This is a genomic window from Micromonospora sp. IBHARD004 (genome assembly GCF_052814115.1).
The window spans coordinates 6461453-6839686 of record NZ_CP199934.1 but is presented as its reverse complement, the minus strand read 5'-3'; the positions used below and the strand labels follow the sequence as shown (position 1 = coordinate 6839686).

Genomic DNA, 378234 nt, shown 5'->3' with positions numbered 1-378234 from the left:
CGTCGTGCCACCCCCTCGCCTCTGCTCCCGGCCGCCGCTGCTGTCCAGCGACCGTTCCGGGCCCGCCACCGCGTTTGCGCGGGTGTGCGTCACACCCACCCGGACGGCTGACCGGTCGTCATCCACAGGTTATCCACAGCCTGTGTGCCGACCGACTTGTGGCCGCCCACCGGACGCGGGTCGGACCTGCCCCCCTGATTCACGAGGGGCACTGAAGCGGGTTGTTCACCGTGCCGAACGATTCACTGCCTTGTCCGGTCTTGCCTGTCAGCGACAACCCGGACCCCCCCGACGCTGACCGCAATCGGGCACGCTAACAGCGCGGACCCTGCGTCATCAACCGTCGAGTCGGTGGCACCCTTGTCAACATCAGTGAAAACCGCCCCTTCGGTCGTGCTCCGGGCGCGGCGGCGGGCGCGGGTGTGATGTTTGACGGTCATTGCCCCCCTGCGTAGGCTGGAGCGGCTGCTCTCTCGCCCTCTGCTAGGGTGATGGGTGCTTGCTGTCCGCGGTTGCTTCCCCGCATCACCGAGGTCCCGCGTCGCCGGGCAGCACCGATCGGAGGCCACCGCCGAGGTGGCCTGGACCACCACACGACCCCGGGCGATCCCCCGCGCGGGGCGTACGAAAACGGAGAGCTGACGTGAGCAAGCGCACCTACCAGCCGAACAACCGCCGGCGCGCGAAGACCCACGGCTTCCGGCTGCGCATGCGCACCCGTGCCGGCCGCGCCATCATCTCGACCCGTCGCGCCAAGGGCCGCACCACCCTGTCGGCCTGAGGCCGACCGGTCCGGTCCGGGGACGTGGGCAGTCGTGCTGGCGGCCGCACAGCGACTGCGGCGCAGTAGCGACTTCGCCGCAGCGGTCCGGGGTGGCCGACGCGTCGGCCGTGGTGCCGTCGTGGTCCACCTGACCCTCCCCCCCACCACCGGACCCATCGGGACAACCTCGCCGGAGCCGGCGCGGACGACCGGTGCGGAGACCTCCGCACCGAGCCGCGCCGGCTTCGTCGTGTCCAAGGCCGTCGGCAACGCCGTGGTCCGGAACAAGGTCCGACGGCGGCTCCGGCACCTGGTCCGCGAGCGGCTCGACCAGCTCCCCGCCGGGAGCACCCTGGTGGTGCGGGCGCTGCCCGCAGCCGCCGAGGCGTCGTACGTCCGGCTCGGAGCCGACCTGGACGCCGCCGTCGCCGCCGCGCGGGCCCCCCGGGGTCGGCGGCCCCGGTGAGCGGCGGAAACGCCGCCCCGCGGCCCATGACAACCGGTGCCCGAGTGCTGCTGGCGCCCATCATCGCGTACCGTCGGTGGATAAGTCCGGCGCTGCCGGCCCGCTGCCGGTTCTACCCGTCGTGCAGTGCCTACGCCGTCGAGGCGGTGTCCGGGCACGGCGCGCTCCGGGGAGCCTGGCTGACGGTCCGACGGCTGTCGCGCTGCCACCCCTTTCACCCAGGTGGACATGACCCGGTGCCGGAGCCGGGCGGTCGCCGCCGTGCCGACGTGACTGGAGCCTGAGAATTGAGTCTCGACTGGATCTACTACGCGATCTCGTGGATCCTGCTGACCTGGCACTCGGCCTGGGACCACATCCGGGTGCCGGTCGAAGCGGTGCTCGGCACGAACTGGTCCTGGATCCTCGCCATCATCTTCCTGGTGGTGACGGTCCGGGTGATCCTCTTCCCGGTCTTCGTCAAGCAGATCAAGTCGCAGCGGGCGATGCAGGCGCTCCAGCCGAAGGTGAAGGAGCTCCAGGAGAAGCACAAGGGTGACCGGGAGACGCTCCAGAAGGAGATGATGGAGCTCTACCGGAAGGAAAAGGCCAACCCGCTGATGGGCTGCCTTCCGATGTTCCTCCAGATCCCGGTCTTCCTCGGCCTCTTCCACACGCTCAAGCGGCTCAACCCGGACAACCAGGGCAAGACCCTCTACGGCTGGACCGTCGACCAGTTCAACAGCGCCTCCAGCGCCAAGCTCTTCACCGCGCCGATCTCCGGCCGCTTCGGCTCCACCGCCGACGAGCTGGCCCGCCTCGGCGCGACCGGACACACCACGAAGATCATCGCCGGCGTCCTGGTGCTCATCATGATCGTCACCACGTATCTCACCAGCCGGCAGATGATCCTCAAGACCGGTTGGGCGGAGGACCCGCAGCAGCGGATGGTGCAGCGGCTGATGCTCTACGGCATCCCGGTGTCGCTGCTGGTCTCCGGCTCGATCTTCCCGATCGGTGTGATCATCTACTGGGTCACCAACAACCTCTTCACCCTCGGGCAGCAGCAGTGGGTGCTCCGCAAGTTCCCGCCGCTGGTGACCCCCAAGCCCGGCGCCGCGGGCCGCACCGGCGCGCAGCCGGTGAAGACCGGCGGCCTGCTCGGCCGCAAGGCCGCCCCGGCGCCGGCGAAGCCGCAGGTCACCACCCCCAAGGTGGCCGGCCCGAAGCCCGGTGCCAAGCCGGTCAACGCGAAGAAGACCCGCCCGGCCAAGCGGCAGGGCTGAGCTTCCGGGCCGCCGTCGGGACCCCGGCGGCGGCCCGTTCCGGCCCCGTGCAGCCACCGTACGGTCGGCGCCGGGCCGGAACCGCCGCGCGCAGCGCGGTCACGGGCGAAACTGCCCGTACAGACGTGCCCGTGGGCACCGGCGAGACCTCCCGCCGGCCCCGGGAGACCAGCGGACCCGACGGTCCGGCCGAGCGAGTACGGAGATGAGACCGTGACCGACACCAGCATCCCCAGCGCCGACCAGTCCCTGGACGAGGAGACCGCGCCGGCCGCCATCGCCGACGACATCGAGGAGACCGAGGCCGAGTCGACCCGGGAGAAGAAGGCGCCGGCCGAGAGCGAGCTGTTCCGGCAGAGCGAGATCGCGGCGGACTACATCGAGGGCCTGCTCGACATCCTCGACTACGACGGCGACATCGACGAGCTGGTCTCCGGCGGCCGTCCGGTCGTCGAGGTGGTCGGCGCCAGCCTGCAGAACCTGGTCGGCCAGCGCGGCGCCACCCTGGAGGCGCTCCAGGAGCTGGCCCGGCTGGCGGTGTTCCGGCAGACCGGCACGCCGAGCCGGCTGCTGCTCGACGTCGGTGGCTACCGGGCCAACCGGCGCAAGGAGCTCGCCGCCGTCGCCAAGAACGCGGTCGAGAAGGTCAAGGAGTACGGCGAGCCGGTGCGCCTCGAGCCGATGTCCGCGTTCGAGCGCAAGTGCGTGCACGACGTGGTGAACGCGATGAGCGGCGTGGAGAGCGAGTCCGAGGGCGTCGAGCCGAACCGGCGCATCATCGTCCGGCCGGCGGACTGACCGGGTGACCGACGACGAGACAACGGCGGGTGCCGTGTCCGGCCCGGGCGGTACGCCGTCCGGGCCGTCGCCTGTCCGGCCCGACCCCGCCGAGCCGGGCGCGCCCGCCCCACTCTTCTCCGACGCCACGCCCGAGACCGCGACTCCGCCCCCGGACGGGCCGGCCGCGCCGGCCGACACGCCCTTCTCGGGTACGCCCGAGCCCGCGGACGAGGCGCCCCCGGCCGTGCCGGCGGGCTCGGCCGAGCCGGCCTTCTCCGGCACGCCGACCGACCCCGCCGATCCCGCTTTCGTCGATGTTCCGGTCGAGCCGGCCTTCGTCGACGTTCCGGCCGACGCTGTCGATCCGGCGGTGGTCGACGTGGTCGATTCCGCTCACCGGGCTGGGCCCGACGAGCCGGCGGTCGGCATCGCGGATGCGACGGGCGATCCTGCCGCTGCCGAGTCCGAGGGTTCCGACCGGCGGCCGCCGCCTGCCGACGTGACGCTTCCGCCCGAGCTGGCGGAGGCAGCCCGTACCCTCTTCGGCGACCGGCTCGACCTCGCCGCCGCGTACGCCGAGCTGCTGGCGACGGACGGGGTGGTCCGCGGCCTGATCGGCCCCCGGGAGGCGCCCCGGATCTGGGAACGGCATCTGCTCAACTGCGCCGCGATGGCCGAGCGGATTCCCGAGGGCGCGACCGTGCTCGACGTCGGCTCCGGCGCCGGGCTGCCCGGCCTGGTGCTGGCGATCGCCCGGCCCGACCTGACCGTCACCCTGATCGAGCCGCTCGCCCGGCGTACCTCCTTCCTCATCGAGGCGGTGCAGCACCTGGGCCTGACCAGGATGGTGCGGGTCTTCCGGGGCCGGGCGGACGAGGCGTCCGCCGGCTCGCGCGACACCGCGCCCCTCAGCGGCGACATCGTCACCGCCCGTGCGGTGGCCCCGCTGGACCGGCTCGCCGCCTGGTGCCTGCCGCTGGTCGTGCCCGGCGGCCGGCTGGTCGCCCTGAAGGGCGCCTCCGCCGCCGACGAGGTCACCGAGCACGCCGAGGCGGTGGCCCGGCTCGGTGGTGGGCAGCCGGAGGTGCACCGCTGCGGCGTGGGCGTGATCGAGCCACCCGCGACGGTGATCGAGGTGGTCCGGGAGCGGGTCGTCGGTCCGGTCCGCAAGAAGGCCGCGGCGAAGCGGTCGCGGGGCGGTCGTCGGGGTGGCCGCGGCGGTCGGGACCGCTGATTCCGCAACGGCTTCCGGGTGACCGTTCGGTCGTTGGAAACGGTGCGAGGTAGCTGACCGATCAGAACCCGACGTGGACCCGCTGCGCCCGTCCACCGTAGGCTGGCCGCGCGTCGATAGTGTGGAACGGCGGTGCCGGATGGCACCGGACCCCGACCGTTCCCGCCGGGCCGTACGCCGCTCGCTCTGAGCGCGGGTACGGCCGATTGACGGGGTGCGGACCGACCATCCGGAGCGGGCAGGGATGACAGGTGCATGACGACGGCAGGTACGACGATCCACGAGTGACCGGGCCAGGAGGGCGACCCTCTGTCGCCGATCCCGTTTCACGTGAAACCGACCATCGGGGCTGGCCCGCGGGCGCGGAGTCCCGCGACCCGGCGCCCCGTCCGCCCGAGAGCGACCCGGTGGTGCACCGGGACGCTCCGTCGGTCGGTGGACTCCACCCGACCTCCGGAGAGCCGGCCAACCTCCCGCCCCTGGCGGGCGGGCCGCAGCCGACCTCGGGCGTGCCGGCGAACCTGCCGCCGATGCGGGAGGCGCCCGAGCCGACGGCCGGCCCGGTCAACGCACCCGGCTCGCGGTCGGTCCCGGCTCCCCGGAATGCCGCCGCCTCCGCCCGCTACGAGCCGTCTTCCGCGGTACCCGGCTCGCCGGTGCCCCAGCAGCCGACGCCGCACGCGGTGCCGGACGCCGGTGCCGCGACGGTGGTCCCGTCCGACACGCCACCGGCCGCCGGCCACGGAGCCGAGGCCGCCCCGAGCACGTACGTTTCACGTGAAACCCCGACGCGCGAAGAGGATGACCCACCGTTGGCTATGGAGGCTATGCGCGCCGTGCAGATCCTGAATCCCAGTGGCGAGGTGACCATGCCTCGGCCGGATCGGACCCGGGTCATGTGCGTCGCGAACCAGAAGGGCGGTGTGGGTAAGACCACGACCACGGTGAACCTGGCGGTGGCTCTGGCCCTGCATGGCAACCGGGTGCTCGTGGTCGACCTGGACCCGCAGGGCAACGCCTCCACCGGACTCAACGTCCCGCACCACACCGGCATCCCGGACGTCTACGACTGCCTGATCGACAGCGTCCCGCTGGAGGAGGTCGCCCAGGCTGTCGAGGGCATCCCGAACCTGTGGTGCGTACCGGCCACCATCGACCTGGCTGGCGCCGAGATCGAGCTGGTGTCCGTGGTCGCCCGGGAGTCCCGACTGGCCCGGGCCGTCGCCGCGTACCCCGGCCACTTCGACTACGTCTTCATCGACTGCCCGCCCTCGCTCGGTCTGCTGACCGTCAACGCGCTGGTGGCCGCGCAGGAGGTGCTGATCCCGATCCAGTGCGAGTACTACGCGCTGGAGGGCCTCAACCAGCTGATCAACAACATCAACCTGGTTCGCCAGCACCTCAACCCGAAGCTCGAGGTCTCCACCATCCTGCTCACCATGTACGACCGCCGTACCCGGCTGGCCGACGCGGTGGAGCAGGACGTCCGGAACCACTTCGGCGACAAAGTGCTCCAAGCCGTGATCCCCCGGAACGTGCGGGTCTCCGAGGCGCCGAGCTACGGGCAGTCCGTGATGACCTACGATCCCGGTTCGCGGGGGGCGACGAGCTACTTCGAAGCCGCCCAGGAGATCGCCGAACGTGGGGTCAAGGAGCCGGTGAGCCGGAATGCGTAGTGCGGAGAAGTCGCTGGGAGGCGTCGCATGAAGAACCGTCCTCGTGGCGGTCTGGGCCGAGGGCTAGGGGCACTGATCCCGACCGCACCGGTGGAGCCGGCCGTTCCGGCGGCCGGTGAGTCGGAGGGCGTTGCCCCGGCTTCGGTGGGAACTGCCGTGCCGACGCCCTCGGCACCCGTCGCCCCCGCGGCGGAGTCCGGGCCACAGCTGAGCCCGGTCCCGGGTGCCCGGTTCGCCGAGATCCCGGTCGACGCGATCGTGCCGAACCCCAAGCAGCCCCGTCAGGTCTTCGACGAGGAGGCGCTGGAGGAGCTGAAGACCTCGATCCAGGAGGTCGGGTTCCTTCAGCCGATCGTCGTACGCCAGCTCGACGGCGAGAAGTACGAACTCGTCATGGGTGAGCGGCGCTGGCGGGCGGCTCAGGCGGTGGGCCGGGAGAGCATCCCGGCCATCGTCCGGGACACCAAGGACGACGCGATGCTCCGGGACGCGCTGCTGGAGAACATCCACCGTGCCAACCTGAACCCGTTGGAAGAGGCGGCCGCGTACCAGCAGCTGCTGGAGGAGTTCGGCGCCACCCACGAGGAGCTGGCCCGCCGCATCGGCCGGAGCCGGCCGCAGATCTCCAACACCATCCGCCTGATGAACCTCCCGGCGCAGGTGCAGCGGCGGGTCGCCGCCGGCGTGCTCTCCGCCGGCCACGCCCGGGCGCTGCTCAGCCTGGACGACGCCGAGGCCCAGGAACAGCTCGCGCTGCGGATCGTCGCCGAGGGGATCTCGGTGCGGGCGACCGAGGAGCTGGTGGCCCTGGCGTTGGCCGACGGACCGGCGAAGTCCCCGGCCGCGAAGCGCCGACCCAAGCCGCATGCCCCGGCACTGACCGACCTGGCCGACCGGCTCTCCGACCGCTTCGACACCCGGGTGAAGGTCGACATCGGCCGGAGCAAGGGAAAGATCACCATTGAGTTCGCCACGGTCGACGACCTGGAGCGGATCGTGGGCATCATCGGCGTCGGGCCGGAGGAGCAGCCCGAGGAGTAATCCCGTCTTCCCGGCCCTCGGCCGCGTGGTCCTGCGCCGGGACCACGCGGTCGATCCGTTCGTACGGGGCTGCTGCCCGGTGCTCGACCGCCTCAGGGCTCTCAGCGGGGTCAGCGGGACCGGCCTGCTGCCCGGCTCCGGGATCACCCCCGCGGTGGCCGTACCGAGCCGCTCAGGGCCCTTTCCGCCCGAGCTGTGCCGCGCTCCCTTCGTCTTCCCTGGCACTGCGGCATGTGGTGCTCGGTTCAGCCCGACCTTTTCGGTCGCCTGACCCTGGTTCCCACCACCGGTCTGTTCGTGCTCTCACCGGGCGCCGTTTCACGTGAAACGCTCATCCGGCTGGTTCGGTTCTGCGCCGATCGGTGCGACGGCTATGAGGCTGAGGAATTTCTCAATGCCCGGCGGAGGTGGGTGGCGCTCGGGCCGCTTGGGCCCGCCCGACCGACCGCCGGATGAACTCCTGGGCGGACCGAGGCGGCGGTACAGAGGGAGCTCGGCCAGGGGGCCAGGGCCAGGGGCCAGGAGGCTGTGGGGCGAGGCCCTGCCGCGAGGCGTCGGGCAGCCAGCGTCGGGTGCGGTTCGACGCGCGCTGGCTCGGGGCGTGGGTTTGGGGGCGCGGGTCGGCAATCCGGTGCGAGCGACGAGCCGTGCCGAGGAGGCAGGGGTCGGTCCTCGTTGCTGGCGGCACCCCTCGCCTTGTCGACTGGCGACACAAGTCCGCCTGGCGCATCGAGACCATGAAGGTCTGACGCCCGATCAGGCCGGCGGAGCCGTTCAAGCGGCTCCCTGACTCCGGCCAGCCTTGCCCGCCCGTGGCACGGCTCTGCCCGAACCAGGATCGCCCGCTGGTTTCACGTGAAACGCACCGCACGCTATGGCGTGCCTCAGCGCGCTCAGACGTCGGCGCGCCCGCTCCCGCTCAGGCTCCGGACGCCCAGGAGGCCCGCTCGGGCTCGGCCTGCCCCAATGCTCGCCCGGGCTCGTCGTCTCCACGTCCGTTCGGGCTCCGGTGCTCCGACGCCCGCCTCGACTCCGGCGTGCCCACCCACATCCGTTCGGACTCCGGCCTGCCCACACGCCCGGACTGTGGCCTGCCCACGTACGCCCGGACTGTGGCCTGCCCACGTACGCCCGGACTGTGGCCTGCCCACGTACGCCCGGACTGTGGCCTGCCCACGTACGCCCGGACTGTGGCCTGCCCACACGCCCGGACTGTGGCCTGCCCACGTACGCCCGGACTGGACTCCCGCGTGCCCCACGTCCGCTTGGCTCTGGCGCGCCCACATCCGCCCGGGCTCCAACGGTCCGCGTCCGCCCCGGACTCCGGCGTGCCGACGCCCGCCCAGGACTCCGGCGTGCCGACGCCCGCCCTGGCTCCGGCGAAGGTCGATGTCGCTCGGGCTCTGGCGCGTTCCCGCGATCAGGTTCGCGCGGGCCGATGGCAGTCATGGCTCCGGTGCCAACACCCACGCTTCGCCGCCGGCCCTCGCTCGTCATGCAGGCGGCTTCGTGAGTCGCCCCCGCGCGCCCCGGTGACCCGCCCCGGCCCACGCTCCCCGGTCCGCCCGGCAGCACCCGTTCGGGTGCCGGCAAGATCGACCAGGCGGGCGGCGAGGACCGCCCACCACCCCTCCGGACCGCCCGGAAAGGTGCGACCCGAGGCGGTGCCGATCCCGGGCTGGCTCGTTAGGAAGAGAGGGCTGAGCGGGAGGTGCGGCAGGGACGGAGAACGGCCTCCGGCACCGGCTCGGTTATCCACAGCGGTTTTCCACAGGCGCCCCCCGTTTCACGTGAAACAGCGCTCAGAAACGTGTGCTGACCTGTGGATGACGCGGCGTGGTGGTGATCTCAGCGGCCTGTGGACAACGTGGTGGACAAGACCGTACGACGCCGACCGGGGCCGTCGGGCCGGCACCCGGCTGATCGACGACGAGCGCTGCATGTCCCGGCGATGACCGGTGAATCGGGTAGGGACGACAGGTGTCCTCGTCTCGGTTAGGGTCAGCGTCGTGCAGGACACCCCTCCCTCAGTTCCGGACTTCACCCAGTGGCCCTCCTTCCCCTTCGAGGGCGACCTTCGCGTCAAGCAGCTCGACGATCCGGTCCCGGTCGAACCTCCCCGTCGCGGTGAGGGGAATCGGGAATGCACCGCCTGCAACGCTCCCGACGAGGCCTACATCTGGGTGGGTGAGCGGTGGCGGGTGCGGACGATGGATCGCCCCACCGGCCTGCCGATGGTGCTGATCCTGGAGTCGCGGTCGCATCTCGACCTCGGCGATCTGCCCAACCTGCTCGCCGCCGAGCTGGGGGTGATGACCGTACGCCTCGAGCGCGCCATCCGGTCCCTCGACGGCGTCGCCCGGGTTCACGTCAACCGCTGGGGCGACGGCTCGGCGCACCTGCACATGTGGTTCCTCGCCCGGCCGCACGGGCGGCTTCAGCTGCGCGGCACGTTCCTCTCGCTCTGGGACTCGATCCTGCCGCCGATCTCCGAGGCGCGGTGGCGGGAGAACCTCGCCATGGTCGCCGCCTGGCTGGCCGAGTTCGGCGGTCGTCCGTTGGCCGAGCCGCCGCGCATCCAGTGGCAGGCGCCGTCGAGTCTCTCCGCGGTACCTGCGCCGGACGCCGCCGCCGGCGAGGAGGAGGCGGTCTCCGTCATCGAGGCGGCCGAGGAGATCCCGGAGCCGGAGAGCGGTAACGACGAGGACCCGGGGAGCGGAGCCGACGAGAAGTCGGAGAGCGGCTCCCGCGCGAGCTGAGACCGGGGCCGGGCGGCTCGCCGGGAACCGGGTCGGCCGCTGTCAGAGTGGTGCCGTACTGCCCCGGGACGCCAGGTCTCCGTGGGGAAGCCAGGCGGTCAGGGGCGGCGGGCGGCGGCCCGGGTCACCAGCGATCCGAGCACCCGGCCGAAGTCCAGGCCGGCCGCCTGGATGGCCAGCGGCAGCAGCGAGGTCTCCGTCATCCCCGGGGATACGTTGACCTCCAGCACGTGCGGCTGCCCCGAGGCGTCGACGATCAGGTCGACCCGGGAGAGGTCACGCAGGCCGAGGGCGGTGTGCGCGGCGAGCGCCACCGCGGCCACCCGCTCGGCCACCTCCGGGTCGAGCCGGGCCGGGGCATGCCAGGTGGTCCGGCCGGCGGTGTAGCGGGCGGCGTAGTCGTAGACGCCGTTCCGGGGAACGATCTCCACCGGGGGGAGCGCCTGCGGGCCCTCGCCGAGGTCGAGCACCGACACCGCAACGTCCATGCCGGGCACGTAGCGCTCGACCAGCGCCGTCTGGTCGTACGCGAAGCAGCCCACCATCGCGGGCGGGAGCGACGCGGCGTCCCGGACCACCGCGGCGCCCAGGCCGGAGCCGCCCTGCGCGGGCTTGACCATCAGCGGCAGGCCGAGCCGGTCGGCGATCCGGTCCAGCACCGCCACCGCGCCCAACTCCGAGAAGCGGTCGTGCGGCAGGGCCACCCAGTCCGGGGTCGGGATGCCGGCCTCGCGGAGCACCGCCTTCGCGGACGGCTTGTCCCAGGCGAGCCGGGAGGCCCGGGCGTCGCAGCCGACGTACGGGACGTCGCATAGGTCCAGCACCCCCCGCAGCGAGCCGTCCTCGCCGGTGGCTCCGTGCAGGGCGATCACCACCGCGTCGGGCGGGTCGGCCGCCAGGGCCGGGAGCAGGGCCACGTCGGCGTCCCGCAGCTCGGCCTCCACGCCGACGGCCCGCAGCGCGTCGAGCACCCGCCGGCCGGACCGGAGGGAGACGTCCCGCTCGTAGGAGAGGCCACCGGCGAGCACCAGGACGTGCAGTTCGGCGGTGACGGCGGGATCGGTCACGAGATTCCGGGCAGCGGAGGTGACAGCCATGCGGGAATCATGCCAAGTCGGGACCCGGCGCGTCGGAGCCGCCCTGCCGGCGACGCACCCCGGACCCGCCGACCGTGCCGAAGACCCGGCGCATGGCGATGTCCTGCTCCATCACGCCGGCCAGCCGGCGGACGCCCTCCCGGATCCGCTCCGGCGGCGGGAAGGAGAAGTTGAGGCGCATGTTGCCGCCGCCCGCGCCGTCTGCGTAGAAGCCGGTGCCGGGCACGTACGCCACCCGGGCGGCGATGGCCCGCGGCATCATCGCCTTCGAGTCGAGGCCGTCGGGGAGGGTCGCCCAGACGAAGAGGCCGCCGCCGGGGGTGGTCCAGGTGGTGCCGGCCGGCATCAGGTCCGCCAGCGCGTCGAGCATCGCGTCGCGGCGCTCCCGGTAGACCTCCCGGTACACCTTCAGCTGCTCCCGCCAGGGCATGGTGCCGAGGTACGTGGAGACGGCGGCCTGGGCGTACCCACTGGGGCAGAGGATCTGCGCCTCGCTGGCGATGACCAGCTTGTCGCGGACCGCGTGCGGGGCCAGGATCCATCCCACCCGCAGGCCGGGGGCGAAGGTCTTCGAGAAGGTGCTCAGGTAGAAGACCCCGTGCCGGCGGCGGGCCCGCAGCGGCGCGGGGGCTTCACCCTCGAAACCGAGCTGGCCGTACGGGTCGTCCTCCACCACCAGCAGGCCGGCGCGCTCGCAGATGTCGAGCACCCGTTCGCGGCGTTCCTCGCTGAGGGTCACGCCGGTCGGGTTCTGGTAGGTCGGGATGGTGTAGAGGAACTTCACCCGCCGCCCGGCCCGGGCCAGGTCGGCGATGGCCGCCTCCAGCGCCTCCGGGATCAGCCCGTCGCCGTCCATCGGCACGTGCACGACCTGGGCCTGGGCGGCCTGGAACACCCCGAGCGCCCCGACGTAGGTCGGGCCCTCGGCGAGCACCACGTCACCCGGATCGAGGAAGAGCCGGGCCACCAGGTCCAGCGCCTGCTGGCCGCCGACGGTCACCACCACGTCCTCCGGGGAGGCGCCGCAGGCCGCGTCGATGCCCGAGAGGGCCATCACCTCGCAGATCCGCTCGCGCAGCTCCGGCGTGCCCTGGCCGATGCCGTACTGCAGCGTGGTGGCGCCGTGCTCCGAGCCGAGCCGGCCGAGCATCTCACCGACCGCGTCGAGGGGCAGCGCCGCGATGTAGGGGGCCCCACCGGCGAGCGAGACGACCTCCGGCCGGCTGGCCACCGCGAAGAGCGCCCGGATCTCGGAGGCGGTCATCCCCCGGACCCGGCGGGCGTACCGGTCGGTGTAGTCGTCGAGCGTCGTGCCGGTCATGACATCACCTCGATCGGGTGTCGGCGGGGCTGCCGCCCGGTGTGGTACCCGCGATGCCGGCGACCATGGCGGCGCGGGGCCGGTTGGTCGATGGTAGTCCGTGCCGGCCCGCACGGGGCGTGCTGACATGAGTTACGTCCACATCCCGGACCGGCTCCCACCGGCTCGGGGGGCGTTCGCGCGTCCCCTCCCGTACGGTCGGGTAGCGGCGTACGATCGCTCGTCGGGGGCAGTGAGCGGTGCCGGACCGCGTGGTTTCACCTCTGAGCCTAGTTGTGGGGTGCGCTGATGTCGCGACGTCTGGTCAGTCTGACCCTCGACACCCTGGAGGACCTGCCCCGCCCGTGCCGGCAGTGCGTCTACTGGGAGCTGGACCCGGTCTCCGCCGACCGGGCGTGCGCCGCCGGGGACCCTGGGCTGGAGAAGGAGGCCTGGGTCTCCCAGACGCTGCTGGAGTGGGGGTCCTGCGGCAAGCTCGCGTACGTCGACGGAATGCCCGCCGGCTTCGTCATGTACGCCCCGCCGGCGTACGTCCCGCGCTCGATGGCCTTCCCCACCTCGCCGGTCTCCCCGGACGCCGCGCTGCTGATGACCGCCAACGTGGTCTCCGCCTTCGCCGGCGGCGGGCTGGGCCGGATGCTCGTCCAGGGCGTCGCCCGGGACCTGACCAAGCGCGGCATCAAGGCGATCGAGGCGTTCGGGGACGCCAAGTTCGGCGACGGGGACGACCCGACCCGGGCCTGCGTCGCGCCGGCCGACTTCTTCCTGTCCGTGGGCTTCAAGACGGTCCGCCCGCATCCGCGCTACCCGCGACTGCGGCTGGAGCTGCGCACCGCGCTGAGCTGGAAGTCCGACGTCGAGTACGCGCTGGAGAAGCTGCTCGGCTCGATGAGCCCGGAGACCCTGCTGCGCCCGGTGCGCCCCGCCCCGGCCACCCGGTCCAGCGGCGTCTGAGGACGCCTCAGTCGACCACGGTGCCGGCGGCCGTCACCGCGCGCAGCTCGCTCACGTCGATCGAGCCGGTCGGCACGTCCCGCTCGATCGGGAAGTACATCCGCTGCACCGCGGCGACGATCGCCTCGACCACCTGGTCCCGGAACCGCGGGTCGACCAGCCGGCCGCGGTCCTCCGGGGAGGTCAGGTAGCCGACCTCGACCCGTACCGCCGGCATCCTGGTCAGCCGCAGCAGGTCCCACGTCTTGGCGTGGGTACGGCAGTCCCGCAGCCCGGTCCGGGCCACGATCTCCCGCTGCACCAGGCCGCCGAGACGCTCCCCGGTGGCCGAGGTGACGCCGTTGTCGGTGCCGTAGTGGTAGGTCGCCACCCCGTTCGCCGCCGGGTTGGCGTGGCCGTCGGTGTGCAGCGAGATGAACACGTCGGCGCCGAGCGAGTTGGCGAGCTGCGCCCGGTCGGCGTCGGGCAGGCAGGTCTCCGGGGCCGGGCCGCGGGTGAGCTGCACCCGTACTCCGACCGCGGCGAGCCGGCCCTCCAGCCGGCTGGCCAGGTCGTGGACGAGGTCCGCCTCGGTCCAGCGCAGCGGGCCGTCCGGGACCACCACCCCCGGGTCGGTGCCGCCGTGCCCGGGGTCGATGACCACGGTCCGGCCGACCAGCGTCGGTCCGGCCTGCCGGATCGCGTCCGACTCGCGCAGCCACTGCGGGCGCCCGCCGACCACCTTCCGGCCGAGCCGGCGCAGCGCGTTCATGGTGTGCGGGCCGCAGGAGCCGTCCGGCTTGAGCCCCATCTCGCGCTGGAACTGGGCGACCGCGCGGGAGGTGCGGATGCCGTAGATGGCGTCGGCGCGGCCCACGTCGTACCCCATTTCCAGGAGGCGTTCCTGGAGCGAGCGGACGTCCTCGCCGATCAGCGGCTCCGGCACGGCGTGGTAGAGCGTGCGGGCGCCGAGCCGCCAGCGGGCCGCGTCCAGCGCCTGCCAGGTCTCCGTGCCCACCCGGCCGTCCACGCTCAGGCCGCGGGACTGTTGGAACGCCCGGACGGCGCGTTCGGTCGCCACGTCGAACTCGTCGCCGTGACCGCCGGGGAGCAGCTCCAGGCCGGTGAGGACGGTACGGATCTCCGTCACCGCGGGTCCCCGGTCACCGGGTCGGATCGGACGCACGCACGACCCCCTCTGCGCGGATGCTGGTCGGCCGGCCCCTCGTCGCACGAGGCGGAACTCTGCGGATGCCTACGGAGCGTACCGTGACCGGTCACCGGCCGACTCCGGGTTCGGGCAGGTCAGCGGCGTCGACGGGTGGGCGTCGACGGAACGCGGGAACCCCCGGGCCCGGGGTCGGGCACGGGGGTTCCGCGGTCGGTCGGGGTTCGGCTCAGAGCGCCGACTCGATGAGCTTGACCAGCTCGCCCTTCGGCTTGGCGCCGGCGATGGACTGCACCGGCTCGCCGTTCTTGAAGACGGTGAGGGTCGGCACGGACATCACCCGGTAGGCCCGGGCGGTCTCGGGGTTCTCGTCGATGTTGAGCTTGACGATGGTGACCTGGTCACCCATCTCGCCCGCGATCTCTTCCAGCAGCGGCGACACCTTGCGGCACGGCCCGCACCACTCCGCCCAGAAGTCCACCAGAACCGGCTTGTCGGACTTCAGCACGTCGCTAGCGAAGCTCGCGTCGGTGACCGCCTTGGTTGCTCCCACTATGAACCCCTCCTCAGGGAACTATTTGTGAAGATTTTTCAGCCTTGCAGGGTGGCGATGAAGCGCTCGGCGTCCAGGGCCGCGGCGCAGCCCGTACCGGCCGCCGTGATCGCCTGCCGGTAGATGTGGTCGACCACATCGCCGGCGGCGAAGACACCCGGGATGCTGGTCCGGGTGCTCGGCGCCTGCACCTTCACGTACCCCTCGTCGTCGAGTTCCACCTGCCCGCGGAAGAGCTCACTGCGCGGGTCGTGGCCGATCGCCACGAAGACGCCGGTCACGTCCAGCACCTTGATGTCGCCGGTGTGCACGTTGCGGACCCGGACCCCGCTGACCTTGCCGTCCTCGCCGAGGATCTCCTCGACGGTGGAGTTCCACTCGACCTTGATCTTGTCGTTGCCGAGCGCCCGGCCGGCCATGATCTTGCTGGCCCGGAACGAGTCGCGGCGGTGGATGATGGTGACGGAGTCCGCGAACCGGGTCAGGAAGCTGGCCTCCTCCATCGCGGAGTCGCCACCGCCGACCACCACGATGTGCTGGTTGCGGAAGAAGAAGCCGTCACAGGTGGCGCAGGACGACACACCGTGGCCCAGGTACTCCTGCTCGCCGGGCACGCCCAGCGGACGCCAGGCGGAGCCGGTGGAGAGGATCACGGCCTTCGCCCGGTACGCGGTCTCGCCCACCCAGACGGTGCTGGTGGCGCCGGTGCCGGTGTCGCCGGTGTCCGTCAGCTCGACCCGGGTGACGTCGTCGGTCAGGAACTCGGCGCCGAACCGCTCGGCCTGCTTGCGCATGTTGTCCATCAGCTCGGGGCCGAGGATGCCGTCCGCGAAGCCGGGGAAGTTCTCCACCTCGGTGGTCGTCATCAGTGCGCCGCCGGACTGCACGCCCTCGATGACGAGCGGCTTGAGGTTGGCGCGCGCGGCATAGACCGCCGCCGTGTAACCGGCCGGCCCGGAGCCGATGATGATCAGGTTGCGGACCTCGTCCACTGCCGTCTCCCGATGTGTGTGTTCGTCATCCGTTCCGGCTGCTCTGCCGCCGGGACGATGTCGATCCGAGTGCCGACGGCTCAGCGGCGTCGGCGCCTGACTTGCAGAACGTCATCGTACGAAGCGGCGATTCCCGAACCGGTCAACCGGTGGGTCACGTCACGTGGAACGGCAGCCGCCGATGACCGCGACCTCACCCTACCCGCGTTCGGAAGCGGGTGTCCGCGCCGGACCCGGGCACGCCGCACTCCGGCCCGCTCACCCACGCCCAGCGGGCGCCGCCCGCGTCGACGAAGGTCACGACCAGCGCCGGCCGTCCCTGGAACGACGCGTAGTCGACCAGATCCACCGCCACCGCCCCGCCCCCGTGCTCCGTGGTGATCTCCCGTAGGCAGGCGTCCAGCGCGTCCCGGCCGCTGAGCCGGTCGAGGCCGCCGGCGACGGAGAGCCGCTGGTCCTCCGGCGCCGCCGGCGCGGTTTCCCGGGCGCTGCTGCCCGCCGCCCGGGGCACCTTCGACGGGCTGACGCCGGACAACTGGTCCGGGGTGTAGTCCGTGCCGCTGCGACGCGGCGGGCCGGTCGTCCGGAACGGCTCCGCCGCCAGCGGGCCGGGCGCACCGGCGTTCTCGCCGCGGTCGGCCGTCACCGCCGTGTCGGTCCGGGTGGCGACCAACTGGTTGAGGCCCAGCCCGACGGCACCGACCGAGGCCGCCGCGAGGACGACCGGACCGGCGATCCGGGCCCAGCGCCGTGGCCCGCGCCCCGGCCCGGTGCCGCGGCCCGGACCGTCGGCCGGGCGGACCGCCCGGCCGGTGCGCCGGTGGCCGGCCGTTTGCGCCGGGACCGCGCTCGGCCCGGCGCCGGAATGCCCGCCCGACCGGATCCTGCCGCCGTCGGCCGGCGCCGCGTCGTCGCCGCCCGGTCCGGCCGGCGTCGGCACGTTCACCGGCCCGGCGGTGTCGAGCGCGTCGGGGGAGGCCAGCTCCGCGGGGTCGGTCGGCGTGGGGGCGGGGCCGGCGCCGGCCAGCGCCGCGGCGATCCGGTCCGCGACGGCCAGCGGCATGTCGGGTACGGGAGCGGCGGCCCAGTCGGCCAGGTCGGCCCGGACCAGCTGCACCGCCGGCGCCAGCGCGGCGTACGCCCCGGCCCACGCCGGGTCCTCCTCGATCAGGCGGGCGACCCTGACCTGCTCCGGGGTGCCGTCCAGCGCCCCGCCGACGTAGTCGGCGAGCAGGTCGTGGTCGACCTCGCTGAACTTCCCGGTGGTCACGGCTCCTCCTCGTTCGCGGTCCGGGACCATCCCGGCGCCGATTCGACGCCCTCCGGCGGTCGCGGGTTCCCCGCAGTGACGCGCGGCATGTCGGCGGCGGTACGGCCGGCCGGGCGCGGCACCGGCGGCGGGGTGTCGACACCCGTCCGCAGGTGACCGAGGAGGGTGGCCAGCCGGGCCCGACCCCGGGCGCAGCGGCTCTTGACGGTCCCCTCGGCGACGCCGAGGATGCGGGCCACCTCGGCCACCGGATAACCCTGCACGTCCACCAGGATCAGCGCGGCGCGCTGCTCGACCGGCAGCTCGGCCAGGGCCTGCCGCACCACCAGCGCGGTGTCGTGGTCCCGGACCGGGGCGGCCGGCTCGACCCCGCCGGTGTGCCGGCCGGGCTCGCCGTCGGTGTGCACGCCGTCGGGCAGCGGGACCGTGGCGTGCGCCTGCCGCCGGCGGATCCGGTCCAGGCAGGCGTTCACCACGATCCGGTGCAGCCAGGTGGTCACCGCGGAGTCACCCCGGAAGCGGGCCGCCGCGCGGTGCGCGGAGAGCAGGGCGTCCTGGAGGGCGTCGGCGGCCTCCTCCCGGTCGCCGAGCGTGCGCAGCGCCACCGCCCAGAGCCGGTCCCGGTGCCGGTGGAACAGCTCGGTGAAGGCGTCCCGGTCGCCGGCCACGTGGGCGCGGAGCAACTCGATGTCGGTCGCCCCGGCGCCCGGCCCGGCGCGGGTCGGCACGGCCACAGGTCCGCCGGCCTGTCCCTCGCCGCGGTCGTCCATCACCACGTCCGGCGGGAGTGGTGCCCGGACAGCGGCGGCCGGTTCACGACCCCTGGACGGTGATCTCCTGGACACCGATCTTGTAGCCCCGGTCGTTCGAGGGCAGCTCGGTGAGCCAGAAGAGCAGGTAGCGGTACTTCCTGTCCGGGTCGAAGCCGTTGCTGAAGATCAGCGTGCTGCCCTCGGCCGGCGCGAAGCCCGCACCGATCGGCGACTTCACGTACTCGTTGTAGAGCTTCTTGTCGCCGGAGGAGCTGGAGCCCGGGTCGGTGGTGCCGGTGTAGAGCTGAGCGGTGGCGCCGCTGGCGGAGAGGACGGCCTTCACCGACTTGACCGTGTGCTCGGAGCCGAGGTCGATCCAGACGCCCATGCCGCGCTTGAAGTTGCCGAACTTCGGCGCGTTGTAGGTGTCGGTCTCCCAGCCCACGTCCTCGCTGCCGTCGATCACCTTCTCGGCGTCGCTCAGCTCGTCCCGGCTCTTGCTGTCCGGGTCGATGATCCGGACGTCCTCCACGGCCAGCTTGCGCACGGTGGCGGCGGGCTGGGTGGGCTGGTCGGCCGCCGCGCTGCTGGACGGGCGGGCCACCGGCTCGGTCTTCGGGTCCTTGTCGTCGCCGCCCAGCGCGCTGATCCCGATGAGCAGGCCGACCAGGGCCACCGCGAGCAGCCCGGCGATGCCGAAGGCCACCTTGCGACCACCGGCGGCGGCCAGCGGCGACGGCTCCTCCTCGGGGTCCGCCGTGAAGCGCAGCGGGCCGGCCTGGGCCAGGAAGTGCTCGTCGGCGGGGATGTCCAGCCGACCCAGCTCGGCCGCGAGCACGTCCGAGGAGGTCGGGGCGATCTCCGGGTCGAGCAGGTCCATGGTCAGGTCGTCGAGGTAGGCGGGCACCCCGGCCCGGACCTGACGGGGGGCGGCGATCGCGCCACCGGCGTCGCGTACGGCGTCCGGGATGGCGGCCCGGCCGTGCCCGGCGGTGGCGCCGTGCAGCGGGGCCTCGCCGTGCGGCCAGTGCCCGGTCAGGGCGAAGTAGAGCACCCCGCCGACCGCCCGGATGTCGTTCTCCTGGCTGTCCGCGCCGTCGGTCCGCGCGTCGGCCAGTACCACCCGTCCGTCGTCGCTGATCATCACGGTGCCGGGGTGGACGTTGCCGTGCACCATGCCGGTCGCGTGCACGGCGGCGAGGGCGCTGGCGACGGCGTTGCCGACGGCGGTCGCCCGGGCCGGGTCCAGCGGACCGTCGGCGGCGACCAGGTCGCGCAGGGACTGGCCGTCCACCCACTCGCGGACCACGTACGCCCGGTCCGCCTCGTCGATCGCGTCGTAGACGCCGACCAGGTTGGGGTGGATGACCCGGCTGGCCGCGACGGCGGCCTGAAGCATCTCGGTGGCGGAGTCGCCACCCGGGTAGCGGAGGACCACCGCGACGGGACGGCGCAGCACGACATCGACCCCGCGCCAGACCAGCCGGCCCGCGCTGTCGTTGTTGATGTGCTCGACCAGCTCGTACCGCTCGGCAAGGATCTCACCGGCCGTGGGAGCACCGAAGGTCATGACCGGCGGAGCAGTCTCCTCCGCCTCCTGACCCTCGCCGACCTGGGTCACCCGTCCTCCCTCGGTGATCGTGCCGATCGATGGACCCGTGCTGCTGGGCATGTGGCTTCCCGCTCTGCCTTCGAAGGAACCGGCAGACCGGTGCCGACGCCCACGTCGGGACCTGCCGTACCCGTCGTGTGCGACCTTACCCGGGATGCCCGGTTCTCCGACATGTCATCTTCCCGCCGCGGCCGGTGGGGCACCAGCCCCGGGCTGCCCGATCCGGTTACGACCGTTGTCAGCCACGTTGCTGGTACATGCACCAGCCAATCTAGAGGTTGACCGCAAGTAGTCGACGGAGGGGCGCACCGGGTGTGGCGGCCTCCCGCCGTCCGGCCGAATTCCCCCCGATCGGCCCTGCACCCTCATCCGTACGGATGGTTGTCCACAGGCCGAGAGGCTGGTTGAGCGGGGAAACGCTGGGTTATCCACAGCCGCATCCCCAGGCAGGTGATCCTCGTTCACGGTCCGTGGTCGACGGCCCGGACGCGGCGGTGGACCGGGGCGGGCGACGGTCAGCGGCCGAGGCGGCGGCGGACCATCCCGACCACCTCGGTGATCTCGCCGATCCGGAGCACCATGGCCAGCGCCAGGTACGTCCCGCCGATCACCGCGCCGCCCACCACCAGCTGGACGACCGCCGCGAACCAGCTGAGGTCGGCCGGGTCGCCGGGGAGCAGCCTGACCACGAGCAGGCCCACCAGGGCGGCGCCCAGCGCGGCGACGACCACCCGGCCCATGGTCCGCATGATGCCGCCGAGCCCGATGCGGCCCACCCGGGGCCGCAGCAGCATCGCGGAGATCACCGCGGCGGCCACGTACGAGATGGCGTTGCCGAGCATCATGCCGGCCGCCGCGAAGGTGGCGGAGAAGGCGAGGAAGAGCCCGATCTGGAGGAGCACCCGCAGCGCCACCACCGGAATGTTGATCAGGGCAGGGGTGCGGGTGTCCGGCAGCGCGTAGAAGGCGAAGGTGAAGAGCTGGCTGATCGCGAACGGCACCAGCCCGACCGCAGCGACCAGCAGGACGGTCGAGGTGGCGGTCGCGTTCTCGCCGGTGAAGGCGCCGTAGCGGAACACCACCACGGAGATCGGGCCGGCCAGCACCGCGTAGCAGACCGCGATCGGGGCGAGCACCGCGGTGACCATCCGGGTGCCGCGGGACAGGTCGGCGGTCACGTCGCGGAACCGGCCGTCGGCGGCGGCGGCGCTCATCCGCGGCATCAGCGCGGTGATGATCGAGACGGCGATGATGCCGTGCGCCATCATCAGCAGCAGGAAGACGTTGTTGTAGATCAGGATGCCGGCGTTGTCGTCGCCGGCCGCCCGGGTGAGCAGGTTGACCACCACGAAGAGGCCGAGCTGGTTGACCGCCACGTAGCAGAACATCCAGGCGCCGAGCTTGGCCAGCTCGCGCAGCCCCAGCTCGCGGAAGTCGAACCGCCACTTCCACCCGAAGCCCACCTTGCGCAGCGCCGGCAGCAGGCCGGCGGCCTGGACCGCCACGCCGAGCAGGGTGCCGCCGCCGATCAGCAGGATCCGGCCCCAGCCCATCTGGGCCGGCTGGAGGATCTTCGCGCCGAAGACCGCGATGTACAGCGCGCAGGTGCCGATGACGACGAGGTTGTTCAGGATCGGCGCCCACATCGGGGCGGCGAAGTGGCCCCGGGTGTTCAGCACCGCGGCGATCAGCGCGCTGACGCCGGTGAAGAACAGCATCGGCAGCATCAGATAGGACAGGTTGTTGACCAGCCCGGTGTATTCGCCGTCCTTGCCGCTGGCGTAGAGCGCGGTCAGCACCGGCGCGAGCACCACCGCGATCAGCGCCGCCGCGGCCAGTGCGATCACCGCCAGGGTCAGCAGCCGCTGGGAGTACGCCTCACCCCTGTCCGGGTCGACCTTGCGCCGGCGGACCAGCACCGGGATCAGCACGCTGGTCAGCACCCCACCGAGCAGGAACTCGTACACCTGGTTCGGCAGGAACTGCGCCGTCGTGTACGCGTTGCCGACCAGGCCGCCGCCGAGGGCCGCGCCGATCATCAGGTTGCGGATGAAGCCCGTACCCCGGCTGACCAGACTGCCGACCGCCATCACCGCGCTGTTCGCCGCGGCGCTGGCCTCCCCGACCTGCTCCGGCGGCGGCGCGGTGGACTCCACCGCCGGCTGGTTGAGCGGCTCGGCCGAGATGAAGGTCGCCTCGTCGGTGGGAGGGATGGCGCCGTCCGGCGTGGCGTTCGCGCTGCGGTAGAGCCCGCCACTCATCGGAGCCTCCCAAGGGGTACGTCGGGGCCGGGCACCGTCCCGACGGTCAGAACCTTAGTCAACCTGTACCTCTTACCCGCGCCCGGCGGCAGACTTCCCCGGCAGGACCGATAGGCTGGCGATCCCATGTCCGAAGCCTCCGAATCCCACGCCGCGGACCGCCGCGAGCTCACCGCCGCGCAGCGCAACGCCGTCGCCGAGCTGCTCCGCGTCTCGCCGGTCGCCGACGAGCTCGGCCGCCGGTTCGCCGCGGCCGGCCACGAACTGCACCTGGTGGGCGGTTCGGTGCGGGACGCGCTGCTCGGTCGGCTCGGCGAGGACCTGGACTTCTGCACCGACGCGCACCCCGATCAGACGCTGCGGATCATCAAGGGCTGGGCCGAATCGATCTGGGAGACCGGTCGGGAGTTCGGCACCATCGGCGCCCAGCGCGACGGGCTGCGCCTGGAGATCACCACCTTCCGCGCCGAGGCGTACGACCAGGTCAGCCGCAACCCGATCGTCGAGTACGGGACCAGCCTCGACGACGACCTCAAGCGGCGGGACTTCACCATCAACGCGATGGCGGTGAGCCTCCCCGACCACCGGTTCACCGACCCGCACGGCGGCCTGGCCGACCTCGCCGCCAAGGTCATCCGCACCCCCGGGACGCCTCAGGAGTCGTTCCGCGACGACCCGCTGCGGATGCTGCGGGCGGCCCGGTTCGTCGCCCAGCTCCGCTTCGCCGTCCACCCGGACGTCCTGGAGGCGATGACCCGGATGGCCGCCGACCTGGACCGGATCACCGCCGAGCGGATCCGGGACGAGTTCACCAAGCTGCTCTGCGGCGCGGACCCGATCACCGGGCTGCGGCTGCTGGTCGACACCGGGCTGGCCGAGCGGTTCCTGCCCGAGCTGACCGGGCTGAAGCTGACGATCGACGAGCACGCCCAGCACAAGGACGTCTACGAGCACACCCTCACCGTGGTCGAGAACGCCATGTCGATGGAGGAGGACGGCTGCGACTTCGTGCTGCGGATGGCCGCGCTGATGCACGATGTCGGCAAGGCGGCCACCAAGGCGGTCGGCCCGGACGGGCGGGTCAGCTTCCACCACCACGAGGTGGTCGGCGCCCGGCTCACCAAGGCCCGGATGAAGGCCATGCGGTACCCGAAGGACGTCACCTCGAAGGTGGTCGCCCTGGTCGCGCTGCACCTGCGCTTCTACGGGTACGGCCGGGGCGAGTGGACCGACTCGGCGGTGCGCCGGTACGTCGCGGACGCCGGTGATCTGCTGCCCTGGCTGCACAAGCTGACCCGGTCGGACTGCACCACCCGCAACCGGCGCAAGGCGGCCGCGCTGGCCGCCGACTACGACGCGCTGGAGGAGCGGATCGCCCGGATCGCCGCCGAGGAGGACCTGGCGCGGGTCCGCCCGGACCTGGACGGCAACGCGATCATGGAGCTGCTCGGCGTACCGCCGGGGCCGGTGGTGGGCAAGGCCTGGCAGCACCTGAAGGAGCTGCGCCTGGAGCGCGGCCCGCTGGACCGCGACGAGGCCGAGGCGGAGCTGCGGCGCTGGGCCCGGGAGCAGGGCGTCCTCGACTGAGCGCGGCGCATCGCGCTTACGACGACACGCTGGCGTATCGACCGAACGGCTGACGCGTCCAGCGGTGATCTTCCCCCATGATGATGCGACATCCGTCAGCCTCCCGGCCATCCGTGTGGTGAGGCTGCTCCGATCGCTCCGTCCGCTCATCAGTAGTGGACAGATGCTGTAAACGGGGAGATCTCTCAGTGAAACGTCGTGGCGTGATTCGCCGCTCCGCGGTGGCCGGGCTCGCCCTCGCCTCCGCGACGTCCATCGTGTTCGCCGGCACCGGCAGCGCCGCGCTGGCCGCCCCATCCGATGCACCACGGGCACCGGTGCGGGGCACCGACAGCGCCGGTGCCGTGCCCGACCGCTACATCGTCGTCCTCAAGGACCGCAAGGCCAGCCCCAGTGAGGTGCGGGCCACCGCGTCGGCGCTCGCCGCCGCCAACGGCGGCACTGTCCGTCACGTCTTCACCAAGGCGCTCAAGGGCTACTCCGCCGCCATGAACCGCCGGCAGGCGGAGCGGCTGGCGGGCGACCCCGACGTGGCCTACGTCGAGCAGGTCCGGCGCTACTCGGCCACCGACACCCAGAGCAACCCGCCGTCCTGGGGCCTGGACCGGATCGACCAGACGACGGCGAAGGCCGACCGCTCCTACACCTACCCGACCACCGGGGCCGGCGTCACCGCGTACATCCTGGACACCGGCATCGACATCAACCACCAGGAGTTCGGCGGACGGGCCAGCTCCGGCTACGACTTCGTCGACAGCGACCCGGACGCGCAGGACTGCCACGGCCACGGCACGCACGTGGCCGGCACCGTCGGCGGTACGAAGTACGGCGTGGCCAAGGGCGTCAAGCTCGTCGCGGTGCGGGTCCTCAACTGCGAGGGCAGCGGCACCAGCGAGCAGATCATCAACGGCATCGAGTGGGTCACCACGAACGCCGTCAAGCCGGCCGTGGCCAACATGAGCCTGGGCTTCAACGGCACCGACCAGGCCGTCAACGACGCGGTCACCCGCTCGATCGCCGCCGGCATCACGTACTCCGTCGCGGCCGGCAACAGCATGCGGGACGCGTGCGGCGTGTCGCCGGCCAACGTGCCGACGGCCATCACCGTCGGCGCCACGGACAAGGTGGACTTCCGGGCGTGGTTCTCCAACTACGGCAGCTGCCTGGACACCTTCGCCCCCGGGGTCAGCATCGTCTCCGCGGCGATGGGGACCACCGACGGCAGCACCGCCATGAACGGCACGTCCATGGCCTCCCCGCACGTGGCGGGCGCCGCGGCGCTGCTGCTCGAGGCGAACCCGAACTGGACCCCGCAGCAGGTGCGCGACAGCATGGTCACCGGCGGAATCGCCGGCGCCGTGCACGACACCATGGGGTCGATGGACCGGCTTCTGCACGTCGGGGCGGTCCAGCCCGCCCGCAGCTCGTACGGCCTGAAGGCGCGGGTCAACGGCAAGTTCGTGACGGCGGAGAGCGCCGGCACCAAGCCGCTGATCGCCCGGGGCGCCACCCTCGGGCCGTGGGAGAAGTACGACGTCGTCGACGCCGGCGGCGGCCTCGTCGGGCTGCGGGCGAAGGCCAACGGCAAGTTCGTGACGGCGGACAGCGCGGGCACCAAGCCGCTGATCGCCCGAGCGGCGGCGATCGGCAGCTGGGAGAAGTTCCAGATCATCAACAACACCGACGGCACCGTGAGCCTGAAGGCGAACATCAACGGCCGGTACGTCTCCGCGGACAGCAAGGGCACCCTGCCGCTGATCGCGCGGGCCACGGCCATCGGCGCCTGGGAGAAGTTCGACTTCGAGGCGCCCGCGCCGGTGGTCGCCATCAAGGCGCAGGCCAGCGGCAAGTACGTCACCGCGGAAAGCAAGGGCACGCTGCCGCTGATCCCTCGGGCCACGACCCCCGGCGCCTGGGAGAAGTTCGAGATCGTCAACGTCGGGGACGGCTACTTCGGTCTGCGAGCGCTCATCAACGGCAGGTTCGTCACCGCGGAGAGCGCCGGTACCAAGCCACTGATCGCCCGGGGGACGGCGATCGGCACCTGGCAGACGTTCGACTTCCTGGACTACAACCCGGACGGCTCGGTCTACCTGCGGGCGTACATCGACGGGGAGGCGGTGACCGCCGGCAGCGCCGGCACCAGCCAGCTGATCGCCAGCCGGACGATCGACTGGAACAGCGAGACCCTGGGTCTCGGCGTCGGCGAGAAGTTCGTCGTCGAGACCCTCTAGACCGGCCGGTCACAGACGAGCCCGCCCAGGCCGCCCTCCGGGTGCCTGGGCGGGCTCGTCGCTTCACATCACACGGGGAGACAGCTTCAGTGACACGTATCGGCGCCCGCCGAGCCCGCCCCTTCCGGGCCGGCCGGCGGGCGCCGTCGTCTCAGCGGGGCGCCACCGTGATCTCCCGCTCGATCAGCTCCTTCGGCAGCGGCTGCCGGACCAGCTCCCGCCCGGTCAGGTCGGCGAGCACGACGTCCCGGGTGCCGTACGGCCGGCGGTAGAGCAGCCGGTCGTCGGAGACCCAGACCACGTCGGCGGTGGGCAGGGTGCGGACCACCCGGCCGGTGCCCGTCTCGACCAGCAGCGGATCATGCTGCCCCTGGACCACCACCAGCGTCCCGTCCGGTGACCAGGCCCACGGTCCGGCCGGGTCGCCGGGCACCGGCACGAACCGGGTCGGCTGCCCGTCGTCCGCCGAGAAGAGCCGCACGCCGGCCCGGAGGTCCCGGACCGACTCGTCGCTGGTGGACCGGCCGGTCTGCGGCAGCACCACCTCGGTGCCGTCCCGGCTCCAGGTGAAGTCGCAGTAGTCGGTGCAGAAGTACCGCTTCTCGTCCACCCGGAACGTACGCGTCGTGCCGTCCGTCGCCATGATGATGAAGCCGAAGTGGTCGAGCCGGTGGGTGGTGAGGAGCAGGCGCCGGCCGTCCGGCGACCATTCCGGGGCGGAGAGCGCCCGGCCGACCTCGTACCAGCGGGTCGTCCCCTTGGCCAGGTCGACCAGGGCGATTTCCCGGGGCCGGTCCTCGTCCGTCACGGCGCTCAGCGAGCCGACGGGCGCCGGGAAGACCCCGTCGTACCCCTCGGCCGTGAGGTAGCGGCCCCGGGCGCGGTCCAGCACGAAGCCCCTGCCCGGACCGCCGTCGAAGGTGCCCGCGGTCACCACCCAGTCGCCCGGCAGGACCAGCGGCTTCGTCGACCAGTCCGGGCCGGGCATGGGGCGGACCGGGGGTGCCGGGGTGGCCGTCGCGGTGGGGGCCGGCCTGGCGGGGCGCGGCGCCGGCTGCGGGCGGAGCAGCACGAACGGCAGGGCGACCGCGACGACCGCCACCATCGCGGCGCCCGCCGCCACGGCCCGGCGCCGCCGCCGCAGCCGGCGGCCCCGACCGAGCGCGCGGACGGCCAGGTCGGGCGCCGGCCGGACCCCGTCCGCGAGATCCTGTACGGCCACCCGCAGCGCGTCCTCCACCGGTCCGGTCATCGCTTCACCTCCGAACGCGTGGTCAGCTCGTCGAGGGCGGGCACCAGCTCCCGGAGCTTCGCCAGCGCCCGGGACGCCTGGCTGGCCACGGTGCCGGCCCGGCAGCCGAGGATCGCCGCGGTCTGCTCGACGCTCAGGTCCTCCAGGTAGCGCAGGGTCAGCACGGCCCGCTGCCGGGGCGGCAGCGCCCGCAGCGCGTCCCGCAGCAGGAGCCGCAGGTCGGCGTCGTGGCCGCCGTCGCCCGCCGCCGGCCGCTCCGGCAGCTCCGCGACCGGCACCTCGGAGCGCCGCGCCCGGCGTCGCCAGCCGGAGACCTGGTCGTGGTAGAGGATCCGTTTCACGTACGGCTCCGCGTCGCCCCGGATCTTCGGCCACCGGGCGTACGCCTTGGCCAGCGCGTTCTGGAGCAGGTCCTCCGCGGCGTGCTGGTTGCCGGCGAGCGCGTACGCGACGCGCAGCAGCGCGTCACCCCGCTCGTTGACGAACGCGGTGAACTCCCCGTCGATGACCTCTGCCACCGTCCACCTCCGTACTACAGACGCACGGGGTCGGGGGAACTTTGCCTCACGGGCGAAGACGGTTGGGCGGGGGGCCGTGACGTCGGGCGGCACCCGGCTGTTCACACCAGTGACGGCCCCTGACCCCGCCGACAGGGACAAGACGGAGACGACGGATGTCATCGGACACGCTCACCACCGCGGGAATTCTGCTGATCACCGTCGTCGCGGTGGCCTACGGCGGCCTGGCCCTGCTCACCCACCTGGCCCGGCGCAAGCCCGGTTACCTGGACAACCCGGTCCGGCGGGGGCTGTGGACGGCCGGCCACGCGCACGCCGGCGTCCTCGTCCTGCTGGTCCTGGTCGCCCTGCCCTACCTCGACCAGGCCGAGGCGTCGGACGGGATGCGGACGCTGATCCGGACGCTGCTGGTCGCGGCGCCGGTCCTGATGCCGCTGGGCTTCTTCCTCTCGGTGCCCCGTCCCACCGACACCCGGCCGAACAAGCTCATCTGGCTCACCGTCGCGGGCGGCGTGAGCCTGAGCGTCGGAGCGGTGCTGCTGGGTGTCGCGCTGCTCTGACGGCCCGGCGCTGGTGTTCCGGGCTCCGCGCGGGACAATCGGTTCATGCGCTGGACCGTGCTCGACTCACCGATCGGGGAGTTCTCCGTGGCCACCGACGACGAGGCGGTCTGCGGGGCGCACTTCGGGCGGGTGGAGGCCGCGACCGACGAGCCCGCCGACCAGCTGTCCCGTCGGGCGGTGGCCGAGCTGCGGGCGTACTTCGCGGGCGAGCTGACCGAGTTCACCGTTCCGGTGGTGGTACGTCGTGGGTCGGATTTCGAACGGGCGGTCTGGCGGGAGATGACCCGCATCCCGTACGGGGAGATGCTCACGTACGGCGAGGTGGCGAAGGCGGTCGGTGACCCCGGAGCGGCCCGCGCGGTCGGGGTGGCCTGCAACCGGAACCCGATCCCGGTGATCGTGCCCTGCCACCGGATCGTCGGGGCGGGCGGCAAGCTGGTCGGCTTCGGCGGCGGGCTGCCGCGCAAGGTGACGCTGCTGGAGCTGGAGGCCCGGGTCGCCCTGCAACGCGCCTGGTCCTGACGTACCGCGGCGGAACGGCGAGGGCCGGGTCCGTGCGGACCCGGCCCTCGACGGTGCTGCTGGTCAGCGCGTCAGCGCTCGACCTCACCCTTGATGAACGCCTCGACGGCGGCGTGCGCGTCGTGGTCGGCGTACTGCTTGGGCGGGGACTTCATGAAGTACGAGGAGGCCGAGAGGATCGGGCCACCGATCTTGCGGTCCAGCGCGATCTTCGCGGCCCGGACGGCGTCGATGATGACACCGGCCGAGTTCGGCGAGTCCCACACCTCGAGCTTGAGCTCGGCGTTGAGCGGGGTGTCGCCGAAGGAGCGGCCCTCCAGGCGGATGTACGCCCACTTGCGGTCGTCGAGCCACGGCACGTGGTCCGACGGGCCGATGTGCACGTCGCTCTTGCTCATCTCGTGCGGGATCTGGGAGGTGACCGACTGGGTCTTCGAGATCTTCTTCGAGACCAGGCGGGTGCGCTCCAGCATGTTCATGAAGTCCATGTTGCCGCCGAAGTTGAGCTGGTACGTGCGCAGCAGCTCGACACCGCGGTCCTCGAAGAGCTTCGCCAGCGCGCGGTGCACGATGGTGGCACCGACCTGGCTCTTGATGTCGTCGCCGACGATCGGCAGACCCGCGTCCTCGAACTTCTTCGCCCACTCGGGGTCGGAGGCGATGAAGACCGGCAGGGCGTTCACGAACGCGCAGCCGGCGTCGATCGCGGCCTGGGCGTAGAACTTGTCGGCCTGCTCGGAACCCACCGGCAGGTAGGAGACGACCACGTCGACCTGAGCGTCGCGCAGCGCCTTGGCCACGTCGACCGGCTCGGCGTCCGACTCCTCGACGATCTCGCGGTAGTACTGGCCCAGGCCGTCGAAGGTCGGACCGCGCTGCACACTGACGCCGGTCGGCGGCACGTCGCAGAGCTTGATGGTGTTGTTCTCGCTGGCGACGATCGCCTCCGCGAGGTCCATGCCCACCTTCTTGGCGTCCACGTCGAACGCCGCGACAAACTCCACGTCCGAGACGTGGTAGTCGCCGAAGGTGACGTGCATGAGACCCGGGACGCGGTCGTTCGGGTCGGCGTTCCGGTAGTACTCCACGCCCTGTACGAGGGACGAGGCGCAGTTACCCACACCGACGATGGCGACGCGGACGGAGCCCATAGCGTCTGCCTCCTTCTTCTTCATCACGGCCGCTCTTTCCTGGACTCTCCAGGCGGGGGCGGGCTGTTGTCTTCTCGTCGGCCGCCGGCTGTCCCGGCGGGCGGGACGGTCGGGGCACGGCCGGAGCGCTCATTGGCGATGAGCTCCTCCAGCCAGCGGACCTCACGCTCACAGGCGTCGAGGCCGTGGCGCTGCAGTTCCAGGGTGTACGCGTCGAGCCGCTCGGCTGCCCGGCCGAGCACGTCACGAAGGCCTTCGCGACGCTCCTCGATCTTCCGACGACGACCTTCCAGGATCCGGAGCCGGGTGGCCTGGTCGGTCCGGGCGAAGAACGCGAAGTGCACGCCGAAGCCCGTGTCGTCGTACGTCTCGGGACCAGCCTGCGCTATCAGTTGGGCGAAGCGTTCCTTGCCCTCCGCGGTAATGGTGTAGACCACCCGACCACGTCGGCTGGTCAGCGCGGGAACCTCCTCGGCGGACGCGGGTGTCTCGGCGGCTTCGGTGATCCATCCCGCCGCCTGCAGCCTGCGCAGGGTCGGGTAGAGCGAGCCGTAGCTGATCGCCGCCCGGATCGCGCCGAGCTTGGCGGTCAACTCCTTGCGCAGCTCATAGCCGTGCATCGGAGCCTCCTGCAGGAGGCCGAGGATGGCGAACTCGAGCACGGGCCACCCCTTCTTACCCCCGGCGCGGAGCGGGTAACCGCCGCGATGTATCGGACCGATACATCGCACGTTAGCGGAGACCCATGATCAGGGCAAACCCCCGTTCCGAGATGTTGCTGTCACGGATTGTCACGGTGGTCGCCTCGTCCCGTCGGACCGCGTACCCTGTGCCGCATGCGTACGCAGCGCCAGGTCGTCGACTACTCGCTCCAGAAGCGAGCGGTGCTGCGTGAGCTCCTCGCCGGCCGGGTCGGCACGTACGACGTCTGCGACGCCTCGCCGTACCTGAAGAACGCCGCCCGGTTCCACGGCGAGCCCACCGAGCAGCGGTGCCCGATCTGCCGCAGCGAAAACCTGATCCACGTCCACTACATTTACGGGGACGAGCTCAAGCAGTCCGCCGGCCAGGCGCGTACCCGGGCCGAGTTGCCCGTCCTGGCGATGACGCTGCGTGAGTTCCAGGTCTTCGTGGTGGAGGTGTGCCTCGGCTGTGACTGGAACCATCTCGTCGAGCAGTTCCTGCTCGGCCGGGACGGGCTGGCCGGCGGCACGGAGGACGGGTCGGAGCAGGGTGCGGTGAGCGGCTCGTCCGCCCCGAACGGTTCCACCCCTCGTCGAAGGCGAGAGGCGCAACGGTGACTTCAGCTGTATCGGCCGACCCCGGCCCGGTTGACGACGGGTGGGCGGACCGACAGCTTCGACGTCTGATTAGTCCGATTGCTTCGGATTCGATGCCTGCGCCCCGGCGCGCCCGGGGTGTAGCGTCTCGTGATCCAGCTCACGGCAACCCGGTGGTGGCTCTTCCGCGCCCCACCGCGACCGGCAGGGTGTGAGGAATGAACTACGGCGATCCCAGTTCTTCGCGTGGGCGGGCCCAGACCCCGGGCCCGAACGGCGACCCCGGGCACGGGAACGGCTGGTCATCCGCGCCGGACGGCGGGGCCTCGGCCCGCGCCTCCGTGCCGCCCCGGGGGTCCGCGTCCGGCGGACGGGCCTCGGTCGGCGGGGCGGCCCCGGCGCCGCGCGGCGGTGCCGCGGGCTCGGCCTCGGTGGGCCGGGCCGGCCCGGGACGGGCCTCCGTCCCGGTCTCCCCGGCCCCGGGCGGTCCGGCGGGTCGCGCCTCGGTCGGCGCGGCCGCCGTGGGCTCGGCCGGGCGGGCGAGCGTCGGCTCGGCGGCCGTGGGTGGTCGGGCCGCGGTGGCCCGCGCCGGTGTGCCGGGCATGGCGGGCGGCGGTCCGGGCGGTCCCGGTGGGCCGAACGGTCCGGGCCGGGGCGGTCGTGGTGGCCGTGGTGACGACCCGGGCGCGGCGGCCCGGGCGAAGAAGCGCCGGCGGATGAACATCCTGATCGCCAGCTTCGCCGTCTTCATCATGCTCGCCGGCATCGGCGTGGTCGGCTTCACCTACTACTCCACCAACGTCATCCTCCCCGAGGACACCACCCCGCCGCTGGCCAGCACCATCTACGCGGGCGACGGCAAGATCATCGCCAAGGTCGGCGCGGAGAACCGCACCTTCGTCAACATCAGGGACATCCCGCAGTGGGTGCAGGACGCGGTCGCCGCCGCGGAGGACCGAAACTTCTACCGGCACTCCGGTGTGGACTACAAGGGCATCGCCCGGGCGGCCTGGAACAACTTCACCGGTGGTGACAAGCAGGGCGCCTCGACCATCACCCAGCAGTACGCCCGCAACGCCTACGACAACCTCAAGCAGGACACGTACGGGCGGAAGGTGAAGGAGGCGATCCTCGCCTCCAAGCTGAACGACCGGTACACCAAGCCGGAGATCATGCAGCACTACCTGAACGTCATCTACTTCGGGCGGGGCGCGTACGGCATCGAGGCGGCGGCCCAGACGTACTTCGGCAAGCCGACGAAGAACCTGACCGTGGCCGAGGCCGCGGTGCTCGCCGCGCTGATCAAGCAGCCGGAGCCAAGTGCGACGCACAAGGGCTACGACCCGGCGATCAACCAGGCGGCCGCGCTGGATCGCTGGAACTACGTGATCGGCGGCATGATCACCGAGGGTTGGCTGGACGCGCCGGGCAAGCCGAAACACCCGACCGAGTACCCGGTCAAGACGCTGAAGAAGCCGAGCTCAAAGGGCGTCGGCGTCGACTTCGGCGTCAACACGCCGTACGGCAACGTGATCAACTATGTCGCGCAGGAGATGCGGGACATGAAGCTCTGCACCGACAACGACGCCGAGGTCACCGACAACAAGCCGCTCTGCTCGCAGGCGCTCGCCAAGGGTGGCTACCGGATCACCACCACCATCGACACCAAGGTGCAGAAGGCGGCGCTCGAGGCGGCCCAGCGCGCCACCAAGGGCTCCGAGCTGGACGGCCAGCCGAAGAACCTGATGGCGGCCCTGGTGTCGATCGAGCCGAAGACCGGCCGGGTGGTCGCCTACTACGGCGGCGACAACGGCACCGGCACCGACTACGCCGGCAAGAACTACGACAACGGCGTCATCAGCGGCGGTCACTCGCCCGGATCGAGCTTCAAGATCTACACCCTCGCCGCGGCGCTGGATGCCGGCAAGTCCCTCGAGTCCCGCTGGAAGAGCAAGGCGTTCACCCCCGAGGGGACCAAGTTCAAGGTCAGCAACGCCGGCTACGACAACACGTCCTGCGGCAACTCCTGCACCCTCGAGGTGTCGACGCTCAAGTCGCTGAACGTGCCGTTCTACTACGTGACCCAGGAGATCGGCCCGGACAAGGTCGTCAACATGGCCAAGCAGGCCGGCGTCACGATGATGTGGCAGACGGACACCAACCCGGCGAAGGCGCACGACCTCACCAAGGAGGACCCCAAGGACCTGGCGCCGTCGCCCTTCTTCCACGTGGTGGGCTACGGCCAGTACCCGGTCACCGTGCTGGACCACGCCAACGGCGTCGCCACCTTCGCCAACGAGGGCGTCTACAACAAGGCGCACTTCGTGAAGAAGGTGGAGAAGCAGGACCAGCAGACCGGGACGTGGCGCAAGCTGGGCGGTGAGAAGCTCGACCCGAAGCAGCGGATCAAGAAGGACGTCGTGCACGACGTCACCTCGGTGCTGGAGAAGTACCCGGCCGCGGTGAACCGCCGGCTCGATGACGGCCGGAAGGCCGCCGAGAAGACCGGTACCTGGGAGCTGAACGAGAAGACCCTCGACAACGGCGACGCCTGGATGATCGGCTACACGCCGCAGCTCGCCACCGCCGTCTGGGTGGGCAACGTCAGGGACCGCAAGGCGATCAAGGACAAGGACGGCAACAAGATCAGCGGTGCCAAGATGCCGGGCGCCATCTTCCAGCGGTTCATGAACGAGGCGCTCAAGGGCGAGGACAAGATGGACTTCCCGGAGGCCGCGCACGTCGGCGACCCGAACTCCGGCAACGGCGACGCCCCGCCGCCCACGGCGCCGCCCGTGCCGCCGGGCTGCCCGGACCCGCTGAACCCGTTCTGCCCGCCCGTCGACAATGGCGGCAACGGCAACGGCGGGAACACGAACCCGTTCGACCCGCGACCCGGCGGGGGCGGTGGCGGTGGTGGCGGCATCCTGCCGACCACACCACCACGCCAGACGTACTGATCTTCACGCACCGCCGACGGCGGCCGGACCCCTGGTCCGGCCGCCGTCGGCGTATCCGGGTACCGGAATTGTGCGGTCGAGGCGGGACGCCGACCCCTGCCGTACGGCAGGATTCTTCTCCATGAGCACCCAGTCGACGGCAGGCATCGACGACGCCGGGACCACCGACCACCCGTCCCGCTCGGACGGCTTCGTCCGCGGCGTCTCCGAGGTGATCGGCGGACCGTTGGGCGACCACGCGGTCGCGCTGGACCGACCCGCCGGCCGGGAGGGCCGATTCTGGACGGCCGCCCGGATCGTGCTGGCCCTGGTCTGTCTGACGCTCGCCCTGCACTGGGTGCAGAAGTCGCCCTGCCAGGATGGCGCCTGGCAGAACAACGTGCAGTACACCCGGCTCTGCTACACCGACGTGCTGGCGCTCTACTACGCCGAGGGGCTCAACGAGGGCAAGGTGCCCTACGCCGACCACCCGGTCGAGTACCCGGTGCTGACCGGGTACTTCATGGGCGCGCTCGGGCTACCGGTGCACGCCCTCGGCGTCGACGACCCCGGCATCAACCAGGGCCAGTGGTTCTACAACCTGAACGCGCTGGTGCTCAGCGCGCTCGCGGTGGCCACCGTGGCGGTCATCCTCGCCCTGCGGCGACGACGGCCCTGGGACGCGGCGCTGTTCGCGCTCGCCCCCGCGCTGCTGCTCACCACCACGGTGAACTGGGACTTCCTTGCCATCGGACTGGCCGCCTTCGGACTCGCCGCCTGGGCCAGGCGCCGCCCGGTACTGGCCGGGGTGCTGCTGGGCCTGGCCGGGTCGGCGAAGCTGTGGCCGCTCTTCCTGTTCTGGCCGATCCTGGTGCTGGCCCTGCGCGCCGCCCGGCTGCGTGCCGCGCTCGCCGCGATCGCCGCCGGAGCGGTGGCGCTCGTCGTGGTGAACCTGCCGGTCGCCCTGCCGTACCAGGAGAACTGGTACCGCTTCTTCGAACTGAACACCACCCGGCCCATCGACTGGGGCACCCTCTGGTACATCGGCCGCTACCTCGATGGGAAGGCCAGCCCGCCCACCCCCGGCAACCTCGGGCCGTTCGAGTGGCTGAACGCCAACATCCCAGCGCTGAACACGCTGTCGTACGCCCTCTTCATCCTGGCCTGCCTAAGCGTGGGCGCGCTGGCGCTGCTGGCGCCGCGCCGGCCGCGGCTCGCGCAGCTCGCCTTCCTGGTGGTCGCCGCCTTCCTGATCTTCAGCAAGGTGTGGTCCCAGCAGTTCGTGCTCTGGCTGCTCCCGCTCGCGGTGCTCGCCCGCCCCCGCTGGGGTGCCTTCCTGGCGTGGCAGGTCGCCGAGGTCTGCTACTTCGCCGCCTTCTACGGCGAGCTGCTCGGCGCGGCGACCAGCCGGCCGGTCTTCCCGGAGGGGGTTTTCGTGCTGGCCGCCAGCCTCCGGCTGATCACCGTCGCGGTGCTGTGCGGCTTCGTGATCCGGGACATCCTGCTCCCCGAGCGCGACGTGGTCCGACACACCTACGCCGACGACCCGGACGGTGGCGTCCTCGACGGCTCCCCCGACGCCCCCTGGTACCTCCGCTGGCGCGGCCGCTCCTCGACGGGTGCCGCGGCGGCCGATCCCGTCGCGGCGTAGGCCGCCGACCCCGCGACCCGAGCCGGGTCAGAGGTGGTAGACGACCGCGTCGCCGATCTCCTCGCGGGTGATGCCCAGCCCGTCGACCGGGTTGTCGACGATCCGCTCCCACGGGGTGCCGGCCAGCTGGCCACGCAGGATCACCACGTTGCGGACGCCCAGGATGCGCAGGTAGTCGACGCTGGGCTGGTCCGGGAAGCCGAGGGTCAGCTCGCGGACCTGGGCGAGCGTGTCCGGGGTGAAGCCGCTGCCGCCGTTGACGATGTCCGGGAACCGGCTGGTCGACCAGAGCATCACCGGCTGGTCCAGGTTCTGGCTGCTCGGCAGGACCAGCATCGGGCCGTCCGCCGTGCGCATCGCCGCCGGCTGCACCGGCACCACCGGATGCGGGGTGGTGTTCAACCCCTCCACGATCACCAGCAGCAGCGGCAGCAGGGTGGCCAGCCGCAGCCAGGGCCCGGGCCACGGCGGCACCCGCTCGGCGGCCAGCTCGCGTACCCGGGCGGCGAACGCGGTGACCGCGCCCGCGGCGAGCAGACCGAGCAGCAGGGTGGTCCAGAGAATCATCCGGCCCGGCGTCCGCAGCCCGTTCCAGCCGGGCAGGTGCTCGAAGAGCGGCACGTAGGTGAAGGTGCCGTGGAAGAACCGGGTCCCCATGGACAGGGCCATCGTCACCAGCACCCCGGCGAGCAGCAGCAGCCGGTGCCGCAGCCGCCAGACCGAGAAGAAGAGGCCGCCGGCGGCCAGCGCGTAGAGCACGAAGCCGGGCAGCAGGGTCATCTCCGGGTGCCAGGGCAGCGCGGCCCGCGCCCCCTCGTGCAGGCCGCCCCAGATCCGCGACTCCGCCGGCGCGGTGAAGAAGCCGCTCGCCGGTGGTGAGTAGATGGCGATGTCGCCGATCGTCCGCGCCGCGTTCGGGTGCAGCTCGGCGACCTGGAAATACGGTACGGCCAGCAGCGCGCCCACCGCGGCGAAGAGCGCGCCGCCGATCAGGTCGGCGAGGAGCAGCCGGCTGCCGAACGGTCGCTTGGCCGGCCGGACCAGCCAGCGTCGGGTGAACCAGACGACGGCCGAGACCAGCACGATGCCGGCCAACAGGTACGCGAACGGCAGGCCGATGCCGAAGCCCAGGCTGAGCTGCCACGCGGCCACCATCCAGCCGACGTACGCCCACCCCTCGTGCCGGCGCCCCGGCCGGTAGCCGTACCGCAGCGACCAGCCGTGCCCCCGGGCGAGCATGGCCAGCGCCAGCGGGATGCCGCCGTTGGAGACGATGTGCAGGTGCCCGGCCTGGGCGAGCAGCCACGGGGCGTACGCGTAGCTGACGCCGGCCACCGCGGCCCCGATCCGGCCCGCGCCCAGCTGCCGCGCCAGCGCGTACGCCCCGAACGTGGCGAGCGCGTGGGCCAGCACGAAGATGATGTTGTAGCGCAGCACCGCCGCCTCGGGGCCGGTGCCGATCATGCCGGCGGGGGCGTACCCGAGCAGGGTGTCGGAGAAGGCGAAGCTCCACTTCTCCGGGAAGAACGTGTTGGACTGCCAGAGCTGCGCCGGGTCGGTCAGCAGGATGTGCCCGGACCAGGCCATCTGCCAGGACTGCAGGCTCGGGTCCCAGTAGTCCTGCGGCAGGGTGTAGAGCGGGTAGCGCAGCGTCGGCCAGGTGAGCAGGACGGCCAGGGCCAGCGCGACGACGACCCCCAGGGTCCACTCGTGCACCAGGAAGCGGCCCACCACGCGGACCGCCCGGCGGGGCCGGGTGAGCACCGGATCGGGGGCGGGACCGAAGGCGGACCAGGGGTCGGCCTTCGCCGTACCCCCGGTGGACGCGTCGCTGCCCGCGGCCTTCTCCTTGCCGGCCTTCCCGGCGCCGTCGCCGGCGCCGGCGGCCGCCCCGGCGGTGGGCTTGTCGGCACCGGGGGTGGGCCCACCCGTCGCGCTGGCCGCGCTCCGATCGGCGCCGTCCCCCTCGCCGGTCCTGCCGGCGGCCGGTCCGTCCCCGTCGGCCTGCCCCGCGGCCGGCTGGTGCTTCGCGGTCTCTCCGGCGGCGCTGTCGTCCGTCGCGCTGGCGGTGGCGCCGCTCCCGGTGCCGGTGGCCGCGGCGGGCAGCCGGGCGTCGTCGTTGCCGGTCGAGCCGGCCCGGCCGCCGTCCGTCGCGTCCGACTGGTCGGTGGTCATGCCGCCGACGTCCCCGTGCCGAGCTGCCCGCGCAGGAAGGCGATGTCCGCCGCCTGGCCGTCGACCCCGCCGGGCGTCTCCACGATGACCGGGGCGCCGGCCGCGCGGATCACCGCCACCACCAGCTCGGGGTCGATCGTGCCGCCGTCGAGGTTGTCGTGCCGGTCCTGCCCCGAGTTGAAGGCGCCCTTGGAGTTGTTCGCGTGCACCACGTCGATCCGGCCGGTGATCGCCTTGACCCGGTCGACCAGCCCCAGCAGCTCCTCGCCGCCGGCGTGGGCGTGGCAGGTGTCCAGGCAGAAGCCCACCTCGTAGTCGCCGAGGGCGTCCCAGAGCCGGGCCAGCGCGTCGAGGTGCCGGGCGCAGGCGTTGTCACCACCGGCGGTGTTCTCGATCAGGACCGGGAGCGGGAAGCCGCCGGAGTCGGCCGCGTACGCGAAGGTCTTGCGCCAGTTGTCGAAGCCGACCGCCAGGTCGTCACCGGCGTTGACGTGGCCGCCGTGCACGATCAGCCCCTTCGCGCCGACGGCCGCCGCCGCCGTGGCGTGGCCCAGCAGCAGCTTCCGGCTCGGGATCCGGATCCGGTTGTTGAGCGTGGCCACGTTGATGACGTACGGCGCGTGGACGTAGAGGTCGACGTCGGCGCCGCGCAGCCGCTCGGCGTCCTCCCGTGGCTTCGGGGCCTTCCATCCCTGTGGATCGGAGAGGAAGAACTGCACGGCCTCGGCGTCGCGGGCGGCGGCCTCGGCCAGCGGGTCGGTCGGATCGACGTGGGCTCCGATACGCATGCAGGGGAGCCTACGTCGCGCCCCCGACGTGCGGGGTAAGGGCGGCGAGGGTGTCCCGGCGCCCGGATCGGCGGAGCGGGGGGTGGCGGATCGCGGCGGAACGCGTCACCCGGCGGCCCGGCGGTCGTTGTGCGGGGTGGATCGATGGTCGACGCTTCGCCTGGGCGCGGTTGCACACGCGGCCTGGGCGGGTGAGACCCCCGGAAAGGGGGCGCCCCGCCGTGCGGCCCGGCACGACGGGGCGGATCCGGCTCGCGCCACCCGGCGACCGGTTGACAGAACGGTCGGGGCAATTCCTCCATTTACCCCAAGAGGTGACGAGAGCCGTTGTATGGTCGGATCAGCTGACAACACGATAAAGCTCCGCGGGGCGTCCTCGATCCAACCTCATCGGTGTGGTCGTTCCTCCCCAGGTCCCACCCAAGGAATGCGGACGGGACGCCCCGCGGCCCCGTGGACAGGGGTCCACCCCCGGTGCTAAACGCCGGTGGTGGACCCCTGTCACCGCGCCCGGCCGGTCCCGCCGACCGGCCCGGACATGATCGTCCGGACCAGGTATCCTGGTCCGGTTGTCCGTGTCCGGCCGGGTCCCCCCGGTACCGGAGCGGCCACGACGCAGACCTCCTGCCACGGAAGGACCGTGGCCGCATAGCCCACAGGAGGTGAGCACGTCTTGCGTCATTACGAGATCATGGTGATCCTCGACCCCAGCCTCGAGGAGCGCACCGTCGCCCCGTCGCTCGACACGTACCTGAACGTGATCCGGACCGCGGGTGGCTCGGTGGAGAAGACCGACGTGTGGGGCCGCCGGCGCCTCGCGTACGAGATCAGCAAGAAGGCCGAGGGCATCTACGCCGTCATCGACCTGCAGGCCACGCCTGCGGCCGTGGCCGAGCTCGACCGTCAGCTGCGACTCAACGAGTCCGTGCTGCGCACCAAGGTCATCCGGCCGGAGATGCGCTAAGCATTCAACCCCGGTTCGCCCGGATCAGCCTCATCGGCTCTGTCATACGGCTCTGAGAGCCTGTACGGCGGGATCTGATGAGTGCGCGAGGAGATGGTCATGGCAGGAGACACCACCATCACGGTCATCGGCAACCTGACCGATGACCCCGAGTTGCGGTTCACCCCGTCGGGTGCGGCGGTCGCCAAGTTCCGGGTCGCTTCGACGCCCCGGTTCATGGACAAGACCACCAACGAATGGAAGGACGGCGAGCCGCTCTTCCTGGCCTGCACGGTGTGGCGGCAGGCGGCGGAACACGTCGCCGAGTCGCTGCAGCGGGGCGCCCGCGTGATCGTCTCGGGTCGACTGCGTCAGCGGTCGTACGAGACCCGCGAGGGTGAGAAGCGCACCGTCATCGAGCTCGAGGTCGACGAGATCGGCCCGTCGCTGCGCTACGCCACGGCGAAGGTGCAGAAGATGTCGCGCTCCGGCGGTGGCGGCGGTGGCTTCGGCTCCGGTGGTGGCGGTGGCCAGGGCGGCGGAGGCAACTCCGACGACCCCTGGGCCTCGGCTGCCCCGGCTCCCTCGCGCGGTGGTTCGGGCGGCAACTTCGATGAGGAGCCTCCGTTCTAATGGCGCCGAGCGCCCGCGATCGCAAACCAGGAGCACGAGCAATGGCCAAGGCTGCGGCACTTCGCAAGCCGAAGAAGAAGGTGAACCCGCTCGACAAGGACGGGATCACCTACATCGACTACAAGGACACCGCGCTGCTGCGCAAGTTCATCTCCGACCGCGGCAAGATCCGCGCTCGGCGGGTGACCGGCGTGACCTCGCAGCAGCAGCGGCAGATCGCCCGCGCGGTCAAGAACGCCCGCGAGATGGCGCTCCTGCCGTACACGGCCACGACCCGCTGAGAGGAGGCACCGATATGAAGATCATCCTGACTCAGGAGGTGTCCGGCCTCGGTGCCCCGGGCGACATCGTCGAGGTGAAGAACGGCTTCGGCCGTAACTACCTGCTGCCGCAGGGCTTCGCGATCGCCTGGACCAAGGGCGCGGAGAAGCAGGTCACGGTCATCAAGCGGGCCCGCTCGGCCCGGGAGATCCGCGACCTCGACCACGCCAACGAGGTCAAGGCCCAGCTCGAGGGTCTCAAGGTCAACCTGAAGGTCCGCGCCGGCGAGGGCGGGCGGCTCTTCGGCTCGGTCACCCCGGCCGAGATCGTCGACGCCGTCAAGGCGGCCGGCGGTCCGGTCCTGGACCGTCGCCGGCTGGAGCTGCCCGGTCACATCAAGTCGACCGGCACCTACCCGGTGCGCGTCAAGCTGCACCCCGAGGTGGCCGCCAAGTTCGACCTCAACGTCGTTCAGGGCTGACACCCGACAGCACCACGGAAGGGCCCGCACCGGAACCGGTGCGGGCCCTTCCGCATGCGGACGCCGCGTGGGTGGGTCGGCACGGCGCCCCCTCGGGCCTCGCCGGGGCGGCACGCCGTCGTCCGGTCGGGTCGCCACGGGCGCTCAGCCGATCGGCTGGCCGGTCACCGCGCTGATCACCACCGTGGAGAGACCGCCACCGACGACCGCCGCCGCCAGCGCCACCGTCGCCGACCGCCAGGTCGTCCCGACCCGGCGCAGCAGCACCGCGACGACCAGGCTGCTCACCAGCGCCAAGCCGAACCGCGGCGCCCCCGCGACCAGCGAGGCGAAGGCGTGTGCCCGGGGTGAGTCACACCCGCCGCCGGTGATGTCGGTGACGCAGCCCGGCGGCGCCTGCCCGTCGAGCGTCAGCAGCCAGAGGAAGACCAGCACCGCGGGGACCAGGTAACAGGCGGCCGTGTAGACCAGCGGGCGGATCGGCCCGCCCGGATCCGGGTCCAGCAGGTCGTCCTCGAGCCGGCGGCCCCACGACCCACCGCCGATGGTCTCGATCCGTCGCCGGATCGACGCCCCGCCCGCACCACCGTCGACGTCCACCGGCTCCACCCGACGCCGTAGCGCCGGACGCGGGCGCGGCGCGCTGTACGCGACCGCAGGTGAGCGCGGCGCGGACGGCGGCGCGGCCACCCAGCGCGGATCGTCGCCGGCCAACCGGGTCCCGGACCAGAAACCCTCGGCCTGCTCCGCCGACGACCACCCGTCGGCTCCCCGGTCCCGCAGCGGGGTCGGCGGCGCCGTCCGGTCCCATTCGTCGGCCTCGGCGTACCGGTCCCAGCGGCCCGTCTCCCCGTACCTGTCCCACTCACCGGTGTGGTCGGAGCGGTCCCAGCGGCCGGTGCCGTCCGCCCGGTCCCACCGCCCGCCGGTCGCGGAGCGGTCCCAGGCGTGCACCCCGGAGGCGTCCCACGGGTCGACCGCCGGCTGCTCGGCCGGATCCGGCTCGGCGGACCTGCCCCGCTCCCAGGACTCCGCCGCCGGCCGCGACCAGGAATCAGCCGCCGCCCGCCGACTGCGCCGGGTCGGCCGCCCGGTGTCCCACCGGTCCTGCTCCCCCTCGGACGAGGTCGCGTCCTCCATGCCCGACCAGATCACCTGGGGGCGACGGGACGGGGCCCGGCGCGGCCGGCTCCGCGGGGCGGCGCCGGAGACCGGCTGATCCTCGGCGGCCTCGGCGCGCCGGCTGCCGACATACCCCTGCTCCTGCGGTGTGTCGATGGTCCACTCGGCGGTGTGCTCGCCGGCCGGGCCGGCGCCGATGCTGCGCGGCTCGCGCCCCCGGCTCCAGCCGATGTCGGTGGACGTGCCCCACCCGTCGTCCGAACGCGGGCGGTCGAGGTCGTCGTCGTCGGTGGCGGCGTGCCGGCCACCGCCGTCCGCGCGGCTGACCCCCGACTCGAGGGCCCAGCGGGGAAGGTAGGCGTCGACCGGCTCCTGCTGGCCCCGCTCGATGGCGCGGCGGCGACTGGGGGTGCGGTAGCTCCCGGACGCGTACGGGTCGACCGGGAGCGGCTCGGCGGGATCATCCCACGGGGCGATCGGCTGGCGCTCGCGCGGGCTGCCCTCCCCGCTTCCCCAGTCCCGGTAACTCACGGCCGGAGCGTGACCCTTCTCAACCGAAAGTGCAATCCGCTGTCCAGGTGTAGCCGTTCGCTGAGATAGTACGGGACGATCGGCCCCAGGGCTCAACCGGAAATCTTCCGTCCACAGGGTGGGGATTGCAACACCGCAGATCAGAGCGGTTATGGCCAGAATTCCCCAGCTCTTGTCCACATGCTGTGCACACCCTGCCCACATGCCTGTGCACCGACGTCCACAGGTTGTCCCGAGCCTCGTCCACCGGCGTTGTTGAGTGGCCGACCTCGGGTTCCGTATCGTTGGCCCCCGACCGTCCGGCCGGTGGCCCCCGATCGACCGGAGGGTCGGCGGAAGTTGTCAGACGCTGGCGGTAGACCTGGACCGGATCCGAACGCAGTGAGGGGGGACCCGTGTCGGTCACCGACGACATGCGGACGGAGCGTTCCGGTGGGCAGCAGCCCGCGCCGGCGCCACGCGAGGGCCATTTCGAGAAGACCCCGCCCCAGGACGTCGCCGCCGAACAGTGCGTCCTCGGCGGCATGCTGCTGTCCAAGGACGCGATCGCCGACGTCGTCGAGATCCTGAAGTCCAACGACTTCTACCGCCCGGTGCACGCCACCATCTTCGACGCGATCCTCGACATCTATGGCCGGGGCGAGCCGGCCGACCCGATCACCGTCGCGGCCGCCCTCGCCGACTCCGGCGACCTGGCCCGGATCGGCGGCGCCCCCTACCTGCACACGCTGATCGCCAGCGTGCCCACGGCCGCCAACGCCGCGTACTACGCGCGGATCGTGGGCGAGCGCGCCGTGCTCCGCCGGCTGGTCGAGGCCGGCACCAAGATCGTCCAGCTCGGGTACGGCACCGGTCAGGGTGGCAGCCGGGACGTGGACGACATCGTCGACCTGGCCCAGCAGGCCGTCTACGACATCACCGAGCGGCGGGTCAACGAGGACTTCGCGGTGCTCGCCGACATGCTCCAGCCGACCCTCGACGAGATCGAGGCGGTGGGCGCCCAGGGCGGGGTGATGACCGGGGTGCCCACCGGCTTCACCGACCTCGACCGGCTCCTCAACGGCCTGCACCCGGGCCAACTTATTATCGTTGCAGGCAGGCCCGGTTTGGGGAAGTCAACGGCAAGTATGGACTTTGCCCGAAATGCGGCTATCCGCGCCAACCAGGCCGCCGCGATCTTCTCGCTGGAAATGAGCAAGGTCGAGATCGTCATGCGACTCCTCTCGGCCGAGGCACGGGTGCCGCTGCACGTGCTGCGCAGCGGGCAGCTCTCCGACGACGACTGGACCAAGCTGGCCCGCTGCATGGGCGAGATCAGCGAGGCGCCGCTCTTCGTCGACGACACGCCGAGCATGAACCTGATGGAGATCCGGGCCAAGGCGCGGCGGCTGAAGCAGAAGCACGACCTCAAGTTGATCGTGGTCGACTACCTCCAGCTGATGACCTCGCCGAAGCGCACCGAGAGCCGGCAGCAGGAGGTCGCCGACCTCTCCCGTGGCCTCAAGCTGCTGGCCAAGGAGGTCGAGTGCCCGGTCATCGCGGTGAGTCAGCTGAACCGTGGCCCGGAGCAGCGGACCGACAAGCGCCCTCAATTGTCTGATCTGCGCGAATCTGGGTCAATTGAGCAAGATGCGGACGTGGTCATCCTGCTGCATCGTGACGACTACTACGACAAGGAGTCGCCGCGCGCGGGCGAGGCGGATTTCATCATCGCCAAGCACCGGAACGGGCCGACCGACACCGTGACGGTCGCCGCCCAGCTGCACCTGTCGCGCTTCGTCGACATGGCCATCGTCTGAGTCCTGCCCACCGAGGGCGGCGCGGGCAGAGATGAGTTTTCCGCCCCGCCGCCGTCGCACCGGATGACAGCGCCGGCCCGCACCGACCGGCAGGACCGGTGACAGGGTGGGGGACATGGTGGACGGCGGCATCAGCGCGACGCGTACCGAGGACTCGAGCCCCTCGACGTGCGGGCCCTGCTCACCTGGGCGAACCGGCAGCCGGCCGTCGGCACGTACGTGCGGATGCCGGAGGCGCCCCGGCGGGTGGGCATCGGGCTGACCGTGCTGACCGTGGCCGGCGACGTGGTCTCCGAGGTGGCCAGCTTCGACGGCGGGCTGCTGCCCGGCTTCGGCCTGCCCGCCGAGCTGTGAGCGGCGGGCGGATCAGCCGATCAGCGGGAACCAGCCGGCGGCCTCACCCAGCTCCAGCCGGTCCCGGTCGGTCAGCGGCACCCGCCCGGCCGCGCGGAGCAGGTAGTCCCGGTCGTCCCAGCCGGCCGGGCGGACCGCGTCGTCGCTGAGCAGGCCGTCCATGGTGGCCACCGCGACCCGGGTGGGCAGCTCGGCCGGGGGTGGCGCGTCGGGCAGCCCCACCACCAGGTCGAGGTGGTGGATGACCGCCTCGGTGGTCAGCGTGGCGAGCAGGTCGGCGACCCGCAGTACGTGCCCCTGGGTGGTGACGAACCCGTCCGGGTCGGCGGCGGCAGCGGCCCGGACGGCGGCGGGGGCGGTGTCCGACCAGATCCGGACCACCCCGCTGGGTCGGTCGAAGGCGGCCGCCGACCGGCGTGCCCACCAGGCGTGCTTCGCGCCGGCGCCCGCGCCGCCCGTCGGGACCGCGCGCCAGTAGCTGACGTCGTCCACGTCGGCCGGGCCGTCGGCGGGACTGGCCAGCGCGACCAGCGCCCGCTGCGCGTCGCAGAGGACGTGGAAGAGCAGGTCCGCGACCAGCCAACCGCGGCAGCGGGTCGGCGTCTGGAGCCCCGCGTCGTCCAGCCCGGTGACCACGGCGGTGATCCCGTCGTACGCCTGCCGCAGCGCCTCGTGCTGCCGGATGGCCGTCATGTGGTGCAGCGTGCCACGACCGCGGCCGGTCGGCACGCCGGCCCCGGGCGGGAACGGCCGGGCCGGCGGCGCGCCGACCCGGCCGTGGCGGGCCTCAGTCGAAGAGTTCGCCGAGGAAACCGCCGTGCTTCTTCCGCTTGTAGTGGCCGTGGTAGCCGTACTGCTGCCCGTGGCCGTACGCGGGCTGCGCGTAGCCGTGGCCGGGCGGTGGCGGGGGCGGCGGGGCGGCGCCGTACCCGGGCTGGTGCGGGGCGGGTGCGGGCGGCGGGGGCGGCGGCGGGTACCCGCCGGCCGGCTGGGTCGCCTGCCCGGGGGTGGGGTGCTGCCGGTTCCAGTTCGCCTCGGCCTCGAAGAGCTTCTCGAGCTCGCCGCGGTCGAGGAAGATGCCGCGGCACTCGCCGCACTGGTCGATGATGACGCCGCTGCGCTCGTACTGGCGCATGTCTCCGTGACACTTGGGGCAGGTGAGCTGCATGACACCGAAGGTACCCGGTGGAATCACGCCGTGGCGGTCAGCATCTGCACCACCTCGTCGTCGGAGACCTCACGGAAGTCGTCGTAGTAGGCGCCGACCGCGCCGAAGTCCGGCGGGGTCTGGACGCAGACCACCTGGTCGGCCTCGGCGGCGAGCATCTCGTATGCCTGCTCGGAGCCGACCGGGACGCCGACCACCACCCGGGTGGCGCCCAGGTGCCGGGCCACCTGCACGGCGGCGCGCGCGGTGGCCCCGGTGGCCAGGCCGTCGTCGATGATGACCGCGGTGCGCCCGTGCAGGTCCAGCGGGGGTCGGCCGGTACGGTAGCGGCCCTCCCGCCGGTCCAGTTCGGCCTGCTCCCGCCGCCGCACCTCGGCCCGGTCGCTCTCGCTCAGCCCGCCGGCGATCTGCTCGTTGAGCACCTCCACCCCGTCGGGGCCGAGCGCGCCGTAGGCGAGCTCGGGCGCCCAGGGCATGCCGAGCTTGCGGACCACCAGCACGTCCAGCGGCGCGCCGAGCCGCTGCGCGACCACCCGGGCCACCGGGACACCGCCGCGGACCAGGCCGAGGACGATGACGTCCGGCTGCCCGGCGAGTTCGCTGAGTCGGTCGGCGAGCACCTCGGCTGCCTCGGTCCGGTCTCGATAGGTGGTCATGTCCTCAGGTTTACGCCCTGTCGGCGGGCTCCGCCCCGCACTTGTCGGGAAAGCCGGTCAGTGAGCGGTCGCCGGGTCTTCGGCGGGGCGGCTTCCGGGGAGCGTGACCGCGGGGGCCCAGACCAGCAGGGCCAGCGGGTAGAGCAGGTAGCCGAAGCGGGTCGAGGGCATCAGCAGGATCGCGGCGAGCAGCCCGTACCCGCAGATCAGCGCGGTGGCGGCGGCGGTGCGCGGGGGGCGGCGGGCGAGCCGGACGGCGATCGCCGCCCCGACCGCCACCAGCAGCGCGGCGGCCAGCACCCGGCCGGCGGGCAGCAGCGTGGCGATCAGGTGGCCGGGGAACGGGGACTGCGCCGGACTGGTCACCAGCCCGTGCCCGAGCGGGAAGCGCAGCACGTTCTCCACCATGGCGTCCCGATCGACGAGCAGGGCGGGCACGAGCGCGGCCAGCGGCAGCCCGACCGCGCCGAGGGCGGTGCGGGCGCCGGCCCGGCGGGTGGCCGCCCAGCAGATCAGGACGACCGCGACCGGCCAGGCGAAGAGCTTCAGCGCGCCGGCCACCCCGATCGCGACGCCGGCCCGGCCGGGCCGGTCGGCGGCGGCGAGCGCGAGGGCCAGCAGGCAGAGCGCGAGTACGGGCAGGTCGTCGCCGCCGGTGGCCAGGGTCAGCGCACAGACCGGCAGCACGGTGGCCGCCTGGACGCCCCGCAGCAGGGCGTCCGCGCGGCCCGGCGTCGGCGCGGCCCCGGCGCGCAGGGTGCCCACGGCCAGGGCGAGCACCAGCGTGGTGGCCAGCGCGAACCAGACCCGCGAGTCGGTCCACCAGGCGTCGACGGCGGCCCGGGGCAGCCCGAACAGCGCCATCCCCGGCTGGTAGGGGGTGTAGCCGAGCAGCCGCTCGGCGGGGGACAGCGCGGCGATCGCGTCATGGCCGAGGTAGGGGGTGCCGTGTTCGACGAGCCGGGCGCCGGCGTGCTCGACCACCATCACCTCCTCCTGCGCCCGGTCGGTCCGCCCCGCCGCCCGCTGCATGCTGAGCACCGCCAACGGCAGCAATGCCGCGGCGGCCCAGGCGAGGGCGGTCACCGCCGCGCGGGCGGGGAGCTCGGCGGCCTCCGGCCGGCGCCGCCGGACCAGGAGCTGGCCGGTCACCGTGAGCGCCGCGGCCAGGTAGCCGACGGCGGCGATCGCTCCCCAGGCGCGGTGCGGCGGGAGGGTGGAGGTGGCGGCGGTGACCGCGGCGAAGAGCGCCGACACCCCGTACAGGCCGAGGTCGAGGGCGAGGCCGCCGGCGGCGGAGTCCAGGGCCCGCCAGCGCCGGCGGCTGCGGAACGTCCATCGGGGGGTGGCGGTCACGCCGGCCAGTCTCGCAGACCGTGGCCGCCGCGCCGCCCGGCGCTCGGGGACGTCGACCCGGAGCTGGCCGGTCAGCGCCGCCGAGGCTCGTCGGCGGTCTGGCCGGTGGTCGGCGGGGAGCCGGCCGTCCGGCCGCGACCGCCCTGGCGGCGGCCGGGTAGGCGGATCACCGCGCCCGCGTCGTGCAGCGGAGGCGCCAGGGTGCCCGGGCGTCCGCCCGCGCCGCGCTGGAGGGCGGCGAGCAGCGAGCCGGATGGCAGCGGCCGGGCGAAGAGGTGGCCCTGCCCGGCGCTGCAGCCCAACTCCCACAGCGCCCGCCGCTGCGGCTCGCTCTCCACGCCCTCGGCGACCACGGCCAGGTCGAGGCTGCGGCCGAGGTCCAGGGTGGAACGGATCACCGCGGCGGCCTCGGCCGAGGTCGCCATCGCGGTCACGAAGCTGCGATCGATCTTCAGCTCGTGCACCGGGATGCGGGAGAGCAGGGAGAGCGAGGAGTAGCCGGTGCCGAAGTCGTCGAGGGCGAGCCGGACGCCGGAGTCGCGCAGCCGGCTGAGCACCCGGTCGACCACGTCGAGCTGGCTGAGCGTGAGGGTCTCGGTCAGCTCCAGCACCAGCCGGTCGGGCGGCAGGTCGTGCGCCCGCAGCCGGGCCAGCACGGCCCCGGGGAAGCGGGCGTCGAGCAGGCTCCGCGGCGAGACGTTCACCGACACCGGCAGGTCGAAACCGGCGGCGCGCCAACTGCCGGCCGCGATCAGCGCCTGGTCGAGGATCGCCTCCGCGAACGCGGGCAGCAGGCCGGAGCGTTCCACCGCCTCCAGGAAGCGCAGCGGGTCGATGATGCCGTGCGTCGGGTGGTGCCAGCGGGCCAGCGCCTCCGCGCCGGTGACCTCACCGCTGGCCAGGTCGACGATCGGCTGGAAGTTGACGGTGAACTCGTGGTCGGCCACCGCCCGGGGCAGCTCACCGCCGAGGGTGAGCCGGCCGAGGTCGGCGGTGTCCCGGGTCGGCGCGTACGTGGAGATCCGCTGGCCGGCGCGCTTGGCCTGGTACATCGCCACGTCGGCGCGGCGCAGCAGCTCGGCGATGCCGCCGGTGGCCGGCGCGACGGCGATGCCGCCGCTGGCCTCCACGCTGATCCGCATGCTGTCCAGGTGGAGCGGCTCGTGCAGGGCGGCCAGCAGGGCGTCCGCCCGGTGCGCGGCGACCGCCGGGGCGGGCAGCCCCCGCAGCAGCACGGCGAACTCGTCCCCGCCGAGCCGGGCCACCAGGTCGCCGGGGCGGGTCGCGTCGCGCAGCCGGTCGGCGACCTGCATCAGCACCCGGTCCCCGGCGCCGTGCCCGAGCGTGTCGTTGACCTCCTTGAAGTGGTTGAGGTCGATCAGCACCAGCGCGGTCACCCCGTCGGCGTGCCGATTGGTGAGCTGCTGGGTGCCCTCGTCGAGCAGTTGGCGCCGGTTGGCCAGCCCGGTCAGGGCGTCGTGCGCGGCGGCGTGGGCGTGCTCCTCGGCGATCCGGGCCAGCTCGGCGTACGCCTGGGCGTTGCGCACCGCGGTGCAGAGGGCGGAGGCGAAGGTCCGCAGCGTGTACTGCTCCCGCTCGGAGAGCTCGACCGGCCCGGCGAAGCGCAGCCGCAGCACGCCGAGGTCGACGGCCCGGTCGTGCCCCTCCAGCGCCGCCGGGATGACGGTCCCGCCGACCGCGCTCGGCTCGGCGCCGTCGCCGTTGTGCCGGATGCCGGCGGTGGTGCCGCGCACGGTACGGGCGCCGTCACGCAGCTCGATCTCGACCTCGTCGGCGGAGAAGAGTTCGGCGGCCTGGGTGACGGCGGTGGTCAGCACCTGGTCCAGGTCGACCACGTTGAGCGCGTCGGTGGTCCGGGCGAGCCGCTGCCAGGCCTGCTGTTCGGTGCGGGTCCGGATCCGGGTGGAGTACGCGAGGTGGAGGCTGAGCACCAGCGGTGGCACGGCGAGCAGCAGCCGGGGGTCGGCGCGGAGGATGACCAGGGTGCAGACGGCCACCACGAACCGGACGGCGAAGCCGGCGATCCGGAGGTCGAGGTTGCTGCGGAACTGGCGGGCGATCCGGGTCCCGGAGGCGAGCGCGATGACGGGAATGGCCAGCAGGTCGTCGAGGAGTGCGACCGCGAGGTAGGCGATGCCCAGCGGCGCCAACATGTCCAGCGGATGGCTGAGCGGCCAGGTCCAGTCCAGGAGGGCCAGGGCGGTGCCGGCGCCCCAGGCGACGATGACGTTCTTTCCCACCCCGAAGGCCATCTTGATGGGTGGGAGGCGAAGCGAGGCGAGGGCGAGACCGACGCCGGTGCAGAGCACGACCCACGCGGTGGGGAGGATTGCCGCGCCGACGACGATGGCGGTCTCGTTCCAGCTGATCGACTGCGTGGTCGACCTGATCCGCACCCGTGCCTTGACCAGCGTGCCGACGGCGATCATGAAGGTCAGCATCACGAGCGTCGCCACGTCGTTCGCGGATCCCGGTGGGGTGTGGAACAGCGCGACCGGCAGGGCGCCGCAGATGATGGCGGCGGCGACAACGACGACGAGACCGACTAGCAGCCTCAGCCGCTGATCGGTCTCATTCTTTCGTCGCTGGGAAAGAGTCATGTCGCTCCCAGGTCACTGCCTCGGCCGTATCCGCAGCCTACCGTCGGGGAAGTCGTTCTCCCACGCCCGGTTTCAGTTCCAGTCGGTGCCACGCATCGCGTTTCCCCCTTCATGACCCCGGTGCCATTAGGGAACCGTTTCGGAGGAGGGATGTTCCCCTCTGACAAGCAGAGTAGGAGCGATGAGGGAAGTTCTGAAGCAATAAATGTCGCTATGCGCAACATTAGCCAAGCTTGGAGAGTTTTGTCACGGTCTGTCCATCGATCCTGAGCGGAGCGAGAGGAGGGGTTTCCGCTCCGCGTCGGACCGATGGCTCACTGCTGCGTGAGCTGCCCCGGCCGGCGTGCTCCCTCCAGTGTCGCGGCGGGAAAACGATGTCCCATCCGCAGATCGGGCAGGTCGTCGGTCAATTCGGCCAGAAACGAGGAAGCTCATTATTCTCCATCGACGGCGGGTCTGTCCGGGGCGGCACCGAATCCGCCGTGGCGGCTTCGGGAGCCGACCCGCCCGGCAGTCGAGCGGGGCGGTGGTCGTACCCGAAAGATAGGCTCGCGCCGTGACCGAATCCGCGCAGCTCACCCACGTCGACCAGGCCGGCGCGGCCCGGATGGTCGACGTCTCCGCCAAGCCGGTCTCCGGCCGGCTCGCCGTCGCCGCCGGCCGGCTCCGCACCACCGCCGAGGTCGTCGACCTGCTGCGCCGCGACGGCCTGCCCAAGGGCGACGCGCTCGCCGTCGGGCGGCTGGCCGGGATCATGGGGGCCAAGCGCACCCCCGACCTGATCCCGCTCTGCCATCCCATCGCCCTGCACGGCGTCACCGTCGACCTGCGGCTCACCAGCGACACGGTGGAGATCACCGCCACCGCGCGGACCGCCGACCGGACCGGGGTCGAGATGGAGGCGCTGACCGCGGTGGCCGTCGCCGGCCTCGCCCTGGTCGACATGGTCAAGGCCGTCGACCCGGCGGCCAGCGTGGACGCGGTCCGGGTGCTCCGCAAGGAAGGCGGCAAGACCGGCGAGTGGGTGCGGCCGGAGGACCGGCCGTGATCCGGGCCCGGGTGGTGGTCGCCTCCAACCGGGCGGCCGCCGGCGTCTACGCCGACACCAGCGGTCCGCTCCTCGTCGCCGGCCTGCGCGAGCTGGGTTGCCAGGTCGACGAGCCGGTCGTGGTGCCGGACGGCGACCCGGTCGGCGAGGCGCTGCGCGCGGCCCGGGCCGACGGCGTCGACGTCGTGCTGACCAGCGGCGGGACCGGCATCACCCCGACCGACCGGACCCCGGACGTGACCCGGTCCCTGCTCGACTACGAGATCCCCGGCATCGCCGAGGCCATCCGGGCGCACAGCCGGGACCGGGTCCCCACCTCCGCGCTCTCGCGGGGGGTCGCCGGGGTGGCGGGCCGGATGCTGGTGGTCAACCTGCCCGGGTCGACCGGCGGCGCGAAGGACGGGCTCGCCGTGCTGGGGCCGATCCTCACCCACGCCGTCGACCAGCTCCGCGGCGGCGACCACTGACGGCGCGCGCCCGCCCGGCCGGGGGATAGGCTCGCCGGATGAGCACGGAAACCGCAGCCGCGGCGGCCCAGTTCGCCGCGCCGCCGCCGGCCGGCTGGGAGGAGGCCCGCTCCCGGGTGTACGCCGTCGGCCTCGCCGCCGCGCTTCCAGCCGTCGACCGGCCGCTCGCCGACACCGACGGCCACACTCTCGCCGAGCCGCTGACCACCCGGACGGACCTGCCCGCGTTCCCCACCTCCAGCGTGGACGGCTGGGCGGTGCGCGGGGACGGCCCGTGGGAGGTCGTGGGGCGGGTGCTCGCCGGGAACACCTCGGCGCCGCTGACCGCCGACGGCACCACCGTCGAGATCGCCACCGGCGCGATGGTCCCGGAGGGGACCACCGCCATCCTGCGGATCGAGGAGTCCACCCGGACCGCCGACGGTCGGGTCGCCGGCACGCCGCGGCCCGCGCCGGAGTGGCGCGAGCCGGGCGAGGAGGCGTACGCCGGGGAGGAGCTGCTTCCCGCCGGCACCCCGGTCGACCCGGCGCTGATCGGGCTGGCCGCCTCCTGCGGCCACGACACCCTGCGGGTCCGCCGGCAGCCCCGCGCCGCGCTGCTGGTCTTCGGCGACGAGCTGCTGACCGCCGGCTCCCCGGCCGCCGGCCGGGTCCGGGACGCCCTCGGTCCGGCGGTCCCCGCCTGGCTGCGCCGGTACGGCTGCCAGGTCCGCCCGGCCGACGTGGTCGGCCCGGTGGCGGACACCCTCCCCGCCCACGTGGCCGCCCTGCGCGCGGCGCTCGCCAACGCCGACCTGGTCTGCACCACCGGCGGCACCATGCACGGGCCGGTCGACCACCTGCACCCGACGCTGGAGGCGCTCGACGCCGACTATGTCGTCAACACCGTCGCGGTCCGCCCCGGCTTCCCGATGCTGCTGGCCCGGCTGGCCGACGGGGACGGTCGGGTGCGCTTCGTCGCCGGCCTGCCGGGCAACCCGCAGTCCGCGATCGTCGCACTGGTCTCGCTGGTCGCGCCGCTCCTCGCCGGCCTCCAGGGGCGACCGATGCCGGTGCTGCCGCTGGCCACCCTCGCCGAGCCGGTGCCGGGTCGCGGCGACTACACCCACCTCGCCCTGGTCCGGCTGGATCGGGCCGCCGGCACGGCCCATCCGGTCCGCCACGTCGGTTCGGCGATGCTGCGCGGCCTGGCCGGCGCGGACGGCTTCGCGGTGATCCGCCCCGGCACCAGCGGAGAGGCCGGCGCCCGGGTGCCGGTCGTGCCGCTGCCGTTGACCCCCGGGGAGCGGACGTGGTGAGCCCCGCCGGGACGATGGCCCACGGCACCGTCACCGACCAGCCGCTCGACCTCGCCGCCCACGAGGCGGCGGTCGCCGACCGGCGGGCCGGCGCGGTGGTCTCCTTCCAGGGAGTGGTCCGCGACCACGACCACGGCCGTCCGGTGACCAGCCTCGAGTACGAGGGTCACCCGAGCGCCGAGGCCGTGCTGCGGGAGGTCGCCGCCGAGATCGCCGCCGAGCCGGACGTGTACGCGGTCGCCGTCTCGCACCGGATCGGCCCGCTGGAGATCGGCGACGTGGCCCTCGTCGCGGCGGTCAGCACCGCCCATCGGGCCGCCGCGTTCGCGGCCTGCGCCCGCCTCGTCGACGAGGTGAAGGCGCGGCTGCCGATCTGGAAGCGGCAGGTCTTCGCCGACGGCACCGAGGAGTGGGTGAACTGCCCCTGACCGGCCGAGTCCGACCCGGCCGGTGTGCGCGGTCGGCGTCCCGGCGGGACGGTCAGCGGCGGCCGGTGAGCTGGGCGGCGCGCAGCGGCCGGTCGTTGTAGAACGCCGGCTCCGCGCCCGGCCGCCACGGCAGCGCCGCGACCAGCACGATCAGGGCGATCGCCAGCGAGTTCTCCATCAGCGCGCCGAACAGGCCGTCCTGGTAGTGCGACACTTCGGGGAGCTGGTGCTCGTACGGCCAGATGGGCGAGATCAGGAACAGCAGGTAGAGGCCGATCGCCGCGACGGCGTGCCGCAGGCCGGTGAGCGTCGGGTACCAGATCGGCGGGCGCAGCGCGTTGACCCCCGGCACCCCGCCGGCCGTCGCCGGCGTGCTGACCCGGGGCAGCAGGCCGCGGCTCGCCTCGTGGCGGCGGACCGCCGCGTCGGCCAGCACGATGATCGCCGGGATGACCCAGACCAGGTGGTGCGACCAGGAGATCGGGCTGATCACGTTGGCGGTGAGCCCGACCAGGGTGAACGCGGTCAGCTCGTCGCCGTCGGCCCGGGCGGCGGCGGCCCGGGACAGGCCGAGCGCCAGGACCAGCACCGAGAAGGCCAGCCAGAGCAGGCCGGGCGTCTCGATCGAGTCGTAGAGCCGCGCCAGCAGGCCCGCCAGTGACTGGTTGGGGGTCATGTCCGCCGCGCCGACCCGCTCGGTCTGCCAGAGCACGCTGCTGAAGTACGTCCGTGACTCCTCGCCGACCAGCGCGAACGTCCCGAGGGTCACGCCGATCGTGGTGCCGACCGCGGTCAGCGCGGCCCGCCACTGGCGGGTGATCATCAGGTACGCGATGAAGAGCGCGGGCGTCAGCTTGACCGCGGTGGCCAGGCCGATCCCGGCGCCGGCCCAGGCGCCGCTGTAGGCGAAGCGGGCCAGCGCCGAGTCGGCGGTGTCGTGATGGGTGCCCCGCTTCGCCCGCCAGCGCAGGCCGACCAGGTCCGCCAGGATCAGGGCGAAGAGCAGCAGGTTGACCTGGCCGTAGCCGAGGCTCTCCCGGGCCGGCTCGATGGCGACGGCCATCGGCGTGGCGATGCCCACGGTGAACCAGAGCGGCCAGCCCAGCCGGTCGACGATCGGGCGCAGCAGCGCGGCCAGGACGATCGCCACCGCGCCGATGCTGGCCAGCGCGTTGAGCCAGCCGGCGGCCTCGACCGGCAGCCAGGACATCGGCAGCATGACCAGGCCGGCGAAGGGCGGGTAGGTGAAACCCAGCGTCGTCGAGGGTGCGATGAAGTCGTACAGCTCGTTGCCGCTCGCCCACCACACCACGGCGCCGTGATAGATCTTCATGTCGAAGAAGTTGTACGGCCGCCCGAACGCGCTGATGGCGAGCCATGCGGCGTAGGCGACGGCGGCCACGATGCCGGTCCGTACGACTGTCCTGCGATCGATCCCACGTGTCACGCGGTGGACTGGGGCGAGGCGGCCCATCCGTCTACCGACGGTCGCCGGCATGGCGTGGCCCCCCCCGTACCAAGGTCGTCCTACCCGTCCAGGTCCTGCACGGAGCCTAGAACGGCGCCTCACGTCGTTGCCTCCCGCGTTATGCGACCGTGTCCGATCCCACACATGTTTTTGACATTTCCACCGCGTTAACGGGTGTCGGGTAGTTCAGGTAATTCGCGGCCTTGCGGGGGGTGGCGGCCGTATTGACGCAGGTCAACCCGGGAGTCGGCGGGCGGTGGCCGCCGAGCGGGCGGCGATCTTCGCCTCCCGGCGGGCGGTCCGGACGACCCGCTGCACCGAACGTCGGGAGTGGCCGATCCGGTGGCCGGCGCGCCAGCGCAGCCCGGGCTTGCCCTCGGTGTCCGCGGCGGCGAGCAGCAGCCCGCCGCAGAGGCCGAGGTTCTTCAGGAAGTGGATCTGGTTGTTGTTCCGCGCCGCCGGGTCGTCGTTCTTCCAGAAGGGATGGCCGGCCACGGTCACCGGCACCAGGCTGCCGGCGAGGACCAGCGCGGCCGGTCGGGTGAACTTGCCGGTGGCCAGCATCAGGCCAGCGACGAGCTGGGTGGCCGAGTTGATCCGGACCAGCGTCTCGGCGTCGGTCGGGAACCGGGGGTGGACGTTCTTCTGAAGCAGGGGCGCGACCCGGTCGGTGACCGGCTTGGCGGCCGGGGCCAGGCGACCGGGATTCTGGAAGTTGCGGACGCCGCTGACCACGAAGATTCCGCTCAACATGACACGGGCGAGGGAGCGCACGGGTTTCATGGCTCAGTCATACCCCGTGTCGGGGCCCGCTACCCCGGCAACACCCGAAAGGGATCGGCCGACATGGACGTTCAGCGGAACCCGCGCACATCGAATTCCAGCGACCGTCGCGGATGGACGGGGCCGGGCCGGTAAGGTCGCGCGGGTGACCACCCTGCGGCTGCGACCAGAGGACCCGGCGGACGAGGCGCCGGTCGCCCGGGTGCTGGCCGCCGCCTTCGCCCGGCCCGACGTGGCCACCCCGCCCGAGGTGGAGCTGGTCGACGAGCTGCGGCACAGCGACGCCTGGATCCCCGAACTGGCCATGGTCGCCGAGTACGGCGGCGAGGTGGTCGGTTACGCGCTGCTGACCCGGGTCCGGGTCCGGTCGGACGGCGACACGGCGTCGGCGCCGGCGCTGGCGCTCGGCCCGGTGGCGGTCGCGCCGCACCGGCAGCGGATCGGCCACGGCACGGCGGTGGTGCAGGCGGCGCTGGACGCCGCGACCGAGCTGGGCGAGCGGCTGGTGGTGGTGCTCGGCGACCCGGCCTTCTACCGCCGCTTCGGCTTCGAACGGGCCGACCGGATGGGGCTGACCAGCCCCTGGTCGGGGCTCGGGGAGCCGTGGCAGGCGCTGGCGCTGCCCCCGTCGACCGGCGGCGAGGCCCCGCCGCCGCGCGGCGAGGTGGTCTTCCCGCCGCCCTGGGCCAAGGTCTGACCCCGGCGACGACCCCGGGTCAGGCCGGCTGGGTGCGCAGGTACCGGCCGAAGTGCGGGACGGTGAAGGCGACCGTGCCCCGCTCCCCGGAGTAGATCAGCCCCTTCTTGATCAGCGCGTCCCGGGCCGGCGACAGGCTCGCCGGCTTGCGCCCGAGCGAGCGGGCGATCTCCGCGGTGGGCACCGCGGCGTCCATGTCGTCGCGCCCGCTCTCCTCCCCCTCGACCAGGGAGAGCGTCGCCATCGCCCGCATGTACTCGCGCTCGGCCGGGGTGGCCCGCTCGAACCGGGAGCCGAAGAAGCCGACGGCCAGCTCCGACTCGGCCTCCGGGGCGGCGACCCGGACGTCGGCGGCGGTGATCGGCGAGCGGGGAGCGTGGTCCCAGGTCGCCTTCCCGTACGCCTGGACGAAGTAGGGGTAGCCGCCGGACTTCTCGTAGAGCAGGTCGAGCGCCTTCTGCTCGTACTCGACCTCCTCGCGCTCGGCCGGGGCGCAGAGTGCCTGGTCGGCGGCGATCCGGTCCAGCCGGTCGATCCGCTGGTAGCGGAAGAGCCGTTCGGAGTACGACTTGGCGGCGCTGAGCACGGCCGGCAGGTGCGGCAGCCCGGCGCCGACCACGATCAGCGGCGCGCCGAGCTGGGACAGCTCGTGGCAGGCGGCGCAGAGCGCGGAGACGTCCTCCGCGCCGAGGTCCTGCATCTCGTCGATGAAGATCGCGACGCCGGTGCCCACGTCGGTGGCGACCGCCGCGGCGTCGGTGAGCAGCTCGACCAGGTCGATCTCGATGTCCCCGGAGTCGGCCCGGCCGCTGCTGGCCGGCACGTCGATGCCGGGTTGCCAGCGGTCGCGCAGCCGGGGCCCGGCCGCGCCGCGTCCGTTCGGCGCGGAGCGCTGGGCGAACGCCTTGAGCACGCCGAGGAAGCCGTCGATCCGGTCCGGCGCGCGGTGCCGGGGCGCGAGTTCGCGGACCGCCATGTGCAGGGCGGCGGCGACCGGCCGGCGCAGCGACTGGTCCGGCCGGGCCTCGATCTTGCCGGTGCCCCAGAGGTGGTTGATCGCCTGTGAGCGGAGGGTGTTGAGCAGGACCGTCTTGCCGACGCCGCGCAGGCCGGTGAGCATCAGGCTGCGCTCGGGGCGGCCCCGGGCGATGCGCTCCAGCACCACGTCGAAGACGTCCAGCTCCCGCCCCCGCCCGGCGAGCTCGGGCGGGCGCTGCCCGGCGCCCGGGGCGTACGGGTTGCGGACCGGATCCACGCATCGCAGAGTATCGGGCCGTCTAGCCGCGGGGCTAGACATGGATAGATGGGCCTACCGGCGTGTCGGAGCCGTCGAGACGAAACTAGGGCTGTCTAGCATCCACGCTAGACAGCCCTAGTTTTGCCTACGGGTGGGATCAGCGCTGCTTGAGACAGAGGACGAAGTCGAGGGTGTCCAGCTCGCTGTCGAAGAAGTACCAGTCGGTGTAGCCGTCGACCTTGGCGCACTTGGCCTGGGCGTCCTTCTCCCCGCTGGTCGCGCCGTCGTAGCGGCGCAGCACCTGGTACGTCTTCGCGCCGCACGCGCTGATCAGCAGCTTCGGCTTGCCGCCGGCCGGAGCCGCGTTGCGCACGCACTGCCCCACCTTGACGAACCGGGGATCCGCCGAGGACGCCGGCGCCGGCGCGGTGGCGGCCGGCTGGGTCGCCGCCGCCGACGGGTCCGTGGCCGAGGGCTGGGTCGTCCCCGCCTGCGGGGCCGCGTCGTCCCGGCCGAGCAGGTAGAGGGTGGCCGCGCCGCCGAGAACGAGCACCGCCAGCACGGCGAGCACCGCGATCAGCGGGCCCTTGCCGCGCTTCGGCGGGGGCGGCGGATCGGCGTACGGCTGACCGTCGCCGACGTACGGCCCGGCCGGCGGGTAGCCGGGCTGCCCGGCCGGCGGGTACCCCTGGGCGGCCGGCGGGTAGGGCTGGTACGCGGAGGCGTAGGTGGGCTGCCGCGGCGGCTGCTCATCCCACCCCGTCCCCGCCGTCGGCTCGTACCGCTGGGTGGGCGGCTCGCCCCACCCGCCGGGCGGCGCGTCGTACCGCGGGTCGGCCGGCGGAGCGTACGCGTCGTCGGGCCGCCGTCCACCCCACGGCTCCGGGGAGCCGCCGACCGGTGGTCCGAAGTTCGTCATGAACGCCCTCCTGCATGCGCCAGTGTTGAGAGGCCGGCCACCAACGGGGGACGCCGACGCCGTGGTCACCGTAGCGTGGTCCACCGATGAGCTCACGCCCCGCAAGTGCGACACCGTCCGGACCCGGTCCCGCCCCCGCGCCCGCGCCGGCCGGGCCGGTCGACGTCCACCACCCCGCCCTGCCGACCCGACCTGCGCTGATCTGGACCGCGCTCGTCCTGGTGTACGTGCTGTGGGGCTCCACCTACCTGGGCATCCGGATCGCGGTCGAGTCGCTGCCGCCGCTCACCTCCGCCGCCGGCCGGTTCGCCGCCGCCGCGCTGGTGCTGGCGGCGGTGCTCCGGATCCGACGCGGCCCCGGCGCGCTCCGCGTGGACCGCCGGCAACTCGGCTCGGCCGCGCTGGTCGGGGTGCTCCTGCTGGCCGGCGGCAACGGGCTGGTGGTGCTCGCCGAGTCCGGTCCGGCCGGCGTCGCCGTGCCCTCCGGCATCGCCGCGCTGCTGGTGGCGACCGTCCCGCTGCTGGTGGTGCTGCTCCGTACGCTCGGCGGCGACCGGCCCGGGCGGTGGACCTTGGCCGGGGTCACCCTGGGCTTCGTCGGCCTGGTCCTGCTCGTGCTCCCCACCGGCGGTTCGGCGGCGGTGCCGCTGGCCGGGGCGCTCACCGTGGTCGTGGGGGCCACCTGCTGGTCCGTCGGGTCCTTCCTCTCCGGACGCCTCCGGATGCCGGCCGACCCCTTCGTGGCCACGGTCTACGAGATGGCCGCTGGCGCGGTGGCGCTCGCCGTGACCGGCGCCGTACGGGGCGAGTGGCACGGCTTCTCCCCGGCCGAGGTGACCGGCCGCTCCTGGGCCGCGCTGGCGTACCTGATGGTGGCCGGTTCGCTGGTCGCCTTCACCGCGTACGTCTGGCTGCTGCACCACGCGCCGATCTCCCTGGTCGCCACGTACGCCTACGTCAACCCGGCGGTCGCGGTGGCGCTCGGCGCACTGCTCGCCGCCGAGCCGGTCACCGCCCGGGTGCTGCTCGGCGGGGCGGTGATCGTCGCCGGGGTGGCGCTGGTGGTGACCACCGAACGTCCGCGCCGGCCGCGGGACGGGACAGTCCCGGAGCCGGCCCGCCGGTAATTCCCGTCGGGCGTCGGCGCGGCCACCATGGTCGAGGCGTACCGGCGACCGCCACCCGCCTCAGATCAGGCGGAGCTGGCGGTCCCTGGGGCGGCGGGGCTCGGCGTCGCCGAAGCGTTCGAACAGGCCCGGGTCGATCACGTCGAGGAACGGCGACGGCCGGCACTCGCGTTCCGCGCCGTGCCGGACCCGGCGGGCGGCGTGGCTGACGTACAGCCGGTCCTGGGCGCGGGTCAGGCCGACGAAGAAGAGCCGGCGCTCCTCGGCCACCGCGTCGTCGTCCGGCTCCGCGCCGGGCCAGCGCAGCGGCAGCAGCCCGTCCTCGGCGCCGACCAGGAAGACCACCGGGAACTCCAGGCCCTTCGCCGCGTGCAGGGTGAGCAGGGTGACCGCCTCGGCGCGCGGGTTGAGGGCGTCCACCTCCGCGCCGGTGGCGAGCTGGGCGAGGAACAGCTCCAGGTCGTCACCGCAGCGCCGGGCCAGCGGGGTGAGCAGGTCGACCGCCGTCCGGACGTCCTCGGGGCGTACCGCGCCGGCGCCGTCCAGGGTGGGGATGGCGAAGCGCTCGGCGAGGACCTGCCCGGCCAGCCGGACCCGGGCGGGCAGCGAGCCGTCGAGGCCGTCGGCGTGCCGCAGCTCCCGGGCGATCGCCAGCACGGCGGGGCGGTCCCGCAGCCGGTCGTGCGAGCGCTTCTGCACCGGGATGTTCGCCCGGGCCAGCGCGTCCACGATCGGCGCGGCCTGCTGGTCCATGCGGTAGAGCACCGCGATGTCGGAGAACGAGAGCGTGGTTGACCGACCGTCGATCCGGCCCGAGTCCAGCGACCGGTGGGAGAGGCCGCCCACCAGCTCGTCGACGGTGCGCACCACGAAATCGGCCTCGTCGGAGACGGAAGCCGCGGGGTAGCGGCCGACCAGCGGGGCCTCCGGGTCGAGCCGGGCCGGGTCGAGTCGGCGGCCGCGGACCAGCGACGACGGCGCGATGGCCTGCACCGCGGCGGCCAGGATGGGCGCCGACGAGCGGTAGTTGCGGTTCAGCCGGACCAGCCGGGCGTCGGTGAAGTCCTGCGAGAAGCGCAGGAAGTAGCCGACGTCGGCGCCGCGGAACGAGTAGATCGCCTGATCCGGGTCGCCGATCGCGCAGAGGTTGCCGTCGGCGGGGCTGAGCAGCCGCAGCAGCTCGTACTGGACGGCGTCGACGTCCTGGTACTCGTCGACGAAGATCCAGCGCCAGCGGTCGCGGTACTCGCGGACCAGCTTCCGGTCGGCCTTCAGCAGCGCGACCGGCAGGGTGAGCAGCTCGTCCAGGTCGACCAGGTCCCGCTTGCGCAGCAGCGCGGTGTAGCGGGGCGTGTCGTCGCCGGCCTCCGCCCGGGCCGCCGCCCGGTCCGCGTCGTCGGCGATCCGGAAGTCCTTCGGCAGGCCGGCCGCCTCGGCGTGCTCCCGAAGGATGGCCAGCCCGAGGGAGTGGAAGGTGCCGACGGTGACGTCCTCGGCCACCGGGCCGAGCAGGCCGTCCAGCCGGTGCCGCAGCTCCTCGGCGGCCCGCCGGGTGAAGGTGATCGCCAGGCACTGCTCGGGAAAGACGTTCAGCTCCGCGCAGAGGTAGGCGATCCGGTGGGTCAGCGTCCGGGTCTTGCCGGTGCCCGGGCCGGCCACGATCAGCAGCGGACCGCCCGGCGCGGAGGCGGCCACCCGCTGCATCGCGTCCAGCCGGTCCAGCAGGCCGGTGCCGACCTCCTCCATGCCGGCGAGCATCGGCTCGAACGGCTCGTGCGGGGAGGGCGCCGGCGCGATCGGCGGCGGCGGCGGTGGCGGCGCGGCCTTCCGCTTCGGCTCGGCCTTCGCCGCCGGGCGCCGGGCCTTCGGCTTCGGCGCCGGCTCCGCGGGCCGTCGCTGCGCCGGCACGGGTACGTCGAAGAGCGTCTCCGCCTGCGTCCCCGTCGACGCTCCGCCCAGCTCGGCCGGGTCGAAGAGGGTGATCACGCCGTACTCGCCGTCGTAACCCGGCACCCGGCGCACGTCGCCGCGGCGCAGCCGGCCGATCCCCTCGGCGAGCAGCTCGCCGCCGACCCGGCCTACCTCGTCCAGCGGGGTGGCGGTGAGGATCTCCAGCTCCGGGCCGAGCGCGGCGACCAGCTCGTTGAGCTTGCCCTCGACCTTCTTGGATCGGGCCCCCACCGTGTTGATCTCGCCGAGGATCTCGGCCAGCGGCACCAGGTGGGTGACCGGGCGGGCGTGCGCCGGCCGGTGCCCCGCCGGCCGGTCGGCCAGCTCCTCGACCCGGCTCAGCACGCCCACCGTCAGCGGCTTGCCGCACTCCGGGCAGCACCCGCCCGCCTCCCGGGTCCGCTCCGGCGACCAGTTCACGCCGCAGAGCCGGTGCCCGTCCGCGTGGTACTTCCCCTCTTCCGGGAAGAACTCGATCGTCCCCGCCAGCCCCTCGCCGGTCCGCAGCGCCTCGCGGATGGCGAAGTAGTCCCGGGCCGAGTTCAGGACCGTGGCCTCCCGGGCCAGCGCCGGCGGCGAGTGCGCGTCGGAGTTCGAGACGAGCTGGTAGCGGTCGAGGCTGCCGACCCGCCAGTTCATCTCCGGATCGGAGGAGAGGCCGGTCTCCACCGCGAAGATGTGCTCGGCCAGGTCCGCGTAGCAGTCGGCGATCGCGTCGAAGCCGGACTTCGAGCCGAGCGCGGAGAACCACGGCGTCCAGATGTGCGCGGGGACCAGGTAGCCGTCCGGGCTGGCCTCCAGGGTGATCTCCAGCAGGTCCCGGGAGTCCAGGCCGAGGATCGGCCGGCCGTCCGAGCCCAGGTTGCCGATCCGCCCCAGCGCGGAGTTGAACCGGGCCACCGCGTCCAGGTCGGGCAGGTAGATCAGGTGGTGCACCTTGCGGGTCCGGTCGTCCCGCTTGTAGATCGTCGAGATCTCCACGCTGAGCATGAACCGGACCGGGTCCGCCTCCGCCGCGCTCGCCAGCCGGGGCGGCAGCCGGCGGGCGATGTCCCGCTCCGCCTCCGGGCTCAGCCGGTACAGGCCCGGCTCGGCCGGGTGCAGGGTCTCCCGCAGGTGGTCGTACCAGGCGGGGTGGGTGAAGTCGCCGGTGCCGAGCACCCCGATGCCCTTGCGCCGGGCCCACCAGCCGAGGTTCGGCAGGGTCAGGTCACGGCTGCACGCCCGCGAGTACTTCGAGTGGATGTGCAGATCCGCGACGAATGGCGGGAGGCCACCGGGGGTTGCGGCGCTGAACGGAGGCACGCCGCATCCTGTCACGGCCGGCGCACCGCCCGCCCGCCGCCACGCGTACCCGTGACGTGAGCAATGCGGTGCTGGACTGCGCGGCGCGGGCGCGCTAAGGGGCGCGCAGCTCGACCAGGGTGACCTGCGGCCCGGCGCCGACCCGGACCGGCGGGCCCCAGAAGCCGGCGCCGTTGGTCACGTAGACCTTGGTGCCGTCCACCTCGCCGAGGCCGGAGACCACCGGCTGCTGGAGCTTGACCAGGTAGTTGAAGGGCACCATCTGGCCGCCGTGGGTGTGCCCGGAGAGTTGCAGGTCGACGCCGAACTTCGCCGCCTCGACCGCGGCCACCGGCTGGTGCGCCAGCAGCACCACCGGGCGGCTCGGGTCGCGGTCGCCCAGCGCGGCGGCGTAGTCGGCGGGCGCGGCCAGGCCGGTGCCGGCGGCGGTGACGTCGTTGACCCCGGCCAGGTCCAGCACGCCGCCCCGGGCCCGGATCTCCTGGCGGGTGTTCTGGAGCACCCGCAGGCCGAGCCGGTCCACCTCCTGGACCCACTCCTCCACCCCGGAGTAGTACTCGTGGTTGCCGGTGACGAAGAAGCTGCCGTACCGGGAGCGCAGGTCGCGCAGCGGCGCCGCCGCCTCGCCCAGCTCGGCCACCGAGCCGTCGACCAGGTCGCCGACGACGGCCACCAGGTCGGCGTCCAGCCGGTTGATCATCTCGACGATCCGCTCGGTGTGCGCCCGGCCGCGCAGCGGGCCCAGGTGGATGTCGGAGACGGTGGCGATGCGCAGGCCGTCCATGCCGCGCGGGAGCTTCGTCAGCGGGATCCGTACCCGGTCGAGCTGCGGCGGGCCCGTCGCGGTGCGGACGCCGTACCCGGTGATCCCGGCCGCGGTGAGCCCGGCGAAGATCGCGGCGCCGCGGGCGAGCAGCAGCCGGCGCGCCGGGTCGTGGTCCGGCTGGTCGACCGCCGCGGCGGCCGGCGGCTCGGCGGTGCCGCCGGCCCCGACCAGCACCGGCTCCGGCGCGGCGATGGTCGGCTCGGCGACCGCCGCCCGCCGGCGCAGCACCAGCTTCGCCACCGCCATCGGCACCTCCAGCGCCACCAGCAGGACCAGCAGGTAGAACATCAGCGCCAGCCAGAGATAGCCGGGCCAGGCCAGCCAGAACAGCCCGGCGCGGGTCCCCGCCATGGTCGCCGGCACCAGCAGCGCCAGCACCAGCGCGGCGATGCCGCCGACCCTGCGCCAGCCGCCCGGGCCGGTGGTGTCCCGCACCAGCCGTTTCCACAGGTACAGGTGGATCAGGGCGGTGACGAGCACCGCGAAGCCCACGAAGGTCGCCATCGCCAGCACGTCAGCCTCCTCAGCCGCCGGCGAACGGCGGCAGCACGTCGACCGTCACCCCGGCCGGCAGCGGTACCCGACGATCATGGCAGGCCACGCCGTCGACCAGGAAACTCGCCACCCGCAGCACGGCGGCGAGCCGCTCGCCGTGCCGTTCGGCGAGTTCACCCAGCAGTTCGTCGAGCGAGCGCCCGGCGGATGCGGTCTCCTCGGTACGGCCGGCCGCGGCCCGCGCGCCGGCGAAGTAGCGGACGGTCAGCTCCACCGGTCAGCCTCCGATCGCGGACATCGGCCGGACGGGTTGCAGGAACGACGGGTCGTCGATGCCGTGGCCGGCGCGCTTGCCCCACATCGCCGTACGCCAGCGGGCCGCCAGTTCGGCGTCGTCCGCGCCGCCGCGCAGCGCGCCGCGCAGGTCCGACTCCTCGGTGGCGAAGAGGCAGGCGCGGACCTGGCCGTCGGCGGTGAGCCGGGTCCGGTCGCAGTCGCCGCAGAACGGCCGGGTCACGCTGGCGATCACCCCGACCCGGGCCGGACCGCCGTCGACCAGCCAGGTCTCGGCCGGCGCGGCCCCGCGCTCCGCGGGGTCGGCGGTCAGGGCGAACTCCCGGTGCAGCGCGGCCAGGATCTCCTCGGCGGTGACCATCGTCGTCCGGTCCCAGCCGTGCTGGGCGTCGAGCGGCATCTGCTCGATGAAGCGCAGCTCGTAGCCGTGGTCGAGGGCGAAGCGCAGCAGCTCCGGCGCCTCGTCGTCGTTGACCCCGCGCATCAGCACCGAGTTGACCTTCACCGGGGTCAGCCCGGCCTCCGCCGCGCCGGCCATCCCGGCGAGCACGTCGGCCAGCCGGTCCCGCCGGGTCAGCTCCGTGAAGCGGGCCCGGTCCAGGGTGTCCAGCGAGACGTTCACCCGGTCCAGACCGGCGTCGCGCAGACTCGGCGCCAGCCGCGCCAACCCGATGCCGTTGGTGGTCAGCGAGATCCGGGGCCGGGGATCCAGCGCGGCCACCGCGGAGACGATGCCGACCAGCCCGGGCCGGATCAGCGGCTCACCGCCGGTGAAGCGCACCTCGGTGACGCCGAGCTGCTGCACCGCGACCCGGACCAGCCGGACGATCTCCTCGTCGCTGAGCAGCTGCGGCCCGGCCAGCCAGGGCAGCCCCTCGGCCGGCATGCAGTACGTGCAGCGCAGATTGCACTTGTCGGTCAGCGAGACCCGCAGGTCCCGGGCGACGCGACCGTACCGGTCGACGAGGACGCCGGCGGTCGTCGGGGCGGCGGTCACCTGTCGACGGTAGCGCGTCCGGCCCCCCGCAGCGCGGCTCGGGCGGCGGTACCGACCGCCTCCCGGTACGCCGCGCCGAACAGGGCGGTGTGCACCAGCAGCAGGTGGAGCTGGTGCAGGGGCACGCGCTCCCGCCACCCGTCGGCGAGCGGCCACGTCTCGTCGTAGGCGGCCAGGATCCGGTCCAGGTGGGGTGCGCCGCCGAAGAGCGCGAGCTGGGCGACGTCGGTCTCCCGGTGCCCGCCGTGCGCCGCCGGGTCGACCAGCCAGACCCGGTCGTCGGCGCCCCAGAGCAGGTTGCCCGGCCAGAGGTCGCCGTGGATCCGGGCCGGTGGCTCGTCGCCGCCGAGCTCCCCGATCCGCTCGATCACCTCCTCGGCCAGTGCGGCCGGGACCCCGGTCAGGGCGCCGTTGTCGATCGACATCCGGAAGTACGGCAGGAGCCGACGACGGGCGAACCAGTCCGACCACGGGCCCGGGCCGGGGGTGTTGTCCTGCGGCAGCGCCCCGATGAAGCCGGGCCACTCCGCCCCGAACGCGGGCGCCCCGGCCCGGTGCAGCTCGGCCAGCTCGCGACCGAACCGCTCGGCCGCCTCCGGCGTCGGCTCGCCGGGCTCCACCCAGTCGAGCGCCAGCAGCTCCGGCAGCGCCACCACCACCTCCGGTACGCCCACCTCGCCGGCCTCGCGCAGCCAGCGCAGCCCGGCGGCCTCGGTGGCGAAGAACCCCTCCGGCACCGGCCGTCCCGCCGTCTCCGGCCAGGTCTTGGCGAAGACCGAGTGCCCGTCGTCCAGGGTGAGCCGGGAGGCGGCGCAGATGTCGCCGCCGGAGACCGGCGTCTCCCGGATCCGCTGATGGGTCAGGAACGTCGGCAGGTGCTCCGGGTGCGCCCGCAGGTACGCCAGGTCCATGAGCGCAAGGTAGCCCTTCCCGGCGTCCGGCGAGGGCCGTGCCGGTCCGCGTCTGCCGCCGGACCGGCTGCCACACCGTTCGACGTCGACCGATGCGCATCCCGACGGGTGCCGTCACCGCGCTCGCCGGCTCGGTGCGGAACCGCCCTCACCTGCGCCGATACTCTCCGTGTCTGTGGACAACCCGCGTGTCGTCCACAGGGCCTGTCGGGCGGGCACCGGTCCGCCGCACGCTCCCCGCATGACACCGACCGACCGCCCCCGGCTCGTCGTCCGCTCACCCGCCGACCTCGTCGCCGCCGTGCCGTACCTGCTCGGCTTCCACCCCGCCGACAGCGTGGTCGTGGTGGCGCTGCGCGGCCGACGGGTCGTCTTCGCCGCCCGAGGTGACCTGCCCGAGCCCGGCGCCGATCCCCGTCCGGCGGCCCGACACCTGGCCGGGGTCATCCTCCGGCAGGGCACCGAGTCGGCCACCGTGATCGGCTACGGGCCGGCGTCCCGGGTGACCGGAGCGGTGGACGCGGTCGGTGAGGCGCTGGACGCGGCCGGGGTGGTCGTCCTCGACGCGCTGCGGGTGACCGACGGGCGCTGGTGGTCGTACCTGTGCGCCGACCCCGACTGCTGCCCGCCCGACGGCACCCCGTACGACCCGGCGGCCAGCGAGGTCAGCGCGGCGGCCGTCTTCGCCGGTCAGGTCGCCCTCCCCGACCGGGCCGCGCTGACCGCGCAGGTGGCCCCGCTCGACGGTCCCGTCCGGGTGGCGATGCGCCGCGCCACCGCCCGGGCCCGGCGGCGGTTGGCGGCCCTGACCGAGGAGGCGGCGGAGACCGCCCTGGTCGGCGGCCGGTCGGTCCGGTCGGCCGGGGTGGCCGCGGTCCGCACCGCGTTCCGCCGGCACCGGCGGGGCGAGCGGCTGGGCGACGACGAGGTGGCCTGGTTGACCGTGCTCCTGACCCAGCTCCCGGTGCGCGACCACGCCTGGGAGCGGACCGACGGGCGGGACGGGGACATCGGCCTCTGGACCGACGTGCTGCGCCGCGCCGAGCCGGAGCTGATCGCCGCTCCGGGCAGCCTGCTCGCCTTCGCCGCCTGGCGGGCCGGGTACGGCGCACTGGCGGCGGTGGCGCTGGAACGGGTGCTCGCCACCCGCCCCGACTACTCCCTCGCGCTGCTCCTCGACGACCTGCTCCGGCGCGGTGTGCCCCCGTCCGAGCTGGACGGCTGGCCGGCCGTTTTCACAACTGCCGTCGTACGTCGGCGATCCCGCCGTCCCAAATAATCATGGACCAACTACTCGTGGGTTAGGCGCGCGAACGGGCCCACCCGATGAAGCGGTCCGTGAGATCGGCGGGTGAGATGTTGTCGCCAAGCTGCCCGAGCTGAGCGCGGGCCTCGGCCAACTGACCAGACAGATACAGGATCAGGGCTGTCCGATTGCCCTCGTACTCGGCGAGCAGCGACAGTCGGGCCGAGCCGCACGGCCAGGGCTGGCCGCAGTTGCGGCACATCCATAGCGGGCGCATCGGCAGGTGGGGGCGGGACGGGCGACTCACCAACGACCGCCGTTCGCCCGCCAGGCCTGAGCGGGGGTCAACCAGCCCGCCCGGCCGACCTGTGGGAGGGCAACGGTCTGCGTGCTGTCGATCCAGCGGGCGTGGTTCGGCGGTTCGGCCGGGGCGGGCCGGTGACGGGTGCCTACGGTCAGCTTGTGAAGCTGATGGGCGCGCACGAGATCCGGATGCGGCTTGGCGGGATCAGCCGCCAGCGCGTCTACGCGATCACGTCGCACCGCTCGTTCCCGGTCCCAGTGGCCGAGCTGCAGCAGGGGAACGTGTGGCTCGCGGAGGATGTCGAACGATGGATACGCGAGCACCGGCCGGAGCTGGCCGACGAGGAGTAGCGCGTTCGCGCGGCCTTACCCGGTGATCCGCTTAACGCCGGCGTAGACGTTCATGGTCCGGCCGCGCAGGAAGCCGACCAGGGTCATGCCGGCCTCCTCGGCCAGTTCGGCGGCGAGGGTGCTGGGCGCGGAGACCGCCGCGAGCAGCGGCACGCCGGCCATCCACGCCTTCTGGGTCAGCTCGAAGCTGGCCCGGCCGGAGACCAGCAGCAGGTGCCCGGCGAGCGGCAGGCACCGCTCCCGCACCGCCCAGCCGACCACCTTGTCGACCGCGTTGTGCCGACCCACGTCCTCGCGCAGCACCACCAGCTCGCCGTCCGGGGTGAAGAGGCCGGCGGCGTGCAGGCCACCGGTCCGGTCGAAGGTCCGCTGGGCCGCCCGGAGCCGGTCCGGCAGGGCGGCGAGCACCTCCGCCGGCACGGTCACCGGGTCGTCCCGCACCGCGAAGAGCGAGCGGGTCCGTACGGCGTCGATGCTCGCCTTGCCGCAGACCCCACATGAGCTGGTCGTGTAGAAGTTGCGGGACGGATCGGTGGCGGGTTCGGGCACGCCCGGGGCCAGCACCACGTCGACCACGTTGTAGGTGTTCGGCGTCTCCGCCCCGGCGCAGAGCTGGGCGGTGTGCACGTCGTCGGTGGACCGGATCAGCCCCTCGGTCAGCAGGAATCCGATCGCCAGGTCCAGGTCGTCACCGGGGGTGCGCATGGTCACCGCGAGCGGCCGCCGCCGGCCGGGACCGGCCGGGCCGACCCGGATCTCCAGCGGCTCCTCCACGGCCAGGGTGTCCGGGCGGCGTACCCGGACGCGTCCGTCCGCCGCCGCGTCGAGGTCGATCCGGAGCACCCCGCGCCGATCAGTCGCCCGTCCCATCCCGCCATCCTGCCCCGCCCGGCCGTCGTACCGCACGGCGACCTGGGGGCGCGTGAGGCGCTCCGCTCGCGGCGTACGGCGGTGACCGGGTGCTCGGACCCGGCCGGATGCCGCCCACCGGGTGGATCAAGCCGCCGTCCGCGCGCGGACCCCGCCCGTCGGCCGCGGGCAGCGGCTCGGCGGCCCGGGTTACCGTGGCCGGGTGACGGCGTACGCGGCGGTGCTGCTCGCGGGTGGCGCGGCCCGCCGGATGGGCGGGGTGGACAAGCCCGCGCGCCCGGTCGGCGGCCAACCGATGCTGCACCGGGTGCTGGCGGCGGTCGCCCGGGCCGAGCCGCGGATCGTGGTCGGTGCGGCCGGCGCCGTCCCGCCCGGCGTGCGGGTGACCCGGGAGGAGCCGCCCGGCGGCGGCCCGGTCGCCGCCACCCGGGCCGGGATCGCCCTGCTCGACCCGGCTACGACCACCGTCGCCCTGCTCGCCGCCGACCTGCCGCTGCTCACCGCCGGCGCGGTCGACGACCTGCTGCGGCAGCTCGCCGGCTCGGCGGTCGACGGGGCCTGCTACGTCGACGGCGACGGTCGCCGGCAGCAGCTCTGCGGCGTGTGGCGGGTCGCCGCGCTGCGGGCCGCCCTGGACCGGCTCGCCGCGCAGCGGGGCGGCACGCTCGACGGGGCTCCGGTGCGGGCGCTGCTGGCCAGGCTGACGGTGCGGGAGGTGGCCTGGTCCGGCTCCGGCCCGCCGCCCTGGTTCGACTGCGACACTGACGAGGACGTACGCCGGGCCGAGGAGTGGACACGATGACGGTGATGGACGACTGGGTCACGGCGGCCTGCGCCGAGCTGGGTCTCGACCCGGCTCAGGTGCCGGTGCCGGTCGTGCTCGACCTGGCCAAGGACGTGGCCCACCAGGTGCTGCGTCCGGGCGCACCGGTGACCGCGTACCTGCTGGGGCTCGCCGTGGGGCGGGGCGCCGATCCCGCCGGGACCGCCTCCCGGCTCAGCGAGCTGGCCGCCACCTGGCCGGTCGAGCTGGACGGCACCGGCCCGGCCAGATGACCGGCCGGCGGCCCGGAGTCCGATCCCGGTCGGCCTGATTCGGCCCCCACCGTCCGTGGGTAGGGTGACCCTGACGGACGGAGGCGATCATGACGGCAGACCACCCCTCGATGCCGACGGATGACCCGACCGGCGGTGCGCCGGAGCAGTACGAGTCGATCCTGCTGGACGAGCCGACCACTGCCGACCTGCGGGCGAAGGTGACGGAGGCCTGGCGGGAGTTCGCCCGGGCGCTGGCCGACCGGCTGCGGGGCCTGCCCACCGGCACCCACGTGGAGCTGACCCTCGACCCCACCGCCTCCGGCACCGGGGACGCCGTCTACTCGATCAGCGTGGACGCCGGCGCGGAGGGCAGGCTCGCCGCGCGGGCGGTCGGCAACGCCACCCTGCCGCCGGGCTACCGGCTGGACCGGGCCGCCGTGGCCGACATGATCGCGCTCGGCTGGTCCCCGCCCGGCGTGGTCGAGGGCTCCGGCGAGCAGTTCGGCCTGGACTGCGCCGTCTCCGAATCGACCCGGCTCGCGGCGGTGCTCTCCCGCACCCTCCGCGACGTCTACGGCGCGCCGCACCCCGCCTTCCTCGTCTACCTGGTGCACGACGCCGAGGGGGAGCCGCTGCCGGTCGAGCCCATGGGCACCGCGCGCAGCGAGTTCGGCCCGGACCGCGACGTCGAGTCCGACCTCGACGAGGCGCTGGCCGCCGCGGCCACCACCCAGGCCGGCGAGAACGACGTGCTGGCGCTGGAGGACCGGGTCCGCACGGTCGTCTCCACGATGCTCAAGTCGGCGTCCGACCAGGTGCAGGTCGACTCGGACGGCGACATCAACATCCGGGCCGGCTCCGCCATGGTCTTCGTCCGGGTACGCGACAACCCGCCCCTGGTCGACGTCTTCTCCCCGGTGCTCACCGAGGTCGAGCCGACCGAACGCCTCTACGTGAAGCTCTCCGAGCTGACCAACCGGATGCCGATCGGTCGGCTCTACTGCGCCGACGACACGGTCTGGGCCTCGATCCCGGTCTTCGGCCGGAACTTCCAGGCCACCCACCTGATGCTCGCCGTCCAGGTGATGACCGGGCTGGCCGACGAGCTGGACGATCGGCTGCACGGCGAGTTCGGCGGCAAGCGCTTCTTCGGCGAGGGGGACAAGCCGGCCCGCTCGGAGGGTGAGCACCGCACCGGCATGTACCTCTGACACCACCCGCCGACGGCGGGACTCCGGGCGGAGCCGAGGCGGGTCGCGGGTGGCGTTGGTCAGCGCAGGTCGAGGAGGGTCTTGCCGACGGTGGCCCGGGACTCCATCGCGGCATGCGCCTCGGCCGCCCGTTCCAGCGGGAAGCGCTGCCCGATCAGCGGTCGCAGCCGCCCGGCCGCCGTCTCGGCCAGCGCCCGCTCGGTGAACGCGCGCAGCGCCGCCGGGTCGGCGGTCGGGCGGAGCAGGGTCACTTCCCGGGCCGCCACGAGGTCGGCGGGGAGTTCCGCCCAGGCGCCGCTGGCCAGCCCGAAGGTCAGCATCCGCCCGCCCGCGTCCAGCAGGTCGAACGCGGCCCGTGCCAGCGCGCCGCCGACCCCGTCGAAGACCACGTCCACGCCGCCGGTGGCGGCCCGGACCCGGTCGGTCCAGTCCGGCTGCCGGTAGTCCACCACCACCTCGAGGCCGCGCTCGCGCAGCAGGGCCACCTTCCGGGCACCCCCGGCGGCGGCGACGACCCGCGCGCCGGCGGCCGCCGCGAGCTGCGCCAGCAGGGTGCCGACCCCGCCCGCCGCCGCCTCGACCAGCACCCGGTCGCCGGGCCGCGGTTGCGCCGCGTCCACCAGCATGGTGGCGGTACGGCCGTCGGCGAACACCGCGACCGCCTCGTCCAGGGGCAGCCCGGCGGGCACCTCGACGGGGAGGTTCCGGTCCACCACCACCCGCTCGGCGTAGCCTCCCGAGCCGCCGGTGCCGCTGACCACCCGCCGTCCGACCAGTCCCGGGTCCACGCCGGGGCCGACGGCGGCGATCACGCCGCCGACCCCGTTGCCGGGGATCAGCGGCGGCGCGGCGCGGAACGGCCCGAAGCCGGTCGCCCGGAACATGGTCTCCACGAAGGTGAGGTTGGCGTGGGCCACCTCGATCAGCACCCGGCCCGGGCCGGGCGTCGGATCGGGCGCGGGCCCCGGCACCAGCACCTCCGGACCCCCGAACTCCCGCAGCCACACCGCGCGCATGTCTCCCCCTTCCGCAGCCTCGCCCACACTCAACAACCTCAACCGGCGTTGAGGTCAACCGCCGACCGGCACACCAGCCAGGACCGGCTGCCGGCGATCAGGACCAGCAGCGGGCAGTGGGGTTGAACTACCACGAGTGTCCCGGCCTGGTCGGCGGGCGGGGGCCGGAAGCCGGTGGGCTCCCGGCCGCCGCCCGCCGGGGGAGGGAGGTGTCAGGCCCAGGGCAGCCAGGCGAGGCCGCGCGCCGTGGCCGGGTCGACGACCGCCAGCCCGGCGTCGGAGACGGCCCACAGTCGGCCGTCGATCAGCAGGGACCGGCTGGCGGGGCCGCCCTGCGGCAGGGTGAGTGTGCCGACGTCGGTGATCTCCCGGTCGGTCACGGTGAGCAGGCGGACGCCGCCCCCGTCCAGCGGCAGCGCCACCAGGCCGGTGGTCGGGTCGAACAGGAACGCGTGCGGGTCGAATTCCGCCACCGAACTGCCGCCGGGCAGGTGGTGGCGGGCCAGCCGGGCGGGTCGGGCCGGGTCGTGGACGTCGAAGAGCGAGACCTGGAGGCCCTGCGCCCGCCCCCGGTCGTCCGCCTCCTGGCCGACGCCGAGCAGGCGGTCGCCCGGCACCGGGTGCAGGTACGCCGACCAGCCGTTGATCTTCAGCTCGCCGGTGCGCCGGGGTGCGGCCGGGTCGGTCAGGTCGAGCGCGTAGAGCGGGTCGGTCTGCCGGAAGGTCACCACGTAGCCGGTGCCGCCGAGGAAGCGCACGGAGTAGATCCGTTCGCCGCGACCGAGGCCGTCGACCCGGCCGGTCTCCGTCAACCGGTCGCCCTGCCGGACGAGCACGTGCACGGCCGACTCGCTGGTCCCGCCCCCGGACCCCGCGCGGGTGGTCGCCACCCGCAGGTGGCCCTGCCACTCGGAGAGGGCGTACTGGTTGAGCAGCGATCCGGGGACGCTGCCGGCGGCGACGTACCGGGGCCGGCCGGGCCCGCCGGTGTCGAACTGGTAGATGTCGGTGCGCTCCGGCCCGGGTCGCCGCGGGTCCGCCCGGCCGCTCCGCCAGCCGGCGCTGCTCGCGCCAGCCAGGTAGAGGCTGCCGGCGGTGCCGTAGACGGTGTCGGCGTCCGAGGCGACGGTGACCGGGTCGCCGTCGCCCAGCCGACCGGTGGTGAGGTCGAAGCTGAGCACCGTCAGCAGGGCGGTGCCGGTGGTGGCGGCCGGCCGGCTCAGCCGGTCGCAGCCGACCCGGCCGGTGTGCCGTTCCCCGGCCGCCGTCCATTCGTAGCGGGGCAGCCAGGCGTCCAGGCCGGCCCTGGCGATCACCGCCCGGTTGGCGGCGGTCCGCTCGGCGTCGGTGCGCCGTTCGTCGTACGGGAAGGAGAGCCGGGGCTGCGAGCGGACCACGACCCGGGCGGTCGGGCCGGTCTGCCGCGCGTCCAGCAGGCTCCCCTCGATCCGGTACGTGCCGAGGACCGTGAGCCGCCCGGCGGCCAGGTCGACCAGGAGCAGGCGCGGCCCGTCGGGGTCGGCCTGGCGGTCGGGGCCGGTGGGCCGGTCGGTGTCGGTCGGGCGGTCGGGGTCGATCGGGCGGTCGGTCGCCGGCACGACGTCCGGCGCGGGCCGGACCAGCACCAACGCTCGGTCCCCGTGCAGCAGCAGGCTGCCCTCCGGCCACCACCGCCGGCCCTCCCCGGTGGAGAGGTCGAGCTGCCCGATGACCTTCCGGGTGGTCGCGTCGACCACCCGCAGCACGCCCCGGGTGACCACGACGATCCGCCGGCCGTCGGTCTTCACCAGGTCCGGCTCGTCCGCCCCCGGTTCGTGGCTGTTGGTCGCGGAGTGCTCCGGCGCCGCCGACCCGGCCGCCCGCGCGGCCCCGGGCGGCAGCGCCGCTTCGGGCCGCGCGGCGGCGCCGGCGGGCACCGCCACGTCACCGGCCACCCCGGTACGCCACCCCGACCCGAAGCCCCACGGCCCGACGGCGGCGCTGGCGGCGGCGCGCAGCCCGGCCAACGCCGCCGCGCAGGAGTCGTACCCGACGAGGCGGGGTACGGCCGCGGCCGGCGTCGGATCGGGCGCCGCCGCCCGGGGCGCGACGGCGCTTCCGGCGAGCAGGCTCAGGGCCAGCAGGGTTCCGGTCGTGGCGTAGGCGGTCACCGGTCTCATGCGCCCTTGGACGCCGCCTTCCGCCGCCCGGTTCCCGGCCGCTCCCGGCTGCCGGCCGCGCCGCGACGAGGAAGGGGCGGACGGTCAGCCGCCGGAGGGGCCGACGCCGGGCGACTCGACCAGCCGGGAGAGGACGATGGTGCTCCGGGAGGAGGTCACGAAGGACTCGGCCCGTAGCCGTTCCAACGCCTCCTCGAGGTGGGCGATGTCGGCGGCCCGCAGGTGCACCAGGGCGTCCGCCTCCCCGGAGACGGTGTACGCACCGACCACCTCGGGGTGCCGGCGGGCGGCCGCCCCGATCTGCGCCGGGGTGGTCCGGCCGGCGCAGAACAGCTCGACGAAGGCCTCGGTGGTCCAGCCGACGGCGGCCGGGTCGACGACCGCGGTGAACCCGCGGATCACCCCGGCGGAGCGGAGCCGGTCGACCCGTCGCTTGACGGCGGGGGCGGAGAGTGACACCCGGGTGCCGATGTCCGCGTACGACGCGCGGGCATCCGCCACGAGCAACGCAATGATTCGCTGGTCAACCGCGTCGATCTGCAACGTTCCGCCTCTGAGAAGCAATGGTTGTGGCTGTTACCAAAGTTCCAGGCTACCTACTCTTGGTGAGCGTGAACCAGCAGCGAGTCCCGCGAAAGCGGACATATCTCATGTGCTCGCCCGAGCACTTCGCGGTCGAGTACGCCATCAACCCGTGGATGGACGTGACCGCGCCGGTCGACGCGGAGCTGGCGGTCAAGCAGTGGGACCGCCTGCGGGAGACGCTCGTCGGCCTCGGCCATGAGGTGCACCTGCTCACCCCCGAGCGCGGGCTGCCCGACATGGTCTTCGCGGCCAACGGCGCCTTCGTGGTGGACGGCATCGTCTACGGCGCCCAGTTCAAGCACGAGCAGCGGGCCGCCGAGGCCGCCGCGCACCGGGCGTTCTACGAGTCGCAGGGCTGGCGGTTCATCGCGCCGAGCGAGACCAACGAGGGCGAGGGCGACTTCGCGTACCTGCCGGACGCGCACGGCGGCCTGATCCTCGCCGGCCACGGCTTCCGCACCGAGCTGCCGGCGCACGCCGAGGCCCAGGAGGCGCTCGGCCGTCCGGTGGTGTCCCTGCGCCTGGTCGACCCGCGCTTCTACCACCTCGACGTGGCGCTCGCGTCGATCGACGACGAGAACATCGTCTACTACCCGGGTGCCTTCTCGGCGGCCAGCCAGAAGGTGCTGGCCCAGCTCTTCCCGGACGCGGTGGTCGCGGACGACGAGGATGCCCTGGCCTTCGGTCTCAACCTGGTCAGCGACGGCGCGAACGTGGTGTTGAACAGCGAGGCGACCCGGCTGGCGGGCAAGCTGAAGGCGGCCGGCTACACCCCGGTCCCGGTCGAGCTGGCCGAGGTGAAGAAGGGCGGCGGCAGCGTGAAGTGCTGCATCGCCGAGCTGCGCCACTGATCGTCCGAGCACCGACGCCGAGCACCCGACGGGCCGGCCTCCCCTGCGGGAGGCCGGCCCGTCGGCGTACGGGGCGGCGGCTCAGCCGAGCGTGGCCAGCTCGTTGATCACGACGTTGGAGAGCAGCTGGCCGTCGCGCTGGACCCGGCGCAGGTACCACTTCTGCTGCGGCGTGCGCGGCTGGTTGAACTGCCAGGGCCCGCGCGGGCTGTCGATCTGGCCGATCTTGCCCAGCGCCAGGTTGACCTGCTGCGGGGTGGGGTTCCCGGCGACCAGCCGGATCGCCTTGTCGAGCACCTGGGCGGCGTCGTACGAGGCCATCGCGTAGGTGGTCGGGGAGGCGTTGTACGTCTTGCGGTACGCCGAGGCGAACACCCGGTTGGCCGTGTTGTTGAGGTCGGCCGAGTAGTTGAGCGCGGTCTCGATGCCGTACTTCTCGATCGACTTGTACTCGGTCTCCAGCTCGCCGAGCACGGTGCCCTCGGTGAGGAACCCGGGGGCGTAGATCCGGCCGCGGTAGCCGGCGTCGTAGAGCTGCTTGATGAACTGGACCGCGGCCGGGCCGGCGTAGTGGCAGAAGATCACGTTGGGTCGGTGGTCCAGCGCCCGTTCGATGGCGTCGGTGTACGTCCCCTTGACCGGCTCGGCGACGTCGGGGGTGAAGATCGGGTCGCCGGTGATGCGGCGGCCGTTCACCTCGTACCCCTTCCGGAAGCCGTCGATGACGTCCCGGCTGCCGAGGTTCTGCGGGGCGCCGAGGTTCTGCGGGGCGATGATGACGATCCGGCTGGTGGCGGGGAGGGTCTCGTGGAGGTACTGACCGAGCGCCCGGCCGGGCTCGTCGAGCACGTACGAGGTACGCCAGATGTAGACGACGCTCTGCAGGCTGGTCGGGGAGGCGTTCGAGCAGATCAGCGGCACCCGGGCCTGCTCGACGCTGTCCCGGATCCCGAGGATGACGTCGGAGCTGACCACGCCGGTGAGCGCGAGGACGTCCTCCTTGAGCAGGCGGTCGACGGCGGCCTGCCCGCTCTTGGCGTTCTCGCCCTCCTCGGCGGTGACCAGGGTCGCGGGGTGCCCGCCGAGCTGCTGGTCGTTGAGGCCGAGGAAGAGCTGGAAGCCGTTGGTGATCTCGTCGCCGATCGCCTTGTTCGCCTTGTTCGCGCCGGTGCCGGGCACGATGAGCCCGATCTTGATCGGGTTGCCGGAGCCGGCGGCCGCCTCCTCCGAGTCGGAGCCGCAGCCGGCCGCCAGTCCGCTGGTACCGAGCGCGGCCAGCAGTTGAAGTGCCCGCCTGCGGTTCATCTGCGACACCGATTTCCTTCCGAAAAGCGTTGCAGGGGCTCAGCGCCCCCTCGGCGTTCTACCTGGTTGGCGACTCTGCGTCAATGCCCTGAAGATCATCGTGCAAGGACCGCAACGCGTCGACCACCCGGGGCCAGGCCGCGGAGCCGGGCGCGATCAGCCCGAAATGCTCGCATTCGGGCAGCTCGACGAGGGTGGTGGGGGAGCCGGCGGCCCGGGCCGCGGCGGCCCAGGAGCGGCTCATCCGCACCGGCACCTGGCGATCCTGCCCGCCGTGGATGACTACGGTCCGTACTCGAATCGGCACCAACGCCGATGGATCGGCCGCCGCGTACCGGTCGGGCACGTCCGCCGGGCCGCCGCCGAGCAGTGCGGCCACCGCCCCCGCGTCCAGGTCCAGGCGGTACGCCTCGGCGAGGTCGGCCACCGGGGCCAGCGCCAGCACGCCGCCGACCGTCCCCGGCGCGTGCGCCGCGACGTAGAGCGCCAGGTGACCGCCGGCCGAGTGGCCCACCAGGATCGGCGGTACGCCGGCCACCCGCCCCGGCATCGCGGCGGCGGCCAGCCCGGGCAGCGCGGCCACCCCGGCCAGCACGTCGGTCAGCGTGTGCGGCCAGCCCCCGTCGGGCTGTCCGGTGCGCCGGTACTCGACCTGGGCGACCGGGTGGCCGAGCGCGGCGAGCGCCGCGGCCATCGGGCCGGTGTGGCTCCGGTCGTACTCCGCCCGCCAGAACCCGCCGTGCACCACGACGACCAGCGGACGGGCCGGGCCGTCGCCGGCGGGCCGGCGCAGGTCGGCGACCTGTTCGGGGTGCTCGCCGTAGGCGACCGTGGCGTCCGGCGCCGGGGCGGGCCGGGTCAGCACGGCGCGTGGGTCTGCGGGCATGACCGGGACGGTAGCGCGCCCGGCCGGGTGGTTCCGGCCCGGGACCCGGTCCCGCCGCGCGCGGGTGGCGGGCGCTGGGTAAAGATGGGACCCATGACCGAAGCGCCTTCCGGTGGACAGAACGACGAGCAGGGCACCGACGGGATCCCCGGCACCGTGGTGGTGGTCGGTCCGGACGGCCGGCCGGTCGGCACCGTGCAGACCGAGGAGGGGCAGGGCGAGGACCCCACCCGCCTGGTCGAGCAGCCGGCCAAGGTGATGCGGATCGGCAGCATGATCAAGCAGCTGCTGGAGGAGGTGAAGGCGGCGCCCCTCGACGACGCCAGCCGGCACCGGATGCGCGAGATCCACGAGCGCTCGATCGTCGAGCTGAAAGAGGGGCTCGCCCCCGAGCTGCGCGAGGAGCTGGAGCGGATCTCGCTGCCCTTCGCCGAGGACAAGGCGCCCAGCGAGAGCGAGCTGCGGATCGCCCACGCCCAGCTGGTGGGCTGGCTGGAGGGGCTGTTCCACGGCATCCAGGCGGCCCTGGTCGCCCAGCAGATGGCCGCCCGGGTGCAGCTGGAGCAGATGCGGTCCGGCCGGCAGGCGCTGCCCAGCGGCCCCACCGGGGTCATGCCGGGGATGCCCGGCATGGGCCAGCCGCAGGGCGGCGAGGGGCACGGCACCGGCCAGTACCTCTGACCGGGCCCGGGCGCCGCGAGCACGCGGGCGCCCGGCCCGCTCAGCCCACCCCGAAGACCTTCTCCAGGTACGCGGCCACGCCGTCCGCGGAGTTCGCCGCCGTTACCTCGTCGGCGATCTCCAGGACGGCGGGGTGCGCGTTGGCGACGGCCACCGACCGGCCGGCCCAGGTCAGCATCGGTACGTCGTTCGGCATGTCGCCGAAGGCCAGCACGTCCCGCTCGTCGATGCCGAGCCGGGCGCAGTACCAGGCCAGCCCGGCCGCCTTGGTCACCCCGGCGGCGGAGATCTCCACCAGCCCGGTGTACGACGAGTGGGTCGCCTCGGCCAGCCCCGCCAGCGCCCCCGCCACCAGTTGGACGAACGCGTCCGGGTCCTGCTCGCCGGCGCGGGCCAGCAGCTTGACCGCCGGGGCGGAGAGCAGCTCCTCGGGGGACTCGACCGCCCGGATGGCGTCGTGGTCGGCGTCCCAGCGCAGCGGGTAGTGCGCCTCGTGCCGCATCTGCCGGCTGTCCACGATCTCCACCGCGAAGCTCACCTCGGGCACCTCGGCCCGCAGCCGCCGGGCCACCTCCGCCAGCAGTTCCGGGGCCAACGGGTCGGCCCGCAGCACCTCGTCGGCGACCGGGTCGTAGACCACCGCGCCGTTGGCGCAGATCGCCGGGAGCGGCTCGGCGAGCTGGTCGTACACGAGCTGGAGCCAGCGGATGGGCCGGCCGGTGACCAGCACGACCGGCGTGCCCTGCGCGGAGATCCGGGCCAGCACCGCCGCGGTGTGCGGGCTGAGCGTCCGGTCGTCCCGGAGCAGGGTGCCGTCGATGTCCGTCGCGACCAGCCGAGGTGCCTCTCCCATCAGCGGGAGAGTAGTCGGTCCAGGTAGACGGCGACGCCGTCGTCATCGTTGCGCAGGGTCACCTCGTCGGCCGCGGCGCGGACCTCCGGGTGGGCGTTGGCGACCGCCACCCGCGCCCAGCCCGCCCAGGCGAACATCGGCAGGTCGTTGGGCATGTCGCCGAAGACCAGCACCTCGGCCGGGTCGACCCCGAGGGTCTGCGCGACCACGCTGAGCCCGGTCGACTTGTCCACCCCGGGCGGGCAGATCTCGATGAAGCCGAGCCCGGCCTGGGTGAGCGTGGCCGTCTCCGGCGGGACGATCCGGCGGGCCGCGGCCAGCAGCTCGTCGACGTGGTGGTCGGCGGTCCGGGCGAACGCCTTGATCACGTCCGAGGAGACGCACTCCGCGCGGCTGCGCGCCTCGAAGCGGTCCGGGTAGGGCCAGCTCGGGTGGTAGTCGCCCCAGAGCGGGGCGTCGTGCTCGTCGGAGGCCTCGACCATGACGGTGAGCGGGCCGACCGCCGCCTCCAGGTCGGCGAGGAGCCGGGCGAGCACCGGACCGGGGAGACGTTCGTCACGCAGCACCACCGGGCCGGTCGGGTCGCTCTGGTCGACCACCCGTCCCCCGCCGGCCATCACCAGGAAGTCGGCGGCGCGGATGTCGTTGCGGGTCAGCTCGGTCAGGCGGGGTCCGCGACCGGTCGCGCCGACCACCGGGATCCCGGCGGCCCGCACCCGGTCGAGCACCTCGTGGGTGTACGCGGAGACGGTGTCGTCGCTGCGGACGAGCGTCCCGTCGAGGTCGGTGGCGATCAACTTGGGCAGTCCCGGGCGGGTCATGGTTCCTCCTTCGCCCGCCGCCGTCGTGCCAGCCGTCCTGGTCGTCGATGCCTCGGCCCACGACCGGCGGGCAGCAACCGTACCTCGCGGAACAGGTCGCATCCATGGCTTCCCGGCGAATCGGGCACCAACCCGCGGCGACCGCCCGGTGACGGTCCGTCGGCCCTCGATCAGGCCGGCGGCTCGGGGCGGGCGAACGGCACGGTGGGCTGGACCGTCAGGTCGGCCGGGGCGGGCGGGAGGTCGTCGTCCGCCCACCCCCGTTCCCGGCGGCGACCCCGGCCGGGCGGCCCGGCTTCCGGCTCCGCCCCGGGCTCGGCGGCCCGCGCGGGCGCGGTCCGGCCGGTGAGGTGCAGCGCGGCCGCGAGCAGGACGGTAGCCAGGAACGCGGTCACCAGCCCCCGGCCGTAGTCGACCCGGATCCCCGCCTCCGAGGAGTAGAAGAGCGTCCGCTGGCCCAGGTCGTCGAGGGAGAACGTGGTCGCGGTCAGTACGGCAAGCACCGCCACCGCGAGGCCGAGACCGGCCACCCGGGCGTTGTGCCGGACCGCGGGGGTGCCGCCCAGGGCCAGCGCCACCGCGCCGGCGAGGCCGAGCAGGCCCACCAGGTAGCCGACCCCGAAGCCGTCCACGTTGGCCACCCCGCCCGGGACCCGGATCGAGGTGTTCCCCTCCGGGCCGCCGTTCGGGACCGTCATCACCAGCCACTCGCCGATCAGCGAGGCGACCGCGGCCACCGCGCCGAGCCCGGCGAGCACCAGCGGCAGCCGGTGGTCCCGCCGCAGCCCGGCCAGCGAGCGTCCGGCCCGGCCCGGCGGTGCGGGTTCCCCCTCGCCCCACTCCACGACGGTCGTCCCGTCGGACCGGTTGTCCTGCCTGGGGATGGGGAGATCCTGGGACATCGGCCACCCTTCCGCGCGTGGGCCTGTGCCGAATCATGACACAGCCGGCACTCGGCGACGGGTACCGCGAGTCGGGCGGCCGGTTGTCGCCGCTCGTCCGCGCTGGTCGGTGCGGGGCCGCCCGGTTTCGGTTAGCGTCGGGGCATGCCTATCCGTACCGCTTCCGCACGTTGGCAGGGCAACCTCACCGAGGGTGCCGGGACCGTCCGCACCGGAAAGGGCGGGCTGACCGGGAACTACTCGTTCAAGTCGCGCTTCGAGGAGGGTGAGGGGACCAACCCCGAGGAGCTGATCGGCGCCGCGCACGCGGGCTGCTTCTCGATGGCCCTCTCCAAGCAGCTCGCCGACGCGGGCGCGACCGACACCTCGGTGGAGACCACCGCCAAGGTCCACTTCGACAAGACCGACGCGGGCATGACCGTGACCCGGATCGACCTGGAGACGGTCGGCCAGGTCCCGGGCATGGACGAGGCCCAGTTCACCAAGCTGGCCGAGGCCGCCAAGGAGAACTGCCCGATCTCGCGGCTGCTCTCCCCGGGCGCGCAGATCAGCCTCACCGCCCGCATCGCCTCCTGATCCACTCCCGCGCCGCGCTCTCCCGGACAGAGTGCTCATCCGTACGCCGGTGGGCACTCTCTCCGTGATTTTCTAGCGATCTTGATGGGTGGGAACGCACCCGGGTCGGGGAGGATGGGGGGCGTGCCGGTGGAGATGAACCGTGAACGGTTCGAGGAGCTGGTCGGCGAGGCCCTCGACGAGGTGCCCGAGGAGCTGCTCGGGCTGATGAGCAACGTGGTGATCCTGGTCGAGGACGATCCGCCGCCGGGCGAGCACCTGCTCGGCCTCTACGAGGGGCACGCGCTGACCGAGCGGGGCTGGGACTACTCCGGCGTCCTCCCGGACCGCATCCTCATCTTCCGGCGTCCGATCCTGCGGATCTGCGACACGGAGGAGGACGTCGTCGACGAGGTGGCGGTGACCGTGGTGCACGAGATCGCCCACCACTTCGGCATCGACGACGCCCGGCTGCACGCGCTCGGCTGGGGCTGACCGCTCCGCCCCGCTCGGCCGATGCCGGCCGTTGCGCGGCTCGCCTAGCCTGCGGGAGAGGCACATCCCGATGCAGGAGGAAACCCATGCGCAGCGCGCTCTTCTCCGCGGAGAACCTTGAGAAGGAGTCCCAGCAGCCGGGCATGCGGCTGCAGAACTCCAAGATGTTGAAGATCGAGCTGAACGGCGAGGCGATGGCCCGGGTCGGGTCCATGGTCGCGTACCAGGGGCAGGTGCAGTTCCAGGCGCTCGGTTCCGGCGGCATCGGCAAGTTCATCAAGCAGCGCCTGACCGGCGAGGGCGTCCCGCTGATGAAGCTCTCCGGCCACGGCGACGTCTTCCTCGCCGAGCTCGCCAAGGACGTGCACATCATCGACCTGGAGCCCGGCGACGCGCTGTCGATCAACGGCTCCAGCGTGCTCGCCTTCGACTCCAGCCTCCAGTACGACATCAAGATGGTCGGCGGCGCCGGCATGGCGTCCTCGTCCGGCCTGTTCAACTGCGTCTTCACCGGTCATGGCCGGATCGCGATCACCACCAAGGGCACCCCGGTGGTGCTCAACGTCGACCAGCCCACCTACGTCGACCCGCAGGCGGCGGTCTGCTGGTCGGCCAACCTGCAGACCGGCTACCACCGGGCGGAGCAGCTCGGCCTGGGCACGCTGCTCGGCCGCAGCACCGGCGAGGCGTTCACGATGAGCTTCGCCGGTCAGGGCTTCGTGGTGGTGCAGCCCTCCGAGGAGCCGCCGGTGCAGGGCAGCGGCGTCCAGCAGCAGCAGGGCGGCCTGCTCGGGGGCCTGCTGCAGTGACCGCCCGATGCGCGGGACGCCCCGTCCGGGCGTCCCCGCACCGTCAGCTCAGCTCGCCGGCGCGCAGCCGGGACAGCCAGGCCGCCGCGTCGGCGTAGTCGGCGTCGGAGAGGCCGGCCGGGGCGGGGACCGGCCGTTCGGCCGCCGCCGGGCTCCAGCGGTGCCGGGGGTACGAGCCGAGGAAGCGCACGTCGGCGCAGACCCGCCGCAGCCCCTGCAGCGCCTCGCCGAGCCGGACGTCGGCGACGTGGCCGGTGCAGTCGAGGAAGAAGACGTACCGGCCGAGCGCCTCGCCGGTCGGGCGGGACTCGATCCGGGTCAGGTTGATCCCCCGGACGGCCAGCTCCATCAGCACGGAGAGCAGGGCGCCCACCCGGTCGTGGGCGATGTAGACGGCCAGCGAGGTTACGTCGTCCCCGGTCGGCGGCGGGGGCGGGCCGGGGCGCGAGACCAGGGCGAACCGGGTCACCGCGTCCGGGTGGTCGGCGATCTTGTCGGCGAGCACCGTCAGCCGGTGCCGGGACGCCCCGATCGGGGCGCAGACCGCCGCGTCGTACTCGCCGCCGGCCGCGCCGGCCGCGGCGGCGCCGTTGGAGAGCACGTCGACCACCGTCGCGTCGGGCAGGTGGTCGCGGAGCCAGCCCCGGCACTGGGTGGACGCCTGCGGGTGCGCCGCCACGCTGCGGACGTCGGCGAGGCTGGTCCCCGGGCGGGCGGCCAGCACGAACTCCACCGGCAGGATTACCTCCCGGGTGATCACCAGCGGCTCGCCCTCGGCCATCTCGTCGAGGGTCACCCCGACCGCGCCGCCGATCGAGTTCTCCAGCGGCACCAGGGCGGCGTCGGCGTCCCCGGCCCGTACGCTGTCCAGCGCCTCGCCGACGCTGCGGGCCGGCGTGCGGCTGCCCCGCTCGGCGGCGGGCACGGTACGCAGCGCCTGCTCGGCGAAGGTGCCCTCGGGCCCCAGGTAGACGTAGCGGGTCGGCGGTGTTCCGGGCATGGCGACCAGCCTACGCACCCGGAGTGCCGTCGCAGGCCAACGTCCGGATGCCGGGCGGTCCGGCGGCGCGTACCTCGGCCCCGCAGACGTCCGTCCCGGCGGTGACCAGCTCCAGTGCCCCCGGCCGGCCCCGGGTGACCACCTGGAGCTCCTCGTGCCCGGTCACGTCGAGCACGGTGTACTGCCAGTCCCCGGCGCAGAGCGGCCCGGTCCGGACCCGGACCCGGACGTCCCGGGGCAGGACCCCGGCCGCACCGCGCAGCAGCGAGACCACCCGGTCTCCGGACGGGCCGGCCGGGCAGGGTCCGGCGACCAGGTCCGCGCTGGTGGCGGTGGCCGTCGGCGTGGTCGGCGCCGTCGGGGTGGCGCTCGGCGTGGGCGCGCCGGGGGTGCCGGTCGCGGTCGGGGCGGTGGCGGTCTGCTGGGCCGGTCCGCGCAGCTCGGGTGGGGTGCCGCAGGCGGCGAGGGGCAGCAGCGCGAGCAGCGTGACCGGGACGGTCAGCCGTCGGCGAATGGTGGGGCGGGATGCGCTGGGTGGCACGGTCCGATCCTCGGAATCGGCGGACGTCGTTGCGGCCGGGGTGGCCGACCCCATCGTAGGAGGATCGGGCGGCGGGGTGAACGTCACTTGTGGACGCGGTGCCCGGCCCGCTCCAGCGCGGCCGTCGCCTCGACCAGCCGCACCGCGGGAACCAGCACGTGGTCGGTGTCGTACGTGGAGAACGCCACCACGTTCACCCGGGCCCGGGCCAGCGGGTCGACCAGCGCGGCGAGGGTGTCGGTGACGACCAGGTCGAGCGGATCGACGATCCGCAGGCACCGCCAGTCCGTCTCCACCACCGCCTGCTCCGGCACCCGGCGGGCGGGACAGATCAGGGAGATCCCGTTAACGCTCCAGCTCACCGTCACCACGTCGTGGTCGCACAGCCCGCCCCAGAGGGTCGGGGAGAGGCTGGAGCCCGCCGGCAGTCGGCACACGGCGTACTCGCCCGGCAACAGAGCGACATCGAGCATGTGGGCACCATACGTCCTCGGTGAGGGTCGGCCCCAGCACCGTCGGGTGCGGCGAGTGCCATCCGTTGTCGCAGTTCAGACCTCGGAGAAGAAGGTGAGTGAGCCGGCGACCGAGCCGTCGGTGAGCACCGGCGTCGAGATCGCATCGACGGTGGTGCCCGGCGCGTCGGGCCCGGACCCCTGGATCCGGAGCAGCCCGCGGGCCAGCCGGCCGGAGTGCAGGGCGAGCAGCGGCGGGATCTTGTCCGTCTCCTGCTCGGTCAGCTCGCTGCGGTTGGCGGTGAAGTCGACCAGGCGCAGACCGCCCTCCAGCAGCGGCCGCCCGATCACGTCCTCCGGCGCGCCCAGGCAGAGCAGCTCGCACCCGGACGCGGAGACGGCCACCACCGTGGTGTCGGCGTCGATCAGCAGGCAGGGCTCGGCGGCGTGGAAGACGGTGGTCGACCACTGCCCGAAGTTGTCGGACTCCTGCTCTGTCGGTGTCTCTGCGGCGGGCGCGAACACTTCCGAGAGCGAGAGCTCGACGTGGGCCACCGCGCCTCCTCATTGCACCGACGGTCTGTCCACGCTATCCGGTCGCCGCGACGGCCGCCCGACCGCGTTCGGGTGCACCGGAAATCGGTGCTCCTCGGTTGCCCGGGGCGCCGGTGGCACCGCGGGACAGGTGTCGGTGGGCCGGGTGCTCGGTGACCGGGCGGCCGGCGTCGGTGCGGACCGACGGAGCTGCCGAGACGGATCCCCGGACGCGTGGCGTCGCCGGTGACGTTACCGGCGGGCGGCCCGCTTGTCAGCGGCCGTTCGGCCCTCGTCATACCACCGGTAGTCGGCTGCTGGACGGTACGTGCCGTTGAGCCAGGTGTTCGGGTCCTGGGCGACCCGGGAGAGCTTCTCGGCGGTGGCGGGGCTGATCCGGTTTCCGCCGGCGACGAGGAGCCGGTCCAGCTCCCGGTGGGTCGCCATCAGGCAGTCCTTCGGCAGGCCGTACACGCTGATCACGCCGGACCCGACGAAGGTCAGCACCGGGCTCACCGGGATCGGCAGGCCGACCGCCTCGGAGAGCGCCTTGCTCGCCCGCTTCGCGTCCCGGCGCGCCTCGGCCACATAGGACGGACGCTTGCCGTTGATCTGTACGACGTCGCCGGCGACGAGCACCCGGGCGCGGCCGTGGTCGGCGATGGTGACCGCGAAGAGGCCGCTCGGGCCGATGGCCAGGAAGCCGGCGCGGTCGTCCCGGTCGTGGTCGAGCAGGACGTCCACGGCGTCCGTACGCGGCCACTCGATGACGTGCCAGGCGGGACCGAGGTGGTCGAGCTGGCCCAGGGCGCGGGCTCCGGCCGCCTCCAGCCGGCGGGCGCCCCGCTCGGCCCGACGACGGCGGGCCCACTCCAGTGGAGTCGGTCGGGCCGGTTCGAGGACCGAGGTGGACTCGATCCTGGGCTGTGGCACCGCGACGGGCGGCAGTGCCCGGGTGGGTACGGCTCGACGGGCGGGAAAGACAGTCATCGCGACCTCCGGCAAAAGGTCCCTCGAAGTTATGTCTTCACTACCCTACGTTGCGGACCCCGGTGTTCGGCAAGTTGGAGCATCGGAATGAGTGCGGATGAATGCCATATTCATTCACACTTCTTTTCCGGATGCTGCGGAACCCCTGCCCTACGCTGCGAAGGTGACCCACTACGTCGACAGCGAGGTCGCCCGGCTCGGCACGGTGCTGCTGCACCGGCCCGGCCCGGAACTCGCCCGGCTCACCCCACGCAACAACGACTCGTTGCTCTTCGACGCCATCCCATGGGTCGGCCGGGCGCAGGAGGAGCACGACGCGTTCGCCGCCGCGCTGCGCGGTCGCGGGGTGGAGGTGCTCTACCTGGCCACCCTGCTGGCCGAGACGCTCGCCGTGGCCGACGCCCGGGCCGAACTCACCGACCTGGTGCTGCGCTCGCCCCGGCTCGGCGACACCCTCCGCCGCCGGATCGCCGACCATCTCGCCTACCTCGACCCGGCCGCCCTCGCCGACGTGTTCACCGCCGGGCTCGCCCACGAGGAGCTGCGGCTGGGCCGGGACCGCCCCGGCGGCCTGGTCTGGACGCTGATGGACCGGCACGACTTCGTCATCGACCCGCTGCCGAACCTGCTGTTCACCCGGGACTCCTCGGTCTGGATCGGCGACCGGGTCGGGGTGACCAGCCTGGCCATGGTGGCCCGGCGGCGGGAGACCACGCTGACCGACGCCATCTACCGGTACCACCCGCGCTTCGCCGGCACCGAGTTCGTCTACCACCCGGAGATGGAGCACCTGGAGGGCGGCGACGTGCTGCTGCTGGCGCCGGGCGTGCTCGCCGTCGGGGTGGGCGAGCGGACCACCCCGGCCGGCGCGGAACGGCTCGCTCGGCAGGTCTTCGCCGCCGGCCTGGCGCACACCATCCTGGTGGTGCCGATCGCGCAGGAGCGGGCCACCATGCACCTGGACACCGTCTGCACGATGGTCGACGTGGACGCCGTGCTGATGTACCCGAACATCGCCAGCACCCTGTCGGCGTACACGGTCATCGCCGGCGCGGACGGCGACGAGCCGCGGGTCGACGGGCCGGCGCCCTTCCTGCGGGCCGCCGCCGACGCGATGGACCTGGACCAGCTCCGGGTCATCGACACCGGCCTGGACCCGGTGACCGCCGAGCGGGAGCAGTGGGACGACGGGAACAACACCCTCGCCCTCGCCCCCCGGCTCTGCGTGGGCTACGAGCGCAACGTGGAGACCAACGCCCAGCTGGAGCGGGCCGGCATCGAGGTGATCGCGATCGCCGGCTCCGAGCTGGGTTCCGGCCGGGGCGGTCCGCGCTGCATGTCCTGCCCACTGGTCCGCGAGCCGCTGCGCCGCTGACCCGGACGGACCGCGGACCGGTACGGGCCCGCCCGGCGCGAGGTGTCCGGCGGGCCCGTCAGGACGGTCGGGTCAGCGGAGGGTGAGCTGCCGGCCGACCAGGCCGTGCCGCGCCCGCCGGCCCGCCGCGTCCAGCGGCTCGGTCTCCTTGAGCGCCTCGGCGTACCGGTCGGCGAACGCGGCCACCGGCGCCTCCCACTCGGCCGCCGGGGTCTGCTCGGGCAGGTCCCACACCGGCACCAGCCGGCCGTGCGCCCGGAACATGCCGGCGAAGCGGGTGTTCTCCCCGAGGGTCAGGGTGCCGGCCACGCTCAGCCGGGACAGCGCGTCGAGCGCGACGTCCTCGTCGTCCGGCAGCACCCAGCGCACGTGGGCCTTCTCCGGCACCTGGCACCAGTACGCGGCCCGGGCGGCGGCCAGCCGGACGGTCGGGTAGACCGCCGCGTTGGCGCGTTCCAGGGACGCCTGCACGGTCGGGTCGTCGGCCGCTCCCGGGTCGAGCCAGAACTCGAAGCCGTCGTGCATGGTGATCTCCAGCGGGCCGTCCGCCAGGATGTCCTGGAGGCGGGGGCCGGGACCGGGCAGCGGCGGCACGGTGACCTGGCCGCCCGGCTCGGTCCGCAGCGCGGAGAGCAGCGCCTCGGCCAGGTCCCGGGAGACGTCGCCGGACTGCTGGTGCCGCTGGAGGCCGATCAGGATCCGCCCGTCCGGCTTGGTCATCGCCGGGGCGGCCATCGGCAGCACGGTGGCCAGGGTGACCGGGCGGTCGCCGTACTCCTCGACCAGCTCGGGGGTCAGCCGCAGCGGCGCGGAGGCGGCCGGGACCAGCTCGCGCAGGGCGATCCACTCCGGCTCGTCCACCAGCCCCTCGAACGGGCGGGGCACGAAGATGTCGCGCACCTTCTCCCGCTTGGGGGTGGCTTCGGCGGCCCGCTGGCTCTTTCGACGCTTGCTCACGGCGAGACAGCCTAGATGCCGGGCCGGCGCGCGGTGGGAACGACCCGCCCCCGGGACCCGCTCAGCCGGCCGCGACCAGGTCCGGCCGGGGCGTCGCGACCGGGTCGAACTCGGCCCAGACGCTCTGGCCGAGGCCGTCCCGCTCGACCCCCCAGCGGCTGGCCAGGCCGGAGACGATGTGCAGCCCCCGCCCGTCGGCGGCGTCCGGGCTGGCCGCCCGCATCAGCGGGCCGGCGCCGGAGCCGCCGTCGGTGACCCGGAGCTGGACGCGCTGCCCATCGGCGGTCGACCGCAGCCGCCAGGCCACCCGGACCACCCCGCCGGGCAGCGGGTCGGCGTGCCGCACGGCGTTGCCGACCAGTTCGGCGAGGACCGCGACCAGGTCGGCGAGGAGGATCGGCGGTACGACGTCGGCCAGCTCGTCGGCGAGCCGGTGCCGGGCCAGGCGCGCGCCGGTCGCGTGGTGGGGCACCACCACGCACCACGATCGTTCGGCCGAACCCGTCGACACCGTCGTCCCTCTCCACCCCCGTCGGCGCCGGGATCATCCCCGCGGCAGCCGCACCTCTGCGACGGTACCGCCACCGGCCCTCGGACGGAGGGATACCCATCCATTCTGCTGTTCAACGATCTGCCGGACGAGGTAGAGACCGAGCCCGGCCCCGGGATAGCGCCGCCGGTCGCCCGACTCGCCCTGCCAGAACCGGTCGAACGCCCGCTCCACGTGCTCGGGACGGATGCCGATGCCCCGGTCGGCGACCCGGAAGGAGACCGTCCCGTCGCTGGCCGACGCGCCCACCTCGATCGGGGTGCCGGGCAGCGAGTACTTCCCGGCGTTGGTGCTCAGCTCGGTCAGCACGGTGGCCAGGATGTGCCGGTCACCGCGCGCCTTGGGCAGGTCGTCCGGCAGGTCCAGGACGATCCGGTGCCGGACGTCGGCCGGCAGGTCGGGCACCGCGGCGCGGAGGGCGTCGGCGAGGTCGAAGGGAGTGGTCGGCTCGCCGCCGGGCCGGCTGTCGGTGGCCGCGGAGAGCAGCCGGTCGACGAGCCGCGCCAGCTCGTTGGCCCGCTGCCCGATGATCCGGGCCGCCTGCCGCCGGTCGTCGTCGTGGAGCGACTCCCAGTGGTCGGTGAGGGTGTCCGCGTACCCCTTGATGACGGTGACCGGGGTACGCAGCTCGTGGCTGGTCACCGCGACGAAGAGGTCCCGGTCGTGGTCGCGCCGCTGCTGGTCGGTGATGTCGCGGAAGGTGACCACCCGCAGCGTGCCGGGGCCGGGCAGCTCCCCGGAGGTGACCCGCAGCCAGCGGCCGTCGGGCATCCGGTGGTCGAGCACCTGCCCCGGCGGGGGCAGCGGGAAGGGCAGCGGGCGGTTCAGCGACTCCCCGGTCGAGCGGCCGGTGACCTGGGCGGCGGCCGGGTTCCAGAGCCGGACGTGGTGGTCCCGGTCCACCACCGCCAGCCCGTCGGCGAGGGCCGCCACCACCGGGCCGTCGCCGTGCACGGGCAGGCCGGTCTGGTCGCCGTACATGTGCGCGATGCAGGCGGCGACGTAGCCGAGGACGGCGTGCTGGGAGGTGTCCTCCGGGTCGCCGTCCGGGTAGAGGGCGTGCAGGCTGCCCACGGTCAGGCCGCCGATCTCGGCGCGCGCCACGATCATGCGCAGCAGGCCCCGGTCGGCCAGCTCGTCGGCGAGCGCGCCCGGGATCCGGTCCACCCGCACCTGGCGTACCGCGGGGCCGGAGAGGAGGCGGACGGTGGCCGGGTCGGCGACCGGCAGCGGCCGGCCGATGGCCCACTCGGCGGCGCCGGTCGCCGCGATCACCCGGCCGCCGGTGGGGGCGAACTCCACGAACGCCAGGCTGGCCGCGCCGATCGCCGGCTGGACCACCCGGAGCAGCCGGGTGAGGACGGGCAGCCCGGAACCCCCGGAGTTGATCATCTGAATGACGTTGGTGTGGCCGGCGATGAGGGCGCTGTAGTCGGTTCGCTCCGGCATGTCCCGAGTGTGCCCCGGCCGGCCGGCCCGGGGACACCCCCGCCCGGCCGACCCGCACCGACCGCCGGGCCGACCGGCGGAGCTCAGCGGCCGAGCCGGGCCAGCGTGTGGGCCGGCCGGTCGGTGATCACCCCGTCCACCCCGGCGTCCAGGACCAGCTCCAGGTCGTCGGGCTCGTTGACCGTCCAGACGTACACCTGGTTGCCGGCCGCCCGCAGCGCGGGGACGAGCTGCGGCCGGGCCCGGAGCAGCCCGATCCCCGGCCCGGCGATCCGGGTGCCGAACGGCAGCCGGCCCAGCCGCAGCCAGCGCGGCAGCACCTCCAGCAGCAGCACCGTGGGCAGGGCGGGGGCGAGGTCGCGGATCCGGCGTACGGCCAGCGGGGAGAAGGACATCACGGTGACGCTCACCGGGTTGTTTGGCGTCGGGTCGGCGAGGCCGTACCGGCGCAGCAGGGTGACCAGGCGGCGCTCCACGTCCCCGCCGTACCGCGAGGGGTGCTTCGTCTCCACCAGCAGCCGGACCGGCCGGCCGGCGGCCAGCACGGCGTCGAGCAGCCGCTCCAGGGTGAGCAGCCGGGTGTGCGACTCGTCGAGCCGCTCGTCGCCGTCGCCCGGCACCCCGCCCGGGTGCCAGGAGCCGAAGTCGAGCGTCTCCAGCTCGGCGAGCGTCCGCGCGCTGACCAGCCCGTGGCCGTTGCTGGTCCGGTCCAGCCGGCGGTCGTGCACGCAGACCAGGTGCCCGTCCCGGGTCAGCCGGACGTCGCACTCCAGGCCGTCGGCGCCCTCGTCGAGGGCGCGCAGGTAGGCGGCGAGGGTGTGCTCGGGCAGGTCGTACGAGGAGCCGCGGTGCGCGAAGACCAGGGGGTCGCCCATGCCGCTCGGTCCCTAGACGACCCGGCCCGGCTGCCCGTCGTCGGTGACCACTGGCCGGCCGGCGGCGGCCCAGTCACCCATCCCGCCCTCGACGTTGCGCACCTGATCCCACCCGTTGCGCATCAGGTAGGTGACGACCTGCGCGGACCGCCCGCCGGAGCGGCAGATCACCGCGACCTCCCGGTCGTTCGGCACCTCGGCGAGCCGGGCGGGCAGCTCCATCATCGGGAGGTGGTGGGCGGCCGGCGCGTGGCCGGCGCTCCACTCGTCGTCCTCCCGGACGTCGAGCAGATAGGTGTCGTCGGGCACGGCCGACGCGGGCACGCTGGGAACCTGGGGTCCGAACACGGCTACCAAGCCTAGTCGGGCCGGTCCGGTCACAACCGGTTGACCCATCGGGGATTGGCTCCGGCCCACTCGGGCAGCCGGGTGCCCCGGACCGCGTCGAAGAGCCCGTTGCCGCCGTTGTCGAGCACCACGTAGGAGACCTCGTCGATGGTCTGCGGGTAGGACGGGACCTGCACCCCGCGCAGCGCGTCCGCGGGCAGCGACCGGAAGTCGAGCAGCAGGTCCTCCAGCGGCACGCCGTTGGTGTCCACGGTCAGCGAGCCGCCCACCGCCCGGAGCACCTGGTCGAGCTTCACCGGGTCGCTGCGCAGGTGCGTCTCGCTGGCCTTGTCAAGCACGGCGCGGAGCATCTGCTGCTGGTGCCGCTGCCGGTCGAAGTCGCCGCCGGGCAGGTCGTAGCGCTGCCGGACGTAGTCCAGCGTCCGCGCGCCGTCCATCTGCTGACAGCCGGGGGTGAAGAGGGTCTTCGTGTGGATCGAGCGGACCTCGGTGTCCACGCACATCCGGATGCCGCCGAGCAGGTCGATCACCTCCTTGAAGCCGGAGAAGTCGACCAGCGCGGCCCCGTCGAAGCGGATGCCGGTGAGCCGGGTCAGGGTGGCGGAGAGCAGCCGGGCGCCGGCCTGGCCGCCGCCGCCGTGCTCGTACGCGGCGTTGATCTTGTCCTGGCCGCCGCTGTAGCCCGGTGCGGGCGGGATGGCGACCAGCAGGTCCCGGGGGATGGAGATCAGGTACGCCTGCCGCATGCCGGCCGGCACGTGCACGATGAGGATGCTGTCCGAGCGCTGGTCCTCGGCGCTGGCGCCGGTGCGGTGGTCGGAGCCGACGAGGAGGTAGTTGAGCGCGCCGGAGAGGTCGGTCCGCCGCTGTCGGGCGGCCGGGTCGAGCAGTTCCTCCTTGACCACGGCGCGGTCGTACCGGTTGGTCAGCCAGTGCAGCCCGGTCACGGCGATGGTGGCGAGCAGGACCAGGGCGAGGCCCGTGCCGAGCAGGAACCGGGGGAGGTGGGCGCCGCGTCCGGCCCGCCCGCGTCTGGTCCGTGCTGGCCTGGACGTGACACCCCTCCCGCACCCGATACGTGAGACCCGCTCACGTCAGGCTACGGGCGAAACACACCGGCGGTGGCCGCTTTCGCAGCCACCGCCGGTGCTCGGGTCAGAGACGCCGGGTCACTTACGGGTGGAGAGGACGCTCGGGTTGGCCACCACGAACTCGGCGAGCTTGTCGTCCTTGACCGCCTGGAACATGTCCATGCTCAGCTGGTTGAGGGACTCCCGCGTGTGGTCCGCGTTGGGGCTGTAGGTGCCGCCGTTGGTGCGCAGCGTGGTGAGGTCGTTGCCGGTGACGCCCTTCATCGTGTAGATGAAGTCGTCGATCGGCACGCCGCCGGTGTCGAGGATGAAGGCCTTGCCGGCCGCTTTGATCAACTGGTTCAGCTTGATCGGGTTGGTCAGCGTGCCGTTCTGGGTGGCCTTCTTGGCCATCGCCTTGATCAGCTGCTGCTGGTTCTGCTGGCGGTCGTAGTCGCTGTTCGGCAGGCCGTAGCGCTGGCGGGCGAAGTCGAGCGCCTCCCAGCCCGCCATTTCCCTGCAGCCCTTCTTGTGCACCACCGGCGTGTAGGACTTGCCGGACTTCTTCGCGTCCGCGTTCCACATCGGCTTGCCGTCGACCATCGACATGTGGTGCGACTTGACCTCGTGGCTGACACAGATCCGGACGGTGCCGAGGGCGTCGATGACGCTCTTGAAGCCGCCGAAGTTGATGATCGCGGCGCCGTCGAAGCTGATCCCGGTCATGTTCTTGATGGTCTTGGCCATCAGCTGGGCGCCGCCCTCCCAGCCGCCGCCGTTGCGGGCGCCCGCCTGGAAGGCCGCGTTGATCTTGTCGGTGCCGCCCCGGAAACCGCTCTCCTTGAACGCCGGGATCTGCGCCTCGGTGTCCCGGGGGATCGAGATCAGGTAAGCCTGGTCGTGGGTGGCCGGGATGTGCAGGATGATGATCGTGTCCGAGCGGACGTCGTCGGCGGCCCAGCGGGCCCGGGCGTCGACGCCGAGCAGCAGCATGTCGATCGGGCCGTCGAGGCTGTTGCCGCCCTCGGCGTCGGTCTTGCCCGCGTCGCCGAGCAGGTTGCGCTGCGCGATGCTGCCGGTGGCCTGGCCGATCACGGCCTTGCTGCCGACGATGGCGAGGCCGCTGGTCATCATCAGCACCGCGCCGAAGATCACCGTGAGTCGGGCCCAGAGCGGGTCCTTGCGACGGCTGCGCTTCTTGGACCCTCCGTTGCCGCGGCCGCCGGGGCCGGGCTGCGTGGGGATGAGGGGCGGCACCCGGCCGGGTGCTCCGGGATCCGGTGACTGAGGGCGACGGCTGGTCTGAACCGGCATGCGTGCTCCAGCTCGATGATCGGGGGGCTCGACCACTGTACGTACCCGTACCCGTTGTTGCGACCTCCGCAGGGAACTATTCCCGCCAATCCCGGCACTCGTCATCGTGGTTCGGCCGAACGGCCAATTGAAAAGGACCGGTCGGCGGTTGGCTCGCCGTGGAGGAGCCTTGACCGCCGACCGGTGGGGTATTCCGGAGGGGTGGGCGTCAGCCGCCGTTCCCCGCGCCGCTCTCCTGGTTGGCCTTGATCCAGTCGGCCATGGTGTCCGCCGACATCGCCTTGTACATCGCGAGGGCCTGCTCCCGGTCGGAGACCACCACCGACTCGCCGTTGATCGTCTGACTGCCCACGTTGGGGCTGGTGATGAAGGTTAGGTTCTCGCCGCGCAGGCTGCGGAACTGCATCGCCATGTCGACGAGCGAGAACCCCTGGTCGACGGTGGCCGCGTCGGTCACCGACCTGAGGAAAGCGTTCAGCTTCTTCGGGTTGGTCAATGTGCCGGTGCTCGCCGCCTTGTCCATCAGCGCCTTGAGGAATTCCTGCTGGTGGCGCATCCGGGCGAAGTCCCCCTCGGGGAACTGCTTGCGCTGGCGGATCCAGTCCAGCGCCTCCGCGCCGTCCATGTGGTTCACGCCCTTCGTGAACGTCCGGTACGGCTTGTGGATCGAGGTGATGGTCCGCTCCACCTTCAGGTCCACCCCGCCGAGCGCGTCGGTGACCTCCTTGAACCCGGCGAAGTCGATCGCCATGACGTGGTCGATCCGCACGTCGCTGAAGCACTCGACGGTCTTCACCGCGAGCGGCAGGCCACCGAACGCGAACGCCGCGTTGACCTTCGCGCGCTGGCCGGAGTCGCAGTCCGCGCCCGCGTTCTCCGGGATCCGCACGTAGAGGTCGCGCGGAATGGAGACCAGGTAGGCCTGCTTGTGGTCGGCCGGGATGTGCATCACGATCAGCGTGTCCGCCCGCCACTTGCCGGCGCTCTCCACCGGGGCGTCCGGGTCCCGGGAGTCGCTGCCGACCAGCAGGATGTTCAGCGCGCCGTCGACGGTCTTGGCGGGCCGGCCCCCGGTGATCTCCGAGAAGGGATCGGTGCGGGCCAGGTCGTTGTTGAGGTTGCGGGCGTAGAACCAGGCGCCCGCGCCGCCGAGCAGCGCGAGCACCAGCACCGCGACGCCGGCCACCAGACCGATCCGGCCCCAACGCGGGCGCGGACCGCGCCGGCCCGGCCCGCCGGCGCCGCCCGGGCCACCCGGGCCGGCGGGTCCGCCCGGCCCGCCGGGGCCGCCGGGGCGCGGCTCCTCGTCGTACGACGGGTACCTCTGGGCCTCGGTGGCGCGGGCGCGCCCGGTGGAACTCCGGCCGGAGCCGGGGACCTGGGCGCGGCCCGCGCTCCGAAGCAGGTACGGGAGCGGGACGCCAACTGTGGTGGTCGCTGACATGTAACCGAGGGTAGGTCGGTTGAGCCAGTAGCGCCCTCAGGTGCGGGTCGGTGTCTGCGTCCTTCCAGGCGGGTTCAGTACCCTAGCCGCTCGCGGAAGTACTCGATCGTGCGTCCCAGGCCGTCTTCGGGCGCCACGGTGGGCTCGTATCCGAGCAGCTCCCGGGCGAGGGTGAGGTCCGGCCGGCGCATCTCCGGGTCGTCCGCGCTGCGGGTGATGTAGCTCACCTCGGAGCTGCTTCCGGAGAGTGACACGATCAGTTCGGCGAGTTGCCGCATCGACATCTCGTGCTCGGTGCCGCAGTTGATCGGGCCCGTCTCGGTCGAGTCGAGCAGCAGCAGGATGCCGCGCACCAGGTCGTCGACGTAGCAGATCGAGCGGGTCTGGTTGCCGGTGCCGTGCACGGTGATCGGCTCGCCGCGCAGCGCCTGGGAGATGAAGGTCGGGATCGCTCGGCCGTCGTCCGGGCGCATCCGCGGGCCGTACGTGTTGAAGATCCGGACGATCGCGGTGTCCGTGCCCCGGCTGCGGTGGTACGCCATGGTGGCCGCCTCCGAAAAGCGCTTCGCCTCGTCGTAGACGCTGCGCACGCCGATCGGGTTGACGTTGCCCCAGTAGGTCTCGCGCTGCGGGTGCTCCTTCGGGTCCCCGTACGCCTCGGAGGTGGAGGCCATCAGGAACCGGGCGCCGTCGGCGGTGGCCCGCTCCAGCAGGTGCAGGGTGGCCACCGAGCCGACCCGCAGGATCTCCACCGGCAGCTTCTCGAAGTCGGTGGGGCTGGCCGGGGAGGCCATGTGCAGGATCGCGTCGAAGCGCTCGGCCAGCGCCGGGTGGTCGGTCGGCAGCCCTTCGGAGATGTCCGCCTCAACCAGGGTGAAGGTCGGCTTCTCGAACAGGTGGGCGACGTTGTCCTTGGAACCCGTGACGAAGTTGTCCAGCACCACGACGGTGCAGCCGCGGGCGATGAGGGCGTCGACCAGGTGGGACGGCACGAAGCCGGCGCCGCCGGTGACGAGGATGCGATGTCCGGGTCCGAAGCGGGGCTCTACCTTCATGCCGGCCAGCCTACTCAGCGTGCCTTTTCCGCGTGGTGCGGCATATGGCGAGGGGCCCCGCCGGCTCGGCGGGGCCCCTCGTCACGGCGAGCGTCAGTGGGCGCCCGAGCCGGTGAGCGCGCGCACCTCCAGCTCCGCGTACTTCTCCTCGTCGTGCTCCTTCGAGATCAGCGTGCCGATCCAGCCGCAGAGGAAACCGAACGGGATGGAGATGAGGCCCGGGTTGGACAGCGGGAACCAGTGCCAGTCGTGCTCGGGGAACATGGCCGTCGGCGCCCCGGAGACCACCGGGGAGAAGAAGACCAGCACCACGGCGGCGAGCAGGCCGCCGTAGATCGCCCAGACCGCGCCGGAGGTGTTGAACCGCCTCCAGAACAGGCTGTAGAGGATCGCCGGCAGGTTGCCGGAGGCGGCGACCGCGAAGGCCAGCGCCACCAGGAACGCCACGTTCAGGCTCTGCGCGAAGATGGACAGGACGATCGAGATCGCGCCGATGACCAGGGCGGAGATCCGGGCGACGTTCACCTCCTGGCGCTCCGACGCCTGCCCGTTCTTCATCACGTTGGCGTAGAAGTCGTGCGCCAGGCTGGACGAGGACGCCAGGGTGAGCCCGGCGACCACCGCCAGGATGGTGGCGAAGGCGACCGCCGCGATGATCGCCAGCAGTGTCGCGCCGCCCAGGCTGCCGCCGAAGAAGTCCCGGCCGAGCGCTTCGGCGAGCTGCGGCGCGGCGGTGTTGCCGGCCTTGTCCTGCGCGGTGATCGCCTGCCCGCCGACCAGCGCCGCCGCGCCGAAGCCGAGGGCCAGCGTGAGCAGGTAGAAGGTACCGATGATGCCGATCGCCCAGAGCACGCTCTTCCGGGCCGCCTTGGCGGTCGGCACGGTGTAGAAGCGGATCAGGATGTGCGGCAGACCGGCGGTGCCGAGGACCAGCGCTATGCCGAGCGAGAGCAGGTCCATCTTGCTGTAGAAGGTCTTCAACGCGTCGCCGGGCGTTTCCACGCCGTACCGCAGCCCGGGTTCGAGGAAGGCGGAACCCTTGCCGGAGGCGGAGGCCGCGTCGCCGAGCAGCGACGACAGGTTGAACTTGTACTTCGCCAGCACCAGCAGGGTCATCACGATCGCGCCGGTCATCAGCAGGAATGCCTTGACGATCTGGACGTACGTGGTGCCCTTCATGCCGCCCACGGTGACGTAGATGATCATCAGGGCGCCGACCATGATGATGGTCGCGACCTTCGCCGTGTCGGCGTCCATCCCGAGGAAGGTGGTGCCCGGCTTGATGCCGAGCAGCAGCGCGACCAGCGCGCCCGCGCCGACCATCTGGGCCAGCAGGTAGAAGATCGACACCGTGATGGTGGAGACCGCGGCGGCCGTCCGGACCGGGCGCTGGCGCATCCGGAACGCCAGCACGTCGGCCATCGTGTACCGGCCGGAGTTGCGCAGCAGCTCGGCGACGAGCAGCAGCGCCACCAGCCAGGCGACCAGGAAGCCGATGGAGTAGAGGAAGCCGTCGTAGCCGTAGAGGGCGATGATGCCGGCGATGCCCAGGAAGGACGCGGCCGACATGTAGTCGCCGCCGATCGCCATGCCGTTCTGGAAGCCGGAGAAGGAGCGCCCGCCGGCGTAGAAGTCGGTCGCCGTCTTCGTCTGCCGGCTGGCCCAGATGGTGATGGCCAGCGTGATCGCCACGAAGATCAGGAAGAGCGTGATGGTGAGGTTCCGGGCGGTCGTGCTGCCCGCCTCAGCCGCGAGGACCGTGTTCATGGGTCACCTCCCCGATCTCGGCACGGATCCGGTCGGCGACCGGATCGATCCGCCGGTCGGCGAACCGCGAGTAGAGCCAGGCGATGACGAACGTCGAGACGAACTGGAGCAGGCCGAAGACGAGGGCGACGTTGATGTGGCTGCCGAAGAGCTTCGTGCCCATGAAGCCCCGCGCGTAGGCGGAGAGGATGACGTAGAGCGCGTACCACAGGAAGAACGCGACGGTCATCGGGAAGACGAAGCCGCGCAGCGCGCGTCGCAACCCGGCGAACTCGTCCGACCGTTGTACGGCGAGGTACCGCTCCGCGGCGGAGTCGGCCGGCGCGGACGCGGGTGTGTCCGTGGACATCTGTGGATCACCACCTTCACAGGCGTGGGGAGTTTCGCGCACGGTAAGGAGCGCGCTCCCCGCCTGGGAAGGCCGAGACCGGCGTCGGTCGTCGGCTGCGCCGAATGGTGGTCCGGCTGCGCCGAGTGACCCAGGTCACTGCGTTGACCGGTCGCCGTTCAGTCGGTCAGCTCGCGGTACCGCCCCCGGTAGTGCAGCAGCGGGGCGGTCTCCTCGGCCAGGTCGATCGCCTCGATGGTGGCCTCGACCAGCAGTCCCCAGCCGTACTCCCGGGCGGTGTCGAGCCGGCAGCCGGCCCACCCGCCGGCGTCGGTCGGCACCGGGCCGTAGGGGGTGTCGGTCCACCTGCCGGTGGCGAAGAGACCGCCGGGGGACGGGAAGAGGCCGGCGAACCGGTCGGCGAGCTGCCGGTGCGACGGGCCCAGCGGGCAGACCGCGAAGCGACCCGCCTCCTCGACCGCCGCCCACAGGTCCGACTCGGGGTCGATCAGCCCGAGCAGCCGGTCCGGCTCGCCCTCGGCGACCAGGGTGGACGAGACGGTCAGCCCGGCCGGCCCCGGCGCGGTCCAGAGGGTGACCGGGGCAGCGAGCCGCCCGCGCAGCCGGCGTACCGGTGAACGCTGCCCGGCCGGCACGGCGAACGGGTCGGTGTGGTGGATCTCGGCACCCGGCTCATGATTCACGTGAAACATTGTGCCGCCCCGGGCCCGCGCCCAACCGAGGAAGCGGTCGTGCAGGTCGGCGGGGCGGGCGTGCCCGTTGAGCGGGGCGAGCTGGTCGCCGGCCTCCGCCATCAGCAGGCCCAGGTAGACCAGCAGACCGGTCCGGTCCGCCCGGGGTGGTGCTGGTCCGGGACAGCAAGGACCGCTCCGGCCCCACCCTCACGTTCGCCCCCGACGCCTGGCGCATCTTCCTGGCGCTGCCCCGGGCCGGCCGGCGGGGTTGACAACCCGCAACATCCGACCGGAGACAGGAGGGCGGGCCGCCCCATCCGGGACGGCCCGCCGCGTCAACGCCTGGTCAGGAGAAGTCGACCAGGAAGTAGTAGTTCGTCGTGTCGGTCCATACTCCGTCGGCCGTACGTCCGCGCACCCTCATGGTGTGCGAACTCGCCGAGGTCGGCGTGTAGCTTGCGGTGGCAACCCCGGCGGCATTCGCCGCCACCATCACCGGCTGGCCGTCATCGACCGTGTACTCGAACTCCACGACGCCCGGACTGCCCTGGGTGAAGGTGAACTCACCCGGCACGCCCACGCCACCGGCCCACTGGTTGGCCGGGTAGGTACTCGACGACACCAGCGGCGCCGTGCCGACCAGGAAGGGGTAGTCCGTCTGTGGCGTGTACTCGCCCGCCGCGGTTCGGCCCCGTACCGAGAAGGCGTTCGCGCCGTTGCGATCCATGGTCACCGAGATGTCGGTGACCAGCGCGTCGGGAGTCTTCGGCACGCTCTGCCAGGCGCCGCCGTTGAGCTGGTACTCGAAGGTCGTCACCTCGCTGATCTCGGTGTAGACCCCGAACCTGCCGATCGCGCCGATCCCGCCACGGGGGGTGTACTCGTCGTACGCGCTACTCACATTCACGCGCGGGTCGCGTACGCGGAAGTAGTACCGCCGCTCCGCGCTAACCGTGCCATCGGCCGCCCGGCTGGTGACCGTCAACAGGGTGTACCCGGGATGCGTCGGCGTGATCTCGATCGTTGCCTTACCGTCCGTTCCAGCGGCCACAACCTGCTCTTCGCCGCTGTACTCCAGCACGTAGCGGTACTCCACCACGTCGGAGCGGCCCGGGTTGAAGGTGAACCGACCCGGCTGGCCAGGCTGGCCGGCGGCGCCGTTCTCGGGGTAATCGCTGGACGTCACCACCGGTGCATCGCTGACCTCGAACGTGTAGGTCCGCGTCGGCGAGAAGGACCCGTCCAGGAAACGCGTACGTACCGTCAGCGTATTGCTGCCGGAGCGATCAGGGGCGAGCGTCACCTGAGCCCAGCTGTACTCCGGGTCCGCGATCTGCTCGGGCCCGTCGTTGAGCCGGTAGAGGTAGACGTCCACGTCCGGCATCGCGGTGTCGAAGTTGAACTCACCGGGGATGCCCACGCCGCCCCACGCGCCGTACTCGTAGTACGTGCTGGAGTAGACGGTCGGCTTGGTATCGATGACATTGAACTGGTACTGCTCGACCTCGGAGACGGTGCCGTCGGCGCTGATGCTGCGCACGTTCAGCATGTACCAGTTCGGCTCCGTCGGCGTCCAGCGCAGCACCGCGGTGCCGTCTGCTGCCGCGTCAATGCGTTGCATCTCGTCGTAGAGGAACGCGTACTCGTACGCCACCACCCCGGCGCGGCCGGGCCGGAAGGTGAAGCTGCCCGGACGATCGACCACACCGTCGTGGTCCGGGAATGCGAAGTCGGCCGACTCCACGAACGGGGTGTCGCGGACCGACACATCCTCCGTGTGCGCGCCGACGAACTCGGTTCCGACGTAGCTGCGCACCTGGAGCTTGATGGAACCAGACTGCGTGAACACCACCGGGACGTCGGTTGTGCCATCGGCGTCCGCCGGGACCCTGACCTCGTCGCCGTCACCGATCTTGTAGCCGAACTCGGTGACCCCCTCGACATTGGTCGAGATCGCCAGTTGGCTCGGCAGGCCGACACCACCCACCGTCACCCGCACCTGCGGTGCCGTGGATCGCACGAAGAACCGATATTCGGTCACCTCGGAGGAGTTGGACGCGCTGTCCACACTGCGCACGCTCAGCGACTCACTGAACGAGGTCGGCGTGTATTCAAGCGTGACGGCCGCGCCGGGTGCGGGCGCGGGGATGTAGTTGTACGTCTCGCCGAAGCGCCCCCAGTAGTAGCCGACCACGTCCGGCGATCCGTTTGCCGTGAAGGTGAACGTGCCCGGAACTCCCGAACCGCCATGCGGCTGGCCGTCATTCGGGTACTTCGCCGAGGTGACCACGGGTGCGGCCGGCCGCTGCCCGTCCACCTTCACGTAGCACGGCTCGGCCCACGCCGAGTAGTCGTGACCGTCGTAGGCACGGGCGGTCCAGGCCACCACGGTGCCGTGCGGGTACTGCGACATGTCCCAGCCGACCTTGGAAAGGGTGCTTCCGTAACTCGATCCGAACCGCTCGGAACGCTGGTCCTCATGGCCGACCGGCCAGGCGGCGAACTGCCCGTTGAAACTGGAATCGTTGCTGTCCGCGTCCGCGCCCCGGACCATCAGGCTGTAGTAGCGCGGCCCCACGGGCTGCGGGTTCTCCTTCGAACCGCAGGACCACGACGGAAACTCGAGCCCGATCTGCGCCACCGTCGGCGCGTGGTTGGCCACACTGTGGATCACCGGGAACGGGCGGAGCTTACGGCCGTGGGAGAGCTTGCCTTCGTAGCCGTGCGGCACGCGGATCTCGATGGTGAGGGTCTGCTCGTCCTGGTTTGCCAGCTTCTGTAACGCGGGCATGATGTCCCACACCAGATAGCCGGGGCAGGTGGCCGCGCCGCCAGCCTGGACGGTGCCGAGCAGCTCACGGTGGCGCGGGGTCGACTCCCAGCTTGTGGTCGCCTTGATCGGATCAGTGCGCCAGAGCTCGACCGGCTGGGCCGACGCGCAGTCGGCCGCCGATCGCTCCGCGATGACGAGGTCCGCCTTGTGGATGACGGCCCCACGGAAGCGCGAGATGTCGAAGGTGAAGTAGGACCGGGACTTGTGCTTGTTGCCGCCAGCATCTGCCCAGGCACCGATCGGTGCATCACCGGCGGCGTTGACGAACGACCTGTCCGGCAGTTGAGAGTCCGTGTAGGCCCAGCCGGACTTGCCCACGTCCCGCCACTCGTAAGCCTGTGCCGGCATGGCGATGACGTTGACCAGACCCGCGCCAAGCATGATCCCGAGTGATGCGGCCAGCAATCTTCGTGCGCGCACGAACCATGCACCTCCCCCCACAGGCGACGGCGTGCTTCGCCATCGAGGTGCCCGAGCATATCGAGGCACAGCAACGTCCCGCGGACCCGATCCGCGTTGCCGCCGCCCGTCAACCGACCCGGCGTCAGCGGCGGGGGGTGACGGCGGCCAGCAGCTCCGGCTGGCGGCGGTCCAGCACGTCACCGGCCAGGTACGACCCCAGCAGCGCCGCGCCCAGCCCGTACGCCAGGCCGACCGGCAGGGCCAGCCAGAGCCACAGGTCGCCGAGGAGCGCCGCGGCCACCACCATCGGCACCGCCGCGACCGCCGAGGCGACCATGGACAGCAGTGCGAGGAGACTCTTCGCCATCCCGGCGCCGGTGTTCATCGCGAACGGGTTGCTCGTCTCCGGCAGCGCGTACGCGCCGAGCACCGAGATGAACGCGTTGATCGCCAGTCCGCTGCCGTACGCGGCGAGCAGCGCGCCGGCCATCACGCCCAGCCAGGCCGGGTGTCCGAGCAGCGTGGCGAGGACGACCGCGACCACGCCCAGGATGGGCACCACGTAGAGCGAGAACGCGGTCATCCGGGCCCGCAGCTCCAGCCGCCCCGGTACGCCGGCCACCACGTTCGCCGCGTACGCGCTGCCGTCGAAGCCGAACTGGTTGGCCAGGGTCAGCGAGGCGAGCACCCCGACGAAGAGCATCGAGAGGCTGACCAGGACCGGCGAGGAGTCGGCGGTGGCCTCGCCGAACGCCTGCCCGCCGTCGGTGGCGAGCCGGGAGCCGCCCAGGTTGACCATCACCGGCACGAAGATGCCGACCACCGCGATGGTGATCAGGTTGGCCCGGCGCCGGGCTTCCCGCCACCAGTAGCGGCATTCCCGGGCGACCAGCGCCCCGAACCGGTCCCGCCGGGCCCAGCCGACGGCGCGCGGGAAGAGCTGGGCGACCGCCCCGCCCACCGGGCCCCGCCGGTCCCGGGCCGGGCCGGCGCTGACCGTGCCGACCATCGCCGACTCCAGCGACCGCGACCACCACAGCAGCAGCGCGCCGATGGTCACCGCGGTGATCAGCAGCTTGACCGGCGCGGCCCACACCCGCCCCTCGGCCATGTCGATGCCGGCGGTCCACGGCGCCCCGAACGGGGTCCAGCCGACCACCCGGGCCACCCCGGTCAGCCAATCCCAGTCGGCCTGGCGGACCGCCGCCAGCACCACGATCTGCAGCGGCCCGAGCAGGGCGGCGACCACCGCCAGCAGCACGGCGGCCAGGTCGCGTACCCGGCGGGAGCGGAGCATGGTGGCGAAGGCGCTGGTCACCGCGCGGGCCGCCGCCACGCAGAGCAGCAGCCCGCCGGCCGCCCCGACGACCGCGACCAGGCCGGCCGACCAGCCGCCCAGCGCCCCGGCGGTGACCACCAGCCCGGACACCGCCGCCAGCGTCGCCAGCACCGGCACGCTGACCAGGGCGGCCGCGAACAGGCCGGTGACCAGGGTGCGGCGGCTCAGCGGCAGCAGCGCGAACCGGGCCGGGTCGAGCGTCTCGTCCACGCCGAAGAAGACCAGCGGCAGCAGCAGCCAGCCGAGCACCAGCAGGCCCCCGCCGAAGGCGGCGGTCAGCAGCGCGTACCGGGGCTCGCCGGCCAGGCCGGGCGCCGCCAGCGCGAGGAAGCCGCCGGCGGCGAACCAGAGCCCGACCAGCACGCCGACCACGAAGAGGGCGATCCGCCAGCCCTGGCCGCGGAAGTTGTTGCCGAGCACCCGCAGCTTGAGCCGGACGAAGTGCCGGGCGGAGATCCGCCGGGCCGGCCCGGCCGGCGCGGTCACCGGGACAGCCACGACAGCTCCTCGCCCGTCGCGGTCCGCCCGCCGACCACCTCGACGAAGACCTCCTCCAGGGACCGGTCCCCGCGCACCTGGTCGAGCGTGCCGACCCGCTTGATGGTCCCGTCGGCGAGGATCGCCACGTGCGAGCAGAGCCGCTCGACGACCTCCATCACGTGGCTGGAGAAGACCACCGTGCCGCCGCCGGTGACGTACCGGTGCAGGATGCCGCGGATCAGCGCGGCCGACACCGGGTCGACCGCCTCGAACGGCTCGTCGAGCACCAGCAGCCGGGGGCCGTGCAGCAGCGCGCAGGCCAGGCCGATCTTCTTCTTCATGCCGGCCGAGTAGTCCACCACCAGGGTCCGGCCGGCGTCGGTGAGCGCCAGCACGTCGAGCAGCTCCGCCGCCCGCTGCTCGACCACCGCCGGGTCCATGCCGCGCAGCAGACCGTGGTACGCCAGCAGCTCCGCCCCGCTGAGCCGGTCGAAGAGCCGTACGCCGTCCGGCATCACGCCGAGCAGGCTCTTGGCGCGGACCGGGTCGGCCCAGACGTCGTACCCGAGCACCCGGGCCTGGCCGGCGTCGGGCCGTAGCAGGCCGACGGCCATGGAGAGGGTCGTGGTCTTGCCGGCGCCGTTCGGGCCGAGCAGCCCGTAGAAGGAGCCGGCCGGGACGTCCAGGTCGACTCCGGCGACGGCCACCTTGGTGTCGAACCGCTTGGCCAGGCCGCGCAACGCGAGCGCGGGGTGCTCTTGGGTCATGTCCCGACGTTAGTCGGCCGACGCCCGTGATCTCTCCCGCCACGGGACGACCTCGATCTCCTACCCGGGCAGGAGATCGGCTGTGGCCCGGGTGTGTTCCGCGAACCGCTCCGCGAGCCAGTTCTGCTCGTCCACCGTTACCTTTCCTCCCCGCCGTCGGTCAGCAGTGTGACGGACCGGAGCGGTCCGAGGTGAAACCGCGAGTGGAGGAGCGACGCGTGACGTCAGGCATGAAGACCATCATCTACCCGGTCCGCGACCTGGAGCGGGCGAAGGCGCTGTACGGCCGGCTGTTGGGCGTCGAGCCGGTCGTGGACGAGCCGTACTACGTCGGGTTCGCCCTGGCCGGGCAGGACGTCGGCCTGGATCCGAACGGCTACGGCCAGGGCATGACCGGGCCGGTGGCGTACTGGCACGTGGACGACATCGAGGGGAGCCTGAAGGAGCTCCTCGATGCCGGGGCGGAGAAGGTGCAGACGGTCAAGGACGTCGGCGGCGGCAAGCTGGTCGCCTCCGTACGCGACGCGGACGGCAACGTGGTCGGCCTGATCCAGGCGCCCTGACGGGGACCGGATCTCGTCGGGCGTCACCGCCGCCCCCCGGCGCCCGACGAGATCCGGGAGGATCACGACGGCCCTGACGCCCGAGGAGGATCCCCCGATGACCCCGCCGCCCCGCCCACCCAAGCAGCGCTGGAAGGACCTCCGATAACAGCCCGACCGGTCGGAACCTGCGGACCACTGGCCGGGTACGCCTCGGCATCGGCCCGACCGGGACGTGGTGATGAGGCGCCCCGGCTCAGAGGCGCAGCGCTTCGGGGGTGTGCAGGCGCAGCATCGTCGCGCCAACGTCGGGGGGGAGCCGGCGGCGGGTGGCGAGGGACACCGCCACCATCACGGTGAACGCCAGCGGCACGGTCCACGCCGCCGGCTGGGTGGTCAGCGTCGCTGGCCAGCCGCTCAGCGGCGGGCCGAGCACCGTGAGCAGTACGGCACCGACCGCCGCGCCGCCGCCGACCAGCACCCCGGCCGCCGCGCCCAGGTCGGTCAGCCCCCGCCACCAGATGCCCAGCACCAGCAGCGGGCAGAAGCTCGACGCGGCCACCGCGAAGGCCAGCCCGACCACCTGGGAGACGTCCAGCCCGGAGACGTTCAGCGCGAGCAGCGCCGGCACTCCGCCGGCGATCACCGTGGCCAGCCGGAAGCCACGTACCGAGCCGCGGCCCAGCACGTCCGTGGAGATCACCCCGGCGACGCTGGTGAGCAGCCCGGACGAGGTGGAGAGGAAGGCCGCGAACGCCCCGGCCGCGACCAGCGCGGCGAGCAGCCGCCCGGTCAGGCCGCCGCCGAGCGCCGCCCCGGGCAGCAGCACCACCACCGCGTCCGTCTGGCCGGTGACCAGCAGCTGCGGCGTGTAGATCCGGCCCAGCACGCCGTAGATCGTGGGCAGCAGGTAGAAGACGCCGACCAGGGCGAGCACCACCAGCGTGGTGCGGCGGGCCGCCGCGCCGTCCGGGTTGGTGTAGAAGCGCACCAGCACGTGCGGCAGCCCCATGGTGCCGAGGAAGGTGGCCAGGATCAGCGAGTACGTCGCGAAGAGCCCCCGGTCGTCGTCCCCGGCGGTGTCCGGCAGCAGCCAGTCGGTCGCCCGGGTGGCCGTACCGGAGACCTCCGGCACCGGGTCGCCGGCCGCGAAGTCGAGGCGGTCACCGGGGCGTACCTCCCGGACGTCGCCGTCGGGGAGGGTGAGGGTCGCGCGGTGCTCGACCACGACGGTGGTCGCGGTCCGGAACGCCGGCCCGTCGGGCGGTGCCGCCGCCGGGCGGGCGTCGGCCTGCCACTGCAACGCCAGGAAGATCGCCGGTATGGCCAGCGCGGTCAGCTTCAGCCAGTACTGGAAAGCCTGGACGAAGGTGATCGCCCGCATGCCGCCGAGCGCCACGTTCGCGGTGACCACCACGGCGACCAGCAGCGCGCCCACCGGGTACGGCGAGCCGGCCACCGTGGCCAGGGTCAGCCCGGCGCCCTGCAACTGCGGCACCAGGTAGAGCCAGCCGATGAAGATCACGAAGACGGTGGCCAGGGTCCGCAGCCGGCGGGACCCGAGCCGCAGCTCGCAGAAGTCGGGCAGGGTGAACGCCCCGGAACGGCGCAGCGGGGCCGCCACGAAGAGCAGCAACGCCAGGTAGCCGGCGGCGAAACCCACCGGGTACCAGAGCACGTCGACGCCGTACTTGAGGATCAGCCCGGCCACGCCCAGGAAGCTCGCCGCGGACAGGTATTCCCCGCCGATCGCGGCGGCGTTCCAGGTCGGGCTGATCGCCCGGGAGGCGACCAGGAAGTCGGAGGTGGTCCGGGCCAGCCGCAGCCCGTAGAAGCCGATCCCGACGGTGACCAGGGTTACCGCCACGATCGCCGGGACGACGAAGCCGTTGCCCACCTCAGCGCTCCGGCCGCTGGACCAGGTCGGTGAAGTCCTGCTCGTTCCGCTCGGCCAGCCGCACGTACGCCCAGCCGACGCCGATCAGGAACGGGAACGAGGCCACCCCGAGCAGCAGCCACGGCAGGTTGACCCCGAGCAGCGTGATCCGGCCGACCGAGGGCGCGATGGCGAAGAGCCAGGGCAGCCCGCCGAGGGCGATCAGCACCACCAGGCTCAGCCGCACCGCCAGCGCGAGCTGGGCCCGGACCAAGCCCTGGACCAGCGCCTCGCCGACCCGGGTCTGCTCCGCCAGCTCGGCGCGGGTCCGCCCGGACCGGTCGTCCCGGCGGGACACCTCGGCCAGCACGATCCGGGTCCGCCGGGGCGGCTCGGCGGCGCGCGGGGCCGGCACCGGGACGGCCTCGGCGGGTCGCCCCGGGCCATCGTGCTTCGCCGGACCGGTCATCCCCGGCAGTCTTGCCTGCTCAGCGCGAATGTCAAGGGTGCCGCGGAGGGGCTGTGGACAACCTGTGGAGAACGGCTCACTCCTGTGGACAACTCTGGGGACAGGGCCGGGCTCGTTGTGGACGACAGGGCGGAACCGTCAGGGTGAGCCGGTAGAGAGGAGGCCGCTGCCCCCGGCCGGGTCGACGGTGCCGGTCGGCCCGTCCCGGCTCACTCCCGCCCGACCCGGACCGGGTGGGCGGTGGCGGAGCCGAGCCAGGTGTGCGGGTTGCCGTACCAGCACCAGCCCAGCTTCGGCGCGCCCTGGCTGATCCAGAGCGCCGGCACCCGCTTGTCGCCGCACCGGGACCCGACCAGCGAGAAGCACCGGTTGCTGGCCAGCGCGGACGGGAACTGGGTGATGAAGGCGATCCCCTCGTCGATGGTGAGCGGCAACCGGTCCTGTGCCGCCATCCTCTCCACCGCTGCGGAGGGTGCCAGGTTGCGGAACTCCTCGCCCCGGTCCACGTCGAAGAGCAGGTACGCCGGGCCGGCAGGCACCTCCAGCTCCTTGATCGGGTCGAACCGGGCGAGGTCGCCCTCGGCGAAGTGCCGGTCGACGAAGCCGGGCTTGCGCCGGCCGGCCAACGTCGTCAGCCCGAGCCGTGGCTCGACCGGGATCAGCTCCCGGGTGACGACCAGCAGGAACGGCACCCGTGCCTCCGTGGGCGGCGCCAGCTCCGCGGCGCGGGAGACGGCCGCGTCGCGCAGCGGGGTGACCAGCTCGGTGAACTGCTCGGTGGACATCCCGGCGAGCCCGGGGTAGCCCTGCTCCATCAGGGTGCCGACCTGGCGGTCGAACTCGGCGGCGACGTCGAACGGGGATCCGGTCACGGGCGACCTCCACTCACTCGTACTGCGTACCGTACAGTGTACGATAAGCCTCCGGTATTCCCGCTCGGCGTTTTTCGATGGCCGGTTGGCTACCATGCGCCGGTGCTGCTCCCCCTCGTGGCCACCGCCACCCTCGCCGGTGCCTGCTGGGGAACGGTGCTGCCCGGACTGGTCAACCGGTACGCCGTGGAGTGGCCGGACGGGACTCCCCGACCGCAGTGGCGACGAGGGTGCTCGCACTGCGGGGCCGCCCGGGCCGGCTGGTGGCGGTCGTCCGGTGCCTGCCCGGACTGCGGCCTGCGGCCCACTCCCGGGCGGTGGGTCACCGTCCCGCTCGCCGCCGTGGTCTGCGGGGGCGTCGCCGCCGCCATCGGTGCGACCCCGGCGCTGCCGGCGTTCCTGCTGCTCGCCGCGATCGCCGTCCCGCTGGCGCTGGTCGACCTCAAGGTGCTCCGACTGCCCGACCCGCTGGTCGGCGCGGCCCTCGTCGGCGGGGTGCTGCTCCTGGTGGTCGCCGCGGTCGTCGAACGGGACGGGGCCGCCCTGCTCCGCGCCGGGCTCGCGGCGCTGGCCTGCGGTGTCGGCTATGCGACGCTGGCGATCCTGCCCCGGTCGCAGCTGGGGTTCGGCGACGTCAAACTGGGCGCCGTGCTCGGTCTCTACCTTGGCTGGCTCGGGTGGTTCCCCGTCGTGGCGGGGGTGCTTCTCGCCCCGGTGCTGAACCTTCCGCTGGTGATCGGCCTGGTCATCGCGGGTCGGGCCGGCCGGAAGACGGCCGTGCCGTACGGGCCGGCGATGCTGCTCGCGGCGGTTGTCGCGACCGTCCTGGCCGCCGTGCGATAGCCCGACCGGCCACAGTCACCCTCCGCCGTCCGATGGCGTCCTGTCCGGACTTTCTCGACGATCATTCAGTGACGGATCGGCCTTGGGCGTCATTGACACATTTGCTTGTAGCAGGGAAAACTCGGCTCGTTCCTTGCCCGGCGTCAACCATCTGCCGCGGTCACCGACCGCGACACCCTCCCCTGGAGCGTTGTTCAATGAACGATTTCATCCTTCGTGTGATGGCTTGGGCCAAGAGCCGGGACCGCGGCGCCAGCGCGGTCGAGTACGCCCTGATCGTCGGCCTCATCGCCGCCGTCGTCGGCGGCGTCATCTGGGTACTCGGTACCCGGGTCAACTGGATGTTCGAACAGGCCTGCAACAACGTGACGACGGGGAACGCGGCGGACCGGTGCGGCGACCCCGCTCGCTAAAGGGCGGAACGCTGCCGTGCCTCCGCTCGGCCCGTCGAGCCGACCGGAGCGCGGTCATCCGAGGCGGTCAACCCAGGCCGACGGTTGATCGGGGAGCGGCGGCGGTGGAGATGGCGCTCGTCCTGCCGCTGCTGTTGATCCTCGTCTTCGGGATCATCGACTTCGGACGGATGCTCAACAAGCAGATCGCCCTGACCGAGGCGGCCCGGGACGCAGCCCGGGTCGCCTCGTTCGGCGGCGACCCGACCGAGCGCGCCACCCGGATCGCCGGCGGCGACGTGGCCGTCAAGGTGACGGGCACCTGCGCGGGTCCCGGGCGGGACGCGCAGGTGACCGTCACCAACGACTTCAGCTTCGTGACGCCGATCGGCCTGATCGGTGGGGGCTTCGACGGCGAGGTCAGGCTCACCGGCACGGGAGTCGTGCCGTGTCAGTGATCCGTCGGCTCCGCGCCCGTTTCGCGGGCGCGCGGGGCGACCGCGGGGCGGTGGCGACGACGGTCGCGCTGCTCCTCGGCTCGGGGGTGCTGCTCGGCATGGCGGCCCTCGTGGTGGACGTGGGCAACCTCTACGCCGAACGCGGCCAGCTCCAGAACGGGGCGGACGCCGGCGCGGTCAAGGTCGGCCAGATTTGCGCGACGGATCCAGCCGACTGCTCGCCCGACGAGACCGACTTCGACGACGTGGTCGACCGGTACGCCGACCGGAACGCCAACGACGGCGCGGCAGCCGCCACCGTCTGCGGCCGCGGCGGCGAACTGCCGGCGTGCGCGCTGTGGGAGAACCGACTCACCGACTGCGTCGGGCCGCCTCCGGTGGGGGTCAGCTACGTCGAGGTGCACACCAGCACCCGGGGGGACGACGACTCCACGGTGCTTCCGCCGGTGTTCGCGCAGGCGGTGGTGGGCGGCTACGAGGGTGCGCAGGTGGGTGCCTGCTCCCGGGTGGCCTGGGGGCCGCCCGCCCGGGCGACCACGCTGGCGCTGGCCGTCTCGATCTGCGACTGGAACCGGAACACCACCGACACCACCGACGGCAGGCAGTACGACGAGGAAGAAGCGGTCCTCCCGGTGTACGACGAGACCGCGCCGAAGGCCTGCGGGGTTGCCGGCACGTCGGCCGAAAACCTGGGCGGGTACCGGTGGCTCGAAGACGCTGACCGGGAATGCCGCGCCACCGCGTCGATCGCCGAGGCCGACGGATACCCGGTCAGCACGGGCGACAGCAGGCCGCCCGGCAGGGCGGACGACTGCGATGCGGCTCTGGCTTCCCTGCGGACCTCGAAGCAGCCGGTTCTGGTGCCGGTGTTCGACCAGGTGACCGGTCGCGGCGGCACCGCTCGATACCACGTCTCGGGCTTCGCGGCGTTCGTGGTCACCGGCTGGCACCTGCCGACGTCGAAGGTGCCGTCGCGGGTGACCGGCCAGGACTCCTGCGCCGACGAGGAGAAGTCCTGCGTCTTCGGCTATTTCACCCAGACCCTCGTACCCGGCGGCGGTGCGATCGGGGGACCGGACCTGGGCGCGCGCGTCGTCGCCCCCATCGGCTGACATCGGAACACTGGAGAAGGTAGGAACCCGCACTCATGGCCCGACGCATCATTCCGGTGCTGATCTCCGTCGTCCTGGCGACGCTGGGCACCGGCGCCGTCCTGCTCTACCTCCGTTCGGCCGACGACCGGGCCCTGGCGGGCAAGCAGGCCCGCACGGTGCTGGTCGCCGACAGGAACATCCCGGCCGGTACGTCCGGGAAGGCGCTGCGGACCAAGGGGTACCTGCGCGAGGTCCGGATGCCGGTGGAGACGCTGCCCGAGGACGCGCTGGAGCAGGTGAGCGGGAGCCTGGACCCGCTGGTCACCACCGCCCCGGTGCAGCGTGGCCAGCTCATGCTCCGGGTCATGTTCGGCAGCGCGGTCGCGAACGGCAGCGGCCTGGCCATCCCGGACGGCCAGATGGCGATCACGGCCCGGGTGAAGTCGGCGGTGTTCGGCCCGGCCTCGCTGCGGGCCGGCGCCCGGGTGGCCATCTTCTACACGTACACGCCGATGGACGACCAGAAGCGGGACGTGGTCTCCGGCTCGGGGCTGGAGAAGGGCCGCAAGACCAACAGTGTGACCCGGCTGCTGATGACGGACGTCGAGGTGATCTCGGTGGGGCCGGCACCCGCGGCGGACGGAGCCACCGCGGCCGACAGGACCGGCGGCGGCTCCCAGGACGAGCTCTCGGTCACCTTCGGGCTGAACCAGGTCGACGCCGAGCGGCTGGCCCACGCGGTCGCCCTCGGTGGCGAGCTGAACGTCGGCGTGCTCGGCGAGTCCTCGGACGTCAAGCCGGACAACGGCGTGGACAACCGATCGCTGTTCGAGTAGCCGACATGACGATCCTCTTCGAACCCCACCGGCAGTGGAGCGCCCACCTGGCCTCCCAGCTCGGGACCGGCGTCCTCACCACGAGCCGGCTCGAGGACGTCGAGCGCCTCCTCGCCGACCAGCACCCCGATCCGCTGGTGCTCTTCGGCCCGACCACCGACCCCGGGCTGGCGCTCGACTTCGCGGCCCGGCAGCGGCTCGCCCGGCCGGCCCTGGGCGTTCTCCTGCTGCGCGAGCGGCTGGACGTGGAGACGATGGGCCAGGCGCTCCGGGCCGGGGTACGCGACGTGGTCGACGCCCGGGACCTCCCGGCCGTACAGGCGGCCTGCACCCGCTCCCTGGAGGTCTCCCGGCATCTGCTCGGCGCGGGTACGCCGGCGAAGGCCGCCGGCGAGGCGCGGGTGGTGACCGTCTTCTCCGCCAAGGGCGGCTGCGGGAAGTCCACCCTCGCCACCAACCTGACGGTGGCGCTGGCCGAGGGCGGCCGCCGACGGGTCTGCCTGGTCGACCTGGACCTCGCCTTCGGCGACGTCGGGATCATGCTGCAACTGGTGCCCGAGCGGAGCATCGCCGACGCGGCGAACGCCCGGGACCGGATCGACCCCACCCTGGTCCGCGCGCTGCTCACCTCGTACGCGCCCGGCGTCGACGTGCTGCTCGCCCCGGTCGGGCCGACCGAGGCGGAGCGGATCGGGCGGGAGCTGGTCGCCCGGGTCCTCGCCGCGGTCCGCACGCTGGCCGACTACGTCGTGGTGGACACGCCCCCGGCGTTCACCGACGGGGTGCTCGCCGCGCTCGACGTCTCCGACGTCCAGGTGCTGGTGGCCACCCCGGACGTCCCCGCGCTGAAGAACCTCCGGGTCGCCATGGACATGCTCGACCTCCTCGAACTGCCCACGCAGACCCGACTCGTGGTGCTCAACCGCAGCGACGCCCGGGTCGGGCTGACCCGCGCGGACGTCGAACGCGTACTCCAGACGCCGACCGCGGTGCACATCCCGTCCAGCCGGGACGTGCCCGTGTCGATCAACCGGGGGGTGCCGATCGTGGTGGAGAAGCCGGGACACCCGGTCAGCCGGGCCATCCGGGAGCTGGCGCTGGAGCGGATCGCCGCCGGACCGGCGGCCCGCACCGGTCGTGGGCTACGGGAGCGAATCGGTCGGGCGGGCAGCCGATGAGCCTCTCCGACCGGCTGGCGCAGCGCTACCCGGCCGGCGGCGACAGCGGCCGGACCACCCGTACCTCCGGCCCGATCACCGGGCCCACCAGCGGCACCAGCACCTCCGCTCTCCGCGTGCGCATCCACCGCGAGCTGCTCGACATCCTCGGTCCCCAGCTGTACGACAACCGGACCCCGGAGACCGTGCTGGAGAAGAAGGTCCGGGACACGATCAACGAGGTGCTCGCCCGCAGCGACTCGCCCCTGGCCGTCACGGATTCGGCCCGGATCTCGGCCGAGTTGCTCGACGAGATCCTCGGCCACGGTCCGGTCGAGCCGCTGCTGCGCGACCCGGACGTCACCGAGATCATGGTGAACGGCCCGGACCAGATCTTCGTGGAACGGTTCGGGCGCATCCACCAGGTCGACGCGTCCTTCGTGGACGAGCAGCACCTCCGGCGGGTCATCGATCGCATCGTCTCCCGGGTCGGCCGCCGCGTCGACGAGTCCAGCCCGATGGTGGACGCCCGCCTCCCCGACGGGAGCCGGGTGAACGTCGTCCTGCCGCCCGTGGCTCTCGACGGTTCGATGCTGACCATCCGCAAGTTCGCCCGGGACGCCTTCACCACCGACGACCTGATCGGCTTCGGCACCTTCACGCCGGAGGTGGCGCAGTTCCTGTACGCCTGCGTGCGGGCCCGCCTCGACATCGTGATCAGCGGGGGCACCGGCTCCGGCAAGACCACCACCCTCAACGTGCTGTCCAGCTTCCTGCCGCCCGACGAGCGGATCGTCACCATCGAGGACGCGGCGGAACTCCAGCTCCGCCAGAACCACGTGCTGCGGCTGGAGTCCCGGCCGCCGAACATCGAGGGGCGGGGCGAGATCACCGTCCGGGACCTGGTCCGCAACGCGCTGCGGATGCGCCCGGACCGGATCGTCATCGGCGAGGTCCGCGACGGTGCCGCCCTGGACCTGCTCCAGGCGATGAACACCGGGCACAACGGATCCCTGACGACGGTGCACGCCAACAGCCCGCGGGATTCGGTCGCCCGGCTGGAGACCATGTCGCTGATGGCCGGCCTGGAACTGCCGGTACGCGCGATCCGGGAGCAGATCGCCTCCGCCGTCGACCTCGTGGTGCACCAGAGCCGGTTGCGGGACGGCAGCCGGCGGGTCACCCACGTGACCGAGGTGCTCGGCATGGAGGGCGAGGTGGTGACCATGCAGGACCTCTTCGTCTTCGACCACCGGGCCGGGCACAACGAGAACGGGCGGCACCTCGGCACTCTGCGCTGGACCGGCCTTCGTCCCCGGCTGCTCGACACCCTCGCCGACGCCGGTGTCCCGGTGCCCGTCGGCCTGTTCGAGGGCCGGCAGTGGTGACCCGCCGCGCCGTGCTCGCCGCGCTCGCCGCCCTGGCCGTGCTCCTGGCTCCGGCCGCCCCGGCGGGAGCCGCCCGGGACCTGGCCGTCACGGTGGGCGAGGTGAAGCCGGACCAGGTGCGGCTCGTCGCGGACCTCCCGGGCGCCTCGGCCGCCGAGATTCCGCCGGTCACCGTCGCCCGGGACGGGTGGCTGCTCCCGTCCAGCGTGGCGGTCGAGGCGAACGGCGCGGCGCGTACGGTCCTGGTGGTCCTCGACACCGGCGCCGCGATGGCCGGCGCTCGGCTGCGGGCGGCGCAGGCCGGGGTGCTCGCCTACGCCGATCGGGTGCCGGCGGACGTCGCCATCGGCCTGGTGGCCGCCGCCGACGAGCCGACCGTGCTGGTCCGGCCGACCCGGGACCGGGGTGAGCTGCGGGCGGCCCTCGCCGACCTGCGGGCTACCGGTGACACCGCCCTGTACGCCGGGTTGCGCGCGGCGGCGGGGCTGGTGACGGACGAAGCGGAGGCGCGGCTGCTGGTGCTGGCCGGTGGGTTGGACAGCAAGGATCCGGCCCCGGTGCTGCGGGAGCTTCTCGCCGCCGGCGTCCGGGTGGACCTGGTCGGCATCCCCGGCGGGCGGGCGGTGCCGGCCGAGCTGCGGCAGCTGGTCACCGCCACCGGCGGCACCGTCCGATCGGCCGGCCCGGACGGCGTGAGCGCGGTGTTGCGGGCCGCCGCCGACACCGTCCCGCTGCGGGTCGTCATCACCGTGTCCGTCCCGCCAGAGCTGGCCGGCACCACGAGCACCCTCACCGTCACCGCCGGCACCGGTGCCGCTGCGGCCAGGGGTGCCGTCCCGGTCCGGTTCGCCGCGTCGGCCTCCGCCAACTCGTCGGGGTCGTCGGCGGCCGCCGACGACCGGGCCCTCCCGAGCCTGCCGGCGCTGCGGGTGGACCTGGTCGCCGTGCTCGTCTTCGGCGTCCTGCTGGTCTCGACCCTGCTCGTCGCCTTCAGCCTGAACGGGTCGGTTCGCCAGCGCCGGCTGCGGCAGGTCGAGCGGTTCCGCCCGGCCACCGCCGGACCGCGTACCGCCGGCCCGAACCGACGGCCAGGGCTGACGAGCGGCTTCGCGAGGGCGGCGCTCGGCGTCTCCGGCCGCCGGCGCGGCGGCGAAAAGCGCAGCGCCCACGACGGGCAGGGGGGCGAACCGGCCGCCCGTTCGTCGGATCCGGCGGTGCGGACCGCCGCCACGGTGGCCGGTGCCGTCCTGCTCGGACTGCTCGGTGGAGTGCTCGGCGTCCTGCTCGGCGCGGCGCTGGGCTGGTTGGGCCCCGGGCTGCACCGCCGGCTGCGGGAGAGCCGGCGCCGCCGGGCCTTCGCCGACCAGCTCCCGGACGCCCTGCAGCTCATCGTCGGCTCGTTGCGGTCCGGATTCTCCCTCGCCCAGGCGATCGACGCGGTGGTCCAGGACTCCCCGCCGGGTCCGCTGACCGCCGAACTGGGCCGGGCCATGGCCGAGATCCGGCTCGGCTCCGACCTGGACGACGCGTTGGAGCGGGTGGCGCAGCGGGTGGAGAACGACGACCTGGCGTGGGCGGTGATGGCGATCCGGATCCAGCGCGACACCGGCGGCAACCTCGCCGAGGTCCTCGAAACGACGGTGGAGACGCTGCGCGAGCGCGACCGGCTGCGCCGGCACGTCCGGGCGCTCTCCGCGGAGGGGCGGCTCTCGGCCTACGTGCTCATCGCCCTGCCGATCGTGATGGCGGTCTGGATGCTGTTGACCCGGCGCGAGTACCTCAGCCCGCTCTGGACCACACCGGTCGGGCTGTTGATGCTGGTCGGCGCCGTCGTGCTGATGTTGGTCGGCATCTTCTGGATGGCGCGCTGGATCAAGGTCGAGGTGTGAGGCATGGACTCGCTGCTGTTGCTGGCCGGCCTGGGCGCGCTTTTCCTGGCCCTGGTGGTGGCCCTGGTCGCCGCCACGGGCGGCGCTGACCGCCGTGCGGTCGCCCGTACGCTGCGCGTGGCCGACCAGGGCTACCGCCTGGTCCCGTCGGCTCCGCGGCCCGCCGGCCAGCCGCACGGGGCGCTGGCCGACCGCGCGCGCACGCTCGGCCGGCGGCTGACCCCCGCGGATGCCTTCGAGGGGCTCGGTCGCCGGCTGGACCAGGCGGGCAATCCCTCCTGGCTGAGCATGGACGCGGTGTTGGCGTACAAGGGGGTGCTGCTCTTCGTCGGCGCCGCCGTGGGCCTGGTGCTGGCCGCTCTCGTCGCCGGTCCGGTCGCCTCGGTGTTCTGGGTGCTGGCCGGCGCCGCCGCCGGCTTCTTCGCCCCGGACCTGCTCGTGCTGCACCTGGCCCAGGAACGGCAGCAGGAGATCCGCCGGACCCTGCCCGACATCATGGACACCCTCGTGGTGACCGTCGAGGCGGGTCTCGGGTTCGAGGCGGCCCTGGCGCAGGTGGTCCGCAACGGCCGGGGGCCGATGGTCGGCGAGTTCGCCCGGGTGCTGCACGAGATGCAGATCGGCCGGCCGCGGGTGGACGCCCTGCGCGAGATGGCCGTCCGGACCAGCGTCAACGAGCTGAAGGCGTTTTCCTCGGCGGCCGTGCAGGCGACCACCCTGGGCGTCCCGATGGCCCGGATCCTGCGGCAGCAGGCCGCCGAGATGCGGCTGCGGCGCCGCCAGCGGGCGGAGGAGCTCGCGCAGAAGGTGCCGGTGAAGATCCTCTTTCCGATGATCTTCTGTCTCTTTCCCGCGCTCTTCGTCGTCGTGATCGGGCCGGGTGTGATCCGGCTGCTGGACGCCTTCGGCAACTGACCGCACTCACCGTGCGGCGGGCGCGGACCGGGACGATGATTACCACGTCGGACCCGATCCATCCGGGTCCGTGCCGGGAATCCGCCGCATCCCCGCCGGGCCGACCTGCGGGGATACGGATTTCCGACAGCTCAACGGGGGCACGGAGAGGGCAGACTGAGCCGGTGGGGGGCGAGGCGATCCTGGGTTACCGCTACCGGCTGGTCGACCAGATCGGCAAAGGTGGCATGGGTGTCGTGTGGCGTGCCTTCGACGAGGTCCTGGACCGGCAGGTGGCGGTGAAGGTGCTCGCCCCCCGGTTCGCCGAGGACGCGGACTCCCGGCAGCGCGTGCTGGCCGAGGCCCGGGCCGCCGCCCGGCTGACCCACCCGCACATCGCCGCCGTGCACGACTACGGCGAGTCGATGACCGACGACGGTCGTCAGGTGCCGTTCGTGGTGATGGAACTCCTCCAGGGTCGCTCGCTGCACCAGCGGCTCAAGCGGGGGCCGCTCCCCGTCGAGTCCGCGCTGCGCAACTGCGCCGAGGTCGCCTCGGCGCTCGCCGCCGCGCACGCGCAGGGAGTGGTGCACCGCGACGTCAAACCGGGCAACGTGATGCTCACCCCGGCCGGCGCCAAGGTGGTCGACTTCGGGCTGGCGGCGGTGGCCGGCCAGCGCGACCCGAACGGGGAGGGGGACGAACTGCTCGGCACCCCGGAGTACGTGGCGCCGGAGCGGCTCTTCGGCAACACGGTCGTCCCGGCCACCGACGTCTACGCGCTCGGGATGATCCTCTACCGGTTGCTCGCCGGACAGCCGCCGTGGACCGTGCAGTCGAACGCGGAGATGCTGGAGGCGCACGCCTTCCTCGAACCCGCCCCGCTGCCCCGGGTGACCGGCCTGCCCCCCATCGTCCGTGACCTCGTGCACCGCTGCCTGGCGAAGGAGCCGGCACAGCGGCCGGACAGCCACGAGCTCGCGGTCACCCTGGCGTACGCGGCCGGTGTCCAGGTACCGCTGGACCGCCCCGCCGAGGACGACCTGGACGACCCGGACGGGCGGGACAGCTCGGCGGGGGAGACGGGCAGCGGCAGCCCGGTCGGTTCGGACCGGGGCAGGATCGCCGTCCGGCCCGATCCGCTCGCCGTGCTGCCCACCACCGGCTCCGCCGGTGAACCGTACGTGGCGCGGCTGGCCCGGCACCTCGACGGCTCGCTCGACCACGTCGGGCTCCGCCAGCAGGCGAGCGTGCTGCTGCGCGAAGCGGTCGGGTTCGACCTGGCGATCTGGACCGTGCTGGACCCAACCACGTTGATGTGGGCGTCCTGCGTGGTCGACGGCGGCCCGCACGACGAGCAGTTCGAGCGCGAGCTGTTCGCCAACGAGTACGGGCAGGAGGACGTCCTGCGGATCGTCGACCTCGCGGAGGGCGCCCGGGTCGGCACCCTCGGCGCCAGCACCCAGGGGGACCTGTCCGCCAGTTGGCGGTTCCGTAACGTCCTGCAGCCGCGCGGCTTCTCCGACGAACTGCGTCTGGCCTGCTACGACGACGAGGGGACCTGGGGGACGCTGCTGCTGTACCGGGCCGGGGGCCGGTTCACGGACGCCGACCTCGCCCACCTCGCGCCCGCGAGCCGGCCGCTCGGCGCGGCGCTGCACCGCAGCCTCGTCCGCGGGGACGCGCCAGCGGTGACCCCGCCGCCGGAGGCCCTTGCCGAACCCCCGGAGGAGCCGTCCGCGTCCCGGTGGCTCCGGGTGCCCCGGGCCCGCCGGGGACGCGGCAGGCCGCCCGTTCCTGCGGCCACCGTGCCGGCGCGGCCCACCCGGGGCCAGCCGCCGCTGGCGGGCTCGCTGACCCTCTCGCCCGACGGCCGGCTCTTCGACATGACCGAGGGCGCCCGGCACCTGCTGGACACGGCGGACCTGGCCCGGATGGGCGCGGCCGTCACCCGGGGGCGCGCGTCGGGGGTGCTCGACCCGTCGGGCGTGCACCACGACGGCCGGTGGCTGGCCTTCCACGCGGTGCCGCGGGAGGCGGCGGTGTCGGTGACCGTGCAGCGCATCCGGCCGCACCAGGTGAGCGAGTTCGTCATCCGGGCCCTCGGGCTGGAGCCCTGGCAGGGGCGGTTGCTCGGGGCCGTCGCCCGGGGACGCAACACCCGCCAGATCGCCCAGGATCTGGGCATCTCCGCGTACGCGGTGCAGGACGGCATGATGTCGCTGTTCACGGCGTTCGGGGTCGCCGGCCGGGTCGAGCTGGTCAAGGCGCTCTTCTTCGACCACTACGTGCCCCTGCATGCGGCCGACACCCGGGTGCCGGTGGTCTGACCGGCACGCCGGTCAGCGGTTCCAGTCCTGCTTCGCCGCCCGGACCAGCTTGTCCTTCAGCTCCCGGGTGTGCCTCCGGCTCACCGGCAGCTCGGCCCCGTCGATCACCACCACGTAGCCGGAGTTGACCAGCCGCAGCTCGGCGATCAGCTTCAACTGCACCAGGTAGGACCGGTGGATCCGGACGAAACCGGCGTCGGCCCACCGCTCGGCGAGGGTCGCCAGCGACACCCGGACCAGGTGCGAGCCGTCCGCGGTGTGCAACCGGGCGTAGTCGCCCTGCGCCTCCACCCAGCGCACCGCGGAGCGGGGCAGCATCCGGGTCGTCCCGGCCAGCTCGATCGGGATGGTCGGGTCCTCCTCCGCCCGGGCCATCGCGGCCGGGTGCGACGGCACCACCCGCGAGCCGATCACCCGGCGCAGCGACTCGGCCAGCCGCTCGGCGCGGACCGGCTTGCGCACGTAGTCGGTGGCGCCCAGGTCGAAGGCGTCCACCGCGCCGTCGTCGTACGCGGTGACGAAGACGATCGCCGGCGGCCGGGCGAACCGGCGAAGCACCCGGGCCAGCTCCATCCCGTCCAGCCCGGGCATCCGGATGTCCAGGAAGACCACGTCTACGTCGCCGTCCCGGAGCACCCGCAGCGCCTCGGTGGCGTCCCCGGCCGTGTGCAGCCGGGCCACCCGCGGGTCGGCCCGCAGGTGGTACGCCAGCTCGTCCAGCGCCGGCGGCTCGTCGTCCACCGCCAGCACCCGGAGGAACCCGGTCGCGTTCAGCCCGCCGACCCGGTCGGTCCGCTCGCTCACGATCCCGCCCGTACGCCGGGGTGGAACTTCGGCACCCGCATGCTCACCTTCGTACCCGAACCGAGGCCCGTCTCCACCACCAGGCCGAACCGGTCCCCGAAGGCCGACCGGAGCCGCTCGTCGACGTTGGAGAGGCCGACGTGCTGGCCCGGGTCGTCGGCCGGGTCGCTGCCGGCGCCGGCCAGCTCGGCGATGCCGGCGGTCAGCGTCGTCGGATCCATCCCCACTCCGTCGTCCTCCACCGTGATGTGGCATTCCGCGCCCGCGTCCCGGGCCTCGATGCTCACCATGCCGGTGCCCGGCTTGCGGGACAACCCGTGCCGGACCGCGTTCTCCACCAGCGGCTGGAGGCAGAGGAACGGCAGGGTCACCGGCAGCACCTCCGGGGCGATCTGCAACCGCACCTGGAGCCGGTCACCGAACCGGGCCCGCTCGATGGTCAGGTAGCGGTCGATCGAGCGCAGCTCCTCGGCGAGGGTGGTGAACTCGCCGTGCGCCCGGAACGAGTAGCGGGTGAACTCGGCGAACTCCAGGATCAGCTCCCGGGCCCGCTCCGGGTCGGTCCGGACGAACGAGCCGATCGCGGTCAGCGCGTTGTAGATGAAGTGCGGGCTGATCTGGGCGCGCAGCGCGCGCACCTCGGCCCGGGCCAGCCGCTCCCGGGACGAGTCCAGCTCGGCCAGGGCGAGCTGGTCGCCGGCCCAGTGCGCGGTCTCCAGGGTGGCCTGCACCAGACCCGGCGCCGGCTGGTCGTCGGCGATCGCCACCAGCGCCCCGACCACCCGGCCGTCCGCGCTCAGCGGGGCCACCACCGCGCCGCGCACCGGGCAGTCCACCAGGTCACACTGCAGCTCCGACTCGCGCAGCACCGTCGAACGCCCGGCCGCCGCCGCCCGCCGGGCGGCCGCGAGCAGCTGGTCGCCGTGGTGCGCGCCGCGCCCGTCGAGGGCGAGCAGCGCCTCCCGGTCCGTCAGGGCCAGCCCGGCCGCACCCACCAGGTCCCGCAGATGACGTACGGCCTTCGCCGCGCCCGCCGCGCTCAGCCCCGCCCGCAGCGGCTCGGCGGCCAGCCCGGCGGTGTGCAGCACCTCGTACGTGGCCCGCTGGGTCGCCGTGGCGATGCCCCGCCGGGCGCGCAGCCGCAGCACCGCCCAGAGCGCCGCGGCCAGCGCGGTGACCAGTGAGACGACGCCGAACCCGGCGGAGAGGTTGCCACCCACGCAGCGATCCTGACGCCTGTCGGCCGCTACGCCAAGAGGATCAGTACGCGCCCTTGCGGGCCAGCACCACGCCCACGGTGCGCCACAGGATGCTCAGGTCGTACGCCAGCGACCAGTTGTCGACGTAGTAGAGGTCCAGCCGGACCGCCTCGTCCCAGGACAGGTCGGAGCGGCCGGAGACCTGCCACAGCCCGGTCATGCCCGGCCGGACCAGCAGCCGGCGGCGCACGTCACCGAGGAAGTCGCCGTCGTCGGCGGGGAGCGGGCGCGGCCCGACCAGGGACATCTCGCCCCGCAGCACGTTGATCAGCTGCGGCAGCTCGTCCAGCGAGGAGGCGCGCAGGAAGCGGCCCACCGGGAAGACCCGGGGGTCCTGCTTCATCTTGAACAGCATGCCGTCGGTCTCGTTCTGGTCGACCAGGCCGGCCAGCCGATCCTCGGCGTCGACGTACATGGTGCGGAACTTCCAGACCCGGAAGGTCCGCCCCTCGTGGCCGACCCGGGGCTGGCGGAAGAAGACCGGCCCGCGGTCGGAGACCCGGATCGCGACGGCGATCGCCAGGAAGAGTGGCGCCAGCAGCAGCAGCCCCAGCCCGGCGGCGACCCGGTCCATCAGGTTCTTGAGCAGCAGCGCCGGGCCCGACAGGGTCGGCTCCTCGACGTGCAGCAGCGGCAGGCCCTCGATCGGCCGGATGTGCACCCGCGGGCCGGCGATGTCGGTGAGCTGGGGGGCGACCACCAGGTCCACCCCGGAGCCCTCCAGCTGCCAGGCGAGGCGGCGCAGCTCGCCCGGCTCGGCGCTGGCCGAGCCGCAGACCGCGATCGTGTCCCCACCGACCTCGCGGACCAGGGCGAGCACGTCCCGGCCGGCGTAGACCGGCACCGGGGTCTCCATGCCCCGGGCGGCGGCGTACCCGTCGGTGATGTGGATGGCCACCGGCACCAGGCCGGCGCCCGGGTTGCGGGTGACCGCGGTGTAGACCTCCAGCGCCTCCGGCAGGGTGCCGACCAGCACCATCCGGTGCCCGGCATGACCGACCCGGCGGCGCACCGCGTGCAGCACGAACCGGGCCACGAACCGGCCCAGCAGGATCAGCAGCAGAGCCCCGAGCAGGGCGAAACCGACCGTCCACCGGGACAGCAGGGTCCTCGTGGCGAAGGCGATGAACGAGACCGTCGCGGCGACCGCGACGCCGGCCCGGATCACCCGCTTGAACTCGTCCGGCCCGAGGCCGAGGTATCGCCGGTCGTAGGCCCGGTTGCCCCACAGGATGATCAACCAACCGAGCGGGAGCAGCAGGAACGCCACCGTGTGGAACCAGGATTCCTTGGCGTCCTGGAAGCCCGAGGCGGCCTGGTCGAAGGTCTGGATGGCGATCCAACTGGCCAGCGCCGCCGAACCGTAGTCGAGCAGGAGCAGCACCGCGATGTAGGGGCGGTGCCAGCGGGAGACGCGACGGCGGGCACGGGCCCACGCCGACCGGGGTACGCCGTTGTGCGACGGCGGAGTCGGCGGCTGGATCTCGAAGCTGTCGACGTGCCGCACGCTCTTGCTCCGGCCTGTGTTGGTTACCGGGCGCTGGAGGCTTGCCGTCACCTCAACCCATGTCCTCCCGCATGACACGCGCCCTCACTCGCCGTGAGGGCCCGGGTCGCCCACCGTTCCAGTCTCCCATGCGGGCTCCGGGTCGGACGGCGGCCCTAAGGACAACCCGCCCGGTGGTGCCTGCTCGGGATCCGGCCGGCTCCGCACCAGTTTCGAAGCCGGGGACCGAGCCACTATACCGATGGAAGGCGGCCCCGGTAGAGCCACGGACCGGGAGGTTCGACGCGCGCGGGCCGATTCCTCTCCGTAATCGGAAAGTGTCGTTACTCACCGTACGAGCCGAGACAACCGACGGTCAGCGAGCGGCTTGCCCCCGGTCTGACAGGTGGGGCAGTACTGGAGGCTGGAGTCGGCGAAGGAGACCTCCCGCACCGTGTCCCCGCAGACCGGACACGGCAGCCCGGCCCGGGCGTGCACCTTCAGGCCGGAGCGCTTCTCGCCCTTCAGCTCGGCGGCCCGCTGGCCCGTCGAGCGCCGGACCGCGTCGCCGAGCACCGTCCGGGTCGCCGCGTGCAGGGTGGCCAGCTGGTCGTCGGTCAACCGGTCGGTGATCGCGAACGGCGACAGCTTCGCGGCGTGCAGGATCTCGTCCGAGTACGCGTTGCCGACCCCGGCCAGCACCGACTGGTCGGTCAGCACCCCCTTCACCTGGCCGCGCCGGCTGCGCATCCGCTCGGCGAAGGTGGCCAGGTCGGCGCGGAGCGGGTCCGGACCCAGCTTCGCCACCCCGGGCACCTGCGCCGGGTCGGTCACCAGGTACGCGGCCAGTTTCTTCTGCGTGCCGGCCTCGGTCAGGTCGAAGCCGGAGCCGTCGTCGAGGCGTACCCGCAGGGCGATCGGCCCCTTTCCGGGGCGCAGCGGCGCGGTGGACGGGAACGCCTCCCGGTACTGCAGCCAGCCGGCCCGGGCCAGGTGCACGACCAGGTGCAGGCCGCCGTCGAAGATCACGTCGAGGAACTTGCCGTGCCGGCCGGCGTCGACCACCGGCCGGCCGGCGACCGCGCTCGGCGCCGGGTCGTACGTCTTCAGGGCGCTGATCGCGGCGACCTCGACCCGGTCGACCCGCCGCCCCACCGCGCGCTCACGCAGATATCCGGCGAGCGCTTCCACCTCCGGTAGTTCAGGCATCAGACAACGGTAGCCTTCTTTCCGGTGAGCGCGAGGAATGAGCTTGCGAGTCCCTCCGCGAGCGCGAGGAGTGAGCTTGCGAGCCCCGCAGTCGCGAGCAAAGGCAGGCAGGTCGCGAACGAAAGGCGAGCTCCGTGAGAATCGTGGTGGCGCACAACCGGTACCGGGAAGCCCAGCCCTCCGGTGAGAACACCATCGTCGACGCGGAGATCGCCCAGCTCGCCGCGGCCGGGGTGGAGGTGCTGCCGTTCATCCGCAGCTCCGACGAGATCCCGACGATGCCGAAGGCGGCGAAGGCGCTGCTGCCGATCTCGCCGATCTACGCCCCGAAGGCCCAGCAGGAGCTCAGCCGCCTGCTCACCGAGCACCGGCCGGACGTGCTGCACCTGCACAACCCGTACCCGCTGCTCTCGCCCTGGGTGGTGCGGACCGCGCACAAGCACGGCGTGCCCGTGGTGCAGACGGTGCACAACTACCGCCAGGTCTGCTCCTCCGGGCTGTACTTCCGCGACGGCGTGATCTGCCAGGACTGCCGGGGCCGGGCGCTGGGCGTGCCGGCGATCGTGCACCGCTGCTACCGGGGGTCCCGGGCGCAGAGCGCGCTGATGGCCACCACGCTCGCCGTGCACCGCCCGACCTGGAAGTCCGTCGACCGGTTCATCGCGCTCACCACGGCGGTCGCCGACCACCTGCGTGACTACGGCATCCCGGACGAGCGGATCGTGGTCAAGCCGAACGCCATCCCCGACCCGGGTCCGCCCGCCCCGCTCGGGGAGGGCTTCCTCTTCCTCGGCCGGCTCTCCCCGGAGAAGGGGCTTGACCTGCTGCTGGAGGCGTGGCGGCGGCACCCGGACGGGGCGCTCGGCCCGCTGCGGATCGCCGGGGACGGCGAGCTGCGCCCGCTGGTCGAGGCGGCGGCCGCCGAACGCGCGGACATCACCTTCCTCGGCCCGCTCGACCGGGCCGGGGTACGCGCCGCGCTGGACGCCAGCGCGGTGGTGCTGGCGACCTCCACCTGGCACGACGTACTGCCCACCGTGATCATCGAGGCGCTGGCCAGCGGCCGGCCGGTGCTCGGCACCGCGCTCGGCGGCATCCCGTACCTGGTCGGCGCGGACACCCCCCGCGAGCCCGCCGGCACCGGCCCGGCCGCCGTCGCCTCCGCCGTCCCCGGGGACGGCCGGGTCGCCCCGCCGGCCGGCATCCAGGCGGGCGAGGCCGGCTGGGTGGTGGCCCCGGAGCCGGCCGCGCTGGCCGCCGCCCTGCCCGTGGCGCGGGCCGGCGCCGCCGCGCTGGCGCCCGCCGCCCGCGCCCGCTACGAGCGCACCTTCCACCCCGACGTGGTCACCAAGCAGCTCATCGACATCTACGCCGGCGTCGCCCGCACCCCGACCCCCGCCTGACCCACCCACACCCGGCCCGGGCTGGTTGATCAACCCCGGGTCGGGCCGGCGGGGGCGTCAGCGGAGGGAGGCGCGGGCGGAGAAGGCGATGCTGGCGAGGAGGAAGCCGCCGTTGACGACGGTGAAGGCGACGATCACCCAGACCGTCAGGGCGGGCGCGAAGGTCAGCACCAGGCCGGTCAGGAAGATCACCGCGCCGTAGTCGCGGACCAGCTTCACCAGGCGTACCGGCAGCGAGGTCGAGGTGACCATGCTGGCCGCGTTCGGGCCGGCCTGCATCACCGAGGTGACCAGGTTGACCATCCAGGTGCCGGCGAAGACCGCGATCAGCCAGGTCGGCGTCGACGGGCGCTGCGCCACGGCGGTCGCGCTGAGGGCGGTGACCAGCGCGATCTGGGCCGCCACGTCGCAGAGCACGTCCACCCGCGCGCCCGCCGCGCTGCCCTGCCCGGTCACCCGGGCGAGCTGCCCGTCGGCGCAGTCCAGGGCGTACGCGACCTGCCAGCCGACCAGCGCGACCAGTCCGACGACCCAGGCCGGGACGGACCCGGCGGCGACCCGGTCGGCCAGCGCCACCACGGTCGCCGAGGCGGCCAGGCCGAGCAGCAGGTTGGCGATGGACAGCGCGGTGGGGCGCAGCCCCAGCCGCTGGGCGGCCAGCGCGAAGACCGCGCCCAGCCACTGGCTGATCGACTCGCTGAACAGGCCGCCGCCCCGGTTGACCCGGTGGAAGTCGGCGACGGTGGGGCGGGACGGCTCAGCCGAGGTGGTCGTGGAGTGCACCGGCGTAGTCTGCCAGCCGCTCCCGCGTCTCGGTAGGCGACATCGCGAGGTGTTCGAGGATGGTGTAGCGGTCCGGGCGGGTGGCCGGGGCGAACTGCACCGCCTCCACGAACTGGTCGTCGGTCAGCCCCACGTCGGCGGGGAGCCGGGGCAGGCCGTGCCGGGCCAGGCAGGCCGACATCTGCGCGAAGCGCCGCTGGTCGCCGCGGAGGAAGGTGCAGAAGAGCGCCCCGAGGCCGGCCAGCTCGCCGTGCGAGGCGGTGCCGGGGAAGAGCGCGTCGACCGCGTGCATGATCTCGTGGCAGCCGCCGCTCGCCGGGCGGCTGGTGCCGCAGACCGCCATTGCCAGCCCGCTGGAGATCAGCGCCTCGGCGAGCACAGTGACGAACGCGTCGTCGGTCATGTCGCCACGGTGGGCCAGCACCGCCTCGGCGCCCATCCGGGCCAGCGAGGCGGCCAGTCCGTCGACCGGCTCGCCGCGGACCTGCCGGGCCAGCTCCCAGTCGGCCAGCGCACTGATGTTGCTCACCACGTCGCCGATGCCCGCCCGGTTGCGCCGCTCCGGGCCGGCCTCCACGAAGTCCAGGTCGACGATCACCGCGATCGGAATGTGCACCCCGTAGGAGCCCTTGATCCCCTCGCTGACCAGGCTGGCCACCGGGGAGGCGATGCCGTCGTTGGCCAGGCTGGTCGCCACGGTCACCATCGGCAGGCCGCGCCGGGTGGCCGCGTACTTCGCCACGTCGATGGTCTTGCCGCCGCCGATGCCCACCACCGCGTCGTACGAGCGGGCACGCAGCTTCGCGCCGAGGTCGTCGGCGGCGTCCAGGGTGCCGCCGGCCACGGTGAACACGTCCGCCGAGCGCAGCGACGGCCGGATCAGCTCGGCGATCTGCTCGCCCTGCCCCGGCCCGACCACCACCGCCACGTCGCCCCCGGCGGAGATCCGGCCGTCGACGAGGATCGCAGCCAGGTCGGCCACCGCGCCCCGGCGCACGTCGATGTGCAGCGGGGTGAGGATCGTCCGGGCTAGTAGCGGCATGCGATCTCCCGCGCCCGGGCCAGGTCGGCGTGGTTGTCGACCTCGACCCAGGAGACGTCGCCGATCGGCGCCGCCCGCACCTCGCCGCCCCGGTCGGCGAACTCCTGGTAGCCGTCCTCGTAGTAGAGGTTCGGATCGCGCCGCCAGGTCGCCTCCAGCGCGTCGGCGAGAGCGTCGGCCACCTGCGGCTCGATCAGCGTCGCGCCGATGTACTCCCCGTACGCCTCGAGCGGGTCCATCACCTTGGTGATCCGGGTGAGCTGGCCGGCGGCGTCGAAGGTGGTCTTCATCTCTTCCTCCGCCAGCGCCTTGATGTTGTCGATCGCCAGCAGGATGCCCGGGCCGCGCTCGGCCAGCAGGGTCTTCTCCACGCTCACCGGGTGCACGGTGTCGCCGTTGACCAGCAGCACGCCCCGGGCGAAGTGCTCCCGGGCCAGCCAGAGCGAGTAGGCGTTGTTCCACTCCTCGGCCTTGTCGTTGTGCACCAGCGTGATCGTCACGCCGTACTTCTCCGCCAGGGCGGCCTGCCGCTGGACGACCGCGTCCGCCGCGTAGCCGACCACGATCACCACCTCGGTCAGCCCGACCTCGGCGAGGTTGCGCAGCGCGATGTCCAGGATGGTGGTGTCACCGTCCACCGGCACCAACGCCTTGGGCAGGGTGTCGGTGTACGGGCGCAGTCGGCGCCCCGCACCGGCCGCGAGCACCATCCCGATCATGCCGGCATCCTCCTCCGTACGACTCCGGGTCACCGGTGGAGGATAGCGCCGGGCGACTTCGTCGCTGTCGCCAACCGTGGTTCAGCCGGGCAGGGCCGCCAGGTCGGCGAGCATCCCCAGCCGCTCCTCCGCGCTCAGCACGACGTACGGCCCGGCGGCCCGACGGTCGGTCTCCAGCTCGATCGCCAGCCGTTCCGCCCCGGACCGCAGCTCCGCGATGCTCGCCGCGGTGTGCCCCGCCGCCCGCCACGCCGCCGCGTGCGCGTCCGCCCGGTGGTACCGCAGGGTGCCCAGCCGGTTGAGCAGCAGCACCCCCGGCGGGGTGCCCTCCGGCTCGTACGGCGGGGCCATCGCGCCGAAGGCCGAGCCCGCGACCGCCGGCTCCGAGTCCGTCAGCACCAGCGCGTACGCGAGCAGCCGGCCGAGCGCCTCCACCAGGCGGACCACCCGGTCGTCGTGGCCGGCCCACAGCTCCTCGGTCACCTCGGCGTGCACCTGGTAGATCTCGGCGAGGAAGGCGAGCCCGCGCTCGGTGGCGCTGAAGCCCCCGTCCGGGGTCCGGTGCACCGTCCCGTGGGCGACCTGCTTGTCCAGCGCGCGCTGGCACGAGGTCGCGTCCCGGTAGCGGGTCACCGCCGCGAAGCCCGGCCCGTCCACCGTCCCGCCGGGCGCGGCCAGTCGGGTGCGGAACTCGACCAGGAAGCCGGTCGCGGCCGGCCCGCCGTATCGTGAGCTCAGCTCGGCGCCGCCGCCGTCGCGGCCGGCGAGCATGCCGGCGACGAAGGCCCGGTCGACCGCCGGGGCGACCAGCCCGGCGAACCGGTGCGGCGCCAACTCGACGCCGTCGCTCACAGACCGATCGACCGCAGCGCGGCGAATCCGTTCTCGGCGATCCGCCGGATCAGCCCCTCGTTGACGTGGCGGTGCTCGTCGAGCAGCGCGACGTCGTCCTCGCCCAGCCAGCGGAACTCGGTGTGCTTGCCCGCCTCCAGCAGGGGCCGGCTCAGATCGCCGTCCACCCGGACCAGGAAGTCGGTCTCCAGCCGCTCCACCCCGTCGTCGCCGGTCCAGTGGTACTCCCCGACCAGCCCGAGGACGTGCGAGACGCTCCAGCCGGTCTCCTCGGTGACCTCGCGGCGCAGCGCCTCCTCCACCCCCTCGCCGGGTTCCAGATGGCCGCCGACGATGTCCCAGCAGTTGGGGAAGATGGCCCGGTCCGGGGACCGGCGCTGGATGAAGATGCGGCCGTCGTCGTCCACGATCAGCGCGCCGGCGCAGCGGAGAGGCTCTGTGGGCACATGATGACAGTAGCGAGCCGGAGCCGATTCCGGCGATGCCCGGCCTTGTCCCGGTACGCATCGATGGCCCACCATGTGCGTACCGGTGCCGTCCCACAGGGGTGATGCGTGATGCAGGTTCGGGAAGCGATGTCCAGTGAGGTTCTCGTGGTCGGCCCGGAGCACACGCTCCGCCAGGCGGCCCGGATGATGTCGGCCCGCGGTGTCGGGTCGGCGGTGGTGATCGATCCGGACTCCGAAGGGGTCGGGATCATGACGGAACGTGATGTGCTCAACGCGATCGGCGCGGGGTTGGACTGCGACGTCGAACGCACCGCGGCCCACCTGACCTGGGACGTGGTCTACGCCGGGCCGGACTGGACGGTGGAGGAGGCGGCGGCGGCGATGGCCCGCGGCGCCTTCCGGCACCTGGTGGTCCTCGACGGCCGGGAGGTGGCCGGGGTGATCTCGGTCCGGGACCTGATGCGGGTCTGGGCCCGGGAGCACGCGCCGACGACGGTCTGAGGTTCCGGCCGGCGGGGCGCCGCCGGCCGGGCGTCCGCCCGGACGCCGGGGCGACCGGGTCCGGAACGGGCGATGGCCCGGCCGATACCGGCCGGGCCATCGCTGTGCGGTGCGTCGGGTCAGGGACCGACGAAGACCGCGTTGCCGCGCCAGTCCACGCCGTCCGTGGCCGGCCCGCTGAGCACCGTCAGGGTGCCGGTCGGGGCCCCGGAGGACCAGGCCATCGAGGAGAGGTTGCCGGTGCTCCGGCTGACCACGTAGAGCTTGTCGCCGTCGAGGAACACGCCCCCGGCGTCGGCGAAGCCCGTGGTGTCGGTGACGGTGAACTTGTCCGCACCGACCGTGCCGCTGTCCGGAGTGAACCAGCGCCAGTAGAGGGCCTTCTGCCCGGCGAGGGTGTAGTAGAGCCGCCCGGCGTTGTAGAACATGCCGGTCACGTTCGGGATCTCCAGGTAGAAGTTCACCGTGTTGCCGGCGTACGTCTGCGACTCCCCGGCCGGCGCCGACCCGGTCTCCACGGTGTCCCAGTCCGTGTCGTGGTACGGGTCGACCTTGCTCGGCGTACCGAAGGTGCTGCCGTCGAAGCTGCGCCGGTAGAGCGACCCGTTCATCCCGTAGTACAGGGTGCCGCCGACCCAGAAGGCGCCCTTGGCCGTCGACCAGGCGGTGCCGTCGGTGTTGGCGACCGAGGTCGACGAGCCGACCGTGGTGGCGCCGTCGTACGACCGCTTGCTGATGCTGTTGGCGACGCTCGACGACGGCGGCGTCGGGATCTTGACGATCTCGATGCCCTGGATCAGCGGGTTCTCGACGACCCGACCGAAGTCGATGTCGACGTTGCCGTCACTGGTGATGACGAAGGCCCGCATGGTGCCCCGGTTGGTGGAGCCGGTCGCGGCCACCGCGTCGAAGTCGTTCAGCTTGACCACGCCGTCGATCGAGACGTCGAAGATCCGCTTGCCGACCGTCGCGGTGCCGGAGTACCGGTTGGCGAGGTAGAGCCGTACCTGGACCTGCTGCCCGGCGGTCACCGGGAAGTTCCACTGCATGTCCGGGGTGGACGACTGGTCGTACCGCTCGCTGTTGAACAGCTCGACCGGGGTGCCGGCCGGGACGCTCCGCTCCATCACCGCGTTGGTCGTGTACGTCATGGCGACGTTGCCGGTGTTGTGGTACGTGCTCGGCGTGGTCGCGCTGTCCTCCGCCCAGCTCGGGCCGCTGCTCGCGGCCAGCGCCGGGCCGCCCGCGTTCACCCGGTAGAGCACGTCGGTGGCCGCAGGAGCCGGCGCCGTACGGATGATCTCGAAGCCCTGGACCAGCGGGTTCTGCACCACGTGGGCGAAGTCGATATCGACCATGCCGTCGCTGATGAGGGAGAACGCCCGCATCGTGCCGCGGTTGGTGCCGCCGGCCGCGGCCACCGCGTCGAAGTCGTTCAGCTTCAACGCGCCGTCGATGCTGACGTCGAACTTCCGGCTGCCGACGGTCGAGGTACCCGAGTACCGGTTGGCGAAGTAGAGCCGCAGCTGGATCCCGGTGCCCGCCGCGACCGGGAACTCCCACTGCATCTCCGGGGCGGTCGTGCCGTCCCAGCGCTCGGCGTTGAACAGCGCCGCCGGGGTGCCGGCTGGCACGGTCGAGTCGAGGACCGCGTCCGTCGTGTACGTCGAGACGCTGCTGCCGGCGTTGTGGAACGGGCTCGGGGTGGTGACGGTGTCACCGGACCAGTCCGGGCCGCCGTCGATCGCGGGCAGCGCCGGCCCGCCGGCGTTGACCCGGTAGAGCACCTCGGTCTGGGTGGCTCGGCCCGCCTGGTAGACGTCGCCGGGCAGGCCCTTGGTGGCGGTGGAATGCGGGGCGTTGCCGCCGGTCAGCGGGAAGAAGGCGATCTTCGCCCGCTTGTACTTGAAGTTGCCGATCCAGTCCTGGTCACTGCCCAGCCAGAGGCCCTCCGGGGTGACCAGCATCTCGGTGACGCCGTAGCCGCGTGGGTGCCGGCCCGGGTTCCAGGACAGCGGCAGGCCGTTCGCCGGGTCGAGCGCCGCGATGCTGGGCCGGCCGACCGCGCCCGGCGCGGCCTTGTCCGTGCCCGAGGAGTTGTTGGACCAGCGGAAGTGGCCGCCGACGTAGACGGCCTCCTCGCTGATGCCGACGGACAGGAACGTGTCGCCGCCGCTGTAGTTGACCCAGGTCGGCTGCTGTCCGTCGCCGGTCGCCGCGGTTTCCCACCGCGCCGCCGAGTCGCAGAGCCCCGGGTACGCCCCGCCGGTGGTGGCCACCACGAAGTACTTGCCGTCCGGCGAGAACTGCACGTCCCGCACGTACGAGTCGAAGGAGAGGGCCCGGCAGGTCGGGTTGTACCGGTCGGTGTTCCAGTCCGCGATGGTCGCCGAGGTGTCGCCGAGGTTGATCCGCACGATCTGGTCGTGCGTCGCCCCATCGGCCTTCTTGAAGTTGCCGATGACGACGAGCTTGCTGCCGTCCGGCGAGACGGCGAGCTTCTCCGGCCCGACGCCGGCCTTCGCGCCCGTGCTGCCCTCGGTCCAGTTGTGGTTCTCGGTCAGGGCGGTGGTCAGGTAGCTGTCCAGCGCGCCGGTGGTGGCGTCCAGCGAGGCGAGACCGTTGCGGGTGCTCGCGTCCGCGGTGCTGAAGATGCCGCCGACCAGCAGCCGGTCACCGACCTTGGCGATGTCGTTGACGGTGCCGTTGAACGCCGGGCCCTTGAAGGTGGTGACCAGCGAGCCGTCGGAGATGTTGACCAGCGCCAGCTTGCGCCGGTTGACACCGTTGGCGGTGGTGAACTGACCGGCGAGGTAGACCGTGCCCGCGGTCGGCCCGGCGATCACCGCGTTCACCGGACGGTCGAGCACGGGCTTGAAGGCGGTGTCGATGTCACCGGTGGCCTTGTCGAAGGCCAGCACGTACTTCTGCGTGACGGTGGTGGGGGACGAGCCACGGTTCTGCGCCTGGGTGAACGACCCGGCGGCGATCACCTTCGTGCCCGCGTCGTAGATCGCCACCACGTCGCCATCGACGATGTTCGGCGTCTGGTCGGACGGCACGTCCGCGACCACCGTGTCGTGGTTCGGCGGGGCGGCGAGCGCGGGGCTGGCCGTGAAGAGGCTGGCGACGCCGAGAACGGCGGCACCGAACAGGGACACCGTGCGGTGTCTCAGTAACGAGGAAGGCACAGGCAACTCCGGAGGCGCGTCGGAGAGCTGTGATCGGGGCCGGGAATCGGAACGGCGTGAGGCGTCCGACCGGGAGGGCCGATCACAGACGTGAAAGCAACACCTTCTCGCATGGAGGTGCGCCGCGTCCACCCGGGACCGTGATATTGGCCGAGCAATTCGCCGGGTCGGCCCGCCGAGCCAGTGCGGATCACACGAAAAGACGAGGGACGATCACCGGGCCGGAGTCGGCGGCGGCCCCGACGAGGCGCTCAGGTCCGGCGGCGGCGGGGAGAAGTACGGGTCGGTGGCCATTTCACGGAACACCTCCGCGCTCTCCGGGTCGCTGCCGAACGTGCTGTCGTACAACGGCTTGGTGGTCTGCTTCGCGGCGAAGTAGAGCGCGGCCTTGATCTGCGGGTGCTTCTTCAGGTACGGGCGGACCTCGCGCAGCCAGTCGGCCCGCTGACCGGGCCGGCCCTCCTGGGTCAGGCCGTACTCGCCGATCACCACCGGCCGGGGGTGCTTCTGGGCGAAGGCCATGAAGTGGTCCATCCGGTTGCTGAAGCTGGCCCACTCCGGGCCGGGATAGACGTCGGCGCAGAGCCAGTCCACCTGGTCGTCACCGGGGTAGTACGCCTCGGCCGCCCGCTCGTCCTCGGCGAAGCCGTCCGCGTGCGGGCACCACACCCAGGCCGCGTTGGTGGCGCCGACCTCGGTGAAGATGCCCCGGATGTGCTTCCAGGCGGCGACGTAGTCCTCCGGCGAGTGGATGCTGGCGGCCAGGTTGGGCCGGTCCATCTCCCACCGGTACCGCAGCAGCACCGGCAGCCCGAACGCCTTCACATCCTCGGCCCGCTGCCGGATCAGCGAGTCGTAGGTGCCGCTGACCGTCGACCGGGTGTCCGTACCCTGCCAGGAGATCATCTGGAGCTTCCCCATGGCCTGGAAGGCCTGCTCCGTCGCGCCCGGGAACGACTCGTTCCACTGGTGGAACATGTGCGCCATGGTGAGCTTCCCGCCGGCGGCCCGGTTGAACTCGTCGAGCGCGGCGGCCCGACCGGTGGCGTTGTGCCACTGCGGCTTGACCCAGGCGCCGACCCAGGCGCCCTGCTCCGGCGGCTCGGGCCCCCGCCCGGTGGTCCGCACCGGGCCCGTCCGTGGCTCCACCGTGGGCGGTGGCGCCACCGTCGTCGCCCGCCCCGCCGGCCGTCCGGCCGGCTCCGACTCGCAGGCCGCCACCACCGGCGCGAGGCAGGCCAGGGCGAGCACGGCCGCCATCGTCCGTCGTAGTCGTCGTACCACCGCAACCTCTCCCCAGGAAGGTCGCCAGCCCCACGGATCCCCCGGGGGCTCCGCGTCAGCGGAGCCCGGGGCGGCCGGGCGACCTCACGCACTCTACCGGCGCGACCGCGCTCACCCGGGGTAGCCGAGTTCGCTGAGCAGCGGCTCGGCCTGGGCGCGGACGTCGGCCAGCTCGGTCTCGTCGAGCCGGGCCCGCCAGCGGCCGACCGATCCCGGCCGGGCCTGGCCGAACCGGGCGTGCAGGGCCTGCCGCCCCGCGGGGTCACCGACCTCGAGGAAGTCGGCGACCACCTCGGCGGCCTCCGCCGGCCGGGTGACGATGTCCTCGTAGCGCAGGTGACGTACCCGCTCGGCGGGCAGCTCGGCGAGCTGCGCCAGCGCGCTGCCGGTGAACCGGCGCCACATCCACGCCGAGCGGGCCAGGTCGGAGACCTTCGTGAACTCCTCGCGCCGCTCCGGCTCCACCCAGAACCGGGGGGCCGCGCCCCACGGGGTGCCGCCCCGGCCGCTCCTGCCGGTGCCGGTGGAGGAGGCGTTCAGCCAGGGCTGCTCGGCGTGCGACACCGCCACGTCCCGGCCGTCCCGGTAGACGTGCAGGAAGACCGCGTCCGGGAAGACCTCGGTCAGGAACGGCACGATGAAGCAGTTCTCCGGGTCCTTCTCGGCGAACCGCAGGCCGCCGTGCCCGGAGGCGGCGAGCAGCGCCCCGTAGTAGCCGCGGAAGTAGCGGGCCGCCCGCTGCGGGGTCCAGCTGCCCTCGTACACGCAGCGGGCCACCGCCTTGGTCAGCCGCGGCTCGAAGTGGTACGAGACGTCCGGCAGCGCCCCGACGCAGCTGCCCAGGAACGTGGTGCCGGAGCGCGGCGCGCCGAGGATGAAGATCGGCCGCTCCACCTTGAGGCTCAGCTTCCGGCCGGCGGCGGGCACCGGCCGCTCCAGCTCCCGGCGTTCCTTCCGGTCCGCCACCAGACCGACGGCGGCGAGTTTCGCGGCCTTCACGGCGGAGAGGCCGGTGTGCGGGGCGAGGGGCGTGCTGCTGGTCATCGGTGTCCCATCGGTACGCAGGGGCAGGTCACGACTGTGCGGCCGGCGCCGGGCCGGAGCGGTTCCGGCCACGGCGCAGCGCGCGGAGCGCGTCGAGGTGCAGGGCGGTCCGCCAGCGCCAGGCGCCGGCCAGGTACGCCCCCGCGCCGACCGCCGCCACCAGGGCGAGCAGCGGGGCCGAGGCGCCGAGCAGGCTGGCCAGCCCGAGCGGCAGCCCGAACGCGGCGGTGGCCAGGGCCATCGCGGTGCGGGTGCCGCGCCCGAACGGGTGCAGCCGCAGCGACCACCAGAGCTGGGCCAGCGGCACCAGGTTGGTGACCAGGATGGACGCGGTCCAGGCCAGGGCGGCGCCGACGATGCCGTACACCGGGATGAGCGCGACGTTGGTGAGCACGTTGACCGCGGTGCCGGCCATCGCGTTGTAGAAGGTCCAGGCGGTCCGCCCGGCCATGTTGAGCACCATGTCGACCATGCCGCAGCCGGTCGCCACCAGCATGGTCAGCGCGAGCAGCACCACCACCCGGCGGCCCGCGCCGTAGCCGGCGCCGAAGAGCGCCAGCATCGGCCCGGCGAAGGCGGCGAAGACCAGGTACGCCGGCCAGGAGAGCAGCACCAGCCAACCGGTCGCGGCCTGGTAGAGCTGCCGGGCCTCGGCCCGGTCGTCCCGGGCGAAGGCGGCGGCCATCCGGTGCTGCACCGAGCCGGCCAGCGCCACGCTGGAGAGCTGCCCCAGCGCGAGGAACCGGGTCGCGGCGGTGTAGACCGCCGCGTCCGCCGGCCCGCGCAACGCGCTGAGCAGCACGATGTCCAGCCGCTGCACGATGATGGCGGCCAGGCTGCTCAGCCCCCGGGGCCCGGTGAACCGCCAGAACGGTCCGGCCAGCTCGCCCGCCGGCACCGGCCGGGCCACCTGGCGTTCGGCCCGCCGGACCAGCCGGCCGAGCCAGGCCAGCGCGACGGCGGCGGCCAGCAGGTAGGGCACCGCCCAGGCCAGCGGCAGCGCGCTGGTGGCGGAGAGGCCGAGCCAGGCGGCCACGGCAACCGCGACGAACTGGACCAGCGTCCGGCCGAGCCGCTCCACGGTCAGCAGCGGACGCATCTGCCCGAAGCCCCGGCAGGCGGCGAGCGCGTAGTCGGTGAGCGCCGCCAGCGGCACGAAGGCGAGCAGGATGCGCAGCGCGGTCACCGCGCCCGGCCCGGCCTCCGGCATGGTCAGCTCGGCGAGCGCCGGGGCGGCCAGCCAGCCGACCAGGGCGAGCAGCGCCCCGACAACCAGCACCGGCACCAGCCCGACCAGCACCGTGCCGCGGATCCGGTCGCGCTGGTCGAGGGTCCGGTACCGGCTGACGAAGTAGACCGTCCCCACGTCGGTGCCGAGCCGGGCCGCCGACGACGCGATCATGAACGCGCTGGCGGCGGCGAAGAACATGCCGGCCTCGCGGACCGACCAGCCCCGGGTGATGACGATGTTCAGCCCGAAGCCGGCCACCGCGGCGATGCCGACCCCGACCAGGTTGGCGAAGCCCTGCCGGGCCGCGCCACCCAGGCCCGCGCCGGCCGCCGTGGCCGGGCCGGCGACCGGAGCGGTCACCGCCGGGCCGTCACCGGCGTCCGTCCGGGTCACCGCCGCCACGACGGCACGCGTCCCCACCACGTGGCCAGCCGCTCGTCGTACGGGGCGAAGTGCTCCTCCAGCCGGGCCCGCAGCTCCGCCGACATCGGCGAACGGGACCGCGAGTTGTGCTTGCCGAAGGAGATCTCCGCCCAGCGGGGCAGACCGATGAAGTCACAGACCGCGTCGAACGCCGGTCGCGGGTCGGCGAAGAAGTCGTCGCTGTCGATGACGTGCAGCCGCTCCCGGCCGACCAGCGACTCCAGCCGTTCCAGCTGCTCGATGTACCGGCCCCGGGCCAGGTACGCGTTGTGCTGGAGGTGGTGGCTCAGGTACGTCGGGTCGGCGGTCATCCGCTCCCGCTCGCCGGCGGTCCGCTCCTCCTCCAGCTCCAGCGCCCGCTCGAACGACGACTCGGTCTCGTAGCCCCGGGCCAGCTCGTGCGAGTGCGCCGAGTACGCCCGCTCCACCGGGTCGCGCAGCAGCACCAGCAGCCGCACCCCGGGCAGGTCCTTCGCGATCCGCGCGCCGGCCAGCGGGTGGAACATGTAGAACGGGCTCGACTCGCCGGTGATCCCGCGTACCCCGAGCTGCTCCCGGACCGCCTCCGCCTTCGCGGTGGTGGGGAAGTGCCCGAGGTACCAGTTCATCCCCCGGTGGTAGTCGGTGTCGAAGTAGTGCACGCCCTTGTGGTACGCCGGCGCCAGCACTGCCGGGTGCTGGGAGAGCGTCTTGAACAGCGAGGTGGTGCCGCAGCGCTGCGCTCCCACGATCAGGAATCCGGGCGTCATCCGGGATCCGGCGGTCAACCGACCGACCGTCCGGCTCACCGTCCGCACCGCACGGAGCGCCTGCTCCTTAGCCACCGTCACGTCCCCACTCCTCCCTCTCACCGGGCCCGGCGGGCCAGGTGCTCCTCGACGGCCGGCAGCAGCCAGGCGTCGACGTGCCCCAGCCGCGCACCCGCCTCCGCCTGCCGGTCCCGCAGATAGCGCGCCGCCAGCTCCACCAGGTAGAGCACGGCGACCAGGTCGGCGTCCCGCCCGTCCTGGTCGAACGGCGCCAGCGTCCCCGCCGCGCCGGTGATCAGCGCCCGGGCGGCGTCCGGCGGCTCCACGCCGTCGTGCCCGATGGCGGTCTGCACCGCCCGGTGCAACGCGTCGTAGCCCGCCGGCACGTCTGACTCGAACCGCTCCCAGTCCCAGACCAGCACCCGGCCGTCGGCGAGGACGGCGCTGTTGCCGCCGTTCCAGTCGCCGTGCCAGGCGCCGAAGGCCACCATCGGGTCGGCGTCCGCGACGATCTTCAGCACCGCGCGCAGCCGCCCGGCCTCCGGCCGCGCGCCGAGCGCGTCGACCGCGTCGGCCAGCCGCGCCGCGTGCTCACTGCCCGCGTACGACCGGCGGCGTACGCCCAGGCAGCCGGCGACCGCCACCATCGCCGCCCGCTCGGCCGCCTCGGCGGTGGCCGGCGTGGCCCGGGGCAGTCGCACCGGCAGGGCCTCCTGCACCAGCAGCGCGTGGCCGTGCCACTCGCCGTGGTGCAGCACCCCGGCCACGGTCACCGGGCCGAGCGGCAGGTCGGCCAGCCGGCGCAGCGCCGCGGCCTCCACGTCGATCAGGGTCCGGGTGAGCGGGTCGACGCCCAGCTTGGCGTACCCGAGCGCCCGCCCGTCCGGGCCGAGCAGCTGGAGCACCGGCTTGCGGTTGGCCCGCGCCGGTCCGATGTGCATGCTGACCATCGACCGGGCGCCGAGCACGTCGGCCAGGTGTGCGTCGAGCGTGCCGGCGGCGGACCGCACCACCAGCCGGTCGCGGAACACCAGCGGCCCCAGCCCGAGCCGGAACGCGGTGGCCAGCCCCTGCCGGACCAGCTTCGCCTTCCGGCCGACCGCCTCGGTGGAGTGCCGGACGGCGCTCGCCGCGGCCCGGGGGGACCCGGTGGGCACCAGCAGTCGCGGCCGGGCCGCCGACGGCACCACCACCCAGCCCCGGCCGCCCCGATGCAGCGTCGGCTCGGCCGGCCCGGGCCAGATCAGCTCCGCCAGTTCGGCCAGGTACGCGGACCGGCCGTCGCCGTCCGCGGGAACTCGCAACACCATCAGCGGTCACCGGCTGCTTCGATTCGGGCCCGCAGCCCGCCCACGGTGCTCCTGGGCGGCGCCGGCGCGACGGCCCGGCGCAGCCGGTCGTTGCGGGCGAGCAGGGCGACCGAGATCAGGCCGTAGGCGAGGGTGGCTTCCAGTGCCCCGTAGGTGAACTGGAAGAAGAGCATCAGGATCATCACCAAACTGCCGGCGATGCCGATCGCGCTGTGGTCGTGCCGGAACCGCCAGAGGCAGTAGAGGAAGAATGCGTTGTAGCAGAACGCGCCGACGTACCCCTGGCCGACCAGCAGGGCCCAGAGCTGGCCGTTGCTGCCCAGCTCCCGGTTGCCGCACTGCTTGCAGTCGTCGGACTTGCCGATGGCGATCGACCGGTTGCTGCCGATCAGCGCCCGGTTGCCGCCGTACCCGAGGACGGGCGAGTGGTTCGCGGCGGCGATCGCGCCCTCGGAGAGGGTGGTCCGGATGTCGTCGCTGTGCCCGTTCTGCAGGCGTTCGTCGAAGGTCCGCCCGAGCGGGGTGGAGATGATCAGGACACCGATCAACCCGACCGCGAGGGCCAGCCCGCCGAGCACCGCCATCCGGCCGCGCAGCGCCAGCCGGATCGCCACGTAGACCGCGGAGATGCCCAGGCCGATCCAGAGGCCCCGGTTGAGCGAGTAGACGATCGGGAAGACCGCCGCCAGCGCGATCGCGATGCCGAGCACCCGGCGTACCGGTCGGCCCAGCACCACCCAGCCGACCAGCAGCCAGATCAGCAGGATCGCGGTGTTCTCGCCCCACGAGTTGGTGTACTCGAAGGGCGCGGAGGGGCGCGGTGAGCTGGCCTCCCCCACCAGCACCTGCTGGACCTGGGCGAACTCCACGTTCATCAGCGAGGCGACGAAGGGCTGGCTGGCGATGGAGTGCGGCAGCACGAAGTGCAGCGGCGCGGTGAAGCTGAAGGTGGGGAAGAGCGAGCCGAGGTACCCGCCGATCACGACGACGACGGCCATGAAGCCGAAGAGCCGGACCACCCGCCGCTGGGGCAGCTCCCGCTCGCGCAGGTTGAGCACGTAGAGCATGACCACGGTCATGGCCAGGAAGTTGGCCAGCCGGATGCCCCAGCCGATGTAGCGGCCGCCGCCCGACGCGGGGAGCGTGTTCGGCGCGGTGAGGTCGAGCATCACCGCGGAGAGCAGCAGCCAGAGCAGCAGCACGAGCCAGAGCCCGAACCCGGGCGGCACCCGGACCGGACCGCGGCGGCGCAGCTGCACCAGCATCGGCACGGCGAAGATGACGAAGACGAACGACGACACCCCGAGCGCCCACCAGAGCGGGTAGAGCACGAAGAGCGCGCTCAACGGCCACCCCGTCGGCAGCCGCAGCGACCAGCCCCGCGGCCGGATCGGCGCCGGCGCGAGCCGGGCCACGCCGGGCTGGGGGGTGCCCCCGCCGACGGGAGCCGAGCCGCGGGCGGTGCGGTGCGGGGTGACCGTACTCATTTCACGGTGACCTTGGCGGTGGTCGGCGCGTAGATCACCCAGGCGTTGCCGGGCCGCGGGTGCAGCAGGTCGCCGCCCAGGTCGGCGATGTTGCAGACCAGCTGCTGGCCGGGCTTGCGCCAGGCGCCCTTCGCGATGGACGGGCCGGAGGCCGCGACGACCGTGCCCTCGCCGAAGACGTTCGCCGAGGGCAGCGAGCGCGGCGACGGGTTCCGGACGTCCAGCGTCCGGTACTCCATGGTCAGCACGATCACCGACGCGGCGGTGACCGTCGTGGTGCCCACCTTGCCGACCCAGAGGGATTTCTGCTCGTCGTACCGCCAGACCATCGGCGGCCCGCCGGAGACCGTGACGGTCAGCTCCCGGGCCGGGGCGAGGTCCCGCGTGGCCAGCGCGGCGCCGCCGGTCGCGTAGTCGAGGACCGGCGTGGGCGGCTGGCCGCCCTTCGGCGCGGCCTTCCAGAGCGCGGCGGTGGAGGTGTAGTCGGAGCTGAAGACCTTGTCGCCGTCGTCGGCCGGGGTGACCCCGGCGAGCCCGGACTTCTCGAACTGGGTGAGGAAGCCGGTCGGGCCACCGTCGTAACCGACGAAGGGCCGCAGCACGCCGACGGACCTGATGTCGACCGGGCGGATCTCGGTGACCGGGCCGACCTTGGCGGCGTCCCGGGACTGGAACACCGCCGTCAGGTGCAGCGAGTCGGACTCGGCGAACTCGACGTACACCAGGTCGGCCGAGCCCAGGCCGGCCGGCGCGGTCGACGGGGTGACCCGGATCGGCACGGCGACCGCCTGCCGGGTGGCCACCGGCGCGGCGCTGACCGGCAGCCCGGTCAGCGGGGCCGGCGGCTGGCTCGGGGTCGGGCTCGGGGCTGGCGTCGCCGCCGCCCCCGGGTCGACCACGTCGGCGCTGCCGCCGGGCTGGGGTTCGCTGCACGCCGTGCCGAAGCCGACCACGAGGGCCGGGGCGAGGGCGGCGCGGAGCATCTGCCGGCGGTTCACCCCAGGTCCTCGCCGGAGTCGAGGGCGTAGCTGCTCCGGGCCGGGCCGTCGGTGCCCGCGCCGTCACCCCGCGACCGGTAGGTGCTGCCGTGCCCGCTGCCGGTCACCGGCATCTGACCGGCCGGCTTGGCCGACCCGGACGCGCCGCCCGAGGCACCCGTCGCGGACGGCTTCATCCGGGGCAGCACCATGGTCGACTCCACCGACGGCGAGCCGGCGGACGGGCCGGGGCCCGGCCGCGGCTTGGGCCGGTTGGCCGGGACCGGCGGCTTGGTCGCCGTGGCGCCGGCGGCCGGGGCGGGCAGCCGTGGGGCGAGCACGGCGCCGATCACCGGGGCGTCGACCTGCTCGAACTGGCGCAGCGCGGCGGTCAGCTCGCCGCTGCGGGTGCGACCCGCCTCGGCCACCATGATCACCGCGTCGACGTGCCGGCCCAGCGCCTGCGCCTCGACCGCGAGGGTGGGCTGGGCGGTCTCGATCAGCACGTGGTCGAAGCGGGCGGCCAGCTCACTGAGGATCTCCAGCAGCGCGGCCACCGGCAGCTCGACGTCCGCGTCGAGGTCACCGGGGACCAGCACCCGCAACTGGCCCAGCCCGGGGACCGGGGCCAGCGCCTTCAGCGCCGGGACGTCCCGGCGGAGCACCGCGGCCAGGCTGTGCCGGCCCTCGGCGACCCCGGTGATGGCGGTCAGGGCCGAGTCCGGCTTGGTGGTCACCAGGGCGACCTGCTGGCCGGTACGGGCGTACGCGGCGGCCAGGTTCGCGGCGACGAACCCGGCGGCCGTGCCGGCCGAGCCGTCGCAGAGCAGGAGCTGACGCCCCCGGCCGGGCTGGGCCGGCTCGGGCACCGCGGAGAGCAGCACGTTGCGCAGCCGGCCCAGCTCCCGGGAGATCTTGTGGGTCGCCGGCAGCACCGCCAGCGCCGAGGTGCGCGGCGGCAGCTCCAGCAGCAGCGGCAACCCGACCCGGTCGGAGATGTCCCGGCCCCGGCGCACCCGGGTGTCGAGCCGGTCCAGCACCAGCGCCAGCACGATGCCGAGCAGGAGGCCGGCGCCCATGCCGCTGGCCAGGTTCAGCGTCCGGTTCGGCGAGCTGGGGGTGTCGGGCAGCCGGGCGTCGGAGATGATCTCGCCCGGGTCGGTGTCGGCGGAGAGCAGTGGGCTGAGCCGGTTGTTCAGTGAGGCGAGCTGGTTGGTCAGCACGCTCCGGTCGGCCTCGGCCCGCTCCCGCTCGACCGAGTTGGCTGGCGCCGCCGCGATCCGCCCGGCGACCGTGCCGAGCTGCTTTGTCACGTCCGCGATCTGCTGCTTCAGCGAGGTGGTCTCGTTGTCCAGCCCCTTCTGGGCGGTGGCCTTGCGCAGGTCCAGGTACGCCTGCGCGAAGGCGTGCGACCCGGCCTGGGCCTGGGTGGGGCTGTCCGCCTCGTACGCCACCTGGAGGACCTGGCTGTTCGGCGGCACGGTGACCGTCGCCGACTGGAGCAGCTGGTCGGCCGGGGTGGTGCTCTTCATCAGCGTGCGGGCCCGGTCGGCGACGACGAGCGAGCGGACCACCTGCGCCTCGGTGTCGAGGTTCACCTTGGCGTTCGGGTTGTTGTCCGAGCCGGTTCCCAGCGGGCGCACCAGCAGCGAGGTGGTCGACGTGTACCGCGCGTGCTGGAGCTGGCTCACCGCCAGGCCGCCGGCCGTGCCGAGGACCGCCGCGAGGAGCAGGATCCACCAGCGGCGGCGGAGCCAGCCCAGGTAGGCCATCAGGACGGGCCCGTCGGAATCGCTCTCGGCCAGGTGGGGTGAGGGCATCAGAGTCTGTCGCTCCCTTTCGACCGAGCCGGGCAGTCCACGGCGCAGCTGGACCGGACCGTGGCTTTGAGTGTCCCCGATCCGAACGATGAGGGAAAGTCCGCTCACGTTCCGGTAAGCATGCCCAGGTGTAGGTGGCCCGCGTAGATGTGGCCGACCCTGCCTGACCATTCGGCGGGTCCCGCGCTCCCCGCCGGTCCGCACCGGTCGCGGCGTCCACGTCGACGCCTCCCCCGGAGCGGGTGACGGAATCCTGACACACTCCCGGCGGGTCGTGGTGCGGTGGCCCCGGACCACGCCTGACCTCGCCCGCGGCCCCGCCCATCGCCGGTCCCGGGCTCCGGGCGGGTGGGTCCGCCGGACGCGGGCCGACCGGCGGCGCCGGATCGGTCCAACGGCCACTTCAGTTGTGCACCCCCGCGCCGATAGGTTGTCATGGCGCGTCCGGGGGTCATTCGCGAAAAAACGGGGCGCGACGGCACTGGACGGGGAGGAACGTTGGTAGGCGGGTCAACCGAGGGCGCGGGTCAGGTCCTGCTCGTCGGGTCCAGCGGCGGGCATCTCGCCCAGCTGCTGGCCCTGGAGCCGTGGTACCGGGACCGGCGTCGCGCCTGGGTCACCTTCGACACCCCGGACGCCCGGTCGCTGCTCGACGGCGAGGACGTCGTCTGGGCCCATCACCCGACCACCCGCAACGTGCGGAACCTGGTCCGCAACGCCTTCCTGGCGCTGCGCGTGATGCGCCGACGGCCCGTCGACGCGGTGGTCACCACGGGCGCCGGGGTGGCCCTGCCGTTCGTCGTCGCGGCCCGGCTGCGGCGCATCCCGACCGTCTACATCGAGGTGTACGACCGGATCGACAGCGCGACGCTGACCGCCCGGCTCTGCCGCCCCTTCCTCTCCGCGATGCTCGTCCAGTGGGAGGAGCAGCGCCGGATGTACCCGGAGGCGACCGTCGTGGGGAACCTGCTGTGACCGCCCACATCCCGCTGCCGCGCGACGGCCGCGCGGCACCGTACGTGCTGGCCGTGGTGGGCACCGACGTGCACCGCTTCGACCGGCTGGTCGAGTGGCTGGAGCGCTGGCACGGCGACCATGCCGAGGTCCGGCTCGTCCTCCAGTACGGTCACAGCCGCGCCCCGCGACTGCCCGACGCCGCGCCGTTCCTCGACCACGAGGCGCTCCAGCGCGCGATGGCCGAGGCCACCCTCGTGGTGAGCCACGGCGGCCCGGCCACCATCACCGAGGCGCGCCGCACCGGTCACCTGCCGATCGTGGTGCCCCGCGATCCGACCCACGACGAGCACGTGGACAACCACCAGCAGCTCTTCGCGCGCCGACTCGGCGCGGCCGGCCTGGTCCGGCTCTGCGAGTCCGAGGCCGAGCTGGTCGCTGCCCTCGACGAGGGAATGACCGACCCGTCCCGCTTTGTGCTGGCGGCGGACCCGGACCGGCCGGACCCGCGCGCCGAGGCCGTGGCCCGGGTCGGCCGGGTCGTCGACGACCTGGTGGCGCGGCGGGTCCGCCAGCGCACCGGCGGGCGGCGTCGGTGAACGGGGACGGGACGGCGGCCGACCTGCCCCGGGTGCTCTTCGTCGGCGGCCTCGGCCGCAGCGGCTCCACCCTGCTGGAGCTCCTCCTCGCCCAGAGCCCGGACGTCTGCGCGGTGGGCGAGGTGGTCCACCTGTGGGAGCGGGCGCTCGGCGCCGACGAGCGGTGTGGCTGCGGCGAACGCTTCACCGCCTGCCCGTTCTGGCGGCAGGTCGGCGAGCGCGCCTTCGGCGGCTGGTCGGCCGTCGACCGGGACGACGTGCTGGCGCTCAAGGACCGGGTCGACCGGACCCGGCACATTCCCCGGCTGGCCAAGGGCTCGCTCGCCCCGGCGGAGCTCGCCGACGTCCGCCGGTACGCGGACCTCTACACCCGCATCTACCGGGCGGCGACCGAGGTGACCGGCGCCCGGGTGGTGGTGGACTCCAGCAAGCACGCCTCGCTGGCGTTCGCGCTGCGCTGGGCCGAGGGGCTCGACCTGCGGGTGCTGCACCTGGTCCGGGACAGCCGCGCGGTGGCGTACTCCTGGGGCAAGCAGGTGCGCCGCCCCGAGGTGGTCGACGGCGAGGACTTCATGCCGACGTTCTCGCCGTTCGAGGTGAGCAAGCTGTGGACCGCGCAGAACGCCGCGTTCCACCTGCTCGCCGCCCGGGCCTCGGTGCTCCGGCTGCGCTACGAGGACTTCACCGCCGACCCGGCCGGCACCGTACGCCGGCTCCGCGCGTTCGCCGGGCTGCCGGACGACCCGGCGGCGCTGCGCATCCTCACTGGCGACGACTCCCGCTCGGCGGCTCTGGCGCCGCGCGGCGACCTGGAGCCGTCGCCGGCGGCGTCGCCTGTCCGGGTGCACAGCGTTGCCGGCAACCCGCTGCGGTTCAGCGGCGGCCCGCTCCAGGTGCGCCGGGACGAGGCCTGGCGCACCCGGCTGCCCCGCCGCAGCCGGGCCGTGGTCAGCCTGGCCACCCTGCCCTTCCGAGCCCGCTACGGCTATCTGGGCCAGCGGGGATCCGATTCAGCGGAGAAGTCGTGAGCGCGAGGAGCGAGCCGGGTCTGCGAGCCCCGCAGTCGCGAACAGAGGAGACCTCGTGAGCGCGAGGAGCGAGCCGGGTCTGCGAGCCCCGCAGTCGCGAACAGAGGAGAAGTGGTGACCGGTCCGAGCATTTCCGTCGTCGTGCCGACGCGGGACCGTCCGGAGCTGCTGCGTGCGGCGCTCGACGCGATCCTCAGCCAGGCGCACCCGGGTCTGATCGAGGCCGTGGTGGTCTACGACCAGTCCGAGCCGGACCGATCGCTGGAGACCGACCGGGGTGACCGTCGGGTGCGGGTCATCACCAACACCCGGACGCCCGGGCTGGCCGGGGCGCGGAACACCGGGATCGAGGCGGCCACCGGCGACCTGGTCGCGTTCTGCGACGACGACGACGAGTGGCTGCCGGGGAAGCTCGCCGCCCAGCTCGGCGCGCTCGACGTCCACCCGGACGGGGCGCTGGTGAGCTGCGGCATCCGGGTCAGCTACGACGACCGGACGGTGGACCGGTCGCTGGACCGGTCCCGGGTGTCGCTGGAGGCGCTGCTGCGCGACCGGCTCACCGAGCTGCACCCGTCGACGTTCCTGATCCGCCGGGCCGCGCTGCTCGACGGGATCGGCCTGGTCGACGAGCAGATCCCGGGCAGCTACGCGGAGGACTACGAGTTCCTGCTCCGGGCCGCCCGGTACGCCCCGCTGGTCAACGTGGACAGCCCGTACGTGCTGGTCCGGTGGCACAAGCGGTCGTACTTCGCGCAGCGGTGGGAGACCATCTCGACGGCGTTGCAGTGGCTGCTGCGGCGCTACCCCGAGTTCGCCACGGTGCCGCACGGCGAGGCCCGGGTGGCCGGCCAGATCGCCTTCGCGCAGGCCGCGATGGGCAACCGGCTGGACGCCGTCCGGTGGGCGCGGCGCACCCTGGCCCGCAACCCGAAGGAGCCGCGCGCCTACCTGGCGCTGGCGGTGGCGACCCGAGCGGTGCACGCCGACCGGGTGCTGCGCACGCTGCACAAGCGGGGCCGGGGCATCTGAGCGGACGCGACGGGCGGGTGACCATCCGGTCACCCGCCCGTCCTTTCGTCCGAGTCAGGTCAGGCCACGCAGAACGACCGCCAGGCCTGGATGCTCGGGGTGTCCTGCAGACGGAAGTCGCCCTGGCTGACCACCTGGTTGTAGTACGCCACGAACTCCGGTCGCTGGCCGTTGAGGTAGCTGGCCATCGAGCGGATCCACGTCGCCCGGCCGGTGCCGGCGTCGCCGGGCACCAGGTCGCTGCCGGTCTCCGCCACGCCCCAGGGCTTGCCCAGCCCCCGGGACTTGCTGATCATGCGGCCGTAGATCTCCTGCGGGGACGCGTACCGCTTCCACTTGGCGCCCCAGTTGTAGCAGTCCCAGCCGAGCGTCTCGACCAGGTCGCCGCCGGGGTAGAAGGCGTCGAAGTTCCGCCCGGACTTCGGGTCGAGCGTCCAGCACATCAGGATGACCGTGTTGATGAGCTTCGGGTTGTCCGCCCGGTTTGCCAGGCCCGCGATCCGGCGCCAGGCCGTCTTGTAGGCGGCCGGCGTGAAGGCGCCCCGCTCGACGTCGTCCTCCGGCTCGTGAAAGTACGACCAGTACACGTTGTGGTCGCGGGGGATCGAGGCGAACCAGGACGCCAGCCGGGAGTCGTACTTGCCGCTGTTGACCTCCTGGGGGGAGGCCTTGAAGGAGACCACCACGGTCCGGTCGACGACGTCGGCCCGACTGCCGTTCCAGGCAGGTGGGAGGCCGGGGTAGAAGACCCGGGCCATCCGCAGCTTGCCGAAGGTCTGGTCGGAGCGGGCCAGTGCCTGGCCGAACGTCTCCCCACTCTGTACCGCGATCGACGCGCCGGGCAGGGTCAGCCGGGTGCCGGCGAAGGCCGGGCCGCGACCGGCGGAGGCCGAGGTGGACGGCGAGGCACTGGCTGGCCGGCCGCCGAGCCCGGCCACCCCGCTCGGGGTGGCCGACGGCGCGGCCGTCCCCGGGGCGGGCGCCCCGGTCGGCGCGAAGTTCGGTTGGGTCGGGCCGGCCTGCGGCGCCTTCCGGTCGGGCTCGCGCAGCGTCGCCACGGCCACGCCGCCGCTCAACAACGCGAGGGCCACGGCCGCCGCGACGGCCAGTCGCCAGCGGCGTCGGGGGCCGCCGGGCGGGGCGGGGGGCGGCGCCGCACCGGGCCACCGCTGGTCCGGGCCGCCCGCCACCGGCGGGGCGGATCCGGGGTCGCCCGGCCACGGCTGGTCCGCGGCGGGACCCGCCGGCGGGTACCCAGTCTCCGCCCACCGCGGCTCCTGGCCGGCGGGATCCGGGTAGCCGGTGTCCGGGTGCCCGGTGTCCGGCCACGCCTGCTCCGGGCGGACGTCCGTGGCGACCGGGCCGGTCGGCCCCCCGGCACCGGGCCAGGGCAGCGCCGACCGGGCGGCGTCCGGCCGCGCCGGGGCGCCGGCCGCCGGCCACGGCAGGGCCGGGTCGCCCTGCTGGCGTGGGATGCCCTGGCCCGGCCAGAGGCCGGTGGGCTGCGACGATCCGACGACGCTGTGCTGGTCTCGCTCGGCCGGCATGACCCTCCCTGGCTGGCGGCGGCCCGTCACGGGGCGGTAGGTCGGAGCTGATTCCCGCCCGACACTATCTCCCGTCACCTGGGCCATGGGTAGCGTGACACTCAGCCGAACGCCTCACCGGTACTGGCGGTGACGGTCGAAGCGGGCATCTCGACCCCGGTGCGCGCGATCGCGTCGAGCAGCCGTCCGGCGAGTTCGGGCCGGCAGACCAGCAGATCGGGCAGGCGCGGGTCGGCCCGGTTGTAGCGCAGCGGGGAGCCGTCGATCCGGGACGCGTGCATCCCGGCGCCGAGCGCCACGGCGACCGGGGCGGCGGAGTCCCACTCGTACTGGCCGCCCGCGTGGACGTACGCGTCGACCTCGCCGGTCACCACGGCGCAGACCTTGACCCCGGCGGAGCCCATCGGCACGGCGCGGGCGTCGAGCAGGTCGACCAGTTCACCGACGAAGGCCGGCGGGCGGCTGCGGCTCACCGCGATGCGCAGCGGCCCGTCCACCGCCGGCGGGGTGGGACACCCGGTGCCGAGGATCAGCGGCCCACCGTCCAGGGTGGTCCGCGCCGGCATGCCGACCGCCCCGGCGGCCAGCCCGCCGTCCGGGCCCGCCGACCGCTGCCAGAGGGCGACGTGCACCGCCCAGTCGGTCCGGCCGGCCTCGGAGAACTCGCGGGTGCCGTCCAGCGGGTCGATGATCCAGACCCGGTCGGCGGCGAGTCGGGCCGGGCCCTCCCCGGCGGTCCAGGCCCGTCGGGCGTCGGCCTCCTCCTCGGAGAGCACCGCGTCCGCGGGCCGCCACCGGGCCAGCGCGGTCGTCATCAGCTCGTGCGAGGCCCGGTCACCGGCGTCCTTGAGGGCGGCCGGGTCCGCGAAGCCGTGCTCGGCCCGCAGGGCGGTCAGCGCCGCGCCCGCCCGCCCGGCCAGCCACTCCGCGAAGGCCTGGTCGTCGAGCTGACCGGTTCCGTCCTGGATCACGCGTTCCACCACCTCGTCCTGGTCCGACAGCGACCTGCAATCCTCCGGTCGCCCTGCGGTCGGAGGCCAGCGTACGGTCCGATGGGCGACAGCACGCGAGCCGGTTTCGGATCTTCGATGGCCCAGGTGGACGGATCGACCGCCCGCATGTTGAACTTCGCGTGTATGCCGGCCGGACCGGCCGGAGCAGGCCCTAGGCTCGTGCGCATGACCGCCGAGCAGCTGATCTCCTTCGCCCGTGGCGCTCCCTCACTGGACATCGTCGATGTCGAGGGGCTCAAGGCCGCCGCCGTCCGCGCCTTCGACGCCGACCCCGCCGGGATCACGGCGTACGGCACCTCCGTCGGCTACCCGCCCCTCCGCAAGTGGATCGCGGAGAAGCACGGGGTCGAGGCCGACCAGGTGCTGATCACCAACGGCTCGCTCCAGGCCGACGCCTTTCTCTTCGACCACCTGGTCCGGCGGGGCGACACGGTGGTCGTCGAGCGTCCCACGTACGACCGGACGCTGCTCAACCTGCAGAAGATGGGTGGCGAGATCCACGGGGTGACGGTTCAGCCGGACGGCCTGGACACCGCCGAGCTGCGCAAGCTGCTGGAGTCGGGGGTGCGGCCGCGGCTCGCGCACGTCATCCCGAACTACCAGAACCCGGCCGGCGTCACCCTCTCCCTGGACAAGCGCCGCGAACTGCTCGAGCTGGCGGCCGAGTACGAGTTCACGATCTTCGAGGACGACCCGTACGCGGACATCCGGTTCCGGGGCGAGCCGCTGCCGTCGATGCTCTCGATGGACACCCGCGGCGTGGTGGTGCACGCCTCCAGCTTCACCAAGACGGTCTGCCCGGGCGTCCGCGTCGGCTACCTGGTCGGCCCGGCGGAGCTGATCGCCGCCATCGCGAAGAGGGCCACCAGCCTCTACATCTCGCCCGGCATGGTCTCCGAGGCGATCGTGCACCAGTTCTGTGTCTCGGGGGACATCGAGCGCTCGATCGAGAAGGTGTCGACCGCGCTCGGCGAGCGGGCCCGGGTGCTCGCCGAGTCGCTGCGCCGGCACATCCCGGAGGCCCGGTTCGTGGAGCCGGACGGCGGCTACTTCCTCTGGGTGGAGCTGCCGGAGGACGTCGAGGTGGACCGGCTGGCGCCGGCCGCGGCCGAGCGGGGCGTGGCGGTGGTGAAGGGGAGCGACTTCATGCTCGACGGTGGCCGGCACGCGCTGCGGCTGGCCTTCTCCGCGGTGACCGCGGACCGGATCGACGAGGGTGTCCGCCGGCTGGCGGAGGCGATGGAGGCCGTTCGCGGCTGATTTTCTGTCGGGTTCCCGACAGTTGAACGATCCCGGCCGGCTCGGGTCTCGCCCTGGGCCGGCCGGCGGCCCACAATGCTGCGAGCGTCGTTCACCTTTTCGGTGGTCGGTCCGACGTCCGGGAAGCGGCACCTCCGCCCCGCGCCCGGACCGCCGACGCGCGCAGCACAACTCCCGCCCCCGAGGTGCCGGGTGGGCCGTGTCGCCCCTCACCCCCCTGACGCGGCCGGCCCACCCGGCGCCCCACCCGACGCCGGTCGATGACGCGGGCGCCCGGAAACCGGACGGAAGGCGGGTCCGACCGTGAGCTGGGTCGCAGTCCGTCGGGCCCGGCCCGTGTGGGCGGGCCTCCGCTCCCGCTGCGGATCGCCACCGGCGGCGTAACCTGCAAGCCGCAGCAGCACCGGTGGGAGGGGGCGAGGATGACCGATCGGATCGAGCGCGGCCGACCGGCGGCGCAGAAGGGCGGCCCGGGGCTCCGGCCGCGCGCCTGGGCCGCGCCGGTACGCGCCATGACCCGCATCCTCAACGCCGACGGCTCTCCCCGTACCGCCGAGCCGGCCGGACCCGGCCGCAGCGGGATCGTGGACTGCGGCCTCTACGTCGACGGCGAGCGTCAGCCCGGCGAGTGGAACTACGCCGACGCGCTGGCGGCGGCCCGCCGGGAGCGGCACGGGTTCGTCTGGCTGGGGCTGCACGAGCCCGGACTGGACGAGATGACCGCCATCGCCGCCACCTTCGGTCTGCACGAGCTGGCCGTCGAGGACGCGGTCAAGGCCCAGCAGCGCCCCAAGCTGGAGCGCTTCGGCGAGGTCGCCTTCCTGGTCGTCCGGACCGCCCGCTACTGCGAGCACACGGAGCTGACCGAGAACTCCGAGGTGGTCGAGACCGGTCAGGTGATGCTCTTCATCGGGCCGAACTTCCTGATCAGCGTCCGGCACGGCGACGCCTGCCGGCTCGCCCCGGTCCGGGCCGACCTGGAGGCGAAGCGGGACCTGCTGCTGCACGGGCCGTGGGCGGTCGCCTACGCGATCACCGACCGGGTGGTGGACCTCTACCTGGAGGTGGCCGACCAGCTCGAGGACGATCTGGACGTGCTGGAGGCGGACGTCTTCGACCGGCAGGGCACCGGGCGGATCCAGCGGATCTACCAGATGAAGCGGGAGCTGGTGGAGTTCAAGCGGGCGGTGATGCCGTTGCAGCGTCCGCTGCTCACCCTCACCTCGCAGGTCAACCGGGAGGTGCCGCAGGAGGTGCGGCGCTACTTCCGGGACGTCCAGGACCACCTCAGCCGCACCGTCGAGCAGGTCAACTCCTACGACGACCTGCTCAACTCGATCCTCCAGGCGCGGCTGGCCCAGGTCACCGTCGACCAGAACAACGACATGCGCAAGATCGCCGCGTGGGCCGCGATAGGCGCGGTGTGGACCGCGATCGCCGGCATCTACGGCATGAACTTCAAGTACATGCCCGAGCTGGGGTGGACGTACGGCTATCCGGGCGTCTGGGCCCTGATGCTGGCGGCGTCGTTCACGCTGTACCGCCTGTTCCGCCGCAACGGCTGGCTCTGACCGGCCGGCGGCCCCATCCGGCGGCCCGGCATACGGAAGCGCCGGCCACGCGGGCTGAACCCGCGCGCCGGCGCTTTCCGTGACCCCGCGGTCAGCGGCGACCGCTGGCCTTGGCGGTGTTCTTCCCGTTGTTCATGGCCTTGGTGACGTCGTCGGCCGGGCGGCCGGAGACGTCCCGGGCGCCCTCGGCGACAGAGGGAACCTTGTCGGTCGGCTGGATCACCGGCGGGGGGCCGGGGGTGGTGGTGGAGGTGCTCTCGCCCTCCGCCACCGCCGAGCTGCCGGCGCCCGTCGTCGAGGCGTCGGTCACCTTGGCGCTGGCATCCGGCGTCTCCACCACGATGGTGTCCACGTCCTCCCGCATCGGGTCCAGCTTGCCGGCCGGGTCGTACTCGGCCCACTCCTGCTGCTCCCGCCGACGGCGCATGGCCATCGCGCCGGCCAGACCGGCGACGGTGCCGGCGGCCAGCAGGCCGGTCATCATCCCGCCCCGGGACTTCTTCTGCTTCTTCTTCGCGGCCTTCATGTTCTTCGCCTTCACCTTCTTGCTCACCACGGCCTGTCTGGCGGCGGCGGCCTTCCTACCGGCGACTGCCTTCCCCGCCGTCTCGGCCTGCGCGTTGCGCATGGCCAGGACCAGCGGCGCGAGCGCCGCGAACGTCGAGGCGACACCGCTCGATGCGCGGTCCCGCACGACAACCGCGGTGGGCGCTACGGCACCCCGGGCTGCCTGGACCCGCGGGCCGACCGTGGCGCCGGCACCCTTCGCCGCGTACGTGGCAGCCTGCCTCAGGTGACCGATGCCCTGGTTCAGCTCGGCCTTGGCCAGCTGCCCCTGGGTCTTTCGCCGCCCGATTCCAAACACGATCCCACCTCCCGGGAGTTGTTCCTTCGTCATCCTCCACCTTCGGATGCCTCCGCACTGCCAGATCGGGCACATGGGAGGATCCGCATGGAACTGACCAACGAGTGAGGAGTACCCGTGGCCGAGGCTGTCTACGCCACCTTGCACACCAACGCTGGCCCGATCCGGCTGGAGCTCTTCCCCAACCACGCGCCGAAGACCGTCCGCAACTTCGTCGACCTGGCCGAGGGCAACCGTGAGTACACCGACCCGCGCACCGGTCAGCCGGGCAGCGGGCCGTACTACGACGGCACCATCTCGCACCGCGTGATCAGCGGTTTCATGGTTCAGATGGGTGACCCGACCGGCACCGGTCGCGGTGGCCCGGGCTACACGTTCGCCGACGAGTTCCACCCGGAGCTGCGCTTCGACCGGCCGTACCTGCTGGCGATGGCGAACGCCGGGCCGGGCACCAACGGCTCGCAGTTCTTCATCACGGTCTCGCCGACGCCGCACCTGAACAACCGGCACACCATCTTCGGCCAGGTGGCCGACGAGCAGTCGGCGAAGATCGTGGACTCGATCGCGAACACTCCGACCGGGCCGAGCGACCGGCCGCTGCAGGACGTGGTCATTGAGCGCGTCGAGATCGAGCGCAAGCCGGTCTGAGCATCGCCCGGGTACCTTTGCGGGCATGACTGAGCGCTCCGGGCAGGCGGGTGACGGGACCGGCGGGTCGGTGCCGACCACCCCGGCCTGCTACCGCCACCCCGACCGGGAGACGTACGTCCGGTGCACCCGGTGTGACCGGCCGATCTGCCCGGAGTGCATGCGGGAGGCCTCGGTCGGGCACCAGTGCCCGGAGTGCGTCAACGAGGGTCGCCGCAGCGTGCGGCCGGCGCGCACCGCCTTCGGTGGCGGTGCCGCCGGCCGCCACGGCTACGTGACGAAGACCCTGATCGCGCTGAACGTGCTGGTCATGGTGCTCTCCATCGCCTCGGACCGGGGCGGGGACGCGGCGGCCGGCGGCGCCGGCTTCGGCGGCCTGATGGGCGGCGGCACCCCGCTGACCAACTGGGGCGCGGTGCTGGGGCAGGCGGTCTTCCCGGACGGCACGATCGGCGGCATCGCCGAGGGGCAGTGGTACCGGCTGGTCACCGCGATGTTCCTGCACTACGGCGTGGTGCACCTGCTGCTCAACATGTGGGCGCTCTGGGTGCTCGGCCGGACGCTGGAGGCGGTGCTCGGTCCGCTGCGCTTCCTGGCGCTCTACCTGATCGCCGGGCTCGGCGGGAACGTCGCGGTCTACCTCTTCAGCGCGCCCAACAGCACCGCGGTCGGCGCGTCGACGGCCATCTTCGGCCTCTTCGCCGCGATCTTCGTGATCATGCGACGGCTGGGCCGGGACACCTCGGCGATCGTGCCGATCCTGGTGATCAACCTGATCTTCACGTTCACCGTGCCGGGCATCTCCATCGCCGGGCACCTGGGCGGGCTGGTCACCGGTGCGCTGATGGCGCTGGTCCTGGCGTACGCCCCGCGGATGCGGCGGACCGTCTTCCAGGTCGCGGGCGGCGCGATCATTTTGGTGGCGCTCCTCGGGCTGGCCCTGGTCCGCACCGGCATGCTGCTCGGCGGCTGATCCGCCGCTCAGCTCGCGGCGGCAGGGGCGCGAACGGTTCAGGACGCGCCGGCGGGGGCGCGAACGGCTCAGCGGGCGGCGGCCTGCGCCGCCCGGAGCGCCTCGGCCACCTCGGCCGGCGGGGCGTTCAGGTCGTACCGGCCGAAGAGGTGCAGTGACTCCCCCGCGTCGATCTCCAGCGTCTCCGCGGTGAGCCCACGGCGGGTACGCCGGTCCACCGTGATCGCCTCGATCTCCTGCCAGGGCAGCCGACGGTGCCCGGCGAAGCCCTGGGCCACCGTGATCCCGTCCCGGTCCGCGGCCAGTCGGACCGGCGCCACCAGGTCGCGCAGCCCCCAGCCGGCCAGCGCGGCGGCGGCCAGCCCGGCCAGCACCGGCTGGACCCGGTCGTCACCGGCGAGGAGCAGCCCGAGCCCGACCACGACGACCGCGCCGATCAGCTTCGCCACCGGCAGGATCACCGGCACCCGCCACTGGTGGACGGGGGAGGACTGTGACTGCATCGTCCCAGCATGCCAGTCCCGGGATGGTCGGCCCGGCGCCGCGGCGGGAGCCGGGGGCGGACGACCGGCCGGTGACGACGTAGGATCGGGAGCAGCCCAGGTTACCGGGGAGTAAACATGAGTGACGCGGTCATCGTCGGTGCGGTACGGACCCCGGTCGGGCGGCGCAAGGGCAGCCTCGCCGGCGTCCACCCGGTGGACCTCTCGGCGCACGTGCTGCGCGCCCTCGCCGAGCGCACCGGCATCGAGCCCGGCCAGGTCGACGACGTGGTGTGGGGCTGCGTCTCGCAGGTCGGCGAGCAGTCGTGGAACGTCGCCCGCAACGCGGTGCTCGCCGCGGGCTGGCCGGAGTCGGTGCCCGGCACCACGGTCGACCGGCAGTGCGGGTCGAGCCAGCAGGCGCTGCACTTCGCCGCCGCCACCGTCCTCTCCGGTCAGGCCGACCTGGTGGTCGCCGGTGGCGTGGAGTCGATGACCCGGGTGCCGATGGGTTCCAGCGTGGCCGGCGGAATGCCGTTCAGCGGCCAGATCCTGGAGCGCTACCGGGGTGTCGAGGGCGTCGCCCAGGACTCCCCGCTCCCGTTCAACCAGGGCGTCGGCGCCGAGCTGATCGCCGAGCGCTGGCGCTTCTCCCGGACCCAGCTCGACGAGTTCGCGCTGGCCAGCCACGAGAAGGCCGCCGCCGCGCAGGACGCGGGCGCGTTCGACCCGGAGCTGGCCCCGGTGGCGCTCGCCGACGGCGGGAAGTTCGCCGCCGACGAGGGCATCCGCCGGGACACCTCGCTGGCCAAGCTCGGCGAGCTGGCCACCCCGTTCCGGGCCGACGGCGTGGTCACCGCCGGGTCCGCGTCCCAGATCTCCGACGGCGCCGCGGCGCTCGCCGTCACCACCAGCGAGTGGGCCAGCCGGCACGGGCTGCGCCCGCTGGCCCGGGTGCACACCGCCGTGGTCGCCGCCGACGACCCGGTCGCCATGCTCACCGCCCCCATCCCGGCCACCGCGAAGGCACTGCGCCGCGCGGGGCTGGGCATCGAGGAGATCGGGGTGTACGAGGTGAACGAGGCGTTCGCCCCGGTCCCGCTTGCCTGGTTGGCGGAGACCGAGGCGGACCCGGAGCGGCTCAACCCGCGCGGCGGCGCCATCGCCCTCGGTCACCCGCTCGGCGGGTCCGGCGCCCGGATCATGACGACGATGCTCCAGCACATGCGGGACAACGGCATCCGCTACGGCCTGCAGACCATGTGCGAGGGCGGCGGCATGGCCAACGCCACCATCGTCGAGCTGCTCTGACGGGTTCCCACCAGCGCGGCCGGCGGCCGGGGAGGAAATGGCCTCGCCGCCGGGCCGGCCGGCACCTACTCTGCGGAGCGTGACGACGCCCCGCACCGAAGGAACCGACTGGTCGACCGACCGGTGGCGCGACGACGCGCTCGGGTGGGTCGGTGACTCGCTCGCCGCCCGGGGTCTCCGGGTGACCGGTCCGGTCGATCCCCGGGTCCGGCCCTGGTCGCTGGTCTGGCGGGTGCCCACCGAGGCCGGCCCGGTCTGGTTCAAGGCCAACAACCCCGGCACCCGGTACGAGGCCGCCCTGCTGGCCGAGCTGCCCCGGCTCGCTCCGGGCGCGGTGCTCGACCCGATCGCGGTGGACGTCGAGCGGGGCTGGTCGCTGCTGCCCGACGGGGGCCCGAGCCTGCGCGACACCCTCGCCGGGAAGCAGGACGTCGCACACTGGCAACGGGTGCTGCCCGCGTACGCGGCACTCCAGGTCGCCGTCGCTCCGCACGCGGAGCTGCTGGTGGCCCGGGGGGTGCCGGACCAGCGGCCGGAGCTGATGCCCGAGCTGTTCGACCGGCTGCTCGACGACGAGGAGGCGCTGCTCCTCGGCGAGCCGGACGGCCTCACCCCCGAGCTGCACCAGCGGCTGCGCGCGTACCGGCCGGAGTTCGCCGAGACCTGCCGCCGACTTGCCGAGGTGGACCTGCCGGCCACCATCCAGCACGACGACCTGCACGACGGCAACGTCTTCGTCGCCGACGGGTACCGCTTCTTCGACTGGGGCGACGCCTCGGTCGCGCACCCCTTCGGCACCCTGCTGGTGACGTTGCGTTCGGTGGCGTACGCCGGGGAGTTGAAGCCCGGTGACCCGGCGTTGGCCCGGCTGCGCGACGCGTACCTGGAGGCCTGGACCGACCGGCACGACCGGGCGACGCTGCGCGAGGTGGCCGGCCTGGCGATGCGAGTGGCCACGGTGAGCCGGGCGCTCTCCTGGCGGCGGGCGCTGCGGTCGGCCGACCCGGCCCGCGCCGAGTACGCGTCGGCCGTCCCCGGCTGGCTCGAAGAACTCTTCGCCGACGGGCCGGTCTGACCCCGGGTTGCGCGCGCCCCGGGTGGCGGCGGTCCCGATGTCGGACAGCACGTGCGATTTGCACGGATGGAAGTTCCAGAAATTTGCTGTGACCCATATCACGCCTGGTGAGCGGTCGTTGCACATTGCATGGACGTCTTCTCCCGAACGTTCCTTCCGGCCGCCGCCGAGACCGGCCTGGCGACCCAGACGGTCAGCCGGCACATGCCGGTCTTCCGCCGGTGCGTCGGCTCCGGCGACGCCACCATCCTGGTCACCCGGTGCAGCCGCCCGGACCACCCGGTCGGCGGCGACTACCTGATGCTCCTCACCCACCGCCGCCTGGTGGTCACCCAGCAGACCCGGGTGCTGCACCGGCTGCGGCTGCACCTCAACACCGAGCTGCGCGAGCTGAGCAACGTCACCTGGAGCCCGGACCCGCGCCTGCACAGCGTCGAGCTGGCCGCCACGGCGATCGACGGGGCCCGCGAGCGGTTCCTCATCCGGACCCACCACCCGAAGCAGGTCTGGCAGCTCGACGCGCTGCTCAACCACGCCTTCCGCACCCGCCTCCGGACGCCCGCGGAGCGGCTGGTCGCCACGATCGGCGAGCCCCCGCTCGGCGCCCGGCCGGTCGCGTTCCGCCCGGCGCCGGTGCGCTGACCGGCTCCTTACCGAACCCGAACGTTCCCCGGACGTCCCGGACGGCCTCCGGTCGGTAATCATGGGCCGGTGACCGCCGACACCGCGCAGCGCGGGCTCGTCCTCGTGGTGGAGGACGAACCGGCCATCGCCGACCTGGTCCGGCTGTATCTGAGCCGGGACGGCTTCGGCGTACACCTGGAACGGGACGGCGTCGGAGGCCTCGCCGCCGCGCGGCGGCTGCGCCCGGTGGCCTGCGTGCTGGACATCGCGCTGCCCGGCCTGGCCGGGACGGAGATCTGCCGGCGGCTCCGCGAGGCCGGCGACTGGACGCCGGTCATCTTCCTCACCGCCCGGGACGACGAGGTCGACCGGATCGTCGGCCTGGAGCTGGGCGCGGACGACTACGTGACCAAGCCGTTCAGCCCCCGCGAGCTGGTCGCCCGGGTCCGGGCGGTGCTGCGTCGCGCCGCCGGAGCCCCGGCCGGGGCGGAGCAGCCCCGGGTGGTCGGCCCGGTCGTCCTCGACCCGGCCCGCCGGACGGTCACCGCCGCCGGCGTCCCGGTCCAGCTCACCTCCACCGAGTTCGACCTGCTCGCCCACCTGATGGCCCGGCCGGGCCGGGTCTTCACCTGGGAGGAGCTGCTCGCCGGGGTGTGGGGGTACGCCGCGCACGCCGGCACCCGGACCGTCGACGTGCACGTGGCGCAGGTCCGCGCCAAGCTCGGCCCGGCCAGCGTGATCCGCACCCACCGCGGCGTCGGGTACGCGGCCGATGCCTGACCCCACCGGCCCGCAACCGCCCACCGGCCCGCCGCCACCCGGCTCATGGCCGCCGCCCGGCCCGCGGCCCGCCACCGGGCCGCACCGACCGCAGCAGCCGACCGTCGCCCTGCCGGTGATCGGGCCGCGTACCCCGCCGCCGCCCCCGCGCCGGCGGTTCGCCAGCACGCTGACCACCCGCGCGGTGCTGGTCACCTGCGCGGTCGCGCTGGTGTCGGTGCTGGTCACCGCGCTGGTCGCGGTCCCCCTCGCGGTACGCGGCGCGGAGCGGCGCGACCAGGCGGCGCTCGCCGCCCAGGCCCGCCTCGCCGCCGACGTGCTGCGGGTCCGCGCCGCCCGGCAGCGGGACAACGCCGGGGACCGGCTGATCCGTCAGCTCCGCCAGCAGGAGATCGACGTGTACGTCATCCGCGCCGGTCAGGTGGACCGGCCGGGCCTGCCCCGCCAGGTGGTGACCCGGGTGTCGACCGGCCGGGACGTCTCCGGACGGCGGCTGGTGAACGGCGAGCGGGCGCTGGTGGAGGGGCGGGCGCTGCCGGCCGGCGACGGCGTGGTGCTGACCCGGGCCGCCAGCAACGGGCCGTGGCGGCAGGTGCTGCTCAGCCTCTGGCTGCCGCTGCTGGCCGGGCTTGCCGCCGGGGTGGCGGCCGGGCTGCTGCTCGCCCGCCGGCTGGCCCGGCCGATCCGGACCGCGGCCACCGCCGCCGCCCGGCTGCGCGCCGGGGACCGGGCGGTACGCGTACCGGTCGAGCCGCCGGACGAGGTGGCCGACCTGGCGTACGCACTGAACGGGCTCGCCGCCGCGCTGTCCACCAGCGAGGGGCGGCAACGCGAGTTCCTGCTCTCGGTCTCGCACGAGCTGCGCACCCCGTTGACCGCGATCCGCGGCTACGCCGAGGCGCTCGCCGACGGGGTGATCGACGCGGACGGGGTGCCCGACACCGGCCGGACGATGCTCGCCGAGGCCGAGCACCTGGACCGGCTGGTCAGCGACCTGCTGTCGCTGGCCCGGCTGGAGGCCGCCGACTTCCCGCTCGAGCCGGTCCAGGTCGACCTGGCCCGGTTGGCGGCCGAGGCGGAACGGACCTGGTCAGACCGGTGCGCGGCGCTCGGGGTGGCGTTCCGGGTGGAGGTGCCGCCGGGACCGGTGCCGGCGTACACCGATCCGGGGCGGATCCGGCAGGTGCTCGACGGGCTGCTGGAGAACGCGCTGCGGGTCGTACCGCCGGGGGCGCCGGTGGTGCTCGCGGCCCGGCCGGCCGGCGCGGACCCGGCCGCCGGCGGGATCGTCGAGGTCCGCGACGGCGGCCCCGGCTTCACCGACGACGACCTGGCGGTGGCCTTCGAGCGCGGCGCACTGCACCAGCGGTACCGGGGGGTGCGCAAGGTGGGCAGCGGGCTCGGGCTCGCGCTCGCCGCCGGGCTGGTCCGCCGGCTCGGCGGCGACATCGCGGCCGGGCACGCGCCGGAGGGCGGGGCGGCCTTCACCGTCCGGCTGCCCGGTGATCCTTACCTGACCCGAACACGGGGCTGACGGTCCGCTCGCCGGCGCGGGGGAAACTGGTGCTCCACGGACGAGAGGAACACTGATGGCACGTCAGGGAATCGTCACCGGCGTCACCGCGCTGCTCGCGGCGGCCGCGCTCGGCCTCGCCGGCTGCGGCCCGGCCCAGCTGGCCCAGGATTCGGCCAAGGAGACCGCGGTCGAGGTCGCCGCCGCGATGGGGGCGGACGGTCAGGCGCTCGCCGCGATGGGCTTCGACGCCGCCGACCTGGACGTGGAGCCGGTCGCCGCCCCGGCGGCGGCCGACCCGGGCGCCTCCGCCGAGGCCGGCCCGAAGGACAGGCGCGGGGCGCGCGGGCAGGAGTGGCGCAACCGGCACCGGGCCCGGGTGCTGCTGCGCAAGAACACCCTGCACGGCGAGGTCGTGGTCCAGACCAAGGACGGCGGTACGAAGACCGTCGCCGTCCAGCGCGGCCAGGTGACCGCGATCGACGGGAAGTCGATGACCGTCAAGTCCACCGACGGCTTCACCATGACCTGGACGTTCGGCGAGGACCTCCGGGTGGTCGAGCGGCGTACCACGATCCAGTCGACGGACATCAAGGTCGGCACCACGGTCGGCGTGGCCGGCGCCAAGGACGGCGACGGCGGCGTGGCCCGGCTGGTCGTGGTCCCGTTCAAGCAGAGCTGACCGCGGACCGGGCCCCCTCCGCGGAGGGGGCCCGGTCCGCGGGTCAGTAGACGCGGGATCCGATGAAGTCGTCGTGGCCGTAGCCCACCGGGTTGGCGAACGACCGCGACTCGAAGGACCACTGCTGGCGGGTGCTGGTGGAGCAGCCGGCCAGCCGCAGCCGCGGGGTGCCCAGCCACGGGTTGTCGAACGCCACGCAGAGGTTGGTCGCGCCGGCCGGCTTGAGCTGGCTGCCGGCGAAGACGAACTTCTGGTTGAGCCCGCCGTGGCAGTCGTAGATGTTGACCGTCGTGCCCGAGGTCAGCGACCCGCCCGAGACGTCCAGGCAGCGGTCGTGGGAGAGCTCCGAGTGCAGCGACTGCCGGGTCGGGTCGTACCAGAAGCCCTGGTTACGACCGCCGTGGCAGGCGTACGACTGCTGGACGGTGCCGTTGCGCGAGTCGTACCCCCTGCCGTCCACACAGGTGCTGGTGGCGGCGTTGCGGAGCTGCCTGAACTCCATCAGCCCCGGGTGGAGCACGCCCTGCCCGGTGCTGGCCGGGTCGACGCAGGTCGCCCTCTCCTGCCCCGAGTTCCAGAACTGGGTGATGCACTGGGCGAACATGCCGTGCCCCCGGTAGTTGGGGTGGAACGACTGCCGGGCGGCGTTCTCGTCCCAGATCCCCACCTCGATGTAGAGACCCCGGACCGAGGTGTTGTCGGTGCAGACCTCGTGGCCGTGGAAGAGCCGGCTGGCGTCCAGGTAGCGGGTGCCGGTCTCCGCCGCCGCCGCGCGCAGGGCCGACTCGAAGAGCGGCACCGCCTTGTTCCGGGCGAACGCGGCGTCGGCCAGGTAGAGCAGGCAGCCGCCGGCGTACCAGCCGGGGAAGTCCGGGTTGTCCTCCACGTCCGGGCTGCCCGGGCTCGGGTACGACATCAGCACGAGTTCGTAGTCCGAGCGCAGGTAGCCGGCCCCGGTCATGGTCTGCCGGATCGAGGTGATCGCCTCGGCGACCGCGCGCCGGCTGCCGTCGGTGCGGATCGTCCACTGGTCGGTGTAGGTCGGGTAGCACGGGCCCTGAAAGAAGACCCGGCGGACCGCGCAGTCGGTGGCCACCGGTCCGAACTGGATGGTGCCGTCGCCGTTGGCCCCGGCGACCACCCAGATCAGCTTGACGTGCGTGTTGCGGGCCTTGATCGCCAGGTAGTCACCCTGGTTCAGCTCGTTGTGCTGGGTGGGCCCGCCGGCGACGAGGTTCCACGGGGTGGCGCCGGAGCAGGCCAGGTTGTACCGCTCGTCGGCGGGGATGCCGGTACGGAAGACGGCCTGGTCGTACGAGCGGTCGCACCAGTTGCCGTCCTGGTGGGTGCCGGGGACGTAGTTGCCGATCCCCTCACCGGAGATCTCGCTGTCGCCCATGGTGACCAGCGCGCTGCGGCGCTGCTCCAGCGGGCGGATGTCGGGGGAGCCGTAGAGCGCGGTGGCCTCGGCGGCGCGGACGGTTTCGAGGGCGGTCGGGAGCGGCTGGATGGCGGGCCGGTCGGCGGCGGCCGCGGGGGAGGCCGGTCCGGCGATCATCGGCAGGGCGAGGGCGGCGGCGGAGAGGACGGCCAGGGCACGCCGTCGGGTCGTCCGTTCGCGCCTGGTGGGGGTACCAAGCATCGACGCACTCCTTTCGACTCAATCGTGGGACGTCGATTGAGTTACCAGAAGGTAACCGTCCGGAGAAGAGATGTGAATACGTCTCGGAAACCTTGCGGCCCGGTGCGGAAGGGAACTCTTCCGGCAGATCGGGCGGCTCGGGAGTCCGGGTCGGTACCCGGGGTCGGCCGAGGCTGACCGGACGGCCGGCCCGGCACGGCCGAGCGGCGCGCGTCGAGCGGGCGGCGCCGGGTGGATCGGCGGCGCCGAAGGTCCGCCGCTTCCGCCGCGTCGGGCCGTGAGCAGGGCGGTTCCGAACCCCTCGCTGACGATCATCGAGGTCGCGCCGCCCGCCGCCCGCCCCGTACCGGGGAGGTGGCGGGCTGCACCGCCGCAAAGAGCCAGGCTACGCTAGGGCCGATTTGCCGTCCCCACCGTGGAGATCTCCCGTGAAGCTCTCGATCCTCATGCCGGTCTACAACGAGGAAGAACGAATCGCGGATGCCCTCAAGCAGGCATTGGCGGTCGACTACCCGTGCGAGATCGAGCTCGTAGTCGTCGATGACGGCAGCCGGGACGGCACCTCCGAGGTCCTCGGCCGGGTGGACGACGCGCGGCTGCGGGTGATCACCCACCAGCGCAACGCCGGCAAGGGCGCGGCCATCAAGACCGCCGTCGACAACGCCGAGGGTGAGTACATGGTCATCCTCGACGCCGACCTCGAGTACGACCCGCAGGACATCCCGCGCCTCCTCGAGCCGGTCCTCGACGGCCACGCCACGGTCGTCTACGGCAATCGCACCTTCGGCAGCCACAGCTCCTACAGCTTCTGGTACGTGGTGGGCAACAAGGGCGTCACCCTGGCGGCCAACGTGCTCTACAACTCCTACATCGGCGACCTGGAGACCTGCTTCAAGCTGATGCCGGTCGAGCTGTACCGCTCGCTCCAGATCAAGTCGCGTGGCTTCGGCATGGAGGCCGAGGTCACCGGCAAGCTGCTGCGCCAGCGGATCCGCCCCTACGAGGTGCCGATCAGCTACCGCGCCCGCGGCCGCGAGGAGGGCAAGAAGATCACCTGGAAGGACGGCGTCGAGGCGATCTGGATCCTGGCCCGGGAGCGCGCCCGTCGCCGCCCGGCCGCTGCCGCCAAGCGCTGACCCCGGGCCTTCGCCCGCACGAACACCGCAGGACCCCGTCGCCCCGGCATGACCGAGGCGCGGGGTCCCGCTGCTTCCGAGCCCTCCGGCGGCCGGTCAGGCCGGCGCCGGCACCGCGGCGAGGAACGCGGCGACCGACCGGCGCAGGCCGGCGGCGTCCAGGCCATGCCAGCGGCTGTGGTCCTCGGCCGAGCCGTAGCGGCGCAGCTCCTCGCGGCCCACGCCGAGGGCGAGCAGCCGATGCGGCCGGTCGGCCAGGGCGGCGCCGACCACCCGGGCGGACGTGCCGGCCAGGTAGGGCTCGACGAGGATCACCTCGGTGCCGGCCAGCGCCCGCAGAGCGGCGGTGTCGAACGGCCGTGGCCGGTGGGTGTACGCCACGGTGACGGGCAGCCCGGCGACCGCCGCCAGCGCCGGGTCCAGCAGCGGCCCGACCGCCACCAGCAGCGGCGCGCCCGGGCCGGCGTCCCGGACCACCTGGAGCGCGCCGTCGTTGCCCCGGGCCCGGTCGTTGTGCTGCGTCGAGAGGCGCAGGTACGCCGGTCCGTCCGCCGCCACCGTCGAGCGGAGCAGGGCGGGCACCTCGTCCCGGTGACCCGGCACGTGCACGGTCCAGCCGGGCAGGGTGTCGAGCAGCGCCACGTCGGCGGGCCCGAGGTGGGTGCGCCCGGCGGCCGCCCGGTCGTACGAGGCGCCGACGCTGACCAGCACCGCCGAGACGCCCTGGTGGCCCAGGTCCAGCTTGATCTGCTCGTACGCCCGCTCGACGAGGAACGGCGCGTAGCTGTGCGCCACCGGCCGCAGCCCGGTCAGCGCGAGCCCGCCCGCCACGCCGACCAGCAGCTGCTCCCGGATCCCCACGTTGAGTACCCGGTCCGGGTGCCGGCGCGCGGCCGGGGCGAACGACGCGGCGGAGATGTCCGCCAGCACCACCGCGGTACGCGGGTCCTCCGCCAGCAGCTCGGTCATGGTGTCGATGAACGTTTCGCGCACGTCACTCCCCGTCCGTGACGACCGCGACGACGACGTGCGGCCGGTGGTTGTCATGCCCGGTGAGGGCGGTGTGCAGGGCCTCGTGGTCCCGCCCGTCGACGGTCGCGGCGGTCCACCCGTTGACGGTGAACCGGCTGGCGGCGCCGCCCGGCCAGCCGTGGCTCGCCGAGCGGTTGTCCAGCACGATCGCGGTGAGGCCGGCCAGCCGGGTCGCCCCGGCGTACGCGATCGCCTCGTGGTTGGAGCCCTCGTCCAGCTCGGCGTCGCCGAGCAGCACGTACACCCGGGGGGTGAGCCGGCCCTGGGCCCGCAGCCCGAGCGCGGTGCCCACGCCGAGGCCCAGCCCGTGGCCGAGCGAGCCGGAACCGATCTCCACCCCGGGCACCAGCTGCCGGTCCGGGTGGTCACCGAGGCGACTCTCCGGGCCGCCCTGGTCGTCCAGCCACGCCACGGGGATGAACCCCTTCGCGGCGAGCAGCGCGTAGTAGCCGGCGACCGCGTGCCCCTTGGAGAGCAGGAAGCGGTCCCGGTCCGGGTCGTCGACCGTCTCCGGGGTGATCCGCAGCACCCGGTCGTAGAGCACCTGGAGCACGTCCAGCGTCGAGTACACGTTGGGGCCGAACTCACGGCCGGCCCGGATCCGGTCCAGCAACGCCCCGAGCACGGCGGGGTCGGTGGCGGTCGTCGTCATCATGAGGCTAGCCTGCGACCTGAAGCTCACTTCAACTCAAGGCCATGTGATGCACGAATCACTCACCATCGGGCAACTCTCCGCCCGCAGCGGGGTCGCCCCCTCGGCGCTGCGCTACTACGAGCGGCTCGGCCTGATCCGGGCCGAGCGTACCGGCGGCAACCAGCGCCGGTACGCGCGCACCGAGCTGCGCCGGGTGGCGTTCGTCCGGATCTCCCAGCAGGTCGGTGTCGCACTGGAGGAGATCCGGGAGGCGCTGGACTCGCTGCCGTCGTCGCGTACCCCGACGCCCGACGACTGGGCCACCCTCTCCCGCACCTGGCGGGACCGGTTGGACGAGAAGATCCGGCTGCTCGGCAAGCTCCGCGACGACCTGGACGGCTGCATCGGCTGCGGCTGCCTGTCGCTGCAGCGCTGCACCCTCTACAACCCCGGTGACTCGCTGGGCGAGGAGGGCCCGGGCGCCCGGCTGATGCTGCCGCGCCCGGAGTCGGGCGCCGAGCCGTCCCCGGCGGGCGGGACGGGGTCCGCCGGGCGGGCCGCGCCGCCGCCCCGGACCGGATCCGCCGTCAGCCGGTCGTGAGCAGCACCTTGCCCAGGTGGTCGCTGGTCTCCACCAGGCGGTGCGCCTCGGCCGCGTCGGCCATCGGCAGCCGGCGGTCCACGATCGGGCGGACCGCCCCGGACTCGACGAGCGGCCACACCTGCTCCCGGACCCCCCGGACGATCTCCGCCTTCTCCGCCAGCGGGCGGGAGCGCAGCGCGGTCGCCGCCACCGAGGCCCGCTTGGCCAGCAGCGCCCCCAGGTCGAGCTCGCCCTTGCGGCCGCCCTGCATGCCGATCACCACCAGCCGGCCGCCGGTGGCCAGCGCCGCCACGTTCCGGGGGAGGTAGGCGGCGCCGATGATGTCGAGGATCACGTCCGCGCCCCGGCCGTCGGTCACCCGGCGGACCTCCTCGACGAAGTCCTGTTCGCGGTAGTCGATCGTGTGCGCGGCACCCAGCTCGCGCAGCCGCTCGTGCTTGGCCGCCCGCGCGGTCACCACCACGGTCGCGCCGAGGGCCACCCCGAGCTGGATGGCGAAGGTGCCGATGCCGCTGCCGCCGCCGTGCACGAGCAGCGTCTCGCCCTTCGCGAGCCGGGCCAGCGCGACGACGTTCGACCAGACCGTGCAGGCCACCTCGGGCAGGGCCGCCGCGTCGACCAGGTCGACGCCGGCCGGCACCGGCAGCAGCTGCCCGGCCGGCACGGCCACCCGCTCGGCGTACCCGCCGCCGGCCAGCAGGGCGCAGACCTCCTGGCCCACCGTCCAGCCGGTCACCTCGGGACCGACCGCGCTGATCACCCCGGAGCACTCCAGCCCCGGGTGCGCGGGCGCGCCTGGCGGCGGCGGGTAGTGCCCCTGCCGCTGCAGCAGGTCCGCCCGGTTCACCGCGCTCGCCCGCACGTCGACGACCACCTCGCCGGGGCCGGGCTCCGGATCCGGCACCTCCGCCCAGACGAGTGCCTCGGGTCCGCCGGGTTCCGGGATCGTGATCGCGCGCATGGCCCAGTCTTACCCGATCCGGCCGTCCCTCCACGCCCGGGCCAGGGTCTGGTCCACCGTCTGCGCAGAGCTGTCCCACCAGAGCCCGCAGGTCCGTTCACCACCGTCCGGCGGAACGTTTCACCCGCAGGTGCCGCGAGCGGGGTGGTCGCCGGGCCAGCAGCTCGCAGCGAGGTGGGACGCCGGCTCACCCGGTACGGGGTCCGTGGCAGACTAGGCACGGTCGCGTACCCCTGGGGAACGTGTCCGGGAGGGTTCGCCTAGTGGCCGATGGCGCTGGTCTTGAAAACCGGTAAGGGCAGCGATGTCCTTCGTGGGTTCGAATCCCACACCCTCCGCCTGTGATCCGTAAAACGTTGGTTCAGGAAGTGGTGGCGACGGCTCGTCCGTAGCCAGGACGGTCGGTCTGGTCGATGCCGTGCCTGGCCCACGAGTAGAGGTGCAGCTCGAGCCCGTCCGGGTCGTTGAAGACCAACAGCCAGCCGATGGTCGCGTCGATCACCGGCGAGTGCCTGATCCCGAGACTGTCCAGATGAGACGCCCATGCCTCGATGTCGGCGCGGTCCTGGACGCCGAAGCTCACCGGGTCGAAGCCCCGGCACCCCTCGGCCGCCTGCTGATTGACCCGCAGGGCGACGAGCGTCTCACCGAGACCCGGCAGCGGGCCGGCGACTCCACGTACGACGCCGTCCGGGTCGGGGAACTCGATGGTGGCCCGGAAGCCGAACACGCGCTCGTACCATGCCGCCGACCGGGTCAGATCGGTTACCGGGATCTTGATGTGGTGAATTCCAACCAGGCTGACCTGCGACATGGCGCCCCTCCTCATATTCACCGCAGTGCGACTGCGGCGAATAACGCTAGGATGAGCTTCGTGGCTGATCCAGTCAAGAGGCAGTACCGATCCGCGGCTCGGGTCGCGGCCGCGGCGGCGACCCGGGTGCGCATCAGAGCGGCCGCCGCGAGCCTGTTCACCCGGAAGGGCTATGTGGCCACGACGATGCGCGAGGTTGCGGCCGAAGCCGGGATCGGCGAGCGGACGCTCTATGACGCTTTCCCGAGTAAGGCTGCCCTGTTCCAGCACACCCTCGGGGTGGCCACCGTCGGCGATGAACAACCCGTCCGCGTCGCGGACCGGGCTGAGATCCGTGCCGCGCAACAGCAGCTCGACGCCCGGGCAGCCATCGGGCGGACCATCGAGTACACGGCGGCACTGCTCGACCAGGCCGGCGATCTCATCATGGTCAGCGTCGAGGCGGCGGGCGCGGATGCCGACATGCGGGCCGCCGCCGATGCCGGCGCCAGCGCCACACACCAGGTCTACCTGGCTCTCACCGAGGAGCTCGCCCGCCGCCGGGCGCTGCGTGCGGGGCTCGACGCCACTGCCGCGGCCGACATCCTCTACGCCCTCGGCTCACCGCATGTGCATCAGCTGCTGCGCCGGCACCGCGGCTGGAGCCCCGAGCGTTACCGGCGGTGGCTCGAGGACGTCGTGGCGCAGCAGCTGCTCGCATGAGGGAATCGACGGTGCCGCCCACCGCCGGCCCACGGCGCGCTTCGGTTCGTTCGGGCGGGAAAAGGGGGTATGAAGGGGCGCAGGAATTCGCGCGCACCCGGAAGGACCGTTTCGATGAGCCTGGAACGACCAATCGCCCCGGACCCGTACGAGCTGCTGCCGACGGTGCCGTCGTTCAACCTCACCAGCGACGACGTGCACAACGGCGAGCCGATGGAGGCGCGGTACGCGCACGGCAGCGCCGGCGGCGAGAACGTCTCCCCGCAGCTCGCCTGGTCGGGCTTCCCCGACGGGACGAAGAGCTTCGTGGTGACCTGCTTCGACCCGGACGCCCCCACCGGCAGCGGCTTCTGGCACTGGGTGCTGGTGGACGTCCCCGCCTCGGTGACCGAGCTGCCCACCGGCGTCAAGGAGAGCGACCTCGGCCGCGCCTTCAGCATCCGCAACGACTACGGCGACACCGGCTACGGCGGCGCCGCCCCGCCGCCCGGTGACCGCCCGCACCGCTACGTCTTCGCGGTGCACGCCGTCGACGTGGAGCGCCTCGACGTCGGCAAGGAGGCCAGCCCCGCCTTCGTCGGCTTCAACCTCGCCTTCCACACCCTGGCCCGCGCCGTCATCCGCCCGACGTACCAGATCAAGGAGTGACCCCACCCCCGCGATCTTGCACTTGTCGCCCCGACATCCCGGACAGAAGCCGTGGATCGAGGGCCCAGAGTGCAAGATCGCGGGCGGGGCGGGGCGGGGGTTAGGCGGGGACGCGGGCCACGGCGAAGACGGACTGGCCGAACGGGGGGCGGAGGCGCTGCTCGGCGGCCTTGGTCGCCGGGAGGACCAGGGTGTCGTAGACCTTGACCATCGGGCCCTCCTTCGGCATCAGCCGGAAGACCTTGGTGGCCATGAAGTAGCCGATCAGCCCGAGCGCGTTCGCGTAGTGGATCTTCTCCACCGTCAGGCCCGCCTCGGTCATGGCCGCGGTGAGGGTCTTCTTCGTGTACCGCCGGACATGGCCGGTGGCGATGTCCGCCGGGCCCATCGCGAACTGGAACGCCGGCACGATGATCACCACGGCGCCGCCGGGCCGGACCAGGTCACGCATGCTGCGCAGCGCGCCCACGTGGTCCTCGATGTGCTCCAGCACGTTGTACGACACGGCGGCGCTGTAGTCGCCGCGCTCCGGGTGCGGCAGCAGCATCTGCCGGACCTCGATGGTCGGGTGCTCGGCGAGCCGCTCCTTGAGCAGGACGAGCCGGTCCGGGTCCGCCTCGGTGGCGGTGATCCGGGGCAGGTGCTCGGACCACTCCAGGGCGTAGTCGCCCAGCCCGCTGCCGATCTCGATGGGGTTGTCACCGAGGTAGGGCACCGCCAGCTCGACGAACCACCTGCGGTGGTTGACCGCCGTCGCCAGGCCTTCGAGCACCTCCGACTGGACGCGCTGATCCCCAGTGATTTCTGCCATGCGTCGATTCCTCACGATATGACTGACCCGCGCCTGGACCGACAGAGTCAACCATCCGGACGGATGGTGTGGGAATCGGGGCACCGGGGGTGGCCGAATTGCGGTCGGGGGTGGGCACGTGATCGGCGGTCGGCGAACCCGGCACATATTACGCCAGTACCCCGAAACATGTCACGTCCCTGCCATACCCTGACTACGCTCCGAATTGTTATGACTACTCCTGAATCGGACGGCGGCCCCGTTGCAGGTGGACCCGACCGGGGCGTACGGGACGGTCGGGGCCGGTGGATCGACGCCGCCGCCGTGCTCAGCTTCGTGCTGCTCGCCTTCTGGGTGACCGTGCGGTTCTGGGTGAACCCCGGCGCCGGGGTGCGGGACAACCGCTCCGATCAGGCGCAGTTCGAGTGGATGATGGCGCACGGTGCGCGAGTGGTGACCGATTTTGCCTATCCATTCGTCTCGGACCGGATGAATTTCCCGGACGGCGTCAATCTCATGGCTAATACGTCCGTATTATCCATTTCCCTACCAATGGCGCCCATCACGGTCCTCTTCGGGCCGCCTACGGCTTTCCTGGTCTTTCTCACCGCGGGAATGATCGCCACCGGCGTGGCCTGGTACTTCGTCCTTTCCCGGGTGTTGATCGGGGCCCGGGGGCCGGCCTGGCTCGGGGCGGGCTTCTGCGCCTTCGCGCCGGCGATGGTGTCGCACGCCAACGCCCACCCCAACATCGTCTCCCAGTTCGTGGTGCCGCTGATCGTCTGGCGGACCCTGCGACTGGCCGAACCCGGACGCTGGCTGCGCAACGGCGTGCTGCTCGGACTGGTGATCGTCTGGCAGGCCTTCCTCAACCTGGAGATCCTGCTGATGACCGCGATCGGCCTCGCCGTCGTCGTCGGCGCGCTCGCGCTCGGCCGGCCGGAGCTGCGGCGGGCGGTCCGGCCCTTCGCCGCCGGGCTGGGCGTGGCCGCCGCCGTCGCCGGGGTGCTGCTCGCGTACCCGCTCTACGTGCAGTTCTTCGGGCCGGGGGCGTACCAGGGGCTGTCCCGGCTGATCCGCGGCTACCGCACCGACCTCGCCTCGTTCGTGGCCTGGTCGCGCGAGTCGGTCGCGGGCGACGCCCGCGGCACCGTCTGGTTGGCCAAGAACGCCACCGAGGAGAACGCCTTCTTCGGCTGGCCGCTGGTCGTACTGGTGATCGCGCTGGTCTGGTGGATGCGACGAAACGCCGTCGTGCTCGGCCTGGCCGCGCTCGGCCTGCTCTTCGCTCTCTTCTCGCTGGGCCGGGAGATCCGCCTCGACGGGCGGGACACCGGCGTGCCCGGGCCGTGGGCGCTGCTGGAGGACCTGCCGATCCTGCACTCGGTGGTGCCGACCCGCTGGTCGCTCGCGCTGACCCCGATCGTCGGGGTGCTGCTCGCGCTCGGCGTCGACCAGGCGCGGCGGCTGGCCCGACGGCACCCCGGGGCCCGCCCGCAGATCCGGTTCGTCACCGTCACCGTGCTGGCGATGGCCCTGCTGCCGATCCTGCCGACCCCGCTCCCCTCGGTCCGCCTCGACCCCACGCCGGAGTTCGTCCGCTCGGGCGCCTGGCGGCCGTACGTCGCCGGCGGGCACAGCGTCGTCACCCTGCCGCTGCCGGACACCACCTACGCCGACCCGCTGCGCTGGTCCGCCGGGACCCGGCTGGAGATGCCGCTCGCCCGGGGCTACTTCCTCGCGCCCGACACCCGGCCCGGGGCCGGCCGGGTCGCCCTCTTCACCGCCCCGCCCCGCCCCACCAGCACCTTCTTCAACACGATCCGGAGTACCGACGCGGTGCCGCCGATCACGCCGCAGGACCGGGTGGCCGCCGTGGACGACCTGCGGTACTGGCGGGCCGGCGTGGTGCTGCTCGACCCCCGGCAGAAGCAGTCGGGCGCGCTGCACCGGGGAATGACCGAGCTGACCGGGATCGATCCGGTGTTCACCGGCGGGGTGTGGCTCTGGGACGTCCGCCCGCTGGTCGACTGAGCGCCGGGCCGGCAGGCAGCCCGGAAGCGGGCGCGAATCAGGAGGGTCGGACGCAGCACCCCTGGCAGATCTTCGGCCGGGGCAGGGTGAAGGCCAGGCAGCAGGTCCGCCGCTGGACGGTCGGCTCGCCGGCCGGGCCGGGCACCAGCTCCACCAGGTCGGCCAGGTCGAGCGCGTCGAGCAGCGTCTCGATGCTCCGGGTCGACGAGCCGGGCAGCGTGTCGGCGGCCCGCAGGATGCCGTGCGCGATGCCGGAGGCGACCGAGCCGAGCAGCGTACGCGTCCCGATCCGGACCTCGGCCTGGATGGCCGCGATCATCGGGGCGAGGTGCGCGTCGAGCAGCGATGCGCGCAGCGCGCCGAGCAGCTCGGCCTCGTCGGCGACCACCCGGACCTCTGGCGCGCCGGTCAGCGCCAGCGGGTCGCCCGGCAGCACCGCGACCGTGGTCGAGCGGCGCAGGCCCAGGGTGAGCAGCGGGCGGTGGTCCTCGAAGTGGATCAGCACGTCGGCCGGGTCGAGCAGCGGCACCCGCCGGGCCGAGGCCCAGCCGAGCACCGCCGGCAACGCCGTCCAGTAGCTGTACGACTTCCAGGCCAGCGCGGCGCAGGCGTGCGGGGTGCCACCCCAGCGCACCGTCGCGGCGTGCAGGAACTCGGGCAGCAGCGTCCCGTCGACCAGCCGGGTCGCCGGGGTCCAGCGCGCCTCGTCGGAGGTGGCCAGCAGGCCGGGGGCGAGCCCGGGCAGGTCGTCCGTGCCGAACATGGCGCGCAGGGTCGCGGTCACCGGGGCGAGCGGCGCGGCGACGTCCCGCCTCGGCATCACCGCTGTCACCTGACCCGTCCCCTGTCTGGTCGCCCCGCCGGTCGGTATGGGTAGGCCCATCTGAGCTAAGGCTAGCCTAACCACATGCTCCGGGTCGGGGGAAGCGGGGCTGAGGGGCTGCTGGAGAGGTCCCGGTCACTCCGCCGACCGGTCGCCGCGTGCCGGCGTACTACCCGGCGGGCGGGGGCGGAAACGCCGCCGAGCTGGTCGAAGGGCGGCGCGAGCATCGACGCACATGGCTGAATTGTCAAGGTGAGTGTCGAATACGGGCCAGTATCTGTGCACGTTCGGCCACTGACCGTGAAACTGGTACTCCCGGTCACGAGGAAGCCGATGACGACCTCCCCCATCGAACGGGCCGCCGACTCGTTCGCAGCCGAACTCGCCCGGCACCGCACCGACCGGGGGCTGTCCAAGAAGCAGCTCGCCACCCTGATGGGGTTCGACCCCTCCTACGTCAGCCACGTCGAGGGCCGCCGGCACCGCCCGACCGAGGACTTCGCCCGCCGGGCCGAGGCCGTCCTGGAGGCCAGCGGCGCGATCTGGCAGCGCTTCCGGGAGTACGCCGAGCTGCGGCACGCCCGCTCCGGCGGGGGGCGCCGGGAGCCGCCCTTCCCCGGCCAGTGGCTGCCCCCCGGCACCGGCCTGGTGGTCGAGCGGGAGCTGGCCACCCTTGCCCACACCGACGCCGGCTACCGCTGCGTGATCCGCCGGGAGCTCTACAACGCCGGGACCGAGCCGGTCACCCGTTACCTGGTCCGCGTCGCCGTCGACCGCTACCCCAACGACCCGGGCCGCTCCAACCGGCACCACCGCGAACACCCGCTCACCTTCGCCGAGCTGCAACTGCGGGCGTACCGGGACGACGGCGGCGGGCAGCCCGAGCCGATGCACTGGCGGGCCAAGCACGACCGGGACGCGTTCAAGGAGATCTGGCTGCTCTTCGAGAACGCCCAGGGCCGCTTCCCGCTCTACCCCGGCGACCGGGTCACCATCGAGTACGCGTACCGGGTGGGGCGGGAGAAGTGGGGGCCCTGGTTCCAGCGGGCGGTCCGCCTCCCCACCCGGCACCTGGCCGTCCGGCTGGACCTCCCGGTGGAGCTGGACCCGCAGGTCTGGGGGGTGGAGACCTCCCTCTCCTCGGAGGAGGGGCCGCTGCGTACCCAGATCCAGCGGCACGACCGGGGCGGCCGGGCGCTCTTCGACTGGTCCACCGACGACCCGCCCCTCAACGCCCGCTACCGGCTGCAGTGGCGCTTCCGCAACCAACCCCCGGAAGTCGAGCCGGACGGTCCGGCGACCGGGGTGCGGGTCCGGGCCAGCGACCGGATGCGCGGCGGGCTCGGCTGGGCCGCCGCCGTGGTCCGCCCGGCCGACCGGGCGGCCGAGCCGGTCGTCCTGCTCAACTCCCGGATCGTCGACTCGGCCTAGTCGGGCACCCCCTGGCGCTACTGACCGCTCCGGTGCGCGGGCCGGTTGCCGGCCCGGCCCGCGCACCGGCCGACGGGGGCCGGGTCGCGTGCCCCACGGGGCAGGGGCACGCGACCCGGCTCGGGGGGAGAAACGCCTACAGGTTGCCGAAGGTGTCGTACCGGATGTGCTCCGGCGGGACCTCGTCGGCGGCGAGCGCGCGTAGGGTGGCCCGGACCATCGGGGCCGAGCCGGAGACGTAGCAGTCGTGCGCCGTCCAGGGCCCGTACCGGGTGACCACGTCGGAGATGTCGCCCAGCTCGCCGTCGAAGGCCAGGTCCTCGCTGCACGCCGGCGTCACCGACAGCCACGGGTGGGCGGTCACCAGCTCCTCCAGGCCGGCGAGGCCGTAGAGCTCCTCCGGCCGGCGGGCGCCGTAGAAGACGTGCACCCAGCGGGTCCGGTTGAAGCTGGTCAGCTCCTCCACCAGCGCCTTGATCGGGGCCAGCCCGACGCCGCCGGCGACGCAGAGGATGTCCCGGGCCGACGAGCGGTCCAGCGTCATCGAGCCCATCGGGGCGGCCAGCCGGAGCAGGTCGCCCGGCTTCGTCCGGCGGACCAGCGCCCCGGACAGCCAGCCGGCCGCGTCGCTGGGCGTACGCACGTGGAACTCCAGCACGTTGTCGTCGTTCGGGGCGTTCGCCACCGAGTACGTCCGCCACACCCGCGGGTGGTGCCGGGGGGCCTCGACGCTGACGTACTGGCCGGCCTTCCAGGGCAGCGGGTGCTGCAGGGCGCGGACGGTCAGCACGGCGGTGTCCGGGCCGTGCCGCTCGTGGGTGAGCACCTCGGCGTGCCAGTACGGCGGGTTCTCGTCCGCCTCCGCTCCGGCGATCATCTTCTCGCAGATGCTCGCGTACGCCTCCCGCCAGGCCTGGTCGTACTCGAGGTTCCAGCCGCCGCCGGCGGTGCTGCGCAGCGCGTCCAGCAGGGCCACGCCCATGGTCTCGTAGTGGGTGGCCTCGACGTGGTACTTGCGGTGGTCCCGGCCCAGCGCGCGCAGGTACTCGTCGAAGCTCTCCGGGTCGCCGACCGTCTGGGTGGCGGTGACGATCGCCTCCAGGATCCGGTTGCCCTGCCCGCTCATCTGGACCGGGAAGAGCTTGCGCAGCTCGGGGTCGAGCAGGAAGAGCCGGGCGTAGAAGTGACTGCTCAGCCCTTCCCGGGCCTCCTCGACCAGGGTCCAGCTCTCCTTCAGCAGCCGGGCGAAGTTTTCCACGGGGGCACGCTCCTTCTCCTGACGGCGGATCGGGCCCTCACAGAATCTCCACGGAGCGTGCCCACCGGTCGCACATGATGTGCGACCGCCTCACTCCGCCCCGCCGAGGTGTCGAGCGGCCCCGTCGTGCGGCACAGTGGTCCGGTGACGGTTGACGAGCTCACCCGCCCGGTGTCCCGCCGGACCCTGGGCACCGAGACGCTGCTGGTGCTCGGGCTCTCCCTCGGGCAGTCGGCGGTCTACGCCGTGGTGTCGCTGGCCGCCAAGCTGACCGCCGCGGGTCCGCTGTCGAAGCAGACCGCGTCGCTGAACAACTCCCAGTCGGCCCGGCCCTACCTCGACCTGACGTACCAGCTCGTCGGGATCTTCTTCGCGCTGCTGCCGGTGCTGCTCGCCGTACACCTGCTGGCCCGCGACCCGGGCGACCCGGCGCGGACGCTCGGGGTGGACGTGCGGCGACCCGGGTTCGACCTGGGCTGGGGCGCCGGCCTGGCGGCGCTGATCGGGCTGCCCGGCCTGGCGCTGTTCTGGGCGGCGGCGCAGCTCGGCGTCAACGCCACGCTGGTCCCGGCCGCGCTGCCGCACCTGTGGTGGGCGGTGCCGGTGCTGATCCTCGCCGCCGTGCAGAACGCCGTGCTGGAGGAGGTGATCGTGGTCGGCTACCTGGTCAACCGGCTCTGGCAGCTCCGGTGGCGGCTCCCCGCGGTAATCGTGGCGAGCGCGGTGCTGCGCGGCTCGTACCACCTCTACCAGGGCTTCGGCGCGTTCCTCGGCAACGCGGTGATGGGCGTCGTCTTCAGCCTCTTCTTCCTGCGTACCCGTCGGGTGGGGCCGCTGATCATGGCGCACACCCTGCTCGACGTGGTCGCCTTCGTCGGCTACGCGCTACTGCCGAAGTCCTGGTTCGGCTGGCTCTGACCCGCGCCGGCCGGGCCGACCGGGGCACTCCCCGCTCTGCGGTGCGGCTGAAGCCCCGACCTGCCGCACCGCGCGACGATCACCGACCCGGCACCCTGGGCCGGCGGTAGGCGGCGATCGCGCGGGCGGCCAGCCGCTCGGCGGCCGCCGCGTCCCCCGCCGCCGCGGCGAGCACCGCCGCCCCCGGCAGCAGCCGCGACGCCAGCCGCAGGCCCAGCCAGCCGCCGGCCTGCGCGGCCAGCGGCGTCGCCAGCCGCCAGGCCGCCTCCGCGGCCCGTGGCCAGGGCCGATCCCCCGGCCCGTCGGCCGCCCGGGCCGCGTCCAGGGCCAGGCGGGCGGTGCCGGCGTCCGGGTGGACCTGGGTGAGCACCAGCAGCTCCGCCGCCCGGTCCGGATGGGTCGGGTCGCGGTCGTACGCCGCCGCCAGGTGCAGCACCAGGTTGGCCTGCGTCCAGAGCACCGCCGCCAGCTCGGCCACCGGCGCGAAGAGCCCGGCCCCCGCCGCGACCGCGCCGCCGGTCCCGGCCAGCCGGACGAACTGCCGGGTGGCCAGCCGGGCCAGCCCGTCCGCGTCCGCATCCGGGTACGTGCCGCGCAGCCGCCCGGCCCACTCCCAGGCGCGTGGCCCGAGCGCCTCGACGGCCGCCAGGGCCAGCAGCTCCGGCGCGAATGCCGGGTGGTCGAGGACGCGCGCGGTGAACGCCCGCCACTCCACCCCGGCGGTACGCCCCGACGCCGGCTCCGTCGCGTCGACCGCCGGTCCGACGACCGTGGCCGGACCCGGCTGGCTGGGAATCGCGGCGGCCGGCTTCTTCGCGGGGGCGGCCTTCTTCGGCGTCGCGGCCTGCGTGCCCGCATTGCGAGGCGAGGTGGCCTTCCGCGCCGGGCCGGGGTCGGTGTGTCCTCCGTCACCGGCGGCGTCGCTGATCTCCGCCGGGCCCGCCTCGGCACGCTTCCGCGCCGCCGGGCTCGCCTTCTTCCCCGGAACCGCCTTCTTCCCCGGGCTCGCCTTCTTCGCCGGGCTCGCCTTCTTCGCCGGGCTCGCCTTCTTCGCCGGGCTCGCCTTCTTCGCCGGGGCGCGGCGCGTGGGCTTCGGGGCTTCCTCGTCCGTCGCCGACTCCCGCTGGACCGGATTCGGCCCGGGGCCGACCGGTTCTGCCCGTTGCTCGGTCGGGACGGCTGGGGGACCGGCCTCGGTCGCCGTGCCCTCGCGTCCGGGCGTCCGGGCGGTTTTCGTTGCGGCCTCCGCCCCCGTGCCTTCCGGGGCAGGGGCCGGGGTGGCCCTGGCCGCGACGCCTTCGGCGGCAGGGGTGGCCTCGGTCACCGGGCCTTCGGGGGCAGGAGGCGGGGTGGCCCCGGTCGCCGGGCGAGGTCGGGGGGCGGCGGTCCCGGTGGGGCGGGTGTGGCCCTCGGCCCGGGAGGCGTCGCCGGCCGAGCGGCCCGGGGCGCGGGAGATCGCCTGAGCGGGGTCGGGCGGCTGGAAGAGCACGGCCGGCGCGGCCCTGGTCCGCCGCGCCGGGGGCTGCGGCCCGCTCTCCGCCTCCGGTTGGCGGGTCGGCGGGGCGGGCGGCTCGGGCGTCGGCGGCGCGGCGAAGGTCGGCTTCGGGGAGCGGTTCCGCCGGGCGCCGGGGGCGGGCTCGCGGCGGGGCGGATCGCTCGGCGGCTGCTCCTGCATATCGATGGAGCGTAGACCCGAGCGTGACCTCGCACACGCGGGAAACGCAGGTCGGGGTGCCGCTGCGGTAGTCGCTTTGCCCCGGGTGGGTACGGACCTGTATCCTCGGGCGCGGTGGTCTGCGGGCCACCAGGGAGACTTCGCCTAGTCTGGTCTATGGCGCCGCACTGCTAATGCGGTTGGGGTCTTAAAGCCCCTCCCGGGTTCGAATCCCGGAGTCTCCGCGCGAATGCCAGGTGTGTAGACTGGCCGAGCAGCAAGCGCCCGTAGCTCAATGGATAGAGCATCTGACTACGGATCAGAAGGTTAGGGGTTCGAGTCCCTTCGGGCGCACAGGGTTTTACAGGGTTTGACCAGGGAAAACACCCCTCCGGCCATCGATGGCCCTCGACCGGAGGGGTGTTTTTTCGTGCACCCATGGGTGCACGATCGGCGCAGAAACGGGCTGATCGTAACCAAGAGTCACCAGTGCACCGTCCTGCAGCGTGTGGGAGTGGCGGACTGTGGTGGCGAGGCCCGTCGACGAGTCAAATGCTCGGTCTCTGCTCCAGGGCTCGACGCCATCGCCGGCACGCACTTTTGTGCGCCCCCGGGGGCATGCCCGCCGCCGACGTGGTTGATCGTGACGGAGAGTCTCAGAGGCAACTCTGGTGATGGTTGATCGCGGTTCCGTCCAGGTCCGCGACCCGATCCCACCGCGCCACACGGACGGGCCCGTAGGCCCCCGAGCCGGAGGCGCAGGTCGAACGCATCGGCTGGGCGCTGCTGTGCTGCATGCGGAGTCTTCGCCCAAACGCCCGATCCCGCCGGCGAGGAGGCGGCCTAACCTAGGTCGACTTGGCAGTACGACGGGTGGGGGCCGATCCGTCCGCCGACGTCGACCGCCTGATCACGATCCTCAACGCCGTCCGAGACGACGCCGCCCCTGGGCACGAGGTGGCCTAGCTGTACTGACCGGGACGTTGATTGAGCCTCGGTATCGTGAGTACACGATCACAGGCGGTGAATGAATCAGAGCCGATGGCTCTTCGCCTTCTGTCGGGCGTAGTAGGCGCGGGCGCGGTTGCGGTCGCCACAGTCCTTCGTGTTGCACCAGCGGCGGTTCCGCCGCGGTGATGTGTCGAGATAAACCCAGCCGCACTTGGCGTCTTCGCACTGGTGGAGACGGTCGAGGTCGTCGCGCTGGGTGAGAGCCACGAGCTCGCGGACGATGCGATTGCGGGGCAAGCGGAGGTCGGTTTCCCGGTCTCGCCATTGCCAGCGGTCGCCCGTGCGGACCAGGTCGGCTGCGGCGATCGCCGCCCGGTACATGCCCGCGAGGTCTGCGGCGGCTTCGGGGTCATCCTCGAAGAGAGCTGCGTAGACCCTCTCGCGCGCTTCGATGGCCTGTTGCCGTTCCCGCTCGGCCCGGGCGTCGTCCTGGCCGGCGAGGTCGCGCAGGGCCACGGCCTCGTCTCCGCTGATCAGGTCGGACTCGATGCACCAGTCGACGACGTCGGAGAAGGTCTTCAGGTTCTCAGTGCGTTCGCACCCGCCGAGGCGCCAGTCAACGGTGTTCACCAGGTCGAGCATGCGGTCGCCCGCGATGTGGCCGAACCTCACCATCAGCTCCTCTCATGGCCAAAAGCATTGTTGCATGTGAGACGACCAACTGGCATGCTCATTCCCAATCGGCCAATCACCCGTGAGAATACCATCAGGAGACTGATCGTGCCTGCCGCCGCCCCACGCAGATCGTTCACTGCACTGTGGGCGTCCCAAGCGTCCTCAAACCTCGCCGACGGGCTGCTGCAGGCCGCGGCGCCGCTGCTCGTCGCCACGCTGACCCGTGACCCGCTCGTGGTGGCGGGCATGACGGTGGTGCAGTTCCTGCCCTGGCTGGTCGCAACCCTCCCCGCCGGCGCGATGGCCGACCGGGTGGACAGACGTCGGATACTTACCGCTGGCAACTGGCTGCGCGCGGCCGGGTTCGCGCTGCTCGCCGTGTCCTTGGCGAACGGATGGCGCCACGTCGCACTGCTCTACGCCGCAGTGTTCCTAGCCGGTTGCGCCGAGACGATGGTCGACAACGCCGCCCTGACCATCCCGCCCCGTCTCCTGCCACGCGAGCAGCTCGAGCGCGCCAACGGCCGGTTGTTCGCGACCCAGTCCGTCATCAACACCTTCATCGGTCCGCCTGCCGGGGCGGCGTTGTTCGCGCTGGCAGCATCAGCGGCCTTCTACACCGGCGCGGCCGCGTTCGCCCTCGCCGGCCTGGCAGCTCTGCTGCTGCCCGCGCTGCGCCCCACCAGCGAGGAACAGGAGCGCCGCCGCTCGACCCCGACCACCGTCACCCAGGACATCCGCTCCGGATGGGCCCACTTCTGGCGCCACGACCTGCTGCGCCGAGTCGCGTTCATCTCGGCGGCAATTAACTTCTTCGGCACGGCCACCGGCGGGTTGCTCGTTCTGCTGATCACCGGCCCGTACCAAATGCCCATGTCGCGCTACGGCCTGTTCGTCGCCGTTCCCGCCGCCGGTGCGATCGCCGGCTCACTGCTCGCCGAACACGTCGTGCCCCGCATCGGCGGCGGCCCCATCACCTGGCTCGCCGCCCTCGCCCCGGCCGCCAGCTACGCCATCCTCGGCCTGGGTGACAACACACCCCTCGCCCTTGCCGGCATGTTTTGCGCTGCCATTGCCACCTCGCTGAACCAGATCGTCGTCAGCACCCTGCGCCAAGCAGCAGTCCCCGACCAACTCCTCGGCCGCGTCACCGCCGCCTACCGCCTGGTCGTCCTGGGTGTCGTCCCCCTCGGAGCCCTCGCCGGCGGCTTGCTCGGACGCAGCCTGGGGATCCGCGCCCCCTTCATCGCCGCAGCCCTCGGACTCGTGCTCGCCGCGCTCCTGCTCGCCTCCCGGGTCACCACCCAAGCCCTCCGTGACGCCGAAACAACCCACGGTCGTCACGCGATTGACCAACGTCCCCGATCAGTACACCTAGCCACCCGAGGAGATGCCGCCGCTCACGCTGCCGAACCGCGCTCTACAAGGGATCAACGCGACCCGCAAGCGGGCCGCGCCGGCCCGAGCCCCAGCCTGCCGCGACCGTCAACCGGCAGTCGCACGGCCGCCCGGCAACGCTGACGGCAGCGGGACTTTCTCCGGGCCGGCGGCAAGCAATTGAACAAGAATGAGACCCGCGGGCCGGAAGATGCACGGAGGGGGATCATGAAAGCGAGTCGTGAAGAGGCGCTGCGGGTGTTGAGCCAGCCGTGGACCAACTTGGTCGACCAGGCCGAGGTGGAGTACGAGCCCCGCCCGGCGCCAGCGGCGTACACCGCAAGCTGAGCCCCGACGACCTTGCGTGGCTGTTCGAGGAGGCCGATCGCCGCGACGTCAGCCCGTCGACGGTGATGCAGGAACTGGTGAGCCGGGCGCGCGAGCGGTCGACTCCTCGCTAGCGGATCAAGATGCCGGCGACGGGACGGCAGGATTGATTGATCATGCACCCATGGGTGCACTCTGGGGGAGGGGAACGCGCTCTAGCGTCACGTTTCGTCGACACTGCTACATACCGAATCCGGACAACATCGCATAACTGCAGGTCACCGGGCACCTTTCCCTACCGACTACGGATCAGAAGGTTAGGGGTTCGAGTCCCTTCGGGCGCACAAGATTAAAAGGCGTCTGACCTGCCAAAACGGGGGTCAGGCGCCTTTCGTCGTTCGTCCCCATGGGTGACATGTTGCTCGAATGTGTTCGTACGACGAGCCTGGCCTACGTCCCGGCCTGTCCCTCTCGGTTCGCAAAGGGGTCCGGTCGGCTCCGTTGCGTTGAGGGTGGGCATGATCGAGGCAGGCTTGAACGGTGAAGACATCCACCCGCCCTCGCCCGTGGCTGCCGCCGAAGTCGGCGTTCGTCGGGTTCCGGTTCCCGGCAGAGGTGATCGTCGTCGCGGTGCGGGGTACCTGCGGTACAACCTCTCCTACCGCGACGTTGAAGAGCCGCTGGTCGAGCGTGGTGTGGAGGTCGACCACGTCACGGTCTAACGGTGGGTGCAGCGGTTCACGCCGCTCCGGCGCGCGGACTGCCGGTCGCACGCACCCTGCTGCTCGCGGCCCCGTACCCCGTCAACTCGCCGTCGCGGACAGTCCGCGCTGACAGCGGCATCTCGCTTTGGCCTTGTAGTAGGTGCTGGCGGCGAGTTGTCTTGGGTGCAGGTTGCGGATGCTGCTGGAGTCAGCGGCTGGGGGATGACCTGCCGGTCATTCGCTCCGCGATCTGCCGCAGCTTCTGCTGGGTGCCGGGTTTCGCCGCCTGGCGTCGCCCGCTTTGCATCAGCTTGCGCGTCTGTGGGGCGTTTAGAAGTCCCTTGATGCGTTGGGTAACCGATGTCATCACGTCTCCCACTGCTCACCGGCGGCGTGCATGCCGCCTTCGGTCGTCTCCAGTGTGGGTCATCGCCGGCCGACCGGTGGCCGGATCAGCTGATCGTCGACGTCGCGGTCCGGTTCGACGGTCCGGGTGCATGCCCTCGATAGGGGCCGGGTAAGCGGGGTGCCCGTCCTTCCAAGCCGGGAGCTTCCAGAGGGAAGATCGGATGACGACGCGAAGTGGCTCCGGATCGCTGCCCGGTGCGGGTGACAAGCAGGCGTGTCGCGGAGCGAGACCAGCGAGCAGGCCGTGCCTCAGTTTGGGCCGGCGTCGTCGGCTGGCTGACCTGACCCGACCGCGCGTAGGTGCTTCAGCGCTTGGGCCCATGAACGCATCAGGGTCGTTTCGTGGTAGGTGATGTCGTGTTCGGCGCAGAACCGGCGGACCATCGGTCGAGCGCGGCGGAGGTTGGGTCGCGGCATGCTGGGGAACAGGTGATGTTCGATCTGGTAGTTGAGACCGCCGAGCAGGGTGTCGATGAACCAGCCGCCGCGCACGTTGCGGGAGGTGAAAACCTGGCGTCGGAGGTAGTCGAGGCGTTCGTCGGTGGCGAGGATTGGCATGCCCTTGTGGTTGGGTGCGAAGGCACTGCCGAGGTAGAGGCCGAGTAGGCCTTGGTTGACGAGGATGAATGCAACGGCCTGCATTGGGGTCAGGACAACGACCACGGCACCGAGGTATCCGGCGGCGTGTAGCGCAAGCAGCGCCGCCTCCGCGGGACGTCGTTTGATCCTGCTCCGGCCGACGGCAGCGCTGACGCTGTTGACGTGCAGGTGCAGGCCTTCCAACAGCAGCAGCGGGAAGAACAGGTACGCCTGGTACCGGACCACCAGTGCGCCCAGCCCACGCCGCTTTCGCGCCTGCCTGGGGGTAAACGACAGCGGTCTGACGACGATGTCCGGGTCCCGGCCCTCGGTGTTCGGGTGCGCATGATGCCGGTTGTGCTTGTCCACCCACCAGCCGTAACTGATGCCGATCAGGAGATTGCCGTGGGCAAGGCCGACCAGGTCGTTGGCGCGACGGGATCGGAAGATCTGGCGGTGACCGGCATCGTGACCAATGAACCCGGCTTGCGCGAAGACCACCGCGAGGGCCGCCGCGACGCCCAGCTGCCACCACGACTCACCGAGCCACCCGAACAGCGTCCACGCCCCGACGTAGCATCCGGCGAGGGCACTGATGCGTAGCGCGTAGTAACCACGTCGCCGATTGAGGAGGCCCGCTCGGCGGATTTGGCGGGACAGGTCCGCGTACTCACTGCCGCCATGGCGGTCGGTATCGAGGGTTGCATCGCTCATGGTCGCGGCTCCGTGCACGTGGCGTCGTCGGCTTGTCGATGTCGTCGAATAGGTGGTCAGGCAAGGCGAGCGAGGGCGAACAGCGGGCCCGCGTCAGCGTCGACGACGAGCAGCAACACGTCGGCGCATGCTGTGCTGGCGCATTGCCACTGCGACGCCAACGGTGGTGGCGGCGACGATCAGGACGGGGCGGCGGCGGGCTGCCGATCGAATCCCGACCAGCCGGCCGCGGAGTGCACGGGCAGCGGCCGGCGCCCTCTGGGCTACCGGACTGTCTGTGACTCTGCCGCGAACGGCGGCTACCTTCCCTGACGTGCCACGGCGCAGTGCCGCCCCGCGTTGCTGCGCGGCACGGGCTATTCCGTCGAGGCTTGCGGTGCCGGCCCGTTGCCGGGCTGCCTGAACTGCTTTTCCCGTCTTTCCGCGCATCGCCTGGGCCGAGTTCGTCAGCCGCTGTCGGGCACGCCCTTTGATCTTGAGGGCCCGGTCTCGGCCCTGGGCCTTCACGTCAATTCTTGCTGCTAGTGCCTCCACGGTGGCACCGAGTTCGGCTCGTGTCTTCTCGATGTTCTCGCGGGTGCGGTCCGGGTCGCTGCTCCCGTTCGTCGTCATCGCCGTCGGCCCTCCTTGGCGGCCTGCTGCACCGACTCCACGTCGGAGCGCACGCTATGCAGCGTCGCTTCCGGCTTGACGGGCATCGTCCGCTTGACCTGCTTCTTGCCGAGTAGCGCGAGCAGCCCGGCCACCGCGAAGAGGATCACCGCGACGACAAGCGCCGCCACCCACGCCGGCATGAACTCGGCGAGGACCAGGATGAACGCCGCGACGAGCGCTCCGGTACCAAGAAATGCCGTCCCGCCGGCACCACCGACCATCGCCGCGCCGGCGCTGGCGCGCTTGCCCTTTGCGGTCATCTCCGCCCGGGCCAGCGTCAATTCGTCGCGTACGAGACGGGTGATCTGATCGGTCGCACGCTGCACAAGCTGCGCGACAGTAGCTTCCTCTTGGGGCCCGTTGCCCGGCCGGCCTCCGCTGGGCGGGTCACCCATGCGTCGTCACCTCCAAAGACAGACTCGGAATGTCGCATCAGGCGCGGCAGGACGCAGCCACCGGATGCCGCCCAGCGGGCGCCGCTTGGTCAGGCCTGGCCAGCGCCGTGGCTGAAGGCTCGCGGGGCGGCGCTGCCTGTCCTCACCGCGCTGAGGCTGCCGATGACGCCGTTTCCGTGTCGCGGGCGGTGCCGCCGGCGATCGGAGGTCCCCCCACGCCCGCATCGGCGAACGCGCTGTCGTCCCGGGCGGGAAGATCACTCCCGTCACCTACGGCACGGGGACGGCTGGCTCGTACGACGGTCACCGCCGCCGCCACCGCTGCCAGGGAGATCGCCGCCGCCTGCATCAGCGGCACTCTTCTACTACGTCGACGCCCCATGCCGCACCATCCCTCTCACTTTCGAGTTCAACCTTGTTCTCATCGTGAATACACCGCAGCGGCGGTGAGGGACTGTTCGGCGCATTCGACACGGTCGGGTTATTTCGCCCATCATGCGCTGCTAAGTGTCAAGCGGCTCGGACACGATCACGAGTGGATCTCGTGTGGCGCCGAGCCGAGCCGCCGACGCCGGACCGTCGGTGGACGTGGTCCGCCCACTGCCGCTGCCCGGCGGGCTGGACGGCGACGCCTTGGCGGGGTGCCGCTCCCCAGCGCCGGCCCAACCGTCCTAATTGCCTTGTCCTCATCCGGGCAGGCTGGCAGTCCAGCGGGGTGAAGGGCCGACCGTCGAGTGCAGTACGAGGCGGCTCCGCGGAGCGAGGCGCTGAGGCCCCGATCCCTCTGACCGCGCATGGTGAGAGCTTTCGCTCCAAGCGCGCGTGGCTTGCCCGAGGGGTAACAGCGCCGGCCACGTACTGTGCGCCGGGCCGGTGCCGTGGACCGAGGATGTCTGCGCCTGGGTGCTCAACCTCGCCGTGGCGCCTCGCGCACAGGGCCTCGGGTTTGGCCGGGCACTGCTCACGCACGCGTTTGCGGGGCACCCGCGAGGCGGGGCTGCCGGCCGTCGGCCTGTCGGTGGCTGACGGCAACGCCGCGCGCCGGATGTATGACAGCGCCGGTTTCCGACCGCTCACCCGGGTGCTCTCGGTGCTTCTGCCCGCGCCCAATGGCTGATGACCGAGTCCTGACGCCCGGCCGGGGTGGGTCGCGGGGGTTCAGCCGGTGGTGGCGGCCAGGTCGGTGGTGATCTGCATGGTCAGGTCGATCACCTGGCACAGGACGGCCGGCGCCTCGGCGCCGTCGGCCGTGCCGACCGTCTTGGTGTACCCGTTGGTGTACGACACGGTCACCGAATAGGTGAACCGGTCGGCACCCGGCTGCGCGGGCAGATACGACTTCGCGAGGGTACGGAATTCGCGACCGTTCACGGCATACCCCTTGTAGACCCTTTCTATCAACGGCTGGAAGCAACCTCACCTGGGCCGTAGGTCCCAAGAGGACAGTGCGTACGGTGCAATTTGTTTCGATTGTTTCCGCGTTTGGAGAATTGCGACCGCGCGCGGTCGGCGGCGCGGTGCCCCCACGGGAGAGGCACTCTCCCGTACGGTGCGCTGATGCGTCACCCAGTACTCCTGACCCTGCTCCTGCCGCCGCTGCTCGTCGCCGGCTGCACGCCCGACCCGGCGGGCCCGGCGGGCGCCTCCTCGTCCCCCTCGGCCAGCCCGAGCCCGACCGTGCCGGCGGTCGACTACACCGCCTGGCGGGCCGGTAACTCGACTCCGGTGGCCGACCCGCTCTACCCGGCCCGGGGTACCGCAGCGCTGGACGTGCTGCACTACGGCCTGGCCCTCGAGTGGGCACCGCCGACGAAGACCCTCACCGGCACCGCCACCCTGCGGATCCGGCCCACCAAGGACGCGCCGAGCCTGGTCCTCGACTTCATGCCGTTCCAGGTGGACGGGGTGACGCTGGACGGGACGTCGGTCACCGGCACGGTGACGAAGGAGAAGCTGACCGTCGCCGCCCCGGTCACCGCCGACAAGCCGGTCACCCTGGTGGTGAAGTACCACGGCAGCCCGAAGACCACCCCGATGCCATCGCACCGCAAGGATGTGGAGGCCTTGGGGCTGACCGTCACCAAGGAGGGCGGCCTCTGGACGATGCAGGAGCCGTTCGGGGCGTTCACCTGGTACCCGGCGAACGACATGCCGTCCGACGAGGCGCTCTACGACATCGAGGTCACCGTGCCGCCGGGCTGGTCCGCCATCGCCAGCGGCACCCCCGCCGCGCAGTCCGGGACCACCTTCACCTACCGCAGCGCCGACCCGGTGGCGACGTACCTGACCACCCTGGCGGTCGGGAAGTACCAGAAGCTGACCGCGAAGGGGCCGCGGGGCATCCCGCTGACCTACTGGTACCGCAAGGGCACCGACGACAAGCTGCTGCCGTACCTGAAGAAGTCTCCGCAGTACATCGCCTGGCTGGAGAAGCGGTTCGGGCCGTACCCGTTCCCGACCGGCGGAGTCGTGGTGGTGGACTCGGCGTCCGGCATGGAGACCCAGCAGATGATCACCATGGGTCGGAAGATCGAGAACACCAAGGCCCGGCGGGACCGCTGGGGCACCGACCTGCTCCACGAGTACGCCCACCAGTGGTTCGGGGACTCCGTCACGCCGACCACCTGGACCGACCTGTGGCTCAACGAGGGCTTCGCCACCTACGCCCAGGATCTCCACACCCAGGACGTCTTCAACCTCAGCGACGCCAGCCTGGACCGGTACGTGCGCCAGGCCGACGCCAAGCTGCGGGCGAAGCTCGGCCCGCCCGGCAAGCCGAACCCGAAGAACTTCGCCGAGGGGAACGTCTACCTCTGCCCGGAGGCGATGCTCCGGGAGCTGCACAACCTGCTGGGCGACAAGAAGTTCTTCGCGCTCGCCACCGCCTGGGTGCAGCAGCAGAAGAACACCCAGCAGGACCGCGCCTCGTTCATCGCCTTCGTCAACAAGCAGACCGGCCGGGACTTCACCAAGCTGATCAACACCTGGCTCGACTCGAAGACCACCCCGAAGTCCACCGCGAACTGAGCCGCGGCCGCGTCGGCGCCGGACACCGTACCGGCGCCGACGCGGCCAGGGTGGAGAACCGGACGGCCCGCTGAGCCGGCTACATCCGTTCCGGCGTGCGGATGCCCAGCAGGTGCAGGCCCTGCCGCAGCACCCGGGCGGTCAGGTCGCAGAGCACCAGCCGGCTCTCCCGCACCGGCTCCTCGGCCCGCAGCACCGGGCAGCGCTCGTAGAACGCGCTGAACGCGGTGGCCAGCCGGTGCAGGTAGGCCGCCAGGTGGTGGAACTCCAGGCTCCGCTCCACCTGGGCGACCACCGCCCCGAAGCCGACCAGCTCGAAGGCGAGCGCCCGCTCCGCCGGCTCGGCCAGCGAGATGCCCGCGTCCGGCCGGGCCGCCACGCCGGCCCGCCGGAAGATCGACCGGATCCGGGAGTACGCGTACTGCAGGTAGGGCGCGGTGTTCCCGTCCAGCGACAGCATCCGCTCCCAGTCCAGCACGTAGTCCCGGTGCCGGTCGCTGGAGAGGTCGGCGTACTTGATCGCGCCGATGCCGACCGCCCGGCCCACCTCGGCGGCCTCCGCCTCGCCCAGCTCCGGGTTCCGGCTCCGGGTCAGCGCGGTGGCCCGGGCCACCGCCTCCTCGAGCAGGCCGACCAGCTTCACCGACCCGCCGGCCCGGCTGCGCAGCATCCGCCCGTCCGGCCCGAGGATCGAGCCGAACCCGACGTGCTCGGCCCGCGCCGGCGGGGCCAGCCAGCCGGCCTGCTCCGCCACCGCGTACACCATCTCGAAGTGCCGCTGTTGCGGCAGGCCGACGACGTAGAGCAGCCGGGTCGCGCCCAGCTCGCCGGTGCGGTGCCGGATCGCCGCCAGGTCGGTGGCCGGGTAGCCGTACCCGCCGTCGGACTTGCGGACGATCAGCGGCAGCGGCTCGCCGTCCCGGCCGACCGATCCGGGCGGGAAGACGCAGGCGGCGCCGTCGCTCTCCCGGAGCAGCCCGAGCCCGTCCAGCTCCGCCACCACCGGGGCGAGCAGGTCGTTGTAGCTGCTCTCGCCCTGGAAGTCCCGGCCGGTCAGGGTCACGTCGAGCAGGTCGTAGACGGTCAGGAAGTAGCGTTCGGACTGCTCGACGAGGAGCCGCCAGAGCCGCCGCGTCCCCTCGTCGCCGCCCTGCAACGCCACCACCCGCAGCCGGGACCGCTCCCGGAACGCCTCGTCGGTGTCGAACTTCGCCCGGGCCGCCTGGTAGAACGAGTCCAGGTCGCCCATCGACAGCTCCTGCGTCGCCTCGGCCTCGCCCAGGTCGACCAGGTGCTCGATCAGCATGCCGAACGGGGTGCCCCAGTCGCCCAGGTGGTTGGCCCGGACCACCCGGTGGCCGAGCCACTCCAGCAGCCGCGCCGCCGCGTCGCCGATCACCGTCGAGCGCAGGTGCCCGACGTGCATCTCCTTCGCCACGTTCGGCGACGAGTAGTCGACCACCACCGTCTCCGGGGCCGCGCTGGCCGGAACGCCGAGCCGCGGGTCGGTGGCGAGCGCGGAGACCAGCCCGCCGAGGGTCCGCTCGGCGACGGTCAGATTGATGAAGCCGGGCCCGGAGACCTCCGCCGCCGCGCAGAGGTCACCCACCTCGGCGCGCTCCAGGACCTCCGTGGCGATCGCCCGCGGCGGCCGGCCGAGCCGCCGGGCCAGCGCCAGCGCCGCGTCGGACTGGAAGTCCGCGCGCTGGGAGCGCCGCACCACCGGGTCCACCGGTACGCCGGCCACCGCCGCGAACGCCGGCGCCAGCCGGTCGGTCAGCAACTTCTCCAGATCCATGGGTACGCCGATCTCGCTCGGACCCGCCTCAGGCGGATCTCCGGACGGGGGATGCGGGCGGACCGAGGACGAACGGCGAGGACCGGCGGCTCGATCCGCCGGTCGCAGAGAGGATGTGTGCTCAGCGCAGGCGGTCGAAGGATCGCCGGCGTCGCGCCGCACCGACCGAAACGTCGCAGGACGTCGGCGCGAGGGTGCGGAAGCTGGCCACGGGAGGAGCCTAACCGGCCGGCCCGGGTCCGGCGCAAGGCCGTTCCCGAGCCGGCTGTCCGCGTACCGGAAGGTCAGGCCGGCGTGGCGGCGGCCTTGCGGTACCGCTCGGCCCGCCGCCGCACCTGGGTGTACGCGCTGGTCAGACCCATCGCCCGGCGGACCTCGACCAGGGTCCCGCGCACCTGCTCCCGGGTCCGCTCGGTGCCCTCGAAGATCAGCTGGTCGACCAGGCCGGGCTCGGCCTCGAACCGGGCCCGGCGCTCCCGGATCGGGTCGAGGAACCGGTTGAGCGCGACCGCCAACTCCTCCTTGACCTCGACGTCACCGACCCGACCGGCCCGGTAGCGCGCCTTCAGCTCGGCCACCCGGGCCCGGTCCGGGTTGAAGACGTCGTGGTACGCGAAGACCGGGTTCCCCGCCACCGTCCCGGGCACGTCGGCGCGGACCCGGTTCGGGTCGGTGTACATGCCCATCACCGTGCGGCGGACGGTGGCCGGGTCGTCGGAGAGCGCGATGGCGTTACCCCGGCTCTTGCTCATCTTGCCCTGGCCGTCGGTGCCGACCAGGGTGGGCGTGTCGGAGGCGACCATCTCGGGCACCGGGAAGACCGGGCCGTAGAGGTGGTTGAACCGGCGGGCGATCTCCCGGGTCACCTCGACGTGCGCCGCGTTGTCCTTCCCCACCGGGACGACCTGCCCCTTCACGCAGAGGATGTCGGCGGCCTGGAGGACGGGGTAACCGAGCAGCCCGTACGGCATCTCCTCCTTGCCGGCGTCCCGGGCCATCTCCTTCAGCGACGGGACCCGCTCCAGCCGGGGCACGGTGACCAGGTTCTGGAAGAGGGTGTTCAGGTCGCCGACCTCCGGGATCGCCGACTGGAGGTAGAAGGTGGCCCGGGCCGGGTCGACCCCGGCGGCGAGGATGTCGGTGACCATCTCGCGGCCGTTGCGGGAGACCTGCTCGATGTCCTCGCGGGTGTTCTTCGTGGTGAGCATGTGCAGGTCGGCGATGATGAAGAAGCTCTCGTACCGCTGGTGCAGCTGCACGCGGTTGGCGATGCTGCCGACGTAGTGGCCGAGGTGCAACCGCCCGGTCGGGCGGTCGCCGGTGAGCATCCGTGCTACGGACATGGTGGTACGCCTTTCGTGCCGAGGAGAACGGTGGAGGAACGCGCGGGCGCGCGGAGAGACCCGGGTACGCCCGGATCAGTGGAGTCGGCTCGTCAGAGCGCGGACCGCCATCGCCCGCCGGCGCGGAACCGCAAGCCACCGGCACGGAGTACGTCGAGGATCTGCTCCCGACCGTCATCGACGCGAAGCGGGAGAACCGGAGCGGCAGCAGCCGGGAGACCGTCGACGGTCTCCGGGGCGCTGGTGCTCGGCCGGACCATGGCTCCACGGTAGCCGGCCGAGCCTCCGGTCGGGGGGCCCGGTCAGCCCTCGCGGTAGCTCTCCTCGTAGTAGCTGCCCACCCGCTCGCGGTACGCCGGCCGGTCGAACTCGTCCGGGTAGGTGGCGGGCGGCGGCGCGCGCCGCGTCGATCGAGCCGATCCGGCCATCGATCGCCTCGACCCGGTAGCCGGTGAGGTCGACCGGGGTACCGGGACCGGGCGCGTCCGGGCCGTCGTCGGCGCCGGCCGGCCGCGCGGCCCGCGGCGGTCCGCCCGGTCCGGCCCGCGCCGTCGGCCCGTGACCTACCCCGCTGGCATACTGGCCAGCCATGGTGCTGTCGCGTGGATGGTCGCTCTTTCTGGTCGGGGTCGGGGTCTGGACCTGGGTGATCTGGCCCAGGTTCGCGGTCGCGATCTGGAACGACCCGCGCTCCTGGTCCACCGGCACGGTCGGCGAGGGCGCCGCCACCGGCTTTCTCTGGGTGCACGCGCTGCTGATCGCCGCGTCGCTGGCCATCGGCACCACCGTCGGCGTGCTCGGTGTCCGGGGCTGGCGTGCCGGCCGTCGCCCGTCAGCCTGACCCGCCGTCCCTCTCCTGCCGTTCGACGGCCGCCCCCGCGTGGCCGCCCACCGCCAGCGCCAGGGCGGCGATCGCCTCGTCCCAGCCGGCAACTGACCGGCTCCACCACCCCTGAACAGGGAAGATAGCTTCGCGGTGATGATGTGACGCGGGACAACACCCGCGGATTTGACGATCAAACCCGCAGACGCGTAACTTTCTCTCTGCCAGCGCGGAACGGGGCAAACAGGGCGAAAGACCTGGAGCGCCGAACCGGACTGGCACCGGGTCAAAGGGGGGTTCGCTCCTCGGACGACACGGTCCGGGCGGGGCTCGGCGGATCGGCCGCGAGGCGGATTTGGCGGAGCGGAAGCGACCGGGTAAGGTTGACGACCGGCAGGGAAGCGGGCGAGCTCGCGGGAGACCGCAGCGGCCGTCCTGCCAAATCCGATGACCAAGCGCAGCGAGTCACTGCTGCGCGTGCTCACCGGCGCCGACCCGTACGAAGCGTGACACACCGGGACACACCGGTTGACACGGGGAATGCGGCGAGGTAACGTAGTAAGAGTGCCCGGCGCGAGAGCGGCGGGCGGTTGAACGAAATACCCCGGGTCGGGGCTCCACGGTGTGGGGTTTCTGGGCGGTGTGTGGTTGTTCTTTGAGAACTCAACAGGGTGCTTGATAAGCCAGTGCCAAATTGATTTATACCCCGGACTGGCAGTTCTCCTTTGGGAGGGTTGTTGGTTTGGATTCCTTTGGCAACACTTTTTGTTGTCGGGATGACTGTTTCAACAAGTTTTTGTTGGAGAGTTTGATCCTGGCTCAGGACGAACGCTGGCGGCGTGCTTAACACATGCAAGTCGAGCGGAAAGGCCCTTCGGGGTACTCGAGCGGCGAACGGGTGAGTAACACGTGAGCAACCTGCCCTAGGCTTTGGGATAACCCCGGGAAACCGGGGCTAATACCGAATAGGACTGCTGGCCGCATGGCTGGTGGTGGAAAGTTTTTCGGCCTGGGATGGGCTCGCGGCCTATCAGCTTGTTGGTGGGGTGATGGCCTACCAAGGCGACGACGGGTAGCCGGCCTGAGAGGGCGACCGGCCACACTGGGACTGAGACACGGCCCAGACTCCTACGGGAGGCAGCAGTGGGGAATATTGCACAATGGGCGGAAGCCTGATGCAGCGACGCCGCGTGAGGGATGACGGCCTTCGGGTTGTAAACCTCTTTCAGCAGGGACGAAGCGAGAGTGACGGTACCTGCAGAAGAAGCACCGGCCAACTACGTGCCAGCAGCCGCGGTAAGACGTAGGGTGCGAGCGTTGTCCGGATTTATTGGGCGTAAAGAGCTCGTAGGCGGCTTGTCGCGTCGACTGTGAAAACCCGCGGCTCAACCGCGGGCCTGCAGTCGATACGGGCAGGCTAGAGTTCGGTAGGGGAGACTGGAATTCCTGGTGTAGCGGTGAAATGCGCAGATATCAGGAGGAACACCGGTGGCGAAGGCGGGTCTCTGGGCCGATACTGACGCTGAGGAGCGAAAGCGTGGGGAGCGAACAGGATTAGATACCCTGGTAGTCCACGCTGTAAACGTTGGGCGCTAGGTGTGGGGGGCCTCTCCGGTTCCCTGTGCCGCAGCTAACGCATTAAGCGCCCCGCCTGGGGAGTACGGCCGCAAGGCTAAAACTCAAAGGAATTGACGGGGGCCCGCACAAGCGGCGGAGCATGCGGATTAATTCGATGCAACGCGAAGAACCTTACCTGGGTTTGACATGGCCGCAAAACCGGCAGAGATGTCGGGTCCTTCGGGGGCGGTCACAGGTGGTGCATGGCTGTCGTCAGCTCGTGTCGTGAGATGTTGGGTTAAGTCCCGCAACGAGCGCAACCCTCGTTCGATGTTGCCAGCGCGTTATGGCGGGGACTCATCGAAGACTGCCGGGGTCAACTCGGAGGAAGGTGGGGATGACGTCAAGTCATCATGCCCCTTATGTCCAGGGCTTCACGCATGCTACAATGGCCGGTACAATGGGCTGCGATACCGCGAGGTGGAGCGAATCCCAAAAAGCCGGTCTCAGTTCGGATCGGGGTCTGCAACTCGACCCCGTGAAGTCGGAGTCGCTAGTAATCGCAGATCAGCAACGCTGCGGTGAATACGTTCCCGGGCCTTGTACACACCGCCCGTCACGTCACGAAAGTCGGCAACACCCGAAGCCGGTGGCCCAACCCGTAAGGGAGGGAGCCGTCGAAGGTGGGGCTGGCGATTGGGACGAAGTCGTAACAAGGTAGCCGTACCGGAAGGTGCGGCTGGATCACCTCCTTTCTAAGGAGCACCTTCGCCCGAAAGGGTGTAAGGAGCCCGCGTCATCCGAATGTGGTGGCGGGGTGCTCAATGGCGGAGACACTGGTTAGTCGGATGCCGGCAACGGTCTCGGATGTCTAGTACACGCCCTTCGGGGTGCAGGAACGGCGGAAGTGATGCGGCTGGGGTTTGGCGTAGAGCACCCTGTTGGGTCCTGAAAGAACAACCGGTGGTTGTTTCTTTCGGAGCCTTGAGCGGAGCGTGAGCTTCGCGGGCTGCCAGGCATGGCCTGGCCTCGCATACCGCCGGCGGTTGTCGGGTTTGGTGTGGGGCGGATCGGGTTGTGGGTTGGTCGTTTGTTGAGAATTGCACAGTGGACGCGAGCATCTTTGTGGTCAAGTTGTCAAGGGCGAACGGTGAATGCCTTGGCACCAGGAGCCGATGAAGGACGTGGGAGGCCGCGATAGGCCTGGGGGAGCTGTCAACCAAGCTGTGATCCCAGGGTGTCCGAATGGGGAAACCCGGCACCAGTCATGTGGTGTCACCTGCACCTGAACACATAGGGTGTATGGAGGGAACGCGGGGAAGTGAAACATCTCAGTACCCGTAGGAAGAGAAAACAAATAGTGATTCCGTGAGTAGTGGCGAGCGAAAGCGGATTGAGGCTAAACCGGCTGCGTGTGATACCTGTCAGGGGTTGCGTGGTCGGGGTTGTGGGACCTTGCTCGACAAGCTGACACTTGTCGGAGGAGTTACAAAGCCAGTTGCTAGCCGAACAGTCTGGAATGGCTGACCGTAGGCGGTGAAAGTCCGGTAGGTGAAAGTGGCTGGCCTCCTGTGAGTGTTCCCGAGTAGCGGCGGACCCCTGAAATCTGCCGTGAATCTGCCAGGACCACCTGGTAAGCCTAAATACTTCCTGGTGACCGATAGCGGACAAGTACCGTGAGGGAATGGTGAAAAGTACCCCGGGAGGGGAGTGAAATAGTACCTGAAACCGTTCGCCTACAATCCGTCGGAGCCTTGCGGGGTGACGGCGTGCCTTTTGAAGAATGAGCCTGCGAGTTAGTGGCACGTGGCGAGGTTAACCCGTGTGGGGGAGCCGTAGCGAAAGCGAGTCTGAATAGGGCGATTCAGTCGCGTGTCCTAGACCCGAAGCGGAGTGATCTAGCCATGGGCAGGCTGAAGCGCGGGTAAGACCGCGTGGAGGGCCGAACCCACCAACGTTGAAAAGTTGGGGGATGACCTGTGGTTAGGGGTGAAAGGCCAATCAAACTCCGTGATAGCTGGTTCTCCCCGAAATGCATTTAGGTGCAGCGTCGCGTGTTTCTTGCCGGAGGTAGAGCACTGGATGGTCTAGGGGGCCCACAAGCTTACCGAAATCAGCCAAACTCCGAATGCCGGTAAGTGAGAGCGCGGCAGTGAGACTGCGGGGGATAAGCTTCGTAGTCGAGAGGGAAACAGCCCAGATCACCAGCTAAGGCCCCTAAGCGTGTGCTAAGTGGAAAAGGATGTGGGGTCGCACAGACAACCAGGAGGTTGGCTTAGAAGCAGCCACCCTTTAAAGAGTGCGTAATAGCTCACTGGTCAAGTGGTTCCGCGCCGACAATGTAGCGGGGCTCAAGCACACCGCCGAAGCTGTGGCATTCACATTTCAACCTCGCTTGGACTTGATTCCTTGTGCAGGTGTGTGGATGGGTAGGGGAGCGTCGTGCCGGGGGTGAAGCAGCGGGGTGACCCAGCTGTGGACGCGGCACGAGTGAGAATGCAGGCATGAGTAGCGAAAGAAGGGTGAGAAACCCTTCCGCCGGATGACCAAGGGTTCCAGGGCCAGGCTAATCCGCCCTGGGTGAGTCGGGACCTAAGGCGAGGCCGAGAGGCGTAGTCGATGGACAACGGGTTGATATTCCCGTACCCGCGAAAGAGCGACCCTGACGAACCTCGTTGTGCTAACCACCCGAGCTGTGGGCGGTCTTCGGACCAAACGCGGTGAGCGTGGGAACCTGACGGGTAGTAGTCAAGCGATGGGGTGACGCAGGAAGGTAGCTGATCCCGGCCGGTGGTTGTGCCGGGGTAAGCGTGTAGGCCGCACCATAGGCAAATCCGTGGTGCACATAGGCTGAGACGTGATGCCGAGCCGATTCAGGTGAAGTCAGTGATCCTATGCTGCCGAGAAAAGCCTCTAGCGAGTTCTTAGCGGCCCGTACCCCAAACCGACACAGGTGGTCAGGTAGAGAATACCGAGGCGATCGGGCGAACTGTGGTTAAGGAACTCGGCAAATTGCCCCCGTAACTTAGGGAGAAGGGGGGCCGGACGCGTGAAGGGACTTGCTCCTGGAGCGTGGTATGGCCGCAGAGAGCAGGGGGAAGCGACTGTTTACTAAAAACACAGGTCCATGCGAAGAAGTAATTCGATGTATATGGACTGACGCCTGCCCGGTGCTGGAACGTTAAGGGGACCTGTTAGCTCTTCGGGGCGAAGCGGAGAACTTAAGCGCCAGTAAACGGCGGTGGTAACTATAACCATCCTAAGGTAGCGAAATTCCTTGTCGGGTAAGTTCCGACCTGCACGAATGGCGTAACGACTTCCCCACTGTCTCAACCACAGGCCCGGCGAAATTGCATTACGAGTAAAGATGCTCGTTACGCGCGGCAGGACGGAAAGACCCCGGGACCTTTACTATAGCTTGACATTGGTATCTGAATTAGCTTGTGTAGGATAGGTGGGAGCCGGTGAAGCTCATACGCCAGTATGGGTGGAGGCAATCTTGAAATACCACTCTGGTTGATTTGGGTATCTAACTTCGGACCGTTATCCGGTTCAGGGACAGTGTCTGGTGGGTAGTTTAACTGGGGCGGTTGCCTCCTAAAGGGTAACGGAGGCGCCCAAAGGTTCCCTCAGCCTGGTTGGCAATCAGGTGTTGAGTGCAAGTGCACAAGGGAGCTTGACTGTGAGACTGACAGGTCGAGCAGGGACGAAAGTCGGGACTAGTGATCCGGCACTGGCATGTGGAAGCGGTGTCGCTCAACGGATAAAAGGTACCCCGGGGATAACAGGCTGATCTTCCCCAAGAGTCCATATCGACGGGATGGTTTGGCACCTCGATGTCGGCTCGTCGCATCCTGGGGCTGTAGCAGGTCCCAAGGGTTGGGCTGTTCGCCCATTAAAGCGGTACGCGAGCTGGGTTTAGAACGTCGTGAGACAGTTCGGTCCCTATCCGCCGTGCGCGTAGGATACTTGAGAAGGGCTGTCCCTAGTACGAGAGGACCGGGACGGACGAACCTCTGGTGTGCCAGTTGTCCCGCCAGGGGCACGGCTGGTTAGCTACGTTCGGAAGGGATAACCGCTGAAAGCATCTAAGCGGGAAGCTCGCTTCAAGATGAGGTATCCCACCCACTTTGTGGGGTAAGGCCCCCAGCTAGACGACTGGGTTGATAGGCCGGAAATGTAAGCCCGGTAACGGGTTCAGTTGACCGGTACTAATAGGCCGAGGACTTGACTACCAAGCTGCTACGCGTCCACTGTGCAACTCCCGACAAACGAACAACAGACCACGAGTGGTGGTGTTGTTTGACATGTCGATAGAGTTACGGCGGTCATGGCGGAGGGGAAACGCCCGGTAACATTCCGAACCCGGAAGCTAAGCCCTCCAGCGCCGATGGTACTGCACTCGGGAGGGTGTGGGAGAGTAGGACACCGCCGGACAATCTTTCCAGATGAGGTCACCCTTCGGGGTGGCCTCATCTGCGTTTCCGGCCCCATTCCACGAGCCGTGCGACGAGTGCTTCGCCGCCTTCGGTGAATCCGCCCGAACATCCGTGCCGTCTCGTACCGTCGGTGCGGGACCGCCCGCGACGGGTCCCCCGCCGTGGTGGCGGAAATGGGACGTGGCGTACGCCTCGTCCGCTATCGGGGCGGACCGGTCGGGGTACCTGCTGGTGGTTCGGCCGGAACTGACCGCCAGGCGTTGGCGGAGGCAGGAGTGGTCATGAAGATCGGAATTGTCGGGTCGGGTCACATCGGTGGCACCCTCACCCGTCGACTGCGCACGCTGGGTCACGACGTGACGGTGACCAACTCGCGGGGCCCGCAGAGCCTCACCGAACTCGCCGCGGAGACCGGGGCAACGGCAGGCACGCTCGAGGAGGCGGTGCAGGGGGCGGAACTGGTCGTCGTCGCCGTTCCGGTGAAGGCCGTGCCGACCCTGCCGGCGGAGCTGTTCGACGGGAAGCTGGTCGTCGACGCCGACAACTACTACGCCCAGCGGGACGGGGACATCGCCGAGCTGCTCGACCGTAGCCTCAGCTCCAGCCGCTGGACCGCGGAGCACCTGAAGGGCGCCCGGGTCGTCAAGGCGTTCAACAACATCCGGGCGCCGCACCTGATGGACAGCGGCCGGCCGGCGGGCTCGCCCGACCGGATCGCCCTGCCGGTGGCCGGCGACGACGCCCGGGCCAAGCAGGTGGTGATGGAGCTGGTGGACGAGCTGGGCTTCGACCCGGTGGACGCCGGCACGCTGGACGAGAGTTGGCGGCAGCAGCCCGACACCCCGGTCTACGGCACCGACCGCGACGCGGACGGCGTACGCCAGGGGCTGGCGCAGGCGCGTCCCTGAGGTCGTACGAGAAGAGGAAGCCCCGCCGGCGATCGAGCCGGCGGGGCTTCGTCGTGCCTGACCTCGACGGGCGTCAGGCGGGGGGCTTCGGGCCGCAGATGAAGCGGGGCTCGGCCTGGTACGTCCAGCTGAACTTCTGCCGCTTGATCACCTGGCCGTCCTTCGTGATGACCCGGTAGGCGTCCTGGGCGAACCCCTCGCTGCCCGCGGCTTCGATGCAGTCGGGGCCGGGCTCCAGGTAGACCGTCTTCGGCTGGGTGATGTTCCGGCGAGGGCTGTACTCCGTCTTGACGCTGTCGTAGATCTTCGTGCTCCAGATCGACACGGTGATCGTGCTGGAGGTGTACGAGGTGTCGATCAGAACCCCGTGCGGACTGTTGTTGCGGAACTTGAAGTCCAGAGCGGGGTAGTAGATCGTCGACTCGATCACCGCGGGGTACCGGCTGAAGTAGAACGAGTGCGGCTTGTGCTCGACGTCCTCGAGCCCGGCGTAGTACGTCGCGTTGAACAGGGTCGTGGTGAACTGCGAGACACCGCCGCCGACCCCGGGAACGAGCTTGCCGTCGACAATCGTCGGCGCGTCCTGGTAGCCCTGGTCGTAGCCGCGCTCGCCGGTGTGGCCGTTCAGCGAGAACGTCTCGCCCGGCTTCACGATCGTGCCGTCGACGTCCTTGGCGGCCTGCACGATGTTCTGGCTGCGGGGCGAGGAGAGGCCGCCCGGGAACCGGGTGGTGAAGGTGGAGACCCGCTCCTTGATGCCCAGCTCGGCGAGCTTCGTCTCGGTCAGCTCAGGCTCGGCCGGCTTGAGCTGGGCGGTGATCGTCCGGCCGTCCGCCTTCGGCAGCACGGCGAGCAGATCGCGGCTGAGCGCCGTGGTGTCCAGCTGCTGGCCGGCCCGACCGGGCACCACCTTGGGCTTGCCCGCGGCGATGGTCAGCCCGGCGTCCCTCGGCTCCACCTCGACCTTCGCCAGCCGGTCCCCGAGCGCGGTGCGCAGCCGCTTCACGTCCACCCGCGGGACCAGCTTCCCCGCCTCGTCCGCGGAGAAGCGCAGGCTACGGGCGATCGCGCTGGGCGGGATGGCGAGGGAGCCCTTGTCGGTGGTCAGGGTGACCGGGGCGGCGACCGCCGGCTTCGCCAACTCGTCGACCAGCCGGTCCACCTCCTCGCGGGTGGTCGCCGGGTGCTTCTCCACCAGCGGGACGGTCGCCGGCCCGTCGGCGAGCCAGGCCCCCTTGACCGCCTCCGCCGAGCGCGGCGGGTCGAGGGTCAGGCTGGGCTTCGGGTAGACCGGCTTCGGCGTGGTGCCGGTGAAGATGATCGCCGGCATCGTCATCTCCCGGCCCTGGCTCCCCACCACCGCGCGGAGTGCGGCGTCGAGCCGGTCGACGTCGACGGTCACCACCGGGTCGACCGAGCGGGAGCCGACGAGGCGGCTGACCGGGTGCGCGTCGGCGGCGGCCGCCGCCGCCACGGTGGCGTCCACGTCCACCGCGAGGCCGACGTCGGCCGGCTTGATCTCGGCGGTCCGCTCGCCCACCGTGACCCGGACCGGGGCGGCCAGCTCCGCCGAGCGGCGCTCCAACGCCGCCCGCAGCTCGCGGGCCGCGTCCGTCCGGCTGCGGCCGCCGAGTTCGGCACCGAGCACGGTGGTGCCGCGGGGGACGTCCCCGGCGTACGCGTAGGCGCCGGCGCCGGCCACGGCGGCCAGCACGACCGCGGTCATCCCGCCGGCGAGCAGGAGCCGCCCGCGCCGGGTGCGGGACCCGCCGGCCGGAGCCGCCGGTCCCGGCTCGTCGCCCGGCCAGCTCACCGCGGTGACCTGCACCGTGGGCCGGTCGTCGGCGGGTGGGGGTTTTTCGCCGTACAGCGTCACAGCTACCTCGATCGGAAGTACCACGTGGGGAGCGCTCCCCCACCCGGAAGACAACTACGGTAACCAACGCTCGACCCGGGCGGGAGTGTCCCTGCGGGCATCTCCGCGACGCGTGTCGGCCAGGCCGGCGCAGGGTGTCGCGACGGTCACCCACCGCCGGTCCCCACGCGCCGGGCGGGCCGTGGGACGGTGTCCAGGTGCAGACCGAGGATCGGATCATGGCGTACGGCGGTGGCTGGCTGGACCGGGCGGGGGCGCTCCGGGCGGACCCGGGGTGGATCGCCGGCCGGTTGGCCGACCCGGGCAGCGTGGTGCTGCCGCTCTGGCGGGACCGCTGCCTGGTCGGGCCGGACCGGGTGCCCGTCCGGCGCGGCGTCGCCGACGCCGCCGAGCTGCTCGCCGCCGCCGGCGAGACGGTCTTCCTCGGCCTGGACGACGGCGCGGCGGTCTTCGCCGTGGACCTCTCCGCCCGCGCCGAGCAGGAGGCGCGGGAGCTGGCGGGGGCGGACGAGGCGGTGGACGTCCGGGCCCTCGTGGGCGGGCTGGGACCGGCCGAGGCGGCGGTCCAGGCGTACGCCCGGGGGCTGCTGCACTGGCACCGGGGGCAGCGGTACTGCGGCGGCTGCGGGGCGGCCACGGTGGCCCGGGACGGTGGGCATACCCGTTCCTGCACCGGCCCGGGCTGCGGGCGGCTGCTGTTTCCCCGGATCGAGCCGGCGATCATCGTGCTGGTCGAGGCGCCCGGCACGCCGGGGCGCTGCCTGCTGGCCCGGCACGCCGGCGCGCCGGAGGGGGCGTACTCCACCCTCGCCGGGTTCGTCGAGGTGGGCGAGAGCCTGGAGGACGCGGTCCGGCGGGAGATGGCCGAGGAGGCGGGCATCTCCGTGGCCGAGGTGTCGTACCAGGGATCGCAGGCATGGCCCTTCCCGGCCGGGCTGATGGTCGGCTTCCGGGCCACCGCAGCCGGCGAGGAGGTCCAGGTGGACGGGGTGGAGCTGCTGGAGGCGCGCTGGTTCACCCGGGACGAGCTGCGCGAGCGGGTGGCCGCCGGACGACCGCTGGGCCGGGTCGACTCGATCGACCACCACCTGCTCGGCAGCTGGCTCGCCGCCGGCGACTGAGCACCGGGACCCGGGCGGTCAGCGCCGCGGGCGGAGGACCAGCCAGGCCATCACGGCGGCGGTCAGCGCGGCGGTGGCGAGCGCACAGCCGAGGACCCCCTCGACCGTGCGCGGGGCGACCAGCAGGGCCGCCGCGGCCAGCCCCACGGTGGCCGCCCAGAGCGGTGCCGCGGGGAACCGGGCGCCGCTGGCCACCCGGTCGTTCACCAGCATGAAGACGACCGCGTACAGGGCGCCGGTGGCGGCGAAGAGCGGGGCCTCGTCGGCCAGGTGCAGGTAGTCGGCGCCGCCGGCCAGCCGGAACGCCAGCTCCCCGCCGAACGCGGCGGCGGCCACCAGCACCGACCCGCAGGCGAGGATGACCGCCAGGCCCAGCGCCCGGGCCCGCCGGTCGCCCCGGGCCAGCCGGGGCAGCACGAGCAGCGTCACCACCTGCGGTGCCCAGAGCGCGCCCTTGGTCAGCACCGCGCCGACCGCGTACGCCCCGGAGCCGGCCGCCGGCAGCAGTTGGCGGGCGAGGATCAGGTCGGCGTACGAGATGGTGAGCATCGCCAGCGTGGCCCCGCACGCGGTCATCACGTCCCCGGGTCGCAGCTCGCGCTCCCGGGGGCTGGCGACGGGCGTCGACCGGCCGCCGGCGGCGAGGCGGGCGAGCAGCGGCAGCGCGAGGAGACCGGTGACCGCGCCGAGCGCCAGCGCGGTGACCGCGCCCCCGTCCAGCGCCAGCCCGGCGACCAGGCCGCCGTACCGGCCGACGGCGAGCACCGTCATCGCCGCGGAGAGCCGGAGGAAACGCTGGTCACCCTGGAGTTCGCCGAGCCACCGGCCGGCCAGCACGGTGGCGAAGGTGGTCGCCGCGAGCAGCAGGGTCAGCGCCACCGGCAGCCGCAGCAGGACGGTCAGCAGCGGCGCCGCCGCGGCCGTGACCGCCGCGGTGACGGCTGCGGTGAGCAGCGCCAACCGGCCGGTGCGGGTGGACCCGCTCCGCGCCCGGTGCACCGCGACCGCGATCTGCAGGCCGAAGCCCGGCACGGCCGCGATCGCGCCCAGCGCGAGCACGGTCGCCAGCGCCCCCAGGTCGGCCGGGTCGAGCCGGCGGGCGCCGAGCACCGGCACCAGGTAGGCCAGCGCGTTGGTCAGCATGGTGGCGACCGTGACGGCGGCGCCGGCCGCACCCAACCGGGTGGTGCCGGCCTTCCCGCCGCTGGCCCGCGCGGTCCCGGCCCGCCCGGCCGCCCCGTCGGGCACCGTCCGGCCGTCGTCCGGCGCCGGCCTGTCGCCCAGCGCCGGTCTGTCGTGCGCCGCCGTTGCGTCGTCCACGGCGATGCGGTCGTCCGCCGTCACGGGCGAGCGATGAGATTACCGACGGTGACCTCGTTCGTGCAGAGCGTCACGCCGGGCCCGTGCAGGGTGAGGTCGACCGCGTCCCCGCCGCCGGTGATCTCGAAGAAGACCTGGTGCAGCCCGCGCTGGACGCGGAACTCCCGAACGCCGTCGCCGAGGCGCAGGGTGGCGGTCGCGTCGGCCGAGGCGAGGTAGCCGACCCGGACCACCCAGAACCAGTCGACCTGGCTCCCGTTGAGCGGCATCCGTACGACCTGCCCGTCGGTCAGCTTGTAGCCGCAGCCCTCCTCCGGCCCGGGCCGGACCGACGGCCCGTCCACACCCAGGGCCGCGATCCGGCCGGAGTCGTCGAAGACCGACGGGTTCTCCGCCTCGGTGACGAAGACCGGCCGGTCGGGGAGGGCCTGGAAGAACCGGGACTGCTGGTTGTACGGCGCGGACAGGTTGAGCACCACGTCGCCCGGGACCTTCCGGTCGAAGAAGACGGTGCCGGGCGGGGCGCCGGCGAGCTCGGCGCGGGCCGTCTCCAGATAGGTGCGACTGGTGCTGGTCGCCCACTCGTCGCCGTACCGGGCGGTGGTCCAGGCGGTGCCGAGCCCGGCCGCGACCAGCACGGCGGCGAGCGCCGCCGCCGCCGTCTCACGGTTGCGGGCCAGCACGTCCGGCATCCGGTCCAGGTCCGATGCGTCGGCCCGGGGACCGACGTTCGCGGCGGCCGGCGTGGTGGCCGTCGCGCCGTCGGTGGTTGGCGCGGCGACCGGGATGGTCCCGGTGGCCGGTGCGGCCGACGCCGCGCTCGTGCCGGCCACCGCGGCGGCCCGCTGGGTGTCTCCGGGTCGGACCGCCGGGGTGGGCGGCGGCGGACCGGCAGCGGCCGGCGTCGCGGTGGGGATGGGACCGCGGGGCGCCTCGCCATGATCCATCTCGGCGTGGATGACGCCCCGGCGCGGTGCGGCCGGCACCGCCGCCCGGGCCTCCTCGACCACGGCCTCCTCGACCACGGCCTCCTCGGGCGTGACCTCCTGCCGGGCCCCGGCGACCGGCTCCGGTGCCGGGTCGTCCGGCGGGGCCGGCTCGTCGTCCGCCTCCGGCCCTGGGGCCGGCGGTACCGCCCCGGTCGCCGGGGCCGCGGCCGGCGCGGCCAGCCCGAGCAGGGCGACGCCGACGCAGAGCGCGGCCACCACGGCCACGTCGCTGACGTAGCGGGGCACCGCGCCGGCCACGTCGCTGAAGACCGAGCCGAGCCGGGTCGCGGCCAGCAGCGCCGCCACCACCAGCAGGTACGTCCCCAGCAGCACCCAGGCCCGCGCGGCGATCCGGCGCAGCCGCAGGGTGACCACGATCAGGGCGACCAGGGCCGTCCACGCCAGCCAGCGCCCCAGCTCCGGCGGCGCGGCCACCGGCGCGCCGTCGCCCGCGCCGAGCCAGCGCCACGGCCCGCCGAAGAGCCCCGGCACCAGGGTCGACCCGAGCAGCTGTTCGAGGAACGAGAACACCTCGAAGATGGAGTTCGGCTGGCGCAGCGAGGACACGGACCGGGACAGGTAGGCGGCGAGGAAGCCGAGCGAGATGGCGGCGAGCACGGCCCACGACGCCCACCAGCGGCGCAGCGTGGTCACCACCGCGCGTACCGGGCCGCCGTCGGCGAACAGGCACGCGGTGAAGAGGAAGACCAGCGGTACGACCAGCAGCGTCTTCTCGAAGAAGAGCAGGCCGAGCAGGACGGACAGCGCCAGGGAGACCAGGTGCCGCAGGCGCCTGGTGCGGACGTACTTCAACTGGGCGCCCAGGGCGAGCACCATGGCCAACTGCATCGCCAGCATGTTGGCCCCGACCGCCCACCAGGAGGTCGCCTCCAGGGTCAGCGGGCTGAACAGGAACATGCCGAGCGGGACCAGCAGCAGCCAGCCCGGCCGCAGCAGCGCCCGCAGCAGCCGGTGGAAGGTCACCGCGATCAGGGCCTGCCCGACGATCATCAGCAGCAGGTAGGGCCAGTACGCGTACCCGAGCGCGTGGGTGACCAACCAGGTGAGCAGCCGCGCCGCGGGCATGAAGTGGTTGTTGTAGAGGGTGAACAGGAAGCCCGGCGTGAGGTCCGACCCGGCGGACTGGGCGACGAGCACCCAGTCGTCGGCGGCGAGGAAGCCGCGGGAGGCGAGCTGCGCCCGCCAGGCGAGGCTGACCAGGATCATCGCGACGCCGACCGCGCGGACCGGGTCGGCGCGGACCCAGCTGCCGATCCATCCGCTCTCGTCGCGTGGCGTCGTCGCCTCGGGTCCGGTCAATGCCATGGCGGGAAGACTGCCACACCGGTCACTGCCCGTCCCATCAGGTCAACGGATGGTTCACGGTCGCCGGGTCGCCGGGTCGCCGGGTCGCCGGGTCGCCGGGACCGCCGCGTACAGTGGCCGCCACCAGCGCGGCCCGGGTCGCGCCCGGCAGGTACGTGAGGTCAAGGGGATGCGCGAACGGCTGGTGCCGCACGGCGTGGCCGCCGCCGTGACGGCGGTGGTGCTCGCGCCGCTGGCGCTACCCGGGTACGTGCTCCGCTACGACATGGTCTTCGTGCCCCGCCAAGCGTTGAGCTGGGACGTGATCGCCCCGGCCTCGGCGCTGCCCCGGGCCGTGCCGCAGGACGCCGTGGTCGCGCTCGCCACCCAGCTGGTGCCGGGCTGGCTGCTGCAACGGCTGGTGCTGGTGGCGATCCTCTGGCTGGCCGCGCTCGGCGCCGCCCGGCTGGTACCGACCGACCGGACCGCCGTGCGGGTGGTGGCCGCTCTCGGGTACGCCTGGACGCCGTACCTCGCCGAGCGGCTGCTGATCGGGCAGTGGGGGCTGCTGTTGGCGTACGCGATGCTGCCCTGGCTGGTAGCGGCGGCGCTCGGGGTGCGGGCGGGCCGGCCCGGGGCGCTGCCCCGGCTGCTGCTCGCGGCCGCCATCGCCGCGATCACCCCGACCGGCGGGGTGGTCGCCCTGGCGGCGGTGGCGGTGCTGCTGCCCGGCCGGTACCCCGGCGCCGGCCGTCGGGCGGGCACCGCGCTGGCGGCGACGGTGCTGCTCAACGCGCCCTGGCTGGTGGCCGGGGCGGGCAGCGCCACCGGTGGCCGTTCCGACCCGGCCGGCGTGGCTGCCTTCGCCGCCCGCGCCGAGAACTGGGCCGGGCCGCTGGTCGCGCTCGCCGGCACCGGCGGGATCTGGAACGGGCTGACCGTTCCGGTGTCCCGGCAGGCCGGGTTGGTGCCGCTGGCCACCGCGCTGCTGCTGCTCCTCGCCGGGTACGGCGTGCCGCTGCTGCGCCGGCGGTGGCCGGCCGGCGTGGCCGGCCGGCTCGGCCTGCTGGCGGTCGGGTCGTGGCTGGTCGCGGCGCTCGGCGTGCTCCCCGGCGGGGCCGCCCTGCTCGGCTGGCTGGTCGACACCGTTCCCGGCGCCGGGCTGATCCGCGACGGGCAGAAGCTGCTGGTGCCGTACGCGCTGGCCCTGGCGGTGGCCGGGGCGCTCGGCGCGGAACGGCTGGCCGACCGGCTCGCCACCCGGTTCGACGCGACCACCGGGCGGGTGCTGCTGGTCGGCGCCGCGCTGCTGCCGGTGGCCGTCCTGCCCGACCTGGCCTTCGGGGGGATCGGCCGGTTGCGGCCCGTCGACTACCCCGCCGACTGGGCGGCGGTGGCCCGACAGGTGGCCGATCGCCCGGGCGAGGTGGTCTCCCTGCCCTTCCAGGAGTACCAGCGGTACGCCTGGAACCGCGGGCAGGTGGTGATCGACCCGGCGCCCCGGTACCTGTCGACGCCGGTGCTGATCGACGACACCCTGCGCGTCGGCGACCTCGCCGTCGGCGGGGAGGACCCCAGGGCGGCCCGGGTCCGGGAGCTCCTCACCGCCGGCCGGCCGCTGGCCGGGACGGGGGTGCGCTGGGTGCTGGTGCAGCGGGCGTCGGGGCCGCCGGTGCCGGCGTCGTCAGTGGACGGACTGCGTCTGGCGCACGCCGGACCGGAGCTGACCCTCTACGAGAACCCGAACTGGACGGCTCCGGCGACGGCGAACGGGCCCGGCCGCGTCGGGCTGGCCCACCTGCTGGCCGGAACGGTGGTGTTGGCCATCGGTTTTTCGGGCACTGCGCGGGGGCTGCGACGCGTGGTAGCGTCCCGGCACGCGAGTCCCGCGGAAGGAGAAGGTGGATGAGGAACCTGCCCGCGTTCGTCGCCGTCGGGGTACTCGGGGTCGTGCTCGGCCTGCTCGGCAGCGTCGGTCTGGCGAATGCGCTCAGCCCGTCCGCCAACGAGGTCGCCAAGACCGTGAGTGAGCAGAGCTCCGACAACACCCTGTACGGCACGCGCTGAACCAGCGCCGACCGGGGCGTCCGCCGAGGCGGGCGCCCCGGTCGCGTGTCCGCCTACCGGGCGGCGGTGAGCCCGGCGACCAGCTGCGCGAAGCGGGCACCGGTCGCCGCCCAGGTGAACCGGCCCGCGTGCGCCAGCGCCGCCTCGCCCATCGCCTTGCGCCGCACGTCGTCGGCGAGCAACTCCCGGACCCGCTCGGTGAACTCCCGCTCGTCGTCCACCAGCAGCCCGGTCTCGGTGTCGACCATCGCCTCGGCGACGCCGCCGGCGTAGCGGAACGCGATCGTCGGGGTGCTCCGGGCGGCGGCTTCGACGATGGTCAGCCCCCAGCCCTCCTTGAGCGACGGGGTGAGGGCCAGCCAGCAGGAGGAGAGCAGCTCGTGCTTCTCCTCCTCGCTGATGAAGCCGGTGAACCGTACCCGGTCGGCGATGCCGAGCGAGTCGCTGAGCTCCCGCAGCGGCTGCTCCCACCAGCCCTGCCCGGCCACCACCAGCTCAAGGTCCGGCAGCTCCCCGGTCAGCTCGGCCACCGTACGCAGGGCGATCTCCACCCGCTTGTGCGGGACCAGCCGACCCAGCACCAGCAGCGACGGGTGGGTCGTCCGGGGCAGTGGGGCGCCGGTCACCGACGGGGTGCCGTTGGGCACCACGTCGATCCGCTCGCGGTCCACGCCCAGCTCGGCCAGCTCGGCCCGGCTCGCCTCGGAGACCGTGACGTAGCGACACCGCCGGTAGAGCCGGACCGCCAGCCGGGACTCGATCCACCAGCCGAGCCGGCACATGACCGGGCCGAAGACCACCGGCCACTGCTCCCGGTGCACATGGTGCACCAGGGCGAGCACCGGGCGGCCGGCGTAGAGCGGGGCGAAGAAGGGCACCCCGTTGCACACGTCGACGATCAGGTCCGGCCGGCCGAGGCGACGCCGGCCCAGCGGGCCCAGGCCGAGCCGACCGGCGAGGTAGGTGAGCGCGGCGCGGGCGTAGACGGTGTGCCGGGAGCCGCGGCGCAGTACCCGCATGCCGTCCGGGTTGGTCTCCTCCGCCGCGCCCCGCTCGTGGGCGGCGCAGAGCAGGGTCACCCGGTGACCGGCGGCGATCAGTTCGGCGGCGATCCGCTCGATGTAGACCTCGGAGCCACCGCCTTCCGGGTTGCTCGTGTCGCGCCAGTTGAGGAACAGCACGTGGCGAGCGGTGGTGCTGCCGGACTTGTCCACGCTGCTCCTACCGATCAGTAAGCGGCACGATCGCGCCACCCTAGGGCGGTCGGGCCCGCGTACGCAATGGGTCTTGTCGGCAGCGACGATCGGATAACAGCTCGTCGACCGGGGGTTTGCCGGGGACCCGAAAGCTTGGCAGGGTGTGTCAGCGCGGATCCGTGCGCCGCCGGTGGCGACACCGGTCGGGCCGTTCCGCGATACCCGTGACCTGCGGCCGGCGCCTGCCGGCCGGGCGAAGAGGCGAGGAGGTGGCCGGCCGTGGTGCGCGACGTCCCGGCGCGGATCCTCGCCCGCCGTTCCCCGGTGGTGCTGCTCAGCGCGGCCCTCGCGCTGCTGCTGGTCGGCTGGGGCGGGTTCGTCTGGCTGCGCGACGAGCGCAGCACGCCGGAGTGCCTCCAGCGGGTACGCCTGCGGGTGGCCGCCGCCCCGGTGGTCGCTCCGGCGGTGGACCGGATCGCCCGGGCCACCGTCGGCCGGCAGCCGTGCGTGGCGCTGGTGGTGCAGGCGCGGGAGTCCGACGAGGTCGCCGCCGAGCTGGCCACCGGCGCCGACGTGGCGGACGCCTGGCTGCCGGAGTCCACGTTCTGGCTGCGCCGGGCCCGCTCCACCGGGGCGTTCGAGGTGCCCGGGCAGGGCAGCTCGGTGGCGAGCACTCCGGTGGTGCTGGCGGTGACCGAGCCGGTGGCCCGCAGGTCGGGCTGGCCGGCCCGACCGCTGACCTGGCGGACGCTGGTCGGCCCGAAGGCGGACGCGACGAAGGTGGGGCTGCCCGACCCGGCCGTCGATCCGGCCGGGGTCGGAGCGCTGCTCGGCGTCCGGGCCCTGGCCGCCGGGGAACGCGACCCGGGCGGGGCGGTGGCGGCGACGCTGCGCAAGCTGGCCGGCCGGACCTTCAGCCCCGCCGGAACCATGGCCTCGCTGCCCCCGGACGCCGGGCTGCCCGGCCGCTCCGACGCGGTCGCCACCACCGAGCAGGCGGTGCTCGAACACAACGCGCTGACCGGCGCGGACAAGGTGGTCGCCGCGTACCCGGAGGTCGGCGTCCCCGATCTCGACCTGCCGTACGTGGTGCTGCCCGGCACCCGCGACGCGGTCCGCGACGCGGCGGCCGGCTTCCTCACCGACCTGCTCACCACCGCCTCGCGGGACGTGCTGACCGGGTACGGCTTCCGCACCGCCGCCGGTTACCCGCCGGCGGTGCCGCGCGACCGTCGGCTCAGCCCGGACCCGCGCAACCCGGTGCCGCTGCCCGCCGAGGAGACCGTCACCGAGATGCTGACCGGGTGGAGCGGCGTGCAGCGCAGCGCCCGGATCCTCACCGTGCTGGACATCTCCGGTTCGATGGCCGTCCGGGTGCCCGGCGGTGGCACCCGGCTCGACGCCACCCTCGCCGCCGCCCGGGAGGGGGCCGGACTGCTGCTGGACAACAGCGAGCTGGGCGTCTGGGTCTTCTCCACCAAGGTCGACGGGGATCGGGACTACCGGGAGATCCTGCCGGTCCGGCCGCTGCGTGCCCAGCGGGCCGCGCTGGCCCGGCGGCTGGGCGAGGTGAAGGTCAAGCCGGACGGCGGCACCGGCCTGTACGACACGACGCTGGCCGCGTACCGGGACGCCCGGCGACACTGGACCCCGGGCCGGATCAACCTGGTGCTGGTGATGACCGACGGCCGGGACGAGGACGCCGAGAGCATCGGACGGACGAAGTTCCTCGCCGAGCTCAAGGCCCTCCAGGACCCGCGCCGACCGCTGCCGATCATCTTCGTCGGGCTCGGTCGGGACGTCGACCCCGAGGAGCTGAACGCGATCGCCAAGGTGACCGGCGGGCAGGTGTTCCGCACCGACCAGCCGAAGGGTATGCGGCAGATCTTCTTCTCCGCGCTGGCCGAGCTGAGCTGCCTGCCGCCGGAGTGCCGGCGGTGACCACGACGCTGGCGCGTGGAGTGGCGCGCCGGGCGCTCCGGCCGGTCCGCGAGGCCCCGGCCACCGCACTGTGCCTGCTGCTGCTCACCGCCGTCGCGTTCGCCCAGCGGCCCGGGCAGGTCACCTTCGACACCAAGCTCGACCTGGCGGCGAACCCGGTGCACTTCCTGGCCCGGGCGCTGCACCTGTGGAACCCGGAGGCCACCTCCGGCGAGCTGCAGAACCAGGCGTACGGCTACCTCTTCCCGATGGGGCCGTTCTTCGCGGTCGGGCAGCTGCTCGGCGTACCGCCGTGGATCACCCAGCGGCTCTGGTGCGCGCTGCTCTTCTGCGCCGCCTTCTACGGCCTGCTGCTGTTGGCCCGGACGATGCGGATCGGCACCGAACCGACCCGGTACGCGGCCGCGCTCGGCTACGCGCTCGCGCCCCGGATGCTCACCGAGATCGGCGCGCTCTCCTCGGAGGTCCTCTCCGCCGCGCTGCTGCCCTGGGTGCTGCTGCCGCTGGTCCGGGTGCACCGGATCGGTTCGCCGCGCCGGGCCGCCGCGCTCTCCGCGCTGGCCGTGCTCGGCATGGGCGGAATCAACGCGGCCGTGGTGCTGCTCGCCCTGGTGCTGCCCGGGGTGTGGCTGCTCTCCAGGCGGTGGGACGCCGCCCACCTGCGGTTGGTCGGCTGGTGGTGCCTCTGCGTCGTCGGGGTCTGCCTCTGGTGGATCGTGCCGCTGCTGCTGCTCGGCCAGTACAGCCTGCCGTTCCTGGACTACATCGAGTCGTCCACCACGACCACCGCGGTCGCCTCGCTCTTCCAGGCGGTACGCGGCACCAACCAGTGGGTGGCGTACATCGTCCAGGGCGACCCGTGGTGGCCGGCGGGCTGGCTGCTGATCGACCACCCGGTGCTGATGGCGCTCACCGCGGTGGTGGCGCTGGTCGGGCTGGCCGGGCTGGCCGGCAATTTGCTGCCCGAGCGCCGCTTCCTGGTGCTCGGGTTCCTGGCCGGGCTGACCCTGCTCACGATGGGCTACGTCGGCAGCCTGGACAGCCCGCTCTCCGAGCAGGTCCGGGACCTGCTGGACGGCCCGCTGGCGCCGCTCCGCAACGTGCACAAGCTGGAGCCGGTGCTGCGGCTGCCGCTGATGCTCGGCTTCGCGCACGGCGTGGACGCCTGGGCCACCCGGCTGCACACCGCCGCCCGCCGGCGCCGTCCCGGGCTGCGGGTGCGCCCGCTGGTGTTCGTACCGGTGTTCCTGCTGGTGGTCGGCGCGGCCGCGCCGGCCTGGACGGGGCTGTTGCGGCCCGGGCCCGGCTGGTCGGACCTGCCGCCGCACTGGCGGGCCGCCGCCACCTGGCTGGCCGACCGGGACGCCCTGGCCCGCACCCTGGTGGTGCCCGGCTCGGGCTTCGGCCAGTACGACTGGGGACGGACCGTCGACGAACCGTTGCAGTCGTTGGCCCGAGCGCCCTGGGCGGTGCGGCACCAGATCCCGCTCGGCTCGGCCGGGAACACCCGGATGATGGACACCGTCGAGACCGTGCTGTCCGGCGGGCGGGGCTCGGCCGGGCTGGCCGACTTCCTGGCCCGCTCAGGCTTCCGCCATCTGCTGCTGCGCAACGACATCGACCGGACGCAGGTGGACGCCCCGCCGGTGGCGGTGCTGCGCCGGGCGCTGGCCGGGTCGCCCGGGATCGCGCGGGTGGCCACCTTCGGCACGACCGGCGCGGTCGGCCGTACGCCCGGCAGCCCGGTGGACGACGACGCCGGCCCGTTGCCGGCGATCGAGGTGTACGAGGTCCAGCGATCCGTGCCGGCCGCTTCCGCGGTGCTCACCGCCGACGTGCCCACGGTCAGCGGCGGCCCGGAGTCGCTGCTGCCCCTGCTCGAGCAGGGCGTGGTCCGACAGGACCAGCCGGTGGTGCTCGCCGGCGACCGGTCCGACACCGGGTCCGAGGCGGCCGACGGGCGGTGGATCGTCACCGACGGGCTGCGCCGGCGGGAACGGGACATCGGGCGGGTACGGGACAACCTCAGCCAGACCCTGACCGCGACCGAGGCGGGACGGCAGGGGCGGGTCGCCCTCGACCTGCTGCCGTTCTCCGGCCGGAAACACCAGACGGTCGCCACGTACCAGGGGATCCGCGAGGTGACCGCCTCCACGGCGGCCAGCTTCGTGGACAACCTGGCCGCCGCCGACCCGTCGCACCTGCCGTTCGCCGCCGTGGACGGCGACGCCGGCACCTCCTGGCACTCCGCGCCGCTGACCGGGCCGGTGGGGCAGTGGCTCCAGCTGGACCTGGACACCCCGCGTCAGGTGGAGCAGGTCTCCCTGTCCTTCGTCGACGACCTCGGGGTCGGGTGGCCGGTCACCCGATTCCGGATCAGCACCGACCGGGGCTCGGTCGACCACGACGTCGCCGCCGGGCTGGGCGCCCAGACGTACTACACCCTGCCGGGGGTCACCAGCACGATCCGGGTCACCGTGCTCGCGGTGGCCGGCGGCCGGCTCGACGGCGGGGTGGGCATCCGGGAGTTCTCGGTTCCGGGCACCACGCCCCGCCGGGCGCTGCGCGTCCCCACCGACCTGCCCGCCGGCGCCACCGGCCCGGTCTCCTGGTCGTTCAGTCGGGGATCGGCCGGCCGGCCGGCGTGCTTCCCGGCCGCCGCCCCCGGCTCCGGCTCCGACGCCGTCCCGCCCACCGACGCCGACCCGACCACCGGCCCGGGCTCCCGGTCCGGCACGGCCGGCGCGGGGATCCGGGCGGCGGGCACCGTCATCCGGTGCGACCGCTTCCTGGCCCGGGTCGGCGAGGAGCCCCTCGGCGTGGACCGGCTGTTCCGCAGTGCGGCGCCGGGCCCTTACCGGTTGACGGTCACCGCCGTGGCCCGCCCAGGGGGTGTGCTGGCCCTCGCCGGGGCGCGAGTCACCGCGGGCGGCTCGTCGTACCTGGCGGGGGACGCGTCGGTGGCGCCGTGGGCGGCCGTCGACGGCGATCCCGGCACCGCCTGGCTCGCCGACACCGGAGATCTGCGTCCGACGCTCACCTTGAGCTGGCAGGGGAAGCGCCGGATCGACCAGCTGCGGCTGCGCCCGGCCGACCTGCCGGTGGGCTCCCTGCCCGAGCGGGTCGAGGTGCGCGCGGGCGGCCGTGTCCAGCTGGTGCCGGTCGGTGCCGACGGTCTGGTCCGCCTGGCCGCGGTGCTCACCGACCGGCTCGAGATCAGCGTGCGGGAGGCGGCCGACCGGGTGGCGGACCGGCGCGGCAACGGCTGGACCGCGACCGTCGGCATCGCCGAGGTCGAGGTCCCGGGCCTGCATGACCTGCTCCGGCCGCTGCCCGCGGACACCCGGATCGCCGCGCCGTGCGGTGCCGGACCCGCCGTCGAACTCGACGGCTTCCGGTACGACACCGCGGTCACCGGCACCCTGCGCGACGCCGTCGCCGGTACGCCGATGGCGGTGACCCTGTGCGGGGAGACCGGCGCGGTGGTGGACCTGCCGGCCGGCGGGCATCACCTGGCCACCTCCCCGTCGCGCGGCTTCGTGGCGCAGGACGTCACGCTGCGTCCGGCCGGGGCTCCGGTCGCCCTGCCCCGGCACCGGGACGTCTCGGTGCTGGACTGGGCGCCGACCGACCGCCGGGTGCGGGTGGGGGCCGGGGAGAGCGCGCTGCTCGTCGTACCGGAGAACGCGAACGCCGGCTGGACGGCCACGATGGACGGACGGACGCTGCCGGCGACCCGGGTCGACGGGTGGCAGCAGGCCTGGGCGCTGCCGGCGGGTGCCGGCGGCGAGGTGCACCTGAGGTTCGCCCCGGACCGGGACTACCGTGGCGGCCTGGCCGCCGGCGCGCTGAGCGCGCTCGTCGTGCTGGTGCTGGCCGCCTGGCCGGTGCGCCGGAGGACCGCGGACGGGGCGCGGGTAGCGGCCGAGGGCGCGCCCTGGCTGATCGGCACGTTGCTGGTGGTGCTGCTCGCCGCGCTGGGCGGAGTGCTGCCGGTGGCGATCGTGCTCGCCGCGATGCTGCTGCGCCAGCTCGCCCGTCGCGCCCTGCCGGTGGTGGTCTTCGGCGGCCTGACCCTGGCCACGGTGACCGCGGTGGCCGGCCGGCTGCGGGGGCACGGCCAGGAGTGGGCGTACGGCACCTGGGTGCAGGCGGCGATGCTGGTGGCGATCGGCGCGGTGGTGGCGGCGGTGGTGCCGGTCCCCGGCGCCCCACCGACGCCGGACGCGGCCGGTCCGACCCCGGACGCCGGCCCGCCTCCGGAGGACGCCGAGGGGGCGGTCGGGGGTGCCGCGCCGGAGCGGGTGACAGCCCCGGGGATCGGCGACCCGCCGATCGCCGGTGAGGACGAGGACGGGACGGTAGCGCGATGACCGCTGAGCAGGGACGGGCGGCTCGCCGCCGGTTCGCCACCCTGGGCCGTTCGGTGACCCTGTTCCGGGCCTTCCTGGTCGAGCAGACCGAGCCCGACCACTTCTACGGTCTGCTGGCCGACGACTCGGTACGACAGGTCTCCGGCTACACCGGGCTGACCGGGCGGACAGTGCTCGACGTGGGCGGCGGCCCGGGCTATTTCGCGCAGGCCTTCCGCGCGGCCGGCGCGCACTATGTCGGTCTCGACCCGGACGTCGGTGACTTCTCCGCGGCCGGGTCCGCCGCCGGCATGCTGCGCGGCAGCGGGACCGCGCTGCCGGTGCGCACCGGCAGTGTCGACGTCTGCTTCTCGTCCAATGTGCTGGAGCACGTCTCCGAGCCGCACCGGATGCTGGAAGAGATGGCTCGGGTGACCCGGCCGGGTGGCGTCCTCTTCGTCTCGTTCACTCCGTGGCTGTCCCCGTGGGGTGGGCACGAGACCGCACCCTGGCACTACCTGGGCGGGGACCGGGCCCGGCGGCGCTACCAGCGGCGGATGGGGCGTCCGCCGAAGAACCGCTTCCGGGAGAGCCTTTTCCCGGTCTCCATCTCCGACGCGCTGCGCTGGACCCGGGGCAACGCCGAGGTCGAGGTCCTCGACGCCCTGCCCCGCTACCACCCCTGGTGGGGCCGCTGGATCGTGCGGGTCCCCGGAGCGCGCGAGATCGGCTCGTGGAACTTCCTGCTCGTGCTGCGGCGTACCGGTGGGCGGCCGGACCGCGTCGGGCAGCCGGCCGTCGGTACCGGGGAATCACCGGCTGCGGCCGGAAAGTAGGGCTGACCGGGGGTCGCGTTGCGATGTGACCAAGTAGTAACCTCGCGGCCATCTCGCTGATCGATATCGACGAAATTGAGCTCCTCCAGGGAGGAAAAATGAAGCACCGCGCCATAGGTGCCGTGCTGTTCGGGGTTGGCGTACTGCTCCTGGCGCTGGCCGCCGGGCTGGTGTTCGTCGTGACCCCTGCGCTGGCCAAGCTCCCCTACGACCTGGATTCTTCGACCTCCGTGGCGGAGGCCAGCAACGCGAAGTTCCTCCAGATCAACGACGGGACCATCAAGGTCAACGACGGTGATCTCAGGTCCACCGTCCTGGTCACCCAGCTCCCGAAGGAGACGGCGAACCTGAGCGGAGACCTCGACGGCAAGGCCGTGGTGTGGCAGGTCGGCCAGACCGTGGAGCGGGTCGACAACAAGCAGCTGGTCAGCGCGTACGGCGCCCAGCTGGCCCTGGACCGGGTCTCCGGCGCGGCGCTGGAGTGGAACGGCCAGTGGCTCGACGACACCGGCGAGCAGGACAAGGGGATCAGGTTCGCCGGCCAGATCTACAAGTTCCCGTTCCACACGGAGAAGAAGGACTACAAGATCTTCGACCGTGACCTGCGGAGTGTCCGGGACGCGAAGTTCGCCGGCACGGAGACGATCAAGGGCATCGAGACCTATCGGTTCGAGCAGGTGATCACGGACGAGACGCTGAACCTCGACTCGACCCGGCTCACTGCGCTGCTGGGCACGTTCGCGCCGGGCGCGACCGACGGCAAGCTCGTCTACAGCAACCAGCGGACGGTCTGGGTGGACCCGGTGACCGGGGCGTTCATCAAGGTGCGCGAGGTGCAGAAGAAGGTGCTGACCCCGAACGTGGGCGCGCCGACCACGCTGCTGGACGCGGACTTCGCGTACAACGAGGCGACCATCACCGCGTCGGCGGACCGGGCCAAGGACAGCCGGGACAAGCTCCAGCTGCTGAGCGTCTACGTCCCGGTCGGGCTGGCCGTGCTGGGCCTGGTGCTGCTGGTCGGTGGCGTGCTGGTGGGCCGTGGCGGCTCGGTCGCTGAGGCCGGCGAGGCGCGGCACCGGGTGGACGCCCCGACCCGCGTCGAGGAGCCGGTCCGGGACGCCGACCCGGCGACCGACGAGCAGTCCGTGGCCGACCGCGAGGGCGGCCCGCTGAGCGACGTGATCCCGCCGGCGTCGACGAACTGGCGCGCGGAGGACGAGCCGGCGGTGCCGGCGCAGCGCCCGGCCACCGAGGACGAGGCCGGCAAGCGCTGATGTGATCAGGGTGCGCGCGGAGGGCGGGTCGACGGTGTCGGCCCGCCCTCCGCGTCTCTGTGGTCACGCTGAGCGTTCGTTACATAATCGTAACCATCGATGTCTCCGATGCTCAATCCCGATCACCTTCACCGACCCGGTGATCGACCTGGCCTTCGTCGACTGCGACACGCTGACCGCCCGGCCCTCGCTGGCCCTCAGCCTCTCCTGACCCTCGTCCCGCCACCGGTGACCGGGGGCGGGCACGCGCCCGCCCCCGGTTCCGCGATCAGAGGCGGGCGAGCGCCCGACGCAGCGGGTCGAGGCCGAGCGAGCCCAGGTCGAGCGCCTGGCGGTGGAACTCCTTGAGGTCGAAGTCGGCGCCCTTGCGGGCCTTCGCCTCCTCGCGGGCCTGGAGCCAGATCCGCTCGCCCACCTTGTAGGAGGGGGCCTGCCCGGGCCAGCCCAGGTAGCGGTTCAGCTCGAAGCGCAGGTTCTCGTCCGGCACCCGGCAGTGCGCCCGCATGAACTCCCAGCCCAGCTCCGGCGTCCAGCGCTCGCCCGGGTGGAAGCCGAACGGGTTGTCCTTCGGGATCTCCAGCTCCAGGTGCATGCCGATGTCGACGATCACCCGGGCGGCCCGGAACGCCTGACCGTCCAGCATGCCGAGCTTGTCGCCCGGGTCCTCCAGGTAGCCCAGGTCGTCCATCAGCCGCTCCGAGTAGAGCGCCCAGCCCTCACCGTGCCCGGAGACCCAGCAGAGCAGCCGCTGCCAGCGGTTGAGCAGCTCGGCCCGGACGGCGGTCTGGGCGACCTGGAGGTGGTGACCCGGCACGCCCTCGTGGTAGACGGTGGTCACCTCCCGCCAGGTGGAGAAGTCGGTGATGCCCTGCGGCACCGCCCACCACATCCGCCCGGGGCGGGAGAAGTCCTCGCTCGGGCCGGTGTAGTAGATCGCGCCGTCGCTGGTCGGGGCGAGGCAGCACTCGATCCGGCGGACCTGCTCCGGGATGTCGAAGTGGGTGCCGTGCAGCTCGCTGATCGCCTTGTCGGCGAGCGCCTGCATCCAGTCCCGGAACGCCTCCTTGCCCTGGATGGTCCGGGCCGGGTCGGCGTCCAGCGCCGCCACCGCCTCGTCGACGGTCGCGCCGGGGCCGACGATCCGGGCGGCCACCGCCCGCATCTCGCCCTCCAGGCGGGCCAGCTCCGCGAAGCCCCAGGCGTACGTCTCGTCCAGGTCGACCTTCGCGCCGAGGAAATACTGCGAGGCCAGCGCGTACCGCTCGCGGCCGGCGGCCTGCTTCTCCCGCCCCTGCGGCGCCATCTCGGTGCGGAGGAACTCGCCGAACTGGGCGGTCGCCGCGGTGGCCGCCGCCGCGCCCTTGCGCAGCTCGGCGCCGACCGTGCCGTCCGCGCCCAGCCGCTCGACCAGGCCGTGGAAGAAGTTGTCGCCGTCCGGGTCGGTCCACACGTCGCACTGCTTGGCGACCTCGACCAGCTGCACCCGCGAGCTGACCTGCCCGGCGGCGGCCGCCTCGCGCAGGGTCGTCTTGTAACCCTCCAGCGCGCCGGCGAACCGGTTGAGCCGGGCGGCGATGTTCGCCTTCGCGTCGTCGCCCTCGGTCGGCATCAGGTCGAAGACCATGCGGATCTCGTGCAGCCCGCTGGCGATCACGTTGACCTCGCTGGTGGTCTCGCCGGCCTCGTGGCGGGCGAGCTCCAGACCGAGGCGCTCCTGCATGGCCTCCTTGGCGGTCCGCTCCGCCTCCGAGTCCGGTTCGGTCACGTCGAGGTCGGCCAGGGTGCGCCGGGTCAGCTCGGCGCGGGCCGCGTACCCGTCCGGCGACAGGTCGTCGAGCTGGTCGTCGTAGCCGGCGATGCCGACGTACGTGGCGCCGGTCGGGCTGAGCGGGGCCCAGTCGGTCACGTACCGGTTGGCGAGGTCATCGATTCGTCCCACGGTGCGACCCTACGTGACCCTGGTGCCCTCGTGTCGACCGTGTTTGCCGTGTTCAGGACAGCAGTTCGGGTCGGTTGCTGTGGCGGTGGACACGGCGTCCGAAAAGCGCGGGACTTCGTCGTACGGCTGCGGCAGAGTGTCAGGGGTGACCGCCGCTACCACTCCTGACCGCGCCGCCGTTCGCAGCTGGCTGCCCGGATTCCTGGCGCTCGCTGCGATCTGGGGTTCGAGCTTCCTGTTCATCAAGGTCGGCATCGAGGAGCTGCACCCGCTGCACCTCACGCTCTACCGGGTCGCCACCGGGGCGGTGACCCTGCTGGTGGTGCTCGTCGTGCTGCGCGACCGGCTGCCCCGCGAGCCCCGGGTCTGGGCGCACCTGTTCGTGGTCGCCGCCTTCGGCGTGGCCGTCCCGTTCACCCTGTTCGGCTTCGGCGAGCAGCGGGTCGAGTCGATGCTCGCCGGCATCTGGAACGCCACCACGCCGCTGATCGTGCTGCCGCTCGCGGTGCTGGTCTTCCGCACCGAGCGGCTGACCGTCCGGCGCGCGGTCGGGCTCGGGCTGGGCTTCCTCGGCGTGCTGGTGGTGCTCGGCGTCTGGGAGGGCGTGGGCGGGGCGCACTTCACCGGCCAGCTCATGTGTCTCGGGGCGGCCGCCTGCTACGGCGTCGCCATCCCGTACCAGAAGAAGTTCATCGCCGGCAGCTCGTACTCCGGCCTGTCCCTCTCCGCCGCGCAGCTGCTGGTCGCCGCGCTCCAGCTCGCCGTCGTCGCGCCGCTGGTGGCCGGGGCGCCGCCGGTGCCGACCGGGCTCTCCGTCGAGGTGGTGGCGAGCGTGCTGGCGCTCGGCGCGCTCGGCACCGGGCTGGCCTTCGTGATCAACCTGCGCAACATCCGGGTGGCCGGGGCGAGCACCGCCTCCACGGTGACCTACCTGATCCCGGTCTTCGCGGTGCTGGTCGGCGCGGTGGTGCTCGACGAGCGGCTGAACTGGCACCAGCCGGTCGGTGCGCTGATCGTGCTCCTCGGCGTGGCGGTCGCCCAGGGCCTGCTCGGCCGCCGGAGGCCCACGCCTGTCAGCGCCGGCACGCCGGCCGTGCCCGCCGCCGAGCCCGCCACCCATCGCTGACCCTCCCGCCGCGCGCGCCCGGCCCGCCCTCGGCCGGCGGGGATACCGCGAGGCCGGCGAGGTGGGTGGATCGGCGGGGTGCGGACCGCGCCACATCGGCGACGTGGTGGCGGGTCAGCGCCGGGTGTGGGTCCACTTCACCAGGCGGTCGGCCTTCCAGGTGTTGACCACGCGGTCCGCCGGGACCCCGCACAGGGCCGCGCGTTCGCAACCGAACCGCTGCCAGTCCAGCTGACCGGGGGCGTGCGCGTCGGTGTTGATCGCGAACCGGCAGCCGGCCTCCAGGGCGCGGCGGATCAGCCGCTTCGGCGGGTCCTGCCGCTCCGGCCGGGAGTTGATCTCGACCGCGACGCCGCGCTCGGCACAGGCGGCGAAGACCGCGTCCGGGTCGAAGTCGCTCTCGGAGCGGGTACGCGGTCGGTGCGCCCGATCGCCCGGGCCCTGCACCCCGGCCGGCCGGGACGCCACCATCCGGCCGGTGCAGTGGCCGAGGATGTCCAGGTGCGGGTTGGCGATCGCGGCCAGCATCCGGCGGGTCATCTTCGCCCGCTCGTCGTTCAACCCGCTGTGCACCGAGCCGACCACCACGTCGAGGCGGGCCAGCAGCTCCTCCTCCTGGTCCAGCGATCCGTCGGCGAGGATGTCCACCTCGATGCCGGTGAGGATGCGGAACCCCGTCGGCAGCGCGTCGTTGACCGCGGCCACGTGGTCGAGCTGCCGGCGCAGCCGGTCCGCGGTGAGGCCGCGGGCCACCTTGAGCCGGGGCGAGTGGTCGGTCAGCACCAGGTACTCGTGACCCAGCTCGACCGCCGCGAGCGCCATCTCCTCGATCGGTGACCCGCCGTCGGACCAGTCCGAGTGGGTGTGGCAGTCGCCGCGCAGCGCCTCCCGCAGCGCGGTGGCCGCGGCGTCCAGGTCGGTGCCCTCGGTGGCGACCAGCCGGCGCAGGTAGACCGGTTCCTCGCCGGCCAGCGACTCGGCCACGCAGCGGGCGGTGACGTCCCCGACCCCGGACAGCTCGGTCAGCGTGCCGGCGCGGGCCCGCTCGGCCACCTCCTTCGCCGGTAGCGCGCCCAGGGCCTTGGCCGCCGACCGGAATGCCCGGACCCGGTAGGTGGCCTCGTTGGCCCGTTCCAGCAGGAACGCGATCCGGCGCAGGTCGGCGATGGGATCCCGGGCACTCATGCCCTGCAACCTACGCGCCCGCGCCCGCGCATGCGGGCGCGGACCTCCGACGGCGGATGTCGCGAGTGGACGGGGTCAGCCGGCGCCGCCGGTGGTCGTCGGCGCCTTCGGGCAGCCGTGCTTCCGCTGCCACGCCACCACCTCGGCGGCCGGCGCGCGGTTGCCCCGCTTGCGCCACGAGTCCAGGTAGCGGGCCGGCCAGATCACGCCGCGCCGGATCCACCAGTCGTCGTGGCCGCGGCACGCGGGCGAGATGCCGAAGTGCAGGTGGCAGACGTTGTTGGCATTGCCGGTGCGGCCCACCCGACCGAGCTGCTGACCGGCGCGGACGCGTACTCCGGCGGCGACGTCGGCGGAGATCGCGCTCAGGTGCGAGCCGTAGTAGCGCACCCCGTCGTCGCCGAGCAACGAGACCGAGAGGCCCCCGTTGTACGGCCCCAGCGGACCCCGCTCGTCGAACCGGTCCACCCGGCTCACCTCGAGGATCCGCCCGTCGGTGACGGCGACGACCGGCTCGCCGCAGTCGGCGAAGATGTCCGTCCCCGGGTACACGGAGTGCGTCGGGTGGTAGGCGACGTTGTCGGCGCGTACCGGGAAGACGTGCCGCAGGTCGGTGCGGGTCGGCGAGGGCGACGGCTGCCCGGGCGCCGGCGTCGGGGTGGGCGCGGCGGGCTGCTCGGCCGTCGCGACGGCGCTCGGCCCGTCCCACACGTTCGTCGGCGTCGCGGCGGGACGGGTGCCGGTCGCGCAGCCGGCGGCGAGCGCCGGCGCGAGCAGCAGCAGGACCGGGTACGCCGAACGCGGGCGGCGTCCGATCGATCGCGAGCGCATCCGGTCATCCTGGCAGACCACTACCGTAGGCACGAACGCTGCGACCGCCGCCCTCGTCGTACGGTCGCGCTGCGTCACTCCGTACGCCGAGGACGGCACCTACGGTCCGTGAAGGGAGCAGGGGCGATGAACGGGTGGAACGCCGTACCCGGCGAGCCGCGTCCGGGCGCCGGCCGCCCGCTGCCGCACACCCCGTCGGGGCTCTTCCCCGCCGGGCCGCCGGCCCGGCCCACCTGGCGGGAGCCGTACCCGGTGACCGGCGGCGGGGTGGCGGCCGGCGGCGCCACGGCCGCGGCCTGGCTGCTCCTGTTCGGCCTGCTCGGCCACGACGTACCGGGTTACGCCTGGTGGACGGTGATCGCCGGCGGGCTGGCCTGGCTGGCCGCCGCGGTGCTGGTGCGGTTCGGCGACCGTGGGATCGCGACGGGCGTCGCGATCGTCACCGCCGGCGGGTGGAGCATCGCCGCCGCGGTCGTCGCGGTCCGCTGGGCGCAGAGCGGGGACTGGCCGCTCTGGTGACCCTCCGTGCACGCCCGGATGCGCAGCGAAGGCCATCTTGACGTACGCGCTGTGACGGTTCACCCTCGGCGGTATGGCCTGGACCACCCCGCGGCTCGATCCCGAGCGGAGCCGCCGTCGCCTGCAACTCCTTGCCGAGTTGGCCGGTGCCCGCGCGGTACGCCAGCGCGAACGGCCGCAGCGGGCCCGCAGCGAGCGGCTGCGCCAGCTCATCGCCACCCGCAAGCGGATCGCCAACTGATCCGATTTTATCCAGGATTGACCGGCCCTTCGGGGCGTTGACCGGTCGCCTGCCGACCCGACCGGTTAACGTGCACGCGAGACGAGTCGGCGTGCTGCCGAGGCCAATTTTGGGGGGGACCGTGTCGTACTTCGCCGCTGCCGCGGTACGCGTCGATGGCGGCTGGACCGCCGAAGAGGTGAGCCTGCGGGGCGCCACCGACATCGACGAGGTCGCCGACCGGCTGCGCGACGTCGAGCCGGACGCCGACCTGTCGCTGCTCTTCGTCGAGGCGGACGACGCGTACCTGGTGATCCTGCGTCTGGACGAGGGGGAGGACCTGCGGGTCTTCGGCTCCGACTCGGCGTACGCGGAGGAGTCCCGGCTGGGGGCCCTGCTGGTCGGCGACCTGAAGACCTCGGTCACCGGGGTCGAGGACGGCGACGAGCCGCGCCCGGCCGCCGCCGGCGGGGACGACGACAGCGAGCAGCCCGCGGTGGACCCGGAGGCCGACCCGGTCGGTGACGCGGACATCCTCGCCGACCTGGGCATCTCCGCCCAGAAGCTGCTGGCCCTCTGTGCCCATGAGGGGATGCTGCCGGCCGACGTGACCGCGGAGATCTGCCAGGTGCTCGGCTGCGCGGACGAGGTCGAGGAGTTGCGTGAGGTCTGAGCCGTCCGGCTTCGTGCCGCACGGCGGCGCGGAGCCGGCCGACGCCACCGACCCGGCGCTGGAGACGCTCCGGCCGGGTCAGCCGACGCCGGGCGCGGTGGGTCGGGTCGGTCCGGGCGCGGACGAGGGGCTGGCCGACCCGGGTGAGGTGGGTCGCCGGCAGCGGCACGAGTTCTGGATGCGCCGGGCGCTGGAGGTCGCGGTCACCGGCCCGGACCAGGCCGGCCCGACCGGTCCCGAGGCCGAGCTCGCCGGCAGCGCGGCGTCCGACGCCGAGCTCGTCGCGGACATTCCGGTCGGGGCGGTGGTCTACGGCCCGGACGGCGCCGAGCTGGCCGTCGGCCGCAACGAGCGCGAGCTGACCGGGGACCCGACCGCGCACGCCGAGGTGCTGGCGCTGCGGCGGGCCGCCGAGCGGCTGGGACGCTGGCGGCTGGAGGGCTGCACCCTGGTGGTGACGCTGGAACCCTGCACGATGTGCGCGGGCGCGATCGCCCTGGCCCGGATCTCCACGGTCGTCTTCGGCGCCTGGGAGCCCAAGACCGGGGCGGTCGGCTCGCTCTGGGACGTGCTGCGCGACCGCCGTGCCACCCACCGCCCCGAGGTGTACGGCGGGGTGCTGGAGACCGAGAACGCCGCCGTGCTCCGGGCCTTCTTCCGCTGATCCGGCCCGCCGGTCAGGCCGCCGCGGGGGCGGGACGCAGCAGGGTCTCGGCGACCGCCCGGCCGGCCTCGCTCCAGGGGGCGGGGCGCAGCGTCGCCGGGTCGAGCCGGACGATCGCCCGGGTGCCTTCGGCGTGGAGGGTGACGCCGTCCACCGAGCGGAACTCGAAGGCGTACTCGGCGCTGCTGGTGCCGAGGTGTGCCAGCCAGAAGTGCACGGCCACCGGACCGGTGGCGGCGATCGGGGCGCGGAACCGGATGGTGAACTCGCGTACCGCGTGGAACAGGTCCGGGGAGCTGTCCCGCCCGCGGTAGGCGTGGCCGCGGTCGGCCCAGTACGGGGTGAGCGCGCGTTCCAGCAGCACCGCGTACCGGGCGTTGTGCATGATGCCGAGGGCGTCGAGGTCGTCGAAGTGGACCGGGACGTGCTCGACGTGACCGAACCGCTCGACGGGCTGGTCGAGGGTGGCGTGGGTCATCACAGGCCTTCCGGTAGCAGGGTGGGGTCGGGGCACAGCGCCCGCAGGCGGTCGAGCACGCCCTGGCGGGCGTGCCGGTAGGCGGGCTCGGGGTCCAGCAGCCGGGACCGCATGGCTGCGGTCAGCCCGAGCGCCTCGATCTCGTACGCGAGCTGCCGGACGTCGGTGTCGGCGGGGAGTTCGCCGGCGGCGACCGCCTCGGCCACGAGCTGTTCGAGGAACGCGGTCCACCGGTCGAACAGCTCGGCCAGGCGGTCGCGGACCGGGCCGGGGCGGGCGTTGTACTCGAACTCTGTGGTGGCGAAGAAGCAGCCGCCCGGGAGCACCCGCGCGGCGTAGAAGTCGATCCGGGCCGTGTGCAGCGCCCAGAGCCGGCGTACGCCGCGGGGTGCGCGCAGCGCCGGGGCGGCGATCCGCTCCTGCCACTGCTCGAGCGCCCGGTCGATGGTGGCGAGCTGGAGGGCCTCCTTGGAGCGCCAGTGCGCGAAGAGGCCGGACTTGCTGACGCCGAGCTGGTCGGCCAGCTGCCCGAGGGAGAGGCCGTCGAGGCCGGCCTCGGTGGCCAGGGCCACGGCGGCGTCCAGCACGGCGGTGCGGGTACGGTCGCCGCGGGCCACGCGGCCGTCGAGGGTCATGCGGGCAGCGTACCAAGAAAAAGCACGATCGGTCGTATTAATTTTTGGAGTGCGGAGATGGCGCCGCCCCGCCACCGGAGGGTGGCGGGGCGGCGAGGCTGCGGAAGGGTCAGGCGATGGCGGTGTCGAGGGCGATCTCGACCATCTGGCTGAAGGTCTGCTCGCGCTCGGCGGAGGTGGTCTTCTCGCCGGTCTTGATGTGGTCGCTCACGGTCAGGATGGTCAGCGCCCGCGCCTTGAACCGGGCGGCGATCGTGTAGAGCGCCGCGGACTCCATCTCGACGGCCAGCACGCCGTAGTCGGCGAGGGCGTCGTAGAGGTCCGGCCGGTCGGTGTAGAAGGCGTCCGCCGCCAGGATCGGCCCGACGTGCATGGTGATGCCGCGCCGCTCGGCCACCTCGACCGAGGTGCGCAGCAGCCCGAAGTCGGCCACCGGGGCGTAGTCGATCAGCCCGTCGAAGCGCATCCGGTTCATGTTCGAGTCGGTGGACGAGCCGATGGCGGCGACCACGTCCCGCAGCGCGAGGTCCTCGGTGAGGGCACCGCAGGAGCCGACCCGGATCAGGGTCTTCACCCCGTACTCGTTGATCAACTCGTGGGCGTAGATGGAGGCAGAGGGCATGCCCATGCCGGAGCCCTGGACGGAGACCTCGACGCCGTTCCAGCGGCCGGTGAAGCCCAGCATGCCGCGGACCGTCGAGTAGCAGCGGGCGCCCTCGAGGTAGGTCTCCGCGATCCACTTGGCCCGCAGCGGGTCACCCGGCATCAGGACCCGCTCGGCGATCTCTCCCGGCTCAGCGCCGATGTGCGTACTCATGGCAAAGATCCTGCCAGGCCCGGCCCCGGGATACCGGTTCGGCGTCCACACCCGCGGTCCTGTACCCTACTCGGCGGTGGCGTGTCCGAGTGGCCTAAGGAGCACGCCTCGAAAGCGTGTGAGGGTGCAAGCCCTCCGCGGGTTCAAATCCCGCCGCCACCGCTCGTGAGATGCGAGAACGCCCGGTCGGTCCGTGAGGACCGGCCGGGCCTTCCGCTTGTGGTCTCAGTTTTGGTCTCAGTTCGCGCTCAAGGGCCCCTTTTCGGGTCCTTTGCCGGGCTGTCCCAGAGCAGCCCGCCGACGCGCTGGGCGATGCCTTGACAGGTGGACGTAAGCACTGTGCCGATTGCTGGTACGCCACCTCTCTACACTGCTCGGCGTGGCATTGCAGGCGTACGACCGTGGGATGCTCGCCGTGCAGCGCCGGGCCTTCGAGGAGGCTCGTGACCAGTTGGAGCTGGCCGGGCCGGATGGCCGGGCGCTGCTGCTGCTGGGCCAGTTGGCCAGCAGCGGTCACGGCGAGCCGGCAGATCCGGTGAGGGCCCGCGGGCTGTACGAGCGTGCGGCTGAGTTGGGCAATGCCGAGGCGGCTCACAACCTCGGGGTCCTGTACGCCACCGGCCGAGGTGTCGCGCAGGACCAGGCGGCGGCATTGCGGTGGTATCAGCGTTCGGCCGAGTTGGGCAATGTGCCCGCTCGCCGGATGGTCGGTCTGATGTACGCCACCGGTCAGGGCGTGCCGGCGGATCAGGACGAGGCGGAGCGACACTGGCGTATGGCAGCAAGCGCCGGGGAGGTCCAGGCGCTGCACGATCTGGGCACGCTCTTCGCCTACCACAAGGTGGACCTGCCGGAGGCTGCGTCCTGGTACCTGGAGGCCGCCAAGGCGGGCATCGAGGTGGCCAAGAGGGAATTGGCTCTGCTCGCGCCGAAGCTCCGCATGCCGGCTTCGGTGGACCGCCGGGCGCGCACGATGCTCGGCGTGATCCGCGCCTTCCATCTCGGCGATCCGGCCGGAGGTGCGAAGCTGCTGGCCGTATCGGCGGACGACGGTGACCCGATCGCCCAGCGCACGCTCGCTTACCTAATCCAGCACGGCATCGGCACGACACAGGACGACGTCCGGGCAGCCGCTCTCTACCAGGCCGCCGCCGAGGCAGGGGACTCGCTCGCTGCGTTCAACCTCGGTGTGCTGGTTGGTGGGTCTTACGAGGCGGTGCGCTGGCTGCGCCAGGCCGCCGAGGCCGGGGTCACTGAGGCGTACTCACGGCTGGGTGACCGGCTCAGCGAGCGTGATCTCGACGAGGAGGCGCTGCGGTGGTACGTGCGGGGCGCCGAGGCCGGTGACAAGGGCAGCATGTTCGCGGCGGCCTGCTGGCACCGCGACGGATTCGGCGGGTCGATCGACCTTGTGCAGGCACTTCGGTGGTACCTGGCCATGCTGAATGTCGGCAGCGGCGACGGCATCGACGAAGCGCACGCGATCGTGCCAAGAATGACCGCCGGCGAAATCCACGAGGCGGGCCGGCTCGCGGGCCGGCTGCTGGAGGCGGACCTCTTCGTTCAGCGCCAGACTTCCCCTAGCGCTGCGTCCGGTTGACCCGATGCTTACGGCGGCGCCCGCGCCCGCTGCACGCCGGAGTTCCCCGCTCCACTCACACTGGGCGGAGTGCGTGACGTAAGCGAGATGCCGCCGCTCCCGCACCCAACGGACTCGCTCGACAGTCTCGGACCTCTGGATGTGTGCGTACCACCAGAGGCCGTCGCGACGCTAGTGCTCTGACCACAAACGTTGACCGGGTTGGTCGGGGTTGGGTAAGTGTCGTAGGGGTGGTGTTGGCTTCGGTTCGTGCCTCGTCGTCGGGATCCCGCCGCCCCGCGGGTCGTGCACCGCACCGCACGCGTCGCGTTGCGGGTGACGCCCGGCCAGCGGCGCCGGTGTTTCGGGCTGCTGCGCTCCGCCGGTGATGTGTGGGCGTGTGTGCTGGAGGCCAACACGTGGCGCCACCGCCGTGGCGACGCGCCACTGGTCGGCTATCAGCAGCTTTGCCGGGAGTTGGCCGCGTCGGGGCCGGGCACGTTCGCGGAGCTGGATTCCACGGGTGCCCGGTCGGTGTTACGTCGGTTTTCGGATGCGTGGTTCGCGGCGGCGAAACGCCGGCGACCTGTCGGCCCGGTTCCCGCGTCGCCGGCGGGGGCTGATGCCGCTGCGCTGGTATCACGGCACGTTCACCCTCGACGGGCGCCGCGTCCGGATCCCGACCGCCAGAGGCACTACCCCGTTGTGGGTGCGCCTGGCGCGGGAGGTGCCGTATCCGGCCGAGCAGGTCCGGTCGATCACCCTGCTGTGCGAGGGCGGTCGGCTGTTCCTCGACGTGACCGCCGAGGTGCCGGTGGCGGTCTACCCGCCCGGCGAGGAGCCGGATCCGGCCCGGGTGGGCGGGGTGGATCTGGGGATCATCCACCCGTACGCCGTGGCCGGCCCCGGCGGGGAGGGGTTGTTGGTGTCGGGGCGGGCGATCCGCGCCGAGCATCGCATGCACCTGGCCGACATCAAGGCCCGCCGCCGTGCCGTGGCCCGCCGGGCGCCGAAACCTGGTCAGAAGGGGTCGCGGCGGTGGCGGCAGTACCGGCGTCGGGCACGCCTGGTGGAGGGCCGGCACCGGCGCAGGGTCCGTCAGGCCCAGCATGAAGCCGCCCGCACCGTCATGTCGTGGGCGGTGGAGCAGCGGGTCGGTGTCCTGCACGTCGGTGACCCCCGCGGTGTACTCGACATCCCTACCGGGCGGCGGCACAACCTGCGGTTGCGGCAGTGGCAGATCGGCCGGCTCCTGCAGGTCCTCACCGACAAGGCCACCCTGGCCGGTATCACCGTCCGGCTGGTCGACGAACGCGGCACCTCGTCCACCTGCCCCGCCTGCGGAAGGCGGGTGCCGAAACCCCGTGGCAGGACCTTGTCCTGCCCGCACTGCGCATTCTCCGGCCACCGCGACCTCGTCGCGGCCGCCAGCATCGCCACCCGTGTCCCGGGCGGCGGACCCACCACCCCGACAGCCGTTGCGCTGCCGCAGGTGGTCACGCACCGCCGAGCCGGCCGGCACCTGCCCGGTGCCGGCCAGTCCCGACGTGACCCCCGCCGCCCACCCCGGGCAGCGCGAGGATCAGTTGGCCCGCGGAGGCCCGCCCCACCACCGGTGGGGAGTCGCTCGCCCTTCAGGGCGAGGATCCACAACACCCACCGCAAACCCGGTGAACGTTAGTGGACACCGCACTAGCCTGCTCCTTCAGCGGTCGCGGCAAGTGCTGCGGCGAGAGCTGCGGCCCGTTCCGGCCCGAGTAAGGCGACGATTGCGGCGGCGGCGGCGTCTGGGTCCTGCCCGCCGAGTTTGCGTACGGTCGCTTCAGCGACCTGATCGGCGGTCGGGGGAGCGGGCAGGGCGGCGAGCACGGCGCGTTCTTCGTCGGGGCTGGAGCTTTGCCGCGCGGTCATTCCACCCAGTGCCTGAACTGCCTCGTAGGTGTCGTTGAGTACGCCCAGGGTGGACTTGCCTGGAGGGATGCCGCCGCCGACGTACTGCCACGGGAGCGCTCGCATCTGCGCGGCGACGGTCGGGTCGCGCAGGATCGCTGAGAATTCTGCGGGGGTCATGGTGTCCTCTTTCGTCAGTAGGGCCCGCAGTTGCGCGAGGGTGCCACGGTATGCGTTGCAGTCGGTCTGCCCGGACGCGCCCGGGCAGTCGACGTTGGACCCGTACTGCCAGACGGTGGGGGTCACCCCGCCGTAGGCGGCCCAGCCTGGGCCACTGTCGCCGCCACGGGCCGCGTAGACGGCAGCGGGTGAGCCGTCGGGATTGGTGCCGTAGTTGCTGGAGACTAAGGGCGCATGGAGCACGCGCAGGTCTGGGCGGCCGAGGTGCCCGTCCCACATCCACCGGGGCAGGTACACCGCCAGTAGCCGGTGGTCGACGGTGTGCCAGCGGTCGACGAACTGGCGTACGTCGTCGAAGCGTGGCCACAGGCCGTTGTTGACCAGCTCGGTATAGCGCTCGACGTCGAGCATTGCCCACACCGCTCTGACGCCATCGAGGGTGCGGCGTAGGTAGTCGACCTGTCGGTTGATGCTGGCCTGGTCGCCCTTGATCAGGTTGTGGTAGCCCCCAATGACGTCGAAGCCGGCGGCGCCGGCGCCGCGCGCCATGTCGGCGAAATGCCGGGTGGTGGGGTTGTAGCCCTGAGGATCCCCGTAGGTGGCACGCAGGCACAAGACCGGAGACGTGGCCCTGCGAATCGCCGCCCAGTCGAACTGGCCCTTGACCCGGTCCCAGTCATGGTGCGACAGGTCGACGTAGATCACAGTCATCGCCGCTCACCTCTTCGCCCAGTCAGACTCCAACACGACTTCGACCCGATCTCTGAGAAAAGCCCGGTCACGAACACTTCCGTTGTCCGACGCGCTCGACCCACTCGAACCGGCCCGCGGCGCACGCGCGCCGTCCCGGACCCGCTGGTCATTTGAGCCTCCACCCGGGCTCAGCCGCCCGTGGCGCCCTTCTCCGTTTCCACCAAGCACGTATGAAGATGGCACTCTGCGCTCACAGCCGGCTCATCGTCGGCTCAACGATTCAGGGGCTTCAGCGTCAGAACCGGCAGGGACATCACCCTCAGCCGAGAGACCTTCCAGTTGTTCGAGCAGGATGTCAGGCGGGTATCGCCGACGGTGATCAATCATGGGGAGATGACGGGATCGCGGCGAGGATCATCTCGGGGCTCACAGCGTTTGCTCCTCACGCGCGTGATCGAACGGCGGCCGCCGGCATGGCCTTGATCCGGGCGCGGCCAGACCCGGTGTCCTCCGAGCAGCCGACCACCATCGGATATGTCCAATACGGGCTTTGCTGACTCCCACACCGGGCTGCAGCGCCAGACGCGGGCTGCGCCCGCCGAGCCGGGGCCGCCCCTCGATGACCTGGCGGAGCCAGGACCGCGGCTCATCGAAGCCGCGGCGCTGCTGGCTCGAGTAGGGCATCCCCCAGAGGGCCGATCGGCACGACACGGAAAGACCCCGTTCTGGGGGGAACGGGGCCTTCCTGTGCGCGCCATGCGGGAACCCGGGGGTCGAGGGCATACCCGCTCCGGTTGGTGGTCGCGCACCCGACCCTGTCTAACCGGTCACTAGCGCATCAGAGGTAGATACGGTAAGACCGCCGCGGACTGCAGCTTGGCGGGGCCAGCAAGCAAGGCAGTGCCGCACGTCAGCCAGGAGACCGGGACAGGTAGGGGGCTATGTGGCGGATGATTAGCCCGTCCGGGTCGTGATATTCGAGGACAACATCCAGTTGATCGTCGGCATCTGGGGCCCCATCGCCTGTCTGGCGGTGACTGACGGCGCGTCGGGGTGCCGGCGGGGCACCAGCGATCACGTCGATATTCACGCGTTGCACATCATCGTCGGTCTGCGCGAACGGTTCGCTTGTGATCACGGCCAGCGCTGACTCAGGCTCGCCGTGATCTGACGGCGAGCTGGCGGCGGACGGGTTCGGCTTCGAGACCAGGCAGCGGCATGCGCGACCGCGAGCGTGCAGCGCCCGCGCGAGCTGACCGACGAAGGCAAGGTGCGAATCGGGACAAGTGACGGCCACACGCAGACCCCTGCCGACCGCCGCGGCCACGATCGCATCGGCAACGCCCGAAAGCACCTCCCGCTCTCGGGCGATCGAGGAGAGATCAAGCACAATAAGACCCTTCCACCCAGACTTGCCGTCACCGGCCGCCCTAACGCGTGATGACGATGCCGCCCGGGTATTGCAGGTCTGGCCTCGGCTACGTCGCCGGGGCGACTTCCATCCCTGCTAGCAGCACAAGCGCAACGAACGTGGGCGCCTGTTACACCGTCCTAACCAGACGGGCTGTTTCGACGAGCTGTACAGCTCGGAAGTACAGCAACGGCCCCAACCGCTGGAGCCCCAGTCCGACCGGTTGGGGCTTGTGGCCTCCTTACGGAGCCCTCTGCGACCACCTCGCCGGTAATCCATAGGTTGAGGGTTACGGGTGTGCGGGCGCCGGCGGTGGAGGTGGTCGTCAGCGAGAAGTCAGCGAGACGCACGACAACAACCGACAACCGCTGGTACAGGACGGCACCGCCCTTGACTCCAACGCCAGTCGTCGACATTGATCGACAATCGTCCATTGCATCGAGCCGTCTTTGCAAGGCAGGCGTCGCCGGGTTCACACCACCTCAGGTGGTCGGGGCCGCTGTTGCAGGTATCTCCGGGCACGTGGCAGCGGACCTCGGCGTTTCACCTCGATCGTCATGAACCCGAGGCAGACTGCGGCCAGTGCGGCGAGCGCGACTAGCGCCGGTAGCTGGGCGGTGGCGGGTGCCAGCGCCGTGATCACCAGGGTTTGGGCGATCCGTTGGGGGTGGACACGGCGGGTTAGCCGCCAGCGGAACGCGTGGTCTGCGAGCAGGTAGATGATCACGCCACCGAAGAGAGCGAGGTGCGGGAGTGTGTAGAGCGGGGCGCCGAGTTCGAATAGGCCCCGGTTGCCCAGCACGGACATCGTCTTGCCGAGCCCGAGCGAGACGAACACGATGCCGGCGATCATCGGCAGGTGCAGTAGCGCATAGGCGTCCTGAGCGAGCGCCGCCCGCTGGGCTCTGCCGCTTGCGGCCAGCACCCGCTCACCATGGATGGCGGTCTTGCTGAAGTAGATCCACCAGAGTGCGGCGAGCAGGGCCGTGCCGAGTGTGGCGGCGACGATGATCCGAGCGGAGATGGGCGTGTAGACCACGGCGGTGCCCATCGAGATGACCGCTTGACCGAGCGCGATGATGATGATGAGGCTGTACCGGTCGGCCCAGTGCTCGGCGGACCAGGTCCACGGGTGACGGGCTCCGACGAGCCGGTTGCCGACCAGATCCACGGCGATGGCGGCGATCCAGAGCCCGGCGCGCGCGGGGGCCAGCAGCCGAATATCGCCGACCGGCTGCGGCATCAACGCGGCGGCAAACAGGATGGCGAGCGCCAGCAGGGTCGGCACGGCGCTGCGCATCACGGCGGCCCGCTGCGTCGGGTCTTGCTGGACGGTGAGCCAGAAGGCGCCGAGGAACAGCAGCCGGATCAACGCGTAGCAGGCCACGAAGACCAGCGGCCCGGGCAGGCCCCTACCGTCGACGTTGAACGCTTCCGGGCTGGCCAGGGTGATCACCGCGGTGAGCGCGACGACGAGCACCATCACCAGGCGCACCACCGGGTGCTCCGAGCGGACCGCGATGCCCAGCCAGGTGTAGGCGCACCAGGCAGACCAGAGAACGATGAGCACCAGCAGCCCCCGAACCACGCCGCGCCAGGTCGGGTCGTCGGCCATCAGGGCGGCGACCTGCAGGAACGCGTACACGTAGACCAGGTCGAAGAAGAGTTCCTTCGGCGTCACCCCGGACTGCTTGAGAACGGGTTGTATTTCAGCGTGCAGCCGGCGATGGCGGTGCCGGAAGACAGTGGCGTCGGCCAGCGCCATGGCGCCCACCGCTGCCGTCAACAGCGCCAGTTGGGCCAGCACCGGCACCTGAGGAGCGATCGCCGCCAGGGATCCGACCAGGAGGATTCCGAGGATGGGTGACCGGCCGAGCAGGCGCAGCGTGCGCACCTCGAACAGGATCAGGCCGACGAGATAGAGGATCACCCCGCCGTAGAGCACCAGCAGCCGCATCTCGACCGACGTTTCCGACGGCAGGCGCAGCGCGGAAAGTGTGTGCTGGAGGCCGAGAGCGACCAGGATGAGCCCGGCCATCATGGGCAGGTGCAGGAAGGTGTACGCGTCGCGCCCAAGGAGCGCTCGTCGGGCCTCCGATACCCGTTCCAGCGCCAGCTCCGCGGCGAACCGGGCGACGTCGAAGTAGGTCCACCACAGCGCCCCGGCAAGCATGACGCCGAGCAGCGCGCCGGCCAGCACGTCCAGGGTGAGCGGATGCGCCACGGCGACACCCTGACCCAGCCCGACCGAGATGATGGCCTCGCCGACACCGATCAGGATGATCAAGCTGTGCCGTTCGGCCCAGTAGCGGATGGATCTGATCTGCCAGGTGCCGGCACCCAGCAGGAAAGTACCGCCGTACCCGGCGACGATCGCGCAAGCGACCAGGGCGAACCGGATCCATTCGCGGGCCACCACGCCCTCGACATACGACGGCGCGAGGGCGGAAGCCAGCAGCGCCAGCTCGCCGGACACGAGCACCGGCCAGGCTCTCGACAGCCGCCGGCGGGTGCCCGGTTCCGCCACGCCAGCGGCGGTGGCGAACACGAGGGCGCCACTACGCGCGATCATGTAACAGACCGCGAACACGACCGGCCCGGAGAGCCCGCCGGGGCGGTCGACGAAGGCCTCCCGGGCCGTCAGGCCCATCACGAAGAGCGTCGCGCTGAGTCCGAACATGAACACCGGCATGATGCCCCGGTCCAGCCGGAGGATGTTGCCGAGCCACGCGTACGGCGCCCAGCAACCCCACAACAGCACGAGCAGCAGCAGACCTCGGGGAAGGCCGGCCGGATTGAGCTGCTCGGCGGTCACACCGGTGACGTTCAGAAACGCGAACACGAAGATCAGGTCCAGGAACAGCTCCAGCCGAGTAACGCTGCCCTCCCCCTGGGCCAGCTGGAGTCGACCGAATCTCCGCACGGACCTCACTCTGCCAACCAGCCGACCCCGCGACAGTTGATCGCCTCAACCAAGCGGAGTCGGGACGGTGGCAACACACACGCCTGCAGTACGCACCCAGGTCGGGCAGCGCGCGCCGCGCGGGCTCGCCAACGAAGCGGGAGCCTGTGACGGGCTACGAGAGCAGGGCAGGTGAGCACGCGCTACCTGTAGTTGGTGTACTGCTGGCCCGCCGGATGCAGGGTGTAGCAGCGCCTGTAGCAACGATGACGGACGACGGCGCACGATCACGTGCTCCCGGAGGGCCGGACGGGGCGGGCCGGCCGCGGGTGGACGCAGTCGGAAGGTTGCCCAGAAGTTACAAACGAGGGGTCACTCCTTTGGTCCGTCTCTGGGCCGGGCCGTCAAAGGCCGACCAACGGCGACGATGACGACCATCAGCACCCGAAGAAACAGCAGGCCAGCCACCATGTAACGGCGGCTGACCTGGTGGGCGACGGACGAGTCGACCTGTACGCGGTCCGCTCCCAGAGGGCGCGGCGACGGCGGCCGGAAGGCAGAGGAGAAGGGCTTCCCTACCTGGCAAAGTGGGCGTTCTCGGAGGTGGTCCCTCCTCTGCCCTTGCACGGCGGCTACCGACAATTCGGGGCAAGGTAACTACTTGCATGCAATCCTGGGAAGATGGGGGGTGGGGTGGAGCCGGAGCGCATGTACGAGCGGGAGACGGCGGCCATCGGCGAGGACCGGGGCGAGGATGTTTATCTCGACGTACCGGAGCTGCATGTCGACTCGCTGGAAATCGAGGTCGAGGACCTGAGGGCGAGGGTATCTCTGCAGGCCGACGTGCTGAGCTTGCTCCGGCTCCATGTCGGGATCGACGCGACACTCGGTAGGGTTCGGCTCGACCTCAAGGGCGTGGACGCCCAGGCACTGCTCAAGGTCCGGTTGGACAACGTTGCTGAGATCTTGAAACAAGTTCTAGCGACAATCAACGCAAATCCGCAGATCGTCGAGGAACTGGCCCGCGGTGCCCGGGCCGCGCTCACAGAGACCGGTATCGGCGCGCGGCAGCTGCTGACGGAGACTGGCCCTGGCGTCGGGGAAGCGGTGGCGGGAGCTACCGAGGGTCTTGAGCTGGGCCTCGGAGGGGCCGCCCAGGGCGTCGGGCGGGCTGCCGAGCAGGCAGGGGAGGCGGTCGGTGAAGCCGCCAGACAAGTCGGGCAGGCCGGCGCCGGCAGCGCCGAACCCCCCGCCGGTCGGCCGGGCCGGCGAGGGGTCCGAGAGACGTCGCAACGACGGGAATGGCGTGCCGAGGCCAGTCCTGAGGGGGACCTCGGCGGCGAGCCGAGCCTGGAAGCGCGCGCCGCAGTCGACGCCGAGAGTTGGCATGCCGGCGAACGGCAGTTTAGGCAGGAACCGGCCGAGCCCAGGAACCCGCCGGGCGCTTCGAGCGGTGAGCGGCCACGCCGCCGCCTGCCAAGACGGGACGGCCCAGAGGGCCAATAATTGCGGCCAACGTCAACCTGCGTGCTGACGATGCAGTGGAGCCGGCCGTCGGCGGACGCGGCCGGACGCATCAGGCGGCATCGTGGACGTCCTGGACGGTGGCGAACGCTGCGACCGTCGCCGGAACCGCCTTGTAAGCGAGACGCAGGGTTGCGCCGAGTCCGCGGGGCCGGGTCTGGCTTGTCCTTGCCGGTCGGTCAGGATCTGCCCATCTGTGATCAAGTTCCACAGCCGGCGGCAAGCGTCGCTCTCGGAGCGGTAGCTCTCTATGACGTAGCACCTCTGGCCGCGTTCGCTGTAATACACAGTCCAGCCAGTGGGGTCATGATCGACGCCAAACCCGCCGTTCGGTAACCCGCCGCTCAGGCTGTACCGCCGCGCCGACACACCTCTCCGGTCCAGCGCGGCCTTCAGCTGGGCGAGATCCATCTGCGCTCCCTACTGAAGCCGGAGTCAGCACTGAGTCCTCTCCGTCCGCTCAGCCGAGCAGGCCACGGGCCCGGTCGTAGAGGTCCAGCACCGCGCAGGCCACCGGCACCACGGAGACCACCAGCGCGGTGTCGGTGAGGTCGGCCAGCCGACCGAGGTACGGGGAGACCGGCCGCCGGGCGTACGTGGTGCCGGCCACCACCGCGACCAGGGCCAGGGCGAGCCCGCCGACGGTCAGCGCGAGCAGGCCGGCGGAGCCGGCCCGGCCGGCAAACACGCCGCCGAGCACGGCGGACCCGGCCAGCCCGGCGGTCACGGCGGGCACCCGGTGCCGCAGCGCGACGAAGAGCCGGGACCGCAGCAGCAGCACGGCCGACCCGACCGCGACCAGCACCCGCCCGGCCACCCCGCCCACCGAGGCGAGCACCGCCGCGGCGGCGACCGCGAGGACGGCGTGCCCGAGCAGCATCCCGGTCAGCATCTCCTCGGTCCGGGCCACCGCCACGTGGACCCGGCCGCGGTCGGGCAGGTCCCGGACCGCGGGCGCCTCCCCGCCCGGCCCGGCGGCCGGCAGGGTGATCGGCGGCAGCGGCATCTTGCCCAGCCGGATGGCCAGCAGCGGCAACGCGCCGAGCGTGAAGACGAGCGCGCAGAGCAGCACCGCCGCGGTGGCCGCCGGGTCGAGGAAGAGCCCGCCGAGGGCGGCGAGTCCGCCGACCGAGCCGACGGTCGCGCCGGCCACGAAGACCCGGGACCGGGTGGCCACGCCGAGCAGGCCGAGCACCGACAGCAGCAGCAGCGCCACCGAGCCGGCCAGCAGCTCGGGGGCGCCCAGCCAGCGCAGCGGCGCGAACGGGCCGACCGGGTCACCCGAGCTGACCGCGAGCGCGCCGGCCGCGGCGGCGTACGGCAGCGCGTACCCACCGAGGGTGGCGCCGGCCGGGCCGTCCCCGTACGCCCGGGAGGCGGCGGTGCCGGCGAGGACGAGCAGCAGCGCCACGGCGGCGGCGACCGGCCAGCCGGTGCGCTGCCCGGGGCCACCGGCCAGCACGGCGAGCAGCCCGACGGCGAGCGGCACCGCCGCCCCCGCCAGCGTCGCGGCCCGGGTGGCGGCGGGCGACCAGGCACTGCCCCGGCGGCGGGCGCCGTCGGCGATCGCCTCGACCACGTCGTCGTACTCCAGCTCGGGCCACTGCGCGCGGGCCGGCACCAGGTGCAGCACCTCGCCGTCGCGCACCCCCTGCGGCAGCAGCGCCTGCGCGGTCGCCAGCACCGCCCCGTCGGTACGCCGGAGCACCCAGCCGCCGTGCCGCTCCCCGTCGTCGGCCAGCCCCTCGCCGGCGTGCCGCAGCACCTCCGGCAGCAGCTCGGCCAAGGGGACCTGCTCCGGCAGGGCCACGTCCACCCGCCGCTGGGGAGCGCTGATGGTGACCCGCGCCAGCCCGGTTGTCATCGACGTTTCTCCATATCGAGCGGGAACGGTGGCTGACGGACGAGAGGACTTTACCTACGATGAGCCAGGCTCGGGTTACCGAGAGCCATGGGAGGCTAAGTGTCCACTGTCGTCATCAAGCGCCCGCCGCGGCGTCCCGCGCCGGAGATTCCGGTCGGTGAGCTGCCCGTGGAGGCGCCGCCGGAGATCCCCGTCGCCGCCGGCGGACGCTGGCAGCAGGCGCTGATGGTGCTGCCCATGCTCGGCGGCACGGTGGCGATGGCGATGATGTTCGGCCGGGGCGGCGGGGCCTACTCCTACGTGGTGGGCGGCATGTTCGGGCTCTCCTCGGTCGCCATGCTGGTCACCTCGTGGGGGAGCGCCGCCGGCACCCCGAAGAAGTCGGAGATGATGGCCGCCCGGCGGGAGTACCTGCGGCACCTGACCGCGCTGCGCCGCCGGGTCCGGCAGACCGCCGGGGCGCAGCGCGCCGGGCTCTACTACCGACACCCCGACCCGGGCCGGCTCTGGTCCACCGTCGACAGCCACCGGGTCTGGGAACGCCGGCCGGGCGACCCCGACTTCGCGGTGGTCCGGGTGGGGGTCGGCCCGCAGACCCTGGCCACCCCGCTCGTCCCGCCGGTCACCCGGCCGCTGGCGGAGCTGGAGCCGATGACCGCGGGCGCGCTGCGGCGCTTCCTCGACGCGTACTCGGTGGTGCCGGACCTGCCGGTGGCGCTCTCGCTGCGCAGCTTCGCCCGGGTCTTCGTCCGCGGTCCCGCAGGCCCGCGGGGCGCCGGCTCGCCGGCCGCGCAGGCCCTGACCCGGGCCGTGCTCGCCCAGCTCGTCGTCTTCCACGCCCCGGACGAGCTGCTGATCGCGGTCTGCGCCGGGCCGGAGCGGCGGGCGCTCTGGGACTGGGTCAAGTGGCTGCCACACGCCCAGCACCCGACCCGCGCCGACGCGCTCGGCCCGGTCCGCCTGGTCACCAGCTCCGCCGCCGAGCTGGAACGGCTCCTCGACGAGGTGCTGGCCAGCCGGTCCCGGTTCAGCCCGGCCGGCCCGGCCACCGACGGGCCGCACGTGGTGGTGGTGCTCGACGGGGGCGACCTGACCGGCGCCACCGACCTGGCCGGGGACGGCGGCATCGACGCGGTCACCGTCGTCGACCTGGACACCCCGCCGCCCCGCCTGCTCGACCGGTACGCCCTCCTGCTCGACCTGGCCGACGGCCGGCTGCACTCGCACTCCGCGGAGGGGCACGCCGAGGTCGGGGCCGCCGACGCGCTGGAGCTCGCCGACGCGGAGGCGGTCGCCCGCCGGCTCGCCCCGCTGCGGCTCGCCGGCACCGTACGCGGACCGGACACCCCACCCGGCGCCGAGCCGGGCCTGCCCGAGCTGCTCGGCCTCGGCGACCCGGAGAGCTTCACCGCCGAGCAGGGCTGGGCGCCCCGACCGGCCCGGGACCGGCTGCGGGTGCCGATCGGGGTCGGCGCCGACGGCGGCACCATCGAGCTGGACCTCAAGGAGTCCGCGCAGGACGGCATGGGCCCGCACGGCCTGCTCATCGGGGCCACCGGCTCCGGCAAGTCCGAACTGCTCCGCACGCTGGTGCTCGGGCTGGCCGCCACGCACAGCTCGGAGCAGCTCAACTTCGTGCTGGTCGACTTCAAGGGCGGCGCGACCTTCGCCTCGTTCGACCGGCTGCCGCACACCGCCGCGGTGATCACCAACCTGGCCGACGCGCTGCCGCTGGTCGACCGGATGGTGGACGCGATCAACGGGGAGCTGGTCCGTCGGCAGGAGCTGCTGCGCCGGGCCGGCAACTTCGCCAGCCTCCGCGACTACGAACGGGCCCGGGCGGCCGGCACCCCGCTCGCCCCGCTGCCGTCGCTGCTGCTGATCTGCGACGAGTTCTCCGAGCTGCTCTCCGCCAAGCCCGACTTCATCGACCTCTTCGTCCAGATCGGCCGGCTGGGCCGGTCCCTCGGCGTGCACCTGCTGCTCGCCAGCCAGCGGCTGGAGGAGGGGCGGCTACGCGGGCTCGACACCCACCTGTCGTACCGGATCGGGTTGCGGACCTTCTCGGCGCTGGAGTCCCGGACGGTGCTCGGGGTGCCCGACGCGCACGAGCTGCCCCGCTCCCCGGGGCACGGCTACCTGCGCGCCGGCACCGACCCGCTGGTCCGCTTCAAGGCCGCGTACGTCTCCGGCGCGGTCCGCCGCCGGGGTGGCCCGGCGGGCGCGACGGGCGCGGGCGCACCCCGGCTGCTCACCTTCTCCACCCACCTGGTGCCGGTGCCGGAGCCGGTCACCCCGGCCGCGCTGCCCGCCGCCGAGGAGGACGCCCCCACCGAGACCCTGCTCGACCTCCTGGTCGGCCGGCTGGCCGGGCAGGGGCCCCCGGCCCACCAGGTGTGGCTGCCGCCGCTGGACTCCTCCCCCACCCTCGACGAGCTGCTCGGCCCGGTCGCCGCCGACCCGGTACGCGGGCTCACCGTCGGCAATCCCGAGCTGCACGGCGCCCTCCAGGTGCCGGTGGCGGTGGTCGACAAGCCGTACGAGCAGCGCCGGGACCTGTTCTGGCTGGCGCTGGACGGCGCGGCCGGGCACGTCGCGGTGGTCGGGCAGCCGCAGAGCGGCAAGTCGAGCCTGCTGCGCACGCTGATCTGCGCGCTGGCGCTCACCCACACCCCGGCCGAGGCGCAGCTCTACTGCCTCGACTTCGGCGGTGGGGCGCTCGGCGTGCTGCGCGACCTGCCGCACGTCGGCGGGGTCGCCGGCCGCTCCGACCCGACCGCGGTGCGCCGCACCGTCGGGGAGATCGCCGCCCTGCTGGCCGAGCGGGAGCGCCGCTTCGCCGAGCTGGGCGTGGAGTCGATGGCGGCGTGGCGACGGCGGCGGGCGGCGGCGCTGGCCAACGGGCAGCCGGGGACGGACCCGTTCGGCGACGTGTTCCTGGTGGTGGACGGCTGGGGCACCCTGCGCAACGACTACGAGGACCTGGAGCCGCTCGTCACCGACCTGGCCACCCGCGGCCTGTCGTACGGCGTCCACGTGGTGGCCGCCTCCGTGCGCTGGACCGACTTCCGGCCGGCGATCCGCGACTTGTTCGGTTCCCGGCTCGAACTGCGCCTCGGCGACCCGTCGGACTCGGTGGTGGTGAAGCGGGCGGTGGCGGCGAACGTGCCGGAGCAGGCCGGCCGGGGGATCACCGCGGAGGGGCTGCACTTCCTCGGCGCCCTGCCCCGGGTCGCCGGGCTGGGCGGGGAGACGGTCGACCTGGTCAAGGCGGTCGTTGGCGCCTGGGCCGGGCCGGCCGCGCCCCGGGTCCGGTTGCTCCCGCCGGTGCTGCCGTACGCCGAGCTGGACCTCGCGGCGACCACCGGCCTGGCCTTCCCGATCGGGGTGGCCGAGGCGGACCTGCACCCGGTGGTGCTGGACTTCGCGACCGAGCCGCACTTCGTGGTCTTCGGCGACGCCGAGTGCGGCAAGTCGTCGTTCCTGCGGGCGCTGGCCACCTCGATCATCACCCGGTTCGCCCCGGAGCAGGCCCGGGTGATCCTGGTGGACTACCGGCGCAGCCTGATGGGCACGATCGAGACGCCGCACCTGATCGGGTACGGCAACGCCGCCCCGCACACCGCCGAGCTGATCGAGTCGGCGGCCGGCTACCTGCAGGGCCGACTCCCCGGCCCCGAGGTGACCCCGGCTCAGCTGCGCTGCCGGTCCTGGTGGTCGGGGCCGGAGCTGTTCGTGCTGGTGGACGACTACGACCTGGTGGCCGGTGGGCCGACCAACCCGCTGCGCGCCCTGGAGGAGCACCTGCCGCACGCCCGCGACGTCGGGCTGCACCTGGTGCTGGCCCGCCGTTCCGCCGGCGCCGGCCGGACCCAGTTCGAGCCGATCATCCAGCGGCTGCGGGAGCTCTCCACGGCCGGCCTGGTGATGTCGGGCGGCCCGGACGAGGGGGCGCTCGTGGGTCAGGTGAGGGCGGGCCCGCTGCCCCCGGGCCGGGGCCGGCTGGTGACCCGCCGTGAGGGGGTCCGGTTGGTGCAGCTGGCCCACCTGCCGCCGCAGTGACCGGAGTCACCGACTCGCACCGTGACGCATGGGAAACCCGGTAATCTCCGAGCAGCATGTTTCTGTCGCGATGAATGGCTGGGGAATGTGACCAGGGATCGGCACGGAGCTCCGACCGCGACCCGGCGCCTCGTCGGACGCACGCTGCTCGGTGCGGCTGCCGCGCTCGCCACGGCGGCCGGTCCGCTGGCCCCGCCGGCGCACGCCACCCCGGCCCACGCGGCAACCGCGTACGTCACCACGTCGGTGCAGGTCGCGGCCCTGCCGGCCGCCGACCGGGAGCCGGCCTGGCTGGCACCGGTGGACGACCCGAAACCGGTGGACCAGGTCCGCGCGGAGCAGTGGCAGCTCGACAAGCTGCAGGCGGAGACCGCGTGGCGCAGCTCGACCGGGCGCGGGGTGATCGTCGCGGTGATCGACTCCGGGGTGGACGGTTCCCACCCCGACCTTGCCGGCCAGGTGCTGCCCGGCATCGACCTGGTGTCGCCCGCGGGCCTCGACGGGCCCGACCCGGTGGGGCACGGCACGACGGTCGCCGGCCTGATCGCCGGCCGCCGCGATGACGACCGCGGCGTGGTCGGGCTGGCGCCGGACGCCAGGATCCTCCCGGTCCGGGTGCTCGACCAGGAGAACCGTTACGACGATTCCATGATCGTCGCTACCGGGGTGCGCTGGGCGGTCGACAACGGCGCCCGCGTGATCAACCTGTCCCTCGGCGGCAGGGACGCCAGCCCGGCCCTGGCCGCAGCCCTCGACTACGCCTTCGCCCGGGACGTGGTGGTGGTCGCCTGCACCGGCAACCTCGCCACCTCGACCGGCACCAAGGTCTGGTACCCGGCCCGCGAACCCGGCGTGATCGCCGTCGCCGGCCTGAGCACCAGTGACGACCTCTGGTCCGGCTCGGTCACCGGCCACGAGACAGTGCTCACCGCCCCGGCGACCGCGGTCTTCGGGGCCCGTCCCGGCGGCTACTGGCGGGTGCAGGGCACCAGCTTCGCCTCCCCGCTGGTCGCCGCGACCGCCGCCCTGGTCCGGGCCCGCTACCCGCAGATGTCCGCCGCGGACGTGGTCAACCGGCTGGTCACGACCGCGAAGGACCTCGGCCCCACCGGCCGCGACGACCGCTTCGGCTACGGCCTGGTGGACCCGGTCGCCGCGCTGACCGCCGACGTACCGTCGGTGGCGCGCAACCCGCTCGACGACCAGTCCTCCCCCGGGAAGGTGAGCTTCGGCCGGGCACCGGGCCCGGCGCAGGACGCCCGGGCCGCCGGGCAGGGCGCCGACCCGTTCAGCTTCACCGCCCCGAAGCAGCAGGCCCGGTGGACGGCCCACCCGGCGGGCCAGTCGGACGACTCCGCGCCGGAACGGCTGTGGATCGGCCTCTCCCTCTTCGTCGCCCTGGTCACCGGCGCCGCGCTGGTGGTCCGCCGGTTCCGCCAGTCACAGCGGTGACCCCGGCACGACCGGTCTGACCGGGCCGTCGGCTGGGTAGTGCTGGGGCATGAGCGGGTCGGGTGAGCAGAGTCGGATGTCCACGGTCGAGCGGTCCTGGCGGACCCGCCGCCTGGACCCGGACCATTCGCTGGGCCTCCGGCTCACCGTGGCCGCCATCGCGGCGTTCCTGGTGCTGGTGCCGTTCGCCCTGCTGGCCCTGCTGGTGCTGGGGGCCTGGCCGCCGCTGTTCCGGCTGGACGCCTCGGTGACCGACGCGCTGCACGGGTACGCCCTCGCCCATCCGGCCTGGGTGCGGGTGATGAGCGTCTGGACCGACGTCTTCGCGCCCGGCCCGCTGCGGGCCGCCACCGCCGTCGTCGTCGCCTGGCTGCTGTTCCGCCGGGCGCGGCGGCTGGCCCTCTGGGCGGTCACCACGATGGTGGTGGGCGGGCTGCTCGGCGCGCTGCTCAAGCTGCTGGTCGGCCGGCACCGGCCGGACCTGCTCGAGCCGGTGGCCCGGGCGGCCGGCTTCTCCTTCCCGTCCGGGCACGCGCTGAACGCCACCCTGGCCGCCGGGGTGCTGCTGCTCGTCCTCCTCCCGTTCACCCACGACCGGCGGCCGCTGCGCTGGGCGCTCTGGTCCGCCGCGATCGTGCTAGCGGTGGTCACCGGCGTCAGCCGGATCGCCCTCGGCGTGCACTGGACCAGCGACGTGCTGGGCGGTTGGCTGCTCGGCGTCGCGGTGGTCGCGGCGACCTCGGCCGCCTTCCGCACCTGGCGCACCCGGACCGGTCGGCGACCGGCGCGTACCGCCCGGGAGGGGGTGGAGCCGGAGCTGGCCGGCCCGGACCCCGATCCGGCGCGCCGGGACCACGCGTAGTTCTGCGCCCGGTGGGGTAATGGGCGGCCCATGTCCGATGTCGCGGTCCAGGTGACCAGGCGGGTCCTGCTGCCGCTGGTCCTGCTCTTCTCCGTCATGGTGGCCCTGGGCCTCCTGGTCACCCGGGTCCTCGCGAGGACCTGGCCGTTCACGGTGGAGGACACGGTCAACCGCGAGCTGGCGGCCGACCGTACCGAGGGCTGGAACAACGTCTCGCTGGTCTTCAGCACGCTCGCCAGCACCCAGCTGATCGTGGTGGTGACGGTGCTGGTGGCCCTGGTGCTGCGGCTGGTGCTGCACCGCTGGCGGGAGCCGCTCTTCCTCTGCGCCGCGGTCACCGCCCAGGCGCTGATCTTCCTCTTCACCACGATGGCCATCGACCGCCGCCGGCCGGCCGTCGAGCACATGGACGTCTCGCCGCCCACCTCCAGCTTCCCGTCCGGGCACACCTCGGCCTCGGTGGCGCTCTACGTCGGCATCGCGGTGCTGCTGGCGCTGAGGGCGAGGAGCACCCCGGCGAAGATCACCTGGTGGATGCTGCTGATCGTGGTCCCGATCGGCGTCGCGGTCACCCGGATGTACCGGGGCATGCACCACCCCAGCGACGTGGTGGCCTCGTTCCTCAACGGCGGCATCTGCGTCGCGATCATGGCCCGCGCGGTGCTCGACCGGAGTCTCACCTGGGGTCGGGCGAAGCTGCCGTTCGGCCACTCGGGCGAGGACGTGGCCCCCGCCCGCGCGTCCACGGGCGGCTGACCGGGCGGCCGCCGAGGGCCGGCGCCGTCCGCCGGCTCAGGTGCACTCGCCGGTGCCGATCGCCCGGGTACGCTCCGCGCCGGCCAGCGCCACCGGCCGGGCCTCCGCGGCGGTCACCGCGAAGCCGGTGTTCGGGTCGTCGGCCGCCGCCGCGAAGATCACCCCGAGCACCAGCCCGTTCGCCGAGACCAGCGGGCCGCCCGAGTTCCCACTGCGCACCAGCGCCCGGATGGTGTAGATCTCCCGGGTCACGTCCCCGGAGGAGTAGATGTCCGGACCGGTGATCCGGTCGACGTCCCGCACCCGGGCCGGCCGGGCGTCGTACGGGCCGTCGAGGGGGAAGCCCAGCACGATCGCGTCCGCGCCGCTGCCGGCCTGCCCGGCGGCGAAGCGCAGCGACGGACCGGGCAGCCCGGGCACGTGCAGCACGGCCAGGTCCCGCTCCGGGTCGTAGACGACCACCTCGCCGTCGTACCGCTCGCCGCGCAGCTCGACCGCGACCGAGCGGGTGCCGGCCACGACGTGCGCGTTGGTCATCACCCGGTCGTCCGCGTACACGAAGCCGGAGCCCTCGATGCGGCGGGCGCAGCTCGGCGCGGAGCCGAGCACCTTGACCACCGACCGCTGGCTGTTCGCCACCACCGTGGAACCGGCGAGCGCCGGGTCGGGCGGGGAGACCTGCCGGGCCCGGGTCGGCGCGAGGTCGCCGAAGACGTCCGGGAAGCCGTTGGTGTCGACCGTGTCCCGCAGCGCGGTGGAGAGCTCCTGGGCCTTGTCGGGCAGGATCCGGTCGATCACGGTGAGCAGCGCGCTGTTCCGGATCGAGGAGGCCACCGCGGGCACCGCGGAGGAGCCCAGCGGCACCGCGACCAGCCAGGCCACCAGCATGACGGCGACGAGCGACACGATCGCCCCGCCGATGTCGTCGAGCCGCTTGGCCACGTCGTTGGTGATCGTCTTGCGCAGGTGCGAGCCGAGCCACCCGGCGAGCGCCTGACCGAGCACGGCGAGCCCGAAGATCGCGACCAGGGAGATCAGTACGCGCATCCCGCTGTCGGCGAACTGCCGGGCGATCAGCGGGCCGACCTGGAGGCCGACCAGCGCGCCCAGGAAGAAGCCGGAGAGCGACAGCGCCCCGATGGCGAAGCCTTGGCGGTATCCGCTGATCGCGAACACGAGCATGAGCAGGAGCAGAACGAGATCCACGACGGACACGCGTCCAGGGTACGGGCAGCCGGCACGGAAGCGGTCCACCGCTCGCGCAACGTGACCGCCAGGTCAGCGGACGGGGCTCTCGTCGACCTCGTCGGTGCCGGCCGAGGGCGCCGGGGCGGCGGCGGTCGGCGGCAGCTCCACCACCCGGCCGCTCGGCCACGGGCGGGCCCAGCCACCCATCTCCAGCAGCGTGGCCAGCACTCCGGCGGTGAACCCCCAGACCAGCATGCCCCGGGCGGAGAAGGCCGGGCCGATCCAGCCGCTCGGGTGGCGTACCCGCATCCGGTTCTCCGGTTCGACCAGCTCGGCGATCGGCAGCCGGGCGACGTGTGCGACCTCGGCCGGCTCCCGCGAGTGCACCGGGTGCGGCGCGTGCCACCAGGCGAGCACCGGAGTGACCACGAAGTCGCTGACCGGGATCCAGAGCTTCGGCAGCTCGGCCAGAACGGTGACGCTGGCCGGGTCGAGCCCGACCTCCTCGTTCGCCTCGCGCAGCGCGGTGGCGCTGGCGTCGGCGTCCTCCGGGTCGGCCGCGCCGCCCGGGAAGGCCGGCTGGCCGGCGTGGTTGCGCAGGGTGGCGGCGCGCTGAAGGACCAGCACGTCCGGGCCGTCGCCCGGCTCCTCCCCGAGCAGCACCAGCACCGCGCTCTCCCGGCCGCCGCTCTCCGGGGTGGCGAGCCGGGTGAAGTCCTCGGCGCGGGCGCTGCCGAGCCGACCGAGCAGCGGATCGAGCCACGGCGGCGGTTGCCGGTTCACGGGGTGACCTCCGTTCCCGACCGGGGGGCCCGCCGGACCGGCCCACTGCGCGCGCTCACGCGTCCACCGCCACGCCGAGGTGCGTACGGACCAGCTCGGTGAGCGTGGCGTCGTCGAGCGCGCCGGTGGCGTCGGCGTGCCGGACCCGGCCGTCCGCGCCGACGAAGAGGGTGAGCGGGAAGGCGTTGCGGTTGAGTGCCCGCTCGAACGCGTCCCCCTGGTCGACCAGCATCGGGAAGCGGACGCCGAAGTCCTCGCCGATGGACTGGGCGCCGCCGCGGCTGTCCCGGCTGTTCACCCCGATCACCTGGAACCGGCCGGCGGCGCGTTCGCTGAGCCGCTGAAAGGCGGGCAGCTCCTTGCGGCAGGGCGGGCACCAGGATGCCCAGACGTTGACCACCGCCGGGCCCTTCACCTGCCGCAGGTTCACCGGGGCGCCCCCGGTGAAGCAGGAGAGGGTCAGCTCGGGCAGCGGCTCACCCGGCCCGGTGGTGGGCGCGGGGGCGGCCGAGGCCGGCGCGGCGGTCAGCGCGGCGCAGTCGGCGAACGGCGAGGGGCGCTCGGCGCGGGTGGCGGCCGGCGGGGCCGCCCCCTGGTCGGTGGCGGTGCAGCCGGCGACCGCCAGCAGCGCCGGGACGAGCAGGGCCGCGAGTCGGCGGTTCACGGCACCTCCGCGGCGACGGCCTGCTGGGGCACCAGCTCCGGGTCGATCCCGACGGCCGCCGCGAGGTCCCGGGCGCGGGGGCCCTTGAGCAGCTTGGCGGCCGCCACCGGCTCGGTCGGCCCGGTCCCGTACGACGGGCAGAGCTTCGCCAGCGTGCAGGCGCCGCAGGCGGGCTTGCGGGCGTGGCAGACCCGCCGGCCGTGGAAGATGATCCGGTGCGACAGCATGGTCCAGTCGCGCTTCGGGTAGAGCGCCCCGATCGCGTGCTCGATCTTGACCGGGTCGGTCTCGGTGGTCAGCTTCCACCGCTGCACCAGCCGCTGGAAGTGGGTGTCGACGGTGATGCCGGGGACGCCGAAGGCGTTGCCGAGGATCACGTTGGCGGTCTTGCGCCCGATCCCGGGGAGGGTCACCAGGTCGGCCAGCCGGCCGGGGACCTCGCCGTCGTACCGCTCCAGGAGGGCCCGGCCGAGGTTGATCAGGGAGCTGGTCTTGTTCCGGTAGAAGCCGGTCGGCCGGATCAACTCCTCCAGCTCGGCCCGGTCCGCCCCGGCGTAGTCGGCGGCGCTGCGGTAGCGCGCGAAGAGCTTCGGGGTGACCTCGTTGACCTTCTTGTCGGTGCACTGCGCGGAGAGGATCGTGGCGACGGCGAGCTCCAACGCGTTGGAGTGGTCGAGTTCACAGTGCGCGTCGGGATGCGTCTCGGTCAGTACCCGGCCGATCCGCCGGGCGCGGCGGGTACGCCCGAGGTCGGTCTCGGGGGAACTGATGGTCACGCCGGCCAGCCTACGTCGCGCGGGCGACGTCCCGGCGGGCCGACGCGGGCGTGGAACGCCGCGGCCCGGCCTACGGCGCGGTGATCCGGCCGGCCGTGTCGAGCCGCGCCCCGGTCCTCGGGAAGTCGGCCCGGCTCATCTCCCGGACCAGCCCGAGACCCCGGTGGCCGGAGTCGATCGACGGCCGGCCCACGCTGCTCATGACGGTCGAGGTGAACGTCCCGCCGGTGAAGGTGCCGTCCGGCTTCAGGGACACCTTCAGGACGCCGCCCCAGCCGAGCCGGCCGGAGCTGTTCAGCGACTTGCCGCCGCCGGCGAAGTTGCCCAGGCTGTACGCGATCAGCCGACCCCGGTAGAACTCCATCCCGCGCAGAACGTGCGGACCGTGCCCGACGACCAGGTCGGCCCCGGCGTCGATGACGGCGTGGGAGAAGCGGACCGGGTCGCCCCGGTTCTCGCCGAAGAACAGCTCGGTGCCCGGCTTCACGTGGCTCCGGTCGGCGCCCTCGGCGCCCATGTGCACCTGCACCACGACCAGGTCGGCCATGGTGGCCGCCTTCGCCACCACCCGCTTCGCCGACTCGATGTCGACCAGGCTGTTGGACCAGACGTACGACGAGAAGCCGGCCACCGCTACCTTCACGCCCTCGACCTCGACCACGGTGATCTGGTCGGGCGCGCCGGTGTGCTCGAGGCCGTGCTCCTCCAGCGCCCGCTGGGTGTTCCGGTAGCCCTTGGGGCCGTAGTCGTAGCCGTGGTTGTTGGCCTGGTTGAGCAGCTCGAAGCCGGCGTCGCGGAGGTGCGCCGCGTACTCCGGGGGCGCCCGGAACTGGTAGCAGTTCTGCGGATTCGGTCCGCACTTGCCGGCGCCGGTGTCCTCGGTGAGCGGCTCCTCCAGGTTCCCCATCACCAGGTCGCCCTTGAGCGCCGCCTTGACCTGGTCGAAGAAGCCCTTGCCGTCGTTGGGCGGCAGCCGGGACGGGGCATTGCCCATGATGACGTCGCCGGTCGCGGCGAGTGAGATGGCCTGCCCGGCCACCTCCGCCGGCCCGGGGTCCGCCGACCCGGCCGGGTCGAGCGGGACCGGCGAGCCGGTCGACCCGCCGCCCGCGCCCGACTGCCAGACCGGAGCGCCGCCGGCGTCGTCGGCGCAGCCGGCGGCGAGGAGCGCGACGAGCAGCGCGCCGAGGGCGCCGGTGAGGCGGCGACGACGCGGGCGGGACGCGGAGCGGGCGGCAGAGTACATCGTCCGCGACGCTACCGCGCGGCAAACGCTCCGACGAGGGCCGATCGGTCGGAAAACCGGGCCCACCGAAGGGCCGCCCGCCGGCCGGGTCAGCCGGTCCGGCGGTCGGACCAGGGCACGACGGTGCCGGCGCCGCCGGCGAGCACGGCCGCGTGCACGGCCCGGGCCAGCGGGCCGCCCCAGGTCGACCGGGGGCCGCCGTACGGGGCCGGCTCGCCGTCGGCGGGGCAGAGGACGGTGACCGCGTCGGTGGGCGTGCCGGTGGCGGGCAGCCCCAGCTCCCAGATCGCCTGCGCCTTCGCCTCGGTGGCGGTGGCCACGGCGTTGACCAGCGCCGCGTCGCCGAGCCGGGCGGGGACGTAAACGATGATGTTGACCGTGCCGACCCGCTGCGCGGGTGTCGCCGGGGCCGGCGCGGCGGCCCAGACCGGGGTGCCGAGCCCGACCGTCGCCCAGACCCGCACGCCGGTGTCGGCCCGGGCCACCACCTCGGCGACGTCGACCCCGGTCAGCAGCCCGACCCCGGGCCCGGCCAGGCCGAGGCCGTCGGCCAGCTCGGCCAGGTGGGCGGCCGGGTCGTCCCGGTGGTACGACATCGGCACGGTCGCGTTGACCACCCACCGCCGGACGCCGATCCCGCCGCCGAGCGGGCTGGTGCCGGCGGCCAGCAGCGGCTCGGCGGCCCGCCACACGAGCAGCGGGATGTCCCACCCGTCCTCGTGGCGGGTGGTCAGGAAGGGCTCGTTCAGCACGGCACCGACCCTACGATCCAGGTGGGGGCGGGTGGCGACCACCCGCACCGGGCGCGGGATCCTAGTCGTTGATCAGGTCGGGCAGGTTACGCCCACCGATCAAGATTCCAGGGGTGCGCCTCTGATTCGCGCTCACGTGCGCCTAGACTGGCGGCGCGCGAGGGGATCAGCGGACGGCGGACCCGGCCGACGGACGGCACGCGCTGGCGGAGGTGCGCGATGGACGAGGTACTGGCCCGCAGCGGGATCTTCCAGGGTGTCGACCCGGAGGCTGCCGAGGCGCTCGCCAAGGAGATGGAGACGATCGAGGTCCGCAAGGGCGAGATCGTGTTCAACGAGGGCGAGCCCGGCGACAGTCTCTACATCCTGCTGTCCGGCAAGATCAAGGTCGGCCGCCGTGCGGCGGACGGCCGGCAGAACCTGATCGCGGTGATGGGCCCGTCGGACATGGTCGGCGAGCTCTCGCTCTTCGACCCGGGCCCGCGTACGGCGACGGCCACCGCGGTGACCGACACCCGGCTGGTACGGCTGCGCAAGCAGGCCCTGCGGCCGTGGCTGAACAACCGGCCGGAGATCGCCGAGCAGCTGCTGCGGGTGCTGGCCCGCCGGCTGCGCCGGACGAACGACTCGCTGGCCGACCTGATCTTCACAGACGTGCCGGGGCGGGTCGCCAAGAACCTGCTCCAGATGGCCGGCCGGTTCGGCACCCGCGACGGCGGTGTGCTGCGGGTGACCCACGACCTGACCCAGGAGGAGATCGCCCAGCTCGTCGGCGCCTCCCGGGAGACCGTCAACAAGGCGCTCGCCGACTTCGCCTCGCGCGGCTGGCTGCGGCTGGACGGCAAGAGCATCATCATCCTCGACCCGGAGCGCCTGGCCCGCCGCGCGCGGGTCTGACCCACCGGGGACATCGACAGGGACCGCCCTCCGGGGCGGTCCCTGTCGTCGTTCTGCCCCGCGCAGAACCCTCTGGACGACCGACGGTCGGACGGGCACGGTGGGCTGATGCTCGAACGTGTCGCCGTCCTCTCCGACATCCACGGCGCGCTGCCGGCGCTGGAGGCCGTACTGGCCGAGCCGGACGTCGCCGCCGCCGACCTGATCGTGCTCACCGGCGACATCGCCGCCGGCCCGCAGCCGGTCGAGGTGCTGGACCTGCTCGCCGCGCTGGGTGAACGCGCCTGCTGGGTGGGGGGCAACGCCGACCGGGAGCTGGTCGAGGCGCGGGCCGGCCGGTCCTCCCCGCACGACGTCTCGAACTGGGCGGCGGCGCAGCTCCGGGACGACCAGATCGCCCGGCTGGCCGCGCTGCCGCTGACCGTCACCCTGCCGGTCGCCGGCCTGGGCGAGGTGCTCTTCTGCCACGCCACGCCCCGGGACGACGAGGAGATGGTGCTGGTCGACTCCCGGCCGGAACGCTGGGCGGAGGTCTTCGCCGGGCTGCCCGCCGAGGTCGGCACCGTGGTCTGCGGACACACCCACATGCCGTTCACCCGGCTCGTCGACCGCCGCCTGGTGGTCAACGCCGGCAGCGTCGGCATGCCGTACGGCGGGGCGGGCGCCTGGTGGGCGCTGCTCGGGCCCGGGGTGCAGCTCCGCCGGACCGGGTACGACGTGGACGCGGCGTGCGCCCGGGTGGCGGCCGGTTCGGCCTTCCCGGACGCCGCCGAGTGGGCCGACGAGTACCTCCGCTCCCGGCACAGCGACATCGACGCGCTCGCCGTCTTCGCGCCCCGCGACGGCCGCTGAACCCTGCGCCGTCACACCTACCGGCCGCCGCGCCCGCCATCCGTCTCGGCGCCGGCACCGCCGTGCGCGGACGGATCGGGCCGGTCCGTGCCGGCGCCGAGCACGGTCCAGGACGCTACGAAGCTGATGACGTGAACGAATCGCGCGATCCACCGACGTCATCAGCTTCGTAGTCACCTTCACCCCACCCGGTGGTCGCCACTCCCGGAAGCGGAGCGTCCGCGACGGCAGCGCCCTGCGTCCGCCCCGAAAAAGTCAGTCTTGACTGTTTGTTTCGGGAGCGGGACGCTGTCCCCGTGCCCGCCACATCGACCCGCGTCCCTCAACAGGAGCGCAGCCGCGCCACCCAGGCCCGACTGCTGGAGGCGACCGTCGAGTGCCTGGTCGAGCACGGCTGGTCCGGCACCACGACCACCGTGGTGGCCACCCGGGCCGGCGTCTCCCGCGGCGCCCAGCTGCACCACTACCCCACCAAGGCCGCCCTGGTCACCGCGGCCGTCGCCCACCTCACCGAGCGCCGGGCGGCGGAGCTGCGCACCGAGGCGGACGCCCTGCCCGCCGGCCCGCAGCGGCTGGACCGGGTGATCGACCTGCTCGGCGCGGCCTTCACCGGGCCGCTCTTCGTCGCCGCCCTCGAACTCTGGGTGGCTGCCCGCACCGACGCCGAGCTGCGCGCCGCCCTGGTGCCGCTGGAGGCCCGGGTGGGCCGCGAGATGCACCGGCTCACCGTCGAACTGCTCGGGGTGGACGAGCGCCGCCCCGGCGTCCGCGAGACGGTGCAGGCCACTCTCGATCTGCTCCGCGGGCTGGGCGTGGCCAACCTGCTCAGCGACGACTCGTCCCGCCGCACCGCCCTGCTGCACACCTGGAAACGCCAGCTAGCCACCCTGCTCACCCCGGACGCCGATTCCCTGGAACCCGGGACGCGAGCGGACCTGACCCGAAACGCCCTGACCGGCACACCCCCGCCCGGAGGCACCATGGTCGACCTGACCGCACTGCTCGCGGATCTCGCCGCCGAGTCCGACCAGCTCGACGCCCACGTCGCCGCGCTGCCACCGGAGGGCTGGGCCCGGCCGACACCCGCTCCCGGATGGACGGTCGCCCACCAGATCGCCCACCTGGCCTGGACCGACCACGTGGCCCGGCTCGCCGCCACCGACGCCGACGCCTTCTACGCTTCCGTCCTCTCCGCGCCCGACCCGGCCCGGCTGGTCGACGACGGGGCCGAGTCCTTCCTCGCCCCGCCGGCCGAGCTGCTGGCCCGCTGGCGGGACGGCCGGGCCGCGCTCGCGACGGCCCTCGCCGCCACCCCGGCCGGCGAGAAGGTCCCCTGGTACGGGACCCGGATGTCGCCCGCGTCGATGGTCACCGCCCGGATCATGGAGACCTGGGCGCACGGCCAGGACGTCGCCGACGCGCTCGGCGTCGACCGGACCCCGACCGCCCGGCTGCGGCACGTCGCGCACCTCGGGTTCCGCACCCTCGGGCACGGCTTCGCCGCCCACGGCCGGCCCGCGCCGACGGCGCCGGTGCGGGTCGAGCTGCGTGCGCCCGACGGTGACACCTGGACCTTCGGGCCGGCGGACGCGACGGACCGGGTGACCGGGCCGGCGCTCGACTTCTGCCTGCTGGTCACCCAGCGGCGGCACCGCGCCGACCTGGCCCTGGTCGCCATCGGCCCGACCGCCGACGAGTGGCTGGACGTCGCCCAGGCCTTCGCCGGCCCGCCGGGCACCGGACGCGAGCCGGTCCTGCGAGCCCCGCAGTCGCGAACAGAGGTGGCCCAGTGAGCGCGAGGAGCGAGCCGGTCCTGCGAGCCCCGCAGTCGCGAACAGAGGTGGCCCAGTGAGCGCGAGGAGCGAGCCGGTCCTGCGAGCCCCGCAGTCGCGAACAGAGGTGGCCCAGTGAGCGGGGTGCTGCGGGTCGGCAACGCCTCCGGCTTCTACGGCGACCGGTTCGCAGCCTGGCGGGAGATGCTCGACGGCGGCGAGCTGGACGTGCTGACCGGGGACTACCTGGCCGAGCTGACCATGCTGATCCTCGGCCGGGACCGGCTGCGCGACCCCGCCCTCGGTTACGCGAGGACCCTCCTCCGGCAGCTCGAAGGCTGCCTCGGCACCGCGCTCGACCGGGGCGTGCGGATCGTGACCAACGCCGGCGGCCTCAACCCGGCCGGCCTGGCCGCCGCGATCGGCTCGCTCGCCGACCGGCTCGGCCTCACCGCGCGGATCGGGTACGTCGAGGGCGACGCCCTGCAACGCCCCGACGCGCTCACCGCCAACGCGTACCTGGGCGCGTTCGGCATCGCCGCCTGCCTGGACGCCGGGGCGGACGTGGTGGTCACCGGCCGGGTCACCGACGCCTCGCTGGCGGTCGGGCCGGCGATCGCCCACTTCGGCTGGGGCCGCGACGACCTCGACGCGCTGGCCGGGGCGACCGTCGCCGGGCACCTGATCGAGTGCGGGGCGCAGGTCACCGGCGGCAACTTCAGCTTCTTCACGGAGCTGCCCGACGGCGGGCACCGGCCCGGTTTCCCGATCGCCGAGATCCATCCGGACGGCTCCTCGGTGCTCACCAAGCACCTGGGCACCGGCGGCGCGGTCACCGTGGAGACGGTCACCGCCCAACTGTTGTACGAGGTGGGCGGGCCGGCGTACCTGGGGCCGGACGTGGTGACCCGGCTGGACACGGTCGAGCTGCGCCAGGACGGGCCGGACCGGGTCCGGGTGAGCGGCGTCCGGGGCACCCCGCCACCGGACACCCTCAAGGTCGGCGTCAACAACCTCGGTGGCTTCCGCAACTCGATGACCTTCGTGCTCTGCGGGCTGGACATCCCGGCCAAGGCCGCGCTGGTCCGGGGGCAGCTCGAGGAGGCGGTCGGCAAGGAGGGGCTGGAGTTCACCCTGGCCCGGACCGACCACGCCGACGCGACGGAGACCGAAGCGGCGAGCGCGCTGCTGCACGTACACCTGCGCGACGGTGACAGGGTACGGGCCGGGCGGGCCTTCTCGGCGGCCGCCGTGGAGCTGGCCCTGGCCTCCTACCCGGGCTGCACGCTGACCACCCTGCCCGGCGACGCCACCCCGTACGGCGTCTTCACCGCTGACTTCGTGCCGCAGGACTCGGTGGCGCACGTCGCCGTGCTGCCCGGCGGCGAGCGGGTGCCGATCGCCCCACCCACCCGGACGGCGACGCCCTCGGTGGAACCGACACCAGGAGCGCCCGATCGGACCGACGGCGGGCGGCCGACCCGGCGCGCCCCGCTCGGCGAGCTGGTCGGGGCCCGCTCGGGCGACAAGGGCGGCGACGCGAATCTCGGCGTCTGGGCCCGCACGGATGCGACCTGGGCCTGGCTGCGCGGCTGGCTCACCGTGGAACGGCTGGCCGAGCTGCTTCCGGAGACCGCCCCGCTGACCGTCGAGCGGTACGACCTGCCGAACCTGCGGGCGGTCAACTTCGTGATCCGGGGACTGCTCGGGCAGGGAGTGGCGGCTTCCACCCGGTTCGACCCGCAGGCCAAGGCGCTCGGCGAGCTGCTCCGCTCCCGGGTGGTCGACCTGCCGGCGCAGTTGCCGCCCGGGCCGCCGGAACAGCGCCTCAGCAGGACCAGCGCCGAAACACCCCGGGAGGTGGCGGCATGACCATCGTGGACACCCCCGAACGGCGGCAGCTGCGGGAACTGACCCGCGCTTTCGTGACCCGCGAGGTACTGCCGCACCTGGACGACTGGGAGCGGGCCGGTGAGGTCCCGCGGGAGCTGCACGCCACCGCGGCGAAGATCGGCCTGCTCGGCATCGGCTTTCCCGAGTCGGTCGGCGGCAGTGGCGGCGACCTGCTCGACTCGATCGTGGTCACCGAGGAGATCATCCGCTCCGGCGGCTCGTCAGGGCTGGTCGCGGCGCTCTTCACGCACGGCATCGCGCTGCCGCACATGGTGGCCGCGGCCGGCGGGCGGCTCGGCGGCTCGCTCGCTGGGCGGCTCGGCGGCGAGCGGACCACGGACGACGAGCTGATCGACCGGTACGTGCGCCCGACGCTGGCCGGAACGATGATCGGCGCGCTGGCGATCACCGAGCCGGACGGCGGCTCGGACGTCGCCTCGATCCGTACCACCGCCCGCCGGGACGGCGACCACTACGTGGTGAACGGTTCGAAGACGTACATCACCAGCGGGGTCCGGGCCGACTTCGTGACCACGGCGGTCTGCACCGACTTCCCCGGCAGCGGCGAACTCAGCCTGCTGGTGATCGACAAGGGCACGCCCGGCTTCACGGTGGGACGCCGGCTGGAGAAGCTCGGCTGGCACTGTTCGGACACCGCCGAACTCTCCTTCGTCGACGTCCGGGTGCCGGTGACCAACCGGATCGGCGAGGAGGACACCGGCTTCCTCGCGATCATGCAGCACTTCGCCGCCGAGCGGCTCTCGCTGGCCACCCAGGCGTACGCGACCGCGCAGCGCTGCGTCGAGCTCGCCATGACGTGGTGCCGGGACCGATCCACCTTCGGCCGACCGCTGGCGAGTCGACAGCTCATTCGGCACCGGCTGGCCGAGATGCACACCCGGGCCGAGGCCGCCCGGGCGTACGTGCACGAGGTGGCCGCCCGGGTCGCGGCGGGCGAGCCGGTGGTGACCGAGGTGGCGATGGCGAAGAACGTCGCGGTGGCCGCCTGCGACCACGTCGTCGACCAGGCGCTGCAGCTGCACGGCGGCTTCGGCTACCTGCGCGACGCCGAGGTGGAACGGCACTACCGGGACGCCCGGATCCTCGGCATCGGCGGCGGCACCACCGAGATCATGAACGAGATCATCGCGAAGGGCATGGGCCTGTGACCACACTCGAGAGCGCGATCGACCCGTCCTCGCCGGCCTGCACGGCCAACCGCCAGGCCCTGCTGGAACGCCTCGCCGAGCTGGACGCCGCGCTCGACCAGGCCCGCGCCGGCGGCGGCGAGAAGTACGTGACCCGGCACCACCAGCGGGGCAAGCTGCTCCCCCGGGAGCGGATCGAGCTGCTGCTCGACCCGGACAGCCCGTTCCTGGAGCTCTCCCCGGTGGCCGCGTACGGCACGGACTTCCCGGTCGGGGCCAGCACGGTGACCGGCATCGGGGTGGTCGAGGGCGTGGAGTGCCTGATCGTCGCCAACGACCCGACGGTACGCGGCGGCGCGGTGAACCCGTGGGCCCTCGCCAAGACCCGGCGGGCCGGTGAGATCGCCCTGGCCAACCGGCTGCCGATGGTCAACCTGGTCGAGTCGGCCGGCGCGGACCTGCCCACCCAGGCGGAGATCTTCATCCCGGGCGGCCGGGTGTTCCGCGACCTGACCCGGCTCTCCGCGGCGAAGATCCCCACGGTCAGCGTGGTCTTCGGCAACGCCACCGCCGGCGGCGCGTACGTGCCGGGGATGTCCGACTTCACCATCATGATCCGGGACCGCTCGCAGGTGTACCTGGCCGGGCCGCCGCTGGTGAAGATGGCCACCGGTGAGGTCACCGACGACGAGTCGCTGGGCGGCGCGGCCATGCACGCCACGACGTCCGGCCTGGCGGACTTCCTGGCCGAGGACGAGCGGGACGGCATCCGGCTGGCCCGGCAGTGCGTACGCCGGCTCAACCGGCGCAGGCAGGGCCCGCCGCCCCGCAACCCCGTCCCGCAGCCTCCCAAGTACGACCCGGATGAGCTGCTCGGCATCGCCAGCGCCGACCTGAAGGTGCCGTTCGACCCGCGCGACGTCCTCGCAAGGGTGCTGGACGGCAGCGAGTTCGACGAGTTCAAGCCGGGCTACGGCACCGCGCTGGTCACCGGCTGGGGCGAGCTGCACGGATACCCGGTGGGCGTGCTGGCCAACGCCCGGGGCGTGCTGTTCAGCGAGGAGGCGCAGAAGGCGACCCAGTTCATCCAGCTCGCCAACGCCGCCGACACCCCGCTGATCTTCCTGCAGAACACCACGGGTTACATGGTCGGCACCGAGTACGAGCAGCGCGGCATCATCAAGCACGGCGCGTTGATGATCAACGCCGTCGCCAACTCGACCGTGCCGCACCTGACGGTCAACCTGGGCGCCTCCTACGGCGCCGGCAACTACGGCATGTGCGGCCGGGCGTACGAGCCACGGTTCCTCTTCACCTGGCCGAACGCCAAGTCGGCGGTGATGGGTCCCGCGCAGCTCGCCGGGGTGCTGTCCATCGTCGCGCGGCAGGCCGCCGCGGCGCGGGGCCGCGAGTACGACGAGGACTCCGACGCCGCGATGCGGATGATGGTCGAGCAGCAGATCGAGTCCCAGTCCGGGGCGCTGTTCCTCTCCGGCCGGCTCTACGACGACGGGGTGATCGACCCCCGGGACACCCGTACCGTCCTCGGGCTCTGCCTGTCGGCGATCCACAACGGACCGGTGCAGGGCGCCGACGGCTTCGGCGTCTTCCGGATGTAGCCGTGAGCGCGAGGAACGCAGCGAAGCGGAGTCCCGCAGTCGCGAACGAAAGGCAGGCTCAGCGCGCATGATCACCAAACTGCTGGTCGCGAACCGGGGGGAGATCGCCCGCCGGGTCTTCGCCACCTGCCGGGCGCTCGGCATCGCGACCGTCGCCGTGCACTCCGACGCCGACGCCGACGCACCCTTCGTCGCCGAGTCCGACCAGGCGGTCCGCCTGCCGGGGAACACGCCGGCCGAGACGTACCTGCGGATCGACCTGATCCTGGACGCGGCCCGCAGGACCGGCGCGGACGCCGTCCACCCGGGCTACGGCTTCCTCGCCGAGAACGCCGAGTTCGCGGCGGCGGTGACCGACGCGGGGCTGACCTGGGTGGGGCCGCCGGCCAAGGCGATCGCCGTGATGGGCGACAAGATGGAGGCGAAGGCGCTGCTCGCCGAGGCGGGCGTGCCGATGCTGCCGACCTGGACCGACGCGGACGAGATCACCGACTTCCCGGTGCTGGTCAAGGCGTCCGCCGGGGGCGGCGGGCGCGGGATGCGGATCGTCCGCGACCCCGCCGGGCTGGCCGAGGCCGTGGCCTCCGCGCGGCGCGAGGCGGCCGGCGCGTTCGGCGACGGCACGGTCTTCATCGAGCGGTACGTCGAGGGCGGACGCCACGTCGAGGTGCAGATCTTCGGCGACACCCACGGCACGGTGGTCGCGCTCGGCGAGCGGGACTGCTCCGTCCAGCGCCGGCACCAGAAGGTGGTCGAGGAGGCCCCCGCCGTCGTCGCGCCGGAGCTGCGGCAGCGGCTGCACGAGGCCGCGGTGGCCGCCGGCCGGGCCGTCGACTACGTCGGCGCGGGCACGGTGGAGTTCCTGCTCGCCCCAGCCGGGGAGTTCTTCTTCCTGGAGATGAACACCCGGCTCCAGGTGGAGCACCCGGTCACCGAGGCGGTCACCGGGCTGGACCTGGTCCGGCTGCAACTGCTGGTCGCCGAGGGCGAGCCGCTGCCGTCGGCGGCGACCCCGCCGACCGACGGCCACGCGATCGAGGTACGCCTCTGCGCCGAGGACCCGGGCCAGGGCTTCCGCCCGGCCACCGGCACCCTGCACCGCTTCGCCGTCCCCCGGGTGACCGGCGCCTTCGCCCCGACGAAGGGGCTGCGACTGGACTCGGGCGTGGCGGACGGCTCGGCGGTGGGCGTGCACTACGACTCGATGCTGGCCAAGGTGATCGCCTGGGCGCCGACCCGCGCCGAGGCGGCCCGGGCCCTCGCGGGCGCGCTGGCCGGGGCCGAACTTCACGGCGTCACCACCAACCGCGACCTGCTGGTCCGGGTGCTGCGCAGCCCCGAGTTCGCGGCCGTCGAGATCGACACCGGCTTCCTGGACCGGCACGAGGAGGTCCTCGCCCCGCTGCTGCCGGCCGGGCGGGTCCCGCTGGCCGCCCTCGCTGCCGCGCTGGCCTCGGCCGCCGGCCGGCGCGCGGAGGCGACCGTGCTCGCCGGGCTCCCGTCGGGCTGGCGGAACGTGCCGGCGTTCCCGCAGGTAACCCGCTTCGTCGGGCCGGACGGCGAGATCGAGGTCCGCTACCGGCTGGACCGGAGGGGCGGGCTGGCGGAGTGGGCCACCGTCCCACCGCTCGTCACCTCCGGTGCGGCTGCCGGGAACGGCGGGCCCGGCGAGGCGGCCGACCCGGACGCGGCCGACCTCCGGACCGCCGGAGAGCCGTCGACCATCGCGCTGGTGTCGGCCAACCGGGGCCGGGTGGTGCTGGACGTCGACGGGGTGCGGTGGGTGGTCCGCGTACACCGGGTGGGGTCGGAGATCTTCGTGGACGGCCCGGACGGGGCGGCGAGCCTGGTCGAGCTGCCCCGTTTCCCGCTGCCCATCGCGGAGCTGGCCGCCGGGTCGCTGCTCGCGCCGCTGCCCGGCGCGGTGACCCGGGTGCACGTCCAGGTCGGCCAGCGGGTCGCCGCCGGTGAGCTGCTGCTGACCCTGGAAGCGATGAAGCTCGAACATCCCGTGCTCGCCCCGAGCGGCGGTGTGGTCGCCGAGCTGCCGGTGCCGGCCGGCGGCCAGGTGGAGACCGGTGCCGTGCTGGCCGTGATCAACCCCGAGGAGGACCCGCGATGAACTTCGACCTCACCCTCGAGCAGGACCAGCTCCGCGACGCCGTCCGGGCGCTGGGCCGCAAGTACGGTCACGGCTACTTCGTGGCGAAGGCCAAGGCCGGCGAGCACACCACCGAGCTGTGGCACGAGGCCGGCCGGCTCGGCTACCTCGGCGTCAACATCCCCACCGAGTACGGCGGCGGAGGCGGTGGCATCACCGAGCTGGCCATCGTCTGTGAGGAGCTGGCCGCGGCCGGCTGCCCGCTGCTGCTGCTGGTGGTCTCCCCCGCGATCGCCGCCACCGTCATCAACAAGCACGGCACCGACGAGCAGCGCAAGCGCCACCTGCCCGGCCTCGCGGACGGCTCCCAGAAGATCGTCTTCGCGATCACCGAGCCGGAGGCGGGCTCGAACTTCCACCGGCTCGGCACGGTGGCCCGCCGCGACGGCGACGACTGGCTGCTCTCCGGCCGCAAGTGCTACATCTCGGGCGTTGACGAGGCCGGGCACGTGCTGGTGGTGGCGCGGACCGAGGACGCCGCGACCGGCAAGCTGAAGCCGGCGCTGTTCATCGTGCCGACCGACGCGCGCGGGCTGGAGCGCTCCAAGCTGGACATGGAGATCGTCTCCCCGGAGAACCAGTTCCTCCTCTACCTGGACGACGTGCGGGTGCCCGCCGACGCGCTGGTCGGTGAGTCCCTCGACGCCGGCCTGCCGGCGCTCTTCTCCGGCCTCAACCCGGAACGGATCACGGTCGCCGCGATGGGCGCCGGCACCGGCCGGTACGCGATCGAGCGCGCGTCGGAGTACACCGCCACCCGGAAGGTCTGGGGCGGCCGGAGCATCGGCTCCCACCAGGGGGTGGCGCACCCGCTCGCGCACGCGGCGGTCCAGGTGGAGCTGGCCCGCCTGATGATCCACAAGGCGGCCACCCTCTACGACGCCGGCCGGGACCTGGAGGCCGGCATCTCCGGCAACATGGCCAAGTACGCGGCCGGGGAGGCCGCCGCGCTCGCCGTGGACACCGCCGTCCAGGCGCTCGGCGGGGCCGGCATGACCACCGAGTACGGCGTGGCCACCCTGCTCGGCGCGGTCCGTGCCGGCCGGATCGCCCCGGTCAGCCGCGAGATGATCCTCAACTTCGTCGCCCAGCACGTCCTCGGCCAGGACAAGTCGTACTGAGGGCTCTCACAGCGGTCGGTTCAGCCCGACGTGGAGATGCCCGGCCCACCGGGTCGGGGTCGAGGGGAACTCGTCACGGACGGCTCGCACCGTGTCGTTGAGCACCCACGCCGCGGCGGCCGGGTCGGGCGGCTCCGTGCCACCGTTCGTCAACCCGGCGTAGAACGCCTCGGCGATCCGGGCGCTGTCCGTGGTGTGCCACGTCGTGCCGACAACACCGCGAAAACCCGCCAGCTGGAAAGCGGCGGCCAGGTGCAGCGGCTCGTCGGTGAACGTCGGGTGCGTCTCGGCGGTGCTGCACGCGGACAGGAAGGCCAGCTCCGCCCGCTCCAGGTGGTACGAGCCCACCATGCTCGGGCTGAGCGTGCTGCCTCTGCCGAGGCGCAGGCCACCCCTGAGCGTGGCGGCGAGGCTGGCGTCGGCCTCGCCGTGGCAGGCGAAGTGCGCGATCGGATGCGCCCGCAACGCGTCCTCGACGGCGACCGGTTCCACCGCCGTGCCGGCGAGCACGGTCGAACCCGGGATCAGTCGCGCGACGTGCTCGACCTCGGCGCGGACCTGCGACAGCGCGGGCAGGTCCCCCGCCGTCGGCACGCCGACGACGGCGGCCGTGGCGGTGGTCGGTGGGCGCGGACGCTCCGCCACGGCGTGCGCGAGGGCGGTGAGGGTCGGCGTGTACGACGACACGACGCGGTCGAGGACCGTACGCGGGCGGCCCGGCTCGCGGTGGTGCCCGGCCGCGTGGAGCGGGAGGCGGGCCAGCGTGCCGGCCGGCGACCACCAGATCCGGGGAGCCGGACCGGGCGCGGGTGAGATCCGGTCGAGCACCGGCCCGGCGACGGCGTACCACAGCCAGGCCAGGATGCCCAGCAGGTCTTCCTGGGCGGCGGCGCGCCGGTCGAACGGCACCGCCGGGTCGGTCGCGTCGGACACCGCCGCGGACAGCCGCTGGACGTGCTGCCGGACGACGGTCTCCCGCAGCTCGGGCAACCGGACCAGCTGCACGCCCCGGTCCGGTTCCGGCGGGATGATCAGGGCGTCACCCCGATCGCCGTGCGTGGTGACGACGACGACCGGCATTCCCGCGAGCCGCTGGCGCAGCAGGGGCAGCGACGGTGGCCGCAGGAAGTCGGCGAACTCGGGCAGCCGGCGGATGCGCTCGATCACCCGGTCCCGTTCCACCGCCAGCTCCCGGGTGCGGGCCACCCAGCCGGGTCGGGGATCCCATTCCGTCGTGTTGGAGTCCAGGACCTCGCCGGACTCCGTCCGGCGCTCCACCTCGATGGTGAACTTTCGGACGTGCGTGTAGGCGTCCGCCTCCGACAGTTCGCGGTCGATCCGGTCGAGCTCCGCGGCGAGCTGCGGGCTGCTGGTCCGCAGCTCCGCCCAGCCGCCGCGGATGCCCAGGGCTTCGTGGAACAGGAGGCCGCGGCCGCGCTCCAGCAGCTCGACGGCCCCGTCCGGGTCTCCCGCCGCGATCGCCGCCGCGGCGGCCTCCGCGGCCAGCCCGCCCAGTTCCGCGACGGCGCCGAGCCGGCGCCGGCCGGCCAACGACCGGCTGACCGAGGACGGCATCCGCTGTACCGCCCGCTCCAGCGCGGCCAGTCGGGCGGCCGGGTCCGCCGCTTCGCGGGCCAGCCCCGCCTGCTGGCGTTCGGCCTCGATCCGCTGTTGCGCGTCGGCCAGCGGCGAGGCGGCGAGCGCGGCGTACGTGGCGATGGCCTCGGCGCGGGCCCGGTCGGCGTCCGGTCCGCCCGATCGCGCCAGGTCGGCTGCCGACCGGGCCAGGAGCTCGGCCCGCAGCGGCCACCAGTGGTGGTCGGTCGGGGTCTCCTCGACCGCCGCCCTGGCCAGGTCCACGGCGTTGGACAGGACGTCGAGGTCGCCGCCGAGCCGGTATCGCTGGTACAACACGTCGGCGACCGTGCTGCGGATCCGCGGCTGGTCCGGATGGTCCGGCGGCAGCAGGGCGAGGGCTTCCCGGAAGGTGCCCTCGGCCTCCAGCAGGGCGGCCTGGTCCTTCCGCCGCACGGCGTGCCGGGTCACGCTGCTCGCCTGGTTGTAGAGGAACCCGACGCGGCGGGAATCGCCGTCGGGCAGGGCGGCAACCGCGCGGCGGCCGACCTCCACCGCCTCGGCGAGGAGACCGTCGTCGGGTGCCAGCGCGTCGCGGCGCACGAGCAGACTGGACAGGCCCATCAGCCGCAACGCGTACGACTCGTGCTGCGGGGGCGTGAGCCGCAGCGCCTCCCGCTGGTGCTGCAGCGCCTCGTCCAGGGTCTCGGGATCGCGGGTCTGCCAGCCGGCGTCGGACAAGGTACCGGCCAGGACGACGAGCTGGTGCGGGCGCTCGTCCGGCTGCTCGTCGGTCAGCTCCAGGGCCGCCCGGGCGGCGGACAACGCGACCTCGACCAGCTGTTCGGCCCCGCCGTGCAGTCCCGCGTCGGCGGCGCTGCCCGCCAGCAGGTTCAGCGCCTGCCGCCGCGACGGGTGCCGCGGTCCGGCGGCGTCCAGGGCCAACTGTGCCCAGGTCGCCGCCCGCCCGGCCCCGCTCAGCTCGCCGCCGTGCTCCCAGCGATCACGCTCGGCCCCGCCGAGCAGCAGCAGGGCCTGCGGCCGGGCCGGGTGGAAGGCGGGCACCGCGGCGAACAGCACGGCGGCCGACTCGTACCGCTCGGCCAGCGCCGGTGGCGAGGCGTCGACCGTGATCCGGGCGGCCCGTTCCTCGGCACGGCGCAGCAGCTGGTCGAGTACGTCGGGCTGGTCGGCCGCGGTGACGATCGCGAGTACCGGGTCGGGGCCGACGGCGTCCGCCAACTGGTTGGCGACGGTGTTGAGCCGCTCGAGAGCCGACGCCATCGCGGGCTGGTCCGCGGAGGCGGCGTGGACCGCGTCGCGCCAGGCGGCGGTCGCCTCGAGCAGGATCTCGACCGAGGCCAGCTCCGGTATCTCGTGCAGCCGGCACAGCGCCGCGCCGAGCCGCGCCACCACGGTCGGGTCGGTGGGATGCCGCTGCCAGCCGAGCTGCGCCGCCCGCCGGTACTCGCCGACGGCCAGCTCCAGGGCCCGGGGGCCGGCGCCCCGGTCGAAGTAGTGCTCCAGGAGGCGGCCGCGGCGGCCGAGACGGTGGATCCGGTGCGGGTCCTGCGCCGAAGTGGCCTCCAGCGCCCTGGTGGCGGTGTCCAACGCATCGTCGAGCGTCAGCGCGTCGCCGACCTCCTCGGCGAGCGTGGCGAGCGCCTCGGCGAGATCGGTGAGCAGCGCGGCGCGGAGCAGCCGAGCCGCCCCGTCGCGCTCCCGTTCCAGCTGGGGAAGCCACTCCTGATACAGCGTCACGAGCATCCGGAGGGCCTTTTCCGAGCCGGCCCGGTGCCGCTGCCGGAGACGCGCGATCCGGTCGGCCTGCTGCTGGCTCAACAGGACGTCGGACAGCTCCGGTGCGCCGGACCGATCGGCCTCCCGGCACTCGCCCCGGAGCGGCTCGGGTACCAGGTCCGGGCCCCGGCGGTGCAGCCGGCGGAACAGGTCGACCGCCGCGCGGCGCTCCCGCAGGCCGTCGACCCCGGGCAGGTCGAGATAGCGGTACCAGTGCAGTCGCGCCAGCGCCTGCGCCGCCTGCCGTCCCATTCCGCGGTCACCGACCGCGGCGGCGAGGCTCTGCTGCTCCGCGGAGAGGTCGGTGTGCCACAGGACCACCGGATTCCCGGTGCGTTCGTACTCGGCGATCACGGCGGTGGCCCGGTGCAGGGCGGCGCCGATGGTCCATCGCGACATCGCTTCTCCATTCCGTCGCTGCGGCCGGTGCGGAGGTGTCGGGCGGCGATCGCCTCGGCTCCCCCTGATCCTGCCGGCCGGCGACGGCGGGCGGAAGCGGGCGACGCCGTCCAGACAGGACACCGGCGCCTTGCCCGGGTCGCTACTGTGGCAGCGGGAGAGGCCGACCGAGGCACGGGGAGCGGCAGTGGAACTCGTTGCGCACCGCGTCGGAAGGCTGTGCGGCCAGGCCGTCGGCGGGCAGCTACGCGAACACGCCGAGCGGTACGGCGTCGTCGAGGTGCTGGACCGGATCGCCGCCGCGGTCGGGCAGGGACGGGTCGACGCGCACCTGGCGGACGACCTCGACCGCCTCGACGCCGCGTTCGCCCGCAACGGCATCGACGGGCTCACCACCGGCGTCCGTGGGTTCGAGCCGTGGCCCGGCGGGGGTGGCCATCCGACGGTCACCGCGTGGACCTGCCCGAGCCCGCGGCCGTGTCCCCGGTCGGTGCCGGTCGGCGCCGACGAGCCGCCCGCGTGCGCGCTGACGGGCGCACCGTTCGTGGAGACCCGGATCCCGTTGTGAACGCGTTCCTCGCCGAGCTGGGCAAGCAGTTGGTGACCCGGTGGACCGTCGCGCTGATGGTGCCGGGGGCGCTGTTCGCCGGCGCGGTGGTGCTGGCCCACGTCCTCGGCCACCAGCACGCCGTCGACCTCCGGGCCCTGCCGGTCCGGCTGGGCGGGGTGACCGCCGCCCCGGCCGGTGGGCGCGGCACCGCGCTGCTGATCGCCGTGGCCGCGTTCCTGCTCGGCGCGGCGGCGGCCGGCCTCACCGCCCAGGCGGTGGGCGTGTTCGTCACGTGGACCTGGAGCCTGGGCGGATCCGTGCCGGTGCTGCGCCGGCTCGCCGACCGGCGCCGCCGCCGGTGGGAGCAGGCGGACGCCGAGGTGGCGGAGGCGGAACGCGCGCTGCTGGCGGACACCGCCGACCCCGCGCTGCGCGCCCGGGCCCGCCGGGCCATCGCTCGCCGCGCGGCGGTCTGCCTCGTCGAGCCGGAACGCCCCACCTGGATCGGCGACCGGCTGCACGCGGCCGACGCCCGGGTGCACCGGAGCTACCGGGTCGACCTGGCGACCGTGTGGCCGCGACTGTGGCTGGTCCTCCCCGACGAAGTACGCGGCGAGCTGGCCGCCGTCCAGGATCGGTGTGCGTCGGCGGCCCGGCTGGCCGGGTGGGGCGTGCTGTACACCGTCCTCGCGGCGTTCTGGTGGCCCGCCCTGGTCATCGGCCTCGCGGCCCTGCTCACCGCCCGGTACCGGGCGCGTCTGGCCGTCGGCGTCTACACCGACCTGGTCGAAGCCGCGGTGGACCTGCACGGCCGGGACCTGGCGGTCCAGCTGGGGCTGTCCTGCCCGGGCCGGCTCACTGCGGAGATCGGGGCGCAGATCACCGCGATCGCCCGCAAGGACGACCTGGTGCCGCGCTCCCGGCGGGCGGTGTCCGCCGCGACGGCGCACCCGCCGCGGTCGCTGCCGCACCCGTAGCCCCCGACCCTCGGGCCGTCACGGCTTCCAGGACGGGTTGTGCAGGATGGCCAGGTTCTGCCGCGCGGTCACCGCCAGGCTGTGGTTACGGTCGGCGCCCGGCAGCGCATCGAGAACACCCCAGTACAACCCGATCGCCCGCTCCCGGTACCCGGCGAAGGCCAGGGTCGCGGCCAGGTTGTTCCGCCGGCCGACCGTCTGGAGGTCGTCGCGCCCGTGCTGCTGCTCGCTGTAGCGGACATTCTGTTCGTGCAGCTCGATCGCTTGGGCGTACTGGCCGGCCTGCTGGTATCCCACCGCCAGGTTGTTCCGGAAGACCAGGGTGAGCTCGCCGTCGGTGCCGTGCAGATGCTCGGCCGCGACCACGACCTCCCGCAGCACGTCCAGCCCGTCGTCGACGTCCCCGGCGGCGAGGTACGCCTGCCCGAGCGCGTTACGGACCTTCAGCGTGTCCTCGTCGACCGGGCCGAACGCCTGCGCCGCGCCGGCCGCGAGGGGTTCGAGCAGGGCGATGGCCTCGGTGAAGCGTCCGCACCGGCGGTGATCCTCGGCGAGGTCCAGCCGGCAGGCCAGGGTGCTGCGGCTGTGGAGCGATTCCCTACCGAGGCCGGACGCCCGCCAGACGTCGAGGGACAGGCGGACCGCGTCGAGCGGATCGGCGATCGCGGGCGCGGGTGGCGGCGGCATGGCCGGCAGGGGCTGGGGCGGGTCCGCCTCCCGCGCCACCCAGGACGCGAGCAGCGCCCGCAGCGCCGGGGAGTCGATGCCGCCGACGTACAACCGGCAGACCCCGTGGTCCAGGTGCAAGTGCAGAAACGAGCCACCGTCGTCCCTCGACCAGACGGAGGTCATGGCCAAGGTGAGGAAGCTGGGGGTCCGCACCTCCAGGCCGCGCAGGTGGGGCCAGCGGAAGATCAGGAACCGACGTACCCGCCGGCGTAGCACGATCCCGGAGCGGTGGAAGACGGCGGTGAGCGCCGGTGTCTCGTCCGCCCGGCGGGGATGCCCGTCGAGATAGGTCACATCGGGTATCGCGAGCGTCGACATCCCGTCATCGTCCCATTCGGACGCTCGGCTGAAAACGCTCCAACCGCGGCCCGGGGTACGGCGGGCGGCCGATCGCCCGTCGTACCCCGGGTCCGTCAGCGGACGGTAAGCGTGCCGAACAGCGGCAGCGGCGCGACCACCGGCGGGACGCCCCCAGCTGTCGCCGACCACCCCCGGGGCGCTGGCGCGCCGGTCGAACGGGCCGGCGTAGGCGCCCTCGAGGTGGCCGAGCGGCTCACGAGGTGGAGAGTTTGTCGAACTTCTCCCACGGGCCGATCGCCGTCCGGTTGGCGATCAGCGGCTTGGCCCCCGCGCTCTCCGCCACCACGTACCTGCCGTTGGCGTTGGCCCGGAGGCTGATGGTGCCGTCCGAGTTGTTGATGACCGTGAACTTCTCCCACGAGCCGATCGCCGTCCGGTTGGCGATCAGTGGCATGGCACCCCCGCTCTCCGCCACCACGTACTTACCGTTGGCGCGCGAGCGGAGAGCGACGAATCCGCCGCCCGCATCGATCATGTCGAACTGCTCCCACAGCCCGATCGCGGTCCGGTTGGCGATCAGCGGCTTGGCTCCGGCGCTCTCGGCCACGACATAGCGGCTGTTGGCTCGGGCGCGGAACGCGACCGGCGCCGCGGCCGCCGGAGCGCCGGTGAGTCGGGTGAGGGCCTCATAGTCGCCGTTGAACACGTTCTGGCTGTAGTTCGCGGGCTGGCTGGGGTCACCGGCTGCGTACTGCCAGACGGTCTCCTTCGTCCAGCCGGCCGGCAATGGCGGGCGGGTGGTCGTGTAGCCGGCGATGTCCAGCGGGTGATCGCCGAAGGTCGCGTTGTTGCCGGTGCACGGGTTCCAGAAGTTAGTGTTGGTGTAGATCATCGGCACCCGACCGATGCGTGTCTTGACCTGGTTGCTGAAAGCCCGGATCCAGTTGGAGAACTCGGTCGTGGTCAGCCCGTAGCAGGTGGGTGCGCCACTCCAGTACGGCCACTCGATGTCCACCATGGGTACGAGCGTCTGGCTGTCCTTGGCGAACTGCGCGTTGTCGATGAAGAAATTCGCCTCGGTGATCGGGTCGCGGCTGTCCGGGCGCGCGAAGTGGTATGCACCGACGAGCTGCCCGGCCGCCTTGGCCGCACGGTAATCCTCGGCGAAGTAGGGGTTGAGGTAGGTCCGCCCCTCGGTCGCCTTGATGTACGTGAACTTGTACCCGTTGGCCGCCACGGCCGGCCAGTCGATCGGGCCGAGGTTGTGGTCGTGGCTCGAGACGTCGATGCCACGGATCGTGTAGCCGGCCGGGGTGGTGGCGCTCGCCGACAGCGAGCTGGTGCGCGCGCCCGGGTTGACTCCGGCGTTCGCCCGTCCACCACCGTCGGGAGTGGAGCCGGCCGCATTCACCGGTTGTGACGTGCCGATCGTCGCGCCGAGAGCCAGCCCGGCGGACATCAGCACCGAAATCCATTTTCTTGACATGATAGGTCGCGAATCTCCTTCGTCGGGAAGTCGACGACCGCCGGTCGCGGATGGCGGATCACGGCGTCAGTACACGCATCGCATTCGGCCGAGGGGATCGGCCGGAGCGGGGTGCGGTCGTACTCTAGCCCGACGAGGTGCCTGCGCGGTGTCCCGGACGGCTCGGCTCTGCTCGCCGGTCCGGGCGGTATCCGGCAAGGAGGCCGCGCGGAAGAGGCGCGGCCCGTCCGAGAATGGGCCGGGGTACGGCGGGCGCCCGATCGCCCGCCGTACCCCGGGTCCCGTCAGCGGACGGTCAGCGTGCCGACGACGCCGGACGCCAGCGCGCACTTCTCCTCGGGCGAACCGGTCCTGCGGTTGACAGCCGGATGACCTGGGCCATGCTTGTCGGGTGAGGTTGTTCCCCAAGCCCGACGCGCGCTTCCGTGCCGCCGTCGCGACGCTGGCCACGGTCGCCCTGCTGGCGACCATGCTGATCTGGCGCCCGGACGGCATCCTGGCCGTGGTGCTGGCGCTGGTCCTCGTGCTGCTCGCGATGACGGCGGGCGTGGCCGTGACCGCGGCGCGGGAGAGCCGGGGCGCCACGCCGACCGCCGCCCACCCGCCGCCCGGGCAGCCGCTGCCCGGCGGCTACGGGGTGGACGCCGACACGCTGGAGGCGCTGGACCCGCGCGCGGTGCGGGACAGCCGGTCGGTGAACGGGATCAGCGACCGGTGAGCGTCGGCGCGGCGAGCGCGTCCACGCCGCGCCCGGCCAGACAGCGGTAGGTCCGGTCGCCGTCCGACCCGGCCGGCGGCAGCACCTCGAGGTTCCACCCGGCCTGGTACCGGATGCCGCTGGTGAGCCGGAACGTGCGGGCGTTGCAGACGCCGCGGATGAGAGGGTCGGCGCTGATCGCCGCGTGCCCCGCCCCGACCAGCGCGTCCGGCAGCTCCCCCTCGGCGTAGGTCTCCCAGGTGTGCCGGCCGTCGCAGGGGATCCGGGCCGCCTCCGCCCGGGCGCCGCGCAGCCGGACCGGCCCGAAACACTCCAACCCGGACGCACAGCGGGCGCCCGCCGGCAGGTCGACGCCGGACGAGCCGACCCGGCAGCCCGGCAGCACGTCCGCTCCGCCACCCGACACGCTGACCCCGGTGGCCACGGGCGTCGGCGACACCACCGCCGGCGCGCCCCCGGCGAGCCACGCACCGGCGGTGGCGGAGGCGCCCAGCGCGAGGACCCCGGCACCGCCGAGGAACCACCGCCGCCGCCACCGCCGCACCGGCGTCGGCACCGTCGGGTGTGCGTCCTCCGTCGGCGGGCGCTGGGCCGGCTGCCCCGTCCGGCCGACGGTGTGCGGACCGGTGGCGCCGCCGCTGACCGGGATGCCGGAGACCGGGGCGCCGGAGACCGGCGCCGCGCCCGGGTCGAGCGGGAGCGCGGCGAGCAGCCCGCGCAGCTCGACGGCGGACGGCCGCGAGCCGGGGTCGTTGTCCATCCCGGCCCGCAGCACGTCGACCAGCTCCTCCGGCACGCCGGGCAGCCCGGGGATCGGCTGGTGGAACATCTCCAGCACGGTGACCAGGCTCGGGTTGCGCTCGGACTGCCAGCGCGGCGGCCGGCCGTGCATCACCGCGTAGAGGGTCGCGCAGAGCGCGTACACGTCCACCGCCGGTGAGGGCGGGCTGTGGCTGAACATCTCCGGCGGCGCGTACGCCGGGGTGAGCACCTCCAGGGTGACCGAGGCGTCCCGCACCTCGGCCAGCACCGCCAGCCCGAAGTCGGCCAGCACCGCCGGGTTGAAGTGCGAGTAGAGGATGTTGGCGGGCTTGACGTCCCGGTGCAGCACCCCGGCCGCGTGCGAGTGGGCGAGCGCGTCGGCGATCTTGACGCCGAGGTCACGGGCCTCCGCCGGACCCAGCGGGGAGGTCCGCATCCGCTCCGCGTACGACCCGTCGCAGAGCTCCATGATCAGGTAGGGGTGCTGGTCGACGGTGACCCCGACGTCGAAGAGGTCGACCACGTGCGGGTGGGACGACATCTTCCCGGCGGCCCGCGCCTCACGCAGGAAGCGCGCCTGGTCCCGCTCGCTGTCCAGGGTGCGGTTCTCCACCTTGACCGCGACCTCGCGCCCCACCGAGATCTGCGTGGCCCGGTAGACGGTGGCGTAGCCGCCCCGGGCGAAGACCTCCAGATCGGTCAGACCGGGCACGATGGGGAGCCGACGGGCGCCGGGCGGGGTGTCGGTCACGGCTCGAAAATACCTGTCTCCACCGTCGGCTCAGTGGACCGGACCAGCCGCTGGCGCGCTACCTGCGGCGTCGTCCGCCGCCGCGGACCCGGCCGGGGCGTCGCCGTCGGCCGCGCCGGCCCGCTCAACCGGGTCGATGCCGTCCACCGCCGGCGCGGCGCGGCGGGCGTCCCACCAGAGGCCCACCGCGGTGGCGACCGCGCCCAGCCCCTCCCAGGCGGCGACCCCGAAGAACCGGCCCGGGGCGACGTCGGAGAGCACCGCGATGGTGAAGACGGTGAACGTGACGAGCCGGAAGACCACCGTGAACCGGTAGAAGGGCCGCCACTCGGTCGCGGTGGCGAGCAGGTAGTAGACGCCCATGTTGAACGAGGCCATCGAGGACGCGGTGAGGAACGTGCCGGTGTAGTCGCCGCGCGCACGGGTGGCCGGCACCTCGAAGCCGAGCAGCCGCAGCTGCACCTCCGGCCAGATCAACCCGAGCGCACCCAGCAGCAACGCGAGGACGCCGAAGACGGCCATCGTCCAGCCGGCGCCGGAGCGCGGCAGCCTCATCTGTCCTCCCCAACCCGCGACCACCACCGTGGACGGCCGTTTCGATCAGACACACGCTAGCCGCCACCCCTGACGCCCACATCCCCGGAACCGCCAAACCTCCGGCCGCCCCGGCCCGGCCCGGCGCTGAGTTCGCACCGGGATCGCGGGTGTGGGGCGCGTCAGGGGAGGGCGAGGCGGGCGCGGAGGACGTCGGCGGCGGGGCGTTCGCTGCGCTGCTCGGTGGCGTACGCCAGGCGTACCGCCTCGTCGGCGCTGGCCAGGGCCTCGACCGGGCGGCCGCAGGCGGCCAGCGCCTCGGCCAGCACCATCGCGGCGACGACCTGGCTGCGGACGTCCTCCGCCGGGGCGACCACCGCCCGTTGCGCCCAGTCCAGCGCCTGCTCCCGCTGGCCGTGGGCGAGCAGCGCGGAGGCGTACCGGGCCATCGTCTGCCGGCGGGAGAAGAGCAGCGAGGGGCTGCTCGCGGCGGCGGTGGCGACCGGGGCGAGCAGCCCCACCGCGGTCGCCGAGTCACCCGCCGCGAGCCGGGCCATCGCGAGCAGCACCCGGGGCCCCACCTGCGCGGGGGCCTGCGGGTTGTGCGGCTCGACCGTGGTCAGCACCGCACGGGCGCTCCGCTCGGCGGTGTCGCAGTCGCCCAGGTCCAGCGCCACGAAGCCGCGCAACGTGCCGGCCATCCCGGTGAGCAGCGGATGCGACGTCCGGTCAGCGTACGCGAACGCGTCGGTGAGCAGGTCGGCCGCGTGCTCCGACTCGCCCAGCCCGCGCGCCACCACGCCCCGGACCACCAGGGCGAAGCCCTGCCCCCAGTCGTCGGAGACCTCGGCGAACTCCCGGTACGCCTGCCGCGCCGCCCGGTCCGCCTCGGCCAGCTCACCCAGCTCGGCGGTGGCGTACGCCTCGACCGCGCGCAGCGTGCCGACCGCCCACGCCTCGCCGACCCGCTCCCCGAACGGAAGGAAGACCTGCGCCAGCCGGCAGGCCTCCCGCAGCCGGCCGGCGAGCAGCCGGGCGAACGCGGTGGTGCCGCGCAGCCAGGCCCGCCCGTACGGGTCCTTCAGCTCCGCGAAGAGCCGGGCGGCCCGGCCGAGCACCGCGTCGGTGCCGGCGAAGTCGCCCCGGGTGGTGGTCACCCAGGCCAGGTTCTGCAACGACCAGGCCTGCCCGCGCGGGTCCTTCGCGGAGAGGCTGACCTGGTAGGAGGCGGCGAGCCGGCTGCTCGCCTGACCCAGCCGGCCGGCGATGAAGTCGGCCATCCCGAGCCGGCGCATCGCCGAGGCGCGCAGCGTCGGCAGCTCACCCGCGGTGGCCACCTGCAACGCCTCCTGCCAGCAGCACTCCGCCCGGCTCTGGTCGCCGAGGGTCTGGTGGGCCTGCCCGGCGAGCAGCAGCGCGCTGGCCCGGGTCGCCGCGTCGCCGGCGTTGGCGGCGATCTTCTCGGCGAAGGCGAGCGCGTCGGCCGGGCGGCCGATCTGGAGCAGCGCCCGGGCGTGCACCACCCGGTCGGCCAGCGGGACGCCGTCGCGGGCCAGCTCGGCGGCGCGTTCGGCGTACTCGATGGCGAGGGCCGGCTCCCCGGCGCGCAGCGACCGGCGGGCGGCCCGGCCCAGCGCGGCGACCCCGAGCGGGACGACCGCGCGGGCCGGCGCGTCCGGGCGGAGCTTCACCGCGTCGGCGAGCGTGGCGGCCCGCTCGACGTGCTCGGCGACGAAGTCGTCCCGGGCGGTGCCGGTGAAGCCGCCGGGCGGGCCGCCCGTCGGGTCGGCGCCGGAGGTCTCGGCCGCGGCCCAGCGGACCAGCGCGGCGTGCCGCTCGGCCAGCTCCGCCTTGCTCACCCCGGCGTACGCGGCCTCCCGCATCAGCGGCGTCGCGAACGCGTACCCGGTGCGGGTGCGGTGCAGCATGCGGCGTTGCAGCAGCTCCTCCACGGCCCGGTCCAGCTCGACCGCGACCACCGCCGCCGGCCGGCCGTCCCGCCCGGCGCGCTGCTCGCGGAGCGCCTCCAGGGCACCGGCCGGCACGGTGTCGCCGACCACCGCCGCGTCCCGCAGCACCGAGCGGGCGTCCACCGGCAGCGCGTCGATGCGGGCCGCGAGCACGGCGGCCAGGTCCCGGGAGAGCAGCCGGCTGCCCAGCGAGCCGGGGACCAGCCGCCAGCCGGCGTCCGCGCCCGCGGTCAGGGCGCCGCGCTCGCGGAGCAGGGTGACCAGCTCGGCCAGGTAGAACGGGTTGCCCTGGGCGGTGGCGAGCAGCTGGTCCGCGTCGGCCGGCGGCAGCTTCCCGCCGCTGAGGTAGCTGGTCAGCAGCCGGGCGGCGTCGGCACCGCGCAGCGCGGGCAGCGCGTGCACCTCGGCGTCCGCGACCCGGGTCAGCGCCCCGGCGGTACGCACCAGCTCGGGGCGGCCGAGCAGCAGCACCAGCACCGGGCCGCTGAGCCGGTTGAGGGTCAGCGCGAGCGCCTTGATGGTCTCGGCGGTGGCGTCGTGCAGGTCGTCCACCACGATCACCAGCGGCGCCTCGACGGCGAGCCCGCTGAGCAGCCCGGCGACCGCGTTCGGCACGGCCTCGGCGTCCGGCGGCGGGGCGGCGGCGTTCCACTCGCCGTTCTCGGCGGCGGCGGGGAGTTCGGCGTACCCGAGCAGGGCCAGCAGCTGGTCGGTCGCGATCGGGGGCGGGTCGCCGGGGAGCCGGCCGAGCCGCTGGCCGAGCCGGCGCAGCCGCTCCTCCACGGCCGGCCGGGTGAGCGCGGTGGCCGCGTCGTTGGGCAGGCCGACGGCCGCCCGGACCAGGTCGGCCAGGGGGGCGAGCCGGCGTCGTTCGCCGAACGCGGCGCAGCGGACGGAGAGCACCCGCGCGCCGGTGTGCGCGGCGTACCGGCCGGCCCCGACGTCGTAGCCGGCGGCGAGGCGTTCCACCTCGGCGGCGAACCGGGACTTGCCGATCCCCGCCTCGGCGGTCATCAGCAGCACCCTCGGCTCGCCCCGGTCGATCACCTCGGCGAGCCGGCCGGCGACCCGGCCGATCTCGGTCTCCCGGCCCACGAAGGGCGCCTCGTCGCCGAGGCCGGACCGGGTGCCCGGCGCGTCCAGCAGCCCCAGCAGCTCGTACGCCTCGACCGGCTCGCGCTTGCCCTTGAGCCGCAGCGGCCGCAGCGCCCGCCAGGAGGCGACGTGCCGGGTGGCGGCGGAGGTGCGGGCGCCGGCGTAGACCGCGCCGACGGCGGCGGCGTCGGCGAGCCGGGCGGCGGTGTTGACCGTGTCGCCGATGACCGTGTACTCGATCGCGGCCTGGATGCCGGCGATCACGTCGCCGGTGTTGAGGCCGACCCGCAGGCCGAGCGGCGCGCCGCCGCCGCGCTCGTCGTCGAGCACCCGGCGGACCGCCCGCTGCATGGACAGGGCGGCGCGGACCGCGCGTTCGGCGTCGTCCTCGTGGGCGACCGGCGCGCCGAAGACCGCCATGATCCCGTCGCCGGTGAGCTTGTCGACGTGCCCGCCGAAGGTCTTCACCGCGCCGGCGAGCGCGGCGAGCACCCGGTCGGTGACCGCGCCGACCCGTTCCGGGTCGAGGTCCTCGGACCAGGAGGTGAAGTCGGAGAGGTCGCCGAAGAGCACGGTGACCACCCGCCGCTCGGCGGCGGGGAGCGTGGCGGCGGCGGGCAGCGCCGCGCCGCAGTTGTGGCAGAACCGCGCGCCGGGTACGGCGACGGTTCCACACACCGGGCAGGTCACGGCTGCTTCAACTCCGCACCCCCGGCGCCGGATTCCCGCGGCTCGACCCCGAGGTACTCCAACTGGGCCCGGACCGACCATTCGGCGGCCCACCAGAGCGACCGGTCGACGTCCGCGTAGACCCGCTCGACCACCTCGGACGCGGTGGTGGCGCCCGCGTCGACCGCCGCTCGGACCTGGTCGAGCCGGGCGCGGCGGTGGGCGAGGTAGAACTCGGCGGCGGCGCCGCAGTCGGCCAGCGCCGGGCCGTGCCCGGGCAGCGCCGGGACCCCCCGGTACGTCGAGAGCAGTTCCAGGCTGGCCAGGTAGTCACCGAGGTGACCGTCGGGGTGGGCGACCACGGTGGTGCCCCGCCCCAGGATGGTGTCGCCGGTGAGCACCACCCGCTGGTCCTCGTGCTCGACCAGGAAGCAGACGGAGTCGGCGGTGTGTCCGGGGGTGGGGAGCAGGTGGATCTCCACCCCGAAGCCGCCGAGGTGGCCGCCGGGGGTGCCCAGTGGCTCGCCGCCGATGGTGTGCGCGGGGTCGGCGGCGCGCACGTGGGCACCGCCGAGCAGTTCGTGCAGGCGGGCGGAGGCCTCGGTGTGGTCCGGGTGCCCGTGGGTGATCAGCACGAGCCCGACCGGTCCGTGCGCCGCGATGCGGGCCAGGTGGTCCTCGTCGGCCGGCCCGGGGTCGACCACCACGGCCGGCTCACCGGGGGCCGCCCGGAGCACCCAGGTGTTGGTGCCGTCGAGCGTCATCGGCCCCGGGTTCGGCGCCCGTAGCAGCGTCACCCACCCGGGTAACTCGTCGGCCAGCGCCCCCGCCGCCTCGGTCACATGCCCGCCCATGGCAGCGATCGTACGACTCCGCCCGCCGGTCCCCGCGATCTTGCAGCTCCGGCCCCTGATTCGTGCCCGTTCAGGGCTTTCGCGGGGCGACATCCGCAAGATCGCGGGTACGGAGCGTCAGACGACCTCGACGATGACCTCTACCTCGACGGGGGCGTCCAGGGGGAGCTCGGCGACACCGACCGCGGAGCGGGCGTGCCGGCCGGCCTCGCCGAAGACCGCGCCGAAGAGGTCGGAGGCGCCGTTGATCACGCCCGGCTGGCCGGTGAAGCCGGGCGCGCTGGCGACGAAGCCGGTCAGCTTGACGATCTTGACGACGTTCTCCAGGCCGACCAGCGAGTCGATCGCGGCCAGGGCGTTCAGCGCGCACCGCTGGGCCAGGTCCTTCGCCTGCTCGGCGGAGACCCCGGCGCCGACCTTGCCGGTGGCGAGCAGCTTGCCCTCCGCCATCGGCAGCTGGCCGGAGACGTAGACGTGCTGCCCGGACTGGACGGCCGGCACGTAGCTGGCCACCGGCGGCACCACCTCGGGCAGGCTCAGGCCGAGTTCCGCGAGCTTCGCGTGCGGTCCGTTGCTCATGCCCGTCAGCCCTTCGGGCGCTTCAGGTAGGCGACGAGCTGCTCCGGGTTCGGGCCGGGAACCACGGAGACCAGCTCCCAGCCGTCCTCGCCCCAGTTGTCGAGGATCTGCTTGGTCGCGTGGACCAGCAGCGGGACCGTGGCGTATTCCCACTTCTGCATCGGGTGAAGGCTCCCTTGCCTGACATGGACAACTTCCAGGCACAGACTACGGTCAGGACGGCGGCCTGGGTGCGGGACGCTGCTCGGGCGCCACGGGCAGCTCACCGCAGGGGCCCGCGTGGTCGTAGCGCTGCGGGCACGGCCGCGGGCCGGCAGCAGCAGGTCGCAGAAGACCCGGTGCACCGTCCGGCTCACGTCCACGGCTGGTGAGGGCGCCCCGCGAGGGCCGCGGACCCACGCGGGGCTGGCAAGTCGCCCATCGACCGCTACCCTTCCCGTCGGACGGGCGACCCACGCTCGGCCGCCACGCTCGATCACGCGTTCGTCGCCCTGGGGCGGCGACGGCGCCGCACCCCGGGGGAAAGACATGACCCAACCGCCCATCGGTGGCGCCACCGGCTCGCCCGGCGGCCCGTTCCGCCCGGAGCCGCCGGCCGGGGCCGTGCCGGCCGCCGCACCGGCACCCGGTGCGTTCCCGCCGCCGCCGGCTGCGGGCTACCCGCCGTACCAGAGCCCGGCGCCGCCGAAGAAGCGGCGCGGCCTGCTGATCGCCTCGATCGTGCTGGCCGCGGCCATCCTGCTCTGCGGCGGCGGCGGCACGGCCGCGTTCCTCACCCTGCGCGACACCGAGGACGGCCAGGGCGCCAAGGAGCCGGCGGTCGCCGTGGACGGCTTCCTCACCGCCGTCTACAAGGACCGGGACGCCAGGAAGGCGGCCACCTTCGTCTGCTCCGCATCCCGGGACGACAAGAAGATCGCCGGCAAGGTCACCGAGGTGCAGAAGTACGCGGCGGAGTACCAGAACCCGCGCTTCCGGTGGACCACCCCGAAGGTGGACAACCAGACCGGCGACCGGGCCACCGTCACCACCAAGGTCACCATGACCACCTCCGACGAGAAGGTGGCCGACCAGGAGCTGCGCTTCACCGTGGTGCAGAAGACGGGTTGGTGGGTCTGCGAGGTCGCCTGAGTCCGGCGGCTGGATAGGCTCGACGGGTGCGAGCAGCTGAGCAGCGGGCCGACGACTGGCCGTCCCGCCTTCACGTGGTGACCGGCAAGGGCGGCACGGGCAAGACCAGCGTGGCCGCGGCGCTGGCCCTCGGCCTGGCCGCCGGCGGCCGGCGCACGCTGCTGGTCGAGGTGGAGGGGCGGCAGGGCATCGCCCAGCTCTTCGGCACCGACCCGCTGCCGTACGAGGAACGGCACCTGGCCGACGCCCCCGGCGGTGGCGAGGTACGGGCCCTGGCGGTGGACGCCGAGGAGGCCCTGCTCGAGTACCTGGACATGTTCTACCACCTCGGCGCGGCCGGCCGGGCGCTGCGCAAGCTCGGCGCGATCGACTTCGCCACCACCATCGCGCCGGGACTGCGGGACGTGCTGCTCACCGGCAAGGTGAAGGAGGCGACCACCCGCACCAGCGGTCAGCGCCGGACGTACGACGCGGTGGTGCTGGACGCGCCGCCGACCGGGCGGATCGGCCGGTTCCTCAACGTCACCGCGGAGACCGCCCGGCTGGCGAAGATGGGCCCGATCAAGACCCAGAGCGACGGGGTCTCCGCGCTGCTGCGCTCCCCGATGACCGCGGTGCACGTGGTGACGTTGCTGGAGGAGATGCCAATCCAGGAGACGGTGGACGCGATCACCGAGCTGACCCAGCTCGGCTTCCCGGTCGGTCGGGTGATCGTCAACGGCGCCCGGCCACCGGTGCCGGCGGGGCGGGCGCTGAGCCAGGCCGAGCTGAAGCGGGGCCTGCTCGCCGCCGGCCTGCCCGTCGACCGGGACACCGTGGCCGGGCTGGCCGGGGAGGCCCGGGACCAGCTCGTCCGCCGGGAGCTGGAGGATTCGCTGCGCGCCGAACTGGTGGAGCTGGGCGTGCCGTTGACCGAGCTGCCGCTGCTGCCCGACGGGGTCGACCGGGCCGCGCTGGAGATGCTGGCCGGGGTGCTCGTCCGGGCGGATTGACTCACACCTGCGGCCGGCACGGAGCAGAGACACCCCTCAGCCCGATACGCTCGATTGGTGCCTTCCGAAGACGCGGCGCCCCCGCTGGACGTCGACCAGATCCTCGCCGACCCCGGCGTACGGATAGTGGTCTGCTGCGGGGCGGGCGGAGTGGGCAAGACGACCACGGCGGCCGCGCTGGCGCTGCGCGCCGCCGAGCGGCACGGCCGGCGGACGGTGGTGCTGACCATCGACCCGGCCCGCCGGCTGGCCCAGTCCCTCGGCCTGACCGAGCTGGACAACACCCCGCGCCAGGTCAAGGGCATCGACATCGAGGCCAGCGGCGGTGAGCTGCACGCCATGATGCTGGACATGAAGCGCACCTTCGACGACGTGGTGCTCCAGCACACCGACCCGGCGAAGGCGGCGGAGATCTTCGCCAACCCCTTCTACCAGGCGATGAGCTCGACCTTCGCCGGCACGCAGGAGTACATGGCGATGGAGAAGCTCGGGCAGCTGCACGCCCGGGGCGAGTGGGACCTGATCGTGGTGGACACCCCGCCGTCCCGCTCGGCGCTGGACTTCCTCGACGCCCCGGCCCGGCTCTCCCGCTTCCTGGACGGGCGGATGCTGCGGCTGCTGCTGGCCCCGGCGCGCAGCGGGGGGCGGAGCATGTTCAGCCTCGTGACGGCCAGCTTCGGGATGTTCTCGAAGGTCGTGCAGAAGGTGATCGGCGCGCAGCTGCTCACCGACCTGTCCGGCTTCGTCGCCGCGCTGGATTCCATGTTCGGCGGCTTCCGGCAGCGGGCCGAGCAGACGTACCGGATCCTGCAGGCGCGGGAGACCGCGTTCCTGCTGGTGGCGGCGCCCGAGCCGGACGCGGTCCGGGAGGCCGCCTACTTCGCCGGGCGGCTGCGGGAGGAGCGGATGCCGCTGGCCGGCCTGGTGCTCAACCGGGTCCACCGTCCGGCCGTGACGTCGCTGGACGCGGCGGAGAGCCTGGCCGCCGCGGAGCGGCTGACCGAGCTGGGTGGCCACGAGGGCACCGTCGACGTGCTGCGGGCCCACGCCGCGCTGGCCCAGCAGGCGGTCCGCGAGCAGCGGGTGGCGGCCCAGTTCACGGAGGCGTTCCCGGCGGTGCCGGCGGTGTCGGTGACGGCGCAGCCCGCCGACGTGCACGACGTCGACGGGCTGCGGACGATCGGCGCGGCGATCAGCCGGGCCTGAGGCGCGGCGGTCAGTTCGCGGCGGTCACCAGGACCTTGTCCTTGCCGGCCTTCTCCTTGGCGTTCTTCTTCATGGCGGCCTCGAACATCTTGCGCCAGCTCGTCACCTGCGGGTGGCGGCGCAGCAGCGCCCGGCGTTCGCGTTCGGTCATGCCGCCCCACACCCCGAACTCGATCCGGTTGTCGAGCGCATCGGCCAGGCACTCGTACCGAACTGGGCAGCTCCGGCAGATCCTCTTCGCCACGTTCTGTTCGGCGCCCTGTACGAACAACGCGTCCGGGTCCCCGTTCTGACATGCCGCCAGCGACGGCCAGTCAGTGATCATGCCCATGTGTACACGTCCCCCCTTGCAGTACCTACCGACTTCGCGCGACCAGCCGTCGATTCCCCCCGGTCGTCCGGCCCGTCCTTCCCCAAGGAGGCACGGACGACGTGTGGCTCTGTCGCCGCCACCATCATGCTCTGTAGTCGCCCGATTACGCAACGTTGTCGGCGAAATCCATCATTCCGGACACTCCCGGCTTCCCGGGCCTTCGCCCGCCGTCTACCCCGCCGGGGTCCGTGAAAACGCTGCGCGGCTCCCCCGTTCGGAGGAGACTCGTTGGCGGGTTCACGCAACCACGCACCGGGGTTCGTGCGTTTAGCACAACGAGGTCGGCGCGCGCAGGAAATGGGGAAAGAACGCCCCAGCGCCCCTCGTTCCCTACTCGCGTACCCTGTCGAGGTGACCTGGATGCGGAAACGTGACCACAATGTCTTCACCAACGCCGCATCGCTGCTGATCTGTGGCCTGTTGGCCGGCGTGGTGGTCGCGGCGGCGGCCTTCCCCGCGGTGGCGATGTCCGGGCTGGCCGCCAAGGCCGGCGCCGAAACCTTCGGCGCCCTGCCCAAGGAGCTGACCGTGGCCCGGGCGCCGCAGATCACCTATCTGCTCGCCTCGGACGGCAAGACCCCGCTCGCCACGATGTACGACGAGAACCGCCGGGACGTCAAGCTCAAGGACATCTCGCCCTTGATGCAGAAGGCGATCATCGCGGCCGAGGACCACGACTTCTACAAGCACAACGGCGTCGACCTCAACGGTGTCGCCCGGGCGTTCGTCAACAACCAGTCCGGTGCCAACTCCCGGCAGGGCGCGTCGACGCTGACCATGCAGTACGTCCGGCTCGCCATCGCGTACTCGGCGACGCACCCGGCCGACGTGGTCGCGGCGACCGAGGACACCAGCGCCCGGAAGCTGCGCGAGATGCGCTACGCGCTCCAGATCGACAAGGAGCTCACCAAGGACGAGATCCTGGAGCGCTACCTGAACATCGCGGCCTTCGGCAACGGCGCGTACGGCATCTTCGCGGCCAGCCAGGTCTACTTCGGCAAGCCGCCGAGCAAGCTCGACATCCAGGAGTCGGCCATGCTCGCCGGCATGGTCAAGGCGCCGACCGCGTTCGACCCGACCACCAAGGCCGGTTACCCCGAGGCGGTGGCCCGGCGGGACTACGTCATCCAGAACATGGTCGACATCGGGGCGGTCACCCAGGCGCAGGCCGACCAGGCCAAGAAGATCAAGCTGGAGGTCAACGACAAGCGCACCCCGAACGGCTGCGTCGCCACCAACCAGCGGACCTGGGGCTTCTTCTGCGACTACTTCTACCGCTGGTGGCTGCAGCAGGAGACGTTCGGCTCGACCTCGTACGACCGGGAGCGCCGGCTGAAGAGCGGTGGCTACACCATCACCACCACGCTCGACGTGCAGGCGCAGAAGGGCGCCGACAGGGCCGTCCGCAATCACCTGAAGGAGAACAGCAAGGCGGCCCGGATGGTGGCGGCGATCGAGCCGGGCACCGGCCGGGTGCGGGCGGTCGCGGTGAACCGCAACTTCAAGATCGACGACCCGAAGCACCCGCAGAACGCTTTCTCCAGCGACCCGAAGAAGGCCAAGAAGAAGATCCGGGGCAACTACCCGAACACGGTCAACCCGCTGGTCACCGGCGGACCCGGCATCACCGGGTACCAGGCCGGCTCGACCTTCAAGATGTTCGCGATGGTGGCGGCCCTGGAGAAGGGCATCCCGCTCAGCTACACCATCAACGCGCAGCCGTTCTTCAAGTCGGAATACATCATCGACTCCAGCAACCCGGCGGCCTGCAAGGGCACCCACTTCTACTGCCCGAAGAACGCCAGCGCCAGCATGACCGGCGTGCACAACATGTGGAGCGCGTTCGGCCAGTCGGTCAACACCTACTTCATCCCGCTCCAGCAGCAGGTCGGCGCGGAGAACGTGGTGAAGGTCGCGCAGAAGCTCGGCATCACCTTCCGCGCACCCTCGGACGCCAGGTTCGCCTCGACCAAGGACTACGCCCACCAGTGGGGCGCGTTCAGCCTCGGCGTCTCCCAGACCACCCCGCTGGAGCTGGCCAACGCGTACGCCACCCTGGCGGCGGACGGCAAGTACTGCGAGCCCATCCCGGTCCAGGAGATCCGCGGCCCGGACGGCGACAAGCTGGACATCGCCAACCCGCACTGCGAGCAGCGGATCAGCACCGAGGTGGCCCGGGCCGCCGTGGACGCCGCCCGCTGCCCGGTCGGTGACCACTCCGCGACCTCCAAGTGCAAGGGGGCCACCGCCCGCAACGTCCACGGGATCGTCGGCGCGCCGGTGGCCGGCAAGTCCGGCACCACCGACTCCGACAAGACCTCCGCCCTGGTCGCGATGACCAAGCAGTACGCGGTGGCCGGCATCATGGCCGACCCGGACTGGCCGCAGACCAACCAGAAGATGGGCCACGACGTCCAGAACGGCATCAACCCGGCGGTGTACGAGACGCTGCGCGACGCGATGAAGCACAAGGAGCGCATCGAGTTCACCCCGCCGAGCGGGAAGATCATCTTGGGTGACCAGCGCTCCATCCCCGACGTGAAGTGCCAGCCGATCGAGGCCGCCAAGTCGCGGCTGCGCGGCGCCGGGTTCGACCCCGTCGTCTCCAGCAGCAAGGTCCCGTCGAGCTGTCCGAAGGACACCGCCGCCGGCACCAGCCCGGACGGCCGCACCATCAAGGGCGGCGTGGTCACCATCGAGGTCAGCGCCGGTGGCGGGTCCACCCCCGGCGATGGCGCCACCCCGCCCGGCACACCGCCGACCCGCCCCGGGCGACCACGCGGCTGACCCGTGACACGGACGGGCGGGCACCCCACGAGGGGTGCCCGCCCGTTTCGCGTACGCCTGGCGGCAGCCGGTCGGGTCAGAGGCCGAGCTGTCGGCGTACCTCGGCGGCGACCCGACCGCCCTCGGCCCGGCCGGCCACCGCGGTCTGGGCCGCCTTCATGGCCGGGCCCATCTGCGCCTTGCCGGTGAAGCCGCCCGCGGCGAGCGCCCCCGCGACCAGCTCGGCCAGCTCGTCGTCGGAGAGCTGCTTCGGCAGGTAGCGCTCCAGCACCTCGCCCTCGGCGGTCTCCTTCGTGGCCTGCTCGGCGCGGCCGGCGTCGGCGAAGGCGGTCGCGGCCTCGCGCCGCTTCTTCGCCTCCTTGGTCAGCACCGCGAGCACCTCGTCGTCGGTGAGCTCGCGCTTGGCCTTGCCGGCGACCTCGGCGTTGCCGACGGCCGCGAGGGCCATCCGCAGCGTGGAGGTGGTCAGCTCGTCGCGCGCCTTGAGTGCGGCGCGCATGTCTGCGGTGAGGCGGTCCTTCAGCGTGCTCATGGACGGTCAAACTACCCTGAACGCCATGCGAAAGCGCACACTATTCCGGCTTGCCGCCGGCACCGTCGCCGCGGGCGCGGCCACCCTGGCGTACGCGTCGCTCGTCGAACGCAACATGTTCACCCTCCGCCGGTACGACGTGCCGGTGCTCCCGGCCGACGCCGAGCCGCTGCGCGTGCTGCACCTGTCGGACCTGCACATGATGCCCGGCCAGCGGCGCAAGCAGGACTGGGTGGCCTCGCTGGCCGCCCTCGACCCCGACCTGGTCGTGGTGACCGGGGACAACATGGCCCACCCCGACGCCGTCCCCGGCGTGCTGCGGGCTCTGCAACCGCTGCTCGACTTCCCAGGCGCGTTCGTCTTCGGCTCGAACGACTACACCGGGCCGGTCTGGAAGAACCCGTTCACCTACTTCCTGCCCAACCGGGAGTACACCGAGGGCGCGGCGCTGCCGTACGAGGAACTCCGGGACGTCTTCACCGGCGCCGGCTGGGCCGACCTGAACAACGCCCGGACCACGGTGAAGGCCGGCGGCCGGGAGGTCGAACTGGTCGGCGTCGACGACCCGCACATCGAGCGGGACGACTACGCCGCGGTGGCCGGCCCGGCGTCCGGCTCGGCCGACCTCTCGATCGCCCTGGCCCACTCCCCCGAGCCGGCCGTCCTCGACCAGATGGCCGCGGACGGCTTCGGGCTGCTGCTCGCCGGGCACACCCACGGCGGACAGGTCTGCGTGCCGGGCTACGGCGCGCTGGTGACCAACTGCGGGCTGCCCCGCTCGATGGCCCGCGGCCTGCACCGCTGGCCCGGCTCGGACTCCTGGCTGCACGTCTCCGCCGGGCTGGGCACGCACCCGACCGCACCGGTGCGCTTCGCCTGCCCGCCGGAGGCGAGCATCCTCACCCTGATCCCCCGCTGAGCAGGTCCAGGGCGGGGGCGAGGGGTACCGAGTTTGACCATCGGACCGGGTGGGCTACTATTTGTCGGCACGCCTCGGGGTGTGGCGCAGCTTGGTAGCGCGCTTCGTTCGGGACGAAGAGGTCGTCGGTTCGAATCCGGCCACCCCGACCAGAGGTAACAGCAGGTCAAGGCCCCTCCGTGGAGGGGCCTTGATTCATTTCAGGCGATCACTGCTCTGTCGGAGGCAGCGAGAAGGCAGCAAACGACGCGAGCACCCTGCGATCCCGGTCACGTGTCGAGTGCGTGTAGCGGTCCAGGGTTGTCGACGTCTGCTCGTGCCCCATCACCTTCGTCACGTCGTTGATGGGCACGCCGTCGGAGACGAGCCACGTCGCGTACGAGTGCCGAAGATCATGGAACCGGAGCGCGAGGGAGAGGCCGGCCCGTTGCAGCGACGGCTTCCAGATGCGCGCCCGGAACGTGCCTCGCTTGAGCGGTTCGCCGGTCCGGGCAACGAAGATCAGCCCCTCGACCCCCGTCTCGAAGGACTGCCGGTGGTCGGTCAGCGCCTGGACGACGAACGGCGGGAGCGGCACGGTCCGCCGGCCAGCTCGTGACTTCGGGTACGGCTTGAGCGTGACGTGCCCGGACACTTCCTCCGCCACCCGCACGACCCGGAGGACGCCAGCGGCCAGGTCGACGGCGTCCCAGCGGAGCCCGGCGCACTCGCCCCAGCGGAGCCCGGTGCCGGCGGCGACGGCGACCAGGGCGCGATACCGGTCGGGGATCGCAGGCAGCAGCTTGCCGAACACCTCCGCGCGGGAGATCACCAGTTCGTCAGTATCCATCCGACGGCGCGGCGGTAGCCGGACGCCCTCGCAGGGGTTGAACCCGATGAGCCGATCCCGGACCGCAGAACGCAGAACTCCGGACGTGAGGCGGTAGCACTCGCGGACAGTGGCAGGCGACAGCCGCTCCCCCAGCTTGGTCACCCACTCCTGAACGGCCGAGTGCTCGATCTTCGCCAGCGGCACCGCCCCCCACCGTGGCAGAACGTGGTTGCGCATGATCGACGCATCACGGGCAGCGGTCGCCTTCTCGTCGTTGCGGTTACTCAGCCAGCGCTCCCCGTAATCCGCGAAGCGGAGCCGCCCGGCGTCAGGGGCGACGTACGTTCCCCGGTTCAGCGCCGACTCAACCTCAGCGAGGAAGGCGTTTGCCTCGCGCTTAGTCCGAAACGTCTTTGACCTCTGCTTGCCTGCGGGATCGCGCCAGCAGGCTCTCTGCCGACGGTACTTCATTGACGAACCAGGGTTGCTGTACCGGAAGCACCCCGACCAGATCACCGCACAGGCCGACTGGACTGCAACCGCGGAGTGGCAGCTCCGCATGCAGCTCATCGAGTCCCGGGCGATCGCGCTACGAGCCCTCTTTCTTTCGACCAACGCCTGACCCGGGCAACCGGCGGCGGTCGTCGCCTGGAAGGCCGGCCGGACTGCCGGCGTGTCTAGTCCCACCACATGCTTGACGAGGCGGGGTCATCCGCGCTCACGTGCCACGCGGCGGGTCGTCGGGCTCGGCTGGGCCGTGCTGGATCTGCCGCTGCTGTCGGCCCGGGACTCGTAACGAGAAGCTGAGCAGGGTGACGAGGAAGGCAGTGAGCAGGCCGAGCGCGGCCAGGGCGGGCAGGAACCGGGCGACGGGCAGCAGCACGAGTGCCATGGCGGCGGCGACCAGATGGGCGGTCGGAGCGGCTCCGACCGAGAGCCGCCGAAACAGGCTCCGGCCGATGAGGTAGAGGGCCGCGCCACCGTACAGCGCGGCGGTGGAGGTCCACTCCAAAGGCGGCCCGGCGGGGTGCCCAGGCTGGTCGTGAACCAGATGGGCGAGTACCTGTTCGGCGCCCAACGCCACGAAAATGATCCCTGCCGTCATCGGGAAATGAGCCAGGCTGTACGCGTTGCTGGCTACGGCGCCGCGCTGCCGACTGGGCGTCCTGCCCAGTATCTCGGCAGCGCGTACCGCGGAGCGCCTGAAGTAGAACCACCAGCCGCACAGCGTGATGACGAAGGTGAGCAACGCCGCCAGCAGAACCGGCCCGCGGGTCACCGCCATCCCGGCACCGGCTCCGACTCCGACAGAGATCAACGACTCGCCGAGCGCGATGATCATTACGAGGCTATGCCGTTCGGCGAAGTGACTCGGGCTGCGCAACTCCCATCCGCTCAACTTCGAGGCGATCAAGCCACCGCCGAAATCGATGACGACCGCCAATGCCCAGAGCAGGGTCTGCGCGGTGCCGCCGAGCGTGGCGCCGAGGATCAGCGGTATCCAGGCGAAGGCCGTCGTGGTCGAGAACAGGCGCAGGGTCGTGCGCATCTGCCGGCTCTGCGCCGCAGCGTAGAAATAGAGGCCGACGTCCAGTGCCCGTAACACGATGTAGGCCAGGGCCAGGGTCAGCGGCCCGTCCACCGTCCCGTTGCCCTGCTGCCAGGCGTCGGGTATCACCAGGGCTATCACGAAGGTGGCCGCCGACGCCGCGAGGAAACCGCCGTAGATCGGGCCGACGTCGGCGCGGGCCTGGTTACCCAGCCACGTGTAGGTCGTCCAAGACATCCACAACAGCAGCAGGAGGATCAGCCCTTGCACCAGGGTGATTGGTGTGGGCGGCCGCCCCATGAACGCGGTGACCCGGGTGAAGGCGAAGATGAACACGAGGTCGAAGAAGATCTCCACGTGCGTTATCCGGTGCGTCTCCTCCGTCATCACCGGCCGGGACCAGAAGATAAGCCTCATAGCCCCATCTTCTTCGCCTACAGCCCGCAAGGTGCACGATCGTGATCCATTCAGCCGCACGTCAACGCGGTGGTATCTAACTGGCTCCCGGCCGTCGACCTGCCGCGTACACCGGCTGCCGGGTACCGGCCGGCTGCCGGCTGTCTAGTCCCACCACATGCTTGACAGTGAGGATGTGTTCGGCGGCACCGAGCGGGTCTGACTCGATGCTTGACCGACGCTTCGGCTGTCCTTGATCCGATCTGTCGGCCTGCTCGGTGCCGTTGTTGTGCACGCGGCCGGACGGGCGCCGTGACCTCATAGGAGCCTGTGCGAGAGGCCCCGTCACTGTCTTGTCCGCCCGCCCGACCGGCGCGTGCCGCCCACCCGGTGCGAGCGGAAAGGACGGCACAACCAAGCATGACCGAACAACGAGGCACAGCGCAGCATCCGATCGCGGTCGGCGGCGTAGATACCCACGGCGACACCCACCACGCTGCTGTCCTGGACGAGGTGGGCCGGCGGTTGGCCGACCGTGCGTTCCCGACCACACCGGCCGGCTATCGGCAGTTGTTGGCGTGGCTGCGCAGCTTCGGCCGGCTGGAGCGCGTCGGTGTCGAGGGCACCGGCGCCTATGGGGCAGCGTTGGCGCGGATGTTGCGCCAGGCCGGCGTCACCGTGGTCGAGGTCGACCGACCCGACCGCAAGGCCCGCCGTTTGAAGGGCAAGTCCGATCCGGCCGATGCGTACTCGGCCGCCTGGGCCGCATTGTCGGGCCGGTCGACTGGCACACCGAAAAGCCGCAACGGTCGCATCGAAGCCATCCGTACCCTGCGGGTGACCCGCCGCGGCGCGGTCAAGGCCCGCACCCAGGCGATCAACCAGCTCCGCGCCCTGCTTCTCACCGGTCCGGCCGAGCTACGCGAGCAGCTGCGTGGCCTACCGAAGACTGCCCTGGTCAGCGCCTGTGCCCGGCTGCGCCCCACCGCTGACCTCGCCGATCCCAGTCAAGCGACCAAGGCGGCTCTGCGTCGGCTGGCCCGCCGTCATCAGCACCTCACCGCCGAGATCGCCGAGCTGGACGCCGAACTCGCAACGCTGGTCACCGCCGCCGCACCCGAACTGCTGACCCTGCCCGGGGTTGGCGTCGAAACCGCCGGGCAACTGCTGACCACCGCCGGCGACAACCCCGAACGGCTGCACTCTGATGCCGCCTTCGCCCACCTGTGCGGCGCTGCACCGATCCCGGCCAGCTCCGGGCGCACCGACCGTCACCGGCTCAACCGCGGCGGGGATCGCTGGGCCAACTGCGCGTTGCATACCATCGCGCTGTCCCGCATGCGCTGGCACGAACCCACTCGCGCCTACGCAGCTCGTCGACGGCAACAGGGGCTGTCCAACAAAGAGATCATGCGGTGTCTCAAGCGCCTCATCGCAAGGCAGATCTACTACGTCATTCGCCGGCTCGAGATCACCAAGACAGCCCCCGCAACGGCTTGACGATCCATAGGAGCATCGCTTGGCCTAGGTAACCATCACCGTCCGAGGCTCCACATGGTCGCTTGCGGTCTTCACCAGGCGTGCAACCTTGAGCAGGTTCCAGGCCATGTAGTAAGCGCCCTGGTCGTGGTGCCAAAGACCGGATCTAATGCGTCGCTGAAGCTCGGTAACGGTGGCATCCACGAGTTGTCGCTGCTGTGGTGTCAGCTCACCATCTGCCGACAGGACAGCGGCCACGAGGGTGCCGACCGTGGTGGCGATCTCGTCAGATGGCGCCGTCAACGCGGGAAGACCGCTGCGGCTCCAATACCTCAGGGCGTACAGCGCCGCCGGCCTGACGGCGCCGTACCAGATCCGCGGAAAGCCGTTCGGGTTGATCTCGTTAGCGGGAGCGATCCGTTGGCCGCATTGCTTGGCCTGACGGCGCTTGCGGGCGTAGTCCCGCATGTCGGCATGCCACCCAGCACGGCTTGCCGTCAGGACGTCGAGTGCCCTCAGGAGGGAGGCCTCATCGCGCTGATAGGGCCCGGCGATCTCTTCAAGGAAACCCAACGTCGCGTGGAACCCAATCGGCCTGTAGAGCTGAACGCAGGACCGCAGCGCCGACACGCGCCGCCCGTAGGGCAGTGACCTGTCGCGAACCTTTCGCGCGTAGTTGCCGAAACTCACCGAGCGAGACTAGCCGCAGGCGCAAAAGCGCGGTGTGAGCTGCGGTGTGAGCGGACTGCCGAATTCGCCTCTTAAGGATCAAGGCGGCCCGCAAGCGGGCCGCGCCGGCCCGGCCCCGGCCTGCTGGCGACCTCCGGCCGGCATCGGCCGGGCCGGCCGGCCACGCTGGCGAACGACAAGACTTTGAAGACCTCGGGGCGCTGCCCCGAACCCCGGCCCTCCTCAGAGATCGGCCCGAGCGGATCACCTCGCCGGGCACCACAAGGGCTACCAGCCTCCCCGGACGGGGCCAAGGTCGTTCGTCCGGTAGGGCGCTCCACCTTGTCCCCGTCCGGGGAGGCTGGACGGTCTACGACTGCCCGACGAGGAGATCCGCCTAAGGCTTGGCCGAGCGACGTTTCTGAAACTGCTGGAACTCCGAGTGCTCGGAGCCCTTGCGCCCAATCAAACAGCCGACCATCGATAGTCCCTGAGTCCTTCAGCGTCTTCAGCGATTCGTGTAGTTTCCGGCCGACCACGCCTTGGTCTGCGCAGAAGCCTTCAAGGGTGCGGCGAACCATTACTGCGCTCGCCCGATACGCCTTAACGCGAACCGGTAGGCCGCGTGATCAGCAAGTTGCGGGGGAGGTGACGTGAACGTTGTGATCGATGGGGAGCCGTCGCCGGGTGCCGAGCCCGGGTTGCGGACGCCGGAGGCACGGATGCTGCTGGCGGAGTTCCGGGGCGACGAGGAGCGATGGCGACGGCTCTCCGCGGATCTGGAGCGGGAGAAGTACGGGCTCGATGTCATGCAGGCCGCGTTCCACCTCGCCGTGCTCCGGCGTTTCAGTGGCGGGGTGGAGCTTCGCGACGTAACCAGGTTCGTCCGAGAGTTCAACGCCGCCGCTCCGGAGGAGGCGCGAATGCCGCCGCGTGAGGCGGAGGCGGCGATTCGCGTCTCCCTCGGCGAGGAGCACCTTGCCGAGTCGATGGCCGGCGAGGTGCTGGGCAACATTCGGTATGCGCTGCTCTTCGCGCTGGCCGACGATCTGGGACTGGACGATGATGAGGTCGTCGGGCTGCTGAGGTCGGCGGAGGACGTGATTCTCACCGGCAGGCAGATCGGATTGTTCGGGTCGCTGGCGGACGAGTGGTCGACGGTGCCGCGGATGGATGGAGACAGGATGCACTGGCGTTGGAGGCGGGGTGGCGGTGAAGGCAGGTAGGAAGCGTCGTCGCGCTGTCGCCGCGCGCGAAGCGCATTCCGGGCCGGTCACCCTGATGGGCCAGATCCTGCGCGGGCTGGCGCTGCGCCAACCGGAGGAGCGCGAGCGGGCTCGACTGAAGACGCACGAGCCCGGCGGTTCGGTCGACTCGATGCCGGTCATCGATGCCGCGTTCGAGCTCGCGGTGCGGCGTCGGTTCGCGCCGGGTACCGATCTCCGGGAGATTGCCTCGTTCGTCGCGGACGTCCGGGCGGGGTTCGGGCCGACTATTGACGTACTCGCGATGGAGGCGTTGATCCGGCGGGCGCTCGGCGAGGAGACTCACATCGATGATCTGGGCGCCAAGACGGTGATCGAGTTGAAGTGCCTCACCCTCGTGGCGGTGCACGATGTCCTGTCCTGGAGCGACGCGGACACCGACCAGCTTCTGCCGGAGGCGGAGGCGCTGGCGAGGGCGAAGGGCTTCAGCCCCGCGGTCGGCTAGTGACCGGTGCCCGTTGGGACCGTCGCGGCGGATCCTGACAGGCGGTGCAGCCGCTCTGGGCGGTCAGTCTGACAAGCATCAGGGGTAGGGCGGATCCTGCGGTCACCTCTGCCCGTCTCCTGACCGTGAGCGGTCCGCATCTGGTCCGCAAGAGGTCGGCGGACGACGGGGGAGTGGTGTGAGATGTCGAGAGGTATTTCCACTGCTAGAGCCCCATGCGCCCAGGTCGGCGGGGCGGGCAATTTGATCTCATAATCCCTCGGTCGCCGTGCCCGTTGCGTGCCCGTTGGCGCAGGAACCGAGGGTCAATGGCGGTCAGCTCCTGGCCGTGGCCGCCCGCATGGTGGCGCAGGTCAAGCCAAGTCATTGCCGAGCGACTTCCGCCCGTGTCCACACTTCCTAAACCGCGTGGCGCCCACGCCGAAGCTTGACAACCGCCATTGAGACTCGTCCGGTAGGGCGCTCCACCTTGTCCTCGTCCGGGGAGGCTGGAAGGCCTTCAACTGCCCGACGGGGAGATCAGATCCTTCGCTGTTGATGTTGTTGATCCACACCAATGCACGCGAGGACTGACGCCGCGTCGGCTGTCAGGAAGAGCTGGAAGTAGTAGGGAGGATCGAGCTGCGTCACTCCGCCAAGCCGCACAGGCTGTTCACCAAACGCGTGGAGCGTCTCGACGGCCTCCGCGAAACCGAGCGTCGGGATGCCCCGTTCCCTCGTGTGAACCTCCCGCACTCGGTACGTGGACGCAAGGTTGTTTGCGGGGACCAACCCGACCGCGCCGTCCCAGATGCGGAAGGACGCTCCCCGCTCAAGGGCTTCGCGGCACGCCTTGTTGACTAGACTCTCGTCGGCAAGTAGAGGGATCAGCTCCTCGCGATTCACCCACCGACCGTACAGCCAAGACTGCCTACTGAAGCCGACGCTGATCGACAGCGACGGACACGCTGATCAGGAGCTCAGGGAGCCCACCAGCCATCCGCGATCTTCTTCTAGCCCCCAGGCCGTGGATCAGTCGAGCAGGCCCGGAACCCGCTCCTGAAGCGTGGTCACCACTCGCGACAGCCCAGCGGCCAAGTCATCGCCGTCCCATCGCACGAGTTCCTTGCCCAGCGGCTTGCCCGACACCAGCACCGTCCAGCGACCCCGTTGGCGTTCGCCGTCCATCTTGACGATGGCGACCAGGCCGCGATCGCCGAGTTGGACAAGCAACTCCGTCAGGCACTCATCCAGTCCCATAGCCGCCGATTGGATCACGAACGCTCAGCGATGCGCAGTCCGCATCTGGTCCGCAAGAGGCCGGCGGACGGCGGGGAGTGGTGTGAGATGTCGAGAGGTGTTTCCGCTGCTAGACCCCCATAGGCCCAGGTCGTCGGCGTTGGCAATTTGATCTCGTAATGCGTAGGTCGACGGTTCGATTCCGTCAGGCGGCTCGGTACAGAAGCCCAGGTCAACGACCTGGGCTTCGCCGTTTCCAAGGTCGACAACACCGCCGCCGACTGTGCCAGTCCGCATCAAGGGCGCTGCGCGTCGGCACGCCGATGGCCTATGGCCACCCTTGACCCCGACCGGGTGCCGCAGTCCTTGGCGCCTATCCGGGGGATGGGGACAGACTGGCGACCACCTTCCGCCGGAGCCCTGCACATAGGGTGTCGATCATCTTGACCGCTCACGACGCATCGCCGGCCGCTAGTCCCGCTTCGAATGCGGCCAGGAAGTCCAGCAACTGACGCCGTGCGGCGTCGTCGTGCGTGCGGTGGTTCAGGAATGTCGACGTGACGCGGTGCGAGCGGTCCTCGACCACCTCGATCAGCTCGACGAGTTGAAGCCGAGCCTCGACCACCGCGACCGACCCCACCTGACGGCACCACGCCTCGATAAGGGCGGGATCGGTAGAGACGGCATCGATCCCGCAGCACGCGCGGACACACTCGACCTCGCAAAAGATGATGCACTCGCTCAGGGGCGATGGTATTTCGACCGACACGTCCGCCATCTCGTCACTCTCACTTGTTCTCGGCCGGTGTACGGACACGATCACGCGATGTGGTCAACGTGGCATGGCTGCGGCGTGCTTGCTGGCGAGCCCGTACAGTCGCGCGGGGTCGCCCAGCGGGCGGATCCCTCCTGGGCCTACGGAGACGTCCCTCGGGTCCAGCGTGGCAGTGGCCTGGAGCGAGGGCACGTTTCGGCCGGCGCGGTCAACCATAACGAGGGCGGTGGCGATGAAGCCCTCCAGCAAGGACCTGAGGATCGCGTGGCTTGAAGACAGGTACTGCGCGACCAGTGCATCCAGGAAGCCGACGAACACGTCGAGGTCGATCTCATAGTCGTCGGCGCGCATGGGGCCGATGCCGGTCGGCACGTCAACCAGTTCAGCGACCGCCTCGCTGGTACGGACAAACAACTCGGCCAGTCGGTTGGAAGGGTTCCAGAGGACGAGGTCGCCCGCGTTGAAATATTGGCTCATCTTGCGATGATCACGGTTCGGTACGTACTGGCTCAAGCCACAGGGCGCAGCATCTTCACGCCGGCCGGTCTATTCCAGCGTTCCCGTTGAGATCAGCCGGTCGTCGTCCTTGGGGAAGCCCCAGAACACCGGCTTGTCGTCGTAGTTCAGATCCGCCTCCGCCCACAGCGGCGAGGCGGACACGATGAACCAATCATGGCTGCGGGAGAGCATGTAGAGGCTCCACCGCGGGTCATGCTCCAGCTGGTGCAGCTCGCTCAAGCGAGCCCACTCCTCATGTGTGCCGCGACGCAGCGAGAGACCGCGCAGCACGAACGGCATGCAGACGTATTGGACCCATTGGAACAGCACCTCCAGGCGGTACTGGCCCGTGCTTTGGGATCGGTCCGACTGGAGCCACACCTGGGTGTGGGTTCTCGTGACGTGGGTGATCTGGAAGAGTCTGTCCGGTGCTTCCAGTGAGGGCGCAGTGTAATTGCGGACCATCTCGTCACTCTCACTTGTCCTCGGCCGGGGCCGGAGCTGTCACCCGTCAACTGGAACCGAGACGTCAGGCACCAACTGGAGCACGAACGCCAACGGCGGTTAGACGTTCGACCCGCCCCGTCGACGTCTCCGCTCGATGTCTTCCTGGACCTCAGGATCCCAGAGAGAAGGGTTCCAGTCCTCGGGCCGCGGCTCCGCAGACAGCGGCACGCCGACGATCTGCGCCCCGCTCCGCGGCAGGTTGACCCTGCCGTACGCTTCGTCGGCCGAGGCGGACTGCGGAGCCGCCGAGCCGGAGACAATCGCGGCGGGAGCAGCCGATGCAGAGCCGGCGCCGTGATGACTGCCAGGGTGTGCGGCGGCGGCTGCCGGGTTGGCGAGCCAGCGCCCGAGCTTGCTGCGGGTGATCAGCGCGCCGATGATGAGCAGGATCGCGCCGGCTGCCCGTGCGAGATGAAAGCCCGCCGGGGTCTTCATCGGCAGGAGGTACGACAGGAAGAGGATGATGCTTCCGCAGGAGACTGCCCAGTTCCGGACGATCGAGACGGGACAGTCGTGGGCATCGATAACGCGCTTCGTTAGGTTCGACCACCCGAGGAAGGCGAAGAAAAGAGCCAACGGCACTGCGATCGACAGCACCGTGACGGCCTGGCTGCTCGGCGAGACGATCAGATCGGCGATGATTGCCGCCCGGACCAGGGAGAGCCCTGCGAACAGCACGGCGAGCGCCAGCAGCGCCCAGAGGGCTGCTTGCCAACGCGGCGGCAGCCCGTCTACCGGAGCCGGAGCGCTTACGCAGGTGTGCCCCTGTCCCGGATGATCAACTTGAGTCCCGCACTTCGGGCAATTCACGATCGGCCGTTCCCCCGTGTCAGCTGTCACCGCCGCAGCAGACTAGTGGAATCTCGAAGACAGGACTACCCGTCGTGTGCCCGCCGAGTCCCCGTTGTCAGGGACCCGAGGGCCAGCGGATGTTGCACCGCGCCTTCAAGGTCGTCCTCAGCCGAAGTTGTCGCATTCGGCGATCCGACCGGACGCACCACTGACGGCCCCAGCTGCCGGCTGGCGGTGACAGCAACGTGTGACAGCAGCGCCGCTGGACGTCGGCGGACGAGCAAGAACAAAAGAGAGCGCAGGAACACGGGCTACATCCGTCGGCGGACCGTATCGGACGGCCACGCCGAGGCTACGGATCAAAGGGCCGCCGGGCCGTCCAGCGACCTGCGGCAGCGCGTCAGCAGAAAGTCAGCGAACGCCTGACAGCGGTTCCCCATCAACAAGCCGGAGACGGCTGCCGCCCCTGGGTCATCGCGAACGAACGACAGCGGCCAATAGCGGACGACAGCACGGACGACTGTTCGGGACGAAGAGGTCGTCGGTTCGAATCCGGCCACCCCGACCAGAGGTAACAGCAGTTCAGGGCCGGTTTTCCATTGAGGGAGACCGGCCCTGATTTGCTTCTCGGGACCACTCGGGGAGAAATCTGGGAGAAGATCTTGAGCCTTCACTCTCCCACCTCTCCCCGCGCCGCCAGCAGTTGATCCAGCGCCGCCACCGGCGACCCCGGAGCCATCGCCCGCCGCCCGTCCAACGCCGCCGCCCACAGCTCCGTCAGCCCGTCCAACAGCCGTCGGCGCATCTCCGCCGTCACGTGCGAGTACCGGGCCTGCACCGACCCGTCCTCGTGCCCCATCCGCTCATCCATCAGCTTGGGAGGCGTGCCCAACTCCTCCATGAGCGTCTTATGAGTGTGCCGCAGCCCGTGCGGCGTCAGGCCCGGAGCGACCGGCACCCAGCACGCATCCGCCCGCGCTTGGGCGTCCCGGCCCCGCACCGGCACGCCCGGCCAGGGCTCGGCCAGCACCGGCACCGGCCGCGCCTCTTGCGGCGCCTTCCGCGGATACCAGCCGGTGACGGCCGGTTGGAACAACCAAGTGGCGAAACCGTTGCGGCGCCAGTGCGCGGCCTGCTCCCCCGCCGCGCCGCCCCGTACGTAGCCGAGGTCGGCGATGGCACGTTCGACCTTGACCCGCGTTGCCTCGGCCACGGACGCCGGGCGGTTCAGCACGGTCGACACCGTCCCGGTTGAGACGCCAGCCCGACGGGCCACGTCGACCAGCTTTGCCCCCGGCTGCCGAGCCGCGCCGTTGGCAGCACCGTAGCCCCGAAACATGTAGGTCAGCCCGTGACACTGGCACGGTTTCGGTGCAGTTCGCGCGATGTGATCCGTTACCAGCTTCGTGAGCCACTCCGGTGTATCAACGGTGCGGTGCGAGTCGTCCTTGGGTGGGCAGCGGTGCAGCTCCCCCGTGTCCAGCTCGTAGAGCTGCCACTCGACCCGAACCCCGGCCGGTCGGACAAACCTCGGACGGCTTGGAGGCGTATCGCCGGCTTCTTGCGTGGCGAGTGACCAGGTGAGTGATGATTCGGCCCCTCCCGTGACGGAATTGCCCGGGCGTCCGGGCCTCAACCGGCAGCGGGCCCGCCCACCACAACGGTGGACGGGCCCTCGGCCTCTCCGGCGCTACGCCGCCGGCACGGTGATCGTGATGCCGGTGACGGCCTCACCCGCCGTGGTGTGGATCAGGTCCGGGTACGCCACCCGGCCGTCGCCCACGCTGTAGAGGAGCCGCACGTCCTGCGTGTTGAGGCCCTTCATGGTGAACGTGCCGTCCGAGCGGACCGAAGGCTGGATGCCTGCCCAGTCACCGGTCGTCGCGTCGACGGCGGTGATGCCCACGCACCTCAGGCAGGTGCCGTCGGGCACGGTGACGGTGCCGCTGATCGTGCCCGTGGCCGGCAGCGCCGCATCCAGCGTGACGGTTCTGCCGGCCACCACCTGCACCGGCGTCGCGGACGCCCGGTTCACCGCGTCGCCCGACCATGCCCACGCGTGCTTGCCGTCGTACGCCGGGAAGGCCAGCTTCCACTGGTACGGGCCGAGGTTGCGGATCGTGTACTGACCGCCGTCGTAGGTGCAGTTGGCGTTGGGACCCTCGGTGTAGGAAAAGGCCGGTCCGGTCGGGGTCGGGCAGACGTCGCGTACGCCGGCTCCCGTCGCGGCGTCCCGCACGACGCCGGTCACGCTGCCGGCGCCGTCCAGCTTGACGGTCACCCGGATGCGCTCGCCCGGCACCGGCTTGAAGACCTTGGCCTGCGCCGGGTCGCCCGTGCCGCCACCGGTCGTCGAGACCCACTGCGCGCCGTGCTCCTCGTCGTACGGAGCGACGAAGAGCCGGAAGTGGTCCTCGGCGAACAGGTTGTTGTAGTCCACCTCGGAACCGCATCTGCCGTTCTGGCCGACGTCGGTGTACACCGGGTCGGCCAGGGTGACGCAGGCGCCGCTGACCGGGTCGCCGGTGGCCGCGTCGACGAAGTCGACGTGCAGGCTAACCGACTTCTCCAGCTTGACGGTGGTCCAGGTCGTCTCGTTCTCGGTCACGGTCACCGGGCCGAACAGGCCGTTGACGTAGACCTCGTTGGGGTCGTAACCGCCGCCGCGGTAGGTGCCGACCGGCATGTCCTGGAACCGGGCCCGGCCCAGTTTGTCGGTGCAGGTGGTGTGGAACGAGAACGGGCCGTCCTGCGGGTACCAGCAGTAGCCGGCGATCGCGGCGCCGGTCTCCTTGTCGACCGCGCGGACGATGAGGTTCCCGACCGGGGGCCGGGTGAGGTTGACGGTGGTCGTCTTGTCCGCCGTCACGGTGAAGGGGGGAGCGTCGTACTCGGACTCGACTCCGCCGTTGAAGAGCACCTGGCCGCTCGGGAAGGTGAACTGTGCCGTGTAGTTGGAGTCGGTCTCGATCCGCTCGAAGCGGTACCGCCCCTGGTCGTCGGTCGCCGTGTCGGCCACCCAGTTGCCGCCGCGTCGCAGCTGGACCCAGACGTGGGCGATGCCCGCACCCTTCTGGTCCACCACCCGGCCGGCGACGTCGCCGTACTGGATGGGCATCAGAGGGATCTGGAGGGTGGCCGGGACCGTGATCAGGTCGGCCTCCCAGCTGTTCCGGTGGCCGTAGAGGTACTCCTCGACGTAGCCGTTCGCGTTGACCTGGACGGTGTACTCGCCGGCCGGCGTGTCCGGGAAGGCGAAGCGCCCGTCGGTGTCGCTGTTGGTGAAGTTCCAGTTGGAACCGTCCTGCTGCTGGATCACGATTCCCGCCCCGGCGACGGGCTCGCCGGTCAGCTTGTTGGTGATCGTGCCGTCCAGCCCGGCGGCCTCCGCCGCCTGCGCCGGCCCGGTGAGGCCCATGACGGCCATCAGCCCGGCCATCGCTGCGGCGCCCAGTGCGCGCAGCACCCTGCTTTTCATGCTTCCCCGTTTCTGCCATGAGTCCATGGAGGATCCGACTGGCCGGTCGGATACATCGCGCTCCATGGATGGTGTCAGGACCGTACCAGTGGCCGGCGTCGCCGGCTGCTCCACCGGACGGCGGGGAGGCCATCCGCCGGCTGGTCACCCGGATGGAACCGTTGCCGGTCCTGTGACGTCGCGCCGGGCTGCGAGAAAGCGTCTTCATGCGTACGGCTGTCTTCGCCGTGGCGGCGCTGCTGAGTGTGGCGGGCTGTACCGGACCGGATGCGGCGCCCTCCCCACACTCCCGCAGCAGCGGGATGTCAGGCCACGACGGTTCATCCGCGTCGTCGAGCTCCTCTGTCGAGATGCTGCTCTGGCGGCCGTTCGGCGAGTTCTTCGAGGAAGTCCAGAGCGCCGTCGCTGCTAAACGGTCCGGTTCCGAACGTGCCCTCTCAACAATGGCCAGCCATCGCTGGAGCAGATGGCGACCCAACCAAGATCCTGCGCGCAGCGTAAGCGCCCTGTCACGCACGTCTTGATACCGATCTGTCACGGACCTCGTGAGACCGGACACGGGGCCTCGCATCGATCGGTGAGAACTTTCCATACGTCTTCAAGGCGGCCCTGACGGGCCGCTGCGCACCGCTCGGGGCACGCCGCGCCTTGCCGCTTCGCTCACGGCGCGGCGACCCCGGCGGCGCGCGACCTTCAGCGGGCACCACGAAGCCTCGCGGTCGGTGTCTCACGAACGCGAGGCGGTCGAGTCCGTTATGTCGGAGAACGCGAACGGCTACGTCGGTGACGCCTCGCCCGCTTCGTCCGGCGAGCCCGTCTCCCCGGCCAGGTCCGATTCGTCGTCAATTCGGCCGACGACCCACAGTCCATCCGGCCCCTGACTCACTACTGCCCAGGGCGCGGGTAGCGGCTGGAGAGTCGCCAACCGACAGCCCTGAAGATTGACCGAGTGTCTGAAGCACGCCGGTGAAATGTCCGCCGCCCCGTCGAACTGCGCCCCGCCCAAGTCCGCGTGCCCGTGGAACTTCGCCCCGTCCAGATCCGCGCGCGCGTGGAAATGCACTTTGCGCAGGTCCGCGTACGAGTTGAAATCCGCCCCGTCCAGCTCCGCGCGCCCGTGGAAATGCGCCCCGCCCAGATCCGTGGGCACGTGGAACTGCGCCCCGCCCAGATCCGCGTGCCCGTGGAAATGCACCTCGCGCAGGTCCGCGCGCGCATGGAAATGCACCTCGCGCAGGTTCGCGTGCCCGTGGAAATGCGTTCCGGACATATCCGCGCCCCCGTGGAACTGCACCATGCCCAGGTCGGCCGGTCCGTAGAAATGTGCTCCGGACATATCCGCGCCCCCGGAGAAATGCACCCAGTTCAGGTCCGCACGCCCGTGAAAGTGTGCCCCGGACAGCTCAACCCGTCCGGCACGGCAGCCCGCCAGACCGAACCCAACTAGCACTGCGCCCGCCAGATTGAGGTTCATCCGCTGGCACGCAGGCCCCCGCCAGTACCCCTCCGGCTCAGACATGTCGGGCTGTTGGTTGAACCGCAGGTGATTCGTAAGCAGCCGCTGCGCTGCTAACCTCACCTGCAACTCCTCACGCCGCCTCGGCTGGTCCTCCGGCTCGGGCACCTGGGCGTTTGCCGCCAGCTTTTGGGGCGAGCCCTCATCGTTCCTCCGCAGCACCTCCACAGGAGGGGTGTACGGCATCCGTAGATACGCGCAGAGCACATCTACGACGGTCTGCCGCAGCTTCACGTTGTCCTGACCCAGCCGCTCCAACGCGTATAGCCCCGCGAGCCGAACCGCCGCTTTGTCGCTTCCCACCTGCTCGGCTGCCGCCACGTACAACGCCGTGATCCGCTGCTCCAACGCGTCCGACTGCGTGAACTGCTGCGCCTGCTCGCTCCACGCCTGCCGCCGCAGTGTCATCAGCAACGTCACCCCGGCTGCTAACCCGGCCGCCACCGTCAAACCCGTCTTGATCCGCTCAAGCCGCAGCCGATTCGGATCGGGCACACCTGTCGGGATAGTCGACCACACCCCCAGCAGCCACATCGCCAGCGCTCCGCCGCCGAGCACGACCACCACAGCCAGCGTTGTCACGGGCAACGAGCGCGTGGCCCGCAACGGCTGCTCCGCCCGCTGCCGGGCACGCGCCCTCCGGCTTTCAGCCCAGCGACCCCACATCGAACGCATGATCAGCATTGTGGCGGTGAGTGTCCAATGCCGAAAGACCGCGAACCCGCCAGTTGGTGGCACCCGACCAAGCGAACCATCCGCCGATCCCCGCTCTAGACACCCCTTGCCTCCGGCGGGTAGGGCCTCCGGCCCTACGACCCGGGAGTGGCCTCCGGCGGCAAGGGCTACCCGCCCTTGAACCCGGGCGGCTCCGGGATGGCCAGCCGATTCGGCGCCGCCCGCCGCACACCGGAGGCAGCCAGACCGCGCCCGCCCGGTCCAGGTCGTACGTCCGGCGGGGCGCTCCACCTGGACCGGGCGGGCGCGGCCCGGCAGGGCGAAGCCTGCGCGACGGGATGCCGGCACCAGCAGGAGCCAAGTACCGGCCCACCGGTTGGGGAGAAACCTGGGAGACGGTCTTGCGCTAGACCGCCTCCCGCACCTTGCCAAACCAACAAGCACCAACACCGCGACCAGCGCAAATAGCCAAGCATCCACGTCATGCATGGGACTTGACCTTGTTCGGGACGAAGAGGTCGTCGGTTCGAATCCGGCCACCCCGACCAGAGGTAACAGCAGGTCAAGGCCCCTCCGCGGAGGGGCCTTGATTCGTTCCTGGCCATCACCGGTCGGCCGGAGGCAGCGAGAAGGCATCAAACGACGCGAGCACCCTGCGATCCCGGCCACGAGTCGAGTGCGTGTAGCGGTCCAAGGTCATGGACGCCTGCTCGTGCCCCATCACCTTCGCCACGTCGTTGATCGGGCTGCCGGCTGCTGGCTGCCGGCGATGTCGGGTCTCAGGACCTACGTGACAGGGCGGTCTCGGGACGTGCGTGACACATCCGGCTAGACGATCTCCTTTCGCCCTCGGTCAGAGGTGCGAGGATGTCCACCACCTGGGCCGGCTGCGGGTGGCGGAGTGGAAGGAATCGCGGGAGTGAGATACGTCAGCGTGGAGCGGACCAGGGACGGCATCGCTCTGGACCCGGAGGCGTACCTGCGGCAGTTGCCGCGGTTCGCCGAGTCGTTGCCCGAGGGGGCGCGCAGGTTCGCCACGGACCCCGGCCACTACAACTTCTTCGGTCAGCGGTGCGTCAAGGACCTTGAGCCCGCGCGGCTGACGTCAGGTGAGACGGGCCGGAGCCGCTGGCTTGAGCTGCACCTACGGCACAACTGTTGGAAGCACGAGGAAGACCTGACGATCCGCTACAGCGGCGTGCAGAGCCTGGCGATTGAGCCCGCTGACCAAGGGATGGACGTGGCCCAACTCCAGGACGTGATGCTGGACGAAGTGCTGCCACACGAACACGGTTGCCGACACGAGATCGTTTGCCTCTCTGGAACGCTGGTCGTGACGAGCCAGGACTTGGCCGCTACCTGGTTGCACGCCGACTGTCCGGAGCGCGAGACGAGTTCGTGAGTGCTTCCGCCGACGTCCTCGCCGCGAACATCGAGCCCCACCGATCGCTGCGGCCAACACTCGGCTGAGTGTCACGCAGGTCCTGATACCGATTTGTCACGCAGGTCCCGAGACCGGACAGCCGACTGCCGGCGACTGCCGGCGATGTCGTACTCCCGTAGATGCGTTACAGCTTGGCTTCAGATGATGGGTGACACGACTGGACTTAGCGCTCCTGCGGGTCGTGGGCCAGCATCAGAGGAGCCGAGTGAAGACCCAGCGGGACGGTCCCTGGGTCGAGGTGAATGTGGGCCCCAGGCGGTGCCTTCTCGTCCGAAAGGGCAAGGCACCACCGCGCGAGATCCCGCAGGCCGGCTCGGTCGCCAAAGATCTCAACTGAGCCGTCCACGATCTCGACGGACACTGTGCCACCCTCCACCGGGACCACAACACCGTGCGCGCTGTCGTAGCCGGGCACCGACAACCCGATCTCATCCATGCGGCGAGTGTGCCCCAGGCTCAGCCGTGGCTACCTCCCGGTGTCACCCATCAAGTGGAGCCCGACAGGCGACTGCCGGCGAGGTGGACGCTCCTATTTCGTCAAGCCTGACTCAGAGCGTGTTTGAGATGGCGGGGAGTAGGTCCAACCAGATCGCCGACCTACTGCCAGGTGATTGGACCGGGGACGGCGGCCTCCGCGGCGGCGATCGCATCATCCACCGTGTGGAAGCCCTGAGAGTCCGGCCAGAAGGGCTGCTCCCCGTTAGGCCAGCCTGGCCGATATCTCACGTAGTACAGCCGGCCCTCCGGGTTCAGCTGCGGAGATTCATCCCCTTCGAGGTCGTTGTCAGCCTCTCCGACGGCGTACCAGAAGTCGTAGTCGAGCATCACTACGCGGACCGTTGTGAGAGTGACCCCGCCGTAGACCCAGTGGCCCGTTGCCACGATCGTCTCCACATGGCGAGCGTAGGACGGCATCCGGACACTTCTCAAACACGCACTCAGGCGAGTCCGTAGAGCCGGTTGAGGTCGAGTAGGTGGTGCCCGAGGACCGAAGAGGCACGTAGGTCGAGCACGAGTACGAGGAAGACGTTAGGTGTTTCGCAGGCCACGAGGACGTGCTGATACGCCCCGCCCGGCATCTGCCAAGCGTGGGTGACCCGGCCCTGCGAGAAGTCGTGACCGTTGAAGTCGTCCTGGGGGATGGAATCGAAGTAGGGCCAGAAGTCGAAAGGGGGCGCTTCATCGAGACCCACTGTCACGGGGTGAGGGCCCATCGTTGCCTTGTATTCGTCCTCAGTCAGTAGCGGTGGCATCCGGCAAGGATGCCTGGCCCATGGGCTCGGACGCGAGCAGGCGAAACGTCTCACGGGCGACGTAGCGCTTGAGGCAGCGCATGATCTCGGTCTTGGTCTTGCCCTCGGCGATGCGGCGGGTGACGTAGTCCTTGTACTCCAGCAGGAGATCCGTTTTGACCTGCTGTGGCGGTGTGGTTTTGTCCGTGGACAGCAAGCAGCCACCGGCGAGTCTCGAAGGTTGTGTGGACCCGAGATGCGGCGGTGGCTGCCGCCTACAGAGTAGACGCTCAGCGATGGTCTGAGCTGTTCGGCGAGTTGATGGACACGATCGAGGCACGCTTCTCGCGGCCGGAACCGCGGCGCCTGGTCCGTGACTTTGTGGCCGGGCTCCTCGCACCGTTACCGGTGAAGAACTGCTGGACCATCGCGGAACACGCCGGTGACGACGGCCCGGGTGGCATGCAGGACCTGATCGGCCGGGCGAGCTGGGACGACGCCGCGGTCCGTGCCGACGTGCGTGATTTCGTCGCAGCCCGTCTCGGGCATCCCGACGGTGTCCTGCTGGTCGACGAGACCGGTGATCTGAAGAAGGGCATTCATACCGTCGGTGTGCAACGGCAGTACTCCGGCACCGCCGGAAAGATCGAGAACTGTCAGCCCGCGGTCCACCTGTCCTACGCCTCACCACTCGGGCACACGCTGGTCGACGTCGCCCTCTACCTGCCGAAATCCTGGACCGAGGATCCCGCACGCCGCGCTGAGGCCGGGATGCCCGACACCGTCGGGTTCGCCACGAAACCGCAGCTGGCGCGACGGCTGATCGAAACCGCCCTCGCCGACGGCTTGCCCTGCAGGTGGGTCGCCGGCGACGAAGCCTACGGCGGTGACCCACACCTCGCCGCCGCGTTGCGCGGGAACCGGCTCGGCTACGTCCTCGCGGTCGCCTGCTCGCACCCTGTGCCGACCGGTCTCGGCATCCAGCGGACCGACCAGATCGCCGCCGGCCTGCCGAAACAGGCATGGCAGCGCGTCTCTGCCGGCAACGGGGCGAAAGGCTACCGCTACTACGACTGGGCGTTCATCACCCTGCTGCAGGCCACCGACGAGCACGCAGGTCATCACTGGCTGCTGATCCGCCGCAACCGCACCACCGGTGAGCTGGCGTGCTACCTCTGCTGGTCACCCGAACCCGTCCCGTTGCACCACCTGGTCGCCGTCGCCGGGCGTCGTTGGAGCATCGAAGAGTCGTTCCAAGCCACGAAGACCGGCCTCGGTCTCGACCAGCACCAGCACCGCCGCTGGAAAGCCTGGCACCGCTGGACCACCCTGGTCATCGCCGCCCACGCGTTCCTCGCCGCCGCAACAACCGTCACCACCAGCAGCCCGGACGGCCTGATCGCGATCACTGTCAACGAACTACGCCGGCTCTTCCACGCCCTGATCATCGACCCGGCACGGCGGGCCGCCGACGTCATCGCCTGGTCCCTCTTCCGACGCAGGCATCAAGCCGCCGCCAAGACCAGCCATTACACCCGGCAAGCCCTCACGGAACCCTAAAAGGATCTCCTACTGGAGTACTTGGGCGGCTGGTCTCCAGGACGCCTGGCGGATGGGCATGTCGGCCAGCCAGACGTCGGCCAGGTCGCTGAGGGGGACGTCGAGGGCCTGGCTGAGGCAGACCACAGTGCCGAACGCCGGTGCGGGAAGGCGGCCGGCCTCGATCTTGCGCAGCGTCTCGGGGGAGATGCCGGCTGCCAGGGCCACCTCGACGAGGCTGCGGCCGGCCCGCGCGGCCCGGAGGGCGGCTCCGAGGCGCTGGCCCGCTGCGATCTGTTCGGCGGTGAGTGGTTGGCGAACCATGCCAGCAGGATATCCCTCCGGAGCATCCCCGACATGGCGTGGTATAAAAATACCGCATACAGAGGGAGGCTGTCGTGATCGAGCTCAAGTCCGCCGAGGAGATCGGCCGGATGGCGGTGACCGGCCAGTTCGTTGGCGAGCTGCTCGCCGAGCTGAGCGGTGTCGCCGCAGTCGGCGTCAACCTGATAGACCTCGAACACCACGCCCGCCGCCGGATCAAGGAACGCGGCGCCGAATCCTGCTACTGGGACTACGCCCCTTCGTTCGGCCGCGGCCCGTTCCGCAACGTGCTGTGCCTGTCGGTCAACGACGCGGTGCTGCACGGCCTGCCGCACGACTATGCTTTGCGGGACGGTGACCTGCTCAGCATCGACATGGCGGCCGGCATCGACGGCTGGGTCGCCGACTCCGCGCTCTCCGTCATCGTCGGCACCCCCGACCCGGCCGACCTGAAGCTGATCGAGGCCACCGAGGTCGCACTGGAGGCCGGCATCACCGCCGCCCAGCCCGGCGGCCGCCTCGGCGACATCTCCGCCGCGATCGGCGAGGTCGCCCACTCCTATGGCTACGGCGTCAACGCCGAGTTCGGCGGCCACGGCATCGGCCGCACCATGCACGAGGCCCCGCACGTCTCCAACAACGGCCGCGCCCGCCGCGGCATGAAACTCGACCCCGGCCTCACCATCGCCATCGAGCCCTGGTTCTGCCGCTCCACCGACAAAATCAAGTTCGACAACGACGGCTGGACGATCCGCTCCGCCGACGGCTCCCGCACCGCCCACTCCGAACACACAGTCGCCATCACGGCTTCCGGCCCCCAGGTCCTGACCCGCCGCCCCACTCACGGCGCCACCTCGGCCGACCCCACCAAAGAGCCCGCCACAGCCTCCTGACCCACTGCCCGCCTTGGGGCGTGACTCAGGGCGTTCCGGGGATGGGGCCTGCCGCAGCTTCCTGAGCAAGTCCCAGCCGCACGCCTCAGCCCACCGCTCAGGCATGCGTGCCGTCCGGCTGGCCCCTGTGCCACCTGTTGAGGCAGGTCGTCGCGCGGCCGTTTGCTTCCCTCTCGGCCGGCATCTCGGCCGCCCACTTCGAGCAGGCTCACCCTTTCCGCCAGCCTCTGATTCGCCCGTCCGCAGGCGCGGCGGAGGTCTGCCGCACCGGAGAGGCCGTGGGTCGTCCGCTGCCGGGTCACCTGCTCGCCTGGTGGGGGCTGATGGACGGCATCGGCGACGCCGACTACCGGGCCGGGTTCCCGATCCCCCCGTTTTACTTGCCGCTGCCGGTGGCCGGAGTGCGCGAGCGGTTCGCCAGCCTCTCGCGGTTCGCCGACCAGGACTGCTGCGGCGCGGGCCGTGCACATGCCACAGCGGCCGGGGAGCCGTCGATCGGATTCTGCACCGCCACCGTCCCGATCTGCCGGGATCTAGCCGGTGATGTGCTCGTGGTCGACCTCCGCGATGGTGCGCGCCACGGCTGCATCATGTCGTGGTGGGCGGAGGAAGGCTACGCCGAGACGGCCTGGGCCGGGACGGCGGCCATGCTCGCCGACGTCGCCGACCGGCTCGACGACCTGATGCGGACCGAGATTGTCGACGGCGGCGCGCTCCAGTGGACTTAGAGCCTGGCAAATAAGGGGTTGAGGCGGCCGCTGGGGCCCGGTTGAGATCGATGATCTCGACACCACGGATGCCGAATGGGCCGTCCTGGCCCCGCACGTGCCGGCCGGGACCGGACGCGGCCGGCCGATCACCTACCCTCGCCGGGACATGGTGGACGCGATCCGCTACCTCGACCGGACCGGCTGCCAGTGGGATGCGCTGCCCGCCGACTTCCCCCACTACAAGCTGGTCTACCACTACTTCACGGCCTGGACCCGCGACGGGACGTTGAACCGGATGCACAACAGTCTGCGGGAACAGGTCCGCGAACAGGTCGAGGGCCGCACCCGGCAACCGACCGCCGCGCTGGTCGACTCCCAGTCGGTACGCGGCGCAGAGACCGTCGGCCGCCCCGGGCGTGGCTACGACGCGGGGAAGAAGGTCAACGGCCGCAAGCGTCACATCGCCGTGGACACCTGCGGCCTGCTCCTCGCTGTCCTGGTCACCGCCGCCGGCGTGCAGGACCGCGACGGCGCCCGCCCGCTGCTGTGGGCGCTGCGCACCTGCTTCCCCACCATCCGGCTGACCTGGGCCGACAGCGGCTACACCGGCCGGCTCGTCGACTGGGCCGCCACCCACCTCGCCCTGACCGTACGCATCGTCGCGAAACTCGCCGGGCAGACCACGTTCGTCGTCCTGCACCGCAGGTGGGCGGTCGAGCGCACGTTCTCCTGGATCAACCGGTGCCGACACACAGTCCGCGACTACGAACGGCTACCCGACCACCACGCCGCGATGGTCCAATGGGCCATGATCATCGTCATGACCCGCCGCCTCGCCCGCCACCAACCCACCTGAAACCCTTATTTCCCAGGCTCTCAGAGCCGCTGATGGCGACGGCTCTTTCGTCGAGCCCGCAACGTCAACCGGTTCTGGGACCCGCGCAACACTTCCGGTTAGACGATCTTATTGCCTACGCGGCTACCGGACGCCGGCGCAGCGTGCGGATGGTGCTGATGAGGAAGAACACGAAGCCGATCGCCGCCGCCGCCCCGGCCAAGGTAAAGCCGGTGATCGTGAGGTAGGTCGAACCGCCCGCGCTTGCGAAGACCCCCTTGCTATGACCCGAGTCGATCGCCTCGGTGGTGCCGCCCACCTGCAGGCCGTCCGGGTCGTCGTAAAGGATCACGTTGGGACGCGTCGCGGAGCCGTCGGACGCCTTCCACGAGCCATAGAAGTTGCATGCCCGCTTACGGCACTCCTCGCGCTCGGCGGTGAAGACGCCGGCGGTTCCGGTGCCGCCCTTGGCCTGCCACGCGGGTACCAGGTCGCGGGCGCCGAGCAGGCCGATCACCGCGAGGGCCAGCAGGCCGACCAATATGGAAAACTTCAGGCGCCAGTCATTGATGTTGTTCACGCTGGTCACGGCGGGGCAGCCTACGGAGCGCCGGACATGGGTGTCTGCCCCGTTCCGTCGCCGCACCGGGATGTTGCCGGATCGCGACACAACGCAGCCGACCGTGCGCTGTCCAGTTCGGACAGTTACTCAATTCTCGGTCGATACCAGCCCAGCCAGCGGTACACCGGCTGCCGGGAGACACCGAACCGGGCCGCGACATCCGTCACCGTCGACCGGCAACGCACATCTAACGCGGCTTGATACCGCTGCTCCGTCATGCTGATCTCCACCAACACTCGGCAGAGTGGGCGGGTTCAAGGGGTGTGCGCAAGTAGCTCGGCGAGCTTCTCGGATGGTGTCATGAAGCCGAGGGTCTTGCGGGGGCGGGTGTTGAGGCTACGGGCGAAACGAGCGAGGTCGTCGGCGGTGTGGAGCGATAGGTCGGTTCCCTTGGGCATGTACTGGCGGAGCAGGCCGTTGGTGTTCTCGTTCGATCCGCGCTGCCAGGGCTTGTGGGGGTCGCAGAAGTAGACCTGGATGCCGGTGGCTGCGGTGAATTGGGCGTGCTGGGACATCTCCTTGCCTTGATCCCAGGTGATGGTGCGAACCAGCTCGTCGGGCAGGGTGGCGACGGCCTGCCGCATCGCCTGCTCGACGCTGTGGGCGGTGCGGCCTTGGGGTAGGTGCAGCAACAGCAGGAATCTGGTGCTTCGCTCCACGAGGGTGCCCACCGCGGACTTGCTGTCTTTGCCGAGGATCAGATCGCCCTCCCAGTGGCCGGGCACCGCACGATCGTCGGCCTCGGCGGGGCGTTCGCTGATCATGACCATGTTCGGGATCCGGCCGGTGTTCTCGGGCCGCTGGCGGGCGCGGCGCTTGACTCGGCCGGTGCGCAGGCAGCGGGCCAGCTCTCGGCGTAGCTCACCGCGGCCCTGCACGAACAGCGCCTGATAGATGGTTTCGTGGCTCACCCGCATCAGGGGATCGCCGGGGAACTCGATTGGCAAGCGCCGCGAGATCTCCTGCGGTGACCACCAGGCCCGCAGCCACTCGGTCACCTTCCCGGCCAGCCTCGCACAGGCCAGCTTCGGCGTCTTCGGGCGTCGGGCCCGCGCTCGAGCTCGCTGGTGAGCCCGCCATGCGCGGTAGTCATCCCGGCCGCCGTTACCAGCCACTTCGCGTGAGACCGTCGAGGTGGCCTTGCCGAGCCGGGCGGCGATCGACGTGAACGATTCGCCGCCACGAAGGCCGAGACTGATCTCCTCCCGGTCGGCGAGGGTGAGCCGCCCGGGCCCCGGCTGCCAAGAGTCGGATCGCACAGGGCGTTTCGATTCGCGGCGTACGACGGTTCGGACGATCTCATGGGAGCAGCCGACCTGGCGGCCGATCTCCCTCAACGACAGGCCCTTAGCGCTCAGCCGTCGGGCCAGCTGTCGTTGCTCCATCGTCAGATGGGCGGTCATCAACATCTCCCTCGATCGAATCGACGCATTCTCATCGACTCGTCGAGCCCGTTGCACTGACCGGTTGAACCCGCCGTGTCATGCAGGTTCTGAGACCTGACAGTGTCGGAGTGGGTCGGAGTGTGGTTCTCGAGTCTCAGGACGTCCATGAAAGAACAGTCTCGGGACGTGGGTGACACTTTCCGGCTAGCCAGGTGGTGAGGGCGGCTCGGGTGGGCGTCCTCGGGCACGGGCTGCGTCGGATATGGCGATTCCGGCCAGGACGAGGGCAGGTGCGATGGCGACCAGCAGCGGCGGCAGGAAGTACGCCGCCGGCGATATGGCGGCGAGTACGAGGACCCCGATCGGCCGGGAGCGGGAGATCCGGCCGAACACCGTGTACTCGAACATGCCCCGTCCGGCGAGGAACAGCGCGGGTCCGCCGAGGATGACGGTGATCCAGGCCGGTGGTGTGTGTCCGAGCGGGTGCTCGATGACAAGTTCGTCGCTGACGGCGATGGCGACGATGCCGGCGACCATGAGCAGGTGGGCGTATGTCGCCGGGATGACCGCGCGGAATGGGTCGGGGGCGGCTGCGATGGCCTCTGCCAGCAGGCCCCCGGCGCGGTGGATGTAGATCCGCCACAGCAGCGCCGTGGTGGCGAACGCGACCACGACCGCGGCTATCCGGTCAGGCTCGAACCTGCCGCGGCTGAAGGCCAGCCCGGTGACCAGGATGAGCTCGCCGAGCGCGATGATGAAGAGCTGCCGGTAGCGCTCGGCCAGATGTGGGGCGGAGATTGCGAACTCGGCTGCACGCGCGCGACCCAGCCGCGGTGTGGGAAAGCCGAATGCGAGTCCCCCGTACTCCATGGCCACCGCCAGCGTCCACAGCACCCCGCGCGCCGTGTCGTGCGCGACAGCACCCGCGATCCACGGAACCGCGGACACGCAGGACCAGAAGAGTGGCCGCACGAAGGCGCCCCGCGCCTCGTGGCCCCGCAGCAGGAGCACGGCGCCGGCGCCTTGACCGATCTGGGTGGCGACGTACAAGCCTGCGAATACCAGGCCCTGCTCGCGGAATGCGTCCGGCGTCGCGGCGGCCATCAGCAGGGTGCCGAACATGGTCGCGATCACCAGCAGCTGTATCAGCGGTTGCTGCGGGTCCAACCTGTCCGTGAGCCCCGCCGTATGGGCCCAAACCGACCACAGGGCGAGCAGCAACACCAGCGTCTGGAAGGCGTCGCTCCAGCTCAGGTGCTCCAGCAGCCCCTGCGAGAGCCGCGCGAGCGCGAAGACGAACACCAGGTCGAAGAACAGTTCCAGGAACGTCGCTCGTGGTTCCTCGGGTCGCCGCAGCAGCGCCGCTGCCCCACTCGTCATCCGCTCGCCCGTTTCTGCCGTTTCTGCTATCTTTTCGGTAGTTCGTACCACACGGCAGCGTCGTCACCTTCGAATGTGCTGCGGTGGCCCGGGTTCGAGCGGCTCCGTTTACCCGCCGGGCAGCGATAGGGGTCGGTGAGTTCCTTCCATCCGTCGCCGCCCGCGCGGATCAGGTCGTCGACCGTGGCCCAGGCCTCCGGCCGGTGCTACAGGCGGCGGAGTGTCACCCAGGTGACACTTCCGGCTGGACGATGATGGGGTGCTTCAGGCTCGCGTTCTCCACCCTGGCGAAGGCTGAGGCACCCGTGCCTGGGATCATGGACGGGTGAGCGCCACCCGACTTGTCACTCTCGACGACCCGCCGATCCTGGCGAAGCTGCTCCGCGTCAACCGTGACTTCCTCGCTCCGTGGGAGCCGATCCGGCGTGAGGACTACTTCACGGTGGAAGGCCAGCGCGCCGTCATCCGAGACGATCTCGAGCAGTACAAGCAGGGCGCGAAGCTCCCGCACGTCATCCTCGACGACTCTGGCCGCGTGGTTGGCCGTATCACGCTCAACGGCATCGTGCGTGCCTCCTTCCAGTCGTGCAGTCTGGGCTACTGGGTGGGCGCCGCTGACAATGGTCGCGGCTTCGCCACCGCAGCCGTGCGCGAAATCGTGCGGGTGGCTTTCGATGAGTTGCGGCTGCACCGGGTTCAGGCTGAGACCCTGTTGCACAACAGCGGGTCGCAGCGGGTGCTGGAACGCAACGGGTTCGTGCACTTCGGCGTGGCGCCGGCGTACCTCAACATCGCGGGTGAGTGGCAGGACATGGCCATGTACCAGGTGGTGAGTACATCCCTGCCGCCCGCCTGACCGTTACCGCGTCCACGTTCCGAGCGGCGCCAATTGCATTGCACTGACTGCGTACGTCCGTGCCGCATGGGCAGACCCGCCAGCAGCGGCCAGAGCTGCGCCTCCGCGTCGACCCGGCCGCTCCGGCCCGTCGGGCATCAGCCGCTCCCGACGCACCCACGGCCAGGCCGAGCCCAGCCGCGCCAACGCCTCCTGCGCCAGGTCGGCCGCGTCGTAACCAACCCGGGACGCCCGGGCGGGGCGATCTGTTGCACGGCCGGCACGCAGAGAGGAGGCCCGGGCGAAAAGCCCGGGCCTGCTCTGCGGGATCAGCGGGTCTAGCCGACGAAGACCACCGCGCTCACCGCGCTCTGGAAGGAGGTCGCGGTGCCCGCGTACGTCGCCCGCCAGTAGCCGGGACCGGGCTCGTCGAGCAGCGCCTCGAACGAGACCCCCTCCGGGTTCGTCGGGTTGTACGAGATGTCGAACGAGCTGACCGTGTGCCAGCCGCCGGTGCCGTCCTTGGAGAACTGGATGTCGACCGACATCTGTCCGGGCGTGGAGTTGTTCAGGAACTGCAGGTGCCCGTGCAGCCACACCGCGCCGTCCGCGTTCCGCTCGCCGAAGAAGTCGGTGAACTGGGTGCGGTCCAGCACGACCACCTGCTTGTCCACGTGGGTGACCGTGGTGACGAACGGGTCCGGGTTGTAGGTGGAGACCCGCAGCGTTCCACCCCAGAACGGGCTGACCGTGACCTGGTACCGCCCCTGCCCGTCCGTGCTGGTGGCGCCCAGCAGCATGCAGTAGTCGCGGGTGTCGCAGTACGAGACGTAGACCGGCGCGTCGGGCATCGGCCGCCACTCCTGCGGCGTCTTCCAGCTCAACTCGCCGGTGAGAGTGACCTGCTCACCGTTGATGATGGTGTCGCGGTCGAGGTCCGCGGTGATCCGGGTGTCCGCCAGCCGGACCTCCGGGGCCTGGGTGTCGGCGTACGCCTGGAGGTGGAAGCGCCGCGAGTCGTCCCAGAGCGTGGTGAGGTAGCCGGCCTCGTCGGCGTACTGGACCTCCGTGGTCAGCTCGAAGTGGCCGACCTTCCCGGAGACCCCGTCGACCGGGTTGCCGTACCAGGTGACGAACTCGATCGGGAAGTTCTCGACCGGCTTGACGTCGCCGGTGCCGGGCCACCGGCCCATCAGCCGACCGGAGGCGGTGACCTGCCGCTTGTCGTACGACACGGTCCGGGTGACCTTGAGGTCCTTGAAGAACATCTTCACCATGTACGCCAGGAAGCCGACCGACCGCTGCTCGACGTGCACGCCGTCGGCGTCGGTGATCTCCGAGTCCAGCCGGTAGGCGCCGAGCTCGGGCAGGATCACCGCGTCGTCCGACTGCCACCAGCCGTACTGCTCGGTGCCGTTGACCAGGTGGAACGAGTCGACGACCGCGACCTCCTCCTCGGTCGCCGGCGAGATGACGTGGATCTTGATGCTGGCCACCCCGGCGTCGGCGCTCACGCCGACCTGGATCCGGCCCAGCTCCTCCTCGACGCTGCTCGCCCAGAGCACCGCCGGCGCGGCGGACGCCGCCTGCGCCGCCGTCGGCGCGAGACCGCCGGCGGCGACGCCCACCGCGATCGCCACCGCGGACACGAATCTCCGCATTGAATTCCTCCCCGTGGAATGGATGGGCCCCGCCGGGGCGAGTGGTCACCGCCGTGCGGGGAGAGGCCGACCCTCGGACCGGTCGGACGAGGGTGCTGCCGGAGACGGCACCGTCCCCTCGGGACGGCTCGTCGGCGAACGCCCGCCGAACGGCGGGGCCAGCCATGGCGGTCGAATTCTGCCCGCCGGCCTTACGCTCCACAATCCCCTTTCGGGGCCGGCCCGGTGATCCCGCCGTCGCCGGGCACACCCTCCGCCCAGCGCGACCTGTCGGGGGCTACTCCGGCACGGAGGTGACGTGGCCGGCGGTCTTCAGCCGGCCGGTGCGAACCGGCGAATCCGCGCCGCGGGTGACCCGAGGGTCCGTACGACGAGGAGGCGCTCCGGTCGGCGTATCTGGGACCCTGGTCGCGGGAGGACGTGGCGAAGCTGCGGGGAATCTGCGACGGGCTGGTCGGGCACTTCGCCCTCGCGGCCCGCCACGGCGACGCCATGATCCGCTACCTCTCCTGACCGGCGCTGATCAGTCGGCTCGACGTCAGGACGAGTTTCCCGCCGCCCGCCGTGACTAGCATCGGCGGCGATGGAGTTGCTGGAGCGGGCCGGCCCACTCGACGCGCTGGACGAGCTGCTGACGGCCAGTGCCGCCGGTGGCCGCATCGCGCTCGTCGCCGGCGAGGCGGGCGCCGGCAAGTCCGCCCTGGTCAACGCGTTCACGGCGGCGGCCGGGGCCCGGGCCCGGGTGCTCCAGGGCGGCTGCGACCCGCTGCTCACCCCGCGCGTCCTCGGCCCGCTGCACGACATCGGCCGGCAGGTCGGCGGCGCGCTCGCCGAGCGGCTCGCCGACAGCCGGGCTGGCGACGGGCGGGAGGGCGAACGCCGGGGCGCGCTCTTCGACGCCCTCCTCGACGAGCTGGCCGGCCCCCGGCAACGCCGCCGACCGGTGCTGGTGATCGAGGACGCGCACTGGGCGGACGAGGCCACCCTCGACCTGACCGCGTTCCTCGGCCGCCGGCTGGCCGGCTGCCGCGCCCTGCTGGTGCTCACCTACCGCGACGACGAGGTGGGTCCGGAGCACCCCCTGCACGCGGTGCTCGCCGGGCTGCCCCGCGCGCTGGTGCGCCGGCTGCCGCTGCCCCCGCTCTCCACCGCCGCCGTCGCGGAACTGGCCCGCCGGGCCGGTCGCTCCCCCGCCGGCCTCTACCAGGCCACCGGGGGCAACCCGCTGCTGGTCACCGAGGTGCTGGCCGCCGCCGGGACGGACGTCCCGCCGACCGTACGCGACCTGGTGGCCGCCCGGCTCGCCGCGCTCAGCCCGGCCGCGCGGGAGGTGGCCCGGCTGGTGTCGGTGGTGCCGTCCCGGACCGAGTCGCAGCTGCTCGCCGGGGAGCCGGCGGCGGCCGTCGAGGAGTGCCTGGCCGGCGGGCTGCTGGTGCCGGCGGAGGACGCCGTGCGGTTCCGCCACGAACTGCTCCGCCGGGCGGTCCGCGACGGCCTCTCCCCGGTACGCCGCGCGGCCCTGCACGCGGCGGTGCTGGCCCGGCTCGCCGACCGGTCCGACGTGGACGTCGCCCGGCTGGTGCACCACGCGCACCACGCCGACGACGCGACGGCCGTGCTCCGGTGGGCGCCGCTGGCCGCGCGCCGGGCCGCGGCGGTCGGCGCGCACCGGCAGGCCGTCGCCCACTACGCGGTGGCCCTGCCGCGCGCGGCCGGACTCCCGGCGGCGCACCGGGCGGAGCTGCTGGAGGCGTACTCGTCCGCCGCCTACCTCGCCGGGCTGGGCACGGAGGCCCTCGCCGCCCGACGGCAGGCGCTCGCGCTACGCGAGGCCGACGGCGACGCCGTCCCGATCGGCGAGAACCTGCGCTGGCTGTCCCGGCTCTGCTGGTGGACCGGCGACAGCGTGGCCGCCCGCGCGGCGGCCACCCGGGCGGTCGAGGTGCTGGAGTCGGCGCCGCCCGGCCGGGAGCTGGCCATGGCGTACAGCGGGATGGCGCAGCTGCTGATGCTGGCCGACCGGGACGAGGAGGCGATCGACTGGGGCGGCCGGGCGCTCGCGCTGGCGGCCCGCATCGGGGATCGGGACACCGAGGCGCACGCGCTGGTCAACGTCGGCTCGGCGCGGCTGCAGCGCGGCGATCCGGACGGCGTCGAGCTGCTGGAACAGGCGCACGTCCGGGCCGCGCTCGACGGGCTCGACGACCACGCCGCGCGGGCCCTGGTCAACCTGGCCACCATGTCCGTCGAGCGGTACGACCTCGACGCGGCCGGCGCCCGGCTGGACCGCGCGCTGGAGTTCACCACCGGGCGGGACCTCGACGGGTACGCCCGCCACCTGCTCGGCTACCGGGCCCGGCTGCGGCTGCTCCGGGGCGACTGGACCGGCGCGCTGGCCGACGCCGAGAGCGCCGTCGCCGGCTCCGGGCAGCCCGGCGGCAGCCTGGTGCCGGCGCTGCTCGTCCGCGGCCTGCTCCGCTCCCGGTACGGCCATCCGGCGGCGGCGGACGAGCTGACCAGGGTGGCCGGGTGGGCGTACGGCACGGGCGAACTCCAGTTCGTCGGCCCGGCGGCGGCGGCCCTCGCCGAGCACCACTGGCTCGACGGCGAGCCGGAGCGGGCCGCCGCCGAGGCCCGGCGCGGCTACGAGCTGGCCGTCGCGGCGGGACAACCGTGGTCGGCCGGGGAGCTGGCGTACTGGCGGTGGCGGGCCGGGGAGCTGGCGTCGGCGCCGGAGGTGGCCGCGTCGCCGTACCGGCGGCTGCTCGACGGCGACTGGGCCGGCGCGGCCGACGAGTGGCGGCGCCTCGGCTGCCCGTACCGCCGGGCGGAGGCCCTGGCCTGCGGGGACGCGGAGGCGGCGGGCGAGGCGCTGCGGCTCCTGGACGCCCTGGGCGCGGTCCGGACGGCCCGCCGGCTCCGGGCCGAGCTGCGCGGGCGCGGCCTGGCCCGGGTGCCGCGCGGCCCGCGACCGGCGACGGCCGCCAACCCGCCCGGGCTGACCGCCCGGCAGCTGGAGGTGCTGGCGCTGGTCGCCGACGGGCTCAGCGACGCCGAGATCGCCGCGCGGCTGTCGCTGTCGGCGCGCACGGTCGGGCACCACGTCTCCGCGGTCCTCGGCAAGCTGGCCGTGCCCAACCGGGGGCAGGCCGCCGCAGTCGCGCGCCGGCAGGGGCTGGTGCCGCCAACATAGGTGGTTCTCCCCATGTCCGGCCGCCGCCGCAGCCCTAGCGTCACCGGCAACCGACCGGAAGGTACTGCCATGACCAGCACGATCGACCTGGCCGCCGTCAAGGCGCGGCAACAGCAGACCTGGGCCAGCGGCGACTACGGCGCGGTCGCCGCCCACATCCACCTCGTCTCCGAGCTGCTCGTCGAGGCCGCCGACCTCGCCGCCGGCGTGACCGTCCTGGACGTGGCGACCGGCACCGGCAACGCGGCGATCGCGGCGGCCCGCTGCGGCTGCCGGGTGACCGGCGTCGACTACGTACCGGAGCTGCTGGAACGCGCCCACGCGCGGGCCGCGGCGGAGCGGCTGCCGGTGACCTTCGCGACCGGTGACGCCGAGCGGCTGGCCTACCCGGACGCCTCGTTCGACGCGGTGCTTTCCTGCGTCGGGGTGATGTTCGCGCCGGACCAGGAGCGCGCCGCCGCCGAGCTGGTCCGGGTCTGCCGGCCCGGCGGCACGGTGGCGCTGGCCGCCTGGACGCCGGAGGGCTTCATCGGCGACCTGTTCCGCACGGTCGGCCGGCACGTCCCGCCGCCCGCAGGGCTGCGCGGGCCGGTCGAGTGGGGCCGCGAGGAGCGGCTGGCCGAGCTCTTCGGCGCGACGCTGCGCGACGTGCGGGCCACCCGGCGGACCTTCGTCTTCCGCTTCACCGCGCCGGAGGAGTTCGCCGACTTCTTCCGGGTCAACTACGGGCCGACGCTGAAGGCGTTCGAGGCGCTCGACGAGTCGCGACGGCCGGCGCTGCACGCCGATCTGGTCGGGCTGGCCCGCCGGTACGACCGCTCCACCGACGGCACCGTCCGCATCCCGGCGGAGTACCTGGAGGTGGTGGCGACCCGGGCGTGACGCCTGGCCGCCCCGCGACGGCGGCTCAGTCGTGCAGCTCGGTGCGCGCCACCTCGGCGAACGCGGTGGTCAGGTAGCCCTCCAACGGCCGGCCGGTGGCCGCCAGCAGGTCGGCGACGAGAAGTGGGGCGTGCCGGGCGATCGCCGCCGGGTCCGGCGGGGTGTCGTCGTCGCCCGGGTCGTAGACGCCTAGGGCGCTGGCCAGCAGGATCAGCAGCACGTGCGGGTCCACGTCGGGCCGCCACGCCGCCACGTCCCGCACGCAGCGTTCCAGCACCTGTCGTACGTCGTCGCCGTCCAACCCGTCCGGGTGGGTCTCCTCCAGCAGTAGCCGGACCACCCCGCCGAGCACCAGACCGGCCCGGTCGGTGCCGGTGAGCCGGTCGACCGCCGGCTCGTACGCCCCGGCGTCCCGGGCCCGGGCGGCGGCGACCGCGTCGGTGGCGGCGACCGCGATCTCGCGGGCCGGGGCGGGCAGGTGTCGCCAGGTGACGGTCACCGGCCCAGCATCCCAGACCGGGTGTGGTTGCTCACCCGGCGGCCCGCCGGTACGCGTGGCCGCCGATAAACGGCTCGCGGGGCGTCGTACCCACCGCACAGAATCCAGGCATGCTGCGCCGCGCCCTACCTGCCCGCCCGGAAGCTCGTCGGATCCTGCTCGGCACTCTGCTCTCGGCCGTCGGGCGCGGCCTGACCCTGCCGTTCCTCTTCATCTACCTCACCGACGTGCGCGGGCTGACCGACACCCGGGCCGGTCTGGTGATCGGCTGGTTCGGCGCGGTGACCCTGGCCCTGTCGCCGGTGGGCGGCACGCTGATCGACCGGTTCGGGGCCCGCCGGGTGGTGCTGCCCTGCCTGGTGGTGGAGGCCGTGGGCACCGGCTCGCTCGCCCTGGTCGACTCGACCGCGTCGGCGTTCGTGGTCGCCACGCTGATCGCGGTGGGCGGCTCGGCGCTCTGGTCCGGGCAGACCACCATCCTCGCCTCGCTGACCGACGACGGCGAGCGGCAGCGCGTCTTCGGCCTCCAGTTCGCCCTGCTCAACCTCGGCATCGGGGTGGGTGGCCTGATCTCCGGCGCGGTCGTGGACACCGCCCGGCCGATCACCTTCCAGGCCATCTACCTGCTGGACGCGCTGAGCTACCTGATGCCGGGGCTGATCCTGCTGACCCTGCCGCACGTCGGCCGCCGGCTCGCCGCCGCCTCGAGCGCCGGGGACCGGCCGTCGACCGGGGGCTATCTGACCGTGCTGCGGGACCGACCGTTCCGCCGCCTGGTCATCTTCGGCCTGGTCCTCACCACCTGCGGGTACGCGCAGATCGAGGTGGGCTTCACCGCGTACTCGGTCCGGGTGGCCGAGGTGACGCCGCGGGTGGTGGCCTGGGCGTTGGCCGGCAACACCGTGATGATCGTGCTCTCCCAACTGCTGGTGATCCGCCGGATGGAGGGGCGCAGCCGGACCGGCGGGCTCGCCGCGGTCGGCGCGGTCTTCGCGACCGCCTGGCTGGTGCTCGGCGCCGCCGGCCTGATCGGTACGGGGAACGCGCTGGTCGCCGCGCTCGGCGTGGTGGCCTGCGCGGCGATCTTCGGCTTCGGCGAGACGATGCTGTCGCCGGTGATGCCCGCGCTGACCAACGCGCTCGCCACCGACGAGCTGCGCGGCCGGTACAACGCGATGAGTTCGATGATCTTCGGGGTCAGCGGGATCATCGGCCCGGTCACGGCCGGCCCGCTGATCGGCGCGGCCGACGGGAAGATCTGGGTGGTGGTCGTGGTGGCCGGCTGCCTGACCGCCTCGGCGCTGGCCCTGTCGCTGCGCCGGCTGCTGACCCCGGCCCAGGACGGCCGCCTCACTCCGGCCCCGGTCCCCGCCCGGGACCCGCAACCCGCCGCCCGCTGACGACCGGCCGGCGGAGACGTGGGCCGGTGGGCCGCGACTTCGGGAAAGTGGTGTATCGGCGGCACCTGGAAGCAGCAACTTCCCGGACGTTGGTTGATCTTGAAGCAGAATCGCACGGGCAGAGCGGGTGGCGGGAATGCGAACGGGCCCCGGAGCGGATGCTCCGGGGCCCGATGCGGTGAGGTCTGCCGTCAGGCGGCGGCCGGGACCTCGGCCGTGGTGCGGATCCGGTCCAGCGTCGGCGCGGAGACCGGCGACTTCTCGGTCAGGTACGCCACGAAGGCGTCCAGGTCGATCATGCCGGTGACCAGGTTGGTGCCGCCCTTGAGGACGGTGAACCCGTCACCGCCGCCCGACAGGAAGTTGTTCACCGTGACGCGGTAGGTCGCGTCGGCGCTGACGGCGGTGCCGCCGATGGTCAGGCTGCCGCGGACGATTCGGCTGCCGGCGCACGGGTCGGTGGCCGGACCGGTGGTGCCGTTCAGATCCACGACGTAGCGGACCGTCGACGACGGGAGGAGCACCGGGCCAGCGACGAACTGCTGCTCCAGCAGGCAGTAGAGCTGCGCGCCGGTCAGGTCCAGGGTCACCAGGTTGTTGGTGAACGGCTGGACCGTGAACGCCTCCTCGTACGTGACCGGGCCGGCGTCCAGGTCGGCCCGGACGCCGCCGGGGTTCATGAACGCGGCGACCGCGCCCTGCTCGTCGTCGGTGGCGGCGAGCTGCGCATCGGCGATCAGGTTGCCCAGCGGCGACTCACCGCAGGACCCCTTCACCACCTTGTAGTCGCACGGGGCGGTCCCGATCAGGACCTCCGGGGCCCGGATGATCGGCTCGGTGGTCGCGCCGACCTGCTTGATGGCGACCGGGCCGAGGGCGGTCTTGTACCGGCCGATCAGGTCGGTCTGCGCCGGGTCCTTGGCGACGGTCCGGGTGACCACGACGTTCTCCGCGCTGGCGGTGAGCACGTCACCGGTCTTCCGGTCGATCTGCAGGTCGATGTCGGTGACCAGGCGGCCGAAGGAGCTGGCGCTGGTCACCAGCTTGCCGTTGATCTCGCAGTTGTACGCCTGGTGGGTGTGCCCGCTGACGATCGCGTCGATCGACGGGTCCATCTGGTTGGCGATGTCCACGATAGGTCCGCTGAAGCCGGCGCAGCCGTTGATGTCGGAGCCGGTGGTCTGGACGCCGCCCTCGTGCAGCAGCACGACGATGCTCTCCACGCCCTGGGCGCGCAGGATGCGGGCGTACTTGTTGGCCGTCTCCGCCTCGTCGGCGAAGGTGAGCCCGGCGACGCCCTGCTGGCTGACGATCTCCGGGGTGCCCTCCAGGGTCATCCCGATGAAGCCGACCTTGACGCCGTCGACCTTTTTGACCGCGTACGGCGGCAGCAGCGGCTGCCCGGTCGCGGTGGTGAACGCGTTGGCGGAGAGGTACTGGAAGCCGGCGCCCGCGAACGGGGTGCCGTCGGCGCAGCCGTCGACCGGGTGGCAGCCACCGTTCTGCATCCGCAGCAGCTCGGCGGAGCCCTCGTCGAACTCGTGGTTGCCGACGCTGGCGAGGTCCAGCCCGGCCATGGTCAGCGACTCGATGGTCGGCTCGTCGTGGAAGGCCGCGGAGAGCAGCGGGGAGGCGCCGATCAGGTCACCGGCGGCGACCGTGATGGTGCGCTCCTGCTCCTCCTCGGTGGTGCCGCGCAGCTTGGCGAGCTGGGTCGCCAGGTACTCCGCGCCACCGGCCGGCTGCCCGGCGATGGTGCCGCTGGAGCCGGTCGGCGGCTCCAGGTTGCCGTGGAAGTCGTTGATGGCGAGCAGCTTGACGTCGACCGGCTTGGGACCGGCCTCGGCCTGGTTGGGGTTGACGGCGACCGTGCCGAGCGCGGTCGCGGCGAGCGCGACCAGGCCGACGGCGGCCCGGCGCATCCCGGGGACGGACATGGAACTCCTCGTGAGAATCGGCGCGTGACGGTCCGGACGATGGTTCGCCCGGCGACCCTGATCCGTGCCGTGACAGGGGATCGATGGCGGGTGACGGCGATCGGGGGATGCCGCCCCGCCGGGGCAAGCTTGCCATCCGACACGCGATCGGTCGACCGGGGCAGCACAACAGAACCGTGGATCCGGACGGCGACCTGCACCGGTCTGCCCGACGAGTCCGACATGACCGGCAGGTGAATTCCTTCAGGGCCGCCCGCTGTCGGGGGGCTCGACTAGAAAGTAACCATGACTCCCGACGGGACGACCTGGACGGTGGGCTCGGCCAAATCCGCCGACGGCACCGCGATCGCCTACGAGACCGCCGGCGAGGGGCCGCCGATCATCCTGATCGGCGGTGCCTTCAACGACCGGTCGACCACCCGGGCGCTGGCCACCGCGCTGGCCACCGACTTCACGACGTACGGCTACGACCGCCGGGGCCGGGGCGGCAGCGGCGACACCGCGCCGTACGCGGTGCAGCGCGAGATCGAGGACGTGGCGGCGCTGATCGAGGCGGCCGGCGGCACGGCGTACGTCTACGGCCTCTCCTCCGGCGCGATCCTCGCCGCGTACGCGGCCGCCGAGGGGCTGCCGATCGCCGGGCTGGCCCTCTTCGAGCCGCCGTTCCGGGTCGGGCCGGAGGGCGGCCCGAAAACGGACCTGTCGGAGCGGCTCACCGAGCTGGTCTCCGCGGACCGCCGGGGCGACGCGGTCGAGCTGTTCCTGACCGACGCGGTGGGGGTGCCCGCCGGGGCCGTCGCCGGGATGCGCGGGATGCCGGAGTGGTACTGGATGGAGGGCCTGGCGCACACCCTCGCCTACGACACCACGGTGACCGGTGACGGCGCACTGCCCGCCGCCCGGCTGGCGACGATCGCCGCGCCCACCGTCGTCGTCGACAGCACCGGCAGCCCGCGGTGGCTGCGCGACGCCGCCGCCGCGACGGCCGACACGATCCCCGGCGCGACCCACCGGAGCCTGCCCGGCGGTTTCCACGAGGTCCCGCCGGAGGAGCTCGCCCCCGCACTCCACGCCGACCTGCTCCGCTGAACGGTCACGGCTCCCCGCAGAGCGTCGGATCGTTCGGGGGGTCACGAGCGCGGCGCCGGCTCCCAGGGACGGGGAACCGGCGCCGCGGCCAGGTGGGTCAGCAGGAGGTGTAGCTGCCGCTGCTGCCCCAGGAGCAGGAGTCGATCTGGGTGCCGGCGGAGTTGCGGATGTACGCCGCGTCGCCGGTGTTGTTCCAGATGTACGCGCCGGAGCCCCAGTACCGGTGGGTCGAGGTGTTGGTGCCCTTGCCGGTGTGGATGTAGACACTCGCGCCGGGGGCGAGGCGGAAGTCGCTGCTGAACTTGTAGACGTGGCTGGCCTTGTCGCGCAGCGTCCAGTACTTCAGGTTGTAGGTAGTGCTGCGCCGGTTGGTCAGCCGGACGTACTCGGTGTTGAGGCTGGGGTTGGAGCCGGTGTCGCTGCCGGGCGAGTTGTAGTAGACCTTGGTGATCTCGATGGCCGGGGTGGCGGCCTGGGCGGGCCCGGCCACGGCCAGCGAGCCGCCGACCGCGACGGCGAGCGCGGCCGTGAAACCGATCAACCTCTTCTTCACACGATCCCCCACTTGCTGGTGGCCGGCGGACGGGTGCCGGCGCGAAAGTCCCGTGCTGTCCACGGGGGACCGACGCTAGCGATGCCCTCCGGAAATGTTTGCCCTGAACAACCTTCTCAGCGGCAAATACATCCGGCGGGCGGAGTCGGGGAGTCCGGAGTGATGATCATGCGTCCGGCGATCGGCTGCCGACCTCCGGCTGGCCGGGACGGAAGCCGGGCCGGCCGGTCCACCGCCCGACCCGTTCAGCGGCGGCGCCGGACGGTCGGCCGGTCGTGGCACCTGCTCCGGGTCGGGGCGCAGCGTCCGATAAGGATCAGAAGTGAGAAATTCTCTGCGGTTTGGGGCGATCGCCACGGGTACCGGATTGGCGCAAGGGCAATCCAACGGAAGGAAGAATTCATGCGCGCAGCAAGGTTCCGTACCGCCTTCGTCGCCCTGACCGCCGCCACGGGGTTGGTCCTCGGTGGCACCGGCGTGGCTCAGGCCGCCCCGGTCACCCAGCAGGCTCCCACCGTCGCGCCGGCCGCGTCCACGGTGAGCACCCCGGTCACCGGTAGCTTCACGGACGCGCTGGGTGGGGCCGGCACCTTCGCCGGCACCTTCACTCCGACCCGGTTCGTCAACCAGAACGGGCAGTTGGCCGCGGTCGGCACACTGACCGGCACCCTGACCAACTCCGCGGGCACCTCGCTCGGCGCCGTGACCCAGCAGGTCACCGTGCCGGTCCAGGTCAGCGGCACCTGCGACATCCTCAACCTGGACCTCGGCCCGCTGGACCTCAACCTGCTCGGCCTCCAGGTACACCTCGACGAGGTCGTGCTCGACATCACCGCCCAGCAGGGCCCGGGCAACCTGCTCGGCAACCTGCTCTGCGCGGTCGCCGGCCTGCTCGACAACACCGGCGGCGCGAGTGGCGGCCTGAACGGGCTGATCTCCCTGCTCAACCGGATCCTCTCCAACCTCTGACGGAGCTGACCCACCCTCGGAGCTGAGGTCGGAGGCCGCCGGGATCAGCCCGGCGGCCTCCCCTTGTCCATACCGCGTCGGCCCCTTCCGATCAGCTGCAGCGCCAGACCGTCGGCCTGTTTTCGCCCGGCGGCTCCGCACGCACCGCGCCCAGGATGCTGCCCGCGTCGTCGATCAGCACCGGCTGCGGGCCGTACTCCGGATTCGAGCCGGCGGGCAGCGGCACCGGCCGCGCCGCGCCGTCCCGCTCCACCAGCCGCCAGCCGCCACCGGGCACGCCCACGAGCAGCCGCCCGTCCGGGCCCGCGACAACGGAGAAGTGGTTACGGGTGTCCAGGCCGTGGTAGACGAAGAGCGTTCCGGTACGGATGTTCCACATTGCCGGCGGCGACTTCTCGCTACGACCTGTACCGGGAATGATCCCGGCCACCCAGTCACCCCGCAACGGCGACTGGTCGCCGCTGAGGCCGCCCGGGGCCCAACCGGCGGGGGCAGGCATTACCACGATGCTGCCATCCGTCCGCCACAGGCGAACCTTCCGATCCGTCTTCGCTCCGCCGCGCTGCACGGTCTCGATGCCGACGATCGTGCCGTCGCGGGTCCAGCCCAGGACGTTGTACGAGCCGGGCGCCCCGAACACCCGCGGCGGTTGGTCCGACCCAGCCGACCAGACGACCGGGGCACCACCAGTGGCGCGATAGGCGACCCCGAGGACGTCGCCCCGGTCGTTGACGGCAAGCGCGCGGCCGCCGTCGTACCCAGGCGGCAGCCTCAGGTCCGACAACTGCCCGTCCTGGTAGAGCCGCGGAACACCGGGCTTGTTGTCATCGGCGTCTCCCCAGCCCACCACCAGGCCGCTCGCGTTCACCGCGATCGGCGTGAAGGGAACCCTCTTCGGCAACTCATGGAGGGACGGCTCACCCCGCACCCACCGCACCAGGTAACTCCGCAGCCGGTCCACCGCCTTGTTGCTCACGCCCGCGGTACCGATCAGGATCCGTCCGCTGGCGTCGGCGGCCACGACCCTCGGGAACCACGCCTCCTGCGGCACCGGGTACTGCTCGAAGGTGCACGACGCCGCCGTGCCGCTCATGGTGACGGTGACCGGTACGACGGTGGGCGCGGGCCGGGTCTCTGTCGGCTTGGCGGAGGGCCGGCCGGTGACCGGCGCGAGGCCGTGGCCGCGTCCGTCCCGGCCCAGCACCACCACCGAGCCGCCCCCGACGGCGAGCACCGCCACCGCCGCCAGCGCCACGGTAAGCCGTCGCCGGCGCCGGTCCGCCCGGCGCACCGACCGCAGCACCGCGCCGACGTCCACACCGCTTGGGGGCACGGGGGCCCGGGTCAGCACCCGGCGGACGGCCTTGCCGGCCCGCTCTTCGTCCCAGGACATGTCATCTCCCCGCTCGGTTGTCGGTGCAGGCGTCGAGGTCGAGCCGGCGGCGCAGCGCCGCCAGGCCTCGCGAGGTGTGGCTCTTGACGTTGCCCGTGGAGCAGTTGAGCAGGCTCGCCACCTCCGCCACCGAGAGGTCGCAGGCGAACCGCAGCGTCAGCACGGTCCGCTGGGTGCGGGGTAGGCCGGCGAGCAGGTCGTCGACCGCCTCCCGCTCCTCGATGCCCGGCGTGCCGGGGGCCGGGCGGTCGGGTGCCTCCGACAGCAGCCGCACCCGCCACCAGCCCCGACGCCGGTCGTCCAGGTAGGTCCGCACCAGCATCTGGCGGACGTACGCGTCGGTGTTGTCCACGGTGGACACCCGGTGCCAGTGCCGGTACAGCTTGGTGAGCGTGATCTGCACGATGTCGTCGGCCCGGTGGGCGTCGCCGCACAGCAGGTACGCGGTCCGGTGCAGCACGGGTAACCGAGCGGTCACGTACTCCACGTACTCGATCTCGTCCTCGGCCCGCATGCCGCTCCTCTCCGGGACCTCCGCACCGATGACGGTCCGCCGTCCGGCTCGGGTTGCAGCCGGACATATCGCCGCCGAAGCGGACGGTTCACCCGGCGCGCAGGCCCGCCACCAGCTCCCGCAGCGCCGCCGGCGCCCACCGGCCCGCCACTCCCGGCCGCCCGGCCAGATAGCGCGTGATGCGGTCGGCGTCCCAGCCATGCGCCTCGGCCAGCCCGCGGGCCAGCATCCCCAGGTAGACCTACGTCCGCAGCCCGCCCGGCGGACGCCCGCCGGTCAGGTACCAACCGAGCCGCGCGGCGTGCAGGTTCGACCCGTACGCGACGTACCAGAGCCGGTCCAACGCCTCAGAACCAGCAGGTCTGCCCGGCGGCGTGGCTGACCTGGACGGTGTGCGTGACGCAGCCGCCGTCCGCCACCCGGTGCAGCAGGAACGCGGTCGGCTCGGCGACCAGGCCGATCTCCTCGTCGTCGCTCATCGTCAGGGTGGCCTGCACCCAGGTGCTCGGCGCGGTGGTGAGCACCGTGCCGGCGAAGGCGGCGGTGACCGGGCGGTGCAGGTGCCCGGCGGTGACGCGGACGACGTGGGGGTGCCGGCCGATCACCTCGGCGAGCGCGTCGGAGTCGGCGAGCCGGATGGCGTCGGCGGCCGGGACGCCGACGGCGACCGGCGGATGGTGCAGGCACACAACGGCCGGCACCTCCGGCCGGCCGGCCAGCACCCCGTCGAGCCAGGCCAGCTGGTCGTCGCCGAGCCGCCCACCGCTGCCGCCGGAGACGAGCGAGTCCAGCACCACCACGGTCCCGTCCGGGTGGTCGACGTGGTAGTACGCCGAGAAGCCGCCGCCCAGGTAGGGCGTGCCGCCGAAGGTGTCCAGCAGCGACTCCCGGTCGTCGTGGTTGCCGGTGGCGAGGTGGACCGGCAGCGGGAAGCGGCCGATGATCTCGCGGAGCGCGACGTACTCGTCGGTGCGGCCGCTGTTGACCAGGTCGCCCGTGATCACCACGCAATCCGGGCGGGGTCGCAGCGCCAGCACCCGGCCGAGAGCGCGGTGCAGCCCGGCGGCCTGCTCGGCGGCGAGCGGGCCGGTGGTCACGTGCGGGTCGCTGAGCTGGGCGATGAGCATCGACGCCTCCTCGGGCCCGGGACCCTCACGCTATCGCCGACCACCCCCGCCGCGCGGCCCCGTCGTACCCACAGGCCGCGTCCACAGCCTGTGGATAGCACATGTGTGCGAAGGTCGCCGCGCCGCTCGCTGGGTACCCTTGATCGCGCCCCCCGGCGTCGGCCCGGGCCCTCCCACCAGGAACGACGTGGATCACGAGCGAGTCATCCGAGACGTCACGGTCCGCCTCCCGATGGCGTCGACCGCCCTGGAGGCGTGCCAGTGGACCGTCGCCGCGCTCGCCCGGCACACCCCGGCCACCATCTCGATCCTGCTCCAGGTCCACGACCGGCTGCAGTGCGTCGCGGCCACCGGCGCCTGGCAGGTCTTCTCCACGGTGCCGCCGAAGACGGGCATCGTCGGCCGGGTGTACACCTCCGGCCAGCCCGCCACCGTCGCGGACGTCACGACCGACCCCGACTACCTCCCGGTCCGCCCCGACGTGACCGCCGAGGTCTGCGCGCCGGTGCTGGACCCGGCGGGGCGGCCGATCGGCGTGCTCGACCTGCAGTGGAGCGGCCCGGTGGAGCTGGGCCCGTGGCGGAGGACCGCGGAGCGGGTCGCCGCCCGGCTGGGTGCCCGGATCACGGCGCTCGGCGGACCGCCGGCCGAGAGCCGCAGCGAGAAGTTGCTCCGGCACGCCGCCGCGATGACCTCCGCCCCCACCGACTGGGACCTGATGACCGCCGCGATCACCGCGGCCCGGGACGTCTCGGCCCTCTCCGCCGCCGTACTGGTCCTCACCGGCCGGCGTGGCGCCCGGCTCGGCGCGCCGACCAGCGCCCCCGGTGAGCTGGAGGCGCGGATTCGCGCCGAGCTGACCGAGGCGGGCGCCGGTCCGCTCGGCCGGCTGATCGTCCGGGCCCACCGGCACGGCGCGGCGTACACGCTGGGCGAGGCCGGGCACCCGCCGACCGACGACTACCTGCCGCTCGCCCGCGCGGGGGCGCGCACCCTGGTGGCGGTGCCGGTCGGGCCGCCGGACACCGGCGGGGTGCTGCTGGTCGCGGACGAGCGGCTGCTCCGGCCCGACCCGACCACGATCAACCTGATGGAACTGCTGGCCGGGCAGGCGTGGACCTGCCTGGACCGGCTGCGCACCCTGGCCCAACTGCGCGAGCAGGCCAGCTCGGACCCGCTCACCGGGCTGCGGCACACCGGGCCGTTCGGAAAGCGGATCGCGACCGCCACCCCGGGGCGTACCGCCCTGCTGGCGATCGACGTGGACGGCTTCAAGGACGTCAACGACACGTACGGCCACCAGGCCGGCGACCGGCTGCTGGTCGGGCTGGCCCGGGCGCTGGAGGAGGCGCTGCGGCAGGGCGACGAGTTGTACCGGATCGGCGGCGACGAGTTCGTCGCGGTGATCGAGGTGAACCGCCCCGAGGAGGCGGTCCGGATCGCCGAGCGGCTCACCGAGGCGGCCCGGCGCACCGGCCGCACCATCAGCGTCGGCGTCGCCCTGCCCCAGGCCGGCGAATCCCCCGAGCTGACCCTCCGCCGCGCCGACCAGGCCCTCTACGCGGTCAAGCGCCACGGCCGCGACGGCGTCCGCCTCGCCGCCGCCTGACCCCGAGCGGGTCGGGCGCCGCTGGTCTTTCTGATCCACTCCATCTCGCCGGGGTGGGGATCCGGGCGTGACTGACACCGCCAGGTTGGCGATGTGGAGTCGATCAACGCCGGATCAGGGCTGGGTGAATTCCTTGGCGAGGAGTTCGGCGATCTGGGCGGTGTTCAGGGCGGCGCCCTTGCGGAGGTTGTCGCCGGTGACGAAGAGGTCGAGGGCCCTCGGGTCGTCGACGGCGCGACGGATGCGGCCGACCCAGGAGGGGTCGGTGCCGACGGCGTCGATCGGCATCGGGAACTCGCCCGCGGCCGGGTCGTCGACCAGGATCACGCCCGGCGCGTTGCGCAGCGCCTCGCGGGCGCCCTCGGCGTCCACCTCGGTGGCGAAGACCGCGTGCACGGCCACCGAGTGGCCGGTCACCACCGGCACCCGGACGCAGGTGGCCGAGACCTTGAGGTCGGGCAGCCCGAGGATCTTGCGCGACTCGTTGCGCATCTTCATCTCCTCGGACGACCAGCCGCCATCGGCGAGCGAGCCGGCCCAGGGCACCACGTTGAGCGCCAGCGGGGCCGGGAACGGCCCCAGCTCGTCGCCGACCGCCTGCCGCACGTCGCCGGGGCGCGAGCCGAGCACCCGGTCCCCGGCGATCTTGCCGAGCTGGGCGTGCAGCGCGTCCACGCCGGCCTGCCCCGCCCCGGAGACCGCCTGGTACGAGGCGAGCACCAGCTCGCGCAGGCCGTACTCACGGTGCAGCGGCGCGATCGCCACGATCATCGCCAGGGTGGTGCAGTTGGCGTTGGCGATGATGCCCTTGGGGCGGTTGCGGACCTGCTCCGGGTTGATCTCCGGGACCACCAGGGGGACGTCCCGGTCCATCCGGAACGCGCCGGAGTTGTCCACCGCCACCGCGCCGCGGCTCACCGCGATCGGCGCCCACTCGGCGGAGACCTCGTCGGGCACGTCGAACATGGCCACGTCGACCCCGTCGAACGCCTCCGGCGTGAGGGCCTGGACGGTCAGCTGCTCGCCCCGGCACTGCACCTGCCGCCCCACCGAGCGCTCCGAGGCGAGCAGCCGGATCTCACCCCAGACGTTGCGCCGGGAGGAGAGCAGCTGGCACATCACCGTGCCGACGGCACCGGTCGCCCCGACCACGGCGAGGGTTGGCAGCGACGACATCCGCGCTACCGCCCGGTGCCCGCGTAGACCACGGCCTCGGCGTCGCCGCCCAGCTCGAAGGCGTCGTGGATGGCCCGGACCGCCTTGTCGAGGTCGGTGTCCCGGCAGACCACGGAGACCCGGATCTCGGACGTGGAGATCATCTCGATGTTGACCCCGGCCGCGCCGAGGGCGGCGAAGAAGCCGGCCGCGACGCCGGGGTGGGACCGCATGCCCGCGCCGATCAGGGAGACCTTGCCGACGTGGTCGTCGTAGAGGAGGCCCTTGAACTTGACCACCTCCTGGATCTTGCTGAGCGCGGCCATCGCCGTCGGGCCGTCCGTCTTGGGCAGCGTGAACGAGATGTCCGTCCGGCCGGTGCCCTCGGTGGAGACGTTCTGCACGATCATGTCAATGTTGATCTCGGCACCGGCCACGGTGTCGAAGATCCGCGCGGCGGCGCCCGGCTCGTCGGGCACGCCGACGATGGTGATCTTCGCCTCGCTGCGGTCGTGGGCGACCCCGGTGATCAGTGCCTGTTCCACAGGAAGGTCCTCCATCGATCCGGTGACCATCGTGCCGGTGTTGGTCGAGTATGACGAACGGACGTGGATCGGCAACCCCGCGCGCCGGGCGTACTCGACGCTGCGCAGGTGCAGCACCTTGGCGCCGCAGGCGGCCAGCTCCAGCATCTCCTCGTAGGTGATGTGCTTGATGTGCCGGGCGTTCGGCACGATCCGCGGGTCGGCGCTGAAGATGCCGTCCACGTCCGTGTAGATCTCGCAGACGTCCGCCTCGAGCGCGGCGGCGAGCGCCACGGCGGTGGTGTCCGACCCGCCCCGGCCCAGCGTGGTGACGTCCTTGGTGTCCTGCGAGACACCCTGGAAGCCGGCCACGATGACCACCGCGCCCTCGTCCAGCGCGCCCTTGAGGCGGCCCGGGGTGACGTCGATGATCCGCGCCCTGCCGTGCACCGAGGTGGTGATCACGCCGGCCTGCGAGCCGGTGAACGAGCGGGCCTCGTACCCCAGGTTGTGGATGGCCATGGCGAGCAGCGCCATGGAGATCCGCTCCCCGGCGGTGAGCAGCATGTCCAGCTCGCGACCGGGGGGCAGCGGGCTGACCTGGTTGGCCAGGTCGAGCAGCTCGTCGGTGGTGTCCCCCATCGCGGAGACCACCACCACCACGTCGTCGCCGGCCTTGCGGGCGGCCACGATGCGCTCGGCCACCCGCTTGATCCGCTCGGCATTGGCGACGGAGGACCCGCCGTACTTCTGCACCACGAGTGCCACGACGGTGCACTCCCTCCCAGCGACCCTGAGCGTGCCGACGCCGCCGGGTTCCGGTCCGGCGGCGCGTGTCAGACCTCATCAGCCTATCGGGCGGCACGAGCCGCCGGGTCGGGTGATCCCACCATCCGGCCCGGTGAGGGCCGGCTCACCAGGGCGGAACCCGCCGGCGGGAGGGTGGCGCGACACGCCGGGACGGCAGCCGTACGGCGGGCTCCCGACACCCGTCCCCGCACCGCAGAATGTCCCGGTGCACGCTCACCTCCGCGCGGCCCGGCGACTGACCGGCGTCCTGGCGATCACCCTGCCGGCGCTCCTCGCCGCCTGCACCGCCGACCAGCCGACACCGGCCCCGCTCGCCACCGCCGACCCGGTGCCGGCCGGGGTGGACGCGGCCCGCGACGAACTGGCCGCGCTGGCGGCCGCCGCGCAGGACCGCCACCTCACCGCGCGGTACGCGTTCGGCACGGCCGACGCCCCGGACCGGACGGTCGTGGTGACCAGCGCGAACGACGGGACCTGGCGGGTCGACGTGCCGGCGTGGGGGCTGGGCGGCGCGGTGGACGTCTCGCTCGCCGCCACGGCGGACGGGCTCTTCCAGTGCGCCCTGCCGTCGGCGGGCCGTCCGGAGCCGGCCAGCTGCGTACGCCTCGGCGACCCCGACGACGCCGTGCCCCGGCGGCTCGATCCCCGGGTGCAGCACCCGTTCACCGACTGGCTGGAGGTGCTCACCGACCGGCGGGCCCCGCTGGCGGTCTCCCCCGCCACCGCGCCGGCCGGGGCCACCGGCCAGTGCTACTCGGTCGAGTCGACCTCCGCCTCGCTGAACTCCCCGCTGGACGTGGGCATCTACTGCTACGGGGCGGACGGGACGCCGACCGCGGTCCGCGCCGACTTCGGCACCCTCAAGCTGGCCGGCGAGCCCGGCCCGGCGCCGGCCACGGTGCAGCTCGCCGGGCCGGTGGTGGAGGGCGACCCGGTCGGTCGCGGCGCGCCGTCCCCGTCCGACAGCCCGAGCGCGGGAACGCCCTGACCCTGGGTCACGTTACGGGTGCTCTTCGCCACATCGGTCCGGGCCGCATCACGGGGCGAATCCCCCATAGGGGACTCTTACCCCATGGCCGACCTCACCCCGCTGCTCGCCTTCCGCTGGAGCCCCCGGTCCTTCGACCCGGACGCCGAGCTGGCCGGCGACGAGGCGTCCTCGCTGCTGGAGGCCGCCCGCTGGGCCCCGTCGGCGGGCAACGCCCAGCCGTGGCGCTTCGCCCTCGGGCACCGGCAGGACGAGACCTGGAAGCGGATCCTGGTCAGCCTGGCCGCCGGCGACCAACGCTGGGCCCGGCACGCCTCCGCCCTCGTGGTCGGCGCGCACACCGGCGGTGACGGCGAACGGGCCGCGTACGACCTGGGCCAGGCGATCGCCCACCTGACCGTGCAGGCCACCGCACTCGGCCTGCACGTGCACCAGCTCACCCGGTTCGACCGGGCCGGGCTCGCCGCCGAGCTGGACCTGGCACCGGACGTCCGGCCGCTGGTGGTGGCCGCTGTCGGGCGACTCGGCGACCCGTTCGCCCTCCCTGAGGAGCTGCGCCGCCGGGAGACCGAACTGCGCCACCGCTACCCGCTCGCGACGCTCCTCCTCCGCTGACCGCCCGCGCGGTCGGGGTCAGTCCCCCCGGCTGGCCCGGAGCAGGACCGCGGCGGCCTCGGTGCCCCGGTAGAGGACGTGCCGGCCCTGCCGGGACCGGGTAACCAGCCCGGCGGCGTGCAGCGCGGCGAGGTGCTGGGAGACGTTCCCGCAGGACATTCCCGTCCGCCGGGCGAGGTCGGTGGTGGTCGCCGCCGCGTCGAGCAGGTTGAGCAGCGCCGCCCGCCCCGACCCGACCACCCGGGCCAGGGGGTCGCCCGCCGCCGCCGGGGGCGTCTCCCAGAGGGTGGCCACCGCGCGCACCGGGTACGTCCCGCCGGGCGGCGAGTCCTCCAGCAGGTTCCACAGCACCCGTCGGTCGGTGAAGATGCCCGGGTTGAGCGCCAGCCCCCGGCCGCCCAGGTCGAAGTCGAGCTGCCAGGGGTCGTCGCTCACCACCCGGTCGCCCACCCAGCGCAGGCTGGCGTGCAGCTGACCGAAGAGCTGCCCGGCGCCGCCCTCGGCGAGCAGGGCGGCCCGGTGGGCGATGTCCGCCTCCAGCAGCGCCCGGATCCGGGGCCACTCCGGGGCGATCGCCTCGTCGTACCAGACCCGCAGGGCGGTGACCAGCTCCGGCAGCCGGCCGGCGGGGTCGTCGCGCAGCGCCTGCCCGAACGGGCTCAGCGGGCGCGCGGGGATGGTGGCGAGCAGGTCCCGGACCACCACGTCGGGCGGGGTGGCGGCGATCTGGTCGAGCTGCTCGGCCAGGTCGGCGTCGGGACGGGCCGCCGGCGGGGTGAGGAAGTCGGGCAGCCAGCCACGCGGCCGGGTCAGCTCGACCAGCGGACGCACCCGGACGGCCACGTCGGGGCGGCGGATGATCACCCGGGCCTGGTCGATCCAGGGCAGGTGCACGGCGTGCCGGACCGGATCCTCCAGCGCCCACATGCTGGAGACCGTCTCCCAGACGGGCGAGACGGCGAACCGCACGCCCGCGACGTCGGACGCGCCGAACCGCAGCTGCGACATCCTCCACCCCCGACGAGAATTCGGTTCAGCCTAAAAGGCTCGACCGGTGGGTGGGGGGCACGGTTTGCTCATCGACCATGGGGACCAGGGACACCATCCGCACCGCCGTCCGGCACGTCGTACCGCCGGCCGGGCTGACCCGCGCCCTGGCCCTGCAGGCCATGGTGTACGCCGTCGGCAACGGCCTGTTCCAGGCCGGCAGCGCGGTCTTCTTCACCCGGGCGCTGGGGCTCAGCCCGGCCCACGTGGGCCTCGGCCTCTCGCTGGCGGCCGGGGTGTCCCTGCTCGGCACCGTCCCGCTCGGCGGGCTCACCGACCGGTACGGGCCCCAGCGGGTCTGGATGGTCGGGCTGCTGATCGAGGCGGCGCTCTTCGGGGCGTTCCCCTTCGCGGGCGGCTTCGCCGGCTTCCTCGCCGTGGTGGTCGCGATGGCCGTGGTGGACGCCGCGTCCGGCGTGGCCCGGCAGGTCTACTCGATCAACGTGCTCCGTCCAGAGGAGCGCGTCACCGCGCTGGCGTACCAGCGCTCGGCGTTGAACGTCGGGTTCGGGCTCGGCGCGGTGATCAGCGGCTTGGTGCTGGCCGTGGACACGATGGCGGCGTACCGGGGGATGGTCTGGTTCGTCGGCTCGGTGATGCTGGTGACGGCGGTCTTCGTCCGCCGGCTGCCCCGGATCCCGGAGACCACCCGCCCGACCGAGCCGATGAGCCGGCTGGCGGTGCTGCGCGACCGGCCGTTCATGGCGGTGGCCGTGCTCTCCGGGCTGCTCACCGCGCACCAGACGCTCTACCTGACGGTCATGCCGCTCTGGGTGCTCAGCCGCACCGACGCCCCGAAGACGGTGATCGCCGCGCTGGTGCTGCTGAACACCGTCCTCGTCGTGCTGCTCCAGGTCCGGGCCAGCCGGGGCGCCGACACGGTGACCGGGGCGGCCCGGGCCAGCCGGCGGGGTGCCCTGCTGATCGCCCTCTTCTGCCTCGTCCTGCCGATCTCCGGGGTCACCGAGGGGGTGCTGACCGTCGTCGTGCTGGTGGCCGCCGCGGTGGTGCTGACCGTCGCCGAGCTGATCGAGTCGGCGGGGTCCTGGGGGCTCACCAGCACCCTGCCGCCGGCCGCCCAGCGCGGCGCGTACGTCGGGGCGTTCCGGCTGGGTGGGCAGCTCCAGTTCCTGGCCGGCCCGGCCGCACTGACCGCGCTCGGCGTCACCACCGGCGGCTGGGGCTGGCTGGTGATCGCCGCGCTCTTCGCGGTCGCCGCCACGGCAGCGGTGCCGCTGGTGGACTGGGCCGCCCGCACCCCCCGGCTCGGCGACCCGGCACCGGCCGACGGAACCGCGACGGTGCCGCCCGACGGGACCGGGACCTCGCCGCGCGCCGGGACCGCGACCGCGCCGGACCGGGCGGACGCGGACGGGACCGCGGTCGTGTCGAGCTGACGGCCGGCCTAGCGGCCGCGGGCGGCCCGGGCCATGTCCAGCGCGACGGGGAGCGGCACGCTGGACAGGTAGAACGCCTCGCCGGTGGCCTTGTCGACGGCGACCGGGCCGATCCCGGGCGGCGGCGCGTCGTCCGGGGAGCCGGAGGCCATCGCCCGCCGGGTGGTCCACTGGAGCACCCAGCACCAGCCCTGGTCCTCGACCCCGCCGGTGAGAACGGCGTCCGGGACGCCGGGCGGGGACGCGGCGAGCAGCCGGGTGGCGGCGTCGCGGGCCTGCGTCACGTCCATCGTGGTGATCCTCAATTCGTCCGCATGAACTGGAACCCGGAGAAGTTCTCCAGGTACGCGTAACCGCCGGTCTGGCCGTCGATGAAGTGGACCGTACCGTTGCGGTTCACCACGTTGAAGACGTGACCCGCGACCGGGTTGCCGTTGGCGTCGACGCGCATGCCGTGCACGATGCCGCGTGCGCCGTCCCCGGCGCTCTCCAGCTCGCTGGCGATGTCGTCGTACCCGCTGGCCGAGCGGAGCGGGTTGTTGCCGCCGAGCGCCTGGTTGACCCCGTGCGGCCAGTCGAACCGCGGATCGTTGATCAAGTTCCCGTTGGCGTCCTGGTAGAAGCGGCGGGGCACGGCGGAGCTGGCCTGGCCGGTGAGCGACCGGTCGGTGGCGGTGACGCAGCTCTGGCAGTTGATGCCGAAGGCCGGGTCCTTGCCGAAGTTGGGGTTCACCCCGTGGGACAGCTCGGGGAATTCCTTGGCGAAGTCGGCGGGCGAGGAGTTGCCGTAGTGCCGGGTCCGGGCCAGCACGTCCTGCGCGGCCTTGGCGCCCGGCTTCGCCCCCTTGCGGGCGAGCTTGCCCTCCACCCGCTTGAGGAGCTGCTTCGCCTGCGCGAAGAGGCGCTTCAGCTCCCCCTCGACCTTGTGCACGGCCTGTTTGATCAACTGTCGGCAGGCGACCCGGGCGGCCGCGACCAGGCCGGGGACCGCGGCGGCCGCCGCGCCGAAGGTGGCCGCCGCCGCGGCCAGCGCCTCCGCCACCGAGATGGCCAGCATGATCAGCTGAACCATGAAGGCGATCTTCAACGCCAGCGTCACGGCCGCGAAGATGATCAATGCGCAGCCGATGATCTCGGCGGCGGTGATGTCCTCCAGGAGCCGGCGCCGCGGCCCGTCCTCCCGTTCCCACCAGCGGCGGAACGCGTCGACGGTCTCACCCAGGTTGTACGTCCCGACCGCGTCCGCGGCGCCCTCGGCGCCCTGCGCCACCCCGCGGAGCGTCCCGGCGAAGGCGAGCCACTGCTGGCCGGCGGCGAAGAGCAGCTCCTCGTCGGCCTCCGGCCAGGTCAACCCGACCCAGCTGAGCGGCTCGGTCAGCCACTCCGGCAGTTCCAGCCCCATCTCAGCGGGCCGCCGCCCGGACGGGACCGGTGATCGTGACGCGGATCGGCACGCCGCACCTCCGACTGACGATGATCGTTTGCCCGGACCGGGCAGGAGCCTAGCGGCCCGGGCGCCGGCGCGGGGGGCACGAGGAGACTGGGATCCGCGTCTCACATGACGGACCTGGGTACCACGGGCCGTCGTGATCACGTAGGGTCACCCTGTCATGTGGCAGGCGTACCTTCTTCTTGGCTGCCGCGACGAGGCCTGACGGCCGGCACCTCGTCGCGGAGTTGAACCGCGCCGTCCAGCACATCCGAACTTCACCTCGGCACCGCCCGGGCACCGTGGCCCGGCAGCACCGCCGACACCTTCCGATTGCTGACGCCACATGTTCCCAGGGAGCACTCCGCCATGGCTCAACCTGCCACTGACGCCGAGACCGATCCGATCGCCCGGCAGCGCCCCAGCCGGATGCCGTTCCAGCGCTACCTGCCGTACCACCAGCAGTTCCGGCTCGACCTGCCGGACCGCAGCTGGCCGACCCGGCGGGTCGAGGCCGCGCCGCGCTGGTGCGCGGTGGACCTCCGCGACGGCAACCAGGCGCTGATCGACCCGATGTCGCCGGAGCGCAAGCGCCGGATGTTCCAGCTGCTGGTGCAGATGGGCTACAAGGAGATCGAGGTCGGCTTCCCGTCGGCCAGCCAGACGGACTTCGACTTCGTCCGGCAGCTGATCGAGCAGGACCTGATCCCGGAGGACGTCACCATCCAGGTGCTCACCCAGTGCCGGGAGCACCTGATCGAGCGGACCTTCGAGTCGCTGCGCGGCGCGCGCCGGGCCATCGTGCACTTCTACAACTCGACCTCGACGCTCCAGCGCCGGGTGGTCTTCGGCCTGGACCGGGACGGCATCACCGACATCGCCACCCAGGGCGCCCGGCTCTGCCAGAAGTACGCCGAGATCCACACCCCGGACACCGACATCCACTACGAGTACTCCCCCGAGTCGTACACGGGCACCGAGCTGGAGTACGCGCTGGAGGTCTGCGCCAAGGTCATCGAGGTGGTGGATCCGACCCCGGACCGGAAGCTGATCATCAACCTGCCCGCCACGGTCGAGATGGCCATGCCGAACGTGTACGCCGACTCGATCGAGTGGATGCACCGGCACCTGCCCCGCCGGGACAGCCTGGTGCTGAGCCTGCATCCGCACAACGACCGGGGCACCGGCGTGGCCGCCGCCGAGCTGGGCCTGCTGGCCGGCGCGGACCGGATCGAGGGCTGCCTCTTCGGCAACGGCGAGCGGACCGGCAACGTCGACCTGGTGACCCTGGGCCTGAACCTCTTCTCCCAGGGCATCGACCCGATGATCGACTTCTCGAACATCGACGAGGTCAAGCGGGCCGTCGAGTACTGCAACCAGCTGCCGGTGCACGAGCGCCACCCGTACGCGGGCGACCTGGTCTACACCGCCTTCTCCGGCTCGCACCAGGACGCGATCAAGAAGGGCTTCGAGTTCCTGGCCAAGGATGCGGCGGCGGCCGGGGTGCCGGTCGACGAGTTCACCTGGGCGGTGCCGTACCTGCCGATCGACCCGAAGGACCTGGGCCGCACCTACGAGGCGGTCATCCGGGTCAACTCGCAGTCCGGCAAGGGCGGCGTCGCGTACATCATGAAGTCCGAGCACCAGCTCGACCTGCCGCGTCGCCTCCAGATCGAGTTCTCCGGCGTGGTCCAGCAGGTCACCGACCACGACGGTGGCGAGGTCGACCCAGCCACCATGTGGGAGATCTTCGCCCGCAACTACCTCCTCGACCACCAGGTCGACCCGGTGGTCAGCCTCGCCGGCTACGCCATCGGCACCGCCGACGGCAAGGTCGAGATCGAGGCCGAGGTGGGCTTCGACGGCGGGCGCCGCTCGCTCGCCGCGGTCGGCAACGGCCCGATCGACGCGTACGTCAACGCGCTGCAGTCCCTCGGCGTGGCGGTGCGGGTGCTCGACTACCACGAGCACGCGCTCTCCTCGGGCGGGGACGCCCAGGCCGCCGCGTACGTGGAGTGCGAGGTGGACGGCCGGACCGTCTGGGGCGTCGGGACGGACGCCAACATCGTGACCGCCTCGGTGAAGGCGGTCACCAGCGCGGTCAACCGCGCGCGGAGCTGAGCCCACGGCGGCGTCCGGCACCCGCCGGACGCCGCCCGGCCGGTCAGCCGTCGGTGCGGGGAACGCCCTGCCTGGTGAGCCGGTCCACGACGGCCCGTTCCTGCTCCGGCCCGGCGATCGGGGCCCGCACCACCACCGGCGAGCCGGTGTCCCGGACGAGCCGGTCGAGGTAGGACCGGAGCAGCGGGTCGGCGGGGCGCAGGGCCACCGCCGCCGGGTCGCTCACCTCCACCACGATCACCGACTGGCCGTACGGGTCCCGGCCGTACCGCCAGCCGGTGACGTCGGCCCAGGCCACCGCGGCGTCGTACGCCGGGTCGGCCGGTTCACCGGTGCGCCGCTCGCCGAGGCTCGGCACCCGGTACCGGGCCCGGACGCCGTCGGTCGAGAGCTCGGCCATCGGCAGCCCGACGCTGTCGTCGCGGCCGGCGCGGCGGCGGTGTTCCAGGGGCGCCCCCGGCAGCAGGGCGAAGAACATCACGAAAAGGAAGGTGCAGACGGCGCCCCCGAGCGCGGCGATCGGCGACCGGGACCAGAGCAGCAGCACCACCAGCACCGCCAGCAGCGCGGCCAGGCCGGCGGCGACCGGCACCAGCCAGCCGAAGACCGCGTGCCCGGGCCGGCGGGGCGCGCGGACCACAAGCAGCTCACCGGCACGGCCCGGCTCGGCGGTCAGCCCGATCATCCGGCCAGGTCCCGGCGGAGGGCGGCGAGGTTCTGCTCGATGTCGGCGGCCCGCTGGGAGAACTGCGCCATCGTCGACTTCAGCTCCGGGCCGACGCCGAAGTCCCGCAGCAGCTGCTCCGCGTCGACCGGCGGACGCGCCGTCGCCTCCCGTACCGCCTCGGCCCAGTTCTCGGTCGCGGCGCGGATGGCGGCGAGGATCGAGTCCCGCAGGGTGTGGCTGTCCAGCCGCATCGCGCGCGGGTTGATCTCCAGGTCCTGCACGGCGCCGCCCGCGCCGACCCGGGCGGTGATCAGACCGTCCTCGCTGGTCCCCTCGCCCACCGTCTCGGCGAGTACGGTCCGGTGCTGCTCGAACGTGTCGAGCCGCTGCCGCACCTGGCGCATGGCCTGCTGGATCTGGGCGTCGAAGCCGCTCATCGCCGCTACCTTCCTCGTTCAGGCGGAGTGCCAGGCGATCGGGATCTGCCGGAGGTCCGGCGTGCCGTCGCCCTGCTCGTCGAAGGTCTGCACCGCGGCGAACTCCTTGACCACGCCGGAGAGCAGGGTGACCGCCGCCGTGGCGACCGTGATCACGGTGCCGGTGGCGGTCAGCCAGGAGGCGCTGGCGGCCGCGCCGAGCGCCTGGATGATCGGCTGGAGCACGAGTGCCTGCGGGCCGATCGAGGAGAGCGTCAGGTCGAGGATCACCACGAAGAACTCGGCGGTGAAGGCGACGAAGGCCAGCCAGAACGCGGTGAGCAGACCGGCCACGGCCAGCAGGGACGCGGAGAGCGCGCCGAGCGCCTTCTGCACCTGACCCAGCTCCCGGGACACCTCGGCGACGACGTCGCGGTACTCGACCACGCTGCCGTCCACCCAACCGGCCGTCGCCCCGGTGGCGTACCCGTCGAACTTCTTGATCACCGAACCCTCCAGGGTGGCCGCCACCGCGCCCAGCTCCCGCGCCGCCTCGATGACGGAGAACCCGTTCGCGACCATCGCCGCCGCGGTGACCGGCGCGGGGAGGTAGTCCGGGGCCATCGCCGCGGTGGCCACCCCGAGGCCGACGAACATGCTCTGGGTGGCCACGGTGAGCACCTCGGCGGCGCCGTCGCCCAACCCGTCCAGCCCGCCGAGCGGGTCGGTGAAGAGGCGGGGGAACCCGGCGTCGCCGAGCCCGCCGAGGTAGCCGTCCGGGTCGTCGGCGGCGGGGGCCAGGAACATGTCGACGTTGGCCTGCTCGGCGGCGTGGTAGTTGGCCACCGTCCGGCGGAGCCCGGCGGCGACCGACTGGACGACCTGCACCGCCGTCTCCAGGTTGCGCAGCTGGTAGTCGGCGACGGAGTTGTAGTAGCCCTCGGCGAACGACAGCAGCGCGCCCAGCCCGGGCGGGTCGAGCCGGTACGAGTCGGCCATCCGCCGCGCCGCGTCCGCCAGGTCCGGCACGACGAACTGATCCAGCCCGCGCGCAGCGTTGGTCAACTGGCCCGGATTGATCTCGATCTGGGTCAAGGGTCCCCCCGGTCGGTCGCGGCGACCCCCGGCTGCGCCCGGTGGCCGCCGCCACACCCTACCGAGCCGACGCCCGCCCGTCAGGCCCCGCGACGGCGGCGGTCGTCGGGTGGGGTCGAGGCGGGCAGCGACGGGCACGGCTGGGCGCCGGGCGCCTTCCGGGGCGGCCGGTGGATCAGCAGCGCGGCCATCGCCGCGCCGGCCAGCAGCAGCCCGGCGCACCAGAGCAGCGCCCCACGGAAGGCGTCGGTCAGCGCGGACTTCTGCTCGTAGCCGGTGCCGGAGAGGCCGACCAGCAGCGGCAGCGCGGCCACCGCCAGCAGGCTGCCGGCCCGGGACGCCGCGTTGTTGAACCCGCTGGCCACCCCGGCGAACCGGTCCGCCACGGCGGCCAGCACCGAGGCGGTCAGCGGCGCCACGACCAGGGTCAGGCCCGCTCCGAAGAGGACCACCCCGGGCAGCACGTCCGTCACGTACGACGCCCCTGGGCCGATCCGACGCAGCAGCAGCAGGCCGACGGCGGCGACCACCGGACCGACGGTCAGCGGCAGCCGGGGGCCGATCCGGGCGGAGAGCGCGCCCGCCCGCGACGAGCCGACCGCCAGCAGCACCGTCATCGGCACGGTGGCCAGGCCGGTGAGCAGCGCCGACCAGCCGACCACGTTCTGCAGGTAGACGGCGAGGAAGAAGGTGAAGCCGCCGAGGGCCGCGTACACCACCACGGTGAAGATGTTGAGCACCGAGAAGAGCCGGCTGCTGAAGAGGCCGGTGGGCAGCATCGCGGCGTCCCCGCGCCGCCGCTCCACCAGCACGAAGACCACCGCGGCGACCACCCCGACCAGCACCGAGACCAGCACCGGCAGGGAGCCGACGCCGCGGGCCGGGGCGTCGATCAGGGCGTACGTGACGCCGCCGAGGCCGAGCGCGCCGAGCAGCGCGCCCGCCACGTCGAACCGGCGCCGCCCCGCGCCGGTACGCGAGATGTTCTCGTCCCGGCTCTCCGGCACCCAGCGCATCGCGGCGAGCACCACCGCCACGGCCAGCGGCAGGTTGATGAAGAAGATCCATCGCCAGGAGAACGTGTCGATCAGCCAGCCGCCGAGGAGCGGACCGAGGGCGGTGGAGACGCCGGAGAGCCCGGCCCAGGTGCCGATCGCCTTGCCCCGGTCGTCCGGGTGGAAGCTGGCCTGGAGCACGGAGAGCGACCCGGGGGTGAGCAGCGCCCCGCCGGCGCCCTGGAGGAACCGGGCCGCGATCAGCCAGCCCGTGCCCTGGGAGAGTCCGCAGAGCACGGAGGCGACGGCGAACCACGCCACCCCGAGCAGGAAGACGCGGCGGCGGCCGAACCGGTCGCCGAGCGCCCCGCCGAGCAGCACGAACGCGGCCAGCATCAGCAGGTACCCGTTCACCGTCCACTGCAGATCGGCGACGGTCGCGCCGAGCTCGGCCCCGAGCCGGGGCAGCGCCACGTTCACCACCGTGGTGTCGAGGAACACCATGCCGGAGGCGAGGACGGCGGCGAGCAGCGTGCCCCGCCCCGCGGCGGTGCCCGTTCGGAGCGCGGGAGCGGGTGCGGTCATGGCTACCAATCTGCCCGCGATCCGATCCGGACGCCACGAATCGCGGAAACCGGCCCGGGGTACTGTGCGGGATCGCCCGGAGCCCGCAAGCTGGAGAGGTGTCGTCTGTGCGTACCAGATCAGGAGCTCGCGCCGCGGTGGCGGCCGCGCTCGCCGCGGCGATCACCCTCGGCGCGGCGGGCTGCGTGCCGGTCGACGAGCCGGAGACCCCGCCGAGCAGCGCCGGCAACGTCTCCCAGCAGCTGGGTGAGCTGACCGTCGCGAGTGCCGGGTCGATGAAGGGCTACAGCCGCGCCCGGTTCCCGCACTGGCGGGACACCGGGAAGAACTGCGACGTCCGGGACACCGTCCTGCAGCGCGACGGGGAGAGCATCAAGCTCTCCGGCTGCAACGTGGTGGGCGGGCACTGGGAGAGCGCCTACGACGGCCGGGTCTTCACCGACCCGTCGGACGTGGACATCGACCACGTGGTGCCGCTGGCCAACGCGTGGCGCTCGGGCGCGGACGAGTGGGACGACTCGAAGCGCGGCGACTTCGCCAACGATCTGACCCGGCCACAGCTCATCGCGGTTTCCCTGACCTCCAACCGGGCAAAGGGTGACCAGGACCCGTCCCAGTGGAAGCCGGCGAACCGGTCGTACTGGTGCCAGTACGCCGCCGACTGGGTGACGGTGAAGCACTACTGGCGGTTGACGCTGACCAGTGCCGAGAAGACCGCCCTGACCGACATGTTGGAGGGCTGCACATGGGCGAACAAGCCGTGACCGGGGCCGGGGCGAAGCTCGCCCCGGAGCAGATGCCGGACGCCGGCGGCGGGGACGCCGCGGCGGCCACCGGCGGCGGCGCCGGACCGACCACCGCCGGGATGACCGCGGACGGCGCCCCGGCGGCGCCCGCGGACGTCTCCGGGGCGGGCATGTCCGCCGACGCCGTCCCGGCGACTCCCGCCGGGGGCGCACCGGACGTCGGGCCGCAGCAGCGGACCACCGACATCACCGCCGGACCGGGCGGGGTGATGACCGACGAGGCCGGCGTGGTGACCGGGGAGCTGACCCTGCGCACCGAGTACGCCGACGGCCAGGTGACCCTGCGGGTGCAGTACAAGGACGCCGACGAGTGGTACGCGGTGACCGGCGGGAAGGTCGCGCTGGCCCACCCGGCCGGCCTGGACGCCGTGCACGGCATCGCGGTGGCCCTGCTCAACCGCCCGGAGGGCTGACCCGGGACCGACGAGGCCCCTTCCCCTGTGCGGGAAAGGGGCCTCGTGCCGTCGTCACGGGGTCGGGATCAGCTCACCGGTGTCACCCGGCGCCCCACCGTCGTCCGGGCGGACCAGCTCCGGCTCCACCTCGTGCGGGCGGATCCGCCCGGCCGCGATCTCTTCGGCGTAGTGGCAGGCCACCCGGTGCCCGCCGAGCACCTCGCGCAGCGCCGGCCGCTCGTCGGCGCAGCGGGTCGGCTGGGCCCACGGGCACCGGGTGTGGAAGCGACATCCGGCCGGAGGGTTGGTCGGCGAGGGGAGGTCGCCGGCGAGCAGGATCCGCTCACGGCGGTCCTCCACCAGCGGGTCCGGCACCGGGACCGCCGACATCAACGCTCTCGTGTACGGGTGCATCGGCTCCCGGTAGAGGTCGTCGCTGGACGCCTCCTCCACCAGGCCACCCAGGTACATCACGCCGACCGTGTCGGCGATGTGCCGGACCACCGCCAGGTCGTGCGCGATGATCAGGTACGTCAACCCGCGCTCGTTCTGCAGGTCCTCCAGCAGGTTGAGCACCTGCGCCTGGATCGACACGTCGAGCGCCGAGACGGGCTCGTCGGCGACGATGAGCTCCGGGTTGAGCACCAGCGCACGGGCGATGCCGATCCGCTGCCGCTGGCCGCCGGAGAACTCGTGCGGATACTTGCTCAGCGCCGAGGCGGGCAGGCCGACCGCGTCCAGGGTCTCCCGGAGCCGCTTGCCGGTGGCCGCCTTGTCGTTGGCCAGGCCGTGCGCCTTGAGCCCTTCGACCAGCAGGGACTCCACCGACTGCCGGGGGTCCAGGCTGGACAGCGGATCCTGGAAGATCATCTGCATCCGGCGGCGGGCCCGGCGCAGCGACTCGCCCTTGAGCGAGCGGACGTCGGTGCCGTCGAAGACGATCTCCCCGTCGGTCGGCTCGACCAGCCGCAGCAGGCCGCGTCCCAGCGTGGACTTGCCGCAACCCGACTCGCCGACCAGCCCGTAGGTCTCACCCGCGTTGATCGACAACGAGACGCCGTCGACCGCGTAGACGTACCCCACGGTGCGGTCGACGAGCAGACCGCTCTTGATCGGGAAGTGGACCTTGACGTCGCGCAGTTCGACCAATGGTTCCGTACGCTCAGTCACGGCACCGTCACCTCCACCGGAACGGGGTTGTTGCATCGCAGGTCGCCGCCGGTCGCGGTCGGCTCCAGCGGGGGCGCGCCCTCCAGACAGGCGTCCACCACGTGGTCGCAGCGGGGCGCGAAGGCGCACCCCTCGGTCCATGGGATGTTGTCGGCCACCGAGCCCCGGATGGCGTGCAGCCGCTCACCGCGCACCGAGTCCAGCCTCGGCACGGAGTTCAGCAGACCGTGCGTGTACGGATGCCTGGGCCGGGCGAACAGCTCGTGCCGGGCCGCCCGCTCCACCACCTTGCCGCCGTAGAGCACGTTGACGGTGTCGCAGAGGCCGGCCACCACACCGAGGTCGTGCGTGATCATGATGAGCGCGGTGCCGGTCTCGTCGACGAGCTGCTTGAGCAGGGTGAGGATCTGCGCCTGGATGGTCACGTCCAACGCGGTGGTCGGCTCGTCGGCGATCAGCAACCGCGGCTTGCAGGCCAGCGCGATGGCGATCAGCGCGCGCTGGCGCATCCCGCCGGAGATCTGGTGCGGGTACTCCTTGAGCCGGCGTTCCGGGTCCGGGATGCCGACCGCGTCAAGCAGCTGCCGGGCCTCCCGCAGGGCCTTCCTCCGGTCCATCCCCTGGTGCCGTTCGAGCACCTCGGCGACCTGCACCCCGATCGGGATCACCGGGTTCAGCGAGGAGAGCGGGTCCTGAAAGATCATGCCGATGTCCCGGCCGCGCCGGTCCCGCATGTCGTCCGGGCGCAGCTTGAGCAGGTTGGCGCCCTCGAAGAGCACCTCACCGGTGACCTTGTTGCCCCGCTTCGGCAGCAGGCCCATGATCGCCAGGCTGGTCACGCTCTTACCGCAGCCGGACTCGCCGACCAGACCGACGGTCTGCCCCGGCTCCACGCTGAAGCTCACCTTGTCGACCGCGGTGAACGGCCGCTCACCGCGGCGCTGGAACACCACGCTCAGATCGCGTACGTCGAGCAGGCTCATCGGGTCACTTCCTCATCACGCTGGTCCTTCGCTCGCGACAGCGGGCCTCGCAGGCTCACTCCTCGCGCTCCCTGCCGGCGTCCGCCGGCCGTGCTGGTCCGTCGCATCGCCGTCACCGCCGGTTCTTCGGGTCGATCGCCTCGCGCATCGCCTCACCGAGCAGGGTGAAGCCGAGCGCGACCACGATGATCGCGAGCGCCGGGTAGTAGGCAAGTTCGGGACGGACCTCGAAATAGCGCTGACCGTCCACACCGAGCATCAGACCCCACTCGGCGCGGTTGATGTCCGGGTCGCCGAGCCCGAGGAAGGAGAGCGAGGCGGCCTCCAGGATGGCGGTGGACAGGGTCAACGTGGCCTGCACGATCACCGCGGTCATCGCGTTGGGCAGCATGTGCCGGAGCACGATGTTGCGTTGCTTCACGCCCAGCGCCCGGGCGGCCAGCACGTGGTCGCTCTCCCGCTGGGCCAGCATCGAACCACGCAGCAGCCGGGCGAAGATCGGCACGTTGACGATGGCCACCGCAAAGATGACCGTCCACTGGCTGGACCGGCTGGCCATGGCCACCAGGCTGATCGCCAGCAGCAGGGCGGGCAGGGCCAGCATCACGTCGGTGAAGCGCATCAGGATGTTGTCGACCCAGCCGCCGAAGGCGCCGGAGATCGCCCCGATGAGCACGCCGAGGCTCAGCCCGATCAGGGTGGCGACCACGCCGACGAAGAGGGTCTGCCGGGCGCCGTAGATCATGCGGGAGAAGAAGTCCCGCCCGAGTGGGTCGGATCCGAGCGGGAACTCGCTGCTGGCACCGGGAATGTTGTCCACGGTCAGGTTCTTCGTGAGCTCGTCGAAGCGCTGCGCCGGGTCGTGTGGCGCGAGCAGCGGCGCGAAGATCGCCATCAGGACGAAGAGCGCGACGATCGACGCGCCGACGATGGCAACCGGGTTGCGCCGCAACCGACGGATCGCGTCCCGGACGAGACTCACGCCGCCCTTGTCGGCGCTCGCGCGGGCCAGTTCCTCCAGTCGCGCCTTCTTACGCTCGCCGAGCAGCCCGATGCCGCGCTCGCTCATGCCCGGACGGCGCTCGTCGGTGCCGGGCTGGTCCGCGCCGTCGCGGGGGGCGGCCACGCCGGGCCGGGTGATCGGGTCACTCATCGCACACGCACCCTCGGATCGATGAAGGCGTAGGAGAGGTCGACCAGGAGGTTGACCACCACGAAGACCAGCGCGGCCAGCAGGATCAGCGCCTGGAGCACCGGATAGTCGCGGCCGCCGCTGATCGAGTCCGTGATCAGCGTGCCGAGGCCGCCCCAGTTGTAGACCTTCTCGGTGAGCACCGCGCCGGAGAGCAGCGCGCCGGTCTGCAGGCCGATGGTGGTGACCACCGGCAGCAGGGCGTTGCGCAGGATGTGTCGGCCCCGGATGACGCGGTGCCGCAGGCCCTTGGCCTCGGCGGTGCGGACGTAGTCCTCGTTGAGCACGTCCAGCACGCTGGCGCGGGTGATCCGGACGATCACCGCCAGCGGAATGGTGGCCAGGGTGAACGCCGGCAGGATGAGGTGCCAGAGCGCGTCGGCGGTGGCGTCGAACTCCCGGGTGAGCAGCCCGTCGAGGACGAAGAAGCCGGTGACCTCGGTGTTGTCCACGCCGGTACTGAGCCGCCCGGAGGGCGGGAACCAGTGGATGTTCTGGGTGAAGACGTCCTTGAGCAGGTAGCCCAGGAAGAAGATCGGGATCGAGATGCCGAGCAGGGTGCCCGCGATGCTCAGATTGTCCAGCAGCCGGCCGCGGTGCCGGGCAGCGAGGTAGCCGAGCGGCACGCCGAGCCCGACCGCAATGATCATGGCAACCAGGGCCAGCTCGATGGTGGCCGGAAAGGCGCGACCGATCACCTCGGCGACGGGGTCACCGGTCCGGATCGAGTTGCCGAAGTCGCCGGTCAGGACCCGCTGCATGAACTTGCCGTACTGCACCAGGATCGGCTGGTCGTAGCCGAGCGCCTTGGTCAGCAGCGCGCGCCGCTCGGGGGTGGCCCGCTCACCGAGCAGCGCCTCGATCGGGCCGCCGGGCAGGTTCCGCAACCAGATGAAGATGAGCGCGGACAGCGCTATCAGCGTCACCGCGAGCTGTAGCAGGCGGCGGACTATGACTCGCAACATCTCTCACACCAGATTCTCGATATCAGCGGTTCGGCCCGGGCCGGGGCGTATGCCCGGCCCGGGCCGATCCCGCGTACGGCGTCAGCGGTTCAGCGGCGTGCTCAGCCGACGCTGACGGTGTTGAACCGCTCGTCGGTCAGCGGGCTGGCGACCAGACCCTTGACGTCCTTGGTGACGACGATGGCCGGCGGGGCGTGCCAGATCGGCACGGCCGGCAGCCACTTGGCGGCGATGTCGCGGTTGACCTGCTCCCAGGCAGCCTTCTTGCCGGCCTCGTCGACGGTGCCGTCGGCCTTGGTGATGGCGTCGAACATCTCGGTCATCGCCTGGTCGCCGAACTCGACCTTGCCGCGACCGAAGAAGGTGCCGACGAAGTTGCCCGGGTCGTTGTAGTCACCCGTCCAGCCGAGGATGTGCAGGTCCTGCTTGCCGAACTGCTGCACGTCGTCCTTGTAGCCACCGTTCCACGGGCGGGCCACACCGTTGACCTTGATGCCGACGGCCTGCAGGTCGTTGGCGAGGACGGTGAAGATCTCCTGCGGGTTCGGCATGTACGGCCGGGAGACGTCAGTCGGGTAGTAGAAGTTGAGCGTCAGGTTCTGCACGCCCGCGTCCTTGAGCAGCTGCTTGGCCTTCTCCGGGTTGTACTCGTACTTCTGCACGTCCGAGGCGTAGCCGAGCACGGTGTCCGGCATGAACTCGTCGGCGACCTTGGTGCCACCCGGGCCCTTGGTCTGGACGAGCTGCTGACGGTTGAGGGCGTAGGCGATCGCCTGCCGCACCCGCAGGTCCTTCAGCTTCGGGTTCTTCTGGTTGAAGCCCAGGTAGAGGATGTTGAACGCCGGACGGTCGAGGACCTGGAAGCCCTCACCGGAGAGCGCCTTGCGGTCGGCCGGGGCCGGGAAGTCGATGCCCTGGACGGTGCCGGCGCGCAGCTCCTGCTTGCGGGTGTTCTCATCCTTGATGACCTTGATGACGAGCTTGTCGACCTTGGCCTTGTCGCCCCAGTAGTCGGGGTTCCGGTTCAGGGTGATCTCACCCTTGGCCTTGTCCCACCCGCCGAAGGAGAACGGGCCGGTGCCGACCGGGTGCTCGTTGGCGAACGCGCTGTACTCGAAGGAGTCGCCGTTCTGCTTCACCGCGTCGGCGTCGTACTTCTTCAGCGCCTCGGGGCTGGCGATCGACAGCGCGGTCAGCGCGAAGGCACCGGGGAAGGCGCCCTTGTACTGGTTCATCGTGACGACGGCGGTGCCGTCGTCCTTGGCCTCACACTTGTTGTAGACCGGCTTGCCGACGCCCTCGGCCTCGTTCTTGGCGAAGCCGCCGAAGACGTCCGAGTAGTAGATCATCTGGGACTGGGCGGCGGCGCCCTTCATGTTGAACCAGCGGTCGAAGTTGAAGCAGACCGCGGCCGCGTTGAAGGGGGTGCCGTCGTGGAACTTCACGCCCTTGCGGAGCTTGAAGGTCCAGACCTTGCCCTCGGCGTCGTGCTCCCAGCTCTCCGCCAGGGCGCCCTGCAGATCGGCCGTGCCCGGCTTGTTCTGGATGAGGGTGTCGTACATCTGGCGGATCGGCCGGAACGACTCACCGTCGTCGTTGAAGATCGGGTCGAAGTTCTTCGGGTCACCGGCCCCCGCGAAGACGAAGGTGCCACCAGTCTTGGCGCCACCGCCCGCATCGTCGCGCTCGCTCTTGGCGCAGCCGGACGCCCCGACCGCCAGAGCGGCAGCGGCCGCGAGGGCCACGGCCGCTTTAAGCCTGCCTGCCTGCATCTCTCACCTCTGTCATGCGCATGACCACGCCGAGTTGTGGCTCAGTCCGTGTGCCGGAGGCTATGACACGACACACGGAAGCGGAACGCCCGTTAGGCAATCGCTATCAAGCCGACACCAAGTAGTCGGGTCTGACACTGCCCGATCTCCAGACAAACGGGCCTGTCACAGCACGAGGCGGAGCCTGGGATCAGGCAGATCGCAACAAATCGCCCGACTGTCGGGCCGGGAACCCGTGCGCGTGGCGCTCGGCACTCGTCCCACATTCCGGGTAAGCGGACAAAGCTGGCCGACACCCGAAGAGGTGCCGGCCAGTGTGCCCGTGGCGTCGGTCAGACGGCCCGGCGGCCCTCGAACGCCCGACCGAGGGTGATCTCGTCGGCGTACTCCAGGTCGCCGCCGACCGGCAGTCCGCTGGCCAGCCGGGTCACGGAGATCCCCATCGGCTTGACCAGCAGGGCCAGGTACGTCGCGGTCGCCTCGCCCTCGGTGTTCGGGTCGGTGGCGAGGATCAGCTCGCGCACCACGCCGCCGCTCAGCCGGGTCATCAGCTCGCGGATCCGCAGGTTGTCCGGGCCGATCCCCTCCAGCGGATTGATCGCCCCGCCGAGCACGTGGTACCGGCCGCGGAACTCACCGGTCCGCTCGATCGCCACCACGTCCTTCGGCTCCTCGACCACGCAGAGCACCTCGTCGGTGCGCCGCGGGTCGCGGCAGATCCGGCACTGCTCCGACTCGGCCACGTTGAAGCAGGTGGTGCAGAACCGCACCAGCTCCTTGACCTTGCGCAGCGCGCCGGCCAGCCGGTTCACGTCGGCCGGATCCGCCGACAGGACGTGGAAGGCGATCCGCTGGGCGCTCTTCGGGCCAACGCCCGGCAGCCGCCCCAGCTCGTCGATCAGGTCCTGGATGGCACCCTCGTACATCTGCCGGCTCAGAACCCGGGCAGGCCGAGGCCGCCCATGCCGCCCGCGACCGGGCCCATCTTCTGCTCGGTCAGCTCCCGGGCCGCCTCGGCGGCGTTGTGCACGGCCGCGACGACCAGGTCCTCCAGGGTCTCCACGTCCTCCGGGTCGACCGCCTTCGGGTCGATCTTGATGGACTTCAGCTCGCCGGTGCCGGCGACGGTCGCGGTGACCAGGCCACCGCCCGCGGTGCCGGTCAGCTCCGCGTCGGCCAGCTCAGCCTGAGCCTTGGCGATCTGCTGCTGCATCTTCTGCGCCTGCTTCAGCATCTGCTGCATGTTCGGCTGTCCACCTGGGCGCACGGATGGCTCCTTCTCGCACTCGTCTGCTCGGCCGCCGCCCAGCCTAGTCGGGCGGCGGCACACGTCCTCGTCCTCAGCGGCCGACGCGCGACTCAGCGCGCGTCCACCTCGTCGATCTTCTCCGCCCCGAACGCCTCCCGGAGCAGCTGTACCGCCTGCTCCTCGCTGGACTGCCGGGCGGTCCGCTCGTCGATCACCTCGTCCAGCGGCTCGTCGCCCGGGTCGAAGCCCTCGTACGTCGGGGCCGCCGGCGCCGCCGCGGCCGGCCGTCCGCCGCCGCCGGCCGGTCCGTCGTAGTCCGGGTCGTACGGCGGCTCGCCGGCCCAGTCGGCGTCGGCGGTCTTCCGCGCCGGCTGGCCGGCCCGGGCTCCCTTGGTGGCGCCGGCACCGGCCGCCGCCGCCCGGGCCGCCGCGATCGCGCTGCTCACCGGGGTCTTGCCGGCCGCCGGGACCGCCTGGGGACCGGCCGGCTTCGGTACGGCCGGCGCCGTGGCCGTGGCCGTCGCCGTCGGGGCGGTCGGCGCGCCGGTCGTCGTGGGTGCGGACGCCGTCGCGCCACCGGGACGCGCCGGCTCCGGCCAGTCGTCCGAACCGGCCGTGGCCGGGCCACCGGGGCGGGCCGGCTCGGGCCAGTCGGCTTCCCCGCCCGCGCCGCCACCCGGACGGGCCGGCTCCGGCCAGTCCTCCTCGGTCGCCGTGGCCGCACCGCTCGACTCCGCGCGTGGACCGCTGGCCGGCCCACCCGGGGCCGCCCCGGACGGGCCACCGGAGGTGGCGCGGTGCCCGGACGGGCGGCCGGCCGGACCACCGCCGCGGGCGGAGGCGGAGCCGGTCCCGGCCGGACCGGCGGAAACAGCGCCGGGAGCGGAACCGGCCGGACCGCCGGACACCGGGCCTGACCCGGCCGAAGCGGTGGAGACCGGACCGGACGCGGCCGGACCGGCGGGCGACGTGGGGGCGGCGGGCGGCGGGGACGCCGGACGCGCCGGGGCGCCGGCCCGCGAGGAGCCGCCGAGCGACACCCCGCCCCGCTCGCCGGCCACCTCGCAGCGGATCTGCCAGCGGCCACCCAGCTCCTCGTAGAGCGCGTCGGTGAGCACCGGGGCGTGGTCGGACATCATCTTGGCCAGCACCGTCGACTTCACGGTCACCACCAGCGCGTCGCCGTCCAGCTCCCGGACGACCGCGTCGCGCATCAGCGCCGCGATGCGCTTGTTGGTCCGGTTGACCTTGCCGACCACCTCCGGCCAGACCCGGCGGACCGCGACCGCGTCGAGGACGCCGGACGGGGTGGCGCCGGGACGGGGCGGCTCGGGGGTGGCCGGGTCGGGCAGCACCGCCCGCCGGGGCGCGGCCGGGGGCTCCGCCGGCACGCCGTTCCCGGTCGCCGGATCGGCGCCGCCCGCCGCTCCGGCCGTCGGCGCGGGGCGGGAAGCCGGAGCGCCGGCGCCGGACCGGCTCGCAGCGGAGGCCGGCTCCTCGGCGCCGGTGCCCGGTGCGGCGGAACCGGCGCCCGACTCCGGGCGGGACGCGGCGGCGGGGGCGGGCTCGGGGCGTACCGGAGGAGCGGGGGCGACCGGCGCGGGGCCGGCGGCGGCCGACGGCAGCTCGCCGCCGCCCAGGGTGAGCCGGCGCTCCATCCGCTCCAGGCGCTGGAGCAGGCCGCCGGTGGAGTCGTCCGCGCCGGGCAGCATCATCCGGGCGCAGATCAGCTCCAGCAGCAGCCGGGGCGCGGTGGTGCCACGCATGTCGACCAGGCCGTTGTGCACGATGTCGGCGCAGCGGGACAGGGTGCCCGGGCCGAGCCGCTGGGCCTGGGCCGTCATCCGCTCGATCTGGTCGGCCGGGCCGTCGATAAGGCCCTTGGCGGCGGCGTCCGGCACCTGCTGGAGGACGATCAGGTCGCGCAGCCGTTCCAGCAGGTCCGAGGCGAACCGGCGCAGATCGTGCCCGGCCTCGGCGACCCGGTCGACGGTCGCGTACGCGGCGGCGCCGTCCCCGGCGGCGAGCGCGTCGCACATCTCGTCGATCAGCGCCGAGTCGGTCACGCCGAGCAGCGCGGCGGCCCGAGCGTAGCCGACCCCCTCCGGGCCGGCGCCCGCGATGAGCTGGTCGAGCACGGAGAGGCTGTCCCGCATGCTGCCCCCACCGGCGCGCACCACCAGCGGGAAGACCGCCGGCTCGACGGTCACCCCCTCCGCCTCGGTGAGCTGCTCCAGGTACGGCCGGAGCACCTTCGGCGGGAACAGCCGGAACGGGTAGTGGTGGGTCCGCGACTTGATCGTGCCGAGGACCTTCTCCGGCTCGGTGGTGGCGAAGATGAACTTGACGTACTCCGGCGGCTCCTCGACCAGCTTGAGCAGGGCGTTGAAGCCGGCCGACGAGACCATGTGCGCCTCGTCGATGATATAGATCTTGAAGCGGCTGCCGGCCGGGGCGAAGAAGGCCTTCTCGCGCAGCTCCCGGGCGTCGTCGACGCCGCCGTGACTGGCCGCGTCGATCTCGATGACGTCGATCGAACCGCCGCCGTCGGGGGCCAGCGAGCGGCAGGACCCGCACGTCCCGCACGGCTCGGGGGTGGGGCCCTGCTCACAGTTGAGCGAGCGGGCCAGGATCCGGGCGCTGGAGGTCTTGCCGCAGCCGCGCGGGCCGGAGAAGAGGTAGGCGTGGTTGAGCCGGCCGCTGCGCAGCGCCTGTGACAGCGGCTCGGTGACCTGCTCCTGGCCGATCATCTCGGCGAAGGTACGCGGCCGGTACTTGCGGTAGAGCGCCAGCGTCACGCGTACCGCCTCCTCTCGACCGAGCCATTCTGCGCCGGTCAGGCGCGGGTGACCACCCACCACCCCGTGACCTGACCCGCAGGTACGGTACCGGCGCCCGGAGACAAAAAGGCCTCCCGTGCACCCGGCAGAGCTCGCTTATCCTTGCTGCCTTCCGGCCCTGGGGAGGTTCACGAGGTACCGCCGCACGGGAGGTGCCCCAAGCGTACCCGACCCGGCGCGGATCTTCAGGGGGTGGTGGGGTGGCCCACCCCCGAGGGACCTGTATCCTGGCTCGCGGAGGATTCGCCTAGAGGCCTAGGGCGCACGCTTGGAAAGCGTGTTGGGTTAACACCCTCACGAGTTCGAATCTCGTATCCTCCGCTCTCTTGAGCAGCACAAGCGGAAGGGCCGGCCCCATCAGGGACCGGCCCTCCGTCGTCGCTGCGGTCGCTCTCGTCTCAGTTGTCGTCTCACTTGCCCTGTTCCGGCCCGTCTGGCTGCCCGTCGCCGGGCTCTCCCGGCCGGCGCGGCGAGTCGCCCCAGAGCAGCCCACCGAACTGCTGCGCGATGTCCCGGCGCACCTGATCGGTCATGTGCTGGTATCGGACGGCCATCGCCGAGTTCGACCAGCCCATGATGCCCATCACGGCGCGGCCGGACACGCCGAGGACCAGGAGCACGGTGGCAGCGGTGCGCCGAGCGTCGTGCAGCGTCCGCCCCGCACTCCGGCGAGCTTGAGCAGCCGCTTCCACTCGTCGTAATCCGTCGCCTGGTGGATCGCCTCGCCTGTGGGTGAGGCGAACACCCAGCCCTCATCGCGCCAGAGCTGGGCGGCGGTTTCGCGCTCGGCGTCCTGAGCAAGGCGTGCGCCGCCGCGACGATCGCGTTGGCCCCGATGCCTGCCTGGTCCATGAGCTGGGTCGATGTCCGGGAGGTGGGCAGCCCGCATACTGCCAGGTGGGTCACCTGCGTCGGCTCAGCGTGGTCGGCTAGCAACTCGAGGGAAGGTCCGCCGCTTCGGCGCATCTCACGTCGCGGCGGGCGGGATCGGCGTTGGATGAAGCAGTATGGGACGTGCCGGGCGAGATGTCGGCTCGGCCGTCGGTCTGCGGCCCGGTCGGGAGAGCGGGCCGCTGGCGACCTTCGTCGAGCTGTTCTTCGATCTGGTCATGGTGTTCGCCCTGACCCGCTTGGTGGCGGAGGCGGTGCCGGGACTGTCGAGCATGAGCCTCCCGGTGCGCTGGTTGACGATGGGCCAGACGCTGCTGTTGTTCCTCCCCTTGACGTGGGTCTGGACGATCACCTCGTACGTCACGGCCCGTTTCGAGCCGTTGCGATTCGACGTTCAGGTCGCGGTGCTCGCCAGTGCCTTCGGGCTGCTCATGATGGGCACCGCGGTGCCGTACGCGTTCAGCGGGCGCGGCCTGACCTTCGCCCTCGCGTACGTGACCCTGCAGGTTGGCCGGACCCTTCTGTTCGGCCTGCTGTTGCGGGGCCACGCGCTCCAGAGCCTCTACGCGCGCGCGTGCATCTGGTTCTGCGTGGGCGCCGTACCGTGGCTTGCCGGAGCCTTCGCCCAAACCGGAGGGCGAGTCCTCCTGTGGTCGCTGGCGATTGCGATCGACCTCGGGTCCGCGCGCCTGGGTTGGCCGGTGCCGGGCATGGGCCGCGGACGCGCCGCCGCGTGGTCGGTGGGCGGTCACCACCTCGCCGACCGTTACAAGCAGTTTCTGATCATCGCCCTCGGCGAGGGCGTCCTGACCATCGGCGTCTCCTACACCACGGGGTCGTCGAGCCCCAGCGTGTACCGGACCGTCGGCCTGATCCTGGCGTTCCTCACCACCGTGCTGCTGTGGCGGATCTACTTCTTCCGGGCCGGCCAGATCCTCCCCGACGCGGTGACGGCGGCGAAGGACCGGGCGAGCTTCGGCCGCCACGTCGCCTTCGCTCACCTGATCATGATCTTCGGCATCGTCGCTACCGCGATCGGGTACGAGCTCGTCCAGAGGAATCCGACCCGCGACGCCGTCCCGGCCTGGCTCGCCGTGATCCTCGGGGGCCCCGCGCTCTACGTCGTGGGCCGGGCCCGGCTCGAGTGGGCCGTCTTCGGCCGCGTCTCGTCGCCTCGCCTCGTCGGCGTCACCGTGCTGGCACTGCTCGCCGTGCCCCTGTTGTTCGTGCCGCCCCTGGCGGCGGCGGGCACGGCGACACTCGTTCTGCTGTTCATCGCACTGGCCGATGCGCGGCGGGCGGCGGGTCGCCCTCCGGAACCCCCGGCCCCCGTCACCTGAGGCGGGTGCTTTCGGGCTTCGCGCTGCCAACTGTCGAGGTGGTCGGGCTGACCTGCGTAAGCGTTCCGAGGTGACTCACGGCCTTGCTGGTAGCCACACCGCCCGCTTCAAGATGTCGTTGCGAGTGTTGCCGATTAAGTCTGATGTTGTCGCCGGTGCGGCCGTTTGTTGGTGCAAGTGCAGGGTAGTTGGGTGGTCATGACAACACCCGAGAGTCGGCGGCAGGAGGAGCAGGCGCTCGAGAGCGGCGAGGTGTATCAGGACGCCGAGGGGCGCCGAACCACCGACCCGGGCACCGCGGCTGCGCATGCACACAGCGAAGCCGACCGCAACGCCGAGCACCTGAAGCGTGGCGAGGTTGGTCCGGGCGCCCCGGAGAAGTAGCTGCCAAGTGAGTTGGCGACCGCCTTCGGCGCTGCCTTCTCGCGGCCGTACCCAGCTGGCGATCACCGGGCCGGCGGCCCGCCCAGGAGCCGGATCCGTCAGCAGGGGCCGTAGCCCTCGTCGAAGAGGCGGCGCGCCCAGTCGGCGTACCCGGCGATGATCTTCCGGACGGTCGTCCCGTCGTGCAGGAAGAGGTACCCGCGGTCGCCGCTGCTGGCGAGCAGCCCGTCGAACCGGTAGGTGCCGCGCGGCGCCCGCAGCGGGGTCGCGGACGGATAGCTGGCCCGTACCTCGCTCACCGGGGTGCCGACCGTGATGCCCTCGGGCGTGCTCATCGGGTCGTCCAGCCAGAGCAGCACCAGCCGGTCGTCGAAGAAGACCGGACTGACCGTCCCGTGCCCGGCCAGGGTGGGGCCACAGGCGTCCTCGTCGGCGCGCAGCACCCCGCGCCGGGTCAGCTCCGCCTCGGTGGCGCCGAACTCGATGTCGCGCAGCCCCTGGAGGTCGACCACCTCGGCCTCGCCGACCGGCCGGGCCGGCACGTCCGGCCCCTGTGGACGAACGCCGCTGCCGGCGATCGAGGCGCCCGCCAGCAAGGCGGCAATGAAGATGAATTGTCGCAGTGTCATGGAATCCCCCAGTCCCCAACGGGACCGGGGCGATCAGGTTGCTGGTGCGGGCCGGATTGCCGGAGCTCCCACTCCTCGGCCAGCTCGTCCCAGTAGTCGGCGGTGAGTCCGCGCCGTCCATGCGCCAGCCAGCCGGTGGTGTCGCGCTCCAGATGCAGGCCGAGCTCGGCGAACGGATCGATCCACGGTCCCGGCTCGACGCCGAGCCGGGCGAGCGCGGCGTTGATCGGCCACTCGGCCCGCGGCCGGTCGAGCGTGCCGTCGAAGTGCGGCCCCCAGCTCACCTCGCCGCCCAGCCACACGACCGACGACTGGTGGCCCAGTCCGCCGGCGAACTCGGCCTCCAGGTAGGCCACCGGCCCCTGCCGCGACCAGCGGGCCAGCAGCCCCGCCAGCGCGGGCGAGAGGACGAGCTGGAACGGCTGCGCCACGGACGGCTCCCCGGTGGCGAAGTCCGGCAGCGCTCCGGTCAGCTCCTCGACCAGCTGTGGGGTGACCGGGAGCAGCGCGAAGTCCTGCCGGAGCGCGGCGAGCACCGAGTGGTCCAGGCCGGCGGTCTGCTCGCGGAGCAGCTCGACGTCGGCCACGACCGCGCTGAGCTGGTAACTCATCCGATCCTCTCGCCGTCCACAGGCTGTGGATGGAACATGTGTACGACGGATCCGCCGGTGCTGCTCCGGACGCCGTACCGTCGATCATCGCAACCCCCTCCGTACCCGGAAAGGGGCCGGCCCGGAGCGCTGGCTCCTGGACGGCCGGGTGCTTCGCGTGGTGGACGGGAATCGGGGGTCCGATTCATGCCTCTGTGGCATCGATCGACCTGACCGCCGGAGGGAGCTTCCGTGAGGTTTCGGCGTGGCCTGGCCGCGTTGCGCCGTCGTGGGCATCGGTCGTCACCGCGTCCCTGATGCCCGCCGCCGCATACGACGAAGGGCCGGTCCCGTGTGGGGCCGGCCCTTCGTGTGAGAGCGGAGGATACGGGATTCGAACTCGTGAGGGTGTTAACCCAACACGCTTTCCAGTCTGCATGGGACGACAAGTGAGACGAAGGCAGGACGGCGGCCGATCATCCCGATCTAAAGTCCACCCCCGGCGCCCAGACGTAGATCCACGGCGGGCCGGTGCCGGCCACGGGTTCCAGCTCGTAGACGCCGGCCATGTCGGCATCGAGTAACTCGCCACCGAACTCCACCCACAGCCAGTTCTGGTCGATCACGTTGGGCGGGACGCCGTCCTCGTCGACGGGCACCAGCAAGGACCGGCCGTCGACCGGACCTCCAACGCACGGCATGTCGACCTTCTCCCACATGCCCCGATCATCAGACGGCCCTCCTGATGGCCAGGCAAATTCGCCCGTTCCCGCCTGGCGCTCACCCTGCCCGCCCCTACCGGCCCGGCCGTGCCGGTGTGGCTGACACGGCCGACCGGGAGCTGTGCCGCTGCGGTCCTGGTCCTGGTCCTGAATCTATGGATTACCGGCGAGGCGGCCGCTGACCGCCCGGTACGGAGGTGGGGAGCCTCGGCCGGGCCGGTCTGGGGTTCCATCAGTCCGGCTCGTTGCTGTACTTCCGGGCTGTACGGCGACAGGTTGACCCGCGGTTGCCTTTGCCGGCGTCTGCGACTGTGGTGGCATGGATAACCGGTTCCGCCGGCTGCCGCCGCGGATCGAACCTCGGTACCAGACACACGATGTCTCCGACCCGCCGCCGTTGCCCGAGGTGGGGGAAACGAGTTGGTTGACGCCGGCTGGGGAGATAGCGGGTTTCGAGCGGTTGGCCTCCGCCGTTGCCCGCAATTCCGACCGGACCGGCTCGAACGCCGTGAAGCAGCGCCGGCGTGGCCGTGTGCTGGTGATCCTCTACATCGCCCTGTCGCTCGGGATAGTCGCCGTGGGGTTCGTCCTGCACGTCCGTTGATCATTCTCCCGGAACTCGACGGCGGGCGGTCGTCTGTAAGCCCTCCGCCACAATCGGGAAGGACCCCCGCCGGGGGCAGCCTGGTCGCGGCAGTCAGCCAGCCTCATCGGCTGTTTGCCCGGACCGCAGAGCGGCCCGGGCCTGTCAGATCTCCGACGATCAGTGCGCGTCGCCGTGCTCGGCGGCGTCCTTCGCCCGCTTGTACGAGGCGCGGATCTCCGCCTCCGCCTCGGTACGCCCCACCCAGGTGGCGCCCTCGACCGACTTGCCGGGCTCGAGGTCCTTGTACACCTCGAAGAAGTGCTGGATCTCCAGCCGGTCGAACTCGCCGAGGTGGTGGATGTCCCGCAGGTGCTCCTGGCGCGGGTCCTCGTAGGGCACGCAGAGGACCTTGTCGTCGCCGCCCTTCTCGTCCGTCATCCGGAACATGCCGATGGTGCGGCAGCGGATCAGGCAGCCCGGGAAGGTGGGCTCGGGGACCAGTACGAGGGCGTCCAGCGGGTCGCCGTCCTCGCCCAGGGTGCCCTCGATGAAGCCGTAGTCGGCCGGGTACTGCGTGGACGTGAAGAGGGTGCGGTCCAGCCGGATCCGGCCGGTCGCGTGGTCCACCTCGTACTTGTTTCGGTGACCCTTCGGGATCTCAACCGTGACGTCGAAATCCATCTTCCACGCTCCCTCGTTTGCCCACGCTGGCTAACGGAAACCAGTGGCGCCGCTCCCGGACAGGTGAATGCCCACCCGCCGGCTCCGGCCGCCGCATAGTGTTCGGACCGAAGTAGTGTCACCCAAGGTGCTTTTCGGCGGGGGAGGAGGGGGTCGTGGGGAGGGAAGATTCACACTACCGCCCGGAGGGGGTTGACGGGCGGAAGTTCAGCAGTCCCGGTTCCGGCGGTGCCACCGGGCGTGTCCCGGTCCCCGACGCCCAGTTCCCCCGCGCCCCCGGCGACCCCGGTCGCCGCCCCGACGCCGGCTCCGCGCCGGTCGGCCGGGCCAACCCCCAGCGGTACGGCCCTGAGCCGGTCGGCCGGGCGCGCCCCGAGCAGTTCGGCGGCCGGGCCGAGCCGCAGCCGTACGGCGGCGGCCAGGTGCGCTGGCCGGACCAGGACGGCCCGGGCGGCGGCGGACCGGTGGGTCGGGCCGCCCCGCCGGCTGCTCCCGAGCCCCCGCCGGCCCGTCGCCGGCGGCGGCTGCCGCTGGCCGTGCTCGCCAGCGTGCTGGTCGTCGTGTTGGCCGCGGTCGGGCTGGCCGTGGTGCGGCCCGGGCCGGTGGCCGGCTGGCTGGGCAGCGCGGCCACCGCGCCGGCGGCCAGCGCGGAGGCGCCCGAGCCCGACCCGTCGGCGGTGCTCGCCGGTCCGGACCCCAACGCCCCGGTCCCGTCCGCCGACGGGGTACGCGCGGCGCTCGACCCGCTGGTCCGCGCGGCGGCGCTGGGCGACCGGGTGAACGTGTCGGTGGCCGACGTGACCACCGGCAAGGCGCTCTACGGCAGCGGCCAGGACGCGCCCACGGTGCCCGCCTCGGTGACCAAGCTGGCGACCGCGGTGACGGTGCTGGCCGCCCGGGGGCCCGCGTACCGGATCCCCACCCGCGCGGTGGCCGGCGCGACCCCCGGCGAGGTGGTCATCGTCGGTGGCGGCGACCCGACCCTGGCCGTGGACAAGAACGGCTTCTACCCGGGCGCGGCCCGGCTGGACGACCTGGCCGGCCAGGTACGCAAGGCGCTGGGCGGCACCGCGCCGACCCGGGTCACCGTCGACTCCTCCCTGTTCAGCGGCCCGGTGTACGAGCCGGGCTGGGACGCCGACATCCCGACCGGCGGCTTCGGCGCGGCGATCACCGCGCTGATGACCGACGGTGCCCGCCGGGACGCCGAGGCGGCCCGGAAGAACTTCGACGACACCCACGGCGCCGCCGAGCGGGTGTCCCAGCCGGACCTGACCGCCGGCCGGCAGTTCGCCCAGTTGCTCGGGCTCTCCGGGGACGCCGCCGAGGTGAAGCGGGGCACGGCACCGGCCGCCGGAGCCAGCGCGGCGGCCGGGGCGCCGGCGCCCGGCACCGAACTGGGCAAGGTCTCGTCGCTGCCGATGGTCCGGCTGGTCGACCTCATGATCAGCGACAGCGACAACGTGATCGCGGAGACGCTGGCCCGCCAGGTGGCGGTGGCCCGGAGCAAGCCGGCCTCCTTCGCCGGCGGTGCCGCCGCGACCGACGCCGTGATCGGCGAGCTGGGGCTGCCCGCCGACGAGATCAGCCTCGCCGACGGCAGCGGCCTGTCCCGGACCAACCGGATCAGCCCGTCGCTGCTGACCGACCTGATCACGCTCGCCGGCAACGGCAGCCACCCCGAGCTCGCGGCGATCTTCGGGGGCCTGCCGGTGGGCGGCTGGTCCGGCACCCTCGACGACCGCTACCAGGCGGCGGTGACGAAGGCCGGCGCGGGCGTGGTCCGCGCCAAGACCGGGACGCTGAGCCGGGTCAACGCCATCGCCGGTCTGGTCACCACGGCCGGCGGCCGGTTGCTGACGTTCGCGGTGCTCACCGACCAGGCGCCGGAGGGCACCCTGGACGAGACCCGCCAGGCCCTCGACCGGATCACCTCGGCGCTGGCCGCCTGCGGCTGCCGCTGACCCCGCGCGGGCGCGATCGGCGTCGATCGGCCACCGCGAGCCCGGGCCGGGGTGTTCCGGCGCGGGTACGGTGGGTGCATGGCGCAGTTCGTGGACTGGGATCTGGCCACCGCGACCGCGGGGGCGCTGGGCAAGTCGGGCCCCCGGGTGTCGTACGCCGAGGCCACCGACGTCGTCGGCGAGCTGCGGCGGCTGACCGGGGAGGCGGCCGGGCACGTCGCCGACTACACCGGGCTGCGCTCGCAGGTCGCCCACCCGCCGGTGAAGGTGGTGGACCGCCGGGACTGGGCAGCCGCCAACATCTCCGGGCTGCGTGAGGTGATCACCCCGCTGGTGAACCGGCTCGCCGGGGACAAGCGGCCCGGGCCGCTGACCGAGGCGATCGGCTCCCGGCTGACCGGGGTGCAGGCCGGCTCCGTGCTGGCCTACCTCTCCGGCCGGGTCCTCGGCCAGTACGAGGTCTTCTCCGGCGACCCCGGCCAGCTGCTCCTGGTGGCGCCGAACATCGTCGAGGTGGAGCGGAAGCTGGGCGCCGACCCCCGGGACTTCCGGCTCTGGGTCTGCCTGCACGAGGTGACCCACCGGACCCAGTTCACCGCCGTGCCGTGGATGCGCGCGTACTTCCTCGGCGAGGTGCAGGCGTTCGTCGACGCCTCGCAGGGCGGCGAGCACCTGCTGGAGCGGCTGCGGCGCGGCGTGGCCACCCTCTCCGACGCGGTGAAGGACCCGGAGAGCCGGGCCAGCGTCCTGGACATCGTGCAGACCCCCGCCCAGCGGGCGGTGCTCGACCGGCTCACCGCGCTGATGACCCTGCTCGAGGGGCACGCCGAGTTCGTGATGGACGGCGTCGGCCCGCAGGTGATCCCGAGCGTCGACTCGATCCGGGCCGCGTTCAACCGGCGTCGCGAGTCCGGCAACCCGCTGGAGAAGGCGATCCGCAGGCTGCTCGGCATCGAGGTCAAGATGCGCCAGTACGCCGAGGGCCGCAAGTTCGTCCACGGCGTGGTCGAGCGGGTCGGCATGGAGGGCTTCAACAAGATCTTCGGCTCGCCGCTGACCCTGCCCCGGCTGGAGGAGCTGGGTGACCCGGACGCCTGGGTGGCCCGGGTGCACGGGCCGGCCGCCGCGACGCCGACCGCCGGCTGAGCCGCCCGCCGTGGCCGCGCTTGCCCCGCCGGTCGCCGCGGTCCGGGTCGCGGTCCGCCGGGTGCTGACCGGGCTGACCGGGGACGGGCCGGTGCTGGTCGCCTGCTCCGGCGGCGCCGACTCGCTCGCCCTGGCGGCGGCCACCGCCTTCGTCGCCCCTCGGCTAGGTCGACGGGCCGGCCTGGTGACCGTGGACCACGGCCTGCAACCAGGCTCGGCCGAGCGGGCCGCCGGGGTGGCCCGGTGGGCCGCCGGGATCGGCTTCGACCCGGTCGACGCGGTCCCGGTGACCGTCGCCGGGCGGCCCGGCGGCCCCGAGGCGGCCGCCCGGGAGGCGCGCTATCAGGCCCTCGTCGCCAGCGCCCGCCGGCACGACGCCGCCGCGCTGCTGCTCGGTCACACCCGCGACGACCAGGCCGAGACCGTGCTGCTCGCGCTGGCCAGGGGCGGCGGCCCGCGGGGCCTCGCCGGGATGCCGGAGCGTCGGGAGCTGGACGGGGTGCCGCTGCTCCGCCCGCTGCTGGACGTCGGCCGGGACGACACCCGCAAGGCCTGCGCCGCGCTGGGGCTCACCTCGTGGGAGGACCCGCACAACGCCGACCCGGCGTACGCCAGGTCCCGGGTCCGCGCCGATGTGCTGCCGGCGCTGGCCCGGGCGCTCGGCCCGGCGGTGCTGGACAACCTGGCCCGGACCGCCCGGCTGGTGGCCGCGGACAACGCCGCCCTGGACGAGCTCGCCGCCGCCGCGCTCGCCGCTGCCCGGTCCGCCCGGGGCGGGCTCGCGGTCGACGCGTTGGCCGGGCTGCTTCCGGCGGTACGCACCCGCGTGCTGCACGCCTGGGCCCGGGAGCTGGGCGCGTCGCCGGCCGCGCTGTCGCACCGGCACGTCACCGCGCTGGACGCCCTGGTGACGGGGTGGCACGGGCAGGGCGCGGTCCATCTGCCCGGCGGGCTGGGCGTGGCCCGCCACGAGGGCCGGCTCACCCTCGCCGATCCCCGCTGAGCCGCGCCGGTCCGCTGCGTGCCGGAGCGCCGGTGACCCTCGCCGGGAGCCGCCGGGGCGGTAGACATGGCGGGACGGCGTACCCCCGACAGCCGCCACCGTTCGGGACGGCGAGCGGCTGCACGGGTGATGCTGGGCTGGTGATCAGACCTCGGCGCGTTCCCGGAAGGTCGTCCGGTAGGCGTGCGGGGTGGTGCCGAGCCGGCGGGTGAAGTGGTGCCTCAGCGCCGCCGCGTCGCCGAAGCCGGCCTGGTCGGCCACGGTCTCCACGCTCAGCCGGGTCTCCTCCAGCAGCCGCCGGGCCAGCAGCACCCGCTGGTTGGTCAGCCAGTCGTGCGGGGTGGTGCCGGTCTCGGCCCGGAACCGGCGGGCGAAGGTACGCGGCGCCATGCCGGCCCGCGCGGCCAGCTCCTCGACGGTCACCGTCCGGTCCAGGTGGCCCATCAGCCATTCCAGCACCGGCTCCAGGGTGGGCGCCTCCGGCGCCTTCGGGATCGGCGCCTCGACGTACTGGGACTGGCCGCCGTCGCGGTGCGGCGGGACGACCATCCGCCGGGCCAGCCGGGTGGCCGTCGCCGAGCCGTGCTCCTGGCGGACCAGGTGCAGGCAGGCGTCGATCCCGGCGGCGGTGCCGGCGCTGGTGAGCAGCCGGCCGTCCTGCACGTAGAGCGAGTTGCACCGGACCCGGGCGGCCGGGTGCCGGCGTTGCAGCTCGTCGACGTACCGCCAGTGGGTGGTGCAGTCCCGCCCGTCGAGCAGCCCCGCCTCGCCCAGCACGAACGCGCCCGAGCAGACGCTGAGCAGCCACGCCCCCCGGTCGGCGGCCCGGCGCAGCGCGTCGAGCACCGGGGCGGGGACGTTCGTCTGCCCCGCGTGCGCCGGCACCGCGACCAGGTCGGCCTCTTCGACCGGGGTGAGGTCGGCGTGCGGGGTGAGCAGGAAACCGGAGCCGGTGCGCACCGGCCCCCCGTCGGCGGTGCAGACGGTGAAGCGGTAGCCCGGGAAGCCGTCGGCGGTCCGGTCGGTGCCGAAGACCTCAGCCAGGACGCCGAGCTCGAAGGGGGCGACCTGTTCCAGCGCGATGACGGCGACCGAACGCAGCATGTGACGAGGGTAACCAGAGTGGTGGCAGGAAATCGATGCCCACTGGCATTCCTGCCACTTTTCCGCTGGCGCGGGCGGTCGCAGACTGGTCTCAGTCCGGTGCGCACCGGCGGCGAAACCCACATCAACCACGCGAAAGCGAGCGCCGCCATGGAGTTCCTGCTGCTCTTCCTCTTCCTTCTCGCCCTGGCCGTCGCCTCGGCCGCCGGACTCGGCGCCGACACCCGCGACTCGGCCGACTGGAAGCCCACCGCCGACGGTCGTCGCTGGCGCTCCAGGACCTGCTGAGGTGATTTGCACCTTCCGCGCCGAAAATCCCCGGCGGGACCGCGGCGAAACGCGCGGCCCCGCCGACGGAGGCCATCCGGCGTACGGCAGGCTAGGAGCATGGCTGACGGCTCCTGGTACGACGCCGACATCGACCACGTGATCATTTCCGAGGCGCAGATCCGCGAGAAGACCGCGGAGCTGGCCAAGCAGATCTCGGCGGACTACGCGCACGTCGAGGATGGACTCCTGCTGGTCTGCGTGCTCAAGGGCGCGGTCATGTTCATGGCCGACTTCGCCCGGGCGCTCGGCCGCCAGGGTCCCCCCGCCGAGCTGGAGTTCATGGCCGTCTCCTCGTACGGCCAGGGCACCACCTCCTCCGGGGTCGTCCGGATCCTCAAGGACCTGGACCGCGACATCGCCGGCCGGCACGTGGTGGTCGTCGAGGACATCGTCGACTCCGGCCTCACCCTCTCCTGGCTGCTGCGCTACCTGGAGTCCCGCTCGGCGGCGAGCGTCGAGGTGGTCGCCCTGTTCCGCAAGCCGGACGCGGTCAAGGTGTCGGTCCCGGTCAAGTACGTCGGCTTCGACATCCCGACCGAGTTCGTCGTCGGCTACGGCCTCGACTTCGGCGAGCGGTACCGGGAACTGCCCTACGTCGGCGTGCTCAAGCCCGAGGTCTACGCCCGCGCCTGAGCCGCCCCGGCGACCTGCGGGTATCGGCGTTCGTCGCGCGGACGTTCAGCGGGCTCTCAGCTCACCGGGCTACGGTAGGGGTCGGTGACGTGGAGGCACCCTCCACGGCACGCCGGCCCAAACCCCGGTTCGCCGTCCGCGTAAGTGCTGGGCTCGCAAGCTCACATCTGGCACGAACGGTGTACCGTCGAATGACCGCGGCGCGGCAATTCGCGCGCTTCGGGGTCGAGGCCGGCCCGCACGGCGGCTCCGGCCGCCGCCCGAGGCGGCGACACCATTCAGACGGTCAGGACGTCGATCAGGAGGATGCGGGCGTCTCGGCGCCCGACAACAGTATGGAACGTACGCGTTTCTTCCGCCGACCGGTGGTCTGGATCATCCTGGTCATCCTCGGCGCCGTTGTGCTCAGTCAGCTGTTCACCGCTGGTCCCAGCTACCAGCGGGTGGACACTTCCGTTGCGCTCGACCAGCTCCACACGGCCAAGATCAACAAGGCGGTCTTCCAGGACAAGGAGCAGACGCTCCAGCTCGACCTGGCCCAGAAGACCAAGTTCGGTGAGACCACCACCGACAGGATCGAGGCGCAGTTCCCGTACCAGGCCGGCGACCAGGTCTGGAACGAGGTCCTGGACGCCAAGGCCGCGAACCGGGTCACCGGCCCGGCCGACACCAAGGTCTCCTCGGACAGCGTCTGGGTGAGCCTGCTGGTCAACCTGCTCCCCATCGCCCTGCTGGTGCTCCTGCTGCTCTTCTTCATGTCGCAGATGCAGGGCGGCGGCTCCCGGGTGCTCAACTTCGGCAAGTCCAAGGCGAAGATGATCACCAAGGACACGCCGAAGACCACCTTCGCGGACGTGGCCGGGGCGGACGAGGCCGTCGAGGAGCTGCACGAGATCAAGGACTTCCTGCAGAACCCGGCGAAGTACCAGGCCCTCGGCGCCAAAATCCCGAAGGGTGTGCTGCTCTTCGGCCCGCCCGGTACCGGTAAGACCCTGCTCGCCCGGGCGGTCGCCGGCGAGGCCGGCGTGCCGTTCTACTCGATCTCCGGCTCGGACTTCGTCGAGATGTTCGTCGGTGTCGGCGCCAGCCGGGTCCGCGACCTCTTCGAGCAGGCCAAGTCGAACGCCCCGGCGATCGTCTTCGTCGACGAGATCGACGCCGTCGGCCGGCACCGCGGCGCCGGCATGGGCGGCGGTCACGACGAGCGCGAGCAGACCCTCAACCAGCTGCTCGTCGAGATGGACGGCTTCGACGTCAAGGGCGGCGTCATCCTGATCGCCGCCACCAACCGGCCGGACATCCTCGACCCGGCGCTGCTGCGCCCGGGCCGCTTCGACCGGCAGATCCCGGTGGACGCCCCCGACATGGAGGGTCGCAAGGCGATCCTGCGGGTGCACGCCAAGGGCAAGCCGTTCACGCCCGACGTCGACCTCGACGCGGTCGCCCGGCGTACCCCGGGCTTCAGCGGCGCCGACCTGGCCAACGTGATCAACGAGTCCGCCCTGCTCACCGCTCGCAAGGAGCAGCGGGCGATCTCCAACGACTCCCTGGAGGAGTCGATCGACCGGGTGATCGCCGGGCCGCAGCGCCGGACCCGGGTGATGAGCGACCAGGAGAAGAAGATCACCGCGTACCACGAGGGTGGGCACGCGCTGGTCGCCTGGGCGCTGCCGCACGCCGCGCCGGTGCACAAGGTGACGATCCTGTCCCGTGGCCGCTCGCTGGGCCACACCCTGGTCCTGCCGACCGAGGACAAGTACACCCAGACCCGCGCCGAGATGATCGACACCCTGGCGTACGCGCTGGGCGGCCGGGCCGCGGAGGAGCTGGTCTTCCACGAGCCCACCACCGGTGCGGGCAACGACATCGAGAAGGCCACCCAGCTGGCCCGCGCGATGATCACCCAGTACGGCATGAGCTCCAAGCTCGGTGCGATCAAGTACGGCACCAGCGGCGACGAGCCGTTCCTCGGCCGCAACATGGGCCACGAGCGGGACTACTCCGACGCGGTGGCCGCCGAGATCGACGGCGAGATGCGGGCGCTGATCGAGCTGGCCCACGACGAGGCCTGGGAGATCCTGGTGGAGTACCGGGACGTCCTGGACAACATGGTCCTGGAGCTCATCGAGAAGGAGACCCTCTCCACCGCCGACATGGCCCGGATCTGCGCCCGGGTGGTGAAGCGCCCACCGATGGCCCCGTACCACGGCTTCGGCAAGCGCCAGCCCTCCACCGAGCCGCCGGTGCTCACCCCGGCCGAGAAGGACAAGCTCAAGGCTCAGGCCCAGGCCGACGGCGCCTCGGTCGGCGGTTCCTCGAACAACTCGGACGGTACCCACTGAACACGGACGCCGCGGCCAGCCCCGACAAGGGGCTGGCCGCCTCGTCGACCGAGCCCGACGGTGACGAGGCCCTCGACTACGTCGCCGCCCGACTGATCAGCGGCAAGCTCACCGGTCGTCCGGTCGAGGAGACCATGGACCTGGCCCGGATCGAGAAGGCCGTCCGCGAGATCCTCATCGCCGTCGGCGAGGACCCGGACCGGGACGGCCTCCAGCAGACGCCGGCCCGGGTCGCCCGCGCGTACGCCGAACTCTTCGCCGGTCTCCGGGTCGACCCGGCCCAGGTGCTCAGCACCACCTTCGAGGCCAACCACGAGGAGCTCGTGCTCGTCCGGGACATCGACGTGATGAGCCTCTGCGAGCACCACCTGCTGCCGTTCCGGGGCAGCGCGCACATCGGCTACATCCCCGGGCCGGACGGCCGGATCACCGGCCTGTCCAAGCTGGCCCGGCTGGTCGAGGTCTTCGCCCGCCGCCCGCAGGTGCAGGAGCGGCTCACCTCGCAGATTGCCGACCTGCTGATGAGCAAGCTGCAACCCCGCGGCGTCATCGTCGTGCTCGAGTGCGAGCACATGTGCATGGCGATGCGCGGCATCCAGAAGAGCGGCGCCAAGACGATCACCTCGGCCGTCCGCGGCGTGCTCCAGCGCGACGCGAAGTCCCGCGCCGAAGCGATGTCGCTGATCATCCCCCGCTGACCCGGCGCGCGGCCGACGGAGCCCGTCAGCCGGCCAGCATCGCCAGCACGATCCCGGCGGTGGTCGCCACCGCCGGAACCAGGCAGACCAGCGCCCCGAACCGGGGCGTCCGGTCCACCCGGTCCTCCGGCCGGGGCCGGAACAGCCGGCCGACCGCCAGCCAGCCCGCCATGAAGGCCACCGCCGGCATCGGCAGCCCGACCACCAGCGCCAGGATGCTCGCCGGGCCGGTGCCGGTGCCGAACAGGACCAGCAGCTGGATCAGCGGGAAGACCAGCGCCAGCGGCCCGTACACCAGCAGGTTGCGGGGCCGGGACGGCCAATGCGCCAGCCGGGGCAGCCCCCGCGCGGCCAGCGTGTCGTCCGCGGCGTCGGCCCACCGGCGGGCACCCTGCAACGAGGTCAGCACCGCCGCCGGCCCGGCCGCCATCGACCGGGCCGCCTCGGTCAGCTCCGGCGGAGTCGGCTGCAACGAGATCGCCGGCACCCCGAGCTCCCGCAGCTGCGCCTGCTGCGGGGCCAACCGGGCCCGGACGACGGTCAGCTCCTCCCGGGCGGCCTGCACCGAGCGGGCCTGCTCGCCCGCGGCGGTCGTCGCGGCCCGGCGCACCCCGTCGAGCTGGCGGGCCGCCGCGACGTAGTCCGCCCAGGCCGCCGCGGCCGGATCCGGGGTGTCGGCCGGCGGGCGCCCCGGCCGGGGGGCGGGCACGGCGGTTCCGGTCTCGCTCACGTCGCCGGCTCCTCCCCGAACGGCACCAGCACCGTCCCCAGCTCGCCCGGGCCGTCCCAGAGCACAGCCCGGCCCGGACGCGGACGCCACAGCACCGGCCGGTCGAAGAGCGACTCCAACCGGGCACCCGGCACGTCCGTGACCACCACGGCGGCCAGCTTGTCGATCTCACCCTCGGGGCCGAGCAGCCCGGCCAGCGGCCCCACCGAACGCCACCAGCCGAGCAGGTGCAGCCCGGCCGGCGGCCCCTCCAGCAGCAGCGACCGCAGCCGCTCGCCCGGCAGCTCCACCGCGTCGGGCACGTCCAGCCCGAACACCACCAGGTAGCCCGGCTCGCCCGCGTCCATCGCGGCCCGCAGCCCGGCCACGTCGACCGTCTCCACCCGGTGCCGTTCGGCCAGCTCGGCGGCCAGTTCCGCGGCCGGCTCGGCCGACCCGTTCGCCAGCGGGGCCAGCACGAACCGGGCGGCCGCATGGTGCGCCGCCGTGCTCCGCGCGGCGGTCACCAGCAGCCGGGCCGCCTCCTCGTCGCGGCCCAGCACGGCAAGGTTCCGCCCGGCGGCCGGGCCGAGCGGCACCGCCACCGTGGAGCGGTGGACGTCCACCGCCCGACCGAGCAGCGCCGCCGGCGCGTGCGCCCGTCCGGCCAGCGCCGCCCGGTGCCGCGGGTCGTTGCCCAGCAGCGGGCGCGCGTACCCGGCGAAGACCACCGGCGGGCCGAAGCCTTCCGGCCGGGCCGCCCAGAGCCGGTGCCGCAGCTCGGCCAGGGTCTCCGGCTCCTCGTGCGGATCGGGAAAGCGGATCATCCGCTCGTGCCCCCGGGTGGCACCGCGTGGCCCGCCCAGGCCGCCGGCGGTGTTCACCACCGCGCTGCCCACCGGCAGCCCGGCCGCGGCGTCGTTCGTCGGTTCCAGCACCGCCGACCCGCCGGGCAGCGCGACCCGCACCGGGAACTGGCCCAGCAGCGGATCGCGCGGGCCGCCGATGCCGAGGTCACCCTCGCCGGCCAGGACCAGATGGATGCCGTACGCCCGGGCGGCGCGGGCCAGCACGTCCAGCCGGGCCAGCAGGTCCATGGCGAGACGGTCGCGCTCCCGCAGCAGCAGGGGGAAGTTGTCGATGACGCAGACGATCCGGGGCAGCGCCTGGTGCTCGCGCAGCTCCGCGTAGCGCTGCCCGCCGGCCCGCCGGCCGGCCTCCTCCCGGCGGTGCAGCTCCGCCTCGAGCTGGCGGACGAGGTCCGCCACGTACTCCCGGTCGGCGGCCATCCCGGCGGCCCGGACCTGCGGCACCCACGAGCGGTCCCGCTCGGTCTGCAGGAACTCCACGAAGGACTCGCCCTCGTTCAGATCGGCCAGGTAGAGCACCAGCTCGTCCGGGCCGTACCGGGCGGTCAGCCCGAACAGCACGTTGGTCAGGAACGCCGACCGCCCGGCGCCCGACCGGCCGCTGAGCAGCCAGTGCGGGGTGAGCTCGGTGAAGCCGAGGCTGACCGGCCGCCCGGCGGCGTCGCCCACCACGGTCGAGAGCCCGTCCACGGAACCGGACTCCCACAGCTCTCCGCCGGGCAGCAGGTCGGGCAGGGAGAGCCGCGAGCCGTCCTCGATCTGCCGGGCCAGCCGGCGGCAGACCCCGGTCACCAGCTCGTCGGGCGGGTCCTCCTCGACGAAGACGGGGGAGTTGAGCCCGCCGGCCGTCTCCGTGCCCGGACTGCTCAACGCCTGCCCCGGCGGATCACCGACCAGCGCGTACGCGTTGCGTACCGCGACGGGGGTGGCCTGCGGCAGCGGAGTCTCGGGCGACCAGCCGGCGACCACCAGGTGCAGGCCGGCCCGGTGCCCCCGCGCGGCCAGCTCCTCGATCCGATCCAGGTCGATCGCGCCGGCGCCGGCGGGCAGCGCGGCCACCACCAGGAGCAGCGTGCGGTCGTGCCCGCGCTGCCGGGCCGTGCCGGCGGCCACCCACTGCTCCGCCTCGGTGAGCACCGTCCGCAACCCCGCCACGTCCACGGCCGGCGGCGGCAGCAGCCCCGCGTCGGCCAACGCCGCGAACCCCGCGAAGGCACCGCCGGTCGGATCCTGGCCGGCGGTGGCGTCCACCACGCGGACCAGCAGCGAGCCGGCCGGCGCGGCGGCGAGCAGCCGGAGCAGGAGGGCCCGGAGCAGCCCGGCCACCCGGGGGTCGGTGGCGTCGGTGTCGACGCTCAGGTGACCGCTGCCGAGCAGCGGCACCAGCGCCGGGAACCGGGCGTCGTCGAGCGGCGCGGCGGTGCCGACCCGGACGAAGGGCGGCGGGTGGTCGCCGGGCGGGGTGGCCGCGGTCAGTGTCTCCAGGGCGGTGCCGGCCCAACCCGGGGCGGCGAGCGCCGCGGCCGTGCGCAGCCGCTCCGCCAGCTCGTACTGCCGGTGGTGGTCGGCCGGGGCGGGCCGGATCTCGTCCAGGATGCCGGCGGCGGCGGTCGCGGTGGCCGCGGCCCGCCGGTGCAGGGCGGCGGCCCGGCCGGCTCGCGCCTTCGGACTGGCCACCGCGTCCACCTCTCTTCCCGAGGCCGACTCTCTTCTCCCCGAGCAGTGACGGTATCCCAGCCGACGGCCCCGCTCCGGGATGTCGACCGGCGCTGCGCGGTCTTTGCGAGCCAGCTCACCGCGCTCGACCGGGCATTGTCCCACCTCCGGCCAGCGGGCGGACGCGATCGGTGAATCTGGGGCATTGGGTACGAGGCGCGCAGCCGATAGCCTCAGGGGGTGGAATCAGTGCAGCCCCCCGCCGGTTCCCAGGTCTCCCGCGTACCGGCGCAGCGGACCCCGCCCGAACAGCTGGCGCCCCCGGCGCCGGCACCGGCGCCGGAGCGCCCCCGGCGGCGGCTGCGCACGGTGCTCTCGGTCGTCGCCGGGCTGCTCGCGGTGCTCTGCGTCGGCGGAGGGATCACCGGATTCATCCTGTACGACCGTGCCACCGCCCCGGACCGCAGCGCCCCCGACGCGGTCGTGGACAACTACCTGCGCGCCTTCTTGGTGGATCGCAACGACACCAAGGCGAGCCAGTTCGCCTGCGAGGGCGGAGGCGACCTCGACGCTGTTCGAGGTCTCCGAGACGAGCTGGAGCGGCGCGAAGCGAACTTCAACGTTGTGGTCCGGGTCAGTTGGGGCGCGCTCGCCCGGGCGAAGAGCGGCGATGGAGAGTTGGTGACCACGACCTTGACCATCTCCAGTTCCGCGGACGGCCAGACGCGCAGTAGCCGTCGTGAGGAATGGCAGTTCAAGGTGATCGACAAGGACGGGTGGCGGGTCTGTGAGGGCCGCAAGGCCGTCTGAGGCGGCTACTCGACCCAGAGCAGGTGGACGGGAACCTCCAGGGTGGTCGGTGCCTGGCCGCGCCAGGCCCAGCGGTACCACTCCAGCTCCGAGGTGACCCGGACGCAGATGTCCCCCTCGGCGCCGGAGTACGTCTCGGTCACCGCCCGCAGGTCACGGTGCTCGGTCGGCCCGACGACGTGCACCACCCGCCGGCCGGCCACCGCGTCGGCCTCGAAGACCGGGGTCGGCAGCCGGTGTGCCGGCGCGTCGAGGGAGACCAGCCGGATCCCGGTTTCGCGGGGCGCGGCTCCGGCGCCCTTCCGGTCGCCCACCGTCTCCACCCAGACCCGCTCCACCGGTACCAGCGGCGCGAAGACCTCCACCTGCTCGGATTCGGCGCGGTACCACTCGTGTTCGGGGATGACGGGCACGTAGGTCCGGCTGCCCTGCACCACCTGCTCGTCGGCGCGCAGGTCACCCCGCCAGCCCAGGCCGGGCAGCCCGACCAGCACCCGACGACCGCGCAGCTCCACCCGGCCGGTGGCGGGGAGGATCTCGACCGGTCGGGGCGGCAGCGGCGCCCAGTCGGGCTGGTCCGCGAAGGGGTCGGGCAGCGGGCCGGTCATCCGTCGGCCGGCCTCACGTGTTGCCGTCCAGCGGCGCGCCGCGTTCCCGCATGAACGGCACCGGGTTGATCGCGCCCCGGCTGGACCGGTCGCCCTCCACGTGCACCTCGAAGTGCAGGTGCGGGCCGGAGGAGTTACCGCTGGTGCCGACGAGGCCGATCACCTCACCGGCCTCCACCAGCTGACCGGGGACCACCCGGGGGCGCTCGACCATGTGGCAGTAGCGGGTGATGTAGCCCCCGGCGTGCAGGATGTCCACGAACCAGCCGCAGCCGCCCTTGTCCGGCCAGCCGTCGCGGTCGCAGTCGCGTCGCCCGGAGTGGTCCGGGTCGCAGCGGGCGACCAGCACCCGGCCGGTCGACGCGGCGTGGATCTCGGTGACCCGCTTGGGCGCGGCGATGTCCACTCCGTTGTGGCTCGGCCGGTCGGCGGTGCGGAAGCCGGAGCCCACACCGCCCGGGATCGGCGCCGTCCAGCCCGAGGCGGCGATCCGGGCACCGGAGGCCGCGTCACACACCGCCTTGCCGGCGATCTGCACCGTCCGCGCGGCGCCGCCGGCCAGCGCGTCGACGATCCGGCCGGCCAGCTCCTCGTGCTTCGCGTAGGCGTCGGGGAACGCGCTGACCTGCACCCGCTGCGCCACCACGGTCAACGGTCGGTCCTCCCACCTGGGCACCCGGACCAGCTTCTCGTAGAACTTGCGGGCGGTGTAGGAGGGGGTCATGCGCTGCTGGACGCCGCCCCAGCCGGGCCGCTGCTGGAACAGGCCCAGCGAGTCGTGGTCGGACCCGACGCCTTCGTGCGGCAGCGCCAGCGACGCCGGCACGGTGCTGTTCGCCAGGTTGCGTAGTGCGGACTCCTGCATCGCGGTGGCCAGGGCGATGACCCAGCCGCGGGCCGGCACCTTCATGTCCTGGCCGACCTTGATGATGACGGCCGCGTTGCGCAGCTGACCCTCGCCGTACTCGGCGAAGCGGGGCATGTCCCGGGTGATGCTGACCCGGTGGGCCGCGTCGCAGGCCAGTCCGGCCACCGTCGCGTCGTCCTGCTCCTCGCCGCCCAGCTCGGT

333 protein-coding genes, 6 tRNA genes, 3 rRNA genes, 1 other RNA gene and 7 pseudogenes (1 of these 350 running past the window's edge) are annotated in these 378234 nt (G+C 72.6%); 158 read left to right on the top strand and 192 right to left on the bottom strand.

All coding sequences use genetic code 11. The annotated features are described in order from the left end of the window. The first annotated feature begins 643 nt into the window (after nt 1-643). The 9 genes and pseudogenes from rpmH to ACTWO6_RS33165 form a co-directional block, all read left to right on the top strand. Complete coding sequence (gene rpmH / locus ACTWO6_RS33205) at nt 644-781, top strand: 50S ribosomal protein L34 (protein WP_446217579.1); 138 nt, start codon at nt 644-646, stop codon at nt 779-781. 34 nt (nt 782-815) lie between these two features. After that, on the top strand, nt 816-1229 hold the full coding sequence (gene rnpA, locus ACTWO6_RS33200; protein WP_446217578.1) for a ribonuclease P protein component: 414 nt from the start codon (nt 816-818) through the stop codon (nt 1227-1229). Nucleotides 1230-1255: 26 nt separating this feature from the next. Continuing rightward, the gene (gene yidD, locus ACTWO6_RS33195) at nt 1256-1513 is read left to right on the top strand and encodes a membrane protein insertion efficiency factor YidD (protein WP_446217577.1); all 258 of its coding nucleotides are present in this window, start codon (nt 1256-1258) and stop codon (nt 1511-1513) included. A 3-nt stretch (nt 1514-1516) separates the two neighbouring features. After that, complete coding sequence (gene yidC / locus ACTWO6_RS33190) at nt 1517-2494, top strand: membrane protein insertase YidC (RefSeq protein WP_446217576.1); 978 nt, start codon at nt 1517-1519, stop codon at nt 2492-2494. Between the two features lie 213 nt (nt 2495-2707). Beyond that, entirely contained in the window at nt 2708-3292 is a 585-nt protein-coding gene (locus ACTWO6_RS33185) for a Jag family protein (protein ID WP_446217575.1), read from the top strand. A 481-nt stretch (nt 3293-3773) separates the two neighbouring features. Further along, complete coding sequence (gene rsmG / locus ACTWO6_RS33180; RefSeq protein WP_446220856.1) at nt 3774-4508, top strand: 16S rRNA (guanine(527)-N(7))-methyltransferase RsmG; 735 nt, start codon at nt 3774-3776, stop codon at nt 4506-4508. A gap of 656 nt (nt 4509-5164) precedes the next feature. Then, nucleotides 5165-6184 (top strand): ParA family protein, encoded by a 1020-nt coding sequence (locus ACTWO6_RS33175; RefSeq protein ID WP_446220855.1) that lies wholly within the window; start codon nt 5165-5167, stop codon nt 6182-6184. Between the two features lie 27 nt (nt 6185-6211). After that, nucleotides 6212-7225, top strand: coding sequence for a ParB/RepB/Spo0J family partition protein (locus ACTWO6_RS33170; RefSeq protein WP_446217574.1), 1014 nt, complete (start codon nt 6212-6214; stop codon nt 7223-7225). 2009 nt (nt 7226-9234) lie between these two features. Beyond that, nucleotides 9235-10195 (top strand): annotated as a pseudogene (locus ACTWO6_RS33165) (hypothetical protein); the annotation flags it as partial. Here the strand turns inward: ACTWO6_RS33165 and ACTWO6_RS33160 are convergent. Continuing rightward, nucleotides 10083-11081 carry a D-alanine--D-alanine ligase family protein gene (locus tag ACTWO6_RS33160; protein WP_446217573.1) on the bottom strand — a complete coding sequence of 333 codons (999 nt, stop codon included), beginning with the start codon at nt 11079-11081 and terminating at the stop codon, nt 10083-10085. The pseudogene ACTWO6_RS33165 and the gene ACTWO6_RS33160 overlap by 113 nt on opposite strands. Nucleotides 11082-11088: 7 nt before the next feature. Continuing rightward, nucleotides 11089-12402 (bottom strand): aminotransferase-like domain-containing protein, encoded by a 1314-nt coding sequence (locus ACTWO6_RS33155; protein WP_446217572.1) that lies wholly within the window; start codon nt 12400-12402, stop codon nt 11089-11091. 288 nt (nt 12403-12690) lie between these two features. Between ACTWO6_RS33155 and ACTWO6_RS33150 the strand changes: the two genes are divergently transcribed. Further along, a complete protein-coding gene (locus ACTWO6_RS33150; RefSeq protein ID WP_446217571.1) occupies nt 12691-13356 on the top strand; it encodes a GNAT family N-acetyltransferase in 666 nt (221 codons plus the stop codon). A gap of 7 nt (nt 13357-13363) precedes the next feature. On the opposite strand, the gene ACTWO6_RS33145 is transcribed toward ACTWO6_RS33150, so the two are convergent. From ACTWO6_RS33145 to murJ, 7 genes are all read right to left on the bottom strand, one after another. Beyond that, nucleotides 13364-14521, bottom strand: a complete 1158-nt coding sequence (locus ACTWO6_RS33145; RefSeq protein WP_446217570.1) for an N-acetylmuramoyl-L-alanine amidase — start codon at nt 14519-14521, stop codon at nt 13364-13366. 211 nt (nt 14522-14732) lie between these two features. Continuing rightward, nucleotides 14733-15056: a thioredoxin gene (gene trxA, locus ACTWO6_RS33140; RefSeq protein WP_091199733.1), complete on the bottom strand. Its 324-nt coding sequence runs from the start codon at nt 15054-15056 to the stop codon at nt 14733-14735. A 38-nt stretch (nt 15057-15094) separates the two neighbouring features. After that, nucleotides 15095-16048: a thioredoxin-disulfide reductase gene (gene trxB / locus ACTWO6_RS33135; protein ID WP_446217569.1), complete on the bottom strand. Its 954-nt coding sequence runs from the start codon at nt 16046-16048 to the stop codon at nt 15095-15097. Between the two features lie 193 nt (nt 16049-16241). Then, nucleotides 16242-17318: a hypothetical protein gene (locus ACTWO6_RS33130; protein WP_446217568.1), complete on the bottom strand. Its 1077-nt coding sequence runs from the start codon at nt 17316-17318 to the stop codon at nt 16242-16244. Further along, nucleotides 17315-18088: an RNA polymerase sigma factor SigM gene (sigM, locus tag ACTWO6_RS33125; protein ID WP_446217567.1), complete on the bottom strand. Its 774-nt coding sequence runs from the start codon at nt 18086-18088 to the stop codon at nt 17315-17317. Before sigM ends, ACTWO6_RS33130 begins: the two co-directional genes overlap by 4 nt. A gap of 43 nt (nt 18089-18131) precedes the next feature. Further along, the gene (locus ACTWO6_RS33120; RefSeq protein ID WP_446217566.1) at nt 18132-19742 is read right to left on the bottom strand and encodes a protein kinase family protein; all 1611 of its coding nucleotides are present in this window, start codon (nt 19740-19742) and stop codon (nt 18132-18134) included. A gap of 455 nt (nt 19743-20197) precedes the next feature. Continuing rightward, nucleotides 20198-21943 carry a murein biosynthesis integral membrane protein MurJ gene (gene murJ, locus ACTWO6_RS33115; RefSeq protein WP_446217565.1) on the bottom strand — a complete coding sequence of 582 codons (1746 nt, stop codon included), beginning with the start codon at nt 21941-21943 and terminating at the stop codon, nt 20198-20200. Nucleotides 21944-22069: 126 nt separating this feature from the next. On the opposite strand from murJ, the gene ACTWO6_RS33110 reads away from it, so the two are divergent. Beyond that, nucleotides 22070-23530 (top strand): CCA tRNA nucleotidyltransferase, encoded by a 1461-nt coding sequence (locus ACTWO6_RS33110; RefSeq protein WP_446217564.1) that lies wholly within the window; start codon nt 22070-22072, stop codon nt 23528-23530. A 203-nt stretch (nt 23531-23733) separates the two neighbouring features. After that, nucleotides 23734-25764: a S8 family serine peptidase gene (locus ACTWO6_RS33105; protein ID WP_446217563.1), complete on the top strand. Its 2031-nt coding sequence runs from the start codon at nt 23734-23736 to the stop codon at nt 25762-25764. Between the two features lie 151 nt (nt 25765-25915). On the opposite strand, the gene ACTWO6_RS33100 is transcribed toward ACTWO6_RS33105, so the two are convergent. Together ACTWO6_RS33100 and ACTWO6_RS33095 are read right to left on the bottom strand one after the other, a co-directional pair. Next, the gene (locus tag ACTWO6_RS33100; RefSeq protein WP_446217562.1) at nt 25916-27016 is read right to left on the bottom strand and encodes a hypothetical protein; all 1101 of its coding nucleotides are present in this window, start codon (nt 27014-27016) and stop codon (nt 25916-25918) included. Continuing rightward, a complete protein-coding gene (locus ACTWO6_RS33095; RefSeq protein ID WP_446217561.1) occupies nt 27013-27534 on the bottom strand; it encodes a SigE family RNA polymerase sigma factor in 522 nt (173 codons plus the stop codon). The genes ACTWO6_RS33100 and ACTWO6_RS33095 overlap by 4 nt, the downstream gene beginning before the upstream one ends. Nucleotides 27535-27689: 155 nt before the next feature. On the opposite strand from ACTWO6_RS33095, the gene ACTWO6_RS33090 reads away from it, so the two are divergent. Continuing rightward, the gene (locus tag ACTWO6_RS33090) at nt 27690-28094 is read left to right on the top strand and encodes a hypothetical protein (protein WP_446217560.1); all 405 of its coding nucleotides are present in this window, start codon (nt 27690-27692) and stop codon (nt 28092-28094) included. A gap of 45 nt (nt 28095-28139) precedes the next feature. Next, nucleotides 28140-28619, top strand: coding sequence for a methylated-DNA--[protein]-cysteine S-methyltransferase (locus ACTWO6_RS33085; protein WP_446217559.1), 480 nt, complete (start codon nt 28140-28142; stop codon nt 28617-28619). 71 nt (nt 28620-28690) lie between these two features. Here ACTWO6_RS33085 and ACTWO6_RS33080 read toward each other — a convergent pair whose 3' ends face one another. Both ACTWO6_RS33080 and ACTWO6_RS33075 read right to left on the bottom strand, forming a co-directional pair. Then, nucleotides 28691-29770, bottom strand: coding sequence for an inositol-3-phosphate synthase (locus ACTWO6_RS33080; protein ID WP_406039523.1), 1080 nt, complete (start codon nt 29768-29770; stop codon nt 28691-28693). A gap of 23 nt (nt 29771-29793) precedes the next feature. Then, nucleotides 29794-30432: a PadR family transcriptional regulator gene (locus ACTWO6_RS33075; RefSeq protein WP_446217558.1), complete on the bottom strand. Its 639-nt coding sequence runs from the start codon at nt 30430-30432 to the stop codon at nt 29794-29796. 174 nt (nt 30433-30606) lie between these two features. On the opposite strand from ACTWO6_RS33075, the gene ACTWO6_RS33070 reads away from it, so the two are divergent. Beyond that, nucleotides 30607-31071 carry a DUF5318 domain-containing protein gene (locus ACTWO6_RS33070; RefSeq protein ID WP_130330150.1) on the top strand — a complete coding sequence of 155 codons (465 nt, stop codon included), beginning with the start codon at nt 30607-30609 and terminating at the stop codon, nt 31069-31071. 202 nt (nt 31072-31273) lie between these two features. Here the strand turns inward: ACTWO6_RS33070 and ACTWO6_RS33065 are convergent, their stop codons facing one another. Continuing rightward, nucleotides 31274-31654: a hypothetical protein gene (locus ACTWO6_RS33065; RefSeq protein WP_446217557.1), complete on the bottom strand. Its 381-nt coding sequence runs from the start codon at nt 31652-31654 to the stop codon at nt 31274-31276. Nucleotides 31655-31766: 112 nt separating this feature from the next. Between ACTWO6_RS33065 and ACTWO6_RS33060 the strand changes: the two genes are divergently transcribed. Together ACTWO6_RS33060 and ACTWO6_RS33055 are read left to right on the top strand one after the other, a co-directional pair. After that, on the top strand, nt 31767-34010 hold the full coding sequence (locus ACTWO6_RS33060; RefSeq protein ID WP_446217556.1) for a transglycosylase domain-containing protein: 2244 nt from the start codon (nt 31767-31769) through the stop codon (nt 34008-34010). A 121-nt stretch (nt 34011-34131) separates the two neighbouring features. Then, on the top strand, nt 34132-35640 hold the full coding sequence (locus tag ACTWO6_RS33055; protein ID WP_446217555.1) for a glycosyltransferase family 87 protein: 1509 nt from the start codon (nt 34132-34134) through the stop codon (nt 35638-35640). Between the two features lie 27 nt (nt 35641-35667). Here the strand turns inward: ACTWO6_RS33055 and ACTWO6_RS33050 are convergent, their stop codons facing one another. Together ACTWO6_RS33050 and ACTWO6_RS33045 are read right to left on the bottom strand one after the other, a co-directional pair. Further along, nucleotides 35668-37815 (bottom strand): hypothetical protein, encoded by a 2148-nt coding sequence (locus ACTWO6_RS33050; protein ID WP_446217554.1) that lies wholly within the window; start codon nt 37813-37815, stop codon nt 35668-35670. Next, entirely contained in the window at nt 37812-38603 is a 792-nt protein-coding gene (locus tag ACTWO6_RS33045; RefSeq protein ID WP_446217553.1) for a deoxyribonuclease IV, read from the bottom strand. The genes ACTWO6_RS33050 and ACTWO6_RS33045 overlap by 4 nt, the downstream gene beginning before the upstream one ends. A 673-nt stretch (nt 38604-39276) precedes the next feature. Between ACTWO6_RS33045 and rpsF the strand changes: the two genes are divergently transcribed. The 4 genes from rpsF (at nt 39277) to rplI (ending at nt 40921) form a co-directional block, all read left to right on the top strand. Continuing rightward, nucleotides 39277-39567, top strand: a complete 291-nt coding sequence (gene rpsF, locus ACTWO6_RS33040; protein ID WP_089011932.1) for a 30S ribosomal protein S6 — start codon at nt 39277-39279, stop codon at nt 39565-39567. Between the two features lie 81 nt (nt 39568-39648). Then, complete coding sequence (locus tag ACTWO6_RS33035) at nt 39649-40179, top strand: single-stranded DNA-binding protein (protein ID WP_207232227.1); 531 nt, start codon at nt 39649-39651, stop codon at nt 40177-40179. Between the two features lie 41 nt (nt 40180-40220). Continuing rightward, nucleotides 40221-40460: a 30S ribosomal protein S18 gene (rpsR, locus tag ACTWO6_RS33030; RefSeq protein WP_013289355.1), complete on the top strand. Its 240-nt coding sequence runs from the start codon at nt 40221-40223 to the stop codon at nt 40458-40460. 14 nt (nt 40461-40474) lie between these two features. After that, complete coding sequence (rplI, locus tag ACTWO6_RS33025) at nt 40475-40921, top strand: 50S ribosomal protein L9 (protein ID WP_446217552.1); 447 nt, start codon at nt 40475-40477, stop codon at nt 40919-40921. A 144-nt stretch (nt 40922-41065) separates the two neighbouring features. Here the strand turns inward: rplI and ACTWO6_RS33020 are convergent, their stop codons facing one another. After that, the gene (locus ACTWO6_RS33020; RefSeq protein ID WP_446217551.1) at nt 41066-42574 is read right to left on the bottom strand and encodes a hypothetical protein; all 1509 of its coding nucleotides are present in this window, start codon (nt 42572-42574) and stop codon (nt 41066-41068) included. Nucleotides 42575-42987: 413 nt separating this feature from the next. Between ACTWO6_RS33020 and dnaB the strand changes: the two genes are divergently transcribed. Both dnaB and ACTWO6_RS33010 read left to right on the top strand, forming a co-directional pair. Continuing rightward, nucleotides 42988-44373 (top strand): replicative DNA helicase, encoded by a 1386-nt coding sequence (dnaB, locus tag ACTWO6_RS33015; protein ID WP_446220854.1) that lies wholly within the window; start codon nt 42988-42990, stop codon nt 44371-44373. Nucleotides 44374-44541: 168 nt separating this feature from the next. Further along, the gene (locus ACTWO6_RS33010) at nt 44542-44727 is read left to right on the top strand and encodes a hypothetical protein (protein ID WP_446217550.1); all 186 of its coding nucleotides are present in this window, start codon (nt 44542-44544) and stop codon (nt 44725-44727) included. Nucleotides 44728-44739: 12 nt separating this feature from the next. On the opposite strand, the gene ACTWO6_RS33005 is transcribed toward ACTWO6_RS33010, so the two are convergent. The 5 genes from ACTWO6_RS33005 to ACTWO6_RS32985 form a co-directional block, all read right to left on the bottom strand. Then, nucleotides 44740-45420 (bottom strand): maleylpyruvate isomerase N-terminal domain-containing protein, encoded by a 681-nt coding sequence (locus ACTWO6_RS33005; protein WP_446217549.1) that lies wholly within the window; start codon nt 45418-45420, stop codon nt 44740-44742. A 94-nt stretch (nt 45421-45514) separates the two neighbouring features. Next, nucleotides 45515-45895, bottom strand: coding sequence for a TFIIB-type zinc ribbon-containing protein (locus ACTWO6_RS33000; RefSeq protein WP_446217548.1), 381 nt, complete (start codon nt 45893-45895; stop codon nt 45515-45517). Between the two features lie 23 nt (nt 45896-45918). Then, complete coding sequence (locus tag ACTWO6_RS32995; protein ID WP_446217547.1) at nt 45919-46551, bottom strand: phosphoribosyltransferase; 633 nt, start codon at nt 46549-46551, stop codon at nt 45919-45921. A gap of 57 nt (nt 46552-46608) precedes the next feature. Next, the gene (locus ACTWO6_RS32990; RefSeq protein ID WP_446217546.1) at nt 46609-47907 is read right to left on the bottom strand and encodes a glycosyltransferase family 87 protein; all 1299 of its coding nucleotides are present in this window, start codon (nt 47905-47907) and stop codon (nt 46609-46611) included. Nucleotides 47908-47978: 71 nt separating this feature from the next. Next, entirely contained in the window at nt 47979-50528 is a 2550-nt protein-coding gene (locus ACTWO6_RS32985; protein WP_446217545.1) for a putative bifunctional diguanylate cyclase/phosphodiesterase, read from the bottom strand. 556 nt (nt 50529-51084) lie between these two features. On the opposite strand from ACTWO6_RS32985, the gene moaC reads away from it, so the two are divergent. From moaC to ACTWO6_RS32965, 4 genes are read left to right on the top strand one after another with little or no spacing between them, the layout of a single operon-like run. Beyond that, complete coding sequence (gene moaC, locus ACTWO6_RS32980; protein ID WP_446217544.1) at nt 51085-51576, top strand: cyclic pyranopterin monophosphate synthase MoaC; 492 nt, start codon at nt 51085-51087, stop codon at nt 51574-51576. Then, on the top strand, nt 51573-52043 hold the full coding sequence (locus ACTWO6_RS32975; protein ID WP_446217543.1) for a MogA/MoaB family molybdenum cofactor biosynthesis protein: 471 nt from the start codon (nt 51573-51575) through the stop codon (nt 52041-52043). The genes moaC and ACTWO6_RS32975 overlap by 4 nt, the downstream gene beginning before the upstream one ends. Nucleotides 52044-52081: 38 nt before the next feature. Beyond that, entirely contained in the window at nt 52082-53341 is a 1260-nt protein-coding gene (locus ACTWO6_RS32970) for a molybdopterin molybdotransferase MoeA (RefSeq protein WP_446217542.1), read from the top strand. 14 nt (nt 53342-53355) lie between these two features. Next, nucleotides 53356-53769, top strand: coding sequence for a molybdenum cofactor biosynthesis protein MoaE (locus ACTWO6_RS32965; protein WP_446220853.1), 414 nt, complete (start codon nt 53356-53358; stop codon nt 53767-53769). Between the two features lie 52 nt (nt 53770-53821). Here ACTWO6_RS32965 and ACTWO6_RS32960 read toward each other — a convergent pair whose 3' ends face one another. After that, entirely contained in the window at nt 53822-55267 is a 1446-nt protein-coding gene (locus ACTWO6_RS32960; RefSeq protein WP_446217541.1) for a glycosyltransferase 87 family protein, read from the bottom strand. A 204-nt stretch (nt 55268-55471) separates the two neighbouring features. Next, the gene (locus ACTWO6_RS32955; protein ID WP_446217540.1) at nt 55472-56020 is read right to left on the bottom strand and encodes a DoxX family protein; all 549 of its coding nucleotides are present in this window, start codon (nt 56018-56020) and stop codon (nt 55472-55474) included. 145 nt (nt 56021-56165) lie between these two features. Here ACTWO6_RS32955 and ACTWO6_RS32950 point away from each other — a divergent pair, with 145 nt between their 5' ends. Next, a complete protein-coding gene (locus ACTWO6_RS32950; RefSeq protein WP_446217539.1) occupies nt 56166-56717 on the top strand; it encodes a GNAT family N-acetyltransferase in 552 nt (183 codons plus the stop codon). Between the two features lie 19 nt (nt 56718-56736). Here ACTWO6_RS32950 and ACTWO6_RS32945 read toward each other — a convergent pair whose 3' ends face one another. Together ACTWO6_RS32945 and ACTWO6_RS32940 are read right to left on the bottom strand one after the other, a co-directional pair. Beyond that, on the bottom strand, nt 56737-57972 hold the full coding sequence (locus ACTWO6_RS32945) for an AAA family ATPase (RefSeq protein ID WP_446217538.1): 1236 nt from the start codon (nt 57970-57972) through the stop codon (nt 56737-56739). A 139-nt stretch (nt 57973-58111) separates the two neighbouring features. After that, a complete protein-coding gene (locus ACTWO6_RS32940; protein ID WP_446220852.1) occupies nt 58112-58534 on the bottom strand; it encodes an LppU/SCO3897 family protein in 423 nt (140 codons plus the stop codon). Between the two features lie 425 nt (nt 58535-58959). On the opposite strand from ACTWO6_RS32940, the gene ACTWO6_RS32935 reads away from it, so the two are divergent. After that, nucleotides 58960-60000 (top strand): EamA family transporter, encoded by a 1041-nt coding sequence (locus tag ACTWO6_RS32935; RefSeq protein ID WP_446217537.1) that lies wholly within the window; start codon nt 58960-58962, stop codon nt 59998-60000. A gap of 60 nt (nt 60001-60060) precedes the next feature. Here ACTWO6_RS32935 and ACTWO6_RS32930 read toward each other — a convergent pair whose 3' ends face one another. From ACTWO6_RS32930 to ACTWO6_RS32910, 5 genes are all read right to left on the bottom strand, one after another. Next, nucleotides 60061-63255 (bottom strand): UvrD-helicase domain-containing protein, encoded by a 3195-nt coding sequence (locus ACTWO6_RS32930; RefSeq protein WP_446217536.1) that lies wholly within the window; start codon nt 63253-63255, stop codon nt 60061-60063. A 94-nt stretch (nt 63256-63349) separates the two neighbouring features. Then, nucleotides 63350-64585, bottom strand: coding sequence for a metallophosphoesterase (locus ACTWO6_RS32925; protein WP_446220851.1), 1236 nt, complete (start codon nt 64583-64585; stop codon nt 63350-63352). 19 nt (nt 64586-64604) lie between these two features. After that, nucleotides 64605-64850, bottom strand: coding sequence for a MoaD/ThiS family protein (locus ACTWO6_RS32920; RefSeq protein ID WP_130330100.1), 246 nt, complete (start codon nt 64848-64850; stop codon nt 64605-64607). Between the two features lie 3 nt (nt 64851-64853). After that, complete coding sequence (moaA, locus tag ACTWO6_RS32915; RefSeq protein WP_446217535.1) at nt 64854-65867, bottom strand: GTP 3',8-cyclase MoaA; 1014 nt, start codon at nt 65865-65867, stop codon at nt 64854-64856. Continuing rightward, nucleotides 65864-66778: a fructosamine kinase family protein gene (locus ACTWO6_RS32910; protein WP_446217534.1), complete on the bottom strand. Its 915-nt coding sequence runs from the start codon at nt 66776-66778 to the stop codon at nt 65864-65866. The genes moaA and ACTWO6_RS32910 overlap by 4 nt, the downstream gene beginning before the upstream one ends. Nucleotides 66779-67019: 241 nt before the next feature. Between ACTWO6_RS32910 and ACTWO6_RS32905 the strand changes: the two genes are divergently transcribed. Both ACTWO6_RS32905 and ACTWO6_RS32900 read left to right on the top strand, forming a co-directional pair. Further along, complete coding sequence (locus ACTWO6_RS32905; RefSeq protein ID WP_446217533.1) at nt 67020-68057, top strand: DUF4192 domain-containing protein; 1038 nt, start codon at nt 67020-67022, stop codon at nt 68055-68057. Nucleotides 68058-68495: 438 nt separating this feature from the next. Further along, nucleotides 68496-68678, top strand: a complete 183-nt coding sequence (locus tag ACTWO6_RS32900; protein ID WP_446220850.1) for a hypothetical protein — start codon at nt 68496-68498, stop codon at nt 68676-68678. A 15-nt stretch (nt 68679-68693) separates the two neighbouring features. On the opposite strand, the gene fdhD is transcribed toward ACTWO6_RS32900, so the two are convergent. Next, nucleotides 68694-69548 carry a formate dehydrogenase accessory sulfurtransferase FdhD gene (gene fdhD / locus ACTWO6_RS32895; RefSeq protein ID WP_446217532.1) on the bottom strand — a complete coding sequence of 285 codons (855 nt, stop codon included), beginning with the start codon at nt 69546-69548 and terminating at the stop codon, nt 68694-68696. A 202-nt stretch (nt 69549-69750) separates the two neighbouring features. Between fdhD and mobA the strand changes: the two genes are divergently transcribed. The 3 genes from mobA to ACTWO6_RS32880 all read left to right on the top strand — a co-directional run bounded on the left by mobA (nt 69751) and on the right by ACTWO6_RS32880 (nt 71797). Then, nucleotides 69751-70350 carry a molybdenum cofactor guanylyltransferase gene (gene mobA / locus ACTWO6_RS32890; protein ID WP_446217531.1) on the top strand — a complete coding sequence of 200 codons (600 nt, stop codon included), beginning with the start codon at nt 69751-69753 and terminating at the stop codon, nt 70348-70350. After that, nucleotides 70347-70604: a DUF6457 domain-containing protein gene (locus ACTWO6_RS32885; RefSeq protein WP_130330088.1), complete on the top strand. Its 258-nt coding sequence runs from the start codon at nt 70347-70349 to the stop codon at nt 70602-70604. The genes mobA and ACTWO6_RS32885 overlap by 4 nt, the downstream gene beginning before the upstream one ends. Nucleotides 70605-70693: 89 nt before the next feature. Continuing rightward, the gene (locus ACTWO6_RS32880) at nt 70694-71797 is read left to right on the top strand and encodes a T3SS (YopN, CesT) and YbjN peptide-binding chaperone 1 (RefSeq protein WP_446217530.1); all 1104 of its coding nucleotides are present in this window, start codon (nt 70694-70696) and stop codon (nt 71795-71797) included. Nucleotides 71798-71856: 59 nt separating this feature from the next. On the opposite strand, the gene ACTWO6_RS32875 is transcribed toward ACTWO6_RS32880, so the two are convergent. The 3 genes from ACTWO6_RS32875 to ACTWO6_RS32865 form a co-directional block, all read right to left on the bottom strand. Further along, nucleotides 71857-72813 (bottom strand): zinc-binding dehydrogenase, encoded by a 957-nt coding sequence (locus tag ACTWO6_RS32875; protein ID WP_446217529.1) that lies wholly within the window; start codon nt 72811-72813, stop codon nt 71857-71859. 212 nt (nt 72814-73025) lie between these two features. Beyond that, nucleotides 73026-74972, bottom strand: a complete 1947-nt coding sequence (locus ACTWO6_RS32870; RefSeq protein ID WP_446217528.1) for a beta-propeller domain-containing protein — start codon at nt 74970-74972, stop codon at nt 73026-73028. Between the two features lie 84 nt (nt 74973-75056). Next, nucleotides 75057-75515 (bottom strand): Lrp/AsnC family transcriptional regulator, encoded by a 459-nt coding sequence (locus ACTWO6_RS32865; protein WP_109800426.1) that lies wholly within the window; start codon nt 75513-75515, stop codon nt 75057-75059. A gap of 107 nt (nt 75516-75622) precedes the next feature. Between ACTWO6_RS32865 and ddaH the strand changes: the two genes are divergently transcribed. Next, nucleotides 75623-76408, top strand: a complete 786-nt coding sequence (gene ddaH, locus ACTWO6_RS32860; protein WP_446220849.1) for a dimethylargininase — start codon at nt 75623-75625, stop codon at nt 76406-76408. 81 nt (nt 76409-76489) lie between these two features. Here the strand turns inward: ddaH and ACTWO6_RS32855 are convergent, their stop codons facing one another. Beyond that, on the bottom strand, nt 76490-77722 hold the full coding sequence (locus ACTWO6_RS32855) for an ABC transporter substrate-binding protein (protein WP_446217527.1): 1233 nt from the start codon (nt 77720-77722) through the stop codon (nt 76490-76492). A 49-nt stretch (nt 77723-77771) separates the two neighbouring features. Further along, nucleotides 77772-78599: an alpha/beta hydrolase family protein gene (locus tag ACTWO6_RS32850; RefSeq protein ID WP_446217526.1), complete on the bottom strand. Its 828-nt coding sequence runs from the start codon at nt 78597-78599 to the stop codon at nt 77772-77774. 84 nt (nt 78600-78683) lie between these two features. Between ACTWO6_RS32850 and ACTWO6_RS32845 the strand changes: the two genes are divergently transcribed. Then, nucleotides 78684-79280 (top strand): bacterial proteasome activator family protein, encoded by a 597-nt coding sequence (locus ACTWO6_RS32845; RefSeq protein ID WP_446217525.1) that lies wholly within the window; start codon nt 78684-78686, stop codon nt 79278-79280. 40 nt (nt 79281-79320) lie between these two features. Here ACTWO6_RS32845 and ACTWO6_RS32840 read toward each other — a convergent pair whose 3' ends face one another. The 3 genes from ACTWO6_RS32840 to ACTWO6_RS32830 form a co-directional block, all read right to left on the bottom strand. Beyond that, nucleotides 79321-80133: an HAD family hydrolase gene (locus ACTWO6_RS32840; protein ID WP_446217524.1), complete on the bottom strand. Its 813-nt coding sequence runs from the start codon at nt 80131-80133 to the stop codon at nt 79321-79323. Further along, nucleotides 80133-80954 carry an HAD family hydrolase gene (locus ACTWO6_RS32835; protein WP_446217523.1) on the bottom strand — a complete coding sequence of 274 codons (822 nt, stop codon included), beginning with the start codon at nt 80952-80954 and terminating at the stop codon, nt 80133-80135. Before ACTWO6_RS32835 ends, ACTWO6_RS32840 begins: the two co-directional genes overlap by 1 nt. Nucleotides 80955-81124: 170 nt before the next feature. Continuing rightward, the gene (locus ACTWO6_RS32830) at nt 81125-81856 is read right to left on the bottom strand and encodes a hypothetical protein (RefSeq protein WP_446217522.1); all 732 of its coding nucleotides are present in this window, start codon (nt 81854-81856) and stop codon (nt 81125-81127) included. Between the two features lie 144 nt (nt 81857-82000). On the opposite strand from ACTWO6_RS32830, the gene ACTWO6_RS32825 reads away from it, so the two are divergent. The 3 genes from ACTWO6_RS32825 to ACTWO6_RS32815 all read left to right on the top strand — a co-directional run bounded on the left by ACTWO6_RS32825 (nt 82001) and on the right by ACTWO6_RS32815 (nt 83715). Beyond that, a complete protein-coding gene (locus ACTWO6_RS32825) occupies nt 82001-82432 on the top strand; it encodes an OsmC family protein (protein ID WP_446217521.1) in 432 nt (143 codons plus the stop codon). A gap of 129 nt (nt 82433-82561) precedes the next feature. Further along, nucleotides 82562-82906 (top strand): metallopeptidase family protein, encoded by a 345-nt coding sequence (locus ACTWO6_RS32820; RefSeq protein ID WP_446220848.1) that lies wholly within the window; start codon nt 82562-82564, stop codon nt 82904-82906. An 86-nt stretch (nt 82907-82992) separates the two neighbouring features. Further along, a complete protein-coding gene (locus ACTWO6_RS32815; protein WP_446217520.1) occupies nt 82993-83715 on the top strand; it encodes an AIM24 family protein in 723 nt (240 codons plus the stop codon). A 43-nt stretch (nt 83716-83758) separates the two neighbouring features. Here ACTWO6_RS32815 and pheA read toward each other — a convergent pair whose 3' ends face one another. From pheA to ACTWO6_RS32790, 5 genes are all read right to left on the bottom strand, one after another. Next, on the bottom strand, nt 83759-84715 hold the full coding sequence (pheA, locus tag ACTWO6_RS32810; RefSeq protein WP_130330062.1) for a prephenate dehydratase: 957 nt from the start codon (nt 84713-84715) through the stop codon (nt 83759-83761). Between the two features lie 10 nt (nt 84716-84725). Then, nucleotides 84726-85217 (bottom strand): hypothetical protein, encoded by a 492-nt coding sequence (locus ACTWO6_RS32805; RefSeq protein ID WP_446220847.1) that lies wholly within the window; start codon nt 85215-85217, stop codon nt 84726-84728. Between the two features lie 122 nt (nt 85218-85339). Continuing rightward, a complete protein-coding gene (locus tag ACTWO6_RS32800) occupies nt 85340-85729 on the bottom strand; it encodes an ACT domain-containing protein (RefSeq protein ID WP_446217519.1) in 390 nt (129 codons plus the stop codon). Between the two features lie 75 nt (nt 85730-85804). Then, complete coding sequence (locus tag ACTWO6_RS32795; protein ID WP_446217518.1) at nt 85805-86263, bottom strand: PAS domain-containing protein; 459 nt, start codon at nt 86261-86263, stop codon at nt 85805-85807. Nucleotides 86264-86494: 231 nt separating this feature from the next. Then, nucleotides 86495-87232 (bottom strand): hypothetical protein, encoded by a 738-nt coding sequence (locus tag ACTWO6_RS32790; RefSeq protein WP_446217517.1) that lies wholly within the window; start codon nt 87230-87232, stop codon nt 86495-86497. A 163-nt stretch (nt 87233-87395) separates the two neighbouring features. Between ACTWO6_RS32790 and ACTWO6_RS32785 the strand changes: the two genes are divergently transcribed. Then, nucleotides 87396-88607, top strand: coding sequence for an arginine deiminase (locus tag ACTWO6_RS32785; RefSeq protein ID WP_446217516.1), 1212 nt, complete (start codon nt 87396-87398; stop codon nt 88605-88607). A gap of 72 nt (nt 88608-88679) precedes the next feature. On the opposite strand, the gene ACTWO6_RS32780 is transcribed toward ACTWO6_RS32785, so the two are convergent. The 12 genes from ACTWO6_RS32780 to ACTWO6_RS32725 all read right to left on the bottom strand — a co-directional run bounded on the left by ACTWO6_RS32780 (nt 88680) and on the right by ACTWO6_RS32725 (nt 100579). Beyond that, complete coding sequence (locus ACTWO6_RS32780) at nt 88680-89564, bottom strand: DUF5926 family protein (protein ID WP_446217515.1); 885 nt, start codon at nt 89562-89564, stop codon at nt 88680-88682. Between the two features lie 61 nt (nt 89565-89625). After that, nucleotides 89626-90042, bottom strand: coding sequence for an ATP-binding protein (locus tag ACTWO6_RS32775; RefSeq protein ID WP_446217514.1), 417 nt, complete (start codon nt 90040-90042; stop codon nt 89626-89628). A 66-nt stretch (nt 90043-90108) separates the two neighbouring features. Beyond that, a complete protein-coding gene (locus ACTWO6_RS32770; protein WP_446217513.1) occupies nt 90109-91563 on the bottom strand; it encodes an ATP-binding protein in 1455 nt (484 codons plus the stop codon). An 83-nt stretch (nt 91564-91646) separates the two neighbouring features. Beyond that, the gene (locus ACTWO6_RS32765) at nt 91647-92438 is read right to left on the bottom strand and encodes a glycerophosphodiester phosphodiesterase (protein WP_446217512.1); all 792 of its coding nucleotides are present in this window, start codon (nt 92436-92438) and stop codon (nt 91647-91649) included. Nucleotides 92439-92450: 12 nt separating this feature from the next. After that, nucleotides 92451-92786, bottom strand: coding sequence for a rhodanese-like domain-containing protein (locus ACTWO6_RS32760; RefSeq protein WP_446217511.1), 336 nt, complete (start codon nt 92784-92786; stop codon nt 92451-92453). 29 nt (nt 92787-92815) lie between these two features. Next, nucleotides 92816-93733, bottom strand: a complete 918-nt coding sequence (locus tag ACTWO6_RS32755) for an LCP family protein (RefSeq protein WP_446217510.1) — start codon at nt 93731-93733, stop codon at nt 92816-92818. Between the two features lie 222 nt (nt 93734-93955). Next, a complete protein-coding gene (locus ACTWO6_RS32750) occupies nt 93956-95170 on the bottom strand; it encodes an LCP family protein (protein ID WP_446217509.1) in 1215 nt (404 codons plus the stop codon). 208 nt (nt 95171-95378) lie between these two features. Further along, nucleotides 95379-96614, bottom strand: a complete 1236-nt coding sequence (locus ACTWO6_RS32745) for an LCP family protein (RefSeq protein ID WP_446217508.1) — start codon at nt 96612-96614, stop codon at nt 95379-95381. A 74-nt stretch (nt 96615-96688) separates the two neighbouring features. After that, complete coding sequence (locus ACTWO6_RS32740; protein WP_109803789.1) at nt 96689-97669, bottom strand: NAD-dependent epimerase/dehydratase family protein; 981 nt, start codon at nt 97667-97669, stop codon at nt 96689-96691. A 93-nt stretch (nt 97670-97762) separates the two neighbouring features. Further along, a complete protein-coding gene (locus ACTWO6_RS32735; RefSeq protein ID WP_446217507.1) occupies nt 97763-99436 on the bottom strand; it encodes a solute symporter family protein in 1674 nt (557 codons plus the stop codon). Beyond that, a complete protein-coding gene (locus ACTWO6_RS32730; RefSeq protein ID WP_446217506.1) occupies nt 99414-99785 on the bottom strand; it encodes a DUF485 domain-containing protein in 372 nt (123 codons plus the stop codon). The genes ACTWO6_RS32735 and ACTWO6_RS32730 overlap by 23 nt, the downstream gene beginning before the upstream one ends. Before the next feature lie 158 nt (nt 99786-99943). Then, nucleotides 99944-100579, bottom strand: coding sequence for a flavin reductase family protein (locus tag ACTWO6_RS32725; RefSeq protein WP_446217505.1), 636 nt, complete (start codon nt 100577-100579; stop codon nt 99944-99946). 41 nt (nt 100580-100620) lie between these two features. Here ACTWO6_RS32725 and ACTWO6_RS32720 point away from each other — a divergent pair. After that, a pseudogene (locus ACTWO6_RS32720) lies at nt 100621-100731 on the top strand (DUF397 domain-containing protein); the annotation flags it as partial. Nucleotides 100732-100805: 74 nt separating this feature from the next. On the opposite strand, the gene ACTWO6_RS32715 reads toward ACTWO6_RS32720, so the two are convergent. The 3 genes from ACTWO6_RS32715 to ACTWO6_RS32705 form a co-directional block, all read right to left on the bottom strand. Beyond that, complete coding sequence (locus tag ACTWO6_RS32715) at nt 100806-103712, bottom strand: hypothetical protein (RefSeq protein WP_446217504.1); 2907 nt, start codon at nt 103710-103712, stop codon at nt 100806-100808. Between the two features lie 124 nt (nt 103713-103836). Then, the gene (locus ACTWO6_RS32710) at nt 103837-105531 is read right to left on the bottom strand and encodes an ABC transporter permease (protein WP_446217503.1); all 1695 of its coding nucleotides are present in this window, start codon (nt 105529-105531) and stop codon (nt 103837-103839) included. Then, complete coding sequence (locus ACTWO6_RS32705) at nt 105516-106280, bottom strand: ABC transporter ATP-binding protein (RefSeq protein WP_446217502.1); 765 nt, start codon at nt 106278-106280, stop codon at nt 105516-105518. Before ACTWO6_RS32705 ends, ACTWO6_RS32710 begins: the two co-directional genes overlap by 16 nt. A gap of 218 nt (nt 106281-106498) precedes the next feature. Here ACTWO6_RS32705 and ACTWO6_RS32700 point away from each other — a divergent pair, with 218 nt between their 5' ends. Then, the gene (locus ACTWO6_RS32700; protein ID WP_446217501.1) at nt 106499-106843 is read left to right on the top strand and encodes a VOC family protein; all 345 of its coding nucleotides are present in this window, start codon (nt 106499-106501) and stop codon (nt 106841-106843) included. Between the two features lie 235 nt (nt 106844-107078). Here the strand turns inward: ACTWO6_RS32700 and ACTWO6_RS32695 are convergent, their stop codons facing one another. From ACTWO6_RS32695 to ACTWO6_RS32685, 3 genes are all read right to left on the bottom strand, one after another. Further along, complete coding sequence (locus ACTWO6_RS32695) at nt 107079-108719, bottom strand: sodium/solute symporter (RefSeq protein WP_446217500.1); 1641 nt, start codon at nt 108717-108719, stop codon at nt 107079-107081. A 1-nt stretch (nt 108720) separates the two neighbouring features. After that, on the bottom strand, nt 108721-109167 hold the full coding sequence (locus ACTWO6_RS32690) for a hypothetical protein (RefSeq protein ID WP_446217499.1): 447 nt from the start codon (nt 109165-109167) through the stop codon (nt 108721-108723). A gap of 209 nt (nt 109168-109376) precedes the next feature. Continuing rightward, nucleotides 109377-110039: a DUF5701 family protein gene (locus ACTWO6_RS32685; protein ID WP_446217498.1), complete on the bottom strand. Its 663-nt coding sequence runs from the start codon at nt 110037-110039 to the stop codon at nt 109377-109379. A gap of 102 nt (nt 110040-110141) precedes the next feature. On the opposite strand from ACTWO6_RS32685, the gene ACTWO6_RS32680 reads away from it, so the two are divergent. From ACTWO6_RS32680 to ACTWO6_RS32635, 10 genes are all read left to right on the top strand, one after another. Continuing rightward, nucleotides 110142-110882 carry a prepilin peptidase gene (locus ACTWO6_RS32680; protein ID WP_446217497.1) on the top strand — a complete coding sequence of 247 codons (741 nt, stop codon included), beginning with the start codon at nt 110142-110144 and terminating at the stop codon, nt 110880-110882. A 221-nt stretch (nt 110883-111103) separates the two neighbouring features. Beyond that, on the top strand, nt 111104-111295 hold the full coding sequence (locus ACTWO6_RS32675; protein ID WP_446217496.1) for a Flp family type IVb pilin: 192 nt from the start codon (nt 111104-111106) through the stop codon (nt 111293-111295). A gap of 110 nt (nt 111296-111405) precedes the next feature. Continuing rightward, a complete protein-coding gene (locus ACTWO6_RS32670) occupies nt 111406-111732 on the top strand; it encodes a TadE/TadG family type IV pilus assembly protein (protein ID WP_446220846.1) in 327 nt (108 codons plus the stop codon). Next, the gene (locus tag ACTWO6_RS32665; protein WP_446217495.1) at nt 111723-112844 is read left to right on the top strand and encodes a pilus assembly protein TadG-related protein; all 1122 of its coding nucleotides are present in this window, start codon (nt 111723-111725) and stop codon (nt 112842-112844) included. Before ACTWO6_RS32670 ends, ACTWO6_RS32665 begins: the two co-directional genes overlap by 10 nt. A 35-nt stretch (nt 112845-112879) precedes the next feature. Beyond that, nucleotides 112880-113662: a Flp pilus assembly protein CpaB gene (gene cpaB, locus ACTWO6_RS32660; RefSeq protein WP_446217494.1), complete on the top strand. Its 783-nt coding sequence runs from the start codon at nt 112880-112882 to the stop codon at nt 113660-113662. A gap of 5 nt (nt 113663-113667) precedes the next feature. After that, complete coding sequence (locus ACTWO6_RS32655) at nt 113668-114840, top strand: AAA family ATPase (protein ID WP_446217493.1); 1173 nt, start codon at nt 113668-113670, stop codon at nt 114838-114840. Continuing rightward, complete coding sequence (locus ACTWO6_RS32650; RefSeq protein WP_446217492.1) at nt 114837-116207, top strand: CpaF family protein; 1371 nt, start codon at nt 114837-114839, stop codon at nt 116205-116207. Before ACTWO6_RS32655 ends, ACTWO6_RS32650 begins: the two co-directional genes overlap by 4 nt. After that, entirely contained in the window at nt 116204-118096 is a 1893-nt protein-coding gene (locus ACTWO6_RS32645) for a type II secretion system F family protein (protein WP_446217491.1), read from the top strand. The genes ACTWO6_RS32650 and ACTWO6_RS32645 overlap by 4 nt, the downstream gene beginning before the upstream one ends. Nucleotides 118097-118099: 3 nt before the next feature. Continuing rightward, the gene (locus ACTWO6_RS32640; protein WP_446217490.1) at nt 118100-119011 is read left to right on the top strand and encodes a type II secretion system F family protein; all 912 of its coding nucleotides are present in this window, start codon (nt 118100-118102) and stop codon (nt 119009-119011) included. A gap of 164 nt (nt 119012-119175) precedes the next feature. Next, nucleotides 119176-121320: a protein kinase domain-containing protein gene (locus ACTWO6_RS32635; RefSeq protein ID WP_446217489.1), complete on the top strand. Its 2145-nt coding sequence runs from the start codon at nt 119176-119178 to the stop codon at nt 121318-121320. A gap of 12 nt (nt 121321-121332) precedes the next feature. Here the strand turns inward: ACTWO6_RS32635 and ACTWO6_RS32630 are convergent, their stop codons facing one another. The 4 genes from ACTWO6_RS32630 to ACTWO6_RS32615 all read right to left on the bottom strand — a co-directional run bounded on the left by ACTWO6_RS32630 (nt 121333) and on the right by ACTWO6_RS32615 (nt 126078). After that, nucleotides 121333-122094, bottom strand: coding sequence for a LytR/AlgR family response regulator transcription factor (locus tag ACTWO6_RS32630; protein ID WP_130340191.1), 762 nt, complete (start codon nt 122092-122094; stop codon nt 121333-121335). A gap of 26 nt (nt 122095-122120) precedes the next feature. Next, nucleotides 122121-123344, bottom strand: a complete 1224-nt coding sequence (locus tag ACTWO6_RS32625; protein ID WP_446217488.1) for a sensor histidine kinase — start codon at nt 123342-123344, stop codon at nt 122121-122123. A gap of 40 nt (nt 123345-123384) precedes the next feature. After that, nucleotides 123385-124890 carry a sugar transferase gene (locus ACTWO6_RS32620; protein WP_446217487.1) on the bottom strand — a complete coding sequence of 502 codons (1506 nt, stop codon included), beginning with the start codon at nt 124888-124890 and terminating at the stop codon, nt 123385-123387. A gap of 327 nt (nt 124891-125217) precedes the next feature. Next, nucleotides 125218-126078 carry an Fpg/Nei family DNA glycosylase gene (locus ACTWO6_RS32615; protein WP_446217486.1) on the bottom strand — a complete coding sequence of 287 codons (861 nt, stop codon included), beginning with the start codon at nt 126076-126078 and terminating at the stop codon, nt 125218-125220. Nucleotides 126079-126212: 134 nt separating this feature from the next. On the opposite strand from ACTWO6_RS32615, the gene ACTWO6_RS32610 reads away from it, so the two are divergent. Next, entirely contained in the window at nt 126213-127481 is a 1269-nt protein-coding gene (locus tag ACTWO6_RS32610; RefSeq protein WP_446217485.1) for a glycosyltransferase family 4 protein, read from the top strand. Between the two features lie 57 nt (nt 127482-127538). On the opposite strand, the gene ACTWO6_RS32605 is transcribed toward ACTWO6_RS32610, so the two are convergent. The 5 genes from ACTWO6_RS32605 to ACTWO6_RS32585 form a co-directional block, all read right to left on the bottom strand. Then, complete coding sequence (locus tag ACTWO6_RS32605) at nt 127539-128264, bottom strand: CDP-alcohol phosphatidyltransferase family protein (protein ID WP_446217484.1); 726 nt, start codon at nt 128262-128264, stop codon at nt 127539-127541. Beyond that, complete coding sequence (locus ACTWO6_RS32600; protein ID WP_446217483.1) at nt 128239-129306, bottom strand: iron-containing alcohol dehydrogenase family protein; 1068 nt, start codon at nt 129304-129306, stop codon at nt 128239-128241. The genes ACTWO6_RS32605 and ACTWO6_RS32600 overlap by 26 nt, the downstream gene beginning before the upstream one ends. Next, nucleotides 129294-130025 carry a phosphocholine cytidylyltransferase family protein gene (locus ACTWO6_RS32595; RefSeq protein ID WP_322442641.1) on the bottom strand — a complete coding sequence of 244 codons (732 nt, stop codon included), beginning with the start codon at nt 130023-130025 and terminating at the stop codon, nt 129294-129296. The genes ACTWO6_RS32600 and ACTWO6_RS32595 overlap by 13 nt, the downstream gene beginning before the upstream one ends. 81 nt (nt 130026-130106) lie before the next feature. Then, entirely contained in the window at nt 130107-130877 is a 771-nt protein-coding gene (locus tag ACTWO6_RS32590; RefSeq protein WP_446217482.1) for a hypothetical protein, read from the bottom strand. Next, on the bottom strand, nt 130874-131323 hold the full coding sequence (locus tag ACTWO6_RS32585) for an NUDIX hydrolase (RefSeq protein WP_446217481.1): 450 nt from the start codon (nt 131321-131323) through the stop codon (nt 130874-130876). Before ACTWO6_RS32585 ends, ACTWO6_RS32590 begins: the two co-directional genes overlap by 4 nt. Nucleotides 131324-131434: 111 nt before the next feature. Here ACTWO6_RS32585 and ACTWO6_RS32580 point away from each other — a divergent pair, with 111 nt between their 5' ends. Continuing rightward, nucleotides 131435-131827, top strand: a complete 393-nt coding sequence (locus ACTWO6_RS32580; protein WP_446217480.1) for a CBS domain-containing protein — start codon at nt 131435-131437, stop codon at nt 131825-131827. Between the two features lie 119 nt (nt 131828-131946). Here the strand turns inward: ACTWO6_RS32580 and ACTWO6_RS32575 are convergent, their stop codons facing one another. The 9 genes from ACTWO6_RS32575 to ACTWO6_RS32535 all read right to left on the bottom strand — a co-directional run bounded on the left by ACTWO6_RS32575 (nt 131947) and on the right by ACTWO6_RS32535 (nt 145343). Further along, nucleotides 131947-134988, bottom strand: a complete 3042-nt coding sequence (locus ACTWO6_RS32575) for a malectin domain-containing carbohydrate-binding protein (protein WP_446217479.1) — start codon at nt 134986-134988, stop codon at nt 131947-131949. Nucleotides 134989-135231: 243 nt separating this feature from the next. Next, nucleotides 135232-136278: a glycoside hydrolase family 26 protein gene (locus ACTWO6_RS32570; RefSeq protein ID WP_446217478.1), complete on the bottom strand. Its 1047-nt coding sequence runs from the start codon at nt 136276-136278 to the stop codon at nt 135232-135234. Nucleotides 136279-136413: 135 nt separating this feature from the next. Then, nucleotides 136414-137346 carry a sulfotransferase family protein gene (locus ACTWO6_RS32565; RefSeq protein WP_446217477.1) on the bottom strand — a complete coding sequence of 311 codons (933 nt, stop codon included), beginning with the start codon at nt 137344-137346 and terminating at the stop codon, nt 136414-136416. A gap of 28 nt (nt 137347-137374) precedes the next feature. Continuing rightward, nucleotides 137375-139000: a lipopolysaccharide biosynthesis protein gene (locus ACTWO6_RS32560; protein WP_446217476.1), complete on the bottom strand. Its 1626-nt coding sequence runs from the start codon at nt 138998-139000 to the stop codon at nt 137375-137377. After that, nucleotides 138967-139830, bottom strand: a complete 864-nt coding sequence (locus ACTWO6_RS32555; RefSeq protein ID WP_446217475.1) for a sulfotransferase domain-containing protein — start codon at nt 139828-139830, stop codon at nt 138967-138969. The genes ACTWO6_RS32560 and ACTWO6_RS32555 overlap by 34 nt, the downstream gene beginning before the upstream one ends. A 17-nt stretch (nt 139831-139847) precedes the next feature. After that, complete coding sequence (locus tag ACTWO6_RS32550; RefSeq protein ID WP_446217474.1) at nt 139848-141059, bottom strand: hypothetical protein; 1212 nt, start codon at nt 141057-141059, stop codon at nt 139848-139850. Then, the gene (locus ACTWO6_RS32545) at nt 141059-142546 is read right to left on the bottom strand and encodes an O-antigen ligase family protein (RefSeq protein ID WP_446217473.1); all 1488 of its coding nucleotides are present in this window, start codon (nt 142544-142546) and stop codon (nt 141059-141061) included. The genes ACTWO6_RS32550 and ACTWO6_RS32545 overlap by 1 nt, the downstream gene beginning before the upstream one ends. Then, complete coding sequence (locus ACTWO6_RS32540; protein WP_446217472.1) at nt 142543-143544, bottom strand: DUF3048 domain-containing protein; 1002 nt, start codon at nt 143542-143544, stop codon at nt 142543-142545. Before ACTWO6_RS32540 ends, ACTWO6_RS32545 begins: the two co-directional genes overlap by 4 nt. After that, the gene (locus ACTWO6_RS32535; RefSeq protein WP_446217471.1) at nt 143541-145343 is read right to left on the bottom strand and encodes a Wzz/FepE/Etk N-terminal domain-containing protein; all 1803 of its coding nucleotides are present in this window, start codon (nt 145341-145343) and stop codon (nt 143541-143543) included. Before ACTWO6_RS32535 ends, ACTWO6_RS32540 begins: the two co-directional genes overlap by 4 nt. A 498-nt stretch (nt 145344-145841) precedes the next feature. Here ACTWO6_RS32535 and ACTWO6_RS32530 point away from each other — a divergent pair, with 498 nt between their 5' ends. The 4 genes from ACTWO6_RS32530 to ACTWO6_RS32515 all read left to right on the top strand — a co-directional run bounded on the left by ACTWO6_RS32530 (nt 145842) and on the right by ACTWO6_RS32515 (nt 148953). Further along, nucleotides 145842-146318 carry a UDP-N-acetylglucosamine--LPS N-acetylglucosamine transferase gene (locus tag ACTWO6_RS32530; RefSeq protein WP_446217470.1) on the top strand — a complete coding sequence of 159 codons (477 nt, stop codon included), beginning with the start codon at nt 145842-145844 and terminating at the stop codon, nt 146316-146318. Further along, the gene (locus ACTWO6_RS32525) at nt 146315-146896 is read left to right on the top strand and encodes a glycosyltransferase (protein ID WP_446217469.1); all 582 of its coding nucleotides are present in this window, start codon (nt 146315-146317) and stop codon (nt 146894-146896) included. The genes ACTWO6_RS32530 and ACTWO6_RS32525 overlap by 4 nt, the downstream gene beginning before the upstream one ends. Further along, nucleotides 146893-147924 (top strand): sulfotransferase family protein, encoded by a 1032-nt coding sequence (locus ACTWO6_RS32520; protein ID WP_446217468.1) that lies wholly within the window; start codon nt 146893-146895, stop codon nt 147922-147924. Before ACTWO6_RS32525 ends, ACTWO6_RS32520 begins: the two co-directional genes overlap by 4 nt. Nucleotides 147925-148035: 111 nt before the next feature. Then, a complete protein-coding gene (locus ACTWO6_RS32515; RefSeq protein WP_446217467.1) occupies nt 148036-148953 on the top strand; it encodes a glycosyltransferase family 2 protein in 918 nt (305 codons plus the stop codon). Between the two features lie 59 nt (nt 148954-149012). Here ACTWO6_RS32515 and ACTWO6_RS32510 read toward each other — a convergent pair whose 3' ends face one another. After that, a complete protein-coding gene (locus ACTWO6_RS32510) occupies nt 149013-150500 on the bottom strand; it encodes a hypothetical protein (RefSeq protein ID WP_446217466.1) in 1488 nt (495 codons plus the stop codon). 101 nt (nt 150501-150601) lie between these two features. Further along, on the bottom strand, nt 150602-151471 hold the full coding sequence (locus tag ACTWO6_RS32505) for a 3'(2'),5'-bisphosphate nucleotidase CysQ (RefSeq protein WP_446217465.1): 870 nt from the start codon (nt 151469-151471) through the stop codon (nt 150602-150604). Nucleotides 151472-151678: 207 nt separating this feature from the next. On the opposite strand from ACTWO6_RS32505, the gene ACTWO6_RS32500 reads away from it, so the two are divergent. Then, nucleotides 151679-152773 carry an aminotransferase-like domain-containing protein gene (locus tag ACTWO6_RS32500; protein ID WP_446217464.1) on the top strand — a complete coding sequence of 365 codons (1095 nt, stop codon included), beginning with the start codon at nt 151679-151681 and terminating at the stop codon, nt 152771-152773. A 422-nt stretch (nt 152774-153195) separates the two neighbouring features. Further along, on the top strand, nt 153196-154344 hold the full coding sequence (gene corA, locus ACTWO6_RS32495; RefSeq protein WP_446217463.1) for a magnesium/cobalt transporter CorA: 1149 nt from the start codon (nt 153196-153198) through the stop codon (nt 154342-154344). A gap of 91 nt (nt 154345-154435) precedes the next feature. On the opposite strand, the gene ACTWO6_RS32490 is transcribed toward corA, so the two are convergent. Continuing rightward, nucleotides 154436-155242, bottom strand: a complete 807-nt coding sequence (locus ACTWO6_RS32490; protein WP_446217462.1) for a hypothetical protein — start codon at nt 155240-155242, stop codon at nt 154436-154438. Nucleotides 155243-155326: 84 nt separating this feature from the next. Here ACTWO6_RS32490 and ACTWO6_RS32485 point away from each other — a divergent pair, with 84 nt between their 5' ends. Both ACTWO6_RS32485 and ACTWO6_RS32480 read left to right on the top strand, forming a co-directional pair. Then, nucleotides 155327-155857 (top strand): peptidylprolyl isomerase, encoded by a 531-nt coding sequence (locus ACTWO6_RS32485; protein WP_446217461.1) that lies wholly within the window; start codon nt 155327-155329, stop codon nt 155855-155857. 25 nt (nt 155858-155882) lie between these two features. Next, nucleotides 155883-156830: a rhomboid family intramembrane serine protease gene (locus tag ACTWO6_RS32480; protein WP_446217460.1), complete on the top strand. Its 948-nt coding sequence runs from the start codon at nt 155883-155885 to the stop codon at nt 156828-156830. Nucleotides 156831-156898: 68 nt separating this feature from the next. Here ACTWO6_RS32480 and ACTWO6_RS32475 read toward each other — a convergent pair whose 3' ends face one another. Continuing rightward, a complete protein-coding gene (locus ACTWO6_RS32475; RefSeq protein WP_446217459.1) occupies nt 156899-157333 on the bottom strand; it encodes a PH domain-containing protein in 435 nt (144 codons plus the stop codon). Between the two features lie 117 nt (nt 157334-157450). Between ACTWO6_RS32475 and ACTWO6_RS32470 the strand changes: the two genes are divergently transcribed. The 6 genes from ACTWO6_RS32470 to ACTWO6_RS32445 all read left to right on the top strand — a co-directional run bounded on the left by ACTWO6_RS32470 (nt 157451) and on the right by ACTWO6_RS32445 (nt 163297). Further along, on the top strand, nt 157451-158623 hold the full coding sequence (locus ACTWO6_RS32470; RefSeq protein ID WP_089012011.1) for a thiolase family protein: 1173 nt from the start codon (nt 157451-157453) through the stop codon (nt 158621-158623). A 79-nt stretch (nt 158624-158702) separates the two neighbouring features. Then, nucleotides 158703-159698 carry a phosphotransferase gene (locus tag ACTWO6_RS32465; RefSeq protein ID WP_446217458.1) on the top strand — a complete coding sequence of 332 codons (996 nt, stop codon included), beginning with the start codon at nt 158703-158705 and terminating at the stop codon, nt 159696-159698. Between the two features lie 129 nt (nt 159699-159827). After that, nucleotides 159828-160340 (top strand): hypothetical protein, encoded by a 513-nt coding sequence (locus ACTWO6_RS32460; RefSeq protein WP_446217457.1) that lies wholly within the window; start codon nt 159828-159830, stop codon nt 160338-160340. Between the two features lie 69 nt (nt 160341-160409). After that, nucleotides 160410-161102, top strand: a complete 693-nt coding sequence (locus ACTWO6_RS32455) for a response regulator transcription factor (protein WP_446217456.1) — start codon at nt 160410-160412, stop codon at nt 161100-161102. After that, nucleotides 161095-162636, top strand: a complete 1542-nt coding sequence (locus ACTWO6_RS32450; protein ID WP_446217455.1) for a sensor histidine kinase — start codon at nt 161095-161097, stop codon at nt 162634-162636. The genes ACTWO6_RS32455 and ACTWO6_RS32450 overlap by 8 nt, the downstream gene beginning before the upstream one ends. Before the next feature lie 55 nt (nt 162637-162691). Beyond that, the gene (locus ACTWO6_RS32445; protein ID WP_446217454.1) at nt 162692-163297 is read left to right on the top strand and encodes a hypothetical protein; all 606 of its coding nucleotides are present in this window, start codon (nt 162692-162694) and stop codon (nt 163295-163297) included. 43 nt (nt 163298-163340) lie between these two features. Here the strand turns inward: ACTWO6_RS32445 and ACTWO6_RS32440 are convergent, their stop codons facing one another. Beyond that, on the bottom strand, nt 163341-164939 hold the full coding sequence (locus tag ACTWO6_RS32440) for a ricin-type beta-trefoil lectin domain protein (RefSeq protein ID WP_446217453.1): 1599 nt from the start codon (nt 164937-164939) through the stop codon (nt 163341-163343). A 428-nt stretch (nt 164940-165367) separates the two neighbouring features. Between ACTWO6_RS32440 and ACTWO6_RS32435 the strand changes: the two genes are divergently transcribed. Next, nucleotides 165368-166075, top strand: a complete 708-nt coding sequence (locus ACTWO6_RS32435; protein ID WP_446217452.1) for a glycosyltransferase family 2 protein — start codon at nt 165368-165370, stop codon at nt 166073-166075. A 96-nt stretch (nt 166076-166171) separates the two neighbouring features. On the opposite strand, the gene ACTWO6_RS32430 is transcribed toward ACTWO6_RS32435, so the two are convergent. Both ACTWO6_RS32430 and ACTWO6_RS32425 read right to left on the bottom strand, forming a co-directional pair. Then, entirely contained in the window at nt 166172-167068 is an 897-nt protein-coding gene (locus ACTWO6_RS32430; RefSeq protein ID WP_446217451.1) for a transketolase family protein, read from the bottom strand. A gap of 1 nt (nt 167069) precedes the next feature. Then, nucleotides 167070-167759 (bottom strand): transketolase, encoded by a 690-nt coding sequence (locus ACTWO6_RS32425; protein WP_446220845.1) that lies wholly within the window; start codon nt 167757-167759, stop codon nt 167070-167072. A gap of 49 nt (nt 167760-167808) precedes the next feature. Between ACTWO6_RS32425 and soxR the strand changes: the two are divergent. Continuing rightward, a pseudogene (gene soxR / locus ACTWO6_RS32420) lies at nt 167809-168243 on the top strand (redox-sensitive transcriptional activator SoxR); the annotation flags it as partial. Between the two features lie 85 nt (nt 168244-168328). Here soxR and ACTWO6_RS32415 read toward each other — a convergent pair. After that, entirely contained in the window at nt 168329-169306 is a 978-nt protein-coding gene (locus tag ACTWO6_RS32415) for an NAD(P)H-quinone oxidoreductase (RefSeq protein ID WP_446217450.1), read from the bottom strand. Between the two features lie 249 nt (nt 169307-169555). Between ACTWO6_RS32415 and ACTWO6_RS32410 the strand changes: the two genes are divergently transcribed. Continuing rightward, nucleotides 169556-169644: transfer RNA gene (locus ACTWO6_RS32410), tRNA-Ser, on the top strand. A gap of 23 nt (nt 169645-169667) precedes the next feature. Here the strand turns inward: ACTWO6_RS32410 and ACTWO6_RS32405 are convergent. Beyond that, nucleotides 169668-170120 carry a VOC family protein gene (locus ACTWO6_RS32405; protein WP_446217449.1) on the bottom strand — a complete coding sequence of 151 codons (453 nt, stop codon included), beginning with the start codon at nt 170118-170120 and terminating at the stop codon, nt 169668-169670. Between the two features lie 60 nt (nt 170121-170180). Between ACTWO6_RS32405 and ACTWO6_RS32400 the strand changes: the two genes are divergently transcribed. Together ACTWO6_RS32400 and ACTWO6_RS32395 are read left to right on the top strand one after the other, a co-directional pair. Next, complete coding sequence (locus tag ACTWO6_RS32400) at nt 170181-170822, top strand: helix-turn-helix domain-containing protein (RefSeq protein WP_446217448.1); 642 nt, start codon at nt 170181-170183, stop codon at nt 170820-170822. 114 nt (nt 170823-170936) lie between these two features. Continuing rightward, entirely contained in the window at nt 170937-171470 is a 534-nt protein-coding gene (locus ACTWO6_RS32395; RefSeq protein WP_446217447.1) for a YbhB/YbcL family Raf kinase inhibitor-like protein, read from the top strand. A gap of 100 nt (nt 171471-171570) precedes the next feature. Here the strand turns inward: ACTWO6_RS32395 and ACTWO6_RS32390 are convergent, their stop codons facing one another. Then, nucleotides 171571-172281, bottom strand: a complete 711-nt coding sequence (locus ACTWO6_RS32390; protein WP_446217446.1) for a class I SAM-dependent methyltransferase — start codon at nt 172279-172281, stop codon at nt 171571-171573. Nucleotides 172282-172491: 210 nt separating this feature from the next. Here ACTWO6_RS32390 and ACTWO6_RS32385 point away from each other — a divergent pair, with 210 nt between their 5' ends. Then, nucleotides 172492-174294 carry a hypothetical protein gene (locus tag ACTWO6_RS32385; protein ID WP_446217445.1) on the top strand — a complete coding sequence of 601 codons (1803 nt, stop codon included), beginning with the start codon at nt 172492-172494 and terminating at the stop codon, nt 174292-174294. Nucleotides 174295-174331: 37 nt separating this feature from the next. Here ACTWO6_RS32385 and ACTWO6_RS32380 read toward each other — a convergent pair whose 3' ends face one another. Beyond that, complete coding sequence (locus ACTWO6_RS32380; protein WP_446220844.1) at nt 174332-175114, bottom strand: IucA/IucC family C-terminal-domain containing protein; 783 nt, start codon at nt 175112-175114, stop codon at nt 174332-174334. Nucleotides 175115-175450: 336 nt separating this feature from the next. Here ACTWO6_RS32380 and ACTWO6_RS32375 point away from each other — a divergent pair. Next, nucleotides 175451-176545, top strand: a pseudogene (locus tag ACTWO6_RS32375) (helix-turn-helix domain-containing protein); the annotation flags it as partial. 139 nt (nt 176546-176684) lie between these two features. Here ACTWO6_RS32375 and ACTWO6_RS32370 read toward each other — a convergent pair. Beyond that, the gene (locus tag ACTWO6_RS32370) at nt 176685-177806 is read right to left on the bottom strand and encodes a globin domain-containing protein (RefSeq protein WP_446217444.1); all 1122 of its coding nucleotides are present in this window, start codon (nt 177804-177806) and stop codon (nt 176685-176687) included. Nucleotides 177807-177950: 144 nt separating this feature from the next. On the opposite strand from ACTWO6_RS32370, the gene ACTWO6_RS32365 reads away from it, so the two are divergent. Beyond that, nucleotides 177951-178724, top strand: coding sequence for a CPBP family intramembrane glutamic endopeptidase (locus tag ACTWO6_RS32365; RefSeq protein ID WP_446217443.1), 774 nt, complete (start codon nt 177951-177953; stop codon nt 178722-178724). Nucleotides 178725-178803: 79 nt separating this feature from the next. Here the strand turns inward: ACTWO6_RS32365 and ACTWO6_RS32360 are convergent, their stop codons facing one another. Beyond that, on the bottom strand, nt 178804-180399 hold the full coding sequence (locus tag ACTWO6_RS32360; protein ID WP_446217442.1) for a hypothetical protein: 1596 nt from the start codon (nt 180397-180399) through the stop codon (nt 178804-178806). Between the two features lie 133 nt (nt 180400-180532). On the opposite strand from ACTWO6_RS32360, the gene ACTWO6_RS32355 reads away from it, so the two are divergent. Together ACTWO6_RS32355 and ACTWO6_RS32350 are read left to right on the top strand one after the other, a co-directional pair. Continuing rightward, nucleotides 180533-180623 (top strand) — tRNA-Ser (locus ACTWO6_RS32355). A 36-nt stretch (nt 180624-180659) separates the two neighbouring features. Continuing rightward, a tRNA-Arg gene (locus tag ACTWO6_RS32350) sits at nt 180660-180732 on the top strand. 678 nt (nt 180733-181410) lie between these two features. On the opposite strand, the gene ACTWO6_RS32345 is transcribed toward ACTWO6_RS32350, so the two are convergent. Continuing rightward, nucleotides 181411-182004 (bottom strand): CGNR zinc finger domain-containing protein, encoded by a 594-nt coding sequence (locus tag ACTWO6_RS32345; protein ID WP_446217441.1) that lies wholly within the window; start codon nt 182002-182004, stop codon nt 181411-181413. Between the two features lie 51 nt (nt 182005-182055). On the opposite strand from ACTWO6_RS32345, the gene ACTWO6_RS32340 reads away from it, so the two are divergent. After that, nucleotides 182056-183525: an MFS transporter gene (locus ACTWO6_RS32340; protein ID WP_446217440.1), complete on the top strand. Its 1470-nt coding sequence runs from the start codon at nt 182056-182058 to the stop codon at nt 183523-183525. A gap of 753 nt (nt 183526-184278) precedes the next feature. Continuing rightward, nucleotides 184279-184427: pseudogene (locus ACTWO6_RS32335) on the top strand (IS6 family transposase); the annotation flags it as partial. Nucleotides 184428-185069: 642 nt separating this feature from the next. On the opposite strand, the gene ACTWO6_RS32330 reads toward ACTWO6_RS32335, so the two are convergent. From ACTWO6_RS32330 to ACTWO6_RS32320, 3 genes are all read right to left on the bottom strand, one after another. Then, complete coding sequence (locus ACTWO6_RS32330) at nt 185070-186113, bottom strand: fatty acid desaturase family protein (RefSeq protein WP_446217439.1); 1044 nt, start codon at nt 186111-186113, stop codon at nt 185070-185072. A gap of 93 nt (nt 186114-186206) precedes the next feature. After that, nucleotides 186207-186725 carry a DUF3618 domain-containing protein gene (locus ACTWO6_RS32325; RefSeq protein WP_446217438.1) on the bottom strand — a complete coding sequence of 173 codons (519 nt, stop codon included), beginning with the start codon at nt 186723-186725 and terminating at the stop codon, nt 186207-186209. Next, nucleotides 186722-187162: a phage holin family protein gene (locus tag ACTWO6_RS32320; RefSeq protein WP_446217437.1), complete on the bottom strand. Its 441-nt coding sequence runs from the start codon at nt 187160-187162 to the stop codon at nt 186722-186724. Before ACTWO6_RS32320 ends, ACTWO6_RS32325 begins: the two co-directional genes overlap by 4 nt. A gap of 822 nt (nt 187163-187984) precedes the next feature. Between ACTWO6_RS32320 and ACTWO6_RS32315 the strand changes: the two genes are divergently transcribed. Beyond that, a complete protein-coding gene (locus ACTWO6_RS32315; RefSeq protein WP_446217436.1) occupies nt 187985-188188 on the top strand; it encodes a GNAT family N-acetyltransferase in 204 nt (67 codons plus the stop codon). A 132-nt stretch (nt 188189-188320) separates the two neighbouring features. Here ACTWO6_RS32315 and ACTWO6_RS32310 read toward each other — a convergent pair whose 3' ends face one another. After that, entirely contained in the window at nt 188321-188533 is a 213-nt protein-coding gene (locus ACTWO6_RS32310) for a hypothetical protein (protein WP_446217435.1), read from the bottom strand. Between the two features lie 186 nt (nt 188534-188719). Between ACTWO6_RS32310 and ACTWO6_RS32305 the strand changes: the two genes are divergently transcribed. Then, entirely contained in the window at nt 188720-190189 is a 1470-nt protein-coding gene (locus ACTWO6_RS32305) for a M1 family metallopeptidase (protein ID WP_446217434.1), read from the top strand. A gap of 79 nt (nt 190190-190268) precedes the next feature. Here ACTWO6_RS32305 and argS read toward each other — a convergent pair whose 3' ends face one another. The 3 genes from argS to ACTWO6_RS32290 form a co-directional block, all read right to left on the bottom strand. Then, nucleotides 190269-191987 (bottom strand): arginine--tRNA ligase, encoded by a 1719-nt coding sequence (argS, locus tag ACTWO6_RS32300; RefSeq protein ID WP_446217433.1) that lies wholly within the window; start codon nt 191985-191987, stop codon nt 190269-190271. Nucleotides 191988-192271: 284 nt separating this feature from the next. Further along, a complete protein-coding gene (trpS, locus tag ACTWO6_RS32295; protein WP_446217432.1) occupies nt 192272-193330 on the bottom strand; it encodes a tryptophan--tRNA ligase in 1059 nt (352 codons plus the stop codon). Nucleotides 193331-193632: 302 nt separating this feature from the next. Continuing rightward, entirely contained in the window at nt 193633-193758 is a 126-nt protein-coding gene (locus ACTWO6_RS32290; RefSeq protein WP_446217431.1) for a hypothetical protein, read from the bottom strand. Between the two features lie 161 nt (nt 193759-193919). On the opposite strand from ACTWO6_RS32290, the gene ACTWO6_RS32285 reads away from it, so the two are divergent. The 5 genes from ACTWO6_RS32285 (at nt 193920) to ACTWO6_RS32265 (ending at nt 201057) form a co-directional block, all read left to right on the top strand. Then, nucleotides 193920-194171 carry an SCO4848 family membrane protein gene (locus tag ACTWO6_RS32285; RefSeq protein WP_446217430.1) on the top strand — a complete coding sequence of 84 codons (252 nt, stop codon included), beginning with the start codon at nt 193920-193922 and terminating at the stop codon, nt 194169-194171. A gap of 778 nt (nt 194172-194949) precedes the next feature. Beyond that, a 16S ribosomal RNA gene (locus ACTWO6_RS32280) occupies nt 194950-196465 on the top strand. A 372-nt stretch (nt 196466-196837) separates the two neighbouring features. Then, a 23S ribosomal RNA gene (locus ACTWO6_RS32275) occupies nt 196838-199945 on the top strand. An 85-nt stretch (nt 199946-200030) separates the two neighbouring features. After that, nucleotides 200031-200147, top strand: a 5S ribosomal RNA gene (gene rrf, locus ACTWO6_RS32270). Together the 16S, 23S and 5S rRNA genes form the textbook arrangement of a ribosomal RNA operon. 283 nt (nt 200148-200430) lie before the next feature. After that, nucleotides 200431-201057: an NADPH-dependent F420 reductase gene (locus ACTWO6_RS32265; protein ID WP_446217429.1), complete on the top strand. Its 627-nt coding sequence runs from the start codon at nt 200431-200433 to the stop codon at nt 201055-201057. Nucleotides 201058-201130: 73 nt separating this feature from the next. Here the strand turns inward: ACTWO6_RS32265 and ACTWO6_RS32260 are convergent, their stop codons facing one another. Beyond that, on the bottom strand, nt 201131-202933 hold the full coding sequence (locus ACTWO6_RS32260; protein WP_446217428.1) for a VanW family protein: 1803 nt from the start codon (nt 202931-202933) through the stop codon (nt 201131-201133). Nucleotides 202934-203130: 197 nt separating this feature from the next. On the opposite strand from ACTWO6_RS32260, the gene nudC reads away from it, so the two are divergent. Continuing rightward, nucleotides 203131-204054, top strand: a complete 924-nt coding sequence (gene nudC / locus ACTWO6_RS32255; protein WP_446217427.1) for an NAD(+) diphosphatase — start codon at nt 203131-203133, stop codon at nt 204052-204054. An 18-nt stretch (nt 204055-204072) separates the two neighbouring features. Here the strand turns inward: nudC and ACTWO6_RS32250 are convergent, their stop codons facing one another. Both ACTWO6_RS32250 and ACTWO6_RS32245 read right to left on the bottom strand, forming a co-directional pair. After that, nucleotides 204073-205398, bottom strand: a complete 1326-nt coding sequence (locus ACTWO6_RS32250) for a polysaccharide biosynthesis protein (RefSeq protein WP_446217426.1) — start codon at nt 205396-205398, stop codon at nt 204073-204075. Continuing rightward, nucleotides 205395-207689 carry a hypothetical protein gene (locus ACTWO6_RS32245; RefSeq protein WP_446217425.1) on the bottom strand — a complete coding sequence of 765 codons (2295 nt, stop codon included), beginning with the start codon at nt 207687-207689 and terminating at the stop codon, nt 205395-205397. Before ACTWO6_RS32245 ends, ACTWO6_RS32250 begins: the two co-directional genes overlap by 4 nt. A 169-nt stretch (nt 207690-207858) precedes the next feature. Between ACTWO6_RS32245 and ACTWO6_RS32240 the strand changes: the two genes are divergently transcribed. Together ACTWO6_RS32240 and ACTWO6_RS32235 are read left to right on the top strand one after the other, a co-directional pair. Then, nucleotides 207859-209577, top strand: coding sequence for a hypothetical protein (locus ACTWO6_RS32240; RefSeq protein ID WP_446217424.1), 1719 nt, complete (start codon nt 207859-207861; stop codon nt 209575-209577). Continuing rightward, nucleotides 209574-209735 carry a hypothetical protein gene (locus ACTWO6_RS32235; RefSeq protein WP_165439859.1) on the top strand — a complete coding sequence of 54 codons (162 nt, stop codon included), beginning with the start codon at nt 209574-209576 and terminating at the stop codon, nt 209733-209735. Before ACTWO6_RS32240 ends, ACTWO6_RS32235 begins: the two co-directional genes overlap by 4 nt. Nucleotides 209736-209788: 53 nt before the next feature. Here ACTWO6_RS32235 and ACTWO6_RS32230 read toward each other — a convergent pair whose 3' ends face one another. Next, complete coding sequence (locus tag ACTWO6_RS32230; RefSeq protein WP_446217423.1) at nt 209789-210949, bottom strand: glycosyltransferase family 4 protein; 1161 nt, start codon at nt 210947-210949, stop codon at nt 209789-209791. Nucleotides 210950-211210: 261 nt separating this feature from the next. On the opposite strand from ACTWO6_RS32230, the gene ACTWO6_RS32225 reads away from it, so the two are divergent. From ACTWO6_RS32225 to ACTWO6_RS32210, 4 genes are all read left to right on the top strand, one after another. Then, entirely contained in the window at nt 211211-212872 is a 1662-nt protein-coding gene (locus ACTWO6_RS32225) for a substrate-binding and VWA domain-containing protein (RefSeq protein ID WP_446217422.1), read from the top strand. Next, on the top strand, nt 212869-217245 hold the full coding sequence (locus tag ACTWO6_RS32220; RefSeq protein ID WP_446217421.1) for an alpha-(1->3)-arabinofuranosyltransferase domain-containing protein: 4377 nt from the start codon (nt 212869-212871) through the stop codon (nt 217243-217245). The genes ACTWO6_RS32225 and ACTWO6_RS32220 overlap by 4 nt, the downstream gene beginning before the upstream one ends. Further along, entirely contained in the window at nt 217242-218060 is an 819-nt protein-coding gene (locus ACTWO6_RS32215; protein ID WP_446217420.1) for a class I SAM-dependent methyltransferase, read from the top strand. Before ACTWO6_RS32220 ends, ACTWO6_RS32215 begins: the two co-directional genes overlap by 4 nt. A gap of 98 nt (nt 218061-218158) precedes the next feature. Further along, entirely contained in the window at nt 218159-219334 is a 1176-nt protein-coding gene (locus ACTWO6_RS32210; protein WP_446217419.1) for a DUF3068 domain-containing protein, read from the top strand. 268 nt (nt 219335-219602) lie between these two features. Here the strand turns inward: ACTWO6_RS32210 and ACTWO6_RS32205 are convergent, their stop codons facing one another. Beyond that, the gene (locus ACTWO6_RS32205) at nt 219603-221273 is read right to left on the bottom strand and encodes a DUF885 domain-containing protein (protein WP_446217418.1); all 1671 of its coding nucleotides are present in this window, start codon (nt 221271-221273) and stop codon (nt 219603-219605) included. 145 nt (nt 221274-221418) lie between these two features. On the opposite strand from ACTWO6_RS32205, the gene ACTWO6_RS32200 reads away from it, so the two are divergent. Further along, entirely contained in the window at nt 221419-222399 is a 981-nt protein-coding gene (locus ACTWO6_RS32200) for a DMT family transporter (protein WP_446217417.1), read from the top strand. A gap of 114 nt (nt 222400-222513) precedes the next feature. Here the strand turns inward: ACTWO6_RS32200 and ACTWO6_RS32195 are convergent, their stop codons facing one another. Together ACTWO6_RS32195 and ACTWO6_RS32190 are read right to left on the bottom strand one after the other, a co-directional pair. Beyond that, nucleotides 222514-223584 carry a PHP domain-containing protein gene (locus tag ACTWO6_RS32195; protein ID WP_446217416.1) on the bottom strand — a complete coding sequence of 357 codons (1071 nt, stop codon included), beginning with the start codon at nt 223582-223584 and terminating at the stop codon, nt 222514-222516. A gap of 75 nt (nt 223585-223659) precedes the next feature. Beyond that, the gene (locus tag ACTWO6_RS32190; RefSeq protein ID WP_446217415.1) at nt 223660-224415 is read right to left on the bottom strand and encodes a M23 family metallopeptidase; all 756 of its coding nucleotides are present in this window, start codon (nt 224413-224415) and stop codon (nt 223660-223662) included. A gap of 126 nt (nt 224416-224541) precedes the next feature. Here ACTWO6_RS32190 and ACTWO6_RS32185 point away from each other — a divergent pair, with 126 nt between their 5' ends. From ACTWO6_RS32185 to ACTWO6_RS32170, 4 genes are all read left to right on the top strand, one after another. Beyond that, nucleotides 224542-224934, top strand: coding sequence for a hypothetical protein (locus tag ACTWO6_RS32185; protein ID WP_446217414.1), 393 nt, complete (start codon nt 224542-224544; stop codon nt 224932-224934). Between the two features lie 73 nt (nt 224935-225007). Next, nucleotides 225008-225175: a hypothetical protein gene (locus ACTWO6_RS32180; protein WP_446217413.1), complete on the top strand. Its 168-nt coding sequence runs from the start codon at nt 225008-225010 to the stop codon at nt 225173-225175. Between the two features lie 121 nt (nt 225176-225296). Further along, a complete protein-coding gene (locus ACTWO6_RS32175) occupies nt 225297-225827 on the top strand; it encodes a tRNA adenosine deaminase-associated protein (RefSeq protein ID WP_446217412.1) in 531 nt (176 codons plus the stop codon). A 178-nt stretch (nt 225828-226005) separates the two neighbouring features. After that, nucleotides 226006-226491: a nucleoside deaminase gene (locus ACTWO6_RS32170; RefSeq protein WP_446220843.1), complete on the top strand. Its 486-nt coding sequence runs from the start codon at nt 226006-226008 to the stop codon at nt 226489-226491. Nucleotides 226492-226504: 13 nt separating this feature from the next. On the opposite strand, the gene ACTWO6_RS32165 is transcribed toward ACTWO6_RS32170, so the two are convergent. The 3 genes from ACTWO6_RS32165 to deoD form a co-directional block, all read right to left on the bottom strand. Beyond that, nucleotides 226505-226969 (bottom strand): acyl-CoA thioesterase, encoded by a 465-nt coding sequence (locus ACTWO6_RS32165; RefSeq protein ID WP_446217411.1) that lies wholly within the window; start codon nt 226967-226969, stop codon nt 226505-226507. Continuing rightward, the gene (locus ACTWO6_RS32160) at nt 226969-227604 is read right to left on the bottom strand and encodes a TetR/AcrR family transcriptional regulator (protein ID WP_446217410.1); all 636 of its coding nucleotides are present in this window, start codon (nt 227602-227604) and stop codon (nt 226969-226971) included. Before ACTWO6_RS32160 ends, ACTWO6_RS32165 begins: the two co-directional genes overlap by 1 nt. Before the next feature lie 109 nt (nt 227605-227713). Then, nucleotides 227714-228421, bottom strand: coding sequence for a purine-nucleoside phosphorylase (gene deoD, locus ACTWO6_RS32155; protein ID WP_446217409.1), 708 nt, complete (start codon nt 228419-228421; stop codon nt 227714-227716). Nucleotides 228422-228496: 75 nt separating this feature from the next. Between deoD and ACTWO6_RS32150 the strand changes: the two genes are divergently transcribed. From ACTWO6_RS32150 to ACTWO6_RS32140, 3 genes are all read left to right on the top strand, one after another. Then, nucleotides 228497-228583 (top strand) — tRNA-Ser (locus ACTWO6_RS32150). 217 nt (nt 228584-228800) lie between these two features. After that, nucleotides 228801-230021 carry a tetratricopeptide repeat protein gene (locus ACTWO6_RS32145; protein WP_446217408.1) on the top strand — a complete coding sequence of 407 codons (1221 nt, stop codon included), beginning with the start codon at nt 228801-228803 and terminating at the stop codon, nt 230019-230021. A gap of 532 nt (nt 230022-230553) precedes the next feature. Continuing rightward, the gene (locus ACTWO6_RS32140; RefSeq protein ID WP_446217407.1) at nt 230554-231681 is read left to right on the top strand and encodes an RNA-guided endonuclease InsQ/TnpB family protein; all 1128 of its coding nucleotides are present in this window, start codon (nt 230554-230556) and stop codon (nt 231679-231681) included. A gap of 11 nt (nt 231682-231692) precedes the next feature. On the opposite strand, the gene ACTWO6_RS32135 is transcribed toward ACTWO6_RS32140, so the two are convergent. The 3 genes from ACTWO6_RS32135 to ACTWO6_RS32125 form a co-directional block, all read right to left on the bottom strand. Further along, nucleotides 231693-232781, bottom strand: coding sequence for a hypothetical protein (locus ACTWO6_RS32135; RefSeq protein ID WP_446217406.1), 1089 nt, complete (start codon nt 232779-232781; stop codon nt 231693-231695). Between the two features lie 892 nt (nt 232782-233673). After that, entirely contained in the window at nt 233674-234153 is a 480-nt protein-coding gene (locus tag ACTWO6_RS32130) for a hypothetical protein (RefSeq protein ID WP_446217405.1), read from the bottom strand. Between the two features lie 493 nt (nt 234154-234646). Further along, entirely contained in the window at nt 234647-237097 is a 2451-nt protein-coding gene (locus ACTWO6_RS32125) for a low temperature requirement protein A (protein WP_446217404.1), read from the bottom strand. A gap of 687 nt (nt 237098-237784) precedes the next feature. Between ACTWO6_RS32125 and ACTWO6_RS32120 the strand changes: the two genes are divergently transcribed. Beyond that, nucleotides 237785-238582, top strand: a complete 798-nt coding sequence (locus tag ACTWO6_RS32120) for a hypothetical protein (protein ID WP_446217403.1) — start codon at nt 237785-237787, stop codon at nt 238580-238582. Nucleotides 238583-239060: 478 nt separating this feature from the next. Here the strand turns inward: ACTWO6_RS32120 and eccD are convergent, their stop codons facing one another. Further along, nucleotides 239061-240464 carry a type VII secretion integral membrane protein EccD gene (gene eccD / locus ACTWO6_RS32115; RefSeq protein ID WP_446217402.1) on the bottom strand — a complete coding sequence of 468 codons (1404 nt, stop codon included), beginning with the start codon at nt 240462-240464 and terminating at the stop codon, nt 239061-239063. A 99-nt stretch (nt 240465-240563) separates the two neighbouring features. On the opposite strand from eccD, the gene eccCa reads away from it, so the two are divergent. The 4 genes from eccCa (at nt 240564) to ACTWO6_RS32095 (ending at nt 247596) form a co-directional block, all read left to right on the top strand. Continuing rightward, the gene (gene eccCa, locus ACTWO6_RS32110) at nt 240564-244526 is read left to right on the top strand and encodes a type VII secretion protein EccCa (RefSeq protein WP_446217401.1); all 3963 of its coding nucleotides are present in this window, start codon (nt 240564-240566) and stop codon (nt 244524-244526) included. A gap of 87 nt (nt 244527-244613) precedes the next feature. Further along, the gene (gene mycP, locus ACTWO6_RS32105; RefSeq protein ID WP_446217400.1) at nt 244614-245978 is read left to right on the top strand and encodes a type VII secretion-associated serine protease mycosin; all 1365 of its coding nucleotides are present in this window, start codon (nt 244614-244616) and stop codon (nt 245976-245978) included. 76 nt (nt 245979-246054) lie between these two features. Then, a complete protein-coding gene (locus ACTWO6_RS32100) occupies nt 246055-246840 on the top strand; it encodes a phosphatase PAP2 family protein (protein ID WP_446217399.1) in 786 nt (261 codons plus the stop codon). A gap of 30 nt (nt 246841-246870) precedes the next feature. Beyond that, nucleotides 246871-247596 (top strand): phosphatase PAP2 family protein, encoded by a 726-nt coding sequence (locus ACTWO6_RS32095; protein ID WP_446217398.1) that lies wholly within the window; start codon nt 246871-246873, stop codon nt 247594-247596. A gap of 36 nt (nt 247597-247632) precedes the next feature. Here the strand turns inward: ACTWO6_RS32095 and ACTWO6_RS32090 are convergent, their stop codons facing one another. The 6 genes from ACTWO6_RS32090 to ACTWO6_RS32065 form a co-directional block, all read right to left on the bottom strand. Further along, nucleotides 247633-248811, bottom strand: coding sequence for a MarP family serine protease (locus ACTWO6_RS32090; protein WP_446217397.1), 1179 nt, complete (start codon nt 248809-248811; stop codon nt 247633-247635). 63 nt (nt 248812-248874) lie between these two features. Further along, nucleotides 248875-249567: an NUDIX hydrolase gene (locus ACTWO6_RS32085; RefSeq protein ID WP_446217396.1), complete on the bottom strand. Its 693-nt coding sequence runs from the start codon at nt 249565-249567 to the stop codon at nt 248875-248877. Between the two features lie 55 nt (nt 249568-249622). Further along, nucleotides 249623-250231 carry a TlpA family protein disulfide reductase gene (locus tag ACTWO6_RS32080; RefSeq protein ID WP_446217395.1) on the bottom strand — a complete coding sequence of 203 codons (609 nt, stop codon included), beginning with the start codon at nt 250229-250231 and terminating at the stop codon, nt 249623-249625. Continuing rightward, nucleotides 250228-251007, bottom strand: a complete 780-nt coding sequence (gene nth, locus ACTWO6_RS32075) for an endonuclease III (protein WP_446217394.1) — start codon at nt 251005-251007, stop codon at nt 250228-250230. Before nth ends, ACTWO6_RS32080 begins: the two co-directional genes overlap by 4 nt. A gap of 70 nt (nt 251008-251077) precedes the next feature. After that, a complete protein-coding gene (locus ACTWO6_RS32070; RefSeq protein WP_446217393.1) occupies nt 251078-252253 on the bottom strand; it encodes a CapA family protein in 1176 nt (391 codons plus the stop codon). Between the two features lie 89 nt (nt 252254-252342). Continuing rightward, entirely contained in the window at nt 252343-253005 is a 663-nt protein-coding gene (locus tag ACTWO6_RS32065) for an adenosylcobinamide amidohydrolase (RefSeq protein WP_446217392.1), read from the bottom strand. 219 nt (nt 253006-253224) lie between these two features. Between ACTWO6_RS32065 and ACTWO6_RS32060 the strand changes: the two genes are divergently transcribed. The 9 genes and pseudogenes from ACTWO6_RS32060 (at nt 253225) to ACTWO6_RS32020 (ending at nt 264468) form a co-directional block, all read left to right on the top strand. Then, entirely contained in the window at nt 253225-253902 is a 678-nt protein-coding gene (locus ACTWO6_RS32060; protein WP_007466162.1) for a Crp/Fnr family transcriptional regulator, read from the top strand. A 108-nt stretch (nt 253903-254010) separates the two neighbouring features. Next, a complete protein-coding gene (locus tag ACTWO6_RS32055; protein ID WP_446217391.1) occupies nt 254011-254754 on the top strand; it encodes a metallophosphoesterase family protein in 744 nt (247 codons plus the stop codon). Nucleotides 254755-255050: 296 nt separating this feature from the next. After that, nucleotides 255051-255653 (top strand): annotated as a pseudogene (locus tag ACTWO6_RS32050) (TetR/AcrR family transcriptional regulator); the annotation flags it as partial. A gap of 81 nt (nt 255654-255734) precedes the next feature. After that, nucleotides 255735-256547, top strand: coding sequence for a TIGR03084 family metal-binding protein (locus tag ACTWO6_RS32045; RefSeq protein ID WP_446220842.1), 813 nt, complete (start codon nt 255735-255737; stop codon nt 256545-256547). Nucleotides 256548-256661: 114 nt separating this feature from the next. Continuing rightward, nucleotides 256662-258398: an acyclic terpene utilization AtuA family protein gene (locus tag ACTWO6_RS32040; protein WP_446217390.1), complete on the top strand. Its 1737-nt coding sequence runs from the start codon at nt 256662-256664 to the stop codon at nt 258396-258398. Then, a complete protein-coding gene (locus tag ACTWO6_RS32035; RefSeq protein ID WP_446217389.1) occupies nt 258395-259588 on the top strand; it encodes an acyl-CoA dehydrogenase family protein in 1194 nt (397 codons plus the stop codon). Before ACTWO6_RS32040 ends, ACTWO6_RS32035 begins: the two co-directional genes overlap by 4 nt. Further along, on the top strand, nt 259585-261186 hold the full coding sequence (locus ACTWO6_RS32030; protein ID WP_446217388.1) for an acyl-CoA carboxylase subunit beta: 1602 nt from the start codon (nt 259585-259587) through the stop codon (nt 261184-261186). Before ACTWO6_RS32035 ends, ACTWO6_RS32030 begins: the two co-directional genes overlap by 4 nt. 67 nt (nt 261187-261253) lie before the next feature. Continuing rightward, entirely contained in the window at nt 261254-263308 is a 2055-nt protein-coding gene (locus ACTWO6_RS32025) for an acetyl/propionyl/methylcrotonyl-CoA carboxylase subunit alpha (protein WP_446217387.1), read from the top strand. Next, the gene (locus ACTWO6_RS32020; protein ID WP_446217386.1) at nt 263305-264468 is read left to right on the top strand and encodes an acyl-CoA dehydrogenase family protein; all 1164 of its coding nucleotides are present in this window, start codon (nt 263305-263307) and stop codon (nt 264466-264468) included. Before ACTWO6_RS32025 ends, ACTWO6_RS32020 begins: the two co-directional genes overlap by 4 nt. A gap of 6 nt (nt 264469-264474) precedes the next feature. Here ACTWO6_RS32020 and ACTWO6_RS32015 read toward each other — a convergent pair whose 3' ends face one another. Continuing rightward, nucleotides 264475-268242, bottom strand: coding sequence for a CHAT domain-containing protein (locus ACTWO6_RS32015; protein ID WP_446217385.1), 3768 nt, complete (start codon nt 268240-268242; stop codon nt 264475-264477). A 187-nt stretch (nt 268243-268429) separates the two neighbouring features. On the opposite strand from ACTWO6_RS32015, the gene ACTWO6_RS32010 reads away from it, so the two are divergent. Both ACTWO6_RS32010 and ACTWO6_RS32005 read left to right on the top strand, forming a co-directional pair. Beyond that, complete coding sequence (locus ACTWO6_RS32010; protein WP_446217384.1) at nt 268430-268810, top strand: hypothetical protein; 381 nt, start codon at nt 268430-268432, stop codon at nt 268808-268810. Then, nucleotides 268807-269769 (top strand): hypothetical protein, encoded by a 963-nt coding sequence (locus ACTWO6_RS32005; RefSeq protein WP_446217383.1) that lies wholly within the window; start codon nt 268807-268809, stop codon nt 269767-269769. Before ACTWO6_RS32010 ends, ACTWO6_RS32005 begins: the two co-directional genes overlap by 4 nt. Nucleotides 269770-269787: 18 nt before the next feature. On the opposite strand, the gene ACTWO6_RS32000 is transcribed toward ACTWO6_RS32005, so the two are convergent. Together ACTWO6_RS32000 and ACTWO6_RS31995 are read right to left on the bottom strand one after the other, a co-directional pair. After that, a complete protein-coding gene (locus tag ACTWO6_RS32000; RefSeq protein ID WP_446217382.1) occupies nt 269788-270816 on the bottom strand; it encodes a tetratricopeptide repeat protein in 1029 nt (342 codons plus the stop codon). 235 nt (nt 270817-271051) lie between these two features. Then, on the bottom strand, nt 271052-272284 hold the full coding sequence (locus ACTWO6_RS31995) for a GH25 family lysozyme (RefSeq protein WP_446217381.1): 1233 nt from the start codon (nt 272282-272284) through the stop codon (nt 271052-271054). 391 nt (nt 272285-272675) lie between these two features. Here ACTWO6_RS31995 and ACTWO6_RS31990 point away from each other — a divergent pair, with 391 nt between their 5' ends. Continuing rightward, nucleotides 272676-273002 carry a hypothetical protein gene (locus ACTWO6_RS31990; RefSeq protein WP_446217380.1) on the top strand — a complete coding sequence of 109 codons (327 nt, stop codon included), beginning with the start codon at nt 272676-272678 and terminating at the stop codon, nt 273000-273002. On the opposite strand, the gene ACTWO6_RS31985 is transcribed toward ACTWO6_RS31990, so the two are convergent. From ACTWO6_RS31985 to ACTWO6_RS31960, 6 genes are all read right to left on the bottom strand, one after another. Further along, nucleotides 272989-274515 carry a protein kinase domain-containing protein gene (locus ACTWO6_RS31985; protein WP_446217379.1) on the bottom strand — a complete coding sequence of 509 codons (1527 nt, stop codon included), beginning with the start codon at nt 274513-274515 and terminating at the stop codon, nt 272989-272991. The two genes, ACTWO6_RS31990 and ACTWO6_RS31985, sit on opposite strands and share 14 nt — an antisense overlap. 30 nt (nt 274516-274545) lie before the next feature. Continuing rightward, nucleotides 274546-275070, bottom strand: a complete 525-nt coding sequence (locus tag ACTWO6_RS31980; RefSeq protein WP_446217378.1) for a hypothetical protein — start codon at nt 275068-275070, stop codon at nt 274546-274548. 161 nt (nt 275071-275231) lie between these two features. Beyond that, nucleotides 275232-278804, bottom strand: a complete 3573-nt coding sequence (locus tag ACTWO6_RS31975) for an adenylate/guanylate cyclase domain-containing protein (RefSeq protein ID WP_446217377.1) — start codon at nt 278802-278804, stop codon at nt 275232-275234. After that, entirely contained in the window at nt 278801-279637 is an 837-nt protein-coding gene (locus ACTWO6_RS31970; protein ID WP_446217376.1) for an MBL fold metallo-hydrolase, read from the bottom strand. The genes ACTWO6_RS31975 and ACTWO6_RS31970 overlap by 4 nt, the downstream gene beginning before the upstream one ends. A gap of 117 nt (nt 279638-279754) precedes the next feature. After that, the gene (locus ACTWO6_RS31965; RefSeq protein WP_446217375.1) at nt 279755-280216 is read right to left on the bottom strand and encodes a RidA family protein; all 462 of its coding nucleotides are present in this window, start codon (nt 280214-280216) and stop codon (nt 279755-279757) included. A 5-nt stretch (nt 280217-280221) separates the two neighbouring features. After that, a complete protein-coding gene (locus ACTWO6_RS31960; protein WP_013289021.1) occupies nt 280222-280377 on the bottom strand; it encodes a DUF4177 domain-containing protein in 156 nt (51 codons plus the stop codon). 367 nt (nt 280378-280744) lie between these two features. Here ACTWO6_RS31960 and ACTWO6_RS31955 point away from each other — a divergent pair, with 367 nt between their 5' ends. From ACTWO6_RS31955 to ACTWO6_RS31945, 3 genes are read left to right on the top strand one after another with little or no spacing between them, the layout of a single operon-like run. Next, a complete protein-coding gene (locus tag ACTWO6_RS31955; RefSeq protein ID WP_446217374.1) occupies nt 280745-281347 on the top strand; it encodes an Rv0361 family membrane protein in 603 nt (200 codons plus the stop codon). Between the two features lie 26 nt (nt 281348-281373). After that, entirely contained in the window at nt 281374-282339 is a 966-nt protein-coding gene (locus tag ACTWO6_RS31950; RefSeq protein WP_446217373.1) for an ArsA-related P-loop ATPase, read from the top strand. A gap of 54 nt (nt 282340-282393) precedes the next feature. Then, entirely contained in the window at nt 282394-283545 is a 1152-nt protein-coding gene (locus ACTWO6_RS31945; RefSeq protein WP_446217372.1) for an ArsA family ATPase, read from the top strand. A 10-nt stretch (nt 283546-283555) separates the two neighbouring features. On the opposite strand, the gene ACTWO6_RS31940 is transcribed toward ACTWO6_RS31945, so the two are convergent. Then, entirely contained in the window at nt 283556-283876 is a 321-nt protein-coding gene (locus tag ACTWO6_RS31940; RefSeq protein ID WP_130329724.1) for a WhiB family transcriptional regulator, read from the bottom strand. 402 nt (nt 283877-284278) lie between these two features. On the opposite strand from ACTWO6_RS31940, the gene ACTWO6_RS31935 reads away from it, so the two are divergent. Continuing rightward, complete coding sequence (locus ACTWO6_RS31935; protein ID WP_446217371.1) at nt 284279-286705, top strand: penicillin-binding protein; 2427 nt, start codon at nt 284279-284281, stop codon at nt 286703-286705. Between the two features lie 76 nt (nt 286706-286781). Here the strand turns inward: ACTWO6_RS31935 and ACTWO6_RS31930 are convergent, their stop codons facing one another. Beyond that, a complete protein-coding gene (locus tag ACTWO6_RS31930; RefSeq protein ID WP_446217370.1) occupies nt 286782-287237 on the bottom strand; it encodes a GatB/YqeY domain-containing protein in 456 nt (151 codons plus the stop codon). Between the two features lie 25 nt (nt 287238-287262). On the opposite strand from ACTWO6_RS31930, the gene ACTWO6_RS31925 reads away from it, so the two are divergent. Both ACTWO6_RS31925 and ACTWO6_RS31920 read left to right on the top strand, forming a co-directional pair. After that, complete coding sequence (locus ACTWO6_RS31925; RefSeq protein WP_446217369.1) at nt 287263-288156, top strand: metallophosphoesterase; 894 nt, start codon at nt 287263-287265, stop codon at nt 288154-288156. Nucleotides 288157-288231: 75 nt separating this feature from the next. Then, nucleotides 288232-288308: transfer RNA gene (locus ACTWO6_RS31920), tRNA-Pro, on the top strand. A gap of 56 nt (nt 288309-288364) precedes the next feature. Here the strand turns inward: ACTWO6_RS31920 and ACTWO6_RS31915 are convergent. Both ACTWO6_RS31915 and ACTWO6_RS31910 read right to left on the bottom strand, forming a co-directional pair. Then, nucleotides 288365-289483, bottom strand: a complete 1119-nt coding sequence (locus tag ACTWO6_RS31915) for a tyrosine-type recombinase/integrase (RefSeq protein ID WP_446217368.1) — start codon at nt 289481-289483, stop codon at nt 288365-288367. Nucleotides 289484-289685: 202 nt separating this feature from the next. Beyond that, a complete protein-coding gene (locus ACTWO6_RS31910; protein WP_446217367.1) occupies nt 289686-290933 on the bottom strand; it encodes a low temperature requirement protein A in 1248 nt (415 codons plus the stop codon). 399 nt (nt 290934-291332) lie between these two features. On the opposite strand from ACTWO6_RS31910, the gene ACTWO6_RS31905 reads away from it, so the two are divergent. Continuing rightward, on the top strand, nt 291333-292412 hold the full coding sequence (locus tag ACTWO6_RS31905; protein WP_446217366.1) for an IS110 family transposase: 1080 nt from the start codon (nt 291333-291335) through the stop codon (nt 292410-292412). A 24-nt stretch (nt 292413-292436) separates the two neighbouring features. Here ACTWO6_RS31905 and ACTWO6_RS31900 read toward each other — a convergent pair whose 3' ends face one another. Further along, nucleotides 292437-293081, bottom strand: coding sequence for a hypothetical protein (locus tag ACTWO6_RS31900; RefSeq protein ID WP_446217365.1), 645 nt, complete (start codon nt 293079-293081; stop codon nt 292437-292439). A gap of 71 nt (nt 293082-293152) precedes the next feature. After that, complete coding sequence (locus tag ACTWO6_RS31895; protein WP_446217364.1) at nt 293153-293641, bottom strand: DUF4145 domain-containing protein; 489 nt, start codon at nt 293639-293641, stop codon at nt 293153-293155. Nucleotides 293642-293713: 72 nt separating this feature from the next. Between ACTWO6_RS31895 and ACTWO6_RS31890 the strand changes: the two genes are divergently transcribed. Next, complete coding sequence (locus ACTWO6_RS31890; protein ID WP_446217363.1) at nt 293714-294286, top strand: hypothetical protein; 573 nt, start codon at nt 293714-293716, stop codon at nt 294284-294286. Then, nucleotides 294267-294770, top strand: coding sequence for a hypothetical protein (locus ACTWO6_RS31885; RefSeq protein WP_446217362.1), 504 nt, complete (start codon nt 294267-294269; stop codon nt 294768-294770). Before ACTWO6_RS31890 ends, ACTWO6_RS31885 begins: the two co-directional genes overlap by 20 nt. Before the next feature lie 519 nt (nt 294771-295289). Here the strand turns inward: ACTWO6_RS31885 and ACTWO6_RS31880 are convergent. The 10 genes and pseudogenes from ACTWO6_RS31880 to ACTWO6_RS31835 all read right to left on the bottom strand — a co-directional run bounded on the left by ACTWO6_RS31880 (nt 295290) and on the right by ACTWO6_RS31835 (nt 304238). Then, nucleotides 295290-295655 carry a hypothetical protein gene (locus ACTWO6_RS31880; RefSeq protein WP_446217361.1) on the bottom strand — a complete coding sequence of 122 codons (366 nt, stop codon included), beginning with the start codon at nt 295653-295655 and terminating at the stop codon, nt 295290-295292. A 126-nt stretch (nt 295656-295781) separates the two neighbouring features. Then, entirely contained in the window at nt 295782-296009 is a 228-nt protein-coding gene (locus ACTWO6_RS31875; protein WP_446217360.1) for a hypothetical protein, read from the bottom strand. A gap of 430 nt (nt 296010-296439) precedes the next feature. Beyond that, complete coding sequence (locus tag ACTWO6_RS31870; protein WP_446217359.1) at nt 296440-296766, bottom strand: DUF6331 family protein; 327 nt, start codon at nt 296764-296766, stop codon at nt 296440-296442. Between the two features lie 54 nt (nt 296767-296820). Continuing rightward, nucleotides 296821-297240, bottom strand: a complete 420-nt coding sequence (locus tag ACTWO6_RS31865; protein ID WP_446217358.1) for a DUF6086 family protein — start codon at nt 297238-297240, stop codon at nt 296821-296823. 69 nt (nt 297241-297309) lie between these two features. Continuing rightward, on the bottom strand, nt 297310-297726 hold the full coding sequence (locus ACTWO6_RS31860; protein WP_446217357.1) for a hypothetical protein: 417 nt from the start codon (nt 297724-297726) through the stop codon (nt 297310-297312). A gap of 99 nt (nt 297727-297825) precedes the next feature. After that, nucleotides 297826-298608 (bottom strand): hypothetical protein, encoded by a 783-nt coding sequence (locus tag ACTWO6_RS31855; RefSeq protein WP_446217356.1) that lies wholly within the window; start codon nt 298606-298608, stop codon nt 297826-297828. A gap of 622 nt (nt 298609-299230) precedes the next feature. Next, nucleotides 299231-300088 (bottom strand): annotated as a pseudogene (locus tag ACTWO6_RS31850) (LacI family DNA-binding transcriptional regulator); the annotation flags it as partial. Nucleotides 300089-300250: 162 nt separating this feature from the next. Continuing rightward, nucleotides 300251-302038, bottom strand: coding sequence for a carboxypeptidase regulatory-like domain-containing protein (locus ACTWO6_RS31845; RefSeq protein WP_446217355.1), 1788 nt, complete (start codon nt 302036-302038; stop codon nt 300251-300253). Nucleotides 302039-302358: 320 nt separating this feature from the next. Then, nucleotides 302359-302433 (bottom strand): hypothetical protein, encoded by a 75-nt coding sequence (locus ACTWO6_RS31840; protein ID WP_446220841.1) that lies wholly within the window; start codon nt 302431-302433, stop codon nt 302359-302361. A 380-nt stretch (nt 302434-302813) separates the two neighbouring features. Then, complete coding sequence (locus ACTWO6_RS31835; RefSeq protein WP_446217354.1) at nt 302814-304238, bottom strand: pentapeptide repeat-containing protein; 1425 nt, start codon at nt 304236-304238, stop codon at nt 302814-302816. A gap of 910 nt (nt 304239-305148) precedes the next feature. Between ACTWO6_RS31835 and ACTWO6_RS31830 the strand changes: the two genes are divergently transcribed. Beyond that, complete coding sequence (locus ACTWO6_RS31830) at nt 305149-305631, top strand: hypothetical protein (RefSeq protein WP_446217353.1); 483 nt, start codon at nt 305149-305151, stop codon at nt 305629-305631. Between the two features lie 205 nt (nt 305632-305836). Here ACTWO6_RS31830 and ACTWO6_RS31825 read toward each other — a convergent pair whose 3' ends face one another. The 4 genes from ACTWO6_RS31825 to ACTWO6_RS31810 form a co-directional block, all read right to left on the bottom strand. Beyond that, entirely contained in the window at nt 305837-306109 is a 273-nt protein-coding gene (locus ACTWO6_RS31825) for an Imm32 family immunity protein (RefSeq protein WP_446217352.1), read from the bottom strand. A gap of 161 nt (nt 306110-306270) precedes the next feature. After that, a complete protein-coding gene (locus ACTWO6_RS31820) occupies nt 306271-306567 on the bottom strand; it encodes a hypothetical protein (protein WP_446217351.1) in 297 nt (98 codons plus the stop codon). A gap of 44 nt (nt 306568-306611) precedes the next feature. Further along, nucleotides 306612-306926 carry a hypothetical protein gene (locus ACTWO6_RS31815; RefSeq protein ID WP_446217350.1) on the bottom strand — a complete coding sequence of 105 codons (315 nt, stop codon included), beginning with the start codon at nt 306924-306926 and terminating at the stop codon, nt 306612-306614. Then, a complete protein-coding gene (locus ACTWO6_RS31810) occupies nt 306907-307122 on the bottom strand; it encodes a hypothetical protein (protein ID WP_446220873.1) in 216 nt (71 codons plus the stop codon). The genes ACTWO6_RS31815 and ACTWO6_RS31810 overlap by 20 nt, the downstream gene beginning before the upstream one ends. A gap of 104 nt (nt 307123-307226) precedes the next feature. Between ACTWO6_RS31810 and ACTWO6_RS31805 the strand changes: the two genes are divergently transcribed. Continuing rightward, nucleotides 307227-308465, top strand: a complete 1239-nt coding sequence (locus ACTWO6_RS31805; protein ID WP_446220840.1) for an IS701 family transposase — start codon at nt 307227-307229, stop codon at nt 308463-308465. Nucleotides 308466-308474: 9 nt separating this feature from the next. On the opposite strand, the gene ACTWO6_RS31800 is transcribed toward ACTWO6_RS31805, so the two are convergent. Continuing rightward, nucleotides 308475-308768 carry a helix-turn-helix domain-containing protein gene (locus ACTWO6_RS31800; protein ID WP_346535386.1) on the bottom strand — a complete coding sequence of 98 codons (294 nt, stop codon included), beginning with the start codon at nt 308766-308768 and terminating at the stop codon, nt 308475-308477. Nucleotides 308769-308842: 74 nt separating this feature from the next. Here ACTWO6_RS31800 and map point away from each other — a divergent pair, with 74 nt between their 5' ends. From map to ACTWO6_RS31785, 3 genes are all read left to right on the top strand, one after another. Then, complete coding sequence (map, locus tag ACTWO6_RS31795; RefSeq protein WP_446217349.1) at nt 308843-309661, top strand: type I methionyl aminopeptidase; 819 nt, start codon at nt 308843-308845, stop codon at nt 309659-309661. 137 nt (nt 309662-309798) lie between these two features. Beyond that, nucleotides 309799-310389: a hypothetical protein gene (locus ACTWO6_RS31790; protein WP_446217348.1), complete on the top strand. Its 591-nt coding sequence runs from the start codon at nt 309799-309801 to the stop codon at nt 310387-310389. Nucleotides 310390-310486: 97 nt separating this feature from the next. Beyond that, nucleotides 310487-311227, top strand: a complete 741-nt coding sequence (locus tag ACTWO6_RS31785) for an IS5 family transposase (protein ID WP_446217347.1) — start codon at nt 310487-310489, stop codon at nt 311225-311227. A 115-nt stretch (nt 311228-311342) separates the two neighbouring features. On the opposite strand, the gene ACTWO6_RS31780 is transcribed toward ACTWO6_RS31785, so the two are convergent. The 4 genes from ACTWO6_RS31780 to ACTWO6_RS31765 form a co-directional block, all read right to left on the bottom strand. Next, nucleotides 311343-311795, bottom strand: coding sequence for a hypothetical protein (locus ACTWO6_RS31780; protein WP_446217346.1), 453 nt, complete (start codon nt 311793-311795; stop codon nt 311343-311345). Between the two features lie 116 nt (nt 311796-311911). After that, nucleotides 311912-312046: a helix-turn-helix domain-containing protein gene (locus ACTWO6_RS31775; RefSeq protein ID WP_446217345.1), complete on the bottom strand. Its 135-nt coding sequence runs from the start codon at nt 312044-312046 to the stop codon at nt 311912-311914. 36 nt (nt 312047-312082) lie between these two features. Next, the gene (locus tag ACTWO6_RS31770; RefSeq protein WP_446217043.1) at nt 312083-313237 is read right to left on the bottom strand and encodes an IS30 family transposase; all 1155 of its coding nucleotides are present in this window, start codon (nt 313235-313237) and stop codon (nt 312083-312085) included. 180 nt (nt 313238-313417) lie between these two features. Further along, nucleotides 313418-314593 carry a low temperature requirement protein A gene (locus ACTWO6_RS31765; protein ID WP_446217344.1) on the bottom strand — a complete coding sequence of 392 codons (1176 nt, stop codon included), beginning with the start codon at nt 314591-314593 and terminating at the stop codon, nt 313418-313420. 325 nt (nt 314594-314918) lie between these two features. Here ACTWO6_RS31765 and ACTWO6_RS31760 point away from each other — a divergent pair, with 325 nt between their 5' ends. After that, complete coding sequence (locus ACTWO6_RS31760; RefSeq protein WP_446217343.1) at nt 314919-315449, top strand: GNAT family N-acetyltransferase; 531 nt, start codon at nt 314919-314921, stop codon at nt 315447-315449. A 317-nt stretch (nt 315450-315766) separates the two neighbouring features. Here the strand turns inward: ACTWO6_RS31760 and ACTWO6_RS31755 are convergent, their stop codons facing one another. After that, nucleotides 315767-317089: a hypothetical protein gene (locus ACTWO6_RS31755; protein WP_446217342.1), complete on the bottom strand. Its 1323-nt coding sequence runs from the start codon at nt 317087-317089 to the stop codon at nt 315767-315769. Nucleotides 317090-317672: 583 nt separating this feature from the next. Here ACTWO6_RS31755 and ACTWO6_RS31750 point away from each other — a divergent pair. Both ACTWO6_RS31750 and ACTWO6_RS31745 read left to right on the top strand, forming a co-directional pair. Beyond that, nucleotides 317673-320282, top strand: a complete 2610-nt coding sequence (locus ACTWO6_RS31750) for an ATP-binding protein (RefSeq protein WP_446217341.1) — start codon at nt 317673-317675, stop codon at nt 320280-320282. A gap of 69 nt (nt 320283-320351) precedes the next feature. Next, nucleotides 320352-321164 (top strand): class I SAM-dependent methyltransferase, encoded by an 813-nt coding sequence (locus ACTWO6_RS31745; RefSeq protein WP_446217340.1) that lies wholly within the window; start codon nt 320352-320354, stop codon nt 321162-321164. Between the two features lie 25 nt (nt 321165-321189). On the opposite strand, the gene ACTWO6_RS31740 is transcribed toward ACTWO6_RS31745, so the two are convergent. Next, on the bottom strand, nt 321190-321663 hold the full coding sequence (locus ACTWO6_RS31740; RefSeq protein ID WP_446217339.1) for a hypothetical protein: 474 nt from the start codon (nt 321661-321663) through the stop codon (nt 321190-321192). A 110-nt stretch (nt 321664-321773) separates the two neighbouring features. On the opposite strand from ACTWO6_RS31740, the gene ACTWO6_RS31735 reads away from it, so the two are divergent. Further along, complete coding sequence (locus ACTWO6_RS31735) at nt 321774-323063, top strand: MFS transporter (RefSeq protein ID WP_446217338.1); 1290 nt, start codon at nt 321774-321776, stop codon at nt 323061-323063. A gap of 191 nt (nt 323064-323254) precedes the next feature. Here ACTWO6_RS31735 and ACTWO6_RS31730 read toward each other — a convergent pair whose 3' ends face one another. Continuing rightward, on the bottom strand, nt 323255-325000 hold the full coding sequence (locus ACTWO6_RS31730; RefSeq protein ID WP_446217337.1) for a bifunctional metallophosphatase/5'-nucleotidase: 1746 nt from the start codon (nt 324998-325000) through the stop codon (nt 323255-323257). Nucleotides 325001-325285: 285 nt separating this feature from the next. Between ACTWO6_RS31730 and ACTWO6_RS31725 the strand changes: the two genes are divergently transcribed. Further along, a complete protein-coding gene (locus tag ACTWO6_RS31725; RefSeq protein WP_446217336.1) occupies nt 325286-326089 on the top strand; it encodes an alpha/beta fold hydrolase in 804 nt (267 codons plus the stop codon). A gap of 97 nt (nt 326090-326186) precedes the next feature. Here ACTWO6_RS31725 and ACTWO6_RS31720 read toward each other — a convergent pair whose 3' ends face one another. Next, entirely contained in the window at nt 326187-326630 is a 444-nt protein-coding gene (locus ACTWO6_RS31720) for a lamin tail domain-containing protein (protein ID WP_446217335.1), read from the bottom strand. A 414-nt stretch (nt 326631-327044) separates the two neighbouring features. Here ACTWO6_RS31720 and ACTWO6_RS31715 point away from each other — a divergent pair, with 414 nt between their 5' ends. After that, on the top strand, nt 327045-327611 hold the full coding sequence (locus tag ACTWO6_RS31715) for a hypothetical protein (RefSeq protein ID WP_446217334.1): 567 nt from the start codon (nt 327045-327047) through the stop codon (nt 327609-327611). A 91-nt stretch (nt 327612-327702) separates the two neighbouring features. Here the strand turns inward: ACTWO6_RS31715 and ACTWO6_RS31710 are convergent, their stop codons facing one another. From ACTWO6_RS31710 to ACTWO6_RS31695, 4 genes are all read right to left on the bottom strand, one after another. After that, a complete protein-coding gene (locus ACTWO6_RS31710; protein ID WP_446217333.1) occupies nt 327703-329004 on the bottom strand; it encodes a hypothetical protein in 1302 nt (433 codons plus the stop codon). Between the two features lies 1 nt (nt 329005). Continuing rightward, nucleotides 329006-329518 carry a SigE family RNA polymerase sigma factor gene (locus ACTWO6_RS31705; RefSeq protein WP_446217332.1) on the bottom strand — a complete coding sequence of 171 codons (513 nt, stop codon included), beginning with the start codon at nt 329516-329518 and terminating at the stop codon, nt 329006-329008. 88 nt (nt 329519-329606) lie between these two features. Then, the gene (locus ACTWO6_RS31700; RefSeq protein WP_446217331.1) at nt 329607-329747 is read right to left on the bottom strand and encodes a hypothetical protein; all 141 of its coding nucleotides are present in this window, start codon (nt 329745-329747) and stop codon (nt 329607-329609) included. A gap of 118 nt (nt 329748-329865) precedes the next feature. Then, on the bottom strand, nt 329866-330645 hold the full coding sequence (locus tag ACTWO6_RS31695; protein WP_446217330.1) for a phosphodiesterase: 780 nt from the start codon (nt 330643-330645) through the stop codon (nt 329866-329868). A gap of 232 nt (nt 330646-330877) precedes the next feature. Between ACTWO6_RS31695 and ACTWO6_RS31690 the strand changes: the two genes are divergently transcribed. Beyond that, the gene (locus tag ACTWO6_RS31690; protein ID WP_446217329.1) at nt 330878-332254 is read left to right on the top strand and encodes a diguanylate cyclase; all 1377 of its coding nucleotides are present in this window, start codon (nt 330878-330880) and stop codon (nt 332252-332254) included. Nucleotides 332255-332368: 114 nt separating this feature from the next. On the opposite strand, the gene ACTWO6_RS31685 is transcribed toward ACTWO6_RS31690, so the two are convergent. Both ACTWO6_RS31685 and ACTWO6_RS31680 read right to left on the bottom strand, forming a co-directional pair. Beyond that, nucleotides 332369-333430 carry an aspartate-semialdehyde dehydrogenase gene (locus tag ACTWO6_RS31685; protein WP_446217328.1) on the bottom strand — a complete coding sequence of 354 codons (1062 nt, stop codon included), beginning with the start codon at nt 333428-333430 and terminating at the stop codon, nt 332369-332371. A gap of 5 nt (nt 333431-333435) precedes the next feature. Next, complete coding sequence (locus tag ACTWO6_RS31680) at nt 333436-334701, bottom strand: aspartate kinase (protein ID WP_446217327.1); 1266 nt, start codon at nt 334699-334701, stop codon at nt 333436-333438. A 247-nt stretch (nt 334702-334948) separates the two neighbouring features. On the opposite strand from ACTWO6_RS31680, the gene ACTWO6_RS31675 reads away from it, so the two are divergent. Both ACTWO6_RS31675 and ACTWO6_RS31670 read left to right on the top strand, forming a co-directional pair. Further along, the gene (locus tag ACTWO6_RS31675) at nt 334949-335731 is read left to right on the top strand and encodes a hypothetical protein (RefSeq protein ID WP_446217326.1); all 783 of its coding nucleotides are present in this window, start codon (nt 334949-334951) and stop codon (nt 335729-335731) included. An 84-nt stretch (nt 335732-335815) separates the two neighbouring features. Then, the gene (locus ACTWO6_RS31670; RefSeq protein ID WP_446217325.1) at nt 335816-336346 is read left to right on the top strand and encodes a nitroreductase family protein; all 531 of its coding nucleotides are present in this window, start codon (nt 335816-335818) and stop codon (nt 336344-336346) included. Nucleotides 336347-336364: 18 nt separating this feature from the next. On the opposite strand, the gene ACTWO6_RS31665 is transcribed toward ACTWO6_RS31670, so the two are convergent. Beyond that, nucleotides 336365-337354: an ArsR family transcriptional regulator gene (locus ACTWO6_RS31665; protein ID WP_446217324.1), complete on the bottom strand. Its 990-nt coding sequence runs from the start codon at nt 337352-337354 to the stop codon at nt 336365-336367. 77 nt (nt 337355-337431) lie between these two features. Here ACTWO6_RS31665 and ACTWO6_RS31660 point away from each other — a divergent pair, with 77 nt between their 5' ends. Then, on the top strand, nt 337432-338790 hold the full coding sequence (locus tag ACTWO6_RS31660; protein ID WP_446217323.1) for an MFS transporter: 1359 nt from the start codon (nt 337432-337434) through the stop codon (nt 338788-338790). 8 nt (nt 338791-338798) lie between these two features. Here ACTWO6_RS31660 and ACTWO6_RS31655 read toward each other — a convergent pair whose 3' ends face one another. Both ACTWO6_RS31655 and ACTWO6_RS31650 read right to left on the bottom strand, forming a co-directional pair. Then, complete coding sequence (locus tag ACTWO6_RS31655) at nt 338799-339080, bottom strand: hypothetical protein (protein WP_446217322.1); 282 nt, start codon at nt 339078-339080, stop codon at nt 338799-338801. 11 nt (nt 339081-339091) lie between these two features. After that, on the bottom strand, nt 339092-340192 hold the full coding sequence (locus tag ACTWO6_RS31650; RefSeq protein ID WP_446217321.1) for a toxin glutamine deamidase domain-containing protein: 1101 nt from the start codon (nt 340190-340192) through the stop codon (nt 339092-339094). A gap of 396 nt (nt 340193-340588) precedes the next feature. Here ACTWO6_RS31650 and leuA point away from each other — a divergent pair, with 396 nt between their 5' ends. Beyond that, complete coding sequence (leuA, locus tag ACTWO6_RS31645; protein ID WP_446217320.1) at nt 340589-342340, top strand: 2-isopropylmalate synthase; 1752 nt, start codon at nt 340589-340591, stop codon at nt 342338-342340. Between the two features lie 43 nt (nt 342341-342383). Here the strand turns inward: leuA and ACTWO6_RS31640 are convergent, their stop codons facing one another. The 4 genes from ACTWO6_RS31640 to ACTWO6_RS31625 form a co-directional block, all read right to left on the bottom strand. Continuing rightward, the gene (locus ACTWO6_RS31640; RefSeq protein WP_446217319.1) at nt 342384-343025 is read right to left on the bottom strand and encodes a hypothetical protein; all 642 of its coding nucleotides are present in this window, start codon (nt 343023-343025) and stop codon (nt 342384-342386) included. Then, nucleotides 343022-343444 carry a YbaB/EbfC family nucleoid-associated protein gene (locus ACTWO6_RS31635; RefSeq protein ID WP_446217318.1) on the bottom strand — a complete coding sequence of 141 codons (423 nt, stop codon included), beginning with the start codon at nt 343442-343444 and terminating at the stop codon, nt 343022-343024. The genes ACTWO6_RS31640 and ACTWO6_RS31635 overlap by 4 nt, the downstream gene beginning before the upstream one ends. Before the next feature lie 18 nt (nt 343445-343462). Then, nucleotides 343463-344518 (bottom strand): hypothetical protein, encoded by a 1056-nt coding sequence (locus ACTWO6_RS31630; protein ID WP_446217317.1) that lies wholly within the window; start codon nt 344516-344518, stop codon nt 343463-343465. 80 nt (nt 344519-344598) lie between these two features. Then, the gene (locus tag ACTWO6_RS31625; RefSeq protein ID WP_446217316.1) at nt 344599-346098 is read right to left on the bottom strand and encodes an MFS transporter; all 1500 of its coding nucleotides are present in this window, start codon (nt 346096-346098) and stop codon (nt 344599-344601) included. A gap of 107 nt (nt 346099-346205) precedes the next feature. On the opposite strand from ACTWO6_RS31625, the gene ACTWO6_RS31620 reads away from it, so the two are divergent. Together ACTWO6_RS31620 and ACTWO6_RS31615 are read left to right on the top strand one after the other, a co-directional pair. Next, entirely contained in the window at nt 346206-346862 is a 657-nt protein-coding gene (locus ACTWO6_RS31620) for an HNH endonuclease family protein (protein ID WP_446217315.1), read from the top strand. Beyond that, on the top strand, nt 346844-347317 hold the full coding sequence (locus tag ACTWO6_RS31615) for a hypothetical protein (protein ID WP_446217314.1): 474 nt from the start codon (nt 346844-346846) through the stop codon (nt 347315-347317). The genes ACTWO6_RS31620 and ACTWO6_RS31615 overlap by 19 nt, the downstream gene beginning before the upstream one ends. Before the next feature lie 54 nt (nt 347318-347371). On the opposite strand, the gene ACTWO6_RS31610 is transcribed toward ACTWO6_RS31615, so the two are convergent. The 9 genes from ACTWO6_RS31610 to ffs form a co-directional block, all read right to left on the bottom strand. Next, entirely contained in the window at nt 347372-348505 is a 1134-nt protein-coding gene (locus ACTWO6_RS31610) for an ABC transporter ATP-binding protein (RefSeq protein ID WP_446217313.1), read from the bottom strand. Next, on the bottom strand, nt 348466-349452 hold the full coding sequence (locus tag ACTWO6_RS31605; RefSeq protein WP_130329815.1) for an ABC transporter ATP-binding protein: 987 nt from the start codon (nt 349450-349452) through the stop codon (nt 348466-348468). Before ACTWO6_RS31605 ends, ACTWO6_RS31610 begins: the two co-directional genes overlap by 40 nt. Nucleotides 349453-349564: 112 nt before the next feature. Next, entirely contained in the window at nt 349565-350521 is a 957-nt protein-coding gene (locus ACTWO6_RS31600; protein WP_446220839.1) for an ABC transporter permease, read from the bottom strand. Between the two features lie 80 nt (nt 350522-350601). Continuing rightward, nucleotides 350602-351609 (bottom strand): ABC transporter permease, encoded by a 1008-nt coding sequence (locus ACTWO6_RS31595; RefSeq protein WP_130329819.1) that lies wholly within the window; start codon nt 351607-351609, stop codon nt 350602-350604. A gap of 101 nt (nt 351610-351710) precedes the next feature. After that, nucleotides 351711-353381, bottom strand: a complete 1671-nt coding sequence (locus ACTWO6_RS31590; RefSeq protein ID WP_200210152.1) for an ABC transporter substrate-binding protein — start codon at nt 353379-353381, stop codon at nt 351711-351713. 332 nt (nt 353382-353713) lie between these two features. Then, on the bottom strand, nt 353714-354307 hold the full coding sequence (recR, locus tag ACTWO6_RS31585; RefSeq protein ID WP_446217312.1) for a recombination mediator RecR: 594 nt from the start codon (nt 354305-354307) through the stop codon (nt 353714-353716). A gap of 8 nt (nt 354308-354315) precedes the next feature. After that, the gene (locus ACTWO6_RS31580) at nt 354316-354624 is read right to left on the bottom strand and encodes a YbaB/EbfC family nucleoid-associated protein (protein ID WP_231929814.1); all 309 of its coding nucleotides are present in this window, start codon (nt 354622-354624) and stop codon (nt 354316-354318) included. A 116-nt stretch (nt 354625-354740) separates the two neighbouring features. Continuing rightward, complete coding sequence (locus ACTWO6_RS31575; RefSeq protein ID WP_446217311.1) at nt 354741-357428, bottom strand: DNA polymerase III subunit gamma and tau; 2688 nt, start codon at nt 357426-357428, stop codon at nt 354741-354743. 107 nt (nt 357429-357535) lie between these two features. Further along, an RNA gene (gene ffs / locus ACTWO6_RS31570) (signal recognition particle sRNA small type) lies at nt 357536-357625 on the bottom strand. Nucleotides 357626-357706: 81 nt separating this feature from the next. On the opposite strand from ffs, the gene ACTWO6_RS31565 reads away from it, so the two are divergent. Next, a tRNA-Ser gene (locus tag ACTWO6_RS31565) sits at nt 357707-357791 on the top strand. 89 nt (nt 357792-357880) lie between these two features. Here the strand turns inward: ACTWO6_RS31565 and ACTWO6_RS31560 are convergent. Continuing rightward, on the bottom strand, nt 357881-358090 hold the full coding sequence (locus ACTWO6_RS31560; protein WP_446217310.1) for a hypothetical protein: 210 nt from the start codon (nt 358088-358090) through the stop codon (nt 357881-357883). Between the two features lie 387 nt (nt 358091-358477). Here ACTWO6_RS31560 and ACTWO6_RS31555 point away from each other — a divergent pair, with 387 nt between their 5' ends. Together ACTWO6_RS31555 and ACTWO6_RS31550 are read left to right on the top strand one after the other, a co-directional pair. After that, on the top strand, nt 358478-359701 hold the full coding sequence (locus tag ACTWO6_RS31555; protein ID WP_446217309.1) for a low temperature requirement protein A: 1224 nt from the start codon (nt 358478-358480) through the stop codon (nt 359699-359701). A 198-nt stretch (nt 359702-359899) separates the two neighbouring features. Further along, nucleotides 359900-360085, top strand: coding sequence for a ribonuclease (locus ACTWO6_RS31550; protein WP_446217308.1), 186 nt, complete (start codon nt 359900-359902; stop codon nt 360083-360085). 98 nt (nt 360086-360183) lie between these two features. On the opposite strand, the gene ACTWO6_RS31545 is transcribed toward ACTWO6_RS31550, so the two are convergent. The 3 genes from ACTWO6_RS31545 to ACTWO6_RS31535 form a co-directional block, all read right to left on the bottom strand. After that, nucleotides 360184-360714 carry a hypothetical protein gene (locus ACTWO6_RS31545; RefSeq protein WP_446217307.1) on the bottom strand — a complete coding sequence of 177 codons (531 nt, stop codon included), beginning with the start codon at nt 360712-360714 and terminating at the stop codon, nt 360184-360186. Continuing rightward, the gene (locus tag ACTWO6_RS31540; protein WP_446217306.1) at nt 360711-361325 is read right to left on the bottom strand and encodes a hypothetical protein; all 615 of its coding nucleotides are present in this window, start codon (nt 361323-361325) and stop codon (nt 360711-360713) included. The genes ACTWO6_RS31545 and ACTWO6_RS31540 overlap by 4 nt, the downstream gene beginning before the upstream one ends. Before the next feature lie 455 nt (nt 361326-361780). Then, the gene (locus tag ACTWO6_RS31535; RefSeq protein ID WP_446217305.1) at nt 361781-362023 is read right to left on the bottom strand and encodes a hypothetical protein; all 243 of its coding nucleotides are present in this window, start codon (nt 362021-362023) and stop codon (nt 361781-361783) included. Between the two features lie 322 nt (nt 362024-362345). Between ACTWO6_RS31535 and ACTWO6_RS31530 the strand changes: the two genes are divergently transcribed. After that, nucleotides 362346-362630: a hypothetical protein gene (locus ACTWO6_RS31530; RefSeq protein ID WP_446217304.1), complete on the top strand. Its 285-nt coding sequence runs from the start codon at nt 362346-362348 to the stop codon at nt 362628-362630. 159 nt (nt 362631-362789) lie between these two features. Here the strand turns inward: ACTWO6_RS31530 and ACTWO6_RS31525 are convergent, their stop codons facing one another. Next, on the bottom strand, nt 362790-363293 hold the full coding sequence (locus tag ACTWO6_RS31525) for an inorganic diphosphatase (RefSeq protein WP_446217303.1): 504 nt from the start codon (nt 363291-363293) through the stop codon (nt 362790-362792). 155 nt (nt 363294-363448) lie between these two features. Here ACTWO6_RS31525 and dacB point away from each other — a divergent pair, with 155 nt between their 5' ends. The 3 genes from dacB (at nt 363449) to tilS (ending at nt 367406) form a co-directional block, all read left to right on the top strand. Then, entirely contained in the window at nt 363449-365257 is a 1809-nt protein-coding gene (dacB, locus tag ACTWO6_RS31520) for a D-alanyl-D-alanine carboxypeptidase/D-alanyl-D-alanine endopeptidase (RefSeq protein WP_446217302.1), read from the top strand. A gap of 78 nt (nt 365258-365335) precedes the next feature. Next, entirely contained in the window at nt 365336-366403 is a 1068-nt protein-coding gene (locus ACTWO6_RS31515; protein WP_446217301.1) for a zinc-dependent metalloprotease, read from the top strand. 10 nt (nt 366404-366413) lie between these two features. Next, nucleotides 366414-367406, top strand: a complete 993-nt coding sequence (tilS, locus tag ACTWO6_RS31510) for a tRNA lysidine(34) synthetase TilS (protein WP_446217300.1) — start codon at nt 366414-366416, stop codon at nt 367404-367406. A 144-nt stretch (nt 367407-367550) separates the two neighbouring features. Here the strand turns inward: tilS and ACTWO6_RS31505 are convergent, their stop codons facing one another. Continuing rightward, the gene (locus ACTWO6_RS31505; RefSeq protein ID WP_446217299.1) at nt 367551-368510 is read right to left on the bottom strand and encodes a GlxA family transcriptional regulator; all 960 of its coding nucleotides are present in this window, start codon (nt 368508-368510) and stop codon (nt 367551-367553) included. Nucleotides 368511-368660: 150 nt separating this feature from the next. Between ACTWO6_RS31505 and ACTWO6_RS31500 the strand changes: the two genes are divergently transcribed. From ACTWO6_RS31500 to folE, 4 genes are all read left to right on the top strand, one after another. Further along, nucleotides 368661-368798, top strand: coding sequence for a hypothetical protein (locus ACTWO6_RS31500; protein WP_446217298.1), 138 nt, complete (start codon nt 368661-368663; stop codon nt 368796-368798). Between the two features lie 99 nt (nt 368799-368897). After that, the gene (gene hpt / locus ACTWO6_RS31495; RefSeq protein ID WP_446217297.1) at nt 368898-369473 is read left to right on the top strand and encodes a hypoxanthine phosphoribosyltransferase; all 576 of its coding nucleotides are present in this window, start codon (nt 368898-368900) and stop codon (nt 369471-369473) included. A gap of 335 nt (nt 369474-369808) precedes the next feature. Further along, nucleotides 369809-371815, top strand: coding sequence for an ATP-dependent zinc metalloprotease FtsH (gene ftsH / locus ACTWO6_RS31490; RefSeq protein WP_446217296.1), 2007 nt, complete (start codon nt 369809-369811; stop codon nt 371813-371815). A gap of 32 nt (nt 371816-371847) precedes the next feature. Continuing rightward, nucleotides 371848-372513, top strand: coding sequence for a GTP cyclohydrolase I FolE (folE, locus tag ACTWO6_RS31485; protein WP_446220838.1), 666 nt, complete (start codon nt 371848-371850; stop codon nt 372511-372513). Nucleotides 372514-372538: 25 nt separating this feature from the next. Here the strand turns inward: folE and ACTWO6_RS31480 are convergent, their stop codons facing one another. Next, complete coding sequence (locus ACTWO6_RS31480; RefSeq protein WP_446217295.1) at nt 372539-373243, bottom strand: hypothetical protein; 705 nt, start codon at nt 373241-373243, stop codon at nt 372539-372541. Then, the gene (locus ACTWO6_RS31475) at nt 373240-375777 is read right to left on the bottom strand and encodes an FtsK/SpoIIIE domain-containing protein (RefSeq protein ID WP_446217294.1); all 2538 of its coding nucleotides are present in this window, start codon (nt 375775-375777) and stop codon (nt 373240-373242) included. The genes ACTWO6_RS31480 and ACTWO6_RS31475 overlap by 4 nt, the downstream gene beginning before the upstream one ends. Before the next feature lie 219 nt (nt 375778-375996). On the opposite strand from ACTWO6_RS31475, the gene ACTWO6_RS31470 reads away from it, so the two are divergent. After that, a complete protein-coding gene (locus ACTWO6_RS31470) occupies nt 375997-376557 on the top strand; it encodes a hypothetical protein (RefSeq protein ID WP_446220837.1) in 561 nt (186 codons plus the stop codon). Nucleotides 376558-376562: 5 nt separating this feature from the next. Here the strand turns inward: ACTWO6_RS31470 and ACTWO6_RS31465 are convergent, their stop codons facing one another. Next, the gene (locus tag ACTWO6_RS31465; protein ID WP_446217293.1) at nt 376563-377165 is read right to left on the bottom strand and encodes a hypothetical protein; all 603 of its coding nucleotides are present in this window, start codon (nt 377163-377165) and stop codon (nt 376563-376565) included. A 13-nt stretch (nt 377166-377178) separates the two neighbouring features. Then, a protein-coding gene (locus tag ACTWO6_RS31460) for a M23 family metallopeptidase (RefSeq protein WP_446217292.1) crosses the window boundary here: on the bottom strand, nt 377179-378234 show its 3' portion. The gene runs 132 nt beyond the window's last position; only the last 1056 of its 1188 coding nucleotides appear in the window; its start codon lies beyond the right edge, outside the window; it ends in the stop codon at nt 377179-377181.

Bases quoted from the DNA above. Each gene is read 5' to 3' on its own strand.
- ACTWO6_RS33055 (WP_446217555.1), top strand. From the start codon at position 34,132: ATGAGCACCCAGTCGACGGCAGGCATCGACGACGCCGGGACCACCGAC.
- ACTWO6_RS32470 (WP_089012011.1), top strand. From the start codon at position 157,451: ATGAGTGACGCGGTCATCGTCGGTGCGGTACGGACCCCGGTCGGGCGG.
- ACTWO6_RS32615 (WP_446217486.1), bottom strand. From the start codon at position 126,078: ATGCCTGAACTACCGGAGGTGGAAGCGCTCGCCGGATATCTGCGTGAG.
- ACTWO6_RS31755 (WP_446217342.1), bottom strand. From the start codon at position 317,089: ATGCGGAGATTCGTGTCCGCGGTGGCGATCGCGGTGGGCGTCGCCGCC.
- ACTWO6_RS32735 (WP_446217507.1), bottom strand. From the start codon at position 99,436: ATGAACACGGTCCTCGCGGCTGAGGCGGGCAGCACGACCGCCCGGAAC.
- ACTWO6_RS32545 (WP_446217473.1), bottom strand. From the start codon at position 142,546: ATGAGTACGGTCACCCCGCACCGCACCGCCCGCGGCTCGGCTCCCGTC.
- ACTWO6_RS31540 (WP_446217306.1), bottom strand. From the start codon at position 361,325: ATGAGTTACCAGCTCAGCGCGGTCGTGGCCGACGTCGAGCTGCTCCGC.
- ACTWO6_RS31875 (WP_446217360.1), bottom strand. From the start codon at position 296,009: ATGGGACTGGATGAGTGCCTGACGGAGTTGCTTGTCCAACTCGGCGAT.
- ACTWO6_RS32580 (WP_446217480.1), top strand. From the start codon at position 131,435: ATGCAGGTTCGGGAAGCGATGTCCAGTGAGGTTCTCGTGGTCGGCCCG.
- ACTWO6_RS32690 (WP_446217499.1), bottom strand. From the start codon at position 109,167: ATGACCGGTCCGGCGAAGCACGATGGCCCGGGGCGACCCGCCGAGGCC.
- ACTWO6_RS31800 (WP_346535386.1), bottom strand. From the start codon at position 308,768: ATGGTTCGCCAACCACTCACCGCCGAACAGATCGCAGCGGGCCAGCGC.
- ACTWO6_RS32325 (WP_446217438.1), bottom strand. From the start codon at position 186,725: ATGACGACGAACGGGAGCAGCGACCCGGACCGCACCCGCGAGAACATC.
- dnaB (WP_446220854.1), top strand. From the start codon at position 42,988: ATGCGGACGGAGCGTTCCGGTGGGCAGCAGCCCGCGCCGGCGCCACGC.
- ACTWO6_RS33100 (WP_446217562.1), bottom strand. From the start codon at position 27,016: ATGACCGGACCGGTGGAGGACGCGCTGCGGGTGGCCGTACAGGATCTC.
- ACTWO6_RS32135 (WP_446217406.1), bottom strand. From the start codon at position 232,781: ATGACTGTGATCTACGTCGACCTGTCGCACCATGACTGGGACCGGGTC.
- ACTWO6_RS31555 (WP_446217309.1), top strand. From the start codon at position 358,478: ATGGGACGTGCCGGGCGAGATGTCGGCTCGGCCGTCGGTCTGCGGCCC.
- ACTWO6_RS32290 (WP_446217431.1), bottom strand. From the start codon at position 193,758: ATGGCCGGATCGGCTCGATCGACGCGGCGCGCGCCGCCGCCCGCCACC.
- ACTWO6_RS32000 (WP_446217382.1), bottom strand. From the start codon at position 270,816: ATGTCGACGCTCGCGATACCCGATGTGACCTATCTCGACGGGCATCCC.
- ACTWO6_RS31710 (WP_446217333.1), bottom strand. From the start codon at position 329,004: ATGTCCTGGGACGAAGAGCGGGCCGGCAAGGCCGTCCGCCGGGTGCTG.
- ACTWO6_RS32830 (WP_446217522.1), bottom strand. From the start codon at position 81,856: ATGTCCCAGGATCTCCCCATCCCCAGGCAGGACAACCGGTCCGACGGG.
- ACTWO6_RS31835 (WP_446217354.1), bottom strand. From the start codon at position 304,238: ATGCTGATCATGCGTTCGATGTGGGGTCGCTGGGCTGAAAGCCGGAGG.
- ACTWO6_RS33110 (WP_446217564.1), top strand. From the start codon at position 22,070: ATGTCCGAAGCCTCCGAATCCCACGCCGCGGACCGCCGCGAGCTCACC.
- ACTWO6_RS32475 (WP_446217459.1), bottom strand. From the start codon at position 157,333: ATGCAGTCACAGTCCTCCCCCGTCCACCAGTGGCGGGTGCCGGTGATC.
- ACTWO6_RS31770 (WP_446217043.1), bottom strand. From the start codon at position 313,237: ATGTTGATGACCGCCCATCTGACGATGGAGCAACGACAGCTGGCCCGA.
- ACTWO6_RS32675 (WP_446217496.1), top strand. From the start codon at position 111,104: ATGGCTTGGGCCAAGAGCCGGGACCGCGGCGCCAGCGCGGTCGAGTAC.
- ACTWO6_RS31775 (WP_446217345.1), bottom strand. From the start codon at position 312,046: ATGACGGAGCAGCGGTATCAAGCCGCGTTAGATGTGCGTTGCCGGTCG.
- ACTWO6_RS31750 (WP_446217341.1), top strand. From the start codon at position 317,673: ATGGAGTTGCTGGAGCGGGCCGGCCCACTCGACGCGCTGGACGAGCTG.
- ACTWO6_RS32745 (WP_446217508.1), bottom strand. From the start codon at position 96,614: ATGTCAGCGACCACCACAGTTGGCGTCCCGCTCCCGTACCTGCTTCGG.
- ACTWO6_RS32900 (WP_446220850.1), top strand. From the start codon at position 68,496: ATGGGCGCGCACGAGATCCGGATGCGGCTTGGCGGGATCAGCCGCCAG.
- ACTWO6_RS32960 (WP_446217541.1), bottom strand. From the start codon at position 55,267: ATGCCGGCGACCGTCGGTAGACGGATGGGCCGCCTCGCCCCAGTCCAC.
- ACTWO6_RS32305 (WP_446217434.1), top strand. From the start codon at position 188,720: ATGCGTCACCCAGTACTCCTGACCCTGCTCCTGCCGCCGCTGCTCGTC.
- ACTWO6_RS32730 (WP_446217506.1), bottom strand. From the start codon at position 99,785: ATGTCCACGGACACACCCGCGTCCGCGCCGGCCGACTCCGCCGCGGAG.
- ACTWO6_RS31525 (WP_446217303.1), bottom strand. From the start codon at position 363,293: ATGGATTTCGACGTCACGGTTGAGATCCCGAAGGGTCACCGAAACAAG.
- ACTWO6_RS31825 (WP_446217352.1), bottom strand. From the start codon at position 306,109: ATGGATGAGATCGGGTTGTCGGTGCCCGGCTACGACAGCGCGCACGGT.
- ACTWO6_RS32510 (WP_446217466.1), bottom strand. From the start codon at position 150,500: ATGCCGGCCGAGCGAGACCAGCACAGCGTCGTCGGATCGTCGCAGCCC.
- ACTWO6_RS33005 (WP_446217549.1), bottom strand. From the start codon at position 45,420: ATGACGGCCATCCGGCAGCACGAGGCGCTGCGGCAGGCGTACGACGGG.
- ACTWO6_RS33070 (WP_130330150.1), top strand. From the start codon at position 30,607: ATGCGTACGCAGCGCCAGGTCGTCGACTACTCGCTCCAGAAGCGAGCG.
- ACTWO6_RS32120 (WP_446217403.1), top strand. From the start codon at position 237,785: ATGTACGAGCGGGAGACGGCGGCCATCGGCGAGGACCGGGGCGAGGAT.
- ACTWO6_RS32725 (WP_446217505.1), bottom strand. From the start codon at position 100,579: ATGGCGGAGGCCGGCGACCAGCTCGCCCCGCTCAACGGGCACGCCCGC.
- ACTWO6_RS32640 (WP_446217490.1), top strand. From the start codon at position 118,100: ATGGACTCGCTGCTGTTGCTGGCCGGCCTGGGCGCGCTTTTCCTGGCC.
- ACTWO6_RS31960 (WP_013289021.1), bottom strand. From the start codon at position 280,377: ATGCAGAAGTGGGAATACGCCACGGTCCCGCTGCTGGTCCACGCGACC.
- ACTWO6_RS33080 (WP_406039523.1), bottom strand. From the start codon at position 29,770: ATGGGCTCCGTCCGCGTCGCCATCGTCGGTGTGGGTAACTGCGCCTCG.
- ACTWO6_RS33155 (WP_446217572.1), bottom strand. From the start codon at position 12,402: ATGACCGGCACGACGCTCGACGACTACACCGACCGGTACGCCCGCCGG.
- ACTWO6_RS32835 (WP_446217523.1), bottom strand. From the start codon at position 80,954: ATGACCCGCCCGGGACTGCCCAAGTTGATCGCCACCGACCTCGACGGG.
- ACTWO6_RS31715 (WP_446217334.1), top strand. From the start codon at position 327,045: ATGCGCGCAGCAAGGTTCCGTACCGCCTTCGTCGCCCTGACCGCCGCC.
- ACTWO6_RS31685 (WP_446217328.1), bottom strand. From the start codon at position 333,430: ATGTCGTCGCTGCCAACCCTCGCCGTGGTCGGGGCGACCGGTGCCGTC.
- ACTWO6_RS32285 (WP_446217430.1), top strand. From the start codon at position 193,920: ATGGTGCTGTCGCGTGGATGGTCGCTCTTTCTGGTCGGGGTCGGGGTC.
- eccD (WP_446217402.1), bottom strand. From the start codon at position 240,464: ATGACAACCGGGCTGGCGCGGGTCACCATCAGCGCTCCCCAGCGGCGG.
- ACTWO6_RS32415 (WP_446217450.1), bottom strand. From the start codon at position 169,306: ATGCGCGCGATCACGATCCCGGAACCCGGCGGACCCGAGGCACTCGTC.
- ACTWO6_RS31650 (WP_446217321.1), bottom strand. From the start codon at position 340,192: ATGGGGCTGGAACTGCCGGAGTGGCTGACCGAGCCGCTCAGCTGGGTC.
- deoD (WP_446217409.1), bottom strand. From the start codon at position 228,421: ATGAGTACGCACATCGGCGCTGAGCCGGGAGAGATCGCCGAGCGGGTC.
- sigM (WP_446217567.1), bottom strand. From the start codon at position 18,088: ATGGACGACCGCGGCGAGGGACAGGCCGGCGGACCTGTGGCCGTGCCG.
- ACTWO6_RS32095 (WP_446217398.1), top strand. From the start codon at position 246,871: ATGTCCGATGTCGCGGTCCAGGTGACCAGGCGGGTCCTGCTGCCGCTG.
- ACTWO6_RS31910 (WP_446217367.1), bottom strand. From the start codon at position 290,933: ATGAGGCTTATCTTCTGGTCCCGGCCGGTGATGACGGAGGAGACGCAC.
- ACTWO6_RS32035 (WP_446217389.1), top strand. From the start codon at position 258,395: ATGACCATCGTGGACACCCCCGAACGGCGGCAGCTGCGGGAACTGACC.
- ACTWO6_RS32185 (WP_446217414.1), top strand. From the start codon at position 224,542: ATGAACGGGTGGAACGCCGTACCCGGCGAGCCGCGTCCGGGCGCCGGC.
- ACTWO6_RS32905 (WP_446217533.1), top strand. From the start codon at position 67,020: ATGACACCGACCGACCGCCCCCGGCTCGTCGTCCGCTCACCCGCCGAC.
- corA (WP_446217463.1), top strand. From the start codon at position 153,196: ATGACCGATCGGATCGAGCGCGGCCGACCGGCGGCGCAGAAGGGCGGC.
- ACTWO6_RS32210 (WP_446217419.1), top strand. From the start codon at position 218,159: ATGAAGCACCGCGCCATAGGTGCCGTGCTGTTCGGGGTTGGCGTACTG.
- ACTWO6_RS31970 (WP_446217376.1), bottom strand. From the start codon at position 279,637: ATGGGCGGGCATGTGACCGAGGCGGCGGGGGCGCTGGCCGACGAGTTA.
- ACTWO6_RS32765 (WP_446217512.1), bottom strand. From the start codon at position 92,438: ATGGGCGACCCCCTGGTCTTCGCGCACCGCGGCTCCTCGTACGACCTG.
- ACTWO6_RS32070 (WP_446217393.1), bottom strand. From the start codon at position 252,253: ATGTACTCTGCCGCCCGCTCCGCGTCCCGCCCGCGTCGTCGCCGCCTC.
- ACTWO6_RS32815 (WP_446217520.1), top strand. From the start codon at position 82,993: ATGCGCAGCGCGCTCTTCTCCGCGGAGAACCTTGAGAAGGAGTCCCAG.
- ACTWO6_RS32650 (WP_446217492.1), top strand. From the start codon at position 114,837: ATGAGCCTCTCCGACCGGCTGGCGCAGCGCTACCCGGCCGGCGGCGAC.
- ACTWO6_RS33000 (WP_446217548.1), bottom strand. From the start codon at position 45,895: ATGCAGCTCACCTGCCCCAAGTGTCACGGAGACATGCGCCAGTACGAG.
- ACTWO6_RS31735 (WP_446217338.1), top strand. From the start codon at position 321,774: ATGCTGCGCCGCGCCCTACCTGCCCGCCCGGAAGCTCGTCGGATCCTG.
- ACTWO6_RS32170 (WP_446220843.1), top strand. From the start codon at position 226,006: ATGCGCCGGGCGCTGGAGGTCGCGGTCACCGGCCCGGACCAGGCCGGC.
- ACTWO6_RS31625 (WP_446217316.1), bottom strand. From the start codon at position 346,098: ATGACCGCACCCGCTCCCGCGCTCCGAACGGGCACCGCCGCGGGGCGG.
- murJ (WP_446217565.1), bottom strand. From the start codon at position 21,943: ATGAGTGGCGGGCTCTACCGCAGCGCGAACGCCACGCCGGACGGCGCC.
- ACTWO6_RS32935 (WP_446217537.1), top strand. From the start codon at position 58,960: ATGAGCTCACGCCCCGCAAGTGCGACACCGTCCGGACCCGGTCCCGCC.
- rplI (WP_446217552.1), top strand. From the start codon at position 40,475: ATGAAGATCATCCTGACTCAGGAGGTGTCCGGCCTCGGTGCCCCGGGC.
- ACTWO6_RS32235 (WP_165439859.1), top strand. From the start codon at position 209,574: ATGAGGAACCTGCCCGCGTTCGTCGCCGTCGGGGTACTCGGGGTCGTG.
- ACTWO6_RS32180 (WP_446217413.1), top strand. From the start codon at position 225,008: ATGGCCTGGACCACCCCGCGGCTCGATCCCGAGCGGAGCCGCCGTCGC.
- ACTWO6_RS32995 (WP_446217547.1), bottom strand. From the start codon at position 46,551: ATGACCACCTATCGAGACCGGACCGAGGCAGCCGAGGTGCTCGCCGAC.
- ACTWO6_RS32160 (WP_446217410.1), bottom strand. From the start codon at position 227,604: ATGACCCTCGACGGCCGCGTGGCCCGCGGCGACCGTACCCGCACCGCC.
- ACTWO6_RS32025 (WP_446217387.1), top strand. From the start codon at position 261,254: ATGATCACCAAACTGCTGGTCGCGAACCGGGGGGAGATCGCCCGCCGG.
- ACTWO6_RS32770 (WP_446217513.1), bottom strand. From the start codon at position 91,563: ATGCCGGAGCGAACCGACTACAGCGCCCTCATCGCCGGCCACACCAAC.
- ACTWO6_RS32345 (WP_446217441.1), bottom strand. From the start codon at position 182,004: ATGGTGAGGTTCGGCCACATCGCGGGCGACCGCATGCTCGACCTGGTG.
- argS (WP_446217433.1), bottom strand. From the start codon at position 191,987: ATGGATCTGGAGAAGTTGCTGACCGACCGGCTGGCGCCGGCGTTCGCG.
- ACTWO6_RS32100 (WP_446217399.1), top strand. From the start codon at position 246,055: ATGTCCACGGTCGAGCGGTCCTGGCGGACCCGCCGCCTGGACCCGGAC.
- rpsR (WP_013289355.1), top strand. From the start codon at position 40,221: ATGGCCAAGGCTGCGGCACTTCGCAAGCCGAAGAAGAAGGTGAACCCG.
- ACTWO6_RS31550 (WP_446217308.1), top strand. From the start codon at position 359,900: ATGACAACACCCGAGAGTCGGCGGCAGGAGGAGCAGGCGCTCGAGAGC.
- ACTWO6_RS32670 (WP_446220846.1), top strand. From the start codon at position 111,406: ATGGCGCTCGTCCTGCCGCTGCTGTTGATCCTCGTCTTCGGGATCATC.
- ACTWO6_RS32445 (WP_446217454.1), top strand. From the start codon at position 162,692: ATGGCACGTCAGGGAATCGTCACCGGCGTCACCGCGCTGCTCGCGGCG.
- ACTWO6_RS32750 (WP_446217509.1), bottom strand. From the start codon at position 95,170: ATGCCGGTTCAGACCAGCCGTCGCCCTCAGTCACCGGATCCCGGAGCA.
- ACTWO6_RS31870 (WP_446217359.1), bottom strand. From the start codon at position 296,766: ATGGCGGACGTGTCGGTCGAAATACCATCGCCCCTGAGCGAGTGCATC.
- ACTWO6_RS32460 (WP_446217457.1), top strand. From the start codon at position 159,828: ATGGACGTCTTCTCCCGAACGTTCCTTCCGGCCGCCGCCGAGACCGGC.
- trpS (WP_446217432.1), bottom strand. From the start codon at position 193,330: ATGTCCGTAGCACGGATGCTCACCGGCGACCGCCCGACCGGGCGGTTG.
- ACTWO6_RS31515 (WP_446217301.1), top strand. From the start codon at position 365,336: ATGGCGCAGTTCGTGGACTGGGATCTGGCCACCGCGACCGCGGGGGCG.
- ACTWO6_RS32875 (WP_446217529.1), bottom strand. From the start codon at position 72,813: ATGCGCGCGGTGTGGCTGCGGGAGTTCGGGGGTCCGGAGGTGCTGGTG.
- ACTWO6_RS31610 (WP_446217313.1), bottom strand. From the start codon at position 348,505: ATGCAACAACCCCGTTCCGGTGGAGGTGACGGTGCCGTGACTGAGCGT.
- ACTWO6_RS32970 (WP_446217542.1), top strand. From the start codon at position 52,082: ATGAGCACGGAAACCGCAGCCGCGGCGGCCCAGTTCGCCGCGCCGCCG.
- ACTWO6_RS31805 (WP_446220840.1), top strand. From the start codon at position 307,227: ATGGACACGATCGAGGCACGCTTCTCGCGGCCGGAACCGCGGCGCCTG.
- ACTWO6_RS32840 (WP_446217524.1), bottom strand. From the start codon at position 80,133: ATGGGAGAGGCACCTCGGCTGGTCGCGACGGACATCGACGGCACCCTG.
- ACTWO6_RS32140 (WP_446217407.1), top strand. From the start codon at position 230,554: ATGCGTGGTTCGCGGCGGCGAAACGCCGGCGACCTGTCGGCCCGGTTC.
- ACTWO6_RS32570 (WP_446217478.1), bottom strand. From the start codon at position 136,278: ATGGCGGCCGTGCTCGCCCTGGCCTGCCTCGCGCCGGTGGTGGCGGCC.
- ACTWO6_RS31640 (WP_446217319.1), bottom strand. From the start codon at position 343,025: ATGATCGGGCTGACCGCCGAGCCGGGCCGTGCCGGTGAGCTGCTTGTG.
- ACTWO6_RS32215 (WP_446217420.1), top strand. From the start codon at position 217,242: ATGACCGCTGAGCAGGGACGGGCGGCTCGCCGCCGGTTCGCCACCCTG.
- ACTWO6_RS31935 (WP_446217371.1), top strand. From the start codon at position 284,279: ATGCGGAAACGTGACCACAATGTCTTCACCAACGCCGCATCGCTGCTG.
- ACTWO6_RS32705 (WP_446217502.1), bottom strand. From the start codon at position 106,280: ATGACCCAAGAGCACCCCGCGCTCGCGTTGCGCGGCCTGGCCAAGCGG.
- hpt (WP_446217297.1), top strand. From the start codon at position 368,898: ATGGCTGACGGCTCCTGGTACGACGCCGACATCGACCACGTGATCATT.
- ACTWO6_RS32340 (WP_446217440.1), top strand. From the start codon at position 182,056: ATGCTCATTCCCAATCGGCCAATCACCCGTGAGAATACCATCAGGAGA.
- ACTWO6_RS31580 (WP_231929814.1), bottom strand. From the start codon at position 354,624: ATGCAGCAGATGCTGAAGCAGGCGCAGAAGATGCAGCAGCAGATCGCC.
- ACTWO6_RS32060 (WP_007466162.1), top strand. From the start codon at position 253,225: ATGGACGAGGTACTGGCCCGCAGCGGGATCTTCCAGGGTGTCGACCCG.
- pheA (WP_130330062.1), bottom strand. From the start codon at position 84,715: ATGCCCGGAACACCGCCGACCCGCTACGTCTACCTGGGGCCCGAGGGC.
- ACTWO6_RS32360 (WP_446217442.1), bottom strand. From the start codon at position 180,399: ATGCAGGAGCAGCCGCCGAGCGATCCGCCCCGCCGCGAGCCCGCCCCC.
- ACTWO6_RS31700 (WP_446217331.1), bottom strand. From the start codon at position 329,747: ATGCTGGCCCGCGGGCTGGCCGAGGCGCATGGCTGGGACGCCGACCGC.
- ACTWO6_RS32190 (WP_446217415.1), bottom strand. From the start codon at position 224,415: ATGCGCTCGCGATCGATCGGACGCCGCCCGCGTTCGGCGTACCCGGTC.
- ACTWO6_RS31895 (WP_446217364.1), bottom strand. From the start codon at position 293,641: ATGGTTCGCCGCACCCTTGAAGGCTTCTGCGCAGACCAAGGCGTGGTC.
- ACTWO6_RS33045 (WP_446217553.1), bottom strand. From the start codon at position 38,603: ATGCGTATCGGAGCCCACGTCGATCCGACCGACCCGCTGGCCGAGGCC.
- yidD (WP_446217577.1), top strand. From the start codon at position 1,256: ATGACAACCGGTGCCCGAGTGCTGCTGGCGCCCATCATCGCGTACCGT.
- ACTWO6_RS31655 (WP_446217322.1), bottom strand. From the start codon at position 339,080: ATGGACGTGACGCAGGCCCGCGACGCCGCCACCCGGCTGCTCGCCGCG.
- ACTWO6_RS32425 (WP_446220845.1), bottom strand. From the start codon at position 167,759: ATGACGACGACCGCCACCGACCCCGCCGTGCTCGGGGCGTTGCTGGAC.
- ACTWO6_RS31500 (WP_446217298.1), top strand. From the start codon at position 368,661: ATGGAGTTCCTGCTGCTCTTCCTCTTCCTTCTCGCCCTGGCCGTCGCC.
- ACTWO6_RS32450 (WP_446217455.1), top strand. From the start codon at position 161,095: ATGCCTGACCCCACCGGCCCGCAACCGCCCACCGGCCCGCCGCCACCC.
- ACTWO6_RS33065 (WP_446217557.1), bottom strand. From the start codon at position 31,654: ATGCCCGGCACACCGGCGCGGGCCACCGCGGCCCGACCACCCACGGCC.
- ACTWO6_RS31505 (WP_446217299.1), bottom strand. From the start codon at position 368,510: ATGCTGCGTTCGGTCGCCGTCATCGCGCTGGAACAGGTCGCCCCCTTC.
- ACTWO6_RS31660 (WP_446217323.1), top strand. From the start codon at position 337,432: ATGGGGACCAGGGACACCATCCGCACCGCCGTCCGGCACGTCGTACCG.
- ACTWO6_RS31465 (WP_446217293.1), bottom strand. From the start codon at position 377,165: ATGACCGGCCCGCTGCCCGACCCCTTCGCGGACCAGCCCGACTGGGCG.
- ACTWO6_RS32910 (WP_446217534.1), bottom strand. From the start codon at position 66,778: ATGGACCTGGCGTACCTGCGGGCGCACCCGGAGCACCTGCCGACGTTC.
- ACTWO6_RS32045 (WP_446220842.1), top strand. From the start codon at position 255,735: ATGGTCGACCTGACCGCACTGCTCGCGGATCTCGCCGCCGAGTCCGAC.
- ACTWO6_RS32925 (WP_446220851.1), bottom strand. From the start codon at position 64,585: ATGGCGACCTTCGTGGGCTTCGCGGTGCTCGTCACCGCCCTGATCCAC.
- ACTWO6_RS31730 (WP_446217337.1), bottom strand. From the start codon at position 325,000: ATGTCCGTCCCCGGGATGCGCCGGGCCGCCGTCGGCCTGGTCGCGCTC.
- ACTWO6_RS32500 (WP_446217464.1), top strand. From the start codon at position 151,679: ATGACCGCCGAGCAGCTGATCTCCTTCGCCCGTGGCGCTCCCTCACTG.
- ddaH (WP_446220849.1), top strand. From the start codon at position 75,623: ATGTGCTCGCCCGAGCACTTCGCGGTCGAGTACGCCATCAACCCGTGG.
- ACTWO6_RS33150 (WP_446217571.1), top strand. From the start codon at position 12,691: ATGTCGCGACGTCTGGTCAGTCTGACCCTCGACACCCTGGAGGACCTG.
- leuA (WP_446217320.1), top strand. From the start codon at position 340,589: ATGGCTCAACCTGCCACTGACGCCGAGACCGATCCGATCGCCCGGCAG.
- ACTWO6_RS31745 (WP_446217340.1), top strand. From the start codon at position 320,352: ATGACCAGCACGATCGACCTGGCCGCCGTCAAGGCGCGGCAACAGCAG.
- ACTWO6_RS32850 (WP_446217526.1), bottom strand. From the start codon at position 78,599: ATGCCCGCAGACCCACGCGCCGTGCTGACCCGGCCCGCCCCGGCGCCG.
- ACTWO6_RS32405 (WP_446217449.1), bottom strand. From the start codon at position 170,120: ATGTCGCAGGTCAGCCTGGTTGGAATTCACCACATCAAGATCCCGGTA.
- ACTWO6_RS32535 (WP_446217471.1), bottom strand. From the start codon at position 145,343: ATGCCCTCACCCCACCTGGCCGAGAGCGATTCCGACGGGCCCGTCCTG.
- ACTWO6_RS32480 (WP_446217460.1), top strand. From the start codon at position 155,883: ATGACTGAGCGCTCCGGGCAGGCGGGTGACGGGACCGGCGGGTCGGTG.
- cpaB (WP_446217494.1), top strand. From the start codon at position 112,880: ATGGCCCGACGCATCATTCCGGTGCTGATCTCCGTCGTCCTGGCGACG.
- ACTWO6_RS31925 (WP_446217369.1), top strand. From the start codon at position 287,263: ATGCGAAAGCGCACACTATTCCGGCTTGCCGCCGGCACCGTCGCCGCG.
- ACTWO6_RS32440 (WP_446217453.1), bottom strand. From the start codon at position 164,939: ATGCTTGGTACCCCCACCAGGCGCGAACGGACGACCCGACGGCGTGCC.
- ACTWO6_RS32565 (WP_446217477.1), bottom strand. From the start codon at position 137,346: ATGACCAGCAGCACGCCCCTCGCCCCGCACACCGGCCTCTCCGCCGTG.
- ACTWO6_RS31670 (WP_446217325.1), top strand. From the start codon at position 335,816: ATGGCCGACCTCACCCCGCTGCTCGCCTTCCGCTGGAGCCCCCGGTCC.
- ACTWO6_RS32055 (WP_446217391.1), top strand. From the start codon at position 254,011: ATGCTCGAACGTGTCGCCGTCCTCTCCGACATCCACGGCGCGCTGCCG.
- ACTWO6_RS33160 (WP_446217573.1), bottom strand. From the start codon at position 11,081: ATGGCTGTCACCTCCGCTGCCCGGAATCTCGTGACCGATCCCGCCGTC.
- ACTWO6_RS31530 (WP_446217304.1), top strand. From the start codon at position 362,346: ATGGATAACCGGTTCCGCCGGCTGCCGCCGCGGATCGAACCTCGGTAC.
- ACTWO6_RS33170 (WP_446217574.1), top strand. From the start codon at position 6,212: ATGAAGAACCGTCCTCGTGGCGGTCTGGGCCGAGGGCTAGGGGCACTG.
- ACTWO6_RS31535 (WP_446217305.1), bottom strand. From the start codon at position 362,023: ATGTGGGAGAAGGTCGACATGCCGTGCGTTGGAGGTCCGGTCGACGGC.
- ACTWO6_RS31665 (WP_446217324.1), bottom strand. From the start codon at position 337,354: ATGTCGCAGCTGCGGTTCGGCGCGTCCGACGTCGCGGGCGTGCGGTTC.
- ACTWO6_RS31980 (WP_446217378.1), bottom strand. From the start codon at position 275,070: ATGAGGCTGCCGCGCTCCGGCGCCGGCTGGACGATGGCCGTCTTCGGC.
- ACTWO6_RS31595 (WP_130329819.1), bottom strand. From the start codon at position 351,609: ATGTTGCGAGTCATAGTCCGCCGCCTGCTACAGCTCGCGGTGACGCTG.
- ACTWO6_RS32015 (WP_446217385.1), bottom strand. From the start codon at position 268,242: ATGTCGCGATGGACCATCGGCGCCGCCCTGCACCGGGCCACCGCCGTG.
- ACTWO6_RS31600 (WP_446220839.1), bottom strand. From the start codon at position 350,521: ATGAGCGAGCGCGGCATCGGGCTGCTCGGCGAGCGTAAGAAGGCGCGA.
- ACTWO6_RS32880 (WP_446217530.1), top strand. From the start codon at position 70,694: ATGACGGCAGACCACCCCTCGATGCCGACGGATGACCCGACCGGCGGT.
- ACTWO6_RS31845 (WP_446217355.1), bottom strand. From the start codon at position 302,038: ATGAAAAGCAGGGTGCTGCGCGCACTGGGCGCCGCAGCGATGGCCGGG.
- ACTWO6_RS32955 (WP_446217540.1), bottom strand. From the start codon at position 56,020: ATGAAACCCGTGCGCTCCCTCGCCCGTGTCATGTTGAGCGGAATCTTC.
- ACTWO6_RS32265 (WP_446217429.1), top strand. From the start codon at position 200,431: ATGAAGATCGGAATTGTCGGGTCGGGTCACATCGGTGGCACCCTCACC.
- ACTWO6_RS31940 (WP_130329724.1), bottom strand. From the start codon at position 283,876: ATGGGCATGATCACTGACTGGCCGTCGCTGGCGGCATGTCAGAACGGG.
- ACTWO6_RS31930 (WP_446217370.1), bottom strand. From the start codon at position 287,237: ATGAGCACGCTGAAGGACCGCCTCACCGCAGACATGCGCGCCGCACTC.
- ACTWO6_RS31815 (WP_446217350.1), bottom strand. From the start codon at position 306,926: ATGCCACCGCTACTGACTGAGGACGAATACAAGGCAACGATGGGCCCT.
- ACTWO6_RS33060 (WP_446217556.1), top strand. From the start codon at position 31,767: ATGAACATCCTGATCGCCAGCTTCGCCGTCTTCATCATGCTCGCCGGC.
- recR (WP_446217312.1), bottom strand. From the start codon at position 354,307: ATGTACGAGGGTGCCATCCAGGACCTGATCGACGAGCTGGGGCGGCTG.
- ACTWO6_RS32245 (WP_446217425.1), bottom strand. From the start codon at position 207,689: ATGGCATTGACCGGACCCGAGGCGACGACGCCACGCGACGAGAGCGGA.
- ACTWO6_RS31865 (WP_446217358.1), bottom strand. From the start codon at position 297,240: ATGAGCCAATATTTCAACGCGGGCGACCTCGTCCTCTGGAACCCTTCC.
- ACTWO6_RS32825 (WP_446217521.1), top strand. From the start codon at position 82,001: ATGCCTATCCGTACCGCTTCCGCACGTTGGCAGGGCAACCTCACCGAG.
- ACTWO6_RS32395 (WP_446217447.1), top strand. From the start codon at position 170,937: ATGAGCCTGGAACGACCAATCGCCCCGGACCCGTACGAGCTGCTGCCG.
- ACTWO6_RS31690 (WP_446217329.1), top strand. From the start codon at position 330,878: ATGGCGTCGACCGCCCTGGAGGCGTGCCAGTGGACCGTCGCCGCGCTC.
- ACTWO6_RS32385 (WP_446217445.1), top strand. From the start codon at position 172,492: ATGACTACTCCTGAATCGGACGGCGGCCCCGTTGCAGGTGGACCCGAC.
- ACTWO6_RS31590 (WP_200210152.1), bottom strand. From the start codon at position 353,381: ATGCAGGCAGGCAGGCTTAAAGCGGCCGTGGCCCTCGCGGCCGCTGCC.
- ftsH (WP_446217296.1), top strand. From the start codon at position 369,809: ATGGAACGTACGCGTTTCTTCCGCCGACCGGTGGTCTGGATCATCCTG.
- ACTWO6_RS31765 (WP_446217344.1), bottom strand. From the start codon at position 314,593: ATGACGAGTGGGGCAGCGGCGCTGCTGCGGCGACCCGAGGAACCACGA.
- ACTWO6_RS31605 (WP_130329815.1), bottom strand. From the start codon at position 349,452: ATGAGCCTGCTCGACGTACGCGATCTGAGCGTGGTGTTCCAGCGCCGC.
- ACTWO6_RS31860 (WP_446217357.1), bottom strand. From the start codon at position 297,726: ATGGTCCGCAATTACACTGCGCCCTCACTGGAAGCACCGGACAGACTC.
- ACTWO6_RS32020 (WP_446217386.1), top strand. From the start codon at position 263,305: ATGAACTTCGACCTCACCCTCGAGCAGGACCAGCTCCGCGACGCCGTC.
- ACTWO6_RS33085 (WP_446217559.1), top strand. From the start codon at position 28,140: ATGCGCTGGACCGTGCTCGACTCACCGATCGGGGAGTTCTCCGTGGCC.
- ACTWO6_RS31955 (WP_446217374.1), top strand. From the start codon at position 280,745: ATGACCCAACCGCCCATCGGTGGCGCCACCGGCTCGCCCGGCGGCCCG.
- ACTWO6_RS31705 (WP_446217332.1), bottom strand. From the start codon at position 329,518: ATGCGGGCCGAGGACGAGATCGAGTACGTGGAGTACGTGACCGCTCGG.
- ACTWO6_RS32870 (WP_446217528.1), bottom strand. From the start codon at position 74,972: ATGAGACCGGTGACCGCCTACGCCACGACCGGAACCCTGCTGGCCCTG.
- ACTWO6_RS32740 (WP_109803789.1), bottom strand. From the start codon at position 97,669: ATGAAGGTAGAGCCCCGCTTCGGACCCGGACATCGCATCCTCGTCACC.
- ACTWO6_RS32985 (WP_446217545.1), bottom strand. From the start codon at position 50,528: ATGACTCTTTCCCAGCGACGAAAGAATGAGACCGATCAGCGGCTGAGG.
- ACTWO6_RS31905 (WP_446217366.1), top strand. From the start codon at position 291,333: ATGACCGAACAACGAGGCACAGCGCAGCATCCGATCGCGGTCGGCGGC.
- ACTWO6_RS32800 (WP_446217519.1), bottom strand. From the start codon at position 85,729: ATGCTCGATGTCGCTCTGTTGCCGGGCGAGTACGCCGTGTGCCGACTG.
- fdhD (WP_446217532.1), bottom strand. From the start codon at position 69,548: ATGGGACGGGCGACTGATCGGCGCGGGGTGCTCCGGATCGACCTCGAC.
- ACTWO6_RS32240 (WP_446217424.1), top strand. From the start codon at position 207,859: ATGCGCGAACGGCTGGTGCCGCACGGCGTGGCCGCCGCCGTGACGGCG.
- ACTWO6_RS33090 (WP_446217560.1), top strand. From the start codon at position 27,690: ATGTCATCGGACACGCTCACCACCGCGGGAATTCTGCTGATCACCGTC.
- ACTWO6_RS32330 (WP_446217439.1), bottom strand. From the start codon at position 186,113: ATGAGCGATGCAACCCTCGATACCGACCGCCATGGCGGCAGTGAGTAC.
- ACTWO6_RS31995 (WP_446217381.1), bottom strand. From the start codon at position 272,284: ATGTCAAGAAAATGGATTTCGGTGCTGATGTCCGCCGGGCTGGCTCTC.
- ACTWO6_RS33050 (WP_446217554.1), bottom strand. From the start codon at position 37,815: ATGACCACCGACCAGTCGGACGCGACGGACGGCGGCCGGGCCGGCTCG.
- ACTWO6_RS32600 (WP_446217483.1), bottom strand. From the start codon at position 129,306: ATGCCGCTACTAGCCCGGACGATCCTCACCCCGCTGCACATCGACGTG.
- ACTWO6_RS32195 (WP_446217416.1), bottom strand. From the start codon at position 223,584: ATGAGTGCCCGGGATCCCATCGCCGACCTGCGCCGGATCGCGTTCCTG.
- ACTWO6_RS32595 (WP_322442641.1), bottom strand. From the start codon at position 130,025: ATGATCGGGATGGTGCTCGCGGCCGGTGCGGGGCGCCGACTGCGCCCG.
- ACTWO6_RS32790 (WP_446217517.1), bottom strand. From the start codon at position 87,232: ATGACTGTCTTTCCCGCCCGTCGAGCCGTACCCACCCGGGCACTGCCG.
- ACTWO6_RS31635 (WP_446217318.1), bottom strand. From the start codon at position 343,444: ATGAGCGGCTTCGACGCCCAGATCCAGCAGGCCATGCGCCAGGTGCGG.
- ACTWO6_RS32655 (WP_446217493.1), top strand. From the start codon at position 113,668: ATGACGATCCTCTTCGAACCCCACCGGCAGTGGAGCGCCCACCTGGCC.
- ACTWO6_RS32845 (WP_446217525.1), top strand. From the start codon at position 78,684: ATGGGACCCATGACCGAAGCGCCTTCCGGTGGACAGAACGACGAGCAG.
- ACTWO6_RS32165 (WP_446217411.1), bottom strand. From the start codon at position 226,969: ATGACCCACGCCACCCTCGACCAGCCCGTCGAGCGGTTCGGTCACGTC.
- ACTWO6_RS32965 (WP_446220853.1), top strand. From the start codon at position 53,356: ATGGCCCACGGCACCGTCACCGACCAGCCGCTCGACCTCGCCGCCCAC.
- ACTWO6_RS32320 (WP_446217437.1), bottom strand. From the start codon at position 187,162: ATGGGTGACCCGCCCAGCGGAGGCCGGCCGGGCAACGGGCCCCAAGAG.
- ACTWO6_RS31725 (WP_446217336.1), top strand. From the start codon at position 325,286: ATGACTCCCGACGGGACGACCTGGACGGTGGGCTCGGCCAAATCCGCC.
- ACTWO6_RS32390 (WP_446217446.1), bottom strand. From the start codon at position 172,281: ATGGCAGAAATCACTGGGGATCAGCGCGTCCAGTCGGAGGTGCTCGAA.
- ACTWO6_RS31965 (WP_446217375.1), bottom strand. From the start codon at position 280,216: ATGAGCAACGGACCGCACGCGAAGCTCGCGGAACTCGGCCTGAGCCTG.
- ACTWO6_RS31545 (WP_446217307.1), bottom strand. From the start codon at position 360,714: ATGACACTGCGACAATTCATCTTCATTGCCGCCTTGCTGGCGGGCGCC.
- ACTWO6_RS32550 (WP_446217474.1), bottom strand. From the start codon at position 141,059: ATGGTGTTGCGAGTTCCCGCGGACGGCGACGGCCGGTCCGCGTACCTG.
- ACTWO6_RS32490 (WP_446217462.1), bottom strand. From the start codon at position 155,242: ATGACGAAGGAACAACTCCCGGGAGGTGGGATCGTGTTTGGAATCGGG.
- ACTWO6_RS32380 (WP_446220844.1), bottom strand. From the start codon at position 175,114: ATGCCGAGGCGGGACGTCGCCGCGCCGCTCGCCCCGGTGACCGCGACC.
- ACTWO6_RS32885 (WP_130330088.1), top strand. From the start codon at position 70,347: ATGACGGTGATGGACGACTGGGTCACGGCGGCCTGCGCCGAGCTGGGT.
- ACTWO6_RS31615 (WP_446217314.1), top strand. From the start codon at position 346,844: ATGGGCGAACAAGCCGTGACCGGGGCCGGGGCGAAGCTCGCCCCGGAG.
- ACTWO6_RS33120 (WP_446217566.1), bottom strand. From the start codon at position 19,742: ATGCCCAGCAGCACGGGTCCATCGATCGGCACGATCACCGAGGGAGGA.
- ACTWO6_RS31695 (WP_446217330.1), bottom strand. From the start codon at position 330,645: ATGCTCATCGCCCAGCTCAGCGACCCGCACGTGACCACCGGCCCGCTC.